General features: G+C 39.4%; 271 protein-coding genes, 1 tRNA gene, 2 pseudogenes and 2 CRISPR repeat arrays (1 of these 276 running past the window's edge). Of the genes and pseudogenes, 144 read left to right on the forward strand and 130 right to left on the reverse strand.

Features of this window, described 5'->3' with window-relative positions:
* The 3 genes in view from QNI22_RS05290 to QNI22_RS05300 are tightly spaced (at most 46 nt apart) and all read right to left on the reverse strand, a layout consistent with a single transcriptional unit that may run on beyond the window.
* Nucleotides 1–865 carry the 5' portion of a DUF3526 domain-containing protein gene (locus QNI22_RS05290; RefSeq protein ID WP_314509580.1) on the reverse strand. It extends 503 nt beyond the left edge of the window, so the window shows 865 of its 1,368 coding nt (coding positions 1–865); it begins with the start codon at nucleotides 863–865; its stop codon lies off the left edge, out of view.
* A gap of 2 nt (nucleotides 866–867) precedes the next feature.
* Complete coding sequence (locus QNI22_RS05295; RefSeq protein ID WP_314509581.1) at nucleotides 868–2,316, reverse strand: ABC transporter permease; 1,449 nt, start codon at nucleotides 2,314–2,316, stop codon at nucleotides 868–870.
* Between the two features lie 46 nt (nucleotides 2,317–2,362).
* Nucleotides 2,363–4,861: a TonB-dependent receptor gene (locus QNI22_RS05300; protein WP_314509582.1), complete on the reverse strand. Its 2,499-nt coding sequence runs from the start codon at nucleotides 4,859–4,861 to the stop codon at nucleotides 2,363–2,365.
* Nucleotides 4,862–5,352: 491 nt separating this feature from the next.
* Here QNI22_RS05300 and QNI22_RS05305 point away from each other — a divergent pair, with 491 nt between their 5' ends.
* Both QNI22_RS05305 and QNI22_RS05310 read left to right on the forward strand, forming a co-directional pair.
* Entirely contained in the window at nucleotides 5,353–5,784 is a 432-nt protein-coding gene (locus tag QNI22_RS05305) for a hypothetical protein (protein ID WP_314509583.1), read from the forward strand.
* An 80-nt stretch (nucleotides 5,785–5,864) separates the two neighbouring features.
* Nucleotides 5,865–6,299 (forward strand): STAS/SEC14 domain-containing protein, encoded by a 435-nt coding sequence (locus tag QNI22_RS05310; protein ID WP_314509585.1) that lies wholly within the window; start codon nucleotides 5,865–5,867, stop codon nucleotides 6,297–6,299.
* A 271-nt stretch (nucleotides 6,300–6,570) separates the two neighbouring features.
* Here QNI22_RS05310 and QNI22_RS05315 read toward each other — a convergent pair whose 3' ends face one another.
* Nucleotides 6,571–7,671 (reverse strand): NADH:flavin oxidoreductase, encoded by a 1,101-nt coding sequence (locus QNI22_RS05315; RefSeq protein WP_314509586.1) that lies wholly within the window; start codon nucleotides 7,669–7,671, stop codon nucleotides 6,571–6,573.
* 136 nt (nucleotides 7,672–7,807) lie between these two features.
* Entirely contained in the window at nucleotides 7,808–8,110 is a 303-nt protein-coding gene (locus QNI22_RS05320) for an ArsR/SmtB family transcription factor (RefSeq protein ID WP_314509587.1), read from the reverse strand.
* Between the two features lie 348 nt (nucleotides 8,111–8,458).
* Here QNI22_RS05320 and gatB point away from each other — a divergent pair, with 348 nt between their 5' ends.
* Together gatB and QNI22_RS05330 are read left to right on the forward strand one after the other, a co-directional pair.
* A complete protein-coding gene (gene gatB / locus QNI22_RS05325; RefSeq protein ID WP_314509588.1) occupies nucleotides 8,459–9,901 on the forward strand; it encodes an Asp-tRNA(Asn)/Glu-tRNA(Gln) amidotransferase subunit GatB in 1,443 nt (480 codons plus the stop codon).
* Nucleotides 9,902–9,975: 74 nt separating this feature from the next.
* Nucleotides 9,976–11,136, forward strand: a complete 1,161-nt coding sequence (locus QNI22_RS05330; RefSeq protein ID WP_314509589.1) for a TlpA disulfide reductase family protein — start codon at nucleotides 9,976–9,978, stop codon at nucleotides 11,134–11,136.
* An 85-nt stretch (nucleotides 11,137–11,221) separates the two neighbouring features.
* Here the strand turns inward: QNI22_RS05330 and QNI22_RS05335 are convergent, their stop codons facing one another.
* Nucleotides 11,222–12,934 (reverse strand): DEAD/DEAH box helicase, encoded by a 1,713-nt coding sequence (locus tag QNI22_RS05335; RefSeq protein WP_314509590.1) that lies wholly within the window; start codon nucleotides 12,932–12,934, stop codon nucleotides 11,222–11,224.
* Nucleotides 12,935–13,230: 296 nt separating this feature from the next.
* On the opposite strand from QNI22_RS05335, the gene QNI22_RS05340 reads away from it, so the two are divergent.
* Entirely contained in the window at nucleotides 13,231–13,848 is a 618-nt protein-coding gene (locus tag QNI22_RS05340; RefSeq protein WP_314509591.1) for a hypothetical protein, read from the forward strand.
* Between the two features lie 582 nt (nucleotides 13,849–14,430).
* Here QNI22_RS05340 and QNI22_RS05345 read toward each other — a convergent pair.
* Complete coding sequence (locus tag QNI22_RS05345; protein WP_314509592.1) at nucleotides 14,431–15,003, reverse strand: hypothetical protein; 573 nt, start codon at nucleotides 15,001–15,003, stop codon at nucleotides 14,431–14,433.
* Between the two features lie 110 nt (nucleotides 15,004–15,113).
* Nucleotides 15,114–15,875, reverse strand: a complete 762-nt coding sequence (locus tag QNI22_RS05350) for a hypothetical protein (protein ID WP_314509593.1) — start codon at nucleotides 15,873–15,875, stop codon at nucleotides 15,114–15,116.
* Nucleotides 15,876–16,114: 239 nt separating this feature from the next.
* Between QNI22_RS05350 and QNI22_RS05355 the strand changes: the two genes are divergently transcribed.
* The gene (locus QNI22_RS05355; protein WP_314509594.1) at nucleotides 16,115–17,101 is read left to right on the forward strand and encodes a DUF2157 domain-containing protein; all 987 of its coding nucleotides are present in this window, start codon (nucleotides 16,115–16,117) and stop codon (nucleotides 17,099–17,101) included.
* Nucleotides 17,102–17,154: 53 nt separating this feature from the next.
* Nucleotides 17,155–18,318, forward strand: coding sequence for a hypothetical protein (locus QNI22_RS05360; protein ID WP_314509595.1), 1,164 nt, complete (start codon nucleotides 17,155–17,157; stop codon nucleotides 18,316–18,318).
* An 84-nt stretch (nucleotides 18,319–18,402) separates the two neighbouring features.
* On the opposite strand, the gene QNI22_RS05365 is transcribed toward QNI22_RS05360, so the two are convergent.
* Complete coding sequence (locus tag QNI22_RS05365) at nucleotides 18,403–19,092, reverse strand: acyloxyacyl hydrolase (RefSeq protein WP_314509596.1); 690 nt, start codon at nucleotides 19,090–19,092, stop codon at nucleotides 18,403–18,405.
* A 249-nt stretch (nucleotides 19,093–19,341) separates the two neighbouring features.
* Here QNI22_RS05365 and QNI22_RS05370 point away from each other — a divergent pair, with 249 nt between their 5' ends.
* Nucleotides 19,342–19,845: an OsmC family protein gene (locus QNI22_RS05370; RefSeq protein ID WP_314000630.1), complete on the forward strand. Its 504-nt coding sequence runs from the start codon at nucleotides 19,342–19,344 to the stop codon at nucleotides 19,843–19,845.
* A 389-nt stretch (nucleotides 19,846–20,234) separates the two neighbouring features.
* On the opposite strand, the gene QNI22_RS05375 is transcribed toward QNI22_RS05370, so the two are convergent.
* Nucleotides 20,235–20,852 (reverse strand): hypothetical protein, encoded by a 618-nt coding sequence (locus tag QNI22_RS05375; RefSeq protein WP_314509597.1) that lies wholly within the window; start codon nucleotides 20,850–20,852, stop codon nucleotides 20,235–20,237.
* 18 nt (nucleotides 20,853–20,870) lie between these two features.
* Nucleotides 20,871–21,350, reverse strand: a complete 480-nt coding sequence (locus tag QNI22_RS05380; RefSeq protein ID WP_314509598.1) for a hypothetical protein — start codon at nucleotides 21,348–21,350, stop codon at nucleotides 20,871–20,873.
* A gap of 306 nt (nucleotides 21,351–21,656) precedes the next feature.
* Between QNI22_RS05380 and QNI22_RS05385 the strand changes: the two genes are divergently transcribed.
* The 7 genes from QNI22_RS05385 (at nucleotide 21,657) to QNI22_RS05415 (ending at nucleotide 28,980) form a co-directional block, all read left to right on the forward strand.
* On the forward strand, nucleotides 21,657–23,666 hold the full coding sequence (locus QNI22_RS05385) for a tetratricopeptide repeat-containing sensor histidine kinase (protein WP_314509599.1): 2,010 nt from the start codon (nucleotides 21,657–21,659) through the stop codon (nucleotides 23,664–23,666).
* On the forward strand, nucleotides 23,653–24,300 hold the full coding sequence (locus QNI22_RS05390) for a response regulator transcription factor (protein ID WP_314509600.1): 648 nt from the start codon (nucleotides 23,653–23,655) through the stop codon (nucleotides 24,298–24,300). The genes QNI22_RS05385 and QNI22_RS05390 overlap by 14 nt, the downstream gene beginning before the upstream one ends.
* 16 nt (nucleotides 24,301–24,316) lie before the next feature.
* A complete protein-coding gene (locus tag QNI22_RS05395; protein ID WP_314509601.1) occupies nucleotides 24,317–25,414 on the forward strand; it encodes a Gfo/Idh/MocA family protein in 1,098 nt (365 codons plus the stop codon).
* 176 nt (nucleotides 25,415–25,590) lie between these two features.
* Complete coding sequence (locus QNI22_RS05400; protein WP_314000643.1) at nucleotides 25,591–26,814, forward strand: dipeptidase; 1,224 nt, start codon at nucleotides 25,591–25,593, stop codon at nucleotides 26,812–26,814.
* 84 nt (nucleotides 26,815–26,898) lie between these two features.
* Nucleotides 26,899–27,378, forward strand: a complete 480-nt coding sequence (locus tag QNI22_RS05405) for a hypothetical protein (protein ID WP_314509602.1) — start codon at nucleotides 26,899–26,901, stop codon at nucleotides 27,376–27,378.
* A gap of 5 nt (nucleotides 27,379–27,383) precedes the next feature.
* On the forward strand, nucleotides 27,384–27,923 hold the full coding sequence (locus QNI22_RS05410) for a hypothetical protein (RefSeq protein WP_314509603.1): 540 nt from the start codon (nucleotides 27,384–27,386) through the stop codon (nucleotides 27,921–27,923).
* Nucleotides 27,924–27,966: 43 nt separating this feature from the next.
* Nucleotides 27,967–28,980 (forward strand): SMP-30/gluconolactonase/LRE family protein, encoded by a 1,014-nt coding sequence (locus QNI22_RS05415; protein ID WP_314509604.1) that lies wholly within the window; start codon nucleotides 27,967–27,969, stop codon nucleotides 28,978–28,980.
* Nucleotides 28,981–29,070: 90 nt separating this feature from the next.
* On the opposite strand, the gene QNI22_RS05420 is transcribed toward QNI22_RS05415, so the two are convergent.
* Nucleotides 29,071–30,252 carry an AI-2E family transporter gene (locus QNI22_RS05420; protein WP_314509605.1) on the reverse strand — a complete coding sequence of 394 codons (1,182 nt, stop codon included), beginning with the start codon at nucleotides 30,250–30,252 and terminating at the stop codon, nucleotides 29,071–29,073.
* Nucleotides 30,253–30,423: 171 nt separating this feature from the next.
* Here QNI22_RS05420 and QNI22_RS05425 point away from each other — a divergent pair, with 171 nt between their 5' ends.
* From QNI22_RS05425 to lpdA, 8 genes are all read left to right on the forward strand, one after another.
* Nucleotides 30,424–31,275: an SdiA-regulated domain-containing protein gene (locus QNI22_RS05425; protein WP_314509606.1), complete on the forward strand. Its 852-nt coding sequence runs from the start codon at nucleotides 30,424–30,426 to the stop codon at nucleotides 31,273–31,275.
* A gap of 166 nt (nucleotides 31,276–31,441) precedes the next feature.
* Complete coding sequence (locus QNI22_RS05430) at nucleotides 31,442–32,566, forward strand: XdhC family protein (RefSeq protein WP_314509607.1); 1,125 nt, start codon at nucleotides 31,442–31,444, stop codon at nucleotides 32,564–32,566.
* Between the two features lie 99 nt (nucleotides 32,567–32,665).
* Nucleotides 32,666–33,274 (forward strand): nucleotidyltransferase family protein, encoded by a 609-nt coding sequence (locus QNI22_RS05435; RefSeq protein WP_314509608.1) that lies wholly within the window; start codon nucleotides 32,666–32,668, stop codon nucleotides 33,272–33,274.
* A gap of 121 nt (nucleotides 33,275–33,395) precedes the next feature.
* A complete protein-coding gene (locus QNI22_RS05440; RefSeq protein WP_314509609.1) occupies nucleotides 33,396–34,055 on the forward strand; it encodes a hypothetical protein in 660 nt (219 codons plus the stop codon).
* Between the two features lie 56 nt (nucleotides 34,056–34,111).
* A complete protein-coding gene (gene murI, locus QNI22_RS05445) occupies nucleotides 34,112–34,921 on the forward strand; it encodes a glutamate racemase (RefSeq protein WP_314509610.1) in 810 nt (269 codons plus the stop codon).
* Between the two features lie 151 nt (nucleotides 34,922–35,072).
* A complete protein-coding gene (locus tag QNI22_RS05450) occupies nucleotides 35,073–35,654 on the forward strand; it encodes an LOG family protein (RefSeq protein WP_314509611.1) in 582 nt (193 codons plus the stop codon).
* Between the two features lie 48 nt (nucleotides 35,655–35,702).
* Entirely contained in the window at nucleotides 35,703–36,248 is a 546-nt protein-coding gene (locus QNI22_RS05455; RefSeq protein WP_314509612.1) for a DinB family protein, read from the forward strand.
* 180 nt (nucleotides 36,249–36,428) lie between these two features.
* On the forward strand, nucleotides 36,429–37,820 hold the full coding sequence (gene lpdA / locus QNI22_RS05460) for a dihydrolipoyl dehydrogenase (RefSeq protein ID WP_313985064.1): 1,392 nt from the start codon (nucleotides 36,429–36,431) through the stop codon (nucleotides 37,818–37,820).
* A gap of 63 nt (nucleotides 37,821–37,883) precedes the next feature.
* Here lpdA and QNI22_RS05465 read toward each other — a convergent pair whose 3' ends face one another.
* The 3 genes from QNI22_RS05465 to QNI22_RS05475 all read right to left on the reverse strand — a co-directional run bounded on the left by QNI22_RS05465 (nucleotide 37,884) and on the right by QNI22_RS05475 (nucleotide 40,616).
* On the reverse strand, nucleotides 37,884–39,062 hold the full coding sequence (locus QNI22_RS05465; RefSeq protein WP_314509613.1) for a serine hydrolase domain-containing protein: 1,179 nt from the start codon (nucleotides 39,060–39,062) through the stop codon (nucleotides 37,884–37,886).
* A 24-nt stretch (nucleotides 39,063–39,086) separates the two neighbouring features.
* A complete protein-coding gene (locus QNI22_RS05470) occupies nucleotides 39,087–39,689 on the reverse strand; it encodes a hypothetical protein (protein ID WP_314509614.1) in 603 nt (200 codons plus the stop codon).
* Nucleotides 39,690–39,779: 90 nt separating this feature from the next.
* Nucleotides 39,780–40,616: a LytR/AlgR family response regulator transcription factor gene (locus QNI22_RS05475; RefSeq protein WP_314509615.1), complete on the reverse strand. Its 837-nt coding sequence runs from the start codon at nucleotides 40,614–40,616 to the stop codon at nucleotides 39,780–39,782.
* A gap of 137 nt (nucleotides 40,617–40,753) precedes the next feature.
* Between QNI22_RS05475 and QNI22_RS05480 the strand changes: the two genes are divergently transcribed.
* A complete protein-coding gene (locus QNI22_RS05480; protein ID WP_314509616.1) occupies nucleotides 40,754–41,137 on the forward strand; it encodes a RidA family protein in 384 nt (127 codons plus the stop codon).
* 76 nt (nucleotides 41,138–41,213) lie between these two features.
* Here QNI22_RS05480 and alaS read toward each other — a convergent pair whose 3' ends face one another.
* Complete coding sequence (gene alaS / locus QNI22_RS05485; protein ID WP_314509617.1) at nucleotides 41,214–43,835, reverse strand: alanine--tRNA ligase; 2,622 nt, start codon at nucleotides 43,833–43,835, stop codon at nucleotides 41,214–41,216.
* 509 nt (nucleotides 43,836–44,344) lie between these two features.
* Here alaS and QNI22_RS05490 point away from each other — a divergent pair.
* A complete protein-coding gene (locus tag QNI22_RS05490) occupies nucleotides 44,345–45,322 on the forward strand; it encodes a peptidoglycan DD-metalloendopeptidase family protein (RefSeq protein WP_314509618.1) in 978 nt (325 codons plus the stop codon).
* Between the two features lie 370 nt (nucleotides 45,323–45,692).
* The gene (locus QNI22_RS05495; protein WP_313985073.1) at nucleotides 45,693–46,031 is read left to right on the forward strand and encodes a MerR family transcriptional regulator; all 339 of its coding nucleotides are present in this window, start codon (nucleotides 45,693–45,695) and stop codon (nucleotides 46,029–46,031) included.
* Between the two features lie 57 nt (nucleotides 46,032–46,088).
* Here the strand turns inward: QNI22_RS05495 and QNI22_RS05500 are convergent, their stop codons facing one another.
* Complete coding sequence (locus tag QNI22_RS05500) at nucleotides 46,089–46,376, reverse strand: hypothetical protein (RefSeq protein WP_314509619.1); 288 nt, start codon at nucleotides 46,374–46,376, stop codon at nucleotides 46,089–46,091.
* A 494-nt stretch (nucleotides 46,377–46,870) separates the two neighbouring features.
* Between QNI22_RS05500 and QNI22_RS05505 the strand changes: the two genes are divergently transcribed.
* On the forward strand, nucleotides 46,871–48,454 hold the full coding sequence (locus QNI22_RS05505; protein ID WP_314509620.1) for an ArnT family glycosyltransferase: 1,584 nt from the start codon (nucleotides 46,871–46,873) through the stop codon (nucleotides 48,452–48,454).
* Between the two features lie 49 nt (nucleotides 48,455–48,503).
* On the opposite strand, the gene nagB is transcribed toward QNI22_RS05505, so the two are convergent.
* Nucleotides 48,504–50,402, reverse strand: a complete 1,899-nt coding sequence (gene nagB / locus QNI22_RS05510) for a glucosamine-6-phosphate deaminase (RefSeq protein WP_314509621.1) — start codon at nucleotides 50,400–50,402, stop codon at nucleotides 48,504–48,506.
* 483 nt (nucleotides 50,403–50,885) lie between these two features.
* Here nagB and QNI22_RS05515 point away from each other — a divergent pair, with 483 nt between their 5' ends.
* Together QNI22_RS05515 and QNI22_RS05520 are read left to right on the forward strand one after the other, a co-directional pair.
* Nucleotides 50,886–51,455, forward strand: coding sequence for a restriction endonuclease subunit S (locus QNI22_RS05515; RefSeq protein WP_314509622.1), 570 nt, complete (start codon nucleotides 50,886–50,888; stop codon nucleotides 51,453–51,455).
* A gap of 53 nt (nucleotides 51,456–51,508) precedes the next feature.
* Nucleotides 51,509–52,957 carry an HsdM family class I SAM-dependent methyltransferase gene (locus tag QNI22_RS05520; RefSeq protein WP_314509623.1) on the forward strand — a complete coding sequence of 483 codons (1,449 nt, stop codon included), beginning with the start codon at nucleotides 51,509–51,511 and terminating at the stop codon, nucleotides 52,955–52,957.
* A 45-nt stretch (nucleotides 52,958–53,002) separates the two neighbouring features.
* Here the strand turns inward: QNI22_RS05520 and QNI22_RS05525 are convergent, their stop codons facing one another.
* The 9 genes from QNI22_RS05525 to QNI22_RS05565 all read right to left on the reverse strand — a co-directional run bounded on the left by QNI22_RS05525 (nucleotide 53,003) and on the right by QNI22_RS05565 (nucleotide 66,999).
* On the reverse strand, nucleotides 53,003–54,037 hold the full coding sequence (locus tag QNI22_RS05525; RefSeq protein ID WP_314509624.1) for an alkaline phosphatase D family protein: 1,035 nt from the start codon (nucleotides 54,035–54,037) through the stop codon (nucleotides 53,003–53,005).
* A gap of 286 nt (nucleotides 54,038–54,323) precedes the next feature.
* Complete coding sequence (locus tag QNI22_RS05530) at nucleotides 54,324–56,513, reverse strand: hypothetical protein (protein WP_314509625.1); 2,190 nt, start codon at nucleotides 56,511–56,513, stop codon at nucleotides 54,324–54,326.
* A gap of 30 nt (nucleotides 56,514–56,543) precedes the next feature.
* Nucleotides 56,544–58,469: a transglutaminase-like domain-containing protein gene (locus QNI22_RS05535; protein ID WP_314509627.1), complete on the reverse strand. Its 1,926-nt coding sequence runs from the start codon at nucleotides 58,467–58,469 to the stop codon at nucleotides 56,544–56,546.
* A gap of 457 nt (nucleotides 58,470–58,926) precedes the next feature.
* Nucleotides 58,927–59,601, reverse strand: coding sequence for a hypothetical protein (locus QNI22_RS05540; RefSeq protein ID WP_314509628.1), 675 nt, complete (start codon nucleotides 59,599–59,601; stop codon nucleotides 58,927–58,929).
* Nucleotides 59,598–60,383 (reverse strand): MIP/aquaporin family protein, encoded by a 786-nt coding sequence (locus QNI22_RS05545; protein ID WP_314509629.1) that lies wholly within the window; start codon nucleotides 60,381–60,383, stop codon nucleotides 59,598–59,600. Before QNI22_RS05545 ends, QNI22_RS05540 begins: the two co-directional genes overlap by 4 nt.
* A gap of 122 nt (nucleotides 60,384–60,505) precedes the next feature.
* The gene (locus QNI22_RS05550) at nucleotides 60,506–62,047 is read right to left on the reverse strand and encodes an AAA family ATPase (protein WP_314509630.1); all 1,542 of its coding nucleotides are present in this window, start codon (nucleotides 62,045–62,047) and stop codon (nucleotides 60,506–60,508) included.
* A 140-nt stretch (nucleotides 62,048–62,187) separates the two neighbouring features.
* Complete coding sequence (lepB, locus tag QNI22_RS05555) at nucleotides 62,188–63,330, reverse strand: signal peptidase I (protein WP_314509631.1); 1,143 nt, start codon at nucleotides 63,328–63,330, stop codon at nucleotides 62,188–62,190.
* A 248-nt stretch (nucleotides 63,331–63,578) separates the two neighbouring features.
* Nucleotides 63,579–64,319 (reverse strand): 3-oxoacyl-[acyl-carrier-protein] reductase, encoded by a 741-nt coding sequence (gene fabG, locus QNI22_RS05560; RefSeq protein WP_313985112.1) that lies wholly within the window; start codon nucleotides 64,317–64,319, stop codon nucleotides 63,579–63,581.
* Nucleotides 64,320–64,479: 160 nt separating this feature from the next.
* The gene (locus QNI22_RS05565; RefSeq protein ID WP_314509632.1) at nucleotides 64,480–66,999 is read right to left on the reverse strand and encodes a PIG-L family deacetylase; all 2,520 of its coding nucleotides are present in this window, start codon (nucleotides 66,997–66,999) and stop codon (nucleotides 64,480–64,482) included.
* Between the two features lie 409 nt (nucleotides 67,000–67,408).
* Between QNI22_RS05565 and mscL the strand changes: the two genes are divergently transcribed.
* Complete coding sequence (gene mscL / locus QNI22_RS05570; RefSeq protein ID WP_314509633.1) at nucleotides 67,409–67,855, forward strand: large conductance mechanosensitive channel protein MscL; 447 nt, start codon at nucleotides 67,409–67,411, stop codon at nucleotides 67,853–67,855.
* Nucleotides 67,856–67,939: 84 nt separating this feature from the next.
* Here the strand turns inward: mscL and QNI22_RS05575 are convergent, their stop codons facing one another.
* Nucleotides 67,940–68,317, reverse strand: coding sequence for a c-type cytochrome (locus tag QNI22_RS05575; protein WP_314509634.1), 378 nt, complete (start codon nucleotides 68,315–68,317; stop codon nucleotides 67,940–67,942).
* A gap of 344 nt (nucleotides 68,318–68,661) precedes the next feature.
* On the opposite strand from QNI22_RS05575, the gene QNI22_RS05580 reads away from it, so the two are divergent.
* Complete coding sequence (locus QNI22_RS05580) at nucleotides 68,662–70,992, forward strand: M1 family metallopeptidase (protein ID WP_314509635.1); 2,331 nt, start codon at nucleotides 68,662–68,664, stop codon at nucleotides 70,990–70,992.
* A 428-nt stretch (nucleotides 70,993–71,420) separates the two neighbouring features.
* Here the strand turns inward: QNI22_RS05580 and QNI22_RS05585 are convergent, their stop codons facing one another.
* The gene (locus tag QNI22_RS05585) at nucleotides 71,421–72,332 is read right to left on the reverse strand and encodes an NAD(P)/FAD-dependent oxidoreductase (RefSeq protein ID WP_314509636.1); all 912 of its coding nucleotides are present in this window, start codon (nucleotides 72,330–72,332) and stop codon (nucleotides 71,421–71,423) included.
* A 211-nt stretch (nucleotides 72,333–72,543) separates the two neighbouring features.
* Between QNI22_RS05585 and QNI22_RS05590 the strand changes: the two genes are divergently transcribed.
* The 4 genes from QNI22_RS05590 to QNI22_RS05605 all read left to right on the forward strand — a co-directional run bounded on the left by QNI22_RS05590 (nucleotide 72,544) and on the right by QNI22_RS05605 (nucleotide 78,275).
* A complete protein-coding gene (locus tag QNI22_RS05590; RefSeq protein WP_314509637.1) occupies nucleotides 72,544–73,440 on the forward strand; it encodes a mechanosensitive ion channel family protein in 897 nt (298 codons plus the stop codon).
* Between the two features lie 784 nt (nucleotides 73,441–74,224).
* A complete protein-coding gene (locus QNI22_RS05595; RefSeq protein WP_313985130.1) occupies nucleotides 74,225–76,846 on the forward strand; it encodes an AAA family ATPase in 2,622 nt (873 codons plus the stop codon).
* A gap of 254 nt (nucleotides 76,847–77,100) precedes the next feature.
* Nucleotides 77,101–77,679 (forward strand): Crp/Fnr family transcriptional regulator, encoded by a 579-nt coding sequence (locus QNI22_RS05600; RefSeq protein ID WP_314509638.1) that lies wholly within the window; start codon nucleotides 77,101–77,103, stop codon nucleotides 77,677–77,679.
* A 77-nt stretch (nucleotides 77,680–77,756) separates the two neighbouring features.
* Nucleotides 77,757–78,275: a DinB family protein gene (locus QNI22_RS05605; RefSeq protein WP_314509639.1), complete on the forward strand. Its 519-nt coding sequence runs from the start codon at nucleotides 77,757–77,759 to the stop codon at nucleotides 78,273–78,275.
* A 78-nt stretch (nucleotides 78,276–78,353) separates the two neighbouring features.
* On the opposite strand, the gene QNI22_RS05610 is transcribed toward QNI22_RS05605, so the two are convergent.
* The 3 genes from QNI22_RS05610 to QNI22_RS05620 form a co-directional block, all read right to left on the reverse strand.
* Nucleotides 78,354–79,193 (reverse strand): alpha/beta fold hydrolase, encoded by an 840-nt coding sequence (locus QNI22_RS05610; RefSeq protein ID WP_314509640.1) that lies wholly within the window; start codon nucleotides 79,191–79,193, stop codon nucleotides 78,354–78,356.
* Between the two features lie 86 nt (nucleotides 79,194–79,279).
* Nucleotides 79,280–80,119, reverse strand: coding sequence for an alpha/beta fold hydrolase (locus QNI22_RS05615; RefSeq protein ID WP_314509641.1), 840 nt, complete (start codon nucleotides 80,117–80,119; stop codon nucleotides 79,280–79,282).
* Nucleotides 80,120–80,161: 42 nt separating this feature from the next.
* Nucleotides 80,162–80,893: a hypothetical protein gene (locus QNI22_RS05620; RefSeq protein WP_314509642.1), complete on the reverse strand. Its 732-nt coding sequence runs from the start codon at nucleotides 80,891–80,893 to the stop codon at nucleotides 80,162–80,164.
* A 220-nt stretch (nucleotides 80,894–81,113) separates the two neighbouring features.
* Here QNI22_RS05620 and QNI22_RS05625 point away from each other — a divergent pair, with 220 nt between their 5' ends.
* Entirely contained in the window at nucleotides 81,114–82,022 is a 909-nt protein-coding gene (locus QNI22_RS05625; RefSeq protein WP_314509643.1) for a helix-turn-helix domain-containing protein, read from the forward strand.
* 207 nt (nucleotides 82,023–82,229) lie between these two features.
* The gene (locus tag QNI22_RS05630) at nucleotides 82,230–82,970 is read left to right on the forward strand and encodes a hypothetical protein (RefSeq protein WP_314509644.1); all 741 of its coding nucleotides are present in this window, start codon (nucleotides 82,230–82,232) and stop codon (nucleotides 82,968–82,970) included.
* Between the two features lie 13 nt (nucleotides 82,971–82,983).
* On the opposite strand, the gene QNI22_RS05635 is transcribed toward QNI22_RS05630, so the two are convergent.
* Complete coding sequence (locus tag QNI22_RS05635) at nucleotides 82,984–83,967, reverse strand: putative periplasmic lipoprotein (RefSeq protein WP_314509645.1); 984 nt, start codon at nucleotides 83,965–83,967, stop codon at nucleotides 82,984–82,986.
* Nucleotides 83,968–84,420: 453 nt separating this feature from the next.
* On the opposite strand from QNI22_RS05635, the gene QNI22_RS05640 reads away from it, so the two are divergent.
* From QNI22_RS05640 to QNI22_RS05660, 5 genes are all read left to right on the forward strand, one after another.
* Nucleotides 84,421–86,103 carry a DUF3500 domain-containing protein gene (locus tag QNI22_RS05640; protein ID WP_314509646.1) on the forward strand — a complete coding sequence of 561 codons (1,683 nt, stop codon included), beginning with the start codon at nucleotides 84,421–84,423 and terminating at the stop codon, nucleotides 86,101–86,103.
* 18 nt (nucleotides 86,104–86,121) lie between these two features.
* Nucleotides 86,122–87,423, forward strand: coding sequence for a HupE/UreJ family protein (locus tag QNI22_RS05645; RefSeq protein WP_314509647.1), 1,302 nt, complete (start codon nucleotides 86,122–86,124; stop codon nucleotides 87,421–87,423).
* A 205-nt stretch (nucleotides 87,424–87,628) separates the two neighbouring features.
* A complete protein-coding gene (locus QNI22_RS05650; RefSeq protein ID WP_314509648.1) occupies nucleotides 87,629–88,870 on the forward strand; it encodes a PQQ-dependent sugar dehydrogenase in 1,242 nt (413 codons plus the stop codon).
* 357 nt (nucleotides 88,871–89,227) lie between these two features.
* Nucleotides 89,228–89,800 carry a nuclear transport factor 2 family protein gene (locus tag QNI22_RS05655; RefSeq protein WP_314509649.1) on the forward strand — a complete coding sequence of 191 codons (573 nt, stop codon included), beginning with the start codon at nucleotides 89,228–89,230 and terminating at the stop codon, nucleotides 89,798–89,800.
* Between the two features lie 78 nt (nucleotides 89,801–89,878).
* On the forward strand, nucleotides 89,879–90,166 hold the full coding sequence (locus tag QNI22_RS05660; protein ID WP_314509650.1) for a hypothetical protein: 288 nt from the start codon (nucleotides 89,879–89,881) through the stop codon (nucleotides 90,164–90,166).
* Nucleotides 90,167–90,215: 49 nt separating this feature from the next.
* Here the strand turns inward: QNI22_RS05660 and QNI22_RS05665 are convergent, their stop codons facing one another.
* Both QNI22_RS05665 and QNI22_RS05670 read right to left on the reverse strand, forming a co-directional pair.
* The gene (locus QNI22_RS05665) at nucleotides 90,216–91,466 is read right to left on the reverse strand and encodes a bifunctional 3,4-dihydroxy-2-butanone-4-phosphate synthase/GTP cyclohydrolase II (protein WP_313988843.1); all 1,251 of its coding nucleotides are present in this window, start codon (nucleotides 91,464–91,466) and stop codon (nucleotides 90,216–90,218) included.
* Nucleotides 91,467–91,835: 369 nt separating this feature from the next.
* Entirely contained in the window at nucleotides 91,836–93,152 is a 1,317-nt protein-coding gene (locus QNI22_RS05670) for an anthranilate synthase component I family protein (protein WP_314509651.1), read from the reverse strand.
* Between the two features lie 480 nt (nucleotides 93,153–93,632).
* Between QNI22_RS05670 and hisB the strand changes: the two genes are divergently transcribed.
* The 3 genes from hisB (at nucleotide 93,633) to QNI22_RS05685 (ending at nucleotide 96,378) form a co-directional block, all read left to right on the forward strand.
* Nucleotides 93,633–94,742 carry a bifunctional histidinol-phosphatase/imidazoleglycerol-phosphate dehydratase HisB gene (gene hisB / locus QNI22_RS05675; RefSeq protein ID WP_314509652.1) on the forward strand — a complete coding sequence of 370 codons (1,110 nt, stop codon included), beginning with the start codon at nucleotides 93,633–93,635 and terminating at the stop codon, nucleotides 94,740–94,742.
* A gap of 112 nt (nucleotides 94,743–94,854) precedes the next feature.
* Complete coding sequence (locus QNI22_RS05680) at nucleotides 94,855–95,448, forward strand: riboflavin synthase (protein WP_314509653.1); 594 nt, start codon at nucleotides 94,855–94,857, stop codon at nucleotides 95,446–95,448.
* 243 nt (nucleotides 95,449–95,691) lie between these two features.
* Complete coding sequence (locus QNI22_RS05685; RefSeq protein ID WP_314509654.1) at nucleotides 95,692–96,378, forward strand: LytR/AlgR family response regulator transcription factor; 687 nt, start codon at nucleotides 95,692–95,694, stop codon at nucleotides 96,376–96,378.
* 37 nt (nucleotides 96,379–96,415) lie between these two features.
* On the opposite strand, the gene QNI22_RS05690 is transcribed toward QNI22_RS05685, so the two are convergent.
* Both QNI22_RS05690 and hemF read right to left on the reverse strand, forming a co-directional pair.
* Nucleotides 96,416–96,994 carry a phosphatase PAP2 family protein gene (locus tag QNI22_RS05690; protein ID WP_314509655.1) on the reverse strand — a complete coding sequence of 193 codons (579 nt, stop codon included), beginning with the start codon at nucleotides 96,992–96,994 and terminating at the stop codon, nucleotides 96,416–96,418.
* Between the two features lie 82 nt (nucleotides 96,995–97,076).
* The gene (gene hemF / locus QNI22_RS05695; protein WP_314509656.1) at nucleotides 97,077–97,973 is read right to left on the reverse strand and encodes an oxygen-dependent coproporphyrinogen oxidase; all 897 of its coding nucleotides are present in this window, start codon (nucleotides 97,971–97,973) and stop codon (nucleotides 97,077–97,079) included.
* A 231-nt stretch (nucleotides 97,974–98,204) separates the two neighbouring features.
* Between hemF and QNI22_RS05700 the strand changes: the two genes are divergently transcribed.
* Nucleotides 98,205–98,444: a hypothetical protein gene (locus tag QNI22_RS05700; RefSeq protein WP_314509657.1), complete on the forward strand. Its 240-nt coding sequence runs from the start codon at nucleotides 98,205–98,207 to the stop codon at nucleotides 98,442–98,444.
* A 51-nt stretch (nucleotides 98,445–98,495) separates the two neighbouring features.
* Here the strand turns inward: QNI22_RS05700 and QNI22_RS05705 are convergent, their stop codons facing one another.
* The 16 genes from QNI22_RS05705 to QNI22_RS05780 all read right to left on the reverse strand — a co-directional run bounded on the left by QNI22_RS05705 (nucleotide 98,496) and on the right by QNI22_RS05780 (nucleotide 121,985).
* Nucleotides 98,496–99,329 carry a M74 family metallopeptidase gene (locus QNI22_RS05705; RefSeq protein ID WP_314509658.1) on the reverse strand — a complete coding sequence of 278 codons (834 nt, stop codon included), beginning with the start codon at nucleotides 99,327–99,329 and terminating at the stop codon, nucleotides 98,496–98,498.
* A 52-nt stretch (nucleotides 99,330–99,381) separates the two neighbouring features.
* On the reverse strand, nucleotides 99,382–101,502 hold the full coding sequence (locus QNI22_RS05710) for a 7TM diverse intracellular signaling domain-containing protein (protein ID WP_314509659.1): 2,121 nt from the start codon (nucleotides 101,500–101,502) through the stop codon (nucleotides 99,382–99,384).
* A 148-nt stretch (nucleotides 101,503–101,650) separates the two neighbouring features.
* Nucleotides 101,651–102,640, reverse strand: coding sequence for a hypothetical protein (locus tag QNI22_RS05715; protein ID WP_314509660.1), 990 nt, complete (start codon nucleotides 102,638–102,640; stop codon nucleotides 101,651–101,653).
* Between the two features lie 172 nt (nucleotides 102,641–102,812).
* Complete coding sequence (locus tag QNI22_RS05720) at nucleotides 102,813–103,976, reverse strand: HU domain-containing protein (RefSeq protein ID WP_314509661.1); 1,164 nt, start codon at nucleotides 103,974–103,976, stop codon at nucleotides 102,813–102,815.
* Between the two features lie 7 nt (nucleotides 103,977–103,983).
* Nucleotides 103,984–105,666, reverse strand: coding sequence for a TonB-dependent receptor (locus QNI22_RS05725; protein ID WP_314509662.1), 1,683 nt, complete (start codon nucleotides 105,664–105,666; stop codon nucleotides 103,984–103,986).
* Nucleotides 105,667–105,722: 56 nt separating this feature from the next.
* Entirely contained in the window at nucleotides 105,723–108,722 is a 3,000-nt protein-coding gene (locus QNI22_RS05730; RefSeq protein WP_314509663.1) for a tetratricopeptide repeat protein, read from the reverse strand.
* Nucleotides 108,723–108,966: 244 nt separating this feature from the next.
* Entirely contained in the window at nucleotides 108,967–110,088 is a 1,122-nt protein-coding gene (locus QNI22_RS05735; protein WP_314509664.1) for a tetratricopeptide repeat protein, read from the reverse strand.
* A 269-nt stretch (nucleotides 110,089–110,357) separates the two neighbouring features.
* Nucleotides 110,358–112,949, reverse strand: a complete 2,592-nt coding sequence (gyrA, locus tag QNI22_RS05740; RefSeq protein ID WP_314509665.1) for a DNA gyrase subunit A — start codon at nucleotides 112,947–112,949, stop codon at nucleotides 110,358–110,360.
* Nucleotides 112,950–113,178: 229 nt separating this feature from the next.
* On the reverse strand, nucleotides 113,179–113,823 hold the full coding sequence (locus tag QNI22_RS05745) for a hypothetical protein (protein WP_314509666.1): 645 nt from the start codon (nucleotides 113,821–113,823) through the stop codon (nucleotides 113,179–113,181).
* Between the two features lie 357 nt (nucleotides 113,824–114,180).
* On the reverse strand, nucleotides 114,181–115,401 hold the full coding sequence (locus tag QNI22_RS05750) for a cation:proton antiporter domain-containing protein (protein ID WP_314509668.1): 1,221 nt from the start codon (nucleotides 115,399–115,401) through the stop codon (nucleotides 114,181–114,183).
* A gap of 149 nt (nucleotides 115,402–115,550) precedes the next feature.
* On the reverse strand, nucleotides 115,551–116,213 hold the full coding sequence (locus tag QNI22_RS05755; RefSeq protein WP_314509669.1) for a hypothetical protein: 663 nt from the start codon (nucleotides 116,211–116,213) through the stop codon (nucleotides 115,551–115,553).
* A 95-nt stretch (nucleotides 116,214–116,308) separates the two neighbouring features.
* On the reverse strand, nucleotides 116,309–117,415 hold the full coding sequence (locus QNI22_RS05760; RefSeq protein ID WP_314509670.1) for a serine hydrolase domain-containing protein: 1,107 nt from the start codon (nucleotides 117,413–117,415) through the stop codon (nucleotides 116,309–116,311).
* A gap of 12 nt (nucleotides 117,416–117,427) precedes the next feature.
* The gene (locus QNI22_RS05765; RefSeq protein WP_314509671.1) at nucleotides 117,428–118,408 is read right to left on the reverse strand and encodes a hypothetical protein; all 981 of its coding nucleotides are present in this window, start codon (nucleotides 118,406–118,408) and stop codon (nucleotides 117,428–117,430) included.
* Complete coding sequence (locus tag QNI22_RS05770; protein ID WP_314509672.1) at nucleotides 118,380–118,943, reverse strand: RNA polymerase sigma factor; 564 nt, start codon at nucleotides 118,941–118,943, stop codon at nucleotides 118,380–118,382. Before QNI22_RS05770 ends, QNI22_RS05765 begins: the two co-directional genes overlap by 29 nt.
* Before the next feature lie 417 nt (nucleotides 118,944–119,360).
* On the reverse strand, nucleotides 119,361–120,866 hold the full coding sequence (gene malQ, locus QNI22_RS05775) for a 4-alpha-glucanotransferase (RefSeq protein WP_314509673.1): 1,506 nt from the start codon (nucleotides 120,864–120,866) through the stop codon (nucleotides 119,361–119,363).
* A 267-nt stretch (nucleotides 120,867–121,133) separates the two neighbouring features.
* Nucleotides 121,134–121,985 carry a YitT family protein gene (locus QNI22_RS05780; RefSeq protein ID WP_314509674.1) on the reverse strand — a complete coding sequence of 284 codons (852 nt, stop codon included), beginning with the start codon at nucleotides 121,983–121,985 and terminating at the stop codon, nucleotides 121,134–121,136.
* A 355-nt stretch (nucleotides 121,986–122,340) separates the two neighbouring features.
* Between QNI22_RS05780 and QNI22_RS05785 the strand changes: the two genes are divergently transcribed.
* Nucleotides 122,341–122,964 (forward strand): murein L,D-transpeptidase catalytic domain family protein, encoded by a 624-nt coding sequence (locus tag QNI22_RS05785; RefSeq protein ID WP_314509675.1) that lies wholly within the window; start codon nucleotides 122,341–122,343, stop codon nucleotides 122,962–122,964.
* A gap of 121 nt (nucleotides 122,965–123,085) precedes the next feature.
* Here QNI22_RS05785 and QNI22_RS05790 read toward each other — a convergent pair whose 3' ends face one another.
* On the reverse strand, nucleotides 123,086–125,065 hold the full coding sequence (locus QNI22_RS05790; protein ID WP_314509676.1) for a tetratricopeptide repeat-containing sensor histidine kinase: 1,980 nt from the start codon (nucleotides 125,063–125,065) through the stop codon (nucleotides 123,086–123,088).
* Nucleotides 125,066–125,858: 793 nt separating this feature from the next.
* On the opposite strand from QNI22_RS05790, the gene QNI22_RS05795 reads away from it, so the two are divergent.
* Entirely contained in the window at nucleotides 125,859–126,122 is a 264-nt protein-coding gene (locus QNI22_RS05795) for a hypothetical protein (protein WP_314509677.1), read from the forward strand.
* A gap of 204 nt (nucleotides 126,123–126,326) precedes the next feature.
* Here the strand turns inward: QNI22_RS05795 and QNI22_RS05800 are convergent, their stop codons facing one another.
* Entirely contained in the window at nucleotides 126,327–126,857 is a 531-nt protein-coding gene (locus QNI22_RS05800; protein WP_314509678.1) for a DUF3124 domain-containing protein, read from the reverse strand.
* 153 nt (nucleotides 126,858–127,010) lie between these two features.
* Between QNI22_RS05800 and QNI22_RS05805 the strand changes: the two genes are divergently transcribed.
* From QNI22_RS05805 to QNI22_RS05920, 24 genes are all read left to right on the forward strand, one after another.
* Nucleotides 127,011–128,777 carry a glycoside hydrolase family 9 protein gene (locus tag QNI22_RS05805; protein WP_314509679.1) on the forward strand — a complete coding sequence of 589 codons (1,767 nt, stop codon included), beginning with the start codon at nucleotides 127,011–127,013 and terminating at the stop codon, nucleotides 128,775–128,777.
* Nucleotides 128,778–128,868: 91 nt separating this feature from the next.
* Entirely contained in the window at nucleotides 128,869–130,587 is a 1,719-nt protein-coding gene (locus tag QNI22_RS05810) for a C45 family autoproteolytic acyltransferase/hydrolase (RefSeq protein ID WP_314509680.1), read from the forward strand.
* Nucleotides 130,584–130,967 carry a holo-ACP synthase gene (gene acpS / locus QNI22_RS05815; RefSeq protein WP_314509681.1) on the forward strand — a complete coding sequence of 128 codons (384 nt, stop codon included), beginning with the start codon at nucleotides 130,584–130,586 and terminating at the stop codon, nucleotides 130,965–130,967. The genes QNI22_RS05810 and acpS overlap by 4 nt, the downstream gene beginning before the upstream one ends.
* Nucleotides 130,967–132,256: a flexirubin biosynthesis putative acyl-CoA ligase FlxY gene (flxY, locus tag QNI22_RS05820; RefSeq protein ID WP_314509682.1), complete on the forward strand. Its 1,290-nt coding sequence runs from the start codon at nucleotides 130,967–130,969 to the stop codon at nucleotides 132,254–132,256. Before acpS ends, flxY begins: the two co-directional genes overlap by 1 nt.
* Before the next feature lie 93 nt (nucleotides 132,257–132,349).
* Nucleotides 132,350–133,879, forward strand: coding sequence for a flexirubin biosynthesis tyrosine ammonia-lyase FlxA (gene flxA / locus QNI22_RS05825; protein WP_314509683.1), 1,530 nt, complete (start codon nucleotides 132,350–132,352; stop codon nucleotides 133,877–133,879).
* Between the two features lie 120 nt (nucleotides 133,880–133,999).
* Complete coding sequence (flxB, locus tag QNI22_RS05830) at nucleotides 134,000–134,728, forward strand: flexirubin biosynthesis SDR family reductase FlxB (RefSeq protein WP_314509684.1); 729 nt, start codon at nucleotides 134,000–134,002, stop codon at nucleotides 134,726–134,728.
* A gap of 12 nt (nucleotides 134,729–134,740) precedes the next feature.
* Nucleotides 134,741–135,964 (forward strand): beta-ketoacyl-[acyl-carrier-protein] synthase family protein, encoded by a 1,224-nt coding sequence (locus QNI22_RS05835; protein WP_314509685.1) that lies wholly within the window; start codon nucleotides 134,741–134,743, stop codon nucleotides 135,962–135,964.
* Between the two features lie 22 nt (nucleotides 135,965–135,986).
* A complete protein-coding gene (locus QNI22_RS05840) occupies nucleotides 135,987–136,247 on the forward strand; it encodes an acyl carrier protein (RefSeq protein WP_314509686.1) in 261 nt (86 codons plus the stop codon).
* Nucleotides 136,247–137,143 (forward strand): LpxL/LpxP family acyltransferase, encoded by an 897-nt coding sequence (locus QNI22_RS05845; protein WP_314509687.1) that lies wholly within the window; start codon nucleotides 136,247–136,249, stop codon nucleotides 137,141–137,143. The genes QNI22_RS05840 and QNI22_RS05845 overlap by 1 nt, the downstream gene beginning before the upstream one ends.
* Nucleotides 137,140–138,240: a class I SAM-dependent methyltransferase gene (locus QNI22_RS05850; RefSeq protein ID WP_314509688.1), complete on the forward strand. Its 1,101-nt coding sequence runs from the start codon at nucleotides 137,140–137,142 to the stop codon at nucleotides 138,238–138,240. The genes QNI22_RS05845 and QNI22_RS05850 overlap by 4 nt, the downstream gene beginning before the upstream one ends.
* The gene (locus QNI22_RS05855) at nucleotides 138,225–138,656 is read left to right on the forward strand and encodes a hotdog family protein (protein ID WP_314509689.1); all 432 of its coding nucleotides are present in this window, start codon (nucleotides 138,225–138,227) and stop codon (nucleotides 138,654–138,656) included. The genes QNI22_RS05850 and QNI22_RS05855 overlap by 16 nt, the downstream gene beginning before the upstream one ends.
* A gap of 6 nt (nucleotides 138,657–138,662) precedes the next feature.
* The gene (locus QNI22_RS05860) at nucleotides 138,663–139,076 is read left to right on the forward strand and encodes an acyl-CoA thioesterase (protein ID WP_314509690.1); all 414 of its coding nucleotides are present in this window, start codon (nucleotides 138,663–138,665) and stop codon (nucleotides 139,074–139,076) included.
* A 42-nt stretch (nucleotides 139,077–139,118) separates the two neighbouring features.
* The gene (locus QNI22_RS05865; RefSeq protein WP_314509691.1) at nucleotides 139,119–140,237 is read left to right on the forward strand and encodes a beta-ketoacyl synthase N-terminal-like domain-containing protein; all 1,119 of its coding nucleotides are present in this window, start codon (nucleotides 139,119–139,121) and stop codon (nucleotides 140,235–140,237) included.
* Nucleotides 140,238–140,267: 30 nt separating this feature from the next.
* Nucleotides 140,268–140,876 carry a hypothetical protein gene (locus QNI22_RS05870; protein WP_314509692.1) on the forward strand — a complete coding sequence of 203 codons (609 nt, stop codon included), beginning with the start codon at nucleotides 140,268–140,270 and terminating at the stop codon, nucleotides 140,874–140,876.
* Nucleotides 140,873–141,136: a phosphopantetheine-binding protein gene (locus QNI22_RS05875; protein ID WP_314509693.1), complete on the forward strand. Its 264-nt coding sequence runs from the start codon at nucleotides 140,873–140,875 to the stop codon at nucleotides 141,134–141,136. The genes QNI22_RS05870 and QNI22_RS05875 overlap by 4 nt, the downstream gene beginning before the upstream one ends.
* Nucleotides 141,137–141,139: 3 nt before the next feature.
* Nucleotides 141,140–142,342, forward strand: coding sequence for a beta-ketoacyl-[acyl-carrier-protein] synthase family protein (locus QNI22_RS05880; protein WP_314509695.1), 1,203 nt, complete (start codon nucleotides 141,140–141,142; stop codon nucleotides 142,340–142,342).
* Nucleotides 142,343–142,375: 33 nt separating this feature from the next.
* Nucleotides 142,376–143,386, forward strand: coding sequence for a beta-ketoacyl synthase chain length factor (locus QNI22_RS05885; RefSeq protein WP_314509696.1), 1,011 nt, complete (start codon nucleotides 142,376–142,378; stop codon nucleotides 143,384–143,386).
* A 145-nt stretch (nucleotides 143,387–143,531) separates the two neighbouring features.
* Complete coding sequence (locus QNI22_RS05890) at nucleotides 143,532–144,290, forward strand: polysaccharide deacetylase family protein (protein ID WP_314509697.1); 759 nt, start codon at nucleotides 143,532–143,534, stop codon at nucleotides 144,288–144,290.
* Complete coding sequence (lolA2, locus tag QNI22_RS05895) at nucleotides 144,287–144,925, forward strand: flexirubin biosynthesis/transport protein LolA2 (protein ID WP_314509698.1); 639 nt, start codon at nucleotides 144,287–144,289, stop codon at nucleotides 144,923–144,925. Before QNI22_RS05890 ends, lolA2 begins: the two co-directional genes overlap by 4 nt.
* The gene (lolB2, locus tag QNI22_RS05900; protein WP_314509699.1) at nucleotides 144,903–145,538 is read left to right on the forward strand and encodes a flexirubin biosynthesis protein LolB2; all 636 of its coding nucleotides are present in this window, start codon (nucleotides 144,903–144,905) and stop codon (nucleotides 145,536–145,538) included. Before lolA2 ends, lolB2 begins: the two co-directional genes overlap by 23 nt.
* Before the next feature lie 6 nt (nucleotides 145,539–145,544).
* On the forward strand, nucleotides 145,545–145,910 hold the full coding sequence (locus tag QNI22_RS05905; protein ID WP_314509700.1) for an ApeI family dehydratase: 366 nt from the start codon (nucleotides 145,545–145,547) through the stop codon (nucleotides 145,908–145,910).
* Nucleotides 145,910–147,097, forward strand: a complete 1,188-nt coding sequence (locus QNI22_RS05910; RefSeq protein WP_314509701.1) for a DUF2062 domain-containing protein — start codon at nucleotides 145,910–145,912, stop codon at nucleotides 147,095–147,097. The genes QNI22_RS05905 and QNI22_RS05910 overlap by 1 nt, the downstream gene beginning before the upstream one ends.
* A gap of 13 nt (nucleotides 147,098–147,110) precedes the next feature.
* Nucleotides 147,111–150,971, forward strand: coding sequence for an MMPL family transporter (locus QNI22_RS05915; protein ID WP_314509702.1), 3,861 nt, complete (start codon nucleotides 147,111–147,113; stop codon nucleotides 150,969–150,971).
* Nucleotides 150,968–152,509, forward strand: a complete 1,542-nt coding sequence (locus QNI22_RS05920) for a phytoene desaturase family protein (RefSeq protein WP_314509703.1) — start codon at nucleotides 150,968–150,970, stop codon at nucleotides 152,507–152,509. Before QNI22_RS05915 ends, QNI22_RS05920 begins: the two co-directional genes overlap by 4 nt.
* 31 nt (nucleotides 152,510–152,540) lie before the next feature.
* Here QNI22_RS05920 and QNI22_RS05925 read toward each other — a convergent pair whose 3' ends face one another.
* The 3 genes from QNI22_RS05925 to QNI22_RS05935 are packed head-to-tail and all read right to left on the reverse strand — an operon-like array spanning nucleotide 152,541 to nucleotide 157,604.
* Entirely contained in the window at nucleotides 152,541–153,383 is an 843-nt protein-coding gene (locus QNI22_RS05925) for a hypothetical protein (protein WP_314509704.1), read from the reverse strand.
* 2 nt (nucleotides 153,384–153,385) lie between these two features.
* Nucleotides 153,386–156,358: a tetratricopeptide repeat protein gene (locus tag QNI22_RS05930; protein ID WP_314509705.1), complete on the reverse strand. Its 2,973-nt coding sequence runs from the start codon at nucleotides 156,356–156,358 to the stop codon at nucleotides 153,386–153,388.
* A gap of 40 nt (nucleotides 156,359–156,398) precedes the next feature.
* Complete coding sequence (locus QNI22_RS05935) at nucleotides 156,399–157,604, reverse strand: hypothetical protein (RefSeq protein WP_314509706.1); 1,206 nt, start codon at nucleotides 157,602–157,604, stop codon at nucleotides 156,399–156,401.
* 608 nt (nucleotides 157,605–158,212) lie between these two features.
* Between QNI22_RS05935 and QNI22_RS05940 the strand changes: the two genes are divergently transcribed.
* Together QNI22_RS05940 and QNI22_RS05945 are read left to right on the forward strand one after the other, a co-directional pair.
* Nucleotides 158,213–159,346 (forward strand): hypothetical protein, encoded by a 1,134-nt coding sequence (locus tag QNI22_RS05940; RefSeq protein ID WP_314509707.1) that lies wholly within the window; start codon nucleotides 158,213–158,215, stop codon nucleotides 159,344–159,346.
* An 851-nt stretch (nucleotides 159,347–160,197) separates the two neighbouring features.
* On the forward strand, nucleotides 160,198–162,354 hold the full coding sequence (locus QNI22_RS05945) for a PAS domain-containing protein (RefSeq protein WP_314509708.1): 2,157 nt from the start codon (nucleotides 160,198–160,200) through the stop codon (nucleotides 162,352–162,354).
* Between the two features lie 45 nt (nucleotides 162,355–162,399).
* On the opposite strand, the gene QNI22_RS05950 is transcribed toward QNI22_RS05945, so the two are convergent.
* From QNI22_RS05950 to QNI22_RS06015, 14 genes are all read right to left on the reverse strand, one after another.
* Entirely contained in the window at nucleotides 162,400–162,630 is a 231-nt protein-coding gene (locus tag QNI22_RS05950) for a hypothetical protein (protein WP_314509709.1), read from the reverse strand.
* Nucleotides 162,631–162,799: 169 nt separating this feature from the next.
* The gene (locus QNI22_RS05955) at nucleotides 162,800–163,378 is read right to left on the reverse strand and encodes a type 1 glutamine amidotransferase family protein (protein ID WP_314509710.1); all 579 of its coding nucleotides are present in this window, start codon (nucleotides 163,376–163,378) and stop codon (nucleotides 162,800–162,802) included.
* Nucleotides 163,379–163,547: 169 nt separating this feature from the next.
* The gene (locus QNI22_RS05960; protein ID WP_314509711.1) at nucleotides 163,548–163,799 is read right to left on the reverse strand and encodes a hypothetical protein; all 252 of its coding nucleotides are present in this window, start codon (nucleotides 163,797–163,799) and stop codon (nucleotides 163,548–163,550) included.
* A gap of 532 nt (nucleotides 163,800–164,331) precedes the next feature.
* Nucleotides 164,332–166,038, reverse strand: coding sequence for a PrsW family intramembrane metalloprotease (locus tag QNI22_RS05965; protein ID WP_314509712.1), 1,707 nt, complete (start codon nucleotides 166,036–166,038; stop codon nucleotides 164,332–164,334).
* Nucleotides 166,039–166,173: 135 nt separating this feature from the next.
* On the reverse strand, nucleotides 166,174–166,710 hold the full coding sequence (locus tag QNI22_RS05970) for a hypothetical protein (protein WP_314509713.1): 537 nt from the start codon (nucleotides 166,708–166,710) through the stop codon (nucleotides 166,174–166,176).
* 245 nt (nucleotides 166,711–166,955) lie between these two features.
* On the reverse strand, nucleotides 166,956–167,327 hold the full coding sequence (locus QNI22_RS05975; protein WP_314509714.1) for an iron chaperone: 372 nt from the start codon (nucleotides 167,325–167,327) through the stop codon (nucleotides 166,956–166,958).
* A 142-nt stretch (nucleotides 167,328–167,469) separates the two neighbouring features.
* Nucleotides 167,470–168,726 (reverse strand): NAD(P)/FAD-dependent oxidoreductase, encoded by a 1,257-nt coding sequence (locus QNI22_RS05980; protein WP_314509715.1) that lies wholly within the window; start codon nucleotides 168,724–168,726, stop codon nucleotides 167,470–167,472.
* A gap of 41 nt (nucleotides 168,727–168,767) precedes the next feature.
* Nucleotides 168,768–169,772 (reverse strand): 4-hydroxyproline epimerase, encoded by a 1,005-nt coding sequence (locus tag QNI22_RS05985; RefSeq protein WP_314509716.1) that lies wholly within the window; start codon nucleotides 169,770–169,772, stop codon nucleotides 168,768–168,770.
* Between the two features lie 52 nt (nucleotides 169,773–169,824).
* A complete protein-coding gene (locus tag QNI22_RS05990; protein ID WP_314509717.1) occupies nucleotides 169,825–171,459 on the reverse strand; it encodes a M1 family metallopeptidase in 1,635 nt (544 codons plus the stop codon).
* Between the two features lie 520 nt (nucleotides 171,460–171,979).
* Entirely contained in the window at nucleotides 171,980–172,909 is a 930-nt protein-coding gene (locus QNI22_RS05995) for a dihydrodipicolinate synthase family protein (protein WP_314509718.1), read from the reverse strand.
* A gap of 79 nt (nucleotides 172,910–172,988) precedes the next feature.
* Nucleotides 172,989–174,707, reverse strand: a complete 1,719-nt coding sequence (locus tag QNI22_RS06000; RefSeq protein WP_314509719.1) for a DUF885 family protein — start codon at nucleotides 174,705–174,707, stop codon at nucleotides 172,989–172,991.
* A 315-nt stretch (nucleotides 174,708–175,022) separates the two neighbouring features.
* Nucleotides 175,023–176,324, reverse strand: coding sequence for a sensor histidine kinase (locus tag QNI22_RS06005; RefSeq protein WP_314509720.1), 1,302 nt, complete (start codon nucleotides 176,322–176,324; stop codon nucleotides 175,023–175,025).
* Nucleotides 176,325–176,330: 6 nt separating this feature from the next.
* Nucleotides 176,331–181,622, reverse strand: a complete 5,292-nt coding sequence (locus QNI22_RS06010; RefSeq protein ID WP_314509721.1) for a HAMP domain-containing protein — start codon at nucleotides 181,620–181,622, stop codon at nucleotides 176,331–176,333.
* 1,095 nt (nucleotides 181,623–182,717) lie between these two features.
* A complete protein-coding gene (locus QNI22_RS06015) occupies nucleotides 182,718–186,485 on the reverse strand; it encodes a DUF7619 domain-containing protein (protein WP_314509722.1) in 3,768 nt (1,255 codons plus the stop codon).
* A 306-nt stretch (nucleotides 186,486–186,791) separates the two neighbouring features.
* On the opposite strand from QNI22_RS06015, the gene QNI22_RS06020 reads away from it, so the two are divergent.
* Nucleotides 186,792–187,775 carry a family 43 glycosylhydrolase gene (locus QNI22_RS06020; protein WP_314509723.1) on the forward strand — a complete coding sequence of 328 codons (984 nt, stop codon included), beginning with the start codon at nucleotides 186,792–186,794 and terminating at the stop codon, nucleotides 187,773–187,775.
* 262 nt (nucleotides 187,776–188,037) lie between these two features.
* Complete coding sequence (locus tag QNI22_RS06025; RefSeq protein ID WP_314509725.1) at nucleotides 188,038–188,955, forward strand: tetratricopeptide repeat protein; 918 nt, start codon at nucleotides 188,038–188,040, stop codon at nucleotides 188,953–188,955.
* Nucleotides 188,956–189,910: 955 nt separating this feature from the next.
* On the opposite strand, the gene QNI22_RS06030 is transcribed toward QNI22_RS06025, so the two are convergent.
* Nucleotides 189,911–190,210: a hypothetical protein gene (locus QNI22_RS06030; RefSeq protein ID WP_314509726.1), complete on the reverse strand. Its 300-nt coding sequence runs from the start codon at nucleotides 190,208–190,210 to the stop codon at nucleotides 189,911–189,913.
* A gap of 45 nt (nucleotides 190,211–190,255) precedes the next feature.
* Nucleotides 190,256–191,211: a CRISPR direct-repeat array (repeat unit 31 nt; unit sequence ATTTCAATTCCTATATGGTACAATTAAGATC).
* A gap of 458 nt (nucleotides 191,212–191,669) precedes the next feature.
* Between QNI22_RS06030 and QNI22_RS06035 the strand changes: the two genes are divergently transcribed.
* Nucleotides 191,670–192,614, forward strand: a complete 945-nt coding sequence (locus tag QNI22_RS06035; protein ID WP_314509727.1) for a helix-turn-helix transcriptional regulator — start codon at nucleotides 191,670–191,672, stop codon at nucleotides 192,612–192,614.
* Between the two features lie 98 nt (nucleotides 192,615–192,712).
* Nucleotides 192,713–193,492 (forward strand): CRISPR-associated endoribonuclease Cas6, encoded by a 780-nt coding sequence (gene cas6, locus QNI22_RS06040; protein WP_314509728.1) that lies wholly within the window; start codon nucleotides 192,713–192,715, stop codon nucleotides 193,490–193,492.
* Nucleotides 193,493–193,500: 8 nt separating this feature from the next.
* Here the strand turns inward: cas6 and QNI22_RS06045 are convergent, their stop codons facing one another.
* A complete protein-coding gene (locus QNI22_RS06045; RefSeq protein ID WP_314509729.1) occupies nucleotides 193,501–193,692 on the reverse strand; it encodes a hypothetical protein in 192 nt (63 codons plus the stop codon).
* A 17-nt stretch (nucleotides 193,693–193,709) separates the two neighbouring features.
* Between QNI22_RS06045 and QNI22_RS06050 the strand changes: the two genes are divergently transcribed.
* The 5 genes from QNI22_RS06050 to QNI22_RS06070 are packed head-to-tail and all read left to right on the forward strand — an operon-like array spanning nucleotide 193,710 to nucleotide 199,746.
* Nucleotides 193,710–195,131 carry a type I-B CRISPR-associated protein Cas8b1/Cst1 gene (locus QNI22_RS06050; protein WP_314509730.1) on the forward strand — a complete coding sequence of 474 codons (1,422 nt, stop codon included), beginning with the start codon at nucleotides 193,710–193,712 and terminating at the stop codon, nucleotides 195,129–195,131.
* A gap of 2 nt (nucleotides 195,132–195,133) precedes the next feature.
* Entirely contained in the window at nucleotides 195,134–196,222 is a 1,089-nt protein-coding gene (gene cas7i, locus QNI22_RS06055; protein ID WP_314509731.1) for a type I-B CRISPR-associated protein Cas7/Cst2/DevR, read from the forward strand.
* Entirely contained in the window at nucleotides 196,222–196,881 is a 660-nt protein-coding gene (cas5b, locus tag QNI22_RS06060) for a type I-B CRISPR-associated protein Cas5b (RefSeq protein WP_313988669.1), read from the forward strand. The genes cas7i and cas5b overlap by 1 nt, the downstream gene beginning before the upstream one ends.
* The gene (cas3, locus tag QNI22_RS06065) at nucleotides 196,874–199,231 is read left to right on the forward strand and encodes a CRISPR-associated helicase Cas3' (protein WP_314509732.1); all 2,358 of its coding nucleotides are present in this window, start codon (nucleotides 196,874–196,876) and stop codon (nucleotides 199,229–199,231) included. Before cas5b ends, cas3 begins: the two co-directional genes overlap by 8 nt.
* Nucleotides 199,232–199,233: 2 nt before the next feature.
* Nucleotides 199,234–199,746 (forward strand): CRISPR-associated protein Cas4, encoded by a 513-nt coding sequence (locus tag QNI22_RS06070; RefSeq protein WP_314509733.1) that lies wholly within the window; start codon nucleotides 199,234–199,236, stop codon nucleotides 199,744–199,746.
* On the opposite strand, the gene QNI22_RS06075 is transcribed toward QNI22_RS06070, so the two are convergent.
* Complete coding sequence (locus tag QNI22_RS06075) at nucleotides 199,725–199,976, reverse strand: hypothetical protein (protein WP_313988662.1); 252 nt, start codon at nucleotides 199,974–199,976, stop codon at nucleotides 199,725–199,727. The genes QNI22_RS06070 and QNI22_RS06075 overlap by 22 nt on opposite strands.
* A 782-nt stretch (nucleotides 199,977–200,758) precedes the next feature.
* Between QNI22_RS06075 and cas1b the strand changes: the two genes are divergently transcribed.
* The 3 genes from cas1b (at nucleotide 200,759) to QNI22_RS06090 (ending at nucleotide 204,213) form a co-directional block, all read left to right on the forward strand.
* The gene (gene cas1b / locus QNI22_RS06080; RefSeq protein ID WP_314509734.1) at nucleotides 200,759–201,763 is read left to right on the forward strand and encodes a type I-B CRISPR-associated endonuclease Cas1b; all 1,005 of its coding nucleotides are present in this window, start codon (nucleotides 200,759–200,761) and stop codon (nucleotides 201,761–201,763) included.
* Nucleotides 201,764–201,767: 4 nt separating this feature from the next.
* The gene (gene cas2, locus QNI22_RS06085; RefSeq protein WP_313988656.1) at nucleotides 201,768–202,031 is read left to right on the forward strand and encodes a CRISPR-associated endonuclease Cas2; all 264 of its coding nucleotides are present in this window, start codon (nucleotides 201,768–201,770) and stop codon (nucleotides 202,029–202,031) included.
* A 212-nt stretch (nucleotides 202,032–202,243) separates the two neighbouring features.
* A CRISPR array of direct repeats spans nucleotides 202,244–203,528; the repeat unit is 30 nt; unit sequence ATCTTAATTGTACCAGTAAGGAATTGAAAT.
* A gap of 217 nt (nucleotides 203,529–203,745) precedes the next feature.
* Nucleotides 203,746–204,213, forward strand: coding sequence for a hypothetical protein (locus tag QNI22_RS06090; protein ID WP_314509735.1), 468 nt, complete (start codon nucleotides 203,746–203,748; stop codon nucleotides 204,211–204,213).
* A 231-nt stretch (nucleotides 204,214–204,444) separates the two neighbouring features.
* Here QNI22_RS06090 and QNI22_RS06095 read toward each other — a convergent pair whose 3' ends face one another.
* Nucleotides 204,445–206,838 carry an ABC transporter permease gene (locus tag QNI22_RS06095; RefSeq protein ID WP_314509736.1) on the reverse strand — a complete coding sequence of 798 codons (2,394 nt, stop codon included), beginning with the start codon at nucleotides 206,836–206,838 and terminating at the stop codon, nucleotides 204,445–204,447.
* 378 nt (nucleotides 206,839–207,216) lie between these two features.
* Here QNI22_RS06095 and QNI22_RS06100 point away from each other — a divergent pair, with 378 nt between their 5' ends.
* The 4 genes from QNI22_RS06100 (at nucleotide 207,217) to QNI22_RS06115 (ending at nucleotide 211,199) form a co-directional block, all read left to right on the forward strand.
* On the forward strand, nucleotides 207,217–207,513 hold the full coding sequence (locus tag QNI22_RS06100) for a GIY-YIG nuclease family protein (RefSeq protein WP_314509856.1): 297 nt from the start codon (nucleotides 207,217–207,219) through the stop codon (nucleotides 207,511–207,513).
* Nucleotides 207,514–207,612: 99 nt separating this feature from the next.
* Nucleotides 207,613–208,377, forward strand: a complete 765-nt coding sequence (locus QNI22_RS06105) for an AraC family transcriptional regulator (protein ID WP_314509737.1) — start codon at nucleotides 207,613–207,615, stop codon at nucleotides 208,375–208,377.
* 165 nt (nucleotides 208,378–208,542) lie between these two features.
* Nucleotides 208,543–208,944, forward strand: coding sequence for a VOC family protein (locus tag QNI22_RS06110; RefSeq protein WP_314509738.1), 402 nt, complete (start codon nucleotides 208,543–208,545; stop codon nucleotides 208,942–208,944).
* A 1,109-nt stretch (nucleotides 208,945–210,053) separates the two neighbouring features.
* Nucleotides 210,054–211,199, forward strand: coding sequence for a redoxin domain-containing protein (locus tag QNI22_RS06115; RefSeq protein WP_314509739.1), 1,146 nt, complete (start codon nucleotides 210,054–210,056; stop codon nucleotides 211,197–211,199).
* A gap of 1,302 nt (nucleotides 211,200–212,501) precedes the next feature.
* Here QNI22_RS06115 and QNI22_RS06120 read toward each other — a convergent pair.
* Both QNI22_RS06120 and QNI22_RS06125 read right to left on the reverse strand, forming a co-directional pair.
* Entirely contained in the window at nucleotides 212,502–213,044 is a 543-nt protein-coding gene (locus QNI22_RS06120) for a cysteine hydrolase family protein (RefSeq protein ID WP_314509740.1), read from the reverse strand.
* 226 nt (nucleotides 213,045–213,270) lie between these two features.
* On the reverse strand, nucleotides 213,271–213,504 hold the full coding sequence (locus QNI22_RS06125; RefSeq protein WP_313989024.1) for a hypothetical protein: 234 nt from the start codon (nucleotides 213,502–213,504) through the stop codon (nucleotides 213,271–213,273).
* Nucleotides 213,505–214,347: 843 nt separating this feature from the next.
* Here QNI22_RS06125 and QNI22_RS06130 point away from each other — a divergent pair.
* The gene (locus tag QNI22_RS06130) at nucleotides 214,348–215,112 is read left to right on the forward strand and encodes a nuclear transport factor 2 family protein (RefSeq protein ID WP_314509741.1); all 765 of its coding nucleotides are present in this window, start codon (nucleotides 214,348–214,350) and stop codon (nucleotides 215,110–215,112) included.
* A gap of 108 nt (nucleotides 215,113–215,220) precedes the next feature.
* Here QNI22_RS06130 and QNI22_RS06135 read toward each other — a convergent pair whose 3' ends face one another.
* The 6 genes from QNI22_RS06135 to QNI22_RS06160 all read right to left on the reverse strand — a co-directional run bounded on the left by QNI22_RS06135 (nucleotide 215,221) and on the right by QNI22_RS06160 (nucleotide 222,995).
* The gene (locus tag QNI22_RS06135) at nucleotides 215,221–215,388 is read right to left on the reverse strand and encodes a hypothetical protein (RefSeq protein ID WP_313989019.1); all 168 of its coding nucleotides are present in this window, start codon (nucleotides 215,386–215,388) and stop codon (nucleotides 215,221–215,223) included.
* Between the two features lie 679 nt (nucleotides 215,389–216,067).
* Nucleotides 216,068–216,487: a hypothetical protein gene (locus tag QNI22_RS06140; RefSeq protein WP_314509742.1), complete on the reverse strand. Its 420-nt coding sequence runs from the start codon at nucleotides 216,485–216,487 to the stop codon at nucleotides 216,068–216,070.
* Between the two features lie 146 nt (nucleotides 216,488–216,633).
* Nucleotides 216,634–219,777: an efflux RND transporter permease subunit gene (locus QNI22_RS06145; RefSeq protein WP_314509743.1), complete on the reverse strand. Its 3,144-nt coding sequence runs from the start codon at nucleotides 219,775–219,777 to the stop codon at nucleotides 216,634–216,636.
* Nucleotides 219,778–219,820: 43 nt separating this feature from the next.
* Entirely contained in the window at nucleotides 219,821–220,879 is a 1,059-nt protein-coding gene (locus tag QNI22_RS06150) for an efflux RND transporter periplasmic adaptor subunit (protein ID WP_314509744.1), read from the reverse strand.
* A gap of 34 nt (nucleotides 220,880–220,913) precedes the next feature.
* Complete coding sequence (locus QNI22_RS06155) at nucleotides 220,914–222,365, reverse strand: TolC family protein (protein ID WP_314509745.1); 1,452 nt, start codon at nucleotides 222,363–222,365, stop codon at nucleotides 220,914–220,916.
* A 30-nt stretch (nucleotides 222,366–222,395) separates the two neighbouring features.
* Entirely contained in the window at nucleotides 222,396–222,995 is a 600-nt protein-coding gene (locus QNI22_RS06160; protein WP_314002581.1) for a TetR/AcrR family transcriptional regulator, read from the reverse strand.
* Between the two features lie 254 nt (nucleotides 222,996–223,249).
* Here QNI22_RS06160 and QNI22_RS06165 point away from each other — a divergent pair, with 254 nt between their 5' ends.
* The 4 genes from QNI22_RS06165 to QNI22_RS06180 all read left to right on the forward strand — a co-directional run bounded on the left by QNI22_RS06165 (nucleotide 223,250) and on the right by QNI22_RS06180 (nucleotide 228,004).
* A complete protein-coding gene (locus QNI22_RS06165; protein ID WP_314509746.1) occupies nucleotides 223,250–224,302 on the forward strand; it encodes a methyltransferase in 1,053 nt (350 codons plus the stop codon).
* 87 nt (nucleotides 224,303–224,389) lie between these two features.
* On the forward strand, nucleotides 224,390–225,040 hold the full coding sequence (locus QNI22_RS06170; protein WP_314509747.1) for a GIN domain-containing protein: 651 nt from the start codon (nucleotides 224,390–224,392) through the stop codon (nucleotides 225,038–225,040).
* Nucleotides 225,041–225,567: 527 nt separating this feature from the next.
* A tRNA-OTHER gene (locus QNI22_RS06175) sits at nucleotides 225,568–225,687 on the forward strand.
* Between the two features lie 85 nt (nucleotides 225,688–225,772).
* Nucleotides 225,773–228,004, forward strand: a complete 2,232-nt coding sequence (locus QNI22_RS06180) for a hypothetical protein (RefSeq protein WP_314509748.1) — start codon at nucleotides 225,773–225,775, stop codon at nucleotides 228,002–228,004.
* A 102-nt stretch (nucleotides 228,005–228,106) separates the two neighbouring features.
* Here the strand turns inward: QNI22_RS06180 and QNI22_RS06185 are convergent, their stop codons facing one another.
* Nucleotides 228,107–228,280 carry a hypothetical protein gene (locus QNI22_RS06185; protein ID WP_314509749.1) on the reverse strand — a complete coding sequence of 58 codons (174 nt, stop codon included), beginning with the start codon at nucleotides 228,278–228,280 and terminating at the stop codon, nucleotides 228,107–228,109.
* A gap of 79 nt (nucleotides 228,281–228,359) precedes the next feature.
* Between QNI22_RS06185 and QNI22_RS06190 the strand changes: the two genes are divergently transcribed.
* Entirely contained in the window at nucleotides 228,360–228,692 is a 333-nt protein-coding gene (locus QNI22_RS06190; RefSeq protein WP_314509750.1) for a hypothetical protein, read from the forward strand.
* A gap of 86 nt (nucleotides 228,693–228,778) precedes the next feature.
* On the opposite strand, the gene QNI22_RS06195 is transcribed toward QNI22_RS06190, so the two are convergent.
* From QNI22_RS06195 to QNI22_RS06210, 4 genes are all read right to left on the reverse strand, one after another.
* Nucleotides 228,779–230,203: an efflux transporter outer membrane subunit gene (locus QNI22_RS06195; protein ID WP_314509751.1), complete on the reverse strand. Its 1,425-nt coding sequence runs from the start codon at nucleotides 230,201–230,203 to the stop codon at nucleotides 228,779–228,781.
* A gap of 104 nt (nucleotides 230,204–230,307) precedes the next feature.
* Nucleotides 230,308–233,469, reverse strand: a complete 3,162-nt coding sequence (locus QNI22_RS06200; protein ID WP_314035020.1) for an efflux RND transporter permease subunit — start codon at nucleotides 233,467–233,469, stop codon at nucleotides 230,308–230,310.
* A 75-nt stretch (nucleotides 233,470–233,544) separates the two neighbouring features.
* Entirely contained in the window at nucleotides 233,545–234,726 is a 1,182-nt protein-coding gene (locus tag QNI22_RS06205; RefSeq protein ID WP_314509752.1) for an efflux RND transporter periplasmic adaptor subunit, read from the reverse strand.
* A 371-nt stretch (nucleotides 234,727–235,097) separates the two neighbouring features.
* Nucleotides 235,098–235,985: a helix-turn-helix domain-containing protein gene (locus tag QNI22_RS06210; RefSeq protein WP_314509753.1), complete on the reverse strand. Its 888-nt coding sequence runs from the start codon at nucleotides 235,983–235,985 to the stop codon at nucleotides 235,098–235,100.
* Between the two features lie 574 nt (nucleotides 235,986–236,559).
* Between QNI22_RS06210 and QNI22_RS06215 the strand changes: the two genes are divergently transcribed.
* Nucleotides 236,560–238,482 (forward strand): tetratricopeptide repeat-containing sensor histidine kinase, encoded by a 1,923-nt coding sequence (locus QNI22_RS06215; protein ID WP_314509754.1) that lies wholly within the window; start codon nucleotides 236,560–236,562, stop codon nucleotides 238,480–238,482.
* A gap of 29 nt (nucleotides 238,483–238,511) precedes the next feature.
* Here the strand turns inward: QNI22_RS06215 and QNI22_RS06220 are convergent, their stop codons facing one another.
* The gene (locus QNI22_RS06220; protein ID WP_314509756.1) at nucleotides 238,512–240,980 is read right to left on the reverse strand and encodes a glycoside hydrolase family 95 protein; all 2,469 of its coding nucleotides are present in this window, start codon (nucleotides 240,978–240,980) and stop codon (nucleotides 238,512–238,514) included.
* Between the two features lie 251 nt (nucleotides 240,981–241,231).
* Between QNI22_RS06220 and QNI22_RS06225 the strand changes: the two genes are divergently transcribed.
* On the forward strand, nucleotides 241,232–241,510 hold the full coding sequence (locus tag QNI22_RS06225) for a hypothetical protein (RefSeq protein WP_314509757.1): 279 nt from the start codon (nucleotides 241,232–241,234) through the stop codon (nucleotides 241,508–241,510).
* 10 nt (nucleotides 241,511–241,520) lie between these two features.
* Here the strand turns inward: QNI22_RS06225 and QNI22_RS06230 are convergent, their stop codons facing one another.
* The 7 genes from QNI22_RS06230 to QNI22_RS06260 form a co-directional block, all read right to left on the reverse strand.
* A complete protein-coding gene (locus QNI22_RS06230) occupies nucleotides 241,521–241,700 on the reverse strand; it encodes a hypothetical protein (protein ID WP_314509758.1) in 180 nt (59 codons plus the stop codon).
* 56 nt (nucleotides 241,701–241,756) lie between these two features.
* Nucleotides 241,757–242,674 (reverse strand): class A beta-lactamase, subclass A2, encoded by a 918-nt coding sequence (bla, locus tag QNI22_RS06235; RefSeq protein ID WP_314509759.1) that lies wholly within the window; start codon nucleotides 242,672–242,674, stop codon nucleotides 241,757–241,759.
* Between the two features lie 158 nt (nucleotides 242,675–242,832).
* Entirely contained in the window at nucleotides 242,833–245,421 is a 2,589-nt protein-coding gene (locus QNI22_RS06240) for an ABC transporter permease (protein ID WP_314509760.1), read from the reverse strand.
* Nucleotides 245,422–245,438: 17 nt separating this feature from the next.
* Nucleotides 245,439–248,090, reverse strand: coding sequence for an ABC transporter permease (locus tag QNI22_RS06245; RefSeq protein WP_314509761.1), 2,652 nt, complete (start codon nucleotides 248,088–248,090; stop codon nucleotides 245,439–245,441).
* Between the two features lie 17 nt (nucleotides 248,091–248,107).
* Nucleotides 248,108–250,729: an ABC transporter permease gene (locus QNI22_RS06250; protein WP_314509762.1), complete on the reverse strand. Its 2,622-nt coding sequence runs from the start codon at nucleotides 250,727–250,729 to the stop codon at nucleotides 248,108–248,110.
* Between the two features lie 54 nt (nucleotides 250,730–250,783).
* Nucleotides 250,784–251,149 (reverse strand): hypothetical protein, encoded by a 366-nt coding sequence (locus QNI22_RS06255; protein WP_313988967.1) that lies wholly within the window; start codon nucleotides 251,147–251,149, stop codon nucleotides 250,784–250,786.
* Between the two features lie 19 nt (nucleotides 251,150–251,168).
* The gene (locus QNI22_RS06260) at nucleotides 251,169–251,507 is read right to left on the reverse strand and encodes a PadR family transcriptional regulator (RefSeq protein WP_313988964.1); all 339 of its coding nucleotides are present in this window, start codon (nucleotides 251,505–251,507) and stop codon (nucleotides 251,169–251,171) included.
* A gap of 1,103 nt (nucleotides 251,508–252,610) precedes the next feature.
* On the opposite strand from QNI22_RS06260, the gene QNI22_RS06265 reads away from it, so the two are divergent.
* From QNI22_RS06265 to QNI22_RS06285, 5 genes are all read left to right on the forward strand, one after another.
* Nucleotides 252,611–254,203, forward strand: a complete 1,593-nt coding sequence (locus QNI22_RS06265) for an ABC-F family ATP-binding cassette domain-containing protein (RefSeq protein WP_314509763.1) — start codon at nucleotides 252,611–252,613, stop codon at nucleotides 254,201–254,203.
* Nucleotides 254,204–254,320: 117 nt separating this feature from the next.
* Nucleotides 254,321–254,761: a DUF6326 family protein gene (locus QNI22_RS06270; RefSeq protein WP_314509764.1), complete on the forward strand. Its 441-nt coding sequence runs from the start codon at nucleotides 254,321–254,323 to the stop codon at nucleotides 254,759–254,761.
* A gap of 331 nt (nucleotides 254,762–255,092) precedes the next feature.
* Complete coding sequence (locus QNI22_RS06275) at nucleotides 255,093–255,437, forward strand: response regulator (RefSeq protein WP_313988957.1); 345 nt, start codon at nucleotides 255,093–255,095, stop codon at nucleotides 255,435–255,437.
* A gap of 245 nt (nucleotides 255,438–255,682) precedes the next feature.
* Nucleotides 255,683–256,669: a phosphotransferase enzyme family protein gene (locus QNI22_RS06280; RefSeq protein WP_314509765.1), complete on the forward strand. Its 987-nt coding sequence runs from the start codon at nucleotides 255,683–255,685 to the stop codon at nucleotides 256,667–256,669.
* Nucleotides 256,670–257,276: 607 nt separating this feature from the next.
* Nucleotides 257,277–258,962 carry a hypothetical protein gene (locus QNI22_RS06285; protein WP_314509766.1) on the forward strand — a complete coding sequence of 562 codons (1,686 nt, stop codon included), beginning with the start codon at nucleotides 257,277–257,279 and terminating at the stop codon, nucleotides 258,960–258,962.
* Nucleotides 258,963–259,087: 125 nt separating this feature from the next.
* Here QNI22_RS06285 and msrB read toward each other — a convergent pair whose 3' ends face one another.
* Both msrB and QNI22_RS06295 read right to left on the reverse strand, forming a co-directional pair.
* Complete coding sequence (gene msrB, locus QNI22_RS06290) at nucleotides 259,088–259,660, reverse strand: peptide-methionine (R)-S-oxide reductase MsrB (RefSeq protein WP_314509767.1); 573 nt, start codon at nucleotides 259,658–259,660, stop codon at nucleotides 259,088–259,090.
* Between the two features lie 214 nt (nucleotides 259,661–259,874).
* Complete coding sequence (locus QNI22_RS06295; RefSeq protein ID WP_314509768.1) at nucleotides 259,875–262,484, reverse strand: TonB-dependent receptor; 2,610 nt, start codon at nucleotides 262,482–262,484, stop codon at nucleotides 259,875–259,877.
* Between the two features lie 204 nt (nucleotides 262,485–262,688).
* On the opposite strand from QNI22_RS06295, the gene QNI22_RS06300 reads away from it, so the two are divergent.
* The 4 genes from QNI22_RS06300 to QNI22_RS06315 all read left to right on the forward strand — a co-directional run bounded on the left by QNI22_RS06300 (nucleotide 262,689) and on the right by QNI22_RS06315 (nucleotide 265,572).
* Nucleotides 262,689–263,213 carry a GldL-related protein gene (locus tag QNI22_RS06300; RefSeq protein ID WP_314509769.1) on the forward strand — a complete coding sequence of 175 codons (525 nt, stop codon included), beginning with the start codon at nucleotides 262,689–262,691 and terminating at the stop codon, nucleotides 263,211–263,213.
* A complete protein-coding gene (locus QNI22_RS06305) occupies nucleotides 263,210–263,779 on the forward strand; it encodes a hypothetical protein (protein WP_314509770.1) in 570 nt (189 codons plus the stop codon). The genes QNI22_RS06300 and QNI22_RS06305 overlap by 4 nt, the downstream gene beginning before the upstream one ends.
* Nucleotides 263,780–264,040: 261 nt before the next feature.
* Nucleotides 264,041–264,898: a hypothetical protein gene (locus QNI22_RS06310; protein ID WP_314509771.1), complete on the forward strand. Its 858-nt coding sequence runs from the start codon at nucleotides 264,041–264,043 to the stop codon at nucleotides 264,896–264,898.
* An 86-nt stretch (nucleotides 264,899–264,984) separates the two neighbouring features.
* The gene (locus tag QNI22_RS06315) at nucleotides 264,985–265,572 is read left to right on the forward strand and encodes a hypothetical protein (RefSeq protein WP_314509772.1); all 588 of its coding nucleotides are present in this window, start codon (nucleotides 264,985–264,987) and stop codon (nucleotides 265,570–265,572) included.
* Between the two features lie 33 nt (nucleotides 265,573–265,605).
* Here the strand turns inward: QNI22_RS06315 and QNI22_RS06320 are convergent, their stop codons facing one another.
* From QNI22_RS06320 to QNI22_RS06330, 3 genes are all read right to left on the reverse strand, one after another.
* Entirely contained in the window at nucleotides 265,606–267,396 is a 1,791-nt protein-coding gene (locus QNI22_RS06320; RefSeq protein WP_314509773.1) for a glycoside hydrolase family 9 protein, read from the reverse strand.
* Between the two features lie 26 nt (nucleotides 267,397–267,422).
* A complete protein-coding gene (locus QNI22_RS06325) occupies nucleotides 267,423–268,256 on the reverse strand; it encodes a polysaccharide deacetylase family protein (protein WP_314509774.1) in 834 nt (277 codons plus the stop codon).
* 82 nt (nucleotides 268,257–268,338) lie between these two features.
* A complete protein-coding gene (locus tag QNI22_RS06330) occupies nucleotides 268,339–271,317 on the reverse strand; it encodes a glycosyl hydrolase family 28-related protein (RefSeq protein ID WP_314509775.1) in 2,979 nt (992 codons plus the stop codon).
* Between the two features lie 333 nt (nucleotides 271,318–271,650).
* Here QNI22_RS06330 and QNI22_RS06335 point away from each other — a divergent pair, with 333 nt between their 5' ends.
* Nucleotides 271,651–273,006: a tetratricopeptide repeat protein gene (locus tag QNI22_RS06335; RefSeq protein ID WP_314509776.1), complete on the forward strand. Its 1,356-nt coding sequence runs from the start codon at nucleotides 271,651–271,653 to the stop codon at nucleotides 273,004–273,006.
* 65 nt (nucleotides 273,007–273,071) lie between these two features.
* Here the strand turns inward: QNI22_RS06335 and QNI22_RS06340 are convergent, their stop codons facing one another.
* Nucleotides 273,072–273,479 carry a hypothetical protein gene (locus tag QNI22_RS06340; RefSeq protein WP_314509777.1) on the reverse strand — a complete coding sequence of 136 codons (408 nt, stop codon included), beginning with the start codon at nucleotides 273,477–273,479 and terminating at the stop codon, nucleotides 273,072–273,074.
* A 508-nt stretch (nucleotides 273,480–273,987) separates the two neighbouring features.
* Between QNI22_RS06340 and QNI22_RS06345 the strand changes: the two genes are divergently transcribed.
* Complete coding sequence (locus QNI22_RS06345) at nucleotides 273,988–274,542, forward strand: hypothetical protein (protein ID WP_314509778.1); 555 nt, start codon at nucleotides 273,988–273,990, stop codon at nucleotides 274,540–274,542.
* A 6-nt stretch (nucleotides 274,543–274,548) separates the two neighbouring features.
* On the opposite strand, the gene QNI22_RS06350 is transcribed toward QNI22_RS06345, so the two are convergent.
* Entirely contained in the window at nucleotides 274,549–274,983 is a 435-nt protein-coding gene (locus tag QNI22_RS06350; RefSeq protein ID WP_314509779.1) for a hypothetical protein, read from the reverse strand.
* Nucleotides 274,984–275,314: 331 nt separating this feature from the next.
* Here QNI22_RS06350 and QNI22_RS06355 point away from each other — a divergent pair, with 331 nt between their 5' ends.
* The 5 genes from QNI22_RS06355 to QNI22_RS06375 all read left to right on the forward strand — a co-directional run bounded on the left by QNI22_RS06355 (nucleotide 275,315) and on the right by QNI22_RS06375 (nucleotide 280,825).
* A complete protein-coding gene (locus tag QNI22_RS06355) occupies nucleotides 275,315–277,234 on the forward strand; it encodes a tetratricopeptide repeat-containing sensor histidine kinase (RefSeq protein WP_314509780.1) in 1,920 nt (639 codons plus the stop codon).
* On the forward strand, nucleotides 277,231–277,875 hold the full coding sequence (locus QNI22_RS06360; RefSeq protein WP_314509781.1) for a response regulator: 645 nt from the start codon (nucleotides 277,231–277,233) through the stop codon (nucleotides 277,873–277,875). The genes QNI22_RS06355 and QNI22_RS06360 overlap by 4 nt, the downstream gene beginning before the upstream one ends.
* A gap of 149 nt (nucleotides 277,876–278,024) precedes the next feature.
* The gene (locus QNI22_RS06365; RefSeq protein ID WP_314509782.1) at nucleotides 278,025–278,639 is read left to right on the forward strand and encodes a hypothetical protein; all 615 of its coding nucleotides are present in this window, start codon (nucleotides 278,025–278,027) and stop codon (nucleotides 278,637–278,639) included.
* Between the two features lie 176 nt (nucleotides 278,640–278,815).
* Nucleotides 278,816–279,619, forward strand: a complete 804-nt coding sequence (locus tag QNI22_RS06370; RefSeq protein ID WP_314509783.1) for a hypothetical protein — start codon at nucleotides 278,816–278,818, stop codon at nucleotides 279,617–279,619.
* Nucleotides 279,620–279,700: 81 nt separating this feature from the next.
* Nucleotides 279,701–280,825, forward strand: a complete 1,125-nt coding sequence (locus QNI22_RS06375) for a hypothetical protein (RefSeq protein WP_314509784.1) — start codon at nucleotides 279,701–279,703, stop codon at nucleotides 280,823–280,825.
* Nucleotides 280,826–280,846: 21 nt separating this feature from the next.
* Here QNI22_RS06375 and QNI22_RS06380 read toward each other — a convergent pair whose 3' ends face one another.
* Both QNI22_RS06380 and QNI22_RS06385 read right to left on the reverse strand, forming a co-directional pair.
* Nucleotides 280,847–282,985 carry an ATP-binding protein gene (locus tag QNI22_RS06380; protein WP_314509785.1) on the reverse strand — a complete coding sequence of 713 codons (2,139 nt, stop codon included), beginning with the start codon at nucleotides 282,983–282,985 and terminating at the stop codon, nucleotides 280,847–280,849.
* 469 nt (nucleotides 282,986–283,454) lie between these two features.
* Nucleotides 283,455–283,973: a YdeI/OmpD-associated family protein gene (locus tag QNI22_RS06385; RefSeq protein ID WP_314509786.1), complete on the reverse strand. Its 519-nt coding sequence runs from the start codon at nucleotides 283,971–283,973 to the stop codon at nucleotides 283,455–283,457.
* Between the two features lie 343 nt (nucleotides 283,974–284,316).
* On the opposite strand from QNI22_RS06385, the gene QNI22_RS06390 reads away from it, so the two are divergent.
* Both QNI22_RS06390 and QNI22_RS40240 read left to right on the forward strand, forming a co-directional pair.
* Nucleotides 284,317–284,382: a hypothetical protein gene (locus QNI22_RS06390; protein WP_314509857.1), complete on the forward strand. Its 66-nt coding sequence runs from the start codon at nucleotides 284,317–284,319 to the stop codon at nucleotides 284,380–284,382.
* Nucleotides 284,383–284,455: 73 nt separating this feature from the next.
* Nucleotides 284,456–284,746 (forward strand): annotated as a pseudogene (locus QNI22_RS40240) (beta-galactosidase).
* An 84-nt stretch (nucleotides 284,747–284,830) separates the two neighbouring features.
* On the opposite strand, the gene QNI22_RS06400 reads toward QNI22_RS40240, so the two are convergent.
* The 3 genes from QNI22_RS06400 to QNI22_RS06410 all read right to left on the reverse strand — a co-directional run bounded on the left by QNI22_RS06400 (nucleotide 284,831) and on the right by QNI22_RS06410 (nucleotide 288,522).
* Complete coding sequence (locus tag QNI22_RS06400) at nucleotides 284,831–286,120, reverse strand: NAD(P)/FAD-dependent oxidoreductase (RefSeq protein WP_314509789.1); 1,290 nt, start codon at nucleotides 286,118–286,120, stop codon at nucleotides 284,831–284,833.
* Between the two features lie 189 nt (nucleotides 286,121–286,309).
* Complete coding sequence (locus tag QNI22_RS06405) at nucleotides 286,310–287,026, reverse strand: LytR/AlgR family response regulator transcription factor (protein WP_314509790.1); 717 nt, start codon at nucleotides 287,024–287,026, stop codon at nucleotides 286,310–286,312.
* A complete protein-coding gene (locus QNI22_RS06410) occupies nucleotides 287,023–288,522 on the reverse strand; it encodes a sensor histidine kinase (RefSeq protein WP_314509792.1) in 1,500 nt (499 codons plus the stop codon). Before QNI22_RS06410 ends, QNI22_RS06405 begins: the two co-directional genes overlap by 4 nt.
* Nucleotides 288,523–288,736: 214 nt before the next feature.
* On the opposite strand from QNI22_RS06410, the gene QNI22_RS06415 reads away from it, so the two are divergent.
* From QNI22_RS06415 to QNI22_RS06425, 3 genes are all read left to right on the forward strand, one after another.
* On the forward strand, nucleotides 288,737–289,639 hold the full coding sequence (locus tag QNI22_RS06415; RefSeq protein ID WP_314509794.1) for an ABC transporter ATP-binding protein: 903 nt from the start codon (nucleotides 288,737–288,739) through the stop codon (nucleotides 289,637–289,639).
* A 77-nt stretch (nucleotides 289,640–289,716) separates the two neighbouring features.
* Entirely contained in the window at nucleotides 289,717–293,190 is a 3,474-nt protein-coding gene (locus tag QNI22_RS06420; RefSeq protein ID WP_314509796.1) for an ABC transporter permease/M1 family aminopeptidase, read from the forward strand.
* A gap of 182 nt (nucleotides 293,191–293,372) precedes the next feature.
* Nucleotides 293,373–294,398 carry a glycerophosphodiester phosphodiesterase gene (locus QNI22_RS06425; RefSeq protein ID WP_314509798.1) on the forward strand — a complete coding sequence of 342 codons (1,026 nt, stop codon included), beginning with the start codon at nucleotides 293,373–293,375 and terminating at the stop codon, nucleotides 294,396–294,398.
* A gap of 103 nt (nucleotides 294,399–294,501) precedes the next feature.
* Here QNI22_RS06425 and QNI22_RS06430 read toward each other — a convergent pair whose 3' ends face one another.
* Nucleotides 294,502–295,182, reverse strand: coding sequence for a suppressor of fused domain protein (locus QNI22_RS06430; RefSeq protein WP_314509800.1), 681 nt, complete (start codon nucleotides 295,180–295,182; stop codon nucleotides 294,502–294,504).
* A 163-nt stretch (nucleotides 295,183–295,345) separates the two neighbouring features.
* Here QNI22_RS06430 and QNI22_RS06435 point away from each other — a divergent pair, with 163 nt between their 5' ends.
* The 13 genes from QNI22_RS06435 (at nucleotide 295,346) to QNI22_RS06495 (ending at nucleotide 314,383) form a co-directional block, all read left to right on the forward strand.
* Nucleotides 295,346–295,942 (forward strand): HD domain-containing protein, encoded by a 597-nt coding sequence (locus QNI22_RS06435; protein ID WP_314509801.1) that lies wholly within the window; start codon nucleotides 295,346–295,348, stop codon nucleotides 295,940–295,942.
* 187 nt (nucleotides 295,943–296,129) lie between these two features.
* The gene (dcp, locus tag QNI22_RS06440) at nucleotides 296,130–298,277 is read left to right on the forward strand and encodes a peptidyl-dipeptidase Dcp (RefSeq protein WP_314509803.1); all 2,148 of its coding nucleotides are present in this window, start codon (nucleotides 296,130–296,132) and stop codon (nucleotides 298,275–298,277) included.
* A gap of 858 nt (nucleotides 298,278–299,135) precedes the next feature.
* The gene (locus QNI22_RS06445) at nucleotides 299,136–299,693 is read left to right on the forward strand and encodes a DUF4833 domain-containing protein (RefSeq protein WP_314509804.1); all 558 of its coding nucleotides are present in this window, start codon (nucleotides 299,136–299,138) and stop codon (nucleotides 299,691–299,693) included.
* A 6-nt stretch (nucleotides 299,694–299,699) separates the two neighbouring features.
* Nucleotides 299,700–300,317 carry a sterol desaturase family protein gene (locus QNI22_RS06450; RefSeq protein WP_314509805.1) on the forward strand — a complete coding sequence of 206 codons (618 nt, stop codon included), beginning with the start codon at nucleotides 299,700–299,702 and terminating at the stop codon, nucleotides 300,315–300,317.
* Nucleotides 300,318–300,590: 273 nt separating this feature from the next.
* A complete protein-coding gene (locus QNI22_RS06455) occupies nucleotides 300,591–301,028 on the forward strand; it encodes a response regulator (RefSeq protein ID WP_313988868.1) in 438 nt (145 codons plus the stop codon).
* 400 nt (nucleotides 301,029–301,428) lie between these two features.
* Nucleotides 301,429–303,384 (forward strand): leucine-rich repeat domain-containing protein, encoded by a 1,956-nt coding sequence (locus QNI22_RS06460; RefSeq protein ID WP_314509806.1) that lies wholly within the window; start codon nucleotides 301,429–301,431, stop codon nucleotides 303,382–303,384.
* A gap of 42 nt (nucleotides 303,385–303,426) precedes the next feature.
* Nucleotides 303,427–304,122, forward strand: coding sequence for a hypothetical protein (locus QNI22_RS06465; protein WP_314509807.1), 696 nt, complete (start codon nucleotides 303,427–303,429; stop codon nucleotides 304,120–304,122).
* Between the two features lie 72 nt (nucleotides 304,123–304,194).
* On the forward strand, nucleotides 304,195–306,105 hold the full coding sequence (locus QNI22_RS06470; protein WP_314509808.1) for a hypothetical protein: 1,911 nt from the start codon (nucleotides 304,195–304,197) through the stop codon (nucleotides 306,103–306,105).
* Nucleotides 306,106–306,114: 9 nt separating this feature from the next.
* A complete protein-coding gene (locus QNI22_RS06475; protein WP_314509809.1) occupies nucleotides 306,115–308,061 on the forward strand; it encodes a leucine-rich repeat domain-containing protein in 1,947 nt (648 codons plus the stop codon).
* Nucleotides 308,062–308,109: 48 nt separating this feature from the next.
* Nucleotides 308,110–309,474, forward strand: coding sequence for a vWA domain-containing protein (locus QNI22_RS06480; protein ID WP_314509810.1), 1,365 nt, complete (start codon nucleotides 308,110–308,112; stop codon nucleotides 309,472–309,474).
* A gap of 55 nt (nucleotides 309,475–309,529) precedes the next feature.
* Complete coding sequence (locus tag QNI22_RS06485; RefSeq protein WP_314509811.1) at nucleotides 309,530–311,443, forward strand: leucine-rich repeat domain-containing protein; 1,914 nt, start codon at nucleotides 309,530–309,532, stop codon at nucleotides 311,441–311,443.
* A 63-nt stretch (nucleotides 311,444–311,506) separates the two neighbouring features.
* Entirely contained in the window at nucleotides 311,507–312,643 is a 1,137-nt protein-coding gene (locus QNI22_RS06490; protein ID WP_314509812.1) for an AAA family ATPase, read from the forward strand.
* A gap of 483 nt (nucleotides 312,644–313,126) precedes the next feature.
* Complete coding sequence (locus tag QNI22_RS06495) at nucleotides 313,127–314,383, forward strand: glycosyltransferase family 4 protein (RefSeq protein WP_314509813.1); 1,257 nt, start codon at nucleotides 313,127–313,129, stop codon at nucleotides 314,381–314,383.
* Between the two features lie 78 nt (nucleotides 314,384–314,461).
* Here the strand turns inward: QNI22_RS06495 and QNI22_RS06500 are convergent, their stop codons facing one another.
* Nucleotides 314,462–315,559: a DNA alkylation repair protein gene (locus QNI22_RS06500; RefSeq protein WP_314509815.1), complete on the reverse strand. Its 1,098-nt coding sequence runs from the start codon at nucleotides 315,557–315,559 to the stop codon at nucleotides 314,462–314,464.
* 206 nt (nucleotides 315,560–315,765) lie between these two features.
* Nucleotides 315,766–316,749, reverse strand: a complete 984-nt coding sequence (locus QNI22_RS06505) for a bestrophin family protein (RefSeq protein ID WP_313977461.1) — start codon at nucleotides 316,747–316,749, stop codon at nucleotides 315,766–315,768.
* 373 nt (nucleotides 316,750–317,122) lie between these two features.
* Between QNI22_RS06505 and QNI22_RS06510 the strand changes: the two genes are divergently transcribed.
* Nucleotides 317,123–318,280, forward strand: coding sequence for a BamA/TamA family outer membrane protein (locus QNI22_RS06510; protein WP_314509817.1), 1,158 nt, complete (start codon nucleotides 317,123–317,125; stop codon nucleotides 318,278–318,280).
* A 46-nt stretch (nucleotides 318,281–318,326) separates the two neighbouring features.
* Here the strand turns inward: QNI22_RS06510 and QNI22_RS06515 are convergent, their stop codons facing one another.
* Nucleotides 318,327–318,794 (reverse strand): GNAT family N-acetyltransferase, encoded by a 468-nt coding sequence (locus tag QNI22_RS06515; protein WP_314509818.1) that lies wholly within the window; start codon nucleotides 318,792–318,794, stop codon nucleotides 318,327–318,329.
* A 436-nt stretch (nucleotides 318,795–319,230) separates the two neighbouring features.
* On the opposite strand from QNI22_RS06515, the gene QNI22_RS06520 reads away from it, so the two are divergent.
* Nucleotides 319,231–320,547, forward strand: a complete 1,317-nt coding sequence (locus tag QNI22_RS06520) for a GAF domain-containing sensor histidine kinase (RefSeq protein ID WP_314509820.1) — start codon at nucleotides 319,231–319,233, stop codon at nucleotides 320,545–320,547.
* A 368-nt stretch (nucleotides 320,548–320,915) separates the two neighbouring features.
* Here QNI22_RS06520 and QNI22_RS06525 read toward each other — a convergent pair whose 3' ends face one another.
* The gene (locus QNI22_RS06525; protein ID WP_314509821.1) at nucleotides 320,916–322,226 is read right to left on the reverse strand and encodes a hypothetical protein; all 1,311 of its coding nucleotides are present in this window, start codon (nucleotides 322,224–322,226) and stop codon (nucleotides 320,916–320,918) included.
* A gap of 242 nt (nucleotides 322,227–322,468) precedes the next feature.
* Between QNI22_RS06525 and QNI22_RS06530 the strand changes: the two genes are divergently transcribed.
* The gene (locus tag QNI22_RS06530) at nucleotides 322,469–323,263 is read left to right on the forward strand and encodes an SDR family NAD(P)-dependent oxidoreductase (protein ID WP_314509822.1); all 795 of its coding nucleotides are present in this window, start codon (nucleotides 322,469–322,471) and stop codon (nucleotides 323,261–323,263) included.
* Nucleotides 323,264–323,565: 302 nt separating this feature from the next.
* A complete protein-coding gene (locus QNI22_RS06535; protein ID WP_314509823.1) occupies nucleotides 323,566–324,933 on the forward strand; it encodes a carbohydrate-binding domain-containing protein in 1,368 nt (455 codons plus the stop codon).
* 108 nt (nucleotides 324,934–325,041) lie between these two features.
* Here QNI22_RS06535 and QNI22_RS06540 read toward each other — a convergent pair whose 3' ends face one another.
* Nucleotides 325,042–325,623, reverse strand: coding sequence for a hypothetical protein (locus QNI22_RS06540; protein WP_314509824.1), 582 nt, complete (start codon nucleotides 325,621–325,623; stop codon nucleotides 325,042–325,044).
* Between the two features lie 61 nt (nucleotides 325,624–325,684).
* Nucleotides 325,685–326,815, reverse strand: coding sequence for a glycoside hydrolase family 130 protein (locus QNI22_RS06545; protein ID WP_314509825.1), 1,131 nt, complete (start codon nucleotides 326,813–326,815; stop codon nucleotides 325,685–325,687).
* Between the two features lie 361 nt (nucleotides 326,816–327,176).
* Between QNI22_RS06545 and QNI22_RS06550 the strand changes: the two genes are divergently transcribed.
* The gene (locus QNI22_RS06550) at nucleotides 327,177–327,524 is read left to right on the forward strand and encodes a DUF4180 domain-containing protein (RefSeq protein WP_314509826.1); all 348 of its coding nucleotides are present in this window, start codon (nucleotides 327,177–327,179) and stop codon (nucleotides 327,522–327,524) included.
* A gap of 13 nt (nucleotides 327,525–327,537) precedes the next feature.
* Here QNI22_RS06550 and QNI22_RS06555 read toward each other — a convergent pair whose 3' ends face one another.
* The gene (locus QNI22_RS06555) at nucleotides 327,538–328,251 is read right to left on the reverse strand and encodes a hypothetical protein (RefSeq protein ID WP_314509827.1); all 714 of its coding nucleotides are present in this window, start codon (nucleotides 328,249–328,251) and stop codon (nucleotides 327,538–327,540) included.
* 583 nt (nucleotides 328,252–328,834) lie between these two features.
* On the opposite strand from QNI22_RS06555, the gene QNI22_RS06560 reads away from it, so the two are divergent.
* Nucleotides 328,835–330,457 carry a GAF domain-containing protein gene (locus QNI22_RS06560; RefSeq protein WP_314509828.1) on the forward strand — a complete coding sequence of 541 codons (1,623 nt, stop codon included), beginning with the start codon at nucleotides 328,835–328,837 and terminating at the stop codon, nucleotides 330,455–330,457.
* Nucleotides 330,458–330,527: 70 nt separating this feature from the next.
* Here the strand turns inward: QNI22_RS06560 and dinB are convergent, their stop codons facing one another.
* Nucleotides 330,528–331,610 (reverse strand): DNA polymerase IV, encoded by a 1,083-nt coding sequence (dinB, locus tag QNI22_RS06565; RefSeq protein WP_314509829.1) that lies wholly within the window; start codon nucleotides 331,608–331,610, stop codon nucleotides 330,528–330,530.
* A gap of 580 nt (nucleotides 331,611–332,190) precedes the next feature.
* On the opposite strand from dinB, the gene QNI22_RS06570 reads away from it, so the two are divergent.
* A complete protein-coding gene (locus QNI22_RS06570) occupies nucleotides 332,191–333,732 on the forward strand; it encodes a tetratricopeptide repeat protein (protein ID WP_314509830.1) in 1,542 nt (513 codons plus the stop codon).
* 1,061 nt (nucleotides 333,733–334,793) lie between these two features.
* Here the strand turns inward: QNI22_RS06570 and QNI22_RS06575 are convergent.
* From QNI22_RS06575 to QNI22_RS06595, 5 genes are all read right to left on the reverse strand, one after another.
* Nucleotides 334,794–335,315: a hypothetical protein gene (locus QNI22_RS06575; protein WP_314509831.1), complete on the reverse strand. Its 522-nt coding sequence runs from the start codon at nucleotides 335,313–335,315 to the stop codon at nucleotides 334,794–334,796.
* A 9-nt stretch (nucleotides 335,316–335,324) separates the two neighbouring features.
* Nucleotides 335,325–336,326 (reverse strand): RHS repeat domain-containing protein, encoded by a 1,002-nt coding sequence (locus QNI22_RS06580; protein ID WP_314509832.1) that lies wholly within the window; start codon nucleotides 336,324–336,326, stop codon nucleotides 335,325–335,327.
* A 211-nt stretch (nucleotides 336,327–336,537) separates the two neighbouring features.
* A complete protein-coding gene (locus QNI22_RS06585; RefSeq protein ID WP_314509833.1) occupies nucleotides 336,538–337,164 on the reverse strand; it encodes a hypothetical protein in 627 nt (208 codons plus the stop codon).
* A gap of 75 nt (nucleotides 337,165–337,239) precedes the next feature.
* The gene (locus QNI22_RS06590; RefSeq protein ID WP_314509834.1) at nucleotides 337,240–337,980 is read right to left on the reverse strand and encodes an SDR family oxidoreductase; all 741 of its coding nucleotides are present in this window, start codon (nucleotides 337,978–337,980) and stop codon (nucleotides 337,240–337,242) included.
* A gap of 242 nt (nucleotides 337,981–338,222) precedes the next feature.
* Nucleotides 338,223–340,859, reverse strand: coding sequence for a sigma-54-dependent Fis family transcriptional regulator (locus tag QNI22_RS06595; RefSeq protein ID WP_314509835.1), 2,637 nt, complete (start codon nucleotides 340,857–340,859; stop codon nucleotides 338,223–338,225).
* Nucleotides 340,860–341,885: 1,026 nt separating this feature from the next.
* On the opposite strand from QNI22_RS06595, the gene QNI22_RS06600 reads away from it, so the two are divergent.
* From QNI22_RS06600 to QNI22_RS06610, 3 genes and pseudogenes are all read left to right on the forward strand, one after another.
* On the forward strand, nucleotides 341,886–342,323 hold the full coding sequence (locus QNI22_RS06600) for a LexA family protein (protein WP_314509836.1): 438 nt from the start codon (nucleotides 341,886–341,888) through the stop codon (nucleotides 342,321–342,323).
* A 168-nt stretch (nucleotides 342,324–342,491) separates the two neighbouring features.
* Nucleotides 342,492–343,064: pseudogene (locus QNI22_RS06605) on the forward strand (Y-family DNA polymerase); the annotation flags it as partial.
* 195 nt (nucleotides 343,065–343,259) lie between these two features.
* Nucleotides 343,260–343,418, forward strand: coding sequence for a DinB/UmuC family translesion DNA polymerase (locus QNI22_RS06610; protein WP_314509858.1), 159 nt, complete (start codon nucleotides 343,260–343,262; stop codon nucleotides 343,416–343,418).
* On the opposite strand, the gene QNI22_RS06615 is transcribed toward QNI22_RS06610, so the two are convergent.
* Together QNI22_RS06615 and QNI22_RS06620 are read right to left on the reverse strand one after the other, a co-directional pair.
* Nucleotides 343,357–343,653, reverse strand: coding sequence for a hypothetical protein (locus QNI22_RS06615; RefSeq protein WP_314509837.1), 297 nt, complete (start codon nucleotides 343,651–343,653; stop codon nucleotides 343,357–343,359). The two genes, QNI22_RS06610 and QNI22_RS06615, sit on opposite strands and share 62 nt — an antisense overlap.
* A 172-nt stretch (nucleotides 343,654–343,825) precedes the next feature.
* Complete coding sequence (locus QNI22_RS06620; RefSeq protein WP_314509838.1) at nucleotides 343,826–344,668, reverse strand: RHS repeat domain-containing protein; 843 nt, start codon at nucleotides 344,666–344,668, stop codon at nucleotides 343,826–343,828.
* 398 nt (nucleotides 344,669–345,066) lie between these two features.
* Here QNI22_RS06620 and QNI22_RS06625 point away from each other — a divergent pair, with 398 nt between their 5' ends.
* Both QNI22_RS06625 and mgtA read left to right on the forward strand, forming a co-directional pair.
* Nucleotides 345,067–346,125: a response regulator gene (locus QNI22_RS06625; protein WP_314509839.1), complete on the forward strand. Its 1,059-nt coding sequence runs from the start codon at nucleotides 345,067–345,069 to the stop codon at nucleotides 346,123–346,125.
* 437 nt (nucleotides 346,126–346,562) lie between these two features.
* Complete coding sequence (mgtA, locus tag QNI22_RS06630) at nucleotides 346,563–349,094, forward strand: magnesium-translocating P-type ATPase (RefSeq protein WP_314509840.1); 2,532 nt, start codon at nucleotides 346,563–346,565, stop codon at nucleotides 349,092–349,094.
* Nucleotides 349,095–349,331: 237 nt separating this feature from the next.
* On the opposite strand, the gene QNI22_RS06635 is transcribed toward mgtA, so the two are convergent.
* The 5 genes from QNI22_RS06635 to QNI22_RS06655 form a co-directional block, all read right to left on the reverse strand.
* Entirely contained in the window at nucleotides 349,332–351,008 is a 1,677-nt protein-coding gene (locus QNI22_RS06635; RefSeq protein WP_314509841.1) for a T9SS type A sorting domain-containing protein, read from the reverse strand.
* A gap of 145 nt (nucleotides 351,009–351,153) precedes the next feature.
* Entirely contained in the window at nucleotides 351,154–353,634 is a 2,481-nt protein-coding gene (ppsA, locus tag QNI22_RS06640; protein ID WP_314509842.1) for a phosphoenolpyruvate synthase, read from the reverse strand.
* Between the two features lie 217 nt (nucleotides 353,635–353,851).
* Nucleotides 353,852–355,669: a L,D-transpeptidase family protein gene (locus tag QNI22_RS06645; RefSeq protein ID WP_314509843.1), complete on the reverse strand. Its 1,818-nt coding sequence runs from the start codon at nucleotides 355,667–355,669 to the stop codon at nucleotides 353,852–353,854.
* Nucleotides 355,670–355,895: 226 nt separating this feature from the next.
* Nucleotides 355,896–356,630, reverse strand: coding sequence for a VIT1/CCC1 transporter family protein (locus QNI22_RS06650; protein WP_314509844.1), 735 nt, complete (start codon nucleotides 356,628–356,630; stop codon nucleotides 355,896–355,898).
* 371 nt (nucleotides 356,631–357,001) lie between these two features.
* Nucleotides 357,002–357,541: a hypothetical protein gene (locus QNI22_RS06655; RefSeq protein WP_314509845.1), complete on the reverse strand. Its 540-nt coding sequence runs from the start codon at nucleotides 357,539–357,541 to the stop codon at nucleotides 357,002–357,004.
* Nucleotides 357,542–357,750 lie beyond the last annotated feature (209 nt).

Raw genomic sequence — 357,750 nt, forward strand, 5'->3', positions numbered from 1 at the left:
GCTCTTTTGGCTGATCCCATTTGGAATGATATCCCTCCCTGCTTTCCAATACCGTTCCAAATGCTTCAGGTATAGGATATGTATGAACAATAGCTGCATTAATGGAAGCAGGAATCACTATAGTAAGCAGAACCCACACAATAAGTAGTAACAAAGCATTGTAACTTGAGTCTCTGTGAAACGATACAATCAACCAGGACATACTAAACCAGAAGCTTATATATAAAATAGCGGTCAGGCCAAAGGCAACAAAAGCATTATCTACAGGAATAGCCAGATAAAATTTAGCGATAACCAGCAATAACAATAGCACTGTAAGCACACTTACATACCGGATACATAGCTTTAGCCTTAACATCTTCAATGGACTAATTGCTTGGCTCAGTACCAGACTCCAGGTTCCTTCTTCTTTCTCTTCTGAAATCAGATTGAAACAAAACGCAATGATGATTAGTGGAAAAAAGTATATCAGCACAAAACTAAAATCCAGATTGCCAATCAGCTGATACATTGGGTTCATCAGATCGGTAGTATATTTCTGTTCTTCCAGATTACGAATAGTGACACTTAGTACAGCCGGATTAATGTCCCGTTGCCCAATAGAAAGACCTGCGAGATTAGGAGTATCATTTGCTAACCCAAAACGTACATAGTATAATAAAAGCCCTATTTCCTTATTGACATATTTCACATTCCGATCTATGTTTTCCTGCTGGAAGTGGGCCGTCTGCTGAATAATCTGTTGATTCTTTTCAAGAAAATGTTTACCTACATTCAAACTTATCAAGCCAGAGAGAAATAACAACAAAAGCCCTGTCATTAGTCCTTTTGAACGAACGAAGTTTTTAATCAGTAACCCTGTCATAATTAGAATGCTTTAAAATGCTTGGAAGATAACGTTACCAGAAAATACAACCCTGATATCCAAATGATCAGAGAGAAAATAGCAAGTTTCTCCTGCTGAAAAACATGGACAAAGGTGGGGAAATGATGGCTGAAATCAGGGAACTCAGCCCAGTGCTTCTGGCTAATGATAGCCTGCTTGCCTGATGAACCTTTGGTGGGATTACTGATTAGCTTGATTTGCAGTTCGTTCATTGTCTGGGCCAACTTATAGCGGTATGCCTCAGCCTGATTTTCAAAATCATGGTAAGTGGCATAATCAGTTCCAGAGAGTGCCATTGACAGATTTTTGATAGCCATAAAGGGATTGCACAACGCAGTCAGTCGCACTACATTCTGTTGCTTTTGATAAATCGCTACCAGCTTTGTCTGATGTCTTTTATATGTTTCAGCACTGAGTCTTTCTCCTTCCCGCATTACATAGCCACCATAATTGAATGGCAACTTGTGGGTGGAATCTACGCCATATGCTTGTAACAAGGAATCTTTTAGTGCTTTAAAATGAGGATCATTAGGATTATGACTGTCTCCCAGAGCCAATAGTTCCTGTTCTACGGCTGTATCAAACTCAATCTTAGAGGGCGAAGGATACAAACTCTGCCCTGCTACCAGTGAAATTTTTGGAAGTATTAGTGTAAAGAACAACCAGAAACCGATCAGTTTAGTCAGGGCAGATTTGGAAGTATTGCTTTTTGCAGAAACAAAAACAGCCAGCAATGAAACAATAAGTAAGTACACCAAATAAGCTACAACCAGTATAGCAAAGTAACCCAATGCCTGCCAATTCTCGCTTATGGCCTCATTGCAAAACAACAAAATGAGACTTATCACTGCTACAGGTGCAAAGATGGTCAGCGATACAGAAAACAGTCCCAGACATTTACCTATAATTAATTCCGGCCAACTGATACCCTGCGTGAGTAAAATCCGGAGAGTTCCATTTTCACGTTCAGCAGATATCAGATCGAATCCCCAGAAAAAAATCACCAGTGGCAGCAAAAGCTGTAAAATCAAACCAGCCGAAATCTCTCCAAACCGTAACAATCCGTTAGACAGACTGGCCTCTGAAAAATTAACAGTATTTTGCCTATGGGCTTCCAGAAAAACAGCATTACCTACATAGCTATCCATTCCGAAGTCAAAGAAGCTCAACGGAAACTTCTGACGAAAAGCCACATAACCATAATGTGCCATTCGATGAGGATGCTTATCAGGACTTTTTTCCCAGCGATGACGCACCTGATGGCTATATTCGTCTACTATCTGTTGCTGAGTTGTCAGTATTTGATATCCTGACACTACTGCAAACAATAACATCAGATTAAAAATCCCGATCAGCCAGAGTGTGCTTCGTTTTTTGATAGTACTTCTATAAACCTGCCGGGATAAAATTCTTAAAACAGAAAATCGCATGAAAATATATATTTATAGGCTAAGTGCTTTTCCATAATTCAGACTTCTAAAATCTATAGGTTGCTGTCAGAATAAAGTTTCTGGGTGCACCCGGAAATAGACGAGTATAATTCTGAGCTCCAATCCAGTAGGTTTTGTCCAGTACATTATTGCAATTAAGAGCTACTTGCATATTGCTTTTTCCAGGTGTATAATAAACTGCAGCATCAAATACAGAAAAAGCAGGTACTTCGAAATCTCTTGAGAACCAGGGAATGCGACTTCCTTGTGCCTGCATACCTAATCCTATGCCGAGATCTTTCAAAACAGATGATTCACCAAAATTATAGCGAGTCCATATATTGCCACTGTGCCTGGGTGTATTCTCTTTACGCTTTCCGATCAATTCCTCATTCCGATCCATCACAATTGTTGCATCAATAAAGCTGTAGGATGCATTGATCTGCCAGTTAGAACGAATATACCCTGCGATATCCACTTCAAACCCACGACTTCGGTCGGCACCCCTCTGCACAAGTAAATCAGGGTTGTTCGGATCATTGGCATTCATGAGAATATTCTTCTGATTGATCTCATAGATTGCGGAATTAATGGTAATTCTGCCTTTTACTAAGGTAGCTTTCATCCCGATTTCTTTTAAATCACTGATCAATGGTTTAAACTGAGCAGCAGATTGATCTGTCCACGTATAACCACCTGTACTTGGCATCAACGTAACCGTATTGGATTGAGGCTGGTACCCTTGCAGATAGGTTCCATACACATTTACACTCTGGCTCACTTCAAATGTTACACCTATTCGGGGAATCAGAGCAGCGTTGGAAAAAGATGCCTCTTTAGGAGCATTGTAGTTTGTAATATCTTCAAACCATTCATTTCGCAAACTCAATAATGCAGAGAACTTACCTATCCGGATTTGTTCCTGTATATAAACTGCCTGCGTTTTAGTTAATGCAGAAGGGATAGCCGTCCTGGCATTAAGTAGGTATTCATTCAGATTGCGAATAGTATAAGTTGGATTATTCAGGTCAAAATAATTTACATTGGGACGTGGCAATATCTTATCACCAACTGTAATTGTCTGGTAATTGCCAGCATTCGTTTTAATAAAACTTCCTGTCACTGAGCCATCTTTCAGTAAAAATCCACGGGCAGCATTTTGTCCTCCCCCTTTCAGCTTGTACCAGTACTGCATATCGTATCCGGCTACCAGTTTGTGCGAAGTTTTTCCAAGCTGAAAATCATAGGTAAAGTAGGCATTGAGGTTATCTGTGCTCCAGAATTGCTTTCGCTGCACAAACTGCATGCTTACCAGACTTGTAACAGCGTTACCTGCTGTATCTGACGCAAAAGCATTGGTGGTACGATGCTCTTGCAAATCTTCTGCCCAGGTCTGCTTCATATAGGAAACATTCACACTTAGTTTCTCTGTGAATTTATGTGCAAAACTCCCCATCAGAATCAACTCTTTGGATTTGAAAAAGTCTGTAGGAGCGGCCAGATTTAAACTAATAGGAGTGCTATTCAGATTGGTCTTTCCTGCTATAGCACCAAAAATGGGTTGTCCTCTATCCAGATTGCCATTCAAATTACTAAAAATTATCTCTGCGTTAATGGCTGTTTTTGTGTTGGGAATGTAGCTGAATGAAGGAGAAATAAGAATAGATTTATTGGATATCAGATCACGATAGGAACGGGCTTCCTGGTAGGCTCCGTTAAGACGATATAACAACGTTTTAGATTCATTTAATGGCCCGGTAAAGTCAAGTGCTCCACGGATAGTGCTAAAGCTACCAGCACCCAAAGTTATCTCTTTACGATCTTCAGCAAGAGGCTTTTTGGTAACCATATTAATACTTCCTCCCGGATCAACACTAGAGAAAGTCACTGATGCGGGCCCCTTTAACACTTCTACTCGTTCAATATTGCTAGTAAGAGGCTGCAAAAAATAATACTGCCGGGTACGCAGGCCATTAATAATCTGCCCTTCCTCGTTCTGACTGATCCCCCGGATTGCATATTGGTTATAAAAGCTGGAAGGAATTACTCCACTGGCTATTTTCACAGCATCTGCCAGTTGGAATGCCTGTCGGTCGGTGATCAACTCCTTGGTTACTGTAGATACAGACTGCGGGAGATCCTTATTTCTAATGGCAATCTTTGTAGCTGAAAAACTATAGTCACTGGTATAATTCCTTTGGGAACGTCCGACAATTTCAACACCCTGCAATTCTGTTGTTTGTGGTATCAATGTAATACTTACTACCAAATCTGCCTGCTGAATAGTCGCAATTTGCTCACTAGTTTGATACCCTACCGAACTAACAATCAAGGAATAAACTTGATTTTGCAGGTTAGTAAACTCAAAATATCCATTTGCATCACTATGTGTTCCTTTTGAGGCAGTACCAGAACTCAACTTAATATTTGCATGTGGAAGTGGTATTCCGGATGGGTCTGTAACTTTTCCGGTAAGCACATGTTGAGCATTTACGATCTGTGAAACAAGGACAAGAAGAAGTAAAAATGGTAACTTTTTAAGCATTAAAGAGGCGGTTTAGTGGTGCTAAGTACAACATAGTTGCAAATATACACATCCAAACCAAAATGCAACACTATTGCAAAATATTTCTTTCAATTCTGAAAATGTGCCTGTCTACGTTTGAGATTCTACTATTGGTATATCTAACTAATAGCAATTCTTCAATATCAAGATGTTGTATATATTTTCCAGGATAAACTTTCATCTTTATATCCAATACGAGAAGAAAAAACTACTAACAGTAACTCTACAGCTGCGGATCCTGCACAAAACTGAATAGGACTTTTCATAGCGATTACACTTGTTTATAATCTCCACATCGTATTTTTTATTCCAATAACAGGTTTATACTGTCAGCTATCAAAATATAACCAGCCTACATGATTATATATTTTCTCAGAAATATTACATAATAAATAATCTTTTATCAGTTTCCAAGCACTTACCTATCGCCTAAATAGGTTATCTATGAATGAAAGTATATGTAAAAAGCTATGGAATATTTTAAAGAAGATTATCTAACTCTTTCCTATAACGAAAGCTTGAATCTGGTTACGGCTGTATGGGATATGAAGTTTGTTAAGGCAGATCTATTTAAGAAAGGTGCACTGGCAGGATTAGAGCTATTAGTCCAAAAACAGTCAACAGCTTATCTGATAGATACAAGCCAGATGGGAGTTCTCTCACTGGAGTTGCAACGATGGATACAGTCACAGATAGAGATCTACACAACCAAAATGAACCTGCGCTATGTAGCCACTGTAGTAGGCAAAGATGTATTCAATAAAGTGGCAGCCAAAAATATACAAAACCACGCAGAAAAGAAACAGGAAGAAGCAGGCAAAACTGTTATCACAGAGTTTTTTCAAAACCGTACAGATGCTATTCACTGGATCTCAGGTCTGAACATACACAAAGCAGCCTGACATATTCTCCAATTTTATCCTTAACCACCTATATCATACAACAGGAGTTGCAGGAACAAGTTGCTTACTCCTTTGTACTTATGTACTTATCTTTTACCCTTACCTTATCCCTGATTATGGAACCTATACATTTTCAGAGAGCCAGTGGCTCTGTCTATTGTACAATCCGGTATGATGAAAGAGAACAGTGTCTATGTGACAGTTGGGATGGAAAGTTTGGCACACAAGATAATTTCCAGAAAGTAATTCAGAAAACAGCTGACCTGATCACCCAAAATAAAATCACCAAGTTGTTAAGCGATCAATCCAGAATGGAAGGCTCATATGATGGCTCCAATCAATGGATAGAGCAGGAAATAATTCCGGTTGTGATCAAACATCTCAAACGACATGCTATTGTTTTACCTAAAAATATCTTTGCTAATCTGTCAGCCAAAGATTATGTAAAACAGCAAGGAAAATATGAAGTACGCTTATTCGGCAGTGTTGAAGATGCCCGCAAATGGATTGCCTGATTTTGGATATTCAGAAATAGAATTAATGCCATTTCCTACACAAGTATATAGATCAATCCCCTGCAACAGGATACCCTATAGGTATTCTGTTTATGTTATAAGTCTAATCACATTTGATTAAAACACTCACAGTCAACCAAATAATTCAAACTATGGCTAAATACAGGTGTGTATAATTGTATAATTTGTAGCAACTCCTTCTTCTATCATAAAAAACCCCTGGATATATGATGGCCATACATCCAGAGGATTATCAAAAAAATATAGTAGTTTATAGTAATGCGCCCAGTGCTTCTTTTGTAAAGCCTTTCAGTTCAGCAGTACGTTCATCTCGAATCTTTTCTACCCAATTTGGATCTGCCAGTAATGAACGTCCTACTGCAGCCAGATCAAATTCTCCTCTATCCATACGTTCCAATAACTGTTCTATAGACTGAGGCTGTGAGCTTTCTCCTTTGAAAGCAGCCAGAAATTCTCCACTCAATCCAATTGAGCCTACTGTAATTGTAGCTTTACCAGTTAGCTTTTTAGCCCAACCCGCAAAGTTTAAATCTGATCCATCAAATTCAGAATCCCAGAAACGCCGTTGCGAACAATGGAAAATATCCACTCCGGCATCAGCAAGAGGTGTCAACCAAGCTTCCATTTCCTGTGGAGTTTTTGTCAATTTAAAGGTATAATCCTGAGGCTTCCATTGAGATAAACGAAGAATAATAGTAAAATCCTCGCCTACACGCCGACGAACTTCTTTTATTACTTCAATTGCAAATTTGCTACGTTCTACTACTGTTTTTCCACCAAATTCATCTGTACGAAGATTGGTTCCTTCCCAGAAAAACTGATCAATCAGATACCCGTGTGCGCCATGCAATTCCACGCAGTCAAAACCTAAACGTTTAGCATCTGCTGCAGCCTGACCAAAAGCAGCAATAGTATCATAGATGTCCTTTTCAGTCATGGTCACACCATTGGTAAAGTCAGGCTTGTTTAATCCAGACGGACCTTCAAACGGTACTGGTGGTACCCATCCAGAATGATGATTATACATCACCCCCATATGCCATATCTGTGGCCCCATCTGACCACCTGCCTGATGCACACCTTGTATCACTTTTTGCCATCCTTTTAAAGATTCCTCTCCATAAAAATGAGGGATGTTTGGATCATTGGAAGACGAAGGACGATTAATTACTGTACCTTCTGATAAAATCAATCCTACCTGAGCTGCTGCACGTTTGCTGTAATAAGTTGCTACCTCTTCTGTAGGAATACCATTAGGTGAAAAAGAACGTGTCATGGGAGCCATGACAATACGGTTTCTCAAATGCAATGATTTCAACGTAAATGGCTGAAACAATATATCTTTTTTCATGGTTAAACTTATGAGTTTACATACAAACCAATACCATCATAGTGGATGGAACTGATTTGGCCCTTGGGAAAACACTAATCGGCAATTCGGTAAAATCCGATATTTATATTTAAATAAAATACAAGTGGTCATTCAGTTAGATTTCGTTCTGAATGAATTTCTCCAATAACTTTATCCCCTCTTCATTGCGTTTATAATAGGTCCACTGGCCTACCCGTGTAGCTGTTACCAATCCGGTTCTTTGTAACAAAGACAGATATTCAGATACTGTAGACTGACTCAATCCACATTTTATCTGTATCTGCCCTACACATACTCCATGGCAATCTAAAGACATTTGTTCCTGCGCAGGAAAATGGGTTTCCGGATCTTTAAGCCACGATAAAATTTGCAATCGGGTTTTATTGGATAATGCTTTAAATACTTCTACCGAATCCATAGCACAAACATATCGACTTTTTCCGATATAACAATATATTCCGAAAAAAATTGATTAAACTATTAAATAGGAATAAAAGCATCTCATCACCAGACAGATAAAATAACACATTACTCAACCTTTGTTTATATATACAGATCTGTTAAAAGCAACGTATCTGATATACGTTCTATACATTCTTCATAAAGAATGTTTTTTATAAAGATCAAATTCGAACAATTGTCTTTCATTTTCAGCTAAGTTCCATAAAAATGCCTACCTTTCCGTGCTTTTTTCTCTACCTTTGTGTCACATAAGAGAAGCAGGATTAGTTATTTTTTGCATATAGTTCTCAACAATTCAATTTGAATGGAATACGAAGTTGTCATCGGATTGGAAGTACACTGTCAACTGCTAACCAACACCAAGATCTTTGCAGCTGATGCCGTTGTATTTGGCGATGCCCCTAATACTCATATCAGTGTCATTACCTTAGGTTATCCTGGAACATTGCCTAAACTCAACAAGAAAGCAGTAGAATTTGCGATTAAGATGGGATTAGCATGTGGTTCTGAAATTACACGATACAATGTATTTGCCCGCAAAAATTATTTTTATCCTGATCTTCCGAAAGGCTATCAGATTTCACAGGACAAGACCCCTATCTGTGTAGGCGGAGGTGTAACTATCAAAACCAAAAATGGTGAACAGTTTATCCAACTACACCATATACATCTGGAAGAAGATGCAGGGAAGTCGATACACTCTGAAGAAGAAACAGATACTCTCTTAGATTATAATCGTGCAGGTACAGCTTTGATTGAGATTGTAACTGATCCAGTAATGAAAACATCTGAAGAAGCTGCTGCTTATCTGACGGAAGTGCGTAAACTGGTACGTTATTTGGAGATCTGTGATGGGAATATGGAAGAAGGCTCCCTACGCTGTGATGCCAATATTTCGATAATGCCCAAAGGAAGTACAGTATTGGGAACAAAGGTAGAGGTCAAGAACATGAACTCCATCCGGAACGTGCAACGGGCAATTGATGTGGAAATCGAACGTCAGAAGCGTGCTGTAGCGAATGGAGAGAAAATTATTCAGGAAACCCGCCTATTTGATGTTACAGATGGCAGAACATATTCTATGCGTACTAAAGAAACTATGAACGACTATCGTTATTTCCCTGATCCGGATCTGGCACCTTTCGTTGTTTCAGAGGAATGGCTGGCAGACATTAAGGCACAAATGCCTGCACTTCCACACGAATTGCATGAGAAATTCGTTACTACCTATAAATTACCTGAGTATGATGCCACAGTGTTAACAGACACCAAAGAAGTAGCTTTATATTTTGACAAAGTATGTAGTCATACAACCAACTACAAAGCAGCCTCAAACTGGGTGATGGGACAAATCAAATCGTATCTAAATGAAAATCATCTGGATATAACTCAATTTCCGATAAGTCCGGAAACTTTGTCAGGTTTGATTGAGTTAATTGATAAAGATAAAATTAGCCACACCATAGCTGCACATCAGGTATTTCCGTTGCTGATTCAACAGCCTGGCAAAACTGCACAACAGATTGCAGAAGAAAATAACCTGCTGAAACAGAATGACGACAATGCCTTACAAACTATCATCAACGAAGTACTGGCAGCAAACCCACAAAAAGTAAAAGAGTATAAATTTGACGGAAAAAAAAATCTGGTAGGAATGTTTATGGGTGAAGTGATGAAAAAATCTGGAGGAAAAGCCGATCCTAAACTAGCCAATCAACTACTAATTAAGACATTATCTGAAAATTAGTAGATATGTTCTCTAGTCCGCTCTAACCCTGTTTAATCATATACCGATAGTCAATGTTTATAGTATATAAAATCATGAAAAAAATTGCTCTTCTATCACTCTTCTGGATGCTTGTAATTGCCTGTGCAGGCCATGCAGCCAATGAAGTATCTGCCAATGAGCCTCAGGGAGACGGCTATGTCATTACAGGAAAAGTTAGCTTTCCATTAAGCAAAGCCAAGGTACAATTATGGAAAATTCAGGACAACAAGTTGGTTCCAGTCGATTCAGCAGGTCTGGATAAAAATAATATGTTCACATTCAAGGGTACAGTCAAAGAACCAGATTTCTACGTGTTGAATTTTTACAATACACAAAAGGTGTTGATTGTTCTTGAAAACAAGAATTTGACTGTTAATGTGGATGGTAACAAACCTACAGGAGCAGTTTCTATGAGTGGTACTCCTGCAATGGATGACTTACAAAAAGTTACAACCTGGATGAATGAGGCACAACAAAAGGTAGGAGCTCTCCAGAAAGAAATGCAGGAGGCAGCACTTAGTAAAAGCGAAAGCGGACGCCGGAATGTAGAAAAGAAGCTTAATCACATGCGCGAAGAGAACCTGAAACAGTTTAAATCTATTGTATCTCAGATGCAACCAGGCTTATCTCAATGGTATGCATTAAATACAGGCGTTTTAAATCCGGAAGAAGAATATAAATATCTGCTTCCTATTGTTACCAATATCAAAAAATCAATGGCAACTTCTAAGTATGCCAAAGAAATAGATGGTTACGCAGCTCAACTGGAAGAATTCAGCAAAGCCCTTCAGGTTGGTCAGAATGCTCCGGAAATTGCATTAAATGATACGGATGGCAATGTACTGAAGTTATCATCTCTTCGTGGCAAATATGTTTTGATTGATTTCTGGGCAAGCTGGTGTGGACCTTGCCGTATGGAAAATCCGAATGTAGTACGTATTTACAACAAGTATAAAGATAAAAACTTCGAAATCTTTGGTGTTTCACTGGATAGGGAAAAGAAAGACTGGCTGGGAGCTATTGAAAAAGACCAATTAACATGGAAGCATGTATCCGATTTGAAGTTCTGGTCATCTGAAGGAGCCAAAGCCTATGGAGTTCGTTCTATTCCTGCCACCTATCTTATTGATCCTAACGGCAAGATTATTGCAAAAAATCTCAGAGGCGAATCTCTGGAAGCTAAACTGGGTGAGATTCTGGGAGAAGCTAAATAAAATAAAAATAATAGGTCTTATAACATAAGAAGCCCCGGCTATTGCTAGTCGGGGCTTCTTATATATTATATCAGAGATTCAAAGCTTAGGACTTTCCCCCTGCAACTTCCATCCGAACAGGACGACCTTTGATTGTATTATTTTCCATTCCCTTGATTACTTTAGGAACGTCTTGTTTTTTCACTTCTACAAAGGAATATTTTTCGTAGATGTCTATCTGTCCAATATTATCATAAGCCACTCCGGTCTCACCAGTTAAAGCTCCTACAATATCATTTGGACGAACTCTGTCCATCTTTCCTACATTGACAAATAAACGAACCATATCTTTATTGCCACTACCACGACGATCACGTTGCTCTCCATTGCTACGATCAGAACGTCTGTCGCCACCACGACGATCTCTGTCACGATCAAAACCGCCTCTGCGATCATCCCGTCCGTTGTTACGGTCTTTGAAGCGTGGCTTTTCATAAGAATCCAGCAGATCAGCATCATCATAAGTACTATTCTGTGCTCCCATGTTGATCTTGATCAAAGCCTTGATAATATCTTCAGTTGACATCCCCGCATGATGTAACGGTTCAATCATATCTGCAAATATATCCAGTTCCCCTTCATCTACTACTTGCTTGATGCGATCTATAAATTTAGCCTTCTTCACTCCTACTACATCTGCGAAAGAAGGTACTACACCACGTTCAATACGTTTTTTAGTATAGGTTTCTATTTCGCGTAAACGATAAAACTCTTTTCCTACTACAAAAGTGAAGGCTTTACCAGACTTCCCGGCACGACCTGTACGGCCAATACGGTGTACATAATATTCTGGGTCTAATGGAATATCGTAGTTAAATACGGCATCTACACCTGACACATCAATACCGCGGGCAGCCACATCAGTTGCAACCAGAATAGTAGCATTTCCTGCACGAAACTTGGTCATTACCTGATTACGGGCCTGCTGGCGCATATCTCCATGTAATCCTTCTGCACCATAATCTCTACGAATCAGTTCTTCTACTACTTCATCAACCTTACTTTTCATGTTACAGAAAACAACAATCTGTTGTAACTGATACAGATCAATGAGGCGACACATTACTTCGATTTTAGCCTTAGCTTTGATTTCAAAGAACAACTGCTCAATATTTTCGGCAGTTAACTCATTACGCACCACTTTTACAATAGCTGGATCATGCTGAAAACGTTTGGTCAGTTGCATGATCTCTTTAGACATAGTAGCTGAGAACAGTAATGTCTGGCGTTCTTCTGGTAGTTGCTCCAGAATACCTTCAATATCGTCCCGGAATCCCATGTCCAGCATTTCATCTGCTTCATCCAGAATGGCAATCTTTACATTATCCAGCTTCAACGTTTTACGCTCTAAGTGATCAATTACACGACCAGGAGTACCTACTACTACCTGAGCACCTTCACGTAAAGCACGAATCTGACGGTCAATAGGATCCCCACCATATACAGTCACACAACGAATATTCAGATACTTGGAAAGACGTTTTAACTCTTCAGTCACCTGCACAGCCAATTCACGGGTTGGACAAAGAATCAATGCCTGTGTATTTCTTTTGCTGCCATCGATCTGCTCCAGTGCAGGAATTCCAAATGCAGCTGTTTTTCCCGTTCCTGTTTGTGCCAGACCAATAACATCACGGCCTTCTAAAGCAACAGGAATAGCTTCGGATTGAATGGGCGACGCTTCTTCAAAGCCCATGTCAGTAACAGCACGCTGAATTTCTTCGGAGAGGGGTAATTCTGAGAATTTAATTTTTTGCATTTTAAACTTTTGATTAATTGGATTAAGAATGCCATGATATGTGATTTTTACCGCTAGATGCTTGATTAAAGGAAAGCATGGGATTAAAAGTCAAAATCGTGGCCATCCAAAAATCACCTGAATCATGGTTCAGAAAACATGAAACCCATCTGACAGCCAAACATTTCGGAGAAAAATCCAATATTTCCCGCTATCTGATGGATTCTAAGAACTTTTTTGCAAAGATAGTGAAATATTTGAATTCACGAATATGGAAATTTTATTCCATCCGCATCTATATGTAAAATCCAACTCACATGCATCTCTTACATGCTAACCATAAAAGAATCTATTACGTTCCCGGGTTGATAAGTCTGCTTGTATTACCATTCTTATTAGGGAAGATATATTTTCATGAAAAGGAGAAACAAAATCAGCGAGTAATGAATATTTTCTGGTGGAACCCAGAACTATATGTAAAATATCCAGGCTTTATTTTTAATCCATTCAAAATAAAACGAAACTACACACATATTACCCTTACTGGAGATTATGAGATAGATAAAGTTAAGCTTGATTATTCTCAAATACGAATTCGAGAAATTGTTCAGTCTAAAGATAGTATTAACGGGGTTTTCTTTCATTTTTCAGATACAGCTAAGTACTGGACTTTTGTAAGGGCATTAGATATTTGTAAAATTGAAAATATCAGTGACTACGCACCGTATAAAAATGACTTATGTGTATACTATATCCCACCAGATACTTTGCCCCCATTATGTGGTGGAGTATTTGGAATATATACAGATAACAAACAACAGGTTCCAGAGGAAAAAGAAAAATGGTATCATTCTTTAACTACAGTTCCAGCCATTCAATATCTTATTGCTGGATTTGTAGGATTCGTGATTATAGTTATCGCTAATAAGAAGTAAAAGCAAACATTTACATAGTACAGAATAATCAACACGTTACTATTGAAAACAACTATTAAAGTAGGGTTATTATTAAAATTGAGGGTAAATACTTTTTCTTTATCCTATACTTATTAGCTTAACCTCATTCATTTATAAAACAAATAGGGACAAAAAACATGAGTCATCCAGGATTTTGAGAAAAACAATACCGCATCCTTTAGAAAAAGAGAAGCAAAGGGGTTACAAAGAGAGTTATATTCACTTCAATCGCGAGTGGAAGTGTAGGTGCGCTGGCAATCTTTTCTCCGCGAGGTTGGCCTTTGGCCTTGCGGGTTGAAGGATCGGAGAAAAGGTCCTTTTTTGCTAACGCACAAATCTGGCTCACCAAACTCTCATTTGGTGCCCTGTTTTTTGGACAAGCAAAAAATTAAGAGGCTTGTGGGAGAACAATGAAAGGGACTATAAGCCAACTCAACTAAAGAGATTGCTTAAAAATAAACCAGCGCCTATACTCTTTTTAAAAGAATAGACGCTGGTAAAACTCACATTCCAAATTCTGGATGACTCATATATAGTCATTCACATCTTTCTCAAAATCTTTTATTTCTTCTGTAAAAACATAGTCTGCAAACACTTCCAGAGCAATTTCTTTTTATCAGTATTCAGTTGTAGTTCAAATAAGCTGTCTACCAACAAAATGTCTACACCTTCCACAGAAGCAGTCTTGTATGCTTCCAGTGGAATCTGAATATCCAACTCCCGAAACTCTATCCCAAAGCTAATGATTTGATTGACCACCTTGTCTTTCAAGATTTCAATTAAGGTATCACGTTGAGTGTTGGCATTTACCAGATCTACATCTTCCAGACGAAGTTTAACAGATGATAGAATTTTGCCCAATAGGTCTTTGTCCTCAGGAATCAGAAAATTACCTTGTATATTATTGTAGATAATCACAACCTGGTTCCGATTCTTAGGCAAAGGAGGCGAAGTAATTACTGGAATCTTAGGAATTTCAATGGTTTTACTCTGTGTCTCATATTTTGGAGTCTGAAGCTGCAAGAGTTCAGATTTAGGCTCTTCTACTACCGAAGTACTCATGTCCTCAGGAATAACATAAATTGTTTCTGTAAGCAGAAACTGTAAAGCATTCGTAGTTAACTTTTCTGACATACACGTTGTTCTTTTGCTGCAAAGGTCTGCATTTTTTTACAAAGCTTTGTAGCAAAAGAGAAAATTGCCAGATGATTTTTCTGCAGAGAGTACCTGCCAAGTAATCTAACTTATTGCAGCCGAAAGATAAAGCCTGTCTGCATCCCCCAAACATTTATATCACTGTAATAGCGTTGAAATATTCCGCCAAGGGTGCCATATCCTTTCAATCGATGCCATTGAAATAGTTGATATTCCACTCGGGCGTTGATTTCCCGACGAGGCATGATACCAAAATGAGATTCCGTAGCACGATACTCCAGGCCGCCACCTAGCTTACCTTCTTTCAATCGCAAATCACCACCCAGCGTCCATTCAAAATAGGCATTGTGATCACCAAAATTTTCTATCATGGTTCCAAAACCTGCTCTAACTGTAACAGGATGGGTATTTACGAAATTTAGCTGAACAATCTGCCAGTCAAATGTACCTAATGACTTGATCTTTCCTTCCAGTGCATCATCTTCCATCAGGAAGTTATAACGAAAGTCCATAGAGAATAAGCCCCAGTTACCTCTAATACGTGGTAGAAGCCAGTAGTTATCAGGTGGCTGGATACCTACCTGAGGCATTACTTCCAACGAGATGATAGAAGGAATCGTATCTTTTTGATTTAGCTGATACATCTGCCAGAGTATCATTCCTTTCCCAGCTTGCCAGAATGCCCAGAGCGCAAACGCACTATTGTTCCCACTACGAGTATTGTCGCCAGAAGCCCCCCTGCCACTGGAAGGGTGTGAACGAGAAGATTTTTTAATTTTGTCAATTTGACCATATCCCACGCATGACCACAATACTAGAGTGGCGAATAGAAGTGGTTTCAGTGAGTTCATTAGAGTAAATAGTTAACATAAATTGCAGTATAATTACAGATTCTTACAACCTGGGAAATTTGTGATTGACTAAAAGCAATTATCATACCTTTTTTTATACGAAACAATGATATTTATCCAATTTTCTCTAAAGGGTACTTTTCACCAATAATCTCATACAAGTATAGATTATATTACATAGGTGAGTAATACTCAACACCTTATTGCATTCCTGCTACAGACACTGTACTTTCGCTTTCATGCACAAACACATTCTGAATGAACTTAGTACCAAGGGATTAATTTCTGAAACACAAAGTAAACAGATAGAATCCTATGAAACCAGCAAGCCATTTTCCCTACACTGGGAACTGAAAACTGTATTGTACCTGGGTGTTATTTTAATGAACCTTGGGCTGGGTTGGTTAATCTATGACAATATAGACAGTATTGGTCATGGAGTTATCATTGGAGGAATAGCTACTATTTGTATAGCCTGCTTTGCTTATACATATCGCAACAGGGCCCCGTTTTCATGGCAGCAGACAGAAAGTGCTTCTCCTTATTATGACTATGTACTGTTGCTGGGTTGTTTGATGTTCGTGATACTGGAAGGTTATTTACAGTACCAGTATGAGATTTTTGGTACACGTTATGGTCTAGCCGCCTTTATTCCAATGACATTCTTTTTTGGAATAGCGTATTTCTTTGATCATAGAGGTGCACTCTCACTCGCAATTACAGCATTGGCATCATGGCTGGGTATTGCTGTAACACCTGCCGATATTCTAAACAATAATGATTTTGGTGACTCTAAAATTGTGTGGACAGGTGTACTTCTTGGCATTATACTATGTACTCTTGCTTTTGCCAGCGAATACCGGGGCCGAAAAAAACATTTTGCTTTCACTTATCTGAATTTTGGTATCCATATACTCTTTATTGCCAGTTTGAGTGGCTTGATGATTCTGGAGATCTGGGTGGTATTTCTACCTCTACTGATTCTGACAACTGCCTTTTTTATCTGGTATGCCCGTAACCGTGCATCTCTCTATTTTATGGTAGTAGCCCTGATCTATAGTTATATTGCCCTTACGTATCTGGTCTTTCAGATTGATTGGGACTATACAATGGGTGAAGCACTTGTATATTTCTATACACTATATTTTATGACATCATGTGCAGCTGTTATAATTTTTCTGCTTAAGTATAAAACGATTTTACGCATAAATAACACAGAGCAATAAAACCAGAGGCTTACCCATCTTTTTATTTCAACCGGACTTTGCTACAAAAAAATATGCTTGCTTATAACTCTCAATGGCTGAATAATAACCAGATACAGGAACAAACCAAAAATTGGTTTAAAAGGAATCTAATTAGTCAAGAACAGTCCCTGCTCATTCAGCAACACTATCCGGCAGGATTCTATACGCCCAATGCATTTATCCGTATAGGCCTGGGGTTCTTTGCTGCCATTTTGTTGGGAGCAGCTCAGTCTTTTTTCTGGGCAGTCGTAGGTTTGGCATCTGGAGGTGATGGAATGTTTGGTGTAATGGGATTTTTGTACCTTCTGCAGAGTGTAGGGTGCTTTTTTATTCTCGAATCATTTATTAAAAGCCGTCATCATTATGCAAGTGGGATTGACGATATATTATTGTACACAACTGTAGGAGAAATGATTGCAGGAATGTGTTTACTAGCTCCAGAGATGGATGATCCTATCCCTTATCTCTGTATAGGCCTGCCTTTTCTTGTAATAGGAGCAGTCCGTTACATAGATCGGATTCTTACAGTGTTAGTCTATGGTTGTCTGCTAACCATTGTACTGCTTATTGTCAATAAAATACCTGGAATGGCATTGTATCTTTTACCATTTACAGGTATAGGATTTTCACTTGCAGCTTACTTTCTGGTAAAAAAATATCAGAAGTTGTATTCTCTGAGATATTGGTTGGGTAACTTTCAAATAATAGAAATATTGAGTCTGATCACATTCTATCTAAGTGGTAACTTTCTGTTTATCCAAGAAAGTGCTGAAGAGCTTTTTGGATTGCCAGTTGTTCCAATGGGCTGGTTCTTCTGGACTTTCACCCTATCAGTGCCACTTGGCTATATGTATCTGGGTTTGAAAAATAAAGATCGTGGTATGCTTTGGATAGGATTAGGTTGTGTTGCCTTTGCCGTATTCACTTTCCGCACTTATTTTCATGTAATGCCTCTTCCTTATGCAGCTAGTCTGGCAGGTGGGTTTCTATTTGTACTTGCCTATGTAGCCATTCAATATCTGAAAAAAGGGATTCCGGGTTTTACCTATGAACCGGAAGATACAAATAAACCTGTTTTTCTGGAAGCGGAGGCGCTGGTTGTTGCCCAAACATTGGGTCATTCACAAACCCCAGAAAAAGACTTTTCTTTTGGTGGCGGTCAGGTTGGTGGTGGTGGTGCAGGAGGTGATTTTTAAGATTTGTCCTACTTCCCTATAGTGTCAAACACATGTATAAACCATACAAATTAAGCTAAATTTGTATGGTTTTGTTTTTCTATATTAAAATCTATGCGAAAGCCCAATAAAAAAACCATTGCTATCATGTGAAGGATTTCTCTCTATCCCCTTTGTATTTCCATTTGAAATATGCAAATGACGGATTCCTAATAAAATCGCAATAGAATGTGTGTAATAAATCTCAGTTCCAATACCATACTTGGTTGTTCCGTTCCAGTTGGTTCCTAATCGATTATCCTGATCCGTTGGTTGTGGAAACTGATCAAACAGATAAATAAATCCACCCCCGGATTCAAAATACATTTTCCATTTCTCTTTTGAAACTGGATAGAATCGTGCAAAAGGTCGGATGGCTAAACCTGTTGTTGTGTTAACCTTATCTCTGGGTAAATAAATATCAAACTCTACTCCTATTGCCAGCCATTTACGGAGCATGAAAACTATTCCGGTATTATTCTGTGGCATAAAGGTATAAGGATACTTATATCCCCAGGAAAATCCAGTCTCATTGTAGACAGATATTCGATGTGTCTGTGTAGTGTCTTTTTTTGTTACTAACAGACATATACCAACAGCTACAGAGGGCAGTATAAACCCCATAGAAGTATGGAGTTTAACAGGTTCAAATCCCAACGGGTTAGTATACCACTTGTCTCCCTCCCAATATTGTGCTTTAGCAGAGTTCAAACAGAAAATAAATACCATCAGTAGATAAATATATAGTCTTTTCATAGTCGTAAATTTTCCTGCCAACTTATGAAAATACCTATACCTATACATCAAGCAAATACCTGAAACAGGCAAAAGACTTTCCCAAACGGGCAATATATCAGGAATACCTAATTCCATTACTATTGCAGCTAAACCGAATACGATTTCAATTATATGCTTATTCCCGACAAAGGTCTGTTTTTGCAAAAAAATATTACCTTGTTACAAGAAATATAGTTAACACACCACAAACATCAACCATTTGACGATATGACTTCTGAAGAGCTTAAAAATCTGCAGGCTCCTTTAAAAGAAAAATACAGAGAACAACCCGATGTGGCGATGATCACGCTCAAAGCCCAAGGTGTAATTGGTGAAGGTATTTCATGTAAAGTAGAGACAGGTAAAGCCCTAGTTGAAGCTGGTCTTCATCCGGCCACAGGTGGAACTGGTTTGCTGGCCTGTTCGGGAGATATGTTGCTAGAGGCATTGGTTGCCTGTGCAGGAGTAACTCTTCGGGCAGTAGCAACAGCCATTGGTGTCGAGATAAAAGGAGGCGCAATTAAAGCAGAAGGAGATCTGGATTTTCGTGGTACACTGGGCGTGTCCAAAGAGGCATCTGTAGGATTTAAGGCTATTCGTCTTTCTTTTGACCTAGATGCTGAACTATCTACAGAGCAGCTGCAAAGTCTTGAGAAATTAACAGAAAGATACTGCGTTGTATATCAGACGCTGGTTAAAGGCGTACCTGTCGCAACTTCCTTTGTAAGATGATCTGAGCTCCTCCACTGTAAGCTGTTATAGATGCTAAAACACCCACTATTGCTACCTGGCCAATAATAGAGTATGCTTTACACAGTTTTACAATACTTCCCATTGTTGTCCTACCATGCCTCTCTGTTAACAGGATATTATAATCATCAGGCATAAATCAGCAAAATACCTGAGGCTGAAAATCAACCTGAAGATGGCGAGCATTTGACAGAAAACAGTCCAATAATTGGATAAAGTATGGCAGGAATGGGCCAATACACATCAGGTATATCCTAAACCAAAAAGTAAATAAGATTTCTAATAAAATACCACAACAAAAAACGACTTTCTCCTCTACTTCTCACCAATGGAAAAATAGAAGAGAAAGTCGTTTAAAACACTGCTCTGGCCTATTTCAATGAAACCTTTACAGTTTCACCTTCACTTTCTATAGTGATAAACTTTTCAAGTCGGTCAGAATGCTCTACATTATAGTATTGTCTTGTATAATAATCCGTCCGTCCATACCCATCATATCCCGATCCCTGATATACATTGGCACTGGTTGTATGATGCCAGTCCAGAATAGCCTGAATAAAATATTTCCCAGGTTTCATCTGCTTAAACGTAAACCGTCCGTATTCATCTGTATTGGTAGCCAAACCATATCTGGCAGCAGCATCCGAAAGGTATACACGGGTTTTCTTTCCTTCTTTCTTGTTGCGTAAGTTATACCACTCCTCAAAATAAGGAGTTACCGGATATAAGACTACCCGAATATTAGCCCCATATATTCTTTTTGCCAAGGGAGCCTTATAACCAAGATTAGTTTTAGGCTTGGTAAAGGCCACTCCCTGAATAGTAGACTTCCCAATGGCTAAAGCGGATTTGGCCTGTAAACTATCAAAGGGACCAGAAGGATAAATAACATTGACTTTATTTTTATTGGCAATCCGGTTGGCTCTATCTACCGGGTTGCACCCCATAATCAGGATGCATCCCCAAATAAACACACAGAAAAACTTCATAGCAGAAACAGATAAGGTTTACTTAATCAGCATATCCGTACCGATCATGCTTATTTTACCTGTGATCTGTAGTGTTTCATTGGTAGTCGTATTTTTTCTAACAGTCACATTATCATTGGCAACATCCAGCGAAATAGTCAGTTTGTTGTTTATGATAACTACCCGTTCGCCTGCAACTTTCTCTGTAGGTTTAGTCTGTTTGCTTAATGTTATGTCATACAGGCCATCCTGATGGGATGTCACCTTTCCGGTATATTCACGTTCAAATCCCGGATCTCCTGTAATTTTCACAGTAGCATCAGATCCGTTGGTCGATACAGATACTTCGGCATTATAAATATATCCTAGCTGAGTTTGGGGATCATCTACGACCTGTATGTTTCCTACAAAAGTACCTAAGCTTGAATTGCCGGGAGCAGGATCATTACTATTCTTTTTGCAGGCAGAGAATGAGATAGCTAAAACAAAAAGAAATAATCTAAAGGTGCTCGTTTTCATATAAATGGTTTGTACTAATGGATTGAAAAAAGAGTATTCTGTATAGTTTGTGTGCTCATTTTGCAACACATAATTTGAGGAGTTTGCAATCGTGATATTTCACGACACATTGATATGTGCAAAATTAGAGAGGGTTCTACAGGGTGTCAATACCATGAAAATGCGTTTTTTTTCTACTGGTTTCCTGGTATTTTTTCTAAAGTTCAACTACATTTTCCGAATCGGTTAGCTACTTTTATGTGTTTAAGTATGCAGCTTACTCAATGACTATGAGTAAGCAATAGACGTCAACCACTTGTTTTGATTATGTTTAAAAAGCTTTTCCTTCTTGTTATATATAGTGTTATATCCTTTCAGGTCTTTTCTCAGATAGTTTATTCATTGGGTGATGAAAAAGCCTATATCTCTCAGTTGGAACAACAAACCCAGCAAGCCCAATCAGATAGTATGCGGGCAGCCGCATACTTTAGACTTTCGCTGTTTTACAGACGAATCAACGATCTTCAGAAAGCTAATGATGCCTATCAGCAGGGAGCTCGTTTGGGTCAGAAGTATCCGTTTCTAAAAGCAGCCTCTTCTTATTATCAGACCATTTCCCAGTTTGCCACTACGGATATCTTCACTCTTGAAAAAAATATACGGAAGGCAGACTCTCTATTGCAACCATTTAAGAATGCAGAAGCGTATAAACTGAGAGGAGTACTATGGCATAGCTATGGTATTATACAACAGATTAAAGGAGATGAAAAAGGGGCTATGGATGCCTTTGTCAACAAAGCTGTCCCTTATAGTCAGCAATCAGGCGATGGGATAGTCCTGGGGAAAGCCTACAAAGGTGTTGGTATTATATTTATGAATCTTGACCAACGCGAAAAGGCAGCCTCTTATTTGCTCCAATCCGTCCAGTCAGAAGAAAAAGCTCCATCGGATAATCCTTTGCGACAAGTAGAACTGGTCGAAACATATATCACCGCAGGTGAAAACTATGTATACCTCAAACAATACAAAGCAGCCAAAGAAGTACTTAACAAAGCTCAGTCAATTTTAAAAAACTATCCTACGTCCAATCTCTATCTAATCTATTATTATGCAGAAGGTATCTATTTTGATCGCCTCAATCAACACCAGCAAGCAATCGATAGTTTTGATAAAGGTATTACTCTGGCAAAGAATCTGTCAGCAGTACATGCACTCAACCGGCTTTTCCATGCAAAATACAAAGCTTTGTCCAATCAGAAGGAATATAAAAAAGCGGTTCTTGTATTGAATGAACTAATAGAAAACCCTGCATTGCTTATTCAGGACAAAAAACTGTATTACAAGGAAATGTATACTACCTATGCCCAACTGAATGACACCCGACAGGCCTATCAGTGGGCAAAACAATACATTACCCTCAGCGACAGCCTCTACGAGACCAAATTTCAAAAAGACATCGTCGAACTGGAGACTAAATACAAAAACGCCGAGAATGAGAAGAAAATAGCTGTACTTCAGGCTGCCAAAGAAAAATCGGCTCTCGAATCAAAGAATCAACGTCTTTTAACAGGATTGCTGGGTGCGTCTAGTCTGGTACTACTTAGTACAGCCTTATTTGCTTTAGTTCTATACCGCAACAGCCGTAAACTATCCCAACAGAAAGAACTAAACTACCAGCAACAATTAAAAGAAACAAAGCAAACACAACAAATCCAGCTAACACAAGCTCTTATGCAGGGTGAGGAAAAAGAACGGAAACGACTAGCTACTGATCTGCATGATGGCCTGGGAGGCATGCTGGCAGGTATAAAGATAAATTTATCCCGCATTGCGAGTAATGATAGTCATTCAGGATCAGAACTAGACAAGATATTAAATCAACTGGATGTGTCTACCAATGAATTACGTCGGATAGCCCGAAATATGATGCCTGAATCATTATTGCAGCTAGGTTTGGAATCTGCTCTTCGGGATATGTGTGACTCAATGAGTACAGATAAAACGCAGATCTCTTTTGAAGCCTTCGACATTGACACGAAATTGCCCAAAGAAACTCAGGTTAATATTTATCGTATTGTACAGGAACTACTCACCAATGCAATTAAGCATGCCAACGCATCTGAAATCATTGTACAATGTAGCCAGAATGAATCCATATTTTTCATTACACTGGAAGATAACGGACAAGGATTTGACCCTGTCGCCAAGGGACAGAAATCCGGAATTGGCCTTACCAATATTCAAAACAGAGTAGAATACCTAAAAGGTAAATTAGACATATCTTCTACACTGTCAGAAGGCACTACCATAAATATTGAATTTGATGTTGCATACTAATTCAACACTTACCATTGCAATCATAGATGATCATCCTATAGTCATTGAAGGGCTACAAAAAATACTGATTCGGGATCTGCCCATACAGGAAATTCAGGAGTATCACCTGGGAGGGGATTTCATCACTTATCTGAAAAATACCGACAAAAAAATTGATCTGGTTTTACTGGATATTACCTTACCGGATATCAGTGGTGTTGAACTTTGTCGGGAAATCAAAAATATATCGACAGAGACCTATGTATTGGGCTTCAGCAACCACAATGACAGAAGTCTGGTGATGCAGATGCTTGCGCATGGTGCCAGTGGCTTTGTAGTAAAAAATGCCTCTGCCTCTGAACTTATAACCTGCATCACAGAAGCTTTGAATGGACAAATTACCTTTAGCGAAGAAATCCAGAAGATCATTGCCAAGCCGTCTGCCAGTCAACTCAAAAGTATCCCACCTCTTACCAAACGTGAAAAACAGATTCTTCAAATGATTTCAGATGGAAAAACAAGCCCTGAGATGGCAGACGAACTTCAGTTGAGTCTCTTTACAATAGAGACCCACCGAAGAAATCTGATGCAGAAATTTGAGGCCAAGAATACCGCTTTGTTAATCAAGGCTGCTATACAATTACATTTAATTTAAGAGCTGTCTTTAACTAATGAACACTCATTCTATAAAAGAAAAACTTAAAGCAGCTATTTTTAAGTTCAGATTTTATTTTCCAATCTATCGTTCCAAACCTTCCTATACTACAGGTATGCAACCTAACACCATTCGCTGGGGTATTCTCGGATGTGGCAAAATCGCCCGCAAGTTTGCCTCTGATCTGCAATTTGTGAACAATGCACAACTTATTGCTGTCGCCTCACGTAGCCAGTCAACAGCAGATGCTTTTGCAAGAGAGTTTCCAGCCAAATACAAACACAATTCCTATGAAGCCCTGGTTCAGAATCCGGAAGTGGATGTGATATACATTGCTACACCTCATGTATATCACTATGAACACACCCTACTCTGCCTCAATCATAGTAAGGCTGTACTTTGTGAAAAACCCTTTGCGATTAATAACCATCAGGTAAAAGAAATGATTGCTCTGGCTCAGGACAAGAAAGTTTTTCTGATGGAAGCTTTATGGACCAAATTTCTCCCCCACTTTCAAAAACTAAATCAGATCATTGCAGAGGGGCAAATCGGTGAAATACGTTCTGTTATTGCCGATTTTGGATTTCTGCCTCCTTACAATCCGGAAGGACGCCTGTTTGATCCCAATCTGGGTGGTGGTTCACTACTGGATATTGGTATTTATCCTGTATTTCTGGCACTCTCTCTGTTAGGCAAACCTCAGTCTATCCAGGCAATTATGACACCTGCTCCTACTGGTGTAGACGAACAATGTGCCATCACCTTCGTGCATGACAATCATACGATCTCTCAACTTTTCTCTACCCTGGCCTCTTTCACAGGTACGGAGGCTGTCATTCATGGTAGTAAAGGCCGCATCCGACTTACTTCCAGATTTTATGCCACAACAGCAACCTTACAGTTTTATCTGGATACTCCGAGCTCTCAGAAAGAGCTATTTAATCAGAAAATAGATGGATTCGGGTATCAGTATGAAGCACAACATGTAGTAGACTGCCTTCAGAAAGGGCTTACAGAAAGTCCAATTATGACTTTTGCAGATTCCATTCTCCTCATTGAGACACTTGACGAAATTCGCCGCATGGCAGGAATAAAGTACCATTGGGATGCATAAAGAGCTAAGAACTCTTTTATTGGTATCTGAACAAACCACTTTCAAAAACATAGGGCAAATAAGGATTGGGACATGATTTGTTTCGCAGAAAAGTAAATTTCAGTTCGTTTTTTCACAAAAATTACTATTTTTGGAGACAAGCCATACCTTTTACCTAACCAAACAACCTTATCCTGATGAAAAACCTTTTACTTGGTCTTTTATTTTTATCCTGTGCTGCCATCGCACAAAAGAAACAGCCAACAGACGAGGAACTTCGGCAAAAAGCAGATCAGATAGCTCACAAATACATTTTGACAGATGGACACGTAGATCTCCCCTACCGCCTGAAAGTAAAGCAGTTCAAACTGGAACGTGAATACATGGGAATCCCCATAGAAACTAAAGAAGGGGATTTCGACTATGTACGTGCAAAAAAAGGAGGTTTGTCTGCCCCTTTTATGTCTATCTACATCCCTTCCAGCTACCAGAAGACAGGTAATGAAAAAGTGCTGGCCGATTCATTAATTGATATGATACAGGCTATCATCAAAGCCCATCCGGATAAATTTGCGGAAGGCCGTACTCCACAACAGGTTGACGAAAACTTTAAGAAAGGTCTCATTTCTCTTCCAATGGGTATGGAAAATGGTGCTCCTATTCTGGAATTGAAAGATGTGAAATATTATTATGACAAAGGAATCCGTTACATTACCCTTACTCACGGTAAAGATAATCATATCTGTGATTCATCGTATGATAGTACCTATACATGGAAAGGACTAAGTCCTTATGGTAAGGATGTGGTAAAGGAAATGAACCGTGTGGGTATCATGGTAGATATTTCACACGTTTCGGATGATTCTTTTTATCAGGCTATTGAATTATCTAAAGTCCCCTGTATCGCTTCACACTCTTCCTGTCGATTCTATACACCTGGTTTCAAACGAAACATGTCAGATGACATGATCAAAGCCCTGGCAAAAAAGGGAGGTGTGATTCAAATCAACTTCGGCACTTCGTTTCTGGATGAAAAAGCCAGATTGGACGTAGACGAGAAACGCAAAAAGCTACAGGCTATTCTGACTGAAAAGAATCTAAAATTCAGTGATGAAGCAGCCAAACCAGTAATAGAAGAATTCCGCAAACAGAACCCAACGCTGTATGCGGATGTTGAGAAGGTAGCCGACCATATCGAACACGTCATCAAGGTAGCCGGTGTGGATTATGTAGGTATTGGTTCTGACTATGATGGTGTCGGTGATTCACTTCCGACAGGGCTGAAAGATGTATCCCAGTATCCTAACCTGATTTATGTGTTGCTCAAACGAGGCTACACAGAAAAAGATATTGCTAAAATTATGTATCAGAATGTATGGCGTGTATGGAAAAAAGTACAGGCTGGTGCTGAAAAATCCTGATTATCTGATAGTATCTCTCACCTCCTGATGTTGTCAATCGCATCAGGAGGTATGTAAAGTATACAAACCAACTACAATTATTACATGAAACAGGAACTCTTTGCCTTTTTTGAAAAATATCATCTCCAAACCAGACGTAAGGTAATGATCTTACTTAGCCTGGCAGTCATTGCCTCCTTACTTGCAACTGGAATCATCCTTGCTAAAGGCCTGGATAATGCATTATCTACCCCCCATCTCTTTATTGCTATAGTACTGGATGTGGTCTTTATAGGTTTTCTGCTCTTTAAGACCAAACAAATATCTGCCAATATCAAACGTATCAAAGAAGTTCTGCACCAAAATACATATGCGGTAAAGACCATTCAGCTTTACAGAAAAGGAAAAAAAGATAGCTATGAGGGAATCTCATACTACATGAAAATCAGCATTATAGATACATTTGGCTCCATGATTGAATACTATCTGGATGAATTTCATCAGAATGAGCACTTGTTTAATGAAGGTATTTCTGTTTTTTCCCAAGCCTATCCGGAAGTAAAGATCATGCACTTTGCAGATTAAATAACATGTTCTGGAACACTAAATCACGTATAGATTATTTCCTTATTCCTTATGAGAGGCATATCATTTATACAAAGTTATCTCCTGAAGAAATGGAGAAGCGATTTTATGACAAGACTACTGCTCCAACGCCATCCATGTTTACCCATATAGCATATACAATACAAGAAGACTATGAAGGTGAGTTTTATACCAATGGTTTCTATATGCAAGCAATAAGTAGGGGAAGAAATCAGCCGCTTTTGGTATTTTCAGGAAAAATACAGGAATATCAAAACCAGACAAAGATTATTCTTACTATTGAATTTCAACCACTTGCCAAAATTATATTTTATCTATTCTTCTTTGGTTTGACTTTTCTTTTTATGGCTGCTACCATATCTGCCATCAAAAATGGTGGAGAAGGCTGGAAAGCAGCTATAGGGATAGGATTTATTAATATAGTTCTAGTCTTAATATTCAAAACGTCAAGTTCTATTGGGCTGTCTGATATCAAAAAATTGTTTGAGGCGGAAAAACTACCTGAAAAACAGAATCCACAATAATACCTTTACAACACTTTGTTTTTGATTTTATACAACTGCCGCCATGTACCCATTCAAAAAATTCTTATCTATTCTCTCAGGTGTACTACTTGCCGGTTCAGCTCTCTCCCAAACAAATTATCCAACCATTGGCAAAGTAGTACGCATAGACCCCAAACTTGACAATCTGCTTGGCAAAGAAGCAAAAATAGAAGTACTGGCTTCCGGATTTGTCTGGACAGAAGGACCTGTCTGGGTAAAAGAAGGAAGTTACCTATTATTTAATGATATTCCACCCAATACACTCTTTAAATGGAAAGAAGAGGAAGGCATTACTTCTTTTCTGAAACCCTCTGGCTATACAGGAATAGGCCGATATAGCAATGAACCTGGCAGCAATGGATTAATCCTCAATCAAAAAGGAGAACTTATTGCTTGTGAACATGGAGACCGACGGGTTTCTCTCATGCCTCTTTCTGGTGGGGGTAAACGGACTCTGGCAGATAACTATCAGGGTAAACGATTTAATAGTCCCAATGACGTAGTTCAGAAGTCGGATGGCAGCTATTACTTTACAGATCCTCCCTATGGATTGCCTCAGCAGGAAAATGACCCATCGCGTGAGACATCTATCTGTGGTGTATACAGAATCTCACCAGATGGGAAGGTAAGTTTATTGATTTCTGATCTGACCCGACCTAACGGCCTTGCTTTTTCACCTGATGAAAAGATATTGTATGTAGCCCAGTCTGATCCACAGAAAGCTATTATTATGGCCTATCCTGTCCTTAAAGACGGCAATCTGGGTAAAGGCAAACTATTCTTTGATGCCACAGCCAATGTTAGTACCATGAAAGGTCTTCCGGATGGCTTAAAAGTAGACAGAAATGGGAATCTATTTGCTACAGGCCCAGGAGGAGTAATGGTACTGAGCCCTGAAGGTACATTGCTGGGACGCATTGATACAGGTGAAGCCACCGCTAACTGTGCCTTTGGTGATGATGGCTCTACACTCTACATCACAGCCGATATGTATTTGTGTCGGATTAAAACAAAAACAAAAGGAGTAGGATTTTAAACCATACTAAAAAATAAAGTTCCTACACAATCACAAAAGTTAGTATAGGGACTTTATTTCAAATATCTTTAACTCCTGAGCTTATCAATCCTACTTAGTGTCTTTCTTCGGGTCAGGGGCAACTACCTCTTTTACATCTTCTACGATTTCTTCTACTTCTTCTTTTACTGCCTCTACAGCTTCTACAATTACAGTTTGTACTTTCAGGTGTTCTTCAGGCACTTCTCCCAACAAGAATCCCCATGCTTCCATACCTGGAATATTGTCAAAAATAACCTTAAACATAGCAGTAAACGGAATAGCCAGGATCATTCCGGGAGCGCCCCATAATAATCCACCCATAATCAGAGCAATTACTGTTGCCAGGGAATTGACACTTACTTTCGAACCCACAATACGGGGAGTAATAAAATTACCTTCCAGAAACTGTACAACAGTAAACACAGCAGATACACCTACTGCGTACCAGAGAGAGTCTTTGGTCAGAATAGCCATTAAAATAGGTAATATCGAACCTATCACAATACCTATATAAGGAATCACATTAAGAAGAGCTGCCAGAATACCGAAAAACAAGGCGTGTTGTATACCTAGAATTAATAATCCCAGGGTATTCAAGGTAGCAATGATAGACATCACAAACACTAACCCTACCAGATAGTTACGCACCACATCGCGCACCTTGATGAGTATATACAGAATATGCGTTTCTGAAGCAGACGAAAAAAGACGATCCAGAAACTTTCTGAGAAAGTTTCTATAGTATAATAGAAAGAAAATATATACAGGCACCAGTCCTAGATTAGTAAAGGCATTGGACACAACAGATAAAAGGTTTCCTACAATTTGTCCGCTGGAATCGGTGAGCATCTGTGCATTTTTCTCGAGCCAGTCGGCCTGCTCTTTTTTTCGAACACCAAATTCTGTACGTACCCAGATTTGCGCATCATTAAAAAGTTTGAGAAACTTCTTTTGCAGATCAGGTAAGATATCCGCAAAATCTGTAAGCTGAACTACTATGCCCATGAGTATTCCAACTACCACAATCACCAGTAAAATCAAACACAGTGTAATTGCCAGTACACGTGGCACCCTCCAGGTTTCCAGCCGGACACACAACGGATGAAGCAGTAAAGCAAATAAAAGTGAGAAGCAAATTGGAATCAGCATTCCTGACATTTGGACCAAAAAAATCCACAATAAGGCAATGCTAATGAGTATAAAAGTAATCTTAGCATAGATTGGAAGCTGCACTGCGCGAGGGTTCTCCATAAAAATTGTTCAGACAGACAATAAAAAGTTAAATGCAAAGTTGTTAATTCGCTTTGATAAATACAGCAGAAACTGTTTGAAATAGGTGTAAAATAAAAAATACCTGATTCTCATTGTCTCTTTTATTGAAAAATTTAATCATTTCTGCAAGTGAGTTTTAAATCCGAAAAAATGCTGAAATATAAAGTTATTTCGCTCTTATTATCTCTTAAAGTTTTACTTTGCAACTGTCACTATGAAAAGCGCGAAAGTGGTTTTGAAACTGGCACCCGTAATTATAAAGTTACAAAAATAGGCCAGCTTCCTGAAATAATCAGCGAAAGTTCCGGACTTGCCACCGATAGTATTCCTACAGTACTCTGGACACATAATGACGGAGGATCTCCAGCCGATATTTTTCAGGTCACCGATAAAGGGAAACTTCTGCAAAAAATCCGACTGAAAGGTATTCATAATCATGACTGGGAAGACATAACAATTGATAAACAAGGCAGCATTTACATCGGAGATTTTGGCAATAATAACAATCGACGGAAAAACCTGGCCATTTTTAAAGTAAACCCACGACATCCGGAAAAAATAGACAGTATTCGCTTCTCGTATGAAGATCAGACAGCTTTCCCTCCTGCTCCAGAAGATCGGAACTTTGACTGTGAAGCGTTTTTCTGGCATGCAGACAGCCTGTATCTGTTCTCCAAAAACCGAGGGAATAGAATTGAGAAAATGTATGTACTACCTGCTACACCCGGAAATCATATTGCCAGGATACGAAGCACTGTCAAAATAAAGAGTATGGTAACTGCAGCTGATATGAATCCTTCTGGTACTCAGATGGCATTATTAACCTATGGAAAGGTATTTGTTTTTAACATTAAAAATCCGAATAACTTCTTTCAGGAGCCGTATGAATGTATTAAACTAGCCAGGAGCCAGGCTGAAGCACTCACCTACATTAATGATACCGATTTTATCATTAGCAACGAACAGGGATCTATGTATCGGGTGGAACGGAAAAAGAAATAGCCTTATAGGATAAAAACTGTCACCTGTCAATTTTTTAACACCAGTCATCCTTTATACATAGCACATATCCCCTTTTATCGATAAGAATTCAATAAAAAGTTCTAACTTTTCCGAAAGCCACCAGAAGGCATTGATTTTGTAGTTATACTGTTTTTACAGCCTATACATGAAAGAAATCCGCAAAATTATAGAGCTTTATCAGCAAATCGATTTTTCACAACGCAAAGTAGCTCTGGCCACTGTAGTTCGGGTAGAAGGGTCTTCTTATCGTCGGCCAGGTGCAAAAATGTTAATTACAGACGACGGACGATGGGTTGGAGCAATTAGTGGAGGCTGTCTGGAAGGAGATGCACTTCGCAAAGCCCGTCAGGTTATGCTCGATGGTAAACCGATGATGGTTACCTATGATACAATGAATGACGATGCAAATAGCCTTGGTGTCGGATTAGGCTGCAATGGTATCATTGATGTTTTTATTGAACCTATTGATCCGGATTATTTCCAAAAACACTCTCTCTATTTTTGGAAACAATGTGCCACTAACCGGACTGCATTTATTGAAATCAAGGTAGTTAAAGCTCAAGAATCCTATACAGGTATTCGACACCTTATTCTGACAGATTCTGATTCTGACCCAGGCTTTATTAACTTTCCGGAAGAGGAACAACTTCGTCAGGCTATGAATCAAACCTGGCAATCCGGAAAATCACAGTTACTTACTTACGCATCTGACACGATAGAGGTATTTATCGAATCCATACAACCTGAAATTCAGCTAATCATCTTTGGGGGTGGTTATGATGTTCCTCCACTGGTGGAAATGGCAAAAGTACTGGGGTGGCATGTCACTGTTACAGAAGACTGTATTGCCCATGTAGCCCCCAAACGTTTTCCGGGTGCTGATGCAGTTTTACTTGTTGACAGAAATAACATTCTGTCCGAATTGTCTTTTACAGAACGGACAGCAGCGGTATTGATGTCACATGGATACAAGTACGATAAAGCTATTCTGGAACAGTTACTTATATCGAATGTAGGTTACATAGGTGTGTTAGGACCACGTAAACGATATGAAAAAATGCTTGGAGAGTGGGAAGAAACAGATAAAACATTTGATGACAACCGACTCACTGAAGTTCATAGTCCGATAGGGCTTGAAATAGGTGCAGAAACACCCGATGAGATAGCTTTAGCAATTGTATCAGAAATACAGGCACACTTCCATAATAAGTCAGGTACTCCTCTTCGTTTTAAACAAGGGCCTATCCATGAAAGAATTCTAAATGGTTAATTACAAAAAATGTTTTGATCTGTATTTATTTTTATATCTTCCTGAAAATAAAGCTACCATCTACCTTATGTAGCCCAACCGCTCTCAGCCATTATAATCATGATAGGAATCTTACTTTTAGCCGCAGGTGCTTCTACCCGATTAGGACAGCCCAAACAACTTCTTCAGTTTCAGGGACAATCACTAATTGAGCGTAGCATTCAAACGATCCTTGCCCTTGATGTTACAGAACGTGTAGTTGTATTGGGAGCCCATGCCAATGAGATTTCCTCAGAAATAGCCTCTCTACCCATTGAAACAATTATTAATCACAATTGGGATGAAGGAATGGCATCGTCCATACGTATGGGAGTTAACTATATGCTGCAAAAGAAACCCAATCTGGAAGCGATAGTCCTTATGTTGTGTGATCAGCCTTTTGTTACTCCTGACCTACTCAATCAATTAATTCAAATTTATGAACAAACGGCCGCTCCTATTGTGGCTTCATCGTATCAGGATGTTTTAGGAGTCCCTGCATTGTTTGCTCATGGTACTTTTTATAAACTACTTGCTCTAAAGGGAGATAAAGGTGCCCGCTCCATTATTCCGGATTATCAGGAATTACTTCAGTTTGTATCCTTTCCCAAAGGAGGCATAGACATTGACACCATCGAAGACTACGAAAAATGGCTGGTTGCACCTCAGCAAAGTCCTGGAATTTATTAATTTTTCCTCATCTCCTGTTCTCTTTCTCAGATAATTTTATCTGGAAAAGTTTACAGGATACATTCTGATATGATGTAATCCTTTAACTTGCAGCCAGAAAATATTCAGGATTTCATCGTTTATGAAAAAATATATACTCTGGCTATGGATACTGGGCACAGCCTGTACCTCATCCCCTCAAACAACCGAAGATAACTCAACTACACAGGATACCATAGTCACAACAATAGACACAGTATCCTCAACACCGACAGACTCAGAAACTGACAAAAGTCTGGGATATCGTGCTGAGCTGGACGGAGATTTTGATGGAGACGGCCAAAAAGAAAAGCTGCAGGAGCATTATGTAAGTCGTACTACAGGACAGGAGCTAAGCAAAAAATATCCTGAAATCGAATTTGATAGCCTTGTTGGCCTTGTCATCAGCAGACATCCCAAAGTATATTTATCATCTACCAATTCTGCAATCAAAGATCTATCTATTTCTGATCACGACCAATTATTTGGTATTACGCAACTGATCAATGAAGGTGATTTGAATGGAGATGGCACAGATGAAATTTCCTACATTATTGACTATGCAGACTACTCCAACGTGAACCGATTCTATATCTATACATACAAAGATAGTGAGTGGAAAGAGATAGCGAACTTTGAGATACGTGAATGGCAACTGGAAGATCAGAAACCATTGTTCACCAAAAATCCGGATGGTACCATTACAGCCAAAACATTTGATGAGGAGGCTAACGAAGTAGAAAAAAAAATTCAGTTAAAATAGAGTTTAGGACAAATTAGAACACACTCGTAGTAATAGCGATTAAAATACCTCATACATTGACAAACGAAAACCCTATTGGCATTTTTGATTCAGGCATTGGTGGACTTACGGTAGCACAGGCTGTAACAAAAGCCCTGCCGCATGAATCCATCGTCTATTTTGGTGATACTGCCCACCTTCCATATGGAGATAAATCTGCAGCGGCTATCCAAGCATATTCTGTAAAAATTTGCGATGTATTGCTAAAGCAGAACTGTAAAATGATATTGATTGCCTGTAATTCTGCATCAGCTGCAGCATACGAATTAGTCAAAGAATATGTAGGCAGTAAAGCTAAAGTACTAAATGTAATTGATCCGGTTGTGCAATATGCAGGCCAGCAGTTTGCAGGTCAGACTATTGGTCTGATTGGGACTAAACAAACTGTTTTTTCAAAAGTATATGAGAAGAAGATCAAGGCATTGAAAAAGAAGGTAACTCTCAAGTCCCTGGCTACTCCTTTACTGGCTCCCATGATAGAAGAAGGTTTTTTCAATAACACCATTAGTTACAGTGTCATTGAAAAATATCTGCAGGATTCACACCTGAATGATATTCAGGCTCTGATACTAGGTTGTACCCATTATCCTCTTATAAAAAAAGAAATAGAGCAGTTTTACAAGAATAGTATACAAATCATTGATACGTCAGAAATTGTAGCAGAAGCTGTAAAAGAATCTCTGCGTACAGAAAACTTACTATCTGCCAGTACAGCCAAAGCTACTCAGCATTTTTTTGTTTCAGATTACACCCAGTCTTTTGAAGCATCTACCCGAATCTTTTTCAATAAGAAAGTACACCTGGAACAATACAAGTTATGGGAGTAATATAGTAGGGTATCACACTCGGGTATCTTTGCATCCTTCAACAGGAATATAATACAACCTATAATCTTTCGATTAGTTGTGATTCCTTGTGAATGGTTTATTTTTGTATGTAATCAACAAACTATTTATCTACCTAAGATTCTAATTTAACATGCAAAGCATTTGTGTTTTTTGCGCCTCTGGCATAGGAAAAGACCCTCAGTATGCTCAAGCTGCTCAGCAACTCGGAAAACTTCTCGCAGCAGAAAATATCCGGCTTATTTATGGGGGCTCACAACGAGGTCTTATGGGAGAAGTAGCTAATGCAGTCTTGGCAAACGGAGGCAAAGCCACAGGTGTGCTTCCTGATTTTCTGGCAACTAAAGAAATAGCCCATACAAATTTGACAGAACTGATACGTGTCAATACTATGCATGACCGCAAAAGCCGCATGGCTGATCTCGCCGAAGGGTTTATTGCCATGCCAGGAGGATTTGGGACAATGGATGAACTTTGTGAAATTCTTACCTGGGCACAGCTGGGTTTGCACAGAAAACCAATAGCCATCTGGAATATCAATGGATATTATGATGCATTGATCACACTTTTTGATCGCATGGCAGAAGAAGAACTACTGAAACCGATCAACCGACGTATGGTATTGGTAGATTCAGATCTGCCTGTACTTATTGAAAAAATGCGTACCTATCAGGCACCATCCCTTCCACCCTGGCTTAGTGAAAGCCAGATATAGTATTTCTGAATGTATTTTCCAGACAACAGAACCATACTGACCACCTGTATGTATACTTTTTCTGAAATTAAGATAGCTCTGTCAGAAAGTTTGGCCAAAATAGAACAGTTTATTCAGACCGTTTCTCCTGCAATCCTGCATGCGAAACCTACTGTCAAATGGAGCATAGCGGAAGAACTTTTTCATCTGATCAGTTCAGATATGGGTAGTGCACAAGCCTTCTGCCAGTCAGTAGCGACACTTCGTGAAACCAAACACAATCTCCGGAATTACAATGAGATAATAACAGAATACAGAGAGAAATATGCAACTGGCGGTACAGTTATTCCAACACGTCTTATCCCCAATGAAGAAACACACAACAGGCAGCAGATGCAGTTTCTGGATGATTTTAGCAAAGCAGCCAGTGCCTTACAACAAAGTCTGAGTACATGGACTGAAGATACACTGGATCTGTTTACAGTCTGGAAACATCCACTGCTTGGACCTGTTACGGCCCGTGAAATGTTGTTTTTTACCATCTTTCACAACCGTCATCATCTAGCCTCTATGCAGGCTAAACAGACCTGTCTGGAAAACAATGCGAAAATGTAATTTTTTTGCAATTACATTTGTTCCCAATCAAAGCGGGCTTTTATTTCAAAAAAGATACTATTTTTGGCCCGTCAATTTTAAAGGACTTCGGTTGCCCACCTGACAGGAACTATCTTTCAAAAAAAGCAACTCTGGTCAGCAATCAACCATTCAACTAATCAATCATTTAACATTAACAAAATGGCACAATACGATCTTATTGTCATTGGTAGCGGTCCGGGAGGATATGTTGCAGCAATTCGCGCATCTCAACTCGGTATGAAGGTAGGTGTAGTAGAGAAAGCAGAGTTAGGTGGCATCTGTCTGAACTGGGGCTGCATCCCAACCAAAGCATTATTGAAAAGTGCACAAGTATTTGAATACATTCACCACGCCAAAGATTACGGAATTGAAGTAAAAGATGCTAAAGCTGACTTTACAGGGATGGTAAAGCGTAGTAGAGAAGTAGCTTCAGGTATGAACAAGGGTGTGCAATTTCTGTTCCGTAAAAATAAAATAGATACGATTGTAGGTACAGGTAAAGTTCTTCCTGGTAAGAAAGTAGAAGTAACTGATGCAGATGGAAAGAAAGCTACTCATGAAGCCAAACACATCATTATAGCTACAGGAGGACGCGCCAGAGAACTTCCTAATATTAAAATTGACAATGATAAGATCATAGGTTATCGTAAAGCCATGGTACTTGACAAACAACCTGCCTCAATGGTTGTAATTGGTTCTGGTGCTATTGGTGTTGAGTTTGCCTATTTCTATAACTCTATTGGTACCAAAGTAACCATTGTTGAGTTCATGCCACGCATTGTACCTGTTGAGGATGAAGAGGTTTCCAAACAACTGGAACGCGAATACAAAAAACTGGGTATCGAAATTATGACCAATGCATCTGTAGAGTCAGTAGATACCAAAGGACAAGGATGTAAAGTATCTGTGAAAACCCAGACTGGTAATGTAACTATCGATTGCGATATTGTATTGTCAGCTGTTGGAGTTACAGCCAATATCGAAAACATTGGTCTGGAAGAAGTAGGGATCAAAACAGACAAAGGCAAAATCGTTACAGATGAATACTATCGCACCAATGTAGAAGGATACTACGCTATTGGTGACGTTCTTGCATCACAGGCTCTTGCACACGTTGCGTCTGCCGAAGGTATCATCTGCGTTGAGAAAATTGCCGGACAACATCCACATCCATTGAACTACAATAACATTCCGGGCTGTACTTATTGCTCACCAGAAATCGCTTCTGTAGGATATACTGAGCAGAAAGCAAAAGAAGCTGGTTATGAAGTGAAAGTAGGTAAGTTTCCATTTACTGCTTCTGGTAAAGCAAAAGCCGCTGGCGCCAGCGAAGGTTTTGTAAAGGTGATCTTTGATGCCAAATATGGCGAATGGTTAGGTGCTCACCTGATCGGACATAATGTAACAGAAATGATTGCGGAAGTAGTAGTAGCCCGTAACCTGGAAACTACCGGACACGAAATCATTAAATCTGTTCACCCTCACCCAACCATGTCAGAAGCGATCATGGAAGCAGCAGCAGCAGCTTATGGTGAGGTGATTCACATCTAATCTTTTGAATCAACTAGACAAAGAGGTAGCCTTACATAAGACTACCTCTTTTCTTGTATAGAATTATTGATTGGCAAGCATTATTTTCTGTAACTCCAACCAGAACTCATCATATACATCCTGAATCGGTGAATAAAAGAATGTTCCCTGGTTCATGCAAACAATCAGATAGGTTTGTTTATCTGGAAAGTAGTACATTTTTGCAGAAGCTCCACCTGCGGTTCCCCCATGTCCAAAGCCATCTCCATAGTCAGATTTCATATAGGTCAGTCCCAGACCATATTCGGGCCTATCCGGATCTTTACGGGTATGCACCCAGGCAGTCATTTGCATCAGAGATGATTCACTAACCAGCTTATTAGTAACTAATGCGTCCAGAAACAGATACATATCATATGGTGTTGCTACAATGCCATCATCCCCACTATAGGTAGGCAATAAATGCTTCATTATAGAGGAAATATTTTCCAGTTTACCATCACCAAATCGGTCAAAGTACGAGTTTACCAGGTTTCCCTGATTTAGTGTATGATAGTATGTCTGTTGCAAACCCAACGGTTCAAATACAATATCTCTATACAGACTCTCTAACGGCTTACCTGTTACTTTTTCAGCAATCAGAGCCAGTAGCAGAAAATTGGTATTGGAATAGGTATAGTCCGTCCCGGGTTCGAAATAAGGTTCTTTGGTATAAATATAGCCAAGGTACTTGTCTGTCGAATATTTAGCCATAGGATTATTCAGAATATCCGTATTGTAGTTAATCTCACTGACATAGTCCCGGATTCCTGATGTATGGTTGAGTAACTGGCGAACGGTTGCTTTGTCCCCATTGCCAATCTTCTTATAAATGTTGGTATCCAAATACTGACTTATTGGAGAATCCAGATCTATCTTTTGGGTTTCAACCAGCTTCATTATCACGACAGCTGTATAGGTTTTGGCAATACTGGCCAAATAATGAATATGACAAGGCTGCATATCCTGATTTTCCTCAATACCAGCTTTACCAGAGGCTCCAATCCACAAACCATTGGATGTCTTTACCAATACAGAAAGTCCAGGCAACCCTTTCTGGGTATATATCTTCAGCAGGTTCAGAAGGGCTGCATTTTGTGGAAAGGATGTATTATCTGTTTCTATGGGTAAGGTACATTCAGATACAGGAACAATTTCAGCAGTTTTACAATTGCCCAAAAGAGCAAACAGGCTGATGCAAATCAGCTTTTGTAGTGTTTTCATAAATGTAGTTTGATAGAAAATAGTTTAGTTGATAGTAAACCGGGTACCTACTTGCCACAATAACTGAGGCAGACCGATCAGGTCTTTGCTATAGGGTAGCGTAATGAAAGGTTGATAGCGGGTATAAACAGAGAATGGATGGCTAGTCTTGCGTTGAAATTGATACCCCAACCCCAATCCGAGGGACACCATCAGTGTAGGCTTCCCTGTATCTGTTACCTTTTTGTAGTGTCCGTCATCCTGTAAAGCATACACCGGAGAAGGATGAAAAGTATGCATGTATCCCACACCCAGAGAAGTCTCCCCATAAATCCCTAATCCTGTCTGATATCGGTAGATACCTTCTGTACTTATGAAGAAAGATTTGTTATTATACCGATTATATACTGCGCCTAGAGCAATAGACTGAATAAACCGACCATGATTACCATACCAATGAGTAAACTCAAGACCAGCCTGTAAAGTGGGATGAAAGGTAAAATGAGAAATCTTTTGAAGTGGAACAGCTATAGAATGGTTGCCAGCAGATACAAAAAACTGAGTTCGGGAAGTCTGACCTTGCAGGGTATGCACACAGCACACCAGCATTGCCCCATACAGGAGCACGTTCATACGTTTTGTTTTCATAGTTTGAGTTTCGTTGTAGATCCCCAAAAGTAGAAACCCTGTCAAAGCATCAAGTAGTAAAAATAGACTTTCTCGGCGAAATGTAGCATTTCAGGTGGTGAGATGTGGTACAGCAGCCTGTACCCATTTCTTAAAGGCAGGTGCTTTGGTCCGACTGATTGTAATCTGATCCGGCAAACCTCTGCTTTCTGTCAGTTGTACAATCAATTTTCCATTCTCAGCTTTTGTAATACCTGCAACTAAATTCCGATTCAAAATTATCTGTCGGTTTGCCCTGAAAAATAATTCAGGACTGAGTAGTTCTTCCAGTTTATCCAATGAAGTATCCACAACATAACGCTTGTCTTCTGTTTTTACAAAAACCGTTTCTTCTTCTACATAAAAACAAAGGATTGTTTTCAAATCCAGAAAGATCACTTGTTTTCCCAACTTTACCTCCAGTTTATCCATTACAGCCTTCGGTTCAGATTCTTCCTGACTTACAGGAATGTTGGTATTATTGGCAGATTGATAAAAATACAGGCTAATGTAAATACCATTCAAGACCAGAACCCATATCAGAAAAATAAATACATCATGTGTGAAAAATTTCAATGGAATGGGTTTGTCTGTGGCGCTAAAATTTATGATAACCGTTAAGCTGATTATAGTCCCCAGAAAGGCAACAGCGGTCACACATCCCTGGATAATCAGTCGAAGACTTATATTAGAATGGTAGGGAAACTTCTGGTCTAGATAAAGAATGATTTTGCGAAATATAATAAGAGCCAGGTATCCTTCTGCGGTGTCAATCAGAAATGTCAGCAGAAAAAACGTATCCAGTTGTATGTTTTTGTAAGTGAGGTAATAGTTTATCAGGTTGGCAATTGGAACAACCCACATGAATAACCATTTATCATGGTAGGTAATTGTTGTTTGGGATGACATTTCTGGCTGAGTGAAGATAGTGCATGCAAAAATAAAACGCTTTATGTGATCTGTACAGAATAATCGCCCGGAATACCATGTATTTTTTGTATGATTGCATTCCTGATTGTTTATACTCTATTAAATACAATACCCTTATGACCAAAACCATCATTTTTTCTCCAGACGCACCAGCACCTATCGGCCCTTACAGCCAGGCCGTACAAGTAGATAATACCATTTATGTTTCCGGACAGATTGCACTCGATCAGGCAACTGGTAAACTGATGACAGATGAAGGCATTGTCATTGAAACACATCAGGTAATGCGTAACATTCGGTTTATTCTACGCGAGGCCGGTGTAGACTTTGACAATGTGGTGAAAAGCACCATCTTCGTAAAAGACCTCGGCAACTTTGCAGCAATCAACGAAGTATATGGAAGTTACTTTGCAGAACTGCCTCCTGCACGGGAAACAGTAGAAGTAAGCCGTCTTCCCAAAGATGTAAACGTGGAAATCTCCTGCATTGCAATTCTATAAATTGACTAGACTTTATAAAAGTAAAGGTCCTTCTATTACAAATAGAAGGACCTTTACTTTTATTTCAACAAAAGGACTACACTAACTGTTTTCCTTTTTCTACTACCCGATCCAGACCGCTCACATCTGAACCACCGGCAGTAGCAAAGAAAGGTTGGCCACCTCCTCCACCTTTGATCTCTTTCGCCAGTTCTTTGACAATATTACCAGCATGCAGACTCTTTTCTTTTACCAGTTCATCTGTTATCATTACAGCAATCTGAGGTTTTCCTTGAATGTCTGCAGCTAATACAATAAAGGATTGATCCATTTTAGCTTTCAGATCATAGGCAAGTTGTTTTAGTGCGTCAGCAGAAGGTACAGCTACTTTTTCTGAAACAACCTGTATACCATTAACAGTTTGAGCTTTTTTCACTAATTCATCTTTCAGAGTCTGAAGTTGCTGATTTTCGTATACTTCTACTTGCTTTGTTAATTTTCCTTTTTCTTCCAGCAAATCTGCGATTGCTTTTTTAACATCTTTCGGATTTTTCAGCAGTTCCTTGATTTCTTTTAGCAATGTTGTCTGCTCATCCACATAGGTTTCAGCAGCATCAGCAGTGATAGCTTCGATACGACGTACACCAGCAGCAACCCCTGCTTCTGAGGTAATCTTAAACAAACCAATCTTACCGGTAGCAGATACATGGCATCCACCACATAGCTCGCGGCTATAACTTGGATCGAAAGTAATCATACGAACGGTATCACCATATTTCTCACCAAACAACATCATAGCACCTGCTTTTCGTGCCTCTTCAATTGGCAGAGAACGATCTTCCTGTAAAGCAATGTTTTCACGAATCTTCTGATTTACGATATGTTCAATCTCTGCCAATTGTTCATCGGTTACTTTCTCAAAATGTGAGAAGTCAAAACGTAGGTATTGCTCGTTTACCAATGACCCTTTTTGAGCTACGTGAGTACCTAATACTCTGCGCAAAGCAGCATGCAATAAGTGTGTGGCGGAGTGATTGTTCTCTGTCAGATGACGTTTTGTATCGCTTACATATGCAATAACCGTTGCTTTAATATCAGCAGGTAGCTTGTCTACCACATGAATCACCAGATCATTCTCCTTTTTGGTATCAACTACCTTGATTTCCTCTCCATCAAAACTCATTACACCGGTATCACCCACCTGACCACCACCTTCCGGGTAGAAAGGTGTTTTACTTAATACAATCTGGAACTGTTCTCCTTTTTTATCTTTGGTAATCCGATATTTCAGCACCTTTGAGTCATTAACAGACAGTTCATCATAACCTACAAAGGTAACTTTAGGTGTATCATCTAACACAACCCAGTCTCCTACCTGTTTCTCTGCATCTGCCTTACTACGATTTTTCTGTTCAGCTAATGCCACTTTAAAGCCATTTTCATCTACGGAAATTCCTTTCTCTGACATTATCAACCTTGTTAAATCTGCAGGAAACCCATACGTATCATATAATTCAAAAACTGTTCTTCCATCTAAAAAATCAGACTTAATTTCAACCGCTTCCAATCTTTCCAAACCGTCCTCCAAAGTTCTTAGGAAACTTTTCTCCTCTTCCAGAATAACCTTTTTTACAAATTCTTCCTGAGCCTTCAATTCAGGAAATACAGTAGCAAACTCATTTGCCAGTAAAGGAACTAACCGATGTAGGAAAGGCTCTTTTATCTCTAAAAACGAATAATAATACCGTACAGCACGGCGCAGAATACGGCGAATTACATACCCGGAACCATTGTTAGATGGTAATTGACCATCTGCAATCGTAAAGGCAACGGCACGAATATGATCCACCACTACACGCATCGCAACGTCTGTCAAACTTTTGCGGTCATAACTACCCGTATATTTTTTATTGGAATGCTGCTCAATAAACCGGATGAAAGGAGTAAACACATCTGTATCATAGGTATACTCTACTCCCTGCAATACCATACAAAGGCGCTCAAAGCCCATACCTGTATCTACATGTTTGGCAGGAAGAGTTACCAATGACTTATCTGCTTTCCGTTCAAACTGCATAAATACGTTGTTCCAGATCTCAATCACCTTCGGATGATCTTTGTTCACCAATGTTTCACCAGGTACGATTGCCCGTTCAGCATCTGAACGTAAGTCTACGTGAATCTCACTACAAGGTCCACAAGGTCCCTGCTCTCCCATTTCCCAGAAGTTATCCTTTTTATTACCATACAGAATATGGTTTTCAGGCAGGTATTGTTTCCATAAATCCTTTGCTTCCTCATCTGAGGCTAACCCTTCAGCAGTATCTCCTCCAAAAACGGTTGCATACAACCGATCTTTTGGTATTTTCAACACATCAGTCAACAACTCCCAAGACCAGGCAATGGCATCCTGCTTAAAGTAATCTCCAAATGACCAGTTTCCCAGCATCTCAAACATGGTATGGTGTGTTCCGTCAAAGCCCACATCTTCCAGGTCATTGTGTTTACCACTTACCCGCAAACATTTCTGTGTATCTGCAATCCGTCTGGAAGGAGGAACTCCATTGCCCAGAAAGTAATCCTTAAACTGCACCATACCTGAGTTAGTAAACATTAGGGTTGGGTCATTTTTAAGAACAAGCGGAGCAGAAGGAACAATCAAATGGCCTTTGGAACGAAAAAAATCTAAAAACTGCTGTCTGATCTCGTGCGACGTCATGTTATGAAATTTTATTAAACTATATACTATATAATAATACAACTCTACTCTTTTGCAGATGCTGATTTGCTCTATTGATGGTATATATGTATAGATCAACACCTTATATCATCTGCAAAGTGATTCTTTTGCAAATATGCCAAATTCTTAAAGTAAAACTTACTTGATAATCAGGTTCACACAAAAATATAGTTACCGTATTTCTACTTAGTATGCTTACTTCTTCTTTCTTTCTACAGTAACCAACAAACAGACTAAAAAGGCAACTTATTGTTTATCAACTAATTGCACTTATAGAAAAAATTATAGAACTCTCTATTCCTTTCACACATGTAAGTTTGAAAAAAAAATCAACACTTTGCATTTTATAGAAACTTATTAAATTGCACAGCCTACCATAAAAAAAATTCCAGTTTAATGCTGCTGTATTTTTTATTCAAAATGTTTCACCCAGCTTATTTTAATGCATGACTGCACAAAATTAGTAGTTAAACCCAATTTTTGAACGAATGGCCAGAATAAAGTACTACTATGACACGGAAACGTGTAAATATGAACGAGTTAAAGTTAAACCTTCCGATGTAGCCATTAATATTTTAGGATTCGTTTCTGTGGCTTTCCTTTGTTCGTTGGCACTCATGCCATTATATAACTCGTATTTTCGTTCAGACCGTGAAGAAGCTCTTCAACGTGAGAATCAGGAATTGAAGTTGTATTATGAAGTGATGAATAAAGAATTACAAAAAACTACCCAGATGTTGAGTGCTCTCCGGGAACGTGACGACAACATCTATCGGGTCATTTTCGAAGCCTCTCCTATTCCGGAATCTGTTCGTGAAGCAGGTGTTGGAGGTGTAGATCGTTACAAGGAAATCCTTGAGAAAGGATTAAAAAATGAAGAGTTGATTCTTTCAACCCGTCAGAAAATTGATAAGTTAAAGAAGAAAATGTATATCCAGACCAAGTCTTATGACGAAATTGTTACTCTGGTGAACAACAAAACCAAAATGCTTGCCTCTTTACCTGCTATTCAGCCAGTATCCAATAAAGAGCTTAAGCGCTTAGCCTCGGGTTTTGGAATGCGTATGCACCCTATCTACAAAGTAATGAAAATGCACACAGGTGTTGATTTTGCCTGTCAACGGGGCACTCCTATCTATGCTACCGGTGATGGCGTAATCAGTGTGGCCGTACATAACAGTGGTGGATATGGTAATGAAGTACAGGTCAGCCATGGCTATGGATACATTACGTTGTATGCTCATATGGAACGATTTATTGTACATACAGGGCAACGTGTAAAACGCGGGCAGTTGATTGGATATGTGGGTAGTACAGGAACATCTGTATCTCCTCACCTTCACTATGAAGTATTACATAATGGACAGAAAGTAAATCCAATCCATTTCTTCTATAACGATCTCACTCCTATGGAGTACCAGAAATTGCTGGAACTGGCGTCTGTAGAAAATCAATCACTCTCGTAAATTGTCAGGTTTAATATTCTGAAAAGATAGTATTTTGCAAGCGGAACTTAGGTTCCGCTTTTTTTTATGCCTAAGCTATCATACACCCAAACTTAAATTTTGATATACAACCACCTACCCTGTGGTATAAAATCAGTTGTGTATGTACACAAAGCATCAAAACTTGCAAAATAGTTTGCATTAAATAGTTAAAAAAGCGGGAATGAAATTTAGGAATGAGACAAAACGAGTATAGATATACAAATGAGCCTAGATGTAGCCCAGATTTGTAGTTTCTTAAGAACGTTAATAAAACGCTATCTTTACAGCTGGTTCAAAACAACTTCCATAGTTGATTATATAACCCAGGCTATTAACAATATAATTTTCTATGTCTGAAGAAATAAAGAAGATATACTACACCATTAGTGAAGTTGCAGATAAATTCAATGTAACGGCATCGCTGTTACGCTTTTGGGAAAGTGAGTTCCCAATGTTAAAACCCAGGAAGAATAAAAAAGGAGATCGCCGCTATACCGAGAAAGATATAGAAGTTGTGCAAAAGATATATCACCTTGTCAAAGAAAAGGGGTATACACTACAGGGAGCGAAAGAGATGATAAGAAGTAAAGCCAATCAGCCCCCTGACAAAGCAGCTATTATTGAATCTTTAGAAAATCTCAAGACTTTTCTTTCTCAACTGAAAGAAAGACTGGAGCAAAGCTCCTAAGAGATCAACATGCAGCAGATATATAGCAGACAATACTAAATCCTGTACAGGATTGTATTAGTTACTACGGTAGTTATAATGGCTTGAATATTGAACTTTTAGTGCATCTTTTGCAATATAATCCTGCAACAATTCAGAAGCATGACGATTGTTGAACATATACAACATTTCCTGATAACCTAACTCACGACGAACGGAAGCTGTATATTTGCGATCCATTAAACGACAATATTCAAATAATTCACTGTTACGATCCAGTAACTCTTTTCTTTCACGTTCTAATTGTGCCAGGCGAGCTTCCAGAGAGGCTAATTGATCTTCCAAAGATTTGCGTTGGGCTTCCATCGTAATATTGTTTTATAAGTGACTGGATGTTAGTTAATTCAAATTTTGTCTTTGATTTACTTTTCGAAAGGTCGCAATTTCTCTGATTCTTTATCTAACCAAAAGATAGGGAAGCGTACGTACGAAAGTTTTTATTCAGATTTCAACGAAATCACTCATACAATCCTAACCAAACACCTACCTATCAACCACTTACCCATTTTTACATTTTTCACATTGCCAACAGACGATGTCATAAAAAGCATTTTTTTGATAAAAATCTGCTCTGCTATTCCATCTCAACTCGGTCTCATATAAAATCCTTTACTTCTGCAACCATAAACTGGTCATTTTGAAAGAGATTAGAAAGCCATTAGGTCAATTTTCATGCCATTTTTCTGCTCTTTGCAGATACTATTTTATAAGAAAAAAATACAAATGTGAACATTTGCTTCTGTCATTATTATGGAGAAGATGTATCTTTCCGTGCCTTACAATAGATATGCCCTTCCATTATGCGTTTTTATTTACTTTTTCTTTTTCTATTTGCTATCCTGTTCATTTTTTTGTCGTTTGATGGGTATTATTTCTATGATGATACAACCTATGCCCACTATGCTTTCTATTTGTCTCAGGGTAAACTCGTACTAAACGAAGAAATATTCAGTCACAGACTGGGTATTATTATTCCAACAGCACTTGCTTATAAGCTTTCTGGTGTAAATGATATATCCACAGTATGGGTCTCAGTAGCCTGTACTCTTACCTGTCTATATCTTATCTATTTTGTCTTTAAAAAATATGATTCGAAAGTTGCAATCTGGGCAATGGTTTTATTTGGGTTAGACTTCTATACCTTGTTCTTTTCCAATAAGCTGTATCCGGATGTTTCGCTTACTTGTATGGCACTTCTGAGTGCAATTTGTTTGCACCAGCGAAATGATCAATGGGGCAAACCTCTCCTATTCTGTGTAGCTAATTTGTGGGGCTTTTTATGTAAAGAAACTATTGTATACCTGCTTCCTTTCTATTTACTTGTCTGTATATATGATTGGCGTCAAAAGCAACACCTCTTGTTCTGGCAAAGAGCTTTTATGATTGGCTCCATTCTGCTGGCAGGATATTTCGGCTTCTATTATCTATATACAGGTAATCCGTTGTATCGTTTTCAGATCATTCAGGATGGTCATTATGTGGCTACCTATAATTACTTCCATAAACCAGCTTCGGCACTTATACCACGCCTCACCTACGAACCTGTTATTATGTTGATTCATTCAGGAATGATTATTTGTATTGGTGCAGCATTACCTTTTTTGTTTCGCAGAAATTTTTGGAATTGGAGAATCTGGACTAATGAAATGTTTTGGAGTCGATTGGCATTCTGTGGATTATGTATGTTCTGGGGATTTACAACTAGCTTTAAATATTACAATCCCAATGCGCTGTTTCCACGAATGATTCTCTTTCTTATTCCCTTTTTTGCCATTGCCTCTGCATTTGAGTTAAGCCGTCTTACCGCAAAAAAATCTTTTGTACTTGCGATGACCTTTCTTATTGTAGCAGGTATAGCCCGGTATACGGGTGTGCCCAATCAGGCACTTCACTATGGATTACTGGCTCTTGGATGGGGTTTCATAGGAGGTCTATATCAGTTTATACCATCTTCTTTTGTTTTGAACAAACAACTTTATACACCTTTGATAGCAGGTTTGTTGTTAGTACACCCTATTTATTCTATGCTAAAACCGTCTGAAACCGGATATACAGCAGAAAAACATCTTATCCAAAAGTATCTATCCCACCCTGTAACTTCAACGATGGTTTTTACAGATAATAAGCTCATGAATGGAGTTGACTTTTATTATCAGTTCAATCAACCAGCCTCTATTCATTTCTTACCATACGAACAACTTTTGGAACAACAAAAACAGCTTACTTCTTCTACCGAGGTCTTTGTATTAATCAACTCTTATTCTGTGGAATATTTCCGTCTGATAGGCACCCCTCCTCCTATATATATAGATTCACCACCTGTTTCATGGCAACTTGTTGCAAATGAAGGAGGCATCCGGTTATATAAAGTTCCTCTTATCTGAAACAAAAAACCTGTCAGATGACAGGTCTTTTTGTTTCGTTTTGGAGTATTTAGAATTTCCATCTGACAAATGCTTCCATGGCTGCGTATTCGGCCAAACCGAGTTTGTTATACAACTCTGCGGTTTTGCGATTACGATCTTCAGCCCTTTGCCAAAATTCGCGTTCATCTGTTCCCTGAAATACAACTCCGTCCTTTTGAGACTGGTGCTTAAATATACCCAAGCGCTTCTTCATTACCTGATCCGGACTCATTGGTACAGCCATTTCAATCTGATCAATATCCCACTCAGCCCAGGCACCTTTGTATAACCATACCCAACAATCTTTCATAAAATCTTTGGCTTTCAAACGACGTAATGCTTCCATTACGGCATCCAGACAAACTTTATGTGTACCATGCGGATCGGCTAAGTCTCCTGCTGCATATACCTGATGGGGTTTTACCTTGTCGATAAGGTCTGTCACAAGCTGATAATCTTCTTCACCCAAAGGCTTTTTCTGGACAAGTCCTGTTTCGTAAAAAGGCATAGTCAGAAAATGTACATTTTCCATAGGGATACCAACAAAACGACATGTATTTTTCGCTTCACCCTTACGAATCAATCCCTTAATATAACGAACAGCATCTGTATCCTTTTCGCTATCTTTTTTGGTTCGCAAAAAGCGGGCAGCATCTCTGAAGATTTTATCAGCCTGAGGACTGGTAATATTAAAACGATCATTAAAATCTACTACAAAGTCAGCAAATCGTAGAGCCTCATCATCTGCCACAGCAATATTACCAGATGTTTGGTAAGCTACATGTACTTCATGTCCCTGATCTACCAGACGCTGGAAGGTGCCACCCATAGAAATAATATCATCATCCGGATGAGGACTAAATATCAGACATCGTTTCTTTACAGGATCAGCCCTTTCAGGACGATTGGTATCATCGGCATTTGGCTTTCCACCGGGCCATCCGGTAATAGTATGTTGAAGCCAGTTAAACACATCAATATTCAAGTCATATGCCTGTCCGTGTTGTGCCAACAGATCACTGAGTCCATAATCATTATAGTCTTTATTGGTCAGTTTCAGAACGGGTTTCCCCAAAGTCAGTGCCAGATTCGCTACAGCCTTCTTAATCATCGCACGATCCCACACCACATCATCAATCAGCCAAGGTGCCTTACGGCTGGTTAGTTCAGATGCGGCAGACTCATCCAGTACTACAGACACGTTGTGATGTCCTTGTAGATAAGAAGCAGGAACCGATTCTACAACAGGTCCCTCTACTGCCTGTTTGATGATTCCAGCTTTATGTTCTCCCCAGGCAATCAATACCACTCGTTTAGCCTGTAATATGGGTAATACCCCCATTGTGATGGCTCTTCGTGGTACTTTTGACAACCCACCAAAGTCCATTGCAGCATCAACGCGTGTCGTCTGATCCAGTGTCATCAAACGGGTACGTGAATTTTCGTGTGATCCTGGTTCATTAAACCCAATATGGCCATTTCTTCCTATACCCAATAACTGAAAATCCAGTCCGCCATGCAACTCCATTTGCTTCTCATAATCCATACAGTATTCCCGTATTTTTTCCATTGACAGAGTCCCGTCCGGAATGTGGTAATTTTGTACAGGAATATCCACATGATCAAATAAAAACTCTTTCATAAACCGAACATAACTTTGCAAAGCATCCGGTTGCATGGGATAATATTCATCCAGATTGAAAGTAATTACATTCTGAAAGCTTAATCCCTCTTTTCTGTGTAGCCGAATTAGCTCGGCATAGACTTTTTTGGGAGATGATCCCGTTGCCAATCCCAGTACAGCTGGCTTACCTTCCTGTTGCTTTTGACGGATTAAAGCCGCAATTTCATTAGCTACAGCGGCAGAAGCTTCATCTGCCGTTCCATAAACACTGGTAGGAATTCGCTCATAACTCAATTGCTGCATAGACAAATAGTTGGTTATTCTGAAAAAAAAGACATGACACCTTGTACTCTAATGTATAAAAATATAATTTGCAGATAAATCACCGAAAAATAGTGTAATTTTTTAATCCTGGAAACTCAAAGATTCGTTATACTATTCTATTCTTTAATAAATTTAATATTTGTGTAAGACCCACTGTTTGAAGTAACCACTCCAAACCATTATAATTTAACAGTTAAATAGTTCAAAACTAACTGCTTATTGGTGCAGTAGCCAAAATAAAAATATTTATAAAAATTAGGACTTTTCTGTACAACTTTTTTACCATTCTTCCGTATAAAGGATATGGTATGATTTTTTACTGAAAGTAGCATAGGAGAAATCTGTTTAATATGTTACTTTTTTTTATTAGGGGGTCAATTTTAATAAGATTTTCTACTGTTTTTCACATAACCTTGTATATCAACCGTTGTCACATTTTTTATTGCATTACTCTTTATGATTATGAAATTACATGACATAGCTGACATCAAAACTGGTATAACTTTTCGAAATCGCTTGTTAGACAATCTGGATGGGGAAATAGAAGTTATACAAATGCGTGACATTAATGCTGACTTATCAATCTCAGGCCGTCTTGTTCGCATTAGCAATGAACAGATCAAGGCAAAACATTTTTTGCAACCTGGTCAGCTGATTCTACTCGCAAAAGGAAAGTATACAAAAGCCTGCATGATTGAACCGTCAGAGAAAAAGAGAGTTATTTCTTCCGCATTTTTTTCCATCCGCATTAAGCCTACCCAAAAAGTTCTTCCCGAGTACCTGAGATGGTTTCTCAATCTTCCCCAAAGTGAAACCTATTTTCGTTCCAATGCATCAGGCACAAGTATGTTTTCACTTCCAATGAGTGTTCTGAAAAATCTGGATGTAGCAGTTCCTCCCATTGAAGTACAGGAAAAAATTGTACATCTTGTCAATGACCGGGAAAAAGAGAAGGCAACTTTAATGGCACTTGAGGAGAAAAAAGATTCATATCTGCAACAACTCATGTTACACGAAGTGTATAAAGACTAAATTGATAACAAATTCTAACTCCTTAAATCAGTAACCTTTCAACTCTCATGGCTATGAACAAAGATTTCATTGTATCTCTCACGAAATACTACCGCAAATTCAGAGACAAGGACAAGAGTTCTGAGATCTTTGTGCACTTTCTGGCGGTATTGGCATTGAAGTTTATTCAGGAGACGCACGAAAAGCCTTATTTCAAAGATTTAAAGGCATCCACAATCAAATCTATTTTTTCTATCTGGAACAATCTGTCTCAGACCGGTACAGCCAGTCGTCTGGATAATATTATAGAGATATTACAGGAAGAAAACAGCGAGATATTCAGCAAACTTTTTCAATCTGTTTTTTTCAGAAAACTTTCATTTAGTGATACAGATGTAGATCGTGATACCAAGTTGGTTCAATTACTAGAAGATCTGGAAGGAATCAGCTTTGGAAATACACTGAAAGCAGTAGAAGAAAATGGTTCTTCTGTAGGATATCTGATAGAAAAATTTACTGAAGAAAGCTTCCACAAAGAAGGCTTTCTGTATACACCACGTAGTATTGCCAATATGATGGCTCAAATGGCTAATCTTGAGTCAGCTCATTCTGTATATGATCCAGCCGCAGGTATTGGTACCTTACTGGTGCAAGCAGCCAAAGTAGGTAAGTTAGCCGATACCAGCTTATTTGGACAGGATATTCAGAGTCCTTATGTTGAACTGGCTCGTTTCCACCTTTTCTTTAATGGCATATTTAATGCCTCTCTGGAAGTTGGTGACAGCTTATCAAAAACACGCTCCAGTAAACGTACATATGATTGTGTACTTACTCAGCCTCCATTCCGTGAAAAATTACTATTACCAGCTAACCCTCGTGATTTCCTACAACCGATAAAACGGAGAAAACGGAATCTAAGCTTTGCAGCTGAAAATAATGTTACGGGGCCTGTACGTATGCGCAGACAAGCTGAGCATCTGGATTTTCTCACTCAGGCAATGGATTCTCTGAATGAAACCGGGAAAGCGATATTGATTGTCCCTCACGGCTTGTTGTTCAAAACGGGAGTAGCTTATCAGATTCGTCGCAAAATGGTTAATAATAACCTAGTTGAAGCAGTAGTTGACCTTCCTCCACATGTGTTCTACAGCAGCAAAATCAATGCAGCCATTCTTGTCCTGAATAAGAATAAGACGCATGATAATATACTGTTTATTGATGCATCATCCTTGTATGACTCTGATCGTAGAAGAAATAAGATACGCACCTCACACAGTAAGCAGGTAATGGATGCATTCCGCAAATTTGCGACACAAGAAGGACTATCCTATCGGGCTTCTCAGTCAGAAATAGAAAATGAGAGAAACAATTATAACCTGACAGCAAAACGCTATGTTCAGGCACATGAAAGAATACCTGATGTCAACTTAAAAGAGTTAATGAACGAAATCGAATCACTGGAAAAAACACTTTCCAATATTCAGGATCGGATTAAAACAGAAATGGCATCTTTAGTAAAATAAAAAAATAACAAAGCCCTTTTCCAAGGGCTTTGTTATTTCTACGTTCTAGAAAGAAAAGCTTTCATTCAAATACAACACATTTTCTTTTCCCCGTATCTGTATATTTACAGTAGGTTTAGGAGTTGTCCAGTCTATATTCATTATTCCAAAATTCAACTGATTTACCAGAGCACCCACACGATATTTATTGTCTTCACCTGTATTATTTGTAGAAGAATGTGTTAAACCACTCGATGTCACTTCCCAGATAGGATAAGGCATCCCTTCTGGCTGGTAACGGCTCACTTCACCAATATGACGGTCACCACTTAACAGAACAACTCCGGCAGGCTTGTTTTTTACCAGAAGATCAAAAAAACGTTTCCGGGCCTGAGGAAAATTTGCCCACTTTTCAAAACGTTGTTCTTCGGGAATAAACTGTACGCCACAAGCAATAATATGTATGGCAGCTTTGCTACCTGTTAATTCTTTTTCCAACCAGTTCCATTGTTCCTCTCCTAAAAAAGAACCTGTTTCATTGGCTATATACCAGCCATCTTCCCGGCGTAATTCTTCACGAAAATAGCGACCATCCAATAAAATAATCTTTATCTGCTGCTTTCCAGATCCATATACATAAGAACCATATGCACCTTCATGTTTGCGACGCGAACTGGTAGCAGGCTCACCCAAAAAATCAAGCATCAATTGCTGGGATTCTGTTTTCTTTGGATAATTCATTCCGCCATCATTTACTCCATAATCATGATCATCCCATATACCAATAACAGGTACTGAGGCTGTTAACTTCTGATATCCAGGATTTTGTTTTTGCGCATCATATTTTTGCTTCAAAACACTCATATCTTCTGTATCTCCATATACATTATCACCCAGCCACACCCAAAGCTGCGGTTTGTTTTCCAGAATAGGAGACCACAAAGGCTGAGGCAAATCATGTCTGCTACACGAGCCAAAAGCAATCCGGGATAAGGAAGTGTTGGCAGATAGTATGTTGCTGTCCTGGTTGCTTGCAGGAACTTTGCATCCATAAAACACCAGCACAAAGCTCCATAGCACAAAGAAATAAACCTTAATCATACATTTGTAAAGTGGTTTGTTGAGATAAAAATACACTATTTATGGTCATAAAGGAGTTGATCATCTTCTTATAGATAATTACCCATCAAGATGCCACTATCTGCTACAAAAGTAAATGTAGTAAAACAGGTATACGATATAAAGTATATTACATTACTGTTATTTTCCTAAAAGAATTCCTCTGTATCCACCTGTCTAACTATTTTAAAGCAAAATCAATGGAATATAAAAAACAAAGTCTGCTCCGTTTCAAAAGCAGACTTTGTTTGTGATTCACTACTATCTTTTATGAACTCTGTATCTTTCTGATCAATATTTTTTGCTGTGTGAAATGATAGGCAGCCTCCAGAAAGGCAACCATATCGGGCCAGCTCGAAGCTTTTTCGTAATTGTGTGTATAATATTTCTTTACAGAGATTGATAGTTTACCATCAGAGACAGAAGCAGAGCTTACAAAGCCACCTGCAGTATTCGTTACACTAGAATTAAAATTCTCCAATCCTTTTACTTCATATCCTTTTGGAATAGCAACAGTAATAGTATACACAAAAGAACGAGCATAAGGCATATAGATATCGTCTTTACGATCCATCTCTTCTTTTTGCAGGTCAATCTGCTGAGAAATCAGCTTTCCTGCATCCAATAAATAATTTGGGCCATTGTTTGTAAGTATTCCTTCCAATGTAAATTCATCCTGAAATTTCAGTTCTGGTTTGTCATCCCATGATCCGGTCTGCAATAACTCAAACTTATCATAAGAAGTCACTTTTGCACTGAAATCACGTTCTACCTCTTTTTTCATCGTTTCCAGACGTTCCTTCTGATCCTGATCTTTTCGCTGGGCTACCTTAGCAGCATTGCTCTCACGCACTCGTTTGCTGACATCCTGCTTTTCGACAAGAATAATGCTATACTTTTCAGGCTTGCTATCATACAGATACTCATAAGATGTTACCAATGTCCGTATTTCTGCAAATCGGCACAATCCTTTTGAAAGAACAGATCTCTTAATATGTACTTTACCTTCCTGTTCCGGATCAATAGATACAAACAAATCCGTTTGTTCACGGTTTATCTCATTTGATGTCGCTGGAATTACTATTTTCTCAATAGTACGCTCACTTGCCTTTTTCAGCATATTAACCGAATAGGCAGTAGCACCTTCGAATAATGGATTTATTTCATTATAATAAGAATACTCATTAAAATTGCTTATGAAAAAAGGTTTGGGAGTATTTATACGGATCATATAGCTAATATCGTCTCTTACAATCAGATCTTTAAGATCACATGCTTGACGGGAAGTAACAAGAATCAGATCATGATCCACTTTCTTTTTCTTCAAAGCATATGAAAAATCCAGCATAAGATTAGCATTGTTAATACCATAGTTCACTTTGCTGTTATACAACAACTCATCCTCCATTCTGGCAGCATGGGTGCGTTGTCTCAAATAATAATAAGCCTCACGACTTAATGTTTCTGCATCTTTCTCTTTTCGGTTATTACGACTCCAGAAAGAGTTTATAGCAGCACTCCATGGATAATATTTTTTCTTCAATGTTGATATCATGTTTATATATCCCAATACTTTTTCAGAAGAAATATTGGAATACACTTCCTCCCTGTCACCTACAAAAAATTCTTCCCAGCCTGATTTACGGCTTTGAATATAGTAGGCTCGGAAGTTCACACTTGGCACTGAGCGATTTGTATAAAACCAATGCTGATCGCTATTGACTTTCTCACGATTCTCATCTAGTAGTGAATACACCTCATTGTCTTTAAATTCCAGATTGCGTTTTAATTCAGGTGCACCATTCATGGATTTGGCACTTATATGACACTTACGCATTACATTTATATCCAGCCGTTGCTTTACTATTGGATATTTTCCAGCAAGTGAATATAATACACGTCCAAAGGAATCCCAGGCAGTCGTTTTCTCAAGGCAATAATAATAATCAATAATATCACCTGGCTCCAGATCAGGAACAGCAATCTTATTGTATTGCTCTTTTTCATATCCTTGCTTGGCTTCCATTACTACAGATTCTTTCATATCAATATCTTTTATGGTACCATTGGACTTAATCACTTTGATACCTACATATACTGATAAAGAAGCTATTGTAGTCACACCAGACATTTCCCGTCTACTGGCAGGAAAAGAAAGCTCAGAATATTCTTTTACAGCCGCCGCATCCTGAAGTTTGATACGTTGCCTGCTATATACATTTTCATATAAGGCAATAATAAAGACTTCTTTCTTAACCTGATATTCCATGCTTCGGCATAGAATGACAGCAGACTCATTTTTCCATTTGTCAGGTACTTCTGTACTTTTAAATCCCGGGTCAGACAATGCCCACATTTTCTCCTTTATCTGGCGTATTTTATCCTGTGTTTGTCCCCACGAGGTAAAGCTGCACACTAAACACAAAGTCCCAATGATAAACTGTTGAATTTTAAACATAATGTATAAAGTAGGTAGAATATAAACGAATTATAACTTTGTAAACACAATCTTGTCATTGTATACTTTCTTTAACTCCTTCACAGAATCATTCCAGGCTGTAAAATCCTGTTTCCGAATAATTCCTTTATCTATAGAAAGCTCTTTTTCATAGTAAATCTCTCCGTCTTTTTCCAGGAAACGAAGTTTAAAAGAGAAGGCACCATGTTTTTTATCCAGACTAGTAGGTAAATGTGTAAGCTTATATCCGGCAGGAATCTGAAAGCGAACAACAGAAGATCGTAACACTTTCTCATCAAACGAAACTTCACTGACACGTTCAGGCTTGATGATAAAGTCAGCATACAGCTGATCAAGATCAAGATTAACATACAACTCATTATCAAAGGAAGAAACCTGATTACGGACTACGAAATCATATGTCACCTTTAGTGGAGTTTCGCGAATAGTCAGGTTACTATGATCAAGCTTCTGAATAGTGATATTCTTATCACCTTGTGACATTACTTTTTCCAGAGTGGTAGATTTTTGTGAAGAAGAAGATTCATGCAATAGATTCTGGATGCCAGTTTTCATTTCGCCATTGAACTCTGTTACACAATTACCAATCAGGCTTGTTCCATCCATTCGTATCACCTGCTGTGTTTTTACCAGATTTCGGTCTTTGCTAAATTCAGGTACTCTCTCCAACAAATATTTGTCTCCGTTTTCGATCAGAACCTGACGTCCCTGAATGCGTTCCGCATTATCCTGAAAAGCAATAAACTTTTCTGTTGCATCCAGAAAGTACTTTTTATCTTGCCATAACAGAGTACAAATCATATGATTGTCAACTGCCATAGTAGGTAAAGAATAATCATAAGCAATTTTATTGGTTCCAATCCATGTCAGACGAGCGTCATAACCAGCAATTTGCAGCATAGCTTTGGTCAGATTAGCCATTCCTTTACAATCACCATATTTATTCTGGAACACCTGCTGGGCTGTTTCGGGCTTAAAACCTGCAATTCCATCTTCAAAGGCGATATACCGTATATTATCCTGAACCCAGTAATAGATAGCCTTTATCTTTTCCTCATCTGTTGTCTTGCCAGCAATCAACTGTTTGACAGTTGATTCTATAGGCTTGGTATCATTCTGAACCTGATGAACCAAACTTGCATACCATTTATACAGGTCTTCTACCGAACCTATCAAAGGAACCTGTTTACTATTGTCTAAAAAACTTTTGGAAAGTACCAGAATGTGCGGATAAGTAAAGGAATTTCCTCTGTCAAACCTCTCGTGTTTCATCTCGTCCAGATTTTCAGCAGTAAATTCATAGACAGTAGCTTTGCTCTTTGTATCTTCTGTTTTTTTCCGCTGAATAGTATATCCGGCAAAATTCATTTCTTTCAGCTCAACAGTAAGCCATTCCGGAATGATAAATCTGATTTTCCTTACATGGACAGGATATGTCTCATTAAAATAGACACTGGTAAAATATTTTAGATCATTGTAACGCTTCTGAATAGTAAGGTTTTGAATTTGTCCCAGATAGGAAAACTTCAGAGGGTATTTACAAACTTTAGCATCTGAGTAAAAAATATTATCAATTTCAAAGTTTCCGCAAATAGGATTTAAGGGAACTCTCTTTTTGTTTTCATTTGAAGCAACAGACTGTATAATGCTGGATTCATTGTCATATCCTTTGAACTTGCTTATTTCAGTCGTAAGTCGTAAGGACATATATTGCAAATCCTCGTTTTCGATCAAATAAGGAGTATGCGTTTTAGTATCCAGACGAAACTCAAAGGAAACTTCAGAGTTCAGTAAAATAACTGGACTTTTTTCATAGAGCTTCTGATATTGTTTTGCCATTTCTTCATTTCCGTTCTGAGCAATAATCAGAAGATAACAAAAGAAGCCAAATACAGAAAGCCACACTTTTCTTTTGTGTGCAGACAGTAATCCCATACTATGCGTGAGAAGATTAAAATTATTTTTTCATCAAATTAGATATTTTTTCAGATGTAGCTTTGGGGAGGAATTTTTACTTTGTACAGAGGAAGTAAGAAACTGTAGAAGGTTGAACAAAATAGATTGCAGAAAAGTGAAATATGTATAATTTGAACATCTTCAGATCTACTACATACATTTAACTTACCAAATGCATTATTGTTACAGATATAAAAAAGCCTATTGTTTTACAGATACTATTCTAAGGCATACAAATGGTAAAAGCAGGTATACAGATGTTGGAACAATGTCTGTGTACAAAAGAAGATAGCTTATTTTAAACTATATTTCTGGTAACAAACAACACCATATAGCCAAGGACATGGCAACATCCATTACCTATAGTGGTATAGATCAGTTATGAAAAGTCACAAGCCTTCAAATACTGGCTGACAGGAAGAGAACTTTAAATCACTTACTTTTCCAGAAAGGATCGCTTAAAATCAAGTGTATCCAACTCTACACCATTCACTTTCATACTAGCTATCTCAATGGCATTAGTAGTTCCATTATGATACAATCTGGTAAATTTAAGTTTGGGTATATTATCCTGTTCCCTATTAAGCAGTTCAATATCAGGAGAGGGCATTCTGAAAAGTTCTTTCAGATTAGAGATCAATAACTTATTATTTTCTCTTGTATATAAAGCGTGTATATTGTAATCAATAACAGATTCAGATGTCTTATTTCTAATACGATTATACAGAAACACTTTGGAATTTAGCGGACCAGCTGGCGCGTTAAGAAGTAGCACATACAAATCATGTAGAGTATCTATGCTGGCGCATATAGTACCCACATACACATCTGCTGGCGTAAAATATATTTGACTGGAATCTCCTCCAAAGTCAAAATAATAGTTGACGACAATATCTGTTACTTTAGTTTTCACCACATCAGGCAAATCACGGGATATATCTGATTGTAGATTTACCTTTGATAATATAATAGGGAAGTGTGTCTCAACACTGCAAAGTCTTGGCAAAGTCAAGGTTGTTTGTACAGGTGAATTAGGATGTGTTTCAGAATGTTGACAACTAATCCATAATACAGCACTTATCAGCAAGCTAATATGACACTGTACCTTCATCTTTCCTTTATGTAGGCCAGTACTATTACGATAAGTGTCACTGTCGCAGAAACACCTAACCAGATAGAAAACATATCAGCAAACACAGCTTTATATAGATGTACACCTAATACTCCTCCTATCAACGGTCCTACCACAGGAATCCAGGCATATCCCCAATCAGAGTTTCCTTTGCCTGCAATAGGTAATAAAAAATGCATGAGTCGTGGTCCAAAATCCCGAACAGGGTTGATTGCATAGCCAGTAGTTCCTCCCAGTGAAAGTCCAATAGCTACCACCAGGAAGCCTATAATTAAGGGATTGATACCATCTGCAAACTTATTGGCTCCAATAGCCATCAAGCCTATCATTAATACCATGGTTCCTATAATCTCACTTAGCAGATTGCTGAATGGTTTACGAATAGCAGGTCCTGTAGCAAATACAGCCAACTTAAGACCGGGATTATCTGTATGAGGCCAATGAGGCAGATAATGCAGCCAAACGACAACAGCCCCCAACATAGCTCCAATCAACTGACCAAGTAAGTATATAGGTACATCTTTCCAGGCAAACTGTCCACTGGATGCCAAACTTATCGTCACAGCAGGATTGAGGTGGGCACCACTTATCTGTCCTGCCAGGTATACGCCAAAAGCAACTGCAAACCCCCATGCAAACGAAATTACCAACCATCCACTGTTTTCTGCTTTGGAATCTTTGAGCAATACACCTGCCACTACACCTCCACCTAAAATAATCAGTAACATAGTACCTGTTAATTCGGCAAGAAAAGGGGTCATAAACAATTGGCTTTAAGATGGGATATATTCTGCCAAAAGATATTACTTTTCCCAAACAGATTCACAAGTGCACAATAAAAATTTCACAATTCTTACACCGAATTATGCTAATTATATGTAGATCAACGCAAACTCTCATATAAATGCTTGATCTTATCAATCTGCAGATCCAACTCATCCAATGTGGCTAATGCTTCCTTCAGATTCATTTCTACCAAATCTGCCAGTTCAGACTCTACAAATAAATTTGTACATAAATGCTGCATAGCAACAGGACGATGCTCATCCACATATACTTTCTGGTCTGTGATATATTTTCGTAACTGATAGGTACGATCATCCCAGTATTTCTGTACCAGTGTATGTGGCTTTTTATAGAGGAATTCTTTCTTCTCTACCTTATCTGTTAGTATTGGAAACGTATACAAACGTGCATTGGCATTAATAATAAGGCCATTTGCCAGTTCTGCACTTTTACGAGCCTTGACACGATTTACAAGGTTGCCATTTTTATCATACAGATTCAATGGAGACTCCTCTCCTACTAACATCCGGTCAAAATCACTACGCTTGATGCGGTTACCATCAAAAGTTTGTTCTGTATTCAGCAACTCATAATACTCCCGTTCAATGGCTTTAGGTACTTCTATTAAAACTACATTGGGAATGCGGGTTTCTTTCATCACCTCTTCTTCCAGCTCACGTATCTCTTTACGTAACGGATGGATCTCCAGTGCCATTGAATACCCATGTTTGCGAATAGTTTCTGCAACGATTTCACGTACTATTTCCAGTTGTTCGGGTTTACTCCATAGTATATGTGGCATTAGAAAACAGTCCATCAGATCGACCTCAACCCGTTCATTCAGGAAGGCAGATGTTCTCAACAAACGAACCAGCTTTTTCCAGCGACGATCAAAAATATGGAATGGAGCTTCCGGATGGTCAGCATCATATTGTTCAAGCTGATACTTTACCATCTGAATCACATTCAATACTTCTGCTGGTACTTGTACCTCATTGATAGCCATATCCCATTCCTGTAACTCTGCCTCTCCTATTTTCAGATCTGAGGGTATAGTATCCTGATAGATATCGCTGGTGTCTACAATCATATCCACAAAACTTCCAGCTTTGCGTATCTCCCGAATCATATACCGAACCAGAAATCTATCCCAAAGCGCATTCAGGTTTTCTTCAACAGGCAATTCATTGGAAGCAGATACAATGGCTTTAATATTTACCTTAACCTCCTGTTCGCCATTGCGATAAACTCTTTCATTTAATACAGTCAGCAAAGCATTCTGTATGGCAGGTCCAGCTTTCCATATTTCGTCCAGAAACACCACATTGGCACCAGGCAGGTATTTTTCTGTCAGCCGTTCGTAGCGGTCTTCTTCTTTTAGTTTTTTAATAGATACTGGTCCGAAAATCTCATCAGGTGTACTGAAACGATTCATCAGATATTCAAAGGATCGGCCATCCCGAAAGGCAAATTTTAGCTTACGGGCAATCAGGCTCTTTGCCACTCCCGGAGGTCCCAGCAAAAAAACACTTTCTCCTGCCAATGCAGCTAGCAACGATAACTGAATGGCTTCTTCTTTCTCATATACTCCTTTTCGAAGTTGCTCTAAGATTAAACGAATACGTTCTTTTCTATTCATACACAATATAATTATCTTATGCTACCTATTTCCCAATTCCCAACCCGCCAATAATGTTCCAGCAGCTACCACCTTATAAATAAAAAAACCTGAGTTTTGTTTCTCAGGTTCGTTCATTTTCTTTTATTCAATGGCTATTTTTATTTGATACTACTAAAAAGACGCTTCCAACGTACTTTGTCTCCGATACTCATCCAACTTTCATTTGGATCGATAGACAACCATACCAGCACTGCTTTACCTACCACATGATCTTCCGGAACAAAGCCCCAGTATCTGGAATCTACAGAGTTGTGACGGTTATCACCCATCATCCAGTAGTAATTCTGATTGAAAGTATATTCTGTAATAGGTTTTCCATCCAGAACAATTTTGCCATTTTCCTCTTTTACATCATCGTTGTGATCATAATATAGAATAATATCTTTATATAAAGCGAGGTTTTTAGGTTCCAGCGTTACTTTTTGTCCTTTTTTAGGAACGCGGATAGGACCATAGTTATCCAGACTTGATTTAAACAAGGTATCACGCGGGAAAAGTACATTATCTTCACTATGCAAAACAGGTGATACTAACTTTATGAAGTCCAGTTTTTTCAATTCTTCAGCTGTAGCAGGCGAAAAATTCGCTTCAAAGCCACCCTGTATAAACGTAAACTCACTTGGACTTGTGCTAATGTTATATTTTTTGAAGAAACGATCATCCAGTGACTGGGTAGTCATTACAGTATAATGAAACTGCATGTTAGGAGGATTCTGTACAGGTTGTCCGTTTATATATACCTGACGATCTTTGATTTCCATCTCATCACCAGCAATAGCCAGACACCGTTTGATATAGTTGGTACGCAGATCAATAGGATATCCTTTAGGCACATTCAAAATATTCTGGTATCTCTCATAAGTACCAGGATGCTCTAATGGAACGTTAAATACCACTACATCATTATTTTTAATGCTGGAAAAACCAGGCAAACGAGTCTGAGGCATCTGAATCCAGTCTACATAGGAAGGAATACTGCTTCCCCAAAAAGTCTGGTGTGTTAACGGAAACTGAATCAGTGTTTTAGGAGTGCGGGCACCATAGTGTAGTTTACTTACAAACAGGAAATCACCTGTCAGCAAGGAACTTTCCATAGAAGAAGTCGGAATAGTATATGGCTGAATAATAAGCCAGTGCACTGCCGACGCCACAACGATAGCAAATACAATCGATTCAATCCACTCACGGGTAGCACTTTTCGGCTTTTTTGTTTCCGTAGAATCTTTAGTTACTGTTGTCATGTATAAATAAAATGAGCAAATGAAGAAATGTGCACAAGAGCAATAACTCCAGGAACACAACTATTTCACAAATTAACTCAAAAAAAAGATAATTATTTTACCAGCCATCACAAAACATTTCAAACAGAATATTTCAGCTGTGAAAGGCTGTATTTCGATGTAAAAATATAGTCAGCATTGGAGTGCTGACTATACCATAGTAACAAAATATAAAGGGCTTTTATACTTACTATCTTATCCCGAATAGACTAGGTAAGCATACCACCATCTACCTGTAATACCTGTCCTGTGATGTATTTACTCATATCAGAACCCAGAAAAACAGCGGAATCTGCTACTTCTTCCGCAGCACCACCCCGTTTTAAGGGAATATTATTTAACCACTCTTCTTTATTGCCCAGTTCATGTGTCATCTCTGTTTCAATAAAACCAGGTGCAATGGCATTACTTCGAATACTACGTGATCCTAATTCCAATGCAACGGATTTGGTAAAACCAATAATACCTGCTTTAGAAGCAGCATAATTAGCTTGACCGGCATTACCCCGAATCCCAACTACAGAAGTCAGATTGATAATGGAACCACTTTTTTGTTTCATAAACGGACGAGTAGCAGCCTTTGTCAAGTTAAATACCGACTTTAGGTTTACCCGAATTACATTATCCCACTGCTCTTCTGACATACGCATCAGCAGACCATCCTGTGTAATACCTGCATTATTTACCAAAATGTCCAATGTGCCAAAATCTGCCAGTACACTGTTGATTAATTCTTCAGCTGCTTTGTAGTCAGAGGCATCTGAACGATATCCTTTGGCTTTGATACCCAGGGCTTCCAGTTCTGTTTCCAGTGCTTGTCCCTTTTCTACACTGGAAAGATAGGTAAATGCAACATTAGCACCTTCCTGTGCATAACGTAATGCAATGGCACGTCCTATCCCCTTGGACGCTCCGGTAATCAAAGCAGTTTTTCCTTGAAGTAAGTTCATGGAGTTTGTTTAAAATGAAAACGAAACAAGTCAAATGTTTCGCAAAGTAATATCTTTTTATGAAACAATCTGTAAGCGAGGAAAAAGTATACGGTTCAAAAACAAAGAGGGTAACAGATGATCTGTTACCCTCTTTGTAATTTAGTATGTCACTAATTTATCACTTTACACTTCCATTTACGGGAGCCAGCAAGTTAGCAAACAGGCGATATGCCCCTGGTACGCCTCCCGGAAGCTGGCGAAAAAACGCATAGCCAGTATAAATAAATCGTCCCTTTCCGTAATTAGCAACCAACAATCCTCCATCCTGAGGCTTTTCACCCGGGTCAGCACAGGAAAGCAATACTTCATAGCGGCTATCCCATTTCTGAGCGAAATACAGACCTCGTTCCTGTATCCAACCTTCAAAATCTTTAGCTGTAATTTTATTCGGAGTATTCAGCAATGGGTGCTGTGGTTTCAAAAATGTGACAGTAGCTTCTTCTACAGTCACGCGGTCACGAGAAAGTTCAAACGGATATGGACCTATCTCATCTGTTACCACTCCCCTGTTCACAATATATTGTACCAGAACAACTCCACCATTTTCCACATATTGCATTAACTTAGGCTGATAATACTTCAACCGTTCTTCTGTGTTAAAGGCTCTTACTCCTAATACGATAGCATCAAATCGCTGCCATTCGGTTACATCCGCATTCAGTTCATTTGAGGTCAGCATAGTTACTGAATATCCCATCTGACGCAAGGCAGCTGGTACATCATCTCCTGCACCCATCAGGTAAGCAATATTCTTTCCAGCAGTCCGTACATCCAGACGTATTACCTTAGCCTGAGCAACCGGAAATAATGTTTGTACTGGGATATGTTCATAATCTATCGTTCTAAGGCCCAAGGAAATTTCTTGCCCATCTGCTAATTTAGCAACAGCTTTGAGTGTACCTTCTGAAGCATTGGCAGGAGGTGTAATTACAAACGAAACTTTTTGCTCTGCCTCTGCTTTTGCCAAATCAAAAGACAGCTTTTCAGGAGACACTTTCCAGCCTTTGGGAACTTCCAGACGTAACTCCCCTTTCACAGCTCCTGCTCCAGCCTTCAATAAGACTCCCAGTGTTTTTGCTTCTGTAGCTGGAAACACCATCGATTTTTCATCCAGGTTAATCATCACAGCTGGGCGAACTTCAAATGGGCGATACAATTCTCCTTGTACAGGATCAACCCATTTATAACTAATAGGCCTGTTCAATGTAAAGTCAATTCCCTGAATCTGAAAATGAAAGGCAGCTGTTAGCTGTGGTGTAGCCTCTGGCTTCCCGATCAGTAACTGATCATTAACTGTATACATTCCCTTAGCAGGTGGATTGGCAAGCCAGTAAGGTTGTGTGTATTGAATTTCTTTGGGTATAGTTAGTGAAATAGGTAGATTCAATGCTTCATTATTCTTTAACTCTTTTCCGATAGTTGAATCTTTAGGTGTGTTTAGTAACTGAACCGATTTCCAAAGTACAGGCACATCAGACCGCTTTACTACATTGGCATAGAACCGAAGCGATTGTCCGGGAGTACCAGCATAGGACACTGTATTTCCTTCATAACTTAGTCCTGTACAGGCAACAATAATTTCTGTTAACTCTTTTTTCTTTTGTTGCACATAATATTCCTGTTGTGGTAACTTCTCCATAACACGGTATGCCTCCAATAAGGAAGAGACACTCGCTGCAGGATTTTCTGCATTAAAGGTCTGGTAAGCCTTCTGCAACAAAGCAGCAACTGTTTCACTTCCTTGTACCCGCTTCCAGCTTAGATCAATGCCATCAAAGATATCTGATTGAGCCTGATCACCCAGCTTGTGTTGCAGATAATCATTACGCTGACCACGGCTACGAGCCGATCCAAAGCCCTGGCTTTTGTGCATACTGCGGCTTTCACCTGCAATCTCAGTGTACGACTTGCCAAGCAGGTTATTGTAATTACCCAGTGGAGCCATTACATAGTTACCACCCGGAGGAGGATCATTGGTAAAGTTGGGAGTAAAAGCATTCCAGACAAGCCGTTTTACCTGCCAGGGCTGTACATATTTCAACTGTTCAGGATACCTCTTGGGATCTGCGGCAGCTACAAAAGCTTCTTCTGCTAAAACAGCTGAGGCACTATGGTGTCCATGTCCGGCCTGCGCTGTTGGAGGAAAACGGGTAATAATTACATCAGGCTTCAGGTTACGAATTACCCATACCACATCTGCCAATACTTTTTCCTTATCCCAGATTTGCAATGCTTCTTCTGTTGATTTGGAAAATCCAAAATCATTACCTCGTGTAAAATACTGTTCAGCTCCATCTACACGTCGTGCCTGGAGTAATTCCTGTGTACGAATAAGTCCGATCAGTTCACTTTGTTCCGAACCTATCAGGTTTTGTCCGCCATCTCCACGAGTAATAGCCAAATAGGAAGTACGTACCAGCCGATCTTTTGCCAGCCAGGCCAGCATAGCGGTATTTTCATCGTCCGGGTGAGCAGCCATATACAGGGCACTACCTAGAATATTCATTTTCTTTAATGCCAGTTTTATTTCTCCAGCAGGGTAATACTTAGGAGGTTGCGCTAAACCGATGAGTGAAATAAAAAGGAATAAACCCAGAAAAACTCTTGAAGAAAGAGTATAAGTGGTGGATTGATACATAGAAAAAATCAGGTGGAATACAGTACAATTTTACGAAGATAAGCTGGTTTTCACAAAAAAGCCCTGTTGTTTTCAGGCAGCTCAGGCAAATGTAGTACCCAAAAGCTTGTGTCACCCTTTAACAACAATGCGTAGGAGATAGTTCTAGCTTCAAATAGGGTATACTCTGACTGATATGTGCATTCAGAACTGAAAAAGGAAAATAGACTAAATGAAAAACAAAATTTGTACAGGCTGGCAAATAGAACTCTGATCTAACTTTGATCTTTCTTTTTCAAAAAATAAGTGGTAAAAGTAAAAAACCTTGTTTTCTTTTGAAAAATCTGCTTTTTTAGCCAAACATAACCTATTCACAATCAGTTATGCAATACAATCAAACTTAACCTAAATTTTTAAACTTTTATCGCTTATGGGTTTTATATCTGAATTTAGAGAATTTGCACTAAAAGGTAATGTAGTCGATCTGGCCGTAGGGGTTATCATTGGCGGAGCCTTTGGAAAAATTATCGATTCTGTTGTAAAAGATATGATTATGCCAGTTGTCGGCATATTTGGTAGTGTAGATTTTAGCAACCTATATTTTCCACTTTCAAGTGATGTGCAGGCAGCAATTGACAAAGCAGGAGGAAAATTAGGCCTGGAAGAAGCCCGCAAAGTAGGTCCTGTACTTGCGTATGGTAGCTTTATCACTGTAGCTATTAACTTTGTTATCCTGGCTATGATTATTTTCCTGATGGTAAAAGCTATTAACAGCCTAAAACGCAAACATGAGGATCTACCACCCCCACCAGCACCTCCAACCAAAGAAGAAGTATTGCTTACTGAGATCCGTGATCTGTTAAAAGCAGGCAGATAAACACATATATTATAATATAGTGGTAGAAAAAGAAAAAGCGCAACTTCCATTGCGCTTTTTCTTTTATTGGTATAAATCTATCCTTTAGCTTTTCTTCTTAGGAGCCGCGGCAGGTTTGTTCAATGAGTTAATCCATCCGGCAATTTTCAGAGCATCTGCTTTAGGAACCTGTGTCATAGGAGCCATTGGAGGATATCCTGGCCAGTTGCCTGGTTGTGGTTTATAAATCAGTTCAACAATTTTATCGTTTGTATATTTCTTTTTTGCCACATCTACATACGCAGGACCTACCAGTCTTGCATCGGCTTTATGGCAAGCCAGACAAGTATATTTTTGGAGAAGATCATTGATTTCTTTAGGAGGCTGCACGGCAGTTTGAGCAAAGCTGCTATTTACCCACGCGGTTACAACAAACAAAGCAACAGAAGCAAACAAAATTCTGTAATTACGAGTGTTCATCATTCTACTATGTGATAAGGTTTATAATTAATAAAAGAAAATTTCTATCAAAAGCCAAGGCAAAGCTAAATCAATTTTTGGTATTAAGCTGGAAAATCTTCCCAAATCTTTTATACATTTACCAGAGCAGATCATACTCAGCCAAATAGAATAATATATAGGCAGGCTTGTATTTACCGCTTATGGAATTGCATTTTGAGTTCCAAAAAACGTGCCACAAATTTGCTGCAAATTTGTATTATTGTATACAGAAATGTGAATCGCAGAGACCAGCCTTGCATATTATTCCTATAAGAGACTTAGCTCTATCCATACTTAACAAACTAACCAACCTATTATTTCTCACTATGAAGAGATTTACTATCTTTTGCCTCGCTCTGGGGTGTATTACCGGGTTATATGCCCAAACCAAAGAGATTGACCCGGCCTATTCCAAATTTGAACAACTGGGAACGGCTCTGCCTACCCCCAACAATTATCGTAGTGCATCTGGTGCTCCGGGACCACAGTATTGGCAACAACGAGCAGATTATGATATCAAAGCCGAACTGGATGATAATAACCACCGTATTACTGGTGCTGAGACTATCACCTATTACAATAACTCTCCAGACGAATTAGGCTATCTATGGTTACAACTCGATCAGAATCTGTTTGACAAAGAATCCAATACGCTCAAAACCCAGACAGGTACTTTGAACAATAGTGTTTCATTCAATGCCATGAGTTTTGTAACCCGTAGTCAGTTTGATGGAGGGTTTAAAATTACAGCCGTGAAAGACAAAAGCGGAAATAATCTGACTCACATCATCAACAAAACGATGATGCGTGTTAACCTGCCTCAGCCATTGCGTCCGGGACAAAAGTTTATATTCTCAGTAGAATGGAATTATAATATTAACGATATGCAGAAGATCAGAGGCCGTAGCGGATACGAATACTTCCCGGCTGATGACAACTGTACCTATACCATTGCCCAGTGGTTTCCTCGTATGGCTGTATATGATGACGTATGGGGTTGGCAGCACAAACAATTCCTGGGACAAGGAGAGTTTGCACTGACATTTGGTAATTATAAAGTTGCTCTAACCGTACCGGATGATCATATTGTAGGGGCAACAGGGAATCTGATGAATGAAAAGCAAGTACTTACGTCTACACAAATTCAACGATTGAAAGAAGCGGAAACAGCAAAAAATCCGGTAGTAATTGTAAATCAGCAGGAAGCTACGGAAGCAGAGAAGAAAAAGTCTACAGGAAAGAAAACCTGGATCTTCCAGGCTGAAAATGTACGTGACTTTGCGTGGTGCAGTTCCCGTCGTTATATCTGGGATGCCAAACTATGTGATGTAGAGGGAGCCAAAGTATGGGCGATGAGTTATTACCCCAAAGAGGGGAATCCATTATGGGGACAATATTCTACCCGCGCTGTAGAACATACCCTGAAAAGCTACTCAAAACGTACGGTTGCTTATCCGTATCCCAAAGCAATCTCTGTACACTGGATTGGCAATGGTGGCGGTATGGAATACCCTATGATCTGTTTCAATGGAGGTCGCCCGGAAGCAGACGGAACATATTCTGCTCAGACAAAATATGGAATGATTGGCGTAATTATCCATGAAGTAGGTCATAACTTCTTCCCAATGATTGTAAACTCTGACGAACGTCAGTGGAGCTGGATGGACGAAGGATTGAACAGCTTCTGTCAGTACCTTGCTGAACAGGAATGGGAACGAGGTTATCCATCCTGGAACGGTGAGCCTTATCAGATTGTAAGTTATATGCGTAGCAGCAAGGAAACACTGGTTCCTATTATGACCAACTCTGAACAAGTCCTGCAGTTTGGACCGAACGCTTATGACAAACCAGCTACTGCATTGAATATCCTGCGAGAGACAGTTATAGGCCGTGAGTTATTTGACATTGCATTTAAGGAATATGCTACCCGCTGGGCCTTTAAACATCCGCATCCAGCCGACTTCTTCCGTAGTATGGAAGATGCAACAGGTGTAGATCTGGATTGGTTCTGGAGAGGCTGGTTCTATGGTATCGACCCAGTAGAGGTATCACTGGAAGATGTGAACTATTATAAGATTAATTCACAGAATCCGGATGTAGAAAAACCATTGGCCAAAGCAGATGCAGATAGCAAGCCGAAAACCATCAGTCAGCAACGTAATGCTGAACAAATCAAAAAAACGCTGGTAGATGACAATCCTGAGTTAAACGATTTCTACAACAGTTATAATCCTTATCAGATTACCCCAGAAGACAAAGCTCAGTTTGATTCATATTATAAGAACCTGACTCCGGAAGAGAAAAAACTGATAGAGTCCGGATTGCATTTCTATACATTGAAACTGAAAAACAATGGCGGTCTGATCAGTCCGGTTATTGTTAAAATGGAATTTGAAGATGGTACTGAAAAGATAGAAACGTATCCAGCTGAAATCTGGAGACTAAACTCGAAGGAAATCAGCAAAGTAATCTTTACTGACAAGCCTGTAAAGCAGTTTACACTGGACCCTTATCTGCAAACAGCAGACATTGATACTGAAAACAATTATTTCCCAAGAAAACCGGAAGCAAGTCGTTTTCAATTGTTCAAACAACAGAGTAACCGTCCTAAGAATCCTATGCAACAAGCACAGAAAGCTTCCGGACAACAGAAATAACACACATTTCAACATGAGTCATCCCGAATGTTGGATATGAGTAAAATCCAAGCCTATACTTTCAAAAATTGTGTAGGCTTGGGTTAGTTTTTGAGAAATATTTCTTTCTGCGTTTGTTTATAGTTTAGAACATTTCCCTTCTTATCGCCCTGTCACTTTTTTGCTTGCCCAAAATAGGGGCACCAAATGAGAATTTGGTGAGCCAGATTTGTGTGTTAGCAAAAAAGGGCACCTTTTCCCGATCCTTCCGCCCGCAAGGCCAAGAGCCAACCTCGCGGGAAAAGGAAGCCCTACGCACCTACACCACCATCCACGATTGAAAACAACACAACTCTCTTTGTAACATCTTTGTATTGCTCTATATGTCAGTCAAATTCTTTTCCTCAAAATTCGGGATGACTAATGCTTTTATATAACTACCTGAATCCTTAAAAATCTTCTTCGATCAGTTCTTTATTGACAATTGCCCCAGCCTTCGTACCAGCCCCTACAGCATTGGCAACTGAACGAAAACCTGTGGTTGCGTCACCTGCTGCATACACACCTGCTACTGACGTTTGTTGAAAATCATTTACCTGAATAAATCCCATATCTGACAACTCACACCCCAGTGTCTGAGGCAAAGAACAATGTTGTTCAAATGGAGCACGGGCAAACAATGCTGTCAGTGCATGGCTACTGCCATCTTTAAATAATAAGTTTTGTAATCTTCCCTGTTGGTGCTCCAGCTTATGTATTTCTTTTTCTATAATGGAGATACCATGTGCGGTTAACTTACTATGTTGCTCTGTGGTTAATGTAGATGGGCCATTGGTAAAAAGTGTCAGATTTTTTGTCCAGTTTAAAATCAGCTTCACAAATTCATATCCATCATTTCCATTACTTAAAATCCCTAGGGGCTGATTAGCCACTTCATATCCATGACAATAAGGGCAATGCAATACAGAAATTCCCCAACATTCAGCAAAGCCATCGATAGGCAACATATTGTCACGTAGACCTGTAGCAAAGATCAGTTTTCGGGAGGTGTAGGTATCTCCACTTTCTGTCTGTATCCGAAAGCCAGTTTCTGTTTTCTCCGCTGCAATAGCATTAGCCCTTAGTAGTTGTACAGTATCATAGGCTAATACCTGTTCTCTGGCCTTTTGAGCAATGGCAGCAGGTGTTTGTCCATCTTGAGTCAGAAAATTATGGGAATGTGGTGTTTGTTGGTTACAAGGCTTTCCGCTATCTAAAATAAGAACATTCCGTAATGAGCGTCCTAATGCCATAGCAGCAGCTAATCCAGCATAACTTCCTCCTACAATCAGTACATCAAAAGGGTTGTTGTGTGTTGTCATTGTATCTGTGGTTAAAGTCAACAATAGACAAATGCAACACTATTGCAAATAAAACAAGTTCCTGTATGTCGAATTAATTTCATATTCGAGAAGTTGTCTTCCCTCTGATGCAAAAAAATAATTAGGAGCGAATCACCCAATTGATTTTTTCGTATACTCGTATAGCCCAAAATAGCATCGCGCAAAACAACCCATTGGTATAAAAATATATATGAAAGATGAAATCATTAAGCTGCTGGAGTTTAGTATTCTGAAAGTCAAAGGGTTCAATCTCACTGTATTCGACCTGCTGGCTGTTATATCCATCATTTTTGTCAGTCGCTGGCTGGTTTGGATTTTAAACAAAATACTCAAGCGGCGTTTCTTCAACCGATTGGGTATTGATGAAGGGCGCCAGTTCACCTTTAAGTTACTGGTAAAGTATTTTATCTATCTGATTTCGATTCTGGTCGCTTTTCAGTTTTTGGGTATAGACTTGTCTCTTATCCTGGCAGGTTCGGCAGCCTTGTTGGTAGGTGTGGGACTTGGTTTGCAACAAACTTTCAATGATCTGATTTCTGGATTAATTCTGTTGTTTGAAGGCAATGTACATGTGGGCGATGTAATCGAAATCAACAATCTGATTGGCAGAGTTGTATCTATAGGCATCCGTACCTCAAAAGTAGAAACCCGGGATGCGATTACCATCATTGTCCCCAATTCAAAGTTTATTGTAGACAATGTCATAAACTGGAGCAATAACCGTACATTAGTGCGATTCTCCGTAAATGTCAGAGCCTCTTATGAAACCGATCCGGAAACTGTAAAGAAAGTGTTATTGGATGTAGTCAAAATCCATAGTGAATTCGTTGCAGAAAAACCAGCCCCTTTTGTGCGTTTACAAAACTTTAGTGAATATGCGATTGAATACCATCTGATGTTCTGGACCTACAATGTATGGCGTATTGAAAACAACAAAAGCATGATACGGTTTACCATTTATCGGTTATTCAAAGAAAATGGAATCAGCATGCCCTTCCCTCAGCGGGAGATTACCATCAAAGAAACTTCCATACATACTTCTCTGGACAATTATCAAAAGGATCTGGATGGAAATGCCCGCGACTAGTCCTACCTGATTTTCAATCCTGTTTGATAACAGCCTCCCAGTACGATTTATTATATAAAACTATTGTATTCCAATAGAAAATATACTCAGTCTATCAGAATCTCAACACTGTCTAACACTATATAAACTATTCACTTTCAGTATATTTTCTCCAGACATATTTCGTTTTTTCACTTTCAAAGTAACAAAAATTATTTTTCCAAAACTTTCCCGGACCTTAATACCTTTTTTCAGCGCTTTGACTCCTCTACTACCCTGTCTAAAGTGGGGTACAATTTGTAAGATTCCACTAAAATCCGTATTCCATTCTGTTACTTTCTCTTAATACGCAACCACTCTTGCGAACAAAACAGTAGTGCACAATGCCATTTTCTGCCTTGCATTCTGCATTATTTTCATATCTAACCTGCACAATTTGAAAGAATTAAGGCATAGACCATTCTCATATGGTAAGTAATCTTACTTACAACTCTTTCTACTAATCGGCAAAATCGAGAGAACCCACATCCATGTATATAAATGTCCGGAATTGAAAAGAATCTATAGTTAACATCTGCTTAACTTAGCACTGTAAATAAATTCATAGTACAGAACTGAAGACCGAAAACAGATTCTTTACCCAACAACAACAACAAAACTTCGTCAACCAACACCCAAATTAAATCTTCGGTCTCAGAGTTAAACAGGTGAATTTATGCAGAGCCGCCGACTGCTTTTTTCATAATATGATAATTGCAGGATTTAGAACGCAGAATTAAGGTTATACATTTAATGTTATTGTTGCTTGGAAAACAGATACAAACTTAAGGATCTCAAAACATACGCTTCGACAGAAAGTTTTGAGGGTGACACAAAGAAGTACCGTACGGTATTCGAAAATCAGGAGACTACCTATCTGTATGTGGAATTATCAGTTTACAACAAATTATTTGATGAAGCTGACTGGAAAGCAACACTCACTTTTCAATGTTTCTCTATAAGTGAAACAGATCACCGCACTCCTTTATGCAATTTAACGGTAGAAAGAAGTGTCAGCAAAGAAGAAAACATTGTTGTAGCACGACATAGCTGGGGTCTGGCAGAACCAGGAGCATTCTGGAAAAAAGGAACATATGAATGGGAAGCCTATATTGATGGTGTACAGGTAGCTACCAAAAGGTTTCATATAGAAGAAGCAGGGCAGGTATGTGAGGAACTAAATCCTTACTTCATGGTTGATTCCATTCGTTTGTATGAAGGCAATTATGAAGGTGTAGCCAAGGATGATCGCGTGTATGTCACTCAATTTCAAAGTGCTGAGACACGCTATATCTTTGTAGAGTTTAGCTTCATTAACCTTCAGTTGGATCCATGGCAGTGTGAAATTTTCTTCAATTTCTACAACAATACAGGTCAGTTAAAAGGCAGTGTTCCGTATCTGAAGAAAATCGAAAGCAGTTCGCAAAACGAAGACTGTCTGGTTACAATTACTACAGGGTGGGGATCTTCCGAAAAACGCACCTGGTACAACGATAAATATTCACTGGAAATCGTGTTCATGGATACTCCCATTGCTTTACTTCCATTTGAAGTAGGTGATGAGTGGGTGAAGGGAATACCACAGGTATATCAGGGAAGCGGACACGTATTGACTATGAAACAACAGCCTCTCTTACAGGAATCCAAATCCGAAGAAGAACTGGCTGACATCATGAAGTCACTTTATGGACTGGTAGGTCTGGATGATATCAAAACCAAAATCAACGACTACACAGCCTATCTGAAATTCCTGAAACTTCGTCAGGAACAAGGATACCAGGAAAACTATAATCTGAGTTTGCATACCGTATTTACAGGTAATCCAGGTACAGGGAAAACGACTGTAGCACAAATGATGGGCCGCATCTATCATTCTATGGGATTGCTGTCAAAAGGAACCGTACTGGAAGTAGGTCGTGCCGAACTGGTGGGTAAATACATTGGACAAACAGCACCTAAGGTAAAAGAGGTAATTGAGAAAGCCAGAGGAGGTATTCTGTTCATCGACGAAGCCTATTCACTGGTTCGCAGCGAAAACGATGAGCAAGACTTTGGACGCGAAGTTGTAGAGATTCTGATTAAGGAAATGTCTGATGGCCCTGGTGATCTGGCAATTGTAGTGGCAGGTTATCCGCAGCAAATGCAGATATTCCTGGATTCTAATCCTGGATTACGTTCCCGCTTTAATCTGTACTATCACTTTCCTGACTATTTACCTCAGGAATTGTTACAGATCGCAGATCAGAAAGCAGCACAGAAAAATATTGGATTTGATGAGAAGGCGCGTGAGTTTTTGTATGAGAAAGTTACAGAAGCTTACCGTGGACGTGACAAATCGTTCGGCAATGCCCGTCTGATTAGTTCATGGGTGGAAGAGATGAAAATGAACATGGGTCTACGTATTGTTCGCTCTGGAGACTTCTCCACACTGACGCCTGAACAATGGCAAACGATTATGGTAGACGATGTGAAGGTAATGTTCAAAAATAAAAAAGGTGAACTACCAGATATTCAGGTTGACGAAGAATTGCTGGAACAGGCAATGATGGAACTGGATTCACTGATCGGACTGGACTCTGTGAAAACAGAACTTCAGGAGCTGGTACAACTAGTTAAATTCTATCGTGAATCTGGTAAAGAAGTATTGAATAAATTCTCCCTGCATACAGTATTTACAGGTAACCCAGGTACAGGAAAAACAACTGTAGCCCGACTGGTAGCTAAAATCTGGAAGGCTTTGGGCTTACTGGAACGCGGACATCTGGTAGAATGCGACCGTCAGTCACTGGTAGCAGGTTATATCGGACAAACAGCCATTAAGACTAATCAGTTGATTGAAAAGGCAATCGGTGGCGTGCTGTTTATTGATGAAGCCTATACACTGACTACAGGAGGAGAAAATGATTTCGGAAAAGAGGTAATTGAAACGCTACTGAAACAAATGGAAGACCGTCGTGGAGAGTTTGCAGTGATCGTAGCAGGCTATCCTCAGCAGATGGAACACTTCCTGGAAGCGAACCCTGGTCTGAAATCACGTTTTGACAAGTCGCTACAGTTCAATGATTTGTCTGGTGAAGAACTCTACTGGGTAGCAACGTATATGTTGCACCACGAAGGACTGATACCTGATGCAACGGCAGCAGCTTACTTGCGCAAGTATCTGATTGAGCTTCACGAACAACGGGATAAGTACTTTGGCAATGCCCGTGCCGTTCGCAAGATTATTCAGACTGCCGTGAAAAAGCAGCACCTGCGTATGGCTTCTCTGGAAAAGAATATTCGTACAGAAGAAGTATCTAAAACGTTAACAATTGAAGATCTGGCCCATATTACCCAAAGCCAGGAAACAACTACCAAATCGGTGATTGGTTTTCGGCCAGGTAAATAATAATCAGCTATAGTTACTCTGTTAGCTGAAATATAACAGGAGTAATTGTAGATATTGGATGAGAGTTTTATAACCAGAGTTTACGTTTGTAAGCTCTGGTTTTTCTTTTTGTGGATTGTTATAGTAAAAGTGGCTTTCCCAACTCTTTTCAACCAGTCATCATGTTTCCAAAATTTATGGGAATCTGATTTTGTTTCCATATCTTTTTATACTTTACACATGAGAGCAGGTCAACGAAACCAATATATAAACAAGTGAATGCCCTAAGAGAACATATCCGTTCATTATTTAAACTGAATGAAGAGGAAGCTTCTGTATTTCTTGCTGAGTTTATCAGAAAAGATCTGCAGAAAGATGATGTGTTTATTGCAGAAGGAGAAATCTGCAAGAAGGTGGGACTGATAGAGACAGGATTGATGGTATGCACTTATCACAAAAACGGAAATGAGATTATAGACGAGTTTGCATTTGAAAATGGATTTGTCACCAATTATTATAGCTTTCTGACAGGTACTCCCTCTGAGAAAACCATCCGATGCATTGAGGATACTACAGTTTATGTGATTAGCCGGCAAAGTCTGGAGAAGGTAAGCAGACACTATGCATTCATTGAACGAATGGCAGGAATAATGAATGAGAGATTGTTTCTCAGAACTCACGACAGAGTCAAATCCATGTTGCTGGATACCGCCACAGAACGTTATCAGAAACTGGTAGCGCAAAGAAAAGACATGGTACAACGCATTCCTCAGTACATGCTTGCTTCCTATCTGCATGTAAAACCTGAAACACTAAGCCGGATCAGAAAAAAGTTAGCTAAAAAGATTAATTGATCCAAGTCAATTAATCTTTTCATACAGGACACTTCCTTTGTCAGAAATCAATGGTGAATTTAAAATAACAATCCTGTATGCGTCAAATTGAGATACTAACAAAGCAAACTGCCAATACGTATGAATGGGTAAATAAACTTATCTATTCTATTCCCTATAAGCAGTGGGAGAACACCCCTGCTATCATCGAATCCAATATTAGCTGGCAAGTGGGTCATTTACTGGTTAGCTTCTACTATCATTCCATTATGGTTATCGTAGGAAATCAGAAAGATGTCCTACAATCCATACCCTTAAAAGAATATAGTAGTCTTTACACAGATGCTTCACCTGCCAGTTCATTGGCAAAAGTAAATCCGGAGGTTTTGCATAAACATGTATTGTTCATACAGCAGAAATCTTTACAGATTCTTGAATCCCTGTCAGATATGGATCTGCAAAAAAATCTTGAACCTACCCCCTACCCTCATCCTATTGCCAAAAATACATTGGAAGCTATTGAATGGAATATCCATCACACCATGTATCACTGTGGACAGATAGGTATTATAAGACGGGTTATTGACAAAAGGTTTGATTTTGGATTAAGAGGATAGAAGCAATATGCCATTGAAGATTATCTCATGTCTAAAGTTTCAGCAGCGACCATTCTTTGCACGCAACATACTCAAAACTCATAGGTTGTTAAAGAAGAGATTCATATATCCAGCTACCAGTTGAGGCCATTGATGCTGTGGGCCATGACCAGAATCATTCAGAATGATGTGCTGCATCGATGGCGCATTACGTAGCAATGGAAACCAGTTCTCCACAGCGAAGCTGATATCATGGTCGCCAGAAATAACCAGTACAGGTATTTCCAACGTTTTATATTGCCCTCTCAGATTTAGTTTATCTTCTTTGCTCATGGCAGAGCCACCAAAATAACGCTGAAATTTTTCAGATGTAGCAGGTATCTTGTTACGGTCAAGGCGTTGAGCAATTCTCTCATGTGAAGCTTTTGCTGCTGCCCGGCTTTTTTCAGATAATGGTTCAAAAAATAATACATATTCATCCTCCAGATCATTCACAGGTTTCAATGCATGTTCAAAAAATAGTTTGTCAAAAGGAACTTCATTGTTACCTACCGGATTAGTACCAATTAAAACCACTTTCTGAACACTTTCTTTGTGGAGAAACAGAGCCGTCTGCGCTACAAGCCCACCATAGGACCAACCAGCAACATGAAAGACCTTAATACCCAATATATCCATCAACTGTACTCCTATCTCTGCGACAAGGTTGATATCAGTAGGCAACTCGCCACTGGACTCTCCTATTCCTGGATAATCAAAAATAACAATCGTATTGTGTTCAGCCAACGAATCAAGAAACAAAGGGTCCCAGGTATCCAGCACACCTCTGAATCTGTTATAAAGAAGTAAAGGAGTGCCCTTGCCAAAGGTTCGATAGGCAATTTTAATTCCATTGATTCCGGCAAATTGTGTTTCGGCTGTTAACGCTGTTTTTTTCATTGTTTTCTATTTTAACTGGTACTATCTGCACTGGTTTTCGCCCACATACTATACTCATAAGCAGGCTAAATATTTGTTTACTCAGATTAATTATTCAGGAAGAAATTAGCACTGTTAACAAACTGGTCAGGATACTGATAAAAAGAACCATGTGCAGAATCCGGATAGTAAGTAAGTATTGCGTCTGGTAATTGCTTGAACAATGTATAGGAGTTGTCACTATCCATCATTTCATCGTTACTCCCCTGTATGATAAGCACAGGTTGGGTAATTTGTGAAAGATCTATTGTGACTGGATCTGTTCCCCAGGCTGTAATTGCTTTAAGTTGCGCCAACACAGCTTGTTGACTAGCTTCACGATCCCGATCTTCGGTACGGGCAAATAAGCGTTGTAAGGTGGCCATTCCCTTCGCCCTACTTAGTTCTGTTGGAGTGAAAAAGATAAACAGAAATCTTTCTGCTGGTTGCAACTGCATGGCTCTTTGGATGAGTTGAGGAAAGGAATGCAGTACTTTCACTCCTTGTGGTGCAGAGCCTACTATGATAATTTTTCGCACCAGATCAGGACGCACAAAAGCCAGTTGCTGAGCAATGAATCCACCCAGGGAAAATCCGAGTATATCAAAGTGCTGAATGTTCAGTTTCTCAATAAAGGCAATGGCATCCTGAGTCATCGCTGCCACATTGTCGGGTGTTACGCCTTCTGTATTACCTACACCTATATTATCAAAAATGATTACTTCGCGTTCCTGAGCCAGTCCATTCATACTAATTGGGTCCCAATTGTCCAACGTACCAGTAAAGTGCTGAAATCCAATAACCGGAACACCAGAAGCATTACCAAAACGACGATACGCATACTGTATGCCATTCACTTCAAGGTATTGAGTAAGAGCTTTTGAGAAAAAATCAATTGGGGCTGACATAGTTTTAAATTTTAAATAGAGAGAAAAGTTTTAGGTAAAAGGTTATTGGAAGTGAACATCGAGCACATCAATAGACACCAAAACAGGTTCGGTTTGGTAGCTATTATCTGCATCATTCAGGATGTAGATCCTTCTTTTTGTACCGGTTTTGATACCTGAAAATTCTTTATAATCTTCAATGATCTGTGTAGCTGAGGAACCTCCCAGCACTCTTGGCCAGTAGTCATGACGTTTCAAATATCCTTCTTCAGAGAAATAATAAACCTGCCTTCTACTATGTGTGGCAATGCTATCTGGATAGATCACTTCAAGTCTTCTCCAGGTTTCACCATCTGCCGACCATGGCTCAATCTCGTTGAGTTGAATGCCAGGCTGTAAAAAGTTAAAGGGAGTAGTAAGATAATTCCAGGTTGCGTAGCTACTGAAATATACCAGTTGCAATCGGTTCCATGGAGTTTCAATCTGATGTCCTTTAAAAGAATCCAAAGGATTAATCAATTCATCTGCAACATTGCCGTCTGTATCAATCAATGCCACACGTTCAGGTGTAAATTCAGATTTGAATCCCTCTTTGAATATGGGTTGCCAACTTGCCTGCTGTTCATGCAGCTGTCCGGTAAAGTGTACATCACTCAATACCCCTTCCTGTCCTTTTATACTCCATGTAACACCCCCTATCTGAACATGCGCTTTCAGAGTTTGGTATGTATTCCATTTGTCAGTGCCACCATGTAGTTTCAGTACTTTGGTAAGCAATTCGTTTGTATTTGCCATGTTAATCTGTCTTTAGTATGTGTAATAGTTGATTGGTTTGACAATACAAAAGTAGAGCAGAAAACCTGGCTGGAATTGCTCATTTGAGCGGAAGAATAGCACAGAAATACGAGAAACCTGTCAACTCAGGGAGTTAGTCTCTGAGGTACATTCTTGTTTCAGAAAGCAGGAAATAGTGAGATATACCTTATATTGCTCCCAAACAGAATGGAATAAAACAATGGAAAAAATAAGCCACTACAAATCTATATCAGAGCTACATCATAAAAGTGGGTTTTCGCCTCCTAAACATCCACTCATAAGTTTAATGACCTGTAAGGAACTCATGAGTTATTCTGTTGGGGATGGCCGGTTTACAGGTGATTTTTTTATGATAGCACTCAAGAAGATCAAAGAAGGTTACCTGCTCTATGGAAAAACAAAATACGATCATGCCAACGGCTCAATGGTATTTGTAAAACCCAGACAAATCATTGAAGCCAGCAATGTTCAATTTGCCGAAAAAGGGTTTCTTATATTCTTTCATGAAGACTATCTGAATGGCCACCTATTGTACGAACAGATAAAAAAGTATGGGTATTTTGAGTATGAGATTAATGAGGCTTTGCACTTGTCACCCAGTGAGGAAAGTACCATATGGGAACTGTATTATAAAATACGTGCAGAATATGAAAGCGAACAGGACGAATTAACCCGCGAAATTATCCTTTCCCACATCAATTCTATATTAAAATACTCAGAGCGGTTCTATAAACGGCAGTTCATTAACCGAAGCAACAATATTTCAGGTACTACTGTAAGAAAATTTAATGAAGTACTGGCTCATTACTTTGAGAATGACCTTCACGAACGACAAGGATTACCTACTGTAAATTATCTGGCAGGAGAGTTGTACCTTTCGACCCGTTATCTGAGTGATGTTCTCAAGCAGGAAACAGGTAAGACAGCGTTAGACCATATTCATCTTTATCTTATTAAAGAAGCCAAAAACCAGTTACTGGGCACCAATAACCATATTGCAGGTATAGCTTATGATCTTGGATTTGAAAGTCCTTCCTATTTTACAAGATTATTTAAAAAAGTAGTCGGCTGTACTCCTGTTCAGTACAAGGAACAACATAAAATTTGATTTTGGAGCACTCTCCTTAATAACAAGCCAAAGAGGTATAACTTATTTTTAAAACTTAGACTTCAACAGCATCCATTCTCAAAACAGTCTCATAGGCACAAAAACATTCATTAAAAAACACAATAATCACCTTAAAATAGCCAAAAAACCGAAGCCGAAAATTTGTATATTTAAACACGTAAATGTTACATCAAAAGTAATTTAACTATGAAACGCCACATTACAACAAAAGATGCAATCCGCAAATACAGAGCTGAATATTATCGTCTGAGAAAGCAGGAAGCCCGTCTAAATCATGAGCTGTTCCGGATGAAAAACCGCATCAAGCAACTAGCTGAAGCTGAGAAACAATCTATTGCCAACCATGCACTTCTTACGGATTTACTTGCCCGAACTGAACAACAAATAGCAGAGCTAGAAGCCCAACCTGCCTCTAAACAAAGAGATAAACAACTCAAAAAAGCGGAAAAAGAGTTGAAGGATGTTCGTGTCAAATACAAACGTAGTGATCTTCACCTAGCAGTCATTGACAGAAAGAAAGACAAGGACAATGCAGCTAAGTATATCCTCAAAGAAGCCAAACGGGATGACGTAACAGTTCGTATTCAGGCTGCTTATGAGGCATGGCAAAAATTTGAACAGATTCAGCAACAGGAAAATGCTGACTTTGAAGCTTTTACTATACAATATCAGAATCAGAAAACAGCTATAGCTGAGCAGTTACAAACTTCTCCTGTTATCAGTTCTTGCGGTCAGCCATTACCACAACTTGTTGTAGCAGTTCAAAATACCAGGCCGAATAACACTGCATATTTCCATTCACGTTTGCAATCGTATACATCAGCTATTCATTCTGAGGAAGATTATTTATTGTTCAGGCAAGCCATGAGCGATTGTACACTTCAAAATAGGAAGTCTGACTATACATTGTTGAGCGGTATTAGTTAAAAGTAGTTTACACTTATTGGCGCTGGTATTGTTTCATCTGGCTCCATTCGCCTGTAGAACCTGCATTAGGATCAACAGAAGGATCGTCTGTACCCAGTATTACACCCTGTTTGTCTATCCAGTAATATTTATAGGTAGTAGGCAACTCAACAGGAGTATTGTTGTTGTAAGGATTGGTATAGGATTGTACTCCACCTATGTTTTCACGAAATTCAATGTTCTGCTTATCAATAGAGGCATGGCGTTCATCTGTCACTTGTTGCCAGTTTTTTTGCGACCACTCACGATACTGACGGGCAGCTTCTGCATAGGCAGTAGAATTTTGTAAATTCTGCTGCATAATACCTCTCATCCCAAACGCAGCTCCATCCGTAGCAGAAATCTGTTCTGCAACCAAAGGTAACCAGGAAGAATATCCATCCCACTGACTCGCATCAGCTAGTGCGGCGGTCATAGCCATTACACACAGATCGTACGAAGGTGCAATATGGCATTTGACAATCCCCTTGCAGGGAGCACCTTGTATTGAATACGATACATCATACTGATAGGCAGATTGGAATCCTTTTACAGGAGTAGCCTGTTGTGGTTCGCTGATCTGAAGATTTTCAGGATTGATAGCCATCAGCTTTTCATAAATAAACTGAGCAGGCGGGTAATTATTTGGCAATCCAGTATTGCCAACCATCAGTGTAAGCGCTTTTTTATCAGGTGCCATAAGAGTAAGCGCAAACTGTCCATTCTCTCCCAGTTGCCAGCCCTCTGGTAAAGCATACGAAAAGAACCGTCCCTGACCAATACTTAGTTCACTGGCTTTATGTGTTTCATTAGGTTCGTCTTCTGCATTACCACTCGCCTCTATCGGCCTTACAATGAACATATTAGGCGGAACCTGCTCCTCGGATAACTCTGTAGTTGTATCATTAGCAGAGGTAGAAGAACAACCAAACAACAAGACGCAAGCAATACCTGACAGAAGACATTGAAAAGAAGTCATTATTGTATTTGATAAAAGATAAGGGATGAAACAGGATTCATACTATTCACTCAGCTTGTTTATAAAGCAGTTGAGAGGGAAGGCTTTCTGGCTCAGAAGATTGGTAGGGCCCGATTGTATTAAATCAGTCTGGCAACTTTTCTAAAGTACGGAGTTAATCGTATCAAAATCAAGTAAACGTAAAGAATTATTGGGATTCTGATCTTTTTCTGGTCATTCATCGAGACATGTACAGGATTCACCGAGACATCGGACTTTGACATAGTATATACCCCTCTATAACCTGTCCTACCTGCAAAATAGCTACTAGTATTCTCCTTGTAAACCATAGTATTTGATTGATACAAACCTACACATTGCATATTGGCTTATTCGCAAAGCCTTACTCAGTGACCGAACCACTACCCTTTACGCTTACATACTTTTTATTGTTTTACGCTAATCGTTATTCCTATGATTGGAAAGAAAAATGTTTTGTCTTTTTTGTTTGGCTTAAGTATTCTTTTTGTTGTTTCCTGTAAGACTGACACCGAAACATCCACTACAGCGAGTATAAGTGGAATAACTTGTAGCTCAGCTACTTTCTCTGGAACGCCTGTACTCAACACAGCTTTTTCAGGTACTGCAACGGTTCCTTATAGTGGTGGTAATAGCCTGTCTTATACTGCCGGAGAAGCCATTGCTTCCACAGGTGTCACTGGTTTAACAGCCACCTTACAGGCAGGAACATTGAGTGAAGGTTCAGGAAGTTTTACCTATACCATTACAGGCACCCCAACATCTTCTGGTACAGCCTCATTTGAAATCTCATTTGGAGAGCAATCCTGTACCCTAAACTTGCCAGTAGCCTCTGCAGCCGCGTCTGTTTCTGCCTTAACCTGTAGTTCTGCTATTTTCTCCACAACTACAGCTATCAGTGGAAGTTCCTATACCGGTACAGCAACAGTTCCCTATACAGGTGGAAATAGTGTAGCCTATGCAGCTGGAGACGCCATTGCCTCGACAGGTGTAACAGGGTTGACTGCCACCTTACAAGCTGGAATGTTGAGCAGCTCAGGTAACCTTGTGTATACCATTGCGGGTACACCGGCTTCTTCCGGAACGGCTTCCTTTGCCATTGCCTTTGGTGGACAGTCCTGTTCACTATCGCTGTCGGTAGGTGCAGGTACTACCAGCAGTTGTGATTCTGAATCAGGGGTTGCGAAAATTGTATGTCTGGCAGAGGCATTTAAAGCAACACTCAGTTCTTCACAAATCTCAACTCTTCAGTTAGACTATACCTTCACCAATGCCAAGAAGTGGTCTAACTTACCTGCCGGGATGTCTGCCAGAAATGGCATCAAACTAGGTAGCCTGAGTTCAACCCAATTGGCAGTTGCCAAAGCACTGATCAAAGAGATGACAGGCACCGTGGCCAATGAAGGCTATGATGAAGTGCAACAAGTATGGCTGGCAGATGATTACCTGTATGCTAATGGAGGAGGCAGTGACTATGGTTCAGGCAACTATTACATTGCATTCCTGGGAACTCCATCCATGACAGGTACATTCGAAATTCTGGAAACAGGTCACCACAAAACTGTAGCTAATACCTATGTAAATGGAGTTCTGGTAGGTGCTACGCCCCACTTTGAGGCCGTTGAACCGATCTCCTGGACTTCCAGCGGCACTACCTACGCCCCTATTAGTCAGGAACGGGATACCTTTGTGAGCTTCCTGAACAGTCTAAGCAGTACACAACTCAGTTCTGCCAAGTCCAGCTCAACCTTCAGTGACCTGGTACTTGTTCCAGGCAAAGAATGGCAGTTCCCATCAACCCGCTCTGGTATGCAGTGCAGTGGTTTAAGTTCCAGTCAGAAAAGTGCCTTGCTGGAAGTTATCAAAACCTACACCAATGATATTGATGAAACAGATGCAGCAGCCTTCCTAACGTTGTATACCAATGAACTGGATGATACCTATGTCCTGTATAGTGGAACCACTGCCATGACCACCAAGTTTGACTACTTCCGTATTGATGGGCCTCATGTATGGATTGAGTTTGTGGTAGCCGGCGGAGTTATATTCCAGAACCAGACGCACATTCACTCCATCTGGCGGGATCGGTCTACAGATTATGCGGGAACGAAAAATTAATCCCAAGATAGACTTATTATGAAAATCAAAAACACACAATGGTTGCTTCTGCTAATCGGTATCCTCGGATATGGATGGGCAGAAGCCCATTCTCTACCGGATTGCAAAGCACAACTGCTTGTGCAGTCCGAACAAGTAGTGATCAAATTCCGGTCGCCTTATGAAATACTGGAACTAGCCTCTAAAGCAAAAATAGACCTCAGCTCACAAGAATCGGTAGAAGCTCTAAAACGGTACTTAGTACAACATACCCACATCAGTGACTCACTTCACAGCAAATGGACTATTACAGCAAGTACTATCACGACTGGACAAACGACAGATCCCAATATTGGAACGTATCCGGAAATTATAGCGGAGTTGTATCTCAAACCTGATAATAGCAATAGCTTACATAGTTTTGTGCTGCATAGCGACTGGGTAATTCATCAGATTCCTACTCAGTCCATTCTGGTTTCTGTTGAGCAGGACTGGGCTAACGGTATTATTGAAAACAGTGGGCAGCAACTCGGCATGATAGCCTGGGATATTCCTTCTGGCAAGATACTACCTCTTCAAATACAACTGGAACAAGGAAGCTGGATAAAAGGATTTGTATCTATGTTGAAACTGGGTATGACTCATATTCAGGAAGGCACAGACCATATTCTATTTGTTGTAGTACTACTATTGCCCTGTATGTTGGTTCCTATAGGTAAACGTTGGAGCAGCTACCGTGGACTGAAATCAAGTTTGTTAGAAATTTTAAGCCTTGTAACAGCATTTACTGTTGGACATTCACTCACTCTACTGCTTGGTGCTCTGGAATGGGTTCAGTTGCCGTCTCAACCTGTTGAAGTATTGATTGCAGTATCCATTCTGGTATCTGCTGTACATGCTATCTTCCCTATATTTTCAGGAAAAGAAAAATACATTGCTATAGGCTTTGGGTTGATTCATGGACTAGCATTCTCATCTATATTAGCAGATCTGACAGTGTCTACTCCTATCCTTCTTGTAAGTATTCTGGGCTTTAATCTGGGGATTGAGCTAATGCAACTCCTACTGATTGCAGGAATTATTCCCTGGCTGTTAGTATTGAGTCAGACCCGAATCTATTTCTGTATACGATTAACAGGAGCAATACTGTCTTCGATAGCTGCCATAGGCTGGATTATGGAACGTGTATCAGGACAGGGAAACGCGATTACCTCTGTAGTAAACCAACTCCCAGACTTTGCTCTGCCCATCATTATTGGGTTGGCATTAGTGGCTGTTATCGCTTTTCTGATACAACGTTTGTCATTCATAAGCAGACAATTTTATACAAAAAGTACTTAATCTTAACTGGAATCCAACGATTAATAAAGATGGTAAACTTGTCAGTAAAAGAGGTTAGAATGATAGATTGGTTCAAATACTATATACTTAAAGGAACGATGTTTCTGAACAATTGTTAACTACAAAAGATACAAATTCAGAAAATGATAGTTAGTTTCGTAAAGAAATTATTGAAAAACCAATTTTTCAACCTAAAACAAGTACAATGCTTAAACCCATTATACTGGCAAGCACATTACTTGCCCTAGCCTCGTGTGGACACAATGCAGCAGAAAGTGTGAAAACACCACAAGAAGATAGCACGAAAACCGATAGTGTAGTTGCTCCGGTGGAAACCAAAGCTCCCAACACAGACTATAAACCAGCCTTTACAGGTCAGACCCGTATAGAAGGCCGGGTAACCAGAACTCCTTATGAAGGAAAGGTTTTGAGTAGTGATCTTAAGAATCCCTGGGGGATAACTACTCTTCCGGATGGAAGATTCCTGATCACTGAAAAAGCTGGAACGATGCGTATCGCAACCAGTGCAGGTGTAGTGAGTCAGCCTATTACCGGACTTCCCAAGGTTAATCCTGATGGACAAGGCGGATTGCTTGGAGTTAGGGTCGATCCGGACTTTGCGCAGAACCGAATGGTTTACTGGGTCTTTTCAGAACCTCTTCCGGAAGGCAATCTAACAGCTGTAGCAAAAGGCAAATTATCTGCCGATGAAACAAAAATAGAAGGTGCTACAGTTATTTATCGTGCTACACCTGCCTATAAAGGAACCTTGCACTATGGTGGCAGAATTCTGTTTGACAAAGACAATAACATAGTAATCAGTACAGGTGAACGTTCAGATCTGCAAACCCGACCTCAGGCACAACAACTGAATTCGGGATTGGGTAAGATTATCCGAATAACCAAAGAAGGAAAACCTGTGACTGGCAATCCATTTGCGAGTACAGCGGGAGCCCGTCCGGAACTTTATTCGTATGGACACCGCAATGTACAGGGTCTGGCATTTCATCCAGAAACCGGTGACTTATGGGAAACAGAATTTGGTCCGAGAGGTGGTGATGAAGTTAACCGGGTTGAGGCGGGTAAAAACTATGGCTGGCCTACTATTACCTATGGTATTGAATACAGCGGCTCTAAGATAGGTGATGCTATTCAACAGAAAGAAGGTTTGGAACAACCTGTCTATTACTGGGACCCGGTAGTTTCGCCAAGTGGTATTACTTTCTATAGTGGCACAGCCATTCCCGAATGGAAAAATAATCTTTTCATCAGTGCGCTTAGTGGAATGCACATTGTCAGACTGGTCATTGAAAACAATAAGGTAGTGGGCGAAGAAAGACTATTGGCAGATCAGAATCAGCGTTTCCGTGATATTATGGAAGGAAAAGATGGCGCACTCTATGCAGTTACAGATCAGGGAAGACTGTATCAGATTGCCAAGAAGTAAGTAAGAACACAAAATTAACAACTATAGATTTACAAAAAAGCCTGTTAAAGAAAGATTACCTATCAGGTATGTTCTTTAACAGGCTTTTTTCGATAAAAGATCTTCTATATTTAAGAAAAACCAAGAAACACATATCCAATTACCTGCATATAACAACAAATCCACCATTTCTGCATTCATCCCATTAAACACCTGTACTATCTAGTAATCTCTTTATCAGGCTCGCTACTGATTTATTCTCCTTTTACAGGAATCAACTGTATGGGAAATCCTACATCTGTAATTCCTGCAGCATACTTCCATTAAAACGAAACAGGTAAGCATCTATCTTCGCATCGTATAAATTTTTGTAAACCTATGCTTCAAAAACAGATTTTTACATTGGCAGTGTTGTGCCTATCGGTATGGGGAATGACCGCCTGCCGAACCAGTAAAGAAGAACAAGCAATTAAAACCATTGATGACTTTTTCGGATCTATTGAAGATAATGATTTCGAGAAAGCGAAAGAAATGTCTACAGAAGACAGTAAGCCCATACTGGTTCAAGTAGAAAAAGAGGCCAAAGATTATCGCAAAGATGTGAAGCCTGAAAAGGTAGAAGTAGAAGTACTGGATAAGAAAATAGTAGATGATAAGGAAGCATTGGTGACTGTAAACATCAAAGTAGGTCCTAGAGTCAAAAAAGAAAAAATAAAGCTGGTACTGGTTAACGAAAAATGGCTTATTGTAGTAAAAAAGCCTCAGGTACAGGTAGTACGGTATGTTGTGTTTTATGATCAGTATGATGTGATTGTACTGCCTAAAATTCGCATCATCAAACCAACTATTGTTATTGAGGAAGATGATGATCATCATCATCATCACCACAAACACAAGCATAAACACCACCCACATGGTCATGCATATGGACATGACAAACATCATCATTAAATCAATCCAACCAATGGGTAGATAGGAGAAAAAAAGTATATTCGCCTGATCAAACAAGGTATACTTATACAAGATGCTATGATATATCAGGAATTTATATCTTCTCTTTCTACTTCAGAACCGCCATCAGAATTAAATGATGCATTGAAAGCACTTTGGTATGATGGTAAAGAAGATTGGGAAACAGCCCATAACATTGCACAGATCAACAATAGTCCCACTAACTGCTGGATACATGCTTACCTGCATCGGAAAGAAGGTGATTCCTGGAATGCCCAGTATTGGTATACACGTGCTGGAAAAAAAATGCCTCAGGTATCGTTGAAAGAAGAATGGGAACAGATTGTAAAGGAACTACTTTCATAAAATCAAAAGCCGAATGAAATTTCATTCGGCTTTTGATTTTATTGATGACTTATAATGAAAGACCATTTTGCAGGATCTCGTGTCCCATTTTATCCCGTTTCGTTTCCAGGTATCTTTCATTGTGTGGGTTTGGTTCAATCTCAATAGGGACTCTTTCTACGATTTCCAAACCATATCCAATCAGAGCAGCCCGTTTTTTAGGGTTGTTGGAGATCAGACGGATTTTTGTAATCCCCAGATCTCGCAAAATCTGAGCCCCTACACCATAGTCGCGTTCATCCATTTTGAAGCCTAGTTCCAGATTGGCTTGTACTGTATCCCGACCTGATTCCTGAAGTTTATAAGCCTTCAGTTTATTCAGTAATCCAATTCCTCTCCCCTCCTGATTCATATACAATACGACTCCTTTTCCTTCTTTTTCCACCATAGCCATAGCTCTGTGCAACTGACCACCACAATCACATCGGCACGACCCAAAGATATCTCCTGTCACACAAGATGAATGCACACGCACCAGTACAGGTTCATCTTTTTCCCAATGTCCTTTTACCAATGCCATATGCAAGTCTCCGGTATTTTCCTGACGATAGGCAATCAGATCGAAATGACCATAATCGGTAGGCATATCTACTCCAATCTCCCGCTTAATCAGGCTTTCCTTTGCCAGTCGATATTCGATCAGATCTTTAATGGAAACCAGCTTCAATTTAAACTTATCAGCCATTATACGAAGCTGAGGCAAACGGGCCATAGTACCATCTTCATTCAGGATCTCAATCAACACACCTGCAGGCTGTAATCCTGCCAGGCGGGCAAAATCCACGGCGGCTTCTGTATGTCCGGATCTACGCAGTACTCCACCAGGCATAGCTCTCAACGGAAAGATATGCCCCGGACGTCCCAGTTCTTCAGGTTTAATGGTTGGATCAACCAAAGCCTGAATAGTTTTGGCACGGTCACTGGCAGATATCCCTGTAGTACAACCATGTCCCAGTAAATCAACTGAAACTGTAAATGGAGTGCTATGCACGGCTGTATTACGTCCAACCATCATTTCCAGCCCCAGTTCCGTACAACGTTCCTGGGTCAGAGGCGCACACATCAAACCACGAGCCTCCTTAATCATAAAGTTTACAATCTCTGGCGTTATCTTTTCAGCTGCACAAATCAAATCTCCTTCATTTTCCCGATCTTCATCATCCACAACGATAATGACCTCTCCTCTTCTGATGGCTTCAATAGCTTCTTCGATGGTATCTAGTTGTATATCACCGTTTGCTGATGTGGGTATAGTATTCATTAGACTAAAAATTATGTAAATAACTTGGGTATATTCAAATGCTTTTCATGTTTTCTCTCACAATGAAACCGGACTAATGCAACAAAGGTACAAGAAACCTTCTATATCTGATCTTTGGAACTTAGAACTAATCAGGTACACTTCATTGTACAAATGACAGGTTCGTGTAAGATTGACGTTTTCTATATCATTCAACATCCGGATAAATTAGTAAAGTTCACTACAGATCCGATTTTCTAACTAACAACCAGGTAAGTGGCACTGATTCACTAAAAGTGTTGGCTTTATATGCATATATTAAACAATGATTATATCCTGTTAATGACTGGAAAGCTTTTTGAATTAATGGCCGTGTTTTTCAGATACTTCTTATCTGGCAGTAAGTACTGTATACATAGCTTGTGCCTTTAACAAACACTCTGCATACTCCTGTTCGGGTATCGCATCATAGGTAATTGCACTCCCTACAGAGAAAGATAAATAGTGTTGTGTTGCATCATATTGGATGCTTCGGATCACCACATTGAAATCAAAATCACCTTCAGGTGTAAAATACCCTACTGCTCCAGAGTATAGCCCCCGTCTCAGATCCTCATACTTATCAATTAACTCCATTGCTTTTATCTTAGGGGCTCCTGTCATACTACCCATAGGGAAGGCATTCCGAATGGCCTCTATAGTATCCATTTCCGGACGAATTTCTGCCACTACAGTTGAAATCATCTGGTGTAAGGCTGCAAATGTATAGATTCCAAACATTTCCTCTACTACTACTGATCCTGAACGTGCACTTCGAGCCAGGTCATTACGCACTAGATCAACAATCATCATATTTTCAGCACGTTCTTTTATACTCGAATGTAGCAATCCTTTTAATACAATATCTTCTTCCAACGAAGCCCCTCTTTTGATTGTCCCTTTGATAGGCATAGAGATAAGCTGAGTCTCTTTTTTCTTTAAAAACCGCTCAGGAGAAGCACATAGCAGATAGTGTGTATCTATTTTGCCATATACAGAAAAAGGCATAGGAGAAAGTGTATTGAGTGCCAGATAGGCTTGCAAAGGTTGCAAGACTGCATTCTGAGAAAAAAATTCCATACAGTAATTAATCTCATATACATCTCCATCCAGAATATGTTCTTTGAGTTGGTCTACTGTATACAGGTACTTTTCCTTTGAGGTCCGCTGCTGAATATCCCCTTTAAAATTCAATCCGGAATTTTGAGCTATCGGAGTAGACAAAATAGTTTGTAAAATTTGGTCAGGGTTACCAAATGAAGCTATCGTAATAGTGTCATCCTCAAAGAAAATTAGTATATCAGGAATATAAAAAAATGCATCAGGCAGAGTGAAAGGATTTGAATTATGACTTTGCAGTTCTTCTATCTCATTCTTAAGATCGTATCCCCAGTAACCGATTATCCAGTCCTTTTTTCCAGCTTGCAGATACTCTTCCAGATCATCAAAAACTTGTCCTTTTTGTAATGGTATTCTCTCTTTTGCACCCAAAACAAGCATGTTCCGGTATCCACCATGTGGATACTGGCTACCAAGTTGATTATCTGTAAAATAGTGAAAACAATCCTGTGACTCTGCCCATGTTAATGCCTGCGTACAAAATTGTTGCAATGAATAAAATCCCGTAATATCCTTAATAGAATATGTCTGGTACACTCTGGTTTCCATCTGACAAAGATAGAAGGAAAAGCAACGTCAATATCTATTATTGTTAGAGAGATTGTATTTTAACTTGCCTTAGAGACTGTCTAAAATTATTCTTAAAGGCTGCAAAAGCAGATTTTAATACAGGATATATAAGAACTAAAAATACATGTGCTGTGCCTTCGTCATTTTCCGGCGAGTAGCTTTTGCTATGTTGTGATTGCTTTACAGATAAATAACTTGGCTCGCTACAAAATTTATCTTTTTCGCTTCTCTACTAATAATTTAGACCACCTCTTAAATAGAACTCAACCAAGAATGGTTACCCCTGCTAAAAGTTCAGACACTATCTTTCTCTTTTATGGGAAATCCTGACACTCAATTCTACTATTCTACACAGGACATTATCTGAAATACCTTGGCAGAGATACTGGATTTTACTTTTTTTTGGATACTATTTTGTTGTAAACTTGCAGCAAATTCTGACCCGACCTTTACGATTACATGAAAAAAATACTTTTCCTTGACCGTGATGGCACTATTATCGTAGAGCCACTTCCCGACCGCCAGATTGATTCTCTCGAAAAACTTGAGTTTATCCCCAAAGCAATCAGCAACCTGCGCAAGATTGCTGAAGAAACAGATTATATACTCGTTATGGTGACCAATCAGGATGGCTTAGGAACAGCTTCTTTTCCAGAAGATACATTCTGGCCTGCCCATAACAAAATGTTGCAAACATTGGCTGGTGAAAATATCCATTTTACTGCCATTCATATAGATCGTAGTTTTGATCATGAAAACCTGCCTACCCGTAAGCCTGGTATTGGTATGCTCACAGAATACCTCACAGGTGAGTACGATCTAGCTAATTCCTATGTAATTGGAGATCGTCCGACAGATGTAAAACTTGCTCACAACCTGGGTACTAAAGCTATCTTTTTTGGTACAGACACCCAGTTCCAGACCGACTCTATTGTAGAGTTAAGTACAGACAACTGGGATGAAATCTATAAATTATTGCGATTACCGGCTCGTAAAGCAGAAATTACCCGTAATACCAAAGAAACTCAGATCTCCATCAGCCTGAATCTGGATGGTACAGGTAAAAGTGATATGCATACAGGAATCGGGTTCTTTGATCATATGCTGGATCAGCTAGCTAAACATTCAGGAGCAGATTTATCTATCCACGTAGCAGGTGATTTACATATTGATGAACATCATACCATTGAAGATACGGCACTGGCACTTGGTGAAGCATACCTAAAAGCATTGGGAGATAAACGTGGCACAAATCGTTATGGATTCTTGTTACCCATGGATGAAGCTCTGGCTCAAGTAGGAATAGACTTTTCCGGACGTCCCTGGCTGGTATGGGACGCAGACTTTAAACGGGAGAAGATCGGAGAAATGCCAACAGAGATGTTTTTTCACTTCTTTAAGTCTTTCTCAGATACAGCCAAATGTAATCTGAATATTAAAGTAGAAGGGGACAACGAACATCATAAGATTGAAGCCATTTTCAAAGCATTCGCCAAATCCATTAAAATGGCAGTAGCCAGAGACATAAAGAACCTGGAAATTCTGCCTAGTACAAAAGGAGTATTATAACTTTTGCAGGAAAAGGAGCTTTTCCATGTAAAGTATACAGCATTTCACTTTTTTAAGTAAATTAAGCGGCAAATATACGCCTTGCGACTTATAGATAATCAACATAAAGCATATGTTTACAGGAATTATTGAAGCAATGGCAGAAGTATCTGAAAGCAGACAAGAAGGAAGTAACATTACTTTTGTTATGCGTTCACATCTGGCTTCAGAATTGAAAATAGATCAAAGCCTATCACACAATGGAGTTTGCCTTACAGTAACTCAGGTCTGGGATGAGCATTATACAGTAACCGCTATTCAGGAAACACTGGATAAAACTAATCTTGGTCAGTGGAAGCCCGGAACTAAAGTAAATCTTGAACGCTGTATGCCAATGAATGGGCGTTTTGACGGTCACATTGTGCAGGGCCATGTAGATCAAACGGCTACGTGTACTAATGTACAGTCAATGGATGGAAGTTGGCTGTTTGATTTTCAGTATGATGCACAAACAGGTAATATCACTGTAGAAAAAGGATCTGTTTGTGTCAATGGGGTAAGTCTCACTGTAGTGAATTCTCAGGACGATAGCTTTCAGGTAGCCATTATTCCGTATACTTATGAACACACCAACTTTCATGATTTAAAAAAAGGTGATCTGGTAAATCTTGAATTTGATGTCATTGGTAAGTATTTAGCGAAAATTATACAAAGGTCTTATCGATAAAACTGTTAAATTTATAAAAAATTTACCTTATTCGCTGCCGAGTAAGAATCGGATTATCAAGCAGATACAGTATCTAATTTGTGTAACTCAAAGTTTTGATGTAAACTTGAGACATAGCATTCTACTGGCAGGTTAATTATCCTATTTTATCTGTGTTATCAGCATGGCGTTTTTCTACTGTATTGAAAAACATAAAACTGATAGAAAGAAATTTACCCAACTGTGGAAGAAAAACATAATTCTATGAATTGTATTATCGTGGATGACGATGAAATGTCCAGAGCTATAGTCAAGCATTTCGTCGAACAAACTCAGTTTCTTAACCTGGTGGGCATCTGTACAGATGCCATTCAGGCTGCCAATACCCTTCAATCAACAGCTGTAGATCTTATTTTCCTGGATGTAGAGATGCCAGAGATGACAGGAATGGAATTGGTAAAATCATTGACATCTAAACCTCAGGTAGTTATCATTTCTTCCCGCGCTGATTACGCAGTTGAAGCATTCGAGTATAGCATTGCCGATTATCTTGTAAAGCCTATCAGTTATGCCCGCTTTCTCAAAGCAGTGGAAAAGGTAAGAGACTCATTTGATTCTCAGCCTGGTAACAATGGACAGTCACAGGATTTGTATATTAAAACAGATGCTAAGATTGTTAAAATAACCTTGAAAGAGTTACTATATGTAGAGGCTTTGGCAGATTATGTAATATTACATACAGCTACTGCACGCTATATTGTACACTCTACCATGAAAGGAATTGAAAAAAAGCTATCGGATGGATCATTTGTACGGATCCACCGTTCCTATATTATCAACACAGAAAAGATTGAGTCTATTGAAGATCTGTCTGTTGTGATTAATAAAAAATATATTCCCATTGGGGCATCCTATAAAGACACATTCCTGAAGCGTTTAAATATTCTCTAAAACGAAAATAGCCTTTGTGAGAAGGCTATTTTTATTTCTACCGAGTTGTACCGGGTAATGCATATCGCTTTGAAATCTGTCCATGGATTAACCACAGAAACACACCACATATAATACCAATACATGCTCCTGCCAGAATATCCAGCGGATAGTGAACCCCCACATAGATACGGCTATAAGCAACCAATCCGGCCCATGGAAATAACCAAATAAAGTAAGACAACCGTGATCGTACAAACAGGAAAAGGCTGGTAGCGAGCGCAAAGGTGGTAGAAGCATGAGAAGAGGCAAATCCAAACCGACCTCCACATCCTCGCAATACATATACGTTCTTCTGAATCTCTACTACATGACACGGACGTAGCCGTCCTATATAAGGTTTTATCATACCGGAAGTTACATAATCAGCCAGCCCAACGGCAAGCACTGCAGCCACAAGCATCCATACACCATTCAACTTATATGTACGAACTACCAGAAATACAAGCAGTAGATAAAGAGGTATCCAAAAATAGGAGTCTGTAATCCAATACATGATGGGATCCAACCATGGCGCATGATATTGATTCAACTCCAGAAATAATCTGGTATCCCAGGCTTTTAGTTCTTCAATCAAAGAAATAAATAATTTATTGATACTCCTATACTGAGAGTAATATTGATTATCCAACACTACTCTCAAACACATTTTATTATCCTTAGTTAGCCCACTCTATGCCCTTCTTGAGTAAAGCCAATGTTTGTGCTTCTCTACTTTCTGGCTGCACCTGATAGTTATAATGCCATTCAGCCACAGGAGGTAAACTCATCAGAATAGATTCTGTACGTCCATCTGTATCCAACCCAAACTTGGTTCCTTTGTCATATACCAGATTAAACTCTACATAACGGCCTCTTCGTACCATTTGCCATTGCTTTTCAGCCTCCTCATAAGGAAGTCCTGCATTTTTGAACATAAAGTAAGTATAAACAGGTGCAAAGGTCTCTCCTACTTCCTGAACAAATGCAAACAACTGGTCTTTAGATAATCCTTCATTTTCAGAAAGTCGATCAAAGAAAATACCCCCTATACCACGGGTTTCCTGACGATGTTTTATATAGAAATAATCATCTGCCCATTGTTTAAATCGTTTATAAAAGTCCGGGTGGTGATGGTCACAGGCTGTTTTTAATGCTGTATGAAAATAGTGAGCATCTGATTCGTCCACATAATGTGGAGTCAGATCTATTCCCCCACCAAACCACCATACCCCATTTGTCATTTCAAAGTACCGCACATTCATATGAATAATAGGTACCATTGGACTGGATGGATGGATTACAATAGATACGCCTGTTGCGTAAAAATCCGATTCTGATAACTTTAATGCCTGTAATATCTGTGCGGGTGTATGTCCGTAAACAGCAGAGAAAGCTACTCCACCTTTAGCCAATACGTTGCCATTTTGAATTACACGTGTTCGTCCACCACCACCACCAGGTCTTTCCCATTGATCCTCTACAAATTTTGCTCCTCCATCTGCCTCTTCCAAAGCGTGGCAGATTCTATCCTGCAGACCTTTAAACCACGCTGTAATTTCTTCTTTTGTTACCATATACTTCATTTTAAACGGCACAAAAATAGCAGGAATCTCCAAACAACAATCTCTTCTTTTTCAGGAAATATTATTCCCAATAAAAAATAGTATATTATACCCGGTACTTGTTCATCCACCAGAATAGATGAATCGTCTATGGATTTATACAGACTACCGAATAAACTCTACCATTTGCTGACCAGAGAGAATATATACATAAAAACCCCGGAATCTAATCTATTTACATTTATGAAAGCACACTTAAAAACAGAGTTCTATTATAGATTCGACGGTCATCCAAAGAGTATGTCTCATATTCAGAATGCACTACATGAAATGGGCTACCCAATCTATCACATTGAAAAACAAGAATCCGATTTGCAGGAGGAAACCAGATTCCATCTCTTTTTTGACAAACCTGTACCCGAAATTGTTATAGCATCCGTATTGGTAGACCTATCTTTTTTCTTCACCATATACCAGAACTAAGTTAGAAGAGTACAAGCAAAATATTTATCCCAAAATCCTTTCTCTCAGAATTTATGGCAATTGAATATGAATATGATCATCATGTCGTACGGCCTGACAACCATGAAAACGTATTTTGTTGTATGCGATCAAATGCATGCGTTTCTTTAGGTGAGGTTCAATGAAAATCTTACCAATTCGCTTATGCTGAGCCAGTAACTGTATGATCGCTTTGGTTCTTTGACTATCAAATATATAGTCATTTTTATTTCCCTGTGGTATTATTTTTTGCAACAAGGAATATTGCCAGTATCCTTTTGAAGCACAATACACTGCTGTATTTTCTTCATTGAGAGCCGGCTCTTCACAAATTCCATATCCTATAGGTGATGGCGTATCAGTTACAGGTTGTTGTGTTACTGCATCTTTATAGAAAAAAGCCAGATCTAGCTTTCTCCCATCATTGTGACTTAAGTGGGGCAATAAAGGAAATCCATTTATAAATGGGAAACCTGCATCCAGATAGCAGACGAACGTTCCTGGAAATTTTTCTGCCATTTGTGCAGATGTCTCCAGTACCACATTTCGTAACTCTTTCCGAACATAATGTCTGTTTAATAAAACAGTCATTAGTGTAAGCGGTCTTAAGGAAACATTGGTGACAGGCAAAGGTACACGCCCCCATAGGCTGGCCAGCAAAGGTATAACACTAAATGTAACAATAAGGTAGATCAGTGAGGGTCCCAGCACATATGCAATCCAACGTTGAATTTTGTGTAAAACATGCCTTTTTATATAGTTAAGAAGCGGTATACATAGCAACCAAACAATACCGCCTATCTGAGTTAGGATAGTAAACAATACAAACAAAAAGCTATGAATGAGTACAATACGGAACTTTCTCACAATGGGAAAAACAGATACAACAGGAATGATTATACACTAATCTCTTACTATATTAAAAATACACTTTGAAAGTTGACCCTTGGTCTGGCATGCTTTCCAACTCTACCTTTCCCTGCAGGGTTTCTACCTGCGTCTTTACCAGGTAGAGACCTAATCCTTTTCCATCTACATGTGAATGTACACGTTTATAAAACCCAAAAATCTGCTGATCAGACACCACATTCAAATCTATTCCCAATCCATTGTCCTTCACTATAAGACAGGTATAAGTATTTTCTGTAAGTGCTTTGACATGTATAGAAGGAATCCGATTAGGCGATCGGTATTTGATAGCATTTGAAATGAGATTATATAAAATGCTATGGAGATAACTTTTCACAGAATACACTATCTCTTTACTAGAAAAATCAGCTACAATTTTTGCATTAGCTTGCTCGATCTCGGTTGTTAGTCCTTTTGTAACTGTATCAAACAAATCATAAAGATTTATTTCTTCCTTAATGGTATTGAGATTTTTGCGAATAGTAATGATACGAGATAAATCATGAATTATTAGATCCAGATTGTCAGCACATTGTTGTAGATAACCCAATAATTCCACATTAAGAGGATCGTTCATATCTTCCTTATTAAAGATGGTAGTCAATCCTTTGATACGGGCAATGGGCGAACGAAGATTATGAGAGAGTATATAAGAAAACTGATGTAAATCCTGGTTCTGCTGTATCAGGCTTTCAATAGTATTTTTTAACTCAAAAGTTCGTTCCTGAACAGTATTCTCCAGTTCTCTATTAAGTTCAATTAATGTATAGGTTTGTGTTTCAATAAGTTGTTTTTGCTCCACAAGAGTCTCATTTACAGCCTTTAACTCTTCTTTCTGCTGGTGTAATACCTGATACTGTGCCTCCATAGTGGTATTGGCAGAAACAAGTCTTTGCGTTCGTTCTATCACCTTTTCTTCCAGTAGAGTATTCTGCTGCGTGATATAATCTAGTTTTTCAGCCTGACTAATCTCTTTCTCCTTCTGCAACTGATTTATCTTATCCGATAAGGCAAGCGAAATAAACATACATTCTATTGCCCCACCCCAGAGTGTTGCATTTTCGGTATAGATACTAGTAGGTATCCAACCTAGCAGAGACAGGTCCAGAAAAATAAGACTAAGTAGAAACACTCCCCATCCCAGACAATAAAACACTGATCCTTTCATGTTTTTTGCAAGTGCGAATCCCGCAATTAGTAATAGATAAGCAGAGGTTATCAAGCTAACTACAATCCCAATATAGCTATCCCATAAAGAGATTGGCAGAAGATTAACAAGAATGCCGCAAAAGATTAAAATGGAAAGAACATAAAGACCTTTATGAAGTTCAGGAAGCCTTTTAGGTGTATCGAGAAAAGACTTTGTAAACAATATCATAAAGAAATAAGAACACATAGCAATACCAGGTAAATACACATTGATCCTGTATGCATATTCTGGAAAAAACTCAAAGATAAATCCTTTCAGTAACAGGTTAATTAAAATCTGAAAAGCAATATGACAGATATACCAGATATATGAGCTTTCCCGAAATAAAAAATACAGGAAACAATTGTACATCACCATAATAAGCATCAGCCCAAAGTAAATACCATACACAAAATCAACTCTATGATTGCGGTTCAATAAAGTGCGATAAGTAGTAATGTAGGCAGGTAATGTAACCACTCGATTACTCTGAAAACGAATAAAACAGGTAACAGGACCTGTAAATGCAGGTAGTTCAAATAACCACTTGTTAATCCTAAAATCTTTGCCAGACAAACCTTCTTTTACTTTGTATTCTCCGTTTGTATCAGGATAATAAAGTATTACATTTTGTAGCTGTGTATTATTAATCTCCAGCAAATATGGAACATGCATAGTATTTGCCACAGTAAATGCCATCCAAACAACTGATTTTGTATTTCCAAAGTTAGGTATCTGGCTTTTTGACTCAATAAATGAATGAGAAGTATATAGCGTTTTTACTGTATCAAAATGCAATAAGTTTGTTGAATCAAGATAAAAATAAGAGGAGGTTCCAACAGGTACTCTATCGTTATCACCAATTGTTATTATCTTCTGTGCAAAAGCCACACAACAGATATGCAGAGAAATCAGATACAACAATATGCTTTGCTTCGCCACAACTAGTATAATAAATAATTCTTCTTAGCCTAAATTACTACGAAATATAACAGTTTCAGAGAAAAGAAATGCAAGTTCCTCATAAACAAAAGCCTTTAATCCTGTAAGATTAAAGGCTTTTGTTTAAGTAATTATGCGGAAAATATTATTAACGGGACTTAATCACAAATTTGACAGTACCTACACCTCCTCCATCATTCCCATCTTTAGGAGTATACGTACCAGAATTTACATATTTTTTGCAGACAGCAATATCAGCAGGTGATAAGGTCGCTTCTTTGACAGTGACACTTTGTATCTTGCCATCTTCATCTATCGAGATATTAAAAACTACAAATCCATCACTAGCCAGTTCATCAGGATTAGGCTGTCTGATTTTTGCACTCCATCCCCGAATATTTGAGTTCACCCCAGATCCTACTCCTCCCGCGTCTCCACCTCCAGAACCAGGTGTACCGCTATAATTTTTAGATCCCATGATCCCTCTTGGATCACCCTTGTCACCTACTTTTCCTTCGTCATCTCCATTATTATTTCCGGCTACTTTGTTACTGGTCCCATTATTAACCCCTCCTGCTCCTGTCTTATCTGTTTTTGTAAATAAAGACCGCTGGTCTACCTTCGGCTTCTCTTCAACCTTAGGTGCAGGTGTTGCTGGTGTAGCTGGTTTGGGAGCCTCAACGGGTTTCTTTATAGGTGTTTCTTCTGCCACCTTTTTCTTTGTTTCTTCCTTTTTAGGTTCTGGTTTTGTCTTTACTTCAAGCGGACTGTCCTCATCATCTGAGGTAACAATTGCATCATCATTGCTTGTCTTTGGAGATGATTGAGATGGAGGTGGCGTTACAGGAGCTGCCTCCGGTTTTGGCTGAGGATCAACAGGTGGATTTCCAGCTTTTGCCTCAGGATTAGGTGGATTCGTATTGGGAGGAGCCAGTGATTCTATATCTCCGCTTCCCTGCTGATCAAATCCATAACTTACTTCTACTCCACCTTCGGCAATCTCAGAAGGTAAGGGGTCAGGAATAATCATCACAATCCACAAAAAGCAGATCATGAACAATCCAATATACAAAGCAGACGTAATAATCAGTGCAATCCGCCTGTTTTCTTTTTCCTGTGAAGAAATTTCTATTGCCATAGTATCTTAATATTCTAATAAGAAACACACTTGCAAAGATATAGGATTCATTATGTATCTTTTAGTATTTGCTGTTAAATAAAAAATGATCCTATTTCCATAAAGTTATTATAAAGCAAAAACCCCGCCGTTAGTAGTAACGACAGGGCTTTGATTTTATTTCTTTTTATAGCTATTCTTCATATACCCACGCAGCCGGATATTCTTTTCTCATTTCCTGCGCTTTTGATTCGGCATCTGTACTATTACTAAAATCAGCAACAGATACTTTTAGTAAACCGTTCGCCCCTCTGGCAAGTACCTTTGCATGTTTATATCCTGTTCTCATTAACGCATCTCTAAAACGATCAGCATTACCACTTACAGAGAATCCGTTTACAATAACATAATAGCGAACTGCAGCCACTGTTTTCGGAGCAGGTTTCGTTGTATTCTCAGTGAGATTGGTAGCAGACTTTGTACTGATTACTTTCTTCTCTTCTGTAGTTACAGGTTCAGTAACAGAATCTTCTTCCTGAAAACTTCTAATAGCATTTTCTGATGTCGAAATTTCCCGGGTATCATCCCAATCGGTCATAGTACGGGTAGCTGTATCTGTATTAGCAGGAAACTGAGCAATACCACTATCAGACTGACCTTGTGCCTGCACCTTGTTTCTTTCCTGTGCAACACTATCTTTGGCATGTTTATTAAATGTACCAAAAGGACTTAAAGTGCTTAGGTTATGTTTACCAGTCTGAACCAGAATGAAATATCCTGTAAATGCAGACAATGCAACCAGAGTACAGAAGCCCAGTACATACCAAAGTGCTTTATTTCTGCGCAGTATAGATATTTTTGAATTTCCCTCTGTAGTTTCTTCGGTATAAGGAACAGGTTGACGATCTTTAGTACGGGTTTTAGGCTGATATGTACGACGTTCAATAGGTTTGAAGTCCATTTCTGGTAATCCATACCCTGCATTCAGATAGTTGATCCGGTTTATTGGTTCAAACTCCATTTTTTGCTCCGGATTCAGAGATAGTGTTCCGATTTCATCGAATACATATTTCTGATTCTGCCATATTTGTTGCCGGACATAGTCGGAAAAGTCTTTCACTAATTTTGTAGCCTGTTCGCGTGAAACGTTCTCACCAACTGCAACATGGCTAATCAACAGGCCGTCATTCAAGCGCAACATTTCATTAAATGCAATTTCCTTGGAAGGTGGCATAAACTTATGACGCACAGGATGAATAGTAGCCGGTGCATACTTTGAAATAAAACCACCAAAATCAGGAATTACAACACAATCATTGGCAAAAAGAAGTTGTCGAATGTACTTTTCAATCATCATATAAAGGTTAAAACGAATAGGTTGCTCCCAGAACCAGCGTAAAACCTCGGTTAGAATAGTTCAGAAATCGCTGATAATGAGTTGACAGCAGGTTATTTAGCGACAAATATGCAGAAAATTTTTCTAAAAAAATATATTCTCCTTTTAAATTAATATCTGCAATCGGATCTAACTGTACTGCACGAGTAGTTACAGGGTTCTTTGCCTGTATGCCACCCAGGTAGTAAATCTCTGTATTCAAGAATACATTTTCAGTTGCAGCAAATCGTCCGATTACAGTTGCAGTAAAAGTAGGACGGTGCCAAGCCTGTTCTACATTTTTAACGTTATACTTGAAAAAATCTGCTTTTCCTGCAATTCTGAAGCGTTTTCCTGCATCATAAGCTACCTCTGCTGACAGGTTTAACACGGTAGTTCCATCCGGATTATAGACCAGATCAAACCGTGAAGTATCCATGCTGTTATTCATATAAAAGTACATATTCTTGTAACGAGCATACGAAGTACGGACATCAAAACTCAACGCACCCCCCAACTGTCTCTTGATACCACCATAAATTTCAGAAGTCTTAGAGGTGTTAAAAATTTTCACCCGGCTGTTCAGATAAGGATTTTCATTAGCTAGTTGTCTGAAATAATTCCGTTGCATATCTCCGGAGATTCCTCCAAATACAGTAAAAGCATCCCCTATTGTTACCTGTGCTTCAGCTACCGGATATAGGTTCACTTTACTTAATGCATCTGTAGTATCATTTTGTGTTACAACATTTAATCCGGCAGTGATTGAAAATGTCTCTCCTTTGTATTGTATCTGAGGTTTGATGCGAAACAGATTCCGGCTTACCGATGCACTATCCTTTAATCGGGTGAAATACATATCCGTTGGTGCCAGGAAAGACAACTCATCTGTGATCTTATATTTGGCAGCCAAATTGATAGCAGCTTCAAACTCGCCAGCATCATACGAATCGCTGATATTGGAAACATTAAAATTGAGTTTGTAATCCAGAGGCGATTCTATGTTATTGTTTGTAAAAGATGTCTTGAGGGCTATGGTACTAAAAACCTGCTTTATATCTTTTCTGTCTCTTTCATCCTGTGTTCCATAAAAATAATATCGGTCGCGGTTGTACTCCAGCGCAGCAGAAGCAGTTAAAGCACTGGTAAATAACTTAATGTTTCCACCCAGAAAATTTTCCTGCGTACCAGAATTCCCTTTGTATACAGGTCCGGTTCCAAATGTTTGATTTTTAGCCCGGAGATTCCATGAAAAGGTCTGATTCTGTTTCGCTCCCAGGAAAGCTTCTGCATATAGGTTGCTATAGTTCCCTATTCCAAATTTCAAATAGTTACCTGAAATATCACGAACAGGCTCCTGAGGCATTTGTAGAATACGAAACTTGGTATTCAGATCAGCTAGCCGCAGGTTACGGTCTGTGAACTGAAAAGGTTGTGTAGATGCATCTGGCTTTTTAGCCGTAATAGTAACCTTCTCGAAGTTACGTTCAGCCTCTGACAATGTAATAGCACGGCTCTTTTCAATAACAATCTCTTCTGATTCTATTTGCCCTTTTTTAACAGGCTTCCCTCCCTGTGCAAATACAATAACAGGTAAAAGTAAAACTCCTGTCAAAATGACTTTTGAACATTTAGGCAATGTGGATTGAGGTATCATTTTAAGTATATGCATCCTATAAAAGGTCTTAATCATCGATAAAACTATATTTTACTTGCTATGTATAAGGCTTATTTACTTTCCAGAGCCTTGAGTTTATTTTTAGCTTCTGCTACAACTTCTTTATCTCCTGAATTTTCAATGATAGACTGAAGTGTAGCCTTTGCCTGGAAGGTTTCATCCAAAGCAACATAATTGTCAGCAACCAGCAAGAATGCTTTTCCTCTCCAGGTTTCGAATGATCCAAATTTATCGTTCACAGCAAAACACATTTCCAGCGACTCTTTGTATTTCTTTTGTTTATACAAAGCATCAGCTACCAGATACTGAGCTTCTGCACCATACTCATCCTGAGCTGCATTTGCTGCAGATAATAGTTCATCAACAGCCTTCTCATAGTTATTCTGGAGGTAATAAGACTTTCCTTTATACAACAACGCTTTATTAACAGCACTTGGACTTGAACCTCCTGTAGCTACTACCTGTGAGACATAATACCGTGCAGAATCATAATTTGGTAACTGATAATATGATTCCATCAATCCGGACAAAGCTGCAGTCTGATCTTTTTTACTTTGTGAAGCAGTTAGTAATCTGCGATAATAACCTACAGCTGAAGAATAGTTTTTGGCATTTAATTCCAGATCTCCCATACGACTCACTGAACGAATCAGATATTGGCTACGCCCTTCACTGATTACTAGCTGAAAGTTTTTAACAGCATTGGCTCTGTCCCCAAACTTGTAATAAGAGTCTGCAACATAATAACGTGCATCATACTTCTGTTCCGAATCTGGATGATTGCGTATATACGCTTCCATAGCTGAGATTGCTTGTGGATATTTTTCATTCAGATACAAAGACTTAGCAGCGTCAAACTCTATACTTTCTGTTGAATTGTCCTGAGGGTTGGCACGACGGTATTTTTCCAGGTAAGTCCCGAACTCATCACTTCGTTTGGCAGATGCCAATGTTTCCTGTAAGCCCAATAACGCACTATTAGAGACCTTGCTGGTTGGATATTTATCCAATATACGTTGATAATCAGCAATTGCCTTATCATATTGTTGCAGGTTACTATACGCCAATGCCCTTTTCTGTAATGCATAAGGAACCACTCCGCTAGCGGCATTGGATTCAATGACACGGGTAAAGCCTGTAATGGCAGCATTGTAGTTTCCTTTTTCGAAATCTACATCAGCCCGTTGATACATAGCATTATCAGCATATCTTGAACTGCTATATTTATTTGACAATTCATCAAATGTACGACGGGCTTCTTCATCTCTTCCGGCAAAGTTTAAGGCGTTGGCCTTTTGGAAAAGAATATAATCCTTTTCAGCACCTGCTAAGGCAAGAGCCTGATCATATAATTGAATAGCTGCATCAAAATTCTTAGCCACATACTGACAGTCGGCTAATCGAACCAATGCATCCGCATAATTCTTGCCATTCGGTCCTACTGCAGTTGTATACTCTCTGAAGTGGGTGGCAGCTTTATCATATTCTTTATTATTATAGTAAGCATAGCCTATACCATAACGGCTTCTATTGTAGTATTCTGTATTTTTAGATTCGGGTTCCCGAAATACTGCTGCATATTCATTAATAGCAGATGGATAATTCTGGATAGCCGACTGAGTTTCTCCTGACCAGAAATGGGCTGCAATAGCCACTTCTGTCACTTTGGGACGTGAAAGAGATTTCTGAAACTGAGTTAATGCCTCATTATACTGGTCCTTGTTAAAAAACTCAGCTCCTTTATTAAAAGTTACCCGTTGATAGGCTTCATCTATTTTAGGTGTTCTGTTTGGAATAGCTTCAATATGAGCAATTGCCTCATTGTAATTATTGGAAGCCAGATACGATTCACTCAGTAGTTCATTGATCTCGTTCTTATAACTACTATTAGGATAATTTTTCAGAAAATCTTTTAACAAGGCAGTAGTTTCAGGACCAGCATTCGTTTCAAAGCTTACTTTAGCATGATAATAAGCAGCATCTTCTGCAACTTGTTTGCTTGCCTTTCCTCTTCTGGCCTGATCAAACGCAGTTAATGCAAAAGGCTTATTTCCACTCTGCAGATAAGATAATCCCATATGATAGGACGCATATTGAGCTAGCGTATCTTTTGCAGTAGTAGCTGTAATCTTAAAATTCTCAGCAGCAGATTTAAAGTCTCCTGTTTTGTACTGAGCATACCCTAAACGATAGGCAATCTCAGGCGCAGGTCTGGATTTAGTCTTTCCTACAGATTCCTTCAGGTAACGGGCAGCATTGGCATAATCTCCTTTGCGATAGTATGATTCTCCTACCAAAAGAAAGACTTCATCTGCATTCCGAATATCTTTACTTGTACCTAGTGTTTGAGCATATTCGATCAACTCATCGTATTTGCCTTGTTTGTAATAAACATTCACAATCATATATGGCACCATAGGAGCATATTCAGGACTTTGAGCAGCTCGCTTTAAATCAGTTAGTGCTTCTGTGTAACTTCCTTTTCTATAATTGCAATATCCAGCATAATAACTAGCTGCATACGTATATTTATTATTACTCCGTTTTAATTCATCAAACAGATTACCTGCCTTTAAAAAATCCTGTTTGCTAAAATATAGATATGCAAGCTTAAACTTGGCTTCTACCTGTTGTTCTCTGCTTAGGCTGGATATATCTACTTTTTCAAAATAAGCAATGGCTTTTTCTGTATTCTTTTGGTTGAAATAATAGTTTCCCATCTCGTAGTAAGCCATTGCAGCTTTGGGATGATTGGGATATTCCGCAATGAATCGTTCAATAGTAGGCTCTGCATCGTCATTTTCCAGATACAAGGCACAAATAGCTACATAATATTTAGCTTCTACAGTAAGTAAATCTCCTTTATTAAGATCTATATAATCCTGAAATGCCTTTTGCGCAGTTGCATATTTTTCCCGATCAAACAATTCCAACGCAGTCCGATACGTATAATCATCGGCAGAAAAAGTCTGAGTTGTCTGAGCAAAAGAAGTGAAGGAAATTAATAGAAAAGCAAGGACCGAATAAATCAATATTGCCAGTTTCTGCATGAATGTAACAAAATAAGTGGTCTGTTATAGAACCTCAAAAATAGTATAATATTGTAAACACCCATAAAAAAATGCCAGCATACATAGAATTTATCACGAAACAAACTATATTTTATACACTATCAGAGTACTTTCAGTGTATAATCACTGGAATATGAGAATTTTAAATAGGCAGATAAAACAAAAGAGCAACCAGAAGTCTGACTGCTCTTTTGCCTTTAGTAAAACTATTAAAACCTACTCTTTATTTAATAGTTTGTATAACCTTATCTATTTTATCAGCGTCTGCTTTTCTCTCCAGAATAGTATAAATACTTTTCAGTGGCTCCAACACTTGCATATCATCTTTACGTAAACTGAAGTTTTTCTCGAAATAAGGCAATGCCTTTTGGAAATGTCCTTTCATCTCTGTTTCTACCTTTTTACCTTCTTTCTGATAAGTTTTCAGATCCATATCTCTTACTTTTTTATTCAGATCTGCGCCTTTATTGTAGTGCAACACAGCAAGGTTAAAGTTAGCGTCATAGTTATTAGGGTCAACAGCTAATGCTTTCTCATAATATTCCTGAGCTTTTACTTTATCTCCAGTTTGATCATATAAGATACCCAGGTTTTTCAGATATTCAAGATTATTCGGATCTGATTTAAGTGATTGCTCCAAGTTAGCTTTTGCTTCTTCGGACTTACCCATTTCAATATATAAATTGAATTCGTTTTGCTTCAATTCTTTATTAGTTGGAAACTTAGCAAGACCTTTTTTTACGATTTCCAATGCTTTTTCATTGTTCTTCTCTGTACGATAAATAGAATGCACAACATTGTAAATACTTGGATCATTACTACCTAGATTAATTAAAGCTTCAAAAGCATCACGCGCCTTTGCATAATTCTCTGCACGCTGATAGGCAACCCCTGCGTACAATGCAGCTACAGTATCCTTTGCATTCAATGTACGTGCCATATCGAAATATTTGGCAGCAGCCACAAATTTATCTTCCTGATATTTTTTGCTACCCATGTTCATTGCGATAGGCTGTAAATCTGCAATTTTCTTATTGGCTTCTTCTGCTTTTTTTGCATCCAATTCTCCTGCTTTTTTATAGGAGTCATAGGCAATTTGCAATGCATTGGTATCTAATCCAGCATAATTAGGTAGAGGGCTGTTGGCAATACCTGCATAAATATCTCCCCGATAAAGCCAAGTATTTGCTTTAGCAGCTTGCTTTTCGTTGGTTATGGCTTTATCTATTTGTGTTTTTGCATCATCTAGTTTACCTGACTGCAAAGAGGCATATGCAGCACCTGCCTGTGCAAAAACACCTACAGCTGTCAGTTGAAACAAGCAGGCTAAAAAAACTTTTTTCATGATTATAAGGGTTTATAATAGAGTTATAAAGATTTGTACTAGGTTCTACGTAGGCTGATACAGAATAGTTGCGATTTACAATTTACAGCCCCAATAACGTATTCCTTCTACAAACATGCAAATTCAAATCCAAAAAATCCCATTCTATAAGGATAAATCTTTGCAGAAAAATACATCTATTCGCAATCAATTCTACTATTCCAAAATATAGTATACCATCCATCCTTTGCATAACTCACAAAGAATGAATGGTATAAAAAAACAATCTCTTATTCTGTCACATTATCTATGTCCGGCTGAAGTTGTTCGCCTTCTCCTGAACTCCCTGAATCTTCCATTTTCTCAATCTTGGCAATAGAAGAGATTTCATCGTCTTCATTCAAACGAATCAGACGTACACCTTGTGTATTACGTCCCATAACACGAAGTTCAGCAACTTCCATTCGAATAATAATGCCTGATTTATTAATAATCATCAGATCATCAGAATCTGTTACCTCCTTAACAGCAACCAGATGGCCAGTCTTCTCTGTAATATTCAGTGTTTTTACACCTTTTCCACCCCGGTTGGTAATGCGGTAATCATTTACATCTGAACGTTTTCCATATCCCTTTTCTGAGACAACTAACAGCTGAGCATCCTCTCTGTTAAGACAAACCATCCCAATTACTTTATCATTATCGGCCAAACTAATACCACGAACACCAGCAGCTGTACGTCCCATAGGTCGTACACGATCTTCGTTAAAACGAATGGCCATACCTGATTGTGCAGCAATAATGATTTCGTTAGATCCGTTTGTCAAAGCAACGTCCAACAGACGATCTCCCTCATTCACAGTAATTGCATTGATACCAGCCTGACGCGGACGAGAATAAGCTTCCAATGTCGTTTTTTTAATGGTACCATTTTCCGTACACATTATCAGATAGTTATTATTGATATAATCCGGATCACTCAATGTTTTCACATTGATAACTGCCCGTACTTTATCTCCAGATTCTATTTGAATCAGATTTTGCAAAGGTCGTCCTTTTGAGGTTTTACTTCCTTCTGGAATCTCATATACCTTTAACCAGAATACTTTTCCGCTTTCTGTAAAGATCAGCACATAATTGTGTGTGGTTGCCACAAATAAATGCTCTGTAAAATCAGCTTCTTTCGTAGCTACTCCACGAGATCCAACACCACCTCTTCCCTGAGTTCTGTATTCATCAAGTGAAGTTCGTTTTACATATCCTTCATGAGTAATTGTGATGACCATTTCCTCATCCGCGATCATATCTTCCATGGTAAATTCATCAGAAGAATATTCGATTTTGGTACGACGGGCATCGCCATAACGTTCCTTTATCTCTGTTAACTCATTGGTGATAATCTCCATTCGAAGACCTTCATTGGCAAGTATAGATTGCAGATAAGTAATCAGCTCGGCAACTTCTTCAAATTCCTTAATAATCTTATCGCGCTCCAGACCTGTCAAACGTTGTAACCTCAATTCCAGAATAGCACGGGCCTGAACTTCAGTCAATCGCTGACCAGGTTGCAGAGGCTCCACATTAGCCAGTTCGACACGGCTCATCAGTTGCACAAAAGCAGAATCTGCCTCAGCTTTGAACCCAACCCCTTTCATCAAATTAGCTTTCGCTTCATCCGGATCTTTGGAGTTACGAATCAATGAGATAACCGCATCCAGATTGTCTAATGCGATAAGTAACCCTTGTAAAATATGAGCCCTTTTTTCTGCCTCTCTCAACTCAAACCGAGTACGACGAACGACTACTTCATGTCGGTGCTCAACATACACTTTAATTAAATCTTTCAGATTCAGCGTCAGCGGACGGCCTTTTACAAGAGCTACGTTATTAACACCAAAGGAAGATTGTAAAGCTGTGTATTTGTATAGGTTATTAAGAACTACGTTAGGAACAGCATCACGTTTTAACTCATACACAATACGCAATCCGTCACGGTCTGATTCGTCCCGAATATCTGAAATTCCTTCTATTCTTTTTTCATTGATCAGATCAGCCGTTTTCTTAATCATGTCAGCCTTATTGACCATATAAGGAATCTCTGTAACTACAATCATTTCGCGACCAGTCTTATTAGTCTCAACAGTTGCATTACCACGCATTACTACCCGACCTCTACCAGTTTCCAGAGCCGCTTTCACTCCCTGATATCCATAAATAGTTCCTCCAGTAGGGAAGTCAGGAGCCTTTACAAATTCAATCAGTTCGGCAATAGTGATATCAGGATTTTTTATGTAAGCAATGACACCATCACACACTTCAGATAAATTATGAGGAGCCATGTTTGTGGCCATTCCAACAGCAATACCAGACGAACCATTGACCAGAAGGTTTGGAATCTTGGCAGGCAATACAGATGGTTCCTCTAATGAATCGTCAAAGTTAGGTCTGAAGTCTACAGTATCTTTATAGATATCTGTCAGCATTTCTTCCGCAATACGCTTCAGACGGGCTTCTGTATAACGCATCGCCGCAGGAGAATCCCCATCAATAGAGCCAAAGTTTCCCTGACCATCTACCAACGGATAACGTAATGACCACTCCTGAGCCATACGCACCATAGTATCATATACCGAAGCATCTCCATGTGGGTGGTATTTACCAAGAATTTCCCCAACAATACGGGCAGATTTTTTATATGGCTTATTGTAGTTTACCCCTAATTCAACCATTCCAAATAATACCCGACGATGCACAGGTTTCAAGCCGTCACGAGCATCAGGTAAGGCTCGTGAAATAATCACTGACATGGAATAGTCAATGTAGGCCCCTCGCATCTCATCTTCGATGTTAATAGGGATAATGTTTTCGCCGGTTGTAGTCATATTTTGTCTTGGCTTTTAATTTTTTGTCTACAGGGTCTTAAAATTGTGTCGCAATTTATGAAAAAATGACCGGATTACCAACCTATGTCAGGTATTCTATCAAAATATGACAAACTAAATTTTATTGGCTCAGACTCTCTTTAAGTCCTTTTTTTACTATCTGCTATAAACAACAAACCCTGTCTGGTTATCAGACAGGGTTTGTTGTTTATAGCAGATTATATATTGTTTAGAAACCTTCCTCTTCTTCCTCCGTTTCTTCCGGAGCTTCTTCTTTTTTCTTCTTAGGTTTCTTTTCTTTTTTTGCTTTTGCCTTCCGTTCTTTTTTGGATTCTTTTGGGGTAGTTACATTCGACGCATCACCTTGTTTATCTCCTTCAAAAATTTTCATATCCTCCGACTGCTGATTCTCATCGGCAGGTTGTTCATCTGATAATGATTCTCCTTTCTTAGCTGCGTTACGTTCTTCTTTCTCGGCATCTTCAATCTTCTTCTTCTTGTATTTTTCAATACGCTTACTCCATGGTTTATTATCCTTATGTTTATATTTATATCCAGGTTTATACCCCTGACCTATTTTAGGATCTTTTGTTTTGATTAGTTTGTGTTTCTTAGCTCCGGGAGTCACCTTTACTTCTCTATATCTTTGCCACCACGGAATACCACGATAAACAGGCCCAAGATTTGACTCTGGCCCGGCATTGGCATCGTATACCAGTGCAGCTTCTCCACCACCACCCATCATCGAAGGATGCCGATGACGCATTCGGATATGACAGTTATCAAATGGACATCGCTTTACACGACATGCATCGAAAATGATCATTAGGAGAATAAAGGATACTATAGTAGCAACTTTCTGGATTTTAAACATATTTACTATCTCCAATAGTGAATATTACTTCACTTAACGTTTCCTGACAAGAGTTTATTTCAATGATTCTCAGCAAAATACGACATTTCTTACTAATGAATAATATTGCTATACGTTCTACAAGTAAGAAAGTTATCAATTTAGTAAGCAAAAGATGTCTTATGTAGTATAATTATAGGATTTTAAAACATGACAAGAGAAGCTTCTGATTTTCAAAACAATATAGGACAGGTATTAATACCCATCTATTTCACCTCTTTCTATTATTCACTTTGCAGCAACGTTTGAACAGACAAACAAACCAGCTTCTCTGTGTTCAAATATTATACCATTTTAGCTTTAACCAACCAGTTCTATTTATAAAGGTTGTTCACCATCTGAAAGGTTTATAACATCAGCCCGATATAATAAAAGTCCTAACATCATCAAAACGCTTGTAGTTAGGATTACAAAAAAAAGAATTCCATTATTGAAACTTCCCAATTGTAAACGTTGAGGAATGCTATAGAATAACAATACAGTAATCAGCCCTCGAGGCATAAGAAATAATTCTGGCAAAACATGGGCACGTAAGAAATACCGAAGATATAAATAACGCAACAACAGTAACATACCCACAATGGAACTCCCGATTAGTATTACCTCCCACTCTGTTAAAACCTGTATATCAATCGAATAACCAAATAAGATAAAAAAGAAAGTACGAACAATAAAAGATGTCTCATATGTGATTGATTTAAGCTGTTTAAGTAGCTCCTCGAAATACTGGTTATCTGTCGAATCGTTTGTTTTTAATACGTTCATTACCCATGAGAGTGAAATTCGTTCCTTATTGTTAACAAGAAGCCCAAACACCATAATAATGAGTAAGGCAGGAAGATGCAGCAACTTTCCCATGGCATACAACATCAACAATATAGTCAGAATGGGAACAAACTTTACATGGGAACGAATACGTGATAACAGGTAGGAAAGAGCAAGAGAAATCATCAGGGAAAGGATAATAGCCCAGACAATACTAAAGCCAAACAAAATAATTGAGGATATAGAAAAAGCAGCTTCAGCTGTCAGATAATTGAATACAAGAATCCCTATAATATCAGAAAAGGAGGCTTCATAGATAATGAATTCTTTTTTTTGTTCGCTAAGATGCTCTATACTAGGAATGATAATGGCACTACTGATAATAGAGAGAGGTATAGCATATACAATACATTTAATCAAAGATCGTTCTAAAAAAAATTGCAGAACAGCAGTAATCCCTAACACCGAAAGAAAAAATACCAGTACGGCAGCCAGAAAAGAATTTCGCACAACAGTAACTTTCTCCGGTGAAATTTTCAGATCCAGTGCGGCTTCCAATACAATTACGATCAGTCCTATTATCCCTAATACTTCAACGATCTTATTCACAAAGCTTATACGTATTAGTTCAGGACCAAAAACAAGCCGAACTCCTATACCAGTAATTAACAATAGTAATACAGAAGGAATTCGGGTGGCTTTACTGATAAAACTATACAAATAGGATAAAATTACACAAAAACCAAGAGTAAGGATCAACCAATACGCATTCATACTTTTGACTATTAAATTGTTGCTGGTCGACAAACTTATTTACATTTTTGTATAATTACCAGTTTTACCCTATTGCATATTCCTGTGGAAGGTAATGAATAGTAACTTATAGACGAAAAACAACGGAGATCTTTGCCTTAACCAAATTCCTAAAAACATTTTCTTATACCAATGAAAATCCCTTGTCTCAATAGAAATAAAGCCTGAGGATTTACATATTCAGAATAGTTATACTGATACATAGTGGTTAATTGCCAATCTCTTTTCCAATTATAGCTATAAGTCAGAGTAATACGTAGATTTGCGTTTGTTCCTGGCCAGGTTACTCCAGTATACTCTTTTCCATTAAAAGCATAATCTGGGCGATATACCCAGGCAACAATCGAACTCTGTGCAACAAACACAAACTGATGTGCAGGCTTTAACTGATATGAAATCCTTGCGGAGAGGGCCATAGCCAAATTCAATGTAGCCTGAGTTTCTGAATATTCTAGATCCGGATTGTAATTAGCTAAAAATCCATAGTTACTCAACGTTACACCCATATACAATCTGAATCTTTCTCTATTTCTGAGTGATTTTATAACATGATGCAAATAGGAAAAATCAAAACTGAGTTGCCGAATATGTGCTTTTACGGATACAGAAGACTGTATACTTCCTCTCATGTAACTGCCCTCAGCAAGCCAGATATGATTCTGAGAAGTATTTTCATATTTCAGTGATAATCCGCTTTGGATTCCCTTATACGTAAATGCTGCATGGAAATAATCTTTCAGATAGACAGACTCGCTACCGACCCACAGTTGCAAAGACCTGATTGGGCTCGAGTGTTGCCCAAATGCTGGATAATAAATCAGGCATACGAACCAGATCATATTACCCCAAAATAAACCCAGGCAAATTTTCATTGAATGGCAGGTAAAAGCTTGGATTGCAGCATTTGAAAGAATTGATTACTGAGAACAGAATTAAGGTTTCCTCCAGTGCAAACCAATACAGTCTTATAGTCAGGCAATACACATAAGTAGTTTCCGCCATTTCCCCAGGCAAAATACATCTGATAAGTTTGGTCCTGTATAACAAATGTTCTTCGCCACCAGAGATATCCATACTCAAAATTTTGAAGCATTGCCTGTTTGGCAGTGGATTCAGCAACCCATCGGTTTGAAACCAGTTGCTGTCCTTTCCACTTTCCTTTATCCAGCATTAGTTGACCAATTTTAGCCATGTCTCTAGGTCGGATAAAAAGCTTTCCCCCTGTACTGATTTCTCCGTCAGGCATGCGATCCCAACGATAGGATTGTATATTTAGTGGAGAAAATAAATAGTATTGAGCAAAATTTTCTGTCGACATGTCAGATGCCCGATTAATCACTCCTCCTAGTGTAACTACACCAGCAGTACAATATTGTGGCGTTGTACCAACCTCATATAAAATAGGGAGATCTAATGTAAAATGAATCCAGTCATTGCTTTTAGACATATTTTCTTCAAATCCAGGTGATGCATGACCAATAACATCATTACAAGCCAGCCCTGAACTCATAGTCAAAAGATGTTTCAAGGTAATCTTTTGCTTTTGTTCCTGATCACTTAATTTGCCTGTATACTCAGGAAAAAAAGAAAGTACTTCAGAATTGATATCTGTAATCATATGCTGATCAATCGCAATACCTAATAGAATAGAAGTGATACTCTTGGTAGCAGAGTAGATATTTTCAGGAACAGCCGAAGTATATCCATTAAAATATCGTTCATATACAAGTTTGCCATTTCGTACAATAAGTAAACTATGTATGTTCCGATATTCTTCTGTCTGAATCTGATTGGTTAATTCTTCAATTGGTGCGATTGCAATATTTTCAGCATTCAATGAGGATATATGCCACTCATTATTTACTTGATCAGGAGGGTTATAACTATACAGTACAGCAGAGTCATTCAGGAATGGAGTACAACTAGTAAGGGTTAGTATACATAACTCTGCACATGCCCAGAATCTTTGAAACATATATAAACAGGCTTAACGGAGTGGTTGTTGATAAGGATTGCCTTTAAAAAACAGATGTCTTCGATACATTGGAATGTCAGCAAACAAAAATGCAGCACTTCTGGAATTTTGCCACAATCGATATTGAGCCTTTGCTCCTGCAATTATACTTAGATCTGAAGTGTTTTCAGTAAATGATCCATTTAACATAGCATATACAAAAAATGTAAACCGTTTTTCTCTTGGTGTCAGATAATACCGTAATTCTACAGGTATCTCAAGCGTTGGCATTTTCAGAGTTGTTTCTGGTAAATAGATTGCTTGTCCTACTCCCAATCCATATCCCACAGATAATTTTTGGGAAAGAGGCTTAATCCAACGGCTTCCAGTTGTGACTCTGGCTGATGACATCCGTATAAAGTTTTCATGAATAGTCTCAGACTGTATTACATGACTAGATTCTTTAGTATGATCTTTCACCAGATCATGTAAAACTTCTGACATCGTATATGAATCTGATTGCGGTTCTTTCAGCTGAGCATCCGAACTATTCTTTTGAGTACTATCATCGGCTTGAACAGCCATCTTTTCCAACTTAGTCGCGTTAACTTCTAACTTCTCAGGAGCTCCTCCTTTAACTTGTTCAATTTTTCCATACCCAGCCAAAATTGCTGTTTGTTTTCCAGAATTTAGCGTAGCTTGCTTTTCTACAGGAATTTGTACAGATGAATCTTTTAGAGATGTCATTGCTGAATCTACTATTGTAAGATATTTTGTTTGTGTATGACTGACAGTTGTAGTATCATTTTGCTGCCATTTAGTAATTAGCCAACCAAGAATCACACAAAGAATTCCAATCCATACAATTGTAAACCCCAAAGATCCTGCTCTTATTTTGGAATATACCCTTTGCCAGATTGCATCTTCTGTATAATCCAAATCCGGCACAGATGTTATTTCCTCTATCTTATTTTTAACTATTCTATCAAACTCTTCCGGTGTCATAACGCTCATTGGTTTTAACCATTAACTCTTGTAACATTTTTCTTGCTCTGGCTAATTGAGAACGGGAAGTGCTTTCTGTTATTTCCAGTATTTCAGCAATTTCCTGATGAGTATACCCTTCTATCACATACATATTAAATACAGTCCGGTATTTTACAGGAAGAGAAAGAATAAGCTGATAAATATCTTCTGCTGCCAAAGATCCGTCAACAGACAGTTGTTCAGGTATTAGTTCTTGCTCTTTCTCATCCACATACATCAGTTTCTTTCTTTTTCTCAAAAAGCCTAATGCCTCATTAATCATAATTCTGCGTATCCATCCTTCAAAACTTGGTTTGTCGCGGTACTCAAAATCTGTTATATGCTGAAAAATTTTGACGAAACCATCACTTACAACTTCTTCTGTGTCAGATTTGTCTTTCAGATAGCGGTAGCAATGTAAAAACATAGGTCGTGAAAAATAAGCAACTAAAGCTCTCTGAGCTTTTCTGTCACCTGACCGACATTTTTCAATAAGCTGTTCGTCAAATATCAAAGGCTTCATTACCTATGGAAAAAATGATTTTATACCTCTTCTTTGGAAAAAGAGTACCAGTATATCTTTTTCACCGCTGTTGGAATAAGAGGTGAATTATAAATGGTAAAACACTTTAAATAAGAGAATGTAAAAAGTAGGGTAAACGCTGCAACAATAGAAAATAAAATTTTCTACTCTATAACTAGAGAGTTATTTCTGTGAATGCGCCAGATACGTCGGATAAAATAAAAAAAGTCTGTCCCAAAGGGAACAGACTTTTAAGTTACTTAGCCTCGGTATAAAATGGAAGTCACCAGTCATTAACTAGTGACGCTTACAAAAATACCGGGTCGGGATTAAAACAATCTAAATAAGAGATTAAAATCTGATTAAAATTACAAAAGTTCTACACAGGAGATTTCTGTTAAACTCAAGTCGGTGCTTTTATCGTTCTCCTTCAATAACAAAAGCATTCAACTTTTGTATTATATTTTCAGATTCCCATCCATCTGTCAATTGCCATTCCCAATTGCCATGACTGGTACCCGGCACATTGATACGTGCTTTCTCGTTCATATTGAGTATATCCTGTATCGGTACAATAACAATGTTTGCACGTGATTGCATAGCCATGTGTACAACCGCATCTGCTACATTATCAGTTGACAAATCCTGCCTGGCATACGTAGCCAGGCGATACTTCTCGTGTTCTGTAGCTTCTGTTTGCCACCATCCATGTGTAGTGTTGGTATCGTGAAGGCTTGTATAGACTACACTATGATTATTATGGTTATGTGGCAGATGCGGATTCATCTCTTCATCCCCAGTAAAGGCAAATTGTAGTACCTTCATGCCAGGTAGCCGATGACGTTGTACAAACGAAATTACATCAGGAGAAATAGTCCCCAGATCTTCTACTACAATGGCGGGATCAGGAAAACGAGCATTCAAGGCCGTAAAAAATTCTTCTGCAGGAGCTTTTTGCCAATATCCATTGATAGCTGTAGGTTCGTTAACCGGGATTTCATAATAATTAACAAATCCCAGAAAATGGTCTAGCCTAACAAGATCAAACAAGAGGAAGTTATGTCCAATACGACGTAACCACCACTCAAAATTCTCATTCTGCATGGCATCCCAGTTGTAGACAGGGTTTCCCCATAATTGACCTGTAGTACTAAACCGATCAGGAGGCGTACCAGCTACTACATAAGGTAATTTGTTTTCATTCAGTTTAAAAAGATGAGGATTTACCCAAACATCTACACTATCATAATTAACATAGATAGGCAGGTCACCAAAGATCATCACTCCTTTTTTATTGCTATAGGCCTTTAATTCTGCCCACTGCTGATAGAAAAGATATTGAAAGAACTTTTCACGCAGGATTTCATTGGCTAATTCGTCTCTGGCTGCGGCTAACGTTTCCGGTACACGATTGGCTAAATCATGTCCCCAGTCAATCCAGGCATACTCATTATTTTTAATTCTCAGACACTTGAATAGCGCATAATCATCCAGCCAGTACGCTTCTTCCTCACAAAATTGCCGAAATGCTTCTTCTGCATTTTCGTCAACAATTTTGTTAAAATTTTCAAATGCTTTATGAAGTAAAGGTTCTTTAAAGGCTCTGACTGCCGGATAATCAATATGTCCATCAGGAAACTCAGGAGGACTTTCTATATCGATAGAGTTTAACAATCCCTGATAGCACAATTTGTTGAGGCTAATAAACAATGTATTTCCAGCGAAAGCTGAAATACTACTATAAGGCGAATTACCTAATCCCTGGTCAACAGGAGTTAAAGGCAATATTTGCCAATATTTCTGATGTGTTTGTTCCAGGAAGTCGATAAACTGATAAGCTTTTTCGCCTAGATCGCCAATTCCATGTGAGGAAGGCAAAGAAAAAATGGGAAGTAAAATTCCACTGGCTCGTTGATTCAACATAAAAGTATAGAATATCGGATTAATCTGATTCGACAAATACCATCATATCACCTTATTTATTCCTCTTCACCTATACGTTGCAAATATTCGCTCTACAAAATAAGTGTGTATACTTAAAGCAGTATAATAAGACTCACTAAGGTAAATAATCTGATCTGTGTCTATCAAAAATTAGTTCCTATATTCTATACTCATAAATTACTGTGTAATTGTAGAACTATTTACTCTTTCCACATCAGATAATACTTAAAATCAGCAGATTTATGTTTAATGCAACTTTGATTTTTTCACAAGGCCACCTTCAGCATCTGATAAAGCGTCTATAACAATAAAAGCATCCTTGTCTATTTCTTGTGCACAACGTTTAATTCTCCCCATTTCCAAACGCGTAACCACACAAAACAAGATATCCTGATCTACACCAGATAAGCCCTTCTTGCCTTTGATTACTGTAATGCCTCGTTGAAGTTCGTTGATAATTTTTAATCGTATTTCTTCACTTTTGTCTGAGATGATAAGCAGCGAAGTATACTCTTCAATACCATGCAATATAAAATCCAATGTTTTGGAAGCAGCAAAGTAAGTTAGAATGGAATAAAGAGCAACTGGTACATCCTTTAAAAAAGCAGCAGCAGAAAAAATGAAGATATTCATCACCAGGATAATATCACCTACTCTAAACATAGCTGTCTGTCTGCTGATAAGTAAAGCCGCAATCTCTGTTCCATCCAGTACAGCTCCACCCCGCATAGCCAGACCAATGCCTGCACCAATGAAGAATCCTCCAAAAACAGCCGTTAATAACAAGTCTGGAGTTATGTCAGGGTATTTAATAAAAGCCAGGCATAAGGATAATCCAGCTATAGCTAAAATACTTTTAAGAGCAAACCATTTTCCAATCTGTTTGTAACCTACTATAATAAATGGAATATTAAAAAGCAGAATCAGAATGGCCAGCGGAATGCCCATTATATCAGCTAATAACATGGATATCCCTGTAACACCACCGTCAATAAACCCACTGGAAGAAAGAAATCCCTTCAACCCCATGCCTGCTGACAAAATCCCAAAACTAATTAAAATAACATCTTTAAAAATCCGTATAGTGTGTTCCTTCATCTCATAAAATTTAATGAGTTGTACATATTTTACATTTATTGTATACGGTGTTGTTTCCCATTATACGAAAAATCCCGGATAAAATTGCCCTCCCGATCTTTTGGTAAGTTATCTAAAGCTTAGAACCAATCTGTAATCCAACAGGTTAGCAACAATAAAAAAAGCAAAAAAATCAGCTCCTAATAAAATAGATATGTTATACTATCGTTTTATTTAACAAAGTACCCTTCAACAATCAAAAATGTAGAATTCATCAGGAACTCTTCAACATTTTCTCCTATGAATGAACTATTTACATCTCTTTCTTATTATAAAATTACTAATTACCTTCATCAATAACATCTTACTTTGCTACATGAAGAAACTCTTTGTTCTGATAGCTGCCGTTATGGGGATGAATGCCTATGGCCAGCTGCTATTACCTGCGTATGTTCAACAACACGCATTACAGTTATCTACTGAATACAAAGAACTTTCCAACAGAACTATTGCCTGTGTTGTCGATTTTTCGAAACCATCTTACGAAAAACGGTTGTGGATTATAAATTTAAAGACAGGAGAATGTCTTTTGCACACATGGGTTGCCCATGGGAAAGGCACAGGAAGAACAGCAGAAGCATCTATTTTTTCAAATGACTCAGGCAGTAATTGCTCCAGTCTTGGAGTTTTCATTCCTAAAAACCAATTTAATGGTAAACATGGATTAAGCCTTCGGCTGGTAGGCTTAGATTGGGGAATAAATGATCAGGCAGAAGCAAGAGGTATTATTTTCCATGCCGCACCCTATGTTACTTCCCATAATGCACAGGTAAATAAGAGACAAGGAAATAGTCAGGGCTGTTTTGCTGTTCCTACAGAAGATATAAAAACGGTTGTTAAATTGTTGGAGAATACAAATGCCTTTATCTGGGCATTCAAGCAATTACCCTCAATCCCAGCATTACCTCTGCCACAATTAACATCACAAGTTACAGAATAACAATAGATCAAATTTTGTAGCTAATCCGCTCTATAACTTCTTAAAACATAAGAGTCGTACTCCGTCATTTATTGAATGAGCAGAATACGACTCTTTTTTTATCTTATTCAACTTGTCGGATTTATGAAGCCATTGTAAATGAAGAAATTTCTCTCAATTGAACATATAAAGGCACACTGAAATAGAAACGGCTACCCTGATTTATAGAGCTTTTTACCCAGATATCACCTCCATTTTTCTCTACAAAATCTTTACACAACAATAATCCCAACCCTGTCCCCTTTTCGTTAGATGTGCCATATGTGGTAAAGAGAGACTGAACCTTAAATAATTTATCAATTCGATCTGAGTCAATTCCTACTCCTGTATCCTGCACACAAACTACCACTTTTTCCGACTGAATTTCGGCAGAGATACGTACACAGCCTTGAGCAGTGGTAAATTTAATGGCATTATTAAGTAGGTTTCGGATAACCAGCAACAACATATTCTTGTCAGCATTGACATGAACAGGCATTAATACATTGTTTTCCAACACGATCTTTTTTTCCAATGCCTGAGGCAAGAACAAGTCGACATTTGATTGGATCAGTTCCTGAAGATTAACATTTTCCTGATGTATCCGGATTCCTTCCATCTGGCTTTTAGCCCAGTTGAGAAGATTGTCCAGCAAATCAGATGTATGCCTTACCTTTTTGTATAGTAGCCCGGTAATTTCCACAGTCTCTTCTTCCGATAAAATACCATCCCGTACAATTTCCAACATAGACTGAAGAGTATTTAGTGGACTTCTCAAATCATGGGAGATAATGGAAAATAGTTTATCTTTGGTTACATTTAAAGCTTCCAGCTTCTGATTTTGATCTGCAATTTCTTGTTTCTGATTAAAAATTTCTTCTTTCTGTAATCTAACCAATTCATTTTCCTGCTCAAGAAGCATATTAATCTTCTTCCGGCTCTGCATGTTGATCCAGAACAATAATGCTACAACAGCAATCAGTGTAAGACCAAAAATTAAAATATTCTGTTGTATAGACTGGCTATGCAACTGAGCATCCTGCATAGTTTTGTCTTTATATAAAAGATCTATTTCTTTTTGCTTTTTATTCAGATCATAGTCCGTCTGAACTTCTTTCAAAACCTTCTCTCTTTCCAGACTAAAAACACTATCTTTGGTTGCTGTAGCCAGCTTGTGATAGCTTAATGCTTTGGCATAATCTTTCTGTTTTTCATACAGTTGGAATAACAAGTCATATCCTCGATAAACCAGATTTTTGCTCTTCAGTTTTTTTGCCTGATCTAATCCTTTATCAATATACACGAGGGATGTCTTATAGTCTTTTTGATGTAAATAGATTTCTCCCATATCAAATGAACAGAACGCTAACCCTTCCTTGTCTTCCAAACGTTCCGACAAACTATATGATTCCTTATAAAATGTCAAAGCGTAATCGTGTCTGTTTTGTTGCAGATAAATCAGACCAATATTGTATAATTCCGTAGCGACACCAATTAAATCGTTATTCTCACGTGAAATGGTCAGAGACTCTTGTTTATAATGTAGACTTTCCAAGATCTTTTTCTGTGCCCAGTAGATATTTCCTATATTGCCTAATATCTTAGCCAATAGAAATTGATCTTTTTGTTTTTCGACAAGTAGTTTTGCTTTCTCATAATAATACAAGGCCTGATCTAATTTTTCGGTTTTCATATAGACAGTCCCTACACTATTCAGAATCATTGCCTGGACAGAATCATTTTCATGTTCTTCTGCAATTCCTAAAGCCCTTAATAAATAAGATAATGTACGATGATAATCACCTTGCGAAAGATATCCATTTCCGATATTATACAATCCTATAATTTCGCCTTTTACATATTCATTTCGTTTTGCGAGTAAAAGTGCCTTCGTACCAATTGAAATCGTACTATCTGTATTTTTAAACCGATAAGCATCAGCCAGATTGTTCAATGCATCTACCTTTTGCATAGCACCAGTAGCACCCATTACAACAATATGCAGACTGTCTGTTTTTACAGACTGTCCCCATAGCGGAATGGATACTCCCAACACCAATAACCACACAATTATTCTATGCATTAAACTCCTTATTTTCTTTTCTTTTTGGTTTTACTAATCCAATATTACTCTAAAGCAGACATAGGTAAATAAGATGTATCAGAATCCTGTGTAAGATCATATTCAAATCATGGATATAATCGTTATTTCGATTAATGTATACAAGCACATCTATGGAAAAGAACTGATATACATATTCATCTAAAAAGTCAAAAAGAATACTAGAATCAGGATCAAATCATATAAAAGTGCGATAGGAAACTTTATTTACACGACAAATATCTACCCTTCTTTTGCACACCTGATTATAAAGTAGATTTTGAGAGTATAATTTACATATGTAAGAAATACATCACAAAAGGTGTAACACCACTATACAGATAGCTTTTGAAGTCTATATTTCAACAACAGATATTTACCCATCCGGAAAAAACGATTCCACCTTCTATACATCTGTATCTATACTAAAGAAACAATAGAACATTCTTTCTTTTAGGACAAAGCAACTACTTTTTCGTCCTACTTATCTGTTCTCCTATTGAGTCAACACCTGCAATTACCTATACATTTCTTCCCTACTTCTATTCCACATTTTTTGTCCTGGCACTGAATCATACCTTTGAATAAACAGTACAAGCAGCCATGAAAAAGAAATCATATTATCTGTCATTTCTGATTGCATTTTCAATTATATTCTCAGGTAGAGGTCAACAGATAAGAAGCTAAACTTTGAAAGAGATGATACAATATGCCACTACACACAATATTCAGATAAAACAATCTGAGTTTACCAATCAAAGTTATAAGGCAAGCTATGAACAAGTCAAAGCCAATTGTTTACCAAAGCCTGAGTATTCCAGGTCAGCAAACGGCTACAACAGGTCAAAGCATAGATCCTGTTACCCGCGACTTTGTAACACAAACTATTCCTGTAACTAATTTGTCGGTTAACCCTCAGGCCACATCATTTAATGGCAATAGCATCTACAATATCATTAAACAAATCGGTATGCAGGCCGAATACAGTCTTCTGGATGTAGAGAAGCAGATAATAATGCTACCGCCTTTGCAGAAGTAGCGTCCGGTTCCAGTCCGTTTATGCCAACTCTGCCTAAACGTTCCGATTCAAAACAGGGAGGTTTGCCGGCACCGTAATCTACTGTGGGCATTTTATACAGATTTCTGAACAGAAAATAAGTGCCCTCTGCAAGACAGATATTCCATTGGCACCCAAATACAAAGATCCGTTTCAGAAATACATTTCAGCGTTTCCTTTTATAATCTATAGATCTTTTTTTTCAATAACCACACCTTCTGTTACAAAGGAAATCCCTTGTTGATAAGCAGACCCTATCATTACAGCCTGAATAACAGGAATCATATTGCCAGTACAACCCCAGGTCACAATAAAATTAGCCCCTGCTCCTCCTTTATCGTTATGTGTCACCGGAAATTCTACTGATTGTAAAGGTTTTAGTACAATAGGTTTCTCCAGGTATTTTTTTAGTTGCTTTCCTTCCGTATCATAATAATCAACAGTATTTACATACATCTGCTCCGTTAAACTAGTATTTCGTATACTTAAGGAAGTAAGCAAAGGAAAATACTGATCTTCCGCATTATGATATATCTCTGAATAAGTAGGTACATACACTTTTTTCTGATGTTTCAGTGTGTCAAATTTGATCTGAGCAGTAGTATATTCCCGAACAGTTTTATGACCTGTAAACTTTTTCTCCTGCTTACATTGTAGAAAAAGCAACAAACATAAGCCCAATATCCACACATGATCTGTTAATAATCTATTCTTCATATAAGATCTTTCATTAGAAACAGTACTATAAAGAAAAATAACTCTAATCCTGAAAAGTATTTGTAAGTATTCAATTAATCGGCTAGTTTTCCTATCGAATTCTGAGAAATAGCATATCCATTTATCTGTATAGTCTTTTATAGCCCCTAGTATATGAAAAATTGGTTTACCTCTTCTTTGTTTTTTCTATTTTTCATCTTTACCCTTTGTTTTTTACCATCAGCACTGAGTCAGACAATCTCTGATAAAATACGGCTTAACCAGATAGGATTTTATCCCAATGGCCCCAAAACAGCAGCAATTTTAACATCAGAAGAATCTTCTTTCTATATTCTCAACACAACCCATACGGATACTCTTTTTTCAGGGAAACTCCAAAAACCTGTTACAAATCCACTTTCTGGCAAGATAGTCCGCCTTGCTGATTTTTCATCCTTTCGCAAACAAGGAACATTTGTTCTTTCTATTCCAACATTAGGTTATTCATACCCTTTTACTATTAGTAACAATGTGCATCATCCATTGGCTGTCAGTACATTAAAGAGTTATTATTATCAACGAGCCTCTATTCCTCTTATCAGCAAATTTGCCGGACAATGGGCTCGTGCAGAAGGACATCCGGATACACAAGTAGTTATTCACCCATCAGCAGCCTCGGCCAATCGCCAGGCTGGAACTGTCATATCTTCATCCCGAGGCTGGTATGATGCTGGAGATTACAACAAATACATTGTTAATTCGGGTATTACTATGGGAACCTTATTGTCCCTGTATGAAGATTTCCCCCAATATGCGGAATCCATCCATACCAATATTCCAGAAAGCCAGAATGTGATTCCTGATCTGCTGGATGAAATACTCTGGAATTTACGTTGGATGCTTACTATGCAAGATGGAGAAGATGGAGGTGTCTATCACAAGTTGACCAATCCTTCTTTTGATGGCATGATTATGCCAGACAAAGCCATCAAAACACGATATGTAGTTCAGAAAAATACTATTGCTACACTGGATTTTGCAGCAGTAATGGCTCAGGCCAGCCGGGTGTTCAGAAAATATTCAAAACAGTTGCCAGGGCTGTCCGACTCCTGTCTGCAATCTGCTCAAAAAGCATGGGCTTGGGCTCAAAAGAATCCTGATATTCTGTATCAGCAAAATCTAATTAATCAACAGAGTGATCCTGATATCACAACGGGTGCCTATGAAGATAAAAATAACAAAGATGAATGGGTATGGGCTGCTGCCGAATTATATGTCACCACAAAGGATGACAAATACTATCCCTATATTAAACAGGATTTGGATAATGCACTGACTATTCCTTCTTGGAATCAGGTACGGGCGCTGGCTTACTATAGCCTATCCCGTTATGGAAGTAATCTCACCCAAGCAGGCAAAAAAGATCTACCCACCATTCAGCAACATATTACCATAGTAGCAGATAATTTATTGAACGATGTTGAAACACAACCTTATGGAACAGTAATGGGAAAAACAGCCAAAGATTATATCTGGGGCAGTAATTCACTGGCAGCTAATCAAGGTATTGCCTTAATTTATGCCTATCAGATTACGCATAATTCCCGTTATCTCCATTATGCTCTGAGTAATCTGGATTTTATTCTGGGCCGTAATGGAACAGGTTATTGTTATGTGACCGGTTTGGGCAGCAAATCGCCTCACCATCCACATCACCGACCTTCTATTGCAGATGGTATTGATGAACCTATTCCAGGACTGTTGGCAGGTGGAGCCAATCCTGGTCAACAGGACAAGTGTGAGTATCCTACTACTATAGCAGATGAGTGTTATGTAGACATTGATTGTTCTTATGCGACCAATGAAGTAGCAATTAACTGGAATGCTCCTATGGTTTATCTGGTTATAGCCATAGAAGCATTACAGAGATCCATTAAATAAGATAGCATTTCCAATTCAAAGTCTGTATTTTTGATGTTGCGAAACCGTATCAACCGTTCCTGAATACTTTTAGGAACGGAAACTACTAACTATGAACAAAGTATCTATTCCTTCAAAAAAAGGTAAAACATCCAGAACAAAGAAGATTTTCATACGTTCTGTAAAAATACTGGCAGGTTTTATGCTCTGTCTGATTCTTTTTTTGATAGTGCTACATTTTATCACACGCATAGATGATCCCACTCTAACAGAACAGGAAAAGCAACTTTCCTATTCCCGCACTCCAATTTCAGGCGGATGGGCCAGTGGTAACAACTGGATACGAAAGAATGATGTAGGACTATACGAAATGTATATTGAGGGCAATGCTTACGAACGGGGATACGTCAATGGACTCTTATCCCAGGAATTAATCAACCAGCAGGAAGACTTTTTTGTTGAAACATTGAATAAATTATTACCAGCTACTGTTTATCAGTATTTTATAAAATATGTAGTAGGATATTTTAATAAAGACCTTGATAAATATGTTTCTGAAGAATATAAGAAAGAAATCTTCGGAGTCTCCCGATTTGCCTCTGATAAACATAATTACATTGCATCTCCCTATCAGCGAATTTTAAATTACCATGGAGCTCATGATATTGGTCATGCCATGCAGAACATGAACTTTGTGGGTTGCACTTCCTTTGGTGTATGGGGAGATAAAACAGAGGATGGTTCCATTATTATAGGCCGTAACTTTGACTTTTATGTAGGTGATAAGTTCGCTCAGGATAAAATTGTTCTCTTTGTTCGCCCTGACTCTGGCTATAATATGATGTTGGTTACCTGGGGAGGAATGATTGGGGTTGTCTCAGGCATGAACGAACACGGACTAACAGTAACATTAAATGCAGCGCCATCTGAAATCCCTAATAGTACAGCAACTCCTATTTCACTGGTAGCCAGGCAAGTGCTGCAGTATGCCAGAACTACACAGGAAGCATACAGTATCATAGAAAAAAGTCACGTATTTGTTTCAGAAATGTTATTAGTCGGTTCTGCACAAGATCGTAAAGTGGTAAGTATTGAAAAAACACCTACTAAAACCAGCATGTACCAAACTAATGCATCATCTCGCATTCTGTGTACCAATCACTTTCAAAGCAATACATTTAAATCTGATTCCCTGAATATTAACCATCAGAAAAATAACCCTACACAAAAACGATTTGAACGTCTGAATGAATTGATAGATAGCACACCCAAATTTACCTATAGATCTGTAGCAGCTGTGCTGCGGGATCAAAAGGGTTTACATAATACTGACATAGGCTTGACAAATGAAGCAGCAATTAATCAATTGATCGCCCATCATGCAATCATCTTTATGCCAGAACAACGTATGGTATGGGTTTCATCTAACCCATATAATCTGGGCAAGTTCAAAGCATATAATCTTACAGATATCTTTCAGGGAAATCCTCTGGATCAGCAAAAGCAACTAATCAGTATTGAATCTAAAACTATTGCAACTGATCCATTTTTAGCCACACCTTCTTATACCAAAGCATTGTTTTATAAAAAAATTGCAGCACAGATTACACAAGAAGACTTCGTATTAAGTAGCACAATTGAAAAACAATTTATTGAATCAAATAAAGAGTATTTCAACACCTATCTTCTTCTGGCTATCTATTATCAACAAAAGGTAGATTATACCAAGGCACTGCAATATGCTCAAACGGCCCAAAGCAAATACCTTGCTTCTGATAAAGAGAAAAAGGCAATAGAAGAAGTGATTCAAAAGTGTAAAGAAAAGCTATGATTCTGGGAATAGGCATAGACAATGTGGATGTAGAACGCATTCAAAAAAAGATTTCTAAAAATTCTGACTTTCTATCTTACGTTTTTTCTACCACTGAAATTGAAATCTGCAACCGCAAAACAAAAAAATATGAGTCATTCGCCGCCCGGTTTGCGGCAAAAGAAGCATTTTTGAAGGCGTTAGGAACTGGTATAGATTTATCAATTCCTCTCAATCAGATAGTTATATATAACCAGTCGGATGGGAAACCTTACATTGAAATAAACGAAACGATTAGAACACTTTTCACAAACCTGTTTACCTTTATACCCAGAATACATATAAGTATGTCACACTCAGCTACACAAGCCTTTGCTTTTGTAATCATTGAATCAGACTAATGACATCCGTTTCTTATACTCTTTTAGAACAGCAACAGTCCCAGTTAGAAGTCTTACAGAATCAAATACACTATCTGCGTCTGCATTCGTTGTATTACAGGCGAGTACTCACAGAATGCCAGCTCACAGAGAAAAATCTGTTGTCTATTGAAGATATTCAGAAATTTCCATTTACAACTAAAGCTGATCTACAGAAATACAACAAGGAATTTCTCTGTCAATCTTTATCTAAAATTATAGATATTGTCAGTACTTCCGGAACCTCAGGTACTCCTGTATCCTTCTATCTTACTGACAATGATCTTGAACGATTAGCAACGAACGAATCACAATCTCTTTCCATAGCAGGTATAGGTCCAGACGATATTGTGCAACTTACCACAACTTCTGATCGTCTGTTTATGGCAGGTTTAGCCTATGTACTGGGTTTGCGTAAACTAGGAGCTTCCTTACTACGAGTGGGTCCGGGACTACCTGATCTTCAATGGAAACTTATTGCTGAGCATAAAACAACCACATTGATTGCAGTTCCATCATTCATACTAAAAATGCTGGAATATGCAGAAAAAAATCAGATTGATCCGGCTGCAAGTACAGTTAACAAAATTGTATGTATAGGCGAACCTATTCGAAATCAGGATTTTTCACTTAATATATTAGGACAAAAAATCACAGATAAGTGGCCAGTGCAGCTTTATTCGACCTATGCTTCAACAGAAATGGCAACAGCCTTTACAGAATGTCACGCAGGGAAAGGAGGCCACCACCTACCAGAGCTGGTATTTATCGAAGTAGTTGATGAACAGGATCAATCTGTACCTCCAGGTATGTCAGGGGAATTGGTTATTACTACATTAGGTATAGAAGGAACTCCGTTATTGCGTTTCAAAACTGGGGATATTTGTCAGTATCATCTGTCATCCTGTGAATGCGGACGTACCACTCTCCGACTTGGACCTCTACAGGGACGTAAAAATCAGATGATCAAATACAAAGGAACAACGTTATATCCGCCTGCTCTGACTGAACTACTACATGAACTGGATTACATTTCAGCCTATTATTCAGAAGTCACTACAAATGAGATGGGTTTGGATGCTATTAAGATATATGTAGCAGGCAATGAAAAAGACGCTGATCTCGTTTTTCGTATAAAAGAACATTTTCAGGCACGGATACGGGTTACTCCCGATATTTTTGTAACATCTGCTCAGGAGATCAATGCTATAAAAACAAGCTTCAATTTCCGCAAACCAGTAGATTTCATTGATCGACGTACAACCTTTTAAAGTAAATTTTTGCACTTTCAGCAACGCAATTAGAGGTGGCCATTATTCATTTTGCAAAAGAAAGCTTAGTTTTGCAACATACTAGGATTTAAAATGTTATCTATCGGAAAAAAACTACTGGAATTAAACGATTTCGTCACCCATTTGTCAGCACAAGAGTCTGTTTCGATAGATGAAAACAAGCTTCAGGATATTCGTTCCAACTTTTCTTTTTTAGAGAAATTTGCAAAAGATAAAGTTATATACGGTATCAATACAGGTTTTGGTCCAATGGCCCAATACAAAATAAGTGATAAGGATCGGGTACAATTACAATACAACTTAATTCGCAGCCACTGTTCAGGTACAGGAGCGCTACTTCCACCTCTGTTTGTGAGAGCGGCAATGATTGCTCGTCTCAATAGTCTCATTCAAGCCAGGTCAGGTATTCATGAAGAACTGATTCTTTTATTAAGAGACCTGCTTAACCACCAGATTACTCCTATAGTATATGAACACGGAGGTGTTGGAGCCAGCGGTGATTTGGTTCAACTGGCTCATTTATCACTGTGCCTTATCGGAGAAGGAAAAGTACATTATAAAGGAGAAATTCTTCCTGCATACCAGGTTTTTCAACAATTACAGCTAAAACCACTTTCTATTCATATAAGAGAAGGATTAGCCATCATGAATGGGACCTCTTTCATGACAGGCATTGCACTAATCAATCTTATTCAGGCAAAAAAAGTACTTCACTGGGCTGTTATTGCCACCTCATTAATTACAGAAATTACAGAATCCTATGACGACTTCTTTTCTGTAGAGTTAAATGAAGTAAAATGGCACAAAGGCCAAAACAATATTGCAAAAAAGATACGAGAACAGGTAGCAGGTAGCCAACTGGTAAAATCACGTATCCAACATCTTTACAAAAAAGTTGATGATCCTGTATTTGAAGAGAAAGTACAGGAATATTATTCCATTCGTTGCGTCCCTCAGATTCTGGGACCAATAGAAGATACTCTTGAACTGGCAGAAAAGATTGTGGTAGAAGAGTTAAACTCCGTAAATGATAATCCAATTGTCAATCATGAAGTAGAGAATGTGTTTCATGGAGGCAACTTCCATGGTGATTATGTAGCACTGGAGATGGATAAAGTAAAGATTTCTATTGCAAAACTAGCGATGTTATCTGAACGTCAGTTAAACTACCTGATGAACCACAAGATCAATGAAAAACTTCCACCTTTTTTGAACAAAGGAGTATTGGGATTGAATTTTGGTTTTCAGGGTGTGCAATTTACAGCTACTTCTACAACCGCAGAAGCTCAGACATTATCATATCCGATGTATTTGCATAGTATTCCCAATAACAATGACAATCAGGACATTGTCAGTATGGGGACTAATGCGGCTTTGATTTGTAATAAAGTAATCGATAATGCATCTCAGGTTCTGGCAATTGAGCTCATGGCACTGGTTCAAGCTATTGATATACTGAATATAAAAGACAAACTTTCCAAGGCCAATCAGCAAGTTATTGATCAGCTACAACAGACATTTCTGGCTTTTACAGATGATCAGCCACAGTATGAGAAGATACAACAGATAAAAGATTTGTGCTTTATCAATACAGGATTTTAACAATCTATACATTAGCAGGTATCAGAAGAGTACAATTTATGTACATTTATACTAATTTTGTCTGTGTACTATATGTACCTATATTGATTTTCAGCAATTAATAAATTTAGTCTATTTTAAATGAAATATGCATTAGTAACAGGAGGAGCAAGAGGAATTGGCAGGGCAATTGCTGTAAAACTAGCAAAAGATGGTTTTTTCGTTATTCTGAACTACCTGTCTAATGATCTGGAGGCAGAAAAAACATTGGCACAAATTCAGGAGGAAGGAGGACAGGGACAATTATTAAAATTTGATGTATCAGATCGCCATCAGGTAGACACTATATTAGGGGGGTGGATTGAAGCGAATAAAGATAAAACCATTGAAGTTCTAATCAACAATGCAGGAATCCGGAAAGACACACTGATGTTATGGATGGAACCAAAGGATTGGGATTCTGTTTTAAATATTAGCTTGGGAGGGTTCTATAATGTTACTAAACAGGCACTTAACCCTATGTTGGTAAAAAAGTTTGGTCGAATTATAAACATTGTTTCATTATCCGGGTTAAAAGGAGTACCAGGCCAAACCAATTATTCTGCAGCAAAGGCAGGTGTAATTGGCGCCACCAAAGCGCTGGCTCAGGAAGTAGGAAGACGAGGTATTACTGTCAACGCAGTAGCTCCGGGATTTATTACTACTGAGATGACAGCAGATATGAATGAAAAGGAGATAAAAGCCCTGATTCCAGTAAATCGATTTGGAAAACCCGAAGAAGTTGCCGAATTAGTTTCGTTCCTTGCTTCAGAAAACTCATCGTATATTACAGGTGAGGTTATTTCAATCAATGGCGGACTATATTCATAATTTGTTTTGACTATGCTCAACAGAGTTGTAATAACAGGTATAGGTATTTATTCGTGTTTAGGAACAAACCTGGATGAAGTAAGAGATTCGTTGTATCAGGGAAAATCCGGAATTGTCTATGATGAACCTCGTAAGGCACTAGGTTTCAGATCAGCTCTAACCGGCATAGTAAAGCAACCGAATCTGAAAGGTATTCTGGACAGACGTACACGGATAAGTATGGCTGAACAGGTAGAATATGCCTATCTTGCTACTCAGGAAGCTTTGCAGGTAGCTCACATAGATGAACAATATCTGGAAGATCATGAGATTGGAATATTATATGGCAATGATAGCTCAGCAAAAGCGGTCATTGAAGCAACAGATATTGCACGTCAGAAGAGAGACAACACCTTAGTAGGATCAGGCAGTATATTTCAGTCTATGAATAGTACGGTTACTATGAACCTTTCAACTATTTACAAATTGAAAGGTATTAATATGTCCGTTAGTGCCGCTTGTGCGAGTGGTTCTCATTCTATCGGGATGGCCTACTTTCTGATCAAACATGGATATCAGGATTGTATTATTAGTGGCGGAGCTCAGGAAATTAATGAGTATGTGATGGGTAGCTTTGATGGATTAAGTGCATTTTCAATCCGGGAATCTGAACCGACCAAAGCATCTCGTCCGTTTGATAAAGACCGGGATGGACTGATTCCCAGTGGTGGTGCAGCCACTGTTATTCTGGAAAGTTATGAGTCTGCCAAACGACGTAATGCTCCTATTCTTGCAGAAATCATAGGATATGGATTTTCATCCAGTGGCAATCATATCATTCAGCCCAATGTAGAAGGTCCGGCTCGTTCATTGCGTAATGTGCTAAAAGATGCAGGAATACAAGCAGATGAGATAGACTATATCAATGCGCATGCTACCTCCACTCCTGTAGGAGATGCCTGTGAAGCACAGGCAATTCATGAAGTTTTTGGAAATTCACGTCCTCTGGTAAGTTCTACCAAGTCAATGACAGGGCACGAGTGCTGGATGGCAGGAGCAAGTGAGATTATTTACTCGATGCTGATGATGCAAAACTCGTTCGTTGCACCTAATATTAACTTCGAGAACCCTGATGAATATTCAGCACCTTTAAATATTGCAACCACCACTGTTGATAAAAACATCAATACTTTCTTGTCCAACTCGTTTGGATTTGGAGGAACCAATTCGTCTATCATCGTAAGAAAAATTAGCTAACATCACTAAAAGTTTAAACAGTATGTATACCGAAGAAATAGTACAGAAGGTTAATGAATTTCTGATTGAAGAATTTGAAGTAGATGCAGATAAAATAAAACCAGAAGCTGTACTGAAAGAAACCCTCGAATTAGATAGCCTGGATTATGTGGATCTAGTCGTTGTGATTGAGAGCAACTTTGGCTTTAAAGTTAAAAGCGAAGATTTTGCAGGTATCACTACCTTTGAAGACTTCTATAACTATATCACTCAACGAGTAGAGCACCAACTGCAAGAGAAATAATGAGTGTATGGAGTGGACAATCCAAGGGAACAGTCCTAGGGTATAAGATATTTGTGTTTATTCTTTCATACCTGGGACTTTTACCGGCTTACTTCATTCTCTACTTTGTAGCACTTTACTATTTTCTGTTTTCCAATCACAGTAGCAAGGTTATTTACTCATACTTACATGACAGATTAAAGTTTTCAAAAACGGCTTCACTAGTAGGTATTTACAGAAATTACTTTGTGTTTGGACAATCACTTATTGACCGGGTAGCTGTCCTGGCAGGATATAGTCGTTTTCACTATCATTTTGATGGAGAACAATACCTGGAACAAATGTGCCTGTCCGGAAGTGGTGGAATTCTTATCAGTGCGCACCTTGGTAACTGGGAAATTGCAGGACATCTGCTACAAAAGTTTTCCTGTACTATTAATATTGTCATGTATGATGGAGAACATCAGAAGATCAAATCTTATCTGGAAAGTGTCAAAGGGAGTAGTAGGATTAGGATTATAGCTATCAAAGAAGATCTTTCCCATATATACCAGATCAATGAAGCTCTGGAAAGAAAAGAACTATTGTGTATACATGGAGATAGATTTACTACTGGAGCCAGAACCATTTCTGTGCAATTTCTGGGTAAAGAAGCATTATTTCCGATAGGCCCCTATCAGCTGGCAGCACGATATAATGTTCCTGTTTCCTTTGTTTTTTCAACAAAGCAAAGATGGAACAAATACCATCTGAAAGCATCTGAACCCATATACATCCCATCACCCAGAACTAGTAACCACACCGAGCAACTCACTCATTCGGTACATGAGTACATCAGACAGATAGAGAAGACAATTCGTTTGTATCCTTATCAGTGGTTTAATTATTATGATTTTTGGAAAGTAGACCTCTCATGAATATTCAGAATCCAGACACCTTTTCATCGCTTTCATTCTATAAGAAAGAAAAATTATCTGCAATTGATGCCAAACATGAGGCACAAAAGATAGCATTTGGCCCAATGGTCTTTCAGGCAACAAAAGCATTGAGAGATCTGAAGATATTGGAAGCAATTGACAATAGCACAGATGGATTAACACTAACAGAGATTGCATCTGCTACTCAAATTTCAGCATATGGTGTACGAGTACTGATTGAAGCAGGTCTGGGTATAGGTTTGCTATTGTGGCAGGACGAAAAATATGTTCTGACCAAAACAGGATTCTTTATTTTACATGATCCTATGACAAGAGCTAACATGGATTTTGTCAATGATATAAACTATCAGGGATTCTTTCATCTTACAGAGTCTATTCAGGCTGGGAAACCTATAGGCCTGAAACACTTTGGAGAGCAATGGTCTACCATTTATCAGGCGTTGTCTTCCCTCCCACTACAGGCGAAAGAAAGTTGGTTTGCCTTTGATCATTTCTATTCAGACGATTCTTTTTCCAAAGTTCTACCTATTGTATTTAGCAATACACCATCTACTCTGCTGGATGTTGGAGGCAATACAGGTAAGTGGGCTCAGCAATGTATTGAGTTTAATAAAGATGTACAGGTTACTATCGCTGACTTGCCACAGCAGATCGCCATGGCAAAAGAGGCAATTAATCAACATCCTGATAAAGATAGGGTGTCCTTTTATCCTATCAATATTCTCCAACCAGAAACAACACTGCCTGCCGGATTTGATGCGATCTGGATGAGTCAGTTTCTGGATTGCTTTTCTGATGAAGAAATTACAGATATAGCTACCAAGGCCCATAAGGCATTAAAAGAGGATGGTACACTGTTTATCATGGAAACATTCTGGGATCGGCAAAAGTATCCTACATCAGCATTTTGCCTGCAACAGACCTCCCTGTATTTTACCTGTATGGCTAATGGCAATAGCCAGATGTATCGTTCGGATATATTTATTGCCTGTATTGAAAAAGCTGGCTTTACAATTATAGAACAAACCGATAATATTGGTATCAGTCATACATTATTACAATGCAGAAAGAAATAACATTACCTGTTAGTGATATTACACGCTTCATCCCTCAGCAGCATCCGATTGTCATGATAGATGAGTTGTATGAATCGGATGGACTCACTACAGTTACCAAGTTTCTGATTAAAGCAGATGGATTGTTTGTGGAGGATAATCAGTTGAAAGAACCAGGTCTTATTGAAAATATTGCTCAGACTGCTGCTGCAGGAATGGGCTATCAGTTTGTAAAACAAGGAGAGCCAATACCAGTAGGCTTTATTGGGGCTATCAAATATTTGCAAATAACCCGGCTTCCTAAAGTAGGTGATATAATCACTACTCAGGTCACTGTTCTGGATACTGTATTGGATATTACATTAATCAAAGGAGAAATTCAGCTGAATAATATATTCATTGCCAGCTGTGAAATGAAAATTGTTCTGAAAAAATAAGTTTGTATGCTTTCTTTTGAAACCGAAGTAGAGGTTAAGTTTAGCGAAGTAGACTCTCTTCATATTGTATGGCATGGGCATTATGTACGTTATTTTGAAGATGCGCGTGAAGGTTTTGGAAAAAAATATGGTCTGCATTATCTGGAAGTTTATCAAAAAGGATTTGTTATGCCTATTGTAAAGTTAAACTGCGATTACAAAAGACCCTTGGTATATGGAGATATTGCCCTTGTAAAGATTACCTATGTAGAAACAGAAGCCGCAAAAGTTATTTTTCAATACGAGATTAAAAAGAAGGATACTCAGGAGCTGATCGCCACCGGAGAAACCATCCAGGTATTTCTGGATACCAACCGAAATCTCTGCATCACCGTACCAGACTTCCTGGCTGACTGGAAAACCTACTATCAACTTAAATAAGAATTATTCCTACATATAATCTTTGTCATTATCTGACTCTTTATGCCTGCACCTGTTTACATCATTGGTGATAACATTATTACTCCTCTGGGAACAACCACAGAAGAGAATTTTGAGGCTATAAGCAATGGAGTCAGTGGAATTAGGAGGCATACCAATAATCCTATAGGTGATTTCTATGCATCCGTTCTGGACAAAGGTATGTTCTTACCTGGTGAGTCACTTACTCATCTGGAAAGTCTGTTTATCCGATCTATTCAGCAGGCCTGTCAATCAGCAGGTATTGATGCAACAGATTCGGACAATTTATATATTTTCTCTTCCACCAAAGGAAACATTGAGTTACTCCAAAAACAGGCAAACCTATCTGCATCCATACACCTGGATCAGATGGCAAAAGCTGTAACTACGCATTTACGTTATGCAGGTACACCCCTTATCGTTTCCAATGCCTGTATTTCGGGTGTACAAGCAATCGGGCTGGCTTATACTCTATTACAACAAGGAAAGTATAAACGGGCTATTGTAACAGGTGGAGATTTGTTTTCGTTCTTTGTCTTGGCTGGTTTCTATTCTTTGCAGGCAATCAGTCCCTTTCCTTGTACGCCATTTGATAAAAAGAGAGCAGGCATTTCTCTGGGAGAAGGATGTGGAACAATAATCCTTACACGGGAACCTAATCCCACATCTATTCAGATTACAACGGTAGCATCATCCAATGATGCCAATCATATTTCCGGTCCTTCACGTACTGGTGACGGACTAGCATTAGCCATTCAATCTGTTTTACAGACAGCAGGTAAAGAACCGAAAACCATCCAATTTGTCAATGCGCATGGTACTGGAACCATCTACAATGATGAAATGGAGTCACTGGCGTTTCAACGCTGTGGACTTGCACAAATACCTGTAAATAGCCTCAAAGGCTATATCGGACATACATTGGGAGCAGCGGGCATTATAGAAACCATTCTGACAGCACGCAGCCTGCAACGTAACCAATTACTCACTTCGGCTGGATTCCAAGAAACAGGTACCAGTGTTCCGTTGCCAGTGATTACAGAAAATCACACAGGAAACTATACCTGTGCACTAAAAACAGCATCAGGGTTTGGAGGAGGTAATGCGGTTTTACTTCTGGAAAAACAAGTATCATCCTAATCAAAAATTATATTTGCACCTGTTTGTGAAATGGATCTCTTTGTAACCAAATACTGTCGCCTGTCATCCAAAGGAATTAATACCCATAAAGGGGTTGTTAATTTGCCTTTGAATGATATGGTGTATGATCCACAAGCACTCTATACTCTATTACAACTAAGCTATCCTAAGTTTTTTAAAATGGATACCTTATGTAAGTATGGTATTCTGGCGGGTGAATGTCTATTTGAAGGAAATCCGCTTTCGTATACGTCATCAGAGATTGGGATTATTCTTTCCGGCCAACATGGATCTCTGGATACAGACGAACAGTTTCAAACCACTTTAGAAACAGATAATTTTTTCCCAAGTCCTGCTCTGTTTGTATATACCCTATCTAATATCGTAATGGGTGAACTATGTATTCGCCACAAAATCAAAGGAGAAAATCTCTTTACTGTATCGGCAACACCAGATTATGATTTACTTTGCCAATACACAACAGCACTGTTTCTTCAGAAGAGGATCAATGCCTGTTTGGTAGGCTGGGTAGATTATTACCAAAAACAACCCGATATTTTGCTGGTGTGGGTGGAAACTACATCAGATATTAATGCTTTACTGTTTAATCACAATACATTAACTAGTTTATATATATGAATACCTTAATTGAAGAGTTAAAGAATGATATTATTGAACAGTTGAATCTACAGGATATGACTCCTGCCGACATTGATGAAAATGCTCCTTTGTTTGGAGAGGGTTTGGGACTGGATTCAATTGATGCATTGGAACTAATCGTGCTGCTACAGAAGAAATACAAAACGAAAGTTAACAATGCAGATGAAGGCAAAGAAGTTTTCAAATCGGTACGTAGTATAGCCGAATTCATTCAATCCAAACAGACAGCAAATTCATAACGGATGGAAGTTTTTGTATCAGGTATCGGAATGGTTTCTGCCATAGGAATGAATATTCCCGAAACACTACAATCACTTTATCAATCACAAAGTGGAATTGGAGCTATTTCTATCCTGGATACACATCTGGCTGATACACTTTCTGCTGGCGAAATCAAATATACAGATCAGCAGTTGAAGAATCAGCTAAACAATACTTCCTCAAAAAGAACATATTCCCGAACAACATTGCTTGCCATACAGGCCATGCAGGAAGCAACACAAATGGCAGAGCTAGGTTCTATCGAACGTAGGCAGGCGGCACTGATTTCAGCTACAAGCATTGGAGGTATGGATAAAGGGGAAATCTTCTATGCAGATTTTCTCAAGAATCCGGAAAAGGCCAATTACCGTTATGCTCGTGTACATGATTGTGGAAGTATTACGGAAGAGCTAGCTGAACTGGCAGGCATTCAGTCGTATATAGCAACCAGTAGTACAGCCTGTTCATCAGCAGCCAATGCCATTATACATGCTATACGTTTAATTCAGCATGGCATGTATGACATTGTGATTGCAGGAGGAACCGATGCTCTTTGTAATTTCACCCTCAATGGCTTTCACTCCCTGATGATATTATCAGATGAACCTTGCCGACCTTTTGATAAAAACCGTAAGGGACTTAACCTAGGCGAAGGAGCTGCATTTCTGGTGCTGGAATCTAAGCGTTCGTTAACAAAATCCGGACGCAAGCCACTATGCCAGATCACTGGTTATGCTAATACCTGCGAGGCTTATCACCAGACAGCTTCTGCACCTGATGGTTCAGGAGCTTATTCCGCCATGGTACAGGCCTTGCAACGGAGTAAACTTACACCAGCAGATATTAGTTATATCAACACACATGGTACAGCCACTCCTACCAATGATCTTTCAGAAGGTAGAGCTATTGAAAAGCTATTTGGTGAAAATGCACCTCCATTCAGTTCAACCAAAGCCCTGACAGGTCATACATTAGCAGCTGCTGGGGGTCTTGAAGCAGTTTTATCCATTTTATCGATCAACTATGGCCTCATCTATCCTAATCTGAACTTTTCAGATCCAATGGATGAACTAACGATCAAACCTGAAGTTAAATTAGGTTCTTCTCAGGCTATAAAGCATGTGCTTTCCAATTCGTTTGGATTTGGGGGCAATAATTCTTCTCTTGTATTTTCCAGATGTTAAATGCGTTAACTATCCGGACAGACTTGATACTACATGAGCAAAATCTATATTAATGGCCTTTCCTGTATATCGCCACAACCTACCTTAGATACCAGATTTCTGACAGGTACAATTGTGGATTCTACTACACCCTATCTTCAATGTCAGGAGCCTGTATACAAGACTATTCTCTCTCCTACAGGGATCCGTCGTATGGGACGTTTACAGAAAATGTCACTGGTTACAGCCATCCATTGCCTTAAAGATGCAGGTATTGATATGCCTGACGCGATTGTAACAGGAACGGGACTAGGCTGTCTGGAAGATTCTGAACAGTTTCTCACTTCCATCATAGAAAATACAGAGCACGCTCCACTCTCACCCACCTCTTTTATTCAGTCTACTCATAATACGGTAAGTAGTCAGATTGCCATTCATTTAAAATGTACAGGTCCTAACTATACATACTCTCAGCGCCATTTCTCGTTTGAGTCTGCTTTGTTGGATAGTATACTGATGATAAAAGATCAGAGTTCTACAACTATTCTTCTCCACTCAGCAGATGAAATGACTCCTAACATTTATGAAATTATACATAGAATGAATATCTGGCCTGCACCTATTGGAGAAGGTGTAAGCAGTTTATTACTTTCATCACAACAGTCTTCTCACTCCTATGCAGCTATTGAGTTTATCAAACTGCACTATGGCAAGATGGATGCGACTTCAATACTTCACTGGATACAAGATTGTTTGGCGCTTCACGAAATAACTCCAGATTCCATAGATGTTGTTATTCAGGGTAATTACAGCGTTTCACTATCATCCTTGATACCTGATGCCACCTATGTTCAATACAAAAATTATATAGGTGAATACTTTACAGCTTCCGCGTTTGCCTATTGGCTAGGTGCATATAGCATAAAAAATCAACAGATTCCAGAACATTGCATCAAAACACAAGGCAAAGAAACTTCTGTCAGAACAGTATTGATTTATAATCAGATTGACCAGAAATACCATTCGCTAGCCTTATTGGTACAACCAGAGTCCACACAAGAATAAACTGAGGATGTAATAGATACCTGCTTATTTTATTTTTCAGACAGCCCAATACATTTATCTTTGCTATAAGAATTATCCTTCTTATTCGAATCTACTTGTCTGATAGCTATTTTCTTAGCTCCTTTGCCTTCTGATTATTTCATTTATGCTATTTCGGAAAGTTCAACTTGGGTATCTGATAGTGCTTGGCTGCATTCTTGGGTTATCCCTGTTCTATGACCTAAGAATATTATGGGCAGGAGTTGTAGTAAGTATATTTTATGTGGCAGTTATTATTTATGGATCTTTCAGAATGGATGCAGGTTTGTATGCAAAGGCAATATGCAAAGCTAATCATCCTTCCCATATTTTTACATTAAGCTTTGACGATGGACCAGATCCTATTTATACCTTACAAATTTTAGATATACTGGAAAAATACAAAGCTCGGGCTATTTTCTTTTGTATTGGACATAAAATAGAAAAGCATCCGAATATACTAAACGAGATCAAAAATAAAGGACATCTCATTGGAAATCACAGTTACAGCCATACAACAAGGCACGGCTTTTTGGGAGTAAAAGCTATAGAATCAGAAATTCAACAGACAGAAAGTCTTATTAAAAAAACCACAGGTCATTCAAACAAGTTATATCGTCCTCCCTTTGGAGTCACAAATCCACGAATAGCATCTGTTATAAAAAGGTATGGCCTGAAACTTGTAGGATGGAATATCCGGTCTTTTGATACTGTGGCTAAAGACCCCATGTCCATTATGCAACGAATACAAAATGTGCAGGCAGGAGATATAGTGCTATTACATGATACCATTGCACACACAGCTACTGTTCTGGACGATTTTCTAAAAATAACCACAGCCAAAGGTTTACAAGCAGATATTATACCTGAACTTATTCACGAATGAACATATTCTCAAGCCTTCTCCTTTCTGTTATTATTACCTGTTTCTCTTTTGTATCACAAGATGATCCTTACCAACCCATGAAGGAGATACAGGCGTTTAAAACCAAACTCAATCAGGCCAATCAGTCTATATCCTCCATGAAGTGCAACTTTGTTCAGGAAAAACAACTCTCTTTCCTGGCACAAAAGGTTATATCCAAAGGTAATCTGAGCTATAAAAAGCCGGATAAGATGAAAATTGAATACACTACCCCATTTGTATATAGCATGTCATTATACAACGGCAAAGCCTATGTAAAAGACAATGATAAGGTGAGCAAGTTTGATACACGCAGCAACAAACTATTTAAGTATATCAATGATCTGATGATTCAGTCTGTACAGGGCAATATCCTGGACAATCCGGACTTTGTTATCAATTATCAGGAAAACAAATCTCTTTTTCTGGTTGACATGACTCCAAAAGATAAATCCATCCAGGAATATCTTGATAAAGTGAAGATATTTGTTCAGAAGTCCAGTTATCAGGTAGTAGCTGTTGAAATAAGCGAAAAAGGGGGTGATTATACCCGTATTAACTTTATTAATCGGATTTATAACAGCAACTTGCCAGATGAAGGGTTTATTATTAAATAGTATCATAGTCCTTTGTCTGATCATATGTGGTTGTGGAAGGCATCCTTATAAAAATAGTATTCAGTCATCAGAGCAAAGCTCTTTTACCCTTCCAGATGGCATTGTTCTGGATACAGCTGTTTTTTACAAAACCAGTGTACATACCTATGGCAAATCACTAAGCGGAATCTTAGGGCTACGAAAAAAGAATGATACATTGCTGGTAACCTTCTTTTCAGAAATGGGATTACGCTTTTTTGATATCAGCATTTCCAAAGATACCTTTGAAGTGAAAGATTGTCTGCCACAACTACGTTCCAGAGCGGTCATTCAGACTATTGTATCAGACCTTAGAACTGCTTTTTTGTGGGATACGGATTTATATACTCATAAAACCCTATTTTATCAAAACAAAAGACCCATTATTCGGTTTACATACAAAAACGACTGGATCTTTGCAGAACCGGGATTAGACAATACTTTGACAAGTATTGCCTATACCTATGGAAGAAAATACAAATTAAAATATACAATCCACTATACAGAGTATACAGGCATATATGCCCGTCAGATTCTGATTAAACATGCTAACTTCAATCTCGAGATTCGCTTATCTCTATTCAAATTTACTTAACGCTTCATGTTGATTAACAATTTATATACCATTCTTCAGTTTGAACATCAGGAAAAAATAGAAGTATCTGCTCAAATCAACCTATCTCATCCTATTTTCAAAGGACATTTCCCCTCTATGCCCATACTACCCGGTGTATGTATGGTTCAGCTGGTAAAAGAACTGATTGAAAAAGTACATCCACATCAGACTCTTCTCACTCATGCTGGCAACATCAAATTTCTGTCTGTTATTAATCCGGAAATAAATGATAAAGTAAAAGTTACAATTGAAATCAGGAATTCAGACACAAATACCATTACTTTTACATCGTCTATTAGTCAGGATCAAACAATTGTTTTTAAGTTTACAGGCCAATTGCAAAACATCTGATGCATTCTACCAGTGAAAACATATCAGTAAAGTTTGATCAGCACCAATGTTGTGTGATTATTCCTACGTATAACAATGAGAAAACACTTGCCGGAGTAGTTAGTGGTGTACTGGCTTATACCTCGCATATTATTGTTGTAGATGATGGGTCTACAGATAGTACAGCATCTATACTCTCGTCGTTTTCTCAGATTCAGGTAGTCAGACATGCAATCAATCAGGGCAAAGGAAAAGCATTACGTACAGGATTTGCCGCTGCTATTGCTGCGGGCTATAAGTATGCTATTACTATTGATTCAGATGGACAACATATGCCTGCCGACTTAGGCATTTTTCTGGAGAAACTTGAAACACATCCACATAGCATTATCATAGGTGCTCGCAACATGGATCAGCCAGGTATACCAGGTAAAAGTAGCTTTGGCAATAAATTTTCCAACTTCTGGTTTTATGTAGAAACAGGACTACAGCTTCCGGATACACAATCTGGTTACCGACTTTACCCAATTCAGGACTTGCAAAAAATCCGCTTTTTTACCCGTAAATTTGAATTTGAAATTGAAGTAATGGTACGGGCGGTCTGGAATGGTATCAGTGTCGTTCCTGCTCCTGTCAGCGTCTATTATCCACCTGCAGGTGAAAGAGTTTCCCATTTTCGCCCTTTTAAAGATTTTAGCCGGATCAGCGTATTGAACACCGTGCTGGTTACGATTGCCCTACTTTGGTACCATCCGTACTCATTCATTAAAAACTTCTCGCTAAGCGGCCTAAAAAAAAAAATAATTGAGGCAACATTATCCTCTCATGAATCAGCCCATACAAAAGCATTATCTGTTGGGTTTGGCTTGTTTATGGGAATTATTCCTGCCTGGGGCTATCAGATGTTGCTGGCAGTTATTCTGGCAAGGTTGTTTCGACTTAATAAAATACTGGTACTTCTGGCTTCCAACATCAGTATTCCTCCCATGATTCCTGTTATTTTATATTTAAGTAATTTGGCAGGTGCTCTGGTTTTGGGTAATTCTACCAGACTTATCTTCTCAACAAACATTACACTGGCAGAAGTAAGTCGGTATCTCTATCAATATCTTTTAGGAAGTGTGCTCATTGCCGTTCTGGCAGGCGCATTGGGATATATTCTGTCAGTAGGAATCTTCAAACGAATCAACAAGCAAACATTTGCCTGAAAGGATCTAATGCATGGATAGAATTTTTGTGTGGATATATGAGTTCTTCAGAAAAAGAAAATCCATTTATTTCTTTATACTCATCTCCTCCTTTATAGTACTTGCCTTTTTTGCGTCTAGAATTCATCTGGAAGAAGATATTTCCAAAATGATTCCCAATGATGGCAAGATTAACAATTACCATGCTACCTTATCCAAGTCCCGGTTTCTGGATAAGATAGTTATTAGTGTTTCTATGCAGAACAACACTTCACAGGATACCCTGATTCAATGTGTTGACCAGCTTATTGCAGAACTTCAGGCCACCAATCAAAAGGATTCTCTGATAGCCGATATCAAAGCGTCTATTGATGATACCAGACTTACAAAAGTGTATGATCTGTTGTACCGTAATCTGCCCATGTATCTGTCAGATCAGGATTATCTATCACTGGATAGCATGACAACTGAACAAGGTATTCAAAAAGCGATAGAAGCCGATTACCACAGATTAATCTCACCCTCCAGCTTTGCACTCAAGAATACAATTCTGAAAGATCCTTTAGGTATAACCTATGCAGCTTTGTCCAAACTTCGGGTTTTACAGGCTGACGAAAATTTTGTATTACACAAAGGCTACATTTTTAAAAAAGACTTAAAAACAACGCTGGTTTTTATTTCTCCGAAAAATCCGCCTTCGGAAACCCGCCTCAACCATCTGATGGTTGAGCAGATTAAACATAGTATCAGTAAAGTATCCAGTCAACATCCCCAAGTTGATATTCAATATTTTGGAGCTACAGCTGTGGCTGTTGCCAATGCAACCCAGATACAAAAAGATATACAGCTTACCGTATCTATTGCTGTTGTGGTAATTATGGTCACTCTCTTTTTGTTCTATCGTAATTATCTTACACCAATTCTGGTATTGGCACCAGTTGCTTTTGGTGTATTGTTCTCATTGACAATGGTCTATTTTATCCAGGAATCGCTCTCAGCTGTAGCTTTGGGAGCTGGTGCGGTTATACTGGGTATTGCAATTGATTATGCCTTCCATGTTATTGCCCACTACCAACACACTCACTCCGTAAAGGAGGTGATCAAAGACATCACCTTTCCTATGCTGATCGGCAGTCTATCTACTGTGGGAGCATTTTTCAGTCTGTACTTTGTCAAATCAGAAGTTCTTCAGGACTTTGGCCTTTTTTCAGGCTTCAGTTTGATCGGAGCTGCTTTATATTCTCTTATCTTTTTGCCATTTCTTATTGAGAAGACATCTGGGTGGCATTATAATGTAAAAAGTCTCTCATTCTTTACTAAGATTCCATTACTTGACTGGATTCTGTATAAACCAGAACGTAATAAATACATTGCAGGAGGTATTATCCTGCTAACCTTTGTCCTGTTTTATTATTCCAACAATGTAGGCTTTGAAAGTAATCTGGCAACACTCAATTATATGCCGGAAGAATTACGAAAGGCAGAACAGGAACTCTATAATACCGAAAACAAAACAGAAAAAAATATTTACCTGATTGTCCAGGGATCAGATCTGAACGAAGCTATTGCCTTTCAGGAACAAACCTATGCTAAAGTAGATAGTCTTCAGAAGGCAGGTCTCATTTCACGCTATTCAGGTATCAGTGGTCTGGTTCCTTCTCAAACACTCCAAAAACAACGTATCCAAAAATGGGAGGCGTTCTGGACACCCGAAAAGATCGCATTTGTTAAGAAGCACATTCTGAGCAGTTCTGCACAGATAGGATTTAAACCCGAAACGTTTCAGGAATTTTATAATGTACTGGATACACAGTATACAGGTATCTCAGAAAGTGATCTTAGCTTTTTAACCAGAAACTTGCTGACAGATTACATGTATCAGGATTCTACAGGAGTATACACGCTGGCATCCATACAAATCAAAAATCAGAATCTGGATAAAATATCTCAGGCAATGGATAATAAGAAGTATCTTACTGTAATTGATCGCCAGTTGCTTTACAATAAGTTTGTAGAAATTATCAAACAGGATTTTGACCAGATACTTCTCTCATGCTCTTTGCTAGTGTTTTCAATCCTGCTGATTTCATATGGCCGTATTGAGCTTACCATGGTTACGTTTATACCTATGCTTGTCAGTTGGGTATGGATACTAGGTTTTATGGGTATTTTTGATATCCGTTTTAATATTGTCAATATCATTATTTCAACATTTGTCTTTGGACTGGGAGATGACTATGCCATCTTTATTACAGATGGACTCAAGTCACAATATGCAGAGAATAAAGAAAACCTGCCTTCCTATAAAATTTCTGTCTTTCTCTCAGCCTTTACCACTGTTGTGGGTATGGGTGTACTTATTTTTGCCAAACATCCTGCTCTTCAATCCATAGCACTGATTTCAATCATTGGTATACTATGTGTGCTTGTTATTTCTTACACGCTGATACCTTTATTATTTAAATGGATTATTACCGACCGCACCAGTAAAGGATTACGTCCGTTGACTTTCCTGTCACTGATACGAACCCTACTGGTTTATATCTATTTTCTGATTGGGTGTCTATTACTGATAGGTATAGGTCATCTATTGTTCACACTGTTTCGGTTACGGAGGAATAAATCCGTCATGGCAGGTTATCACAACTTACTTATGTATTTTGTGCGAACACTGATCTATGGGGCATTCTTTGTTCCCAAACGAACCATAAATCCCACACAGGACACATTCCAAAAACCAGCTATTATTATTGCAAACCATCAGTCGTTTCTGGATATTCTATTACTACTTACTCTGTATCCGAAACTTATCCTATTTACCAATGACTGGGTATGGAACTCTCCATTTTTTGGGTCTATCGTAAAAATGGCAGGCTTTTACAATGCCAGTCATGGTATTGAAACCAGTATAGAACATGTCAGAGAACTTGTTGATGATGGGTATTCCATTGCTATCTTTCCGGAAGGAACCCGTTCTGAAGACCATACTATGCATCGGTTCCATAAAGGCGCATTTTATCTGGCCGAAAAACTTGAACTGGACATATTGCCTGTGGTACTACATGGTACAGGAGAAGCCATACACAAAAAAGACTTCATTCTTGAAGTATATCCATTAACTATTTCAATACTGCCTCGCATTACTCCTGCCAATGTATCCTATGGGGACACTTACCAGGAAAAAGCAAAACAGATACGCCGACATATGTCGGAGCATTACTCAATGCTTGATAAATCTCAGCCCATATCTGTATTATCTGGTAAAATACTATCTTCCTATTTGTATAAAGGTCCTGTACTGGAATGGTATTATCGCATAAAAACTTCACTGGAACACCACTATTCTCAATTCGATAAACTGATACCGGATCAGGCCACGATTCTGGATTTGGGATGTGGATATGGATTTTTGGATTATTACTTATCTCTTCGCTCTTCCGAAAGAAAGATTATAGGAGTAGATTATGATGAAGACAAAATTAGCATAGCTACCCATTCGTATCTGAAGAATGACAGATTATCCTTTATAGCTCAGGATGTGCTTGCCTATAACTTACCAGATGCAGATATTATCTTGCTGCTGGATGTACTTCACTATCTTCCTCCGGCCGATCAGCAAACATTAATTTTACGCTGTATACAAAAATTATCACCCGGAGGCATGTTACTGATACGTGATGGGAACAAAGAAGATGCAGCCAAACACAAGAACACTCAATTGACTGAAATATTCTCAATCAAGGTATTCAAATTCAATAAAAGTGTACATAAGCAGGTACATTTTTTGTCTGCAACAGACATTCAAACAACATTGGCCACAGAAGATGTAGCTATACAAATAGTGAAAGATTCGGATTATACCTCCAATGTGATTTATAAGATTATCAAAAGATGAGTAGTACACCACAAAAATATGATCTTATTGTAATAGGAAGCGGGCTTGGAGGCTTGTTGTGCGCCTATATATTTGGCAAAGAAGGCTATAAAGTATGTGTGCTTGAAAAAAACAATCAGATTGGCGGAAGTTTACAGACATTCGTACGTGACAAACAAATATTTGATACAGGAGTTCATTATGTAGGTGGCTTGGATAAGGGCCAGCCATTGCATACATTCTTTTCCTATTTTGAGTTAATGGATAAGCTCAAAATTGTGCGAATGGATGAAAACGGTTTTGAGAAAATCACCTTTGGGAAAGAAAAAAAGACATTCTTTTATGGGATGGGCTATGAGAATTTCAGTCGAATCATGAAAGGATATTTTCCAGATGAGGTAGAAGCCATCAATAAATACTGTCTTGATCTGCAATCTACCTGTGCAGCTTTCCCTATGTATAATGCAGATGATGCAGATGACTCTGTCACTACTGAACTTCTACAACTCAGCGCAATTGATTATTTCAAAAACCTCACCTCCAATACTGAACTTCAGAACGTACTGGCAGCTACAAACTTATTATATGCGGGTGTAGCAGATAAAACACCTTTTTATGTACACGCTCTGGTGGTAAATTCCTATATGGAGAGCGCCTATCGGTTTATCAATGGTGGAGGTCAGATTGCTACCCTGCTGGCACGGTCAATCAGAGCCCAAGGAGGCGTAATTGTTAAATATGCAGAAGCAGAAAAAATCATCACTAACGAGGAGGAAGCGCTGTATGTCCAAACAAAAGATGGCCGACAGTTTTATGGTAACTATTTCATTTCAGGTATTCATCCAGCCTCCTTAATGGATATGCTGGATACACCTAAAATCCGAAATGTATACAAAAACCGGATTAAAACACTGGAAAATACCACGTCTATCTTTATTCTTAACCTGATTCTGAAAAAGGATACCATTCCTTATCAAAACTATAATACTTATCATTACGACCATTGGAATGTATGGGATACATTCCAGTATGAAGAACATGAATGGCCTTTATCCTATGCCGCCTTTTATCCTGTCCACAAACAAGAAAGTCCCTTTGTAGACTCTCTTACTGTAATGGCCTATATGCGCTACGACGAAGTACAACCATGGGAAAATACGTTTAATACCATTTACCAGAAAGGTTCCAGAGGAGAAAGCTATGAGCAATTCAAAGAAAAAAAATCAAAACAACTGATCCGGAAACTTAGTGAAAATATCCCCGGTCTGGAAGAAGCCATTGTAAGTTATTATGCATCTACACCTCTTACCTATCGGGACTATATTGGAACCAAGGAAGGTTCTATTTACGGTATCCTTAAAGATTACCATGATCCCATCCGAACGTTTATTGCACCACGCACCCGCGTCCGTAATGTACTGATTACCGGACAAAATATGCATATGCATGGTATTTATGGGGTTACAGTATCCGCTGTTAAAACTTGTGCAGAAATTTTTGGAAGATCGTATCTGATGAATCAGATAAAAGCCTGCAAAGCAACCCCATCAGCTATCTAACTTCAATCTATTCATCTTCTGAAGGTAAAATCTATTTTACCTTCAGAAGAAATAAATCTCTGTTATTAGCTGTCTGGATATAAAATCCACGAATCTCCTGTCCTTTCCAGGTAAATTTAACGAAGTGTCCCATCAACTTCCCATTTGATCGCAATTCGTTATCTTTCAGCTTGATATCTTTTTCACTATTAGCTCGCCGCTGCCATCCATATCCCATCCACTCTTTAGGAATCAATGTAACATTATCCCATTCTATTCGCCATACAGTTCCTTTCTGATCATGTGCAGAAGATTTCCACTGGTATTCCCCATCGTACTCACTAGGATGACGCAAATCCTTTTCTAACATTGCAAATGGAACTCTGTCGATATCCAATCCGGAAACTTCTCTGGGAGGTAGTTCCAGGCCTAGTTCTTTTCCTGTAAGCTTGTAACCACCTTTGGATGTTTTTGCAACCACATCTGTTTTTTTATCTTTCTCTGTACTTGTATTTACAGAAACAGACGATACAGGTGTCGGTGTTTCTTTTTTGGGAGCAGAGGTCTCAGTTGAAACTATTGTCGAAGCAGGCTTTTTTTCCTCAGTTACTCTCTCCTGAGTTGTGCTTTTTGCAAGTACAGGAGGTGGCTCATCCAATATTTCGATATAACCATCACTATATAATATAGTAGAAACTTCTTTGGTAGGAACAGAGAAGGTAGCTCCATTGGGAGATTGATATTTTTTATATTTTATCTCCTTGGATGAAATCTCTACCACAATTGCATTAATCACAGACTTATCTTTTTTCTGAATCTTATCAGGGCCTTTTTGCTGAGCATTTGCAAAGCAGAGTGAGATTAGAAATAAACAAGTTATAAGTAGTTTTTTCATTTTCAGTTAGGAGATGATAACAGATTTTTTTTCTTAAGAGCAGAATACCTCTTAGCCAATATCTTGTTATTACGCAGGTTCTTTAAAAAGAATTCTTCGTTATAGATAACAAAACTTTTATTCAGTTGCTTTGAAAGCAGGGCTTTTTCTACATAGAGCATCGCATCATTGGTATTATTTCTTGTATCGTATACACACGCCAATCCATATAAAGCTTCAGGGAATTCTGATGTATGCAGAAGTGCCTTATTAAATTGCATAGTAGCAAGAGAGTCTTGTTTCATTTGCAAATATAGAAAACCATAATCTGTATAAAATATGGTTTCTTTTCCACTTTCAACAGAAGCATTATATTCAGAAAAGTCTTTTAATGCTTTTTCATAATTCTGAGCCATAACGAAACTTAATCCTCTGCGATGTTTAGTATCTTTCAAGGTGTTGATACTATCAATTCGTAATACGGTTGTATAGTTTTTAATCGCCTCCTCATACTCCTTTTTAAGATAATAAGCATTTGCTATTGCATAACGATAGGAAGGGTTCTCCGGAAAATATTCCAATGCTTTTGATATATTTTTTACGGCATCTTTCAAGCTATTCTGAGCCAAGAATGTAATGCCACGATAATAATATGCATCACTATAGTCTGCCACATATTCTATTGCCTTATCAAAAGCTTTTACCGCGTCTGGATAAGCCTTAGTATTATAATGACATTGGCCTACACCATGGTATACCTCTGCCAATTGTGCTTTCAGCTTTGTTATCAGATTTTTATTCTCGGATTTTTGAGCTTTTTTCAGATCAGGCTGCAAAATAGTAATCGCATTCTGGTAGAAAGAAAAAGCTATTTTGTAGCTGGTTAACTTTTGGTAGGAATCGCCTGCACCTTTATAAGCCTCTATATAGTTTTTGTTTTGTTTAATAGCCTGATCAAAACATTGAATAGCCTCATTATAACGGCTTAACCGGTATAAGGCAAGCCCTTTTTTGTAATATACTTCAGGAAATACTGACGTAAAACTTATAGCTGTATTATAATGATCAATTGCCGTTTCAAACTCCTGCCTGGAAAATAAAACTTCCCCCTTTTTAAACCATGCCAGGCTATTTTTAGGGCGAATAACAATTGCATTTCTAAAGAACTTCTCTGCCTTATCCAATTGTCCCTCCTCCAAAGCTTTCACTCCTCCATCGTACAAGGTTTTACTTTTCCACTCAATAGATTTTCTGGAGACAGAATCAAGACCCAGCTTTTCAGATTCAAAGAAATCTTTTGCAGCTTCCCGGTACTTTTCCAGATCAAACCGGACAAGTCCTCGCTGAAAGTAAGCCAGTAACAATGTACCATTTAAAGAAATAGCCTTACTGAAACTCTTATCCGCATTCTGATAGTCAGTAGCAGATTGTTCTGTTGTAGCTTTCTTAAACTCCAACAAACCTTTTTCATAGAAAACTTCAGCGTTTTGAACTAATCCTAACTGATCCGTTTCTCTGATTAGTTTTTCATACTCCTCAATAGCTCCTTTCAGATTACCGGAGTTCTTCTTTAGTAAAACCTTTTTGATTATAATTGCCACTCTTTCACTATGGGTCTCTCTCCCCAAAGGAATATTTGCCAAAGCTACATCATAATCCGTAATAGCCCCGATAGCATTTCCATTCTTCTCAAGGTAATCCGCACGTATCAACCTTGCTTCCTGATAATACGCATCTATTTCTATTGCTTTGTTAAAGTCTTCCAATGCACGATCCTTAGCTTTGCGATCAGAAGAAAGTAAATAGGCTTTTCCTCTTAACAAAAAGAACTCAGGATAATCAGCTATGACTTTACGTTTTTCCTTAATCTTTCTATCACACTCTTCTATCGCATCCGCAATTTTTCCCGCTTCCATTCTGTTCCGGACAGAAGATATATCATTTACACGCTGAGAAAGAGGTTGCAACTCACGTGTTATAATATCGGTAGCCTGTGGTCTCTTTTGCACTGCCTTCTGATAAAAATCCATAGCTACTTCATACCGCCGCTCCTTCTTTGCACGTTCAGCCTGAGCAATATACGACTCATACGTACGAATACTTAGTTCCTTTTTCACCCGAATTAGCTGAACCAAAGGAACTGTGTTAAATGGATTTAATTCTCGTGCCTTTTTGTAAGCTGTTTCAGCTTCTTCAAACTCCTGATTAGCATACAATTGATTAGCATGGGTAATGGCTTGTTTAAACTCTTCTTCCAGTTTCTTTTTAGATTCTTCCTGAAGAGCTTCATATTCCTTGATAGCCAGTTCCAATCGATCGGAAGAGGCAACAGCTTCGGTATTTCCAGATGCACTTAGTTGTGCAGTATCTGCAACCATGGCAATATCAGAAAGAATAAGAATATCACTATCTGTAGATTCAACAGGAAGAGAAGGATCAAAGAAATGAATACCACTGATGAAGGTATACCACCTGTTGCCCCGCTTTTCAGCTCTAAGTAGTGCAATCCTTTGCCGCACCGGATATGCTAGTTGCTTTTTTCTATCCTTTTTGGAAAACTGGCTTTCAAAAAACACTTTAATGTACAGATAATCCTTTTTTTTCAGGTGAGAAACCTGAAAATTGGATAAAGTAATAGTAGGGTCAATATCCTTCTCATACAGAATATCCAGTGTATTCAGATATTTATCTGCAGGAAGATCTTTTGTATGTCCTAATTGGTTTTCGGGATCTATATCATCTTCAATTACAGCATCTTTGCTATAAAAAATCTGATTCCTTGATGGAGAGTAACTATTTTCAATGGCCTCCTTGAGTTCATTGGGAGCATTTTCAGCAAAAGCAACAAAATTTAACAGAGACTGATACGCTTTAACCGTTTCCTTTGCCTGATAAGTAATTTCAGCAGCCTCCTTTACTGTAATTTGCTCCTGCGCCTGTACAAACACGAACTGGCTTATAAACAAAAATATAGCCAGAATACAACGTAATCTCATTCTATGATGACAATTCATTCTTCTAATACCAGTAAAGCCTTTATTGTTTACGAGTTTCCACAACACCCACATCTGCTAAAAATACATCCCAAACTTTTTTGGTTACACCTTCTTCATCTTTGTCATATAATTTCAGAATAACAGTCGCATTACGTTCTGTAACATCTCCATAAACCATTATCCCATCTTTAAAGCCTTTAAATGTCTGAACAAACGAAATAACAGCATAATAATTTCCATCCTGTCCTTTTCTAAACTCAGAGGCGTAGCTTATATCAGCAAATTCAAGCTCCACTTTTGAATATTGTGAACTTCTTGTCAATAATCGATCAAGATATCCTCTGATTTTATACTTATTCTTTATACCTGTATTAATATTGGAGACTTCAACGCGTGCATCTTCATTCACAAATAAGCCTGTAGTCAGATCTATTGTTTTATTTGCCTTTTCCCTGGAGGTATTTACATCCGTAATAATTTGAAGATTTACTGTAAATTCATCTGTTTTGATTAATGCTTTATTTTTAAATTCTTCAAACTGCTCTGGAGATAATCCATAAGTGTCTTTATTAGCAGTATTACCGGATTGACTGGTATTACCAGAGGCAACTGAAGGTCCACCTCCATTAGCTTTTTCATTTGTATTATTCTTTGTCGATACAACTGTTTGATTGACAGATGTTGTATTTGTAGCCACCCTTTCTTTCTCAACAGGGACTGATTTTTCTGTAAATAATCCATCTACCTGCTTTTTAACTGATTTTAATACAGGAGCAGCATCATTTGGAGTGATCAGTAACTCATGCTTGCCATCTTTGTAAAGAATTACTACCAGTTTGGACTTCTCAAGTGTTTGTGCCTGACCTGTCAAAAGGTTCTTAAACTGAAGGCTTTCAGGGCTATTCTCTCCTATGGAAGATTTAATAACCTGTTGATCTTTTGTGATTATGATATCAAAATTACGTGGCGTTGCAGTTGCTACAGAAGGCATTGCACTGGCAGCATAAGAATCATCTACAGGAAAAACTATATAATTACCGCTTTCGCTAAAAACCATTAATATCTCATCGGGTTCCAGTACCCGATCAGGACCTTTCAAATTCTGCAGCGATTTATACTTTACCCGCTTATCACTTACTTCTATTAGTTTGCACTTTAATGCACTTTCGTCACTTTGATAGATTACATCCTGCGCATAGGCAGGTAAGAGAACTAAGAAGCTGATAATAGTTACTAGTGGTTTCATATGGGGTGGGTTACGAGATAAGCAATCGAAAATCTTTAATAAAACTTACTCTTGTCTGATTCGAAAAGAGTAAGTTTTATTAAAGATTTCCCTATATTCTTTGCATCACAAATAGTTTACAACAAGGATACTTTCATTTTTCCATTACAGGAATACAGAAAAACGTAAAATACTTAAAAACAAATATATAAAGGTAAGATTTAAATATATAGACATCTTTCGAATATTCAATGATCTATTACTAAAATTCAAATTAAAATCACTATGCTCTACAAAATTGAGATATTCAGCCATAGAAGCTCTCTATTTATACTTGTAAGCCTTGTAAGGTTACTCAACTTTTTAAACTTTTTTTTAACTGTCTCTAAAATTCATAGCCCAACCATACACATACATCTGAACTTTGATCTATCTGTTAAAGTACAATCAGGCTTAAATTCTTGCCTTGAGTCACCCATAACTATCCAAAAGTAGTTTTCAATATTATATACTATAGATATGATAAGCGGTTCAGAATAGTATTCTACCTACTTGCAACCATTCAAGTACTTGGTGTGTCACCTGTATGCAAAGTCTTTGTACATACATCATACTCATTTTACAACCTCATGTATTCAAAAATTGCCATTCTTTCAAGCCTTGTGCTAGCTATGTTCTTACTGTCCTGTAAGAAAGAAGATGACTCCAATACACCTCAGCCAGGAAAAGGAGTATTTATTGACCATGGATTTATCCCGGTAGCTGTTGAAATCAATCCAAGTGCGGATATTCAGGAGGCTATCTATTCTAACAATAAAGTATTTGTTGCAACATCTGATGGAATATGGAAAAACGATCTTACAACAAAAGCCTGGAGTCGCTCAGGATTGGAAGGTAAACGCATTACGTTTATTTACAAACATCCAACCATTGATAAAAAATTCTTTGCAGGAATATCTCCTGATTCTAACGAGAAGACTCTTTATGTATCAACGGACGAAGGTCAAACATGGACAACCGTAGAGAGTCCGGTGTATAGCTCACAGGAGTCTACGTATGAGATCTATGTTTGTATGGCCATTCATCCGGCTAAACCCAACATTGTGTTTGCCAATCTAATGGGCGGTACTACTATTGCCGTATCCAAAGATGGAGGTAATACCTGGCATAGAAATAATTATGCGGACGACTCGAATTTTTCATACCCTTGTCCTATTGCAGTTATTCCTGGTAACTCCAGCCAGATATTTCAAGGTGCTGAAGCACCTCTGGACGATGCCTGGTTAGCCACCTATGACATTAATAGTGCAGATCCAGTCATGCTTTCAAATTTTCAGAAGGTAGTAGATATGGATGTCTGGGATAATCGCCGTCCTAATGAACTGGCAACATTCTCCTATACTCCTAATACTTTATATGTAGGACAGGAAGGTGCATTGTCTAAGGTAACCGGGAATCAATCTGTGTTTATTTATAAATCAGATGAAAAATCTACCTTCCCTTATTCTTATATTGAGGGTATATGGGTAGATCCAGCCAATACCAAACATATTCTGTTTGGAGGAGCAGTCAATGGGGAACAAACTACACTTTCTCTTTATGAAACACAAGACGAAGGTAAAACGATTGCTCAGATCTCTGATAAGTTAGGTATGACAGAACCGCAGGTGAGAGAGATCATCGCAACAGATTCTTATCCAGCTATCCTTATTAAAGATGATATACAAAAGAAAGCCAGATTAGTACTCTATAAAAATCAGTAGTAATTAATCGATTAACTCCTCCCTCTAAAAGCTAAACGATCTGGTACAAAGACTTTGCTTATTTGAAAAACAGTCATGTAAAAAACCCCTAATTCAGTTTTTATTAGTATGGCTGTTTTTCTTTTGTATAATGTACCATTACTAAACACTCTGAAAAAAATATAAATCTATCTATTTGTTTGTGACTTTTCATTCATCTTAGACTGCCTCACAAAACCATTACTCTTTCTCTACCTAATTCGACAACCCATATTTTACCATATACGCGAGTACATTACCAAAGTCAAGATTTACAATCAGTTAGAATAATAGCCAGGATCCAACTATCCGTCTACTGCACTTCCTTCTTTATAGTAGTTTACTCACTTAAAAAACAAAACCATCTATTTTTAGTCATCATTCATCTGCTTTTCCTCAAAAACTTACATCTGTTTTATATAAACTATCTATACGCTAAATCCACTAATCTGTTAATCCCGTATTTACACAAAGAATCTACAGAAAGCGTTGAAAAGAATACAGGTATTCTATGTATTGAAGCATTGACTGTCATTACACAATACAAAAAATGCTATTTACACCTTTTCAAAGATTAAAATTGTACTATGTAGTTTAGAAAAAACACAATATAATATAACTATATGTTGTGTTTTTACCAGCTCTGGAACTAAATAGTGAAGCAATTTATAGCCAATAAAACATATCTATGTTTTGCTTCAATTTTACTAGTAGAAAGTCTTTAGTTATTACTTTAATTTACTTCTAATAAGCTAATAGTTAGTCGCGATCGTTAAAAAACGTTTGCTGGCATCTGAAAGGACAAAAGCTACTCATCAATAACTACTGAAAATATGCTTAAGGTTATTACTTCCCGGAAATGGAAATATTTATATCAACAAGAACAATCACTTAGAACGCTGGAATCAGATATCACCAATGCACAGCAATTTATCCAATTGATACAGGCAGGTGATCTCACTGCTCCTTATCCGGGAACTGATACGACAGACACAGTTCTAAACAATCCTCTGGCAACCTCGCTGATTACTATGCGTGATCAGATGAAGATTATTGCTAAAAAAGAATCCGAACGTACTTGGACGACTGAAGGACTTGCCAACTTTGCAGAAATCCTCCGTTCTCATCAAACAGATATAGATAAACTATATGACAATATTCTTACAACTCTTGTTAAGTATGTAAAGGCCAATCAGGGGGGGCTATTCATTGTTAACACTTCAGACATTAGTCAGACAATACATACAGAACAGGAAGCTGTAAGCCAACTTCACAGCAACAAGTCTCATACCAAACATAAATCCAGCACAGCTCTTGCGACAACAGAGTCCGTTGAACTGGAAATGGTGGCGTGTTATGCCTATGATAGAAAGAAATATATTCACAAAAAAATAGGTATTGGCGAAGGATTAACTGGTCAGTGTTACCTGGAGGCCGAGACTATCTATCTTACGGATATTCCAGATGACTACCTGAATATTACTTCCGGGCTAGGTACGGCAAGTCCCAGTTCAGTACTGATTGTTCCCTTAAAACTGGATGAGAAAGTACAAGGAGTTCTGGAACTGGCCTCATTCAATAAATTTGAGCCCTACCAGATTGAGTTTATTGAAAAGCTGGGAGAAAGCATTGCTTCTACCATCTCCAATACACGGGCAAGCCTTCAGACTCGCCAGCTACTGGAAATGTCTCAAAAACAAGCAATGGAATTAAAGTCTCAGGAGGAAGTAATGCGTCAGAATCTGGAAGAAATGGCAGCTACTCAGGAAGAGATCAAACGCAGAGAGACAGACGGGCAAAACCTATTGATAGCCTTCCAGACTATCATGAATACCTTTGCAAGCATTGAGTTTGATATGGAGGGAAACATTCTTGACGCTAATCAGAACTTTCTCAATACCATGGGTTATACATCTGAAGAGCTAAAAGGCAAACACCATAGACTTTTTGTAGATCCTATATACGTTCAAACACCTGACTATATTGAGTTCTGGAGAAATCTACAGGCAGGTAATGTGTTTACAGGAGAAGTATTACGTTATTCAAAGAACAGACAAAAGGTCTGGATGCAGGTTTCTTATGCACCTGTTAAAAACAGGGAGGGACGATATTCTAAGGTAATCAAGTTAGCCACAGATATCACAGCCCAAAAAGAACTTGAATTTGCGGCTCAACAACAATACGAAGAGCTGCGGGCACAGGAAGAGGAACTTCGTCAGAGTATGGAAGAGATGACCTCCACACAGGAAGAGATAGAAAGACAGAACATAGAACTGGCAGGTTTATTAACAGCAATCAATAGTACACTGGCGACAATCGAGTTTGATCCAGATGGACGTATACTGACTGCAAATAATAACTTCCTCAACACTATGGGCTACCCACTAGCTGATATTTTTGGCAAACACCATCAGATCTTTGTAGATCCTGTGTATGGTGCCAGTGATTCATATAAAGAATTCTGGACCTCACTACGCCAGGGAAATTCACAGATTGGAGAAGTCAAACGTTTCAATAGTAAGGGACAGGAGATATGGTTAAGTGCCAGCTATACACCAGTATTTGATCAGGAGAGACGAGTTATTAAGATTATTAAATTTGCTCAGGATATTACCGCTCAGAAACGTTTTACATTAGACTTTGAAAATCAACTGACTGCGATTAATAGATCCTTTGCAGTTATTGAGTTCAACACAAAAGGAGAAATTCTGACCGCTAATGAAAACTTTCTGGAGCTGATGGAATACTCGCTATCAGAAATTCAAGGTATCCATCATAGCATCTTTGTACTGGAAGGGCAAGAGAATACAGAAGAATACCTTCAATTCTGGGAAAAGCTAAGACAAGGGGAGTTTATCAGTGGGGAATTTGTACGCCAGACTAAAACGGGTAAACAAGTTCGAATCAAAGGAAGCTACAATCCTATATTTGACGCAAATGGCCATGTATACAAAATTGTAAAATATGCACAACAACTGAGTATGCTATAAACAAAAATGCCTCTCATTCTAGTGAGAGGCATTTTTGTTTATGTCTTATGGCATATTCTGTGCATTTGAACCTGTTGGTTCTGAATGAACAGTATTGGAAAGAGGTTTTTCTCCAATAGGCCCTTCCTGATCAGGTCGGTAACCTGGCTCTGTATGTAGCGTCACTGGTTCTTTTGTAACACTTTCTTTTCTGCCTTTGGTAAATCTTCCGGATAACAATGCCCAGAGAATAAATCCGACAAATATGGCAGGGATAATCAGCAATTCAACTCCCATGATCGTATCTAGTTAGATATAACATTAGTTTATACAATCTGCTGAAGCTACTTTCCGATCTTTACTCTTACATTCAGCAGATTAATATATTGGAATGGTAAAAATCCATGCCCTTTGTTATTTAGCAACTTCAACATTTAGGAATTTGTGCTATAACTCATTCAGAATTCTATTCTGTCCAGACTCCGTACTTGAACACCTGATACCATTGTTCCAGTTTCTGTTCATCATAGATACCCAATATGCGAAAGATTTCTCTGGCAAATTCTATAGGAGAAATTCCATTTGCTGTAATTATTCGTTGATCTGTCACAGCAGGCTCTTCTGCATAATAGTTTTGTCCTTTATAATTAGCACTTATTGATTCCAGATAAAATTTTGCATTACTGGTATGTGAGATAGCATTAAGCAAGCCTATATCACCCAGAAACGTAGTTGCTGCACAAATAGCTGCTATAGGTAGATTACTTTTATGAAACTGTAGTACCAGTGATTGTATATCAGTCAGTTTCTTTTGTTCCCAGGCTTCACCTCCAGGCAAAATAAGCATAGCTGCACTACCAGTTTCTACCTCTTCTATTGTATAATCTGGAAGAATAGTAAGTCCCCCCATAGAACGGATAGGATCGCTTGTCAAGCCAACAGTACGAATCTGATAGCGGGAAGACTTTTGAATTTCTGCTGTTGCATAAGAAGGTTCCCAATCAGCAAACCCCTCAAACACAAAAAGATATATTATTTGTTTCATAAGATTATGTTAGTGGCGATACTCAATCAGAAATACTGAAAAAATTCACATCAATCTGTATTATTGTATAAAAAAAGCATCATGTAATACTAACATGATGCTTCAACACTTACAATAAATTATACCCGGAATATTCTGTTGACCAAAATATTCACACTCATGCCTGTTACTAAGTATTCTTCTGAACTGTTGAGCCCGAGGGCTCTGTTTGTGTAGTGTTACTGACAGCCTTATCTCCTAGGCTGCCATCCATAGTTGACGGGAAACCCTCTGTATGAAGTGTAATCGGTCCTCTGGTTACACTTCCGTTTTTACCTTTGGCATATCCACCAAAAAGTAACGCCCAAATAACAAATCCGACAAAGAATATTACAGGAACTATCCATTCTACTCCCATGATCGTTATAGTTATGTTTGACATTAAGTATCAATACCTGCCAAAGATCAACTTGATACAGCACTATGAATTGACGTTCAGCAAGAAATTATATAAATATACGTATAAATAAAGATAAAGGTCTATAGTATACGCCAAAAATTTCAGACAGAAATTCAAGTATGTATAGCAAACTTATAAATTTCAGATAACACTATATCTTGATCTGATTGATTACTCTCTCACACAAAGATTCTACAGTAAACTTGTTGAAGGTAAAGCAACTCTTTATTATTATGAAGCCACCGATTTGGTAAAGTTATTTTACTGCACACCTACAGATACTTCTATACGGCAATTGGTCTACAAAGAATTGCTATCTCCCATTCAACCTTAAGAGAAAATGCATACTTCAGACAACAACTTAATAATGGTTAAACTGTGGAAATGTATCCAGAACCTATTTAGAACGACTCGTTATAACAAATCTGAACTCACAAAGTATTTTATGTGCTATAATGCCTGTACAAACCAATAGATAAATAATGTTGTCTAAAATCCATCCACGAAAGTTATTTTAACTCGCCTTCACTGTATATCCTGGCACAAAAACACTGTTAACCAAACCATACCCTATTGGGGGAAATGCATCTTTTCGGGTAAGTTGTTTACTTCTTACCATCTGCATATCAGGTATGAGTCGCATAAATACACGAATATCCTCATCATGAATCAGGGAGTCGCTTTTTGTCTCCAGCTTTATCAGAAGAAAAGAATTTACATACTGATCGTCAAGACAATCCTCCAAATCCAGGTCATCACGCAACTTTACCACAAACCAGTCAGGGTCTATACTCTCTTTCCCGTTATCAGATACAGAAAGAAGACAAATGCGATCAACAATCTTTCCTTTATTCAGACTCATGTAGCCATATACCAACTGATTATAATGCGGAGGTTGAATAGTTACAATGTAGTTGACAATATTGACAGGCTGAATAAAGTTGTACTTGAACACACTCAGCAAACTAGCCAGACCTCTGTTTACAGGCACATGATCATAATCAGGCGGTGATATTCGAAATTCGATAGGACGCCAGTAGCCTTTTACCAGATCATAATTACTCAGATGAGTAACATAGAAAATAATCAGCAGTCCGCTATAGAAACAGGATTGAAGGTAATTGGTATTAGCGTCCTGTTTGCCATACTGAAATGCATCAACAAAATAGTTTAGCACCAGAATTCCAGAAAGCATCACAGCTAAGAAAAAACGAAGTTTCTCATCCCGATGAGCAATTTTGAAATGAAAGAACTGGCTGTTATTAATGGTATTATTGACCATAATAGTCCATACCTGAATCTCGAAAATGAAAATTCCGATTACAAGAATGAGCATATGCTCAAATAAAAGATAATCATACAGCCCATGCAAAAATGACGCAATCAGAAATGACACACCAAAGTAGACTATCTTGGAGGAGCTATGCTGATATCGGGAGATAACCAGTCCATATACAGCAAACGAAGAATCCAGCATATGCCCCACTACAGACAGCATGGCCCTCCCCTGAATGATCGTTCCGGTAATATTCTTGAAATAGATTAGATTTTCAATAAAGGCAAAACCCAATGCAGACAAACAAGCATACAGAATATAGTCATAAGGTTCATCTATCTCTTTTGTACATTTCAGAATAATGAAGAAGGGTATCAGCTTTACAAATTCTTCTATTACGCCTATATCCAGAAAGGAAAATACGAACAGATCATACCAGAAATGTCCGGTATAGGTAATAGGGTAGTAAAGGTCTATTCCATCTGTAATCACAACTACCAGTAAAGAGCTTAGCATTCCCAACAACAATGTCCCAATCTGGTAACGTAGTTTTTCTTTATGAAAAACATCCATCCTGTGAATATAAATGAACCAGGTTACCATTATCAGCAGTGCTGACACAAAACCAACCCAGTTCATATTATTCCCGATTACGGAAACAACATTCTTGTAGTATTCTCCTATTTCTCCGTCACGCAACAAATTTCGTTGCTGAACTTCATCAAGGTGTATAATGGTATCTGCTTTCAGATTTACTGTCGTATCTGGAAACCAATAGTTAACAGCAACAGGTGAAAGCACCAAGATAAAGAAGACCCAAAGTAAGGACCGGGTAGAACCGGTTTTAAAGAACAAATGTCTGTTTCGGCTTTTCCAGTAATTATATCCCAGAATGGAAGCACAGGAAAAAACAATCCAGAACAGATAGGTATATATGCGAAGCATAGTAACATTTTAGGTATGGCTATTGATGAGAATAAACCATCAACAGTAACCTAAAATGTCACTTCACGTAATATTTTGGTTGATTCTATAAGAGTACTTTCTAACTAACCTACTTGTGACAGTAGAAAAAGTTATTCATTCTATGTAACTTCCTATCTCCAGTTCACCCAAGGTAGACTTGATTTGGTTATAAAACAGTGCATACTTTTCAGGTTCTTCACCAAGTTCAAGCAATGACTCCATATCATTTCCACTACTTGTGATTATGCAATTGATATTTTGGACTTTAGTGCTTAAAAGGTTTTCGTCTTCATCCTCTTCATCTTGCCTATATAGAGTAAAAGAAATAGGATCACTTATATAAATGATAAACAGCGGAAAATCTTTACGGTCTGTACTGCTAAACACTTCTAGCCCGGCAAACACTCCATTTGTCTTAGTGATATGTACTTTAAAGGCATAGTTTTGTCCCGGATCTAAACTGGCAATAGATGTTGTATCAAGAATAGAAAGACTACTACCTGATACTAATTTACTCTGTGGAGTCTCATTCTGAAAATCCCAGAAACTGATACCTCGTATATTCTTCTGTTGGCCTGTAATCAAAGTAATCTGGCTCTCAATCAACTTATTTTCCTGGAGACGGGATACTAAGGTATCAATGTCTGTCAAAGTAATAATAGTATTACTCTTTGGGGCAATCTGAAGATAATGAAATGCACTTATAGGGATATATAGAAAACAATAATATGTTGTTTTATAAACAATACTTTATGAGACAATATATCGTTTCTACCTCTGATGAGCTAGTAGGTTTGCATTTATTCAACAATCAACTGGATAAATGCATGTAATATATCCGGATATTTACTAGTATTATTTTGTTGAATAGGGTAACATTGAAGTTATACTCTATGCTATTTCTTTTTCTTCGCTTGAGCCAATGCCTCCTTTACTCTAAACTTCACAATATCTGTAATCAATTTCAGTGGCATAGGCTTATCCAGTGGAAATTGGACTGATCCTTTGGCCCCTTTGTAGCCGGAAAGTTGTTCCTTGAATGCTTCAATACCTACAGGAGCAGGATAGAAACCGATATGATTTTTGAAGGCAGCAAAATGAACCAGATTACCATTCAGAACAAAGGTAGGCATAGCATATTTGATGGCTTCCTGTGCTTCCGGGGCTGCTTCTTTGATGGTTGCCCGTATCTGATTCAGAATCTGTTGAATATTGTCAGGGAATCCGGCAATATATTCATCGATAGTGGTAGCATTAGTCGTAACCATAAGATTTGTTGTTAGAGAGAAAAAATTTAATCAACAAATCAAAATACCTAAATCCGGAATGGAGAACAAGTAGTTATTCCTAAAATTATTTCTTATTGGATAAAGAAAAAGAGCCAGAATATATTCTGGCTCCATGTGCTACTTATCTATAACGCTCTGGTGATAATAATGTTGTATCAACACTTGTTTTTTCTCCTGCTACGATTTCTTTTACCAGCTGTCCTGTCACAGGAGCCAGACTTAGTCCCATCATAGCATGCCCGCTGGCGACAACGGCATTGGCAAACTTCTGAATACGGCCAATGTATGGTAGTCCATCAGGTGAGCAAGGTCGTAAACCAGACCATATCTGTTTCTTGTCTGGAATATCAAACTGGTAATCAGGCAAGTATTTAGGTAACGACTTGATAATACCTCCAAAACGACGTAAGTCAATATCCTGGTTGATGCCTCCAATCTCCATTGTTCCCCCTACACGCAACTGATTATCCATAGGAGTAATAGCAACCCGTGCTTCCGTAAGAATAGACGGAGTACGCAACTTTTTAGAAGGCAATGGGATAGTGATGCTATAGCCTTTTCCTGCCTGAATCGGCATTCGGAAGCCAAGCTGCTGTACAATCTCCTGTGACCAGGAACCGCCGGCAATAATCACTTCATCTGCCTTTATATTGCCTTTATTGGTAACTACTTCCATAATACGGTCTTTCTGTGAAACAAACCCTGACACAATCGTATTGGCCTGCAAATGTACACCTTTCTTTGTCAGATATGCTTTCATGCCTTTCATTAACTGATTCGGATGGAGATGCGCATCACCCGGATAAAATATTCCTCCCAGTACATCTGGTTTTACGTCAGGCTCCAGTTCATCGACTTCTTTCTTCGTAAGTACCTTAGCTTCCATACCTAATCCATGTGCGGTTTCAGCCACATGTGCTTCCTCTTCCAGCATATGCTCTGTTTTGCACAACATCAGCAACCCTTTGGATTCAAAAGCAAAGGCAAACTCCTGCTGTCTTGCCATTTCGGCATACAGGTTTCGGCTTATGGTATTCAGATCCCGTAATACAGGCATGGAACGTTTTACATGGGTATCATTAGCCATTTTATAAAACTTCAGTCCCCACTGAATCAGATCCAGATTCAGACGTGGTTTTACATAAAACGGACTTTCGGAGTTAAACATCCACTTAATGCCTTGTGCTACCATACCGGGTGCTGCCAATGGAATAAAGTGGCTAGGCACAATCATACCTGCATTGCCATAGGAACATCCATCCCCCAGATCTCCTTTGTCCAGTACAGTTACCTGATGGCCTGCCTGACTCAGATAGTAGGCAGAACATAAACCTATCACTCCTCCCCCTACGATTACTATTTCTTTTTGAGTTGCCATTGCAAACTATATCTTATATACTCAGAAAATTGCGGTTGTGATTATTTTACCAGGAATCCGTATGCATACGGATCGTCTTCGGGATCAATAGTAATAGTATTATGACCATAGATTTTAGCCCAGCCTTCAATACCAGGGATCATTGCCTTGTGCCCTCCCAGTGTTACTTCATCTTCTACAGTTCCAATAAACTGGCTTCCAATAATGCTTTCATGCACAAACCGATCTCCTTTTTTAAGCTTGCCTTTGGCATGCCATTGTGCCATACGTGCAGAAGTCCCTGTACCACAAGGTGACCGATCAATAGCTTTGTCACCATAAAATACAGCATTGCGGGCAGTAGCATCCGGACTAATCGTAGCTCCTGTCCACAGAAGGTGGCTCAGGCCTTTGATGGTTGGGTTTTCAGGATGCACAAAAGTGTGAGCAGCATTAATGCGCTCACGCACTACAGGGCTCCAGCGAATCAGATCTGCTGCTGTATATTGCTCCAGACCTTTGAAGTTAGGCTGTACATCTACAATTGCATAGAAGTTGCCACCATATGCTACATCTACAGTAATCAATCCTAAATCCGGACATTCTACCTGTATGTTTTCGGCAGCCAGATAGGATGGTACGTTAACCAGCTTTACAGATTTCACTTTTTTACCTTCCTGGGTATAAGTCACTTTTACCAGTCCGGCAGGAGTCTCCAGCCTCAACTGTCCAGGTACTTTCGGAATCACCAGTCCTTCTTCTATCATAATGGTTACTGTCCCGATAGTGCCATGTCCACACATAGGCAGACATCCGCTGGTTTCGATAAACAGTACGCCAATATCATTTTCCGGATCATGCGGTGGATACAGTATGCTACCTGACATCATATCATGACCTCTTGGTTCGAACATCAACCCTTTGCGTATCCAGTCAAATTCCTGTAGAAAATGCTGGCGCTTTTCACTCATATTATTGCCTTTCAGTAAAGGACCACCGCCAGCTACCAACCGAACGGGATTGCCACAGGTATGGGCATCTATACAGAAGAATGTTTTACTTGCCAATGGGATAGAATTTATTGTTACTATACAAACAAAATACTAGTTCAGCTAAAGCTTATAACCACGCTACATTTACAAAAAACAGATCTGTAGCAACCTTGATATTCTCCTGTGTGAGTGATTCTGTAAGTTTCATCTCTTTCCAGCTTGTAGTTGGATAAATAAAAGCAGGAGCTTTGTCTTTCAAGGCAATCTTAACAGGCATATTGAATGCCTTGACATCAGCCTTCCAGCGATACATTAACTTTCCTGCTTTTACCTGTAACTCCAGCACAGGAATGTCTTTATAGTTCAGGTATTGTTCAAACAACGGTGTCAGGTCTTTACCAGACTTCTTAGTAAAGAAGGCGACGGTTTGTTTATTGTCAATAATCTGATGCTTAAAGGTATTGTAATAATCCTTAATCAATGCCCACCATTTGGTATCGTCATTTATGATATTACGCAACGTGTGCAGAAATAAAGCACCCTTGAAATACATGTCCTTGGAGCCAGGAGTATTGACACCATAAGGCCCCAGAATGGGTTTATCATTGGCTACTTTACCACGATACCCATTGATATATTTCAGTGCATTGTCATATCCAAACAAACACTCTACATATATGGCTTCTGCATAGGTTGTAAAACCTTCGTGCAGCCACATGTCGGCAATATCTTTGGAGGTAATGCTGTTTCCAAACCATTCATGACCACTTTCGTGAATAATGATAAAGTCAAACCACATACTTACTCCTACTCCAGTCCAGTCACGACGACGGTAGCCGTTTTCGTAGTAGTTTCCATATCCAACAGCACTTTGATGTTCCATACCTGAGTGGGTAGTTTCTATTATTTTATATCCATCCCGTTTGAAAGGATATTCACCAAAATACTTTTCAAAGCAACCCAACATAGGTTTTACCTGTGCAAACTGTTTCTTTGCTTTTTCCAGGTTATAAGGCAGCACATAGTAATCCAGTGGCATTGTGCCATACTTGTCATCAAAATGAACATAGTTGCCAATGTTCAGTGCTACACAATAATTATTGATAGGATAGCTGACAAACCAGTCATACCGTGTGTAGCCGTCACCCAACTCTTTTTTGCCCCGATACTGTCCGTTGGAAACATCCATCAGGTTACTGGGAACGGCAATACTAATCAGCATACTATCGGGCTTTTCAGTCTGATGGTCTTTGTTAGGCCACCATACACTGGCTCCCATTTCCTGGCAGGTAGTATTGATCCAGGGTTTTCCCTGCTCATCATGCGCCCAGGTAAACCCTCCTGACCATGGCGGACGTGCCGCAACAATAGGTACTCCCGAATAGAAGAAATCGATTGATTGTATGGATTTAGCAGGCAGTTTTTGAGGAAAGTCTATGAAGACTGCATTACCATCACGATTGTATTTCAGTTCTTTGCCTCCGTAAACAATCTTGTCTACGTTCAGGTTGGGAAACAGATCTACCTGCATTCTATTGAAAGCAGTGACTACTTTGAACTGAATCGTGTTTTTCCCGGCAATGGATTTAGCGGCGGTATCAACTTTTATATCTAGATGATAATATGTTACATCATAACAACTGCGTTCGGGTGTCAGGGTGCCCCGAAGTGTGTCTGCATGTGTAAACGGTTTGTTAGTTTCCTGAGCGAATAGAGAACAACTAATAAGTAGTGTGCTGATGAAGAAAATGAATTTTGTCACAGGTGATTGGGGTTTGTATATGATTAAAAGACTCTGACAAATTTATAAAATATGGGAAACCCAAGCCCTAAACTCTTATCTTGTTCCGTATCTTTTTTGTTTTAGAGTTATTATCACAATTGTAAGCTCAAGGTATTGATTTGAAAATCCGTTCAGCTCAGTCAACTTAAGCAACATCCACTCTTTCCTTATCTTCTTTTACTCTCCGGAAAAGAACACACTATCTTCCCTGTCCTCGTCTCCCCTTTTTTGTCCTCCTGTAAGGATCTCGTGACAAGACCGGCGGCCTTTCCGAGTGGAGAGTATTATTTCTCTCGGAAAGTAAACGCAACTCTATTTGTCACGAGATTCTTTCAGAAGGACAGATAAGGAAATCTTTCAGGAGAACAAAAGAGGAAATAATCCTTTCGGAAGGACTATAAAAAGACCGAACGAAGAGACTGATCCTTTCAGGAGACAAAAAGAGAGAACTACCTGTTTCTGCAAAACTGAGTCAGCAGAACAGGTAGTTTCAAATTATTTATTCAGCTACCAGGCTAGTCTTTTGGAATGCTGGTAATACAGGGCGGGTAGCCAGAGCGTCTTCAATGATTTTGACAACCTTTGCTCTTTCTTCACCTGCCAGCGGTAAACGAGGTTCGCGTACGTATTCTGTTCCGATGCCTGTATATACTTCAGCCAGTTTGATATTCTGAATGAATTTGGTAGAAACATCCAGGTGTAACAATGGGAAGAACCAACGATAGATAGCACGGGCTTCTTCTACACGTCCTGTTTTTGCCAGTTCATAGATAGCTACGGTTTCAGCTGGGAATGCATCTACCAGACCTGCTACCCAACCATGTGCTCCCATCAGTAAGCTTTCCAGTGCCAGATCATCCACACCACTCATAATCTTGTAGCGATCACCAAACTTATTGATGATATCTGTCATGTAACGAACATCTCCTGTTGACTCCTTCATGGCTTCAAACTTAGGTTCAGAAGCCAGTTCTTCAAACATTTCCAGAGAGATAAAGGTCTTATAAGCAAGCGGGTTGTTGTACAACATGATTGGCAAGCTTGTATGAGAAGCTACTTTTTTCAGGTAGTGTACAGTTTCGCGATCATCCGAAGGGTATCGCATGGGAGGTAGTAACATAAATCCGTCAGCACCATTTTCCTCTGACTCCTGCACAAACCGGATTGCCTCACGGGTAATGCTTTCTGCTACACAGATTACTACAGGAACTCTTCCTGCAACTACCTTCACTGTATTTTTCAGCAATGTTTGTTTTTCATCAAATGAAAGAGTACTGTTTTCACCCAGTGAACCACAAATAATAATTCCATGTACACCTGCACTCAATTGTGCTTCGATGTTTTTATTGAAAGTGTCAAGATCCAGTGATTCATCTGCATGAAAGTTTGTGGTAACAGCTGGGTAAACACCAATCCAATCAGGTCTCATAAATAGTAAAGATTAAGGTTTAAAGATTCAGCAGATCTATCCGCCAGGAAATGTAGTATGATTTGGAATATACTTTTGGCTAATCAAACCGCCAGGATGTCTGGAAGTTTTTAGTTAAAGGTTGCTTTGTTAATATCGCTCGTACCAGTTCAACCGGTAATGTATTTTCTTTCAGTATGGCATCGTGAAATTCCTTGTCAGTCATCTTGCCAGAGTCTACCAGCTCTTTGTGTAATGCACGAAACTGTAATCCACCAATCATATAGGCAAGCTGATAAAGTGGTCCATAACCTCCTGTAAACGAACGACGTACTTCGCCTTCTGCATTGGCTCTTTCATGTCCTACACGATCTACCAGAAAATCAATGCATTGCTGAGGAGTCATTTTTTCCAGATGATAGCTAAGTGAGAAAATGATACGGGCACAACGGTGCATTCTCCAGAACAGCATTCCCACTCTATCTTCAGCATTGCGGGGAAACTTCTTGTCCCACAATAACATCTCCCAGTACAATGACCAGCCTTCGATCCAGAACGGTGTATAGAACATTGAACGATACGGACGATACCGGTCATTCATAAATCCTTGCAAATGGTGTCCCGGAATCAGTTCGTGTTGCACTGTAGCTCTGGAGAAATGCGGATTATTGCCCCGCATACTCATCAGCTTGGCCTCGTGGGTCATAGTGTTGGTGGGATAAGAGATCAGAATGTCTTCTCCTCCTAGAAAGAACGGACTTACTAACTGACGTTGTGGTGACATCATACGCATATGCCAGGTCTCCTTAGCCAGTTCAGGAACCGTAACCAACTGGTTCTTCTCTACAAAATCAATCGCCTCTACTGCCAGTGCATAAATCAATTCAGGCTGTTTTCCCGGCTCTACATAGGTATTCTTTACTTTCTCCAGTGCCTTTTTCCAGTCATCTCCAAAGCCCATCTCGCGGGACGCTTTCTTCATTTCAGTTTCACACCAGGCAAACTCACGATTAGCTATCGTTACCAGTTCATCAGGTGTATAAGGAATCATTTCAAAACGTAGCTGTTCTATCAGCTTCTCTCTGCCTATAGGATTGCCGATAATTCCACTTCCATCATCCTTAGCCTGATTATCTGCAGATAGCCGCTTGGATAAAAAGCCGACATAGTTGCTCAGTACTGAATCTGCATCCGTGAATGGTTTACTTACCCACCAGGTAAACAAAGGGTCATATCCTTCATAAAAATGATAGGACTCCTGAAAACGTCTCTGCAGATTTTCGGCCAGCGAAGAGGCCATTCGATTCAGATGAGAAGTAAGCTTGGCAGACTTCTCAATTTCTTTCTGGGTGTTCTGAATGTCTGTTTTCAGACTGTTGATCAAACTAGCCGTTTCTTTTGGATTCAAAACTTCTCCTTTGCGACGAGATTTTTCGAAGGTCAGTATCTTATCCTTAAAAGCAAATACAGGCTGCAGTGTCACCAGATCTTTTTCCAGTGTTTTCAGGTCATCAAGTTCCTGCTTCAGATCACGTTTAAAGATAATATAATCTACTTTTCCACTCTGACTAAGTTTATCAAAGTCCAGTGCTTCTAGTTTTTGTAAAGTTTGTTGATGGAATTGTTGTAAGCGGGATACCCGTTCCGGTGAACAGGTAATGGTATAGGTTCGGTTCAGACTACCCAGATCTTCTCTATAAACAGTGATTAAAGCCTCTACTTCTGCCGAAGAGTTTGTTCCCTGTGCCCTTACCTGTGGACTCATCAGGAAGCATAGTAAAATAAGAAAACTACTAATTCTGAGTAAAAACAGTTGCATCTGGATAGGTTGTGTGTTAAACAGTTGAGAATGAAAAAAACAGAGACAATAGTATTATAGAAATATGCGGCTCCTATATTCCATAGCAATCATAAACAAAACTAGACAAAAAAAGTAAGGTATACTTTTTCAATTTTAGCATATCCTTCACCTATATTAACATAAAACGAGAGATTATCTGCCTATTCATGTTAAGATGAAAAGTACCCAACTCGTCTATTTACTTTTTCGTGTATAAAATCAGGGCTGATGAAGATATATAACAAAAAAGCCTTCCTAGAAAAGGAAGGCCTGACAATCAAATAATTACCTCAATTAATTTTCTTCTGGAAGCTGAACAGGTACTGTATTTATAGGCAAAGGAACTGTCATATCCGGCAGATCTATGATAAATGTTGAACCCACTCCTATTGCACTTTCAGCCCGGATAGCCCCTTTGTGATATTCCACTATTTTTTTACAAATAGCTAGTCCAACACCTGTTCCTTCTACCTCATGATAGCTATGCAATCGTTTAAATACAACAAATATCTCCTCCGCATAGGAAGGGTCAAATCCAATCCCATTATCTTTTATATAAATTCTGTGCAGTTTACCCAAACCATTTTTTATAGTAGATTCTGCATGAATATGAATCTGAGGAACAGAGCCATTTTTACTATATTTCAAGGCATTACTAATCAGATTCTGAAAAAGTTGATAGATCTGACTTGAAATAACAGAAGCAACAGGCAATTCACCAACAGAGATAATTGCCTTCTTAGCTTCTATCTCGGATTCCATATCTGAGATTACCTCAGCAACCACTTTATTTAGGTCCACTATGCCAAATTCTTCTTCCTGACCTATTTGCCTTGAGAATTCCAGTAGATCCCGGATTAGTGTCTGCATACGATCTGATGCACTCACTATCTTTTGCAGATAGACCTCCATATCGTGATCTATGCGCTCTCTAAACTTGATAGCCAACGTATTGCTGAAGAGTTTGATTTTACGTAGAGGCTCCTGCAAATCATGAGAAGCCACATACGCAAAGCGGTTCAACTCTTCATTGGCAAGCCGAAGATTGGTGTTGTTTTCTACCAGTTGCTGGTTTAGTAAGCGGATTTTCTCTTCATTCAACCGGCGTTCTTCAACTTCTTTCTCCAGATTTTTATTGATAGACATCAACTTCTTCTCCTGAGCAAGAAGCTGGTGTGTTTTCTGATACAATTCAGTAAACACACTCACCTTTACGCGCAACAAATCCGGATTGATGGGTTTGGAAATGTAGTCAACCCCACCCAGCTGATACCCTTTGAAGATATATTCAGATTCATAGTTATGTGCTGTAATAAAGATGATCGGAATATTTCTCAATCGTTCACGCTCATAGATCATGTTGGCTGTTTCAAATCCATTCATATCCGGCATCTGCACATCCATCAGAATTAGTGTAAAATCCTGTTGTTGTAACAGCATTTTCAGAGCAGCCCTACCTGAATTGGCTTTGACAATTGTATAGCCTTCATGTTCCAGTATCGTTTCAATAGAAAATAAATTATCTTCCCGGTCATCAACAACCAGTATTTTAATATCGCGCTTACCAGGTAACTCTTCTTTTGGACTAAGTTGCATTCTAGTTTATTTATAGAGCCATACTCTCATCAATGATAAAAGCTGATCAATTTTAACAGGTTTGGTGATATAGTCAGATGCTCCCGCTTCAATACACTTTTCACGGTCGCCCTTCATCGCCTTAGCTGTTACAGCTATGATAGGCAGATTGGTATTTTTATGTTCCCGCCTGATTTTCTGTGTGGTTTCATAGCCATCCATTTCAGGCATCATAATATCCATCAGTACAATATCAATCCGGTTATTCTCCATCAGAATATTAATAGCCTCCTGCCCGCTTTCGGCTGTGATAGTATTGATATTGAAACGTTCAAATGCTGTTGTCAATGCAAACAGGTTACGTACATCATCATCTACCACCAATACATTTTTATTAGCCAGAATATCCTCTTTGGAGCGAAGATTCTCAATAATCTTTTGTTTTTCAGGCAATAAGTCTTTATGATCCAGATGCAAATGCAGCACTGTCTCTTCCAGTAACCGATCCAGAGACTTCACATCCTTCAGTAATACCCTGTTGGCATATTGCTTCAGCTGTATCTTTTCTTTTGGCGAAAAGTCTTTGGCAGAATAAATCAGTACAGGTGTAATAGTATTCTTTTTAATGGAATTTACTTCTGTAATGAAGTCCATACCACTGATATCAGGCAGCATAAAATCTACACTGATACAATCATACATATTATTCCGGATTTTTTCCAGCCCTTCTTCACCAGTGGTAGCAATTTCAATATCTACCAAATCTCCATTGTCCAACATCTTCACCATTTGTGAAGAATCCAGCTCATTGTCTTCTACGATCAGGAGCTTTTTAGGGTTCCGGTTATGAAAATCTGTGATATCGTTAAACAATATCGTCAAAGCTTCATTTTTCAATGGCTTCTGCTGGAAGCTGCGAGCTCCTCTCTGCATCGCCAGTAATCGGTTTTCTTCTCCGGAAATCAAATGGACAGGGATATGCCGGAAGTTGATATCATTTTTAAAGAGATCCAGAATTCTCCAGCCACTGGCATCCGGAAGTTTCACATCTAGGGTGACTGCAATAGGACTGTATTTATTAGCCAGATCAAATACATCTCCGAATCCGGTAGCCACTACTACTTTGAGATCTACATCGTGTGCTTTTTCGATCATGATCTTGGCAAAGCGCAGATCATCCTCTACCACGAGCACTACCTTGTCATTCAGAGTGATATTGGTTCGGTCATCTCCGGTTTCATTGATGATCTCATTCAGCCCTTCCAAATCTTTTGTTTCAGTCACTTTTACAGTTGGTACAGACTGAATAGCCAGTTCATCGCTTTCTGACAGTTTGTATTCGCTGACAGTTAAACTGCTCTGTTTTTCTTTTTTAATCAGGTTTGGATTGTAGTCAATAGGAAGGAACAAAGTAAATGTACTACCTCTGCCTGGTTCGCTTTCCAGTTCTATTGATCCACCCAGCAACTCTGCCAATCCCCGGCTGATTGATAAACCCAGACCTGTTCCACCATATTTACGGCTGGTAGAGCCTTCTGCCTGCTGAAAGGCCTCGAAAATGATATTCTGCTTGTCTTTGGAAATACCGATACCTGTATCTCTGATCTCAAATGCTACAGTAAACGGTGCCTTATCCAGACTGATGTTACCTGGTTTCCAGTTGCGCTGAGCATGATAGATCCGGAATCTTACCTCTCCTTTCTCTGTAAACTTAAATGCATTGGACAAAAGATTTTTCAGGATCTGATTCAGACGTTGAATATCTGTTTCCAATGTATCCGGCAGTTTTTCATCTATCTCAATACTGAAACGAAGATTCTTGTTCTCTGAAATGTGTTTAAACGTTGTTTCTACGAATGACGTAATTTCATTGAAGCGAACCTTGATAAAGTCAGTTGATATGTATCCGGATTCAATTTTAGAAAGATCCAGAATATCATTAATCAATTGAATCAGGTCATCTCCGCAACTGTGAATGGTTTTGGCATATCGTACCTGCTTTTCCGTAAGATTACCTTCTCTATTCTCAAAGAGTTGTTGAGCCAGAATAAGCAGTGAGTTTAATGGTGTACGCAACTCATGCGACATATTGGCAAGGAACTCAGACTTATACTTAGATGTAAGCTGCAACTGTTCTGCTTTTTCTTCCAACGATTTCCGTGCTTCTTCTACTTCCTTGTTTTTGCCTTCCACTTCTTCTTTTTGCTTCACCAGCAAGTGTGCTTTATCCTGCAGCTCCTCGTTGGTACGACGTAGCTCATCGGTAAGTGATTGAGACTGTGCAAGTAGCTCTTCTGTACGAGTATTGGTTTCAATGGTGTTCAATACGATACCAATACTTTCTGTCAGCTGACTCAGGAAGTCCAGGTGAATTTCACTGAATGGTTCGAATGATGCCAGCTCAATTACTGCCTTGATTTCCTTTTCAAACAATACAGGCAATACAATCAGGTTTACTGGTGACGAATCTCCCAAACCGGAAGCAATCTTGATATAATCTTTTGGTACGTTGGTCAGTAGAATACGTTCTTTGTCCAGAGCACACTGTCCGACCAGACCTTCTCCCAATGCAAACTCCCTGCTGATATGCAGATCATTCTTAAAGGCATAGGAAGAGAATAGTTTCAGTTTCTTATTCTGAAGGTTTTCATCCTGTTCCAGAATATAGAACATCCCTTGTTGTGCGTTTACTACCTGAGCCAACTCAGAAAGAATCCGTCGTGTTACCGTATTCAGATCCTTCTGTCCCTGCAACATCTGGGTAAACTTAGCCAGGTTCGATTTCAGCCAGTCCTGCTCCTGGTTGCGTAAGGTAGTTTCTTTCAGGTTGGCAATCATCTGGTTGATGGTGTCTTTCAACTCTTCTACCTCACCCTTGGCCTCTACCCGAATCATCTGAGTCAGATCCCCTTTCGTTACCGCAGAGGCAACTTCCGAAATTGCCCGTACCTGAGTAGTCAGGTTTTCAGCCAGCTGGTTTACGTTTTCCGTCAGGTTTTTCCAGATACCCGATGCGCCCGGCACACTGGCCTGTCCACCCAATCGACCTTCAACCCCTACCTCACGAGCCACCGTTGTTACTTGGTCGGCAAACAACGCTAACGTATCAATCATTTCGTTGATGGTATCTGTCAACTGCGCTACCTCACCACGTGATACGATGGATAACTTTTGCTTCAGGTTACCCGTTGCCACGGCAGTCACAACCTTTGCAATACCCCGTACCTGGTTTGTCAGGTTGGACGCCATCATGTTTACCGAGTCGGTCAAATCTTTCCATGTACCTCCTACACCCGGCACTTCCGCCTGCCCACCGAGTTTACCTTCCGTACCTACTTCCCGTGCCACACGCGTTACCTCAAAGGCAAACGAGTTCAACTGGTCCACCATCGTGTTGATCGTGTTTTTCAGGTCGAAGATCTCCCCTTTTACGTCGATAGTTACTTTCTTGGACAAGTCACCTGATGCCACAGCTTTCGTTACCTCGGCAATGTTCCGTACCTGAGAAGTCAGGTTACCCGTCATCTGGTTTACTGAGTCGGTCAAGTCTTTCCATGTACCAGCCACACCCGGTACGAATGCCTGCCCACCGAGTTTACCATCTGTACCTACCTCCCGTGCCACACGTGTTACTTCGGATGCGAATGCCCGAAGCTGATCCACCATCGTGTTGAGCGTTTCTTTCAGCTGAAGGATTTCTCCCCGCACGTCCACGGTAATCTTACGTGACATATCCCCGTTCGCCACGGCAATCGCCACATCAGCAATGTTCCGTACCTGAGCTGTCAGGTTACCAGCCATCTGGTTTACTGAGTCGGTCAAATCTTTCCATGTACCTCCAACACCTGGCACGTTTGCTTGCCCACCGAGTTTACCTTCCGTACCTACTTCCCGTGCCACACGCGTTACTTCGGATGCAAATGCCCGAAGCTGTTCCACCATGGTGTTAATCGTATTTTTCAATTCGAGGATTTCTCCCTGAACGTCTACCGTAATCTTCTTCGACAAATCTCCATTTGCCACGGCGGTTGTTACCTCAGCAATGTTCCGCACCTGGGCTGTCAGGTTCGACGCCATCTGGTTTACAGACTCGGTCAAATCTTTCCAAACTCCACCTACCCCTTTTACCGTTGCTTGTCCACCGAGTTTACCTTCCGAACCTACTTCCCTAGCCACCCGTGTTACCTCGGCAGAGAATGAGTTGAGCTGATCCACCATGGTGTTAATCGTATTTTTCAGCTCAAGGATCTCTCCTTTCACATCCACGGTAATCTTACGCGACAAGTCTCCTCGGGCTACCGCTGTCGTTACTTCTGCAATGTTTCGAACCTGACCAGTCAGGTTGGACGCCATCTGGTTTACTGAATCGGTCAAATCTTTCCATGTACCAGCCACACCTTGTACTTCTGCTTGCCCACCGAGTTTACCATCTGTACCCACCTCTCTTGCTACCCGAGTCACCTCAGAGGAGAAGGAGTTGAGCTGATCCACCATGGTGTTAATCGTATTTTTCAGCTCAAGGATCTCTCCCTGAACGTCTACTGTAATCTTTTTCGACAAGTCACCTTTCGCTACCGCTGTTGTTACTTCTGCAATGTTCCGTACCTGAGCTGTCAGATTACCAGCCATCTGGTTTACGGAATCGGTCAAATCCTTCCAAACTCCACCTACCCCTTTTACCGTTGCTTGTCCACCGAGTTTACCTTCCGAACCTACTTCCCGTGCCACCCGTGTTACCTCCATGGAGAATAGATTCAGCTGCTTCACCATATCATTTACTTCTGTAGCAATACGGGCAAACTCTCCCTGCAATACGTGATCGCCAATCTGGAGAGGCATTTCCTGCGACAGGTTTCCTTTTGCTACCGAACCAATCACGTGTGCTATCTCAATGGTAGGATGCACCAGATCGGAAATCAGGCTATTGATTGAATCCACACTTGAGCTCCACGAACCTCTGGCATAACGTGGTAGTTCTACACGGTGATTGAGCTTTCCCTGCTTACCAATAATGCTTCTGGCAGTGGTAAGTTCGAGAACCAAGCTCTCATTGAGAGAAATAATATCATTTAATGTATCACAAATTTTTCCGGAAAGTCCGAGCTGATCAACAGGCATACGGACTGAGAAATTGCCATTCTTCACTTCAGCGAGTACCCTAAGCAATGCTTTAGCATCCAATTCATCATCAGATGAACCAAATGGCTTTGCATGTCCGTTCGTTCCGTCCGGTGTATGAAGCGACATATCTACTTCAGCCGTCTCTGCTACAGGTGATACCTGTGAAGTTCCATTCGTGGATTTTTTTCTAGAGTTCATACATTGGGTACGTGGTATATAGATTAAGTAGCTATACTATTGTATATATATTCAGTAAGTGGCAATTCGCTTTTTTGGAAAATCTCTCAATTATGTAAATTATGTAAAAACATTTTTTCTTCTCTTGCTTTCCTTGCATTACTATCACTTTTATGTACCATATCCCATTAGTGTAGGAATTGTTTTTCTGCAGGCTTCTAACGATAATAGATACCCGTGTAAATATTTCTATTTACATAGCAAACTAATCATTACTCAATATAGTGTAATGATCACTTCAAACACAATGATACGAATAAAAAGATCTGTAATGTATGTTATCAAGAGGCAAATACCAGCATTTTACCAAAATACATGCCAATTCTAAATTATGCATTTAGGGGAGGATTATCCTTAAAGAGAACTGTTTTTTATGAAATGTGTACATGCAGATGTAGAAACTTTCTACAAATTGTAGAAGTATATCCACATATTTTACAAATGAAGATGATCTCTGTGTGTATAGATAGCACAACACTAGCAGGTAATCTTATCAATTACGCTACAAAGAGTTGTAGTCACTATGCTTTTAACGCAAAACCCAGGTAAATAGTGCAATAGAGGAAAAAAATTTAAGCTGAGTAACCTAAAAGTCTATCTGCATGATTAATTCTATAACATAAAAAACATGAGTGATCCCGAATATTGGATTTGAATACAACCCAAGCCTATACTTTTGAAAAGAGTGTAGGCTTGGGGTAACTTTTGAGGAATATCTCTTTCTACATTAGTTTATAATCCAGAACATATCTCTTCTTATCGCCTTGTTACTTTTTTGCTTGCCCAAAAGAGGGGCACCAAATGAGAATTTGGTGAGCCAGATTTGTGTGTTAGCAAAAAAGGCACTTTTTCCCGATCCTTCCCCCCACAAGGCCAAAGGCCAACCTCGCGGGAAAAAGATTGCCAACGCACTTACACTGCCACTCACGATTGAAGTCAATGCAACTCTCTTTGTAGCTTATTTATTTTACTATGTATTCCGCTTCAAAGTCAAATCCTTTTACTCAATATTCGGGTTGAATCATGTCTATACTATATAGGATAGCAGATAGTTGTTTACTTCACTATAACTTTCCGAGTGGCATTGCCTTTATCGGTTTTGAAAACAACCAGATAAATCCCTACGCCATTACCCGACAGATCCAGTTCTTTCTGATAGCTACTTTGCGAAACAGCTTGTGTATATATTTTCTGTCCCAAGTTATTATACACGTCGATGTTTTGTATCCGAGTGGAGGCTTTAGAAAAGTCAATCGTAAACCTGCCATCTGATGGATTTGGTGAAATAACAATCGGTCGGCTCCATTCTGGTTGTTCAGTAGCTGTAGGCTTAAGTACAAATTCTGTTTCACTGGTAGCAGTTCCACCAAGAGTAGTGACACTTACCTTGCCAGCTGTTACTCCTGTAGGGATGGTCACAATCAATTGTGTTTCTGTAGCTGAAACCACAGTAGCGGTCTTTCCATTAATGGTAACAGTATTATCAGTCAGTATATTCTGATAATTGGTTCCAGTAATAGTGATCTGCTCACCAGTCTGTGCAGTTTCGGGAGTAAAGCTGCTGATGGTTGGAGGCAGGAATACAACTCCTTTCTCAGACAACTGATTTTGTGGATCAATCACTGGTGGTACGTCATAAAGGACATTGGCTGTGGTATTGGTCCGTATAGGATCATTGTAATCGAAGAAGATATCAGCAAAGTTTTCAATTAGTGCTTTTTCTGCCAGATTGGCTTTGGGTTTAATGGTAAACTGAATAAACCCATTACTCCCAGCCTGATCACGGGTGCTATCAGGTAGATTGATAGTATTGAATGTCCAGGTCAATACCGGACGGCCCTTACCTGTAACCTTCAAGGAATACATATGTGAAGCAGATCCCATCTGTAGAGTGGAAATATCCAAACTCTCTGAAAGAGTATCAACGACAGTTACTGTGTAGGCATAGTCGGTTCCTGTATTCTGAAAGCGAATGGTGTATTTCAGTTCCGTATTTGTCGGTGTATAATGGTCTTTCGGTGTACCTACAGGACTTACCAACTTATCATTAGGGTCAAATGAGTCAATGATAGGTAAGCATTCGACTGCTACTTCGGGTTCTGCGTCTTCTTGTGGCAAGGCGTCTACAAATCCCTTGCTGACCACATCACTAATAGAAGCCACACAACCTTCAATAGTCAGGTTTGTTTGTGATTTGCGTGGATGGTCAGGGCGTTGATTCGCTTCCAGACGGACAGTTTTGCCATTGGCAGGAATCCGTAGTACCAGGCTATCTCCTGCCTCTAGTTTATAGTTTTTACGCAACGCCAGTTGGGCATTGAGCAATATACGAAACTCCGCACTATCGGCCATTGGCTGCCCGATGTTCTTAATTACCATTTGCACGCGTCCGTTCTCTACGCATTTACCTGTCAGCATAATATCTGACTTATCCCAGGTGGAACTCTCCGGTAAAGTATAATCATTAGCCGGAGTAATCCATACTTTCGTACAAGCTGTCAAACCTGTAATATCAGCTATACAAGCTACTGAATCAGTGATTTGAATAGTACTTGTTTGATTAGCACCAAGTGTTTCTATAGAAAACACATAACTAGAGTCCGGAGTTATTGTAAATAGCTTGTCAGCAGTTTGAAGAATCACATTTTCAGGCATTTTTACATACACTTTCACATCCTGAGCATCCGCATAGCCTGTATTAGAGAAAGTGACAACAGTCTGACTGGAAAAGCATCTGCGCCTGCGATCAGAGCTTACTGCAATAGTAAGGTGAGGAATCGCCGTGACTGTATTTCCAAAATTGATGTTCGATACACGCTCTCCTTTGCTGGAAAGTGTCACAGAAGTAGAGATATTGTTAACCGGACAAACAGGCTGTAACAACACATTGTCAGTATTCAGTATCTGGCTAACAGTATAGGTTCCAAGCGGAACAGCAATACGATAATTGCCTTCTCTATCTGTAACCCCAAAGTAATCGCCTGGTTCTGTTTTGACTATTATTCCCTGAAGAGGCTTATCTGAGGCATCGAACTTACAATTCAGATTGGCATCTGAGTAAATAGTACCATTGATAAATGCTACCTGATCCGTGCTATAAACCATCACCCCCAGAGTGCTATTAGTCCAGTAAACATCTCCTTCTTTGTCAATGGCAATAGCATACGGTTGCATGGATATTGAGAGTAGATCTATTTTTGACAAGAATTTACCTGTAGGATCAAACTTCTGAATGCGTCGATTTTGTACATCTGTAATCCAGATGTTATCCTCATTGTCAACAGCTACATCAGACGGATAATTCAGTTGGCCATCACCTGCGCCATTGGAATTAAGCTTTAGTAAAAATTTACCATCTGACGAAAACTTCTGGAGTCGATTATTATTGTTATCTACAACCCAAATATTTCCTTTACTATCCACATTTATTCCCTGAGGCTGATCAAACTGGCCATCTGCAGATCCCTGAGAACTACCAACCTTAAGCAGAAAGTTTCCATTTTTATCAAACTTCTGGACACAATGATTGTTTCTATCAGATATCCAGATATTATCCTGGCGATCTATACAAATGCCTTGAGGAGAAATAAATTGACCATTACCCGTTCCTTTTTCTCCAAAAGCAAATAGAAAGTTACCAGTAGCATCAAACTTCTTTATTTTTTGATTGCCGGAGTTTGTAATCCAAACATTTCCCTGACGATCCAGAGTTAAATCCTGAGGATAGTTTAATTGAGTATCAGCCATACCTAACGATCCAAACGTAGAAAGAAAGTTGCCATCCGGATCAAATTTCTGAATACGATGATTACCCTCATCTACTACCCAAGTATTGCCAGAATTATCAACAGTTACCCCCGCCGGATATCTGTAAGAGCCATTATCTGAAGCAGGAGAAGCAAACTTTGAAAGAAACTTGCCATCTGTGCCAAATCGTTGAACACGATTATTACTACAATCCGCTACCCATATATTATCTTGCTTATCTATAATCATCCCTTTGGGATTAGCTAATTGCCCATCATTTGAACCTACTTCTCCTGAAGTTAGCAAAAATTTACCATTGCCGTCAAATTTCTGAATACGTCCATTTCCATTGTCCAGCACCCAAACATTTCCTTTACTATCAACAGCAACACTCCAGGGATGATTGAATTGTCCATTTCCAGATCCCTCTGATCCTACTTTTAGCAAAAATTTACCACTAGAATTAAACTTTTGAATACGGTGAGCATAGGAATCTGCTACCCATACATTTCCTTGAGTGTCTACTGTAATACCACTGGCAGACATAAACTGTCCATCTGCAGAGCCTCCAGATCCTGTTTTTAATAAGAATTTGCCAGTAGCATCAAACTTTTGTAAGCGGTTGGATTCATCTGTAACCCATATATTTCCTTGTATGTCAACGAATATTGCGGTTGGATTGGAAAGCTGTCCATTTCCAGTTCCTTTAGAACCAAACTGAAATAATAAACTTCCTTTGGAATCAAACTTTTGAATTACACTTTTGTAACTATCAGCTACCCAAAGATTACCTTGGGCATCGGTTGCAATATGGTTAGTACCTCCAAACACATCAACCCGAGATCCAAATGAGCCTACCATAAACAAGAACCGACTGTCAGCACCTAATTTCATAATGGAACGATCTTCACTAGCTACATATATTGCCCCATTTATATCCATGGCAATATCAGAAGGTCTACTTGCACCTGTTTTTCCAACTGTTCGTTTAAATGTATATTGTTGTGCCCATACTTCTGAAGTAAATCCTATAAAAAGTAATAGAAATAAAATAACACGGGGTAAAATTTTTATCATAGAATGAATTACAAAAATAAAGTTATTCAAAGCCTGTTTCAGAGTGTTAAACCTTCACTCTGATTATTTTGTCTGAACATATATACTACTCTCTATGAAGTAGTAATCAATTTTCTTAGAAAAAAACATAATCTTTTCAATGCTACCCTTCTAGCCAATAAATATAGTGCTGCCACATATTTCCTTTACGTATATATAGACTATCTATTGCCGGTCCCATTTGACAGTACAAAAAGTCTTATGTATTTTTCAGGGAATTGTGTATGATTAACACAAAATAGTATTCTCACTCAGTACCTATCCTTTATGATCGTAAGCCGCACTGTATTTCGTGTTCTATTTGCATTTGTTTTTCTAACAGGCAATGCATGGAGCCAGGTTAAAAAAGATTTTATTTCCAATCCGGTTATCAAGGGATATTTTGCAGATCCCAGCATTATCAAACATCAGGGCAACTATTATATCTATGCAACTATAGATCCCTGGGGAGGGGACGAACTGGCGGTATGGGAGTCAACAGACTTTGTGAACTGGACGCAGAAACACATTAACTGGCCTACCAAACAAGCGTGTACCAGTCCTACATCCAATGGAAGTAAGGTATGGGCTCCATCCGTAGTGAAAGCGCCCAATGGTAAGTTTTATATGTATGTATCGGTAGGAAGTGAAATATGGGCAGGTATGAGTGACAGTCCGTTAGGGCCATGGAAAAACGCAAAGTCAGATAATACTCCTCTGCTGGCGGGCAACTCTACTCCTGGTGTTCATATCATCGATTCGGATTGTTTTATTGATGAGGATGGAAAAGCCTATCTGTACTGGGGATCTGGTTTAAACTGGGTCAATGGACACTGTCTGGCAGTTAAGCTCAAACCCGACATGATCTCGTTTGACGGAACACCAAAAGACATTACTCCTCCCAACTACTTTGAAGGTCCACATATGATCAAACGCAAAGGCCTATATTATCTGATGTACTCGGATGGCAAAGCCATTGATGCTACCTACAAGGTTCGCTATTCAACAAGCAAAACGCCGTTTGGCCCATGGACAGAAGGTCCTGAAAGTCCTATTCTGGCTACCTCTGCTGATAGCACTACCTATGGTCCGGGACATCATACAGTTTTCAGGGAAAAGGGACAGGACTATATTCTCTATCATCGCATTTTTCCTCAAAAGAAAGAATATGTACTGCGGGAGTTATGTATCGACAGCTTGAATTTTGATACCAAAGGTAATATCCGCAAGATCACTCCAACCGGCGTCAAATCATTTGTAAAGAAGAAGTAAATCACAAATGCAGAACCCCAATCAGATAGTCGACTGGGGTTCTGCATTTGTAAAAGTTTAGACTACATAGTAAGTCATATACGTAGTCAGCTTATATACTTCTCCACGTTTACTTCCTTCTGTTCTTTGGAATAAATAGCATACGCTCCCTCATTCCTTTATGCTAAAAAGATTCTTATGTTTTGTCTTCACAACATGTGTTTACTTAACTACAAACGCATGTGCCAATGAATATCATGTTCTGCTGAATGGCAAAAAAATTATGCAGAGCATAGAATTTGAGGAAGGATACGACCTCACAGACCCAGATCAGATAAAAAGGTTTAAGGAAGATCTGGTAAAACTGGACAGTCTTTGGAAAAATACACACGATATAAAAGCCTATTCCGACTATGGCGTTATCCTTATGTATCTGGGTCGATACAAGGAAGCGAAAAATGTATTTTCTACTATAGAGAAGATCCAACCTAATCTATACGCTACTGCTGCTAATCTGGGAACAGCCTATGAACTGTTAGGAAAAAATGATTCGGCTTATTACTGGATACAGAGAGGCATTACCCTTAATCCGGAATCACATGAAGGTTCAGAGTGGTTACATTTGAAGATTCTGGAAGTAAAGTTAAAAGGATTATCCTACCTAACCAGTCGGTTTATGCTGGGAACAGACTTAGGTAATGATTCTATTCCTAAATCTTCCATACCTAAACAAAAGCTTTTGGATTTACGCTATCATATTTCATATCAACTTCAGGAACGTATGATGTTTGTAAAAGCGCCTGAACCGATTGTTGCCTTTCTATTATTCCAACTAGGTAGTATGAAAGCTATTACAGATGATGTTACAGAAGCATTATACTCCTATAATGCTGCGTATCGTTATGGTTTTAGAAGTGAACTATTTGTCAAAAGATACTTTAAGTTCAAGCAGATTCATGCACATACACCTATGCCAGGTACGATTCTGTCAGATCAGGAACTACTCGCAATCATTGGCAAAGCTAGCCTCGTTTCTGCAAAGAAGGTAGATACCCTTACCTCAGCAAAAGCTCCAAAAATTACACATGAGGACTCTGATACTTTACCCAACCAGTCCTCACCCTATCGCAGCTATATGATTGCAGGAGCATTAATAATAAGCCTTGCAGCAGGTTATTTTATTTTTAGAAACCGAGTATAGGTCTTATCAACTGATGTGTAGCAACTACTTCCTATCTGCGCATAGTTCACAGCAAACTAATTTTTGCTGAAGGCAAGATTGTCGGTTTGATCAATGAAGAGTTTGCCTATAACTCCAATCACTTTTTATTTTGATCGGAGTTACGATCATTTTTTTGTTTGCGCATAACTCACGGCAAAAATAAAATTTGATCGTAACTCCGGTCACTTTCTCTTCTGCGCATAGTTCACGGCAAAAGAATTTTTGAGCGGAATTCACCGCAAGCAAAATGCCTTATCATGTCCGATATCTTTTCTGGAAATGAAGATGTTTCTTGCGCGGGTTTCCATTCAATGCTGTCACTTAAGGAAAGTTGTTTCTTTTCCTCTTATTTCTTTATTGTCCTTCTGAAAGAATCTTCCCGCCCACGCCGATGCGTGGCAGGCAGTTAGTGCCATGTTTGGTTTATGAGCGAAAGAATATTCTCCAGTTGGGAAGGCTACCGGTTTTGTTAGGGAGTATATTTTAAAAGGACAAAAAGGGGGAAGATGAAAGTTAATTGGTTTGGTTTTTCGATGTCTGACAATTGTGTTTCATAACGATTCATTGGTTCATTTGCCGGATCAATATGAACTAATAAAATCATTGGTTCATCCATCATTTTAAATACAATTGTAATACACTTTATTTCAATACATTACAACTTATTATTGGTTCATTTATTGGCTCACTATTGGATCAAAAAGGAGGGATAAGATTTATTGGTTCATTGGTTCACTCTCCTATAGGAGAGTGAACCAATGAACCAATAATCCCTAGAGTAATTTATCAACGTAACAAGTAACCTTCATTGATGGTGGCTACCCAAAAATGAATAGGCTTTTAGTTCTTTGAGGATCATATAAATATATGTATCTATTTCGGGATTGTTAATGTGGTATGGTTTACTATAAAACAACAGCTAGTAGAGACCCATTCAAATTCGTTTGAAGATCATTTTATACTTTGTACCAAATCGAATCCTCTTTAGCCAAATAATTATCAAAAGTCCCACAATGTTGAGTAAAACACTGAAAAAAATATTGTCTACTGTATTAGGAGTAGTGGTATAACGATATCCCTTTGCTAAAAAATACTTCTCCTGCTCTTCCCATAGAGCTGATTCTCCAGCTACTACCTCCCATCCTATTCCAGCATATTCAGACTCTTCAAACACATATACTTCTTTTGTGAGATGATTAACTGCTAAGGCATCAACTGTACAATAAGAGGGCAAAGAAAATAGCAGAAAGCTGATCAGGAGTATAGATTTTATAATTCGCATAGGATTCCTATATGGTACAATTAAGATTTCGTAATATTATAACTATACAGCTTTTTAGCATACATTTCAATTCCTCTATGGTACAATTAAGATAAAGAACGCTCATGCAAAAGCAGGTATACATTCTAAATTTCAATTCCTATATGGTACAATTAAGATAAACGCTTTCTCGCTTAGCGTATGCACACTACCAAAATTTCAATTCCTATATGGTACAATTAAGATCAGATGAAGACCCTCTCTTTAACCTACCGATCATGCATTTCAATTCCTATATGGTACAATTAAGATTTTTCAAGTCCACGTGTCCTAATAGCTTGGCAATAAATTTCAATTCCTATATGGTACAATTAAGATCCACAGGGAAGTGTGTCTTTTCAATTTATACTTGCATTTCAATTCCTATATGGTACAATTAAGATCTCTTGCATACTTATGCTGCACTACCATTCAGGAAAATTTCAATTCCTATATGGTACAATTAAGATCCTGCTCGTCTAGTGTGAGAGGTCTCTGGCTACCTCATTTCAATTCCTATATGGTACAATTAAGATCCTGCTCGTCTAGTGTGAGAGGTCTCTGGCTACCTCATTTCAATTCCTATATGGTACAATTAAGATCCTGCTCGTCTAGTGTGAGAGGTCTCTGGCTACCTCATTTCAATTCCTATATGGTACAATTAAGATTTGATCATACGGAAAGATATCGTGTCCTCTTTTATGTATTTCAATTCCTATATGGTACAATTAAGATTGCATCGTCCCAATACTTCAGCAAATTCTCTCCTTCATTTCAATTCCTATATGGTACAATTAAGATCTGGATAACGATCATCAGATAGGCTATAGAAGGTCGATTTCAATTCCTATATGGTACAATTAAGATCATGAGCGATGTCAACAATATTAATCATTGCAGGATCATTTCAATTCCTATATGGTACAATTAAGATCCGTTAGAAACGAAGCTAAAAATAGCGTTTTCAGCACAAAAACGCAGCTTTTATAATTTGTTTTTTCGTAAAAAGTCGTCGATGTGTAATACTATAATTGACCCAGGGGTTCGACGACTCGCTGACTACCAGACAATTACCTTTAAAAATAGCCCGTTAGAATGCTTTCTTGGTTGAATCAACATAGACTTTTTTGCCGGTCGACGACATTACCAAAAACTCTCTCCACATTTTTAACTCTTCGGTCTCCTATTCAAAGGCAGGCAAGAAAGTAGTAAGACGCTCTTTCTGAGTAAAGTTCTGTAATTACTCATTCACAATAAACTGAAAATATAAAATCTTACAGAACTACTAGTAAAAAAGGGTAAAAATACCCTTTTAACAAAGTAGATCTATATGTTATTTAACGCTAGTTAGTAAAATGTAACCTGGATACACTTTCCATTCCCATTCATTCGTATGAAAAAATCGATTATTCTACGTCGACAGCTTCGTCTTATACATATGGTAGAGAAGCCCTATACGTACCCTTCTCAAAAGACTATAGAAGACAGACTTCGGGAATATGGCATCGATGCAGCAGCCGAACGAACCTTGGAATGGGATAGAAAACATTTACGGGACGAATATGGGATACACGTCCGGTATGATACTAAACGAAAAGGGTACTACCTGGATATTCCCCCAGACGAAGATGTCAGCGAATTTCCCAAATTTGTAAACCTGCTGGAACGGCGCGAACGATTGGAGTTTCTTTCTGAGTCGATTGGAGGCAAGCACTCTGCCTCACGTTATCTGCAACTGGAAGGGAATAGTCAGTTTTCAGGATTGGAGTTGCTATCGGATATATGGAACGCCATGCTCGCCAGTCGGGTGATTCAGTTTACGTACCGTCCTTATACCAGTGATGAGACAAAAGATCGGATTGTCGAACCTGGTTTGTTGTTTGAATATCGAAACAGATGGTATCTGGCGGCCTATTGTCATACAGCACAGAGCCTGCGCACGTTTGGATTGGACCGTATGCGTAAACTTATGGTTACAGATCAGACCTTTACTACCAATCGGGCAGATCAATGCCGCAATTACCGCAATCATGTTATTGGCGTGACGACTCCATCGGATGAAGAAGAGAAGGAGGTACTACTACGATTTACAGCTCAGGAAGGAAAATATGTCAAGTCTCTTCCGATGCATTCTTCACAGCAAATTGTAGAAGATACTCCTACTCACCTGATCATTAAACTCATTGTAACGCCCAATCATGAACTGGAGCGGGAAATTCTAGCCTATGGTGAAGAGGTTGAGGTACTAGCGCCGGATTCGCTGCGGGAAAAGATAAAATCCCGTCTGCAAAAAGCCATTGCGAAGTATGCTGTAATGGCTATCAATGAAAAAATATAAAAAACTTTTCTACTCCGCAACGTTTTGGCGGGATGCCTCCACAACTTTGTGATCAACAAACGCATAAAAGCACTTCCAACGAACTTCTGATCTGACCTATGCGACTGAAACTAACCTTACAAAAAACCGGAAGCCAATCAACATTGCCGATTAACTATGCCTATCCGTTGTCGTCATGGATATACAAAGTGATAGGCAAAGCGGATGAGACATATGCTGATTTTCTGCATAATAGTGGATACTCTGCGGGGCATAAGCGATTTAAGTTCTTTACCTTCTCCGCTTTGCAGATCCCTCGTTTCGATATCCGAAAAGGAAGTGACCGGATTGCAGTGCTCTCAGACGAAGTAGGTCTTATGGTGTCTTTTTACACCGATAAGGCGGCGGAAAACTTTGTGATGGGTTTGTTTGCCGAACAGGAGTTTCGGTTGGGAGATAAAGTGTCACAGGTAGATTTTCGGGTAAAGCAGGTCGAAAGTCTGGCCTGGCAGATACCGTCCGAAACAGTGCACCTGCGTACGTTGTCTCCGCTGGTAGTCAGTCGTAAAAACGACCGTGGACATGACGACTACTTTTCGCCTCTTCAGGAAGGCTATCAGGAATTGCTGTTTACCAACTTGCTCGATAAGTACATTGCCAGTGGACAGTCTTTACAAGCCAGTTGGACGGATGTACCTATGGAGTTTCGCTTGCTGAGTGCAGCACCCAAAGCTCGACTGGTAACATTGAAAGATCATTCACCAGAAGCGACCAAGATAAAAGGTTATCTGTTTGACTTCGAACTCACCGCTCCTCGTGAACTACTGGAAATCGGCTTACTCGGAGGATTTGGCAGATACAATGCGGAGGGATTTGGGTGTTGTGAGGTGAAGGGATAAGTGACTAGTTATTGGTTGTTCTGTTTGTCAGATGAGAAAAGATAGGGCTTTTCATCACGAAGTTTTTTCCATTCCTCCTGTAGTAACGTCATAGCAACCTGTTCAAGCTTTTCTGCCTGTTCATCAGAAAGTTTGGATATAGGATTGACAGGAAGATTGCGATCGTCAAAAGTTTGATTGTATGACTCTTTGTTAAACATAATGTTATACTAAAAACATGAATACAAGTATAGAAAAAATTGACTATCAATCCCTAATCGAAACAACAGGTGATCCATTTGCTGATGTGGGGGGCTATGTCATAAAATATCTAAGTAACCAAGATGATTTTAAAGACAATAATCTACTGGAAATCATTGAGAAAATAGCCAAGATATATGTAAATGATTGGAATGCAGGCTTACATGCTTTTTTTCTTAACTCAACTATTACTCAAGCTGCATACGACAACAACAAAAAGTTAATAGAAACACTGAACTTTTACAAAGGCTTGATTAATGAAACAATTCCTTTTCAAAGTGGGTATTGCCGTATTTCCGGAAAAAAAACAAAGTTATTTTCTGCAGGAAGAGATAATCATATTCTTTCTGGATCTGGAACTTTTATCAATTTCCACCATAGCTTTGAAGCAGGAATTTATTTATCGAAGGAAGTATTAATTCGCATTTTTTTTATCCCATTTGGCTTGGTACAATTAGGTGATAAGGTTGCTCTGATAAACAGCAACTATGAACTAGTTTCTCAATACTTTGCCCATTTAAACACTGCTAAAAACTTTCAGGAGTTAGGTGCAAAACAATCTAAAAGTGTACTTAAATCTGAATTTAATCAGCCTTCTAATGCAATGTTCGGCTTTGCCGATAAGTGTATTCAAAATATTAAAACAGCATTAGGAGATGAAGCTGAAATAGAAAAGAAAGACGTTATGCTCAATCTTTATCATTTTACAAATTTCGCAGCAAAGCCAGAAGTAGAACTATATCAATTGCCTGCCAATGTTTTCAAATTCTATTCTTATTGTTTAAGTCCTCTTCTGCAAACAGATTGGAAAAACTTTGTATATGCTCATTATCGCAATTCTAAAGTAAAAGAAGGCAAATTTAATGAGCAAACAGGAGAATGGCAGGACCAGAAAGATTCTTTCAGCTATGACAGGTTTAAAACCTGGCGCAACCTCATCTATGACAAACTACTGTTTAATCAGTCTATCCTTCGTGAGATTTTAAACTGGAGTATCAAACACAGATTCAATTTCAAGATTGTTGAAACTTATCAAATCCGCTTAAAGAATATGGACAAAAAAACGATTGAGAAAATTAAAGAGCTTGCTGACTTTATAGTCATTGATCGGGATGAGGATACTATAAAAAAATCAATCACTCGATTAAATGGTGAAAAATCAAGTCAGGGTCTTCGACAATATCTGCTTAAATTAATTGCAGACAATTACAATAAAGGAGTACAAAAACCTCTCATTACTCTGGAAGAGTTTGTAAGCTATCTCTTCCCCGATGGTACAAACTGGCGAGAACTTCGGGATCTGCTCCTGATTGCTATTTATCAAAAGCTTCATGAAACAAATATCAAAGTCGAAGTTGAAATTACAGAAGAAGACACTGAACCTCAAAACCTTAATTAACAATGAATCTGAAAACACAAGGATTTATTCTATTGGATGTTGATGTTGTAGCACTCAACAATGCAGGTAAAAGCACCACCAGCAACTTTGATAATGCGGTTGCAACAAAAAAAATCAATAAAAACGGCAGAACCTATACATATGTCTCAGGTCAAGCCTGGCGATATTGGTGGAGAGATGCTTTGCAAAAGAATCATCAATGGTTGCTCTCTCCTATTACACGTGATAATAAAATTGCTTTCACCGCTGCCAACCCTGTTCAATATGCAGATGATGATGTATTTGGGTTTATGAAAGCGGCTAAAGATATAGTACGAGATGAACAAGGTAATCCAGTTTTAGATACAAAAGGAAAAGAGAAAAAAGAGGATGTCACAGTAACACGGGTTTCACCTTTAAAGAACTCAGCAATTATTTCTGTTGGTTCTGTTCGAACTGCAGAAAACTGGTCTAGTATGGCTCGGCAGGAAGGTGATTCTGTTCCCTATAGCAAGGAAGAATATAGTGCTATCATGAAAGGAATGTTCTCATTGGATCTGGCACAAGTAGGCACTTTCGCAACCTATAATAAAACCGGATTTAAAAATCTGACAGAGGATCTCAAAAAGACAGCTTTACAAAATGGTAGTAAGGAGATAGATGATTTGTTTGTAAAGGATAGTAAAGGCAATGCTCAGAAACTAGTACAGCTACCTAAAGAAACACGCATTAAGCGTATAACTGATACAATTAAAGCGCTTAAAACGATTTCTGGTGGTGCTATGCAAACAGATAATATGGGTGATGTGACACCTAAATTTATTATCCTGGCAACTATGACAACTGGTAATCATCCATTTTCTCATGTTGCGATCAATGATGGGGTTAATAATGATCGAGTTTTATTGAATGTTGAAGGGATAGAAGAAGTACTGAATGACTATAAAGACCAGTTTGAAGGCACAGTGTTTATAGGACGAAGAAGTGGTTTCATGGAAGAGTATAAGTCAGATCTGGAAAAACTTTCCGAGAAGTTTTCTAATGTCAAGTTACATTCTATCAACGAAGCTATTGATTTGTATTGCTCTCAACTGGAAACCCAACTTAACTGATGGAAGTATTCAAAATAGATATACGGAGCTGGACAGCCAGCTTCCGTTACCCTAATCTTATTAGTGGAGTACAACCTACTTTAGAAGTACCTCCTCTAAGTACTATTTTAGGACTGATCAACGCTGCTGCTGGATCATATGTAAACCATCAGAAGTTTAAAATTGGCTATTACTTCCAGTATGGAGCCAAAGCAACAGATCTGGAAACCATTTATCAGGTTGATAAAAATCGACGTGATGCCAAATCCAATGTCATTCGTCGTGAATTCTTATTTGATGCCTTTTTACGTCTATATGTAGAGGATGAGCAAATTGTCAATTATTTTCGACAACCCTATTATCCTCTTGTATTAGGCCGTATGAATGATTTGGCATCTGTTGATAATAGAAGTATCAAAAAGATTCAACTACAGGAAGTCGCTACAGATGTAAATATAAAAGGACAAATTGTTCCCTTACTAAAATATCGTTTGCCGGGTGTAGTGCAGGCCTTACCCACTTATTTCACAGATACTATTCCAAGACAAAATCTGGGTACACAACCTTTTTCTATTATCAATCACAACTCTAACATCGTTGGTCAACTAACTGCTTTTAGAGATGAAGAACTAAATGTGGATGTCTTTTTTCATGATCTAGATTTTTCAGTCTATGACTAGCTCATATACCGATATTTTGGCTAAATCAGGGGAGCCTCGTATTACACTTAAAATACATATTGATGATTGCCTGTTAATTGCCTCATTCCTGGAAAGGTCTTTTCCTCAGGTTAATCATCTAGATACTATTCGCTTCCCATTTTGGGAATTATTGAGAAAGTGTATCATTTTTCATGATCTTGGAAAGGGACATGTGGAATTTCAGAATATTCTATCCGGAGCACCTAACAACTGGCTCGGACAAAGACATGAATTGTTTTCATTACCCTTTATTGAAGGTTTTGAACTAGAGGAAAGCCAGAAAAAATTGATGCGTCTGGTAATTGCAGGTCACCACAAAGATTTTGACAAGCTAAATTTAAAGTACATTTCTAAAAGCTACAAGAAAGAAAATAGTGATGAGGATGATTGGGAAGAGTCTGAAAGGCTGGATTTTGTGAATGAGTTTAAGAAGAATGTTCTTGTAAAACTGATTCACGAACTTGTTGAGAAAGAATATACATTCAAATTAAATTTACCCATTGCCAAACATCCAGGCAAACTCATTACAAATTACCTCAATAAAGCAACTACTGGCTTGATCAAAGTAAATGATGCGGATTACTTTGAGTTATTATTATTGTTTGGAGCACTAAAACATTGCGACCATTTAGGATCTGCCAGACTTACATCTATTCAAAATATTGTACCTGATGATTTTGCCTTTCTGGATAAACAACAAAAGGAGCTTCAAATAAAGAATGGGGATTTTCACCAACATCAGATTGCAGCAGGAGAAATACAAGGGAATCTGATATTAACAGCTCCTACTGGATCTGGGAAAACCGAAAGTGCAATGCTCTGGCTAAAAAAGCAAATGCACTTATCTGGTCAAGGAAGAGTCTTTTATATACTTCCCTTTACTGCATCCATTAATGCTATGTTTGAACGATTGGGAAGTACGGAAAAGGGCTTGGGAGATCAGGAGAAAGTGGGAATGCTACATGGAAAGTTAAGTGACTATCTATATGACTATTTTGATGATTTCCAGTATGCCAATAATGTACGCAAAGAGAAAATAGAAGAACTCAAACATAAATTTCGTACTATTTATACACCTCTCAAAGTCATCACACCTTTCCAGCTTTTAAAAAATCTCTTTGGATTAAAAGGCTTTGAGCAAGGATTGTTTGAAATGGTAGGTAGCTATTTCATATTTGATGAGATACATGCCTATGCGCCAGAGACATTTGCCCAGATAAAAGTATTGCTGGAATATGCGACTCAATATCTGAAGGTAAAAGTTATGGTGATGACAGCGACATTGCCTTCTTTCTTAAAGAAAGAAATTGAAACAGCTATTGGATCATATACTGAAATAAAAGCTACTCAGGAATTATACGATAGTTTTGATCGGCATCAGATCCGCTTACAACATGGATTGTTGAGTGACAATCTGGAACAAATCCAGCTTGACTTACAGAAAGGGACTAAAGTATTGGTTGTATGTAATACAGTCAAACAAGCTCAGTCTGTTTATACATCTCTCAAACCCTATGCAACAAGATCTGTTTTATTGCATAGTGCTTTCAACGGTGAAAACCGGACTGAACATGAAAAAACACTAAAACAAGGAGAACAAGATCAGAATGATCCTATTCAACTTCTGGTTGGAACTCAAGCAATTGAGGTTAGTTTGGACATTGACTATGATGTTATCTACACTGAACCTGCTCCAATAGATGCATTAGTACAAAGGTTTGGGCGTATCAATAGAAGAAGAATAAAAGGTATTTGTCCTGTTTATGTGTTTCAACAAAGCAATCCTACTGACTTTTATATCTATTCTGCTGAAAATATAAAAAGAACAATTGCAGCGTTTGAAACTATTATCAAAGAAGATAATGGCATTGTAAAAGAACAGAAGTTGCAAAGATTGATAGATGAAGTTTATCCTGATTGGGATACAAAGAGTAAAGAGAAGTTTGATTTCGTCTATTTTTTCCTCAAAGCCTCAGTTAGTCAATTAGCGCCTTTAGTTCACTCAAATCGTTCTGAAGAGGAGTTTTACAAGCAATTTGATGGTATTAAGGTTTTACCTATCGGTTTGAAAGAAAGATTTATCGGCTATCTGAGTGAGTTTAATTTCATTAAAGCAGAAAGTCTGAAGGTCCAGATTAGAAAAAACAAGTTTGCACAACTGAACAATGAACGAGATGACAATTTTTCTAAAGAAGCATTTGTTATTCAAACTAAAAAAGGCGATCCAATAACTATTGAATACTGGACTATTCAGAAAAAATATGATCCTGAATTAGGTTTACTGTATGATGAACAAGAACAATGGAATGATCCTAGTGTAATCATTTAACTATGTCTATCACTGCCACTCACATAGGCTACTACCTCCTCTGCCATCGCAAGCTTTGGTTGTTTCATAACAACATTCAGATGGAGCACACGTCAGATACTGTTTACGAGGGCAAGCTGATTGGGGAGACTACCTATCAGCAACGAGCGGAACGGTATACACAGCTGGAAATGGAAGGGATTAAGATCGACTTTTTTGATGCGAAGGCAAGGGTGATTCATGAAACCAAGAAGTCGGACAAGGCAGAGCAAGCGCATATAGCACAGGTACGGTATTACCAGTATGTACTCGAACGAAACGGCATCGCAGGCACATCGGCTATACTGGAATATCCGAAGCTGCGTAAGACTGAGCTTATCCCTCCCCTCACCCACGCCGACCGACTACAGGTGGCGGAATGGGAAAAGGGCGTACAAGTCCTGATTGAGTCACAGACCTGTCCGCCCCGTATTCAAAAGGCGCTATGCAAAAAATGTTCGTATTACGAGTTTTGTTATGTAGCAGAGGCTGAGTAAGCCTCCACTCGTTCAATGTATTGCACATGCAGGTTTCCATCAAACTTTTGGAGCAGTCCATGAAGATCTTTGGTCAGACGGGCCTTCAGGTGTTTGTATTGCCTCAGAGAAAGATTGGTTTCCGATTCGGTTTCGATTTGCAGATTTCCAATCATCTGCTCCGCGTCTGAAATCCGTTCCAGCGTGCGGCAGATCAATTTGATCAGATCGGCTTGATTTGGAGTCACCATAAGCTAATTCAGGATTAAACAGGTTGAAAAATACTGTATCACATCCGGCTTAGACAATCATTGTTTCAGTTGCTGAGTAAACAACCTTTTGGATATTCTGATTGAACCAGCAAGAATCGTATAGTGAAGGTAAAGAAAAAGAATATAGCATGTACTATAAAAATTCATTTTTCTGACTGAGGATAAGGCGGTTATAGAAAGACTGAGAGCTGGTACAGAATGTAGTTTCATGTATTGATACTGTAGGGGCGACTGGCGGTCGCCCACATTCCCACAGACACAACATAGATATCCGAAGGATTTGTCTCTTAAACCCGATCATTTGCATATGGAAACTGGGCCATGGGTCTTATCGTGTCCCATATCTTTTCTGGAAATGAAGGTTTTAAAAAGAAAGACGCTGGTTCGAACGTCCGTTCGGACCTATATTGAAAGCAACGTCCGTTGCGTTGGGGCAAATTGATACTTGTTCAGGTTTGTGATAGTACCTAAACAAGGTTTTACCCACCAACGCAGCGGACGCTGCTCTCAAAATGGGCACAAGCGGACGCTTGCGCCAGAAATTTTCTTTATTTCCAGAAAAGATATGGGACATGATAAGACACATGGGTGCGCCCCTACAGGGTCGGAATATCCCAGGCAGGGTTTGCGGGAACCAGGGCGACCGCCAGTCGCCCCTACAGGGTACAATGCTGGTTTACAAATCCGAACATTCCCTGCACGAATCCGGGCGCACACGCAGGTGCGCCCCTACATTGTTGGGATCTTAAACATATACACCCATGTCAAAAACCTATTACCTATTCAACCCCGGACGGTTGAGCCGGAAAGACAACACCCTGAAGTTTACTCCTATCGATGCGGATGGCAACGAATCACCTCCTAAATACATTCCGGTAGAGGATGTCAGCCAGTTTTATGTATTTGGTAACCTGGATGCCAACAGTGCCCTCTTTACCTTTCTGGGCAAACAGAATGTAGCGGTACATTTCTTTGATTACTATGAGCACTATACAGGTTCGTTCATGCCCAAAGACTACCTGCTGGCAGGCAAAATGCAGGTTGAACAAACACGTGCGTACCTGCGCAAATCGGCCCGACTGGAATTAGCCCGTACTTTTGTAGAAGGGGGAGCTAACAATATGCTCCGTAATCTGCGCTATTACCACAACCGTCAACGTGACCTGGATCTGCCACTAACAGCTATCGAAAATCATATCAGCCAGATTCCGTTGGCTACCGATGTAGCGGCCCTAATGGGTACAGAGGGTAACATCCGTCAGAATTACTATGCGGCATTTGACAACATCATCAATGGATTTGAAATGGGCAATCGTACCAAACAGCCTCCTTCCAACGAGGTCAACGCCCTGATCTCATTAGGTAACATGCTCTGTTATACCGCCTGCCTCGACCAGATCTATCACACCCAGCTTAATCCAACCATCAGCTTTTTGCACGAACCGGGTACACGCCGTTATTCGCTGGCACTGGATATTGCAGAGGTGTTTAAACCGATACTGGTAGACAGGCTGGTATTTTCAGTATTAAACAAAAAGCAGCTACAGGCCAAAGATTTTGACATAAACCTGAATCGTTGTATCCTGAAACCACATGCCCGCCAAGCGTTTGTCAAAGCCTGGGATGAAAAGCTTCGCGAAACGATCCAGCACCGCAGTCTGGGACGAAGTGTCAGCTACAAACACCTCATCAAACTGGAATGTTATAAGCTAGCCAAACACATTCTGCGTATTGAGCCTTATAAACCCTTTAAAGCCTGGTGGTAAGCGAATGTATATAGTACTGGTATATGATGTAGGCGAAAAACGGGTTGGTAAAATGCTGAAGTTATGTCGCCAGTATCTGAACTGGATTCAGAACTCAGTGTTTGAAGGTGAGATTAGTGAGGTAAAGCTAAAAGAACTTAAAGCCAAAGCCAGCCTGATTATGGACCAAGATACCGACAGCCTGATTATCTTTAAAAGCCGTGAACAACGCTGGCTGGACAAGGAAGTGATTGGCCTAACGAAAAACGATACGGACCATTTTCTCTAAAAAGTCGTCGATCGGTAGTTTAGGTATGTACAATTAAAGTACTTGCATGCCGCAAAACCCTTACAAATACACATAACATATTGACTATCAACAAGTCGTCGAACCCCTGGGTCAATCGTAGTATTACACATCGACGACTTTTTACGAAAAAACAAATTACAAAAGCTGCGTTTTTATGATGAAAACGCTATTTTTAGTTCCGTTTTTAACGGATCTTAATTGTACCAGTAAGGAATTGAAATTAACATGCCATGTTCGGTATAGGTGGCATATACGATATCTTAATTGTACCAGTAAGGAATTGAAATGATCGACAGGGGACAATCCAATAGCTGTCCATTTGATCTTAATTGTACCAGTAAGGAATTGAAATTATTATGCGATCAAGTCATATTCGCATGGGGTTCATATCTTAATTGTACCAGTAAGGAATTGAAATTTGTAGTATTTGGTGGACTTGCCGCCGCTGCAGGTCATCTTAATTGTACCAGTAAGGAATTGAAATTCAGCAGCCTAACCCTAGTTCATTCTCAGCAACACTATCTTAATTGTACCAGTAAGGAATTGAAATTGCCATCTTCACCGATTTCAACTATAAAGCAATCTTATCTTAATTGTACCAGTAAGGAATTGAAATGACGATACTGATAATACTTCTGGTATATGGGCAGGATATCTTAATTGTACCAGTAAGGAATTGAAATATGCAGATAAGCTAGTGTTCGGAAATGGCACACACAATCTTAATTGTACCAGTAAGGAATTGAAATTTGTTGCTGTCATACTCATTATTATAGTGCAGCTCAATCTTAATTGTACCAGTAAGGAATTGAAATGCGTGTAACTGATATAGTTCAACCTCAACCTGCATCATCTTAATTGTACCAGTAAGGAATTGAAATATCGGTGAAAGCCTGTTTTTCTTTTTGTACGATTTCATCTTAATTGTACCAGTAAGGAATTGAAATGACAGATGGAAAGAGCGAAGCCGGACATTTGAGGGTAATCTTAATTGTACCAGTAAGGAATTGAAATTGGCATAGGTGTACATAGGTTCTCAAAGTATTGTACATCTTAATTGTACCAGTAAGGAATTGAAATATTTCTTACTGAGGGATGAAGATTACTATAGCCTGGATCTTAATTGTACCAGTAAGGAATTGAAATGAGGCGAAAACTTTCAAGCGTTGGGTAACCAAAGAAATCTTAATTGTACCAGTAAGGAATTGAAATAAAAAGGTTACATCCAAAACAACTGTTGCGGATATAATCTTAATTGTACCAGTAAGGAATTGAAATTCGCAATACACAGAACTATAGCCTATTTCAGACAACATCTTAATTGTACCAGTAAGGAATTGAAATATGTTGCTGAAGCAAGGATACTTGACAATGATCGATATCTTAATTGTACCAGTAAGGAATTGAAATTCTGTTAGATACGCAAAAACGTTTTGTTGTCTTCCAATCTTAATTGTACCAGTAAGGAATTGAAGTTATAGCGGCTTGAACTATCAGAGGTTGACCAGTAAGAGATTACACCTCCTGGATAATTCTTATATATTTCTCCCGGAAATATCGGACCATATACAAACCAAGTAAATCGACAACTGTCTTCTAATGTGCATTGCTTCATCATACAACTATAGCATCAACTATCCTCACAACATCAACCTCAGTATCAAACAATTAAAAACCAAACTAAATATATAGCATGGAATTTATGCTGCTTTCTGCTCTTATGGTACTGTGTTGGGTTCCATCAGCAATATTACTAGTAGCAGGACTACTGAGCTTTAGATTAAAACAAACTAGAAAAGTTCTTTTACGCTTATCAGCAGTAAGTTTTTCTATTCCATTTATACTAATACTAGGATCCAGAGTTAATGCACTATATCAGGAAAAAAGTTTTGAAGGGACTTACTTAGGAAAAGACAGTCATTCAAATCCTGTTATAGTTGAGATAAGTAAAAAAGGACGATTTACTATTTCAATCGAAAATCTTAAACAAGACACGATAAAAGGTAGCTGGCATTATAGTCGTGATTACGATGCATACTTGTTTTCTGCTGAGAATCATAGCGTATCAATCAATGAGAATGAGCAAGGGGAATTAATCTTGAATAGTGATATAAAAACAGATTGTTGCGAAATTGATAATATAACGATTCAGGAAGAGTAATAACGAGCATAGCGACTCGTATAGATTTGGTAAAGTACCAGGAAGTGAGAATTTATCTCACTCAAAAACCAAGCATGGCTCTATTTGTCACAAGATTCTTCCAGAAGGACAAAAAAGGGAAAACTCTTTCCAAAGCATAAAGAGAGCATTCTTTTTACAAGAACAGGAACGATTTCTTCCTTTCCTGCTGAAAGGAAAAAATTTGTTTCTTCTCGAAGAAGGTTATCTTTCTTACTCACTGCGCAGGGAGTGCACAGGGTTTACCAGTGCAGCTCTAATGCTCTGAAGGCTGATGGTGAGTAGGGCAATTACGATAGCCACCCCTCCTACTATACCAAACATCCACCACTCGATCTCGATCCGATAGGCGAAGTTTTGTAGCCATTGGTTCATCACATACCAGGCTATGGGTGAGGCAACGCCAATGCCTATGCCTACCAGCTTGAGCAGGTCTTTGGAGAGGAGATTTACGATCTCAGGTACACTGGCCCCCAGCACTTTACGAATACCAATTTCTTTGATGCGTTGTTCGGCCATATAGGTTGCCAGTCCGAATAATCCCAGACAGGATACCAGTATAGTCAATACGGCGAAATAGAATACAATACGGGCAGTGTTTTGTTCGGTACGGTACTGGCTGTTTAGCGACTGATCAACAAACTCGTAGTAAGGGGCTGTTTGTGAATTGTGTACTTTATAGGCTTCTTCAATAGCCTGGATAGCTTCATGGATCTTATAAGGATGCACTTTTACAAACAGGCCCGAAATATTCTGCTGAGGCCAGTACCGGAATACAAAAGGTTCGATAGAAGTAGTTACCGGATGAAAATGAAAGTCTTTTACCACCCCAATCACCTGTCCCTGCTGGTTCCAGAACTGAAGTTTTTTGCCTAGGGCCTGTTGAGCCGTCCAGCCCATTCGCTTGGCAGCCGCTTCGTTGATGATATAGGCAGACGACGTATCCGTCACTCTGGAGGTGCTAAAATTCCGCCCTGCTGCTAAGGTCATTCCTGTAGTAGCCAGAAAGTCCGGATCTATGTTCATATGTGTGATCAAAAGACGATCTCCGGCTGGCTGACCTTCCCACTGGAAAGAATCCGTAGAGGTATTCAGATCTACCAGGTTGCCAGAAGTAGTAGTCACCTGTGCAATACTGGCTTGTTTCTGCAGATCAGCTTTGATCAATGCTCCTTTGGCTCTCATTTCATTTTTCAGTCTTACATAGAGAAGCTGCGACTTATCAAACCCCAGGTTTTTGTTCTGAATAAACGTGAGTTGTTTATAGATGACAATTGTGCTCACCATCAATACAACCGACAACGAAAACTGAGCAACTACAATGCTTTGTCTCAGCAGTTTTCCGGAATGGGTGGCAGAGAAGGATTTTAATACTATCACTGGCTGAAAATCTGATAAGTGAAGTGCAGGATAAATGCCCGCTAATACACCTGTCAGAAAGGTAAATACACAGAGTGCCAGACAAAAACGGGTATCCTGAAAAGGAACCTGAAGTAGCTTGCCTGAAATATCATTCACTGCTGGCAAGAAAAGTTGTACCAGCAACAATGCCACACCTACGGCTATAAAGGTTGTTCCAATGGCCTCACCCATAAACTGAATGACCAGCTGATTTTTTACAGCTCCAATCGCTTTCCGAACGCCTACTTCTCTGGCCCGTTTCATGGCCCGTGCAGTAGAGAGATTCACAAAGTTAAACAAGGCAATGAGCAATACGATTGACCCTGTACTGAGAAAGATCCGAATGTAAATACTGTTACTGGTTTTGCTCCAGTCGCTCTGAAAATCAAAGTCTGAATGCAGGTAGATGTCTGATAGCGGTTGTAATGAAAGCGTAGTAGGATCGGTATTGGAAGTAAACTTATCCAGATAGTGATAGAGCTTTGCAGCAAATGGCTCTGTCCGGGCCTGAGAATTCAGTAAAACATAGGTATGATACGCGTTGTTGTCCCATGTATAATTTCCGGAATTGGTATCCAGCCTGTCAAATTGAGCAGACAACAAAGCATCAAACTGAATATGCGAATTGGTTGGGGGCGGAGCGGCTACTCCTGCTACGGTAAGTGTGCGGCCATTGGGAAAGGTAAGCATAGTACCAATCAGACTATCGGACTGTTGCCAGTCAGACCCAAAAAGCTGAGCCGCAATCCGGGGAGTAATAACAATGTCATCGGGATTGGAAAGCACAGTACCCGAATTTCCTCTGAGAAGTTTAAAATCAAACAGGTGAAAAAAGGAATTGTCCGTAACCAGGATGTCTTCCGGCTCGACACTGGCTTGTGGGGTTTGTAACACACCCGAATACCAGATTCTTCCAATCCGGCAGCTTTGTTTTACCTCTGCAAAATCTGTCTGCAGAGCAGTTGCCAGGGGTCCGGGTGTCACGGCTACCTTATAGGTAGCACCTGCCTGAGTCTGTTTTTCTACTACCCGATAAATATCTTTGTAGGATGTATGAAAACGGTCATAGCTATATTCATCCCAGATATACAGGCCGATACAGATACAACAAGCCAATCCAATAGCTAGTCCGCCTATGTTAATGAGTGAATACACCCGGTTTCGAACAAGATTCCGAAAAGCGATTTTCAGGTAGTTGTATAACATATAATCTCTGTTGCTAAGGTACAAGTGTTTGAATTAGAGTCTAAGCAACTATTTTGCCATAGCGAAAAACAGCTCTTCTCAGCTATCTAAAAGGCTATCATACAGCCATATATACTATAATTTGTCCGTTTACGGACAGTACTTGTACGATTTTGAACTATAGGACAACACCACATACTGTACTACCCTGTCCTAAATTTGGTAGTAGAATCAACCTGAACGTTGAGAAAGTGGTCGTTGGTGATAAAACCAACGACGGAAATAAAACATCCTCCCTGTCCTCCTGTAAGGAACTCATGACAAGACCGGCGGCATTTCCGAATGGGGGATGTCCAAAACAAGGGTTACAAAAGAGATAATCATTGTATAGATGTTACTATGTCTTATTATGTGTATATAATAACGAATCCTACCAAGACTACTTTATATACAGGTGTGACCAATGATCTGGCAAGATGTATGGCAGAACATCGTGAAAATAGAGGAAACCCAGCCTCTTTTGCTGGTAAATATCACTGCTATAAATTGCTCTATTATGAAACATTCCAGAATATAAACGATGCAAGAGGACAGAGAAGAAGAATGTTCCTTTTAGAAGGACAAAAAGGTGAGAGGAAAAAAAAGGGTAAAAAGGCAGGGAAAAGTGAGAGGCACAAAAAAGAAATATTTCCCTAAAACCTTCAGAACTGAAAAAGATAACTAAAAAGATAAGCTACCACATACTACCCTATAAATTCTCCCGAAAAATGTATCTTGCAGACAGATATTTCGTGTATGCTTTATTTCGAAGTCAAGCCTGTTGATCAAAATCTCAGTTCCCTGATTGAATGTTTCTGGGTAAGCCACTCTGCCAGCCAGCCTATCTCTCATCGGATCTTACCAGATGGATGTATGGATATTATCTATACATTTCCCAACCTCAGCCGAAAGATAGCAGAACCATTTGTTGCAGTAGCCCCCAGAATTATCGGTATGATGACACAGCCTGCGATTGTACAGGCTAATCCGGGTGTAGATCAGTTGGGTGTTCGTTTTCGTCCTGGTGGTATCTTTCCATTCGTGAAAACGCCTCTGCATCTGTTTACGAATCTGTCCGAACAAGTGGATAATGTAAATAAAGTGCTGGGATCTGCTATCTATGAACAACTTATAGAGCTATCAACCTGGCAGGAACGCATTGGAAAACTGGAAACGCAATTAATCCAACAACTAAGTAACGTCTCCTACCCTGTACCTATGGGTGTAGTTATCCGGCAGATTATCCAGGAACGCGGGCAGTTATCCATCAAGCAACTGAGTGCACAGACCTCTATTGGTTCACGTCAATTGGAAAGGCACTTTAAGCAGTATGTAGGCGTATCACCCAAATTATTGTCGCGCATTATACGGTTTCGTTATATCACAACCTTACTCAAAGATACCAGCCGTGATAGCCTGATGGGGATTGCATTTACCAATGGCTATACCGACCATGCTCACCTGACCAGAGAATTTCAGGAGTTTTCCGGACTGCAACCTTCAGCCTATCTGCTTCACTAACTAATTTATTTTTCTCGGCATGTCGCTTTTTTACAAAAGCAGACTATCAGGAATACCTACTTTTGTGAATCGGTACTAGTACTAGCCTCTGTGCATTTACATATATGTATATAGTGGGGCTATTACTACAGACTAGCATTATACAACCTTACCTTATTTGTTTTCATGGAAGTAAAGTCATTATCACCAAACCTGATGGTCAAAAATGTTCAGGCAACTGTTGACTTCTATCAAAATACACTTGGATTCCAGGTGCTTACTACTGTACCTCACGCCAAAGTAGAAGGTGAGCTACAATGGGCACTGTTGCAGTCAGGACCTGTAACGTTGATGTTTCAGGAAGAAGAAAACCTGAAAGAAGAGTATTCGGAATTAGTTTCTCAGAAACCAGGTGGTGGCCTCACACTTTATATGGCAGTAAGCGATCTGTCAGCCTGGTACGAGAAAGTAAAAGGAACAGCCCACATTATTCAGGAGCCACACCAGACTTTCTATGGAGCTACAGAGTTTGCAATACAAGATCCAAATGGGTATATTCTCACGCTATCTGAACATAGCAACGACTAAGTTTACCGGAATCTTATTTTACACAAATTTGCGAAAATAAGTATACCAGTTAAAGAAAGTAGACGTATATCCTTCCCAAACATAAGTCATCCCAAATTTTGGATGTGAGTTTGTTTTACAAAATCAGCGCCTATACTCTTTTCAAAAGCATAGGCGCTGGTTAATTTTTAAGCAATCTCTTTAGTTGAGTTGGCTTATAGTCACTTACATTATTCTTCCACTAACCTCTTCATTTTTTGCTTGTATTCTCCTAAATTGGGTTATTGTCCCTTACATCACTTTTCTTGTGGCATCTTCATTTTTTGCTTGCCCAAAAAAGGACAACAAATGAGAATTTGTTGGGCCAGGATGTGTGCTAGCCGCAAAAAAGGGCAAAAAATTCCAAAGCTTCGCCCCACAGGGCCAACGCTAGGCCCGCGGAATTTTTATCCTCACGCACCTACACGACCACTCGCGATTGAAGTCAGCACAACTCTCTTTGTAACTACTTTGTTGCTACTATTCTAAAGGATGTGAGATTCTTTTACTCAAAATTCGGGATGACTCATATTATTTCTCTTTCTTCTCCTGCTAAAAGCTCTCTAAAAGAACCACTATCCCTATCCTTCAGAAAGTATTGTTACTCCCCTTTGTTCGTCCTCTTGAAAGCCCTACCCTTTTGTTCTCATATAAATACACCTTCTTATTTTCCTGAAATCCCCTTTCCCTGTCCTTCTGAAAGAATCTTGTGACAAGACTGGCGGCCTTTCTGAGTGGAGTGTATTCTTTCTCTCAGAAAGTAAACGCAACTCTATTTGTCACAAGTTTCTTTCAGAAGGACGAAAAGGGAAAAGGACAGGCAAGGGAAAATTCTTTCAGAAGGACACGAAGAGAGGAAAGGATACTAAGGAGTGTTCCTTTCAGGAGAACAGCAAAGGGGAAATGCTTTCAGGAGAACAAAGAGAGATTGTGCTTTGAGGTAAAATTTTTCCTTGTTAATCATTAAGGTTCAATAACATGAATAAAACAGTTAGTAAAACATATTCAGGGGCTTAGTATGCAAATAATCCACATAAAGTAGTAAATTAAGTGTTTTACTCCTACAGACCCACAACCTCTTATACTCAAAGATGCTACTATACTGTAAAACACCTTACTGTAAGCCTGTCCTATGGGCGTTATTTATTCTTGTATATCTGCCAGTACAAGCTCAGTCCAGAAAACCTTCCAAGCCCTCCTACACACTTTCCGGAATGTTAAAAAATGCCAGTAACCGGAAAATATATCTCCGTGAACATTCCTTTTTTAAAAATGAGAATCGAACAGACTCTACGGTTGCAGATAAAAATGGGCGGTTTGTTTTTCGAGGAAGTGTTCATGAACCTACTTACTTTCTGCTTCAGACAAATGCAAACACCTCTGCCATAGGTTTTTATATAGAGAACATCTCCATGACCATCACTGGAGATACCAAAACACTATGGGAAGCTAGTATACATGGCTCCAGAGAAGAAGACATTCGCCGGATGTATGACAAAGCTATTGCCTCAGTAGAGTATGCCAGTATGGAAAAACAGCGGGAAGACGCTATTCGCCGTCAGGACTCACTGGCAATCAAACAAGCGAATCAGTACGAACAAACATTACTGGCACAGGAGAAGAAACTAATATGGAATCTTGTTCAAAAATATCCGTATGCAGCCAGTAGTATAAATCAACTGGGAGCACTTATTGATGGACGAACTTCCCAAGAATTACAGAGAGCAGATTCACTAATTCGCCTATACGAATCTTCACATGTAGCTCATTATGAACAAGTCAAATTTTTCAAAAAAAAACTAGCGATTGCCAGACAACTGGTAGTTGGCCAGATAGCCCCTGACTTTGTACAACAGGATACAGCAGGCCTGCAAGTACATTTGTCAGACTTTAAAGGCAAGTATGTGCTGGTTGATTTTTGGGCCAGCTGGTGCTCTCCCTGTCGACAGGAAAGTCCCTATCTGGTAAAAGCCTATCAGCAATTCAAGAATAAAAATTTCACTATTTTGTCAATTTCCCTGGACAAAAACGCTACAAACTGGCAAAAAGCTATTACAGCAGATAAACTTACCTGGACACATGTAAGTGATCTTAATTTCTGGAAAAATGCAGTAGCTGTTCAATACTCAGTAGATAGCATTCCCTTTAACCTTCTGCTTGATCCGGCAGGTAAAATTATTGCGCTCAACCTACGAACAGATGCCATTGAGGAAACGCTTAAAGCTGTACTAAAATAAAAACACAGTAACCTACTTGTTAGCTAAGCTAGTTACTTATCCCTGCTTATTCTCCCCTTCCAGACCCCTCTACTCTGACAGCGTATTGGTATATTGGTTATTGGTTTATATATGCCCCTATATATATATAAATATATAGGGGTATAAATGAACCAATAACTAATACAATACAGCATGGTAGCTGTACCTATCAGGAACATTTAACATCCAAAGAACCACGCATCCTACCCGTAGCCCCACTTTTCCTTCCATACCCATACGCCATACTCACCTGATTAGCCCTACAAGACATTATTTCTTGTAATTGCAATGCTGGTTCAGTTGGTTCATGAGTTGTTATACTATCCCCCCCTATAAGGGGGTATATATATAACAACCCACCTTATGAACGGGTGAGCCAACTTGCACCAGCTTTGCACCAAAAATGAGCCAGCTCTAGGCACTAAGGAGCAACCTGTAAACCCCTATAATCTGAAAGAGCTTCAGCACCTGCACGCAAGGACATTTACAGTCAGCAATCACTATAATGGTCATTCTGTCTTACTGACCACTCTAGCGATCTATTCAGAAGCTGATAGGTATAACGATCAAAGGAATCATTTCACAAGACAAATAATCTGTATGGTGATCAAGGCTGGAGCTGATAAGTATAGTGGTCAGCAGGCCAAAAAATCACTATACCTATCATTAACACAGCCAGGCTGTGAGTCATATTTTCATTATTCCTAAAGTGGTTGGACTGGCATTTGAATAATGCTGACCTTTGTATCGCTAAATCGGTAAAAGCAGAAGATTAAAATCATGCAAACAAGGAAGCCGGAGCCTTGTATGCCATGCATCTGAAATCACCTACTCTATCGACCCTTTGTACGCTAACCTTTTCCACAACAAACCAAACAAAACCATGGCATTAACGCTAACCTTACTCACCTCAAGATCAGACTGTGACAAAGTCCTTGATCAACTCAGCGACCTGAGAAGCGACCTGGAGTTTAAGCAAATCTCCTTACACCCTTTTTTGTCCTCCTGAAAGAACCTCGTGACAAGACTGGCGGCCTTTCCGATTGGAGAGTATTTTTTCTCTCAGAAAGTAAACGCAACTCTATTTGTCACAAGATTCTTTCAGAAGGACAAAATGGGGAAATCCTTTCAGATAGAAATAAGGAAAGATCTTTTCAGGAGAACTTTGTTCTTTAGTTACAAACCTCTTTCCCAGAAAAGTTATGGAACAAGATAAGGGTTGGCCTTCTTCGTTCTTTGAAATAGGGATGCAGACCGTCAATGGATAGATTAGTCTTACAATTATGAAGCAGTCTGTGTGTAGGTATCAAAATCTACCACCTGTATGGCAGACTTTGTTTGCGCCATAGCACTCCAGATCCAGTTGTAATGATCAATGATCTGCTTTGCTGTCAGATGCGGTTTGTCTTCTGTGGTATGTGCGTTGGAGAGCACCGTTACAGGCAAGTCATTGACCAAGGCAGCTTTAACAGTGGCATCTACACAAAAATCTGTTGCACACCCTGTTACTACCAGTTCGGTAATAGTTAGATTGTCCAGTATCTGTTTGAGATCTGTCTTGTAAAAGGCATCATTGGCAGTTTTGGAAATGACCAGATCATCCGGATTGACGGGTAAGGCAGGCAAGATCTCCCACCCTTCCGTATGTGGAATATAACATCCTTCGCTGCTCCCATCATGTTGTATAAAGATAACTTTGTCACCCTTTGCTCTGAACGCCTCTGCAAGCGTCTGGATACGAGTAATCACCGCCTCTCCCTCAAACATGGCATCCATAGAAACAAAGGATTCATTTTGCATATCGATAATAAGAAGTGCCCGCATGTATATATAGTGTTTTATCAGTCAGCAAAATAGAAGCTTTTGGAGCATTATCAAAAGAGAAGTTTATCAATCGTTTATAGGAAATAATTTCCAGAGGTTTTCGGGAATCACCAACCAACTAACTTAGCATCTCAATAGCTTAAAAACAATTAAGCAGGACAGCGTAAGTCTCTTTAAACGATCTTACACAGTCCTGCTTCGTTATTTCTGACAGGTTATGTGGTGATTAGTTCAGGTGAAGAAAGAATACGATAGATTGGCTGGCAAGTGCAGCTTCAATGACAATGGCCGGAACAGGCTTGGTGAAATGCAGACGGAAGCTGATGCCCATAAAATACGATTCCTGCTGGTACATGTGCGAGATCTGAAACCCCATTTCATGCAGAATATTCTGAATCTGAGGCACATACTTTGGATTGCAGTCCAGGCTGTTGTAATGTTCTTTTGTGTCTATTTTCATAGCGGTAACTGGTGGATAGAGGTTGAAAATTATACAAGCAACTATGTCTTCCTTTACCCTATATCCGGTTTGTAGAGCAAATAGTGGTAAGTATTCGTCGGTTGCAGCAAAGGTGTAGATGACCTATAGATTCTGGCAGACAAAAAAAAGTACAGAATAAGTAACATGCACTAACTGATTCTAATTCCAGTTTAAAAGGAGCCTCAATGCACCAAAACCAAACAAAACTCAAATAATTTCTATAGAAGTAACAAAAAACTGATACAGGAAAGACAAAATAGACAGTATTGAGCATTAAGCCTTCTGCCATACAAACAGCAAAGCCAACCTGGTAGGCTGGCTTTGCTCAATTCTATAAATACAGAAGATTATTTAATCAGAATCACATCATCAAGATAAAATCGCTCATCCTGCCCATCAGGTCCTTGATGTTTATGAATGAAAATACACTCCATTTGGAAAGGCCGCCGGTCTTGTCACGAGATTCTTTCAGAAGGACAGAGAAAAAGGTAATTTATTTAAGAAGGCGGGCTTTTGTTCTTTATTTGGTAAATCTCTTGCCTTGAAGCCTTGATTTTTCTAGTTTTGGTAGCTGACTATTTTAGTGTCCACATATCGCACTCCTTCTCTGAAGATACCCTATTTCTATGGTAAACAGTAATGCTTTGCATTGCCTTAACCATTTATCAGAGACACCAGGCAAACTCGCCTGACGTATTTCCTATGTCTTTTTAAAAATTCACAAAAATGAAATATCACTATTTCATCTCAGGTATGTTATGCCTGCTTCCAGGCATGCTATGTACCTGCAAACTAGTACGTTCATCCAAAAACGATTCTTTTATGTCAGAACATATAAATAATGCTCAGCTTATTCGTGAAGTCTATCGCCGCATTTTTGGACAAGCCGATGTTGAATTTGCCAATGAAGTAATTGCGGAAGACTATATCCAGCACAATCCGATGATTAAAACAGGCAAAGCCGGCGTTATGGAGTTTATAGGTTATCTTACATCTATGCCCCGTCCAGCAAATCCTGTTAAGCCGTTTATGCGCTTTATTGCAGACGGGCCCTATGTAATTGTCCATTCCAGCATGCCCTGGCAAAATCAACAGAATGCTACTGTAGATCTGTATAGGATACAAGATGGCAAACTAGCTGAGCACTGGGATGCTGTTGAGATACAACCTTCCTCTACAGCCAGTGGCAATCTTATGGTTGAAGGCCCTGTAGAGATAGAGGATACTGGTTATACAGAGGAGAATAAGTCGATAGTCCGGAAATTTTATGAGGATGTATTTATTTCTCAGCATAGGACTTCACTTGACAAATATGTTGATCCCGCTTTGATTCAGCATCTACCCGAAGTTACAAATGGACAGACAGGTCTGCAGGAATATATCAGTACGACAACAGTTGTTCGCACCCGGATACATCGGATCATTGGTGAAGGGAACTTTGTTGTGGTGCAGGCAGAAGGAAAAGTAAAAAACGATTCGTATGTATTCTATGATCTCTTTCGCCTGAGTAAAGAAAAGATTGTAGAACAATGGGGCGTTAAGCAGGCTATACCTGCTACTATGGCCCACTCAAACGGAATGCTTTAAAGCTTCCTTACTGTACTAATAAAACAAAAGAGCCATTTCCTTTTCGGGAGTGGCTCTTGACTCATTTATACAGAAGCTAAGTAAAAAAATCGTTTGTAATACAACTCGTTACAGGCTTTTGTCAGGAAGAAAAATCAAAACAGCAAATGATACTACTGGCAATACACAGGCAATACCAAACCATTTCCAGAACGACCTTCCTCTGCTATTCGCCACATAACCTGTTACCAGAGGCACCATGAACATCATGCCCAGTAACCCTATCAGAAAATCCATTATGTGTATTTGTATAGTTTGATGAATGACAAACAGACGAAGTTGTCTGATCGCAAAATGCAGATGTAATTATAACAATGTATAGCCAAAAAATGTAACAGAAAAAAGCTTTTTTTTAGACTCCTCTTTCTAATTCTTAGTTCTTTTCTATCCTATATCGGTTAAAAACAATTCATTAATTTCAATAAATGCTCATGGGTAGGAATAGATTTCTACTTGTAACAAATTAGATTGTTCTTCCAAAGTTGGTGTATAATCCAGATCATACCTCTACTAGTGGCATGGTACTTTTTGTCACACTACGACGCGATACCCAAAAAAGACGCCTCCAGCGATGCTCCCACCTTCAAAACCGAGAGCTTATCGTTTCCCATACCTTTTCTGGAAAAGAGGTCTGTAAATAAAGAACAAAGTTCTCCTGAAAAGATCTTTCCTTATTTCTATCTGAAAGGATTTCCCCATTTTGTCCTTCTGAAAGAATCTTGTGACAAATAGAGTGGTGTTCACTTTCTGAGAGAAAAAATACTCTCCAATCGGAAAGGCCGCCAGTCTTGTCACAAGATTCTTTCAGAAGGACAGCGAGGAGATCTTTACTTAAGGAAGACAACAAGGGTGAGAGGACAAAAAAGAGTTTTCCCTAAAATATTCAAAATTGAAAAAGTTATGGGACAAGATAAGCTTATAGACTCTGTTCTCTATACCCCTTAATCTTATTCATCTTAAAAGACAAAGTCATATCCAGTACTGTAGATTGTTTGTCAACAATATATTCCAGCAAGGAGGCTGACAACGTTAAAGCTTTATCTTTTTTTACTGAATCAGATGTAATCCGTGATGCATACACAAACAACATATCTGACAGATATTCTATCTGTTTTAACTGGTCTTTCTCTGAACCTTCTACTATCAACTGCGTAATTGCCTGTAGATCCAATTCCAACAACTCATCCAAACCTTTACCTGTAACTTTTTGAGCAATGGCGTTACTTTGAGCTAATGCCTGCTCTATTCTTCCTTCTTCTACCAATCCTACTACACGGGCAAGCATATCACGGATCTGCTCTAAAACACGTAAGATTAAATCTCTGCTATAAGCCATATGAATAATTTATGAGAGGAATATTTCTGATGCAGGATCAGGATAATCAAAAATAAGTCTTTACCTGTAATTCATCAAAAAGAAAACGACTTTGCCCTGTCTTGTAAACAATAGCAAAGTCGTTTCTGGAAAAATCCAGTATATAATTACTTGGTTTCTTCTGAAAGCGATGGCACAGGGGCAATCGAATCAGATTTACGGCCAAAACGTTTTTTCACTTTAGTAATTGCCAGTTCAAACGTCAGATAAGCAGAAGGCACCAGTACCAGTGTCAATAATAGTGAACTGGTCAGACCACCTATGATTACCCAGGCCAGACCGTTTTTGGTTTCGGCACCAGCACCAGACGCCAATGCAATCGGCAACATACCAAAGATCATAGCAATGGTGGTCATCAGGATTGGACGCAAACGTTCTCTACCCGCCTCTACCAATGCTTCCCTTACAGGCATTCCCTGTTCCTTCAGGTGATTGGTAAAGTCTACCAGCAGGATCGCGTTTTTAGCCACCAGACCCATCAGCATGATCATCCCAATAATAGAGAAAATACTCAGGTTTTCAAGGGCAAGCGCTAAGGCCATCAAGGCACCAATCAAGGCAACAGGTAGTGAGAACAATACGATAAACGGATACAGGAAGGAATCGTATAAGGCTACCATGATCAGGTATACGAATACAATAGCAATCAACAACGCTATACCCAGACTACCAAACGCATCCGATTGCTGTTGCAGTGAACCAGCATACTCAATCACAATGCCTTCCGGCAGTTTCTTTGTTTGCATAACTTTCTGAATATCTGCCCCTACCGTACCAATCGGACGACCAACTACCTGTGCATTTACAGTGATAGCCGATAACCGGTCACGGCGTTCAAGCTTGCTGGCTCCCAGCTCCTGAGATACAGTGGCAAATTGCTTCAGCGACACCAGCTTACCCTGATTATTCACAAAGGGAATATTACTCACATCATCGCTGTTAGCCCGGTTAAAACGATCCAGGGCAATATGGATATCATATTCATACTGTCCTTCACGATACTTCGAATCATCGTTTCCATTAAAAGCAGTACGCAGTGTACTACCTACATCATTGACAGAAAGTCCCAACGCAGCCATACGTTCCCGGTCCAGTTGTACCTGTAACTCAGGGTTGGGATCTTCTACTGAAAACTCAACATCTGTAGTACCTGGCGTCCTCTTTACCACATCCATTACCGTTTCGGCAGCCTGACGTACTTTATCAAGTTCTGTTCCCTTCAATACAATCTGTACAGGGGCAGTGTTGGCGTTACCTGTAATACTGGTAGCAGCAGCTTTGGCTTTTATACCAGGAAGTTTCTGGATCTTCTCCTTTATTTTTGCACCAAATTCTTCGGTCGTTACCGAACGTTCCTTGCGATCTACCAGAAGCACGGTTAGTTCTGAACGGTTGTTGGAACCTGTTCCTGCTCCCATCTGTGCACTGGTGTACCCTACCTTACTCAAAACCAGCTTTACTTCAGGTTGTTCCATTAGCAGTTGTTCAACCCTGCGTGTGGTCTGATTGTTCTGGTACATAGTTACCTGAGGCTCCAGTTCCAGTTGAATGATCATTTCACCACGATCACCCTGCGCAGCAAACTCACTTCCGATAAATCCGGCAGGCACCAGCGCGATAGACCCTACAAATAATATAAATGCACCCAGATAGATTGCCCACCGATGTCCCAGACTCCATTTCAGAATACGGGTATAAGCGTCCTGAAGACGAGTAAACAAGTCTTCAAAGCCCAGTGAAATACGTCCCCAAAGAGTATTTTTTGTAAAATGATCCAGCTTTCCAAAACGGGAAGCCAGCATAGGTGTAATGGTAAAAGACACAAACAAACTCATCAATGTAGAGAATACGACCACCAGCGCAAATTCACGCAGAATATTCCCAATCAATCCGGATACCAGCGACATCGGTAAGAATACCACCACGTCCACCAACGTAATCGCAAGAGCTGTAAAGCCAATTTCATTTCGTCCATCCAGCGCTGCAGTACGTTTATCTTTACCCATTTCCATATGGCGGTAAATATTCTCCAACACCACAATCGAGTCATCAACCAGAATCCCTACTACCAGCGAAAGAGCCATCAAAGTCATCAAGTTAAGCGAGAAGTTGAACACATACATCAGAATGAATGTAGAAATCATAGACGCTGGAATCGCCACCATGACAATCAGTGAGCTACGTAAGCTATGCAGGAATATCAACATCACAGCAGCTACAATGATTACAGCCAGAATCAAGTCTTCCTGAACCGCATTGGCAGAAGCTAAGGTATAGATGGAACTGTCATTGGCGATATTGAACTTCACCTTCTCTGCCGCATACATCTTCTCAATCTTACTTAGTTCGGCTTTTACCTTTTTGCTCACATCCACAGCATTGGCATCAGCCTGCTTTTGCACAATCAAACCAATAGATGTGCGTCCGTTGATCCGGTTGATAGTTGTGATTTCTGCAATTCCATCTTCCACTTCTGCAATATCTTCCAGCGTAATCCGGCTGCCGCTTGGCTGGGTAGATACAACCAGCTTACGTAATTGGTCCAATGAAGCAAACTTGGCTGCAATACGCAAGCTATATTGCTGGTCAGTTGTTTCTACCTTTCCTGTCGGAAAATCCTGATTGGCAGTAATAATGGCTTGTGTAACCTGATTCAGTGACAGGTGATACGCCTGTAAACGTTCAGGGTCCAGGTTTACTTTGATCTGACGTTCTTCACCACCTACCAGCGTGATCTGCCCTACACCCTGTATCTTTGCCAGCTGAGGTTGTATCCTGTCTTCCACCATCTTGTAAAAGGTAGTGGGACTCACATTGGCAGATACTCCCATTTGCAGAATAGGCAAATCGTCTGTTGAGAATTTATTTATTGTAGGTGCATCTACATCATCAGGCAACTGCGATAAAATTGCATTTACTTTTCGCTGAGCATCCTGTACTGACTCATCTACATTAGCAGATTGCAACAACTGAATCACTACCAGTGATACGCCTTCCTGCGAAGTGGACTGAATCTTATCCAGGTTCTCCAGTGAGGATAAGGCATCTTCAATCTTTTTGGTTACAGATGTTTCAACCTCTCCTGCCGCAGCTCCCGGATACAGAGTAATCACAGACATCACCGGAGCTTCGAACTTTGGAAGCAGGTTGTAATTAAGCTGAGAATAACTCAGCAAACCCAATATACCCAGCACGGTAAAAATTACAATTACCAATGCGGGCCGTTTAATGGAAATCTCGGTAATAGACATAGTTTCCGTAAATTAAAAATCGTGACTTTAAATAGTTTTACCTTTACTGAATCACTGCCACATGAGCATTATCGTACAGGTTAATTTGTCCGGTAGTAACTACCTTCTCTCCTTCTTTCAATCCATCCAGCACTTCCAATGCTGTACCGTTATCTCCTCCAATCGTAACTTTACGAAGTTTTACTACATTGTTTGCTCCCACCACATACACCTGTGCATCTTTGATACTTCCTACAAGGGCTTCACGTGGGATCTGCAAAGTAGGCACCTGGCTTTTACGGTTAAAGGCTACATCTACATAGGTACCTGCTTTTAATGGATTTTTAGACTGATTAATCAGTTGAATCTCTACCGGATAATTGTGCGCATCATCTCCTCTGGGACTGATAAAGGTTATCTTCCCTTCAAATTTTACTCCCGGATATACCGAAGCTGTCAGACTTACCGGATCACCTAGCTTTAGTGCATACACATCCCGCTCTGCTACATTCAACTGCACTTTTAACTTAGATACATCTACCAATGTGCCAATAGAAGCGCCGATATTGACAAAAGCACCTGTTTCTACAGGTTTCAATGTGATAACTCCACTGATTGGCGCAACAATATTCGTATTATTCAGTTCTTTCCGAGCCTGTTCCAGCTGGTTTTTTGCATTGTCATAGGTAAGCTGGTATTGTTGAAGCTGAGCCTCTGTAGCAGCTCCACCTTTGAATAGGTTAGTATAGCGATCTACGTTCTGTTTAGCATTGGCAAGGGTCTGTTCAGCCGTAGAAACCGCCAATGACTTCACCCGTGCATCTACCCGTGCCAGTACCTGTCCCTGGCGTATCTGGTCACCCAGTTCAAAGTTTACACTGGTCAATGTACCAGCTACTTCAGCCTTAATATCTATCACCTTATTGGCTGTTACAGTCCCAACCAGTGTCAGATTCTTTTCACTTGCTTTGCTTTTTACTTCTGCCACATTAACCGAAATTTGTACTCCGGTTGTATCGGGCATTTGTTTCTTTGCGTCAATCTGTTTTTTGTTGTTCATTAGCCGGAAACCTACCAGAGCTATAACAACGATAATGACTAGTATGGTGAGAATGCGTTTCATGTTTCTATAATATATAAGAGTATAGTATCAGTTATTATTTAGCGGAATTCAAGTAGGTAAGTAGATTTCCCTTAGATCGCTCCAGATTTAATCGTGCTCTATATAAATCCAATAATGTAGTGATGTATGTATTCTGTGCCTGACGTAATGAAGTCTCTGCATTTACTACATCTGTAGAAGTACCTACTCCCTCTCTAAACTCCAGTTGTGTTACTTGATATACTTCCTGAGCCAATTCAACATTTTTTTGCTCTGACTCAATACGTTGTACTGTATTACGATATTGAGTTAATGCATTGGCAACCTCCAGATTAATATTTTGCCTGGTCAGAGTAATATTTTCTTCTATCTGCCGCGCTTTTATTCTGGATTGTTGTACTTGAGCACTTCGTTGTAAACCGTCGAATATTGGAATACGTAATCTTAGGCCAATAGAAGCAGTTGTATAGTCTACCCACCCGTTCCCAGCTGTTTTAAACAAACCCAAATTTGGTCCTTGGCCAGTATAACCATAATTGGCAAATGCTGTCAAAGTAGGAAAATAACCAGTAGATATATTTCGCCGATCTAATTCCTGTAAGGCCAGGTTGGTTTGTAATATTCTATAGTCAATCCGATTTTCAATATAGTTCTCAGGAGCATCGGAAGATAATGCATCAGATTCATTGAATGTCAAAGTTGTATCACTCAAGGTAATTTGTTGATTTAGTGGCATTCCCATCTGGAACTTTAGACTATTTAGAGACTGTAACAAAGTCAATTCTGCTTGTCGGATCTGTGATTCCAGATTGCTTGCATTTACTCGTAGACGGTTCACATCTACCTGCTTAGCGACACCATTTTTAAATTGAAGTTCAGTACTACTTAAGGTAGCCTGTGTGTTAGTCAAATTAGAATGGAGCAACTGTAATTGTTTCTGAGCAACAATTACCTGATAATAAGCATCAGCAACAGAATAAGCTACTTGCTCGCTTGCCTGCTGAGTATTCTGTAAATACAATTCACCAGAATATTTAGCAGCCTTAAGCCCTACCCAAAAAGAAGGATCAAAGATCATCTGAGTAACTTCTCCGGTAAGTGTAGTATTAAACTGATAACCTAATGGAATACCTTTACCATCTGCATTATTACCATTATTGCTTCCACTTCCTGTTCCTGTTGTATCTCCCCCGAGAAGGCTACCAGCTCCAGGAATTACCAGTAAAGGAACTTTTAACCGATCTTCAAAAGTCCCATTGATATTAGCCTGCGGTAATCCACGACCTCTGATCTGGCGTACCTGTTGTTGTGCGATTTCTTCGTCATAACGAGAAATCTTTAGTTTACTATTTTTTTGGGCTGCATACTCAATACAATCCTTTATGGAAAAAGAAGCACTAGAGTCTGCTATTTGTGCCCATATTGGCTGACTGGTTATTAACCCAATCAGGATTAGTAACCGACATCCGGCAGCGTGAAAGAAACGCTTTTTAAAAGTGGAATTCATAGAAGTATTAAAAGTTGAATAGCAAAAAAATTATTGTATACTTTTGATAAAGCGACGAGTAGCTCTTTCCAGATAAAGCTCAGGCTCCCAGGCATCTGGTTCTTTTTCAATGCGGTGTCTCATAATGAGGGCCATCGTAATAAAACCATGCACGATGCACATCCATTGGAAAAACAATTCTTTGTATTCCTTATCCTCAAGCCCTGGAGTAATGGCCTTCATAGCATTTTTGATTAACTCACCAATACTGAGTACTTCCTGAGGGCGTTCTTCTGCAACAGAAGGAATCGATTCAATGCTAAACATAAGCTTATACAATTCCGGGTTCTGCTCAGCAAAATGCCAGTGTATGATAGCATACCGACATAGTTGCTTATGAGTATCTTCTATTACCTCTGCTTCAAGCATGTTGCGTAAGATGGTGAACCCATCCATGGCTACTTCAAAGAAAACAGCCTCTTTGTTTTCAAAAAACTCATATACTATCGGTGGTGTGTACTCTACCTCATCGGCAATCTTGCGAATAGTGACAGCCTGCCAGCCTTCCTTTAAAGCAATATTGCGTGCTGCCTGAAGAATGCCTGTGCGTAAGGCTTCTTTGTGTCTGGTCTTTCTATCTATACTGCTCATATTTTTTACATGCTATAAAAAAATCTAACAAAGGTAGATTTTTTTATAAAGGATAAGTATCATTCTTTCAAAAAAGTTCAAATGTGTAAGTTTGCGTTAAAAAATGTTTGTTTTTGATTGCTTAAGAGGAGGCTTATATAGGAAGACGGGCATAGTATTGTTTTACTTTATCAGAGACTCCATTTTCTTTTCGGAATAGAAATTAGAAATTTGAGTTTTACTTCTGTTGAAAATCGTCTACAACCATTCTTTATATGTCGCTTCCTTTCCCAGATATTGCACCTATTACACGCTATTTACGTGCAAAAGCCAGCTCACATCTGCTGGTAGCAGCTGTTCACCATTTACCTGTTTTCGAGATACTTTCTCATGGACCTTTATCTATTACCGAACTACAGGAGCAATTAGCCATAAAAAATCGCCCGGCAATGGTCTTATTTCCCGCACTCTGTGCTATGGGAATGATTTGTTACACAGAGGATAAAAAACTAAGCCTTACGGAGTTGGGACGTTATCTCACCAAATCCAATCTACACAATCTGATAGGGTATGCTGGCTTGGAAAAAGATGATCCGGGTGTATTGACTATGGTTCAGCATCTACTAAATGATGGGCCTGTGGATACAAATCAGGGCGTTTCCTATGTAAAAGATGACGAAGCACCTTCTCCTATGGACGATCCGGAAGCAGCCCGTATGTTTACACTTGCTCTGGCAGGAAGAGCCCGTTACCTCTCTCCTATTGTTGCCAGTCATCTGCCCAATCAACAAGGACATCTGTTGGATGTAGCAGGTGGTACAGGATATTACACCTATGAATGGCTGCGTGTAAATCCACAATCAACAGCTACGGTGGTAGACCGTCCGGCAGTATTGAAGGTAGCAGCAGAGTTGCTGGAAGAATTTTGTAACAGTGATAAGGAAAATGCAGCTGATATCCAATCCAGAGTACTGTTTTTCCCGGCTGACATGTTAACAGATCCTCTGCCACAAACAGATTTTCTGTTGGCAGCCAGCCTGTTTCATGACTGGCCTGAGGATATTTGTCAGTCTCTCGCCCAAAAATTCGCCAATGCACTTCGTCCCAATGGTGAAATCTGGATACATGATGCCTTTCTGGATGATACACTGGATGGGCCACTGGCAGTGACAGACTATTCGGCTATGCTGTTTCTAGGTACCAAAGGCAGAGCCTATAGCCGTAAAGAATATCGTCAATGGTTTTCTGCTTCAGGTCTTGTTAACGTACAGGAAGATATTCCTACCTTAATGGACTATGGCCTTATCCATGCCCGTAAACCTCTGTAGGCAAGTTGTATAAAACCAATAAAAAAACTTACAAACAGCACTTCATCCCTTTTGTTACCCTCACTAGTTGTCGGGTATATAAAAGGGATGAAAAAGGCGATTCAACTCTTTCTGTTAGTACTCGTTTTTGCAGGGCTTATATCCTGTGAAGTGGAGGAAGTTCCACCCAAACCTTTGGGGTCGTTTACGACCATTACATCCAATGGGTTTGTAACCTTTAATCTGGTAGGCGGTCCTGTGAACAAGGTGATCTCTACCTCCATGAGTGATTCCTATTATAATGTAAGCAACGGGAATTTATCCATTAATGGAATGGGGACCATTACCATTGCTGTCAGGAATCTATACCTATTGTCCTGTAACAGCTGTTCTGTAAAAAGTGCTGAATCGTTTACAGCAGATACACTCAATTTTTCCATTCATGCAGGTTCTCTGAAACTCAAAGATGTCATTGTAACCCGTTATCTCGGACTTAATGCTATTAATACCGGAACATATGAAATCTCTGGCAGAACTCCTTTTCTGAATCTTGGACTAACCAATATGGTTGCATTTAAAGGTTATAGCCTCATTACAGACAGCACTTACGTAAACTCTACAAATGTGTTAGATTGTGAAGTGTATACCAAACAGGTGATCAATGCGTTTGTGAATTCTATAGGGAATGTCAACTATAAAGGTCGTCCACCTATTGTACGGGCCTCGTATACTGGTACAGGAAGGCTGGTAGCAAAATAATTTTAAGAAAACCTGAGGCAACCAAAATAAATAATCGCCTATATATCAACATATTACATCACAAGCAAAAGTAGCTTTACCTATATCAGAAAAAATATTTTAGAAATCTTTTTCACTACGCAAATAGGCTGCGTAGCGTCAGAGATATCTTTGTAACATCAAATGCAGGTCAAGAATAAGTTACTTCTAAACTTCCTTTTAAGAAAAAACTCTTTCAATTACCGCATTTGTCTTTGAAGCAGTAGTTCAGTGGTAGAACGACGTATAACATTAAGATTATCACTATGGTCAATTTAGTCATACTTCAACTGGCAAGAATCTCTTCGGAGATTCTTTGGTTCGATCCCAAAATGACTGAAAATTACCATTCTGGTCAAAACATGTTTACTTCCAGCCTGTCACGCCGTAGGTCGTAGGTTCGATTCCTACCTGCTTCGCAAAATCAAGGTCAAGTCAGGCTTACTTCTCTTTTTTTTGGTAAAAAACAGCTTTACAATTACCTAATTTTAACTAAAGTATACAATATGAAGGCAGTAGCTCAGCGGTAGAGCACTAGATTGAAAAGTATTGAAATTACCCGATGGGTCAATCAAGACTTACTTCTCAATGGGTTCTAGGGGTCGCTGGTTCGAATCCAGCCTGCCTTCCAAATTAAGGTCAAGGAGTACTTACTTCTATTTTCTCAAAAAAAAATAGTTCTCCGATTATCTGATTTAACGATTAACTACAACTATGAATCCATTTATTACAGTAAGCCTTCGTCAAAAGGCCATTTTTATTCCGAATGTAGAAAATGCTACAATCAACAAAACGCTTAGAGGAACTACCTCAGTGCTGGTAGCCAATTTAGGTAAATTAGGATATGGTGTATCTGAACCTTTATTGCATGCACTTAATCAGACAACACCTGCTTTCCAGGCAAATCTACTGGAGAAGTTTCGGGAAGTAATGGGCGTCAACAAGAACTGGACTCCATTGGTAAAAGGATGGGATACACCAACAGGTGAGACTGTAACAGATCATATCATTACATTCTTTGTCAATGTCTTTGAAGGACGTGGTACTACACTGCCTTGTGGACACATTATTCCAGCTAATACATTTCCATTGGAACGCTACAATGGTTGCCCATTCTGCGGAACGCCGTTTGAGTTTGGAAAAGTTGAATTGTATGGTCAGGGAAGTAAGCTAAAAATGCTGGAGCTATGGACTGAGAAAGAGCTAAAAAACTTTTTCAAAGATTTACTTACATCCAAAACAGCATTAGATGCCACACAGATTGATAGTCTGAAAATCTTATTGAAAGAACTGCCATTGCCGGAAGTGTCTATCGGAATGAAAGAAACACTGATGACAGTGATAGATATATGTATTGAGCAAAACCAACCCGAAAAAGCACAGGCATTGTTTACTTCTCCTACGGATATCCTGCGTTATCTGTGGTATAAGCATACAGGTTTCTTACAGATTATAGAGCCAAAGACCATTATCCAGCGCCATAAAAACAATAACAGGCATACTGTGTCCTTGCTGGGAAATAGTGCAAAAGCGAAACTGGCTGCTAAAGATGCATTAAAGCTGAAATACAGTCGTAAGACTAGTAGTATGGTAGCGCATTGGTTGAACAATCTGCCAATGGACGCAGAAAAGATGTGTGAGATGATGCACCCAAAACGTGGAATGTGGGTACGGTTTATCCGGGCGTTACGTCTGGCTGAATACAGCAAACGTGCAGGCTTTGAGAAGCTGAAAGAGATGATGGATTTGTTTTACAATCAGGTGTATGAAGTATGGCAGGGACGTGTCAATCAGTTCCGTCTGCGTATGGATCAGGATAATACCTTAAAACTGTTGAAACAACGTCCGGGTCTTTTTGCACGATCGCTGTTTGCCAATATGTTATGGTTTGGAAGCGAACCTGTTGTCGAGGCTTTTGCGGAAGTCATTGACAAAGTACCTGCTCGTCTGGTATTTACCTTGAATATGTATGCAGAAAATTATTTCACGAAAGGCTTTAACCGGGTAGTAAAACCACTGGGAGGTGTTAGCAAGAATATTCCGGCCAATGCACTTCTACCTTTATACAATGATGATCAGCTGGATGAGATGAAGTCAGCAGTAGCCGATCTTTGTCTGGTTGCCATGGAAAAACGTTTTGCAGCACAGGAAACAAAAAGCAAAACTATTTACATTGATCCGATCCTGTTTAAGATGCCTGTATCTATCGGTGACCGTAGTGACAATGTGCAGGATTTGCCTTCGGCTTTAATGGGAACTCGTTTTCCAATTGAAGGAGACACCGTACGTTTATTTATGCAGTGGGGAACAGGTTTGCCTGCCCAACATATGGATATGGACTTGAGTTGTCATATTGCGTTTGCGTCTAGAATGGAATTCTGCTCTTACTCTTCTCTGGTAGCAACCGGCTGTAAGCACAGTGGAGATATCCGAAGCATTCCAAACCAGATTGGAACAGCCGAATACATTGAAATCAATGTAAATGAACTGCGTAAGGCACAGGCAAAATATGTAACGTTTACTTGCAATGCGTATAGCAATGGCTCTATCACCCCTAATCTGGTGATTGGCTGGATGAACACTCGCTTTCCAATGAAGATATCTGAACAAACCGGAGTAGCCTATGATCCATCCTGTGTACAGTATCAGGTTCGTGTAACCAATAGTCTGGCAAAGGGAATGGTATTCGGGGTACTGGATGTAGAAGCTAAAGAAGTTATCTGGCTGGAAATGCCATTTGGAGGACAGGTTGTACAAGGTCTGGATACACGAAATATAGAATCTATGCTCAAAAAGCTGGATAGCAAGTTAAGTGTAGGAAATCTATTGTCTATCAAGGCCAATGCACAAAAACTGCAGGTTTTAGAGACACCAGAAGCAGATGAGGTATATACCCAGCAATGGGCTATGAATGCTGCGGCAGTTACACAATTGTTAGTAGATTAATGGGCTAATCCCGAATTTGGGATCTTAGTCTTTATCCAACGCCTATGCTTTTGAAATGAGTATAGGTGTTGGGTTATTTTTTAAGAAATCTATCTCCCTTCATTAGTTTATTGTCCCAATCATTTTTCTTCTTATAGCTTCTTCCTTTTTTGCTTTCCCAAAAAACGAAGCAAAAAAGGGCACCTTTTCCCGATCCTCCCGCCCACTGGTCAAAGGCCAACCTCGCGGGAAAAGGAAGGCCAAAGCACCTACACCACCTACCACGATTGAAGTCATGGTCTCTCTTTGTAGCATCTTTGTTTTTGTGAACTATGTATTTCAATCAAGTTCTTTGCCTCAAAATTTGGGATGAATTATGTTTAGTCATTATAAAACAGATGATCTTGTGAAACAACGAATGAAGCTAATGCCTGAATTTGAGTGTTATCCAATATGGATAGCAGATGCAGAAGGAATACATCACAATATATCTATTGATTCACTTCTTATAACTAGCGCGTTAAAGAAAAGACTGGAAGAATGGGATAGTCAATTTCAATTGACATTCAATAGTAATTATCCTCCTGATTCAGACTTTACCAGTGAGTCAGAAAGAGAAGCCTACCAAAAAGAAGGAGTCGAAATATACCAGCAACTGGTCAATGAGTTGGGAAACACTTTTGAGATACGCTATTATCCTTCCTATTAAAAAAGCTAAATAACTTTGTGCCTATCTAAAACTAAAAAACCTTCCTCAAAACAAGGAAGGTTTTTTCCATTACTAACTATTAACTTTCAACCTCCACCCAGTGATCGGTATAACTCTACCATGGCATCCAGTTGCTGGCGCTTGATAGAAGCCTGATCTAACCGAGCTTGTAAACCATTGCTTTGTGCTGTGATAACTTCCAGATAATTAGCAATCCCGCTTTTAAACAGAGCCTGAGCATTCTGAATAGCTCCTCTCTGTATTTCTACCCGATTGGATGCTATTTGCTGTTGTTCCTGTAACTTTTCAATCCGGACAAGTGCATTTGAAACCTCTCCTACTGCATTAAGCACAGTTTGTCGAAACCGAAGTTCTGACTCCTGACTTTGTATTCTAGCAACTTCCAGTTGGGTTTTCAATGCTCTACGTTGAAATACAGGCTGAGCTATTCCACCCGCTACGGTTCCGAATAATGACCCAGGTACAACAAACCATTCACTTGCCTGAAAGGCATTTACACCACCTGCAGCGGTAATATTTAGAGTTGGATAGCGATTGGCCTGTGCAGCTCCTACCCGCGCATTGGCTGCCACCAGCTCCATTTCACTGGCTCGTACATCCGGGCGTTTGCTGATTACCTGTGCAGGAATTCCTGTTTTTACGTCAGTCCATAATTGAAAATCATTCAGACGCGAATGTGCAACGGGTGTTCCAGGCAACTCACCTGCCAAAATATGTAAGGCATTTTCCTGAATCGTGATTTCCTGTTCCAGTTGAGACACCAGCAGTGCTGCTGCCTGCGCCTGAGACTGAGTTTGCTGTACAGCCAGTTCTGTCACTTCCCCGGCAGTCTTTTGCAATTGCATCATCTGTACGATGGTATCACTTAGCAGTTTATTCTGGCGGGCAACCTCCAGTTGTTGCTCCAGCATCAGCAGGTTAAAATAGTTCTGTGATACATTGGCGATCAAACGTGTTTTCACAGCCCGGCTGGCTTCTGCAGATTGTAAGTAGGTTGCTCGTACTGCTTCGTTCTGCCGACGAATTTTCCCCCAGATATCAAGCTCCCAGGATAATGTAAGCTGGGCTGTGTAATCTTCCAGATGGTTTCGACCTAAAAAGTTTTCCAGACTAAGTCCATTCAAACTGTTTTTGGATGGGGTAGTACTGGAAGCAGCCACCTGAGCATTGACTGCAGGTAAGAGTGCTACACGTGATTGTTTTACGTATGCCTCTGCGGTTTCTACTCGTTTGATAGCTAGTTGCATATCGTAATTCTGCGTCAGTGCTTTGTCTATCCATTGACGTAATACAGGATCAGGAAATAACTGATTCCAGCTGATATCAACTATACTGGAATCGGTAGCAGCTACCGTGTGAAACTGAGCAGGCAACGCTACAGAGGGCCGTTGATAATCTTTTCCGGCCTTGCAGCCTGCAACCCACAGGAGAAGCCACAGCCCAGCTACATACAGTAGGGACTGTGAAGTTCTTTTATATTTATTTTTCATAGATTTATTAATAGTTATGTACAGTTGCCATGCAAGCTGGCAAGTTGAGTAGTGGTCTATTCTTCAGATTTTGTAAGATCTGAAGAATAGACTGTTATAGATTACTAGGGAGCCACAGCTTCTACTTCTTCATGATGTTTGACTACAGATTTTGGACGTTTTATTTTTTCCTGTACATGCTGGCAAATCACAAACAGAACCGGAATAATAAACAACCCTAGTACTACACCTGTAAGCATCCCTCCTGCAGCACCGATACTGATGGATTTATTTCCCATCGCAGAGGAGCCTGTTGCCCGCATCAAAGGAACCAATCCGGCAATAAAGGCAAAGGATGTCATCAGAATAGGTCGTAATCGAAGCCTTGCCGCTTCCAGAGCTGATGCCAGCAAGCCCATGCCTGCCTGACGACGTTGTAAAGCATATTCGACAATCAGAATGGCATTTTTAGAAAGCAACCCTATCAACATAATCAATCCTACCTGTACATAAATATTGTTATCAATTCCAGCAGGATTGATGAACAGGAACACACCCAAAATTCCCGGAGGTATAGACAGAATGACAGAGAAAGGTAGAATATAACTCTCAAACTGAGCTGCCAGTAGGAAGTACACAAATACCAGACACAACAGGAAGATCACACCGGATTGTCCGCCAGAAGCAATTTCTTCCTTCGACATACCTGTCCATTCATAGGAATAGGTACGTGGTAAGTGTTTCTTGGCAACTTGCTCTACTGCTTTGATAGCATCACCAGAACTATAACCAGGAGCAGGCTGCCCATTGATCATTACAGAGTTGAACAGGTTGTTTCGGGTTACTGTCTGGGTTCCAAATACCCGTTTCAGAGAGACAAGTGTATTTACAGGTACCATCTCCCCTGTCTGGTTTTTCACATATATACCTGCCAGAGATGTTGGCGTTGCACGCTGATCTGCTTCTGCCTGTATAATAACCCGGTAGAACTTCCCAAACCGGTTAAAGTCTGACACAAAACTGCTACCGTAGTATACCTGCATAGTCTGTAATAAACTGCTGATGGAGACACCTAGTTGTTTGGCTTTTTTCTCATCTACTTCCAGCATCAGTTGCGGATTGGCGGTACTGAATGTAGTAAAAGCAAACGCTATCTCTTTGCGTTTCATCAACTCGCCAATAAAAGCATTGGCAGTTTGTCCCAATCCGTCCAGTGAACCACTGGCTCTGTCCTGCAACATCAACTCAAATCCCCCCATGTTGCTGAAGCCTGGTACTGTAGGCAAATTGAATAACAACACGTTGGCTTCCTTGATACTGGCCAACCTCTGATTTGCCAGTTGCATTACCTGATTGAGATCACGTACCTCTCCCCGCTCTTCGTTAGGCTTTAGTCTCACAAAACCTACTGCATAATTGGAGCTAATGGAGTTGGTTAGAATATTCATTCCGGTTACTCCTATGTATTCCCGAACCGCATCCATACTAGCCAGAATGCTATCTACTTTTTCCACCACATGCTGTGTACGTTGCAGGGAAGAACCCGCAGGCATGGTAATCGAATATACCATAAACGACTGGTCTTCATTAGGAATGAAACCGGTTGGCGTACTACGCACAATCCATACGGTAACACCGGTCACCAGTACGAGACCGGCAATTGCCAACCATTTCCGGCGAACCAGAAACCGAAGTGCACCTACATATTTATTGGTAATTGCTTCAAATCCTGAATTGAAGGAATGAAAGAACCGATCTGCAAAGTTTTGTTTGCCGTGAGAACTCTCTTCTGAATGGTCTTTCAGCAATAGTGCACACAACGCAGGACTCAGTGTCAAGGCGTTAATAGCAGAAATCAGAATGGCAATAGCCAATGTAAAAGCAAATTGCCGATAAAACACACCAGCAGGACCTTGCATAAAACCTACCGGAATAAATACTGCCGACATTACCAGTGTGATAGATATAATAGCACCTGAAATCTCCTGCATGGAACGAATCGTAGCAATCTGTGGAGACAGATGTGTTCCTTCCATTTTGGTATGCACCGCTTCCACTACCACAATGGCATCATCCACTACAATACCAATCGCCAGAATCAAGGCAAACAATGTCAGCAAATTGATACTGAAGCCGAATAACTGCATGAAGAAAAACGTACCAATAATAGCTACAGGTACTGCAACAGCAGGAATCAGGGTAGCTCTGAAATTTTGCAGGAAGATAAACACCACAATTACCACCAGTATAAATGCTTCTACCAGTGTATGTTTTACCTGCTCAATAGACTCATCCAGATACTCTTTAGTACTATAAATAATAGTATGATCTATACCTGCAGGAAGAGCTTCAGTAGCTTTTTTGAACAACGCATTGATCTGTGTCTGAATATCATTGGCATTGGAGCCTGCTGTCTGGTAAATGGCAATCCCGATGCCATGTTTGCCATTTACATGGGTATTGTTGTTGTATGTAAATGAACCCAGTTCTACACGAGCCACATCTTTCAGATGCAGAAACGAACCATCCGGATTCGCTTTCAGAATAATATCTTCAAACTGAGTTCCTTTGTTACGTTTGCCTTTGTATTTGATTACATATTCAAACGATTCCAGGCTATTCTCACCCAACCGACCAGGTGCAGCTTCCAGGTTCTGCTCCTGAATAGCAGCCATCACCTCCTGTGGAGATAACTGATACGCAGCCAAACGATCAGGCTTCAGCCAGATTCGCATAGCATAGTCCTTGGAGCCAAAAGTCATAGCTTGTCCAACACCCGGTACACGCTGAATTTCAGGAATGATATTGATACGTGCATAGTTTTGCAGAAACGTTTCATTGTAGCGTTCTTCATCGCTAAACAGGTTCAGTACCATAATCATACTGTTCTGTTGCTTCTGTGTACTGATCCCTGCCTGAATAACTTCCTGTGGCAATTGACTGGTTACTTTGTCTACCCGGTTCTGCACATTGACAGCTGCCTGATTCGGATCGGTTCCCAGTTTGAAATAGACACTCAGTGTCATAGTGCCATCATTGTTGGAGTTAGAGGTCATGTAGGTCATGTTTTCCACTCCATTGACAGCTTCTTCGATAGGAGTAGCTACCGAACGGGCCACCACTTCGGCGTTGGCACCCGGATAATTGGCCTGTACCTGTACGCTGGGTGGAGCAATGTCCGGAAACTGTGTCACCGGTAAAGACACCAGTGATATGACTCCCAGTAGCACCAGGAGGATGGAGACAACCGTAGCCAGTACGGGTCTTTCAATAAATTTCTGTAACATAAGATAAAGAGTTAGCTGGAGACCTAAAATATAGGTCCCTTATGAGGTTGAATTCCAGGATAAAATGGAGTATGCTTACAAAGGATTCGCTTGTAACAAACTATCCAAGGATACGCGTTGCGGTTTGATCAACGCACCATCACGTAACCGGTTATGTCCGGCAAAAACTATCTGCTCGCCTGCTTTTATCCCATTGCCCACCAGATAATAATTGCCACTCTGATCTGCAATCTGCACAGGCCGGCTAACTACCTTATTGCTATCTGTTACTGTAAATACCAGCACCTGGTCCTGTAATTCAAAGGTAGCCTCCTGAGGAATTACCATGGCGGTATTATACAGATTAGGTAGCCGGACTTTGCCTGTGTTTCCAGAACGTAACAAGCCTCCCGGATTAGGAAAACTGGCTCTGAAGCTGATAGAGCCCATCGTTTTGTTAAACTGACCTTCCAGCGTTTCTATCTTTCCAGGTTGAGGAAACAAGCTATTATCAGAGAGCACTAACTGAACCGGAGGAAGATGTTTAATCTTCTCCTGAATGGTATTGCCGGGAAACCTTTCCTTAAACTGTAAAAACTCAGCTTCACTCATGGAAAAATAGGCATACATCTCATTGACATCAGATAAAACTGTAAGAGACTGCGGTTCGCTGCGGCCTACCAGACTGCCGGTTTTGTAGGGAATTCTTCCTATATATCCGCTCACAGGAGCGGTAATGTGTGTGTATCCAAGATTAATCCGGGCACTGGACACCATAGCCTGCGCCTGAGCCTCATTGGCTTTGGCAGCTTCATAGGCAGCCTGGGCCGACTGAAGTTGTATCTCCGATACTACTTTATTTTGTACCAGAGGAGTCAGACGATCCACTTCCAGTTTTGCTTTGGTTACACTCGCTTTGGCTGCCAGCAGGCTAGCCTCTGCAGTGTGTAACTGCTCTCTGTAAGGAGCCTCGTTGATCTGGAATAAAGGTTGCCCTTTTGTCACAAAGGCGCCTTCATCAATATAAATCTTTTCCAGATAGCCATCTACCTGGGGTCGAATCTCGATATTTACTTTTCCTTCCAGGGTAGCAGGTATATCCCGATGGGTACTGGCAGACATCGACTTCACTTCCAACACCGGAATTTCTGGTGTTTCCATCTGGTTTCCAGCTTGTTCCGAATTACCGCCACAGGCATAAAGAAGGCCTAGCAACAGACTATGAAGAAATACATTAGTAATTGCAGAAACGAGTTTTGAATGGTTTAACGGTTGCATAGATTATACGGTTAATAGTTAAAAAATATATCTGGCTCTTATCTTTCAGTACATAGCATTCCCATCAGACTTTCTCTCTGAAAGTTTTTCTTATTGGAAATTCTGTCTATTAAATCTACTGGCAACTTCTGTTGACAAACAGGTTATGGAGTCAAAGGCATGGGAATATCAAGGCATGCATTATTCATACCAGCACCAATCTTCAACAGAGATAGGGATATACTTTCAGGTCAGTGGTGGCAACAACAGACTAACTGCGGACCTGTGCAAGTAAAAATACCGGAAGCCATAGGAGAATAGGTGTGTGTCTATGTCCTGTAATAGTTAAGAATCAATAGGACAAAGGTAAAAGGCTTCCGGTATAAAATGATTTACATAATTACGGAACCAACTGCACTTTTCGCGGATAGTTGAAATTCCAGTGGAGTTAATCCGGTATGTTTCTTAAAGAACCGATGAAAATAGGCATCATCTTCAAAATTCAGTTTCCAGCTGATTTCCTTCACAGCGCTATTACCCCAGAACAGTAACCGCTTGGCTTCCAGCACTCTTTTCTCATCAATAATCTGTTTGGCTGTTTTTCCAACCGCAGCCTTAATGGTATCATTGAGGTGACCGGGGGTCACATGCAACAACTCCGCATATTGAGAAACCTGTACTTTTTGAGCAAAGTGCTGGTTCACCAATAATCTGAATCGACTCACTAACTGTCCTTTTTCTATATTGGCCATGTATTGACTGACACAGGTTTTCTGCATTCGGGCACACGCAATCAGAAATGTATTCAACAGATTGCGAACAACAGAATCCTTGTAAGGTTGATTTGTTTCGGACTCACGAAGTAAGTACTCTGTCAAAGGCAGAATATCTCTTAACTGTCGCTGATCCAGCTCTATCACATTTGAGCGAAGCATACATTCCAGGTAGCCCACCATATCTTCTGTTTCATTGGTCAGAAAATAACTCATAAAGGCAATTGTAATCAGTTCTGTACCTGGCTCAATACTTTTCTTGTGGATCTGCTCAGGGCCGATCAGTACCAATGCAGGGGCATGTACAGTAAATTCTTTAAAATCAATAGAATAATTAGCACTGCCCGTCAGCAACAAATCTACCCCATATCCATCATTACGGTGAGGTTCATTTAGTAACGGACATTCATCATCTTCATAGGTCCACTTTTCCACTATAAAATAAGACCCATTGGAACATTCTTCCAGCCGGTATAAAGGGATATCAACCAAAGATCTTTCAAGCATAGGTTTGTAGAGGTTAAGTATAATAGGAGCTAGTTAAAAGTATTTATCAGGATGAGAAAGCCATTGGCATTTCGTTAGAAATGAAATAAAGGGTGATAGCGCTTCCTGTTTATCTTTCAGTATTACAATGGCATACTGTATCTGAAAGTTCCCATTCAGGAGAAATTGCTTTTCTATGTGTTTTTTTATTACTTAGCAACCGGTAATACTTCTACGAGCCATACTATACATCCATACGTATTATGTAGTCTTCAAAACTGATACGTATGTTGATTCCGCAAATACATCTTAGTTGTTTGTTTTCAGAATAAGATCCATTCTGAAGCTTAATAGTAAACTATTCAATCAGCAGATACTCTTTATTTTCATAAATCCATCTAATAAGCAGTTTGGTATCCACATATCCATTATTCGTCTAAATTTTAATTACATAAGCTGCTGACAGATAATAAATATAATAGATAACCCCGAGACAAAAGATAATCCAATTAATTGTTTGTAGTAGATGAGTGGTATATCCTGGTATAAATTATTTTTTGTGATGTTTATTGGGTGGTTGGCTATAAGCTCTCCTTTGAACGCTCAAAATACAATTGTAGATAGTCTGCAGACAAAACTTGCAGATTCAACTCTTACAGATTCTGTACGAATTGAATCCCTGAATTATTTATCCAGAGAATATGCCTACATATCTGCCAGTCAGGGGGCAGGGTTTGCGCAAAGTGCATTAGAACTCAGTCTTCGAACAGGCAATAAGCAAGGCGAGGCATATGCATACCGAAATCTGGCTTCTATGTATGCGGCTCAGGAGTCATTTTACTTTACACTGGAATTTGTCCAGAAAGCCATCCATCTATTTGAACAAATACATGATACAGTAGGTTTAGGCAATTGTTATATGACGCTGGGTGTATTGTATAAAAATAATCAGTCATATGCTAAAGCTATAAATTATCATAATAAAGCGTTGGATATTTTCCAACAAAAACAACTGGCAGAGAGAACCGCTATCTGTCTGTATAATCTGGGAGATGCAGAATTTTTCTCAGGAAAACTGCAGGATGCATCTATACATGCAGAAGAGTGTATTCGCATTTATCAGTCTTTATATTTTCAGCGGGGTCTGATGCTGGGCTATCGGTTAAAAGGATCTATTCATTTTCGGGAAAATCAATTTGCAGATGCAGCCAGAAGTTTTCATCGGGTGTTGCAACTCTACAAAACGCTTGGCAAAAATGCGATCAAAGAATCAGCAGCTGATGCAATGATCCAACTAAGTCGAATTGCTCATCAAAATGGACAGGCAGAACAGGAATGCAACTATCTCAAGGAAGCATTTTTATTGTCGAAAAATAACATTTACTCCCTTCATCTTCGGACTTCCTACCAATATCTGAGCAGTTATTATCTTCAAAAGAAAAATTTTCCGGCTGCTCAACAACTGCTTGATGAGTATACCAAAGCCAATGACGATCTCATTGTATGGCAAAATCGGGATAAAGCAGCAATGGTAGGGTCTGTACTGGATGCACTCAAACTATCCAATGATAATCAACAACTCGTTCGGCAGCATGCGCTAAAACAGGAAGTAATTGAGGATCAGAAACAATTGCTGACGCTTACTATTGTTATATCTACATTACTGTGTCTGGTTTGTATTGTGGTGTTATTTCTTTATCTGACCCGAAGAAAGTTGGTTACTGAGTTGTTAAAACAGAAAGATATTATCCATGAGAAGTCCCAGAAGCTGGAAGAAAATAATGCAGCTAAGGATAAATTCTTTAAGATCATTGCCCATGACATGGTATCTCCTCTCAATAGTATGAGTGGTTTGGTAAATCTCTTGGCCCAGGATATGGAGATGTTTTCACCCAAAGAACTTCAATCTATCATGGATGAGTTCAGCAAAAAACTGCATAACACACTTGGTCTAGCTAATAATCTGATTATCTGGGCACATTCTCAAATGCAGGCTAGCCCTCCAGAATTTTCAGTTACTTCTGTTGCTGAACTTGTAGAGAAAATCAAAGACACCTATGGAGATATTGCCCAACAGAAACAAATAACTCTTCGTACAGATATACCGTCCAATCTTACTATATATGTTGACTCCAACCAGATTGAATTTGTACTCCGAAATCTGGTCAATAATGCAATCAAATTTACTTCTCGTCAAGGATGTATTACTATATCTGCGGAAGAGAACCATCTTACAGTAATTCTATCAGTAGAAGATAACGGTCAGGGTATGACAGACGAAAAAATGGAGAATCTGTTCAAACTGGACAACGTCCGCCAGTCCCAGGGAACAGAAGGAGAGAAAGGCACAGGGATGGGGCTTGTGTTATGTCAGGAATTTATACGCAAGAACAATGGAAAGATAACTGTAAGAAGTCAGAAAGGTGCAGGAAGTACCTTCTCTATTCATCTACCACAAGCACCTTGTAGTGATGTAATACAATCAAGTCTTGTTTCAGAAGATGATCTGATCCAATAATCTACAAATAATATTCTATCAAATCATTCTCATATTCCTGTCAGCACATACACTCCACCTGGCAAAGTTTGTATATCATACAACCAGGTAGTAGACAATCGAGCTGGAGTTAGAGGTGCCTTTTCTGAAATAACAGGAACAGGAGTAGCTTGTAGCTGAAAAAAAGGATTGACATTAGGAATTGCATCATTTACTAGCTTTATCCCTTTTCCTTTGAGTTCATTTGAAACTCTCAGCCTGCAGTTTCCGCCTAAAGTTGAACGAATGATAAGTTTTTGTACTTTTCCTTCTTTCCATATCAGCGATACTATCTCATAACCACCCCGCGTACGTAAACCACTAACAGATCCTTTCTTCCATGCATCTGGTAAGGCTGGCAGTATATGTATAGCCCCATCATGGCTCTGAAGCAACATCTCTGCAATACCAGCAGAACAACCAAAATTTCCATCAATCTGGAAGGGAGGATGTGCATCAAATAAATTAGGGTATGTGCCACCTCCCCCTTCTTTCCGTTTAACAGCTTCTTCAACTGGCACTAACTGGCTTTGGATCAATTTTAACGCACGGTTGCCTTCCAACAAACGTGCCCACCAATTCACCTTCCATCCCATAGACCATCCAGTAGAAACATCACCTCGCTGATTCAAAGTAGTTGCGGCGGCAGCAAAAAGTTCAGGAGTACGATAAGCAGAAATCTGATAACCAGGAAATAACCCATATAGGTGTGAAATGTGTCTATGTTTATCTGCTGGATCATCCAGATCATCCATCCATTCTTGCAGTTGTCCATATTGCCCTATCTGCATAGGCGGTAATCGTTTAATGATAGTTTGCAAAGAATCCCGAAACTCTTTATCTGTTTCCAGAAGTTCAGAGGCTCTGGCTGTGGTAGAAAGTAATTCAAATACAAGCTGGTTGTCCATCGTTACCCCAGCATCCATAGAGATCCCCGGATGTGTATATGGTGCATTTTCAGGAGACATGGAAGGGGCTGTTACCAACCAATGTTTTACAGGATGTTCTGTAAGAAAATCTACAAAAAACAGAGATGCACCCTTCAATAATGGATAAATAGATAAGAGATATTGCTTATCACCTGAATACAGATATTTTTGCCACAGATGTTGGCTCAGCCAGGCACCTCCCATTGGCCACATGCCATAATAAGTTGCATCCACAGGACCTGTTGTACGCCATAAATCCGTATTGTGATGGGCAACCCACCCTCTTGCACCATACATAGTCCTGGCAGTTTGCTGTCCTGTCTGTGACAATTCTTTAACCATTTGTAGTAAAGGCTCATGCATCTCTTCCAGATGACAAACTTCTGCTCCCCAGTAATTCATTTCCGTATTGATATTGATGGTATATTTTGAATCCCAGGGCGGATTCATTGTAGCATTCCATATACCTTGCAAATTAGCAGGTTGCCCACCAGGCGCTGAAGAAGAGATAAGCAGATAACGGCCAAACTGGAAATATAAAGCGACAAGCTGAGGATCATCACCTGTCGCGAAATTTCGTAAACGGACATCTGTGGGGTCTTTCATAGCATCCGTTTTCCCCAGATCCATCTTTACACGATTAAAGTATGACTGATAGATTTTACTATGCATTTTCAGAATATCTGCATACTTTTTAGAAGTAGCTGTATTCAGATATGATCTTGCTTTTACTACTTCATCTCCGGAAATATCATTGTAACTCACAAAATTACTTGCTACAGTGATATATAATGTAGCAGAAGATGCTTTATCAACAGATATAGATGTATCTGTCTGGCTTATCTGTCCGTCTTCAGTATGTATCTTTACATAGGACTGAAATTTTACTTTACCCTCAACACCCTCATGTGTACTCGTATGGCCAGCTAACCCAAGCATGTTATTGTCTAAAGTGGCTCGGGAATTATTTTGAGGACTTTGCAAAAATGTTGTAAATGTAAGACTTTGAAGCTTACTGGCTGTCAAGCGAATTACAACTACTTTCTCCTGGAGTGGAGCTATCACTTCCCGCTTAAAGGTAATCCCATCAACAGTATAAATTGTAGTAGTTTTAGCAGTTGCCAGATCCAGTTCCCGATAATATGCTGAAGGTTTATCATGCCCCTTAAAATTCAGACAAACACTACCTACAGGTTCAAACTTCATCCCATTAGCTTTTTTCTTAAAAGCAATAGTTTTATCCACCAATTTATGTGCTTCCCTTTGTTGCCCTTCAAAAATTAACCTTCGGACTTCTGGTAATACAGATAATAGCTCAGGATCGTCATTCCGATGCGGACTTCCAGACCAGATTGTCCCTTCATTCAGTGTGATTTTTTCCTGCTCTGGATTGCCATATACCATAGCACCTATATAGCCATTGCCAACGGGCAAGGCTGCAGCCCATTGTTCTCCAGCAGGTTGTTTATACCATAGTTTTAAATCATTCTGTGCATTTACGAATACACAGAAAAAGACAATGCAAAAAAGCGTATATAAATATTTTCTCATTTGCCTATTCGTATGGAACCTGTCTAAAATATGTATTAAAGTCTGTAAAAGCATAGTACAAAATATAGTCTCTTCTGCCTTACAAATTGTAAGATAGACAGGAATCGTTAGGAAGTATTGCCACCAATATATCAACAAAATACAATAGCACAATACCAACCAATATATGGCTTACAATTTGATTTTGTAATGTGGTTGTTTTTTTGCAAATCGCATCTGCGTTACGAAGTAACTAACTAAAATACAGAAGCATGTCGGAGCTAGATCCTCAGCTAAGTGGGGCCAAACTAATCAAAAAAGGACTCAACGGAATACTTGTAGTCAATACCCAAAATATTCGCTTTTTAATCAAGCCAGAGTCTATACACTGTGTCCATCTTAACCCTGATATGACAGCTAACTTTGCCAGTCTTGAACAGATGTTTGCCCATGCGAACAAACTACAGTGGGGTACAAAGCTTACTCATATCAATCAGATACAGATACAACATATATTTCGTGTGCCAGGCAGTGCACCTGATAATTGTTAAAAACTATTATTTACAAAGGAAGATCTGGAGGATTAACGCGTTGAGGTATAGTTCCTAGTATTCGTAAAAAATCTTCCAGATCCTGCCTTTCCTGAAGTGTCAGCTTTAATTTTCGTAAAATAGGCGAAATAACCGGACGAAAGCTTTCGTCTACTGTAACGGCACACTGGATAAGAGAAGGATTGTCCATATTATACTATTCAACTACATCCCGCAAAGCAGGAAAGTTGCCATGATACCTCCTTCTCATTTATAATATTCCCATACAACTTTTGTTATATCTTTCATAAGTTGTATTGTAGCTTCATCACTTTCTTTAGTATCTGATACAAACAAAGCAATAGCAAAATGTTTTCCATTAGACAAGTTCACAATACCAATGTCATTAAAAGCAGCCCGCACACCTTGTGCATTCCGGCCTGAAGTACCAGATTTATGTCCTACTACTGCATCCTTTGGTAAGGCGGCCTGAAGGCGTTCAGATCGTATCGAACGTACCAGCAGTTCCCATAAAAAGTCATGCTGCACTTTCTTGAGGAGGTTTCCCTTATAGAATTTTTCAAGTAGCTGAACAGCAGCTATTGGTGTAGACCAGTTGGTAAACTGAACAGACCATGCCTTTTTCATCTCACCTTCTGTAGCAGAGATCTGAATATCCTGTACTCCTGTGCTATGGATATAAGCATTGACTTTTGCAGGTCCACCCACTAGTTCAAATAAGATATCACAGGCATTGTTATCGCTTTGTTCTACGGTGTATCTGAGTAGATCCTTTATCGAAACATGCAGATCCTGATTGGGATAATCTTTTATCATCGGACTCCAGGTATTTGTATCCAGCTTTTCTTTTTTCACATCAATTATCTGGACCAATGACAAAACACCTTCATCTACCTTTTTCAATACAGCTAATCCCAGGTGAAATTTAAAGACACTCTGCATAGGGTAATGTTTTTTATCATTGAATCCCATCTTTTCTCCGGAATCCAGATCCAGCACAGCAACCCCTACATCAGAGTGAGAAGAACGAATGAGACTGGCAATTTTGCCCTCAACTTCTTTTCTGGTAATTGATTGGCTAAACCCCACTGTTGAGCAAAGAAGGAAAATAGTAACGAGACGAAATGTAGTGGTTTGAAGGTAGTTCATATAGACAAAAAACATAAATAAATCAGGTGTTTAAGATAAAGCAAATTGGAGAACCCATTAACATACTCTATGTGGTTTTCATTTAGTTGGATTCAATTACCATAAAAAATGCACTCTCCAACCAGATAGGTTGAAGAGCGCAGGGTATTTACTCTACCAAAGCGGTTATTCTTCTACTCAGAACGTAAACTTTTAATCGGGTTAACCAAAGCTGCTTTAATACTCTGATATCCGATAGTAAGAGCAGCAATAAGAATAGTTATGATTAGTGAAATCAGAAAAATGACCGGACCTAACTGAATATGATATGCAAACTCTTGTAGCCATTGATTCATAAAATACCAGACGAGCGGCCCGGCGATGGCAAACGCAATGAATACAAGCCATATAAACTGACGTGAAAACAACAATACAATGCTACTAACTGACGCACCCAATACTTTTCGTATCCCTACTTCTTTTGTCTTCTGTACTGTCATAAGTGATACCAAACCATACAAGCCCAAACATCCTATCAGAATAGCTATTGTAGCAAAAAGTCTGAAAGCATTGTATACATTTTGTTCCTGTGCATATTTTTTTGCAATGTGTTCATCCAGAAATTCATAAGTAAACAAAGACTCAGGGTTTAGTGCAGTCCAGTCAGCCTCAATAGATGTCAGCGTTTCATGCATCTGCTCCGGACGGAGTTTTACATTGGCCTGCCAGAATTTTTTGGGATCATAGGACAATATACAGGGTCGGATTAATGCATGTTTGGACTCACTCTGAAAATCTTTAACCACTCCTATAATTACACAAGGATCTCCTGCACCACGAATCCTTTTTCCAATAGCATTCTGAGGATCGGAAATACCCAGTTTCCGGATCAAAGCCTGATTCACTACAATTCTCTTTATGCTATCTTCTCCATTGACTTTTCGTATAGGTTCTCCTGCCAGAAGCTTTAGCTGAAACATATCCATATAATTTTCATCAATACGTTTTAACTCTGTCACCTGATTTTCTGTTACTCCAAACTCGGGGGCTATAAAAGGGGCAAAGCTTGAATTATATGCCGGACCAGCGGAAGCCAGACTTATCTGCTGTACACCGGGCTTAGTTGCCAGTTTTTGTAGCAAAACTTCTCTTTTCTCTCCAACCGGAAAGGAAATAACAGCATCTTTCGTAAACCCTAAATCCTGGTTCAGGAAAAAATCCATTTGACTGGCTACAATCAATGTAGCAATAATAATGGCTTGTGTAATGACAAATTGTATGACCACTAATCCCTTACGTAAACCAACCCCACCTACAGACTGATCTGTAATCTTAGACTTAAGAGCCTGAACAGGCTCAAAGCCAGATTGAATAAGTGCCGGATACAATCCTGCCAGCAAAATAGTAAGCAAAACGATTCCGGCAATAATTCCCAGTACATCAGGTTCCATAATCTGTGCACTGCTAAGCCTGATGTCCAGTAATGTTTCTGAGACTGGAATAAAAAAGGAAATTAATACCATAGCTATCATAACTGCTATAAAAACCAGTGTAGAAGTCTCACCAAGCATCTGACCTATCAACTGTCGCCGGTAAGCACCCATGGTTTTTCGCACACCTACTTCTTTAGCACGTCTGATAGCTTGTGCGGTTGCCAGATTCACAAAGTTGATACAGGCTGATAGTATGATAAACACAGCGACCCCCAGTAGTCCATAAATACTTTCTTTGGTTCTGGTTTTAACAACATGTGTCATATAACGTTTATCATAATGGATTTCCTGTAAAGGCTGCAATAGTAATCTGGCCTCCTTTGCAATATCCTTTCCCCAGTTTTTATCTACAAAAGCAGGAAGTAGTGCTTCTACTTTTTGGGCAGATACCTTCTCTGGAAGAGTAACATAGGTAAAACCGCCCTGGATATTCCAAAAGGGAGATTTCTCGGCATCTTTTTGGATGGTTGCCCAGGATATCAGAAATCGAAACGAAAAATGTGTATTGGAAGGAAGATCTTTCATCACACCTGTTACTCTTAAATCCCAGCGATTTTCTAGCTGAATAGTTTTACCGATAGGATTTTCCTTTCCAAAATACTTTTGTGCCGCAGATTCAGTAAGTACAATAGAATTGGGGGACTGAAGAGCCGTTTTCGGATTTCCCTCTAACCAGTTAAAATTAAATACCTGAACAAACTGATCATCTGCAAAAGCAAGTGCTTTTTCACTATACCGTTCAGACCCTATTTTTATCATTCCCTCCTGCCAGTGCCAAAACTGGGAAATATTTTCAGCTTCCGGAAAATCATTTCTCAAGGCAGGTGCAATAGCAAAAGACACACTTGGATTATAATCCAGGGCACGTACAGTCACTCTATACGTTCGGTCTGCCTTGGCATGAAAACTATCATAGGTCAATTCATTGCGAACAATCAGAAGAATAACAATCGTAGCCGCAAGTCCTAATGCCAACCCTGCAATATTGATAAAAGCATAGCTTTTGTGACGGAGCAATCCCCGAACAGCTATTTTTACGTAATTTCGGATCATGGTAGCAGAAAATAAAGGTTGAGTGTAGTGACCAGACTTTTGTTTTCGAAAGAATGGATTGATATAGCGAATCACATTCCATCCATATTCCCTACGGGCTTTGGCTATACCTACCATCTTAGCTCTCCGCTGATAGATTTCATACAGATCGCCCTGCACATCTTCCAACAGATGATCTGATACGAAATATTCCAGCAAACGATCTGCCCAGCGGGGGGGATTGGGAATGGGTTCCATGAGTTTATTCGGTGTGCTTATTCAGAACGTAATGACTTGACAGGATTCATTAAAGCAGCCTTAATTGCCTGAAAACTTACTGTCAGTAAAGTAATTGAGACTGCTGCCACTCCTACTCCTACAAATACCCAGGCATTGATCTGAATCTTGTATGGATAGCTATTGAGCCACTGTTGCATACCAAACCAAGCCAGTGGAGTAGCTATTGCCAATGCGATCAGAATCAGCTTGAGAAAATCTTTGGAAAGAATAAGGATCAGGTTAGCAATGCTGGCACCCAGCACTTTACGGATACCGATTTCTTTGGTGCGTTGTTCTACTACCAATAGAGCTACCGCAAACAATCCCAGACAGGACAATAGAATAGCAACCAAAGAAGCAATTGAAAATATCTGTGACATTTTCTCTTCGCTTTTATACCAGCTGTCGACGTTTTCATCTACAAACGAGCCAATAAATTCAGCACCCGGAGCCACCTCTTTCCAGGTGTCTCTCATCTTGGTCATTGCTGTTTTTACACTCTGCGGAGCTACACGAACAAAAATGTAGCTGATTCCTTCAGTGCTGGAAATATGCATAGTAATTGGCGATTTTTTCTGGGCAAGGGAATACAAATGATAATCGGCAATTAGTCCGATTACCTGGTACTTGGTTCCCCCACTATCTACCTGAAAATAGGAGTTGACGGCTTGTTTTTCGCCAAGTGCCTGCGCCATACTTTCTGTAATCACTACTTTATCAACTGAATCCGCTGCATAGCCACGTTCAAACTCTCGTCCATTCAATAACTTGATGTTGAGGGTTTTCAGATAATCGTAATCTACCAGCAGCCAATCCGTAGTTATATTCTTCCCTTTGTAATCAAATCCGACCATTGCGCGACTTGTAGAATTATCCTTGCCGCGTCCCAGATTTACATTGGAACCACTGATAGCAATCACCGAAGGATCATTGGCGAACTTATTTCGCATCCTTTGTAGTACTTGTCTGCCCTCATACTTGTTGCCAACCGGAATACTGATAATCTGTTCTTTTTCAAAGCCCAGTGGCACAGAACGCAGATAATCTGTTTGCTGAACAGCCAGTATGGTGCAACAGGTAAGCAGACACGACATGGCAAATTGTGTTACGATCAGCGAATTACGCAGAAAGCCAGGACGCTTTAATGTAATTTTGCCCTTGAGTACTTCAATAGCATTGAACAGAGACATCTGCCAGGCTGGATAGCCACCTGCCAGCAAGGTTACAAAGAGAAACATGACCAGTATCCCTACAATAACCCCTGGCTGAAGCACATAGTTCAGGCTAATTTTCCCATCAAATGCGGCATTAAACTCTGGCACCAGCAGCACTACCAGCACTACTCCCGCCATCAGTCCCAGAAAACATACTACCGTTGTTTCACCCCATATCTGCATAAAGAGCTGACTCTTCAAAGCCCCCAGGTATTTACGCACACCTACCTCACGGGCACGGGTAAAGGATCGGGCTATACTTAGATTAATAAAGTTAAAGCAAGCGATAAGCAGAATAAAGAGAGCTATACCCAGCAGTACATATACAACCGTCACAGGAGGTCCACCAGAGAGCTCACTATCAAAGTGAAGCTTGGATAGATTCTGAAACCGCACAGCAGCGATATCGCCACGCTGATCGGGTCGGGCACCCTTCTTTTTCAGGGTTTCAACGGTAGGAGCAAAATACTTTTGCGAGAATGATTTCAGCTTTTTCTGAAGGACTTCAGGATCGGTGTTTTCAGCAAGCTTTACATATACTGTATGAGAGAAATCATCCCACTGATTCTGTCGGCTGTGGTATCCGGGTATATTCTCAATCCGGACTAGCACATCATATCGCACTGTCGAGTTGGTGGGGGCGTCTGCCAGCACTCCAGTTACGATGTAGCTCTTTGTTTCTCCATTGTCTTTGAGTTGAATCTGCTTTCCTATCGGATCTTCTGTGCCAAATAAGGCATTGGCAGTTGTCTCATTTAATACAATATTTCCTAGCTCCTGAAAAGCCGTTTGCCGGTTTCCTTTGATCAGAGGAAATGAAAATATCTTCAGAAAATCTGCATCTACCAAACGTATTACTTTATCCAGCGATTTGTCTTTGTATTCGATAAGGCTTCTCTCGTTCACAAAACGTGTAGCAGCCTCTACCTCCGGATATTCAGCTTTGATAGCAGGAACAAACGGAAGTGGTAACTGTCCTCTTCGCTCTGGCTTATCAGGATTATTAAAAAACAAATAGGCCTGATAAATTCGGTCTTTATCTGCATGAAAGGAGTCAAAAGTAAGCTGATTGTAGGCAGTTAAGAATAAAAATGTGCAGATACAGAAGGCCACTGAAAGGCCTAGTATATTGATAGTGGCATAGCCTTTACTTTTCCAGAGAGAACGCAGGGCTATTTTTATATAGTTTTGAATCATAGAAGTAGAGAATAAAGGTTGAGTGTCATGATTGGATTTATAACTTCTGAAAAAGGGATTGATGTACCGCACAGCATTCCATCCATATTCCCTACGGGCTTTGGCTATACCTACCATCTTAGCTCTTCGCTGATAGATTTCATACAGATCGCCCTGCACATCTTCCAGCAGGCGATCTGATACAAAATATTCCAGCAAACGATCTGCCCAACGAGGGGGATTTGGAATGGGTTCCATAGATTTATTCAGTGTGCTTATTCAGAGCGTAATGACTTGACAGGATTCATTAAGGCAGCCTTGATTGCCTGAAAACTTACAGTAACCAGCGCAATGCCTAAGGCACCCAAGCCTGTCAGCACAAACACCCACCAGGAAATTTGTGTATGGTAAGCATACTTGGAGAGCCATCCATTGAGCAGGTACCAGGATATAGGTGTTGCGATCACAAAGGCAATCAGTACAAGTGCCAGAAAATCTTTGGAGAGTAGTTCCCACAGACTAAATACCGAAGCACCCAATACTTTACGAATACCCACCTCTTTGGTGCGTTGTTCGGCCATATAAGCAGCCAGGCCAAACAATCCCAGACAGGAAATAAAGATGGCTAAGCCTGCAAAGATCCCTGCCAGCTTTCCGATTAGTACTTCCAGATTGAACTTTTTGGCATACGTTACATCGGTAAACTCATAGGTGTAGGGATACGAAGGATTATACTTCGTGAATAATGCTGTAAGCTGCTGGAGAGCGTCCTGTGTTTTGATCTGTGGTGACAACCGATACATCATCTCATCCTGTACATCAGGTGTACATAAAAACATAGTGGGATCAGCCGCTGTGAAAGGAGACATCATAAGAGCATCCTTTACTACTCCTGCAATCTGGTATTGCTTTTCGTTAAAAGTAATTAGCTGACCTATCGGATTTTCTAAGCGTAAGCGCTTAATCGCTGTTTCATTAAAAATAACACTGTTGGTATCTGTTGCACTAAAGAAATTTCGCCCATCTTTTATTGCCATTCCCATTGTTTTAAAATACTCGTTGTCTGTGATAATCACCCCTAACTCTACTGTTTCACCTGCACGTTTTCCAGGCCATTGTTCAGGAGTAGAATGCCAGGAAATATCTGTTGCCGGACTGGAAGAAGTAGTAACGGATTCGATGATTCCCTTCTGAAGCATTTCATTTTTCAATGCAGTATGATTCTTTTGCAGATCTCCATTTACACTCGTTGACAAGAGTCGGTTTACATCATATCCGGTAGGCCGGTCTTTGGCATACTGAACCTGTTGGTAGATGACAATAGCTCCTGTAATCAACGCGATTGAGCAGCTAAACTGGGTGACTACCAATACCTTGCGGGGTAAGGAAGCTGTTTTTCCCATTCGCATAGCCCCCTTCAGCACTTTGACAGGCTGAAAGGAAGACAGATAAAAGGCGGGTCTGCTACCTGCCAGCAAAGCGGTAATCAGAACACATCCTATTGTGATAAGCCAGAAATATACATTGGCAAAAGGAATATGTATGTGTGCGGCTGTTAGAGCGTTAAATGCAGGTAGGATAGCCCAGGATAGGAAGAACGCCAGTACAAAGGCAATTCCTGTGAATACTACAGCTTCTACCAGAAACTGTGCGATAAGCTGTTTGCGTTCGGAACCGATGGACTTACGAATACCTACTTCTTTCGCCCGTTTTTCGCTGCGGGCAGTAGTCAGATTGATAAAGTTGATACAGGCAATAAGCAATACCAACACTCCGATTACACTAAAAATACGCACATATTCAATAAACCCACCACTATCCTTGCCATTGATGTATTCGGAGTATAAATGCCATCGTTGTAATGGCTGCATAATCACTGTAGATCGCATTGCATTGACGTTATCTTTTTCCGTATGTTCGATAGGTCCTATTTTTGCGAGAACCTGATCGTAATCAGCACCTTTTTTCAACTTGACAAAAATCTGGAAAGAATTATTTCCAAAGCTGCCTGTACGGGCCTCTTTTATCCAGGATTTGGTTTGCTCATAGTAGTCAAACGGAACCAGGAAATTAAACTGAAAGGAAGAGTTGGAAGGAATATCTTTTAAAATGCCTGTCACCTTCAGATCGTTGTCATTATCAAAGCGCACGATCTTTCCCATGGCGTTTTCATCGCCAAACAAAGCTTTGGCTGTTGATTCTGTAAGTACAATGGAATAGGCCGAATGTAATGCAGTTTTGGGATCTCCTTCCAGTAGTGGATACTGAAACATTTGCAAAAAATCACGTCCTATCACTGCTCCATTCTTAAATAACTTTGTCTCCCCTACTTTTAATCCATGTGACCCCATCCAGTCACTTTCTGCTACATACTCTATTTCGGGAACTTCACTACGGAGTACATTTGTCAGTTTTAGTGAGGTAGTATTAAAAGTAAGTGTATTATCTCCATTTTCATCAAAGTTACGTTTCACCTGATACAGTTGCTCAGAATCCGGCAGAAAACGGTCATAGGAGTACTGATGATACACCCATAGTCCAATCAGTAAGGCTACACTCATGCCTGTAGCCAGTCCGGCTATATTCAGGAAACTATAAGCTTTGTTAGTCAGTAGCTGCCGCCAGGTGATAATAAAATAGTTTCGTAACATAGTTGTTGATATCAAAGGTTGAGTATAGTGAGTAGTTTTTTGTTTTCTGAAAAACGGATTAATATACCGGATCACATTCCAGCCGTATTCTCTTTGGGCTTTGGCTATACCTACTAGTTTGACTCTTCGCTGATAGATCTCATACAAATCGCCCTGCACGTCTTCCAGCAGATGATCTGATACAAACCATTCCAGCAGGCGGTCTGCCCAGCGAGGGGGTTGTGTAGGATGATTTTTGGTATTCATAATCAACAGAATCAAACAGTCAGTAAAATCGTATCAATAGAGTGTGCAGTATTATTACATTCCAAAAACAAGCAAAGCTGCTGTACAGGCATACGCACTACATGTTAGCAGCACAATTAATACAGTGTAAAAAGAGAGATAGCCGACTACCCGAAAATCTTTTGTAAAGAAAAAATAAACCATACAACATATCAGATAAGTACTATGAGCCAGATAACCCAAAAACACTCCTGTTAGAATCTGAAGATTCAACAAGGCATGCTCATCTCTAAGCGATAGACCATAATAAAAGCGGTATAAGGCATCACTGCCTGCCCAGACATACGGAACAAGCAAAAGCAAATCGATTCCTATATGCCACCGCCAGAATGTTCTGTAAGACCTTTTATGTTCATTTGTATATAGTAATTCTTTATTCATCACACAGACGTTTTAGTAGTTACTGACCGAGTATCTGAAGTTTACCTTCCGGAATAGCTTTCCATAATTTCTGGCGCATCTGTTCCAGTTCTATCAGTGCCCTGCTACCTGCTACTGTCAGTGAAAAAAATCGTTTTCTGCGCCCTCCCCGCTCGGCAGTGGCCCCACCCATCTGTGAAGACAGAAATCCTTTCTCCTCCAGACGATATAAAGTAGCATGTACAGCACTGATGGTAATACTCCGGCCTGTCTGCTCCTGTACCTGCTCCCAGATAGTTACACCATAGGCATCTTCGGTACAGGCAGCTACAATCAGTAAAATGAGTTCTTCAAACTCTCCCAGAAAAGCTCTCCGCATAGGATGGTATTGATTAGTTATCATTTTGCAAACCAAATCATATGCCATAATGTAGACAGGCTCTAAACGCCTTAAAATGGGCTTTTAGCAGGTATAGTGGATATGTTGGTTGTTCACTACCGGACACTCTTTGTCCGGTAGTGAACAACTTTGTCTGTTAAGAGAAAGCATTTTGATAGTTTGAAACTATATCAAGGGGTAAGAAGGGTCGGATGCGGGTCAGTTGCGGGCAAGATATAAGTGATTGATAATCAATGCGGGTAAGAAGGGTAAGATGTTTAGAGCTAAACGGTAGCAGAAGAATAGGAGCAGAAAGGGTTAGTATATGCTATATTTATTATTTTCTTTTATATAATATATATAACACACGTAGTATAGAAAATATTCTTACCCCTTCTTACCCTAACTGATTATCAACTACTTACATCTGACCCGCAACTTACCCGCATCTTACCCTTCTTACCCCTATTGATTATCAGACATTTACTCAAAAATCTAGACAAAAACAGACTATAATCTTAGTGCTTTTTCTATTTTGAACTAAACTCCGGTCGTTTATGACAGTGAACTAAATTCCGGTCAAACAAGAAATTGACCATTATTCGAATATTTCTTGAAAGTGATCAGTATTCTGGTCAAACGCAAAAATGATTCGAACTATGGTCAAAAACGATTTCAACTGGAAGTCTTAAAATATTTTTTTCATTTCATTCATGACCAGAACTCCGGTTATGAATAGATATGTATCAAATTCAGCCTATTTACAGAATCGCCAATCAATAACGACAAATTTTGTTTTTCCGGTTATCTGTTTTACCTTTGTAGCATTACAAACATAATTCATTACTACAATGAGAATATCTAAGTAAATGATGGTCATATACCATCATGCGGTTTCAGCCCCTTCTGGAGCATTTTGGTAATATATATTCATTTGTCAACTACAGATCTCCTACCTGTATTGGCTAAACTTAGATACGATGTAATAGATACCTTAGCAAAAAGCCCTGCTTTTTATCTCTTATCGATGCTTTGCAAATCCGTTCGGTTTGTGTAGCCTCTCTATACTCTATTCTCTCCATTTATTTATCCTCTTTATTGCTATGAGTATCATCCTCAGATCCATTTCCTATATCCATCCCGATCGGGAAGTATTATTTCGTAATCTCACGCTGTCTCTTGCTACAGGAGAGAAAGCGGCTTTCATTGGTCCAAATGGCACTGGCAAGTCTACCCTTTTACAAATCATGGCAGGCCGCCTGCAGGCATCTGAGGGAGACATAACTCTCTCAGAAAAACCCTATTATGTTCCTCAGCATATGGGGCAGTACGATGCCTTTAGCCTAGCAGAAATGCTGGGTGTAGATCAGAAAATAAAGGCACTACGGGCTATCCTGCAAGGAGATGCCTCTCCTGAACATTTTACAGCACTGGATGATGACTGGGAGATTGAAGAACGGGTAAAAGCAGCTCTGGAACTCTGGCAGCTCCAGCATCTGGATCTAGGCCAAACCCTTCAATCGCTGAGTGGAGGAGAAAAAACCAAAGTTTTTCTGGCAGGCATATCCATCCATTCTCCCAAAATTATTCTGATGGATGAACCTTCCAATCACCTGGATACGCACAGTCGTGATCTTCTTTATGCATTTATCAGTGGCAGCAAAGCCACCATTGTAGTAGTTAGTCACGACAGAACATTGTTAAATCTACTCCCTGTTACACTGGAACTCAGCCACAATGGCATTGAGGTGTATGGAGGCAATTATGATTTTTATAAAGAACAGAAAGAAACCAAACTACAGGCTTTGCAGGAACAGGTAGATGACAAAGAAAAGACATTAAAACAGGCACAACAAAAGGCCAGGGAAGTAGCAGAACAACGCCACAAGAAAGAGGCTCGGGGAAAAGCTCACGGACAAAAGCTTGCTTTACCCCGTATCATTGCCAATAGCCGCAAAGGACAGGCTGAGCAAAGTACAGCCAAGCTCAAAGAAGCACACAATGAGAAGATCAGCGGTATTTCAGAAGACCTCAAAGAACTCAAAACACAGATACAAGCTTCTAAAGTATTACAGGTTGATCTGCGAAAATCCGATCTCCATCAGGGAAAAAATCTGATAGCGGCTAAAGCCATCAACTTTGCGTATACACAGCAAAAGCTGTGGTCTTCTCCCCTGTCCTTCCAGATTCGTTCAGGTGATAGAATACGCATATCAGGAAACAACGGAGCAGGCAAAACTACTCTTTTGCATCTCATAACCGGCAAGTTATCACCTTCCGAAGGAGAAGTGTACAGAGCGGACTTTCACTATATTTATATGGATCAGGAGTATTCAGCTATAAAACCTCAGTATTCCATAGTGGAACAAATAGAGAAATTCAATACCCGGCACTTACAGGAACATGAACTCAAAATGCTTCTCTATCAACACCAGTTTGGCCGTGACATGTGGGACAGAAAATGTGCAGACCTCAGTGGTGGTGAAAAGATGAAACTACTTCTCTGCTGTCTGGCAGCCAGCGATAATACTCCGGATATGGTAATACTCGATGAACCTACCAACAATCTGGATATACATAGCCAGGAGGTGTTGACACATGCGATACAAGCCTTTACAGGTACTGTACTGGTTATTTCTCACGATCAGTATTTCATACAACAGATTCAGGCAGAAACAACACTGGAGCTTGGATGATGTTGCATGTGGTATTCTATCACTATCGCATCTATTTAGATAGTGATAGAATAACTTCAGGGTTACTTTACAAAGGATTTTGCATAAATGCTGTACTTTTTATTTTCACTAACGGTTATGCATACCCATACACTCCAGGATTTTCAGGTAAATGTCAGAATTAAGCTTGCAGCTTTGTGGACAGCAGTAATGTTTTGCTATGTATATGGTGATTTTTTCTCGCTATTTGTGCCAGGACGTATCAAACATCTGATGGAAGGTCAGTCTGGAGTAGGTACAACTACTCCTATTTCACTTTTGTGCTTTTCTCTTCTTATGACTGTCCCCAGTCTTATGATCTTTCTATCTCTTGTTCTCAAACCACAGATAAGTCGCTGGTTCAATCTGGTATTTGGAATCTTTTTTACTCTCATAATGACCCTTATACTCATTACCACCAATGATACATGGATGATCTTCTATAGTTATCTGGCAGTTGTGGAAATTGTTCTCACCGGTACCATTGTGTGGTATGCATGGACATGGCCCAGGCAGCAAACACAGGATAACCCTCTGTAGAAGAGAGAGCAGAAACCTGGCTGTAGCATTTATCAGATGTATAGTAGTGTAGAGAATTAGTAACACCTTTAGAGGCCTTATTCTTTATTTTAATAAAATGTAGAAATTACTTAAAGAACCATCTGTTTATCCGTTTTTTTTAGTATATACATCTTCTTGAAAATAAGTCTGTTATAAAAAATCCTGTAAAGTAAGTAAAAACCGCTATACAGCCTGTTTGGCTAGCACATTCAGAATACATTTAGAAGAGATAAATAACAGCAGGCACAGATATTGTTATAACTAGAATCAAGTAAAGAAATATCTCTAAATTATACACCGACTAAATAAAATGGAAAGTAGCGTGTTGATTATCGAAGATGAGACTGTAGTATGCGATCTTCTTACTCGCTTTCTGGAAACAAGACATTACCAGGTGGTATGTGCTCAGACCCTGACAGATGGTCTGGAAAAGGCTAAGGCATTTAAGCCGTCTATAGTACTGATGGATAACAACTTACCTGACGGCAAGGGCGTTGACTATATTTCACAGATTAAAGATATTCTGCCTAATATACGTATCATTGTTCTCAGTGCGATGGATAGTGCACATGTTCAGGCAATAGAAAAGGGTGCGGAACGCTTTATCAGAAAGCCATTTGGTTTCAGACAAATAGAGAATGCAATACAGGCCTAAAATTTCAGGTAAGGTAAGTAGTATTACTTGTTGGTATAGTAGCGTTATCTATATTCATCGAAAATAGTGGTAGAAAGCATATCAGAAGGCAAAATATTCTTTTCTGATCAACTTACCTACAGGCCTGTCTCTGCCTACTGATTTTGACCTTCAAGGAAATAGCATAGTGGAATCGATTCCATGCATGTAAACTAGTTCAGGAAAGTACTATATTTGCCTGTTCTTACTGCTATCCACTCTCTTTCATGGCTCATTTTCCTGTTTCCAGTTCGATTCTATCATCGAATGCATTAAGTCCTTTGCTGCAAAAACAATACAACCTCAGTACATCCGCCACTTGTCGCTTATTAAAAGCAGGAGTTAATCACACCTATCTCATTACAGATCAAACTAACCGTTATATTTTTCGGATCTATAGCCTAAACTGGCGTAGTGAACAGGAAATAACAGAAGAAATCCGCTTACTCCAGCTTGTACAAAATCACAATATAGCGGTTTCAGTAGCCTTACCAGATGTTTCCGGTCAGTATATTCAATCCATCAATGCACCGGAAGGAACACGATTGGGTGTGATGTTTTCGTTTGCCCCTGGCGAAAAATGCCATAGTCTCTCCATAGATCAGCATTATCAGGTGGGTGAAACGATGGCCAGATTCCATCAGGTTACACATAATCTAACGCTACAACGGGTTCAGTATACCCCACAACTATTGTTGATGGATCCTTTTGAGGAACTAAAGAAGTTTCTTCCAACCGATATCCCTGAAATGCAGTTTATGAAATCTGCTCAGAGGTACCTGCTCGACCAACTCACCACGGCCAACCTGCAATCTATTCGTCAGGGAGTAGTACATATGGATATCTGGTTTGATAACCTGAACATCTATGATGATAAAGAGATTACGCTTTTTGACTTTGATTTTTGCGGCAATGGCTGGCTTTGTCATGATATCGCCTATTATCTTCTACAACTTCATAACACAGAAAAAGTAGAAACAGAATACCAAAGCAAAACAGAAAGCTTTCTAAGGGGGTATGAATCCATCACTCCCCTAACGACGGAAGAAAAGCGCCTACTTCCTACACTGGCAGTATGTTCGCATTTCTTTTACTTAGGCGTACAATGTCAGCGTTATGAAAACTGGTCTAATGTATTTCTCAATGATGCCTATCTGAAACGGTACATTCAGGTACTTGTCAAAAAGTATTTTGAGAGTAATCATCTGGGATAGGTGATTGGTTACCTCATTATGTACTTTCTTTATCTAATAGATTTTGCTTCTATATTCCATAGTTCTTTATAGTCCGGAACATTATTCTTCCTACCACCTGTCACTTTTTTGCTTGCCCAAAAAAGTAACCAAAAAAAGGCACTTTTTCCCGATCCTTCCGCCCACAAGGCCAAAGGCCAACCTCGCGGGAAAAAGATTGCCAGCGCACCTATAATACCACTCGTGATTAAAGTGACTATCACGATATTTGTACCATGTGCTTTGTATTATTACTCCTGGTTCTCTTCTTTTCCGAAAAGGATTGTATGATGCCTATGAAGCAAACAAACTATTATGGCAATCGAAAGAAGATAATAACTCAGAATAAAGCAAAGTCATAAATTAGATAATGATTATCAACTATTGGCTCCTTCCGTTTACATTCTGCAGTCAATATGTATTAAAATACAAGTATAGATTAGGAAGTTAATACACTTTTAAGTATATTGTTAACGCTAAAGTCTCGGTAAAAAAGTAAAATTAATACATTGTGTCTTGTCTTTTACAGACAAGCCTTTACTTTTTTGTATACTACTTATAACTATACAGAACACTGAGCTTACGGTAAATGGTCGCTTCTAAAATGGTACTGGAGCAGAGACATCCTCTATCCAAGGGTATATCAATCGAAATTTTTTTATTTTCTTTTCTTACAGGTCTCTATCTGATTCCTCTTTTTCTGGAAAAGTATACACTAACGGATGATGGGCCTGCGCATTTGTATAATGCATTGTTGCTGAAAAATTTCTGGGATGGCAATATTGACTTAATTGACAATTTCTATCAGCTTAATCATCATTTTTCTACTAACTGGATAGGTCATGTAACGCTGGCATTACTGATGTATAGTATTCCAGCAGCTCTGGCTGAGAAAATAATCCTGCTGAGTTACATAGTCGGACTTCCACTGACTTTTCGCTATGCATTGACCCGGCTAAATCCCAATGCAAGTATCTATTCCCTACTGATTTTCCCGTTCCTGTATAGCCAGGTCTTTATGTTTGGCTTTTATAATCAGTCACTTAGCTTTGTACTGTTGTTTCTCTTTATTGGTAAGTGGCTCTCTATTGACTATTATTTTACACGCAGAAACATACTTATATTGACTGGCCTTGTATTATTAATCCTCTTTTCACATCCGCTTACATTTTTATTTTCTGCCCTGATCAGTGGAGCATTTCTTCTGGACCGTTACACCTATCAGCGATCTGGTAACCGATGGTCTTTTATACAATGGAAATCAGGCTTGATAAAATTACTTTCTTTACCCGAAAATTTTCGCCAATCACTGCAATACTGGTTGTTAATATATGCACCTGCCGGATTGCTTTTTGTATACTTTATCTTATCCAACAAAAGTAAAGAGGAAATCTATCTTCCTCATGAGCAACTAGACTTCCTATGGGGTTTAGCCAGTATGACTACTATTCTTGATTCAGATGGTAGTTTACTTACTCAAATCCTCTTTTCTCTACTGTCACTAACACTAGTAATTCTGCTGGTAATTACATTACGCCGTTTACTCTACTACCGTCAATACAAATACTTTCTGGCATTTGTAGTAATAGGTAGTGTGACTTTGGTACTATACTTATTTATGCCTGAACGTATTGCAGGTGGCTTCATCATCCGTCCCCGAATTGGATTTTTATTCTGTACACTGATTATTCTGACCATTGCCACCTATTCCTCAGAACCTGTTTCTGACCGAATGCAAAAATCAATTCTTTTGCTAACATTTTTTCTGGCAACAGGATTTCTCGTTCGTCAGATCCGGTATATGAATACGCTTTCTATGGAAATGGAGGAGATTTTAACAGCAGAGCGTTTTATTCCTTCTCATGCCGTAGTTTTGCCTTATACATCTATTGAATATGATACACGGCTTAAAAATCCGGAACATCTGCCCCGACATTTTATACATATATCCAACTATCTGTGTTTGGGAGACCAACAAGTATGTTTACACAATTACCAGGCTCAATACAATTATTTTCCTATCAATGGAAGACAATGGGACTTTGTCAAAGATCCTGTCATTGATCAACTCTCGCCCAAAAAACCGCTCAACATCGCTGGCTTTGAGCAATTATCTCACGGACAAATTACCCATGTTGTACTGATTGGAACCACAGAACGGGACCCTAAGCTCACTTCAACCAGGAGTGAATTAGCAAGTGAGTTTCACAAAGTATACACATCTGCCCATCAACTGGTTACTGTATATGAACGTAATTCGTTTAGTGTCCGGTGATAGTCAAAAGATGTTTTAAAAAATAATCCATTAGTCTTTCCTCAACCAAAAGAAGACTAATGGACTAAAACTAAACTGCATATACTATTATCAACCACTAATTTCGTATACTATCGGAAATCCTCTTAATGATTACCGGAAGCAGTTTGTTGTGTGTGTGATTTCTGGTTAAACGGCTCAAAGGTAAGAGAGATAGAGTTCATACAGAATCGCTTGTAAGTAGGTGCAGGACCATCATCAAAAATATGTCCCAAGTGAGAGTCACAACGGCTACAGATTACCTCTACTCTATGCATCCCATATGAATTATCTTCTTTGTAAATCACACTATTAGGACGAACTGCCTCAAAGAAGCTAGGCCATCCACAACTGCTGGCAAATTTGGCTGTTGAGTTAAACAGCTTATTACCACATACAGCACAATAATAGGTCCCCTTCTCATCCTTATCCCAATATTTACCAGTAAAGGCACGTTCTGTAGCTTGTTCTCTTGCTACAGCATACAAGTCAGCCGGAAGTATTTTTTTCCATTCAGCATTAGACACATTCAGGTGTGTGGTATCGGTTTGGGAATAATACGGATTTGTCATAGGTTTTCCTTTCTTTTCATTTTGTCCCTGTACGCAACTGGTACAGAGCACGGTACAAACAATACTAAATACAATAAGTATGGCCTTTATGCCTGGTCTGTTTTTCATTGTAATTTTTTTTGGGGTTGACAATGGATCTGTAGATTGTCCAGACAACAGAAAAATCTTTCTTACCCTATAAACGGTTTATTTAAACGCAATGTTCATTTTATGTCTGTTTTCTAAAATCCGTGTTAGATTCTTTCTCTGTTATCCATCTGACAAACTTACGTAAAACAACTATGACCGGATCTTAGAAAAAAGAATTACCTACTGATAGTCACTACTTATCTCGTTTCTGAGGAAGATTCCAGGTAACGGTAGTATAGTAAAATCCACCAATCTGAGGGCCACCCAGAAAAGATACATAGTAGTGATTGAACAGATTAGTAGCACCTATACGACTATCTAATGCACCAGAAAAATGATACGACACCTGAGCATCTACCGTAGAATAAGAAGGCACATCTCCATTTACCAGAAAAGACTGCCAGTAATAACGGCTTTGCCACTTATAGGTCAGTCCGGCACCCAAACCTTTCCAGATATGCTCATGAGCAATTCCCATATTCAATGTCCACTGTGGCGTATTAAACCCGTCTTCCAGTCCGTCATTGGAAGTTTTATGATCCAGTCTGGAAAACGATACATTGCCTCGTAATGACAAATCAGATGTAAGCATATACCGAAGTCCAACACTGGCTCCGTAGTTGTATACAGTAGTTTTAGAATTAGTCCATAAACGGTATCTGTCCTGTTTGGTACGGTCATACATATAAAAAGCCAGAGAATCCGGATTACTCCCTTTGGGAATATTGGCTTCAATCTGAGCCATAAAATTCTGATAGTAATTGTAATAAAAGTCTGCGTCCACATACAAATCCCCATCCAGCCACAACCCTTTATATCCCACCTCCAGCGACTGAATCTTCTCAGGTTTCAGATATGTATAGGTATTACGGGTAATTAACCCTGCATTCGCGACAATAAGACTATCCCGTTTGGAGGCGCCCAGCTTGTTCACTCCTGCATTGACAGCAGATACAAAGGCATCTACAGAAGATCGGATATAAGAATTTTCAAAAATACCATTCGACATCACAGGCAACCCTCCTACCCTTTTTACTCCTCCACTAGTAACATTCGAAAAGCCTTCAAAAATGCTGGGAAAGCGATATCCACTCTGGAAGGAAGTTCTGAAGTGATGCATCTCTGATGGAGAATACACAACTGTAACACGCGGGTTCCATTTCAGGGTAAAGTAATCTGACTTATCCCATCGCAATGTCAACCCTACCTTCACCTTAGACTGTGCAAAAGACCGGTTTAGCTGAACAAACCCACCTGTTTTTCCATAGACCAGATTTTTGCCTGGCTCTGTAGGATTGATGAAATAATTGCCGTCAGGTACAATACTATACCGTCGATGGTCAAATCCCAGATTAATGTCAATACCACTAGTGTTCTTAAATCCTTTCAAAAGGTTTTCGCCCAGATTGGCTTGCCCTTCTATATGAAACAGATACGCTTTTACCCGTAAGGCTGCACCAATGTCCCAGTTATTTACTGTTCGCAGTGTATCTATCTGCTTCTGAAATGCAGCAGTTCCTGGTACAGGCCTGCCTGCATCTGCAGCCTGACGGGCCACTTGTAGGGCATCAATAGTACTTTTATCTTGGGCAATAGCCTGAGTAAACCCCTGTGTAAAATCAGAGAACCACGTGTTATCTGTTTTATATCCACGATCGATATTTTCGGCCATAGATCGTAGATTGTACGAATTTCTCGTATTTTCAGACGTCAGATACGTTCGAAGCTGCCAGCCGGGAGCACGCCACTGAATGCTATACTGACCAAGCAGATAGTCTTCCAGACGGAACCGATTGGATCGCTGATAAATAGAATTCAGATAGGCAATCCGGTAGGCATAGATAACTTCGTGTCCCTTTACAGGACGCCAGTGTAAAGCAATGTCACCCTTCCAGTTTCGCAGATGATAATCAGTCACATCCTTTTCTGCATATCCGGTACGGGCTACTACAATATTTTTTCCATTTAAGGATAGCGTGCGTCGGTTAGCGGATTCATTTCCATAGGAATTTACAGGGTCTATTGCCGGATTGTCTGATCCAGTAAGTCCGGCCGAAGCATTGCCATTGGGAAACAAATCGGCTCTGTCATCAGCAATCCAGTCATAGCCACCTGTGTAGGAACCATTGATCTTAAAAGCCAGTTTAGACGAAAGTTTTTGTGCGTAACGCAAAGCCGTTTCAGAATACAACTGAGGAGAGATCTGTTTGTCAGCCACATGGTTTATACCTACCTTTTGCTGTATACTCAGACCTGTATGTTCAAAAGGATTTCGGGTGAGAATATTGGCCAGGCCATTGATGGCATTCATTCCATACAACGCAGAAGCTGTACCCGGAATAACTTCCACACTCTCTACATCCAGATCTCCCGGAGCCATTGCACTGGCAATCGGAGCACCAATATGCGGAGCCTGGTTATCCATTCCATCCACAAGCTGCACAAACCGCACATTGGTAGTATTGGCAAATCCACGGGTATTGAGCACTTTAAATCCAAGGCTGGGTACAATCATCTGCACTCCTTTGATATTCTCCAATGCATCAAAATAGGATGGCTGTGCCGAAAAGCGAATATCCCGGCTACTCATCTTTTCAATACTAACAGGAGATTGCAGAAGTTTCTCTTCCATCCGGGAAGCAGATACCACAATCTCCGACAATGTAAATGTCTTTCCTGTTATAGAAGTATCTGTTCGTTGACTGGTTCGTGTAGAATCACGTGGGGATTGGGCAAAAGTATTACCTACAACCAGACAAAAAATAGCAATCAGAGTTGATGATAAGGGGTCAATATGCTTCATGCAAGTGATTCGTTATTTCCTTGTAAATATATCGATTCCTACGAAACTATCTTGTGTGTTACTTTTCTTTTCCTACCTACTCTTAGTGATTAAGATAGCTGTTGTATATCCATTTAATTATTACATTCTATTATTTTACAACAGAAAGAAATAACATTTCCTAAGCCAATTTGTACCTTTCTGCCTGGAAAAGTCTCACATTCTATGATCTCAACTAAAAATCTCACTATCAATACTATAGTTTTATTAATTGGCGCTTTTTTCATTCTTCTATGCTGGAACAATATAGCTGGCAATTATTTCCCTGAAAGTATCGCCGGATTCTGGCGCTTTGAACAGATAGCCCACTTCCTGGCTCTTTTTCTTATACTATCACAAAGTCAAATCATTATTCATAAACTATACTTTTCTGGCATTGTCATTAGCAATGTAATCATGATAATGGGGTTCATGTTCAAAATTATGCATTGGCCTATGGCTATGGAACTTATTGTAGCAGGTTGTATGCTATCCATGCTGATATATGTGATAAGCTTCCTTATAAAATCTACCAAAAGCCATCTGGATATACTCAAGGTTCTATGGGTTTTGGTCATGTACATAACGGTACTATTAGTCATGTATGATGTACCTTACCGACATGAATGGATAGGACTTCCCAGTATTTTATTCTGGATTATGTTTTTTGATTTTGTTTACGTGACATATCGTAAAGCAGAACAAGCATGAGAGGGGTTGTACTAACTGTCAAATGGCAGATAACCTTATTCTTTATCTTCATTCTATTAGCTGGTTTTACTGCTAAGGCACAAAACCAGGAGATTCGAATCAAAGAGATCCGACAGAAATACACGTTGATACATCAGCAACTTTTTGTATTAGATACAGTTCAAAAGGATCTGGAAGGATCATCAGAGGGTGGTAGTGTAACGGGATTTTACAAAAGTGGGAAGCTCCTGGCAATGAAAGCCACCTATTATGGGGAAACTGGCTATGTAACAACAGAATATTATCTGGAAAATGGAAATTCTTTTTTCATTCTGCGACAAGAGCACCGCTATAATCGTCCCATGTATTATGACAAAAAAGCAGCACAGGAAAATAACGATCCGGAAGCTTTTGACTCTCAAAAAACAACTGTCAAGGAGGATCGTTTTTACATGCATAATCAAATCCTAATTCGGTGGATCAATTCTTCGTCTGTCCAAGTTGTACAATCCTCATCAGAGTATAAATACAAAGCGCAGGAATTACTTACAGAAACAGCATCCCTCCAATCACAACTTGACAACTGAGATTAGTTTATATATTCTGTTTACATTATCACTCCTGTATTATTAATAGCCATTATACGATCTATCAAACCACCTTATTTATGAAAGCAACCCTACGATTTGCAGGAATTAGTACTGACGATAGCACGTTGTTAAACGTAGTCCAGTTCATACAATTGGCAACTCGTGTAAAAGTTGTATTTTCTCTAAAATAGAGGTGTTAAATATAGTACGACCTGTTTACCTACAGTTGAAACCTTCCTTCATACTCAGTCCTTCTCTATGTATCTTTTAAAACACCTTTTATTTGCGATTCCTTTTCTGCTATCCACCCCACTTTATGCTCAAGAACCTGATGAACAATCTATTGTAGCAGAAGGATTTCGATTATACAAATCAGAAATGGCATCCTGGTATGGTACTGATCTGTTTCTAGAACATTTCTCGGGTAAAAAAGAACAGGCAGAAGGATATTTCTCTTATACAGAAGCAGAAGAAAATCGCTGTCTTTTCTTCTCCAGAGGAAATGAACCCAAAGTACTGGTTACTTTTATATTTGATGATACATTCAATACACAAACAGCTCGTATTGATACCACAGAACGAGCCTTTACTCCGCAGGAAAGAGATTTATACCTGATTCGCAAGAAAGCACTGACTCAGATTAATCAGGATACATTATTTAAAAAATACCAAAACACCAGTCTTAACCTAATTCCTGTAGTGGATAAAGATTCAAGAAAAGTATATGTTCTCACAGGCCCTCAGAAACAAGGAGTAGTTATTATAGGCAATGATTATCTGCTTACATTTGATGAGAATAATCTGCTGGTATCTCAAAAACCCCTGCATAAAAACATCATCCCCATCGACTATGCGAAAGACACAACTGGTGTAATTACCATGCATACACATCTTCCGGAAACAGGTGGCACTATTACACCAACAGATATTTGCACGTTGCTTTTGTATCAGAAATATGCTCACTGGCAGCAACATTATGTAGTCTCTCAAACCTATGTTTCAATCTGGGATTGTGCTTCAAACAAACTGGTGATACTAACAAAAGAAGCATGGAATAGGATCGAGAAACATCAGGACGAGAAAAAGAAAAAACAAAAGAAGAAGCGAGAGAAGTAAACGATAGTATTGAAATTCCGAAGTAAAAGGTCTCAAGCTCTATTACCTAAAATGAACTAAACCACATCTGTCTGTTTTTACACAAAATGAAAAAACTTTTATTTCTGCTTATCTGGCTTCCTCAACTCCTCATAGCTCAGGAGATAAAATCTATCACCTCTGACGAATGGAATCAATTGGTTGACTATCTTGATCAAGAGCAATGGGAAGAGGCCAGCAAAACCTCATTCGGGTATCTGAACAGACTTTCCAAAGAAGAGCAGGAACTAGACCAGGCAGCTATGCTTCGATATATGTATCTGCTTTCACAGTCTGGTATGATGAACGACCGGAAGCTCTCTAAGGACGAAGCGTTCAAAAATGTAAAAGAATTTAAAGGTAAAACTCTTATTCTACCAGGACATCCACTGGAAACCAAACAAGGTTTTAATGTTATTCACCCTGCCAACAATAGAGCAGATACGCTAATGATTACTCAAAGCAATCACAAAGCCACCAATATCCTCTGTTTTGAGTACGTAATTCTGGAAAAGAAGCTCACTATGGCAGAGTTTGAAATGTTAAAAGGAAAGATTGGCCGTGTAAAGGGTAAGCTTAAATCCATTCATGTACATGGCAACTTTTTACCTCGCTTCCAGCTCTTTATTACCAAAGCAACTATGGAGGTAGAATAAACAAGACAAAGATAGCTTAAAAGCTATCTTTTGTTATTTTTTACCCATTGCCTCTGCTTCTCTAGCAGCTAACAAATAGATCAAAGAGGCTGTACCATCCATAGTGGGTTCATTGGTACTGTAGTCCCCGTAGTCGTCATGATATACTACCAGATCGCTCTGAAAAGTGGCATACTCATCGGGTTCATGCAACTGGATACCAATTAGTTTCTTATAAATGCTTCCATATACTGGTCCATCTACCAGTCCACCATCAATAGGGTATTGTTTCAGATGGGTAAAGGCAGCATGTGGATCAGCAGGTGTATCTCCCCAGGCAGGTAAACCATATACCATAGAGGTTCCCCAGGGATTACAGCCAAATAACCAGTCAATCGTAGCCTGCCCCAAGGCATCAAACTCATGGCTGTTTGTTAGCTTCTCATACCAAAAACACTGAATAGCAAAAGCCACAGTGAGGTTATTGCTGCACCAGATAAAGGGAACTCCTCTATAAAATGCATTGGCTTTGGCTTTATTCCAGACTTGTTCAATTCCTTTTTTATAGTATCCAACTACCATTTCTCTATCCTTTCCTTTAACCTGTTGAGCCAACTCATAATGCCCCAGATTAATAAACGGATACCACTGGTAGTGAGCAGCAGTATCTTTACCCAGCCAGGGAGTAACCGATTCTTTTGTGGCATATTGCAGTGCTTCATTCCATTGTTTCTGCCAGGTAGCAGCCAGTTCCATGTCATCTACCCAGTTGTCTTCTGCATAGATGTAGGGAGACTTCACTGATACGGTTTGTGTCACACCAGGATTTTTCAAAGCGAAAGCATAGGCGGTTTTAGCTTTTTCCTGTAACTGATCACTATATGCTTTGTCTGTCTGTTTATAGAGTTGAGCTCCTAAGGCAAATGCACTCACAAACTTGGCTGCCGTAGAAGAGGTGCCTGTAGTATGATTCATTCCCTTTCCCTGTTGCTGAGGCTCTCCATTAATAAAATACACCGGACGTTCATATCCCCGACCATACTGACTATCCTGAGCAGGCATACGCATAGAAATATGATCTCTGTCATCAGCAATCTGGTTAAACATCCAGTCCGGACGAGGATGCATTTTCACTAGCCAGTCCAATCCCCACCGGGCCTCATCCAACACATCTGCCTGTTTATTTTTTCCTTCCAGTCCATTAGCCTGACGTATGTCTGTAAACACACCTGGAAAATCCCGATAAGCCATCAGCAGATGATAGGTCGCATTGGCAGATGTTGTCGCATACTGCAAATAATCCGTTGCATCATGCCACCCTCCTACTACATCCACATGACTACTGTCAGGAAGGCCCGCTTTTGTACCGTACAACGCATATCCATCATGCGTGTGACAACTATCTTTCAGATAAGGATTGAATCCGGTACGCTGCTGCCGCATATAACGTAAACAGAAATCGGCAGCCCCTTTGTATACATCAGTCCCTATCCGAAACTGTGGTGATCGCACTCCTCCTGCCTGAAGATAAAACTGCCCTGTCCGCTGGAACTTAGAGAAATCAAGTCGGTAGGTATCTAGAAAAGGTCCATAAGCTCCAAACGCTTTTCCAACATCCCCTTTAAAAACAACCTTCTTTGTAGTAGCATCCACTAGTTCAAACTCCTTAATCTGACTTTTTTCTTTGGCACACCACACAGCCACCTTGATACCTACAGGTGTGTACCCTAACTGATTAATACGTATCCATGCCTGTACAAATGAAGTAGTATAGGTTGGTATATTGGTATAGCTCAGCCAGGAAGGCAGAAAAAAAAATACTAACGAGATACTTAATCTTTTCATGAAAGAAGTAAGCAAAGAAATAACAATCAGGAATTTAACAAATCAGGTACTGTCACCAACCGATAGTTTCGGTTTTGCAATTCATCAATCAGCTGAGGCAGATACCGATAAAACTTATCTGTCCGACGTGGATCGGTACCCAGATGAAGCAGAAGCATAAAACCGTTTAATCCGGAATCATGTTTCTGCTCATAGGTAAGTATGGATTGATAGATTCGTTCACTGGATACATAACGATCTGCCATTTCAGGATAAGTATAATCTGCATTGCTACGTGTACCCGATGTAAAATTGACTAATTGCAAGCCAGCCTGTTGGGTCCACACAGCAATAGAATCATTATACCACTCATATGGAGGCAAAAAATACGGCGCATCAGCAGATGAGATATTCCATCGCTTCAATTCCTTATAGGAATTGGCAAGATCTGTTGTAAACTCTTTTTTTGTCACCAGCAAGCTATCTCTCTTCTGCCAGTCACAATACAAGAGGTGTTTGTCGGAATGAGATCCCAGGTAGTGGCCATCGCTTTTCAGCTTTTTTATCACAGAATGAAAGACTGGATTACGGTAAAAATTTCCGGTAAGAAAAAATGAGGCCTTAATCTTCTTCTGTTTCAATGTAGTTGCAACAAATTCTCCTCCATCCCCAAATTCATCTCCGGTAAATACCAATGCCAGCTTCTGAACAGTAGTATCTCCCCGCACAATAGCTCCCTTTACTTTTATCTGATTTTTCTTATCAGAGGGAGAGATTATTCCTGAACTAATAACAAATGACTTGATCACAAAGCCACTTACCATCAGTACAGCAACAAATGCAATCAACCTGCTCGCTAGCGCATAAAAATTCGGTCTCATTACCGTAATCAACTTAACAAATTTCGTTTTAAAACTTGGGGATCAGACCAGAAAGATATGTATTCTTCTGGTCTGATACATTTTATTTGAGATGAACGCAATAAAACGATGTACTACCGGTTATATACAGGTTCTGATTATTCGAATCCAGCGTAATGGTTGAAGGTCTTTCAGGAACCTTTACTGTGTTTATCAGTTTACCATCCGGGTTATATACATAGATCTGCCCATCGGCTATATAGACATTTCCTTGCTGATCCACTGCAGAAGCAAACTCTCCCTTCTCCGTAAAATAAGTCAGATCAGAGACATATCCTTCCGGGCTTACTTTCAGTCTCACGGTTCTCTTGTCGTATTCATCAGTTTCATATAACAGCTTGCCAGGATAAGCTTCTACCAGACAGGCAGAACGTGCCAGATCATACACTACAGGAATAATAGTAACTCCGTCTTTAGCCACATAACATTCGGATGGTTTATTGACTGTGACTGTATTAAAATCGTGATAATCTCTCCAGCGATGGGATGGATAAAGGGCTTTAAAGATAGTGGCAACACTTCCCATCTTTACTTTTGGCAAAAGCTGAATAGTCTCATCCGGATTGGCAGGATTAATGCTATATACCAGCGTACCAAAACCAGAATTTCCCCAACCACTAAAAGATGTTCCGGCAGCATCGGGCGGATTAGTGTAAACCTCCGGTTTTCCATCTACCAGATATCCTTTTTTGGGAACGTACTTAAATACCACAAGCAAATTATCGTTCTTATCGCATGACAATGCATGTGGTTCCCATGGATAATCTGCCAGCAGGTTAATGCGACGAGTCTCTGCCGACCATTTGTAAATGCGCCGCATACGGGATTCACAGAAATAGATATTGCCCTTACTGTCTTTTGTAATACCTTCCGGAAACTCAAATCCAGTTGCCAGCTTTTCTATATTCCCTTCTGTCTGAAAGGATTTCCCGGGTTGGTTATCCGATTCTGTAATGATCAATCGGTTAAACTCCCATGGACGGACAGTATAATTACTGTTGGGATCATATAGAGGGGTGTTGGTTGTATACTTAATCTGGCTATAATTGTGTACATTCAGAAATTCAATAGTAGCATTGCCGGATACACGGACAGAATAAGGATAAGGCTTATTCACCCGGATTACCCGAAACATATATAGATTGGCAAAGACCATATCCCGACAATTCTGAATATCCAATGGCAGGCATTCTGTACTTTCCAGGCTCTCTTCTTCTAATTGCAAGGCATATACCTTCCAGTTAGCTACATTGGAGAAACGCACTTCATTTCGCACATGGTGCTCTACCGACATAGCATAGATTCGTCCGGGAGTGCTGGTGTTGGATATATAGGCTCCGGCATTGGCATACGAACTAGCCGACCATATGTTTTCAATAGTGCCTCCTCCTCCATCCGTAACCCACAAACTCCAGTATTGTGTATCCCAGGAAGGATCTACACTTGTAATCCAGGGAAGCGGCGGTGCTGCAGGTTGTTTCCACTTTCGCTGCATACTTCCATGTCCCCCAATAAATTTCACATCATTGAGATAGGATTGCTCACCAGCAGTCCATTTACAGGCAACAGCCCGTGGATTATCTGCGCCTGTAGACAGGCCAATACCACTGACAATATTCTTTCCACCTTTGGCCGTTTCGAGCAATGGCTTGGGAGCGCCAAAGCTTCCAAAGGCTACAGTATTATTTTCAAGTATTAATTGAGTACCAATAGGATTCAAACCAATCAAAATGGTGTTCGGCTTTAGTTTGATTGTTTCACTAACCTTATACCAACCTTGTGGTACATAAATAGTTGGGTATTTATCAATAGCTTCCTGAATAGCTTTTGTATCATCAGTAGTACCATCTCCTGTAGCTCCCAGCGTTTTGAGATTTACCCAGGTACCAATAGGTGGCAGATTGGGAATATCTTTGGCAACAGGGACAGGAAATGTTTTTAGAGGTACTAACTCTGAGATGGTGTGATTCACAGGATCAGCATAGAGACTGCTCATCTGTAAACCGTGCATAAAATTCTTTATTTTATAGATAGCCTCTTTGCTGGTTACGGTTTGTCCGGATTCACGAAAACTTATCAGTACAGGTACATTACGACAATCAACGTTACGAAGACTGATCTGATTACCTGCATTTTCGCCCAGGCTAATGGTAATTGCGGGTCCGCTTATACGATCAAACTGGCAATCTTCCATGAACAGCTTCTCTACATAATTGGGCTGAATCTCTATTACTGAAGGCACATTAACGGCTCTCATACGTATGATGGTAAGCCCGGCTTCACGCGTATTAATAGCCGATTTTCGCTGTCCTTCAAAATAGGTATCAATCATAACAAACTGCCAGCCTGGAGAAGGTTTGGTTGTATAAATCCCATATTCCCCACCAAAAAACCGGACATCATTCATTTCATTACCGACATCAAACATTCCGGCCTTACCGTTTCCAATCTGAATATCGACATGAGAAATAAAACTATGCTGGGCATAATGAGTTCGCAAAGCAACTGCATAGGGATTACCGTCCTCAATCCGAAGGTTTATGTTAGACATAGCACTATAAAAGGTCCCGGCATTGGCATCATTCACTTTCTTGCCTTCCTGCACTACCTGACTGGTGAACCAGAACATATAGTGAGCTTTCCCTTTGTCTGTACTATCGGGAAATTGAAAACCAGGTGAGTTTTTCTTCAAAACAAATTCAGGCCGTTTACTTCCATACCCTATCAAACGTATTGCCTGTGGAATATAGATAGTCTTAGAGATAAGATAGGTTCCCTGGGGAATAAAGAGAATTCCAAAGTTGTGCGTTGTTTTCAGGTCGTTTATGGCATTCTGCAAAGCATCTGAAACGTCTGTTTTACCATCTGCTTTAATGGAAAAGTTTGCAGGTGTAAAATAAACAGCTTCTTCATCCGCTAATCGTTCTGAATAGAAAGAAGTACCTCCATAGCCTTTACTTTGTGCATGAATCGCGATGGGTATCAGCAATAAACTAAGAATAAGTAAACCAGATTTAAACATAAAAAATTGTTAGGGGTTGGGTAATACATTTTTCCACGAGACTGGCATCGGTTCTTATTTTAGTCTGGGTACTTTTCTTAGCTTTAGAAGGGCATGTATATAACTATACAAAGATCAAATATGCCATCTTTTTACAAATTAGCCATACATTTCAAAGAAAAATTTATATATTCTCATAGGAAAGGAAATAATTTTCTAATTCAATTAAGAGACTGATTAGAGCTTACCAGTGTATATTTGACAACCAATTTTGAATTAGGGTAATCCGTAGAAAGACCCGGAAAAGAGAAATTTTAATTTTTACGCAAGAAGCCAACCAATCTACATTTCATATTGCGAAATCCAATCAGAAGAAATAAGAATATTGGCACTGCCAAACAGGGATTCAAACAGAATAATAAGATGGTGATCCCCTTTTTACGGCATTCCACTAAGTTTTTTCCTGAAAACCTCACAGAATACACAAAAGTCAGGCGCTGCATCAATGGAGTCAACTTTCTCTTTGTTGTGGAGAAAACACGTCCCGATTATTATCATGCCTGTACTATCGAGGACCTGGAAGTAATCCTGCGTAATGTGCTGGTTAAAGATCTGGGAGATCTGACAACCATCATTTTGCGTCAACCCAAACGAAAAGAGGAGATACTTTCTCCTGTATGGGGTAGGCTTGTCTATGGGTACGAATTTGAAAATGTAATACAGCCTGCGATTATTCTTGAAGCACAGAGCTACCAACGAAGTTTGGTATGGAAGAGAAATTTACATGTAGATGCTCAAAGAGAACTGGAACGACTCCGACACGATGGCCACAGAATAGAAGAAAACCGAAGAGAATTCCGTATCTATCCGGAACCGGATAAGGTAAGAGCCACCCAATTATACCGAACTTTACTGCATGAAATCGGGCACTATGTCCAGTATAATCAAACCGGTGATGAGTATGTACATATTCCAAAAAATGAAAGAGAAGCTTTTGCTCATCGTTACGCGGATAAAATGAGCAAAATTTTACAGGAAAGTCGTCAGATTCCCTTTGATCGGATTATTGACTTTGAAGCATTAACGCGAGACAATTTGCAAATCAGTGATTTTATAGACGGATACAAAGATTTTTTATATAAGAAATTTGATGCATTCGATAAGCCTGTTGATGATTCAGAGAAACTCATTTTGAGAAATGCAGTCGAAGTTATTTTAAAAGCTATACCATCCCAGCAGTTGGATGCAGAAGATTATTACCTCTGGGGCTATTTATACTATTTTTCGGATGGCGACCGTCCCACTCTCAGAAAGGTTGCCAAAGAAAAATTTGAGCAGTCATTAGCAGTCGACCCTGGCTATTACATGTCCAGACTTTACCTGGCTCACTGCTTGCATGATGAACGAGAACTGGATGATGCATTACAAGAATATGAAAGGGTTGACCAGGAAGCTTTAAGACAAGAATTTCCTATTTGGCGATACGTTAAATTGAGGGAGCAGATTGGTTATTGCTATTACCAATTAGGCTTTCCCACCAAAGGAGAAGCTTATTTTGAAGAAGTGCTTGAGTACTATCATACTATAGATGATCAACTAGCTCTTCCTAGTGAGTTACTGTCTTGTTTGGCCGAAAGTCATTCAATAGCTATAGAGTTATGTAAGATAGGGAACTATAAACATGATAACTTTAAAGCCGAAGCATCTTAACAATCCATTTTCCGTATAATCAATCAGGAACATGTAGCTATCTCTGGTTTTGAGTAGCAGATAATTTATGATTTTGGAGTCATTCTTACCCAGTCATTTTGCAGATAATATTCGTTCTGTGTCTTCCAGAAGGCAAAGTTGAGTACTCCGGTAGCACTTACAAACTCCCAGGTTCCAGTGTAAGAAGATTCAGCTGTCCACTTATAAGGCGTGTCTCCCCGTTTCGTTACTTTCAACCGGCATTGGTTACTCAATCCCCACATAAAACACTGAAAAGCATCTTCCCATCTGTCAAACTCTGAATGCCACATTTCAAAGTAGACAATAAATAAAGAATCTGGTTGAGCAGACAAGATTACAGTAAATCCTTTCTCTGATTTGGGTAGAACTCGAATAGAATCACCGGATCGTTCAACAACAATCTCCGGATGTTGTTTCAAATGTTCAAGGATTACCTCTATAGGATGACTCATTGGAAATTAGTCTAAGGCATTTTGGCTATAATATCTCCTTACCTGATTGTTCTCCATTCTTTTAAAATGCATGTAATGTAACCAAAAGGGTACAACCAATGCGCTTATCAGCGTAAGTAACCATATAGCTTTCAAAAAGTTTTGTGATGTTCTTCCTATGCCTTGAATACTCATAATTACTAAAAATATAACCAAAGCACAACCAGGTAATAGCACAATGAGAATTGTACCTGTCACAGCAAGATAGTACAAATTATATAACAGGAATCCTATTGTACAATTGAGAAGAACAGATCTAATCATTTAAAAGCTTTTAGTCTCCCAAAAGTAAGACATCTCTTAAAATTTTGCAGCTTATTTTTCAGGTTTATATATAGAGAAGTAGTTTATAACATTTTAGTTATACTCATCTACAAATAAAATACAGACAAGAAAATCAGAAATAATCTTTTTGTTCGTTTATTTATAGGGAGCAAGAGACTCACTGCACCATACCATTCCTATCAAGATGAAACTATCACTAACTCATTCTTTGATTCTTTTAGCTTGTATTCTTATCTCCTGCAACAAAGTCAAAGAAGCGGGTCATAAAGTGAAGGAAGCCGGAAAGAACACGGTACAGAAGGCCAAACACAAAGTCAAAAAGGTTGCAGAAAGACAGGTACAAAAAGTAGTAGATGTTGTATTTCCTCCATTTGACTCTGACAAACCGGATACAGAGAATAACAAAATCCGGTTTCGGGATTTTATTCAGGTCGAACTCACTCCAGATATCAAAAACATCTATTGTTATGATGAGGCAATTGGTATTGATGCAACGTATAAATTTTCATTTAATTGTAGTCCTGCCACATCTAAGAAAATTATAGAAAAACATAATCTCATCCAAGACACCATATATGTACAAGGCGATGTTGAATTTTCCAGGGATTTTTTCTGGTGGGATAGTAACAAAATCAGTAAGTTACCTAAGTATAACTGGTCAAATGGAGAAAGCTATTTTAAATCCTACTGGTATGATCCTCTGGAACAGAAAGGCTACTTTCTCGACTTTGATATGTAAAAGTCATTAAACCTTCTCTTTCACTGAAAAGTTTTGATCCTTATATAACAATTGTAGCTGATGAGAGGAAGAGCTACTCCAACCATACGCAATACCAAATTTGATAGCTTGCCTGACAAAAACAGGAGTCACTATATCAATCTCATTTCCAGATAAGCCCTTGTCATTAATATATAGCCAAAAGTCATTATGGTATGTCTCAATTAACAAAACCTGATTGCGGTTTAAGACTTTTCCAATTGTAATTCTGATTGTGTGAGGAACTACTTCCGTTTTACATGTCCAATAATACTTCTCATTCTCAACATGTATAAATCTTAATCCTTTCTTTTTAGGAATAGCCATAAACAAAAATACTATTTGTTTATGGCTATTTTCAATTTTCCTATTATCTGCTTCCCATTCTTCTAAGAAATTAGTAATTCTGCCAGATTCTGACAAAGTTTTCTTCTTAAGCCAATATTCTGTTTACATTTTGTCTACTGAATCTACCAAAATAGTACTCATCTCCTATTTTGTGCTGTATTGCCAATCATCCTATAATAGGATGTTTTAATGCTATTGTCCGGAAAAAAAACAATCAACCCATACATTGCACTTGTGTATTGCCTGTTATAGAAAGTATCGGTTTCATGAAAGATCCAGGTAGCTATACTGATATATTTTCTAACTGACTTTACTGTATTTACTTATACATTTTTTCCGATTGTTATGCCATTACTTTTCTGTTTCTATATATGATTTGCTGGCCCAAATCAACTACTTACTACTTATGCCTTCGGTTTTAAGAAAACAAATCCTATTATTCTTTCTGGTGTGTGGAGGATACTTGAACTTTACTCTGGTTATTGCACAGGCATCCTCCTATGAAAAAGCCAGAAAAGAAGTAGACAGCCTCCGCAGACTATCTGAACAGGAACTACCTCCTGCTCAGGCACTCCATGTAACACTTGAACTTATAGGTTATTATATTGATTTCTCACAGCAAGACTCTGTACAACTATATATTGATGAGGGTATGCGGCTTAATGAAATTGTACAGGATTCTTTAAAAGGATTTTTTCTGACTGCCTATCAGACAGAAGTATTTTTATATAGCACGCTTTATGAGCAAGGCATTCAATATGCCATGAAAGGTTTACAACAGGCAGAGCATCTTAAGGATCGAGAATTTATTGCCAATCAATACAATTTGCTTGGACTTTTATATGCAGAAATGGCGCAATATCAACAGGCCATGGGCTTCTTTGAATTAAGTCTTACCTATCTTCCACCACAGTCAAAACATCACTATGGACTCACACGACGTTATCATGTGTTATCCAATATAGCTCAATGCTATGAAATTCTCAAAGACATTCCAGCGGCAATCCGGTATAATCTATCGTCTCTCAAAGAAGCTCAGCGACAGGAAGGATTTCGTGGAATGTCGGTTGCCTCCTGGTCATTGGGTAACATATTTTATACTCAGGGAAACTATGTACAGGCATTACACTATTATCAGCAATCGCTGCACTATTCTGAAATTATCCATGATACTGATGCAGCGATTGCAGTATACCCACATCTCTTTCATGTACACAGCAAACTCAATGATCCTCTCACAGCAAATAAATTCCTGAATCAAGGGTTGGCCATAGCTCAGAAAGATATTCAGCGAATTAAGCCCAGTTCCTTAAAGGAATTCTATACAGAAGTTATACAGATTTATTATCAACTGTTCAATTATCGCAATGTAGTCACATACCAGCAAAAGCTAAATAAGATCAGTGAACAGATTATTCATCAGGAAAAAAAACAACGTCTGGCAGTATTGGCTGCTTTTTATGAAAATGAAAAACGGATAGCCCAGATAGTTCTCGAAAAAAAGGAACAAGAAGCTCAGTTAAAACAGCATCAGCTATTTCTACGTTATATGGCCCTATTGATAGGATTGGTCATCATTACCTTTTGTGCTTTCTATTATGCATTTCGTCAGAAACAACGTCTTAAAAGCTGGCAATTTCAACAACAAATCAAGACTCTGAATCAAAAACAGGAAATGGCAGCTCTTCGGGCTATGGTGGAAGGTGAAGAACAGGAACGAGTACGTATTGCCCGTGAATTGCATGATGGACTCACAGGATTGTTATCGGCGGCACGTCATCAGGTAGAATCTACCTTTCGACAACTTCCTCTTTCGGAAGACAAAATCTGTCTGACATCTCCCGCCATTCAATTACTGGATAAAGCCTTTCATGAAGTCAGACGTATTTCTCACAATCTAATGCCCTATGCACTACAACGTCATGGTTTGGCAACAGCCTTACAGGAATACTGTGAGAATGTACAACAATCAGGATTGCTAAAGATTGAGTACCAGCAGCTGGGTTGGCGGGAGCGGTTGTCTCCTACACTTGAGCTCTGGCTATATCGTATCATCCAGGAGCTTATCAGCAATAGTCTGAAACATGCCAAAGCTACACAGGCATTGGTACAATTATGTCGTTTTGAGGAGATAATTCAGATTACAGTAGAAGATAACGGGCAAGGCTTTGATACACACAAAGTAAATACAAAAGATGGCAATGGATTGTTAAACATTGAATCACGAATTAAATACATGAATGGTAATCTATCTGTCAAATCAGACGGACAAGGCACTTCTACTCATATTGAACTTTCACTTGTCTACATCCCACACGAATTATGATACGTTTCGCTATTCTGGATGATCATCCACTAGTTGTAGAAGGTATTCGCAGCCTTTTTCAGGAAGATGCTTATTTTCAATTGGTATGGGGGGTAACATCTGTTGAACAATGTATGCAACTTCTGCAAACCACTGCTATTGATGTGCTATTACTGGACATTCATCTGGAACAATACAATGGCATTACACTTTGCAAGCAATTAAAAGAACAGCTTCCCAACTTACATATCATTATACTAACCTCCTATTGCGAAACGTCTTTTGTAAAAACAGCTCTCTACAATGGTGCCTCTGGCTATTTGTTAAAAAATGCAGGTTATAAAGAAATATCTCAGGCACTGGAATCTGTTTGCACTGGCAACTCTTATCTGTCGGAGCTGGTACAACAGAAGATGTTGCAGGGATTACTAACCCGCAAAAGTGCCACTACTACTATAGCATATGTACCTCATCTTACCCGTCGGGAAAAAGAAGTTCTCCAGCTAATTGTAGATGAGTATACCACTAGTGAAATTGCAGATAAGCTATTTGTGAGTTTGAAAACTATAGAAACACATCGAATGAATCTTTTACAAAAACTGGGTGCTAAAAATACAGCGGGTCTTGTCAAAGCAGCTCTTAGTCTGGAGCTTTTAGGATAGTAAAGCATAATATTTTTCTAACCAGAGATCTTATCTGCCAGATCTCATGGTTTTCCCTGATTTTTTTCAAATCCGTTTTTTCACTGAGGTGTATTGCCTGTAAATGAGAGACCTTTGAATGGAAAATCAACTTTATTATTCCATTCTCTATGAAAGTCTTACTCTTATATGGACTAATATGGGTCACATTGACCATAAGTAGCCAGGTGGTTGCCCAGAAACCACTTCAGATGGAAAACCTCAAACTTAACCGGGAGGTAGCAATTCAAAAATTAAAGGTTCAGGAAAATGCTGCACTACGGCAATATTTTACCAAAGCCGGATTCAAAGAAAGCGAGGCAATCGAAGCCGAAACCTATAAAGGCACAGACAGTGAAGGCGAATTTCAGATGGATGTTGTCGCCAAAGAAATGGACAAAGCAGGTAAAAAGGTAGTCATTACCACTGTAGAGTTCAGACAAGGCGGCAAAGTTACTTTGCTTACAGCAGCAGATGATGACAATGGCAATGTAGTCCAGTCACAGCAAAATGCAACGCGAATCTTGTATGCAGCCAATTCAGCGAATAGCGTAGTGAGTTGTGCACTCTCCAAAATTACCAGTTCCGGATCTTGTCAGAGTTGCCGCAATCAATTTCGCTCCTGCATTCTTTCGTCACAACCTCTGTTTAAGAAAGTACAATGTCTTTTCAGCACCTATGCTTCACAGACTTGTAGTAGTTGTACTAAAACCAGTGTATTGTCTATAGTCAATTGCCTGTTTTAGTTCATTCTTTCTCTTCTCTCTTTCATAAAAACTTTTTACAAATACTCTCAACCCAGAGAGATAGGACTTGCATTATCTAAACAAACTTCCAATCAAAGACAAATAGCTTATCAAAAGTTTAAGAATATATCTATTGTTCTCCCAACTTATCTATTTACACTTTAACAAATAACACCATGAAAACCTCAAAATCACTTCTCCTTGGACTCCTTATGCTTGTCCTGTTTAATGTTGGTTATGCACAGAATAAAATACCCGAAAACATCACCGTATTTACTCCGGAAGAGATGAACATGATGTGGAAAAAGTTCTCTTCTGATAAATCATGGCAGGTATTACAAAAAGAGGTGGATACCAAAAACTTTTACCGCATAGCCAATAAAGAGGCTGCCTGGGGCTTCAAAGGAACTATTACTGATGAAAAAGGGGTCAAATCAGAAGTACTTTTTTGTGTTTATGACTTCCTGAATCCCAAAAACGAGAAACAAGGTTGTTCTATGGTCTGGAGTAAAGTCGGCGAAAAAAGCTATAAGGCCTATCTGGTCTTTCCCGAAGGAGTAACAGATCTGGATAAAAAGTTTGAAGCATCTGAGGAATGGTATGTGGATGCATCCAATAAAATTCAGAAAGCCAATAGCTGGGGGAAATGCTTTCGTAAATGTGTGCAACGAGGTGTGCCTGTACCTGGTGTAGAAACCGAAATCGGAAAAGACAAAAGCAAAATCAAAGTTGGCGATGCAACACTGACAGTAAGCTGTCCGGGGCTTTGTTTTGCCAGTGCACTCAGTTGTAGCACCTTGGCAGCAGGAACAGCCATAGCTATTATAGGTGCTGGAGTGGCAACTGCGAGTACAGGTGGTATTACACTCCCTGTGCTTATCGCAGCAGGTGGATTTGGTGCAGCAGTATTATTTACCTGTACAGCAACAGGATGTGGTAGTTGTATTTTTCTCTGTGCCTTAGGATGTGTTGGTGAGTAATATAGTGCATGTAGTCCTTCTATGTATACAAATCTACCGGAATAAAATCTTCCGGTAGATTGCAACTCCTCTACTGTTTATATGAAACCATATATCCTATTTTCGATTATAAACTTAGTTTGTACTGTGTGGGTACTTGCTCAGAATCCAGTACTGGAACCTCCTCAACCTACGAATAATACAGCAGAGAAACCCTTGGAGTTCAGCATTCCGGTATCAGCTGCATTCGATCTTCTGGGAGTTAATCCTGCATCTGTGATGAAGCCCGGCAATATTCGTGATATAAAAGTTGACTGGTCATTTCGATCGTGGCGACTGCGACCCAATATTGCCATTCAAGCTCAACCTATCTGGGAAATCTTTTACAATCGCCCTCACCTGACACGTTATCAGCGTGCCAATCGCTTTTCAAAAATGCTGTCCACACTGGATTTATCGTTTGGGACAGTAGAAGATGAAAATCAGAATCGCCGTCTTGCCATGGCAACTAAACTTACTCTCTTTCGTAGCAAAGATCCACTGGACCAACCGGATTTATATAATAATCTAACCGAAGAATTTTACCAGCAACGGGTAGAACTGGAAAAGACGTTGCAGCTACTTCATGACTCACTGACACATACTCCCAAAGAATCGGATCTGCTACCCACCCGATTTAAGATACAAGAACAAATAACCTCCATTCAACAGCAGCTTCTGACTATGGATCAGACACAACGACAACGCATTCAGGAACTAGCTACACTATTTGTAAAAGAAAACTGGAATGCTTCCTTTCTGGATATTGCCTTTGGTAAAGCGTATACCTTTCAGAATCCAGTACTGGATAGCCTGAAACTTGCGGAAGATGGCTGGTCTGTCTGGACAAATGGAAGTGTAGGTATTGGGAGAAGATTACTTTTGAGTGGACTGGTTCGATACACAGAGTTTACGAAAGATACATTGCACCAAGACAGGCCTATTAAACAATACACAATGGGGATAAATCTTCGCTATGGAAGTCCACGCTTCAATTTTTTTGTAGAAATGATTAATCAGAAGATTGATCTGCCGATCCGTCAGGATACTTTTACCATAGCCTATGGTGGTGACTGGCGATTTAGTAGAAATGTGATGATTAGTTATGCTGTTCGTACAATATATAATCGCAAATTTACTTTTCAGAATCTTATTCCTATTGCTTCTATTTCATGTATGATGCGATGAACCCACTAGTACCTATGTGGATTATGATGGTAGATAGATCCGGAATGTTGTTCCTTTGTTGGGTTCACTCTCCACCTCAATTTTACCATTCATTACATCAACCTGTTCCTTTACAATAAACAATCCCATTCCTTTCCCTTCTGTATGAAAATGCATACGATGGTACAGCTTAAAGAGTTTTTTTGGATCATTTTTTGTCAAATCCATACCTAAACCATTATCCTGTACAGACAGACAAATATACTTATCTACCTGTGTTGTTTGTATAGTAATCACAAGAGATCGATCAGGGCTACGATATTTAATTGCATTGGATAGTAAATTATATAAAATACTTGTCAGATAACTTCGGATAGCAGTAATTACTTGTACAGCCGAAAAATCAGTTAGTACCTGCGCCTGAGTATTGGCAATTGGTCCTTTCAAACTTTCCAGTACTGTTTGTGCAACCTCATCCATATGTACAGGTTCCCGTACAGCATCTGCCTGATTACGCATTAGCAGAATATCATTCAGGTCATTGACAATCATGTCCAGATTACTAGCCGAACGATTCAGGTATTCGAGCATTTGAGGAGTCGCCGAACTATTCTGCTGGCTTTCGCTAAAGATCCCAACCAAACCCATGATCTGAGCGATAGGCGCCCGAAGGTTATGGGAAATGATGTAAGTAAACTGTTCCAGATTCTGATTTTGCTTTACCAGATTATCATGAGCAATTTGTAATTCCTCAGTTCGTTCAGCTACACTTTCCTCCAGATGATTATTCAAATCCAGTATCTCTTCGTTTTGTCGGTTTATCTCCTCATTTTTTTCAAATAGTTCCCTTTGCTGAGTGATCAATAACTGATTTGCCTTATTTTTCTGATGATTACTTCTATATAACAGTCCGGCAAACAATGTTGTGCAAACCAACAGAAAAGAAGAAGCAAGTAACCAGGATTCCTTCTTTTGTTCTGAAGCAGTAATGACAGCATTGTTTTTTTTCAACAACTCTATTTCTCCCTGTTTTTTATCAAATTCAAAAGAAACGCGAATGTGTTCAACCTCTGTATTAAATGATTGTCGCCCCAAAGAATCTTTTACCTGATAGTACAGTTGCTGATAATAGAATGCACTATCAAACTGGTTAGCATGTTGGTAGCAATCTACATATGATTGATATACCTCTACCAGATCATCGTATTCCTTTTCACGCATCGCCAATAGACGGGCATTCGCCAATACCTGTTTGGCCTGAGCATATTTTTGTTCTTTTGTATAGATTTGGCTTACTCTGCTCATGGTAGTTACTACATCCCCCCATATCATAAATTTACGACTTAGCTCCAGGTTAGCCTGATAATATTTCAGGGCCGCTGTATACTTATGTTGTAGCTCATATATGTGCCCGATATTACCATAATTTATCCCTATCCAAGCACTATCTTCTACTTCTTCAGCCAGGTGTAATGACTGCTTATTATAATTTATCGCCTTTGTATATTGCTTTTGATTGCGATAAATTAAGCCAATCGTATTCAGCAAACTAATATGCGAACGAGAATCCAGAGAGTCTCCACTAGTCTCTAGCGCCTTCTGCAGATAGGAAAGAGAAAGTTTTTCTTGTTTGGTGTGATAAAAAAGATTCCCAATTCGATAAAGAATTCGCCCCTCGGCTAACTTTTGTTTATTACTGATATAGAGGTTTAGTGCATTGAGATAATACTTTAGACTAGAATCTGCTTGATCCAGTGAATTGTATACATTTCCTGTTTGGGCAAGATCATCTGCCAGTTCAACAGGCAAATGATAACTGCGGGCCAATTGGCAAGCCTGCACGGCAGCATCAAGCGCTTTAGGAACATGATTTATCAACTCATAAATAACTGCTTCTATCCGATATCCTGCAGCCAGAGGTCCTTTAAAAGACAAATGTTTGCTGGCATTCCGTATTTTACCCAACATACTTAGCAATTCATTGTCTGACAGCTGATCTGCTGCCAGACGCAGGTTATTCTCAAGTTTTTGATACGTAACCCGATACGTAGCAGGAGTAGTATGAGCTAACTCACTAATAGTAGAATCTATTGCCTGATGTTGAGCAACCAAACTATCTACAACACCTACAAAAAAAAATGCTATCAGATAAAATACACGTATGTCAGAATAGATTTTCACAAAGCAATAAGATCAAAAAAGGATAATATAATGTATATACAATACTATTTCATAACTGAAACAGCATCGTACTTCTGAAGGCACATTTACATGTGACACGCAGATTTTTCGTAAAGCTGTGAGATTCTAACGTATTAGGGGTAAGTGTACTAAATCAATGTATACAGGTTTGAGAAATTTCAGGCACAAACTATTCGTTTCTGTCTGATTTTCAAAAAAATATATACTACAAAGATTAGTAGTTCCAAAAAAGTAACTCAATAATCCATTCCTTTTTATAAAAAGGGATAGCAAGAAATGACAAAACATACAGTCTCGAAATATTATCTAAATATAGCCCGGTTTTATACAAATCTACCAAAGTATCTAAAAATATCATAATCTCTTTTTCAGGATATTATGAAAAGATCATACATAATCAGCTAAAAAATCAGTCAGTCAGATAATACGCTACAACTTGTGTAAATTTTCACTTATCCGAATGCTTTTTATGTTGATTGAGTTTTTCTATAAAGAGAGCAAGTCGTTGGGTACGTGTTTCAGCTTTTTTAGCTGATTCAATCCAGACAATGTATTCCTTTCGGTTGGTATAAGACAATTTCTCAAAATAGGCTTTTGCTTCAGGATTAGCATCTAATAATGGAATCACACCTTCCGGAAGTTCGACCATTCTTTCCTCTGTATCTTTCTCTATTTCTACATCCACTATATCACCAAATGTTTTATTGAGTTCTTTGCGGATAGCTTTTGTCATCCCTAGTCTATGGCACCCCGTCCCCATATTAGCAAGGCTCCCCCGATAAAGCACTTTGCCATCGAACAATGCTTTTACTTTTACCTGTCCTTTCACTCCATACAATTCCTGCACATCATACGGAAATGCGATATAGCCAGCATCCATTTCATTATGCTGTTCAATTTTAGCAGCAAACGTTACTTTTTGGTTTTGTTCCATCTCATCAGGAAGTGGGGTATAACCATCTTTCATCAAATTTATCAAAAGTAGTTGAATTTAACGTATGTTGTTTGTTCTCAAACCATCCACCTGACAGCTACAAAAACAAATACACTGATGCTCTGTATCTGGTAAATTTTACTAGCATTCCGCTATTCAGACATACACTTATAATCTTTCTATAGTTACTCATTATCTACCTTCTTATACCCTATTACTACTTATTTCAAGAAAATACATCTTCTTTAGTATCTCTCTTTTCATTTTATACATTCAGATTCATAGCCAATCCTACAAAACAGACTGTATCCTGTATGGTGCTACTTGTTATAATGAGTATATGCCATAGAAACGACTGGAGAAAGATATCCCAATGATGAAGCAAACAGGAATCAATGTGGTTCGTATAGCAGAGTTGTCGTGGAGTATAGTAGAGCCTTAGGATGGTATATTTGACGCATATTGATTGTATATTAGATGCTATGCACAAGGCAATTATCCGAGTCATTATAGGCATGCCAACCTATGCGGTTCCAACATGGCTGGTTCGTAAGTATCCGGATGTACTGGCTATTACTCTTAGAGGTCAGAATCAATAGGGTGTGCGACAGAAAATTGATAGTACTAATTCTCACTTTCGGTTTCATGCGGAACGGGTAATATGCAAAATACTGGAACAGGTACAAAAACATCCTGTCATTATCGGCTATCAGGTTGATAACGAAACCAAATCCTATCAGACTGCAGGGCCCTGTTCAAAAAGTATTTGTAGAATACTTGAAAAACAAATTCAAAACTCTGGATAAGATCAATGGCAATTCTCTATCATTGAAGAAAACCAGAGACATAAAAAAAGAACCAGACCTTATTAGTCTGGTTCTGGTATATACTTAGACATTATGTAGTTCTGCTTCTTTCTCTTTTTGGATTGTAGCTGCATTTGGACGAATAATCAGTCGCAAGGTAGGATCGTTGGTAATAAATGACCACATCCAGCTAAAGGCCAAACGCATTTTATTTCTAAAGCCAACCAATGGTATAATGTGAATAAACAACCAAACCATCCAGGCAAAGAAACCTTTGAAAGAGAATCCAGGCAGATCGGCAACCGCTTTGTATTTGGAGATGATTGCCATGCTACCCTTGTCGTTGTACCGGAAAGGTTTTAATGTTTCATTGTCCTTCAACCGCTTCAGGTTTTTAGCCAGCAATGCACCTTGCTGTATAGCGACCTGTGCCACCTGTGGATGACCTTTCGGGAACTTCGGATCTGACAACTGCATACACTGATCACCCAAAGCAAAGATATTAGTTGTTCCCTGTACCTGATTGTATTCATTTACCAGAATACGTCTTCCTCGTGTAATAACCTCAGGAGCCAGGCCTGGTGCTTCTCTGGCAATTACCCCGGAAGCCCATAATAAAGCATTGGTTTCAATGGTACGTCCATCTGCCAGAAACACCTTTCCATCCCGATAATCTTTTACAGGTGTATTCAGAATAACATTTACACCTAGCTTTTCCAGTACATGAGCAGCTTCTTTCTGGGCTTTGGTACTCATTGGAGCCAATAACACGGGACCGGCATCAACCAGGTAGATGTGTGACCCAAAGTCCTTAATTTCAGGATATTCTTTTTCTGCTGTATATTGTCCCAACTCCGCCAGCATACCTGCCAGTTCTACTCCGGTAGGACCTCCTCCAGCAATCACTATATTCAGATAGCAATCCCGTTCTTCTTTAGTTTTTGCTCTCACAGCCTTCTCCATATTCATCAGCAACTGATTTCGAAGTACCAGTGCCTCATCAATGGTTTTCATAGGCAGAGCCTTCTGAGCAACTCCTTCTATACCAAAATAGTTGGTTTCAGTACCCATAGCCAGGACCAGATAGTCATAAGGCAGTATACCTGTATCTGTCTCAATTGTATTGTTCTCTGGGTTTATTCTGATAAGACTTCCCATATGAAACCGCAAATTATCCTTATGCTGAAACATTCTGCGGAAAGGGTGACTTATATTGGAAGGCTCAATAAAAGCAGTGGCCACCTGATACAAAAGTGGTGGAAAGAAATGATAGTTATTCTTGTCGACAAGAGTTATCTCAAACTGTTTGTCATGTGATAGCGACTTAACGAAGTTGATTCCAGCGAATCCGCCGCCCACTACTACAATTTTCATTGCCGTAAAGGTTTATATAAAAAATAATAGGTTGGTATGATCTCGGACTCAAAATACTATGCTTAGCCATATAATCCGTTTTTGCACTACCTTTCTACCTCACAATAGCTTTCTGTTACTGGGTATTCCTATCCTTTTTTCTATATGTCTAAAAGTATGCCATAGACTCTTTGATGATAATCTCCCCCTCTATTGTATAAAACCCTTAAATGCCTGTGTATAGTTCTTCCCAACCTGAATTCTTTTGTTATTTTTTAAGATTACCATTTTACCTTCCAGGTAAGCTACATGATTTTTGTTAACAATGAAAGATTTGTGTACACGAATAAAATCATTTTCAGGCAATTGCTCTTCAAAACTACCCATGGTACGCATGGTAAGATGATAGCGATCCTCCAGCCAAATCTTTATATAATTGCCATAGGCTTCCAGATAATAGATATCCTTCAGATTTAATTGAATAAATCGTTTATCAGATTTAATAAAAATCTGTTGTTCTGGAGCAGGTTCACTAACAACAGGAAGATTGTTCCCTTCCTGGTTTTTCAGTTGATACAATTCATAGGCTTTTTGAACAGCTTTCAGAAAACGATCAAACCGAAACGGCTTTAGCAGGTAATCACACACATCCAGTTCAAAGCTTTCCAATGCATATTCCTGATAGGCAGAAGTGATAATTACCATAGGCTTCTGGCGAAGAGTCCGTAGTAAATCCAGTCCTTGTATTCTGGGCATCCGGATATCTAAAAAAATCAGATCTATCTTTTGGGTGTTTACTACCTGTATAGCTTCTGATGCCTGATAGCATTGCCCTACTACCTGCACAAAAGACACATCTTCCAGGTACCGAAGAATAACATCGTGTGCCAGAGGTTCATCATCAATAATCAGTGCAGAGAGTTTCATGAGAAGAGTAATTTCAACTTCGCTGTATAAGTAGTTCCGTCAGACTGTAAAAGTAATTCATGTTTCTCAGGAAAAAGAAGTATCAGCTTTTGTTTGAGATTTTCCAGTCCAATGCCTTTCTGTTGTATCACTCCTGGTTCAAAAGTATTTATCGATGTAAATAAAAGGCTCTGAGCATCACTATATAGATGCAGGTGTAGATTTGTTTTTCCTTCCGCAGGTTCTATACCATGCTTAAATGCATTCTCAACCAGTGTGATTAGTAGCAAAGGTGGTATCTGAAGCTTGTTATCTTGTATTTGTTTCTCAAACCGGAAGTCAAATTCTTTATGTAACCGAATCTGTTGCAGACGAATATAGTCCTCTATATACGTTATATCTTCTTCAATAGCCACTTTTTGTTCTTTGCCTTTGTAGATCACATACCGCATCAGATCAGAGAGCTGCAAAATAAGTTCAGGGGTCTGATCTGATTTTGCCAGACTTAACGAATACAAATTGTTCAAGGTATTGAAGAAAAAATGCGGATTGACTTGCTGTTTCAATAAATCCAGTTCTGTCTGCGCCTTTGATTTTTCCAGAGCAATAATCTGGTTATTTTGCCGGAACCACTGAAGAGTCAATACTATAGGTAGACTGATGGCAATAATAGCAAAGGCACCCCAACCATTTTCTCCATGAAAAGCCGAAGTAACCATCCCTCCCAGCAAAGAATTGATAGGCAGAAGCATAATGATTTGTGCCCATATAGGGTAGAACAACACTATACATGCTATTGTAGCAAGAAAATAAGTAATAAACCCTCTCTGCTTTAGTAGTTTGGGAATCAGAAAATGCCGGTTTATATAATAGAAAAAGAAAAAAGCAAAGTAGGTAATAAAGAACTGTCCCCAAATCAGTACCAAAGACCAGAGATTATATATGATCTTCTGAAAGTCGAAAACATATCCTATCAGAAGTTGTTCTTTGGTATGATACTCCGGGTTATTCATACTGGAAACTGTCATCAGAGCCAGTATAAGGGCTATTAGCAACATAGAGAGTAAAATCATGGTGTCCAGCTCCAGAAATCGTAACCAGGCTCTGGACGGAATCTTTTTTCGAAGATACCGATTGGCTTCCAGTACAACTTTTAAACCGATTACCAACAAGGCTATTGTGATCAGAAAATCTGCAGGCAAAAGAATGCCACAACACATCTCAACATTCGGATACCACCAGGTAAACACAGGCAAATAGCCTCCAAAACAAACAACACAGGCAACAATATAATATCTAGTTCTGAAGGAACGAACAAGGTAGCCTCTGACACTTTCAAACAACAATACAGGGCAGAAAAGAATAGTCAACTGCATGGTGTAAGACAGATATTCTGTCCAGCTATAGGGAGGATATTCATTGGTTTTATATAAGCTGCCAAAGAGTATCAATCCACCATAGACCCAAACATCACTAGTCAGGAAAAAAGCTTCTATCTTTTTCGGGAATGCATTCATAGTATGATTTACAAACCACCAAAGAAGATATATTTAAAACCCTAAATCAAATTAAAATGATCAAAGGCGGTATTTTCATGATAAACATTCCGTCTATCTATCTTCCGAAAATAATATACTCTTCATCATCACTTTAACAGCTGTCATCATTATAAGTTGGTGATCTGATGATTCTCCAGATCCTTTGTGAATAATTTTAATCCACGACAGATCTATGCAAACATTAGAGATCCGCAGCATTAGCAAGAGTTATTCTTCCGAAACCAAAGCACTGGATAATGTTTCGTTACATATCCCTCAAGGCATGTTTGGGTTACTGGGTCCAAACGGAGCAGGAAAATCCTCGCTGATGCGTACCATCGCCACCTTACAAAAGCCCGACGAGGGACAAATACTTTTTGGGGATATAGATATTCATCAAAACCCACAGGCTCTAAGAAGCCAGTTGGGATACCTGCCTCAGGAATTTGGTGTATATCCTCGTATGTCAGCTTTCGAACTCCTCGACCATATGGCTCTTTTGAAGGGTATTCTTTCCAGAAAACAACGTAGAGAACAGGCACTGGCTTTACTGGAACAAACCAATCTATATGCTGTTCGCAACAAAGCTGTAGGGACTTTTTCTGGTGGCATGAAACAACGCTTTGGCATTGCACAGGCATTATTGGGTAGTCCCCGTCTGATTATTGTGGACGAACCAACTGCGGGGTTAGATCCACAGGAACGCAATCGCTTTCTGAATCTGCTGAGTGAAATCGGCGAAAATGTTGTTCTGTTGTTGTCGACGCATATTGTGGAAGATGTAAGAGAACTATGCCCCCGTATGGCCATATTGGCAGGTGGCAAAATTGTATTACAAGGCGAACCAGCTTCATTAATCCAAACTCTGAAAGGACGCGTCTGGCACAAAACAATAAACAGAGACCAACTTCCACACTACCAGAAAACCTTATCTGTATTGTCTGTTCGCTTACTGGCCGGCAAAACGCAAATTCAAGTATTGTCTGACTATCAACCGGAAGCAGGATTTACTCTGCTGGAACCTGATCTGGAAGATGTGTATTTCTCGGTTTTGTTTGGTACACAATCCACTGGAAAGGAGATAAGTGTATGTTAATTCAGCTTATTACTTTTGAATGGAGGTATCATTTCAGACAAATCTCATTCAAAATTGCCGTACTGCTGTTTTTTGTTATGGGGTTCATCTCAGTCAAAGGTGGCTTTGGAGGAGAGGAAGTGTATAAGAACTCTCCCTATGCTATTGCAGTAATTCTTAGTTTATTTTCTTTGTTTCTATTATTTGGTACTACTGTCTTTGCAGTTAATGTGGTTTTACGAGATAGTACACACAAAATGGATTCGCTGGTTTATGCTACGTCCATCAGTAAGTTCCAGTATCTGATCTCTCGTTTTGCCGGATTACTTCTACCAACACTATTCATTCTCTTCATGATTGTAATGGGGATGTTACTTGGGCTATTTTTGGTTCAATCTGCCTATATTGGGCCTTTTCACTCCTCATATTACTTATATCCATTGCTGGAATTAGGGATACCCAATATTCTGTTTAATACCACAGTGATTTTTGCCGTAGCTCTGTTAACACGCAGTTCAATACTCACCTACATTGCAGGAGTGGGAGTATACATTTTGTATATGGTGGCTTCTATTCTGGGTAATTCACCTATGCTGGCATCCTCCACATTCAAAAGCTCTCAGGATAATTTTCTCTCTGTCTTACTTGATCCCTATGGACTGGTAGCTTTTTTTGGAACAACCCGCTTCTGGTCTTCTACTCAACGTAATACACAATTGCTTTCACTGGAAGGTTCATTCCTGGCAAACAGGTTTCTATGGATAGGCCTAAGTCTGCTTTTGTTTGCACTCACCTGCAAACTCGCTTCGTTTCGTACACTACCAATCAGGCGTACAAAACAAAAACCTAAAAAAGATCAATCCTATACACCAACAGCATATAACCTGGTCTTGTCCAATACATTTTTACCGACAACTCAGGCAAGGATGTTTATCGGACAAACCTGGCTTTCTGTGAAACAGATGTTTGGGAATATCGCATTCATAGCCATGCTGGTACTCTGGGTATTTTACCTTAGCATCGAAGTGAGTGAATCGATGACAAATGGAGCTTTTGGCATCTCGTTTTACCCAACAACCAGCTTGATTGTTAATGAAATTCTGGAAACGAAACCAGCTATTCTTATTCTGTTGTTTTACAGCATGGAACTCCTCTGGCATGAACGCACTGTCAAAACAGATGCACTGATAGATACTACTCCGGTTTCAAATCTTGTACTGTTCTTGTCCAAAGTAGCCACAATGGCTTTTCTGGTGGTAACGCTGATTGTATTAAACTGTTTGACGGGCATAGGTGTACAACTCTTCCATAACTACTATACATTTGAATGTTCAGTATATTTATCTCTGCTCTACTATAGTGGCTTGCCACTTTTTTTCATTGGCTTACTGATTATAGTTCTCCAGCTAGTGATTGGCAATAAATACCTGGGTATGATTGTGTCAGGATGTCTTCTTTTATTACTTATTACGAATCAAATACCGGGTGTTGAACATTACCTGTTACGATTTGCCCAGACTCCTACCCTTCTACATTCTGCATTCAATGGCTTTGGTCACTATGCTCAGGCTTTTCACTGGTATATGGGCTACTGGAGTGCTTTTATGGGCCTCCTTGTTGTAATTGCCTATACCCTATGGATACGAGGAGAGCATCTTTCTTTCAGAACACGCATTCAACAAGCTCAGCTCTTTTCAGGAAAGTGGCAGAAAAGCTGGTTACTAGTATGCCTGCTCCTATTTTCAGCATGTGGAAGTTATATATTCTATCAGACAAACAAAGTACACAATTATCTTAGCTCAGGAGAAAAAGCAGACTATCGTGCATCCTATGAAAAAAAGTACAAACAGTATGCAGCTCTTCCTCAACCTATCATTACAGATGTAAAAACAACTGTTGACCTCTACCCTGAATTAAGAGAGTATTATGTAAAAGGCAGTTATCAGCTACAAAATAAGACAAGTGTGCCCATCCAAAAGGTTTTGGTCTGGTTGGACTCCGAAGTGGGGCAGTGTACAATATCACTACAAAATGTCCACCTTATCAAACACGATTCTGTATTCCATCATTACTGGTTACAGTTTGACAAACCTTTACAACCAGGACAAAAAACAACGATGCAATTTTCACTAAAGGTAAACCGATCAGGTTTTACACAGTTTAACAATGAAAATTCAGTTATCAGCAATGGTTCCTATATCGAGCTGGAAAAATATCTGCCTTTGTTTGGCTATGCTTATCACATAGAACTGGAGAATCCGATAGAACGTAGCAAAAGAGGCCTTACAGCTCAGAAATCTACATCTTACGCAGCCCTATCCAGACCTCAATATTACAACTGGGTACACTATGAGACTATTGTATCTACGTCAAAAGGACAAAAAGTAGTTACAGTAGGTAATCTGCAAAAAGAGTGGCAACAGACTGGCAGAAGCTATTTTCACTATAAGACAGACCAAACCATCGCTTTTTCCTTTGCTCTTTCCTCTGCCAACTATCAGGAAGCTCAAACCCATCACAAAGGAATTCAGATAAAGGCGTATTATCTTCCAGGACAGAGTTACAATGTAGCCAGCATGCTTGAGTCAGTTCGGCAGTCTTTGGACTCTTACCAGCAGGCATTTGGTCCCTATCAACATAAACAACTCTGTATTGCAGAGATACCACAGTATCGGGGAGCGGCTACAGCCTATCCAGGCATACTGTTTACAGCAGAAACCGTAAACTTTCTGGCTGATTATAGCGATGGCCAAAAGACAAATTATTCGTATACGATTCTGGCACATGAGATGGCACACGAATGGTGGGCACACCAACTGGAACCTGCTTCTTTGCCTGGTAGTAAGGTACTAACCGAAACCCTGGCAGAATATTCAGAAACCCTGCTAACAGAAAAGAAATATGGAAAAAATCGATTACGGGAATATCTTGGTAATAAACGGGATGAGTACTTTGCGGCACGAGGATATGCAGGAGAAAAAGAAGTACCTCTTGATCAGGTAACAAATCAGACCTATGTGTACTACTACAAAGGAGCTATTGTGATGCATGCTCTAAAGGAATCAATAGGCGCGGACAAAGTGAATCAGGCATTGCAGGCCCTACTCCTAAAACATACTATCCCTCACAGACAGGCATCCATACAGGACTTGTTAAACGAGCTATATATAGTTTCTCCCGATTCGCTGCACTCCCATATAGATGAATGGTTTAAGAAGATAGTATTTTATGATCTATCTATTCCTTCTGCCTCCTATCACAAACTTGCTGATGGTAAATTTCAGATTGACATGAATATCAATATACAGAAAAGTGAACTCTCTAATAGTAAAAAAGAAGTTGCGATGAAAATACACGAGCAAATACCTATTGGCGTATTTTCCTGTGATCCAGACAAGGTAGCAGATACCACAGAGATACTTTACTTGAAGTCGCATCCTTTCCATCAACCTACCAACCGGCTTTCAGTGATTGTTGACAAAGAACCTCATTCTATTGTCCTGGACCCTTATATCACTTTTATGGATAAGAATAAACAGAATAATGTATACCAATTGACACCTAAGAAATAATCAACTAGCTGATTCATACAAAGAAATGAGATAAATTTCTTCTGTTTTCTCTTGTATGTTACGATTATGTTACCAATATTTTACACAGAAAATTTCACACATTCGTTAGTTTTTCCATTCTTCGGCCCCGCATTTATGCTATACAAACCAATTTTTACAGCCACACTTATTCATATAAGCCTATGAAAAGAATATTTCTTGTATCTCTCATTTGTTTTTGTACCTTATCCTCTATGGCGCAACAACTTACCCTCTCGGGATACACCTATACAGATGATAACAAAATCATTGGCATAGCAGAAGATCCAACAAAAACCACTGTATACAAAAAATTTGCAGTAAAAGGCCCTTTAGCCAGTGCATTTGCAATTAAGAAAAATGGTCAACTCAGTGTTCGTCCCAACACCTTACCTGCCAACACTTTCTGGCATGATGTGACTATTGAAGCAACAACTGCTGAAGGCAAAGTAGTAACCAATACCTTCCGTATTGTCAAAGATCAGTTTATACGCAACAAGGTAATTGCACACAGAGGTGCCTGGAAGAAATCAGGTACTACGGAGAATTCACTTACAGCCCTTCGCAATGCGGTTGCACTGGGTTGCATGGGCAGTGAGTTTGACATTCACTTGTCTGCTGATTCTATTCCCTACATCAATCATGATGCAGCGATCCAGGGATTTACTATTGAGAAAACAGAATCTTCCCAACTTTCACAAATCAAACTGAGCAATGGAGAGTCGCTGCCTACTCTTTTGTCTTATTTAGAGGAGGGAATGAAACAAAACCGTACACGGCTTATTCTGGAGCTTAAACCTTCTGTAGTGAGCAAAGAAAGGGCATTGCTACTTACTGAGAAAGTAATAGCTATGGTACGTGAACTTAAGGCTCAGGCATGGGCAGAATACATCAGCTTTGATTATGATGTATGCAAAAAAATTAAAAGCATGGAGCCTCATGCCAAAGTTGCGTATCTGAATGGAGAACTTTCTCCTGCTCAACTGGCAGCTGATCATATAGATGGATTAGACTATCATCATTCTATATTAAAGAAAAATGAATCCTGGTTTGAGGAGGCGCATCAGAAAAAACAAACAGTCAATGTTTGGACTGTCAATGAGAAAAGTCTGATGGAATGGCTTCTGCAAAAGAATGTAGATTTTATTACTACCAATGAGCCGGAGATGCTTCTGGAGATTGTACAGTAGTTCTCATTGAGCATGCTTTTTAACTTATTGTCAATGAAGCATGCTCAATGATTTTTTGTATTTTTTCATACTTATACCGTAGTTGGTATACAACTCAGCAACCTCAAACGACAGACTTTCGGGTAAGATCTGATAAAGTGGCATTTCCCTGCTGAATTAGCAATTCTGCCAGCTCCATACGTCCCTTCTCCTTCTTTTCCAGTACAAACTCCAACTCATCCAATGTCAGCAATTTGGTATTGACCAAACGTATTTCTTCCAGATTGCCTTGTAAGGTGTTAGAGCGGGTCTCTGATTGTAAGCCCAGGATCACCCCTACTCTACCGGCTGAGTTTCGGAATGTGTCAGGTACTTTATTTGCATAAATTTCGGTTGTGAGAAACTGGTAGTTATCCAATAGTCCCAGCAGATTTCCATTTTGTGCAGCCAGTTGGCTTACCTGATACAAGACATCAAACTGCCAGCTCTCCATAATCAGATCGTATGTAGAGAGTATCTCTGACGTTTCAACATACATCTCCAGGCCCAGGCCGTTGTAACCTGCATTTTCCGGATTGGTGTCGGCATCCGAATAAGGATCAGAAAGGCCATCACTAGCCAGAACCATTGTTGTGGGTGTAGTCACTTTGACAAATGCCTGTCGCAAAGCAGGCCATGCGGGTCCACCCATGAAAGCTGGATTAATCAAGTGTGAAATCACATCCGGAGCCAGTTCTCCGATTTGTTGCCAGTAAGCATTCCGAAGCTCACCAGCGGCTTGTGTAAGTTCTTCAAATGAGGGCATAAGTAAAGAGTAGTGTATTTGCGAGTATAAGGCTAATACGTGACAAGACCTATTGTGTTGTTAATTTAGTGTCTTTTGTACCTGTCAGGCAATCTTCCAATAGCAAATGTCCTGTATATATGTTGTATAAAACCTACCTTTACAGAATTTAACACGTACTTGTATGAACTTCGAATATCTTTTAAAGCAGATCTCATTTATTCAGGAGATAGACAAACTCAAATACATTCAGCGTAAAACCTGTCTTTTTAATAGCCAGCGAAAAGAAAATGATGCGGAACATAGTTGGCATCTGGCTATCATGGCAATGGTTCTGGCAGAACATGCCAATGAACCTGTAGATACAATGAAAGTAGTAAAAATGCTGTTGATTCATGATCTGGTTGAAATTGATGCAGGCGATGTGTTCCTGTTTGACACAGCCATCAACCATACCAACACCCATGCCGAACGCCTGGCAGCGGAGCGATTGTTTGGCTTACTTCCGGCAGAACAAGCCCTTGAATTTACAGAAATATGGGAAGAGTTTGAGGCAGCAGCAACACCTGAGGCTCGCTTTGCCAAGTCTATAGATCGTTTAGAGCCTGTATTACAAAATGTTTCCAATGGTGGCGGTACCTGGAAGGAACATCAGGTATCATATGAAAAGGTAGTACAGAAAGTTCAGACAATGGCTCGTGGTTCTGAAACTTTATGGAGTTTTGCCAAAGCTTTAATTGATGATAGTGTAGAGAAAGGATTTATCCAAAAAGAACACTAATTGTATTTTTCATCAGCCGTCAAAGGGAAAACCTCACTACCCTTACATATAATTCACCGATATATAGCAATCAAAAAAATATACACAAACTCACCTAGTGTAAAACTCCATGGTTATCTTGGCAGCTCTGTGAGTTACTTTTTTTCATTCACAAAGTATTTCATTCCACATACTTCCATCACTCGTTATGAACCTTAAATCATACTCTTATCTCTCCCTGGCAGCTTTATGGCTGGTACTGGCAGGCTGCAATACCAAACCATCCGACGCGGAAAATATAACAACAGCCGCCTCTGGTAATCCGTTTTCTGAGCCGAGCACGCTTCCTTTACAGGCCCCTGCGTTTGATAAAATCAAAGACAGCGATTTTGCACCGGCTCTTGAAGAAGGAATGAAGCAGCAGCAAGCCGAGATACAAAAAATTGCTGATAATCTAGAAGCACCTACGTTTGACAATACTCTGGTAGCTTTAGAGAAAAGTGGTCAGCTACTGAATCGGGTCAATGCGGTGTTTAATCTGCTCACAGGTGCCAATACCAATCCAGCCTTGCAGAAAGTACAGGAAGATGTAGCCTCTAAACTAGCGGCTAATCAGGATGCTATTTTCCTGAACACCAAACTTTTTGAACGGGTAAAAACCATTTATGCCAAACGAAACGAATTAAAACTGGATTCTGAATCCAACTATCTGCTAAGTTATTATATGCAGCAGTTTGAACTGGCAGGTGCAAATCTTTCCGAAAGTGCAAAAGATAGCTTAAAGAAACTCAATCAGGAAGAAGCGGCTCTGGTCGCAAAATTTACCAATCAATTACTGGCAGCCAATAAAGCGGGAGGATTGGTAATCAGTAACAAAGCTGAACTGGAAGGCCTTCCCGATAGTGATATAGAAGCGGCAGCCCAAAGTGCCAAAGACAGCAAACAGGAAGGCAAATGGCTGATTTCCTTACAAAATACAACCCAGCAACCTTTTCTTACACTATTGAGCAATCGGGCAACTCGCCAAAAATTATTTGAGGCATCCTATAACCGAGCCGAAAAGGGAGATACAACAGATACCCGAACTACTCTGTCAAAAATTGCTGCCATTCGGGCCAATAAGGCAAAAATTATGGGCTTCAAAAATTATGCAGAATGGAAACTTCGCGACCAGATGGCTCAGAATTCAGAAGCTGTCAACCAGTTTCTGAATCAGTTAATACCTGCTGCTACGGCCAAAGCCAAACGGGAGGCAGCAGATATGCAGGCTCTGGTAGATCAACAAAAAGGTGGCTTCCAGCTTCAATCCTGGGACTGGAACTACTATGCCGAACAAGTTCGTAAAACGCGATATGACCTGGATGAAAATCAGGTAAAACCTTATTTTGAACTGAATAAAGTACTGATAGACGGAGTATTTTATGCGGCAACACAACTATATGGTATAACATTCAAAGAACGAAAAGACTTACCTGTATACCATGAAGATGTCAAAGTGTTTGATGTACTGGACAAAGATGGTAGCCAATTGGGACTATTTTATTGTGATTACTTCAAACGGGACAATAAACAAGGAGGAGCCTGGATGAGTAATCTGGTAGGCCAATCCAAGTTACTGGGTACCAAGCCCGTTATTTACAATGTCTGCAACTTCCCTAAACCTGCTTCGGGACAACCTGCATTACTTAGCGTGGACAATGTTATCACCATGTTTCATGAATTTGGACATGGGTTGCATGGCTTATTTGCCAATCAACACTATCCAAGTCTTTCTGGCACTAATGTAGCCCGAGACTTTGTGGAGTTTCCCTCTCAGTTTAATGAGCATTGGGCGCTTGATCCTAAAATAGTATCACATTATGCGATACATCATCAAACAAAGCAGCCTATACCTCAGGCTTTGATTGATAAAATCAAAAAAGCGGGCACCTTTAACCAGGGATACGCGCTAACCGAAGCACTTGCTTCTGATGAAATAGATCTGAAATGGCATACCTTACCGGCAGGATCTACAATAAACGATGTAGATGCCTTTGAAACCAATGCATTACATACTACCAAATTAGATCTGTCACAGGTACCTCCTCGTTACCGATCCAGTTATTTTCTTCATATCTGGGGCAATGGATATGCAGCAGGATATTATGCCTATGCATGGACAGACATGCTGGATGAAGATTCCTATGCCTGGTTTAAAGAAAACGGAGGTTTAACTCAGGCTAATGGACAACGTTTCCGGGATATGATTCTATCCAAAGGAAATACAGCTAGTTACGCGTCAATGTATAAAGCATTCAGAGGCAAAGATCCGGATATTCATCCGATGTTAGTAAGTCGGGGCCTGGTTGAACAATAATCTCTCTTTATCAGATACCATCTGAGGGTTTGCAATATTCTACCAACAGATGGTATCTTGTTCTATATTTTTTGATGGTTATTAGCCAAGGTCTTTTCAGACTCGTTATTTTCTTTCAACTTACGAACTTTTAGAAATCTCTCTTCCTGAGTTTCTCAGATTCCTAATCATTGTTCTTCCACTAATCTCTTCATTTTTTGCTTGCCCAAAAAACAGGGCACCAAACGAGAGTTTGGTGAGCCAGATCGGCGTTTGAGCAAAAAATTCCAAAGCTTTGCCCCATAGGGCCAACGCTAGGCCCGCGGAATTTTTATCCTCACGCACCTACATCACCTTCTGCGATTGAAGTGCCTAGGAGTCTTTTGTGTCATGTGCTGTTTAAGTTTATAAGGAACACAACCTATGAGTATCTTTTAGATGATACAAAGAGAGCTAAGATTCCTTTAAACGCGAACTGTTGTAGCTGTGCGCTGGCAATCTTTTTGCCGCGAGGAAAGCCCATGGCTTTGCGGGTAGAAGGTTCGGCAAAAAGTGCCCTTTTTTGCTTCGTTTTTTGGGCAAGCAAAAAATGAAGAAGCCTGTGGTAGAGTGAAGAGAGTGACAATAAACCAACTCAGAAAGAGAACTTTCTCAAAAATTAACTAATGCCTATATTTAAAAAATTAGGAAGAGTCATGCCTAAGTATATAAAGGACAATTCAATAAGGAAAACAATAAGAATACTAACAGTTCACAAATTTTTATAAAAAGAACAAACAGATCTATATCTTCGCATATAAAGCCAAAGCGAACCATACAAACGGTATCTGTGTTGTCAGATAATAACCATACCGATAAAAGGCAAAGTAGCCTACAAACATGAAATTTCTTATAATACCCCTATTTCTTCTATCCTTCACATTACACGATAAAACTGTTGACAATTCGCTTCCCTGTATTTGCAAATTGCAACATACCTTTCCGACTCCCCCTGTAAGTGATCAGACTCTCTTCTATATTCAGCGTACACCCAATCACAATACCATTATGTATGATCTGAATATGAAGAAAGGTAAACTCAACACAGAAGAACCTGTACATGTTTACTGGATACGCTATGGAGAGAATGGACAAAAAGAGGAACTTTCTTATATTCAGAGACAATTTGCTTATGGACTGAAAAGCCGTAAATTAGCGGATAATCGATTTGAGCTTTCTTTTGTTTCCTACAAGAAACAACTACTCTATCTGGAATGGTCAGCACTTCTGAATCGTTATCGCATACACACCACCATCAATGGTAAAACGATAGATGTAAACAAAGTCTTTCTCCAGATCGAAGGGGGATCATTCTGGGTTCCGAATGTAGTATGTGTAGAAGTAAAAGGAACTGATCCTGCTACTGGAAAAGAAGTAGTTCAACTATTTAAACCCTGACCCGTCATGAAAAAACAGTATGTCTCTAATAGCCAGGAATCCACTCCTATGTTTAAAAGTCCTTTATTAGAGCCATTATCCAAGGTACATTTTTCAGTACCTCTTTTTATCTATATTCCTGTTATTGGCTATTTTCTGTATCAGGCGATAGCTGTTCAGCACAATAGTATAAGCGTATTTCTGAGTAGTCTGGCCGGCGGTCTCTTGCTATGGACTATTACAGAATATGTCCTGCATCGGTTTGTCTTTCATTTTGAGCCCCAATCAACCTGGGGGCAGCGATTGCATTTTATCTTTCATGGTGTACATCACGACTATCCCAATGATGCACTTCGCCTCGTAATGCCTCCCTCTGTAAGCATTCCATTAGCATTTGGTTTCTACTGGCTTTTTAAAAGTCTACTGCCAATGAATATGGTTCCGGCTTTTTTTGCAGCATTTGTGTCAGGTTATCTGTTTTATGACATTTCACATTATGCCCTTCATCATTTGCCTATGAAAAATGGCTTCATGAAAAAGATGAAACAGCACCATATGCGCCATCATTACCAGGATTCAACCAAGGGATATGGTGTCAGTTCTTCTTTATGGGATGTCCTTTTTCGGTCTGACTTTGATAAATAATAGGTTAACCCAAAGCCTGTTTGCCTTTTCTATTCACCGATACAAGTCCCTTATTGGTCTATATATTCTACTATACAGTAGTAGTAGATAGGATATTGGTTGTCTGACTCTAATAAACCGAAACTACCTCTTGTATACTCTTTAATTTACGATCTATGCTTTCAGTGGAGTCTAGATAACAGCCATTGCGCTGAATCCAGTAAATAGTCTTCAAACTGGGATTCCCATAGAAGTATAGCAGAAAGGTAGGCGGAATAACAAGACCCAATTAGTATGACTCCGGCCTCGTTAGAAAAGGAACAACTCCGTCTTTATATTATAGACGATGACGAATTATTTCATATCATTCATACCCGAATGTTGAAAATGTGGTTATCTGATTGCCAGATTATCAGCTTTACAGATCCGGTTGAGGCATTGCATACACTTACAGAAGAATTTGGCTCACAGCGTAATTCACGTCCGCCAATAGTACCTATCGTACTATTAGATATCAATATGCCCTGTATATCAGGATGGGAATGGCTGGAACGTTTTACATTTAACTTACCTGAATGGCCCTCTCTCCTGAAAATTGCTATGCTGAGTTCATCTGTATCACCTGATGATGTCCAACAAGCCAAATCACATCCTCTTTTGAGTGGTTATTTCACCAAACCGCTGACCCAGTCGCTGGTTGAAAAGATTATGCATCTTAAAGAGAAAAAATAAGTAGCAGAGAATGATAAATTTTTGCTTTCCAGACTAATAGTATTTACTGGCGACATCCCTCAGTAAATACTATTCTGTCTCAAATTTTATCGTTACATTTTTTTTGCTTTTTTTGCATCACTATCGAATTTGTATAGGCTTTCAGGCTAACGGCTTCCATTTTTTGTATTCATTCTAGTTAGTAATTTCTTCTCCCTTTTATCGTACTTTCCAAACCAAGGCCAGGTCTGCAGGATTTTAGGTGTGTATTCTGGTAACACATATAGGAAAGAGACAATCTTCATTAAAACACAAAGAATGTTTTCTGCGTATACTAATCTTTGCATTTAGGTGAGATTATTATCGAAATGATACATCCTGTTCGAAACATTCTATCTTTGTTTGGTTAAAATAGTATTCAATGACTGCATTTTTAGATCTCAAAAAGCTTTTACTAAAATATCCTCAGTGTATAGGAGCCAAAATAGAAACAAAGGCGTATGGCCATGCTACATTTCTACTCAGATTAGTACTTCCGCATTCCATCGATCAGTCACTAACCGAGGAGCTTCTCAGTACAGAGACCATTACCGATATAGATGAAAAGATACTTGAAGCGATTCTGACCCAAACTCATTGGGAAGTGATGTCCTTTAAACTGGAACAGAGAAATGAATTTGTCCAACAGCTACTGGACAACCTGTACCAGTTTAAAAATTTACGAAAACTTGAATACAAACATCCATTTCAAATGCCTGATGGCAAAGTTTCATTGCAAGGACTCTCCTTTCTGGAAATAGCAAATCTAAATGAGGTAGAAGTACAGGTTAAAGAACCTCTCCCCACTATTCATACGTTTATACTAGGTAGTTTTCAAAAGACAGATGTAACACCCATTCTGGAGGTTTTAAACCCTGACACACTGCAAAAACTGGAGTTACGGCATGCAGGTCTTACGACCTTACCTACAAACCTGCAACGATTCAAAAAATTGACCTATCTGGGACTGACAGGAAACAAAATTTCGGATCTCACAGGTATAAGCGCTCACACTAATCTGAAATTGCTTAACCTGAATAATAATCAACTGATTGATATCCCCTACGAGTTATTTTCACTAACTCAACTGGAAGATCTGTTACTGAATCAGAATCCGCTCACGACAGATACAGAAATCAAAGGCAAAACAGTATTGCTTCGATTAATCCATTGGTGTGATGAAAATCAGTTCCCGAAATCATTGCGTGAATTCTTTAGTGCATTACTACAGGAAAAAGGCAAACCTACTGTAGAGGATGATATGACAGGATTACTTTGGGCACTAACATCTGATATTGAGCTGTTGAGAAGAAAAGCGACTAACCAACTAGCCTCTATACTCTCCGATTCACTGAATCAGCACTTTACCAGTGAAAAAGATATAATTTCTATAGTAGGCAAGGTCAAAGGCTGGTCAACAAAAGACATCTTGTCTCAATTGAAGAAACACAAGATAAAAGCAAGTGATAAGCTAAGTGATAGCACTACCTATGTATGTGTAGGAGATGCCCTTACAGCCGAACAAGTTAAAACCATTCTATCAAAAAATTTCCGGCTGATTATGCCTCAGCATCTGAAAGAATTTCTGGAGAAACTGGAAACACCGTATCTGAAAGAATCCGGAGAGGAAATGCAGGAAAATCTAAACCGTCTGATTGTGAGTGATGAAGAAAGTACAGTCAAACTGGCGGCACAGATGATGATGGCCGGGGGAATCCCGGATGGCCTTTTTTATCAGATCTTGTGGTTAGGAATACGCAAAGGAACCTTCCATTGGAAGTATTTCCGACCTTTACTGGAAAAATACGCAACAGCACAGCAATACGACTTTATTAAGAAATATCGTCAGAAAGAATTTGATGTAGTTATAAACAAGCTACTTGAATCCAGTGAGTTTGATATCCAACTGGTTTTAAAAGCTGGCTTACAGGTACTATATACACCTATAGAGTTTCGGAATCGGATCTATCCTCCCGGACGCACCAACTACTATGCATTCCGGAATGTGTTCAAGAAAAGCCTTCGATTAGGCGGTGACGCAGCTCAGCACCTGTATCAGAAGATGACAGACGGAAATACACTGGATTTGCTTTTCTCAAGTGCTACAGCTAAAGATCAGTTTCAATTTGCCAAAGAATTACAGGAGTTCAAGCAGGTTGAAAAAATAATTTGCGCCTATACCTGTGCCATTATGCCCAGCAATGCCAAGCTATTGAAGAAATTGAATCAGCTCAAAAAACTTGAGCTATATAAACCCTCCCATGTAACTGTAGACAAGCAACAACTGGCAGAGCTATTTCCGGCTATAGAAGTTACCTTAAAAAATTACGAGAACTAGTAATATCATTGAAAAGCTGTTAACTGGAATCTATTGTCGACAATGAAACCATATTATTATCTGATTCTATGCCTTTTATTGGGATGCAAAAATGAGAAGAAAGAAACTTCTTTGAAACCACCTGTTACTTCCAATGTAGACACATCCCTCTCCTTTAATGAAATGCTACATATACCCCAACATTCTTCTGAAGCCTATGGAGAGTATGAATCCTTTCTACGATGTAAAAAATTACTACAAATCTCTGACTCTACCTCCTTTAAGAATGATTATGAGATTAGATTGTATTTGTTTGGCAGTTTTCAAGGACTTTATTGCTATAAATACACTCTTCATAACAATGAATGGAAAGGAGAACGTATCATTTTACATTATTCTACCACAAGGCAATTAGAAAGAGAACCTGTATCTCCCAAAGAAGGATGGAAAACTTTTATTCAAAATGCAATAAATAATGGGTTATTAAATATACCGACAAGAGAAGAAATGAATCAGGAAATAGTCCAACTAGGTAAATTGTACCCAGACGTCAATCTACAGATCATAGATGGAGGATCTGTGATGATTGAAACTATTACAAAAGATCATTATGAATTGAGACTTTATAATAATCAACTATCTCTAGCCGACGATATGAAACTTTATGATAATCCACGACCTCTGCCTGCTGGTGTTTCGAAACCAACGGTACTAAAGAAAATAAATACACTAATAAAGTCTTTGGTTATTTATCCTTGAAAAGAAAAACATTCTTTATATAAGCTAACAATACACTTCATACTCAGAAGACCAGCTATCTAACAACAGTTTATGAATACTTTTTCGTCCTTAACAGAGGCATTTCAGGCCTATCCTACTTGCATTGGCATTGATTTCACAGAGTTTAGTACCTGGTTCAAGTTTGAGCTACTATTACCATCTGGAGATGCCTACACCAAACAAGAGATAAAAATTTCAAACCCACAACCCGATTCGCTCATTCAGGAAATTTTAAGTCAGCCCCACTGGCAGGTATTAGAAATTGGAGCCTTTGAAAACAAAGGTGTCTGGATGCAGAAAGTTGTCAGTCAGCTACACAAATTTACTCAACTGCAAAAACTATGGATTCGCTATGGCTATACACGCTATCATGCGGAAGAGCCTCTTTCTGTATCCCTGAATGGCTTTCCTCATTTAACAACCATACACTTTCAAGGGTGTACCATTTCTCTGTCAGAACCCTTATCTCAGGCAACAGCCTTATATATGGAGTTAACATCTTTCGAAGAAATACACGATATCCTTCCTTATCTCAATCCAGAAAAAGTTACACGGCTCTCCTTTTCAGAAGCAAATCTGACAACTCTGCCAGAACAGCTACAATCATTCTCACAGCTTAAATCGCTTGACTTATCCCGTAATAACCTCACAACAATTCCATCCTGGCTAAGCTCTCTTAAAGAGTTAACAAATATCTCTTTGTATGCGAATCCAATTCTGAAAAAAACAGAATTAAAGGAGGCCATGATTACCAAACTGATTGCTCAGTGTAATAAACAAAACACATCAACACATCTGCGGGGGTTGTATCTAAATCTGTTACAAAACCAACCAGATGAATCTGCGACAACAGAAGATCTGCTACCTGCTCTGAGCATGGATATTGAGTTACTGAACCGAAAAGCCATGCAGAAATTATTGAAGAAGGTAGTCAATCCACTAAAGGAGAAAGGCACCCCATCTCAACATATTGCCCTGATTGGGAAGTTTAAAGGAATATCTGTTCCAGAGACTATTGAGCAACTAAAACAACATGGTATCGAAGCCACAGAAAAACGTACTCCAAGCACAACCACACTTTGCATAGGCGAAAGCCTGACAGCCAAACAAGTAACAGAAGTAGCTAAGCATCAGTTACCACTGGCTTTGCCACAGCATTTACGTGATTTTTTACAACAACTTGATCGACCTTATCTGAAAGAATCTGATGCGGAGACCCAGGAAAACTTATTTCGCCTGTTACACAGTCAGGAAGAAAGTAACATCAAAATCGCAACAGAGATTATGCTGAGTGGAGGCATACCTGAGGATATATTCTATATGATTTTGCTATTGAGCTTCCTAAAAACAGGAGGTTATAGAGCTGGTTTTAAGAAGCTTCTTGAAAAATATACAACACCCGAACAACATGATTTCATTGTCAAACAACAGAAGGCAGGATTTTACAAAACTATTGACTTACTATTTGACAAACCATCTGAACTCTTTGACCTTAACAAGCTTGTAGCAGCAGGATTACGCATATTTGCTATTGAAAACAGCCAGCGGATGAAGTCCTATAATGATGAAGGATTTCTTCGGTCTTTTCATTACCTCGTCAAACGATGTTTTGTAGCAGGAGGCGAACCAGGCCGACTTGCCATTAAAGCACAGCTAGAAGAAAAAACACTCAATGTCTTGTTTACAGATGATAGTTATTTTGGAAAGTTTAAACTGCCCACAGAACTACTGGAATTTACAGACGTTGAACGGATTATCTGTTCTCAGAATGTAATGACAGAGGTAGCTACCAATCGAAAGACAATTCAGAAAATGTCCAGTCTCAAAGAATTAGTGCTATACCATTACTCGGTAGATATCACCACTTCTTATGGAAAAGAGTATTATGATGGATGGCAGAAGGGAGTTGCCAAACTGAAAGATACCTTACCCCATCTTCAGATTACGGTACAAACTTATTAAGTACAGGCTATGGCTAATGAAATAAAAAACAAAGTATATACTATTGCAGAAGGCCTCCAAGAACCGCAGAAGGTAAAAGCGTTGCTGGTAAAGAATGCCAAAGATATAGTCTTGGTACACAAGTTTCCTTTTCTTGAACAGTTGCAATGCATTTGGGGAGAGGAAACCATTCGGTGGGATCTGATAAAAGCTGAAATAGTAAGACTACAGTCATTACAAGAGTTACATCTGGTATACCAACAGGTAGACAATCAGATGATACAGGCTATTCTGGCACTTCAGCAACTGAAAGTCCTTAAACTTGAACTCCGTCAGCAATCCAGAAAAAAAATAGATGTTAGCTGGCTATCACAAATTGGACAACTGGTCAACCTTACCCATTTGTCTATCAAACGTCATAAGCTAACTGACCTACCGGATTCTATTCATCAACTGGTAAATCTGAAAAAACTAAGTCTGGCAGGTAACAGGTTCACGAATCTTCCTTTTCAGGCTGAACGCTTTCCAACACTGGAAATAATAGGATTAGAAGCGAACAAAATTGCTCATTTACCGGATGGTTTCCTGAATTTCAAAAAACTACAGAAGCTAAATCTGGCAGGAAATCCTATAGCTAAAAATCCTCTGTACAGAGATGGTACTCCTGTAGTTCAGTTTCTGAATAAAATAAAATCACTACCTGCACATCTACCCAACATAGCATGGGCTGTATTTACGGATAACACCAGTCAGATAGCCCAGGCCAGCGATCAGGATTTGTGTGCATTATTGAGTATAGAATTAAAGGCATTTCAACAGAAAGTACATATACTACTTAACCAACGGTTAACAGATCTCTTTTTGTCAGGTATACAGCCATCTGAAACAAACATCTGTCTGTTAGGGAATTTATTTTTTGGTATGAAACGCCAGGCCTTAATCGAACGGCTGCAGGCTCAACAGATCACCGTACATACCAAACTACAACCCAATACAACACATCTGGTTGTAGGAGAAAACCTCACACAAAATAATATTAGTACCATTTACCAGACTTCCCTACCCTTTGCGACTGCCGAGCACCTGCGCCAATGGCTTGAACAACTGGAACAGCCCTTCCTGAAACAAGCTGATGACTCAATGGCCGAAAATCTGCGTCGGTTGTTATTCTCTGGCAGTGAAGACAATATTAAGCTGGCATTACAGATGATAGCAACAGGAGGTATCCCCGCTTCTATCTTATACCATGTATTCTGTATGTGTTTTTACAAAATATGGCGCGTCTACAATCCAGCCCCAGACCTGCGAAGAGTATTTGAGCAAACCGGGCCTTTTGAGATGGTGCAACTGGTAAAAAAACACTGGCAAAAAGAAAATAAACGTTTGGTGGAAATATTTATGCAGGAAGAGGTAATAGACAAAAAGCTATTGTTTGATACAGCTTTTGAAATGTTCCTGACCAGTGTAGATACTCCACCAGTTTATGATCGTCAGACATTTGATCCAAGTACACAGTATAACGACTGGTGGAAATACTTTTTCAGAAGTCTAATTATCAAAATTTCATACAAGGCTGATGACCTTGCCGAATATGCATTGGTTCAACTTCAAAAAGAAAATATCTTTCAGCGCATTGCACAACATAACATAAGTCTTTTGTATCCCTGGCTGGAAACAAAAGGCAAAATTCAGAAATATGCAGCCAGTGCACTTCTTCAGGATCAAACACTGGATATACGAGACAGTTGGTTCAGTTTACTGTCTTTACCCATTTATACACCTGTAGAAAGACTGGTAGTATATGAGCATACGATGAGTGGAATGAACAAACAAATTATCGAACATTTAAGTAAAATAGAAAACTTAAAGACTATTGAAGTACATAAAAATGACATTAACTGGAACATAGATAACGTTCTGGCTGATTGGCAACACTACGCACCTCATGTTCAAATTTTACGAGTACATAGAACTTAATAATCAAACCACAACACAGCTAGTAGTTAAAAAGATACCATTGTCAGTATGCAAAATATTTTAGATGAAGTAGCACGGGTAGGTGTTGAATTTATTCTCAACGAACCGTATTATGCCCACTTTCTGTCAAGTCTGAACAAACAGATTGATAACTCATTTGGAACCATGGCCGTTGGAGTGAACGGAGATACCTATGTATTGTATGTAAATCCAACATTCTGGACAGAAACCTTAACAAGTAAAGAATTACGTCTGGGTCTGGTAAAACATGAAGTACTGCACCTGGTATTCAAACACGTTACCCGGCTTGAAAAACACCACATCCCCTTCCTGTATAATGTTGCCGCAGACCTGGTGGTAAATCAATACATTACACGGAGCCATCTGCCACAAACGGGTATGTTCCTTGATACCTTCCCGGATGTTGACCTCGCCCCCTTTGAATCAGTAGATTATTACTATGATAAACTGAAAAAAGTGTGGGACACCAAAGGTTGTTGTAACAGCAAGTGTGAAGTACCATCTCTAAAAAAAGGAAAGGGTAAGTCTTCAGGAATGGATAATAGTAGCACTACTGGCGGAAATGGAAATGCGAGTGGAAATGATGCTGAAAATTCGGAGGAGCCTTCAGACTCTTCAGAAGACAATACAGAAAGGCCAACCATAAATACCTATAACCTGCTGGAGTCAATAGGCAAAAACTGGACAGAAGAGATGTTGCGTCATAAGGGATGGGATGCCTTAGCCCGCCTCAACCCAGTGGAAAAAAGTATCTATGACATGCAGCTTGATAACCTGATCCGTATATCTGTTGAACGGGCTGGTCCGAAAAGTATTGGAAAGCTTCCTGCACATCTACAGCGTTATCTTGACCTTTTTATGATCCGTAAAGTGCCTCAGCTTAACTGGCGTAAGGCGTTGCGTATTTTTTCAGAAAGTAGCCGGAAGACGTATATTAAAAACACCTTGAAAAAACCATCCAAACGGTATGGAACTGTTCCAGGCATCAAGGTAAAACGCAAGCAGAAAGTATTACTGGCGATTGATACATCGGGTAGTATTGGAAATGAAGAGCTAAGCACCTTTTTCAGCGAAATTTACCATATCTGGCGGTCTGGGGCAGAGGTCCGTATTGTGGAATGTGACGCTGCTATCGGCAATATATACGAATATAGAGGTATTGTACCTAAAACGGTTACAGGAGGTGGCGGAACCAGCTTTGAACCTCCATTGCTTTATGCAAATCAGGAATACCTGCCTGACATGATGATCTACTTTACAGATGGGTATGGGTCTGTTCCTAAAATGCATCTCCGGTTCCCGTTGTTATGGATTATCACCAAAGAGGGTATAGAACAAAGCAGCGACACCTTCCAGCAACTGCCAGGCAGACGTGTAAAACTCAGAGAATAACTTTTCATTGTAACAAAGAACTAAACCATTTTTCTAACTCACCAGTACACAGGCTATGAAATCCATATCCCTTAGAACCTATGATAATCCTCAAAAAATAACCTTTGAAGAATTTAATCAGGAAAAGTATACACAGCTTACATATAATATCTCGTCCTATATTGATACTAAGTTTAAAGATTCGGATAAATGGGTGACATTACCAGAAATACTACAGGCAAATCCTCAGTTAGAATCTCTTGATATTTGGGGTTATAAGTCCCCAGACCTTGAGATTTCATTCAAGATAATGCCTAATCTCAAATCACTATCGTTTCGTTTTGATTCTTCACTTGTTCTTCCCAAAGATTGGGAAAATGCGACAAAACTGGAAAAACTTCAGTTATCTATACCTTTTGAAACAAAGGGAGTTGACAAATTTCCTGAGCAACTACAATACCTTCCCAATCTAACCAGTCTGCAACCTCCCCAAACAGACAATTATGAATGGTGGAGTTCATTGGCGAAACTACCAGCACTGAAAATGCTAAATTTACAGTCCTATACAACTCTACCCTTCTCTCTTGCCCGTATGCTGGAATTACTACATACATTTCCAGTATTGGAAGAAATAATAAACTTTTATCCCAAAAAGAGTGAGCCACTCACAGAAGTACTCTTAGGTCTGGATCGGTTCAAACATGTCGAACTCATATCCATGGTCTTTAAGGATATAACCAGTATCCCGTTATTCTTCAGTAAATTTAAGCAGGTAAGCTTTTTCAATTATCGGCATGTAGGTTATAAAGAAGTCAATAAATTTCGCGAGAAATACGCTACCCAACCACTATCCGACAGACACAGAGAGCTATTGTTTTTATGTAGCGTCAAAAGCTGGAATCGAGTCAAAACCTATACAACCAATCACTTACTCGAAAAACACAAGTCTACCGTTCCTGTTGTATTAATGGGTTATGAAAAGCTGGCTTCTGCCAATAAAACCACATTAAAAACCAAACTTAAAGACACACAAATATCACTGGAAGAGAAGTCAGGAGGAGAACCTATCTATATACTGCATACAAAAAGTGATTGGAATGTATTGGAGCAAGTTATTCTGGAGGACAAAAGTTTTATTGTGGAAGAACACCTGACTGAGTTTTTGCATTATCTGGAAAAACCCTATTTGCTTGAAAATGATAATGAAGAACTCAACCAGAGTATCATCCGGCTACTGTGTTCCGGTGATGATGAAAATGTAAACCTGGCCTTTCAAATGGTGGAAAGTGGTGGCGCTCCTGTAGCTGTACAAAGTATGATTGCAGCCATTGCCATGACACATAAAGATACCAAAATCCGGAAGAGAGCCCGTCAGGTATATCAGAAAGTGGGTAGTGCAGCATTTGTACCTCTTATGGGTAAACCAAGTTATAAGGAGACAGACTTCAATCTACGTATCAGCACACACGAAAATATAAGCCGGACTGACTTTTTGCTGATGGTAGAATACCAGCACCATCTCAACCGTCACTATGGAAAAAACACAGGTAGTTTGTCTATAGACTGGCGACGTCTGGGACTAAAGGAAATTACAGAAAACATCCTTTTATTTCCTAACCTGAAAACACTCCACCTAAGTTCAAACCCCGAACTGGATCTTGAAAAGGTATTTTCCTTACTGGTACAGATCCCTACAATCGAGAGGCTATACCTTAACGGATGTAAGGGTACTCTTCCTGCCTCTCTTAGTCAGTTACAGTCATTGGTTGAACTAGATGTTTCCAGTAACTCTATGGAAGATTTTAGCATTCTTGCACAATTACCCAACCTGAAACGACTGACAATGAAAGGATGCAAAGTTAAAAACTGGGACTGGCTCCAACAATGTCCAAAACTGGAATGGATATGTGTGAATAGTGCGGACCAACAAAAAATACCACATCAGAGTGAACAAATGTATGGAGGAGATTTATTCCTGAAAATCCGGTAACATATAATCCAATAATAAAATTTAAAAACTTAAAACAATCATTAGTTATAATTCAAACGCAGCATGGCTAAAAACGACAATCCCAACAGTCAGAATTTTAATTACATCACCTACGGCTCCAAATGTAACAGTCTAGAGCTGGAAGGATTTCTGGAACATGTACTCAAGTATACATTTATCACACCACCCAAACCCAATGAACCGCCAACACCTGTCTGTATCTGGGGACGGCATGGAGTTGGTAAAACACAGATTGTCCGAAATGTAGCAGATAAGCTAGGAGCTAATTTTGTCTATATAGCTCCTGCTCAGTTTGAAGAAATGGGTGACCTGGTAGGGATGCCTAAAATAGATGAAAACGGACAGCAAACCCATTTTATTCCTCCGGACTGGGTACCACGTACTGAAGGACCTGGAATATTCCTGATAGATGACGTAAACCGTGCCGACGACAGGATTTTGCGTGGTATCATGCAGCTGTTACAAAACTATGAACTGGTAAGCTGGAAAATGCCTCCTAAGTGGCATATTGTCCTTACCGCTAACCCTGATGGGGGTGATTATTCTGTAACGTCTATGGATGACGCCGTACTTACACGGATGTTGCACATCACTTTGCAGTTTGAAGTACAAAGCTGGGCACGTTGGGCAGAAGCAGCCAAAATCGACCCTCGGGGTATTAACTTTATCCTAACGTATCCTGAAATGGTAACAGGAAACCGGACGACCCCACGGTCACTGGTACAGTTTTTCAGAGAAACCGAAAAAATAGAGGATCTGTCAGAAAATTTACCTTTGGTAAAAATGCTGGCGGATGCCTCACTGGACGAAGAAACAGCTGCTGCCTTTCTGAGCTTTGTGAAGCTACAACTTAACCAGTTGATTAGTCCGGAAGAAATCATCAATGCCAAAAAATTTGATGGTATCGAAAAGCAGTTACGAGGACTTGTAGAACAAAAAACCAAACGACTGGATATCCTGTCTGTAATTTCTACCCGTCTTATCAACTATCTTATTGTTAACAATATCAGTATAGACAAGGCCCAAACGGATAATCTGAAGCTATTCCTGTTGCTGGAATTTATCCCGAATGATATGCGCCTATTTATGGCTCAGGAGTTGGTTAATAGTAAAAATACATCTCTTAAAAAGCTACTAGCTATTCCTGAAATAGGTAAACTATTATTGTCAAAAATGTAAGAACTAAAGTATAAGTTTAGCTAACATATAAAATCGGTGTTGAATTCTTTCGTGTATCAGTAAACTAACTATATATAAAAGGATTCAATGCTGATTTTATATGTACTATGTATTTAGTAAGAAATATATCATAGACCTCAATTTCAGCTTTTCATGGAAGGCCATAGTAAAACCTAGCAATCTTTTGTATATTTCACGCAGATCTTAATCTACAGACAAAGGTCTTTTATGACCAGGAAGAGTATTCATTTAATTTGTATTCTATATAGTATTTTCCTTCACTTTGGTTGTATATAAACAATCAGCACTGAAAAATGTATAGAATACTAAATCTAACAGATTAATTTCTACGTAGATAGTAAGACAATCATGCGTTCAGAACCACCTATTCTTCCTTTATCCAATCAGCAAAATTTAACCTAATTTTACGAAACCAAACTTAGTTGATTTCACTTCCGGGATCAAGCTGCTTATTTCCGTATAATGAAAATTTTACACTTTAATCAAAGAGATGATGGAGGGGCAGGCCGGGCAATGCTTCGCTTGCATCAGGGACTACGAGCTGACAAAGTTGAATCATCTGCTTTTGTGCAGGTAAAAACATCTGATGATGAATTTATATTCACACCCGATGGCTTTCTAGGAAAGCTATCAGCTAAACTTAAACTGAGCGAACACATTTCCCATCTTCCACTGCGATTATACAAACAAAGAACTAGTGGGGCATTCTCCCCTCCTTTTGCACTTCAGTCATTTACAGACATAGTGCACAAACTCAACCCGGATATCATCCACTTACACTGGATCAATCACGGGTTTCTGGATCTCAAAGCATTACAGGCTTTTCGTAAACCGATTGTCTGGACACTCCATGATATGTGGCCTTTTACAGGAGGTTGTCATTATAGTAATAATTGTGACAGATATAAACATACTTGTGGAGCTTGTACAGTACTAGGGAGTACAAAAGAAAAGGATCTATCACATTACATCTGGAAACGAAAAAATAAGTATTGGAAAGATCTTACTCTGTCAGTGGTGGCTCCCAGTACCTGGATGGCAAACTGTGCACGCGAAAGTTCGTTATTCCGAAATGTTCCAATCCAGCAAATTTCCAATGGTCTGGATATGAACCAATACAGGCCTATTGATAAGCAATCAGCGCGTCAGCTACTGAATCTACCCCAAGACAAATATTTACTCTTGTTTGGAGCTGCCAATATTGAAGATACACGCAAAGGCCTACATCTGTTACTCCCTGCCCTCCAACAACTGCATGAAAGTGAGCTCAATGATAAAATTGAATTACTTGTATTTGGAGCAACCTCTTTTCAGCAAATGGAGGAAACAGAATTTCCTATCAACTCATTGGGACGTTTTGCAGATAATCTGTCATTATCTCTTGTTTACTCTGCTGCCGATGTCTTTATTGCTCCTTCACTGGAAGACAATCTTCCCAACACCCTGGTTGAGTCACTGGCTTGTGGTACACCAACAGTAGCCTTTAATATTGGTGGTATTCCTGATATTATTGACCATCAGCAAAATGGCTACCTGGCCACACCCTTTAAACCAGCTTCTCTGGCAGAAGGAATCAAATGGATATTGAAATCTCCAGATAAACAGCTTTTGCGTGAAGCAGCACGTCAAAAAGCCGAATATTCCTTTTCATTAGATTCCCAAACAAAGCATTATCAGAGATTATATGAAAGTATATTGTCCGGCGTTACTATTCAATAACATGTGTCACCCTCAACTCTCTTTGTAGCTTATTTTTGTAGATTGCCTTTTATCAAATTTCAGAATGGCCTCTGTCTGTTATACAAGAGTAAAAGAAGATATAGCCATTTCCACTCCATTAATAATCACAGATACTTGATGCATTCCAGCATAAAATACCCTTGTGGTAATAGGTTTGAAGGAGTGGCGTTTGACCACAGTAATTGATTCTCCAGCTTTATATTCTCTTTCACTGATTTTAAAAACTTTTCTATTCAGACTTCCATTTGCTTTTAGATAGTAAATACCATATTCTAAGCGGACTATCTGGCTTTGTGTATGCGTATTAGTAACCACCATAGCAAATTCCAGTGTATCGCCCATTTTTACTTTCGTCGTACGAATTTCAAAACCCTTTACTGAAATGAAACTACTCTGTAAGCCGTAATACGATAATACCTCTGTATGCCCCTGTTTTAGTAAAGTTCTGCATCCATGCTTGATAATAGCATCTGTCTCTTTGCTGTGGCCTTTCCACTTATGTGCAATCTCCAGTACCACAGCCGGATTATCTTTTGCAATATCATTCAAATTATTAGCTACACTACGTCTTACCCATTCGGACGGGTCATTTTTCAGATTCTCGAGTAATGGCAAGATAGGCAAAGGATCTTTTTTCAGGGATGGAATAGCAATTCCCCAGGGCAAACGCGGACGACTCCCCTCACTGGCTAGCCGCCGCACTTTATGATTGGGATGTAAAGACCACTTAGTCATTTCGTGAATCATATCAGTGCCATATTTCAGTAAAAAGGGACGTACAGCAAATTCACAACTCACAAATTGGGTCAGCCTTTCCAGCACAGGTACTGCTACAGCCAGATCCTCCAATCCATAGAGAGCTACATATTCTGGTAAAAACACAAAAGCTAATCCATCTTCTCCCCATCCCTGCTCCAACAAAGCATCTACAGTTTTTAACAACAGTGGTGCAGCTTCTGGAAAAGCTGCAGGCAAAAAATGATGAAACACCTTTGTTGTATGTAACATCCGCTCCTTCCATTCCATGTTTGTGAAGGATTCTGTCAAGATCATCTTAACAAAAGTATCCTTCTCAAAGAATGGAATGACAGGAGTCACAACATCAGCAAAACGATTATAAAAAGCAGGTGTATAAATATCTTTGATCAGACTCATATTTTTGTTGCTTTAGTAGCCAGAGCTACATTTACCGATTATTGGAATAGAACCTTTGCTCGGCAAACATACACAGAAACAACACATAAGCCATCCCAAACTTGAGGAAAAGAGTTTGCAGTCTTTCTTGTTAGTGGTGTTATTACTAACACCCCATTTCCTACTGTTCAGGTTGGTACTACTACCAACCTGGATAAGAAAACCTCTTAAATCAATACATTATCAACAGGCTCTGCAGGTGCTGGCAAATTTTTCTCCTGAAGAAAACCTAACAGGTTTCGTTCAATAGTGGTACATAAAGCTGACAAAGGCAAATGATGAGGCTCTGTTCCAAATGGATCTTCGATCTCTTCTCCAATGGCATCCAATCCAAAAAAGGCTAGTGACACAAGAAACACCACTAGAGGTGTCAGTACTCCTGCAGTATCGACAATCCCGAAAGGAAGGAAGAAACAGAAGAATGCAACAATCCGGTGACCGAGTATGACATAGGTAACAGGAAACGGAGTGTTTTTGATTCGTTCGCAACCACCTTGTATAGCCGTTATCTCTGTAAGACTCGCTTCCAGTACAGGCAGGTGAAAATCATGTATCCATCCCTTTTGCCAGGCATGTTGAATCTTTTCACCCATTCGTTGTAAAAGTCCTAACGTCACATTAGGTTGTTCATTAAGCCAATTCAGATCCTGTTTGGAAAGATATTTTTTCAACTCTTCATCCGGTGTTGTATCACGTAGCAAATGACGTAGTGAGTGTACGTGCGCAATGATCATCCGTACGAGTTCCTGTTGAAAAGCCATATAAGGCTCAGGTACTGCGACTCCATCTTTCCCCAGTTTATCCAGCTCTCTTTCCTGCAATGAAGCAGGTTGCTTCACAACAAGCGTTATAATCTGCCGCGCAAAACTACGACTCACATTGACCAGTTGTCCCCAGAGAATACGTCCTTCCCAAAAACGATCATAAGCAGTATTATTTCGAAACCCCAGGAAAATACTAATCGCAACCCCCATAATTGTAAAGGGTATAGCTGTAAGTGTATAGGTCTTCACATCTGTCATAACTTCGATGACAGTTACTATAATAGCAACGCCTGTAGCAGCCAGTATACGTTCTCCGGATCTTTGCAGGCTGGTATGTCGAAAAGTAAAAAGAAGTTTGGACCAGGGAAACTTTTGTTTTAGAATCATGGTAAGAATGTATAGTTTATCAAGCTTTATAAATGGGTATATTTCTGATATGCACATATGACAGTCCGCTTGAAAATGGTTATCCATCTTTCAAGCAACTACATTATACACTTTGGGGTACTATTCAGTTAGGGTTTAAGCATAAAGGACGTAGAAGTCAAAAGTAAAATAATGTGCCTCTTCAGACTAACTAGCCTGACAATCCTTATGCTAGTTGCGATGTGGTACGATTTTCGTACAAGTCTGAAGGGAGACAGATAGTAGATTATCTACAAAATCAGATACTTTCATGTAGATATATCTGAAGAGTATACATAAAGCTACAAATGAAAGAAAGAGAAAAATAGCCTCATCGTAAATCATACAGGAAGTCATGAAAAAGGGTAAAAGATGTATCTTTTTGCTACTAGTATTTTTGCTATCACTGGGTAATAAAATCGCCTATACCCAACCCCACCAGAAACCCGGTTTCATCTCCCGTTACTGGAATAAACTTGTCAATGATACAAGTGCAAATGCCAAGTCTCAGTTTTTAGTTTATCCAACGCTGGCCTATGCACCCGAAACCAGCTGGGAGTTTGGGTTAAGCAGTCTCTATGTATTTTACGCCAAAGGAGATACGAACAATCGTTTAAGTGAAATCAATGGCTTTACGTTTCTTACTTTAAAACGACAATATGGCTTTTGGTTTGATCATGCATTATACTCTCACGAGAACAAATGGTTTTCGCTAGGTCGGCTGCGTCTCCAAAGTTTTCCTCTTCTTTACCATGGTATTGGTCCCGACTCTCCTGAAGAACATCTGGCCCAGGTCAATGCCAATCTGCTTCAGATTAGAGAAAGAGTGCTACGCAAGATATATCCGAGCCTTTACTTTGGACTGGAAGTTGACTATCAGCGATTAAGTTCTGTTGAGTTTGAACTCAATACAGATGAACCTATCGACCATCCGCCAGGGAGTACTGGCTCTGCCAATCTGGGAGTTGGTTTGGGAATCTTATATGATAACCGTCACAATGTATTGAATGTCCGTAAAGGGTTCTTTTCAGAACTTTCACTCCTGAATTATGACAAAAACCGTGGAAGCGACTTTTCGTTTACCTCTGTCATTTCTGACACTCGCATCTATCGTCCTATTAACAAACGGGATGTACTGGCAGCTCAGGTATTCGGACAATTTAACTTTGGTAATCCACCTTTTAATCAGCTTTCACTATTAGGTGGCGAAAGCATCATGCGTGGATATTATTTGGGTCGGTTCAGAGACAATAATCAGATTGCAGCTCAAGTCGAATATCGCTTTCTGCCTTTACCCCTGGGATTTACCAAACGAGTAGGCGCTGCTGTATTTGCAGGAAGTGGGACTGTATTTAACAGCGTTCGCACCTTACAATTTCATGATTTTGTATGGTCAGCAGGTGCAGGCCTTCGTTTCCTTATCTTTCCTAAGAAAGATATATTCACCCGATTGGATGTAGCCTTTACTCAGGAAGGTCCTGGTTTCTATATATTTATCGGAGAAGCATTCTAACAGAATCAGAATTGTAACATTTTCGGTTAGCATGCAGCATCAAACATTACAATTGTTTCTCAAGCATAATCATATGTTTGCATAGAATTCCATTTTCATAGATTGGTGCCGGATAATTGTCAACAAAAAAGTTTTTCCGGATTCCAGTTATTTCAAACCCTACTTTTTGATATAGATATAGTTGTTTAATTGCCCCATTGGCAGTTCCAATAACTAATGTTTTAAATCCTTTTTCTTTAGCTCGTTGGGTTGCTTCGTTTAATAAGTGAGTACCAATACCCAATCCCTGATAGTCCTTATGCACTGCAATATTTTTGATCTCTATTGCCTTAGCATCTAGGATGTAAAGAATGTATACTCCAATAATTTGGGAATTGTGTTCAAAAACATATATTTCCCCTCCCTTTACATAGGAATCTATGATTTCTATGGTCTCATCTGCTAGAAGCAGTAACTCATAGGGAATTTGCTCCTCTTTTTCCAACAGTCGGGTTTGTGTATAGTTTAAAGTCATATTGGCTAATTTCTGCTTTTCAATTTTACAGAATCTATTCTTTAATCATACAATATCCTACGAATCAAAGTTTTAGGAAAGCTCTTTCTAAACAACAGCAATTAGCGACATCTGTTCAAACAACAACAATCTGACTAACAATATATTACTACTTAAATGGGTTATCATTTCCCCAACTTTCTGACATAAACAGGTATATATACCTATTAAAAAATCTTACTCATACCTATACAGTTATCCATATTTACATTCGTCGATTTTAATCTTTCTTTAATTATTTCCTGACTATTTTGATTTATTTTTGTTGTAATGATATTGTCAGGTAACATTCCATCTGGCAAGCCTGACTTATTTTCTCTCGAAATTGAAGCCCAGGAATCGTTTTCACTACAGCCGGTTAAAGTAAAATTAACTTTTTTTCATCCGTCATTTTGTAATGAAAGATTCTAGTATATCGTTGGAAGAAGCGAAACGGCTTCAGGCATTGTTTTCATACCATATTTTGGATACTCCTGCTGAAAAAGACTTTGATGACATTGTTTGCCTTGCTTCCCAGATTTGCCAGACACCCATATCGTTGATCTCTCTCCTTGATCATGAGCGCCTTTGGGCTAAAGCGAAGATTGGTGTAGAAGCATCAGAAATTCCACGCGAGATTACTTTCTGCACATCAGCTATAACTCAGAACAATCTTTTTATTATTGGTAATACACTTGAAGATAATCAGTATTGTGAAAATCCTCTGGTAGTAGGCGATCCGCACATTCGCTTCTATGCAGGAATGCCTCTGATTACTCCAACAGGCTATAAGCTTGGTACATTGTGTGTAATGGATCAGGTACCAAGACAACTGACCTCAGAACAAAAATTTGCATTGGAATTGCTTTCCCGCCAGATAGTGCAACAACTCGAGCTTCGGCAAAAGAATCGGCAACTTGCCAATGATGCAGAGATCCTGCAATTACAAAATCAGCAGCTCAATGAAATGCATCAACGTTCGGAAGAAACCAACCAACTTATGAGTAGGTTTCTGTCTATCATCTCTCATGATGTTCGTACACCAGTTAATCTCCTACGTGGATTTTTACCACTACTCACTAACGATGACATACCTGCGCAAGAACAAAAAAAAGTAATTGACAAAATTAGTCTGATGCTGGTTTCCACAGATGAGCTATTAAGTAATCTGGTACATTGGACTTCCCGACAGATCAAAGGAATGTCTATTCACAATCAACCAATTAATCTTGAGAAACTGGTAGAAAGTGAACTTTTCAAGTTAGCGATATCGGCCTCTCAAAAACATAATCTGCTTATCAATGCAATGCCTTCTCTGACAGCGTGGGCAGATTATGATATACTTCGCTTTATACTTCGGAACCTATTGGGGAATGCAAACAAGTATACAGTCTCAGGTACTATTGAAGTAAGAGGCTGGGAAGAATATGATTTAGAGGGGAAGGAGCATCTGGTTATATCCATAAAAGACAGTGGTCGGGGAATGAGCAAAGAACAACAAAATAAATTGTTCAACTGGCAGGACAAAAATTCACAGCCAGGTACCAATGGGGAGCGTGGTTCAGGAGTAGGTCTACTTCTTTGCAGAGATTTTATCAGTGACCTGCAAGGCAGGATCTGGCTTGAAAGCAAACCTGATCAAGGAACGACATTCTTCTTTACTCTTGTCAAATACAATCAGGATCTGCATCGAAAACAACAACCTGACTATGCTCTTAAAGCGCTAACCTTATAAGAGAGGCCTACTAACAGTTTATCTCATATGGCATAGTAACAGAGTCTACGTTTTAGCGTGGACTCTGTTTTATTTTGGGGAAGGTCTTTTTTCAGATTTCTCATCAATTCTTTGAGGTAGTCCTAAAAATCAGGACAGTACCTCGTGGCAAGATCGGCTGCTTTTCCTTTTGGAGTGTATTTTTCTCTCATAAACCAAACGCAACTCTATTTGTCACGCCTGTCCCGACAAAGGCGGGAAGTTCCTTTCAGGAGGACAGAAAGAGGGAGTGTTTCTTTCTGAAAAACAACAGGATGAGAGAGCAAATTACCTTTTTCTCATAAGTTGGAACAACTCCTGGCTTTTATGAAATCATAAATACCCGACTCTCAATTCACCAGTCTTTTTGGCTCTACTGGTAATCCAGCCTCTTTTCGTAGACGAGCCATTGCCCAACACCACCAAGCGGTTTGTTCGCCGTTGCCTACATCTTTAATTTTCCAAGCAGCTCCTTTCAGGCTCTTTATATCCTGGTCAGTTAACTTATCCGCGGGTTTATATCCGGTTGCCTGCAGCCACCCTCCTTCCATATAGATAGGTTGTGACGCATTAACTTCCTTGATTAGTTGCAATAATTGTTGAATCCGGTTAAAGTCTTCTTCAGAACGAGCAAATTCTATTTCCCACGCAATCCCTTTTCCAATAATCTCATTGGAAACACGACCATCCGGATAACTATCAGTAGGCATCCAGGTAAGTCCATTGGTTGTTTTCATCATGGTTCGCTGCATAGCCTTCACTGTATTTTGTAGAATAGTATGATCCATACCCTCCCATTGGGCAGCAATTGGAGAAAGTGTTACCCACCCCATTCCCAGATAGGGAGTTCCCCCATTGCCATCCGGAAGCCGCATTTCCAGATAGGTGGTATCCCGGTCTCTGACTGTGGTTAAATTTTTACGAATGCCATCTTGTAGTACATTCAGTCTCTTTTGCCAGTAAGCAGCTAGTGTTGCATCTCCTCTACGCTGGGCCACTGCGGTCATTTCCTTTAATGCAGCACCTACAAAGCTCTGTGTCAGTAAGTCCCAGGCATCCCAGCGACGGCCATCCCTGGAATGTTCAAGTGCGATGTTTCTAACTAATCCTGTTTCAGTCGACCACCAGCCAGACGAAAGGTTCTGTCGATCACAGGTACGATTTGTCAAGGTCTTTATCAACTGCCAGGTCTTATCTTCAAAATCAGTATGCCCTCTCTTTAAAGCAAGTTTTGCCCAGGCCAGAATCACATGTGCCTGTCCATCTATTTGAGGTTCATCGCTGAGAATAGCATATTTCTGGTCTTTCAGTACAATTACATGTGGTATACGTTCCAGCCCATTTTCCTGTGTAGCCTTTAATACACACGAAATGGTTGCTTCGGCTTCCTGGAAACGACCTGTCTCAATTAGTAATGGCACCAAAGCACCTACAGTACGACAATACATTCCTTCATACGCACCGGTTAAGGATTCTGGTAGAAAACCATCTTTTCCCATACGATCCAGAAGACTATAATATGTATTTGTATACAACTTCTCAAAGTAGGGCGATTTTAATTCTGTTACAATAGCTTTAGGGAGGGTCTGTGCAGATAGTCTAGTACAGAATGCAACAAAGAGGGAGAGAATTAACAGATAAGATTTTTTGTAAACTAACATAGATAAGTATAGGAAATACATTCAGATTGTTTTTCAAGTAATAAAAAAACGATTGAATTAAAAACACCGCTGTATCACGGAAATTAGCAATCTATCATCTGTAAGCTATTTCCTGTATAATTTATTCTGGTAGACAATACACTCTTCTGTAGAATCTATAAAGCTCTTTATCAACACATTTAACAACAAGTAAGGCATGTTATTTTTTGTTTTTCTGTTTTTCATTTAAAAGTGTATGTGCTATGACAACCGAAAACAAATATGTTCTTATTACAGGTGCCACAAGTGGCATTGGATATGAGTTGGCGAAACTATTTGCAAAAGATCACTACAATTTGGTGATTGTAAGCAGAGATCAGCAGGAACTGGAAAATAAAGCGCAGGAATTCAGACAACTTGGAATAGATGTGGTTCCGATAGCCAAAGATCTTTTTAATCGGGATGCAGCGTTCTCATTATATGAAGAAGTAAAAAACAGAAACATTCAGGTTGATATACTGGTCAATGATGCAGGTCAGGGGATTTACGGAAAATTCCAGGATACAGATATAAACCGCGAACTAGCTGTTATCGATCTGAATATTGCGTCAGTAGTCATTTTGACTAAATGTTTCCTGAAAGACATGGTTCAGAGAAACTCAGGAAAAATCCTGAATCTGGCTTCTATTGCCAGCAAGACACCAGGACCATGGCAGTCAGTTTATCATGGTACCAAAGCCTTTGTCTTGTCCTTTTCAGAAGCTATTCGGGAAGAGCTTAAAGAAACAAACATCACTGTTACAGCCCTTCTGCCCGGAGCAACCGATACTGACTTTTTCAATAAGGCTGATATGGTATCAAGTAAGATTGTACAAGAAGGAAAACTATCTGATCCGGCAGATGTTGCCAAAGACGGCTATGAAGCACTGATGTCAGGAGATGATAAAGTTATTTCAGGATTGAAGAATAAAGTACAGATAGGCATGAGTAATATGATGCCAGATAGCGTAGTTGCACATCAAATGAATGAGCAGCAAAAACCAGCTTCTCAATCGTAAATAGATACATAGCCCCCTTTTTAAGCCAAACTGCTACCTATATGAGGTAGCAGTTTTATTTTGTATGTACACTCGTCATAACACTGAAAGAACGAGTATTACTTCATTACTTATATATTTAAACTCTTATAATAGTGTGCGAGTAGTCATCCGTTCTACTCACGACAGACAAACCAATATTATGATAGACAAAAATGACTGTTTAGCCTACTCAATCTGTCCATACGTCTATACTATCCAGATAGAAGGAAATATTGGAGACAGTCATGCGTTCAATTATCATAACAAACATATATTTTGCGATGATAAAAGTAAAAAATTCATTACTAGCCTTAGCATTCACATTCTTCACATTGGTATCCTGTTCAGACAAAGAAACCGATCCAACTCCCGGAACTACAACTGATACCGACTCGGATACCGAACTAACAGCCCAAACCAATACAGAAGAAGCAGATGATTATATCTTTGACACAGACATCACCTACATTACATTGAATAGCACATCTGTTGCTGTGACAGGAGAGGGTGTAACTGTAGAAAACACAACTGCAACCATTACAGCAGCAGGCACCTATAGTGTAAGTGGTACATTGACAGATGGACAAGTGGTTGTCAACACAGACACATCCAGCAAGGTCAAAATCATATTAAACGGAGCATATATAACCAGTACATCTACGGCTCCTCTATATGTAAAAAGTGCAGCTAAAGCTATCATATATCTCACACCTTCTACCCAGAATACCCTTACAGACGGAAGCGCCAGCGAATTGGATGGAACACTGTATAGCGCAGCCAGGCTTTCTATATTTGGAACGGGTTCTCTTACTGTAACAGGCAATGCGGATGGAGGAATTGTAAGTGAAGGTGGAATGATTATCAAAGATGGCACTTATGCTGTCACTGCTGCAGAATCTACCCTGAAAAGTGACAAGAACCTGATTATTGATGGCGGGACATTTACCCTGACAGCTGGAAATGATGGGATACATGGTGAAGAGTCGCTGACATTTAATGGAGGCAATATTGTCATCACACAATCTGAGGAAGGTATAGAAAGTGCTGAAATTACAATTAATGAGGGTACAAGCATTCAGCTAACTTCTACCGATGACGGAGTAAATGCCTCTTCAGGCAATGATACTTCCGAAAACCATTTTTATATGCATGGAGGCTATCTGTATGTGAATGCGTCAGGAGATGGTATTGATTCCAATGGGTACATTGAGATCACAGGTGGAGTTATTGTTGTCAATGGTCCTACACAGGATAGCAATGGAGCAATTGACTATGATCGTACATTCACCATTTCAGGAGGGCTACTGGTAGCTGCAGGAAGTACAGGTATGGCACAAGCACCTAGTCAGTCCTCTACTCAAAACTCTGTAAAGATTAATTTCAGTTCTTCGAAACAAGCCAATCAGTTGATCCACATACAAGATGCTACTGGCAATGAAATTATAACATTCAGTCCTGCCAAGACATTTCAATCTGTTGTGGTATCATCTCCCTCTCTGATTCAGGGCACAACCTATTCTGTATATCTGGGTGGAAGTTCAACAGGAACAGCTACTAATGGACTCTATGAGGGCGGAGATTATACTGCCGGAACGCTGAGTACAAGCTTTACTGTTTCGAGTAGTGCAACCACAGCAACAGGGAGCTAAATACAGACAGGATTCGTCCTTAAATTGTGGTTAGGAGTTTTAAAGCTAGCCACTACACTTTTGCAAAAGAGTGTAGTGGCTAGTTTCAGTTTCAGAGAATGATTTAACTTATGGTTGACATTGGTCAATATAGAAAGCTTTGACCCTTAGCTCTGCGAAGGATTCTTGAGGAGGGTTTGACAGAAAGGCAAAGTTAAATTTAGCGACATCTGACAAATCCAGTGTGGTTTTGCCACCCTTAAATTCTGAGAAATAGATTGTTCGGGTTGTTGGCTTTTTACTAGCAGGCAGAACCACATGATTCTGTACTCCTCCATGCACCCCTGTCTGTCGTAGTTGTAATACTACTTCCTGATTGGCCTGATAAGTTACCCGAATAAATTTACTTTTGCTAAGATCTACTTTTCGGGCTTCTTCGCCAGGCAATGTCTTTGGATCAATAGGAAAAGATACTTCGCCATATCCCTTTACATTAAATTTCACATGCGCAACTACCTTTCCTTTATCTTTTACCAATCCATCCTGAGTGTTCAGAGGAGCCAACTGTTCTGTTTTCTCATCGTGACCGGTAATCCATTGAGAAAATCCATTGAGGGATAAAGGTGACTGAGTTTGTGCACTAACAGAAACAGAACAAGTATAAATTGCTATAGTAATGCCTGTAAAGAAGAATTTTGTATGTCTGAACATTAAGGAGAAAAGTGGATAGCTTCATACAAATATACTAGATATCCACTTTTCCCCATATTGATTACTCTTTTACTGCTACAGCGATTTTCGAATCCGCAGTGCCATAATACAGAAACCATTTATTCCTGAAAAATACCAGTCCTTCCACAAACGTTACTTTATTGACCTGTCCTACCAGTTCATAGTCTTTCTCTGGTTTGATAAATGGTTGATCTAGACGGGCAATTATCTTTGCCGGATCGTTTTTATCCAAAAGCACCTGTCCCCCGGCATACATCTCCACTCCTTCTTGCGGTTTAGGTCTAAATGCAGCACCATTGTAAATAAGCAATATTCCTTTATCTGTCAGCATAGCGGCTGGTCCTGGCTCAACTAAACCGTTATCAAAAAGCTTTGTATCAGAACGTTTTGCAACTACAGCCTTAGGCTCTCCCTTTTCATCTGCGACAAAAGTCCAGTCTGTTAGGTTATCAGAGTGGGCCAGTAATCCATTCTCACCCCAGTACATCCAGTACTTGCCATTAATCTTTGTAGCCACCATTCGACTATCCTGTTGTTTACAAACAATCGAACCTGACTTTGACCACATGTCTTTGTAGTTTGGCTCTTTGAAAGCTAATCCATGTTTTTTCCATTTCTTCAAATCTTTTGAACTTGCCACACACAGGCGTGCAGTCTTTCCATCATATGCAGTATAAGTCATGTAATATGTCCCTGTTGAATCTTCCACAACACGTGGGTCTTCACATCCACCCATCCACTCGTATTGTTTCATGGCATCATTGTCTGGATAGAAAACAGGTTGTGACAGTCGTGTAAAATGGATACCATCACTGCTTTCAGCTAATCCCAGGCGCGAAGTACCTTTCACCACTTTCACTGTATCTTCTGCCCGATAAATCATATATACCTTTCCATCTCTCACTACAGCTGTAGGATTATATACATCATGCTCTTCCCACTGGATATCTTTTTTCCAGATTGGACAATGAAAAATAGTACCAGACTTCGGCAACAGAATCGGATTAGCAGAATCTACTTTCTGAAAAGGCAGTAAAGCCCAATCGACAGAAGCAGTCTCTGCTTGAGATGTATCAGAAGTGGAATGGTTAGTTTGTTGTTTTTCTGAAGACTGGCAACCTGTCATTACAACGACAGCACACACCATAAGAAAGAGACTTGATCGGTTCATAAGGGATATGTGAATTGACACAAAATAGGATTTATACAAAAGTAATTTGTACAATGACAATCCAAAATGATAAGGCCAAAAAGAAATAATCTATCACTCTTTTATCTACTCCATTTAAAGACAAGCTATAGTCTCTTTATTTCTCTTTCAAAATATAGATGTATAAAGGAAAAATGTGGTGTGATGTTATTACTGCTTATTAGTTGGCGTGGAGAGCCTAATCGAAAAATATAGGATCATTTCGATCTATTCTCCAAGATCCCAGCTAAATAATCATTAAGTGCTTCCACTCATTTAATAACTAGTAAAGAAAAAATTCTCATTTTTGCGATAAGAAATCTACCGTTCTTTACTTATCCTCATGAATATAAAAATCCACCAGATCAATGGTACTTCTATTGCAGAAGTCATCTCTGAAGTCCTGATAATTACCAGTTTACAGGATGCACTGGATCTGATTGGTAATTGTTCTTATCAGGGAGCAGAAAAGATTATTGTATATAAACAGAATATCACACCAGACTTTTTTGATCTGAAAACCAAGCTGGCAGGTGAGGTTCTGCAGAAATTCTCAAATTATCGTATGCAATTGGCTATCGTAGGTAATTTTTCTCAGTATTCCAGCAATAGTTTGCAAAGCTTCATATACGAAAGCAATAAAGGATCTCTGGTAAAGTTTGTTTCCACACTGGAAGAAGCTTTATCCTGAATGTATTCTGCTATTAATAAGAATCTAGCAGATAAAGGCTTGTGTTTGACTCTGCAACAACAGCTCGCAGAGTGATCAGATCAAATACCCTCCAAGCAGTAGAAAAATAGTCAGTACTCCATTTGCCTGTATAGGATTCACCCAACTCCTGGCGCTGTTGCAACTGCTCTTTATATATCTTCTGAGCCTGTTCATAGTGGCCAGAATGAATCAAAAACAATTCATCTATTTGTTTGGTAAGCTTTTTCAGTTCCTCGTCTTCTCCCATTCCTTCGTTAACAAAGAAATATCCTAGAAGAATAATCATCCACTCTATAAAATTTACTAACTCTTTAGAGGTAAAAAGATAATCCGGAGGAGATGATCTTTCTGGCAATTGGTCAAAATATTCATTCAACTGCTCAATTATCACATTGCAATAATAGGTAATACCTTCCCACCATATTTCTTCAAGACCCAATTGGGCAAGCAATAGTAATACCTCATCATAGTTCGCATCACCATATACATTCCAAAGCCATGTTGTCAGTTGAGACAGTTCGCTTCCCGTAAGTGAGTCAGGGGTTTGGGCAGTCTTTTGAGTTATTGTTTCATATGATACATCATTTTCTCTGGAAAGCCAGTTTTTAAACGATTGTTCAGAATCATCCAGTCGTTTAATCTCAAGAGACAACTGCTCCTGAAGCTGAATAGTATTTAATTTATAAAGGTATAGATGTCTTCCCATTACAAACCAAAACATTTATATAAATACAAGTGCAAGATATCTGAAAAACAGATCAGAGTTTAGTCAAAACCAATCAATAATCTTATTTAGGCAGAAAACACATTTGTTATTTTTTTCAGAAATGTAATTTTTAACCTATCTGTGATATTCCATCTCAGATCACACATTCTTTGTTACTGTCAAATCAGTTGTTTCTACCCTTTTTATACCTTTTTTATAACTTTAAAGAGACAGTTATGCCCAAAATTTACTGAATAGATCTGAATATTACATAACTACTGAATAGCTGGCTATTATAGTTTTACGAGTTTCAAAGTATATCTAATTTGCACCCGAAAGATTCAGATTAGCAGTATTGTATCCTTACAAACACAAGGTAGAAAAGTAATTGTGCTGCAGGCGTGTACATTCTGTAAAATGAATACCACCCTTGAAAATAATCTGATAAGTAGCTATAAATATTTTTTGTATAGCCAATCTCATGATTACGCTTTTGCCTCGGAAATTCTCTTCTGTTTTGGAAAGAATGCGACTGATAACTATTCAGGTACTTATGTATTGTATTGTTTAGATGGTATCTTATATGACGTTAAAAACCTTTGTACGCCAGAATGGCATTGTCCTATCAGCAGCCCTTGTTGGGATTCTGATTATACTATCCGCAGTAACGGTCTTTTATAACCGATATATAATGTCTACTACGACTTATGCTCAGAAACTGTCTGAAGCGATTTTATCGCATTCTATGGAAGTTCAGAACCAGGGTCTGGTAAACTATGACAAAAACCTTCGTGGATTTGGCATTACAAAGGACGATGGCTTTATAGGCCATATTGGCTATAATGTCAGTGCTTCACAACGTGTAGCCGATACACTGGCCAAAATTATTACAGAACAGAAAGCGCTTATGCCTGAATCTACGGTTAAGCTGGACTCATTTCTAACTTCTCTGGCAGAAGTAAAGGGTGTTTTGAAAAATTACCACCAGTTTGGCCAGGGTATGATTGAGATGCTAAAAGTAGACAGTACAGAGGACTTTAAACGTGCATTGGCTGAAGACAGAGGGTCACGTACATGGGGCGCATGGAATAGCCTGCACGTACGACTGGAAACATTTGAACACGCAGTTGCACAAAAAGCGCAAATGGACTATGATACAGCTGTTAGCCGTAATGCCTGGATACAGGTATTACTCCTTATTATGGGATTACCCACTCTCTACTGGATTATCAATATTCTTAAGAAACAAAGTAAAGATCAGCAAGCCTTACTCAAAGAACTTCAGGAGACCAATCAACAATATCTGTTTCATCCAGGTCATGAACATAGCCGGAATGTGATAGAAGAATCTATGGAAAATCTGAAAAAGGCAGCTGTGTTTATAAAGAAAATTACAGAAGAAGAGGAAGCACACTGGGAAGGATTAAATGACTCTAATCAGGCGTTAAACCAAAATAACCTGGTAGGCGAACTACAGAAAATGCAGAAACGCATGAAGGAAGTGAAAAAAGAAGATACGCAACGTAACTGGACCAATGAAGGTCTAAACTTTATGGGTGAACTGTTACGTAAAGAAACTGATCTGGATACACTGACAAATGCCATCATCTCAGAACTGGTTAAATACATTGGCGCTAATCAGGGTGGTTTATTTTTGCTGGCAGGCGATGATGACAAACCATATCTGGAGCTTAAGGCAGCCTATGCTTATAACCGGAAAAAATACCTTTACAGAGAGGTTGCTATCGGAGAAGGGCTTGTAGGACAGGCAGTACTTGAAAAAGACTATATATACCTGACAGATATTCCTCAGGATTACCTTAAGATTACTTCCGGATTGGGTATGGCTAACCCTACCTGCCTGCTTATCATGCCTATGAAGGTAAATGACAATGTACAGGGTGTAATCGAGCTTGCCTCTTTTGAGAAACTGGAAAGTTATAAGATTGCATTTATCGAAAAACTAGCCCAGCAGATGGCATCGACAATTGTTTCTGTCAGAACCAATGAACGGACACGGCAATTACTGGACGATAGTCAGCAACAGGCAGAGGAAATGAAGTCACAGGAAGAAGAAATGCGTCAGAATATGGAAGAGCTGGCTGCTACCCAGGAAGAAATGTTCCGGAAAGAACAGGAGTATCTAAACCAGATTCAGGAATTACAGGATGCACTGCGTTCACTACAGGAAAGAGAAACTGCTTAGCTTATAAATTATTCAGATCTTACCAAGGCCTACAAATGTAGGCCTTTTTTTTGATCGTATTAAGCAACCATCATGAAAACAGCCAGAGCTGGCCTGATTTATCGGCTTGTAACGGATCAGAAGAAACGTCTTCGAAGTTGGAGATGGAGATTCCTAACAATCGTATAGGTTTGGATTCAGGCTCTGTCTTTTCCAAGAGTTGCAGAGCAATTGTATAAATGGTTGAGACATCGACAAGAGGTATAGCAAAAGACTGGCTCCGGGTGATCTGAGAGAAGTCGTTGTATTTAATTTTTAAGGTCAGGGTTCTTCCTTTGGCATTGCTTCGTTGCAGACGTTCTATCAGCTTCTGACTGATAGTATACAATTCAGCATCCATCTGTGCTAGCTGGGTCAGATCCTCAGGAAAGGTATCTTCTACACCCAATGATTTTCGTTCACGAAACGGCTGTACAGGCCTTTCATCAATGCCACGTACAATTCTGTAGTAGAATGAACCCATCTTACCAAAGATTCGGATTAACTCAACTTCAGATAACCTTTTCAGATCAGCACCTGTGTGTAAATGCATACTCTTCATTTTACGGGCAGTCACTTCTCCTACCCCAAAAAACTTCTCCACAGGCAGCTTCTCCATAAAAGTTTCAATCTTGGAAGGGCCAATAAAAGTAATCCCATTGGGTTTTTGCATACCTGAAGCAATCTTAGCCACAAATTTATTTACGGAAACCCCAGCTGAGGCTGTAAGATGAAGCTCACTAAAAATAAATGCTCGAATCTGTTCCGCAATTTCCATAGCAGAGCCTATCTGCAACTTATCAGTAGTCACATCCAGATACGCTTCATCCAGTGAGAGAGGCTCAATCAGGTCTGTATAACGCCTGAAAATTTCCCGTATTTCCAAGGAAATAGCTTTATAAACATCAAACCGCGGGTATACAAAGATGGCATGCGGACATAACTGACGAGCTTTTCCAGCAGACATAGCAGAGTGTACTCCATATCGACGTGCCTCATAACTGGCTGTAGCCACAACACCTCTCCCTTCCGGTGAACCACCTACAATTACCGGCCTGCCACGATACTGCGGAAAGTCCCGTTGCTCAACAGAGGCATAGAAAGCATCCATATCTATATGTATAATCTTCCGCATATCAGCAGGTTAATGCATACTAGTGTTCTTCTGTCAATTAAAAAAATACTTACTCACAAAAATAGCGAATAAACCTCGCGTTCTAACAGCATTCTTTATTCTTTACTATCAAGTTCTTAGTATTTCTCCTGCTGTTTTCTATCACTGGGCTAAAACTTTATAAATTAATAGATATTGTATAAAAAATAAAACGAAGCTTTATTCGCCGTTTTGTAAAATCTCATTCTGGCACAATAGAAAGGTACTATAAAGGTATGTTGTCTGATACATACCATTTTCAGAAATCACCTCTGACTTTTGTATGTAATAATTTATACTAAAGTTATGTGAAGCCGTTAAAAAAGAGGCTGCTATCTCAACCACAAACAGATTATCTATTAAGAAGTTCTCTGTAATAAAATATATCTTTTTATCTATATAGTTCACCTTTATATTCGCATATTGTATTAGTGTAAACATTGATTTTCAGCAGGCTATAGTCTAACTACAGAAATTCTACCAAAAAGCAAATTACAACATTCTGGTTACTAAAGATAGTACAATCTTACTGAGGTGAGTGACCATACCCATACCCACATCAATGAAGCATTTCTACCTTCTATTTATATTCATCTATCTGTCAGGATATGCCCAGATACTATCACAGGATAGTTTGAAACAGGAATTTCTCCATACAAAAGCCCATCAATACGAAACCTTTTTTGAAACGTTGGATGCACGCCTCACTCAACTTCCGATGAAAGAGGCATTGTCAATTGTACGTATCCTACAAAATGCTGGCAATTCGGATAATCCGGAAAAACTACAACATTATATCACTCAATCGTTGTTTCGTATTCATTATCAACAAAAAAACTATCTCCTGGCAGATAGTCTGCTGCAAAAAGATCTGATCCATACAAAAAAATACCATCTTATATCCGAACACGCAGAAACACTCCTAAACCTGGGAATGGTTTATAATACGCTCTATAAATATTCAGAGGCAACCCAATACATGCAACAAGCCTATCATCAGTTCTCTAGCCAGAATAAAAAAGCAAGAGCTGCTACAGCTCTGTATGAGTTAGGCAACCTGTGTCTCAAAATGCCAGAGCGAGATTGTGAAGAATATTTTCAGAAAGCACTGGCGTTGGGAGGTGATTCATTAAAGAGAGTATATCACATCAGCAGTCTCAATACACTCGGATTAATCCAGAGTGGTAATAAAAGATATTCTCAATCACTTTCTTATTATCAGAAGGCCCTTGATCTAGCCGCTGCTACACATGATTCGGCCTGGATGGGTATAGTAAGAGGGAACATAGGGTTTGTATTACTTCAGACAGGCAGAGAGGATGAAGCCTTAGCTTATCTGCTGGAAGATATGGAGAGTGGTCTACAGCATAACGAGCTTTTATCAGCTGCTGCTGCTGCTGTGTCTATCAGTAAAATCTATCGGGACAAGAATCAACCAGACCTGGCAAAGAAATACTTGCTTCAGGGTATCGAACTTACCCAAAAAGTTGGCTTTCTGCCCGTACTCAAGCCTATGTATAAGGAACTGGCCTCTATCTATGAACAGGAAAAGCAGTATACAGAGGCTATAAAATACCTTCATCTGCAAATTCAGTTAAACGATTCGCTAGCCAAAAAGAGAAGAGAAATAGATGTTATCAAGATGCAATCCTCCTTTGATCTGCAGAAAAAAGAGAATGAAGTAAAAAACCTGACAGAAGAAAATGCACGACAGAAGCATCTTACAGTAATTGTCATCACCGGACTTACATTATGCCTTCTGCTGGTCATTTTAACATTACGAATCCGACAGAAAATCAAAATAAACCAACTACTGATCAGACAAAAAACAGATCTGGAAAACGAAGTTACTAATCGTACGCATACCTTACTGGAATATAATCACCAGCTTAAAGAGTTTTCCTTTATGACAGCTCATAACCTGCGCCGGCCTGTAGCTATGATATTGGGTTTGGGTCAGGTACTTCGATTACCAGATAATAAACCAGATGAAGAAAGGCTATATATCGAAAAGCTTATAGATACAACAAATGAACTGGATCTTGTACTAAAACAGATGAATGGCCTTCTCGAAAAGAAACAAGACTCAGTGATTGACAACTAATCTATTCATGTGGCTTTTGCCTGAAGTATTTCCTATCTGCTATCCCAAAAACAAAAATTCTCCGAGGGAGACCTTCGGAGAATTTCAGTAACAAACCACTTACAACCTAAATTCGTATTTTTATATTTGTATCAGACTTTATGTCTGAGGATATATCTGCTTGACTTACAATAAATACAAAGATACTACATTCACACCTCCTTTGTAAAGTCATAATTTACTCATTACCATACACATATGCTTTCCTGTCAGATTTTTGAAACAAAAACATTTTATACCTTAAAATACTGATAAATAAGCAGATATATACTTTTTTTGAACAAAAGAGAATAGTCGAAATTCAAAAAAGACTGCATCGTACTGCATTCTGACAACATATCTTACATTCCCAATTTTATATTGCTATGCTTTTACACTTTGTAACAGGTCACCTTCGCTAAAAAATCCAATCGGCAAAACTTGCATAAAGAACTGATTGTCTTACAAGTAGTAGCAGGTCTCATTATGTTTTTTCCAACAAACAGTCAATTAGTTTTCTTCAACTGATCAATCATCTTACTATTATCAAAAATAAAAGACAGGTTCGCTGCAAAGATCTTTTTGTCAGATTGAATGAGCTAGGAGATTAATATAAAAAGAAGACAGATTTTTTTATTAGAATTAGATACTTGATCGCTAATTTTTTATCCTATAAATACTATGTTTATCCATATTAAATTTATAAACATTAATTTTTTATCGAATAATCATAAGCAAACAGTTTTTATAAATTAAATGGAAGACCTTATCTCTGAAATATGTTAATTTTTAGTCTGACAGCAAATATAGAATGACAGTGTCGAAAATCGGTATACCGATTTTCGACACTGTCATTCTCAAATAATTCTACACTAAGTGGAACATTTTATTAAGCTCCAAAATCTTCTTTTAAACTTTTTGATTACCTAATATCCTCTTTATAACTTTTTGGATAGATCAAATCATAAATATCTCTTTGAGCCTTTAGATAACTAATGATACGTGTAACAATACCATCCATTATACTATAAACTACGTTACAATCATTGATTACCGAATGTAAACAAATCGCCTCCTTTTTCAGTACATCGAACAAATATTTGATTAGGAATACTATCTCTAAAGCTTATACTTGTTGTTAAGTTACAATCTTCTCTACTATCAAAAATTAGTTTATCTCTTTCAATACGAGTAGGTCCATCTGTAGCTCCTCCTACATAATAAAAGCCAAGTTTTTCTTGATTGCTATTGTAAATAGTAACAACGCAAGACCCATGTTGTGTAAGTTCCGATGAACCACTAAAATGGATCTCTTTTAAGAATCTAAGGCTATCTCCATTTATAGTTTGTATACTGCCAAGATAAGTGATAATATAATCGTCCACGCTTTCATTTTTGGGGCTTCTAGCTTTGAAAGTATAGTCTATGCCTATCTTATTTTCTTGTAAAACTAATTTTTCAATTCTCTCATCATATTCTTCTTTGCTCTTCTTAGCAGAAGAATTGCAACCCATAAAGAAATAATAAGACACAATAATGATAAATAATAAAGCTTTTCTATTCATAACATTATATTATTTTCCTGATTGATAATTTTCAGGCTTTGGAGCTATAGCCTCGTTATACATTGTTGTAATATATTTTTGATACTCTTTTACACCTCCTCCATTATAATTACCAGCAGCTTGAAGCCAACCTTTGAAGTCATATGTAGTAGTTGTAATTCCATTCTTGTTATCATATTTTACATCAATACCTTTTCTAAAACCTTTCCCTACAAGTATGCGTATACCATAATATAAAGAATTTGTCTCATTCAATTCTGTATCTCTTTTTAGGCCCATTGGTTCTTTTTGCTTATATGTTTTCTCCCAATCACCAGGATTATTTGCAGTTAATATATCATGTCTTGTTGTTCCAGCATGTGATTCCTGAATTGCCATTGCTTTGACAAGAGTTGGATCTAAATCTGGTAGTTTTCGAAGTTCATCAGAAGGAATAGCATTTCCACCTTCAGTAAAGACATTATCCAATCGTCCAGAATTTTTTGCTTGATTAAAATATCCTGTTCTTGCGGCAATTAAGTAATCATTTTCCTGATACTCTGGTGCTGTTGTAGATTCATTGGTTTGGGTTCTTTCTGTTATAAGCTTAGGCATAGGAACTTCTTTCCAGCCCTTGTTACCCATTTTGGGGTCCTGTACATCATCATGAACTTGAATATATGTTTTGAATTCAGTATTACTTTTGATTCTATGAACCTCTTCTCCATTTTTATTGAAATAAACAATATCTTCAGGTCCCATGCCATCAGGATCAATAAAGCGTAAGGGATTATCAAAAGCATAATTGTAAGGGGAGTGTCTACGCATTAGATCTGCCAATGGATCAACAACATACCACCTACCTAATTGCGCATCATACATCCTAGCCCCATAATCCATCCAGTTCAATCCAAACTCTTCCTGTTTCTCTTTTCCATTGTACTGAAACTTGTCATTAGGAATGCCCTGCGTCTCAATACCAGCCAGATTTAATCCCCATGGATTCCCGCTGAAAAGCGGGATAAACTCCATGACTCTCCTGTACTATAGTCCCTTCAACTATGAGCCCTTCAACGGTTTGCCGACATATTTCGGGTTGAACTATTCTTAATTTCACAAAAAGGAGTGAATAAATGAACTGTATGATCTGATAGATAGTATCAATCATCTGGTTTATCTCCAGGTGCAACTTTACTTCCAAGCCCAACTGGCAATGAGAACCCGCTGGGACTTGAGCTTTGTCTCAAATCAAAGACCGAATGAATTGCTCATACGGCTGAGGTATGTCAAGCCAGCTGAAATTGCCGGTAAAGGCCAGTATGATCATCATGGCAGCCACCATCCCGACGGTTGCCATTCCGATGGCTGCTCCTGCTGATCCTGTCTTTAAATAGTGAATCACAGAAACGTGTAAACTGATCGAAGCGACAGCCAAAAAATAATAAGGTATGAAAATGAACGTCGCAGGATAGTAGTTCAACCCCGCCGCCGCAAAATAAAAGTTCGTGTCCAGATGCTCGATGTACCTGCCTGAAAGAACCGCACCTACGTGGGCGATGAGAAAGAACGAAAGGTAAAGGCCTGAGTACACCTGAATTTTCTCAGCAATGGTCACAGCGTTTCTTTTGTAAATCAACCGGATGCCTGTGACGACCTGGAACAAAACGATCAGAAGCACAAACGTTTCGACGACCGGATGGCGGTAAACGAGCCGAAACCGGTCCATTACCTGAATATGCTTTTCGGGCCCGTCAAGTGCAAACAGGTGGTTTATCAGATGAAATGCAATGAAAACCGATAATATGACACCGCATAGGTAATGGAGCGATTTAATCAATCCCCTTTTACCGTTTTTGTTCTGGCTTTTCATTGAATAAGCGTTTGAGTTAAAGTTTTCATGATCTGCGGAATTTCAAGTGAATTGCCTGGGAACCAGCAAGCCGGACTAGCCATTGATCCAGTCGTCAAACCGGATTGTACCAGCATAAAACTCACCCTTTGGCACCAGAAGGGATTTGGGGATGGCAAAAAACATGTACTTGCTGTCATCGTTGGCTTTAATCGACTTTTCACCACCTTTGACAGACAGGTAACGGCTAACAAACTCGTTCATGGGCGCGCGGTCGGGTCCTGCAATTTCCACCGTGCCGTTTTTGGGCGCTTCCAATGCTAGCCGGGTAACCAATGCGGCTACGTCTTCGGCCGCGATGGGCTGGTAATCCACAGTGGAGACGTGTACATGCTGCTCATCGGATTGTACGGCAATCAAGGTCGTGATATGCTCATGGAACTGGGTGGCACGGATGATCGTGTACGGGATGCCCGACTGCTTGATAATATCCTCCTGCTCTTTCTTGGCGCGCAGATAGCCAATGTACAGAGCCAGGTCCGTCCCTACGATCGACAGCACCAGGTGATGTTTGATACCGGCCGCTTTTTCGGCGGCAACCAAATTATTGCCAGCCGTACGAAAGAATGCGATCGCCGTATCTTCCTCAGGAGAAGCCGAGTTAGACAGATCCACGACCACCTGGGCATTTTCCAGGGCGTCAGTAATGCCTTCACCCGTGAAGGCATTGATACCGGTGGAAGGAGAAGCTACGATTACCTCGTGTCCCAGCCGCCGCAGTTTTTCACTCACATTCGAGCCGATCAGCCCTGTGCCGCCAATGATTACAATTTTCATGGTTTGAAATGTTTACGTTTAAAATCGTATGGATGATTCTAAACATGCTATTTCAATGCCACTTACTCAAGCACCTCTCTTTCAGTCATTTAAACTAAAATCACATATTCCATTTTCACTTTATTTAGTGAAAACACGATAGGTATCACTGTATTTGGTGAGAGTTGCTAAGAACGGATCAAACGCTAGGTCGGACGGACCGCGGCTCAAGGCATGCAGCAAATGACTAGTGTAGTAATCGGTTAGTGCGTGTAGTAGTCGGCTTTTGAAATGCCGAGTTTACGGATTTTGGAATGCAACGTATTGCCCGGAATGCCCAGTATGCCGGCTGCCCCGCCAACACCGGAAATCTTCCCTCCGCACCGGCGCAGCACCTGAATAATGTGCATGCGCTCAACTTCTTCCAATGGTAGATCCGATTGGGTAAGCGGAGCATTGGTGGTCGGTGTCGTTGCTTGTGGCAGGAAAAACTCACCTATCATCGGATCTGTCGTCACTAGGACCGAGCGCTCAATCAGGTGTTCAAGCTCGCGGACATTGCCCGGCCATAAATAAGCCTGTAATTGCCGCAGTGCATTGGCTGAGAGCTTTACGGTTTTCCTGCCTGTGCTTTTGCTGAATTTGGACAGAAAGAACCCGGCAAGAGCTTCGATATCTTCGCGACGGTCACGAAGCGGCGGAAGCTTGATCGGAAATACATTCAAACGGTAGTACAAATCCAGACGGAAGCGGCCCGCCTTCACCTCCGCTTCCAGGTCGCGGTTGGTGGCGGCGATGATGCGGACATTAAGTTTGATTGTGTTTTTGCCACCGACGCGCTCCATTTCTTTTTCCTGCAGAACGCGCAATAGCTTTACCTGCGTTTCTGGCGGCATCTCCCCGACTTCATCGAGAAACAGCGTACTCTGGTTGGCAAGCTCAAACTTGCCGATGCGCCGCTCGACGGCTCCTGTGAATGCCCCCCGTTCGTGACCGAACAGTTCGCTTTCAATCAGGCCGGCCGGCATGGCCGCGCAGTTGACCTTGATCATCAGTTTTCCTTTCCTTTCAGATGCATTGTGAATGGCCTTTGCAATCAGCTCCTTGCCCGTACCCGTCTCGCCGAGCAGCAGCACGGTGGCATTGCTTTCAGCCACCAGTGAAATGAGCCGGTAGACCTGCTGCATGGCCTGACCGCTACCCACGATCTGGTCAAAATTCGTCCTGAGCTGCTGTTTGAGATAGGCGTTTTCTTCCTCGAGCTGTTTTTTCAAAAGCAGGATCTGCTCGTTGGCCAGCACATTGGAAACCGCTGTCGAAATCTGGGCGCAGATGGCTTGTAAAAGCGGCTCACTGATCTTTTCACCAAGCATCCAGACCATGCCCAGTTTCTGGTCCCCAAGTCTCAATGCGGATGCATAGACATTGGTAAGCCCGCGCTGCTTACGCTGGATGGAAAGTTTGAGGCATCTTGCTTCGGTGTTTTCATCGATCTCAAGCAGGATCGGCAGGTTGCTTTCAAAGACAAGCCGTACATGCTCTTCGTTGATAGACAACGAATAAAAATCCTCGTGATTGGCTATATCATCTTCCTGAAAAAACCGCTTGTCGAAAAGGTAAGGCCGTAGGGTCAACTGGTCTTCGGCAAGCAGGTACAAAACGGCAACCCGGGTTTGGAACAGGCCGTGAAGGACTCCTGAAATCACATCATCCAGCTCGGCTTTGGTCTTGACACCAGTCATCTGATTTGAAAACGTGAGCATGAGCTGCTGCTCGGACTGGCGACGGAGTATTTCTTCGTTGGCCATGATGTTGCCCATTGCGATGGCAATTTGCGAGCAGATGCCCTGTAGAATCGGAATATTGATCCGGTCAATGCTCAGCAAAAGCAAGCCCACATTCGTATCGCCATTGCGCAAGGCAATGCCGACCATTGTCTTGAAACCCATCTGTTCCCAAAGATCCAGGTACGAGATCCGGTAGCCCCTTTGCAGCTCCCGCTGCACGTCGAAAAGAAGCGGGATGTGACTGTCCATGATCCGGTTCTGGATGCCATCACCGATCGGAAACTTCTCAGCCAGCACCTGTTCGAGCAAATCCTTGTCAAAGCTGCAAGGGCCCGTATCGTGCAGGTAAGCGGACATGGTTATCCCGTCGGCGTTAATCTTCCGAATTACGTATCCGCCACCTGGATTGAGCTTACCAAATGCCTTCTTTACGACCAGAGCCAGGTCATCGCGGCTCCGCACCCCCGTCATGGCATTGCTGAAATCAAGCAGAAACGAATTTTCGCTCTCTTTTTGCAGAATTTGTTCGCTTCTGATGATATTGGAGATGGCAGCGGACAATTGCGGAGTGATCATCCGAACGATGTCTCTGAACTGCCGGGGGAATCCCTCTTCCCGATCCGTGTAAACATGGAGGAATCCGATCGGCTGATCCCCGGTCCGCAGCGTTGTCATCAGCACATGTCCGATGCCTTTTTCGAAGTTTACCTGTAGGAATGGCGGACTTTGCGCAGCATCGGCAAAACCGGCAAGGTTAAAATCGACCGGGCCATCAGCAGCCAGCACCGACTCTATCAACGGCTCGCCAAGCGGAAAACGCGCCTTGACTATCTTTCCATACCCGGAATGGTCTTCATACCCGGAATGGTCCTTACTGGCTGCCGGGTGTTGATTGGGCAGGAACGGCGAATACGTTTGATCCTTGCAGTCGATCAGGGTAATGATCGTGTGCGTAAAAGGCATTAACGGCTTGATCCGTTCGGAGAACAAAACGATCAGATCGCGTTTCTCATGTATGTTCGCAAGATCGTTGCCCAGATCAAGAAGCAGTTGCCATTCCCTTTCAGGATTCGCATGGGTAGTGCTTCGACCGGGGTTGGAAAACGGCTTCATCTGTTAGGGACGTGTGTTGTAAAGGTAATCTGTTAGGGATGTTTTTTGCAGACACAGGGTTTTATGGTTTGCCTTGTTGTTTACATTAGGTTGGTTTTTCTCCCTTTTGCGCTTGGAAACAGGGCAATTCAAATCTGAACGCAGGCTGCATCTTCAATAGGCCTTCTTTGCATCAACGGGACAAAATTAACCTAAATGTATCAAACAACAATATAGATTCAACCTATGGATTAAATGGAAAAAACCGTTAATGACATCGAAGAAAAATATCCGCTGGCGACAACTTCTGAAGGGATTGCCCATCACTGACCGCTCATTTAAGTTTGTAGAATAAAGAATACAGGTAGCAAAAAAGCAATACGACTCAAAACCCATATATTTATCACCCTCTTGGAGCTCTCTCTTTCCGAAGGTGCGCGACCCGGCCGCTACAGAACGGATTTTATTATGTATTCAGGATGCTAGGGATGAACTTGAAGAATGAACTTGTTGATTGAGCAGTAACACGCTTCTGCTGGCTTTCACGAACAAAATGGCTTACTCTCAAGAAAGGATCCGTTTACTCAGATAGACTTACTGAGACAAAAGCCCCTATTAGGCAAGGCCTCTATTACTGTACTATTTCTAAATCAGAAGAGTAATATATCTGCCTACTTTCTTCCGCAATTTCTTTTTATTTTTAGTAGAAGTTTGAAGGCTCACAACCGTGCCATATACCCAGCCAGGATTGTATCAGTATGGTATACATTGTGAAGTTTTCTTCATCTGTAAATCAAATCTCAAAGGTTCATAAAAGGGCTTAGTACATTTTAAACTTAACCACCTGACTCGCTTAACCACCTGACTCGCTTTAGCACCTATACTTAACTAGTATATATCTCTTATTTGTTTTATATTTATATAGGATATTTCACACCGGCTATATACATTTAGGATTTTTCTTAAGTAAATTCTGATAGCCTTTTATTCTCTACTTAAAAACAAGATCTAATAAGTTAAAAATACTTCTATTAAAGCTCTACCCCTATGAAAGTAGTTGACTATTTTGAGGCAGCAGAAGAATTGTTTCCAACTGCGCTCCCCTTATATGAAACGTATGTACCCATGGGGTTTCCTTCACCTGCGGAAAATTATACCGCTGCCAGCCTGGATATAGCAACGTATTTGATCAGACGTAAAGCAACTACCTACTATATAAAAGTAGAAGGTGATAGTATGTACCCTGTTATTCACAGTGGTGCACTATTAGTAGTAGATCGCTCCCTGTATCCAAGGGCAGGTGATATAGTGGTTGCTCTGATAAACCGGGAGCTGATGGTAAAGCGTATCCGCTATTCAGAAGAACAGATTTACCTTGTCGCTGAAAATGAAGCGTATCCTACTGTAGCCATTACTCATTATACAGATTTTGAAGTACAGGGCGTAGTAACCTTTGCCATAAACCAATTTAGGAAGTTTGACTAGTAACGGTTTAACTAGTACTAAAAATTGACTAGTCCTAACTAGTTGTAAATACACTACTAGATAAACAACCGTTTTCAGCTACCAATTTGGCTAGTGTCCATTTCATTTATATACCAGCTTCGATAACAGATTATTATTCCTACACTGATTATTCTACGCTAATTAACTATGATCGCACTTGTAGACTGTAACAATTTTTATTGCTCCTGTGAAACGGTCTTTCAACCCGACCTTCGGGGAAAAGCACTCGTTGTCTTGAGTAATAACGATGGAGCAGTCATAAGCAGATCTCCAGTAGCGAAAGATATGGGAATCCGTATGGGCGTTCCTTTTTTCCAGATTCAGGATCAGGTTAAAAAAGATTAAATACAAGTTCGTTCTTCCAATTATAAGCTCTATGGTGATATAAGTAGCAGAGTGATGAACTGCCTTGCTGAACTATGCCCTAAAATCGAAGTATATTCTATTGATGAGGCTTTTTTGGATCTATCCCTTATTCCTGCTTGTGATTTGGAATCCTTTGTAAACAGGCTTCAAACGACAATATATCAATGGACAGGCATACCCATTAGTATAGGAGTAGGACCAAGCAAATCGCTGGCCAAGGTTGCCCATAAACTAGCAAAGAAAAGCAATGGCATTTACCTGCTCGATAGTGATCAAAAAATACAGGAAGCGCTAGAGAAAACACCGATAGAAGAGGTTTGGGGAGTAGGCAGGAAATACAGTCAATGGCTAAAAGAAAATCAAATCACCAATGCCTATCAGCTGAGCAAGGCCGAAGTGGATTGGATCGGACAGCGCATGAAAGTCGTAGGAAAACGGTTAGTATATGAACTCAGAGGCAAACCCTGTCTACCCTTGGAGCTGGGGATGAAAAAGAAAAAAGGCATTTGCACCAGTCAAAGTTTTGGTAGTATGGTCACCGAATTGGATATGTTAAAAGAAGCTCTATCTAATTTTGTAGCAAGGTGTATGGAAAAACTCCGACGGCAAAAATCGGCGGCACGTATCATTACTGTTTTTCTGCGTACTAATTCATTCCGACGCGACTTGCCTCAGCAACAACTGTGTGCGGACTCCTTTTGCGAATAACGTTATATTGATCATTTTTGAATTCTGCTTTTTTCCCTGATGCAGTTTGACCGGGGTCTTTTTCAGTACCGTTCTTTGAATTTACTTGATCTGGTGCTTGATAAATCTCAAAATGCTCTTTTTGTCCGTTATCATTCGTATATGTTCCAACATCCCCTGCATGTGGAGACTCGTTGTCAGAAAGTTCTGTATAATTGTCATCTTTTGCTATTTTGTCGTAATCTTCCGTACTCATGTTTAATGCTTGCCCACCAAAAGCGTTTCCTGTACAATCACGTGAGCAATCTTTTATTGCCTAACCCTTTTGCTCACTACCATCATACTTCACTTTAATTTCGAATTTAACTGTATTTGAGGTAGCCCTGAAAGCTTTCAATTCAGTGCCTTTATCTGTTAATACCTTTCCTTCAACACCATAAATGATACACTTTCGTTACATTACCATCTTGATCTTCACGCGCATATTGAAGATGCCATCCTTCTTCACTTGTAGCAGTGAAAACAACATTTCCTTTCGGATCAGTAACTGTATTGCCATCTGGATCAACAAACCGCATTGGATTATTAAGTACAAAACTATAAGGCGAATACTCCGAATATTTATTGGCAACAGGATCATTTACATGCCATCTACCCAGTTGCGCATCATACATTCTAGCTCCATAATCCATCCAGTTCAATCCAAACTCTTCCTGCTTTTCCTTTCCATTATACTGAAACTTGTGATTAGGATTGCCCTGCGTTTCAATGCCTGCCAGATTCAATCCCCACGGATCGTAATGATTTTCCTGTACAATCAGATCCCTGCTATAACTGATCTTGATATCATCAAACCAAACCGCTCTTTCACTTTCATTGGCTAGTAGAATCTGTACATAGCCATCTTCTGTGGCTACATGGGATAAGTATAACTCTTCCCAGCCTTCTGAAGCAGCTTGCGTAATTTGGCGGATTTTACACTGTTCTCCTAGTAACTGATATTCTTTATTATAGACCAGTATTTTCAGATAACCTATCGGTTCTGATCCTGCTTGAGGCATAGCCATATTGGCACTGATTCCGATCTGCAAGTTACCAAAAATATTCTTATTGGTTTCTGTTCCTGCTACAGGAGTAGTGCTTATGGGAGAACCAATGAATACACCCAATAGATTGCGACCTGAGCCGGAAGACGACGACTCAAAGTAGGCAAAGGACCAAGCTACACCAGTTAGATAGCTATTTTTTCCAGTGATTTGGGGAACATACAAATAAGCTGGCTTTACAATTTAGCTTACACCCTCAGATGAGTATTAGTTAAGTGAATACACACTAAAGCAATCCTTCAAAGAAAAGAAATAAAACAGACCCCTCATGCAGCATGAGGGGTCTGTTTTAGAAACCATTCATTACAGAAACTCCTGTCTACATATACCTTCTTGCCATTTTTATTTATATGATACCAACTTCCACGCAATGACATAAGTCATTCAAAATGTTGCTTTTATACAATTCTTATTAAGAATATAGTTTTTATCTTTATTCTTATCTGTAGTCTACATCCCAAACTATGCCTTCGATGATAGTGGAGTCAAGTGAATCATTCAGCTTACAAATTCTTAATCAGAAAAATAGCCATTGTTGCTCTCATTGAAACAACCACCTTCCTATGAAAACCATTCTGATTATTGAAGACAACCCCAATGTATTACTGAATATAACAGAGATTCTGCAGTTGTCTACTTACCAGGTTTTGCAGGCATGTAATGGAAAAGAAGGTGTCGAACTGGCACGCACCCACAAACCGGATCTGATTATTTGTGACGTAATGATGCCGGAATTGGATGGATATAGTGTTTTACATTTATTACAAAGCGATCTGGAAACTGCCTGTATTCCGTTTATCTTTCTAACAGCCAAAGCCGAAAAAGATGATTTGCAGAAGGCGATGGGACTAGGTGCAGATGGCTATCTGATCAAGCCCTTTGACGACGTTGCCCTACTGGAAACAGTAGCAATGCGGTTAAAAAAAACAGAGTACTTAAAAAATGAGTTAAGACCACAGGTTAAAAACCAAGTTACAATACTTGGTTCTGGAAGAAACCATTCAGGCAAGTTACTATCAGCAGAGTCAATAAGGGATAAAAAAATAATTCATCTTCGTAAAAAACAATTCCTCTATCTGGAAGGAGATTATCCTTCAGCAATGTATAGCATTGACAAAGGCAAAGTAAAAACCTTTAAAACCAATGTTGAAGGTAAAGAATACATTACGGCGATTTATAAGGAAGGCGATTTTTTAGGCTATACCGAGATTATTGAAAACTGTAATTATACGGAGGCCGCCATGGCAATGGAGGAAACAGAACTCTCTATTATTTCCCGGCAGGAATTTCACACTCTTTTGTCTTCCAGTCCAGAAATAGCAACTACATTTATCCGCACACTGGCGGCAAATATTCTCGAACGGGAAGAACGTTTATTACAACTAGCTTATAATTCAGTCCGAAAGCGAGTAGCGGATATTCTATTGTTTTTGATGGAAAAAGAAGGCTGTGCAACAGAGTTACAGGTTGCCCGTGAAGATTTGTCTAATCTTGCCGGTACATCCAAAGAAACAGTCATTCGTACACTATCTGATTTTAAGCAGGAACGATTGATTGACATTACCAAAAATGGAAACATTCTGTTTTTAAATCCGGATAAACTTCGGGTATTGAAAAACTAAAACAGACCCATTGGAAAATTTACCATTCCCGGATTGCTATTATTTGTCTTCAGGGGATTATTACCCATATTATATTATTTCCCATGCAAACGACGTATGACTTACTATGGAAGCTTTTTGGTAGTTTCTCACTTTTTACCAAGCATCTTTGGGTCTGGATTGACTTCTCAGTATAGCGGATGTGCTGTTACGAATTTACATTCAATTACTCTTAATTCAATTACTGTTAATAGGTTATCAAAGTATAGACAACCCCAATAACCTTAATGGCACTTATTGAGATTGCTATCCTTATCCTGACCCTTTTGTCTTTCATTGCCCTCTTTTACCATTTGCTTAATGGATAAAAGCCATTTAAATCCATTGTAATTAGCCTTGTAGTTATCTGTTACCGATCAAGTTACAACCAATTATTAGTGTTCACCCTGTATTTGAAGATGATATCGATTGAAAAATTCTGGAGTCTGTCACCTGAGATACTTTTTTCTCACCTGAAGACTCATACAAATGGGTTGACAGATACTCAGGCAATCAAACGTCTACAAAAGCAGCAGAAGCAAAACCATATTCGAAAAGCCTGGCAGAGAGATATTTTACTACTGTTATCACAGTATAAAAGCCCACTTATTGGGCTGTTACTATTAGCGGTAGTATTGTCTTTGGCTGCTGGTGAATACTCAGATAGTCTGATAGTGATTATTGTCTTGCTTTTTACTGGCTTACTTGGTTTTTTTCAGGAGCGTAATGCAGGACGGGCAGTGGAAAAGCTGCAAGCATTGGTACATATCAATGCCCAGGTAAAAAGAGCTGGAATAGTGAAACAAGTTCCTATCCATGAAATTGTTCCCGGAGATATTGTTTTGCTCAGTGCAGGCAATATTATTCCCGCAGATGCCTATATTCTCGAATCCAATGATTTACATGTAAGCGAATCCGTACTGACAGGAGAATCGTATCCTACAGAAAAACAAGTCGGCATTTGTAGCGAAAATCTTTCTCTTTCTCAGGTTAAGAACGCTGTTTTTCAGGGAACAAGTGTGATCAGTGGGTCTGCAACTGTCTTAATTGTACAAACAGGACAGCAAACCGAGCTGGGAAAGATTGTTTCTTCACTGGAAACTGCCAGTGAAGAAACCTTTTTTGAAAAAGGCATCCGAAGGTTTGGTTATCTGCTTATGCGGCTGACACTGATTATTTGTCTATTATTAGTAATAGTAAACGTAGGGTTAGACAAACCCTTTATGGATTCGTTGTTGTTTGCCTTAGCCCTTGCAGTTGGAATCGCCCCTGAGTTACTACCTGCCATTGTAACGATTACCTTATCTGCAGGAGCACGCCGGATGGCTGCCCGAAAGGTGATTGTAAAAAAGCTTAGTGCCATCCAGAATATGGGAGCAATTACTATTCTGTGCTGTGATAAAACAGGAACGCTCACAGAAGGAAATGTAGAGGTAAATTCTGTAGTTGGAATAGATGGTCAGTACAGCTCTAAAACTTCCATATATGCCCATTGGAACGCAGTGCAGGAAAGTGGGTTTTGTAATCCTATCGATGAAGCACTGAGAAAACTGACCAATACTGATATAAACTCATGGAATACAAAGCTGTATAAAAAAACAGGTGAGCTTCCTTATGATTTCATACGTAAACGGTTGAGTATTGCTCTAATCATTGAGAACCAACAACTACTAATTACCAAAGGGGCGGTAGACAATATAGTAGCCTGTTGTAGCTATGCTGAAGAGCCTGATGGAAACAAGGTTGCTATAGACTCAGTACGATCTAGTTTGCAAAGACAAACAGAACAATTCTGTTCACAGGGACTACGTATCATTGGGGTTTGTTACAAACCCATCTCTTTCGATATAAATGTGAGTAAGGAGCAGGAAAAAGAAATGATATTTTTAGGGTTTATTACCTTTGTGGACCCTCCCAAACAAGGTGTTGTTGAGTCTGTCAGAAGACTTAAAGAAACAGGCATTGCGCTTAAACTCATTAGTGGGGATAATCGCCTGGTTGTAAAACATGTGGCTACTCAGATTGGACTGCGTTGCCAGACCATTCTGACCGGATCAGACTTACACCACATTTCCAGTCAAGCTCTTGAGCGAAAAGTAGAACAGGTAGATGTTTTTGCAGAAATAGAGCCTTCACAAAAAGAACGCATTATCAAAGCTCTTCAGCAAGGAGGAAGTACAGTAGGTTATCTGGGGGATGGGATTAATGATGCCAATGCCCTTAAAGCCTCCGACGTTGGTATTTCAACAGAAAATGCGGTTGACGTAGCCAGGGAAGCGGCCGATTTTGTTTTACTGGAAAAAAATATAGATGTACTCTGTGAAGCCATAGTTGAAGGACGCAAAACCTTTGTCAACACCCTAAAATACATCTTTGTGACAACCAGTGCCAATTTTGGTAATATGTTCAGTGTAGCTGTATCCTCACTTGTGCTACCCTTTTTGCCACTTCTTCCCACTCAGATTTTGCTTACCAACTTTCTTTCAGATATTCCTTCCCTGGCTATAGCCTCAGACAAAGTAGATGCAGAACTTATTGCCAAACCAAGAAAATGGGATATGAAAATTATTCAGCGGTTCATGTATGTATTTGGCGTACAAAGCTCATTGTTTGACTTTCTGACCTTTTATATTTTGTTAGCAATATTTCACACAAAACCTAAAGAATTTCGGACGGGTTGGTTTATCGAATCGGTAATTTCTGAAATTCTTATTCTTCTGGTAATCCGTACACGCCATCTGTTTTTTCAAAGTCTGCCCAGTTCCTACCTGATTTGGGCCAGCCTAATTACCTGCAGTATAGTATTTGCTTTGCCTTATTTACCTTTTGCGTCTGCCTTTGATCTATACCCTCTATCTGGTAAACTCTTGGCTGCCATGGTAGGGATTGCTATTTTGTATATTGTCTTGACAGAAATTACCAAGCGGTTATTTGTTAAAAGTATCTTGTAAGGGATTCTTGCTTGTTGAAAGTTTGGAAATAATTTGTAACTAAAATCAACAGATATAGTAAGCCATACAGTTGTACTAAGACTGCTGAGACGGGTCTTATTGAGATGGTTTGCATAGTGAAAACCAGGCAGAATTATAGTCAATAAAGTATAGCTATACACTTCTGTGTGCAATACCAAAAAATAAACTACTAGAATCTTCTAGTAGTTTATTTTTAAGAGAGGCGATGAGCTTAGACTACTCTTGCTTTACAAATTTAAACTGTTCCTCAGCCCGGTTTTTGTGCATAATCAGAATCAGGTATAATCCGGATCGGAGTTTGTCGCCAACTAACAAGCTCTGTCCTCCACGTAGTTGTTTTTCTTCTAGGATTCTTCCATCCAGACCTATTACCTTTATGTATGCTTGCTGGTAACGGGCAGATAAATACAGCGTTGTCTGATCTGAAGCCGGATTGGGAAAGATTCGGGAGGGTTCCATTTCCAGACTTACCGATTCTGCTGCATTTAGCTGACTAATCCGGGCAGAGGAGCTTGTTTGATTCGCTTCCAAAGAGCCGGTATTAACGGAACTGACACCGGATGATCCGGTCATAAAAGAAATAGTATTGGATACATCTGCTCCTATAGGTGTGATTCCCCGACCCCGGAAGTAGACTGTCAACTGATAAGATGTATTAGGCTGGAGTGGATGAGGCACTGCCCATGCATATACACCTGCCCCTACCTGTTCACTGATTGCTTCTCCCCCACCTCGCAGCACATAAAGAATGTTTTCCAGTGTGCCACACGCCTTATCGGGAAAGGGCTTAACCCTGATTACCGGAGAAAGCGATACTTGGGTTTGATCAGCCAGAGGATAGATAAACTCAGGGGTAGGATTGTCTCTGGCAGGAGTAAAAATGGTAAAGTATTTTTGTTTTAACAGGTGGTTAGTAGTATCATAGGTTTTTACTTCAATCAGATATTGAGTCAAAGGATGAAGCGTATTGAAAAAAGCCAGACTGATATTGCTTACTGCTTCCTGAGCAGTAAGCTTGCCTCCGGCTGATCCGATTAAAGTTCTGGGATCGTTTAAGAAGATATTCACTACCAGACTTCTGGCATCGGAATGATTAGGGTTCACAGTCACACCTGTATAGCGACCACAGATAGGGATTGAATCAGAACCGGGAGCCGGTGAGACCAGAATAGGATCTCCAGCCAGCTGTGACCCTTCCGCTGTCCGAAATGATAGGTGGCTTACCTGATCATAGGGAGAAAAATAATCTGTCTGAAACATAACACTTACATCATAGTCAGTATTAGTATCCAGCATCTTGGGTACTTTCCACTCATAGACGGCTCCATCCAAAGTATCTATCTGCAAATCATTGCCCTTCCAGTCTGCAGGATGGCGATCAAGCAAATAAATAACCCTGCCTAAAGTACCACAGGAGGTATAAGGCTTTAACCGAATGGTTGGAGTTAAGCCAACATCTGTAGCCCCTTGGGCTGGATAGTCAAACAGTGGTTTACTACCACCCGTTGAGCCTGTTGCAAAAATGGTAAAGTACCGCTGTCCGATAAATACACCATTCTGACCAAGTGTTTTGACCTCAATCAGGTACTGCCCATTTTCCAGAAAGTATTTATAGGGATAGGTGGATACTTCCATGTCTTGAGTAGCCTGTTCAGGAGTCGGAATAAGTTTGGTAAAGGTGTAAAGAAGCTGACGAGGATCGTTTTGAAAAACAGAAACATAAATCAGCCGGGCTCTTTTATCATTGGCATTGACAATAAATGTTTTTGAATCAGTACAGGTATTAAATACAGAACGATCCTTTGGGTAAATCAGCTTAGGTGTTGCTGCACAGGTAAGCAAAAACATGCAGGGCAATAGGAGAAGGCCTGCAAGAGAATAGATCTTTTTCATAGAGGATTGCAGTTAAGTGTACCTATCAAAATGAAAACTATTTTATAGAAAAAGTCGGATAAACGGGTAGTTTTCAGACCTTTTCAGGTTGCCCGATTTAATATCATCAAATTGACTATAAGTAAATTGACAGTATGAGAAGTAGCTATGATTGATAATGCTGATTGATTGACATGCTCTGCTCTGTCTGGTTGACAGTAAGCAATCCTTTCAAAAAGGCATCGGGATTAAAGGAGATACTGTCAATGCCATTTTCAATCAGAAAGTGTGTAAACTCAGGCAGATCACTGGGAGCTTGTCCGCAAATTCCGACTGGTTTACCCATTCGGTGAGCAACAGTGATCAGTAGTTCGATCAGTTCCAGAACAGCCGGATCGTTTTCGTTAAATAACTCAGAGGTAGAAGAAGAGTCCCGATCTATACCTAGTGTAAGTTGTGTAAGATCGTTGGAGCCAATGGAAAATCCATCAAAAATCTGAGCAAAGTCTTTGGCAAGCAGAATATTACTTGGAATTTCAGCCATCACATAGACTTGCAGGTTGTTTTTGCCCCGTTCCAGCCCATAGGACTGCATTCGGTCCAATACCTTTTTGCCTTCCTGAATGGTACGGCAAAATGGAATCATTACTTTTACATTGATGAGTCCCATCTGATCTCGTACTTTTTTGATAGCCAGGCATTCGAGGGCAAAACCATCTGTATAGCGCGGATCATAATAACGGGAAGCTCCCCGAAAACCAAGCATAGGATTTTCTTCTATAGGCTCGAAGGTCTTACCTCCTATCAGGTTTGCATATTCATTGGTCTTAAAATCACTCATGCGGACAATCACCAGTTTGGGATAGAAGGCAGCAGCAACAGTTGCTACAGCTTCAGATAGTTTATCGACAAAAAATTGTTTCTTATCTTGGTATCCCCTGGTAGCCTGTTCAATTTGGCTCTTCTCCTTGTCTGAAAGCGAATCAAAATGAGCCAGTGCCATAGGATGAATACCTATCGAATTATTGATTATAAACTCAAGTCGCAGTAAACCTACGCCCTCATTGGGGTAAAGCGACAAACGGAAAGCTTGATCGGGATCTGCCAGAATGAACATGGCTTTGGTTTGTGGTTTATCGATCTGAGAGAGGTTAGTACTTTTTTCTGTCCATTCCAGTGCACCTTCATAGACCTGCCCGTTTTGCTCATCTGTACAAACTACTGTAACCAGGCTACCATCTGCAATGTTCTCGGTTGCATTTGTGGTACCTACCACAGCCAGTGCTCCCATCTCACGGGCAACAATGGCTGCATGGCTTGTCCTTCCTCCACGGTTGGTTACAATAGCAGACACTTTTTTCAAAATCGGATCCCAGTCTGGATTGGTAATATCTGTGATCAGAATATCTCCAGCTTTCAACTCCCTTACCGCGGCATCCTGTGGAGAGTCAATAATACGGGCAGTTCCACTGATAATCCGATTTCCGATACTTTTTCCATTTGCCAGTAGCTTGCCCTTCTGTTTGAGAGTATATTCTGTTAATATTAACTGTTGTTTCTGCTGACTAAAAACAGTTTCAGGTCTGGCTTGTACAATATATATCTTTCCATCCAATCCATCTTTTGCCCATTCAATATCCATAGGATGACCGTAATGATTTTCAATAATCTGACCCCAGACTGCCAGTTGTTTGATTTCCTGATCACTAAGCACAAACATATTTCTTTTCTCTACAGGCGTTTCAATATTGACAACTGAACTTTCTATTTGTTGTTCAGCCTCTGACCCTGTATGTAGCTCACTACCATCATGTAGCTCAGCAGATTGATTCTGAGCATAGATCATAGTAATGGATTTAGAACCAAGTTTTTTAGAGAGAATGGCCTGTTTGTTTTGCTCAAGAGTGGGTTTGAATACCATAAATTCATCCGGATTGACTGCTCCCTGCACGATATTTTCGCCCAAGCCCCAGCAACCTGTAATCAGAATAACATCCCTGAAGCCTGAATCCGGCTCAAGGGTAAAACAAACTCCCGAACTGGAAAGATCAGATCGGACCATCTTTTGTATCCCTATTGACAGAGCAACCTTCATCGAATCAAACCCATGATCATATCGGTATTTAATGGCTCTGTCTTTGAAAAGAGAAGCATAACAGCGAAGGCAACTTCTTAACAACTGTTCTTCATCCGTAATATTGAGAAAGGACTCATGCTGCCCGGCAAAGCTGGCATGAGGCAAATCCTCGGCAGTAGCAGAACTGCGAACAGCTACCTGTATAGGGTGTGTATATTTGCCTTGTAAGTTTCTAAATGCTATCCGGATTTCAGACTGGAGTGAAGGGGGAAGTTGCCCCGAAAGAATCAAGTTACGGATATACTCCCCTGTTTGCGCCAGATTGCTGTACTCGTTTGTATCAAGCTGAGTTAATGCCTGATGAATTTTTTCATACAGGTGATTGTATTCTAAAAAGTCATAGTAGGCCTGTGTGGTAGTGGCAAAGCCATCAGGTACCAGAACCCCTTTCCCTGCAAGGGCAGTGAACATTTCACCTAAGGCCGCATTTTTACCCCCGACCTGGCTTATCTGGGAGATCGTAATGTTTTGAAAAGGAAGGATATAAGTTGTGACAAGTGCTGTTTCCATGATGGTAGGTTGTAGAATAATCAGTGAGTAGAATAATGAATTAATAGGACTAAGCTAAGCTGCTTTTGGCATACAAAGAATGAGAAGGAAGGCAGGTTGCGATGATCTACATTCCATATGTCGATGATGAAAATCACTGATTTACTATCAGAAAACTTTGTCTGTCAGGCACTTTGTCTATAAGCAGGCGATCTTTAAGGATTGAAGATTTGCAAAGTCAATGCTTGTAGATATCTGCTTTATTTGATGCTTCTACATTTGATGCTTCTACCAGATGCATTGGCTTTACTGGATGTGACGTTTCTGGCTGATTCCAGAGACTAAGTAGTGCCTTGTCTTTTTGATAAATATCCGGATAATAACACAAACTATTTTTTTTCACTCCACAGGTATAATAGCGGATGTGAATAGGAAAAGGACTTTTCAATATATACTGTCTGCGCTCCCGTTTTAGTTGGCATTGTTCAATCAACTGACGGGTAACCATTTGCTTGCTATGTTCACGTTTGAGTAGGTAGGTGGCAAGTTCTGCCGGATCTTCCATACGCATGCAACTATGGCTAAGTGCCCGATAGACTTTGTCAAACAGTTTCCTGGCAGGAGTATCGTGAAGATAAAAACTATACTTATTGGGAAAATGAAAGATAATATTTCCTAGGGCATTATCACAACCTGACTGTTGCCGGATGGTATATGGAAAGTTTTGTGGAGTAATCTTATTCCAGTCTAGAGTGTAGGGATCTATCACATTACTCTTCTGATCGAGCATCATCAAATGATTGTCAGAGAGAAAACTTCTATTGTTCTGAATCCGGGGAAGCATCTCTTTGAGAACAATACTGCGGGGAACATTCCATTCGGGCGCTATGACAAAATAGGTGATAGCACTACTTAGTATGGGAGTGGGAGAATCGGGCTTTCCTACTATTAATCTACGACTCAGCAGAATCGAATCTGCCTGATACAAACGCAGTTCATATTCGGGAATATTTATCAGAAGATAGGAACTGTCTTGCAGATTATCCCAGCGCAGGCGCTCAAGGTTGATACATAGCTGCAAAAAGTTTTGCCAATTGTTGCGGCCCAACACTGCAAGCGTTGTTTTATCTGGTTTACCCGTCAGCTCCAGTCCATGACTTTGCTGAAAAAGCTGGAGGGTAGGTCTAATCAGTTCGTATTGTTGTTTTATCGGTAATGTATCTGGAAAGTTCACCTGCCAGCCACTATGGGTAAGTGCCTGCTTCACAGTCAGAAGGAGTTGTAGTGAATCGCGTCCGAGAGTTCTAAACGAGAAAGAGGCTGTATCCATCTGATGCATTTGCACAAATCGGGCTGTTGCATGTTGCAGAACTTTATACAAAGGCATGCTCGGTTGACAAGTTTGAAAATACTGCTCCCATTGTAAGTCCTCTATGACCTGCTCAAGTCTCTGCATTCCTTCTTCACAGATCCATCGGGTATGTATAACAGGTAGTAAAGAAGTAGAGTTAATTCTCCCATTGGCTAAATCAGCTGTAAATAGCAAAAGACTTTCTGTGAAATGAATATCCCATTGGGCCAATAGATGTGCCTGCCGTGTTTTCTGTGTGGTATTTTGTGAAGAGCGATAGAGATCTTCTAGAACAGATACTCGATAAAAATGAGAAAGCAACCCAAAAGCTTCTGGATGATACAGACGGACAATAACACTGTCTGCAGCTGTGTTTTGCAAAAGATTACTGCTCCAGATGGGCTGCCAGCCACGTTTTTGATAAAAATCAGCTAAAACAGCTTGCAAATTTCTGGTTTGAACAGGCAATGAATCTAGAGAATGAGCGTCTAGAGAATAAGTATGAGCAGTGTCCAAAAGCTGCTGAATATATTGGCTAACCAGTTCATTGCCAATTTGTATGCTATCCGATTGAAAAGGATTTTGAACGAGCTTCCATGAAGAATATAAAATATCAGACCGTTTCAGATCATATTTGCAATAAAAGTAGAAAAGCGAAACTGTTGCTAGTACTACTAAAAAGATTGATCGGTTCCGTTTATCCATTTGCCAGTATGATATGAACCAGTAAGAAATAAGGTTAATGTGTTGCCAGGTTATGATCTGTTTATAGTGTAAAAGTACTTATCTGGAAATGGGAAAAAATGATATAAGGCAACTACTGGACTGATACATAGCTGACATTGGTTCTACATATGATATAGAAACTAATGAGATAGCTTAAGCACACTCTAGTATTTGTAAGTAGATAAATTATTGGAAAATTAAACTATCAGGAAATAATATTTTCTAGAAAATCACCTATATAGTAAGCCACCAAAGCTGCAGATACACCTAAAAAAACAGTTTCGACAATTCCTTTCCATCTGCTGGTTTCGTTTACATAAGTTTTAAGAAATCCGACAAGGGCAAATGCAATAGATGTGAATAAACAGGAAGTTGGAAACAAGTATTCTTTTTGGATTGAAATCACTAAATCCAGTACATATGGAAAGATAGGTATAAACCCAACTGTCAGAAAGGAGAAAAATGTAACTACAGCCATCAGAAAAGGAGGCTTCGTACTGGGAATCATTTCCAACTCTTCTTTCATCATCAGATCCACCCATCGCTCTCTATCAGAGGTTATAACCGTAACAATCTGCTCAAGCAACTCTCCATGAAAACCTTTATCGGCAAATATCTCCCGGATTTCATTCTGCTCCTGTTCGGGTAAGTGATCTATTTCCCAATACTCAATTCTTTTTTGTTTCTCATAGTTGTCCCGTTCTGATTTAGCTGAAAGATAGCTCCCCACAGACATAGAAAAGCCGTCCGCAAACAAGTTAGCAAAACCCAGAATAATGACAACGGAGGAAGATAAACTGGCTCCGGTTGCTCCTGCTACTACAGCAAAGGTGGTTACGCTTCCATCAATACCTCCAAATACAAATTCACTCAGATAATCCTGAATATGTGTGAAAAATGTTTTTTGGTGGTGCAGAACGCTTTCTGAATGTGTTTGCATATCTGAGTGTGTTTACATAGACGTCTAATGTTTGCTATCAGGTATAAATAAATTCCACCTTCTATAATCTGATAAAACGGTTCTATCAGTAATTGTATGAGTAGGTTTTATAAAAAATGCAACCTTACGTTCAGGTTGCATTTTGCGATTGACTCTGTTTGTTCGACAAACAAATGCTACAGAAAATTTTTCCTCTATTTTAGGAATGGAAGGTCTGAAGATAACTACATGCATATTCTTAATTAAAAACAATAACTATTTTCCCTGCGGATAATATATTTCTGTAGTAAACGAGCCAGATCAAAAGTAACTGGTTAAATTACATTGATTGCACCAGTTAGATAAGTAGAGTAGTAAATAGGCAAAGTAGATTAGATAGGTAGGTCTTTTTTAATCTGACCTGTAGGATCTAAAAACAGTGTTTTCCGGGAGATTCCTTTTTTGAGCCGTATTTTGTAGAAAATAGTGTATTGCTTGTCATCTGTGATCTGCTCTTCATTGCCAATCATCTGCCAGCCATCGAATTTGGAAACCGTACTTCTTACCTGATCTGGAAGCTTTCCGTTTTTAATCACCTTCCTAATTCGTAACAGGTTTCCTGATTTATCATAGACTGCCGTTTGGATGGCATCTTTGGTCTTGACTTCTACCTGATAATAATTAATATCTACTGTCGAGATAGCTTTATTACTTTCCACTGTCCACTGCTGACCAAAATCCTTTTCTGGCAGAAAAGACAAACTACGGCTAATGGCAGTGGGAAAATCTTTTTTTATCGCATCAAGAACGGCTTTCGGTTCCTGATTTTTCTTCACTACCCGAAGGGTCACCTGTTCCTCGTTCTGTGCAATTGAAGGAAGACCACTGAGTAGCGTGATTAGGGAAAGGATACAGAAAATTAGCTTTTTCATGTTCAGTCATTTTAGGGTAAGTATTAGTGCTAAAGGATGTTTTTTACTGGAAGCTATTATTGACTTCATTTATAGAAAGATATATACTACTAGACAATTTTAAAAATAGTTGATTTTTTAGGAAAGCGCTTGAGCAGATACTCTCGAAAATCGACTAGACAAGTGAGCTTTTCTTTGAGTTTTTGTAGCCCATCACGAAAAACAGACAC

The organism is Xanthocytophaga agilis (genome assembly GCF_030068605.1).
Classification (GTDB): Bacteria; Bacteroidota; Bacteroidia; order Cytophagales; family 172606-1; genus Xanthocytophaga; species Xanthocytophaga agilis.

Coding starts and splice junctions, on each gene's coding strand:
- QNI22_RS05295 (WP_314509581.1), bottom strand. CDS start 2,316: ATGCGATTTTCTGTTTTAAGAATTTTATCCCGGCAGGTTTATAGAAGT.
- QNI22_RS05300 (WP_314509582.1), bottom strand. CDS start 4,861: ATGCTTAAAAAGTTACCATTTTTACTTCTTCTTGTCCTTGTTTCACAG.
- QNI22_RS05305 (WP_314509583.1), top strand. CDS start 5,353: ATGGAATATTTTAAAGAAGATTATCTAACTCTTTCCTATAACGAAAGC.
- QNI22_RS05310 (WP_314509585.1), top strand. CDS start 5,865: ATGTACTTATCTTTTACCCTTACCTTATCCCTGATTATGGAACCTATA.
- QNI22_RS05315 (WP_314509586.1), bottom strand. CDS start 7,671: ATGAAAAAAGATATATTGTTTCAGCCATTTACGTTGAAATCATTGCAT.
- QNI22_RS05320 (WP_314509587.1), bottom strand. CDS start 8,110: ATGGATTCGGTAGAAGTATTTAAAGCATTATCCAATAAAACCCGATTG.
- gatB (WP_314509588.1), top strand. CDS start 8,459: ATGGAATACGAAGTTGTCATCGGATTGGAAGTACACTGTCAACTGCTA.
- QNI22_RS05330 (WP_314509589.1), top strand. CDS start 9,976: ATGAAAAAAATTGCTCTTCTATCACTCTTCTGGATGCTTGTAATTGCC.
- QNI22_RS05335 (WP_314509590.1), bottom strand. CDS start 12,934: ATGCAAAAAATTAAATTCTCAGAATTACCCCTCTCCGAAGAAATTCAG.
- QNI22_RS05340 (WP_314509591.1), top strand. CDS start 13,231: ATGCATCTCTTACATGCTAACCATAAAAGAATCTATTACGTTCCCGGG.
- QNI22_RS05345 (WP_314509592.1), bottom strand. CDS start 15,003: ATGTCAGAAAAGTTAACTACGAATGCTTTACAGTTTCTGCTTACAGAA.
- QNI22_RS05350 (WP_314509593.1), bottom strand. CDS start 15,875: ATGAACTCACTGAAACCACTTCTATTCGCCACTCTAGTATTGTGGTCA.
- QNI22_RS05355 (WP_314509594.1), top strand. CDS start 16,115: ATGCACAAACACATTCTGAATGAACTTAGTACCAAGGGATTAATTTCT.
- QNI22_RS05360 (WP_314509595.1), top strand. CDS start 17,155: ATGCTTGCTTATAACTCTCAATGGCTGAATAATAACCAGATACAGGAA.
- QNI22_RS05365 (WP_314509596.1), bottom strand. CDS start 19,092: ATGAAAAGACTATATATTTATCTACTGATGGTATTTATTTTCTGTTTG.
- QNI22_RS05370 (WP_314000630.1), top strand. CDS start 19,342: ATGACTTCTGAAGAGCTTAAAAATCTGCAGGCTCCTTTAAAAGAAAAA.
- QNI22_RS05375 (WP_314509597.1), bottom strand. CDS start 20,852: ATGAAGTTTTTCTGTGTGTTTATTTGGGGATGCATCCTGATTATGGGG.
- QNI22_RS05380 (WP_314509598.1), bottom strand. CDS start 21,350: ATGAAAACGAGCACCTTTAGATTATTTCTTTTTGTTTTAGCTATCTCA.
- QNI22_RS05385 (WP_314509599.1), top strand. CDS start 21,657: ATGTTTAAAAAGCTTTTCCTTCTTGTTATATATAGTGTTATATCCTTT.
- QNI22_RS05390 (WP_314509600.1), top strand. CDS start 23,653: ATGTTGCATACTAATTCAACACTTACCATTGCAATCATAGATGATCAT.
- QNI22_RS05395 (WP_314509601.1), top strand. CDS start 24,317: ATGAACACTCATTCTATAAAAGAAAAACTTAAAGCAGCTATTTTTAAG.
- QNI22_RS05400 (WP_314000643.1), top strand. CDS start 25,591: ATGAAAAACCTTTTACTTGGTCTTTTATTTTTATCCTGTGCTGCCATC.
- QNI22_RS05405 (WP_314509602.1), top strand. CDS start 26,899: ATGAAACAGGAACTCTTTGCCTTTTTTGAAAAATATCATCTCCAAACC.
- QNI22_RS05410 (WP_314509603.1), top strand. CDS start 27,384: ATGTTCTGGAACACTAAATCACGTATAGATTATTTCCTTATTCCTTAT.
- QNI22_RS05415 (WP_314509604.1), top strand. CDS start 27,967: ATGTACCCATTCAAAAAATTCTTATCTATTCTCTCAGGTGTACTACTT.
- QNI22_RS05420 (WP_314509605.1), bottom strand. CDS start 30,252: ATGGAGAACCCTCGCGCAGTGCAGCTTCCAATCTATGCTAAGATTACT.
- QNI22_RS05425 (WP_314509606.1), top strand. CDS start 30,424: ATGCTGAAATATAAAGTTATTTCGCTCTTATTATCTCTTAAAGTTTTA.
- QNI22_RS05430 (WP_314509607.1), top strand. CDS start 31,442: ATGAAAGAAATCCGCAAAATTATAGAGCTTTATCAGCAAATCGATTTT.
- QNI22_RS05435 (WP_314509608.1), top strand. CDS start 32,666: ATGATAGGAATCTTACTTTTAGCCGCAGGTGCTTCTACCCGATTAGGA.
- QNI22_RS05440 (WP_314509609.1), top strand. CDS start 33,396: ATGAAAAAATATATACTCTGGCTATGGATACTGGGCACAGCCTGTACC.
- QNI22_RS05450 (WP_314509611.1), top strand. CDS start 35,073: ATGCAAAGCATTTGTGTTTTTTGCGCCTCTGGCATAGGAAAAGACCCT.
- QNI22_RS05455 (WP_314509612.1), top strand. CDS start 35,703: ATGTATACTTTTTCTGAAATTAAGATAGCTCTGTCAGAAAGTTTGGCC.
- lpdA (WP_313985064.1), top strand. CDS start 36,429: ATGGCACAATACGATCTTATTGTCATTGGTAGCGGTCCGGGAGGATAT.
- QNI22_RS05465 (WP_314509613.1), bottom strand. CDS start 39,062: ATGAAAACACTACAAAAGCTGATTTGCATCAGCCTGTTTGCTCTTTTG.
- QNI22_RS05470 (WP_314509614.1), bottom strand. CDS start 39,689: ATGAAAACAAAACGTATGAACGTGCTCCTGTATGGGGCAATGCTGGTG.
- QNI22_RS05475 (WP_314509615.1), bottom strand. CDS start 40,616: ATGTCATCCCAAACAACAATTACCTACCATGATAAATGGTTATTCATG.
- QNI22_RS05480 (WP_314509616.1), top strand. CDS start 40,754: ATGACCAAAACCATCATTTTTTCTCCAGACGCACCAGCACCTATCGGC.
- alaS (WP_314509617.1), bottom strand. CDS start 43,835: ATGACGTCGCACGAGATCAGACAGCAGTTTTTAGATTTTTTTCGTTCC.
- QNI22_RS05490 (WP_314509618.1), top strand. CDS start 44,345: ATGGCCAGAATAAAGTACTACTATGACACGGAAACGTGTAAATATGAA.
- QNI22_RS05495 (WP_313985073.1), top strand. CDS start 45,693: ATGTCTGAAGAAATAAAGAAGATATACTACACCATTAGTGAAGTTGCA.
- QNI22_RS05500 (WP_314509619.1), bottom strand. CDS start 46,376: ATGGAAGCCCAACGCAAATCTTTGGAAGATCAATTAGCCTCTCTGGAA.
- QNI22_RS05505 (WP_314509620.1), top strand. CDS start 46,871: ATGCGTTTTTATTTACTTTTTCTTTTTCTATTTGCTATCCTGTTCATT.
- nagB (WP_314509621.1), bottom strand. CDS start 50,402: ATGCAGCAATTGAGTTATGAGCGAATTCCTACCAGTGTTTATGGAACG.
- QNI22_RS05515 (WP_314509622.1), top strand. CDS start 50,886: ATGAAATTACATGACATAGCTGACATCAAAACTGGTATAACTTTTCGA.
- QNI22_RS05520 (WP_314509623.1), top strand. CDS start 51,509: ATGAACAAAGATTTCATTGTATCTCTCACGAAATACTACCGCAAATTC.
- QNI22_RS05525 (WP_314509624.1), bottom strand. CDS start 54,037: ATGATTAAGGTTTATTTCTTTGTGCTATGGAGCTTTGTGCTGGTGTTT.
- QNI22_RS05530 (WP_314509625.1), bottom strand. CDS start 56,513: ATGTTTAAAATTCAACAGTTTATCATTGGGACTTTGTGTTTAGTGTGC.
- QNI22_RS05535 (WP_314509627.1), bottom strand. CDS start 58,469: ATGGGATTACTGTCTGCACACAAAAGAAAAGTGTGGCTTTCTGTATTT.
- QNI22_RS05540 (WP_314509628.1), bottom strand. CDS start 59,601: ATGAAGGTACAGTGTCATATTAGCTTGCTGATAAGTGCTGTATTATGG.
- QNI22_RS05545 (WP_314509629.1), bottom strand. CDS start 60,383: ATGACCCCTTTTCTTGCCGAATTAACAGGTACTATGTTACTGATTATT.
- QNI22_RS05550 (WP_314509630.1), bottom strand. CDS start 62,047: ATGAATAGAAAAGAACGTATTCGTTTAATCTTAGAGCAACTTCGAAAA.
- lepB (WP_314509631.1), bottom strand. CDS start 63,330: ATGACAACAGTAACTAAAGATTCTACGGAAACAAAAAAGCCGAAAAGT.
- fabG (WP_313985112.1), bottom strand. CDS start 64,319: ATGAACTTACTTCAAGGAAAAACTGCTTTGATTACCGGAGCGTCCAAG.
- QNI22_RS05565 (WP_314509632.1), bottom strand. CDS start 66,999: ATGTATCAATCCACCACTTATACTCTTTCTTCAAGAGTTTTTCTGGGT.
- mscL (WP_314509633.1), top strand. CDS start 67,409: ATGGGTTTTATATCTGAATTTAGAGAATTTGCACTAAAAGGTAATGTA.
- QNI22_RS05575 (WP_314509634.1), bottom strand. CDS start 68,317: ATGATGAACACTCGTAATTACAGAATTTTGTTTGCTTCTGTTGCTTTG.
- QNI22_RS05580 (WP_314509635.1), top strand. CDS start 68,662: ATGAAGAGATTTACTATCTTTTGCCTCGCTCTGGGGTGTATTACCGGG.
- QNI22_RS05585 (WP_314509636.1), bottom strand. CDS start 72,332: ATGACAACACACAACAACCCTTTTGATGTACTGATTGTAGGAGGAAGT.
- QNI22_RS05590 (WP_314509637.1), top strand. CDS start 72,544: ATGAAAGATGAAATCATTAAGCTGCTGGAGTTTAGTATTCTGAAAGTC.
- QNI22_RS05605 (WP_314509639.1), top strand. CDS start 77,757: ATGCGTCAAATTGAGATACTAACAAAGCAAACTGCCAATACGTATGAA.
- QNI22_RS05610 (WP_314509640.1), bottom strand. CDS start 79,193: ATGAAAAAAACAGCGTTAACAGCCGAAACACAATTTGCCGGAATCAAT.
- QNI22_RS05615 (WP_314509641.1), bottom strand. CDS start 80,119: ATGTCAGCCCCAATTGATTTTTTCTCAAAAGCTCTTACTCAATACCTT.
- QNI22_RS05620 (WP_314509642.1), bottom strand. CDS start 80,893: ATGGCAAATACAAACGAATTGCTTACCAAAGTACTGAAACTACATGGT.
- QNI22_RS05625 (WP_314509643.1), top strand. CDS start 81,114: ATGGAAAAAATAAGCCACTACAAATCTATATCAGAGCTACATCATAAA.
- QNI22_RS05630 (WP_314509644.1), top strand. CDS start 82,230: ATGAAACGCCACATTACAACAAAAGATGCAATCCGCAAATACAGAGCT.
- QNI22_RS05635 (WP_314509645.1), bottom strand. CDS start 83,967: ATGACTTCTTTTCAATGTCTTCTGTCAGGTATTGCTTGCGTCTTGTTG.
- QNI22_RS05640 (WP_314509646.1), top strand. CDS start 84,421: ATGATTGGAAAGAAAAATGTTTTGTCTTTTTTGTTTGGCTTAAGTATT.
- QNI22_RS05645 (WP_314509647.1), top strand. CDS start 86,122: ATGAAAATCAAAAACACACAATGGTTGCTTCTGCTAATCGGTATCCTC.
- QNI22_RS05650 (WP_314509648.1), top strand. CDS start 87,629: ATGCTTAAACCCATTATACTGGCAAGCACATTACTTGCCCTAGCCTCG.
- QNI22_RS05655 (WP_314509649.1), top strand. CDS start 89,228: ATGCTTCAAAAACAGATTTTTACATTGGCAGTGTTGTGCCTATCGGTA.
- QNI22_RS05660 (WP_314509650.1), top strand. CDS start 89,879: ATGATATATCAGGAATTTATATCTTCTCTTTCTACTTCAGAACCGCCA.
- QNI22_RS05665 (WP_313988843.1), bottom strand. CDS start 91,466: ATGAATACTATACCCACATCAGCAAACGGTGATATACAACTAGATACC.
- QNI22_RS05670 (WP_314509651.1), bottom strand. CDS start 93,152: ATGGAAACCAGAGTGTACCAGACATATTCTATTAAGGATATTACGGGA.
- hisB (WP_314509652.1), top strand. CDS start 93,633: ATGAAAAAAATACTTTTCCTTGACCGTGATGGCACTATTATCGTAGAG.
- QNI22_RS05680 (WP_314509653.1), top strand. CDS start 94,855: ATGTTTACAGGAATTATTGAAGCAATGGCAGAAGTATCTGAAAGCAGA.
- QNI22_RS05685 (WP_314509654.1), top strand. CDS start 95,692: ATGAATTGTATTATCGTGGATGACGATGAAATGTCCAGAGCTATAGTC.
- hemF (WP_314509656.1), bottom strand. CDS start 97,973: ATGGTAACAAAAGAAGAAATTACAGCGTGGTTTAAAGGTCTGCAGGAT.
- QNI22_RS05700 (WP_314509657.1), top strand. CDS start 98,205: ATGAAAGCACACTTAAAAACAGAGTTCTATTATAGATTCGACGGTCAT.
- QNI22_RS05715 (WP_314509660.1), bottom strand. CDS start 102,640: ATGGCAATAGAAATTTCTTCACAGGAAAAAGAAAACAGGCGGATTGCA.
- QNI22_RS05720 (WP_314509661.1), bottom strand. CDS start 103,976: ATGATGATTGAAAAGTACATTCGACAACTTCTTTTTGCCAATGATTGT.
- QNI22_RS05725 (WP_314509662.1), bottom strand. CDS start 105,666: ATGCATATACTTAAAATGATACCTCAATCCACATTGCCTAAATGTTCA.
- QNI22_RS05730 (WP_314509663.1), bottom strand. CDS start 108,722: ATGCAGAAACTGGCAATATTGATTTATTCGGTCCTTGCTTTTCTATTA.
- QNI22_RS05735 (WP_314509664.1), bottom strand. CDS start 110,088: ATGAAAAAAGTTTTTTTAGCCTGCTTGTTTCAACTGACAGCTGTAGGT.
- gyrA (WP_314509665.1), bottom strand. CDS start 112,949: ATGACTACAACCGGCGAAAACATTATCCCTATTAACATCGAAGATGAG.
- QNI22_RS05745 (WP_314509666.1), bottom strand. CDS start 113,823: ATGTTTAAAATCCAGAAAGTTGCTACTATAGTATCCTTTATTCTCCTA.
- QNI22_RS05750 (WP_314509668.1), bottom strand. CDS start 115,401: ATGAATGCGTATTGGTTGATCCTTACTCTTGGTTTTTGTGTAATTTTA.
- QNI22_RS05760 (WP_314509670.1), bottom strand. CDS start 117,415: ATGTTTCAAAGATTCTGGGCATGTGCAGAGTTATGTATACTAACCCTT.
- QNI22_RS05765 (WP_314509671.1), bottom strand. CDS start 118,408: ATGAGCGTTATGACACCGGAAGAGTTTGATAGAATAGTTAAAAATAAG.
- QNI22_RS05770 (WP_314509672.1), bottom strand. CDS start 118,943: ATGAAGCCTTTGATATTTGACGAACAGCTTATTGAAAAATGTCGGTCA.
- malQ (WP_314509673.1), bottom strand. CDS start 120,866: ATGTTGAATCAACGAGCCAGTGGAATTTTACTTCCCATTTTTTCTTTG.
- QNI22_RS05780 (WP_314509674.1), bottom strand. CDS start 121,985: ATGAAGGAACACACTATACGGATTTTTAAAGATGTTATTTTAATTAGT.
- QNI22_RS05785 (WP_314509675.1), top strand. CDS start 122,341: ATGAAGAAACTCTTTGTTCTGATAGCTGCCGTTATGGGGATGAATGCC.
- QNI22_RS05790 (WP_314509676.1), bottom strand. CDS start 125,065: ATGCATAGAATAATTGTGTGGTTATTGGTGTTGGGAGTATCCATTCCG.
- QNI22_RS05795 (WP_314509677.1), top strand. CDS start 125,859: ATGAACAAGTCAAAGCCAATTGTTTACCAAAGCCTGAGTATTCCAGGT.
- QNI22_RS05800 (WP_314509678.1), bottom strand. CDS start 126,857: ATGAAGAATAGATTATTAACAGATCATGTGTGGATATTGGGCTTATGT.
- QNI22_RS05805 (WP_314509679.1), top strand. CDS start 127,011: ATGAAAAATTGGTTTACCTCTTCTTTGTTTTTTCTATTTTTCATCTTT.
- QNI22_RS05810 (WP_314509680.1), top strand. CDS start 128,869: ATGAACAAAGTATCTATTCCTTCAAAAAAAGGTAAAACATCCAGAACA.
- acpS (WP_314509681.1), top strand. CDS start 130,584: ATGATTCTGGGAATAGGCATAGACAATGTGGATGTAGAACGCATTCAA.
- flxY (WP_314509682.1), top strand. CDS start 130,967: ATGACATCCGTTTCTTATACTCTTTTAGAACAGCAACAGTCCCAGTTA.
- flxA (WP_314509683.1), top strand. CDS start 132,350: ATGTTATCTATCGGAAAAAAACTACTGGAATTAAACGATTTCGTCACC.
- flxB (WP_314509684.1), top strand. CDS start 134,000: ATGAAATATGCATTAGTAACAGGAGGAGCAAGAGGAATTGGCAGGGCA.
- QNI22_RS05835 (WP_314509685.1), top strand. CDS start 134,741: ATGCTCAACAGAGTTGTAATAACAGGTATAGGTATTTATTCGTGTTTA.
- QNI22_RS05840 (WP_314509686.1), top strand. CDS start 135,987: ATGTATACCGAAGAAATAGTACAGAAGGTTAATGAATTTCTGATTGAA.
- QNI22_RS05845 (WP_314509687.1), top strand. CDS start 136,247: ATGAGTGTATGGAGTGGACAATCCAAGGGAACAGTCCTAGGGTATAAG.
- QNI22_RS05850 (WP_314509688.1), top strand. CDS start 137,140: ATGAATATTCAGAATCCAGACACCTTTTCATCGCTTTCATTCTATAAG.
- QNI22_RS05855 (WP_314509689.1), top strand. CDS start 138,225: ATGCAGAAAGAAATAACATTACCTGTTAGTGATATTACACGCTTCATC.
- QNI22_RS05860 (WP_314509690.1), top strand. CDS start 138,663: ATGCTTTCTTTTGAAACCGAAGTAGAGGTTAAGTTTAGCGAAGTAGAC.
- QNI22_RS05865 (WP_314509691.1), top strand. CDS start 139,119: ATGCCTGCACCTGTTTACATCATTGGTGATAACATTATTACTCCTCTG.
- QNI22_RS05870 (WP_314509692.1), top strand. CDS start 140,268: ATGGATCTCTTTGTAACCAAATACTGTCGCCTGTCATCCAAAGGAATT.
- QNI22_RS05875 (WP_314509693.1), top strand. CDS start 140,873: ATGAATACCTTAATTGAAGAGTTAAAGAATGATATTATTGAACAGTTG.
- QNI22_RS05880 (WP_314509695.1), top strand. CDS start 141,140: ATGGAAGTTTTTGTATCAGGTATCGGAATGGTTTCTGCCATAGGAATG.
- QNI22_RS05885 (WP_314509696.1), top strand. CDS start 142,376: ATGAGCAAAATCTATATTAATGGCCTTTCCTGTATATCGCCACAACCT.
- QNI22_RS05890 (WP_314509697.1), top strand. CDS start 143,532: ATGCTATTTCGGAAAGTTCAACTTGGGTATCTGATAGTGCTTGGCTGC.
- lolA2 (WP_314509698.1), top strand. CDS start 144,287: ATGAACATATTCTCAAGCCTTCTCCTTTCTGTTATTATTACCTGTTTC.
- lolB2 (WP_314509699.1), top strand. CDS start 144,903: ATGAAGGGTTTATTATTAAATAGTATCATAGTCCTTTGTCTGATCATA.
- QNI22_RS05905 (WP_314509700.1), top strand. CDS start 145,545: ATGTTGATTAACAATTTATATACCATTCTTCAGTTTGAACATCAGGAA.
- QNI22_RS05910 (WP_314509701.1), top strand. CDS start 145,910: ATGCATTCTACCAGTGAAAACATATCAGTAAAGTTTGATCAGCACCAA.
- QNI22_RS05915 (WP_314509702.1), top strand. CDS start 147,111: ATGGATAGAATTTTTGTGTGGATATATGAGTTCTTCAGAAAAAGAAAA.
- QNI22_RS05920 (WP_314509703.1), top strand. CDS start 150,968: ATGAGTAGTACACCACAAAAATATGATCTTATTGTAATAGGAAGCGGG.
- QNI22_RS05925 (WP_314509704.1), bottom strand. CDS start 153,383: ATGAAAAAACTACTTATAACTTGTTTATTTCTAATCTCACTCTGCTTT.
- QNI22_RS05930 (WP_314509705.1), bottom strand. CDS start 156,358: ATGAGATTACGTTGTATTCTGGCTATATTTTTGTTTATAAGCCAGTTC.
- QNI22_RS05935 (WP_314509706.1), bottom strand. CDS start 157,604: ATGAAACCACTAGTAACTATTATCAGCTTCTTAGTTCTCTTACCTGCC.
- QNI22_RS05940 (WP_314509707.1), top strand. CDS start 158,213: ATGTATTCAAAAATTGCCATTCTTTCAAGCCTTGTGCTAGCTATGTTC.
- QNI22_RS05945 (WP_314509708.1), top strand. CDS start 160,198: ATGCTTAAGGTTATTACTTCCCGGAAATGGAAATATTTATATCAACAA.
- QNI22_RS05950 (WP_314509709.1), bottom strand. CDS start 162,630: ATGGGAGTTGAATTGCTGATTATCCCTGCCATATTTGTCGGATTTATT.
- QNI22_RS05955 (WP_314509710.1), bottom strand. CDS start 163,378: ATGAAACAAATAATATATCTTTTTGTGTTTGAGGGGTTTGCTGATTGG.
- QNI22_RS05960 (WP_314509711.1), bottom strand. CDS start 163,799: ATGTCAAACATAACTATAACGATCATGGGAGTAGAATGGATAGTTCCT.
- QNI22_RS05965 (WP_314509712.1), bottom strand. CDS start 166,038: ATGCTTCGCATATATACCTATCTGTTCTGGATTGTTTTTTCCTGTGCT.
- QNI22_RS05975 (WP_314509714.1), bottom strand. CDS start 167,327: ATGGTTACGACTAATGCTACCACTATCGATGAATATATTGCCGGATTC.
- QNI22_RS05980 (WP_314509715.1), bottom strand. CDS start 168,726: ATGGCAACTCAAAAAGAAATAGTAATCGTAGGGGGAGGAGTGATAGGT.
- QNI22_RS05995 (WP_314509718.1), bottom strand. CDS start 172,909: ATGAGACCTGATTGGATTGGTGTTTACCCAGCTGTTACCACAAACTTT.
- QNI22_RS06000 (WP_314509719.1), bottom strand. CDS start 174,707: ATGCAACTGTTTTTACTCAGAATTAGTAGTTTTCTTATTTTACTATGC.
- QNI22_RS06005 (WP_314509720.1), bottom strand. CDS start 176,324: ATGCAACTTAGTCCAAAAGAAGAGTTACCTGGTAAGCGCGATATTAAA.
- QNI22_RS06010 (WP_314509721.1), bottom strand. CDS start 181,622: ATGAACTCTAGAAAAAAATCCACGAATGGAACTTCACAGGTATCACCT.
- QNI22_RS06015 (WP_314509722.1), bottom strand. CDS start 186,485: ATGATAAAAATTTTACCCCGTGTTATTTTATTTCTATTACTTTTTATA.
- QNI22_RS06020 (WP_314509723.1), top strand. CDS start 186,792: ATGATCGTAAGCCGCACTGTATTTCGTGTTCTATTTGCATTTGTTTTT.
- QNI22_RS06025 (WP_314509725.1), top strand. CDS start 188,038: ATGCAGAGCATAGAATTTGAGGAAGGATACGACCTCACAGACCCAGAT.
- QNI22_RS06035 (WP_314509727.1), top strand. CDS start 191,670: ATGAAAAAATCGATTATTCTACGTCGACAGCTTCGTCTTATACATATG.
- cas6 (WP_314509728.1), top strand. CDS start 192,713: ATGCGACTGAAACTAACCTTACAAAAAACCGGAAGCCAATCAACATTG.
- QNI22_RS06045 (WP_314509729.1), bottom strand. CDS start 193,692: ATGTTTAACAAAGAGTCATACAATCAAACTTTTGACGATCGCAATCTT.
- QNI22_RS06050 (WP_314509730.1), top strand. CDS start 193,710: ATGAATACAAGTATAGAAAAAATTGACTATCAATCCCTAATCGAAACA.
- cas7i (WP_314509731.1), top strand. CDS start 195,134: ATGAATCTGAAAACACAAGGATTTATTCTATTGGATGTTGATGTTGTA.
- cas5b (WP_313988669.1), top strand. CDS start 196,222: ATGGAAGTATTCAAAATAGATATACGGAGCTGGACAGCCAGCTTCCGT.
- cas3 (WP_314509732.1), top strand. CDS start 196,874: ATGACTAGCTCATATACCGATATTTTGGCTAAATCAGGGGAGCCTCGT.
- QNI22_RS06070 (WP_314509733.1), top strand. CDS start 199,234: ATGTCTATCACTGCCACTCACATAGGCTACTACCTCCTCTGCCATCGC.
- QNI22_RS06075 (WP_313988662.1), bottom strand. CDS start 199,976: ATGGTGACTCCAAATCAAGCCGATCTGATCAAATTGATCTGCCGCACG.
- cas1b (WP_314509734.1), top strand. CDS start 200,759: ATGTCAAAAACCTATTACCTATTCAACCCCGGACGGTTGAGCCGGAAA.
- cas2 (WP_313988656.1), top strand. CDS start 201,768: ATGTATATAGTACTGGTATATGATGTAGGCGAAAAACGGGTTGGTAAA.
- QNI22_RS06090 (WP_314509735.1), top strand. CDS start 203,746: ATGGAATTTATGCTGCTTTCTGCTCTTATGGTACTGTGTTGGGTTCCA.
- QNI22_RS06095 (WP_314509736.1), bottom strand. CDS start 206,838: ATGTTATACAACTACCTGAAAATCGCTTTTCGGAATCTTGTTCGAAAC.
- QNI22_RS06100 (WP_314509856.1), top strand. CDS start 207,217: ATGTCTTATTATGTGTATATAATAACGAATCCTACCAAGACTACTTTA.
- QNI22_RS06105 (WP_314509737.1), top strand. CDS start 207,613: ATGCTTTATTTCGAAGTCAAGCCTGTTGATCAAAATCTCAGTTCCCTG.
- QNI22_RS06110 (WP_314509738.1), top strand. CDS start 208,543: ATGGAAGTAAAGTCATTATCACCAAACCTGATGGTCAAAAATGTTCAG.
- QNI22_RS06115 (WP_314509739.1), top strand. CDS start 210,054: ATGCTACTATACTGTAAAACACCTTACTGTAAGCCTGTCCTATGGGCG.
- QNI22_RS06120 (WP_314509740.1), bottom strand. CDS start 213,044: ATGCGGGCACTTCTTATTATCGATATGCAAAATGAATCCTTTGTTTCT.
- QNI22_RS06125 (WP_313989024.1), bottom strand. CDS start 213,504: ATGAAAATAGACACAAAAGAACATTACAACAGCCTGGACTGCAATCCA.
- QNI22_RS06130 (WP_314509741.1), top strand. CDS start 214,348: ATGTCAGAACATATAAATAATGCTCAGCTTATTCGTGAAGTCTATCGC.
- QNI22_RS06135 (WP_313989019.1), bottom strand. CDS start 215,388: ATGGATTTTCTGATAGGGTTACTGGGCATGATGTTCATGGTGCCTCTG.
- QNI22_RS06140 (WP_314509742.1), bottom strand. CDS start 216,487: ATGGCTTATAGCAGAGATTTAATCTTACGTGTTTTAGAGCAGATCCGT.
- QNI22_RS06145 (WP_314509743.1), bottom strand. CDS start 219,777: ATGTCTATTACCGAGATTTCCATTAAACGGCCCGCATTGGTAATTGTA.
- QNI22_RS06150 (WP_314509744.1), bottom strand. CDS start 220,879: ATGAAACGCATTCTCACCATACTAGTCATTATCGTTGTTATAGCTCTG.
- QNI22_RS06155 (WP_314509745.1), bottom strand. CDS start 222,365: ATGAATTCCACTTTTAAAAAGCGTTTCTTTCACGCTGCCGGATGTCGG.
- QNI22_RS06160 (WP_314002581.1), bottom strand. CDS start 222,995: ATGAGCAGTATAGATAGAAAGACCAGACACAAAGAAGCCTTACGCACA.
- QNI22_RS06165 (WP_314509746.1), top strand. CDS start 223,250: ATGTCGCTTCCTTTCCCAGATATTGCACCTATTACACGCTATTTACGT.
- QNI22_RS06170 (WP_314509747.1), top strand. CDS start 224,390: ATGAAAAAGGCGATTCAACTCTTTCTGTTAGTACTCGTTTTTGCAGGG.
- QNI22_RS06180 (WP_314509748.1), top strand. CDS start 225,773: ATGAATCCATTTATTACAGTAAGCCTTCGTCAAAAGGCCATTTTTATT.
- QNI22_RS06185 (WP_314509749.1), bottom strand. CDS start 228,280: ATGACTTCAATCGTGGTAGGTGGTGTAGGTGCTTTGGCCTTCCTTTTC.
- QNI22_RS06190 (WP_314509750.1), top strand. CDS start 228,360: ATGTTTAGTCATTATAAAACAGATGATCTTGTGAAACAACGAATGAAG.
- QNI22_RS06195 (WP_314509751.1), bottom strand. CDS start 230,203: ATGAAAAATAAATATAAAAGAACTTCACAGTCCCTACTGTATGTAGCT.
- QNI22_RS06200 (WP_314035020.1), bottom strand. CDS start 233,469: ATGTTACAGAAATTTATTGAAAGACCCGTACTGGCTACGGTTGTCTCC.
- QNI22_RS06205 (WP_314509752.1), bottom strand. CDS start 234,726: ATGCAACCGTTAAACCATTCAAAACTCGTTTCTGCAATTACTAATGTA.
- QNI22_RS06210 (WP_314509753.1), bottom strand. CDS start 235,985: ATGCTTGAAAGATCTTTGGTTGATATCCCTTTATACCGGCTGGAAGAA.
- QNI22_RS06220 (WP_314509756.1), bottom strand. CDS start 240,980: ATGAGAAAATATTTATATACGCTTTTTTGCATTGTCTTTTTCTGTGTA.
- QNI22_RS06225 (WP_314509757.1), top strand. CDS start 241,232: ATGTCGGAGCTAGATCCTCAGCTAAGTGGGGCCAAACTAATCAAAAAA.
- QNI22_RS06230 (WP_314509758.1), bottom strand. CDS start 241,700: ATGGACAATCCTTCTCTTATCCAGTGTGCCGTTACAGTAGACGAAAGC.
- bla (WP_314509759.1), bottom strand. CDS start 242,674: ATGTTTTTTGTCTATATGAACTACCTTCAAACCACTACATTTCGTCTC.
- QNI22_RS06240 (WP_314509760.1), bottom strand. CDS start 245,421: ATGGAACCCATTCCCAATCCCCCCCGCTGGGCAGATCGTTTGCTGGAA.
- QNI22_RS06245 (WP_314509761.1), bottom strand. CDS start 248,090: ATGGAACCCATTCCAAATCCCCCTCGTTGGGCAGATCGTTTGCTGGAA.
- QNI22_RS06250 (WP_314509762.1), bottom strand. CDS start 250,729: ATGAATACCAAAAATCATCCTACACAACCCCCTCGCTGGGCAGACCGC.
- QNI22_RS06255 (WP_313988967.1), bottom strand. CDS start 251,149: ATGAATAAAGAATTACTATATACAAATGAACATAAAAGGTCTTACAGA.
- QNI22_RS06260 (WP_313988964.1), bottom strand. CDS start 251,507: ATGCGGAGAGCTTTTCTGGGAGAGTTTGAAGAACTCATTTTACTGATT.
- QNI22_RS06265 (WP_314509763.1), top strand. CDS start 252,611: ATGAGTATCATCCTCAGATCCATTTCCTATATCCATCCCGATCGGGAA.
- QNI22_RS06270 (WP_314509764.1), top strand. CDS start 254,321: ATGCATACCCATACACTCCAGGATTTTCAGGTAAATGTCAGAATTAAG.
- QNI22_RS06275 (WP_313988957.1), top strand. CDS start 255,093: ATGGAAAGTAGCGTGTTGATTATCGAAGATGAGACTGTAGTATGCGAT.
- QNI22_RS06280 (WP_314509765.1), top strand. CDS start 255,683: ATGGCTCATTTTCCTGTTTCCAGTTCGATTCTATCATCGAATGCATTA.
- QNI22_RS06285 (WP_314509766.1), top strand. CDS start 257,277: ATGGTCGCTTCTAAAATGGTACTGGAGCAGAGACATCCTCTATCCAAG.
- msrB (WP_314509767.1), bottom strand. CDS start 259,660: ATGAAAAACAGACCAGGCATAAAGGCCATACTTATTGTATTTAGTATT.
- QNI22_RS06295 (WP_314509768.1), bottom strand. CDS start 262,484: ATGAAGCATATTGACCCCTTATCATCAACTCTGATTGCTATTTTTTGT.
- QNI22_RS06300 (WP_314509769.1), top strand. CDS start 262,689: ATGATCTCAACTAAAAATCTCACTATCAATACTATAGTTTTATTAATT.
- QNI22_RS06305 (WP_314509770.1), top strand. CDS start 263,210: ATGAGAGGGGTTGTACTAACTGTCAAATGGCAGATAACCTTATTCTTT.
- QNI22_RS06310 (WP_314509771.1), top strand. CDS start 264,041: ATGTATCTTTTAAAACACCTTTTATTTGCGATTCCTTTTCTGCTATCC.
- QNI22_RS06315 (WP_314509772.1), top strand. CDS start 264,985: ATGAAAAAACTTTTATTTCTGCTTATCTGGCTTCCTCAACTCCTCATA.
- QNI22_RS06320 (WP_314509773.1), bottom strand. CDS start 267,396: ATGAAAAGATTAAGTATCTCGTTAGTATTTTTTTTTCTGCCTTCCTGG.
- QNI22_RS06325 (WP_314509774.1), bottom strand. CDS start 268,256: ATGAGACCGAATTTTTATGCGCTAGCGAGCAGGTTGATTGCATTTGTT.
- QNI22_RS06330 (WP_314509775.1), bottom strand. CDS start 271,317: ATGTTTAAATCTGGTTTACTTATTCTTAGTTTATTGCTGATACCCATC.
- QNI22_RS06340 (WP_314509777.1), bottom strand. CDS start 273,479: ATGAGTCATCCTATAGAGGTAATCCTTGAACATTTGAAACAACATCCG.
- QNI22_RS06345 (WP_314509778.1), top strand. CDS start 273,988: ATGAAACTATCACTAACTCATTCTTTGATTCTTTTAGCTTGTATTCTT.
- QNI22_RS06355 (WP_314509780.1), top strand. CDS start 275,315: ATGCCTTCGGTTTTAAGAAAACAAATCCTATTATTCTTTCTGGTGTGT.
- QNI22_RS06360 (WP_314509781.1), top strand. CDS start 277,231: ATGATACGTTTCGCTATTCTGGATGATCATCCACTAGTTGTAGAAGGT.
- QNI22_RS06365 (WP_314509782.1), top strand. CDS start 278,025: ATGAAAGTCTTACTCTTATATGGACTAATATGGGTCACATTGACCATA.
- QNI22_RS06370 (WP_314509783.1), top strand. CDS start 278,816: ATGAAAACCTCAAAATCACTTCTCCTTGGACTCCTTATGCTTGTCCTG.
- QNI22_RS06375 (WP_314509784.1), top strand. CDS start 279,701: ATGAAACCATATATCCTATTTTCGATTATAAACTTAGTTTGTACTGTG.
- QNI22_RS06385 (WP_314509786.1), bottom strand. CDS start 283,973: ATGAAAGATGGTTATACCCCACTTCCTGATGAGATGGAACAAAACCAA.
- QNI22_RS06400 (WP_314509789.1), bottom strand. CDS start 286,120: ATGAAAATTGTAGTAGTGGGCGGCGGATTCGCTGGAATCAACTTCGTT.
- QNI22_RS06405 (WP_314509790.1), bottom strand. CDS start 287,026: ATGAAACTCTCTGCACTGATTATTGATGATGAACCTCTGGCACACGAT.
- QNI22_RS06410 (WP_314509792.1), bottom strand. CDS start 288,522: ATGAATGCATTCCCGAAAAAGATAGAAGCTTTTTTCCTGACTAGTGAT.
- QNI22_RS06415 (WP_314509794.1), top strand. CDS start 288,737: ATGCAAACATTAGAGATCCGCAGCATTAGCAAGAGTTATTCTTCCGAA.
- QNI22_RS06420 (WP_314509796.1), top strand. CDS start 289,717: ATGGGGTTCATCTCAGTCAAAGGTGGCTTTGGAGGAGAGGAAGTGTAT.
- QNI22_RS06425 (WP_314509798.1), top strand. CDS start 293,373: ATGAAAAGAATATTTCTTGTATCTCTCATTTGTTTTTGTACCTTATCC.
- QNI22_RS06430 (WP_314509800.1), bottom strand. CDS start 295,182: ATGCCCTCATTTGAAGAACTTACACAAGCCGCTGGTGAGCTTCGGAAT.
- QNI22_RS06435 (WP_314509801.1), top strand. CDS start 295,346: ATGAACTTCGAATATCTTTTAAAGCAGATCTCATTTATTCAGGAGATA.
- dcp (WP_314509803.1), top strand. CDS start 296,130: ATGAACCTTAAATCATACTCTTATCTCTCCCTGGCAGCTTTATGGCTG.
- QNI22_RS06445 (WP_314509804.1), top strand. CDS start 299,136: ATGAAATTTCTTATAATACCCCTATTTCTTCTATCCTTCACATTACAC.
- QNI22_RS06450 (WP_314509805.1), top strand. CDS start 299,700: ATGAAAAAACAGTATGTCTCTAATAGCCAGGAATCCACTCCTATGTTT.
- QNI22_RS06455 (WP_313988868.1), top strand. CDS start 300,591: ATGACTCCGGCCTCGTTAGAAAAGGAACAACTCCGTCTTTATATTATA.
- QNI22_RS06460 (WP_314509806.1), top strand. CDS start 301,429: ATGACTGCATTTTTAGATCTCAAAAAGCTTTTACTAAAATATCCTCAG.
- QNI22_RS06465 (WP_314509807.1), top strand. CDS start 303,427: ATGAAACCATATTATTATCTGATTCTATGCCTTTTATTGGGATGCAAA.
- QNI22_RS06470 (WP_314509808.1), top strand. CDS start 304,195: ATGAATACTTTTTCGTCCTTAACAGAGGCATTTCAGGCCTATCCTACT.
- QNI22_RS06475 (WP_314509809.1), top strand. CDS start 306,115: ATGGCTAATGAAATAAAAAACAAAGTATATACTATTGCAGAAGGCCTC.
- QNI22_RS06480 (WP_314509810.1), top strand. CDS start 308,110: ATGCAAAATATTTTAGATGAAGTAGCACGGGTAGGTGTTGAATTTATT.
- QNI22_RS06485 (WP_314509811.1), top strand. CDS start 309,530: ATGAAATCCATATCCCTTAGAACCTATGATAATCCTCAAAAAATAACC.
- QNI22_RS06490 (WP_314509812.1), top strand. CDS start 311,507: ATGGCTAAAAACGACAATCCCAACAGTCAGAATTTTAATTACATCACC.
- QNI22_RS06495 (WP_314509813.1), top strand. CDS start 313,127: ATGAAAATTTTACACTTTAATCAAAGAGATGATGGAGGGGCAGGCCGG.
- QNI22_RS06500 (WP_314509815.1), bottom strand. CDS start 315,559: ATGAGTCTGATCAAAGATATTTATACACCTGCTTTTTATAATCGTTTT.
- QNI22_RS06505 (WP_313977461.1), bottom strand. CDS start 316,749: ATGATTCTAAAACAAAAGTTTCCCTGGTCCAAACTTCTTTTTACTTTT.
- QNI22_RS06510 (WP_314509817.1), top strand. CDS start 317,123: ATGAAAAAGGGTAAAAGATGTATCTTTTTGCTACTAGTATTTTTGCTA.
- QNI22_RS06515 (WP_314509818.1), bottom strand. CDS start 318,794: ATGACTTTAAACTATACACAAACCCGACTGTTGGAAAAAGAGGAGCAA.
- QNI22_RS06520 (WP_314509820.1), top strand. CDS start 319,231: ATGAAAGATTCTAGTATATCGTTGGAAGAAGCGAAACGGCTTCAGGCA.
- QNI22_RS06525 (WP_314509821.1), bottom strand. CDS start 322,226: ATGTTAGTTTACAAAAAATCTTATCTGTTAATTCTCTCCCTCTTTGTT.
- QNI22_RS06530 (WP_314509822.1), top strand. CDS start 322,469: ATGACAACCGAAAACAAATATGTTCTTATTACAGGTGCCACAAGTGGC.
- QNI22_RS06535 (WP_314509823.1), top strand. CDS start 323,566: ATGATAAAAGTAAAAAATTCATTACTAGCCTTAGCATTCACATTCTTC.
- QNI22_RS06540 (WP_314509824.1), bottom strand. CDS start 325,623: ATGTTCAGACATACAAAATTCTTCTTTACAGGCATTACTATAGCAATT.
- QNI22_RS06545 (WP_314509825.1), bottom strand. CDS start 326,815: ATGAACCGATCAAGTCTCTTTCTTATGGTGTGTGCTGTCGTTGTAATG.
- QNI22_RS06550 (WP_314509826.1), top strand. CDS start 327,177: ATGAATATAAAAATCCACCAGATCAATGGTACTTCTATTGCAGAAGTC.
- QNI22_RS06555 (WP_314509827.1), bottom strand. CDS start 328,251: ATGGGAAGACATCTATACCTTTATAAATTAAATACTATTCAGCTTCAG.
- QNI22_RS06560 (WP_314509828.1), top strand. CDS start 328,835: ATGACGTTAAAAACCTTTGTACGCCAGAATGGCATTGTCCTATCAGCA.
- dinB (WP_314509829.1), bottom strand. CDS start 331,610: ATGCGGAAGATTATACATATAGATATGGATGCTTTCTATGCCTCTGTT.
- QNI22_RS06570 (WP_314509830.1), top strand. CDS start 332,191: ATGAAGCATTTCTACCTTCTATTTATATTCATCTATCTGTCAGGATAT.
- QNI22_RS06575 (WP_314509831.1), bottom strand. CDS start 335,315: ATGAATAGAAAAGCTTTATTATTTATCATTATTGTGTCTTATTATTTC.
- QNI22_RS06580 (WP_314509832.1), bottom strand. CDS start 336,326: ATGGAGTTTATCCCGCTTTTCAGCGGGAATCCATGGGGATTAAATCTG.
- QNI22_RS06585 (WP_314509833.1), bottom strand. CDS start 337,164: ATGAAAAGCCAGAACAAAAACGGTAAAAGGGGATTGATTAAATCGCTC.
- QNI22_RS06590 (WP_314509834.1), bottom strand. CDS start 337,980: ATGAAAATTGTAATCATTGGCGGCACAGGGCTGATCGGCTCGAATGTG.
- QNI22_RS06595 (WP_314509835.1), bottom strand. CDS start 340,859: ATGAAGCCGTTTTCCAACCCCGGTCGAAGCACTACCCATGCGAATCCT.
- QNI22_RS06600 (WP_314509836.1), top strand. CDS start 341,886: ATGAAAGTAGTTGACTATTTTGAGGCAGCAGAAGAATTGTTTCCAACT.
- QNI22_RS06610 (WP_314509858.1), top strand. CDS start 343,260: ATGTTAAAAGAAGCTCTATCTAATTTTGTAGCAAGGTGTATGGAAAAA.
- QNI22_RS06615 (WP_314509837.1), bottom strand. CDS start 343,653: ATGAGTACGGAAGATTACGACAAAATAGCAAAAGATGACAATTATACA.
- QNI22_RS06625 (WP_314509839.1), top strand. CDS start 345,067: ATGAAAACCATTCTGATTATTGAAGACAACCCCAATGTATTACTGAAT.
- mgtA (WP_314509840.1), top strand. CDS start 346,563: ATGATATCGATTGAAAAATTCTGGAGTCTGTCACCTGAGATACTTTTT.
- QNI22_RS06635 (WP_314509841.1), bottom strand. CDS start 351,008: ATGAAAAAGATCTATTCTCTTGCAGGCCTTCTCCTATTGCCCTGCATG.
- ppsA (WP_314509842.1), bottom strand. CDS start 353,634: ATGGAAACAGCACTTGTCACAACTTATATCCTTCCTTTTCAAAACATT.
- QNI22_RS06645 (WP_314509843.1), bottom strand. CDS start 355,669: ATGGATAAACGGAACCGATCAATCTTTTTAGTAGTACTAGCAACAGTT.
- QNI22_RS06650 (WP_314509844.1), bottom strand. CDS start 356,630: ATGCAAACACATTCAGAAAGCGTTCTGCACCACCAAAAAACATTTTTC.
- QNI22_RS06655 (WP_314509845.1), bottom strand. CDS start 357,541: ATGAAAAAGCTAATTTTCTGTATCCTTTCCCTAATCACGCTACTCAGT.